The organism is Allobosea minatitlanensis (assembly GCF_964020775.1).
This window is the reverse complement of the sequence record NZ_OZ224509.1, coordinates 4,172,241-4,619,514: the sequence shown is the minus strand read 5'-3', so window position 1 is coordinate 4,619,514 and position 447,274 is coordinate 4,172,241. Positions and strand designations below refer to the sequence as shown.

At 69.9% G+C, this 447,274-nt stretch carries 414 protein-coding genes, 1 tRNA gene, 1 other RNA gene, 2 pseudogenes and 2 riboswitches (2 of these 420 only partly in view); of the genes and pseudogenes, 192 read left to right on the top strand and 226 right to left on the bottom strand.

The window, feature by feature from the left end; all coding sequences use genetic code 11:
- The 5 genes from ACWH43_RS22625 to trmB form a co-directional block, all read left to right on the top strand.
- A protein-coding gene (locus ACWH43_RS22625) for a hemolysin family protein (protein WP_448153642.1) crosses the window boundary here: on the top strand, window positions 1–916 show its 3' portion. It extends 80 nt beyond the left edge of the window; only the last 916 of its 996 coding nucleotides appear in the window; its start codon lies beyond the left edge, outside the window; the stop codon is at window positions 914–916.
- A complete protein-coding gene (lnt, locus tag ACWH43_RS22620; protein ID WP_158445236.1) occupies window positions 916–2,508 on the top strand; it encodes an apolipoprotein N-acyltransferase in 1,593 nt (530 codons plus the stop codon). Before ACWH43_RS22625 ends, lnt begins: the two co-directional genes overlap by 1 nt.
- A gap of 123 nt (window positions 2,509–2,631) precedes the next feature.
- A complete protein-coding gene (locus ACWH43_RS22615; protein ID WP_158445235.1) occupies window positions 2,632–3,045 on the top strand; it encodes a helix-turn-helix domain-containing protein in 414 nt (137 codons plus the stop codon).
- 161 nt (window positions 3,046–3,206) lie between these two features.
- Window positions 3,207–4,415, top strand: a complete 1,209-nt coding sequence (metK, locus tag ACWH43_RS22610) for a methionine adenosyltransferase (RefSeq protein ID WP_158445234.1) — start codon at window positions 3,207–3,209, stop codon at window positions 4,413–4,415.
- 235 nt (window positions 4,416–4,650) lie between these two features.
- Window positions 4,651–5,346, top strand: a complete 696-nt coding sequence (gene trmB / locus ACWH43_RS22605) for a tRNA (guanine(46)-N(7))-methyltransferase TrmB (RefSeq protein ID WP_158445233.1) — start codon at window positions 4,651–4,653, stop codon at window positions 5,344–5,346.
- Here the strand turns inward: trmB and ACWH43_RS22600 are convergent.
- Window positions 5,321–6,409, bottom strand: a complete 1,089-nt coding sequence (locus tag ACWH43_RS22600; protein WP_158445232.1) for a DUF2336 domain-containing protein — start codon at window positions 6,407–6,409, stop codon at window positions 5,321–5,323. The two genes, trmB and ACWH43_RS22600, sit on opposite strands and share 26 nt — an antisense overlap.
- Before the next feature lie 277 nt (window positions 6,410–6,686).
- Here ACWH43_RS22600 and rimP point away from each other — a divergent pair, with 277 nt between their 5' ends.
- From rimP to ACWH43_RS22565, 7 genes are all read left to right on the top strand, one after another.
- On the top strand, window positions 6,687–7,385 hold the full coding sequence (rimP, locus tag ACWH43_RS22595) for a ribosome maturation factor RimP (protein WP_260349222.1): 699 nt from the start codon (window positions 6,687–6,689) through the stop codon (window positions 7,383–7,385).
- Between the two features lie 5 nt (window positions 7,386–7,390).
- Entirely contained in the window at window positions 7,391–8,989 is a 1,599-nt protein-coding gene (gene nusA / locus ACWH43_RS22590; RefSeq protein ID WP_158445249.1) for a transcription termination factor NusA, read from the top strand.
- 14 nt (window positions 8,990–9,003) lie between these two features.
- Entirely contained in the window at window positions 9,004–9,696 is a 693-nt protein-coding gene (locus ACWH43_RS22585; protein WP_158445230.1) for an RNA-binding protein, read from the top strand.
- A complete protein-coding gene (gene infB, locus ACWH43_RS22580) occupies window positions 9,693–12,521 on the top strand; it encodes a translation initiation factor IF-2 (protein ID WP_158448032.1) in 2,829 nt (942 codons plus the stop codon). Before ACWH43_RS22585 ends, infB begins: the two co-directional genes overlap by 4 nt.
- A gap of 197 nt (window positions 12,522–12,718) precedes the next feature.
- On the top strand, window positions 12,719–13,165 hold the full coding sequence (rbfA, locus tag ACWH43_RS22575; protein WP_158446671.1) for a 30S ribosome-binding factor RbfA: 447 nt from the start codon (window positions 12,719–12,721) through the stop codon (window positions 13,163–13,165).
- The gene (gene truB / locus ACWH43_RS22570; protein ID WP_158446673.1) at window positions 13,155–14,096 is read left to right on the top strand and encodes a tRNA pseudouridine(55) synthase TruB; all 942 of its coding nucleotides are present in this window, start codon (window positions 13,155–13,157) and stop codon (window positions 14,094–14,096) included. Before rbfA ends, truB begins: the two co-directional genes overlap by 11 nt.
- Before the next feature lie 18 nt (window positions 14,097–14,114).
- Window positions 14,115–14,585 (top strand): DUF3592 domain-containing protein, encoded by a 471-nt coding sequence (locus ACWH43_RS22565; RefSeq protein ID WP_158446670.1) that lies wholly within the window; start codon window positions 14,115–14,117, stop codon window positions 14,583–14,585.
- 19 nt (window positions 14,586–14,604) lie between these two features.
- On the opposite strand, the gene hemA is transcribed toward ACWH43_RS22565, so the two are convergent.
- From hemA to ACWH43_RS22550, 3 genes are all read right to left on the bottom strand, one after another.
- A complete protein-coding gene (gene hemA, locus ACWH43_RS22560; protein WP_158446669.1) occupies window positions 14,605–15,816 on the bottom strand; it encodes a 5-aminolevulinate synthase in 1,212 nt (403 codons plus the stop codon).
- An 81-nt stretch (window positions 15,817–15,897) separates the two neighbouring features.
- Window positions 15,898–17,157 (bottom strand): allantoate amidohydrolase, encoded by a 1,260-nt coding sequence (locus ACWH43_RS22555; RefSeq protein WP_158446668.1) that lies wholly within the window; start codon window positions 17,155–17,157, stop codon window positions 15,898–15,900.
- A 127-nt stretch (window positions 17,158–17,284) separates the two neighbouring features.
- A complete protein-coding gene (locus tag ACWH43_RS22550; protein WP_158446667.1) occupies window positions 17,285–18,031 on the bottom strand; it encodes an SDR family NAD(P)-dependent oxidoreductase in 747 nt (248 codons plus the stop codon).
- A 423-nt stretch (window positions 18,032–18,454) separates the two neighbouring features.
- Between ACWH43_RS22550 and ACWH43_RS22545 the strand changes: the two genes are divergently transcribed.
- Both ACWH43_RS22545 and ACWH43_RS22540 read left to right on the top strand, forming a co-directional pair.
- Entirely contained in the window at window positions 18,455–19,252 is a 798-nt protein-coding gene (locus ACWH43_RS22545; protein WP_260349223.1) for a WecB/TagA/CpsF family glycosyltransferase, read from the top strand.
- Between the two features lie 14 nt (window positions 19,253–19,266).
- A complete protein-coding gene (locus tag ACWH43_RS22540; RefSeq protein WP_158446665.1) occupies window positions 19,267–20,169 on the top strand; it encodes a DUF6492 family protein in 903 nt (300 codons plus the stop codon).
- Between the two features lie 3 nt (window positions 20,170–20,172).
- Here the strand turns inward: ACWH43_RS22540 and ACWH43_RS22535 are convergent, their stop codons facing one another.
- A complete protein-coding gene (locus ACWH43_RS22535; RefSeq protein WP_260349224.1) occupies window positions 20,173–21,414 on the bottom strand; it encodes a lipopolysaccharide biosynthesis protein in 1,242 nt (413 codons plus the stop codon).
- Window positions 21,415–21,526: 112 nt separating this feature from the next.
- Here ACWH43_RS22535 and ACWH43_RS22530 point away from each other — a divergent pair, with 112 nt between their 5' ends.
- Both ACWH43_RS22530 and ACWH43_RS22525 read left to right on the top strand, forming a co-directional pair.
- On the top strand, window positions 21,527–22,612 hold the full coding sequence (locus ACWH43_RS22530) for an endo-1,4-beta-xylanase (RefSeq protein ID WP_158448031.1): 1,086 nt from the start codon (window positions 21,527–21,529) through the stop codon (window positions 22,610–22,612).
- Between the two features lie 9 nt (window positions 22,613–22,621).
- On the top strand, window positions 22,622–25,081 hold the full coding sequence (locus tag ACWH43_RS22525; protein ID WP_260349225.1) for an exopolysaccharide transport family protein: 2,460 nt from the start codon (window positions 22,622–22,624) through the stop codon (window positions 25,079–25,081).
- A 25-nt stretch (window positions 25,082–25,106) separates the two neighbouring features.
- Here ACWH43_RS22525 and ACWH43_RS22520 read toward each other — a convergent pair whose 3' ends face one another.
- A complete protein-coding gene (locus tag ACWH43_RS22520; protein ID WP_158445949.1) occupies window positions 25,107–26,123 on the bottom strand; it encodes a glycosyltransferase family 2 protein in 1,017 nt (338 codons plus the stop codon).
- A 172-nt stretch (window positions 26,124–26,295) separates the two neighbouring features.
- Between ACWH43_RS22520 and ACWH43_RS22515 the strand changes: the two genes are divergently transcribed.
- From ACWH43_RS22515 to ACWH43_RS22495, 5 genes are all read left to right on the top strand, one after another.
- Window positions 26,296–27,462 carry a glycosyltransferase gene (locus ACWH43_RS22515; RefSeq protein WP_158445950.1) on the top strand — a complete coding sequence of 389 codons (1,167 nt, stop codon included), beginning with the start codon at window positions 26,296–26,298 and terminating at the stop codon, window positions 27,460–27,462.
- A 102-nt stretch (window positions 27,463–27,564) separates the two neighbouring features.
- Entirely contained in the window at window positions 27,565–28,608 is a 1,044-nt protein-coding gene (locus tag ACWH43_RS22510; protein WP_158445951.1) for a GMP reductase, read from the top strand.
- A gap of 111 nt (window positions 28,609–28,719) precedes the next feature.
- Window positions 28,720–29,751 (top strand): amino acid ABC transporter substrate-binding protein, encoded by a 1,032-nt coding sequence (locus ACWH43_RS22505; RefSeq protein ID WP_158445952.1) that lies wholly within the window; start codon window positions 28,720–28,722, stop codon window positions 29,749–29,751.
- A 168-nt stretch (window positions 29,752–29,919) separates the two neighbouring features.
- Window positions 29,920–31,080: an amino acid ABC transporter permease gene (locus ACWH43_RS22500; protein WP_448153641.1), complete on the top strand. Its 1,161-nt coding sequence runs from the start codon at window positions 29,920–29,922 to the stop codon at window positions 31,078–31,080.
- A complete protein-coding gene (locus ACWH43_RS22495) occupies window positions 31,077–32,129 on the top strand; it encodes an amino acid ABC transporter permease (RefSeq protein WP_158445954.1) in 1,053 nt (350 codons plus the stop codon). Before ACWH43_RS22500 ends, ACWH43_RS22495 begins: the two co-directional genes overlap by 4 nt.
- 239 nt (window positions 32,130–32,368) lie before the next feature.
- Here the strand turns inward: ACWH43_RS22495 and ACWH43_RS22490 are convergent, their stop codons facing one another.
- Window positions 32,369–32,920: a GcrA family cell cycle regulator gene (locus ACWH43_RS22490; protein ID WP_158445955.1), complete on the bottom strand. Its 552-nt coding sequence runs from the start codon at window positions 32,918–32,920 to the stop codon at window positions 32,369–32,371.
- Between the two features lie 558 nt (window positions 32,921–33,478).
- On the opposite strand from ACWH43_RS22490, the gene ACWH43_RS22485 reads away from it, so the two are divergent.
- The 3 genes from ACWH43_RS22485 to ACWH43_RS22475 are packed head-to-tail and all read left to right on the top strand — an operon-like array spanning window position 33,479 to window position 36,661.
- Window positions 33,479–34,699, top strand: a complete 1,221-nt coding sequence (locus tag ACWH43_RS22485; RefSeq protein ID WP_158445956.1) for an aspartate aminotransferase family protein — start codon at window positions 33,479–33,481, stop codon at window positions 34,697–34,699.
- Window positions 34,700–34,739: 40 nt separating this feature from the next.
- The gene (gene argF, locus ACWH43_RS22480; RefSeq protein ID WP_158445957.1) at window positions 34,740–35,660 is read left to right on the top strand and encodes an ornithine carbamoyltransferase; all 921 of its coding nucleotides are present in this window, start codon (window positions 34,740–34,742) and stop codon (window positions 35,658–35,660) included.
- Window positions 35,660–36,661, top strand: a complete 1,002-nt coding sequence (locus ACWH43_RS22475; RefSeq protein ID WP_158445958.1) for an Hsp33 family molecular chaperone — start codon at window positions 35,660–35,662, stop codon at window positions 36,659–36,661. Before argF ends, ACWH43_RS22475 begins: the two co-directional genes overlap by 1 nt.
- A gap of 104 nt (window positions 36,662–36,765) precedes the next feature.
- On the opposite strand, the gene argE is transcribed toward ACWH43_RS22475, so the two are convergent.
- Window positions 36,766–37,941, bottom strand: coding sequence for an acetylornithine deacetylase (gene argE / locus ACWH43_RS22470; protein WP_448153640.1), 1,176 nt, complete (start codon window positions 37,939–37,941; stop codon window positions 36,766–36,768).
- Window positions 37,938–38,330 (bottom strand): Co2+/Mg2+ efflux protein ApaG, encoded by a 393-nt coding sequence (gene apaG, locus ACWH43_RS22465; RefSeq protein ID WP_158445959.1) that lies wholly within the window; start codon window positions 38,328–38,330, stop codon window positions 37,938–37,940. Before apaG ends, argE begins: the two co-directional genes overlap by 4 nt.
- Before the next feature lie 164 nt (window positions 38,331–38,494).
- Here apaG and ACWH43_RS22460 point away from each other — a divergent pair, with 164 nt between their 5' ends.
- Window positions 38,495–39,583 (top strand): 2'-deoxycytidine 5'-triphosphate deaminase, encoded by a 1,089-nt coding sequence (locus ACWH43_RS22460; protein ID WP_158445960.1) that lies wholly within the window; start codon window positions 38,495–38,497, stop codon window positions 39,581–39,583.
- A gap of 164 nt (window positions 39,584–39,747) precedes the next feature.
- Window positions 39,748–40,467 (top strand): ribonuclease activity regulator RraA, encoded by a 720-nt coding sequence (locus tag ACWH43_RS22455; RefSeq protein ID WP_158445961.1) that lies wholly within the window; start codon window positions 39,748–39,750, stop codon window positions 40,465–40,467.
- 19 nt (window positions 40,468–40,486) lie between these two features.
- Here ACWH43_RS22455 and ACWH43_RS22450 read toward each other — a convergent pair whose 3' ends face one another.
- The 4 genes from ACWH43_RS22450 to ACWH43_RS22435 all read right to left on the bottom strand — a co-directional run bounded on the left by ACWH43_RS22450 (window position 40,487) and on the right by ACWH43_RS22435 (window position 44,502).
- A complete protein-coding gene (locus tag ACWH43_RS22450; protein WP_158445962.1) occupies window positions 40,487–41,437 on the bottom strand; it encodes a glutaminase in 951 nt (316 codons plus the stop codon).
- A 69-nt stretch (window positions 41,438–41,506) separates the two neighbouring features.
- On the bottom strand, window positions 41,507–42,697 hold the full coding sequence (locus tag ACWH43_RS22445; RefSeq protein ID WP_158445963.1) for a GGDEF domain-containing protein: 1,191 nt from the start codon (window positions 42,695–42,697) through the stop codon (window positions 41,507–41,509).
- A gap of 134 nt (window positions 42,698–42,831) precedes the next feature.
- The gene (locus ACWH43_RS22440; RefSeq protein WP_158445964.1) at window positions 42,832–43,626 is read right to left on the bottom strand and encodes a class I SAM-dependent methyltransferase; all 795 of its coding nucleotides are present in this window, start codon (window positions 43,624–43,626) and stop codon (window positions 42,832–42,834) included.
- Between the two features lie 117 nt (window positions 43,627–43,743).
- Window positions 43,744–44,502, bottom strand: a complete 759-nt coding sequence (locus ACWH43_RS22435; protein WP_260349229.1) for a Crp/Fnr family transcriptional regulator — start codon at window positions 44,500–44,502, stop codon at window positions 43,744–43,746.
- A gap of 174 nt (window positions 44,503–44,676) precedes the next feature.
- Here ACWH43_RS22435 and ACWH43_RS22430 point away from each other — a divergent pair, with 174 nt between their 5' ends.
- On the top strand, window positions 44,677–44,955 hold the full coding sequence (locus ACWH43_RS22430) for a hypothetical protein (RefSeq protein ID WP_158445966.1): 279 nt from the start codon (window positions 44,677–44,679) through the stop codon (window positions 44,953–44,955).
- Between the two features lie 116 nt (window positions 44,956–45,071).
- Window positions 45,072–45,962: a transglutaminase family protein gene (locus ACWH43_RS22425; protein ID WP_448153638.1), complete on the top strand. Its 891-nt coding sequence runs from the start codon at window positions 45,072–45,074 to the stop codon at window positions 45,960–45,962.
- A 27-nt stretch (window positions 45,963–45,989) separates the two neighbouring features.
- Here ACWH43_RS22425 and ACWH43_RS22420 read toward each other — a convergent pair whose 3' ends face one another.
- From ACWH43_RS22420 to ACWH43_RS22410, 3 genes are read right to left on the bottom strand one after another with little or no spacing between them, the layout of a single operon-like run.
- Complete coding sequence (locus tag ACWH43_RS22420) at window positions 45,990–47,618, bottom strand: sensor histidine kinase (RefSeq protein WP_260349232.1); 1,629 nt, start codon at window positions 47,616–47,618, stop codon at window positions 45,990–45,992.
- A 24-nt stretch (window positions 47,619–47,642) separates the two neighbouring features.
- Window positions 47,643–48,203 (bottom strand): sigma-70 family RNA polymerase sigma factor, encoded by a 561-nt coding sequence (locus tag ACWH43_RS22415; protein ID WP_158445968.1) that lies wholly within the window; start codon window positions 48,201–48,203, stop codon window positions 47,643–47,645.
- Complete coding sequence (locus ACWH43_RS22410; protein ID WP_158445969.1) at window positions 48,190–48,411, bottom strand: NepR family anti-sigma factor; 222 nt, start codon at window positions 48,409–48,411, stop codon at window positions 48,190–48,192. The genes ACWH43_RS22415 and ACWH43_RS22410 overlap by 14 nt, the downstream gene beginning before the upstream one ends.
- 214 nt (window positions 48,412–48,625) lie before the next feature.
- On the opposite strand from ACWH43_RS22410, the pseudogene ACWH43_RS22405 reads away from it, so the two are divergent.
- The 3 genes and pseudogenes from ACWH43_RS22405 to ACWH43_RS22395 all read left to right on the top strand — a co-directional run bounded on the left by ACWH43_RS22405 (window position 48,626) and on the right by ACWH43_RS22395 (window position 50,545).
- A pseudogene (locus ACWH43_RS22405) lies at window positions 48,626–49,418 on the top strand (response regulator).
- A gap of 132 nt (window positions 49,419–49,550) precedes the next feature.
- Window positions 49,551–49,715 (top strand): hypothetical protein, encoded by a 165-nt coding sequence (locus tag ACWH43_RS22400; protein ID WP_260349234.1) that lies wholly within the window; start codon window positions 49,551–49,553, stop codon window positions 49,713–49,715.
- 56 nt (window positions 49,716–49,771) lie between these two features.
- Entirely contained in the window at window positions 49,772–50,545 is a 774-nt protein-coding gene (locus ACWH43_RS22395) for an extensin-like domain-containing protein (protein ID WP_260349235.1), read from the top strand.
- Between the two features lie 18 nt (window positions 50,546–50,563).
- Here ACWH43_RS22395 and ACWH43_RS22390 read toward each other — a convergent pair whose 3' ends face one another.
- Window positions 50,564–50,713, bottom strand: a complete 150-nt coding sequence (locus ACWH43_RS22390) for a hypothetical protein (RefSeq protein ID WP_260349236.1) — start codon at window positions 50,711–50,713, stop codon at window positions 50,564–50,566.
- A gap of 189 nt (window positions 50,714–50,902) precedes the next feature.
- On the opposite strand from ACWH43_RS22390, the gene ACWH43_RS22385 reads away from it, so the two are divergent.
- Both ACWH43_RS22385 and ACWH43_RS22380 read left to right on the top strand, forming a co-directional pair.
- Window positions 50,903–51,391, top strand: coding sequence for a DUF992 domain-containing protein (locus tag ACWH43_RS22385; RefSeq protein ID WP_158446520.1), 489 nt, complete (start codon window positions 50,903–50,905; stop codon window positions 51,389–51,391).
- A 148-nt stretch (window positions 51,392–51,539) separates the two neighbouring features.
- Window positions 51,540–51,917 carry a response regulator gene (locus ACWH43_RS22380; protein ID WP_158446521.1) on the top strand — a complete coding sequence of 126 codons (378 nt, stop codon included), beginning with the start codon at window positions 51,540–51,542 and terminating at the stop codon, window positions 51,915–51,917.
- Window positions 51,918–51,956: 39 nt separating this feature from the next.
- Here ACWH43_RS22380 and ACWH43_RS22375 read toward each other — a convergent pair whose 3' ends face one another.
- The 4 genes from ACWH43_RS22375 to polA form a co-directional block, all read right to left on the bottom strand.
- Complete coding sequence (locus ACWH43_RS22375; protein WP_260349237.1) at window positions 51,957–53,303, bottom strand: sensor histidine kinase; 1,347 nt, start codon at window positions 53,301–53,303, stop codon at window positions 51,957–51,959.
- Between the two features lie 110 nt (window positions 53,304–53,413).
- Window positions 53,414–53,836 (bottom strand): hypothetical protein, encoded by a 423-nt coding sequence (locus tag ACWH43_RS22370; RefSeq protein ID WP_158446523.1) that lies wholly within the window; start codon window positions 53,834–53,836, stop codon window positions 53,414–53,416.
- A 3-nt stretch (window positions 53,837–53,839) separates the two neighbouring features.
- The gene (locus tag ACWH43_RS22365) at window positions 53,840–54,199 is read right to left on the bottom strand and encodes a DUF883 C-terminal domain-containing protein (protein ID WP_158446524.1); all 360 of its coding nucleotides are present in this window, start codon (window positions 54,197–54,199) and stop codon (window positions 53,840–53,842) included.
- A gap of 143 nt (window positions 54,200–54,342) precedes the next feature.
- Window positions 54,343–57,384, bottom strand: a complete 3,042-nt coding sequence (polA, locus tag ACWH43_RS22360; RefSeq protein ID WP_158446525.1) for a DNA polymerase I — start codon at window positions 57,382–57,384, stop codon at window positions 54,343–54,345.
- 112 nt (window positions 57,385–57,496) lie between these two features.
- Here polA and ACWH43_RS22355 point away from each other — a divergent pair, with 112 nt between their 5' ends.
- Window positions 57,497–58,144: a nitroreductase family protein gene (locus ACWH43_RS22355; RefSeq protein ID WP_158446533.1), complete on the top strand. Its 648-nt coding sequence runs from the start codon at window positions 57,497–57,499 to the stop codon at window positions 58,142–58,144.
- A gap of 9 nt (window positions 58,145–58,153) precedes the next feature.
- Here ACWH43_RS22355 and ACWH43_RS22350 read toward each other — a convergent pair whose 3' ends face one another.
- The 5 genes from ACWH43_RS22350 to ACWH43_RS22330 form a co-directional block, all read right to left on the bottom strand.
- Window positions 58,154–59,086, bottom strand: coding sequence for an aldo/keto reductase (locus ACWH43_RS22350; RefSeq protein WP_158446526.1), 933 nt, complete (start codon window positions 59,084–59,086; stop codon window positions 58,154–58,156).
- Between the two features lie 30 nt (window positions 59,087–59,116).
- The gene (locus ACWH43_RS22345) at window positions 59,117–59,515 is read right to left on the bottom strand and encodes a type II toxin-antitoxin system VapC family toxin (RefSeq protein ID WP_158446527.1); all 399 of its coding nucleotides are present in this window, start codon (window positions 59,513–59,515) and stop codon (window positions 59,117–59,119) included.
- A complete protein-coding gene (locus tag ACWH43_RS22340; RefSeq protein ID WP_158446528.1) occupies window positions 59,515–59,760 on the bottom strand; it encodes a type II toxin-antitoxin system VapB family antitoxin in 246 nt (81 codons plus the stop codon). Before ACWH43_RS22340 ends, ACWH43_RS22345 begins: the two co-directional genes overlap by 1 nt.
- Before the next feature lie 232 nt (window positions 59,761–59,992).
- On the bottom strand, window positions 59,993–61,816 hold the full coding sequence (gene typA / locus ACWH43_RS22335) for a translational GTPase TypA (protein ID WP_158446529.1): 1,824 nt from the start codon (window positions 61,814–61,816) through the stop codon (window positions 59,993–59,995).
- 154 nt (window positions 61,817–61,970) lie between these two features.
- The gene (locus ACWH43_RS22330; RefSeq protein WP_158446530.1) at window positions 61,971–63,257 is read right to left on the bottom strand and encodes a TAXI family TRAP transporter solute-binding subunit; all 1,287 of its coding nucleotides are present in this window, start codon (window positions 63,255–63,257) and stop codon (window positions 61,971–61,973) included.
- A 124-nt stretch (window positions 63,258–63,381) separates the two neighbouring features.
- On the opposite strand from ACWH43_RS22330, the gene ACWH43_RS22325 reads away from it, so the two are divergent.
- From ACWH43_RS22325 to ACWH43_RS22315, 3 genes are all read left to right on the top strand, one after another.
- Window positions 63,382–64,065 carry a phosphoribosylanthranilate isomerase gene (locus tag ACWH43_RS22325; RefSeq protein WP_158446531.1) on the top strand — a complete coding sequence of 228 codons (684 nt, stop codon included), beginning with the start codon at window positions 63,382–63,384 and terminating at the stop codon, window positions 64,063–64,065.
- Window positions 64,062–65,279, top strand: a complete 1,218-nt coding sequence (trpB, locus tag ACWH43_RS22320) for a tryptophan synthase subunit beta (RefSeq protein ID WP_158448028.1) — start codon at window positions 64,062–64,064, stop codon at window positions 65,277–65,279. The genes ACWH43_RS22325 and trpB overlap by 4 nt, the downstream gene beginning before the upstream one ends.
- A gap of 151 nt (window positions 65,280–65,430) precedes the next feature.
- A complete protein-coding gene (locus ACWH43_RS22315) occupies window positions 65,431–67,365 on the top strand; it encodes a glycosyltransferase (protein WP_158448027.1) in 1,935 nt (644 codons plus the stop codon).
- Here the strand turns inward: ACWH43_RS22315 and ACWH43_RS22310 are convergent.
- A complete protein-coding gene (locus ACWH43_RS22310) occupies window positions 67,310–67,906 on the bottom strand; it encodes an SCO family protein (protein WP_375797026.1) in 597 nt (198 codons plus the stop codon). The genes ACWH43_RS22315 and ACWH43_RS22310 overlap by 56 nt on opposite strands.
- A gap of 33 nt (window positions 67,907–67,939) precedes the next feature.
- Complete coding sequence (locus tag ACWH43_RS22305; protein WP_260349238.1) at window positions 67,940–68,116, bottom strand: hypothetical protein; 177 nt, start codon at window positions 68,114–68,116, stop codon at window positions 67,940–67,942.
- A gap of 167 nt (window positions 68,117–68,283) precedes the next feature.
- Between ACWH43_RS22305 and ACWH43_RS22300 the strand changes: the two genes are divergently transcribed.
- The 4 genes from ACWH43_RS22300 to ACWH43_RS22285 are packed head-to-tail and all read left to right on the top strand — an operon-like array spanning window position 68,284 to window position 72,492.
- A complete protein-coding gene (locus ACWH43_RS22300; RefSeq protein ID WP_158446721.1) occupies window positions 68,284–68,622 on the top strand; it encodes a hypothetical protein in 339 nt (112 codons plus the stop codon).
- 25 nt (window positions 68,623–68,647) lie between these two features.
- Window positions 68,648–70,033: a cytochrome c gene (locus ACWH43_RS22295; protein WP_158448026.1), complete on the top strand. Its 1,386-nt coding sequence runs from the start codon at window positions 68,648–68,650 to the stop codon at window positions 70,031–70,033.
- Window positions 70,023–70,712, top strand: a complete 690-nt coding sequence (locus ACWH43_RS22290; RefSeq protein WP_158448025.1) for a gluconate 2-dehydrogenase subunit 3 family protein — start codon at window positions 70,023–70,025, stop codon at window positions 70,710–70,712. Before ACWH43_RS22295 ends, ACWH43_RS22290 begins: the two co-directional genes overlap by 11 nt.
- 13 nt (window positions 70,713–70,725) lie before the next feature.
- Window positions 70,726–72,492: a GMC family oxidoreductase gene (locus ACWH43_RS22285; protein WP_260349239.1), complete on the top strand. Its 1,767-nt coding sequence runs from the start codon at window positions 70,726–70,728 to the stop codon at window positions 72,490–72,492.
- Between the two features lie 116 nt (window positions 72,493–72,608).
- Here the strand turns inward: ACWH43_RS22285 and ACWH43_RS22280 are convergent, their stop codons facing one another.
- Window positions 72,609–73,310, bottom strand: coding sequence for a FadR/GntR family transcriptional regulator (locus tag ACWH43_RS22280; RefSeq protein ID WP_158444277.1), 702 nt, complete (start codon window positions 73,308–73,310; stop codon window positions 72,609–72,611).
- Between the two features lie 132 nt (window positions 73,311–73,442).
- Here ACWH43_RS22280 and ACWH43_RS22275 point away from each other — a divergent pair, with 132 nt between their 5' ends.
- Window positions 73,443–74,576, top strand: a complete 1,134-nt coding sequence (locus ACWH43_RS22275; protein WP_260349240.1) for an iron-containing alcohol dehydrogenase — start codon at window positions 73,443–73,445, stop codon at window positions 74,574–74,576.
- Window positions 74,577–74,660: 84 nt separating this feature from the next.
- Here ACWH43_RS22275 and gyrB read toward each other — a convergent pair whose 3' ends face one another.
- Both gyrB and recQ read right to left on the bottom strand, forming a co-directional pair.
- Window positions 74,661–77,099 (bottom strand): DNA topoisomerase (ATP-hydrolyzing) subunit B, encoded by a 2,439-nt coding sequence (gyrB, locus tag ACWH43_RS22270; RefSeq protein ID WP_448153636.1) that lies wholly within the window; start codon window positions 77,097–77,099, stop codon window positions 74,661–74,663.
- A 288-nt stretch (window positions 77,100–77,387) separates the two neighbouring features.
- Complete coding sequence (gene recQ / locus ACWH43_RS22265) at window positions 77,388–79,226, bottom strand: DNA helicase RecQ (RefSeq protein ID WP_158444274.1); 1,839 nt, start codon at window positions 79,224–79,226, stop codon at window positions 77,388–77,390.
- A 167-nt stretch (window positions 79,227–79,393) separates the two neighbouring features.
- Between recQ and ACWH43_RS22260 the strand changes: the two genes are divergently transcribed.
- Window positions 79,394–79,852, top strand: a complete 459-nt coding sequence (locus ACWH43_RS22260) for a MarR family winged helix-turn-helix transcriptional regulator (RefSeq protein WP_158444273.1) — start codon at window positions 79,394–79,396, stop codon at window positions 79,850–79,852.
- Window positions 79,853–79,859: 7 nt separating this feature from the next.
- On the opposite strand, the gene ACWH43_RS22255 is transcribed toward ACWH43_RS22260, so the two are convergent.
- Entirely contained in the window at window positions 79,860–80,330 is a 471-nt protein-coding gene (locus ACWH43_RS22255; RefSeq protein ID WP_158444272.1) for an Lrp/AsnC family transcriptional regulator, read from the bottom strand.
- A 119-nt stretch (window positions 80,331–80,449) separates the two neighbouring features.
- On the opposite strand from ACWH43_RS22255, the gene hppD reads away from it, so the two are divergent.
- Together hppD and ACWH43_RS22245 are read left to right on the top strand one after the other, a co-directional pair.
- Window positions 80,450–81,559 (top strand): 4-hydroxyphenylpyruvate dioxygenase, encoded by a 1,110-nt coding sequence (gene hppD / locus ACWH43_RS22250; RefSeq protein WP_158444271.1) that lies wholly within the window; start codon window positions 80,450–80,452, stop codon window positions 81,557–81,559.
- Window positions 81,560–81,575: 16 nt separating this feature from the next.
- Entirely contained in the window at window positions 81,576–81,944 is a 369-nt protein-coding gene (locus ACWH43_RS22245; protein WP_158444270.1) for a Rieske (2Fe-2S) protein, read from the top strand.
- Between the two features lie 9 nt (window positions 81,945–81,953).
- On the opposite strand, the gene ACWH43_RS22240 is transcribed toward ACWH43_RS22245, so the two are convergent.
- The 8 genes from ACWH43_RS22240 to mutM all read right to left on the bottom strand — a co-directional run bounded on the left by ACWH43_RS22240 (window position 81,954) and on the right by mutM (window position 91,164).
- Entirely contained in the window at window positions 81,954–82,568 is a 615-nt protein-coding gene (locus ACWH43_RS22240; protein ID WP_158444269.1) for a LysE family translocator, read from the bottom strand.
- Between the two features lie 178 nt (window positions 82,569–82,746).
- Complete coding sequence (gene recF / locus ACWH43_RS22235) at window positions 82,747–83,868, bottom strand: DNA replication/repair protein RecF (RefSeq protein ID WP_158448034.1); 1,122 nt, start codon at window positions 83,866–83,868, stop codon at window positions 82,747–82,749.
- A 152-nt stretch (window positions 83,869–84,020) separates the two neighbouring features.
- Window positions 84,021–85,136, bottom strand: coding sequence for a DNA polymerase III subunit beta (gene dnaN, locus ACWH43_RS22230; protein WP_158444268.1), 1,116 nt, complete (start codon window positions 85,134–85,136; stop codon window positions 84,021–84,023).
- A 281-nt stretch (window positions 85,137–85,417) separates the two neighbouring features.
- On the bottom strand, window positions 85,418–86,938 hold the full coding sequence (gene dnaA, locus ACWH43_RS22225) for a chromosomal replication initiator protein DnaA (RefSeq protein ID WP_158444267.1): 1,521 nt from the start codon (window positions 86,936–86,938) through the stop codon (window positions 85,418–85,420).
- Between the two features lie 785 nt (window positions 86,939–87,723).
- Window positions 87,724–87,990, bottom strand: a complete 267-nt coding sequence (rpsT, locus tag ACWH43_RS22220; RefSeq protein ID WP_158444266.1) for a 30S ribosomal protein S20 — start codon at window positions 87,988–87,990, stop codon at window positions 87,724–87,726.
- Between the two features lie 179 nt (window positions 87,991–88,169).
- A complete protein-coding gene (locus tag ACWH43_RS22215) occupies window positions 88,170–89,153 on the bottom strand; it encodes a threo-3-hydroxy-L-aspartate ammonia-lyase (RefSeq protein ID WP_158444265.1) in 984 nt (327 codons plus the stop codon).
- Between the two features lie 126 nt (window positions 89,154–89,279).
- Window positions 89,280–90,053, bottom strand: a complete 774-nt coding sequence (locus ACWH43_RS22210) for an enoyl-CoA hydratase (RefSeq protein ID WP_158444264.1) — start codon at window positions 90,051–90,053, stop codon at window positions 89,280–89,282.
- Window positions 90,054–90,276: 223 nt separating this feature from the next.
- Entirely contained in the window at window positions 90,277–91,164 is an 888-nt protein-coding gene (mutM, locus tag ACWH43_RS22205) for a bifunctional DNA-formamidopyrimidine glycosylase/DNA-(apurinic or apyrimidinic site) lyase (protein WP_158444263.1), read from the bottom strand.
- A 154-nt stretch (window positions 91,165–91,318) separates the two neighbouring features.
- On the opposite strand from mutM, the gene ubiE reads away from it, so the two are divergent.
- Together ubiE and ubiB are read left to right on the top strand one after the other, a co-directional pair.
- Window positions 91,319–92,080: a bifunctional demethylmenaquinone methyltransferase/2-methoxy-6-polyprenyl-1,4-benzoquinol methylase UbiE gene (ubiE, locus tag ACWH43_RS22200; protein ID WP_260349242.1), complete on the top strand. Its 762-nt coding sequence runs from the start codon at window positions 91,319–91,321 to the stop codon at window positions 92,078–92,080.
- 19 nt (window positions 92,081–92,099) lie between these two features.
- A complete protein-coding gene (gene ubiB, locus ACWH43_RS22195) occupies window positions 92,100–93,659 on the top strand; it encodes a 2-polyprenylphenol 6-hydroxylase (protein WP_158444261.1) in 1,560 nt (519 codons plus the stop codon).
- Between the two features lie 173 nt (window positions 93,660–93,832).
- Here ubiB and ACWH43_RS22190 read toward each other — a convergent pair whose 3' ends face one another.
- The 3 genes from ACWH43_RS22190 to ACWH43_RS22180 all read right to left on the bottom strand — a co-directional run bounded on the left by ACWH43_RS22190 (window position 93,833) and on the right by ACWH43_RS22180 (window position 96,636).
- Window positions 93,833–94,690: a C40 family peptidase gene (locus ACWH43_RS22190; protein ID WP_158444260.1), complete on the bottom strand. Its 858-nt coding sequence runs from the start codon at window positions 94,688–94,690 to the stop codon at window positions 93,833–93,835.
- Between the two features lie 132 nt (window positions 94,691–94,822).
- Window positions 94,823–95,176: a MarR family transcriptional regulator gene (locus ACWH43_RS22185; RefSeq protein ID WP_158444259.1), complete on the bottom strand. Its 354-nt coding sequence runs from the start codon at window positions 95,174–95,176 to the stop codon at window positions 94,823–94,825.
- An 80-nt stretch (window positions 95,177–95,256) separates the two neighbouring features.
- Window positions 95,257–96,636: a leucyl aminopeptidase family protein gene (locus ACWH43_RS22180; RefSeq protein ID WP_260349243.1), complete on the bottom strand. Its 1,380-nt coding sequence runs from the start codon at window positions 96,634–96,636 to the stop codon at window positions 95,257–95,259.
- Window positions 96,637–96,757: 121 nt separating this feature from the next.
- Here ACWH43_RS22180 and ACWH43_RS22175 point away from each other — a divergent pair, with 121 nt between their 5' ends.
- Window positions 96,758–97,639, top strand: a complete 882-nt coding sequence (locus ACWH43_RS22175) for a hypothetical protein (protein ID WP_158444258.1) — start codon at window positions 96,758–96,760, stop codon at window positions 97,637–97,639.
- A gap of 239 nt (window positions 97,640–97,878) precedes the next feature.
- Here ACWH43_RS22175 and ACWH43_RS22170 read toward each other — a convergent pair whose 3' ends face one another.
- The 9 genes from ACWH43_RS22170 to ACWH43_RS22130 form a co-directional block, all read right to left on the bottom strand.
- Entirely contained in the window at window positions 97,879–98,856 is a 978-nt protein-coding gene (locus ACWH43_RS22170) for a type II secretion system F family protein (protein ID WP_158444256.1), read from the bottom strand.
- 7 nt (window positions 98,857–98,863) lie between these two features.
- A complete protein-coding gene (locus ACWH43_RS22165) occupies window positions 98,864–99,841 on the bottom strand; it encodes a type II secretion system F family protein (protein WP_158444255.1) in 978 nt (325 codons plus the stop codon).
- A 27-nt stretch (window positions 99,842–99,868) separates the two neighbouring features.
- Complete coding sequence (locus ACWH43_RS22160; RefSeq protein ID WP_158471931.1) at window positions 99,869–101,305, bottom strand: CpaF family protein; 1,437 nt, start codon at window positions 101,303–101,305, stop codon at window positions 99,869–99,871.
- Window positions 101,306–101,413: 108 nt separating this feature from the next.
- Window positions 101,414–102,682 carry an AAA family ATPase gene (locus ACWH43_RS22155; protein WP_158448440.1) on the bottom strand — a complete coding sequence of 423 codons (1,269 nt, stop codon included), beginning with the start codon at window positions 102,680–102,682 and terminating at the stop codon, window positions 101,414–101,416.
- Entirely contained in the window at window positions 102,679–103,380 is a 702-nt protein-coding gene (locus ACWH43_RS22150; protein ID WP_260349246.1) for a CpaD family pilus assembly protein, read from the bottom strand. The genes ACWH43_RS22155 and ACWH43_RS22150 overlap by 4 nt, the downstream gene beginning before the upstream one ends.
- A 72-nt stretch (window positions 103,381–103,452) precedes the next feature.
- Entirely contained in the window at window positions 103,453–104,916 is a 1,464-nt protein-coding gene (locus ACWH43_RS22145; RefSeq protein ID WP_158471818.1) for a type II and III secretion system protein family protein, read from the bottom strand.
- On the bottom strand, window positions 104,913–105,698 hold the full coding sequence (cpaB, locus tag ACWH43_RS22140; protein WP_158446786.1) for a Flp pilus assembly protein CpaB: 786 nt from the start codon (window positions 105,696–105,698) through the stop codon (window positions 104,913–104,915). Before cpaB ends, ACWH43_RS22145 begins: the two co-directional genes overlap by 4 nt.
- A gap of 123 nt (window positions 105,699–105,821) precedes the next feature.
- Entirely contained in the window at window positions 105,822–106,334 is a 513-nt protein-coding gene (locus ACWH43_RS22135) for an A24 family peptidase (RefSeq protein WP_158446787.1), read from the bottom strand.
- A gap of 84 nt (window positions 106,335–106,418) precedes the next feature.
- Window positions 106,419–106,595 (bottom strand): Flp family type IVb pilin, encoded by a 177-nt coding sequence (locus ACWH43_RS22130; protein ID WP_158446788.1) that lies wholly within the window; start codon window positions 106,593–106,595, stop codon window positions 106,419–106,421.
- 413 nt (window positions 106,596–107,008) lie between these two features.
- Between ACWH43_RS22130 and ACWH43_RS22125 the strand changes: the two genes are divergently transcribed.
- The 3 genes from ACWH43_RS22125 (at window position 107,009) to ACWH43_RS22115 (ending at window position 108,909) form a co-directional block, all read left to right on the top strand.
- Window positions 107,009–107,509 carry a pilus assembly protein N-terminal domain-containing protein gene (locus tag ACWH43_RS22125; protein WP_158446789.1) on the top strand — a complete coding sequence of 167 codons (501 nt, stop codon included), beginning with the start codon at window positions 107,009–107,011 and terminating at the stop codon, window positions 107,507–107,509.
- Between the two features lie 162 nt (window positions 107,510–107,671).
- The gene (locus ACWH43_RS22120; protein WP_158446790.1) at window positions 107,672–108,289 is read left to right on the top strand and encodes a TadE/TadG family type IV pilus assembly protein; all 618 of its coding nucleotides are present in this window, start codon (window positions 107,672–107,674) and stop codon (window positions 108,287–108,289) included.
- On the top strand, window positions 108,286–108,909 hold the full coding sequence (locus ACWH43_RS22115; RefSeq protein ID WP_260349247.1) for a TadE/TadG family type IV pilus assembly protein: 624 nt from the start codon (window positions 108,286–108,288) through the stop codon (window positions 108,907–108,909). The genes ACWH43_RS22120 and ACWH43_RS22115 overlap by 4 nt, the downstream gene beginning before the upstream one ends.
- Window positions 108,910–108,956: 47 nt before the next feature.
- On the opposite strand, the gene ACWH43_RS22110 is transcribed toward ACWH43_RS22115, so the two are convergent.
- From ACWH43_RS22110 to ACWH43_RS22100, 3 genes are all read right to left on the bottom strand, one after another.
- Window positions 108,957–109,466, bottom strand: a complete 510-nt coding sequence (locus ACWH43_RS22110) for a retropepsin-like aspartic protease family protein (protein WP_158446792.1) — start codon at window positions 109,464–109,466, stop codon at window positions 108,957–108,959.
- 137 nt (window positions 109,467–109,603) lie between these two features.
- Window positions 109,604–110,521 carry a ribokinase gene (locus ACWH43_RS22105; protein WP_260349248.1) on the bottom strand — a complete coding sequence of 306 codons (918 nt, stop codon included), beginning with the start codon at window positions 110,519–110,521 and terminating at the stop codon, window positions 109,604–109,606.
- Entirely contained in the window at window positions 110,518–111,414 is an 897-nt protein-coding gene (locus tag ACWH43_RS22100; RefSeq protein ID WP_158446793.1) for a 2-dehydro-3-deoxygalactonokinase, read from the bottom strand. The genes ACWH43_RS22105 and ACWH43_RS22100 overlap by 4 nt, the downstream gene beginning before the upstream one ends.
- Before the next feature lie 126 nt (window positions 111,415–111,540).
- On the opposite strand from ACWH43_RS22100, the gene ACWH43_RS22095 reads away from it, so the two are divergent.
- Window positions 111,541–112,449 carry an aldose epimerase family protein gene (locus ACWH43_RS22095; RefSeq protein WP_260349250.1) on the top strand — a complete coding sequence of 303 codons (909 nt, stop codon included), beginning with the start codon at window positions 111,541–111,543 and terminating at the stop codon, window positions 112,447–112,449.
- On the opposite strand, the gene ACWH43_RS22090 is transcribed toward ACWH43_RS22095, so the two are convergent.
- The 6 genes from ACWH43_RS22090 to trpA all read right to left on the bottom strand — a co-directional run bounded on the left by ACWH43_RS22090 (window position 112,428) and on the right by trpA (window position 117,779).
- Entirely contained in the window at window positions 112,428–113,189 is a 762-nt protein-coding gene (locus tag ACWH43_RS22090; protein WP_158446795.1) for a L,D-transpeptidase, read from the bottom strand. The two genes, ACWH43_RS22095 and ACWH43_RS22090, sit on opposite strands and share 22 nt — an antisense overlap.
- 142 nt (window positions 113,190–113,331) lie before the next feature.
- Complete coding sequence (locus tag ACWH43_RS22085; RefSeq protein ID WP_158446796.1) at window positions 113,332–114,174, bottom strand: aldo/keto reductase; 843 nt, start codon at window positions 114,172–114,174, stop codon at window positions 113,332–113,334.
- Window positions 114,175–114,190: 16 nt separating this feature from the next.
- Window positions 114,191–114,580: a hypothetical protein gene (locus tag ACWH43_RS22080; RefSeq protein ID WP_158446797.1), complete on the bottom strand. Its 390-nt coding sequence runs from the start codon at window positions 114,578–114,580 to the stop codon at window positions 114,191–114,193.
- Window positions 114,581–114,594: 14 nt separating this feature from the next.
- A complete protein-coding gene (locus ACWH43_RS22075; protein WP_448153635.1) occupies window positions 114,595–115,917 on the bottom strand; it encodes a bifunctional folylpolyglutamate synthase/dihydrofolate synthase in 1,323 nt (440 codons plus the stop codon).
- Window positions 115,918–115,931: 14 nt separating this feature from the next.
- Window positions 115,932–116,840 (bottom strand): acetyl-CoA carboxylase, carboxyltransferase subunit beta, encoded by a 909-nt coding sequence (gene accD, locus ACWH43_RS22070; protein ID WP_158446799.1) that lies wholly within the window; start codon window positions 116,838–116,840, stop codon window positions 115,932–115,934.
- Between the two features lie 93 nt (window positions 116,841–116,933).
- Window positions 116,934–117,779, bottom strand: coding sequence for a tryptophan synthase subunit alpha (gene trpA, locus ACWH43_RS22065; protein ID WP_158446800.1), 846 nt, complete (start codon window positions 117,777–117,779; stop codon window positions 116,934–116,936).
- A gap of 79 nt (window positions 117,780–117,858) precedes the next feature.
- On the opposite strand from trpA, the gene hrpB reads away from it, so the two are divergent.
- Complete coding sequence (hrpB, locus tag ACWH43_RS22060; RefSeq protein WP_158448301.1) at window positions 117,859–120,363, top strand: ATP-dependent helicase HrpB; 2,505 nt, start codon at window positions 117,859–117,861, stop codon at window positions 120,361–120,363.
- A gap of 78 nt (window positions 120,364–120,441) precedes the next feature.
- Here the strand turns inward: hrpB and ACWH43_RS22055 are convergent, their stop codons facing one another.
- The 3 genes from ACWH43_RS22055 to aroA form a co-directional block, all read right to left on the bottom strand.
- A complete protein-coding gene (locus tag ACWH43_RS22055; RefSeq protein ID WP_158446901.1) occupies window positions 120,442–121,245 on the bottom strand; it encodes a DUF1194 domain-containing protein in 804 nt (267 codons plus the stop codon).
- Between the two features lie 125 nt (window positions 121,246–121,370).
- Complete coding sequence (cmk, locus tag ACWH43_RS22050) at window positions 121,371–122,018, bottom strand: (d)CMP kinase (protein ID WP_158446900.1); 648 nt, start codon at window positions 122,016–122,018, stop codon at window positions 121,371–121,373.
- A complete protein-coding gene (gene aroA, locus ACWH43_RS22045; protein WP_158446899.1) occupies window positions 122,015–123,358 on the bottom strand; it encodes a 3-phosphoshikimate 1-carboxyvinyltransferase in 1,344 nt (447 codons plus the stop codon). Before aroA ends, cmk begins: the two co-directional genes overlap by 4 nt.
- Window positions 123,359–123,583: 225 nt before the next feature.
- Between aroA and ACWH43_RS22040 the strand changes: the two genes are divergently transcribed.
- Entirely contained in the window at window positions 123,584–123,979 is a 396-nt protein-coding gene (locus ACWH43_RS22040) for a TIGR02300 family protein (RefSeq protein ID WP_158446898.1), read from the top strand.
- A 169-nt stretch (window positions 123,980–124,148) separates the two neighbouring features.
- A tRNA-Ala gene (locus ACWH43_RS22035) sits at window positions 124,149–124,224 on the top strand.
- A gap of 54 nt (window positions 124,225–124,278) precedes the next feature.
- Here the strand turns inward: ACWH43_RS22035 and ACWH43_RS22030 are convergent.
- The 3 genes from ACWH43_RS22030 to ACWH43_RS22020 form a co-directional block, all read right to left on the bottom strand.
- Window positions 124,279–125,487, bottom strand: a complete 1,209-nt coding sequence (locus tag ACWH43_RS22030) for an MFS transporter (RefSeq protein ID WP_158446897.1) — start codon at window positions 125,485–125,487, stop codon at window positions 124,279–124,281.
- Window positions 125,488–125,544: 57 nt separating this feature from the next.
- Entirely contained in the window at window positions 125,545–125,991 is a 447-nt protein-coding gene (locus ACWH43_RS22025) for a VOC family protein (RefSeq protein WP_158446896.1), read from the bottom strand.
- Window positions 125,992–126,315: 324 nt separating this feature from the next.
- Window positions 126,316–126,543: a helix-turn-helix domain-containing protein gene (locus tag ACWH43_RS22020; protein ID WP_158446895.1), complete on the bottom strand. Its 228-nt coding sequence runs from the start codon at window positions 126,541–126,543 to the stop codon at window positions 126,316–126,318.
- A gap of 192 nt (window positions 126,544–126,735) precedes the next feature.
- Here ACWH43_RS22020 and ACWH43_RS22015 point away from each other — a divergent pair, with 192 nt between their 5' ends.
- The 3 genes from ACWH43_RS22015 to ACWH43_RS22005 all read left to right on the top strand — a co-directional run bounded on the left by ACWH43_RS22015 (window position 126,736) and on the right by ACWH43_RS22005 (window position 129,213).
- Window positions 126,736–127,194, top strand: a complete 459-nt coding sequence (locus ACWH43_RS22015) for a hypothetical protein (protein ID WP_158446894.1) — start codon at window positions 126,736–126,738, stop codon at window positions 127,192–127,194.
- A gap of 77 nt (window positions 127,195–127,271) precedes the next feature.
- Window positions 127,272–128,291 (top strand): MraY family glycosyltransferase, encoded by a 1,020-nt coding sequence (locus ACWH43_RS22010; protein WP_158446904.1) that lies wholly within the window; start codon window positions 127,272–127,274, stop codon window positions 128,289–128,291.
- Window positions 128,284–129,213, top strand: a complete 930-nt coding sequence (locus ACWH43_RS22005) for an NAD-dependent epimerase/dehydratase family protein (protein WP_158446893.1) — start codon at window positions 128,284–128,286, stop codon at window positions 129,211–129,213. Before ACWH43_RS22010 ends, ACWH43_RS22005 begins: the two co-directional genes overlap by 8 nt.
- Here ACWH43_RS22005 and ACWH43_RS22000 read toward each other — a convergent pair.
- The 3 genes from ACWH43_RS22000 to ACWH43_RS21990 form a co-directional block, all read right to left on the bottom strand.
- A complete protein-coding gene (locus ACWH43_RS22000) occupies window positions 129,137–131,092 on the bottom strand; it encodes an SDR family NAD(P)-dependent oxidoreductase (protein ID WP_448153671.1) in 1,956 nt (651 codons plus the stop codon). The genes ACWH43_RS22005 and ACWH43_RS22000 overlap by 77 nt on opposite strands.
- Window positions 131,093–131,250: 158 nt before the next feature.
- Entirely contained in the window at window positions 131,251–131,847 is a 597-nt protein-coding gene (locus ACWH43_RS21995) for a TetR/AcrR family transcriptional regulator (protein ID WP_260349251.1), read from the bottom strand.
- Between the two features lie 367 nt (window positions 131,848–132,214).
- Entirely contained in the window at window positions 132,215–133,699 is a 1,485-nt protein-coding gene (locus ACWH43_RS21990; protein ID WP_158446892.1) for a cobyric acid synthase, read from the bottom strand.
- A gap of 457 nt (window positions 133,700–134,156) precedes the next feature.
- Here ACWH43_RS21990 and ACWH43_RS21985 point away from each other — a divergent pair, with 457 nt between their 5' ends.
- A complete protein-coding gene (locus ACWH43_RS21985; protein ID WP_158446891.1) occupies window positions 134,157–135,308 on the top strand; it encodes an aminotransferase in 1,152 nt (383 codons plus the stop codon).
- A gap of 6 nt (window positions 135,309–135,314) precedes the next feature.
- Here ACWH43_RS21985 and ACWH43_RS21980 read toward each other — a convergent pair whose 3' ends face one another.
- The 6 genes from ACWH43_RS21980 to hisF form a co-directional block, all read right to left on the bottom strand.
- Window positions 135,315–136,661, bottom strand: a complete 1,347-nt coding sequence (locus ACWH43_RS21980; protein ID WP_158448300.1) for a hypothetical protein — start codon at window positions 136,659–136,661, stop codon at window positions 135,315–135,317.
- A gap of 163 nt (window positions 136,662–136,824) precedes the next feature.
- Entirely contained in the window at window positions 136,825–137,175 is a 351-nt protein-coding gene (locus tag ACWH43_RS21975) for a RidA family protein (RefSeq protein ID WP_158448299.1), read from the bottom strand.
- A 70-nt stretch (window positions 137,176–137,245) separates the two neighbouring features.
- Window positions 137,246–137,692, bottom strand: a complete 447-nt coding sequence (locus ACWH43_RS21970) for a YqaA family protein (protein WP_158443498.1) — start codon at window positions 137,690–137,692, stop codon at window positions 137,246–137,248.
- A gap of 72 nt (window positions 137,693–137,764) precedes the next feature.
- Window positions 137,765–138,739 (bottom strand): type I pantothenate kinase, encoded by a 975-nt coding sequence (gene coaA / locus ACWH43_RS21965; protein ID WP_448153670.1) that lies wholly within the window; start codon window positions 138,737–138,739, stop codon window positions 137,765–137,767.
- A 93-nt stretch (window positions 138,740–138,832) separates the two neighbouring features.
- Window positions 138,833–139,150 (bottom strand): phosphoribosyl-ATP diphosphatase, encoded by a 318-nt coding sequence (locus ACWH43_RS21960; RefSeq protein ID WP_158443500.1) that lies wholly within the window; start codon window positions 139,148–139,150, stop codon window positions 138,833–138,835.
- Between the two features lie 175 nt (window positions 139,151–139,325).
- Entirely contained in the window at window positions 139,326–140,087 is a 762-nt protein-coding gene (gene hisF, locus ACWH43_RS21955) for an imidazole glycerol phosphate synthase subunit HisF (protein WP_158443497.1), read from the bottom strand.
- Between the two features lie 29 nt (window positions 140,088–140,116).
- Between hisF and ACWH43_RS21950 the strand changes: the two genes are divergently transcribed.
- Complete coding sequence (locus ACWH43_RS21950) at window positions 140,117–140,860, top strand: DUF3800 domain-containing protein (RefSeq protein WP_158443496.1); 744 nt, start codon at window positions 140,117–140,119, stop codon at window positions 140,858–140,860.
- 109 nt (window positions 140,861–140,969) lie between these two features.
- Here ACWH43_RS21950 and hisA read toward each other — a convergent pair whose 3' ends face one another.
- The 5 genes from hisA to mutS form a co-directional block, all read right to left on the bottom strand.
- Window positions 140,970–141,722 (bottom strand): 1-(5-phosphoribosyl)-5-[(5-phosphoribosylamino)methylideneamino]imidazole-4-carboxamide isomerase, encoded by a 753-nt coding sequence (hisA, locus tag ACWH43_RS21945; protein ID WP_158443495.1) that lies wholly within the window; start codon window positions 141,720–141,722, stop codon window positions 140,970–140,972.
- Complete coding sequence (gene hisH, locus ACWH43_RS21940; protein WP_158443494.1) at window positions 141,710–142,366, bottom strand: imidazole glycerol phosphate synthase subunit HisH; 657 nt, start codon at window positions 142,364–142,366, stop codon at window positions 141,710–141,712. Before hisH ends, hisA begins: the two co-directional genes overlap by 13 nt.
- Complete coding sequence (locus tag ACWH43_RS21935; RefSeq protein ID WP_158443493.1) at window positions 142,363–142,848, bottom strand: DUF2628 domain-containing protein; 486 nt, start codon at window positions 142,846–142,848, stop codon at window positions 142,363–142,365. Before ACWH43_RS21935 ends, hisH begins: the two co-directional genes overlap by 4 nt.
- A gap of 9 nt (window positions 142,849–142,857) precedes the next feature.
- The gene (gene hisB / locus ACWH43_RS21930; RefSeq protein ID WP_158443492.1) at window positions 142,858–143,445 is read right to left on the bottom strand and encodes an imidazoleglycerol-phosphate dehydratase HisB; all 588 of its coding nucleotides are present in this window, start codon (window positions 143,443–143,445) and stop codon (window positions 142,858–142,860) included.
- A gap of 83 nt (window positions 143,446–143,528) precedes the next feature.
- Entirely contained in the window at window positions 143,529–146,261 is a 2,733-nt protein-coding gene (mutS, locus tag ACWH43_RS21925; RefSeq protein WP_158443491.1) for a DNA mismatch repair protein MutS, read from the bottom strand.
- 105 nt (window positions 146,262–146,366) lie between these two features.
- Here mutS and ACWH43_RS21920 point away from each other — a divergent pair, with 105 nt between their 5' ends.
- Together ACWH43_RS21920 and ACWH43_RS21915 are read left to right on the top strand one after the other, a co-directional pair.
- Window positions 146,367–148,190: a methyl-accepting chemotaxis protein gene (locus tag ACWH43_RS21920; RefSeq protein WP_158448298.1), complete on the top strand. Its 1,824-nt coding sequence runs from the start codon at window positions 146,367–146,369 to the stop codon at window positions 148,188–148,190.
- Between the two features lie 123 nt (window positions 148,191–148,313).
- Window positions 148,314–150,596, top strand: a complete 2,283-nt coding sequence (locus ACWH43_RS21915) for an NADP-dependent malic enzyme (protein WP_158443488.1) — start codon at window positions 148,314–148,316, stop codon at window positions 150,594–150,596.
- Window positions 150,597–150,630: 34 nt separating this feature from the next.
- Here ACWH43_RS21915 and ACWH43_RS21910 read toward each other — a convergent pair whose 3' ends face one another.
- Window positions 150,631–150,933: a plasmid stabilization protein gene (locus tag ACWH43_RS21910; protein WP_158443487.1), complete on the bottom strand. Its 303-nt coding sequence runs from the start codon at window positions 150,931–150,933 to the stop codon at window positions 150,631–150,633.
- Window positions 150,934–151,201: 268 nt separating this feature from the next.
- On the opposite strand from ACWH43_RS21910, the gene ACWH43_RS21905 reads away from it, so the two are divergent.
- Window positions 151,202–152,191, top strand: coding sequence for a lysylphosphatidylglycerol synthase domain-containing protein (locus tag ACWH43_RS21905; RefSeq protein WP_158448297.1), 990 nt, complete (start codon window positions 151,202–151,204; stop codon window positions 152,189–152,191).
- A gap of 60 nt (window positions 152,192–152,251) precedes the next feature.
- Here ACWH43_RS21905 and ACWH43_RS21900 read toward each other — a convergent pair whose 3' ends face one another.
- Entirely contained in the window at window positions 152,252–153,184 is a 933-nt protein-coding gene (locus ACWH43_RS21900) for a dihydrodipicolinate synthase family protein (RefSeq protein WP_260349253.1), read from the bottom strand.
- A gap of 26 nt (window positions 153,185–153,210) precedes the next feature.
- Complete coding sequence (locus ACWH43_RS21895; protein ID WP_158446714.1) at window positions 153,211–153,897, bottom strand: fumarylacetoacetate hydrolase family protein; 687 nt, start codon at window positions 153,895–153,897, stop codon at window positions 153,211–153,213.
- Window positions 153,898–154,122: 225 nt separating this feature from the next.
- Here ACWH43_RS21895 and ACWH43_RS21890 point away from each other — a divergent pair, with 225 nt between their 5' ends.
- Window positions 154,123–154,332, top strand: a complete 210-nt coding sequence (locus ACWH43_RS21890) for a cold-shock protein (protein WP_158446713.1) — start codon at window positions 154,123–154,125, stop codon at window positions 154,330–154,332.
- A gap of 230 nt (window positions 154,333–154,562) precedes the next feature.
- Here the strand turns inward: ACWH43_RS21890 and ACWH43_RS21885 are convergent, their stop codons facing one another.
- Together ACWH43_RS21885 and ACWH43_RS21880 are read right to left on the bottom strand one after the other, a co-directional pair.
- Window positions 154,563–155,801 (bottom strand): multidrug effflux MFS transporter, encoded by a 1,239-nt coding sequence (locus tag ACWH43_RS21885; protein WP_260349254.1) that lies wholly within the window; start codon window positions 155,799–155,801, stop codon window positions 154,563–154,565.
- Window positions 155,802–155,939: 138 nt separating this feature from the next.
- Entirely contained in the window at window positions 155,940–156,575 is a 636-nt protein-coding gene (locus ACWH43_RS21880) for a glutathione S-transferase family protein (RefSeq protein WP_158446712.1), read from the bottom strand.
- A gap of 127 nt (window positions 156,576–156,702) precedes the next feature.
- Here ACWH43_RS21880 and ACWH43_RS21875 point away from each other — a divergent pair, with 127 nt between their 5' ends.
- Window positions 156,703–157,464, top strand: a complete 762-nt coding sequence (locus tag ACWH43_RS21875) for a hypothetical protein (protein WP_158446711.1) — start codon at window positions 156,703–156,705, stop codon at window positions 157,462–157,464.
- 50 nt (window positions 157,465–157,514) lie between these two features.
- On the opposite strand, the gene ACWH43_RS21870 is transcribed toward ACWH43_RS21875, so the two are convergent.
- Together ACWH43_RS21870 and ACWH43_RS21865 are read right to left on the bottom strand one after the other, a co-directional pair.
- A complete protein-coding gene (locus tag ACWH43_RS21870) occupies window positions 157,515–157,991 on the bottom strand; it encodes a copper chaperone PCu(A)C (RefSeq protein ID WP_377785429.1) in 477 nt (158 codons plus the stop codon).
- Window positions 157,992–158,077: 86 nt separating this feature from the next.
- Complete coding sequence (locus ACWH43_RS21865) at window positions 158,078–158,464, bottom strand: hypothetical protein (RefSeq protein ID WP_158446709.1); 387 nt, start codon at window positions 158,462–158,464, stop codon at window positions 158,078–158,080.
- A 9-nt stretch (window positions 158,465–158,473) separates the two neighbouring features.
- On the opposite strand from ACWH43_RS21865, the gene ACWH43_RS21860 reads away from it, so the two are divergent.
- The 6 genes from ACWH43_RS21860 to ACWH43_RS21835 all read left to right on the top strand — a co-directional run bounded on the left by ACWH43_RS21860 (window position 158,474) and on the right by ACWH43_RS21835 (window position 161,907).
- Window positions 158,474–158,800 carry a hypothetical protein gene (locus tag ACWH43_RS21860; protein ID WP_158446708.1) on the top strand — a complete coding sequence of 109 codons (327 nt, stop codon included), beginning with the start codon at window positions 158,474–158,476 and terminating at the stop codon, window positions 158,798–158,800.
- Window positions 158,801–158,873: 73 nt separating this feature from the next.
- A complete protein-coding gene (locus tag ACWH43_RS21855) occupies window positions 158,874–159,125 on the top strand; it encodes a hypothetical protein (protein WP_158446707.1) in 252 nt (83 codons plus the stop codon).
- 6 nt (window positions 159,126–159,131) lie between these two features.
- Window positions 159,132–159,293, top strand: coding sequence for a hypothetical protein (locus tag ACWH43_RS21850; protein WP_260349256.1), 162 nt, complete (start codon window positions 159,132–159,134; stop codon window positions 159,291–159,293).
- A 7-nt stretch (window positions 159,294–159,300) separates the two neighbouring features.
- A complete protein-coding gene (locus ACWH43_RS21845) occupies window positions 159,301–160,407 on the top strand; it encodes a methionine ABC transporter ATP-binding protein (RefSeq protein WP_158446706.1) in 1,107 nt (368 codons plus the stop codon).
- Window positions 160,397–161,062, top strand: a complete 666-nt coding sequence (locus ACWH43_RS21840; RefSeq protein ID WP_158446705.1) for a methionine ABC transporter permease — start codon at window positions 160,397–160,399, stop codon at window positions 161,060–161,062. The genes ACWH43_RS21845 and ACWH43_RS21840 overlap by 11 nt, the downstream gene beginning before the upstream one ends.
- Before the next feature lie 41 nt (window positions 161,063–161,103).
- Window positions 161,104–161,907, top strand: a complete 804-nt coding sequence (locus ACWH43_RS21835) for a MetQ/NlpA family ABC transporter substrate-binding protein (RefSeq protein WP_158446704.1) — start codon at window positions 161,104–161,106, stop codon at window positions 161,905–161,907.
- Window positions 161,908–162,001: 94 nt separating this feature from the next.
- Here ACWH43_RS21835 and ACWH43_RS21830 read toward each other — a convergent pair whose 3' ends face one another.
- Entirely contained in the window at window positions 162,002–162,448 is a 447-nt protein-coding gene (locus ACWH43_RS21830) for a hypothetical protein (RefSeq protein WP_158446703.1), read from the bottom strand.
- A gap of 69 nt (window positions 162,449–162,517) precedes the next feature.
- On the bottom strand, window positions 162,518–162,931 hold the full coding sequence (locus ACWH43_RS21825) for a hypothetical protein (RefSeq protein ID WP_158446702.1): 414 nt from the start codon (window positions 162,929–162,931) through the stop codon (window positions 162,518–162,520).
- A 125-nt stretch (window positions 162,932–163,056) separates the two neighbouring features.
- Between ACWH43_RS21825 and ACWH43_RS21820 the strand changes: the two genes are divergently transcribed.
- Window positions 163,057–163,878 carry a helix-turn-helix domain-containing protein gene (locus ACWH43_RS21820; RefSeq protein WP_158446701.1) on the top strand — a complete coding sequence of 274 codons (822 nt, stop codon included), beginning with the start codon at window positions 163,057–163,059 and terminating at the stop codon, window positions 163,876–163,878.
- An 81-nt stretch (window positions 163,879–163,959) separates the two neighbouring features.
- Window positions 163,960–164,151 (top strand): CsbD family protein, encoded by a 192-nt coding sequence (locus ACWH43_RS21815; protein WP_158446700.1) that lies wholly within the window; start codon window positions 163,960–163,962, stop codon window positions 164,149–164,151.
- 73 nt (window positions 164,152–164,224) lie between these two features.
- On the opposite strand, the gene dnaJ is transcribed toward ACWH43_RS21815, so the two are convergent.
- Window positions 164,225–165,355, bottom strand: a complete 1,131-nt coding sequence (gene dnaJ, locus ACWH43_RS21810) for a molecular chaperone DnaJ (RefSeq protein ID WP_158446699.1) — start codon at window positions 165,353–165,355, stop codon at window positions 164,225–164,227.
- A 156-nt stretch (window positions 165,356–165,511) separates the two neighbouring features.
- A complete protein-coding gene (gene dnaK, locus ACWH43_RS21805) occupies window positions 165,512–167,428 on the bottom strand; it encodes a molecular chaperone DnaK (RefSeq protein ID WP_158446698.1) in 1,917 nt (638 codons plus the stop codon).
- Window positions 167,429–167,772: 344 nt separating this feature from the next.
- Between dnaK and ACWH43_RS21800 the strand changes: the two genes are divergently transcribed.
- Window positions 167,773–168,657: a DUF1311 domain-containing protein gene (locus tag ACWH43_RS21800; RefSeq protein ID WP_158446697.1), complete on the top strand. Its 885-nt coding sequence runs from the start codon at window positions 167,773–167,775 to the stop codon at window positions 168,655–168,657.
- 21 nt (window positions 168,658–168,678) lie between these two features.
- Here ACWH43_RS21800 and ACWH43_RS21795 read toward each other — a convergent pair whose 3' ends face one another.
- From ACWH43_RS21795 to ACWH43_RS21775, 5 genes are all read right to left on the bottom strand, one after another.
- Complete coding sequence (locus ACWH43_RS21795) at window positions 168,679–169,419, bottom strand: hydroxyethylthiazole kinase (protein WP_260349257.1); 741 nt, start codon at window positions 169,417–169,419, stop codon at window positions 168,679–168,681.
- Window positions 169,416–171,308 carry a phosphomethylpyrimidine synthase ThiC gene (gene thiC, locus ACWH43_RS21790; protein ID WP_260349258.1) on the bottom strand — a complete coding sequence of 631 codons (1,893 nt, stop codon included), beginning with the start codon at window positions 171,306–171,308 and terminating at the stop codon, window positions 169,416–169,418. Before thiC ends, ACWH43_RS21795 begins: the two co-directional genes overlap by 4 nt.
- Before the next feature lie 78 nt (window positions 171,309–171,386).
- Window positions 171,387–171,489: riboswitch (TPP riboswitch) on the bottom strand.
- Window positions 171,490–171,564: 75 nt separating this feature from the next.
- Window positions 171,565–171,762 carry a hypothetical protein gene (locus ACWH43_RS21785; protein WP_260349259.1) on the bottom strand — a complete coding sequence of 66 codons (198 nt, stop codon included), beginning with the start codon at window positions 171,760–171,762 and terminating at the stop codon, window positions 171,565–171,567.
- 46 nt (window positions 171,763–171,808) lie between these two features.
- The gene (locus ACWH43_RS21780) at window positions 171,809–172,114 is read right to left on the bottom strand and encodes a hypothetical protein (RefSeq protein WP_260349260.1); all 306 of its coding nucleotides are present in this window, start codon (window positions 172,112–172,114) and stop codon (window positions 171,809–171,811) included.
- 136 nt (window positions 172,115–172,250) lie between these two features.
- On the bottom strand, window positions 172,251–173,339 hold the full coding sequence (locus ACWH43_RS21775) for an OmpA family protein (protein ID WP_158448296.1): 1,089 nt from the start codon (window positions 173,337–173,339) through the stop codon (window positions 172,251–172,253).
- Window positions 173,340–174,089: 750 nt separating this feature from the next.
- Between ACWH43_RS21775 and ACWH43_RS21770 the strand changes: the two genes are divergently transcribed.
- Entirely contained in the window at window positions 174,090–174,329 is a 240-nt protein-coding gene (locus tag ACWH43_RS21770) for a hypothetical protein (protein WP_158471860.1), read from the top strand.
- Between the two features lie 75 nt (window positions 174,330–174,404).
- Here ACWH43_RS21770 and ACWH43_RS21765 read toward each other — a convergent pair whose 3' ends face one another.
- Genes ACWH43_RS21765 through ACWH43_RS21750 form a run of 4 tightly spaced genes read right to left on the bottom strand, consistent with a single transcriptional unit; the run spans window position 174,405 to window position 178,714 of the window.
- Window positions 174,405–176,144, bottom strand: a complete 1,740-nt coding sequence (locus ACWH43_RS21765) for a dipeptide ABC transporter ATP-binding protein (protein ID WP_158471774.1) — start codon at window positions 176,142–176,144, stop codon at window positions 174,405–174,407.
- The gene (locus ACWH43_RS21760; protein WP_158444398.1) at window positions 176,141–177,019 is read right to left on the bottom strand and encodes an ABC transporter permease; all 879 of its coding nucleotides are present in this window, start codon (window positions 177,017–177,019) and stop codon (window positions 176,141–176,143) included. Before ACWH43_RS21760 ends, ACWH43_RS21765 begins: the two co-directional genes overlap by 4 nt.
- Complete coding sequence (locus ACWH43_RS21755; protein ID WP_158444399.1) at window positions 177,016–177,990, bottom strand: ABC transporter permease; 975 nt, start codon at window positions 177,988–177,990, stop codon at window positions 177,016–177,018. Before ACWH43_RS21755 ends, ACWH43_RS21760 begins: the two co-directional genes overlap by 4 nt.
- A 22-nt stretch (window positions 177,991–178,012) precedes the next feature.
- Entirely contained in the window at window positions 178,013–178,714 is a 702-nt protein-coding gene (locus ACWH43_RS21750) for a creatininase family protein (protein ID WP_158444400.1), read from the bottom strand.
- A gap of 162 nt (window positions 178,715–178,876) precedes the next feature.
- Between ACWH43_RS21750 and ACWH43_RS21745 the strand changes: the two genes are divergently transcribed.
- The 4 genes from ACWH43_RS21745 (at window position 178,877) to ACWH43_RS21730 (ending at window position 183,907) form a co-directional block, all read left to right on the top strand.
- On the top strand, window positions 178,877–179,407 hold the full coding sequence (locus tag ACWH43_RS21745; protein WP_158444401.1) for a MarR family winged helix-turn-helix transcriptional regulator: 531 nt from the start codon (window positions 178,877–178,879) through the stop codon (window positions 179,405–179,407).
- 30 nt (window positions 179,408–179,437) lie between these two features.
- Window positions 179,438–181,030: an ABC transporter substrate-binding protein gene (locus ACWH43_RS21740; RefSeq protein WP_158444402.1), complete on the top strand. Its 1,593-nt coding sequence runs from the start codon at window positions 179,438–179,440 to the stop codon at window positions 181,028–181,030.
- A gap of 152 nt (window positions 181,031–181,182) precedes the next feature.
- On the top strand, window positions 181,183–182,130 hold the full coding sequence (locus tag ACWH43_RS21735; protein WP_158444403.1) for an isoaspartyl peptidase/L-asparaginase family protein: 948 nt from the start codon (window positions 181,183–181,185) through the stop codon (window positions 182,128–182,130).
- Window positions 182,131–182,452: 322 nt separating this feature from the next.
- Window positions 182,453–183,907 (top strand): AMP nucleosidase, encoded by a 1,455-nt coding sequence (locus ACWH43_RS21730; protein ID WP_158444404.1) that lies wholly within the window; start codon window positions 182,453–182,455, stop codon window positions 183,905–183,907.
- A gap of 136 nt (window positions 183,908–184,043) precedes the next feature.
- Here ACWH43_RS21730 and metZ read toward each other — a convergent pair whose 3' ends face one another.
- The 9 genes from metZ to rpmH all read right to left on the bottom strand — a co-directional run bounded on the left by metZ (window position 184,044) and on the right by rpmH (window position 191,528).
- Window positions 184,044–185,240: an O-succinylhomoserine sulfhydrylase gene (gene metZ, locus ACWH43_RS21725; RefSeq protein ID WP_158444405.1), complete on the bottom strand. Its 1,197-nt coding sequence runs from the start codon at window positions 185,238–185,240 to the stop codon at window positions 184,044–184,046.
- An 84-nt stretch (window positions 185,241–185,324) separates the two neighbouring features.
- Window positions 185,325–186,101, bottom strand: coding sequence for a pyrimidine 5'-nucleotidase (locus tag ACWH43_RS21720; RefSeq protein WP_158444406.1), 777 nt, complete (start codon window positions 186,099–186,101; stop codon window positions 185,325–185,327).
- Window positions 186,102–186,255: 154 nt separating this feature from the next.
- Window positions 186,256–187,152: an acetylglutamate kinase gene (gene argB / locus ACWH43_RS21715; protein WP_158444407.1), complete on the bottom strand. Its 897-nt coding sequence runs from the start codon at window positions 187,150–187,152 to the stop codon at window positions 186,256–186,258.
- Between the two features lie 88 nt (window positions 187,153–187,240).
- A complete protein-coding gene (locus ACWH43_RS21710; RefSeq protein ID WP_158444408.1) occupies window positions 187,241–187,612 on the bottom strand; it encodes a DUF423 domain-containing protein in 372 nt (123 codons plus the stop codon).
- A 7-nt stretch (window positions 187,613–187,619) separates the two neighbouring features.
- Window positions 187,620–188,285, bottom strand: a complete 666-nt coding sequence (gene yihA, locus ACWH43_RS21705; protein WP_158444409.1) for a ribosome biogenesis GTP-binding protein YihA/YsxC — start codon at window positions 188,283–188,285, stop codon at window positions 187,620–187,622.
- Between the two features lie 10 nt (window positions 188,286–188,295).
- The gene (locus tag ACWH43_RS21700; protein WP_158444410.1) at window positions 188,296–188,928 is read right to left on the bottom strand and encodes a CatB-related O-acetyltransferase; all 633 of its coding nucleotides are present in this window, start codon (window positions 188,926–188,928) and stop codon (window positions 188,296–188,298) included.
- Window positions 188,929–188,981: 53 nt separating this feature from the next.
- Window positions 188,982–190,871, bottom strand: coding sequence for a membrane protein insertase YidC (gene yidC, locus ACWH43_RS21695; protein WP_158444416.1), 1,890 nt, complete (start codon window positions 190,869–190,871; stop codon window positions 188,982–188,984).
- Between the two features lie 37 nt (window positions 190,872–190,908).
- Entirely contained in the window at window positions 190,909–191,340 is a 432-nt protein-coding gene (gene rnpA, locus ACWH43_RS21690; protein ID WP_158444411.1) for a ribonuclease P protein component, read from the bottom strand.
- A gap of 53 nt (window positions 191,341–191,393) precedes the next feature.
- Window positions 191,394–191,528 (bottom strand): 50S ribosomal protein L34, encoded by a 135-nt coding sequence (gene rpmH, locus ACWH43_RS21685; RefSeq protein ID WP_038364779.1) that lies wholly within the window; start codon window positions 191,526–191,528, stop codon window positions 191,394–191,396.
- Window positions 191,529–191,759: 231 nt separating this feature from the next.
- On the opposite strand from rpmH, the gene ffs reads away from it, so the two are divergent.
- The 4 genes from ffs to recR all read left to right on the top strand — a co-directional run bounded on the left by ffs (window position 191,760) and on the right by recR (window position 194,838).
- Window positions 191,760–191,856: signal recognition particle sRNA small type (gene ffs, locus ACWH43_RS21680), an RNA gene on the top strand.
- A gap of 77 nt (window positions 191,857–191,933) precedes the next feature.
- Window positions 191,934–193,805, top strand: a complete 1,872-nt coding sequence (locus tag ACWH43_RS21675; protein WP_158444412.1) for a DNA polymerase III subunit gamma/tau — start codon at window positions 191,934–191,936, stop codon at window positions 193,803–193,805.
- A 30-nt stretch (window positions 193,806–193,835) separates the two neighbouring features.
- Complete coding sequence (locus ACWH43_RS21670) at window positions 193,836–194,156, top strand: YbaB/EbfC family nucleoid-associated protein (protein WP_158444413.1); 321 nt, start codon at window positions 193,836–193,838, stop codon at window positions 194,154–194,156.
- Between the two features lie 76 nt (window positions 194,157–194,232).
- Complete coding sequence (gene recR / locus ACWH43_RS21665) at window positions 194,233–194,838, top strand: recombination mediator RecR (protein WP_158444414.1); 606 nt, start codon at window positions 194,233–194,235, stop codon at window positions 194,836–194,838.
- A 66-nt stretch (window positions 194,839–194,904) separates the two neighbouring features.
- Here recR and ACWH43_RS21660 read toward each other — a convergent pair whose 3' ends face one another.
- The gene (locus ACWH43_RS21660) at window positions 194,905–195,609 is read right to left on the bottom strand and encodes an outer membrane protein (RefSeq protein WP_260349020.1); all 705 of its coding nucleotides are present in this window, start codon (window positions 195,607–195,609) and stop codon (window positions 194,905–194,907) included.
- Between the two features lie 196 nt (window positions 195,610–195,805).
- On the opposite strand from ACWH43_RS21660, the gene ACWH43_RS21655 reads away from it, so the two are divergent.
- From ACWH43_RS21655 to ACWH43_RS21645, 3 genes are all read left to right on the top strand, one after another.
- Window positions 195,806–196,855 carry a YihY/virulence factor BrkB family protein gene (locus ACWH43_RS21655; RefSeq protein WP_158446813.1) on the top strand — a complete coding sequence of 350 codons (1,050 nt, stop codon included), beginning with the start codon at window positions 195,806–195,808 and terminating at the stop codon, window positions 196,853–196,855.
- Between the two features lie 3 nt (window positions 196,856–196,858).
- Window positions 196,859–198,094 (top strand): NAD(P)/FAD-dependent oxidoreductase, encoded by a 1,236-nt coding sequence (locus ACWH43_RS21650; protein WP_158446814.1) that lies wholly within the window; start codon window positions 196,859–196,861, stop codon window positions 198,092–198,094.
- A gap of 129 nt (window positions 198,095–198,223) precedes the next feature.
- Complete coding sequence (locus tag ACWH43_RS21645) at window positions 198,224–199,090, top strand: VOC family protein (protein ID WP_158446815.1); 867 nt, start codon at window positions 198,224–198,226, stop codon at window positions 199,088–199,090.
- Between the two features lie 5 nt (window positions 199,091–199,095).
- Here the strand turns inward: ACWH43_RS21645 and ACWH43_RS21640 are convergent, their stop codons facing one another.
- The 6 genes from ACWH43_RS21640 to ACWH43_RS21615 form a co-directional block, all read right to left on the bottom strand.
- Window positions 199,096–199,548: a GNAT family N-acetyltransferase gene (locus tag ACWH43_RS21640; protein ID WP_158446816.1), complete on the bottom strand. Its 453-nt coding sequence runs from the start codon at window positions 199,546–199,548 to the stop codon at window positions 199,096–199,098.
- Window positions 199,545–200,531 (bottom strand): cysteine synthase A, encoded by a 987-nt coding sequence (gene cysK, locus ACWH43_RS21635; RefSeq protein WP_158446817.1) that lies wholly within the window; start codon window positions 200,529–200,531, stop codon window positions 199,545–199,547. Before cysK ends, ACWH43_RS21640 begins: the two co-directional genes overlap by 4 nt.
- An 83-nt stretch (window positions 200,532–200,614) precedes the next feature.
- Window positions 200,615–201,067, bottom strand: a complete 453-nt coding sequence (locus ACWH43_RS21630; protein WP_158446818.1) for an RrF2 family transcriptional regulator — start codon at window positions 201,065–201,067, stop codon at window positions 200,615–200,617.
- Window positions 201,064–201,528, bottom strand: coding sequence for a dUTP diphosphatase (dut, locus tag ACWH43_RS21625; RefSeq protein ID WP_158446819.1), 465 nt, complete (start codon window positions 201,526–201,528; stop codon window positions 201,064–201,066). Before dut ends, ACWH43_RS21630 begins: the two co-directional genes overlap by 4 nt.
- A 3-nt stretch (window positions 201,529–201,531) precedes the next feature.
- On the bottom strand, window positions 201,532–202,809 hold the full coding sequence (locus tag ACWH43_RS21620; protein WP_158448229.1) for a phosphopantothenoylcysteine decarboxylase domain-containing protein: 1,278 nt from the start codon (window positions 202,807–202,809) through the stop codon (window positions 201,532–201,534).
- 191 nt (window positions 202,810–203,000) lie between these two features.
- The gene (locus ACWH43_RS21615) at window positions 203,001–203,468 is read right to left on the bottom strand and encodes an Lrp/AsnC family transcriptional regulator (RefSeq protein ID WP_158444118.1); all 468 of its coding nucleotides are present in this window, start codon (window positions 203,466–203,468) and stop codon (window positions 203,001–203,003) included.
- Between the two features lie 160 nt (window positions 203,469–203,628).
- Here ACWH43_RS21615 and ACWH43_RS21610 point away from each other — a divergent pair, with 160 nt between their 5' ends.
- From ACWH43_RS21610 to ACWH43_RS21590, 5 genes are all read left to right on the top strand, one after another.
- The gene (locus ACWH43_RS21610; RefSeq protein ID WP_158444119.1) at window positions 203,629–204,657 is read left to right on the top strand and encodes an ABC transporter substrate-binding protein; all 1,029 of its coding nucleotides are present in this window, start codon (window positions 203,629–203,631) and stop codon (window positions 204,655–204,657) included.
- Window positions 204,658–204,834: 177 nt separating this feature from the next.
- Complete coding sequence (locus tag ACWH43_RS21605; protein ID WP_158444193.1) at window positions 204,835–205,587, top strand: ABC transporter permease; 753 nt, start codon at window positions 204,835–204,837, stop codon at window positions 205,585–205,587.
- Window positions 205,563–206,339, top strand: coding sequence for an ABC transporter ATP-binding protein (locus ACWH43_RS21600; protein WP_158444120.1), 777 nt, complete (start codon window positions 205,563–205,565; stop codon window positions 206,337–206,339). The genes ACWH43_RS21605 and ACWH43_RS21600 overlap by 25 nt, the downstream gene beginning before the upstream one ends.
- Before the next feature lie 91 nt (window positions 206,340–206,430).
- A complete protein-coding gene (locus ACWH43_RS21595) occupies window positions 206,431–208,632 on the top strand; it encodes a protein-disulfide reductase DsbD family protein (protein ID WP_260349025.1) in 2,202 nt (733 codons plus the stop codon).
- 20 nt (window positions 208,633–208,652) lie between these two features.
- Window positions 208,653–209,291 (top strand): thioredoxin family protein, encoded by a 639-nt coding sequence (locus tag ACWH43_RS21590; RefSeq protein ID WP_158444121.1) that lies wholly within the window; start codon window positions 208,653–208,655, stop codon window positions 209,289–209,291.
- Window positions 209,292–209,360: 69 nt separating this feature from the next.
- Here the strand turns inward: ACWH43_RS21590 and ACWH43_RS21585 are convergent, their stop codons facing one another.
- Window positions 209,361–210,566: a penicillin-binding protein activator gene (locus ACWH43_RS21585; RefSeq protein ID WP_260349026.1), complete on the bottom strand. Its 1,206-nt coding sequence runs from the start codon at window positions 210,564–210,566 to the stop codon at window positions 209,361–209,363.
- A gap of 172 nt (window positions 210,567–210,738) precedes the next feature.
- On the opposite strand from ACWH43_RS21585, the gene rsmI reads away from it, so the two are divergent.
- The 3 genes from rsmI (at window position 210,739) to gshB (ending at window position 213,048) form a co-directional block, all read left to right on the top strand.
- Window positions 210,739–211,647 (top strand): 16S rRNA (cytidine(1402)-2'-O)-methyltransferase, encoded by a 909-nt coding sequence (gene rsmI, locus ACWH43_RS21580; protein ID WP_158444195.1) that lies wholly within the window; start codon window positions 210,739–210,741, stop codon window positions 211,645–211,647.
- On the top strand, window positions 211,644–212,039 hold the full coding sequence (locus tag ACWH43_RS21575) for a YraN family protein (protein WP_158444123.1): 396 nt from the start codon (window positions 211,644–211,646) through the stop codon (window positions 212,037–212,039). Before rsmI ends, ACWH43_RS21575 begins: the two co-directional genes overlap by 4 nt.
- Window positions 212,040–212,109: 70 nt before the next feature.
- Window positions 212,110–213,048 (top strand): glutathione synthase, encoded by a 939-nt coding sequence (gshB, locus tag ACWH43_RS21570; RefSeq protein ID WP_158444124.1) that lies wholly within the window; start codon window positions 212,110–212,112, stop codon window positions 213,046–213,048.
- A gap of 137 nt (window positions 213,049–213,185) precedes the next feature.
- Here gshB and ACWH43_RS21565 read toward each other — a convergent pair whose 3' ends face one another.
- Complete coding sequence (locus tag ACWH43_RS21565) at window positions 213,186–213,965, bottom strand: HesA/MoeB/ThiF family protein (protein WP_158444125.1); 780 nt, start codon at window positions 213,963–213,965, stop codon at window positions 213,186–213,188.
- 152 nt (window positions 213,966–214,117) lie between these two features.
- Between ACWH43_RS21565 and ACWH43_RS21560 the strand changes: the two genes are divergently transcribed.
- From ACWH43_RS21560 to ACWH43_RS21515, 10 genes are all read left to right on the top strand, one after another.
- Window positions 214,118–215,119 (top strand): BMP family lipoprotein, encoded by a 1,002-nt coding sequence (locus tag ACWH43_RS21560; protein WP_158444126.1) that lies wholly within the window; start codon window positions 214,118–214,120, stop codon window positions 215,117–215,119.
- Window positions 215,120–215,135: 16 nt separating this feature from the next.
- On the top strand, window positions 215,136–216,674 hold the full coding sequence (locus tag ACWH43_RS21555) for an ABC transporter ATP-binding protein (RefSeq protein WP_158444127.1): 1,539 nt from the start codon (window positions 215,136–215,138) through the stop codon (window positions 216,672–216,674).
- The gene (locus ACWH43_RS21550) at window positions 216,671–217,789 is read left to right on the top strand and encodes an ABC transporter permease (protein WP_158444128.1); all 1,119 of its coding nucleotides are present in this window, start codon (window positions 216,671–216,673) and stop codon (window positions 217,787–217,789) included. The genes ACWH43_RS21555 and ACWH43_RS21550 overlap by 4 nt, the downstream gene beginning before the upstream one ends.
- A 208-nt stretch (window positions 217,790–217,997) precedes the next feature.
- Window positions 217,998–218,972: an ABC transporter permease gene (locus ACWH43_RS21545; protein ID WP_158444129.1), complete on the top strand. Its 975-nt coding sequence runs from the start codon at window positions 217,998–218,000 to the stop codon at window positions 218,970–218,972.
- A gap of 1 nt (window position 218,973) precedes the next feature.
- On the top strand, window positions 218,974–219,396 hold the full coding sequence (locus ACWH43_RS21540) for a cytidine deaminase (RefSeq protein WP_260349032.1): 423 nt from the start codon (window positions 218,974–218,976) through the stop codon (window positions 219,394–219,396).
- Window positions 219,397–219,433: 37 nt separating this feature from the next.
- Window positions 219,434–220,246, top strand: coding sequence for a purine-nucleoside phosphorylase (locus ACWH43_RS21535; protein WP_158444131.1), 813 nt, complete (start codon window positions 219,434–219,436; stop codon window positions 220,244–220,246).
- A 1-nt stretch (window position 220,247) separates the two neighbouring features.
- Entirely contained in the window at window positions 220,248–221,030 is a 783-nt protein-coding gene (gene deoC, locus ACWH43_RS21530; protein ID WP_260349033.1) for a deoxyribose-phosphate aldolase, read from the top strand.
- Window positions 221,030–222,355 carry a thymidine phosphorylase gene (gene deoA / locus ACWH43_RS21525; protein WP_260349034.1) on the top strand — a complete coding sequence of 442 codons (1,326 nt, stop codon included), beginning with the start codon at window positions 221,030–221,032 and terminating at the stop codon, window positions 222,353–222,355. Before deoC ends, deoA begins: the two co-directional genes overlap by 1 nt.
- Window positions 222,352–223,296, top strand: a complete 945-nt coding sequence (locus ACWH43_RS21520) for a 2-hydroxyacid dehydrogenase (RefSeq protein ID WP_158444133.1) — start codon at window positions 222,352–222,354, stop codon at window positions 223,294–223,296. Before deoA ends, ACWH43_RS21520 begins: the two co-directional genes overlap by 4 nt.
- A 140-nt stretch (window positions 223,297–223,436) precedes the next feature.
- Window positions 223,437–223,799: an SPW repeat protein gene (locus tag ACWH43_RS21515; protein WP_158444134.1), complete on the top strand. Its 363-nt coding sequence runs from the start codon at window positions 223,437–223,439 to the stop codon at window positions 223,797–223,799.
- A 71-nt stretch (window positions 223,800–223,870) separates the two neighbouring features.
- On the opposite strand, the gene nth is transcribed toward ACWH43_RS21515, so the two are convergent.
- The gene (gene nth / locus ACWH43_RS21510; RefSeq protein ID WP_158444135.1) at window positions 223,871–224,572 is read right to left on the bottom strand and encodes an endonuclease III; all 702 of its coding nucleotides are present in this window, start codon (window positions 224,570–224,572) and stop codon (window positions 223,871–223,873) included.
- Between the two features lie 20 nt (window positions 224,573–224,592).
- Here nth and ACWH43_RS21505 point away from each other — a divergent pair, with 20 nt between their 5' ends.
- Window positions 224,593–225,120 carry a DUF2244 domain-containing protein gene (locus ACWH43_RS21505; protein WP_158444136.1) on the top strand — a complete coding sequence of 176 codons (528 nt, stop codon included), beginning with the start codon at window positions 224,593–224,595 and terminating at the stop codon, window positions 225,118–225,120.
- 284 nt (window positions 225,121–225,404) lie between these two features.
- The gene (locus tag ACWH43_RS21500) at window positions 225,405–226,301 is read left to right on the top strand and encodes a methylated-DNA--[protein]-cysteine S-methyltransferase (protein WP_158444197.1); all 897 of its coding nucleotides are present in this window, start codon (window positions 225,405–225,407) and stop codon (window positions 226,299–226,301) included.
- Window positions 226,302–226,407: 106 nt separating this feature from the next.
- On the opposite strand, the gene ACWH43_RS21495 is transcribed toward ACWH43_RS21500, so the two are convergent.
- Together ACWH43_RS21495 and ACWH43_RS21490 are read right to left on the bottom strand one after the other, a co-directional pair.
- Complete coding sequence (locus tag ACWH43_RS21495; protein ID WP_158444137.1) at window positions 226,408–228,111, bottom strand: hypothetical protein; 1,704 nt, start codon at window positions 228,109–228,111, stop codon at window positions 226,408–226,410.
- Between the two features lie 84 nt (window positions 228,112–228,195).
- Window positions 228,196–229,374, bottom strand: a complete 1,179-nt coding sequence (locus ACWH43_RS21490) for a fumarylacetoacetate hydrolase family protein (protein ID WP_158444138.1) — start codon at window positions 229,372–229,374, stop codon at window positions 228,196–228,198.
- A gap of 204 nt (window positions 229,375–229,578) precedes the next feature.
- Here ACWH43_RS21490 and ugpB point away from each other — a divergent pair, with 204 nt between their 5' ends.
- The 5 genes from ugpB to ACWH43_RS21465 all read left to right on the top strand — a co-directional run bounded on the left by ugpB (window position 229,579) and on the right by ACWH43_RS21465 (window position 234,733).
- Window positions 229,579–230,898 (top strand): sn-glycerol-3-phosphate ABC transporter substrate-binding protein UgpB, encoded by a 1,320-nt coding sequence (gene ugpB, locus ACWH43_RS21485; RefSeq protein WP_375797019.1) that lies wholly within the window; start codon window positions 229,579–229,581, stop codon window positions 230,896–230,898.
- A gap of 170 nt (window positions 230,899–231,068) precedes the next feature.
- Entirely contained in the window at window positions 231,069–231,950 is an 882-nt protein-coding gene (gene ugpA, locus ACWH43_RS21480) for a sn-glycerol-3-phosphate ABC transporter permease UgpA (RefSeq protein WP_158444140.1), read from the top strand.
- Window positions 231,950–232,696: a creatininase family protein gene (locus ACWH43_RS21475; RefSeq protein WP_158444141.1), complete on the top strand. Its 747-nt coding sequence runs from the start codon at window positions 231,950–231,952 to the stop codon at window positions 232,694–232,696. Before ugpA ends, ACWH43_RS21475 begins: the two co-directional genes overlap by 1 nt.
- Window positions 232,696–233,544, top strand: a complete 849-nt coding sequence (gene ugpE, locus ACWH43_RS21470; protein WP_158444142.1) for a sn-glycerol-3-phosphate ABC transporter permease UgpE — start codon at window positions 232,696–232,698, stop codon at window positions 233,542–233,544. The genes ACWH43_RS21475 and ugpE overlap by 1 nt, the downstream gene beginning before the upstream one ends.
- A 109-nt stretch (window positions 233,545–233,653) precedes the next feature.
- The gene (locus ACWH43_RS21465; protein ID WP_158444143.1) at window positions 233,654–234,733 is read left to right on the top strand and encodes a sn-glycerol-3-phosphate import ATP-binding protein UgpC; all 1,080 of its coding nucleotides are present in this window, start codon (window positions 233,654–233,656) and stop codon (window positions 234,731–234,733) included.
- Window positions 234,734–234,811: 78 nt separating this feature from the next.
- On the opposite strand, the gene hemW is transcribed toward ACWH43_RS21465, so the two are convergent.
- The 3 genes from hemW to rph all read right to left on the bottom strand — a co-directional run bounded on the left by hemW (window position 234,812) and on the right by rph (window position 237,530).
- Window positions 234,812–236,011: a radical SAM family heme chaperone HemW gene (gene hemW / locus ACWH43_RS21460; RefSeq protein ID WP_260349038.1), complete on the bottom strand. Its 1,200-nt coding sequence runs from the start codon at window positions 236,009–236,011 to the stop codon at window positions 234,812–234,814.
- Complete coding sequence (gene rdgB, locus ACWH43_RS21455) at window positions 236,008–236,655, bottom strand: RdgB/HAM1 family non-canonical purine NTP pyrophosphatase (RefSeq protein ID WP_158444144.1); 648 nt, start codon at window positions 236,653–236,655, stop codon at window positions 236,008–236,010. The genes hemW and rdgB overlap by 4 nt, the downstream gene beginning before the upstream one ends.
- A gap of 158 nt (window positions 236,656–236,813) precedes the next feature.
- On the bottom strand, window positions 236,814–237,530 hold the full coding sequence (rph, locus tag ACWH43_RS21450) for a ribonuclease PH (RefSeq protein ID WP_158444145.1): 717 nt from the start codon (window positions 237,528–237,530) through the stop codon (window positions 236,814–236,816).
- Window positions 237,531–237,674: 144 nt separating this feature from the next.
- Between rph and hrcA the strand changes: the two genes are divergently transcribed.
- Entirely contained in the window at window positions 237,675–238,760 is a 1,086-nt protein-coding gene (gene hrcA, locus ACWH43_RS21445) for a heat-inducible transcriptional repressor HrcA (RefSeq protein WP_158444146.1), read from the top strand.
- 194 nt (window positions 238,761–238,954) lie between these two features.
- Complete coding sequence (locus tag ACWH43_RS21440; RefSeq protein ID WP_158444147.1) at window positions 238,955–239,206, top strand: DUF3297 family protein; 252 nt, start codon at window positions 238,955–238,957, stop codon at window positions 239,204–239,206.
- 88 nt (window positions 239,207–239,294) lie between these two features.
- On the opposite strand, the gene ACWH43_RS21435 is transcribed toward ACWH43_RS21440, so the two are convergent.
- Both ACWH43_RS21435 and ACWH43_RS21430 read right to left on the bottom strand, forming a co-directional pair.
- On the bottom strand, window positions 239,295–239,837 hold the full coding sequence (locus ACWH43_RS21435; RefSeq protein WP_158444148.1) for a GNAT family N-acetyltransferase: 543 nt from the start codon (window positions 239,835–239,837) through the stop codon (window positions 239,295–239,297).
- Window positions 239,834–240,433: a helix-turn-helix domain-containing protein gene (locus ACWH43_RS21430; protein WP_158444149.1), complete on the bottom strand. Its 600-nt coding sequence runs from the start codon at window positions 240,431–240,433 to the stop codon at window positions 239,834–239,836. Before ACWH43_RS21430 ends, ACWH43_RS21435 begins: the two co-directional genes overlap by 4 nt.
- 244 nt (window positions 240,434–240,677) lie before the next feature.
- On the opposite strand from ACWH43_RS21430, the gene lepA reads away from it, so the two are divergent.
- The gene (lepA, locus tag ACWH43_RS21425) at window positions 240,678–242,483 is read left to right on the top strand and encodes a translation elongation factor 4 (RefSeq protein WP_158444150.1); all 1,806 of its coding nucleotides are present in this window, start codon (window positions 240,678–240,680) and stop codon (window positions 242,481–242,483) included.
- A 123-nt stretch (window positions 242,484–242,606) separates the two neighbouring features.
- Here lepA and ACWH43_RS21420 read toward each other — a convergent pair whose 3' ends face one another.
- Window positions 242,607–242,942, bottom strand: coding sequence for a GIY-YIG nuclease family protein (locus tag ACWH43_RS21420; RefSeq protein ID WP_158444151.1), 336 nt, complete (start codon window positions 242,940–242,942; stop codon window positions 242,607–242,609).
- Window positions 242,943–243,110: 168 nt separating this feature from the next.
- Here ACWH43_RS21420 and ACWH43_RS21415 point away from each other — a divergent pair, with 168 nt between their 5' ends.
- Complete coding sequence (locus ACWH43_RS21415) at window positions 243,111–243,881, top strand: SDR family NAD(P)-dependent oxidoreductase (protein WP_158444152.1); 771 nt, start codon at window positions 243,111–243,113, stop codon at window positions 243,879–243,881.
- Between the two features lie 6 nt (window positions 243,882–243,887).
- Here ACWH43_RS21415 and ACWH43_RS21410 read toward each other — a convergent pair whose 3' ends face one another.
- The 4 genes from ACWH43_RS21410 to ACWH43_RS21395 form a co-directional block, all read right to left on the bottom strand.
- A complete protein-coding gene (locus tag ACWH43_RS21410; RefSeq protein WP_158444153.1) occupies window positions 243,888–244,670 on the bottom strand; it encodes an ABC transporter ATP-binding protein in 783 nt (260 codons plus the stop codon).
- Between the two features lie 74 nt (window positions 244,671–244,744).
- A complete protein-coding gene (locus ACWH43_RS21405) occupies window positions 244,745–245,737 on the bottom strand; it encodes an ABC transporter substrate-binding protein (RefSeq protein ID WP_158444154.1) in 993 nt (330 codons plus the stop codon).
- A gap of 48 nt (window positions 245,738–245,785) precedes the next feature.
- A complete protein-coding gene (locus tag ACWH43_RS21400; protein ID WP_158444155.1) occupies window positions 245,786–246,598 on the bottom strand; it encodes an ABC transporter permease in 813 nt (270 codons plus the stop codon).
- A complete protein-coding gene (locus tag ACWH43_RS21395) occupies window positions 246,595–247,434 on the bottom strand; it encodes an IclR family transcriptional regulator (RefSeq protein ID WP_158444156.1) in 840 nt (279 codons plus the stop codon). The genes ACWH43_RS21400 and ACWH43_RS21395 overlap by 4 nt, the downstream gene beginning before the upstream one ends.
- A gap of 115 nt (window positions 247,435–247,549) precedes the next feature.
- Here ACWH43_RS21395 and ACWH43_RS21390 point away from each other — a divergent pair, with 115 nt between their 5' ends.
- Complete coding sequence (locus tag ACWH43_RS21390) at window positions 247,550–248,248, top strand: hypothetical protein (protein ID WP_158444157.1); 699 nt, start codon at window positions 247,550–247,552, stop codon at window positions 248,246–248,248.
- A complete protein-coding gene (locus tag ACWH43_RS21385; protein WP_158444158.1) occupies window positions 248,248–249,021 on the top strand; it encodes an SDR family NAD(P)-dependent oxidoreductase in 774 nt (257 codons plus the stop codon). Before ACWH43_RS21390 ends, ACWH43_RS21385 begins: the two co-directional genes overlap by 1 nt.
- A 15-nt stretch (window positions 249,022–249,036) precedes the next feature.
- On the opposite strand, the gene ACWH43_RS21380 is transcribed toward ACWH43_RS21385, so the two are convergent.
- The 5 genes from ACWH43_RS21380 to ACWH43_RS21360 all read right to left on the bottom strand — a co-directional run bounded on the left by ACWH43_RS21380 (window position 249,037) and on the right by ACWH43_RS21360 (window position 256,128).
- The gene (locus tag ACWH43_RS21380; protein WP_158444159.1) at window positions 249,037–249,984 is read right to left on the bottom strand and encodes a bifunctional enoyl-CoA hydratase/phosphate acetyltransferase; all 948 of its coding nucleotides are present in this window, start codon (window positions 249,982–249,984) and stop codon (window positions 249,037–249,039) included.
- Window positions 249,981–251,114: an alpha/beta fold hydrolase gene (locus ACWH43_RS21375; RefSeq protein WP_260349043.1), complete on the bottom strand. Its 1,134-nt coding sequence runs from the start codon at window positions 251,112–251,114 to the stop codon at window positions 249,981–249,983. Before ACWH43_RS21375 ends, ACWH43_RS21380 begins: the two co-directional genes overlap by 4 nt.
- Window positions 251,115–251,259: 145 nt before the next feature.
- The gene (locus ACWH43_RS21370) at window positions 251,260–252,393 is read right to left on the bottom strand and encodes an ABC transporter permease (protein WP_158444161.1); all 1,134 of its coding nucleotides are present in this window, start codon (window positions 252,391–252,393) and stop codon (window positions 251,260–251,262) included.
- 1 nt (window position 252,394) lies between these two features.
- Window positions 252,395–255,127 carry a ribosome-associated ATPase/putative transporter RbbA gene (rbbA, locus tag ACWH43_RS21365; protein ID WP_158444162.1) on the bottom strand — a complete coding sequence of 911 codons (2,733 nt, stop codon included), beginning with the start codon at window positions 255,125–255,127 and terminating at the stop codon, window positions 252,395–252,397.
- The gene (locus ACWH43_RS21360; protein WP_158444163.1) at window positions 255,124–256,128 is read right to left on the bottom strand and encodes an HlyD family secretion protein; all 1,005 of its coding nucleotides are present in this window, start codon (window positions 256,126–256,128) and stop codon (window positions 255,124–255,126) included. Before ACWH43_RS21360 ends, rbbA begins: the two co-directional genes overlap by 4 nt.
- Window positions 256,129–256,541: 413 nt before the next feature.
- On the opposite strand from ACWH43_RS21360, the gene ACWH43_RS21355 reads away from it, so the two are divergent.
- Window positions 256,542–257,507, top strand: a complete 966-nt coding sequence (locus tag ACWH43_RS21355) for a 2-hydroxyacid dehydrogenase (protein ID WP_158444164.1) — start codon at window positions 256,542–256,544, stop codon at window positions 257,505–257,507.
- A 2-nt stretch (window positions 257,508–257,509) separates the two neighbouring features.
- Here ACWH43_RS21355 and ACWH43_RS21350 read toward each other — a convergent pair whose 3' ends face one another.
- Both ACWH43_RS21350 and ACWH43_RS21345 read right to left on the bottom strand, forming a co-directional pair.
- The gene (locus tag ACWH43_RS21350; protein ID WP_158444165.1) at window positions 257,510–259,117 is read right to left on the bottom strand and encodes an FMN-binding glutamate synthase family protein; all 1,608 of its coding nucleotides are present in this window, start codon (window positions 259,115–259,117) and stop codon (window positions 257,510–257,512) included.
- A gap of 151 nt (window positions 259,118–259,268) precedes the next feature.
- A complete protein-coding gene (locus tag ACWH43_RS21345; RefSeq protein ID WP_158444166.1) occupies window positions 259,269–261,155 on the bottom strand; it encodes a TRAP transporter large permease in 1,887 nt (628 codons plus the stop codon).
- A gap of 186 nt (window positions 261,156–261,341) precedes the next feature.
- Between ACWH43_RS21345 and mmcB the strand changes: the two genes are divergently transcribed.
- Window positions 261,342–261,806, top strand: a complete 465-nt coding sequence (gene mmcB / locus ACWH43_RS21340; RefSeq protein ID WP_158444167.1) for a DNA repair putative endonuclease MmcB — start codon at window positions 261,342–261,344, stop codon at window positions 261,804–261,806.
- Window positions 261,807–261,891: 85 nt separating this feature from the next.
- Here the strand turns inward: mmcB and ACWH43_RS21335 are convergent, their stop codons facing one another.
- Together ACWH43_RS21335 and ACWH43_RS21330 are read right to left on the bottom strand one after the other, a co-directional pair.
- Window positions 261,892–262,464, bottom strand: coding sequence for an ActR/PrrA/RegA family redox response regulator transcription factor (locus ACWH43_RS21335; protein WP_158444168.1), 573 nt, complete (start codon window positions 262,462–262,464; stop codon window positions 261,892–261,894).
- 81 nt (window positions 262,465–262,545) lie between these two features.
- On the bottom strand, window positions 262,546–263,895 hold the full coding sequence (locus tag ACWH43_RS21330) for an ActS/PrrB/RegB family redox-sensitive histidine kinase (RefSeq protein WP_158444169.1): 1,350 nt from the start codon (window positions 263,893–263,895) through the stop codon (window positions 262,546–262,548).
- A gap of 215 nt (window positions 263,896–264,110) precedes the next feature.
- Here ACWH43_RS21330 and ACWH43_RS21325 point away from each other — a divergent pair, with 215 nt between their 5' ends.
- From ACWH43_RS21325 to ACWH43_RS21305, 5 genes are all read left to right on the top strand, one after another.
- Complete coding sequence (locus ACWH43_RS21325) at window positions 264,111–265,412, top strand: polyhydroxyalkanoate depolymerase (RefSeq protein WP_158444170.1); 1,302 nt, start codon at window positions 264,111–264,113, stop codon at window positions 265,410–265,412.
- Window positions 265,413–265,477: 65 nt separating this feature from the next.
- The gene (locus tag ACWH43_RS21320; protein WP_158444171.1) at window positions 265,478–266,218 is read left to right on the top strand and encodes a M48 family metallopeptidase; all 741 of its coding nucleotides are present in this window, start codon (window positions 265,478–265,480) and stop codon (window positions 266,216–266,218) included.
- Window positions 266,219–266,325: 107 nt separating this feature from the next.
- Window positions 266,326–266,541: a hypothetical protein gene (locus ACWH43_RS21315; RefSeq protein WP_158444172.1), complete on the top strand. Its 216-nt coding sequence runs from the start codon at window positions 266,326–266,328 to the stop codon at window positions 266,539–266,541.
- Between the two features lie 116 nt (window positions 266,542–266,657).
- Entirely contained in the window at window positions 266,658–267,815 is a 1,158-nt protein-coding gene (locus ACWH43_RS21310) for an amidohydrolase (RefSeq protein ID WP_158444173.1), read from the top strand.
- A 10-nt stretch (window positions 267,816–267,825) separates the two neighbouring features.
- Window positions 267,826–269,334, top strand: coding sequence for a serine hydrolase domain-containing protein (locus ACWH43_RS21305; RefSeq protein ID WP_158444174.1), 1,509 nt, complete (start codon window positions 267,826–267,828; stop codon window positions 269,332–269,334).
- Between the two features lie 45 nt (window positions 269,335–269,379).
- Here the strand turns inward: ACWH43_RS21305 and ACWH43_RS21300 are convergent, their stop codons facing one another.
- On the bottom strand, window positions 269,380–270,282 hold the full coding sequence (locus ACWH43_RS21300; protein WP_158444175.1) for an aldose 1-epimerase family protein: 903 nt from the start codon (window positions 270,280–270,282) through the stop codon (window positions 269,380–269,382).
- A gap of 254 nt (window positions 270,283–270,536) precedes the next feature.
- Here ACWH43_RS21300 and ACWH43_RS21295 point away from each other — a divergent pair, with 254 nt between their 5' ends.
- The 7 genes from ACWH43_RS21295 (at window position 270,537) to dapD (ending at window position 275,511) form a co-directional block, all read left to right on the top strand.
- Window positions 270,537–271,136, top strand: a complete 600-nt coding sequence (locus ACWH43_RS21295) for a nitroreductase family protein (RefSeq protein WP_158444176.1) — start codon at window positions 270,537–270,539, stop codon at window positions 271,134–271,136.
- A 66-nt stretch (window positions 271,137–271,202) separates the two neighbouring features.
- Complete coding sequence (locus ACWH43_RS21290) at window positions 271,203–272,186, top strand: TRAP transporter substrate-binding protein (RefSeq protein ID WP_158444177.1); 984 nt, start codon at window positions 271,203–271,205, stop codon at window positions 272,184–272,186.
- Window positions 272,187–272,198: 12 nt separating this feature from the next.
- A complete protein-coding gene (locus tag ACWH43_RS21285) occupies window positions 272,199–272,993 on the top strand; it encodes a VOC family protein (protein ID WP_158444178.1) in 795 nt (264 codons plus the stop codon).
- A 154-nt stretch (window positions 272,994–273,147) separates the two neighbouring features.
- Window positions 273,148–273,432, top strand: a complete 285-nt coding sequence (locus ACWH43_RS21280; RefSeq protein WP_158444179.1) for a hypothetical protein — start codon at window positions 273,148–273,150, stop codon at window positions 273,430–273,432.
- 91 nt (window positions 273,433–273,523) lie between these two features.
- A complete protein-coding gene (locus ACWH43_RS21275; RefSeq protein WP_158444180.1) occupies window positions 273,524–273,739 on the top strand; it encodes a hypothetical protein in 216 nt (71 codons plus the stop codon).
- A 108-nt stretch (window positions 273,740–273,847) separates the two neighbouring features.
- Window positions 273,848–274,609, top strand: coding sequence for a precorrin-6A synthase (deacetylating) (gene cobF, locus ACWH43_RS21270; protein ID WP_158444181.1), 762 nt, complete (start codon window positions 273,848–273,850; stop codon window positions 274,607–274,609).
- Between the two features lie 59 nt (window positions 274,610–274,668).
- Window positions 274,669–275,511 (top strand): 2,3,4,5-tetrahydropyridine-2,6-dicarboxylate N-succinyltransferase, encoded by an 843-nt coding sequence (gene dapD / locus ACWH43_RS21265; RefSeq protein ID WP_158444182.1) that lies wholly within the window; start codon window positions 274,669–274,671, stop codon window positions 275,509–275,511.
- Between the two features lie 157 nt (window positions 275,512–275,668).
- Here dapD and ACWH43_RS21260 read toward each other — a convergent pair whose 3' ends face one another.
- The 3 genes from ACWH43_RS21260 to ACWH43_RS21250 all read right to left on the bottom strand — a co-directional run bounded on the left by ACWH43_RS21260 (window position 275,669) and on the right by ACWH43_RS21250 (window position 278,369).
- The gene (locus ACWH43_RS21260) at window positions 275,669–276,223 is read right to left on the bottom strand and encodes a DUF1269 domain-containing protein (protein ID WP_158444183.1); all 555 of its coding nucleotides are present in this window, start codon (window positions 276,221–276,223) and stop codon (window positions 275,669–275,671) included.
- Window positions 276,224–276,359: 136 nt separating this feature from the next.
- Window positions 276,360–277,853: an MDR family MFS transporter gene (locus tag ACWH43_RS21255; RefSeq protein ID WP_158444184.1), complete on the bottom strand. Its 1,494-nt coding sequence runs from the start codon at window positions 277,851–277,853 to the stop codon at window positions 276,360–276,362.
- Window positions 277,854–277,958: 105 nt separating this feature from the next.
- Entirely contained in the window at window positions 277,959–278,369 is a 411-nt protein-coding gene (locus ACWH43_RS21250) for a VOC family protein (protein ID WP_158444185.1), read from the bottom strand.
- A gap of 330 nt (window positions 278,370–278,699) precedes the next feature.
- Between ACWH43_RS21250 and ACWH43_RS21245 the strand changes: the two genes are divergently transcribed.
- The gene (locus tag ACWH43_RS21245) at window positions 278,700–279,230 is read left to right on the top strand and encodes an isochorismatase family protein (RefSeq protein ID WP_158444186.1); all 531 of its coding nucleotides are present in this window, start codon (window positions 278,700–278,702) and stop codon (window positions 279,228–279,230) included.
- A gap of 15 nt (window positions 279,231–279,245) precedes the next feature.
- Here ACWH43_RS21245 and ACWH43_RS21240 read toward each other — a convergent pair whose 3' ends face one another.
- The 5 genes from ACWH43_RS21240 to ACWH43_RS21220 form a co-directional block, all read right to left on the bottom strand.
- Window positions 279,246–280,235: a branched-chain amino acid ABC transporter permease gene (locus ACWH43_RS21240; protein WP_448153629.1), complete on the bottom strand. Its 990-nt coding sequence runs from the start codon at window positions 280,233–280,235 to the stop codon at window positions 279,246–279,248.
- A gap of 11 nt (window positions 280,236–280,246) precedes the next feature.
- Window positions 280,247–281,134 carry a branched-chain amino acid ABC transporter permease gene (locus ACWH43_RS21235; protein ID WP_158444188.1) on the bottom strand — a complete coding sequence of 296 codons (888 nt, stop codon included), beginning with the start codon at window positions 281,132–281,134 and terminating at the stop codon, window positions 280,247–280,249.
- Between the two features lie 186 nt (window positions 281,135–281,320).
- Window positions 281,321–282,523 (bottom strand): ABC transporter substrate-binding protein, encoded by a 1,203-nt coding sequence (locus tag ACWH43_RS21230; RefSeq protein ID WP_158444189.1) that lies wholly within the window; start codon window positions 282,521–282,523, stop codon window positions 281,321–281,323.
- Between the two features lie 63 nt (window positions 282,524–282,586).
- Window positions 282,587–283,333, bottom strand: a complete 747-nt coding sequence (locus ACWH43_RS21225; RefSeq protein WP_158444190.1) for an ABC transporter ATP-binding protein — start codon at window positions 283,331–283,333, stop codon at window positions 282,587–282,589.
- Window positions 283,320–284,087 (bottom strand): ABC transporter ATP-binding protein, encoded by a 768-nt coding sequence (locus tag ACWH43_RS21220; protein WP_158444191.1) that lies wholly within the window; start codon window positions 284,085–284,087, stop codon window positions 283,320–283,322. Before ACWH43_RS21220 ends, ACWH43_RS21225 begins: the two co-directional genes overlap by 14 nt.
- 393 nt (window positions 284,088–284,480) lie before the next feature.
- On the opposite strand from ACWH43_RS21220, the gene ACWH43_RS21215 reads away from it, so the two are divergent.
- Window positions 284,481–286,136, top strand: a complete 1,656-nt coding sequence (locus ACWH43_RS21215; RefSeq protein ID WP_158448230.1) for a caspase family protein — start codon at window positions 284,481–284,483, stop codon at window positions 286,134–286,136.
- Between the two features lie 34 nt (window positions 286,137–286,170).
- Here ACWH43_RS21215 and ACWH43_RS21210 read toward each other — a convergent pair whose 3' ends face one another.
- The 5 genes from ACWH43_RS21210 to cbiE form a co-directional block, all read right to left on the bottom strand.
- Complete coding sequence (locus ACWH43_RS21210) at window positions 286,171–286,344, bottom strand: hypothetical protein (RefSeq protein WP_260349046.1); 174 nt, start codon at window positions 286,342–286,344, stop codon at window positions 286,171–286,173.
- Between the two features lie 107 nt (window positions 286,345–286,451).
- Window positions 286,452–287,774, bottom strand: coding sequence for a cobyrinate a,c-diamide synthase (locus tag ACWH43_RS21205; RefSeq protein WP_158448231.1), 1,323 nt, complete (start codon window positions 287,772–287,774; stop codon window positions 286,452–286,454).
- 64 nt (window positions 287,775–287,838) lie between these two features.
- A complete protein-coding gene (gene cobM, locus ACWH43_RS21200) occupies window positions 287,839–288,603 on the bottom strand; it encodes a precorrin-4 C(11)-methyltransferase (protein ID WP_158446987.1) in 765 nt (254 codons plus the stop codon).
- Window positions 288,604–288,616: 13 nt separating this feature from the next.
- Window positions 288,617–289,006: a cobalamin biosynthesis protein gene (locus ACWH43_RS21195; protein ID WP_158448232.1), complete on the bottom strand. Its 390-nt coding sequence runs from the start codon at window positions 289,004–289,006 to the stop codon at window positions 288,617–288,619.
- A 145-nt stretch (window positions 289,007–289,151) separates the two neighbouring features.
- Window positions 289,152–290,399: a precorrin-6y C5,15-methyltransferase (decarboxylating) subunit CbiE gene (gene cbiE / locus ACWH43_RS21190; RefSeq protein WP_260349047.1), complete on the bottom strand. Its 1,248-nt coding sequence runs from the start codon at window positions 290,397–290,399 to the stop codon at window positions 289,152–289,154.
- Here cbiE and ACWH43_RS21185 point away from each other — a divergent pair.
- Window positions 290,398–291,162, top strand: a complete 765-nt coding sequence (locus ACWH43_RS21185; protein WP_158448262.1) for a cobalt-precorrin-6A reductase — start codon at window positions 290,398–290,400, stop codon at window positions 291,160–291,162. The two genes, cbiE and ACWH43_RS21185, sit on opposite strands and share 2 nt — an antisense overlap.
- Here ACWH43_RS21185 and cobJ read toward each other — a convergent pair.
- From cobJ to ACWH43_RS21140, 9 genes are read right to left on the bottom strand one after another with little or no spacing between them, the layout of a single operon-like run.
- Entirely contained in the window at window positions 291,105–291,896 is a 792-nt protein-coding gene (gene cobJ / locus ACWH43_RS21180; protein ID WP_158448261.1) for a precorrin-3B C(17)-methyltransferase, read from the bottom strand. The genes ACWH43_RS21185 and cobJ overlap by 58 nt on opposite strands.
- Window positions 291,893–292,633 carry a precorrin-2 C(20)-methyltransferase gene (locus ACWH43_RS21175; protein ID WP_260349048.1) on the bottom strand — a complete coding sequence of 247 codons (741 nt, stop codon included), beginning with the start codon at window positions 292,631–292,633 and terminating at the stop codon, window positions 291,893–291,895. Before ACWH43_RS21175 ends, cobJ begins: the two co-directional genes overlap by 4 nt.
- 4 nt (window positions 292,634–292,637) lie before the next feature.
- A complete protein-coding gene (locus ACWH43_RS21170) occupies window positions 292,638–293,270 on the bottom strand; it encodes a precorrin-8X methylmutase (RefSeq protein WP_158445683.1) in 633 nt (210 codons plus the stop codon).
- Window positions 293,267–294,580, bottom strand: a complete 1,314-nt coding sequence (cobG, locus tag ACWH43_RS21165) for a precorrin-3B synthase (RefSeq protein ID WP_158445684.1) — start codon at window positions 294,578–294,580, stop codon at window positions 293,267–293,269. Before cobG ends, ACWH43_RS21170 begins: the two co-directional genes overlap by 4 nt.
- Window positions 294,577–298,005, bottom strand: coding sequence for a cobaltochelatase subunit CobN (locus tag ACWH43_RS21160; protein WP_448153628.1), 3,429 nt, complete (start codon window positions 298,003–298,005; stop codon window positions 294,577–294,579). The genes cobG and ACWH43_RS21160 overlap by 4 nt, the downstream gene beginning before the upstream one ends.
- A 9-nt stretch (window positions 298,006–298,014) precedes the next feature.
- Window positions 298,015–299,085 carry a cobalamin biosynthesis protein CobW gene (gene cobW / locus ACWH43_RS21155; protein WP_158445686.1) on the bottom strand — a complete coding sequence of 357 codons (1,071 nt, stop codon included), beginning with the start codon at window positions 299,083–299,085 and terminating at the stop codon, window positions 298,015–298,017.
- A gap of 4 nt (window positions 299,086–299,089) precedes the next feature.
- Window positions 299,090–299,479 carry a DUF1636 family protein gene (locus tag ACWH43_RS21150; protein ID WP_158445687.1) on the bottom strand — a complete coding sequence of 130 codons (390 nt, stop codon included), beginning with the start codon at window positions 299,477–299,479 and terminating at the stop codon, window positions 299,090–299,092.
- A 38-nt stretch (window positions 299,480–299,517) separates the two neighbouring features.
- Window positions 299,518–300,258 (bottom strand): CbtA family protein, encoded by a 741-nt coding sequence (locus ACWH43_RS21145; protein ID WP_158445688.1) that lies wholly within the window; start codon window positions 300,256–300,258, stop codon window positions 299,518–299,520.
- A gap of 12 nt (window positions 300,259–300,270) precedes the next feature.
- On the bottom strand, window positions 300,271–300,447 hold the full coding sequence (locus ACWH43_RS21140; RefSeq protein WP_158445689.1) for a CbtB domain-containing protein: 177 nt from the start codon (window positions 300,445–300,447) through the stop codon (window positions 300,271–300,273).
- Window positions 300,448–300,483: 36 nt separating this feature from the next.
- Window positions 300,484–300,666: riboswitch (cobalamin riboswitch) on the bottom strand.
- Between the two features lie 106 nt (window positions 300,667–300,772).
- On the opposite strand from ACWH43_RS21140, the gene cobU reads away from it, so the two are divergent.
- The 4 genes from cobU (at window position 300,773) to ACWH43_RS21120 (ending at window position 304,565) form a co-directional block, all read left to right on the top strand.
- Entirely contained in the window at window positions 300,773–301,294 is a 522-nt protein-coding gene (gene cobU, locus ACWH43_RS21135; protein WP_158445690.1) for a bifunctional adenosylcobinamide kinase/adenosylcobinamide-phosphate guanylyltransferase, read from the top strand.
- A gap of 14 nt (window positions 301,295–301,308) precedes the next feature.
- Window positions 301,309–301,920 (top strand): cob(I)yrinic acid a,c-diamide adenosyltransferase, encoded by a 612-nt coding sequence (cobO, locus tag ACWH43_RS21130; RefSeq protein WP_158445691.1) that lies wholly within the window; start codon window positions 301,309–301,311, stop codon window positions 301,918–301,920.
- 372 nt (window positions 301,921–302,292) lie between these two features.
- Window positions 302,293–302,913, top strand: coding sequence for a TetR/AcrR family transcriptional regulator (locus ACWH43_RS21125; protein ID WP_158448260.1), 621 nt, complete (start codon window positions 302,293–302,295; stop codon window positions 302,911–302,913).
- Window positions 302,910–304,565, top strand: coding sequence for an acyl-CoA dehydrogenase family protein (locus ACWH43_RS21120; RefSeq protein WP_158446905.1), 1,656 nt, complete (start codon window positions 302,910–302,912; stop codon window positions 304,563–304,565). The genes ACWH43_RS21125 and ACWH43_RS21120 overlap by 4 nt, the downstream gene beginning before the upstream one ends.
- Window positions 304,566–304,567: 2 nt before the next feature.
- On the opposite strand, the gene cbiB is transcribed toward ACWH43_RS21120, so the two are convergent.
- Window positions 304,568–305,545 (bottom strand): adenosylcobinamide-phosphate synthase CbiB, encoded by a 978-nt coding sequence (gene cbiB, locus ACWH43_RS21115; RefSeq protein ID WP_158446906.1) that lies wholly within the window; start codon window positions 305,543–305,545, stop codon window positions 304,568–304,570.
- Here cbiB and cobD point away from each other — a divergent pair.
- The 3 genes from cobD (at window position 305,544) to ACWH43_RS21100 (ending at window position 308,882) form a co-directional block, all read left to right on the top strand.
- On the top strand, window positions 305,544–306,593 hold the full coding sequence (gene cobD, locus ACWH43_RS21110) for a threonine-phosphate decarboxylase CobD (protein WP_260349051.1): 1,050 nt from the start codon (window positions 305,544–305,546) through the stop codon (window positions 306,591–306,593). The two genes, cbiB and cobD, sit on opposite strands and share 2 nt — an antisense overlap.
- A gap of 84 nt (window positions 306,594–306,677) precedes the next feature.
- Complete coding sequence (locus ACWH43_RS21105; RefSeq protein WP_158471777.1) at window positions 306,678–307,649, top strand: D-2-hydroxyacid dehydrogenase; 972 nt, start codon at window positions 306,678–306,680, stop codon at window positions 307,647–307,649.
- Between the two features lie 15 nt (window positions 307,650–307,664).
- The gene (locus tag ACWH43_RS21100; RefSeq protein WP_158446410.1) at window positions 307,665–308,882 is read left to right on the top strand and encodes an MFS transporter; all 1,218 of its coding nucleotides are present in this window, start codon (window positions 307,665–307,667) and stop codon (window positions 308,880–308,882) included.
- A 9-nt stretch (window positions 308,883–308,891) separates the two neighbouring features.
- On the opposite strand, the gene ACWH43_RS21095 is transcribed toward ACWH43_RS21100, so the two are convergent.
- Together ACWH43_RS21095 and ACWH43_RS21090 are read right to left on the bottom strand one after the other, a co-directional pair.
- The gene (locus ACWH43_RS21095; protein WP_158446409.1) at window positions 308,892–309,419 is read right to left on the bottom strand and encodes a hypothetical protein; all 528 of its coding nucleotides are present in this window, start codon (window positions 309,417–309,419) and stop codon (window positions 308,892–308,894) included.
- Between the two features lie 97 nt (window positions 309,420–309,516).
- Window positions 309,517–311,154, bottom strand: a complete 1,638-nt coding sequence (locus ACWH43_RS21090; RefSeq protein ID WP_158446408.1) for a GMC family oxidoreductase — start codon at window positions 311,152–311,154, stop codon at window positions 309,517–309,519.
- Window positions 311,155–311,422: 268 nt separating this feature from the next.
- On the opposite strand from ACWH43_RS21090, the gene ACWH43_RS21085 reads away from it, so the two are divergent.
- The 4 genes from ACWH43_RS21085 (at window position 311,423) to ACWH43_RS21070 (ending at window position 314,873) form a co-directional block, all read left to right on the top strand.
- Complete coding sequence (locus ACWH43_RS21085) at window positions 311,423–313,462, top strand: NAD(+) synthase (RefSeq protein WP_158446407.1); 2,040 nt, start codon at window positions 311,423–311,425, stop codon at window positions 313,460–313,462.
- 508 nt (window positions 313,463–313,970) lie between these two features.
- The gene (locus ACWH43_RS21080; protein WP_158446406.1) at window positions 313,971–314,180 is read left to right on the top strand and encodes a cold-shock protein; all 210 of its coding nucleotides are present in this window, start codon (window positions 313,971–313,973) and stop codon (window positions 314,178–314,180) included.
- Window positions 314,181–314,316: 136 nt separating this feature from the next.
- Window positions 314,317–314,583, top strand: a complete 267-nt coding sequence (gene rpsU, locus ACWH43_RS21075; protein WP_158446411.1) for a 30S ribosomal protein S21 — start codon at window positions 314,317–314,319, stop codon at window positions 314,581–314,583.
- 38 nt (window positions 314,584–314,621) lie between these two features.
- A complete protein-coding gene (locus tag ACWH43_RS21070) occupies window positions 314,622–314,873 on the top strand; it encodes a transcriptional regulator (RefSeq protein ID WP_260349054.1) in 252 nt (83 codons plus the stop codon).
- Window positions 314,874–315,630: 757 nt separating this feature from the next.
- Here the strand turns inward: ACWH43_RS21070 and ACWH43_RS21065 are convergent.
- The 5 genes from ACWH43_RS21065 to purU all read right to left on the bottom strand — a co-directional run bounded on the left by ACWH43_RS21065 (window position 315,631) and on the right by purU (window position 322,491).
- Window positions 315,631–317,481 carry an ABC transporter ATP-binding protein gene (locus ACWH43_RS21065; RefSeq protein ID WP_158446404.1) on the bottom strand — a complete coding sequence of 617 codons (1,851 nt, stop codon included), beginning with the start codon at window positions 317,479–317,481 and terminating at the stop codon, window positions 315,631–315,633.
- Between the two features lie 133 nt (window positions 317,482–317,614).
- Window positions 317,615–318,556: an ABC transporter permease gene (locus ACWH43_RS21060; protein WP_158446403.1), complete on the bottom strand. Its 942-nt coding sequence runs from the start codon at window positions 318,554–318,556 to the stop codon at window positions 317,615–317,617.
- Window positions 318,522–319,481: an ABC transporter permease gene (locus ACWH43_RS21055; protein ID WP_158446402.1), complete on the bottom strand. Its 960-nt coding sequence runs from the start codon at window positions 319,479–319,481 to the stop codon at window positions 318,522–318,524. Before ACWH43_RS21055 ends, ACWH43_RS21060 begins: the two co-directional genes overlap by 35 nt.
- A gap of 145 nt (window positions 319,482–319,626) precedes the next feature.
- Window positions 319,627–321,414, bottom strand: coding sequence for a peptide ABC transporter substrate-binding protein (locus ACWH43_RS21050; protein ID WP_448153626.1), 1,788 nt, complete (start codon window positions 321,412–321,414; stop codon window positions 319,627–319,629).
- Between the two features lie 213 nt (window positions 321,415–321,627).
- Entirely contained in the window at window positions 321,628–322,491 is an 864-nt protein-coding gene (gene purU, locus ACWH43_RS21045; protein WP_158443789.1) for a formyltetrahydrofolate deformylase, read from the bottom strand.
- A 344-nt stretch (window positions 322,492–322,835) separates the two neighbouring features.
- On the opposite strand from purU, the gene ACWH43_RS21040 reads away from it, so the two are divergent.
- The 7 genes from ACWH43_RS21040 to ACWH43_RS21010 all read left to right on the top strand — a co-directional run bounded on the left by ACWH43_RS21040 (window position 322,836) and on the right by ACWH43_RS21010 (window position 332,069).
- The gene (locus ACWH43_RS21040; protein WP_260349060.1) at window positions 322,836–323,636 is read left to right on the top strand and encodes an SDR family oxidoreductase; all 801 of its coding nucleotides are present in this window, start codon (window positions 322,836–322,838) and stop codon (window positions 323,634–323,636) included.
- A gap of 60 nt (window positions 323,637–323,696) precedes the next feature.
- Window positions 323,697–324,695, top strand: coding sequence for an inositol 2-dehydrogenase (gene iolG, locus ACWH43_RS21035; RefSeq protein WP_158443787.1), 999 nt, complete (start codon window positions 323,697–323,699; stop codon window positions 324,693–324,695).
- Window positions 324,695–325,477, top strand: a complete 783-nt coding sequence (locus ACWH43_RS21030) for an inositol monophosphatase family protein (protein ID WP_158443786.1) — start codon at window positions 324,695–324,697, stop codon at window positions 325,475–325,477. The genes iolG and ACWH43_RS21030 overlap by 1 nt, the downstream gene beginning before the upstream one ends.
- Window positions 325,478–325,580: 103 nt before the next feature.
- Window positions 325,581–326,618 carry an ABC transporter substrate-binding protein gene (locus ACWH43_RS21025; RefSeq protein ID WP_158443785.1) on the top strand — a complete coding sequence of 346 codons (1,038 nt, stop codon included), beginning with the start codon at window positions 325,581–325,583 and terminating at the stop codon, window positions 326,616–326,618.
- A 271-nt stretch (window positions 326,619–326,889) separates the two neighbouring features.
- Entirely contained in the window at window positions 326,890–329,118 is a 2,229-nt protein-coding gene (locus ACWH43_RS21020) for an ABC transporter permease (protein WP_158443784.1), read from the top strand.
- Window positions 329,115–330,182 (top strand): ABC transporter ATP-binding protein, encoded by a 1,068-nt coding sequence (locus tag ACWH43_RS21015; protein ID WP_260349062.1) that lies wholly within the window; start codon window positions 329,115–329,117, stop codon window positions 330,180–330,182. Before ACWH43_RS21020 ends, ACWH43_RS21015 begins: the two co-directional genes overlap by 4 nt.
- 159 nt (window positions 330,183–330,341) lie before the next feature.
- Window positions 330,342–332,069, top strand: coding sequence for a Na/Pi cotransporter family protein (locus tag ACWH43_RS21010; RefSeq protein WP_158443783.1), 1,728 nt, complete (start codon window positions 330,342–330,344; stop codon window positions 332,067–332,069).
- A gap of 9 nt (window positions 332,070–332,078) precedes the next feature.
- Here ACWH43_RS21010 and ACWH43_RS21005 read toward each other — a convergent pair whose 3' ends face one another.
- Entirely contained in the window at window positions 332,079–332,399 is a 321-nt protein-coding gene (locus ACWH43_RS21005; RefSeq protein WP_158443782.1) for a YnfA family protein, read from the bottom strand.
- Between the two features lie 211 nt (window positions 332,400–332,610).
- On the opposite strand from ACWH43_RS21005, the gene ACWH43_RS21000 reads away from it, so the two are divergent.
- The gene (locus ACWH43_RS21000; protein WP_260349064.1) at window positions 332,611–333,834 is read left to right on the top strand and encodes a TIGR03862 family flavoprotein; all 1,224 of its coding nucleotides are present in this window, start codon (window positions 332,611–332,613) and stop codon (window positions 333,832–333,834) included.
- A 24-nt stretch (window positions 333,835–333,858) separates the two neighbouring features.
- On the opposite strand, the gene ACWH43_RS20995 is transcribed toward ACWH43_RS21000, so the two are convergent.
- Window positions 333,859–337,305: a class I SAM-dependent DNA methyltransferase gene (locus ACWH43_RS20995; protein ID WP_260349065.1), complete on the bottom strand. Its 3,447-nt coding sequence runs from the start codon at window positions 337,303–337,305 to the stop codon at window positions 333,859–333,861.
- Window positions 337,306–337,459: 154 nt separating this feature from the next.
- On the opposite strand from ACWH43_RS20995, the gene uvrB reads away from it, so the two are divergent.
- Together uvrB and ACWH43_RS20985 are read left to right on the top strand one after the other, a co-directional pair.
- The gene (gene uvrB, locus ACWH43_RS20990) at window positions 337,460–340,144 is read left to right on the top strand and encodes an excinuclease ABC subunit UvrB (protein WP_158443781.1); all 2,685 of its coding nucleotides are present in this window, start codon (window positions 337,460–337,462) and stop codon (window positions 340,142–340,144) included.
- Window positions 340,145–340,243: 99 nt separating this feature from the next.
- Window positions 340,244–342,013: an AIPR family protein gene (locus ACWH43_RS20985; protein ID WP_260349067.1), complete on the top strand. Its 1,770-nt coding sequence runs from the start codon at window positions 340,244–340,246 to the stop codon at window positions 342,011–342,013.
- On the opposite strand, the gene ACWH43_RS20980 is transcribed toward ACWH43_RS20985, so the two are convergent.
- Window positions 342,010–342,528 (bottom strand): GNAT family N-acetyltransferase, encoded by a 519-nt coding sequence (locus ACWH43_RS20980; protein ID WP_158443779.1) that lies wholly within the window; start codon window positions 342,526–342,528, stop codon window positions 342,010–342,012. The genes ACWH43_RS20985 and ACWH43_RS20980 overlap by 4 nt on opposite strands.
- Window positions 342,529–343,071: 543 nt before the next feature.
- Here ACWH43_RS20980 and ACWH43_RS20975 point away from each other — a divergent pair.
- Window positions 343,072–343,404, top strand: coding sequence for a hypothetical protein (locus tag ACWH43_RS20975; protein WP_158443778.1), 333 nt, complete (start codon window positions 343,072–343,074; stop codon window positions 343,402–343,404).
- 114 nt (window positions 343,405–343,518) lie between these two features.
- Here ACWH43_RS20975 and ACWH43_RS20970 read toward each other — a convergent pair whose 3' ends face one another.
- The 10 genes from ACWH43_RS20970 to ACWH43_RS20925 form a co-directional block, all read right to left on the bottom strand.
- Entirely contained in the window at window positions 343,519–343,968 is a 450-nt protein-coding gene (locus tag ACWH43_RS20970) for an NUDIX hydrolase (protein ID WP_158443777.1), read from the bottom strand.
- A 183-nt stretch (window positions 343,969–344,151) separates the two neighbouring features.
- Complete coding sequence (locus ACWH43_RS20965) at window positions 344,152–344,550, bottom strand: c-type cytochrome (RefSeq protein ID WP_158443776.1); 399 nt, start codon at window positions 344,548–344,550, stop codon at window positions 344,152–344,154.
- Between the two features lie 138 nt (window positions 344,551–344,688).
- Window positions 344,689–345,501 (bottom strand): alpha/beta fold hydrolase, encoded by an 813-nt coding sequence (locus ACWH43_RS20960; RefSeq protein ID WP_158443775.1) that lies wholly within the window; start codon window positions 345,499–345,501, stop codon window positions 344,689–344,691.
- Between the two features lie 456 nt (window positions 345,502–345,957).
- The gene (locus ACWH43_RS20955) at window positions 345,958–347,613 is read right to left on the bottom strand and encodes an OFA family MFS transporter (protein WP_158443774.1); all 1,656 of its coding nucleotides are present in this window, start codon (window positions 347,611–347,613) and stop codon (window positions 345,958–345,960) included.
- A gap of 96 nt (window positions 347,614–347,709) precedes the next feature.
- The gene (locus ACWH43_RS20950; RefSeq protein ID WP_158443773.1) at window positions 347,710–347,991 is read right to left on the bottom strand and encodes a formate dehydrogenase subunit delta; all 282 of its coding nucleotides are present in this window, start codon (window positions 347,989–347,991) and stop codon (window positions 347,710–347,712) included.
- Entirely contained in the window at window positions 347,988–348,830 is an 843-nt protein-coding gene (gene fdhD, locus ACWH43_RS20945) for a formate dehydrogenase accessory sulfurtransferase FdhD (RefSeq protein WP_158443772.1), read from the bottom strand. Before fdhD ends, ACWH43_RS20950 begins: the two co-directional genes overlap by 4 nt.
- Entirely contained in the window at window positions 348,817–351,699 is a 2,883-nt protein-coding gene (gene fdhF / locus ACWH43_RS20940; RefSeq protein ID WP_158443771.1) for a formate dehydrogenase subunit alpha, read from the bottom strand. The genes fdhD and fdhF overlap by 14 nt, the downstream gene beginning before the upstream one ends.
- Before the next feature lie 10 nt (window positions 351,700–351,709).
- Complete coding sequence (locus ACWH43_RS20935; protein WP_158443770.1) at window positions 351,710–353,290, bottom strand: formate dehydrogenase beta subunit; 1,581 nt, start codon at window positions 353,288–353,290, stop codon at window positions 351,710–351,712.
- Window positions 353,287–353,763: an NAD(P)H-dependent oxidoreductase subunit E gene (locus tag ACWH43_RS20930; protein ID WP_158443769.1), complete on the bottom strand. Its 477-nt coding sequence runs from the start codon at window positions 353,761–353,763 to the stop codon at window positions 353,287–353,289. The genes ACWH43_RS20935 and ACWH43_RS20930 overlap by 4 nt, the downstream gene beginning before the upstream one ends.
- Before the next feature lie 227 nt (window positions 353,764–353,990).
- Window positions 353,991–354,941, bottom strand: a complete 951-nt coding sequence (locus tag ACWH43_RS20925) for a LysR family transcriptional regulator (RefSeq protein ID WP_260349071.1) — start codon at window positions 354,939–354,941, stop codon at window positions 353,991–353,993.
- A gap of 168 nt (window positions 354,942–355,109) precedes the next feature.
- Between ACWH43_RS20925 and ACWH43_RS20920 the strand changes: the two genes are divergently transcribed.
- On the top strand, window positions 355,110–356,141 hold the full coding sequence (locus tag ACWH43_RS20920; RefSeq protein ID WP_260349072.1) for an LLM class flavin-dependent oxidoreductase: 1,032 nt from the start codon (window positions 355,110–355,112) through the stop codon (window positions 356,139–356,141).
- Window positions 356,142–356,289: 148 nt separating this feature from the next.
- On the opposite strand, the gene ACWH43_RS20915 is transcribed toward ACWH43_RS20920, so the two are convergent.
- Entirely contained in the window at window positions 356,290–356,784 is a 495-nt protein-coding gene (locus ACWH43_RS20915; protein ID WP_260349073.1) for an Lrp/AsnC family transcriptional regulator, read from the bottom strand.
- A gap of 230 nt (window positions 356,785–357,014) precedes the next feature.
- Here ACWH43_RS20915 and ACWH43_RS20910 point away from each other — a divergent pair, with 230 nt between their 5' ends.
- The 5 genes from ACWH43_RS20910 (at window position 357,015) to ACWH43_RS20890 (ending at window position 362,851) form a co-directional block, all read left to right on the top strand.
- Window positions 357,015–358,274 (top strand): 3-methyl-2-oxobutanoate dehydrogenase (2-methylpropanoyl-transferring) subunit alpha, encoded by a 1,260-nt coding sequence (locus tag ACWH43_RS20910; protein WP_260349074.1) that lies wholly within the window; start codon window positions 357,015–357,017, stop codon window positions 358,272–358,274.
- A 4-nt stretch (window positions 358,275–358,278) separates the two neighbouring features.
- Window positions 358,279–359,295: an alpha-ketoacid dehydrogenase subunit beta gene (locus ACWH43_RS20905; RefSeq protein ID WP_158443765.1), complete on the top strand. Its 1,017-nt coding sequence runs from the start codon at window positions 358,279–358,281 to the stop codon at window positions 359,293–359,295.
- Complete coding sequence (locus tag ACWH43_RS20900; protein ID WP_158443764.1) at window positions 359,295–360,692, top strand: dihydrolipoamide acetyltransferase family protein; 1,398 nt, start codon at window positions 359,295–359,297, stop codon at window positions 360,690–360,692. The genes ACWH43_RS20905 and ACWH43_RS20900 overlap by 1 nt, the downstream gene beginning before the upstream one ends.
- Window positions 360,693–360,866: 174 nt before the next feature.
- Complete coding sequence (gene lpdA, locus ACWH43_RS20895) at window positions 360,867–362,264, top strand: dihydrolipoyl dehydrogenase (protein WP_158443763.1); 1,398 nt, start codon at window positions 360,867–360,869, stop codon at window positions 362,262–362,264.
- 185 nt (window positions 362,265–362,449) lie between these two features.
- Window positions 362,450–362,851, top strand: a complete 402-nt coding sequence (locus ACWH43_RS20890; RefSeq protein ID WP_158443762.1) for a DUF983 domain-containing protein — start codon at window positions 362,450–362,452, stop codon at window positions 362,849–362,851.
- Window positions 362,852–362,872: 21 nt separating this feature from the next.
- Here ACWH43_RS20890 and ACWH43_RS20885 read toward each other — a convergent pair whose 3' ends face one another.
- The 7 genes from ACWH43_RS20885 to ACWH43_RS20855 form a co-directional block, all read right to left on the bottom strand.
- Window positions 362,873–364,240, bottom strand: coding sequence for an aminotransferase-like domain-containing protein (locus ACWH43_RS20885; protein WP_158448143.1), 1,368 nt, complete (start codon window positions 364,238–364,240; stop codon window positions 362,873–362,875).
- Between the two features lie 94 nt (window positions 364,241–364,334).
- Window positions 364,335–365,069, bottom strand: coding sequence for an amino acid ABC transporter ATP-binding protein (locus ACWH43_RS20880; RefSeq protein ID WP_158448142.1), 735 nt, complete (start codon window positions 365,067–365,069; stop codon window positions 364,335–364,337).
- Window positions 365,050–365,703, bottom strand: coding sequence for an amino acid ABC transporter permease (locus ACWH43_RS20875; RefSeq protein WP_158446003.1), 654 nt, complete (start codon window positions 365,701–365,703; stop codon window positions 365,050–365,052). Before ACWH43_RS20875 ends, ACWH43_RS20880 begins: the two co-directional genes overlap by 20 nt.
- Complete coding sequence (locus ACWH43_RS20870) at window positions 365,703–366,404, bottom strand: amino acid ABC transporter permease (protein ID WP_158446004.1); 702 nt, start codon at window positions 366,402–366,404, stop codon at window positions 365,703–365,705. The genes ACWH43_RS20875 and ACWH43_RS20870 overlap by 1 nt, the downstream gene beginning before the upstream one ends.
- A 78-nt stretch (window positions 366,405–366,482) precedes the next feature.
- Entirely contained in the window at window positions 366,483–367,286 is an 804-nt protein-coding gene (locus ACWH43_RS20865; protein WP_260349075.1) for a transporter substrate-binding domain-containing protein, read from the bottom strand.
- A 66-nt stretch (window positions 367,287–367,352) separates the two neighbouring features.
- A complete protein-coding gene (locus ACWH43_RS20860; protein WP_158446005.1) occupies window positions 367,353–368,330 on the bottom strand; it encodes a 2-hydroxyacid dehydrogenase in 978 nt (325 codons plus the stop codon).
- A 34-nt stretch (window positions 368,331–368,364) separates the two neighbouring features.
- Entirely contained in the window at window positions 368,365–369,126 is a 762-nt protein-coding gene (locus ACWH43_RS20855) for a GntR family transcriptional regulator (protein ID WP_158446006.1), read from the bottom strand.
- 187 nt (window positions 369,127–369,313) lie between these two features.
- On the opposite strand from ACWH43_RS20855, the gene ACWH43_RS20850 reads away from it, so the two are divergent.
- From ACWH43_RS20850 to ACWH43_RS20840, 3 genes are all read left to right on the top strand, one after another.
- On the top strand, window positions 369,314–370,513 hold the full coding sequence (locus ACWH43_RS20850) for a mandelate racemase/muconate lactonizing enzyme family protein (RefSeq protein ID WP_158446007.1): 1,200 nt from the start codon (window positions 369,314–369,316) through the stop codon (window positions 370,511–370,513).
- Between the two features lie 171 nt (window positions 370,514–370,684).
- Entirely contained in the window at window positions 370,685–371,452 is a 768-nt protein-coding gene (locus ACWH43_RS20845; protein ID WP_158446008.1) for an SDR family oxidoreductase, read from the top strand.
- Between the two features lie 75 nt (window positions 371,453–371,527).
- Window positions 371,528–372,016, top strand: a complete 489-nt coding sequence (locus ACWH43_RS20840; protein ID WP_158446009.1) for an Lrp/AsnC family transcriptional regulator — start codon at window positions 371,528–371,530, stop codon at window positions 372,014–372,016.
- 142 nt (window positions 372,017–372,158) lie between these two features.
- On the opposite strand, the gene mgrA is transcribed toward ACWH43_RS20840, so the two are convergent.
- The 3 genes from mgrA to ACWH43_RS20825 all read right to left on the bottom strand — a co-directional run bounded on the left by mgrA (window position 372,159) and on the right by ACWH43_RS20825 (window position 375,649).
- Window positions 372,159–373,181 (bottom strand): L-glyceraldehyde 3-phosphate reductase, encoded by a 1,023-nt coding sequence (mgrA, locus tag ACWH43_RS20835; RefSeq protein WP_158446010.1) that lies wholly within the window; start codon window positions 373,179–373,181, stop codon window positions 372,159–372,161.
- A gap of 264 nt (window positions 373,182–373,445) precedes the next feature.
- The gene (locus ACWH43_RS20830; protein ID WP_448153622.1) at window positions 373,446–374,876 is read right to left on the bottom strand and encodes an aldehyde dehydrogenase family protein; all 1,431 of its coding nucleotides are present in this window, start codon (window positions 374,874–374,876) and stop codon (window positions 373,446–373,448) included.
- A gap of 335 nt (window positions 374,877–375,211) precedes the next feature.
- A complete protein-coding gene (locus ACWH43_RS20825; protein ID WP_158446012.1) occupies window positions 375,212–375,649 on the bottom strand; it encodes an Lrp/AsnC family transcriptional regulator in 438 nt (145 codons plus the stop codon).
- Window positions 375,650–375,776: 127 nt separating this feature from the next.
- Between ACWH43_RS20825 and ACWH43_RS20820 the strand changes: the two genes are divergently transcribed.
- Complete coding sequence (locus ACWH43_RS20820) at window positions 375,777–376,835, top strand: ornithine cyclodeaminase (protein ID WP_158446013.1); 1,059 nt, start codon at window positions 375,777–375,779, stop codon at window positions 376,833–376,835.
- 4 nt (window positions 376,836–376,839) lie between these two features.
- On the opposite strand, the gene ACWH43_RS20815 is transcribed toward ACWH43_RS20820, so the two are convergent.
- The 3 genes from ACWH43_RS20815 to ilvA all read right to left on the bottom strand — a co-directional run bounded on the left by ACWH43_RS20815 (window position 376,840) and on the right by ilvA (window position 380,698).
- Window positions 376,840–378,069, bottom strand: coding sequence for a GTP-binding protein (locus ACWH43_RS20815; protein ID WP_448153621.1), 1,230 nt, complete (start codon window positions 378,067–378,069; stop codon window positions 376,840–376,842).
- 130 nt (window positions 378,070–378,199) lie between these two features.
- Entirely contained in the window at window positions 378,200–379,090 is an 891-nt protein-coding gene (locus ACWH43_RS20810) for a LysR substrate-binding domain-containing protein (protein ID WP_158446015.1), read from the bottom strand.
- 81 nt (window positions 379,091–379,171) lie between these two features.
- The gene (gene ilvA / locus ACWH43_RS20805) at window positions 379,172–380,698 is read right to left on the bottom strand and encodes a threonine ammonia-lyase, biosynthetic (protein WP_448153620.1); all 1,527 of its coding nucleotides are present in this window, start codon (window positions 380,696–380,698) and stop codon (window positions 379,172–379,174) included.
- Between the two features lie 296 nt (window positions 380,699–380,994).
- Here ilvA and ggt point away from each other — a divergent pair, with 296 nt between their 5' ends.
- Complete coding sequence (gene ggt, locus ACWH43_RS20800; protein WP_158446017.1) at window positions 380,995–382,590, top strand: gamma-glutamyltransferase; 1,596 nt, start codon at window positions 380,995–380,997, stop codon at window positions 382,588–382,590.
- Between the two features lie 88 nt (window positions 382,591–382,678).
- Window positions 382,679–383,692 (top strand): Gfo/Idh/MocA family protein, encoded by a 1,014-nt coding sequence (locus ACWH43_RS20795; RefSeq protein ID WP_158446020.1) that lies wholly within the window; start codon window positions 382,679–382,681, stop codon window positions 383,690–383,692.
- Here the strand turns inward: ACWH43_RS20795 and ACWH43_RS20790 are convergent, their stop codons facing one another.
- The 8 genes and pseudogenes from ACWH43_RS20790 to ACWH43_RS20755 all read right to left on the bottom strand — a co-directional run bounded on the left by ACWH43_RS20790 (window position 383,693) and on the right by ACWH43_RS20755 (window position 393,267).
- Window positions 383,693–384,838, bottom strand: a complete 1,146-nt coding sequence (locus ACWH43_RS20790) for a Gfo/Idh/MocA family protein (RefSeq protein ID WP_158446018.1) — start codon at window positions 384,836–384,838, stop codon at window positions 383,693–383,695.
- 85 nt (window positions 384,839–384,923) lie between these two features.
- Window positions 384,924–385,904, bottom strand: coding sequence for an arginase (gene rocF / locus ACWH43_RS20785; protein WP_158448141.1), 981 nt, complete (start codon window positions 385,902–385,904; stop codon window positions 384,924–384,926).
- 108 nt (window positions 385,905–386,012) lie between these two features.
- Window positions 386,013–386,837 (bottom strand): iron uptake system protein EfeO, encoded by an 825-nt coding sequence (efeO, locus tag ACWH43_RS20780; RefSeq protein ID WP_448153619.1) that lies wholly within the window; start codon window positions 386,835–386,837, stop codon window positions 386,013–386,015.
- Between the two features lies 1 nt (window position 386,838).
- The gene (gene efeB / locus ACWH43_RS20775) at window positions 386,839–388,158 is read right to left on the bottom strand and encodes an iron uptake transporter deferrochelatase/peroxidase subunit (protein ID WP_158448139.1); all 1,320 of its coding nucleotides are present in this window, start codon (window positions 388,156–388,158) and stop codon (window positions 386,839–386,841) included.
- On the bottom strand, window positions 388,155–389,102 hold the full coding sequence (locus ACWH43_RS20770) for a cupredoxin domain-containing protein (RefSeq protein WP_448153668.1): 948 nt from the start codon (window positions 389,100–389,102) through the stop codon (window positions 388,155–388,157). Before ACWH43_RS20770 ends, efeB begins: the two co-directional genes overlap by 4 nt.
- Window positions 389,103–389,180: 78 nt before the next feature.
- Window positions 389,181–390,002: pseudogene (efeU, locus tag ACWH43_RS20765) on the bottom strand (iron uptake transporter permease EfeU); the annotation flags it as partial.
- Window positions 390,003–390,194: 192 nt separating this feature from the next.
- Window positions 390,195–391,577, bottom strand: a complete 1,383-nt coding sequence (locus tag ACWH43_RS20760; RefSeq protein WP_158443890.1) for an aldehyde dehydrogenase family protein — start codon at window positions 391,575–391,577, stop codon at window positions 390,195–390,197.
- Window positions 391,578–391,611: 34 nt separating this feature from the next.
- Complete coding sequence (locus ACWH43_RS20755; RefSeq protein ID WP_158448138.1) at window positions 391,612–393,267, bottom strand: acetolactate synthase large subunit; 1,656 nt, start codon at window positions 393,265–393,267, stop codon at window positions 391,612–391,614.
- A 320-nt stretch (window positions 393,268–393,587) separates the two neighbouring features.
- Here ACWH43_RS20755 and ACWH43_RS20750 point away from each other — a divergent pair, with 320 nt between their 5' ends.
- Window positions 393,588–393,824 carry a hypothetical protein gene (locus ACWH43_RS20750; RefSeq protein WP_158448137.1) on the top strand — a complete coding sequence of 79 codons (237 nt, stop codon included), beginning with the start codon at window positions 393,588–393,590 and terminating at the stop codon, window positions 393,822–393,824.
- A 132-nt stretch (window positions 393,825–393,956) separates the two neighbouring features.
- Here ACWH43_RS20750 and ACWH43_RS20745 read toward each other — a convergent pair whose 3' ends face one another.
- The gene (locus tag ACWH43_RS20745; protein WP_158448136.1) at window positions 393,957–394,745 is read right to left on the bottom strand and encodes a class II glutamine amidotransferase; all 789 of its coding nucleotides are present in this window, start codon (window positions 394,743–394,745) and stop codon (window positions 393,957–393,959) included.
- 274 nt (window positions 394,746–395,019) lie between these two features.
- On the opposite strand from ACWH43_RS20745, the gene ACWH43_RS20740 reads away from it, so the two are divergent.
- From ACWH43_RS20740 to ACWH43_RS20730, 3 genes are all read left to right on the top strand, one after another.
- Entirely contained in the window at window positions 395,020–395,619 is a 600-nt protein-coding gene (locus ACWH43_RS20740; protein ID WP_448153618.1) for a TRAP transporter small permease subunit, read from the top strand.
- 152 nt (window positions 395,620–395,771) lie between these two features.
- Window positions 395,772–397,433, top strand: a complete 1,662-nt coding sequence (locus ACWH43_RS20735) for a TRAP transporter large permease (RefSeq protein WP_158444628.1) — start codon at window positions 395,772–395,774, stop codon at window positions 397,431–397,433.
- Window positions 397,434–397,447: 14 nt separating this feature from the next.
- Window positions 397,448–398,866 (top strand): sodium:proton antiporter, encoded by a 1,419-nt coding sequence (locus tag ACWH43_RS20730; protein ID WP_158444621.1) that lies wholly within the window; start codon window positions 397,448–397,450, stop codon window positions 398,864–398,866.
- Between the two features lie 27 nt (window positions 398,867–398,893).
- Here the strand turns inward: ACWH43_RS20730 and ACWH43_RS20725 are convergent, their stop codons facing one another.
- From ACWH43_RS20725 to ACWH43_RS20715, 3 genes are all read right to left on the bottom strand, one after another.
- Window positions 398,894–399,904, bottom strand: coding sequence for an Lnb N-terminal periplasmic domain-containing protein (locus ACWH43_RS20725; protein WP_158444622.1), 1,011 nt, complete (start codon window positions 399,902–399,904; stop codon window positions 398,894–398,896).
- A 104-nt stretch (window positions 399,905–400,008) separates the two neighbouring features.
- Window positions 400,009–401,619, bottom strand: coding sequence for a phosphoenolpyruvate carboxykinase (locus ACWH43_RS20720; protein ID WP_158444623.1), 1,611 nt, complete (start codon window positions 401,617–401,619; stop codon window positions 400,009–400,011).
- A gap of 404 nt (window positions 401,620–402,023) precedes the next feature.
- A complete protein-coding gene (locus tag ACWH43_RS20715) occupies window positions 402,024–402,806 on the bottom strand; it encodes a HugZ family pyridoxamine 5'-phosphate oxidase (RefSeq protein WP_158444624.1) in 783 nt (260 codons plus the stop codon).
- A 174-nt stretch (window positions 402,807–402,980) separates the two neighbouring features.
- Between ACWH43_RS20715 and ACWH43_RS20710 the strand changes: the two genes are divergently transcribed.
- The 5 genes from ACWH43_RS20710 to ACWH43_RS20690 all read left to right on the top strand — a co-directional run bounded on the left by ACWH43_RS20710 (window position 402,981) and on the right by ACWH43_RS20690 (window position 406,889).
- Window positions 402,981–403,682, top strand: coding sequence for a response regulator transcription factor (locus tag ACWH43_RS20710; protein ID WP_448153616.1), 702 nt, complete (start codon window positions 402,981–402,983; stop codon window positions 403,680–403,682).
- Window positions 403,683–403,770: 88 nt separating this feature from the next.
- Window positions 403,771–405,564, top strand: coding sequence for a stimulus-sensing domain-containing protein (locus ACWH43_RS20705; protein ID WP_158448203.1), 1,794 nt, complete (start codon window positions 403,771–403,773; stop codon window positions 405,562–405,564).
- Entirely contained in the window at window positions 405,554–406,039 is a 486-nt protein-coding gene (locus ACWH43_RS20700) for an HPr kinase/phosphorylase (protein WP_260349088.1), read from the top strand. The genes ACWH43_RS20705 and ACWH43_RS20700 overlap by 11 nt, the downstream gene beginning before the upstream one ends.
- 113 nt (window positions 406,040–406,152) lie before the next feature.
- On the top strand, window positions 406,153–406,554 hold the full coding sequence (locus ACWH43_RS20695) for a PTS sugar transporter subunit IIA (protein ID WP_158445927.1): 402 nt from the start codon (window positions 406,153–406,155) through the stop codon (window positions 406,552–406,554).
- Window positions 406,555–406,574: 20 nt separating this feature from the next.
- Window positions 406,575–406,889 (top strand): HPr family phosphocarrier protein, encoded by a 315-nt coding sequence (locus tag ACWH43_RS20690; protein ID WP_158445928.1) that lies wholly within the window; start codon window positions 406,575–406,577, stop codon window positions 406,887–406,889.
- A gap of 190 nt (window positions 406,890–407,079) precedes the next feature.
- Here ACWH43_RS20690 and tsaE read toward each other — a convergent pair whose 3' ends face one another.
- The 3 genes from tsaE to ahcY form a co-directional block, all read right to left on the bottom strand.
- Window positions 407,080–408,639: a tRNA (adenosine(37)-N6)-threonylcarbamoyltransferase complex ATPase subunit type 1 TsaE gene (gene tsaE / locus ACWH43_RS20685; RefSeq protein WP_158445929.1), complete on the bottom strand. Its 1,560-nt coding sequence runs from the start codon at window positions 408,637–408,639 to the stop codon at window positions 407,080–407,082.
- On the bottom strand, window positions 408,636–411,020 hold the full coding sequence (locus ACWH43_RS20680; protein ID WP_448153615.1) for an ATP-binding protein: 2,385 nt from the start codon (window positions 411,018–411,020) through the stop codon (window positions 408,636–408,638). The genes tsaE and ACWH43_RS20680 overlap by 4 nt, the downstream gene beginning before the upstream one ends.
- Window positions 411,021–411,519: 499 nt before the next feature.
- Window positions 411,520–412,926 carry an adenosylhomocysteinase gene (gene ahcY, locus ACWH43_RS20675; protein ID WP_375797021.1) on the bottom strand — a complete coding sequence of 469 codons (1,407 nt, stop codon included), beginning with the start codon at window positions 412,924–412,926 and terminating at the stop codon, window positions 411,520–411,522.
- Window positions 412,927–413,294: 368 nt separating this feature from the next.
- Here ahcY and ACWH43_RS20670 point away from each other — a divergent pair, with 368 nt between their 5' ends.
- The 5 genes from ACWH43_RS20670 to trxA all read left to right on the top strand — a co-directional run bounded on the left by ACWH43_RS20670 (window position 413,295) and on the right by trxA (window position 421,782).
- Window positions 413,295–414,002 carry a nucleotidyltransferase family protein gene (locus ACWH43_RS20670; RefSeq protein ID WP_158445933.1) on the top strand — a complete coding sequence of 236 codons (708 nt, stop codon included), beginning with the start codon at window positions 413,295–413,297 and terminating at the stop codon, window positions 414,000–414,002.
- A complete protein-coding gene (addB, locus tag ACWH43_RS20665; protein WP_260349091.1) occupies window positions 413,995–417,105 on the top strand; it encodes a double-strand break repair protein AddB in 3,111 nt (1,036 codons plus the stop codon). The genes ACWH43_RS20670 and addB overlap by 8 nt, the downstream gene beginning before the upstream one ends.
- Entirely contained in the window at window positions 417,102–420,575 is a 3,474-nt protein-coding gene (addA, locus tag ACWH43_RS20660) for a double-strand break repair helicase AddA (RefSeq protein WP_158448201.1), read from the top strand. The genes addB and addA overlap by 4 nt, the downstream gene beginning before the upstream one ends.
- 14 nt (window positions 420,576–420,589) lie before the next feature.
- The gene (locus tag ACWH43_RS20655; protein ID WP_448153614.1) at window positions 420,590–421,246 is read left to right on the top strand and encodes a DUF1345 domain-containing protein; all 657 of its coding nucleotides are present in this window, start codon (window positions 420,590–420,592) and stop codon (window positions 421,244–421,246) included.
- Window positions 421,247–421,461: 215 nt separating this feature from the next.
- On the top strand, window positions 421,462–421,782 hold the full coding sequence (gene trxA / locus ACWH43_RS20650) for a thioredoxin (protein ID WP_158446771.1): 321 nt from the start codon (window positions 421,462–421,464) through the stop codon (window positions 421,780–421,782).
- 82 nt (window positions 421,783–421,864) lie between these two features.
- Here the strand turns inward: trxA and ACWH43_RS20645 are convergent, their stop codons facing one another.
- On the bottom strand, window positions 421,865–422,257 hold the full coding sequence (locus ACWH43_RS20645; RefSeq protein WP_158446772.1) for a DoxX family protein: 393 nt from the start codon (window positions 422,255–422,257) through the stop codon (window positions 421,865–421,867).
- A 261-nt stretch (window positions 422,258–422,518) separates the two neighbouring features.
- Between ACWH43_RS20645 and ACWH43_RS20640 the strand changes: the two genes are divergently transcribed.
- Entirely contained in the window at window positions 422,519–424,684 is a 2,166-nt protein-coding gene (locus tag ACWH43_RS20640; protein WP_375797022.1) for a transglycosylase domain-containing protein, read from the top strand.
- A 46-nt stretch (window positions 424,685–424,730) separates the two neighbouring features.
- On the opposite strand, the gene ACWH43_RS20635 is transcribed toward ACWH43_RS20640, so the two are convergent.
- Both ACWH43_RS20635 and ACWH43_RS20630 read right to left on the bottom strand, forming a co-directional pair.
- The gene (locus ACWH43_RS20635) at window positions 424,731–425,927 is read right to left on the bottom strand and encodes a multidrug effflux MFS transporter (protein WP_158446774.1); all 1,197 of its coding nucleotides are present in this window, start codon (window positions 425,925–425,927) and stop codon (window positions 424,731–424,733) included.
- A 100-nt stretch (window positions 425,928–426,027) separates the two neighbouring features.
- Window positions 426,028–427,218, bottom strand: coding sequence for a diaminopropionate ammonia-lyase (locus ACWH43_RS20630; RefSeq protein ID WP_158446775.1), 1,191 nt, complete (start codon window positions 427,216–427,218; stop codon window positions 426,028–426,030).
- Between the two features lie 105 nt (window positions 427,219–427,323).
- On the opposite strand from ACWH43_RS20630, the gene ACWH43_RS20625 reads away from it, so the two are divergent.
- Both ACWH43_RS20625 and ACWH43_RS20620 read left to right on the top strand, forming a co-directional pair.
- Window positions 427,324–427,800, top strand: coding sequence for an Lrp/AsnC family transcriptional regulator (locus ACWH43_RS20625; protein WP_158446776.1), 477 nt, complete (start codon window positions 427,324–427,326; stop codon window positions 427,798–427,800).
- A gap of 135 nt (window positions 427,801–427,935) precedes the next feature.
- The gene (locus tag ACWH43_RS20620; RefSeq protein WP_260349096.1) at window positions 427,936–429,729 is read left to right on the top strand and encodes a chloride channel protein; all 1,794 of its coding nucleotides are present in this window, start codon (window positions 427,936–427,938) and stop codon (window positions 429,727–429,729) included.
- A gap of 55 nt (window positions 429,730–429,784) precedes the next feature.
- Here ACWH43_RS20620 and ACWH43_RS20615 read toward each other — a convergent pair whose 3' ends face one another.
- Window positions 429,785–430,300, bottom strand: a complete 516-nt coding sequence (locus ACWH43_RS20615; RefSeq protein ID WP_260349097.1) for a 2'-5' RNA ligase family protein — start codon at window positions 430,298–430,300, stop codon at window positions 429,785–429,787.
- Between the two features lie 170 nt (window positions 430,301–430,470).
- Here ACWH43_RS20615 and ACWH43_RS20610 point away from each other — a divergent pair, with 170 nt between their 5' ends.
- The 4 genes from ACWH43_RS20610 to ACWH43_RS20595 all read left to right on the top strand — a co-directional run bounded on the left by ACWH43_RS20610 (window position 430,471) and on the right by ACWH43_RS20595 (window position 434,536).
- Window positions 430,471–431,538 carry an ABC transporter ATP-binding protein gene (locus ACWH43_RS20610; protein WP_260349098.1) on the top strand — a complete coding sequence of 356 codons (1,068 nt, stop codon included), beginning with the start codon at window positions 430,471–430,473 and terminating at the stop codon, window positions 431,536–431,538.
- Window positions 431,539–431,553: 15 nt separating this feature from the next.
- Window positions 431,554–432,684 (top strand): ABC transporter substrate-binding protein, encoded by a 1,131-nt coding sequence (locus ACWH43_RS20605; RefSeq protein ID WP_158446778.1) that lies wholly within the window; start codon window positions 431,554–431,556, stop codon window positions 432,682–432,684.
- 188 nt (window positions 432,685–432,872) lie between these two features.
- Entirely contained in the window at window positions 432,873–433,709 is an 837-nt protein-coding gene (locus ACWH43_RS20600) for an ABC transporter permease (protein ID WP_158446753.1), read from the top strand.
- Window positions 433,706–434,536: an ABC transporter permease gene (locus ACWH43_RS20595; protein WP_375797023.1), complete on the top strand. Its 831-nt coding sequence runs from the start codon at window positions 433,706–433,708 to the stop codon at window positions 434,534–434,536. Before ACWH43_RS20600 ends, ACWH43_RS20595 begins: the two co-directional genes overlap by 4 nt.
- 48 nt (window positions 434,537–434,584) lie before the next feature.
- Here ACWH43_RS20595 and ACWH43_RS20590 read toward each other — a convergent pair whose 3' ends face one another.
- The 3 genes from ACWH43_RS20590 to ACWH43_RS20580 form a co-directional block, all read right to left on the bottom strand.
- On the bottom strand, window positions 434,585–435,769 hold the full coding sequence (locus ACWH43_RS20590; protein WP_260349100.1) for an extracellular solute-binding protein: 1,185 nt from the start codon (window positions 435,767–435,769) through the stop codon (window positions 434,585–434,587).
- Window positions 435,770–435,912: 143 nt separating this feature from the next.
- A complete protein-coding gene (locus tag ACWH43_RS20585; RefSeq protein WP_158446755.1) occupies window positions 435,913–436,845 on the bottom strand; it encodes an acetamidase/formamidase family protein in 933 nt (310 codons plus the stop codon).
- Window positions 436,846–436,974: 129 nt separating this feature from the next.
- Window positions 436,975–438,171, bottom strand: a complete 1,197-nt coding sequence (locus tag ACWH43_RS20580; protein ID WP_158446756.1) for an MFS transporter — start codon at window positions 438,169–438,171, stop codon at window positions 436,975–436,977.
- Between the two features lie 93 nt (window positions 438,172–438,264).
- On the opposite strand from ACWH43_RS20580, the gene ACWH43_RS20575 reads away from it, so the two are divergent.
- A complete protein-coding gene (locus ACWH43_RS20575; protein ID WP_158448199.1) occupies window positions 438,265–439,020 on the top strand; it encodes an AraC family transcriptional regulator in 756 nt (251 codons plus the stop codon).
- A gap of 19 nt (window positions 439,021–439,039) precedes the next feature.
- Here ACWH43_RS20575 and ACWH43_RS20570 read toward each other — a convergent pair whose 3' ends face one another.
- From ACWH43_RS20570 to ACWH43_RS20550, 5 genes are read right to left on the bottom strand one after another with little or no spacing between them, the layout of a single operon-like run.
- The gene (locus ACWH43_RS20570; RefSeq protein ID WP_158448198.1) at window positions 439,040–439,966 is read right to left on the bottom strand and encodes a 2-hydroxyacid dehydrogenase; all 927 of its coding nucleotides are present in this window, start codon (window positions 439,964–439,966) and stop codon (window positions 439,040–439,042) included.
- A 10-nt stretch (window positions 439,967–439,976) separates the two neighbouring features.
- Entirely contained in the window at window positions 439,977–441,305 is a 1,329-nt protein-coding gene (locus ACWH43_RS20565; protein WP_158445284.1) for an NAD(P)/FAD-dependent oxidoreductase, read from the bottom strand.
- Window positions 441,306–441,354: 49 nt separating this feature from the next.
- On the bottom strand, window positions 441,355–442,242 hold the full coding sequence (locus ACWH43_RS20560) for an ABC transporter permease (RefSeq protein ID WP_158445285.1): 888 nt from the start codon (window positions 442,240–442,242) through the stop codon (window positions 441,355–441,357).
- A 4-nt stretch (window positions 442,243–442,246) separates the two neighbouring features.
- A complete protein-coding gene (locus tag ACWH43_RS20555; protein WP_158445286.1) occupies window positions 442,247–443,197 on the bottom strand; it encodes an ABC transporter permease in 951 nt (316 codons plus the stop codon).
- An 18-nt stretch (window positions 443,198–443,215) separates the two neighbouring features.
- Window positions 443,216–444,868, bottom strand: coding sequence for a peptide ABC transporter substrate-binding protein (locus tag ACWH43_RS20550; protein WP_158445287.1), 1,653 nt, complete (start codon window positions 444,866–444,868; stop codon window positions 443,216–443,218).
- Window positions 444,869–445,174: 306 nt separating this feature from the next.
- Here ACWH43_RS20550 and ACWH43_RS20545 point away from each other — a divergent pair, with 306 nt between their 5' ends.
- Both ACWH43_RS20545 and ACWH43_RS20540 read left to right on the top strand, forming a co-directional pair.
- The gene (locus tag ACWH43_RS20545; RefSeq protein ID WP_158445288.1) at window positions 445,175–445,819 is read left to right on the top strand and encodes a cupin domain-containing protein; all 645 of its coding nucleotides are present in this window, start codon (window positions 445,175–445,177) and stop codon (window positions 445,817–445,819) included.
- Window positions 445,820–446,477: 658 nt separating this feature from the next.
- On the top strand, window positions 446,478–447,274 hold the 5' portion of the coding sequence (locus ACWH43_RS20540) for a carboxynorspermidine decarboxylase (RefSeq protein ID WP_158445289.1). Its footprint extends 301 nt past the window's final position; 797 of the gene's 1,098 nt are visible here — the first part of the coding sequence; it begins with the start codon at window positions 446,478–446,480; its stop codon lies beyond the right edge, outside the window.

Sequence of the window (447,274 nt, the reverse complement as noted above, 5' to 3'; positions counted from 1 at the left end):
GCTTGGCCTGCGCGGCGGCGGCACGGCCCGCGAGGAGATCGTCGAGGCGCTGGCCGAGGAGAATGGCGAGCTCGCGGACCTGACGGCGCAGGAGCGCGCCATGCTGACCAATGTGCTGAGCCTGCGCGAGCGCCGGGTCGGCGACGTCATGATTCCGCGGGCCGACATCATCGCCGTGCCGGCCGATGCCAGCATCGACCAGCTTCTCGCCCTGTTCCGCACCGCCGGCCATTCGCGCCTGCCGGTCTTCGACGATTTGCTCGACGACCCGCGCGGCATGGTCCATATCCGCGATTTCCTCGAATATATCGCCGAGCAGGCCGCTCCCGAGCCGGCGGCCGGCGCGCCGGAGGAGGCGGCTCCAAAGGGGGCCGCCGTCCATGATCTGTCGGCGGTCGATCTCTCGACGCGGCTTTCGGAGACGAAGCTGCTGCGCCCCGTCCTCTATGTCCCGCCCTCGATGCCGGCGGTCGACCTGCTGGTCCGCATGCAGGCGACCCGGACCCATATCGCCCTCGTCATCGACGAATATGGCGGGACCGACGGGCTGGTCTCGATCGAGGACCTGATCGAGATCGTGGTCGGCGACATCGAGGACGAGCACGACAAGGAGGAGGTCCCGATCACCGCGACCGGGGAAGGCTGCTTCGCGGCGGATGCGCGCGCCACCCTCGAGGAGCTCCGGCAGGCGACGGGGGTCGATCTCTCCGGCAACGAGGTCGCCGACGACATCGACACGCTCGGCGGGCTGATCGTCACGCTGGCCGGCCGCGTCCCGGCCCAGGGCGAGACCGTCGAGGGGCCGGAGGGCCTGTCCTTCGAGGTGCTCGATTCCGACCAGCGCCGCGTCAAGCGGCTCACCATCCGCCGTCGCGACCCGTCGGCGCCCGAGGAAGCGGCGATGGAGGCGGGCTGATGCGGCTCGCCCGCGTTGCCGAAGCCGTCATCCTGGCTTGGGGATGGCGCCGGCGCCTGATCGCCTTCGCCGCCGGCGCCAGCGGCGCGCTCGCCTTGCCGCCGCTCGATCTGTGGCCGCTGGTCGTGCTGCCGATGACGGCCGCCGTCTGGCTGATGGACGGCGCGGTCGGAGCCGGCCGCGCCGGGCGCTTCCGCTCCGCTTTCGCCGCGGGGTGGTGGTGGGGCTTCGGCTTCTTCGTCGCCGGCCTGTGGTGGCTCGGCGCGGCCTTCCTGGTCGAGGCCGACAAATTCGCCTGGGCGCTGCCGCTCGGCGTCGTGGCGCTGCCGGCCTGCCTCGCCGTCTTTCCGGCCTTGGCCTTCGGCGCCGCGCGGCTGTTCTGGCCGAAGGGCGCGGGGCGCATTCTCGTCCTGGCCGCGGCGCTCGGGATCAGCGAATGGCTGCGCGGCCATGTCCTGACCGGTTTTCCCTGGAACGCCTATGGCATGATGCTGTCGGGCGAGATCCACCTCGCCCAGGCCTCTGCGCTCTTCGGCCTCTACGGGCTCACGCTGTTCGCCGTCGCGCTCGGCGCCGCGCCAGCGACGCTCGGCACCGCGACCGGGGCCTCCGGCCGCTGGCTTCCGTCGCTGCTGGCGCTCGCGGTGCTCGTCGGCTTCTTGGCCTATGGTTTCTGGCGCGTCCCGGCCCCGCCCGCGCCGCTCGTCGCCGGCGTGAAATTGCGGCTGATGCAGCCGAACCTGCCGCAGGACGCCAAGTTCAACGGCCATAACGGCGCCGAAATCCTCGAGCGCTATCTCGAGCTGAGCGACCGGGCGACGAGCCCCGAGACGCCGGGGCTGCAGGCCGTCACCCATCTGATCTGGCCGGAATCGGCCTTTCCCTTCCTGCTCGGGCGCACGCCGCAGGCGCTGGCGCGCATCGCCGCCGCCCTGCCCCCGGACGTGACGCTGATCACCGGCGCGGCGCGGGCCGGGGAGCCGCTGCCCGGCGAGGGGCGGCCGCCGATCTACAATGCGATCCAGGTGGTCAGCGACGCGGGCGAGATCGTCGCGAGCTACGACAAGGTCCATCTCGTGCCCTTCGGGGAATATCTGCCGCCGATTCTGGGCACGCTGATCCGCGCCGCCGGCCTGTCGCAATTCGTCTCGATCCCGGGCGGCTTCTCGGCGGGAAGCGCGCATCGGCCGCTCGAGGTCAAGGGCTTGCCGAGCGCGGCGCCGCTGATCTGCTACGAGGCGGTGTTTCCGGGCGCGGTGATGCCGCGCGGGCCGCGCCCCGCCTTCTTCCTGAACGTCACCAATGACGGCTGGTTCGGGCAGACCAGCGGCCCCTACCAGCATTTCGCCCAGGCCCGGCTGCGCAGCATCGAGGAGGGGCTGCCGCTGGTGCGCGTCGCCAATACCGGCATCTCCGGCGTGGTCGATGCCTATGGCCGGGTGGTCGCGAGCCTGCCGCTGGGGGTCGAGGGCGTGCTCGACGCCGGCTTGCCCCGCCCCGGGCCGGTGACGCCCTATGCGCGGTTCGGCGATCTGGTTTTCGCCGGAATCCTGGCGCTATTCCTGGTGCTGGCCCGGCTCCGGCGGGCCTGAAGCGGATCGGAGAGCCTTCCGAAGGAGAGTGGACCGGCTCGCCGGCTTGTAATACATCACGACTTCCGCACCGACCAGGATTGCGGCTCCTGGCCATGACAGCGACTCTAGGGCAGGCGAATGATGATCAAGAAGATACCCAATCCGATCGACCGCCATGTCGGCAGTCGCGTCCGCATGCGCCGCATGCTCGCCGGGGTCAGCCAGGAAAAGCTGGGCGAGGCGCTGGGCCTGACCTTCCAGCAGGTCCAGAAATACGAGAAGGGCTCGAACCGCATCAGCGCGAGCCGCCTGCAGCAGATCGCCAAGATGCTCGATGTGCCGGTGGCCTTCTTCTTCGACGGCGCGCCGACCGGCGACGGGCCGGCGGGCAGCTTTTCCGATGCGAGCGCCACGACCTACATCTCCGACTTCCTGTCGACGAGCGAGGGCGTGCAGCTCACCAAGGCCTTCACGCGCATCAAGGACGGCCGCGTCAGGCGCCGGATCATCGACCTCGTCGAGGCCCTTGCGGCCGAAGGCGACGAAAAGGCCTGATTATCGACGCGCGTCGTTCGGCTTGGCGAACGATCCTCCCGATAAACGGATTATTGCGCTTGACGGCGAACGCGTTCGGCTGCAATGACGGAGCGTTTTTCACGCTGGCGCAGCCGCGCCAGCCTGTTTCCCCCCGTCCGGATTCGAGGGAAGTCGCGCCCGTGTCACGCCAGAATTACCTGTTCACCAGCGAGTCCGTCTCGGAGGGCCATCCCGACAAGGTCTGCGACCGCATCTCCGACGAGATCGTCGATCTGTTCTTCAAGGAAGCGGTGAAGGCGGGCTACGAGCCGGCCAAGGTCCGCGTCGCGGCCGAGACGCTGGCGACCACCAACCGCGTCGTCATCGCTGGCGAGGTCCGCACCCATCTCGACGAGAAGCAGATCAAGTCGAAGGTGAAGTCGGTCGCCCGCAAGGCGATTCGCAACATCGGCTACGAGCAGGACGGCTTCCACTGGAAGAAGGCCAAGATCGACGTGCTGCTGCATCCGCAGTCGGCCGACATCGCCCAGGGCGTCGACGAATCCGGCAACAAGGATGTCGGCGCCGGCGACCAGGGCATCATGTTCGGCTATGCCAGCCGCGAGACGCCGGAATTGCTGCCGGCCCCGATCTACTACGCCCACAAGATCCTCGAGACGCTGGCGCTCGCCCGCAAGAAGGGCGAGGGCGACGCCGCCAAGCTCGGCCCCGACGCCAAGAGCCAGGTCACGGTCCGATACGAGAACGGCAAGCCGGTCGGCGTCACCCAGATCGTGCTCTCGACCCAGCATCTCGACGAGAAGCTGACCTCCGAGGATGTGCGCAGGATCGTCGAGCCCTATATCCGCGCGGCCCTGCCGGAAGGCTGGATCACCAAGGACACGGTCTGGCACATCAACCCGACCGGCAAGTTCGTCATCGGCGGCCCGGACGGCGACGCCGGCCTGACCGGCCGCAAGATCATCGTCGACACCTATGGCGGCGCGGCCCCGCATGGCGGCGGCGCCTTCTCGGGCAAGGACCCGACCAAGGTCGACCGCTCGGCCGCCTATGCGGCGCGCTACCTCGCCAAGAACGTCGTCGCGGCCAAGCTCGCCGACCGCGCCACGATCCAGCTCTCCTACGCCATCGGCGTCGCCAAGCCGCTGTCGATCTATGTCGACCTGCACGGCACCGGCAAGGTCGACGAGGCGAAGCTGGAGGAGGTGCTCGGCAAGATCGTCGACCTCTCGCCGAACGGCATCCGCACCCATCTCGGCCTCAACAAGCCGATCTACGCCAAGACCGCGGCCTATGGCCATTTCGGCCGCAAGGCCGGCCGCGACGGCTCCTTCTCCTGGGAGAAGACCGATCTCGTCGACGCGCTGAAGAAGGCCGTCGCCGCCTGAGGCTGACCGACCGGACGAAGCGAAGAGGCCGGAACGGATCGTTCCGGCCTCTTCTTTTTGCTACAGAGCACCATCCGCGCCGTCATCCCGGGCGCAGCGAAGCGCAGACCCGGGATCCATGCCCGAACGGTCCTCGGCGATGCTCTGGCATGGATCCCGGATCGGCGCCGCTTGCGCGGCTTGTCCGGGATGACGCGGTTCGGATGGAAACGATCAGGTTGCAAGAACGATTCGCATGACACACGACGTCGACCACGACGAACGCGCCTTCTTCGGCCGCCGCAAGGGCAAGGCCCTGCGCGACGGCCAGAGCGCGCTGATCGCCCATACCCTGCCGCGCCTGCGGCTGCCGGAAGGCGAGATCGCCGATCTGAAGGCCCTGTTCCCGCAGCCCGTCGAGGCGGTCCGGCTGGAGATCGGCTTCGGCGGCGGCGAGCATCTGCTGATGCGGATGCGCGAGAGCCCGCGGATCGGCTTCATCGGCGTCGAGCCCTTCATCAACGGCATGGCCAAGTTCCTCGCCGTGGTCGAGCGCGAAGGCTTGAGCAATATCCGGGTCTGGGACGGCGACGCCGCGCTGATGCTGCCGCGCCTGCCGGCGGGCGGGCTCGACGCCATCGACCTGCTCTATCCCGACCCCTGGCCCAAGCGCCGGCAGCGCAAGCGCCGCTTCGTCTCGGAACGGACGCTTTCCCTCTTCGCCCGGGCGCTGCGGCCCGGCGGGCGCTTCCGCTTCGCCAGCGATATCGACGACTATGTCGGCTGGACGCTGTCGCGCCTGCTGGCCTCGCCGGATTTCGACTGGGCCGACGAGCGGCCGGGCGACTGGCGCACGCCCTATCCGGGCTGGATCCGCACCCGCTACGAGGCCAAGGCGGTCCGGGAAGGCCGCGTCTCGAGCTATCTCACGGCCTTGCGTCGCGCATCCTGAGGAAGCCGAGCACGCGCTGGGCGGTGCTCTGGGCGAGGTTGCGGAAGCTGTCGCGGGCGCGCTCGACCGCGGCTTCCGACTTGCCGTAATCCTTGCGTAGCGCGATCAGCGCCGCCGTCGTCTCCCAGGACCAGTCGAGGCCGCGCGCCACGAGCAGGACGGCCTCGCGGTCGCTGCCCAGGATCACCTGCTCCGCCGCGGGCGGGCTGAGCTGCGCGAGCAAGGCGAGCGCGCAGATCGCATGCTCGGTCCGGCCCGCTTCGGCGAAGGCCCGCACCTGCGCCTCGTCGAGCCCGCCGGCCTGGTCGAGCGCGTGGATCTCGGCCAGGGCCGTGCTGATCGGGCCGAGCTCGCCCGGCATCCGCCCTCCCGCCGCGACCGCTTCGGCGCCGCGCTCCACGGCGTCGTCGATCTCTCCGGTCAGATTCGGCGCGAGCTGTTCGGCGAGGCGCCTGCGGGCGGAGCTCTTGGCGGCCCGCATCAACTGCGCGGCGAGCTCGGCGGGGATGTCGCGGCGCAGGCCGAGCGTCTCCTGCAGGGCGTCGTCCTGCACCGCCCGCATCGCCAGCACGCCCATGCCGTGCCGCGAGAAGCGGGCCGTCTGGTTGGCGGCGACGGCCTGCGTCACCACGCGCCCGCCGCGCAGGATCAGGAAATCCGTCACCGGCTCGCCGAGATGTGGCCGCTCGGTGATGGCGAGCATATGGTCGCGGCCCTTGGCGGCCGCGACCGCGACGAGGTCCTGGTCGCTCAGCCGGGGCGAAAGCAGCAGCACCGGCCGCGCGACGGCGATCTCGTCGAGGGCGAGCTGATGGACCACGCCGTTCGGCGCGTTCGGGACCGGCGCCAGCCGCTCCGCCAGCTCGATGCGGGCGCGCAGTTCGATGGCGCGCGACAGGCGCCCGATCACGACGTCGAAGACCCCGACCTGCTCCTCGTCCAGATCGATCGCGGTGGCGAGGAACAGATCGGTGAGCCGGGAGAGGATGTCGGCGCGGTCGCTGCCCGCGCCGCGCCGCATCGTCGATTCCAGGTCCCGCAGCAGCGTGGCGACCGTACTCATGACCTGTCCTCGCACAGCGCCCCGCCGCGGGCGGCTTCACCGCATCCTGCTCAGGCTGTCAGGCAAGGATGACCAACGGGTTAGCGAACCGGCAAAAAACGCGGCGGCCGGCGCCGGCCGCCGTCGCGCTTGCATCTTGGCGCGGAGCGGACTACATAGCCCCCAACAGCTCTGGTATCGGTTACGGCCGATGATCAAGAGCGGGCCTGCCGGCCCGCTCTTTTTTATTGGCCGCGACCCCGGAGGCACAGGGACGGTCCGGGCCGTGAATCAAGCGATGGACGAACCGACAGGCGAGGCGGCCGCTGCGGCCGGAACGGAAGCGCGCATCGTCGTCGAAAGCGGCGTTGCGGCGCGCGTGGCCGCGATCGTCGAGCCGGCGATCGCCGATCTCGGCTACCGGCTGGTGCGGGTGCGCGTCACCGGCCAGAACGGCTGCACCGTGCAGATCATGGCGGAGCGGCCCGACGGCTCGATGACCGTCGAGGGCTGCGAGGCGATCAGCCAGGCGGTCTCGCCGGTGCTCGATGTCGAGGATCCGATCCAGGCGGCCTATTATCTGGAGGTGTCCTCGCCGGGGATCGATCGTCCGCTGGTGCGCGCCGGCGACTTCGAGCGCTGGGCCGGCCACCTCGCCAAGATCGAGATGAGCGAGCCCTTCGAGCGCCGCAAGCGCTTCCGCGGCATTCTGCGCGGGGTTTCCGGGCCCGACGCCCTGCTGACGCGCGACGACGCCAAGAGCGACGAGGAGCGCGACGTCGCGATCCCGATGGCGCTGATCGCCGAGGCGCGCCTGGTGCTGACCGACGCGCTGGTCACCGAATCGCTGCGGCGCGGCAAGTCGGGCCTGCCGCCCGAGATGCCGGCGGCCGACGAGATTGCGAGCCCGAAGAAGGGCCGCGGCAAATCGCTGGGGCCGCGCCCGGGCAGGAAGAGCGGACCGGCTCCGCACGAAACAGAGACGGAAGAGGAGTGAGCGCCATGGTGGTCGCCGCCAACAGGCTCGAATGGCTGCAGATCGCGGATGCGGTCGCCCGCGAGAAATCGATCGACCGGCAGATCGTGCTCGACGCGATGGAGGACGCGATCGCGCGTGCCGCCCGCTCGCGCTACGGCGCCGAGACCGACGTCCATGCCGAGATCAACACCAAGACCGGCGAGCTGCGCCTCGCCCGCCATCTCCAGGTCGTCGACACGGTCGAGAATCCGGCGATCGAGATCACGGTCGACGAGGCCAAGCGCCATAATCCGGCCGCCCAGGTCGGGGACGTCATCGCCGATCCGCTGCCGCCCTTCGATTTCGGCCGCATCGCCGCCCAGTCGGCCAAGCAGGTCATCGTCCAGAAGGTGCGCGAGGCCGAGCGCGACCGCCAGTACGACGAGTACAAGGACCGCATCGGCGAGATCGTCAACGGCGCGGTCAAGCGCGTCGAATACGGCAATGTCTTCGTCGATCTCGGCCGCGGCGAGGCGATCATCCGCCGCGACGAGATGATCCCGCGCGAGACCTTCAAGGTCGGCGACCGGGCCCGCGCCTATGTCTACGACGTGCGCCGCGAGCCGCGTGGGCCCCAGATCTTCCTGTCGCGCACCCATCCGCAGTTCATGGCCAAGCTCTTCGGCCAGGAAGTGCCGGAGATCTATGACGGCATCGTCGAGGTCAAGGCGGTCGCCCGCGACCCCGGCTCGCGCGCCAAGATCGCCGTGATCAGCCGCGATTCCTCGATCGACCCGGTCGGCGCCTGCGTCGGCATGAGGGGGTCGCGCGTCCAGGCCGTGGTCGGCGAGCTCCAGGGCGAGAAGATCGACATCATCCCGTGGTCGCCCGACGTCGCGACCTTCGTCGTCAACGCGCTCCAGCCGGCGGAAGTCGCCAAGGTCGTGCTCGACGAGGAGGCCGACAAGATCGAGGTGGTGGTGCCGGACGAGCAGCTTTCGCTCGCCATCGGCCGCCGCGGCCAGAACGTGCGGCTGGCCTCGCAGCTCACCGGCTGGGACATCGACATCCTCACCGAGCAGGAGGAATCGGAGCGCCGCCAGAAGGAGTTCGTGCAGCGCACCGACCTGTTCATGAACGCGCTGAACGTCGACGAGACGGTCGGCCAGCTCCTCGCCTCGGAAGGCTTCCGCAACGTCGAGGAGGTCGCCTATGTCGACCTCGCCGAGCTCGCCTCGATCGAGGGCTTCGACGAGGACACCGCGACCGAGATCCAGAACCGCGCCCAGGAGCATCTCGCCGCCGTCGAGGCGGAGCTCGACGAGAAGCGCCGCGCGCTCGGCGTCGAGGACGCCTTGCGCGAGGTCGAGGGCGTCACCACCTCCATGATGGTCGCGCTCGGCGAGAACGACGTGAAGACCGTCGAGGATCTCGCCGGCTGCGCGACCGACGACCTGATCGGCTGGACCGAGCGCAAGGATGGCGAGGCCATCCGCCAGGCCGGCTATCTGGACGGCTTTGACCTGTCGCGTCAGGAGGCCGAGGCGCTGATCATGGCGGCCCGCATCCATGCCGGCTGGATCGAGGCGCCGGCCGAGGAGCCCGAAGACGAGGCCGCGGCCGGCGAGGCGGAGCAGGCCTGAGCGGAGCGCCCGCGATGAAGGCGGCGGCGGGCAAGAACGGATCGGAGCGCAGTTGCGTCGTCACCCGCGCGGTGAAGGCGCCCGACGATCTGATCCGCTTCGTGGCCGGGCCCGACGGCGTGCTGGTGCCGGATCTGCGGCGCAAGCTGCCCGGGCGCGGCGTCTGGGCGAGCCTGAGCCGCAAGGCGGTCGCCGAGGCGATCCGGCGCAAGGCGTTCGAGCGCTCGCTCAAGACGAAGGTCGCGGTTCCGCCGGACCTTCCCGAGCTGATCGACGCGCTGATGCTGCGGGACGCGCAGCAGGCGCTGGCGATGGCGAACAAGGCGGGGCTGGTCACCGCCGGCTTCGCCAAGGTCGAGGCGCTGATCGGCAGCGGGCGCTGCCTCGCCGTGATCGCGGCGAGCGACGGCGCCGAGGACGGCAAGCGCAAGATCGGCCAGGCCGTCAGGCGGGCCGGGGCGGCGCGCGAGAGCGAGGGCCTCAAGGCCCGCGCATTGCCCGTCGTCGCGATTTTCACGGCGGCGGATTTGGAATTGGCGTTGGGGCGGGCACATGTGATACATGCCGCGCTTGCTCCGGGACCGGCGGCCGAGGGCGTACTCTCCCGCTGGCGTCGGCTCGTCCGTTACCGGACGGACGATACCGCCGCATCCGACCAGAACGAACCCGAAGTTACGACCGAACCGGCAGGACCGAACGCGGAATGACCGATACCAAGACCCCGGGCGACAAGACACTCACCGTCAACCCGCCCAAGACCCTGTCGCTGAAGCGGCCTGTCGAGCAGAGCACTGTTCGCCAGAGCTTCTCGCATGGGCGCTCGAAGCAGGTGGTCGTGGAGGTCAAGCGCCGCGTCCCGGGTCACGAGGCCAAGGAGCCGGTGGCGCCGCGCGCGCCGCAGGCGCCGGCCCCGTCCGCGCCGCGTCCCGCCCCGGCTCCCGCGCCGCAGCGTCCCGCCGGCGGCATGTTGCTGCGCACCCTCTCCGACGAGGAGAAGGAGGCCCGCCAGCGCGCCCTCGCCGAGGCCCGCAGCTCCGAGGCCGAGGCGCGCCGCGCCGCCGAGGAGGAGGCCCGCCAGCGCGCACAGGCCGCCGAGCGCGAGCGCCAGGAGCGCGAGGCCGCCGCGGCCCGCCAGCGCCAGGAAGAGGAGCGCCGCCGCCAGGAGGACGAGCAGAAGCGCCGCGCCGAGAGCGCGCTGCGCCAGCGCGAGGAGCAGGTCGCCCGCCCGGCCGCGCCGTCGCCGGCCCAGCCGCGCGAGGCCGCCCCGCCCGCTCCGGCCCCCGCGCCGCAGCCGACCCAGTATTACGGCCGCCCGGCCCCGTCCGGCCCGCGCGAATTCGCGCCGCGCACCCCGGGAGGCCGCGATGCCGGCTCCCGCCCGCCGCGCCTGGATTCGCGTCCGCCGCGGCTCGACACGCCGCGTACGCCCCGCATGGACGCTTCGGCTCCGGCCGAGCCGGCCGTCGCGCGTCCGACGCGCCAGGCGCCGCCCTCCGCTGGGGCGCCGCGCAACCGTTCCGACGGTGACGTTGATGTCCGGGCCGCCTTCCGCCGCGCCGGTGTCGGCACCGGGGCCGGCCGCGGGCCCGCCCCGGCCGCGCCGAAGACGCCGAAGACCAGCAATGAGCGGCCGCGCGGCCGCCTGACGCTGGCCACCGCCACCGGCGGGGACGACGAGCGCACGCGCTCGGTCGCCTCCTTCCGCCGCCGCGTCCAGCGCATGACCGGCCATCGTCCCTCCGACGCGCAGAAGGAGCGCGTGATGCGGGAGGTGACGATCCCGGAGACGATCACCATCCAGGAGCTCGCCAACCGCATGGCGGAGCGCGGCGTCGACGTCATCCGCCTGCTGATGAAGCAGGGCGCGATGCACAAGATCACCGATGTGATCGACGCCGACACCGCCCAGCTCATCGCCGAGGAGATGGGCCACACCGTCAAGCGCGTCTCCGAGGCCGATGTCGAGGAAGGCCTGTTCGACATGCCCGACGCCGACGAGACCCTGATGCCGCGGCCGCCGGTCGTGACCATCATGGGCCATGTCGACCACGGCAAGACCTCGCTGCTCGACGCGCTGCGCAAGACCAAGGTCGTCTCCGGCGAGGCCGGCGGCATCACCCAGCATATCGGCGCCTATCAGGTGACCTCGCCGCTCGGCGACAAGATCACCTTCATCGACACGCCCGGCCACGCCGCCTTCACGGCGATGCGCGCCCGCGGCGCCAAGGTGACCGACATCGTCGTGCTGGTCGTGGCGGCCGATGACGGCGTCATGCCGCAGACGGTCGAGGCGATCCAGCACGCCAAGGCGGCCAGGGTGCCGCTGATCGTGGCGATCAACAAGATCGACAAGCCGGAGGCCAATCCGGACCGCGTCCGCGCCGAATTGCTGCAATACGAGATCCAGGTCGAGTCGCTCGGCGGCGACACGCTCGAGATCGAGGTCTCGGCACGCATGGGCCAGAACCTCGACAAGCTGCTCGAGGCGATCTCGCTGCAGGCCGAGGTTCTCGAGCTCAAGGCCAATCCGGAGCGTCCGGCCGAAGGCACGGTGATCGAGGCCAAGCTCGATCGCGGCCGCGGCCCGGTCGCGACCGTTCTCGTCCAGCGCGGCACGCTGCGCACCGGCGACATCGTCGTGGCGGGCGCCGAATGGGGCCGCGTCCGCGCCCTGATCGCCGATACCGGCGCGCAGGTGAAGGAGGCTCCGCCCTCCATGCCGGTCGAGGTGCTCGGCTTCAACGGCACGCCCGAGGCCGGCGACCGCGTCGCGGTGGTCGAGTCCGAGGCGCGGGCCCGCGAGATCACCGAATACCGCGAGCGTCAGCGCCGCGACCGCCTCGCCGCCCGCGGCGCGGCCTCGGGCGCCGGCCGCTCGCTCGCCGAGATGATGCGCGAGCTCAAGGAAGGCGCCGGCCGCAAGGAGTTCCCGCTCGTCGTCAAGGGCGACGTGCAGGGCTCGGTGGAAGCCATTGTCGGCGCGCTCGAGAAGGTCGGCAACGACGAGGTGCGCGCCCGCGTGCTCGCCTCCGGCGTCGGCGCCATCACCGAATCGGACATCACCCTCGCCCAGGCTTCGGGCGCGGTGGTGGTCGGCTTCAACGTCCGCGCGCACAAGGAGGCGCGCGAGGCGGCGGAGCGTTCCGGCGTCGAGATCCGCTACTACAACATCATCTACAACCTCATGGATGATGTGAAGGACGCGATGTCGGGCCTGCTGGCGCCGACCCTGCGCGAGACCATGCTCGGCAACGCCGACATCCTCGAGATCTTCAACGTCTCGAAGGTCGGCAAGGTCGCCGGCTGCCGCGTCAGCGACGGCACCATCGAGCGCGGCGCCCATGTTCGGCTCATCCGCGACAACGTCGTCGTCCACGAGGGCAAGCTCTCGCAGCTCAAGCGCTACAAGGACGACGCCAAGGAGGTCGTGGCCGGCCAGGATTGCGGCATGGCCTTCGAGAACTACCAGGACATGCGCGTCGGCGACGTGATCGAGTGCTATCGCGTCGAGGAGATCAAGCGCAGCCTCTGAGGCGGCCGCCAACGGGTCATTCCGGGGCTTCGCGCAGCGAAGAGCCCGGAACCCATATCCTCTATCGATGCAGAAGGGGGCTGCCCTTCCGCCCTTTTCTGCCCTACCCGTGTTCATGGGTTCCGGGCTCGCGCCTGACGGCGCGCCCCGGAATGACCCGTTGAACCATCCGGTCCGATCCCGGAGAGCGAGACATCATGGCAAAACCTTCCAAGCTCTCAGGCCCGTCCCAGCGCCAGCTCCGCGTCGGCGAACTGATCCGACATGCGCTGGCCGAGATGCTGGCGCGCGGCGACATCCATGACGACGTGCTGGCGAACCATGTCGTCACCGTCCCCGAGGTGCGCCTCTCGCCCGATCTCAAGCTCGCCACCGCCTACATCATGCCGCTCGGCGGGCAGGACGTCGCGCCGGTGCTCAAGGCGCTCGAGAGCCACAAGCGCTATATCCGCGGCGAGATCGCCCATCGGGTGAACCTGAAATACGCGCCGGACGTCCGCTTCCGCGCCGATGAGAGCTTCGCCGAGGCCGAGCGCATCGACGCGCTGCTCGATTCCGACGCAGTGCGCCGCGACACGCAGGTCCAGCGCCTGAAGATCGACCAGGACCACGAAGAAGACGACGGCCGTGACGATGACCGCTGAGAACCCATCCGGGACCGTCCGGGACGCCGCGCCGGCGCCGCGCCCGAAGAAGCGCGACGTCCATGGCTGGGTCGTGCTCGACAAGCCGATCGGCATGACCTCGACCCATGCGGTCAGCGTGGTCAAGCGCGCCTTCTCCGCCAAGAAGGCCGGCCATGCCGGCACGCTCGACCCGCTCGCCTCGGGCCTCCTGCCGATCGCGCTGGGCGAGGCGACCAAGACCGTCCCCTTCGTCATGGACGGCCGCAAGGCCTATCAGTTCACCGTCGCCTGGGGCACGCAGACCGACACCGACGACACCGAGGGCCGGGTGATCGCGACCTCGGAGAAGCGACCGGACGAGGCCGCGATCGCGGCCCTGCTGCCGCGCTTCACCGGCACGATCCTGCAGACGCCGCCGAAATTCTCGGCGATCAAGATCGCCGGCGAGCGCGCCTATGATCTGGCGCGCGACGGCGAGGAGGTCGCGCTGGAGGCTCGGCCCGTCGAGATCGATTCGCTGGTGATCGTCAGCCATGACGGCGCCACCACCACCTTCGAGGCCGAATGCGGCAAGGGCACCTATGTCCGCGCCATCGCGCGCGACCTCGGCCTGGCGCTCGGCTGCCTCGGCCATGTCGCGCATCTGCGCCGCACCCGCGTCGGCCCGTTCACGGTCGCCGAGGCGGCGGGGGTCGAGACCCTGCGGGAGAGCCCGGAGAGTGCCCTGGCGGCGCTGCAGCCGGTCAAGGCCGCGCTCACCCTGATCCCCGAGGTGGTGCTCCACCGCGACGCGGCCAACCGCCTCAAGCGCGGCCAGAGCGCCCTGCTGCGCGGCGCCGGGGCGCCGGTCGAACTGGAGGCCGCCTACGCCACCTGCGCCGGCACGCTGATCGCCACCGGCTCGGTCGAAAACGGCGAGTTCGTCCCGCACCGCGTCTTCAATCTCTGAGGGCGGCGCCGCGGCGGAATGGGAGAAAGCCGCAGAAAAGCCGAGCCGGCGAGGCTGGAGGCCGGGCGGGCCTGGACCGGCAGGCTCCTGTTCTGGCGCGTCGGCTGCCTCTTCGGCATCGCCGCGGTCGTCCTGGCGACCGCCTGCTTCCTCAGCTACCGGGAGAACCGGCGCCTGCAGGCTCTCGCGGATCATGCGGCGGGCCGCGTCGTCGAAATGCGGCGCGATGGCGATTCGACCTATCGCCCGGTGGTGAGCTTCCGCACCGCGCAAGGCCAGACCGTCACCTTCGCCACCTCCTGGGCGACGAATCCGCCGGCCTATCGGGTCGGCGATCCGGTAAGCGTGATCTATGACGCGGCGGCGCCCGAACAGGCGCGGATCGACGGCTTCTTCCCGTTCTGGGCGAGCACTCTGATCCTGGCCTTCGTCGCCGCGGTCTTCGGCCTGCTGAGCGCGATCCTGATGATCGTCGCGAAAAGGGGCTGAGGGAGCCCGGCGTGCCGCCTCAGGCCGCCCGCGTCAGCCCGTCCCGCGCCCAAATCTGGCCGAGCGCCGAGACCAGCCGGTCGATATCGGCGTCGGAATGGAAGGGCGAGGGCGTGATCCGCAGCCGCTCCGTGCCGCGCGGCACGGTCGGGTAGTTGATCGGCTGGACGTAGATGTCGAAGCGCGCCAGCAGCTCGTCGCTGATCGCCTTGCAGGCCTTGGCCTCGCCGACCATCACCGGCACGATATGGCTGGGATTGGGCAGATGCGGGATGCCGGCCGCGTCGAGCCTGGCCCGCAGCGCCAGGACGCGGTCCTGCTGGCGCTCGCGCTCGGCCGAGCTCTCCTTGAGATGCCGGATCGCGGCGATGGCGCCGGCCGCCACCGCCGGCGGCAGCGAGCTGGAGAAGATGAAGCCGGAGGCGAAGCTGCGGATGAAGTCGCAGAGCGCCGCCGAGCCGGCGATATAGCCGCCGATCACGCCGAAGGATTTCGCCAGCGTGCCCTGGATCAGGGTCAGCCGGTCCGCCAGCCCGTCGCGCTCGGAGACGCCGCCGCCCCGCGCCCCGTAGAGGCCGACGGCGTGGACCTCGTCGCAATAGGTCATGGCGCCGAAGGCCTCGGCGATGTCGCAGAATTCCGCGAGCGGGGCGATGTCGCCATCCATGGAATAGACCGATTCGAAGGCGATCAGCTTGGGCCGGGCCGGGTCGAGCGCGGCGAGCTTGCGGCGCAGATCGGCCGGATCGTTATGGGCGAAGATGTGCTTCTCGACGCGCGAATGGCGGATGCCCTCGATCATCGAGGCATGGTTCAGCCCGTCGGTCAGGATCACGCAGCCGGGGATGCGGGTGGCCAGGGTCGAGAGCGAGGCCCAGTTCGCCATGTAGCCGGAATTGAAGATCAGCGCCGCTTCCTTGCCGTGCAGATCGGCGAGCTCGCGCTCCAGCAGGACATGGTAGTGATTGGTGCCGCCGATATTGCGGGTGCCGCCGGCGCCGGCGCCGCTGCCGTCGAGGGCCTGGTGCATCGCGGCGAGCACCTTCGGGTGCTGCCCCATGCCGAGATAGTCGTTCGAGCACCAGACGGTGACGTCGCGCGGCCCGCTCTCGCTGTGGAAGGTGGCGATCGGAAAGCGGCCGACCTGTCGCTCCAGATCGGCGAAGACGCGGTAGCGGCCCTCGCTGCGCAGCCCGTCCAGTTCCTTGCGGAAGAAAGTCTCGAAATCCATCGCCAGCCTCCTGCGGCGCGCATGTCCTAGGCAATTGCGTCGCGCTCGGAAATGGCACGCGGTGTCGCGGGTCGAATCCTTCTATTTCGAACGTTCGGCGAGTTCCAGCAGCGTTTCGAGCAGGACCTTGATGGCGAGGCCGGCATCCGCCTCGGTCATCGTCTCGAGCGGCGAATGGCTGATGCCCTTCTCGTTGCGCACGAACAGCATGGCGACGGGCGCGATGGCGGCGATCGCCATCGCGTCGTGCCCGGCGCCGGAGGGTAGCCGCCGGGCGGCGAGGTTGCTGCCGCTGCGGGCCATGCCGGCGGCGAGGACGTCCTGCAGGCGCGCATCCATCGGCACCGCCTCGGCCTTCGCATAGGGCGCGATCTCGAGCCCGACGCCGCGCCGCGCCGCGATTGCGCCGAAGCGCTCGCGGATCGCCGCCTCCATCGCCGCGAGCGTCGCGTTTTCGGGAGCGCGGTAGTCGATGGTGAATTCTGCGGCGCCGGGCACGACATTGGTCGCGCCGGGGTCGGGCCGCAGCACGCCGACCGTGGCGACGGCGAGTTCGTGCCCGGTCGCGATCTCCTCCAGCGCCAGCGCCATCTCGGCCGCCGCGGCGAGCGCGTCCCGGCGCAGCCGCATCGGCACCGTGCCGGCATGGCCGGCCTCTCCGGTGACGCGCACGCGCGCCCGGCTCTGGGCGTTGATCGTGGTGACGATGCCGACCGGCTCGTTCTCGGCCTCCAGCACCGGGCCCTGCTCGATATGGACTTCGAGATAGGCCCTGATCGAGCCGGGCTTGCGCGCGAGCGCGGCGATGCCGGCCGGATTGCCGCCGAAGGCGACGAGCGCGTCGGAGAGCGTCACGCCCTCGCTGTCGCGCGCCTCGAGCCAGGCCGGGTCGTAATGGCCGGCGAGCGCCTCGGAGGTCGACAGATGCGTCGGGAAGCGGACGTTCTCCTCGTCGCCGAAGGCGACGACCTCGAGCGGGAAGGGCAGGGCGATCCCGGCGTCGCGCAGCGCCTGCGCCGCCAGGATGCCTGCGACGACGCCGAGATTGCCGTCGAAGCGCCCGCCATCCTTCACCGTGTCGATATGGGAGCCGATCAGCACCGCCGGCGCGCCCGGGACGGTGCCCTCGCGCCGGCCCTGCACGGAGCCGGCCGCGTCGATGAAGGCGGTAAGGCCCGCCACCTCCATCGCGCCCTTGACCCATTCCGCCGCCTGCCTGTGGGCCGGCGAGAGATAGAGCCGGGTCAGCTTGCCCGGTTCGTCGGAGAAGCGGTTGAGGCCGGCGAGCGCGGCGAAGGCACGGGCGCCGAGAACGGTGGCGGAGGGGAGCGTCTGCGTCATGGCCACCAAGCTAGAGCAGGGCTTCGAAAACTGCGACGGGCAATTTCGCGAAGCGGCTTCTCCCCGGCGGCATCGACGGGGAGACGGAGTTTGCGGTGCCGATTGGCAAGGCTCCGAGCCCGGCGCCTCAGTAGGTCGCCCGGCCGCCCGAGAGGTCGAACACGCCGGCCGTGGTGAAGCTGTTCTCGGCCGAGGCGAGGAAGGCGACCATCGACGCGACCTCTTCCGGCAGCAGGAAGCGCCCGCGCGGGATCTTGGCCAGCATGTAGCCGATATGCTCCTCGCTCATCTGGTCGAAGATGCGGGTGCGCGCCGCCGCCGGCGTGATGCAGTTGACCGCGATGTCCTTGTCGGCGAGCTCCTTGCCCAGCGATTTGGTCAGCGCGATCACGGCGGCCTTGGAGGCCGAATAGGCCGAGGCGTTGGGGTTGCCTTCCTTGCCGGCGATCGAGGCGACGAGAACGATGCGCCCGTAGTTGCGCTTCAGCATGCCGGGGATCACCGAACGGCAGCAATGCAACGTGCCGTCGACGTTGAGCTTCATGACGCGGGCCCAGTCCTCCAGCGGATAGTCCCAGGTCTTGTGGTTGGGGCCGGCGATGCCGGCGCTGGTGACGAGGATGTCGACGCTGCCATGCCGGGCCTCGAGCGCATCGGTCGCGGCCTGCACGGCCGCCGCATCGGTGACGTCGACCGCGACGCCGATCGCGCCATGGCCGATCTCGGCCGCGGCCTTCGCCGCGAGGGCGGCGTCGACGTCCCAGATCGCGACGGTCGCGCCGCTGGCGGCGAAGCGCTCGGCCACGGCGCGGCCGATCCCCTGCGCCCCGCCGGTCACGATGGCGACGCGCTTGGCTAAATCGATTTGGTTCATTCGGGCAGCCTCCCAGTCTTGGTTGCGGCGACCGTAACGGGCGAGAGCGCCGGCCGCCAGAGCCGAAGGCGCATGGTTGCGGCTGCCGCGGGCCGGCCATGCACGCCGCTAATGTCCCGCTCGCGCGCTCGCGGGAAGACGATGTTATCCGCCGTCCCGAAACGAGACGGAAACAAGCTCTTCGTCCCAGGCTACGACAGGCGCGAGGCGCGTCGCCGCAGCGGCGGCGGAAACGGTGGGAAGCGCCGTTCCGGATCGAAACAAAACATTGATTTGTCTTGGGGCGGGAGGTCGATCCACTCTCCGGGATCGGGTGAAGAAGGCATTCACCTTTCGCTTGACTTTGCCTTGACCGGAGGGCTGTGTCCGCGCTGACGTTTCTCCGTCATGAACCTGCCCCTGTTCCCCCAGCCGAAGGCGCCCGTGTCCGCAGCGATCTCCATCCCCCTTGCGAGCGATGCCGAGGGCCGCGGCTGCCAGGGTTACGCCAAGCGCGATATCGGCGGCGTCGGCATCGCCGTGGTCGATCGCGCTGCGGCGATGGCGGAGCTGCATGCCGCGATCGTCTCGGGCGGGCATGTCAAGCTGGCCTTCTGCAACGCCAATCTCGTCAATGTCGCGAGCGGCGACGCCGCCCTGCGGCGCAGCCTCTCGACCTTCCTCGTCCTGGCCGACGGGATCGGGGTCGATCTGGGCAGCCGGCTGCTCTACGGCGCGCCGTTTCCCGACAACCTGAACGGCACGGACTTCTTTCCGGCCTTCTTCGCCGCCGAGGCGCGGCCGCTGAAGGTCGCCCTGCTCGGCGGCCGGCCCGGCGTGGTCGAGCGTGCCGCGGAGCAGATGCGCCGGCGCTATCCCCGGCACCGCTTCGCGGTGGTGTCGCACGGCTATTATGCGCCGGAAGAGGAAGCCCGGCTGCTCGACGGCCTCGAGGCCGATCGGCCCGACCTGCTGCTCGTGGCCATGGGCAATCCGTTGCAGGAACGCTTCATCGCCCGCGCGCTGCGCGCCCGTCATTGCGCGGTCGCGGCGGGCGTCGGGGCGCTGTTCGACTTCTTTGCCGGCGAGGTGCCGCGGGCGCCGGAGGCGGTCCGCAAGGTCCGCCTCGAATGGATCTACCGGCTCTGGCGCGAGCCGCGCCGGCTCTGGCGCCGCTACGTGCTCGGCAACCCTGCCTTCCTGATGCGGGTCACCCGGCAATATCTGGCCGGGGCCCGCTAGGCCGGGCGGGCATCGTGGAACGCAGCCATGCCCTGGCGACGCCGAGCTACAGGGGCGACGTCGATCGTTGCCGCCTGCTCTGCGCCAGCATCGACCGCTTCGTCAGCGGCCACGCCATGCACTACCTGCTGGTCGAGGATCGCGACCTGCCGCTGTTCCGCGATCTCGAGGGGCCGCGCCGGCGCATCCTGCCCGAATCGCAGCTCCTGCCGGCTTGGCTGAAGCCCCGGCCGGACCCGTTCAGCCTGGGCCGGCGGCGGGTCTGGACCGGGATGCGCGCCCTGGGGCGCGGCCTGCCGCCGCTGCGCGGCTGGCACGCCCAGCAGCTCCGCAAATTCGCGGTCGCCGCCGTCGCTCCCGAGGAGGTCATCCTCTTCGCCGATTCGGACATGCTGTTCGTCAGGCCGTTCGACCTCGCCGGCCTCGAGCGGGGCGGCGCCGTGCGGCTCTACCGCAAGCCGGACGCGATCACGGCCGGGATGGCGCGCCACCGGCCCTGGTGCGAGAACGCCGCGGCGCTGCTCGGCATCGGCGCGCCCTCCTATCCGGGCCCGGACTACATCAACAACATGGTGAGCTGGCGCAGCGACCATGTGCGCGGGCTCCTCGCCCATGTCGAGAGGCTGAGCGGGCGCGACTGGGTCTCAGCCATCGCGCGCGACCGGCAGTTCTCCGAATACATGCTCTACGGCTACTATGTCGAACAGGTGCTGGGGCTGGAGGCGGCCGGCCACTGGCCGGATGCGCGCGAGCTCTGCAAGGTCTACTGGTTCCCCGAGGACGTGACCGGCCTCGACCTGCTGAAGAGCTTCGAGGAGGTGCTGGAACCCTGGCAGGTCGCCGTCGGCGTGCAGTCCTTCATCGGCCAGCCGCTCGACCGGGTCAGGGCGCTGTTCGAGCGGCAGGCCTCGGCCTGAGGCTCAGGGCCGGGCGCCGGAAGTGGCCTGCCCCAGCAGCCGGTAGGTGAAGGCGGCCGAGACCAGATAGACCAGCCCGAAGACGCCGTTCATCCAGGCCGCCCAGTCCTCATGCGCGGCGAAGCGCGACATCACCAGCGAGATCAGGCCCGCCTTGAGCGCCGTCAGCAGGCACAGCAGCAGGATGCGCGAGCCGGTGCGCTCGCGCGCATAAAGCAGCTCGGCATGGTATTCGACGAGGTTGCGGAAGGCCGGCACCAGCAGCATCGGCGCGAACAGATAGGCAGCCTCCGAGACGTTGCGGCCGAGCAGCCCCGGAAAGGGCTTCAGCGCGACGATGACCGCGACCAGCCCGGCGACGGAAACCAGCGCGATCCCGGCCTCGTAGACGGCAAGGCGCCGGCCGCCGCCGACGCCGCGGTCCTGCATGATCTTCTGCACCAGCATCTGGTTGAAGCTGCGCACCGGCATGGCGGTGAGGTCGATCACCCGGAGCGCGATGGCGTAGAGGCCCGCCGTCCGCTCGCCGGCGAGGCCGAGCACCAGCAGCTTGTCGAGCTCGGACTGGACGTAGAAGACGATGTCGGCCGCTCCCGCGAAGACCGCATCCGCCATGCGCCGCGGATAGAGCGCCCGCACGAAGCGCCAGCGCGCCGGCGGCAGGAAGCCGACGAGCGCGACGACGAGGCTGGCGAAGGTCGCGGCGAGATAGGCCGCCGCCCAGCTTTCGAGGGCGGGCCGGGCGAAGCCGATGAAGAGCAGGGCGGCCGCCGTCCGCAGCGACGAGCCGATGATGACCAGCAACGCCGCCTGCCGGAAGCGCCGCAGGCCGTTATTGACGATCGCGACGACCTCGACCGGCCGCCAGCACAGCACTTCCGCCACGATGATCAGCGTAAAAGGCAGCACGGCGAGGCGGTCGGCGAAGAGCAGGCCATAGGCGGCCGCCGCCGCGGCGGCGATCAGCGGCAGCGAGGCGAGGCTCAGCGCAGCGAAGCCGGCGAGATAGGCGCCGAGCAGGCGCGGCTTGACGGTGGCGACACGGTAGAGCGGCGAGACGAAGCCGAAGGCGAGCAGGCGCGAGAGGATGAGGCCGGTGGCGGAGGCGGTGGCGAACAGGCCGAATTCGGCCAGGGTCAACGTATTCGCAACGATGAGGAAGTAGACAAGCGAGATGACGAGCCGGCCCGCGGAGCCGCTCAGGATGGTGAGATAGGAAAGAATGGCTGCGGGGCTGGGCAACATCGATCGGTGCTCGCGGAGGCTGGCCCGGCTTATGCCTGACAGCGTGCGGATCTGGGAATCCTTTAGCGCCAGAGGCGTTGAGCGACCCTAAACGAAACGGAATCATGCCGACGTGGCGCAGGACATCGAAGCGGATCGGGACAGGCTGATGCCGACGCGGCGCGCAGCGCTCCGCGCCGGCGCGGCCGCGCTCGCCGCCGGCGCCGCCCCCGCGCGCGCCGCGTCGCGCCCGGTCGCCCTCGGCTCGGCGGCCGAGATCGGCGCTTTCCGGGGCGATCCGCGCTATCGCGAGGCGCTGAAGCGCTATTGCGACATCGTCGTGCCGATGAACGATCTGAAATGGGACGCGCTGCGCCATGAGCGCGCGGGCTTCGATTTCGCCGGCGCCGATGAGATCGTCGCCTTCGCCGAGGCCAACGGCAAGGCCTTGCGCGGCCACACCCTGCTCTGGGGCGAGGCCCTGCCGCCCTGGGTCGGCGAGATGACGACCCGCGCCGAGGCCGAGCGCGAGCTCGTCCGCCACATCGAGGTCGTGGTCGACCGCTACAAGGGCCGCATCGCCACCTGGGACGTCGTCAACGAGGTGATCAAATACGATCCCACCTCCGGCGGCCCCTGGCGCGACACGGTCTGGCAGCACCTGCTCGGGCCGGAGCATGTCGAGATCGCCTTCCGCACCGCCGCCCGCACCGACCCCAAGGCGCGGCTCGTGCTCAACGACTTCCATTTCGAGGAGCGGGACGCGGGCGCCGCCGCCCGCCGCGCCGTGGCGCTCGACATCTGCCGGCGCCTCCGCGACAAGGGCATTCCGATCCACGGCCTCGGCATGCAGGCCCATCTCTACGCCGAGAGGACGATCGACATCGACGGCCTCCAGCGCTTCATGCGCGATCTCGACGCGCTCGGCCTCGATGTCGAGATCACCGAGCTCGACGTGATCGACTGGAAGATGCCGGCGGATGCCGCGCTGCGGGACAAGCGCGCCGCGGCCCTGGTCGCGAGCTTCCTCGGCGCGGTCGCCTCCGCCAAGCGGCCGAAGGCGATCGTCACCTGGGGGCTGACGGACCGCTATTCCTGGGTCGGGGAGACCTTCCCGCGCAAGGATGGCGCCAGGGCGAGGCCCCTGCCGCTCGATGCCGACTATCGGCCCAAGCCGATGCTGGCGGTGCTCGAACGTTACCGGCGTGGTACGGGGTGAGACCGGAAAGTGAAGCGTAGCGTCATGTTCACCACCGAAACGGCCGACAGGGATTCGCAGGAGAGCGCCGCGCGCGGCGAGCGCCGGGCCGCGGCGGCGCCCCCGCTCGAGCTCGGCCGCCTCGCCGATCCGGGCTGGATCGTCGCAACCCTGTGGCGCCGCAAGGGGCTGATCCTGCTCTGCGCGCTCGCCGGCTTCGCCCTCGCCGTCCTGGCCAGCCTGCTGATCGCGCCGAAATACACCTCGACGGCGCAGCTCTTCATCGACCCGCGCGATCTGCGCGTGCTGCAGAACGACGTCTCGCCGAACACGGTGGGCAGCGATCCGACCTCGATCGCCAGCTATCTCGAAAGCCAGGCACGCGTCATCGCCTCCGACAGCATCAAGACGCGGGTGATCGAGAAGCTCGGCCTCGACAAGGACCCCGACTATGGCGGCCCGGCCCGGGGTGGCTTCCTCTCGGGTCTGTTCGGCGCGGACAAGGCGGCGACCGAGCGCAACGCCCTGCTCTACGCGCTGGCGGCGCTCGACAAGAGCATCGCCGTCCATCGTGGCGAGCGCACCTTCGTCATCGACATCTCGGCCACGGCCAGGGATCCCGAAAGGGCGGCGCAGATCGCCAATTCGCTCGCCGAGGCCTATCTCGAGGATCAGGCCGCCGTGCGCGCCGACGCCGCCCAGCGCGCCACCGCGGCCCTGACCGGCCGGCTGGAAGAGCTGCGGAGCCGGCTCCGCATCGCCGAGGACAAGGCCGAGAAATACAAGGAGGCCCATAATATCGTCGGCCTCGGCGGCAACAGGTCCCTGAGCGAGGAGCAGCTTTCGCTCAACGCCGCCCAGCTCGCCGCGGCCCGCCAGCGCACCATCGAGGCGAAGGCGAAATACGACCAGATCGCGGCGACGCGGCCTTCCAGCGTCGAGGCGGGCGCCCTCCCCGAGGCCGTCGCCTCCAACACCATGACCGCGCTGCGCGCCCAGCTCGGCGCGGCGCTCAGCAAGGAAGCCGACCTTGTCTCTTCCCTCGGCGCCCGCCACCCGGCCCTGACCGCCGCCCGCTCCCAGGTCGGCGACGCCCGCCGCCAGATCGCGGACGAGCTCGTCCGCATCGCCCGTTCCGCCAAGGCGGAATACGACCGGGCCGTCGAGGCCGAGCGCCAGTTGTCCCGTCGGGTCGACCAGCTCACCACCGCGCAATATGCCGCCGGGCGCGCCGCGGTGGATCTGCGCGAATTGGAGCGCGAGGTCGAATCCTCCCGCGCCGTCTACGACGCCTTCCTCAAGCGGGCCCGCGAGACCGGCGAGCTCGGCGGCATCGACACCACCAATGCCCGCGTCATCAGCCCGGCCATGCCGCCGCTGGAGAAGAGCGGCGTCAGCCGCCGCACCCTCGCTTTGCTCGGCGCCTTCGGCGGCGGCGGCGCCGGGGCGCTGCTGGCGCTGGCGTTCGCGCTCCTCGCGGCGGCCCGCCCCGTCGAGGCGCGGCCGGCGCCGTCGCGCGGCCCGCTCTGGCGGCGCAAGCCGCGTCCGGTCGAGGCCGAGGCCAAGGTCGAGGCTGAGGAGCCGGTGCCGCCTGCGCCGCCTGAGCCCGCGCCGATGCCCGAAAGCCCGCCGCCGGCGCCCCCCGCCCCGCAGCCGGCGGAGCGGCCCGAAGCCGCGGAGCAGCCGGTGAAGGCGGCTGCAGCCGAGACCGCTGCCGTCGCCGCCGCGAGCCGGTCGGGCTGGCGCCGCTTCGTCGCGATCCCCGGCGGCCAGGCGGCCCGGCCGGCGGAGAAGCCGGCGCTGCCGCAGCTCGGCAAGATTCCGGCCGTGCGCAACCGGCGCTGGCGCCGCGAGATCGAGGCGCCGCACTCCGTCTTCCAGGCCAAGGCGCATCTCGTCGATGTCGTCGACAAGCCGCAGGCTGGCTTCGCTTCCGGCATCGCCGCCCTGCGGGCGGCGCTGAGCCATGGCGGGGGCGACGATCCGCGCCGCAACATCCTTGTGCTGGGGCTGCAGGGGCAGGCCGGGGCGACGACGATCGCGCTCAACCTCGCGCTCGACGCGGCCCTGGCCGGGCAGCCGGCGCTGCTCGTCGATGCCGGCGACGGCCCGCTCGCCCTGACCCGCATCTTCGCGCCCGACACGCAGGCCGGTCTCGAGGAGGTGATCGGCGGCAGCCGGACGCTGGCGCGCGCCGTCCTCAAGGACGAAGGCAGCGACCTCGCCTTCCTGCCGCGCTCGCATCGGCCGGATCCCGCCGCGCCGGGCTCGCTCGCCGGCGCCCTGTTCGGCGCGGACCGGCGCTACGGGCCGGTGATCGTCGACGCGACCGCCGGCAGCGTCCTGGCGCGGCGCTTCGCCGAGGCGGTCGACGACATCCTCGTGGTCGCGCGCCATGGCAGGCTGACGGGCGCCGAGCTGGAACGGCTCAGGGCGCAGCTCGGGCCCGCTGCCGCCAAGCTGCGCGGCGTCGTCGCGAACGAGATCTGAGCCCGGCGCGGCGGCGCCGCTTGCCTCAGTTCTTGTCCGGCTTGCGATATTGCTCGTTGGCGATGCCGAATTCGGACATCAGCCGGCCGAGCGCGACCTGCGCGTGATAGAGGCCGATCATGCCCGAGCGGGTCTTCAGGCCGAGCGCGAGGCCGCGCGGAACGGCGGCGGCCAGCAGCGCCAGCGATTTCGCCAGCACCTTCAGCCGGCCGGCGGCGCCGGGATTCTGCCGCCGCTCGATCACGGCCGAGATCGCGCCGTTGCGCAGGCCGCGCGCCGCGATCCATGCGAATTCGCTGCGGCGGCGCGGCATGGTCTCGCGCTGCGCCGCCTCCTGGACCCACCAGAACCGGCAGCCGGCGGCCCTGGCGCGGGTGAAGAAGTCGGTGTCGCCGCCGCCGGTGAAGTCGAAGCTTTCGTCGAGGAAGGGAAAGCCCAGCCGCTCGAGCACGATGCGCCGGATCAGGTAATTGGCGCTGGAATAGAGCATCGGCACCGGGCCGGACGTGTCGTAATGCGAGCGGAAGACGGGGTGGGCCGCGAGCCAGGCGCGCGCCGGATCCGCGAAGACGGGCGTCACCGAGCCGCCGAAGAGCTCTGCCGGAGCGACGGCGGCGGCCTTGAGGAAGGCGTCGAGCCAGCCCGGCCGGGCCTCCTCGTCGTCGTCGATCCCGAGCACCTGCTGCAGCGCCGGGAAGCGCGTCAGCGCGCAGCGCCAGGCGGCGTTGTAGGCCTTGCAGTTGCCCTGGCGCGGCTCGACGATGACGAGGCCCTTGAACAGCCCTGCCTCGAGCAGGGCCTTCGCCCGCGCCGCGCCGGCCCGTTCGCCGCCCTCGTTCTCGACCACGATCACCGCGAAGTCGTGCCCGCCCTCCTGCGCCGCCAGCGAGCGCAGCGTCGCCTCGAGCATGTCGGGCCGCCGGAAGGTCGGCACGCAGACGACGCTGGCGATTCCGGCGAGCGCCGCCGGCGGCGACTGCGCCGCGATCTCGAAGCTTTCCGGCGTCGCGAAGCGGAGCGGGGGCGGTTCGGCCGGTGTCATCGGTTCCTGCGCGATCATACCCGGTTTCTAGAGCGGGCGGCTTAAGGTTCGGTGTCCGCCGCCGCCGCTGCGCCGGCCATCGCGGCAAAGCCTCGTTGAGCATGTCGGGACGGCGTGCTTGACCGGCCGGCGCAATGGGGAGAGTTAGGCCATCCTCTCGCGGACCGAAGCCTTGCGCCTAGCCTTCCTGACCTCGCTCATCCCGGTTGCCCGGCCCGATACCGGCTTCGAGATCGCCAATGCGGCGATCCTCTCGGCGCTGCGCGAGGCCGGCCACGAGGTCACGGCGATCGGCTTCGTGCGCCCCGGCGAGGCGCCGGCCGCGCCGGACAAGGCCGTCGTCCTCTCCGAGATCGACATCGAGAATGCCGCCGTGCCGGTGGGGAAGCGCCTGCAATGGCTCGCCGTCGCGTTCCGTTTCGGCCTGCCCGTCGCCTGCGCCAAGCTCAGGCTCGCCGGAGCCGGCCGGCTCGTCGAGGCCGTGCGCGCGCAGGGGCCTTTCGATGCGCTCGTGCTGAATTCGGTGATGCTGCCGGGGGCCTTTCCCGAATTGCTCGGGCTCGCGCCCTGCGTGCTGGTGGCGCATAATATCGAGCATGCCTCCGCCCGCCAGAACGCCCGCAATGCCGGAAATGTCCTCCTGCGCCGGCTGTTCGCGCGCGAGGCGCGGCTGCTGGAGGCGATCGAGCGGCGGCTCTGCCGGCAGGTGCGCTTCGTCTGGACCCTGGCGGAGGAGGACCGCGCGGCGCTGGGCGCCGAGGTTGCCGGCAAATCCGCCGTGCTGCCGCTGGTCTCCGGCGCGGCGGAGCCGGCTTCTGCGGGGCGGGACGAGCCGATCCGCTTCGATGTCGGGCTGATCGGCACCTGGACCTGGCTTCCCAACCGGGTCGGCCTCGCCTGGTTCCTGGACGAGGTCTGCCCGCTTCTGCCGCAGGATATCCATGTCGCGGTCGCGGGGCGCGTGCCGCCGGACCTGCAGGCGCCGAGCAATGTCACGCTGGTCGGCCGGGTGCCGGCGGCCGATCTCTTCCTGCGCTCCTGCCGCGTGGTGGCCTTGTCGAGCCGGGCCGGCACCGGAGTGCAGCTCAAGACCATCGAGACGATGCAGCTCGGCCTGCCCGCCGTCGCGACGGCGCTGTCCTGCCGCGGCTTCACCGCCTTGCCGGCGAATTTCACCCTCGCCGACAGCCCGGCGGATTTCGCCCGCGCGCTGACCGAGCGCGTCGCGCAGATCAGGGCGGGCGCCGCGCAGCGCCTCGACGGCGCCGCCTTCATGGCGCGTCAGCGGGCGGCGCTGGCGGCCGGCATCGCGCAGGGCCTGGCGGCGGCGCGCGGCTGAGAGGCCGGCGCGGATTTGCCTCCTGCGTCCGTCCGGGGCTATGAGTCGGCGCACGCCGACCCGCGCGTGCGCCGATCACCGCCCAGCCTCGAGGCCGGCCTCATGCGCATCGAAAACGACCCCAAGCTCGACTTCCGCGACGTCCTGATCCGGCCCAAGCGCTCGACGCTGGGCAGCCGCGCCCAGGTCGATGTCGAGCGCAGCTTCCGCCTCGCCCATACCGGCGCGGAATGGAAGGGCTTCCCGCTGATCGCGGCCAATATGGACGTCGTCGGCACCATGGCGATGGCGCGCGCCCTGCTGAAGCACGGCGCCATGGTCGCCCTGCACAAGCATTACGATGCCGAGGCGCTGATCGCCTTCTTCCGCGAGCCGGAATCGGCCAACGCCTTCTATTCCCTCGGCACCACGGAGGCCGACCACGACAAGCTCAAGGCCGTCCACGCCCGCTCGCCGGTCGGCAAGATCTGCCTCGACGTCGCCAACGGCTATACCGAGAAGTTCGTCGACACCGTCAAGGCGACGCGCGCGGCCTTCCCCGACGCGGCGATCATGGCCGGCAACGTCGTCACCGGCGACATGACCGAGGCGCTGATCCTCGCCGGAGCCGACATCGTCAAGGTCGGCATCGGTCCTGGCTCGGTCTGCACCACCCGCAAGATGACCGGCGTCGGCTACCCGCAGCTCTCCGCCATCATCGAATGCGCCGATGCGGCCCACGGGCTCAAAGGCCTGGTCTGCGGCGACGGCGGGCTGACCGTGCCGGGCGACGTCGCCAAGGCCTATGGCGGCGGCGCCGATTTCGTGATGATGGGCGGCATGCTCGCCGGCCATGACGAATGCGAGGGCGAGATCCGCTACGAGGAGCGCGGCGGCGAGAAGGTGCCGGTCGCCATGACCTTCTACGGCATGTCGTCCGACACGGCGATGCACAAATATGCCGGCGGCGTCGCCACATACCGCGCGTCCGAAGGCAAGACCGTCGAGGTGCCCTATCGCGGCCCGGTCGCCGATACGATGCTGGAGATCATGGGCGGGGTGCGCTCGGCGATGACCTATATCGGTGCGGTCCATCTCAAGGAGATGTCGAAGCGCACCACCTTCGTCAGGGTCGGGGCGCAGCTCAACACGGTGTTCGGCAACTGACCGGAGCCCGCCGCGAACATGCTCACTTCGTCGGGTACCGCTCGCGGCCCATCTGTTGCATAGTCCGGTCTTCAACACAGAAAGCCGCTCACGGCTTCGGGGAGACGGACGATGACGATCAGAACTTCCGTGGCGGCGGCCCTGCTGGTCGCCGGCGCGTCGCTGGCGCAGGCGCAGCAGCTCGCGCCGAGCCCGACGCTCGACGCCGTCAAGGCGCGCGGCAATCTCGAATGCGGCGTGCATCTCGGCCTGCCGGGCTTCTCCTTCGCCAATGACAAGGGCGAGTGGAGCGGCCTCGACGTGGATTACTGCAAGGCCCTCGCGGCCGCGGTCCTTGGCGATGCCAACAAGGTGAAATACACGCCGACCTCGGTGCAGCAGCGCTGGCCGATCCTGCAATCGGGCCAGGTCGACGTGCTCTCGCGCAACTCGACCATCACCTTCTCGCGCAACGCCACGCTCGGCCTCAACTTCCAGGGCATCAATTTCTACGAGGGCCAGACCTTCATCGTCCGCAAATCCGCGAATGTGAAGGACGCCGAGGGGCTCGACGGCGCCTCGGTCTGCGTCGCCGCCGGTTCGACCGAGGAGAAGAACGCCGCCGACTGGTTCCGCGAGCGCAACCTCAAGGTCACGATCACCAATTTCCAGAAGAACGACGACGCCATCGCCGCCTATGACGCCGGGCGCTGCGACGCCTATACGGCCGGCGTCGGCGCGCTCGCCGGCCAGCGCATCAAGCTCAAGAACCCCGACGAGCACATGATCCTGACCAAGCCGATCTCGAACGATCCGCAGGGCCCGGTGACGCGCTGGGGCGACGAGCGCTGGCAGCTCATCGTGCGCTGGGTGCTGAACGGCACCATCGCCGCCGAGATGCTCGGCGTCACCTCCAAGAACGTCGACGAGATGAAGGCGAACTCGAAGAACTCCGAGGTCCGCCGCCTGCTCGGCGCCGAGGGCGGCTTCGGCGAGATGATGGGGCTGTCCAACGACTGGATGTACAACGCCATCAAGCAGGTCGGGAATTATGGCGAGAGCTATGAGCGCAATGTCGGCATGGGCTCGCCGCTGAAGCTCGAGCGCGGCCAGAACCAGCTCTGGACCAAGGGCGGCGTGCTCTTCACCCCGCCCTTCCAGTGAAAGCGCGTGTTTGATCGACCCCGCCCGCGGGTCATCCCGGACAAGCCGCGTGAGCGGCCCCGATCCGGGATCCATGCCTGAATCGTTCCGGCATGGGTCCCGGGTCTGCGCTTCGCTTCGCCCGGGATGACGGCGCGTTTCCAACGCAAGTTGCGAAGGCCTCGCGGAATGAACCTTCTCGCCTTCATCAACGACAAGCGCGTCCGCGACTGGTTCTACCAGATCGCGGTCGTCGTCCTGCTCGTCGGCCTCACCGTTTTCTTCGTGCGCAACGCCTCGGAGAACATGCTCAAGGCCGGCATCGCCTCGGGCTTCGGCTTCCTCTGGCGCACCTCGGGCATCGAGGTGCCCTTCGTCCTCACCGGCTATACCCAGGCCGACAATATCCTCGCTTTGTTCTGGGTCGGCGTCGCCAACACCATGCTGGTCACGGTGATCGCGATCGTGCTGGCCACGCTCCTCGGCTTCGTCGTCGGCATCGCGCGGCTTTCCTCGATCTGGCTCGTCTCGGCCATTGCCGGCGCCTATATCGAGTTCGTCCGCAACATCCCGCTGCTGTTCTTCGTGCTGTTCTGGTATTTCGGCGTCATCGCCGCCTTGCCGGCGCCGCGCCAGAGCCTCAGCGTCTTCGGCGTCGCCTTCCTCAACAATCGCGGCCTGACCATCCCGCTGCCCGACGGCATGGAGAATCTGCGGATCGCCGGCTGGATCATCCTCGCCTGCGTCCTGGCCTATGCGGCTTTCCATCTCTGGGCGCGCAAGCGCCAGGAGCGCACCGGCCTGCACGCGCCGACCTTGCGCGTCGGGCTCGTCCTGCTGCTCGCGATCCCGCTGCTGACGCTGGCCTGGGCCGTGCTGGCGACGCGCTGGGACGTGCCGGCGCTGCGCGGCTTCAACTATCGCGGCGGCTTCGTCGTCATTCCTGAATTCGTGGCGCTCTTGGCGGCGCTCGTCACCTATACGGCGGGCTTCATCGCCGAGATCGTGCGCGGCGGCATCCAGTCGGTCTCGCACGGCCAGATCGAGGCGGGGTCGGCGCTCGGCCTGCGCTCCGGCCAGGTGCTGCGCCTCGTCACCATCCCGCAGGCGCTGCGCGTGATGATCCCGCCCTTGACCAACCAGTATCTCAACGTGCTGAAGAACTCCTCCTTCGGCGCGGCGATCGCCTATCCCAACGTGGTCAGCCTGTTCATGGGCTCGGCGCTGAACAATACTGGCCAGGCGATCGAGATCATCGCCATGACGCTCGCCGTCTATCTCGTCATCGGGCTCGCCGTCTCGGCGCTGATGAACTGGTACAATGCCCGCATCGCCCTGGTGACGCGATGAGCGGCCGCGCCTCCTTCTCCTCGCTGTCGCTCTGGCGCGAGCGCCTGTTCGGCACGCCCTTCACCGGCTTCGTCACGGTGGTGCTGCTGCTCGCCATCGGCTGGGTGGCGGTGCCCCTGATCCGCTGGGCGCTGATCGACGCCACCTGGCGCGGCACGACGCGGGCCGACTGCGCCGCGGGCGGCGCCTGCTGGGTCTTCATCCGGGCCCGCTTCGGCCAGTTCATGTACGGGCTCTATCCCGTCGACCAGCGCTGGCGCGTCGATATCGCCGGCATCGCCTTCGTCCTCGGCATCGCGGCGGTCGTCCTGGCGCCGCAGCGCCTGCGGCTGAAGCTCGGCCTCGCCATGCTCGTCGTTCTGCCGCCGCTCGGCATCTGGCTGCTCTCCGGCGGTTTCGGGCTGCGCTATGTCGAGACGCGCGAATGGGGCGGGCTGATGCTCACCCTGTTCATCTCGATCTATGCGAGCCTGATCGCGATTCCGCTCGGCATCCTCTTCGCGCTCGGCCGGCAATCGGAATTGCGCGTCATCCGGCTGATCAGCGTCATCTTCATCGAGTTCTGGCGCGGCGTGCCGATCATCGCCGTAATCTTCCTCGCCTCGCTGCTGCTGCCGCTGATCATGCCGGGCGGCATCGATATCGACCGGCTGGCGCGCGCCGTGATCGGGCTCGGCTTCGTCATCGCCGCCTACATGGCCGAAGCCGTGCGCGGCGGCCTGCAGGCCCTGCCCAAGGGCCAGCGCGAGGCGGCAACGGCGCTCGGCCTGACCTATTGGAAGGCGACGGGGCTGATCGTCCTGCCGCAGGCGCTGCGCATCTCGCTGCCGGCGATGACCAACGAGTTCATCGCCCTGATCAAGAACACGACATTGGTGCTGGTCGTCTCGATCCTCGACCTGCTCGGCATCGCCCAGGCCTCGCTGGCCGACCCCAACTGGGTCGGCATGAACATGGAGGCCTATGCCTTCTCGGGCGCGATCTACTGGCTGATCTGCTTCGCGCTCTCGCGCTGGAGCCGCTCGCTGGAGAGCCGGCGGCGGCTGTAGAGGATTCAAAGCCTCCGCCGTCATTCCGGGGCAAGCGCGTAGCGCTTGAGCCCGGAACCCATGAACACGGCGTCACAGGTGAAGCCGTGAGAGAGCCGATGCTATCTCCATCTGGAAAAGGGCGGTGTCCAGAGGTTCCGGGCTCGCCGCTGCGCGGCGCCCCGGAATGACGGAGAGGTTCGGGCAACAAAAAACCGGCCGCGAGGGCCGGTTCTTCATGTCTTCGGGTGAAATCGGGCTCAGGCCCGCACCTTGCTCCGGTCGCGGCGGCGGTCGGCCGCCGGCTGGTAGGCGATGCGGGAATGGTAGCTGCAATAGGGCAGGCCGGTCTGCGAGCGCGCGCCGCAGAAGCGGAAATCCGGGCTGGTCGGGTCGCCCATCGGCCAGCGGCACATATATTCGCGCAGCTCCATGATGGTGACGCGGTCCGAGAACGGGATCACCACGTCCTCGGAGGGCAGCGGCGCCTGCTCGGCCTCGATCTCCACCGCGGCTGCGGGGGCGAAATGCGGGGCGAGGGCCTGGGCGCTGCGGGGCGCCGCCGCGCCGCCGCCGGCCGGCAGGCTCGGTGCCCGCGCCGGCGCCTTGCGCGGGGCGGCGCTGCGCGCCGCCGCCGGGGCGGCCGCGCTCTTGGCCCGACCGGAAAGCCCGAGCCGGTGCACCTTGCCGATCACCGCGTTGCGCGTGACGTTACCGAGTTCGGCCGCGATCTGGCTGGCGCTGAGGCCATCGCTCCAGAGCTTCTTGAGCAGTTCGACGCGCTCCTCCGTCCATGCTCCGGCTTCGTTCATCCGCATCACCTGTCTGGTCCGGCCGGTTCCTCGCGGCGCCGGCCTTAAGGGTGCTTCGTGGCGGAATCCGGAACCGCCGGCTTTCGTCGCTGAGACAAAAGCCGCTACTGCCGCAACAGACGGTACAGGGATCGCCGCACGAAATGTCGTATCTGACGAAAACGACCATACAAGGGGCGGTGACTCGCGGACAAGAGTCGCCGAATCTGAATTGGGCTTTTCCCCAGCCGATTCGCGATTGGCTGGTCAAGCGAATCCTTTCGGCAACACTGTCGCTGGGGCAAGAAAAGCCCGCACGGAATTGACAGCGCCGGCCGGCTTAAGCATATTTATCCACAAGGTGACGCCGCCCCTTCGGGCGGCGCTTATGTTTTCGCGGATCAAGGCCCGAACGATGCGGATGACGGCGCGACGAGAGGTCAGGAACCGGGTGCGACGATAACGCCGTCGCCGGGTCGCGGCATGCCCGCATGCTGCAGCATTTCAACCCGGATCGCGTTCTCCAACCCAGCGCCAATCCGGTCTCATCCGTCCCCCTTTCGCGAGGATCTTCGTTCCATGGCTCCCGCTCCCGCTTCCCCCGGCCAGTCCGTGCTCGTGCCGACCTATGCCCGCGCCCCCGTCGCCTTCGAGCGCGGCGAGGGGCCCTGGGCGATCACCGCCGACGGCACGCGCTATCTCGACTTCGGCGCCGGCATCGCCGTCAACGCGCTGGGGCATGCCCATCCGCACCTGGTCAAGACGCTGACCGAGCAGGCCGGCCGGATCTGGCACACCTCGAACCTGTACAGCATGCCGGATGGCGAGAAGCTGGCGCGGAGGCTCTGCGAGGCGACCTTCGCCGAGCGGGTGTTCTTCACCAATTCGGGCGCCGAGGCGAATGAATGCGCCATCAAGATGGCGCGGAAATACCATGCCGCGAAGGGTCATCCCGAGCGCTTCCACATCGTCACCTTCGAGGGCGCCTTCCACGGCCGCACGCTCGCGACCATCGCCGCCGGCGGCCAGCAGAAATACATCGACGGCTTCGGCCCCAAGGTCGAGGGCTTCGACCAGGTGCCCTTCGACGACGAGAAGGCGCTGCGCGCCGCGATCGGCCCGCAGACCGCGGCTCTGATGATCGAGCCGATCCAGGGCGAGGGCGGGCTGCGCGCGGTGCCGGCGCGCTTCCTCAAGCTGCTGCGCCAGATCTGCGACGAGAACGGCCTGCTGCTGATCTTCGACGAGATCCAGACCGGCGTCGGCCGCACCGGCAAGTTCTTCGCCCATGAGCATTACGGCGTGACGCCCGACATCATGTCGATCGCCAAGGGCATCGGCGGCGGCTTCCCGATGGGCGCCTGCCTCGCCACCGAGGAGGCGGCCTCGGGCATGACGCTCGGCACCCACGGCACCACCTTCGGCGGCAACCCGCTCGCCATGGCGGTCGGCAACGCCGTGCTCGACGTGGTGCTGGCGCCGGGCTTCCTCGACCATGTCGGCCAGGTCGCGCTCCGGCTGAAGCAGTCGCTGGCCGAGCTCAAGGACAGGCATCCCGAGGTGATCCAGGAGATCCGCGGCGAGGGCCTGATGCTGGGCCTGAAGCTGCACACGCCGAACACCGACTTCGTCAACGAGGCCCGCGCCCAGGGCCTGCTCGTGGTCGGCGCCGGCGACAATGTCGTGCGCCTGCTGCCGCCCCTGATCATCGGCGAGGCGGATGTCGCCGAGGCGATCTCGCGCCTCGACAAGGCCGCGGGCGCCGTCGAGGCCTCGCTGAAGCGCCCGGCCGCCGAGTAAGTTCGACCCACACCCACCCCGCGAAGCGAAGGAAGCGCCCGTGACGCGCCATTTCCTCGACCTTTCCGATTTCTCCGGCAGCGAGCTGCGCGCCATCCTGCGCGCCGGCGAGGAGATGAAGGCGCGACGTCGCACCCCGGCCGCCGCGGCGGACCGCCTGCTCGAGGGCAAGGTCATCGCCATGATCTTCGAGCAGCCCTCGCTGCGCACGCGCGTCTCCTTCGATGTCGGCATCCGCGAGCTCGGCGGCTCGCCGATGATGGTCGCCGGCCATGAGATCGAGCTCGGCGAGCGCGAGACCATCGCCGACACCGCCCGCGTGCTGTCGCGTTATGTCGACGCCATCATGATCCGCATCCTCGACCATGACGCGCTGGTCGAGATGGCGAAATACGCCACGGTTCCGGTGATCAACGGCCTGACCAAGCGCCAGCATCCCTGCCAGGTCATGGCCGACGTGATGACCTTCGAGGAGCGCAAGGGCTCGATCGAGGGCAAGCGCATCGCCTGGACCGGCGACACCAACAACGTGCTGACCTCCTGGGTCCACGCCGCCGGCCGGCTCGATTTCGAGCTCTCCGTCGCGACGCCCGAGGAGCTGGCGCCGCCGCCGGCCCTGATCGCCTGGGCGAAGAAGCAGGGCGCCAGGATCAAGCTGACCAACCGGCCCGAGGAGGCGGTCGAGGGCGCCGATTGCGTCATCACCGATTGCTGGGTCTCGATGGGCGACGAGGAAGGCACGCGCCACAACCTGCTGCGGCCCTATCAGGTCGACGACCGGCTGATGGCGCGCGCCGAGAAGGAGGCGATCTTCATGCATTGCCTGCCGGCCTCGCGCGGCGAGGAGGTCACCGACAAGATCATGGACGGCCCGCAATCGGCCGTCTTCGACGAGGCCGAGAACCGGCTCCACGCGCAGAAGGGCATCCTGGCCTGGTGCTTCGGCGGGGTCGCGGCCTGATGGCCGCCGATGCCGGCGCCGCGGCCGGGCACGACGATGCGGTTCTGCCCTTCGCCGTTCCCGATCTCGACCTGCGCGGCCGGGTCGTCCGGCTCGGCCCCTCGATCGACGCGATCCTCGACCGGCACGGCTATCCCGTGCCGGTTTCGCGCGTGCTCGGCGAGGCCTGCGCGCTCACCGTCCTGCTCGGCACCGCCCTGAAGTTCGAGGGGCGCTTCCAGCTCCAGACCAAGAGCGACGGCGCCATCCCGATGATGGTGGTCGATTTCTCCGCGCCGGACGCTTACCGGGCCGTCGTGCAGATCGACCAGGCCAAGCTCGTCGAGGCGATGGCGCTCGACCGGCTGTCGACCGGCGACCTGCTCGGCGAGGGCCATCTCGCCATGACCATCGACCAAGGCTCGGTGGCGACGCGCTACCAGGGCATCGTGCCGCTGACGCGGCAGGGGCTGGAGGAGGCGGCGCACCAGTATTTCCGCCAGTCCGAGCAGATCCCCACGCGGGTCCGGCTTGCCGTCGGCACGGTCACGACCGGCGGGCGGGGGCATTGGCGCGCCGGCGGCATCCTCGTCCAGTTCATGCCGCATTCCGTCGACCGGCTCCGTGCCGCCGACATCCATCCCGGCGACGCGCCCGAAGGCCACCGGATCCTGGCCGGCGGCGATGCCGACGGCGTCGAGGACGATGCCTGGACGGAGGCGCGCTCGCTGGTCGAGACGGTCGAGGACCATGAGCTGCTCGACCCGACGCTGGAGAGCGAGCGCCTGCTCTACCGGCTCTTCCACGAGCGCGGCGCCCGCGTCTTCGAGCCCGTGCCGGTGCGCGAAGCCTGCCGCTGCTCGCGCGAGCGCGTGCTGGGCATGCTGCGCGGCTTCTCCGCCGAGGACCGCCGCGCCATGATCGCCGATGACGGCAGGCTCGGCGTCACCTGCGAATTCTGCTCGCGGCGCTACTCATTCGAGCCGGCCGAGGTCGAGGACGGGCAGGCGGCGGGGTCGTAGAGCGCCGGTCCGAAAAGTGGAACGCGGTTTTTGGGAAAAGCCGATGCAAAATCAGAGGCGGACCGGCGGCTTCCCTTCTTCCGCGAGGGGAGAAGGGAAGAGCCTCAGCTCCGGCACTCCGCCATCAGCTTGCGCATAAAGGCCTCGCCCGCCGCCAGTTGCTCCAGCGTGATGTACTCGTCCGGCTGATGCGCCTGGTCGATCGAGCCGGGGCCGCAGACCACGGTGGGCAGCCCGGCCTGCTGGAAATGCCCGGCCTCGGTGGCATAGGCGACCGCGATGGTGTGGTTGCGCCCCGAGAGGCGCATGGCGAGCCGCTCCGCCTCCGAGCCCGGCGCGGGCGCGAGCCCCGGAACGTCCGAGGTCATCTCCGTCTCGATCGCGGCATTCGGCGCGGTCGCGCGCATCCGCGCCAGCACCTTCTCCGCGCATGCGGCGAAGCGGGCCGGCCCGGCCTCCGGGTCGGAGCTCGGCAGCGTCCTGATCTCCCACAGGATCTCGGCGCGGTCGGCCAGGATGTTGCGGGCGATGCCGCCATGGAACGAGCCGATATGGATGGTGTCGTAGGGCGGGTCGAAACGCCCGCCGGTGTCCGGCCGCAGCCTGGCGTCCTCGGCCATCCGGTCGAGCTCGGCGGCGAGCAGCGCGCCGGCATGGACGGCGCTGGCGCCGAGCTGCGGCTTGGAGGAATGGGCGGCGAAGCCCTTGATCACGGTCTGGAAGGTGCGCACGCCCTTATGCGCGTCGCAGATGTCGAGCATGGTCGGCTCGCCGACGATGACGGCGCGCGGCCGCGGCAATGTCCTGCCCATCGCGGCGATGCCGTCGACCACGCCGAGGCAGGTCACCTCCTCGTCATAGGAGAGGAACAGGTGGATCGGCGTCCTGAGGTCGGCCGCCAGGAAATCCGGCACCAGCGCCAGCCCCAGCGCGAGGAACGCCTTCATGTCGACGGCGCCGCGGCCATGGGCACGCCCGTCCGCGACATGCAGCGTGAAGGGGTCGCGGCTCCAGGCCTGGCCCTCGACCGGGACGACGTTGGTATGGCCGGAGAGCACGATGCCGCCACGATCCTGCGGCCCGATGGTGGCGAAGAGCGCCGCCTTGTCGCCCGCGGCATTGGGGAAGCGCGTCGCGGCGACGCCCCAGCCGGCGAGATAGTCCTCGACGAAATCGATCAGCGGCAGATTGGATCTGTGGCTCACCGTGTCGAAGGCGACGAGGCGGGCGAGCATCTCGAGCGGCGTGTAGCGCTGCCCGGCGGACGGGGTGGCGGTCAATGCAGAACCTTCTTCACATAGGGGGAGTCGAGCGGGAAGAGCGGCACCGCGACGTCGAACATCGCGCCGTCCTCGCCGCGCATGGCGTAGGAGCCGCGCATCGCGCCGTCCGGCGTCGTCAGGGGGCAGCCGGAGCTGTAGCTGAAGCGCTCGCCCGGCCGCAGCACCGGCTGCTGGCCGACGACGCCGTCGCCGCGAACCTCGTGGACCGCGCCGCGCCCGTCGGTGATGAGCCAGTGGCGCGTCATCAGTTGCACGGTGCGGTCCGAGAGATTGGCGATCTCGATGGAATAGGCCCAGACATAGCGGCCCTGCGCCGGCGCGGATTCCGTTTCCAGGAATCGCGGCGCCACGGTTACGCGCACGCCATGCGTCTGCGCCTGGTACATCCTCGAGCCTCCGCCGCCCCGCCCCTTGATAGGGACCGGCCATGGCCAGCGTCAATGCCGTGCGCCATCATGCAGGCGTGGACAACATGGCGAAAACCGCGCATTCGGCTTGGCCGTCGCGCGCGGCTTCGCTAGCGGTGACCGATTAACCTCGCGGAACGAGCATGCTGCCCTTCAAGCCCGGCATCCAGCCCGACAGCACCATCCGCGCCTTCATCGAGCAGGGCGCGATCCGGCTCGGCCTTCCGCCTGCGGAAGGGCAGGTCCAGCCCGCCAGCCTCGATCTGCGCCTGGGCGCGCGCGCCTATCGCGTCCGCGCCAGCTTCCTGCCCGGCCCCGAGCGCACGGTGAGGAGCCGCATCGACGATCTCTCCCTGCACCAGATCGACCTGACGCAAGGCGCCGTGCTGGAGACCGGCTGCGTCTACATCGCCGAGCTGATGGAGGGGCTGAAGCTGCCGAAGGGCCTGCGCGCCGCGGCCAACCCCAAGAGCTCGACCGGCCGTCTCGACGTCTTCACCCGCGTCATCACCGACCGCGCCCGCGAGTTCGACCTGGTCGAGGAGGGCTATGAGGGGCCGCTCTTCATCGAGATCTCGCCGCGCACCTTCCCCGTGCTGGTCCGCTCGGGCTCGCGGCTCTCGCAGATCCGCTTCCGCGCGGGCGAGACGCGGCTCGACGATCGCGCGCTCGGCGAGGTCCATCTGCGCGAGACGCTGGTCAGCGCGGCCGAGCCCTCCTTCCAGGGTGGCGTCGCCGTCAGCGTCGATCTCTCGGGCTTCGACGGCCTGCTCGGCTATCGCGGCAAGCATCATACCGCGCTGATCGACGTCGACCGCGTCGGCGCCTACCGGGCCGCCGATTTCTGGGAGCCGATCCGGGACGACGGCTCGCGCAGCATGATCCTCGACCCCGGCCAGTTCTACATCCTCGCCTCCAAGGAGGCGGTGCATGTCCCGCCCGACTACGCCGCCGAGATGACGCCCTTCGACGCGCTCGTCGGCGAGTTCCGCGTCCATTATGCCGGTTTCTTCGACCCCGGCTTCGGCCACCGCGCCGCCGGCGGGCAGGGCGCCCGGGCGGTGCTGGAGGTGCGCTCCCGCGACGTGCCCTTCATCATCGAGGACGGCCAGATCGTCGGGCGCCTGGTCTACGAGGCCATGGCGGCGCGCCCGGACTCGCTCTACGGCGCCGGGCTGCGCTCCAACTACCAGGGCCAGGCGCTCAAGCTCTCGAAGCATTTCGCCGGCTGAGGTTCTTCGCTTCGCCCTGAGCGCAGCGCCGTTCCTGCGGTGGCCGCATGGGCCGCGTTCGCCCCGGCCGCTGGCGCAAGACGATAAAATGCGGAGAATGGCCCCGGGCTGCGCCTGGCGAGCCTCCCGCCGCCCTTTCCGTCGCCTTGCCCGGGACCGAATCCATGCCGAAGCTGAAGCCAGAAACCCGCGACAGGCTGCGCGGCGTCTCCGTCGCGACGGTCTGCACCGCCCTGTTCAAGCGCGGCTTCCGCAACCAGTTCATTCAGGATGTGCGCCCGCTGAACCCGCAGGCCGGCACCATGGTCGGCGAAGCCTTCACCCTGCGCTACATCCCGGCGCGCGAGGATCTCAACCCGCTCTCGGTGTTCCAGGACCGGGCCCATCCCCAGCGCAAGGCGGTCGAGGATTGCCCGCCCGGCGCGGTGATGGTGATCGACAGCCGCAAGGACCCGCGCGCCGCCTCGGCCGGCGGCATCCTGGTCTCGCGCCTGATGAAGCGGGGCGTCGCCGGCGTCGTCACCGATGGCGGCTTCCGCGACTCGCCCGAGATCGCGAAACTGCCCTTCCCGGCCTATCACAACCGGCCTTCCGCCCCGACCAACCTGACCCTGCACCAGGCGGTCGACATCAATGTCCCGATCGGCTGCGGCGACGTGCCGGTCTGGCCGGGCGACGTCGTGCTCGGCGATGGCGAGGGCGTCGTCGTCATCCCGGCCGGTCTCGCCGACGAGATCGCGGCGGAGGCGGTGGAGATGACGGCCTTCGAGGATTTCGTCACCGAGGAGGTGATGAAGGGCCGCTCGATCCTCGGGCTCTATCCCGCGACCGAGGAGCGGACCAAGGCCGATTTCGCCGCCTGGCGACAGGCCAACGGGCGCTGAGGCGGGATTTCGGCCTGCTTCAGTCCGGGCTGAACACCGACCAGCCCGTCGCCTCGGCGAGCCGCTCCAGCGCCAGCGTGCCGAGCAGCGAGTTGCCGTTGGCGTCGAGCCCGGGCGACCAGACCGCGATCGCGGCCTGGCCCGGCGCGATGGCGAGGATGCCGCCGCCGACGCCGGATTTCCCCGGCAGGCCGACGCGGAAGGCGAAGTCGCCCGAGGCGTCGTAATGGCCGCAGGTCAGCATCAGCGCGTTGATCCGCCGGGCGCGCTGGGCTGGGATCACCCGCGGCCCGCCGGGCTCGTAGAGCCCGCCATGCATCAGATAGCGCCCCGCCCTGGCGAGCTGGCGGCAGCTCATGGCGATGGCGCATTGATGGAAATAGACGCCGAGCGTCAGCTCCGGGGCGTGGCGGATGTTGCCGAAGGCCTTCATGTAGTTGGCGAGCGCGATGTTGCGGAAGCCGGTCGCCTGCTCGGCCCGCGCCACCGCCTCGTCGATGATGATGCCGTCGTCGTCGGCGAGATAGCGCATGAAGCGTAGCAATTCGCCGATGGCGACGCGCGGCTCGTGGCCGGCGAGGTTGATGTCGCAGACGACCAGCGCCCCGGCATTGATGAAGGGATTGCGCGGGATGCCCTGCTCGCGCTCGAGCTGGACGATCGAGTTGAATGGCGTGCCCGATGGCTCCCGCCCGACCCGGCGCCAGAGCGTGTCGCCGACCTTGCCGAGCGCCTGGGTCAGCGCGAAGACCTTCGAGATGCTCTGGATCGAGAAGGGCTCCTCGCTGGCGCCGGCGGCGTGGAGGCTGCCGTCGGCAGCGGCGACGCAGAGCCCGAACTGGCGCGGATCGATGCGGGAGAGCGGCGGGATATAGCTCGCCACCTCGCCGCGCTCGCCCGCCTCGGCCATCTCGGCGGCGATATCCTGCACGAGGCGCGCCAGATCCGCCACGCTATCCCTCCCACGCATCAGCAGGTCTCAGGCAAGCCCGATGCGCCCGCCGAGGTCAAGCGGGCAGGCCGTTGAGGCGATTGCGCCTCAGTGCAGCAGGCGCGCCCCGCTGGCGCCCTGCCCGTCGATGACGGCGCGCTGGCCTGCGATGACGCAGAGCGCCTTCCCGCGCGATTTCGCCTCGTAGAGCGCCGCATCGGCGGCGGCCATCACGGCGCTCAGGTCGCTGCCATGCTCCGGCGCCAGCGCGATGCCGACCGAGGCGCCGATATGCAGCCGGTGGCCGCTGTCGAGCTCGTAGGGCGCGGAGATTTCCTTGACCAGGCGCTCGCCGATCCTCTGGAGCTGCACCCGCTCGGTCTGCTCGGACAATACGACGAATTCGTCGCCGCCGATCCGGGCCGCGATGTCGGAGCTGCGCACCAGCGAGCGCAGCCGCTCCGCGACGAGCTGGAGCAGCGCGTCGCCGGCCGGATGGCCATAGGTGTCGTTCACGGCCTTGAAGCCGTCGAGGTCGAGATAGATCAGCGCGAGCCCCTGCGGCGCCTCGGCGCTGCCGAAGCGGGTCGAGAAGGCGCGCGTCAGCCCGGCCCGGTTCGACAGGCCGGTCAGCATGTCGTGCCGGGCATGGAAGGCGTTCTCGCGCTCGGCCCGCATGGTCGAGATCAGCATGGCGTTGAGCTTGTAGGCGGCGATCGTCATGCTGAGCAGGTAGAACGGGATCTGCATGAAGGTGATGAACATGATCGGCTCGTTGCCGAACGGGGCCGCGAAGCAGCACGGCCCCAGCGTCAGCGCGATCATCACGCCCGCCATGCGCGGCGCCCCAAAATTCCGGAAGCAGATGCCGCCGACCATGGCGGCCGCGGAGAGGCATGCCAGCGTCGCCGCGACCCAGTCGCCGCTGGTCAGGCTCAGGAAGGTGCCGGCGCCGATGCCCGCCGCCCAGGCGACGCCGAGCAGGAGATAGGCGTCGGTCCAGGTCGGCTCGCCGCGCGCCGCCTTCTTCTGGGCGCGCAGGAGCACGAGGAGCCGGATCAGGCAGCACAGCACCTCGAAGGCGCACCAGAGCTGGAACGGCAGGGTCGGGATGCGCCAGGCGATGAGGAAGGAGACGGCGAGCGAGTTGACGACGCCGCCGGCGAAGATCGGCAGGGTCCCGAACAGGCTGGCGACCAGCGCCGCCCGGATCTCGGCGGGAACGTCCGGACCTGCGTCGGCGAGCCAGCGCGTGATGCGCCAGCGCGGCAGAGTGTAACGCAGGGCTGCACCACTCATAGGCCGGTCGAGCTCCTCGTTGCGGGCAGGGCGTCGCATAGCCCGGGCGAAGCGCGGCTTAGGTCGAAGAGGTTACGATTCGGTGTGGCGGACCCCTTGGGCCTCGCGGATCCGGCCGGTCGCCGGCCGCGGCGTCAATTCGCCTCGCGATAGACCCAGACGCGCGCCGGCGGGATGTTGCGCAGCACCCAGTCGGAGACGAAGGCCTTCAGGCCCGAGCCCTTGCGCGGGATCGGCGAGATCACCGAATAGGTGAACTGGATGAAGGGCGCGCCCTCCACCAGCAGCGGGAAGGCCTCCTTCGCCAGTGCCGAGCGGGCCGGCGGCGGGCGGTTGAACAGGGGCAGGCTGGAGACCAGGGCGATGGCCTTCTCCGTGAGGTGGCCGGCCAGCGTCGTCGAGAGCGCGTAGGCATCGCCCTGGACCACCGTGGCGCGCGGGAAGCGCTCGCGCAGCAGCGCGCAGAATTCCGGGCTGTATTCCACCAGGATCAGCCGTTCCTCGGCGATGCCGCGCTCGATCAGGGCCTCGGTGACGGGGCCGGTTCCCGGGCCGATCTCGATGACCGGGCCGGGCTGCCCCGGGTCGACATAGGAGGCCATGCGCCGGGCCAGCGCCGGGCTCGACGGCGTCACCGAGCCGGTGCGCAGCGGATCGTCGATCCAGGATTTGATGAAGCGCGCCTCGTCGCCCAGCTTCGACTTGGCCTCGCTGACGCGGCTCCTGAGCTTCTCCGCCTTGTTGCGGACCTCGTCCTCGACCTTGTAGCGGACCGCCGCCACCTTGAGCTTCGCTTCGGCCACGCAGTCGACCAGATCCGCCGCGGTGACCCGGACCTCGCCCTCCAGCCGGCTGGCCACGCGCGATTGGCCGAGCCGGGCCGCGATCGAGCCCGCGCGCGGCGGGCGGTGTCGAGTCGTCGAAGACATGAAACCCCTTGTACGCTGCAAGACGGCTCGCTTTCCAGCGTCGCGGAAACCTGACTACCGGGCATATGGGGTCAAATCCGGCCGCGCGGCAAGCGTTTTTGCGGGGCGGAAAGCCGCTCAAATCAGCGGCCGCGGCGCCTTCGCGCTGTCGTAGATCGCGGCCATGCGGGCGGTGAGCCGCGGATTGAGCAGCGTCAGCCGGCCGCCGGCCATGGCGAAGAAACCCGCCTTGCGCAGCTTCGACCAGGTCTTGCTGGTATGGACCAGCGAGAGGCCGAGCGCGTCCGCGATCTGCTGCTGCGACAGCGGAAAGGCGAAGCTGCCCTCGCTCACCAGCCCGAGCGCGTCGGCGCGGCGATAGAGCGAGATGACCAGGGCGGCGATGCGCTCGCCGGCGTTGCGCTGGCCGACCGAGGTCAGGTTGTCGTCGACCATCGCCTCCTCGCGCGAGCCCAGCCAGGCGAGTTCGTAGGCGAGCTTCGGCATCCGCGCGAACAGGTCCCAGACCCGCTTGCGCGGAAACACGCACAGCTCGACATCGGTCAGCGCCTCGATGCCGTGCTCGGCGGCGGCGAGCAGGGAGGCCTGGAGGCCGACGAGGTCGCCGGGCAGCAGCACGTTGAGGATCTGGCGGCGCCCGTCGGGCAGGGATTTGTAGCGGAAGGCCCAGCCCGCATAGAGCGTGTAGAGCTCGGCATTCTCCTGGCCCGGATGGATGATGTCGCTGCCGGCAGCCAGGCTGCGATGGTCGGTCTTGAGCGCCTGGATGAAGCTCAGCTCGTCGTCGCTCTTGTCCTCGAAGGCCGGCTTCAGGCGCAACGGGCAGGCAAGGCAGGGAGGGCCCGGGCGTCCGGCCCTGGCGTTGAGATATGTCACGGAATTCGATTCCCCCGAGGCGGCGCATGGCTGCGCCGATGGCGGATCAACGCGCGGATGCGGCCCGGCGTTCCGTCCCGGCATCGCGGCGGCGCGATGGGAACCCCGGCCGGTCCGGCGGCGTTTCACTTGTCATCGCCGGCCCGACGGGCCGGCAGGCGTTGGGAGACGGAGATGCTGAACGACAGCCTTGCCCCCGCCAAGCGGGCCCTGATTTTCTTCGGCTGCATGGCCGCCCTGGTCGGCGGCCTCACCTTCGGGGCCGGTTGGCAGGTGCCGACCGACCGGAGCTCCGCTACGGTCGCCCAGTTGCGCGGCCGCGCGCCGGCGGGCGAGCCGGGCTATGCCGCCGCCGAGCGGAGCGAGCGCGGCGAGGCGGCCCCGCGTCGCGGCCTGCCGGCCGTGTCGAAGCAGGCCATGGCGGAAACCGGCCGGCCGGCCATCCTGCGCTGAGCGCCGGGAACCGCCCGGCCCCGCGCGCGTTGCTCGCATGGCGCTCCTCGCGCTGGACTTCGAGCCGCCTTCGGGCGGCTTGTTTTTTGGCGCGGCGCCGGAATCAGGGGAACATCATGTATCTGCGCGTCCGGCACGCGACCACCTATCGTTACCGCATGCCGGTCAGCTTCGGTCCCCATCGGCTGATGCTGCGCCCGCGCGACAGCTTCGACCTGCGGCTGGTGGCGACGGCGCTGGCGATCTCGCCGCCGGCGCTGCTGCGCTGGATGCACGACGCCTATGGCAACCCCGTCGCGGTCGCCGATTTCGTGAAGCCGGCCGATACGCTCGAGATCGTCAGCGAGCTGACGGTCGAGCGCTTCGGCTCGGCGCTGCCGCGCAGCCGGCTGGAGCCGGAAGCCGCCTTGACGGAGGCGGTCTACAGCGATGGCGAGCGCATCGTGCTGCAGCCTTATCTCGCCCTCGCGGCGGCCGACCCCGACGGCGTCCTCGAGGCCTGGCTCGCCGAATTCAGGAGCCGGCCCGGCGGCGGCTCCGGCCATCTCCTGCGCGACCTCGCCCATGCGATCCATGCCGGGCTGACCTATGCCCTGCGCTATGACGAAGGCACGCAGCACCCGGTCGACACCCTCCGCCTCGGCCGCGGCTCGTGCCGCGACTATGCCTGGCTGTTCATCGAGGCGGCGCGTCGCCTGGGCTTCGCGGCGCGCTTCGTCACCGGCTACCTCCAGGCCGGGGAAGCAGATGCGGCCGGGCTCGTCTCGCCCGTCGGGCTGACCCATGCCTGGGCCAACGTCTTCATTCCCGGCGACGGCTGGGTCGAGTTCGATCCGACCAATGATCTGGTGGCGGACCGGCAGCTCCTGCGCATCGCGGTCGCCCGGGTGCCGCAGGATGCCTCGCCCGTCGCCGGCAGCTTCACCGGGCCGCCCGGCTCCTTCCTGGACCTCTCCGTCGGCGTGCGGATCGAGCCCGTGGCTCGGCCGGACGGAGCGCCCGGCTGAGCCCACCGGTCGACAGGCGGCGGCCGTTCAGCCGTGATGCCTGACACGCCAGCGCCCGAGGCTGCGGCCTTCGGCCGGGCCGCTCTGCACCGCCTCGATCTGCGCGAGCAGGCCGGCGAAGAGGCGCGGCGGCTCCTGATGCGCGACCTCGCGATCGGCCTCGAGCGCGACCTCGATCGTGGCCTCGTCCAGATCGACCACGCTGAGCGTGATCCGGGCTCCCGGCGTGCTGCGCAGCACGCGCGAGGCGACATCCGCGACGAGGAAGCCGAGCGGGATGATGCGGTCGACCGACAGGGTGGCGGCCGTCTCGATGCGGCTCGAGATCCACTGATCGCGGCGCCGGATCAGGTTCGCGATCATCGACACCACGTCTTCCAGGAACAGGTCGACCCGCACCGGCTGCATCTCGCCATCCGCGAGGGTGAAGCGATAGGCCGCCGACAGCACATGAACACGGCATTCCGCATCCGCCAGCGCGGTCCGGGCCTCGTCCTGGTAGTCGCGCTTGCTGAGGCCGATATAGCTCTGCACCACCTGGAGGCTGTTCTTCACCCGGTGGTGGAGTTCCCGCACCAGGAAGCGGTTGTCGTCGAGCGCGGTCTGGAGGCGGCGTTGGCGCACCTCCTGCTCGTCGACCATGGCGTTGAAGGCCTCGGCGACGCTGCGGATGTCGCTGGGCATGTCGTCGGCCATGGCGGCCCGCGCTCGCTTGCTGGAGGAGCGCGAGCGGGCCGCGGTCTCGATGCTCCGCAGCCAGCGCACGCAATGCCGGTCGATGGCGCGCAGATAGACGAGGCAGAGCAGGCTCAGCGTGGCGAGCGGCGCGAGGAGGAACACTGCGAGCTGGATGAGGGCGTCGCGCTCATGCGGGTCGTTGAAGGTGGCGATCACGTAGAAGCCGGGCTCGGCGATCGTCCGGGCCGCATAGGTGCGCTCGGTCCCCTCGCGGTCGGCGGCATGCCAGCGGTCGAGCTCTGCGGGAGGGCGGGATTCGCGCGGCAGCCACGCCTCCGGCGGGGTGTCGCCGCGATTGGCGACGATCCCGCCATCCGGCGCGACGAGGGCGATGTCCATGCCCTTGCTGCCCCTGCCGAGGTCGAGCACGCTCTCCAGCACCGCCGGCGCGACCAGCAGCAGCGCTTCCTGCATGTCCTGGCCCGTCGCGGCGGGGTTCTGGGCATGGACTGCGAGGTAGCGGCGATCGCCGATCGAGGCCTGGCCGTACCGCGCCGCGCCGAGATCGACGCCCTTCCAGGGGGCGACGGGCGGGGAGGCGCGCATGCTCGCCGCCGTCCGCTCGAGCACCTGCGCGTCGATGCCGGGGTCGAGAGCGGCGCTGCACAGCCTGCCATCGGCGCTGCGGACCAGGACGGCCGAGAAGCCGCGCGCCCGGTCGAGCATCTTGAGGCCCGCCTGGCCGCAGAGCTCGGGAGGCAGGGCCGCTTCGGAAACCGTGGCGCCGAAGGAGAGCAGCGAACGCAGGGCGCCACGATACCAGACGCGCATGCGCACGGCGAAATCGTCGGTGGTCTGGACTTGCGAGGCCTCGATATCGCCCATGATGGTGCGATAGGCGGTGGCTGCGGTCAGCACGGTCACGCAGCCGATCGGAAGCTCAATCGCGATCAGGAGCGCCAGGAGGCGCCCCCGCACCGTACGGAACCGCGCGAGACGCATTCAGAACCCGACAGTTTCGGAACGCGCCCTTTGAATCGCGGCTGTACTGGTCCGGTCCGGACCGAGATCGTCGACGCCGCCGATCGAGAGAAGTTCGGCCAGCTTCGTCCGCGCCCGGTTGACGCGGCTCTTGATGGTGCCGATCGCGACCCCGCAGATGTCCGCGGCCTCCTCATAGGAGAGCCCCGTGGCGCCGACCATGATCAGCACCTCGCGCTGTTCCTCCGGCAGCTTCGCCAGCGCCTTGCGGAAATCCGCGAGGTCGAGATGGCTCTCCTGGTTGCCCTGGGTCGCCATGCGCTCGGCATAGGTGCCTTCGCTGTCCTGCACCTCGCGGCCGCGCTTGCGGTAGAGCGAGTAATAGGTGTTGCGCAGGATGGTGAAGAGCCAGGCGCGCAGGCTCGTCCCGGGTTCGAACTTGTCGGAATTGCCCCAGGCCTTGAGCAGCGTGTCCTGCACCAGATCGTCGGCGAGCTGGATCGAGCCCGACAGCGACGCCGCGAAAGCGCGCAGATTGGGAATCTCCCGGATCAGCCCGTCCTTGAAATCATTTGAGATCATCGGGCGACGCTCCGGCTGCCCTCTGTTCCGTCGCTTCGAGCTGCGCCAGCAGCACGAGAAACTTGTCGGGAACGGGGGCGTTGACGATGTCGTCGTAATGCGCCTTCAGCGAACGACCGATGGATTCCTGTACTTTCGGGTCGAGGACCATGTCGAAATCGTCGTTGTCGCCTCCGGGATCAGCCATCGCAGCTTCCAAATTGGTCATCTCAGCCCTCGCGCCAGGATCTCGCCCGCTTTTTCATCAGGTCCCCCGATCCAGAATTCCATTATGGCCGAGCCGATCCCGAATGGCGATGGCGGCACCGATACGCCCTTCGAACCGGCAACAGGCGAAAAGGTTCCGCCCGGCCGCAAAAATAAATCGCTTGTCAGTGGAAATGCCTAAGCCATTATTCACGCGCAATAAAAAGGACAAGTTGATGTCGATTGCCAAGGAAATTGCGCCCCATCTTCCCTATCTGCGCCGCTTCGCGCGCGCTCAGCGGCACGCAGGCGAGCGGCGACGCGCATGTCGTCGCGATGCTCGAGGCGCTGGTCGCGGATCCTTCCGGCTTCCCGCGCGACCTCGATCCCCGCATCGGCCTCTACCGCACCTTCCTCCAGCTCTGGTCTTCGGCCGGGGTCGATGCGAGGGAGCCGGTGGTGGAGCTCGGGCGTTCGCCCGCCGAGCGCAATCTCGAGGCGCTGACGCCGCGCCCGCGCCAGGCCTTCCTGCTGCGCACGGTCGAGGGCTTCGCGATCGACGAGGTCGCCGCGATCATGCAGGTCTCGTCCGCCGAGGCCTCGGACCTGGTCCAGACCGCCGGGCAGGAGATCGCCGAGCAGGTCGCGACCGACGTCCTGATCATCGAGGACGAGCCGATCATCGCGCTCGACATCGAGACGATGGTCGAGGAGCTCGGCCACAGCGTCACCGGCGTCGCCAGGACGCAGCGCGAGGCGATCGCCCTCGTCGCCAAGAAGCGCCCGGGCCTCGTTCTGGCCGACATCCAGCTCGCCGACGGCAGCTCCGGCCTCGACGCGGTCAACGAGATCCTGACCTCGATCGACGTGCCCGTGATCTTCATCACCGCCTATCCCGAGCGGCTGCTGACGGGGGACAGGCCCGAGCCTGCCTTCCTCATCACCAAGCCGTTCCAGCCCGAGGCGGTGAAGGCCGCGATCAGCCAGGCGTTGTTCTTCGACCGTCGGGCTGGCCGGAAGGCGGCATAAGCCGCCGGACATCACGACCGGGCTCGCGCGCCGTGCGGGTCCCCCTTTTTGCGAAGGCCGCGGAACAAGCCTCGCGCTCGGGCGTTCGCGGCTTCATGTCGGGTTGGCGTGCAGTTGGGGAGGGTGTGGACCATGGCGACGACGTTCATGGCTACGGCAGCAGGTGCCGTTTCGGTGGCGGCGGCGTTGTATTCGGGGCTCGTACAACCCGGAGCGTTCACCGGCGAGTTTCTGTCGCTGGTGCTTGCGGTTCTGACGAGCGTAGCGGTGGGAAGCGCTTCGGCCCTGGATGGCTGAGTCGGCGCAAAGGTCTCCATGCCCCGGTAGCCCTGCTCGGCTGCATGGCGTTCCTCGTGCTCGGCGCGCCCGCTTCCGGGCAGGCCCCGGCCCGGACCGAGCCTGCCCTGTCCCGGCAGCTTCCGCCGAGACGGCCGGCCGAACTCGGCCCCCCGGCCGCCGCGAAGCCCGCCCAGCCGCCCGCCGAATCCGGAGACAGGCCAGCGCAGCCGGCTCCGGCCGGCTCGCCGCCCCCCGCTGCCGAGGCGGGTGAGGCCTCGTGCCTCGCCTCGCTGGCGGCGATCCCGGGCAACAACGTCGAGGCTGCCGATCCGAAGCTCGCGCAAGGCGACCCCGCCTGCCGTGTCAGCGAGCCCGTCGTGGTGAAGGCCCTGGCTCTCCGCGCGTCCGAGAAGCAGCAGAGCGTCGCCTTCGAACCGCCCGTGACGGTCAGTTGCGCGCTGGCGAAAGTGGTGGCGGACTGGGTCCGCGACAGCGTCCAGCCGCTGGTGCGCGGCCATTTCGAGAACGACCTCACGGCGCTGCGCGTCGGCGGCGGGCATGAGTGCCGGCGCCGCAACCATGCATCGGAGGGTCCCGTCAGCGAACACGCCACCGGAAGGGCGCTCGATATCTTCGCGTTTCGCGTGGGCGATGGAAAAGCGGCGGTGCAGGTCGTGGTGGAGAAGCCGCAGGGGCTGGTGCAGAACAGCTTCCTGACGGCGATCCGGCAATCGGCCTGCGGGGCCTTCACGACGGCGCTGGGGCCGGGTTCCGACGCGGCCCACGCCAATCATCTGCATGTCGACATTCAGGAGCGGCGCTCGCGCGCCACGCATTTCTGCCAGTGAGGAAGGGTCGCCGCCGTGTCAGGAGGCCAGGCCGAACCGGCGCGGTTCCGCCGGCTCGGGCGCGCCGACCAGCGTCAGCGCCGCACGCCGCGCCGCCATCACCTGCAGGGCGGCCTCATGCGTGAGCCCGGCCGCGATCAGCGCTTCGAGTTCCCAGAAGGGCGGCACGGGAACCGCTTCCTCCTCATCGGTCGAGGCTGCGATTGTTGGGGTTTTCCCCCGAAGGCGACTCACGGACATCGATATTCCCGTGCCAAGATGATCCTGCAACGCAAGAAGGTCTCGCAGGGTTCCACTACCCCGGAACTGTGGGCATCCTGAGGCGTTTCGTCCGGTCACCTCGCGGGAGCGATCAAGATGAGCATTCGGCATTCCCGGTCGTGCCTGGGCGCAGCGGCCCTGGCGGCCTGCCTTTCGGCCGCGCCGGCACGGGCTCAGTCCGAGCCTCCGACCGGGCGGCTGTCCTGCGCGGTCGGGGCGGGGCTGGGCGCCGTCATCAAGTCGCAGAAGCCGCTCGACTGCCGCTTCAGGCCGCGGCGCGGTCCGACGCAGCATTATACCGGCGTCATCCGCCAATATGGGCTCGACCTCGGTTCGATCCGCGGCACGACGATGACCTGGCATGTCTACGGCCCTTACGCGCGTGCGCCGCTCGGCGCGCTGGATGGCCATTATACGGCGTCCGCTCCGCCCGCGGCCGGCACCGGCGGCACGCGGCTGGTCGGCGGCAAGGGCGGCAAGGTCGTCCTGCAGCCGCGGGTGGTGCAGACCCCGCGCGGCTTCAATGTCGCCGTCGGCGTCTCGCAGTTCGAGCTGACGCTCAGGCCGCCGGGGCGCCGCCGCTGAAGCGGGGCCGCTTACGCTTTGCTAACCTTGTCCCCGCAGAATTGAATCAAATGGGACGCAATCTGGCCTGAATGCCCTTAAGGCCAGGAACATCGGCACCCCTGCTACGTTGGGGGTGACAGGTTGCAGTGAGTGAGAAAGCCGTTCGATGGCTGACATCCGCGTTCTGATTGTCGAAGACGACCCGTTCATCGCCATGGACCTCGAAACGGCGGTGGCGGATCAGCTTGGCGACGAGGCCGAGCTGATCGTCGTCGAATCCGTCGCCAAGGCCCGGCAGGCGGCGTCCGGGCGGCTCTCCTGCGCCCTGCTCGACATCGACGTCGTCGACGGCAAGACCTTCGAGGTCGCGGATACGCTGCAGAGGATCGGCATCCCCTTCGTCTTCGTCTCCGGATCCGCGCCCCAGGAGGTGCCGAAGCCGCTGCGGCAGGTCCGGTTCCTGCGCAAGCCGTTCTCGACGCGCGAGATCGCGGCCTTCGTCATGGCTGCGATCGGCGGCCTGCCGTCCGAGAGCATCGCCTGAGATTTTGGACTTCGCCCGTCCCGAGGCGGCGCCCCTCCCTCAGGCCTGGCTGCGCTTCGGTACGACGATCGTGACGCAGGTCCCGGGGCGCTCGCTGCCCGGCGCGAGCGGCCGCGCGGTCATCGTCGCCCCCATGCTGCGGAGCAGGCTCGTGATCACGGTCTGGCCCAGACCCTTGTTCTGGACGTCCGCCGGCATGCCGATGCCGTCATCCTCGATCGCGAGCGACAGGGCCGGTTCGCCGTCCTGCTCGACGCGCGCCAGGCGGACCGTGATCCGCCCGGCCATCCCGTCCGGGAAGGCATGCTTGATGGCGTTGGTGACGAGCTCGTTGACGATGACGACATAGGAGACCGCGTCGCGGCCGGGCAGCCGGATCGAGTCCAGGTCGAGGGCGATCGAGATGGGGCGCCCTTCCGCCGATTTGCCGATCTCGGCGAGCAGGTCCTCCATATAGGGACGCGCCTCGATCGCGTCGGTCTCGATGTCGAGGCGCAGCCGCCGCTGCCCGGCGGCGATCGCCTGGATGCGCGATTGCGCCTGCGCCAGCGCCGCCTTGACCGCGGGCTCGCGCGCCTGCCGGCTCTGCACGTTGAGCAGGGCGGAGACCATGGCGAGGTTGTTGCCGACGCGGTGGTTGACGTCGCGCAGCAGCGCCTCGATGCGCAGGCGCTCGCCTTCGAGCTCGCGGGTGCGCTCGCCGACGATCTGCTCCAGCTCGGCATTGCTGAGCGCCAGCTCGGTGCTGCGGCGCTGGCGCCGGCGCAGCACCTGCCAGGCCGTGAAGGCGAGGCCGGCGAGGGCGACGACGATGCCACTACTGGCCCAGACGCGCCGCCGCTCCTCATGGCGCTGGAGCGCGTGGAGCTGAACGTTCTCCGCCTGCTGGATGTCGCCGACGATCCCGCGCAGCCTGTCCGTGGTGGCGATATCGGGGCCTTCGCGCAGGGCGGCGAGGGCCTCGTCGCGCCGGCCCTTGCGCACGAGATCGACCGAGCGGTCGAGCTCGGACAGCCTGCGGAGCGTGGTCTCGCGCAAGGCGAGGGCGCGGCCCTTCTGCACCGGATCGGCATCGACCAGCCCGGCGAGCGCGTCGAGCTCGGGCCCGGCCTCGGCGCGGCCTTCGGCGAAGGTGGCGAGATAGGCGTCCCGGCCGGTGAGCAGATAGCCGAGCTGGCCGGTTTCGGCGTCGCTGACGCGCCCCAGGAAGCGCTCCGCCCGTTCGCGGATCTCGATGGCGTGCGAAACCCGGTCGGCGGTCCGCCGGGCCTGCAGGTTGATCCAGGTCGCCAGCACCACGGCGACGGCGACGACGGCGATGGCGGATATGGTCGCGGTCGCCGAGCGCAGGCGCGCGGCCAGGCGGGGAAATGCGGGGGGTGACAAGCGGTCGCGGAGCCTCGCCGGAGGGGACATGCCTATCCTGCTAAAGGACACATGTCCGATTCCCTATGTAAAAAGACGGGTCGCGTAAACCCCGGGGCCGGGAGGCGGATTCAAGCCTCGCCCTCGTCCGTCCCGGTGAAGAGCTGCCGGCCGAGGATGGTTCCGAGCACGCCGATCCCCGCCAGCGCGGCGACGCGCCAGCCGGTTCGCGAACTCAGCATCCGGGCGGCCAGCGGGGCCGCGGCCAGCGCGGCCGTCGCCGCGACGGGGCGGGGCTGGCGCGGCCGGTTCCTGACGAAGAGCCCGACGCAGAAGGCGACCAGCGCGGCCAGGACGAGGCCCCCGGCCACCCACAGGCTCGCCGCCACCGCGCCGTAGCGCTCGGTCAGGAGCGTGTGCGCCGCATCAAGCGCATAGCCGCCGGCGCAGAGCAGGAGCAGCGCGGCGAAGGCGAACAGGCCGATCACCGTCGCATTGCGCCTGACCGTTCCGGAGATCTCCGAGGCGATGAAGGATCCAAGCCCCCCGAACATTGGCTAGCGCGCCGAAAGATAGCCGACGAACAGGCCGACCGCCGCCGCCAGGCCCAGGGCGCGCAGCGGCCGCTCGCGGATCTCGTCCTCGATCAGCTTCTGCAGCTCGCCGGCCTGCTCCTTGGCGACGTCGACCACCCGGTCGGTGTCGACGCCGACCGCGCGCAGGCGGTCGCCGACCGTCGCGGCGATGTCCTCGGCGCTGCGGGACAGGGTTTCCTCCAGGGCGCTCGCCTGCCGCTTGGCGCGGGCTCCGGCGCGGCGCGCCTGCGTCGCGACCTCCTCGGCGCCGGCCTCGATCTCGCTCCCGGCGCGCTTGGCGGCCGCGGCCGCCTGACGTTTCGAAGGTGCCGTGCTTGCCATGTCGATCGTTTCCCTGTCGCTCGATTCCGCGCCGCCGATGGTGGCCGGACGGTCCACTCGCTGCAAGAGGCTCGCTGGCGCGAGCCTCTCTTACCGCGCCAACGCGGGGACCCCCGCTTCTGTTCCGCTGCGGCCCCGGCGCCTCAATGCGCCTCGTCCCAGTTCCCCGCCGCGCGCGCCTCGACGACGAGCGGCACGCGGAGCTGGACCGAGGGGTGCGGCGCCTCGACCATCACCTTCTCGATCACCGGCAAGGTGTTCTCGACCTCGGCCTCGGGAACCTCGAAGACCAGCTCGTCATGGACCTGCAGCAGCATCCGCGCATTGAGCCGCTCGGCCGCCAGCGCGGCGTCCATCCGGATCATGGCGCGGCGGATGATGTCGGCGGCCGAGCCCTGGATCGGCGCGTTGATCGCCTGGCGCTCGACGAAGGCGCGCTCCGACGGGTTCTTCGAGGAAACCGCCGGGAAATGGCAGACGCGCCCGAAGATCGTGGTGACCTGGCCATGGGCGCGGACATGGGTCTTGGTCTGGTCCATATAGTCGCGGATGCCGGGGAAGCGCTCGAAATATTTGCGGATATAGGCGCTCGCCTCCTCGCGGCCGATGCCGAGCTGGTTGGCGAGGCCGAAGGCCGAGATGCCGTAGATGATGCCGAAATTGATCGCCTTGGCCCGGCGGCGCACCTCGCTCGGCATGCCCGCGACGGGGACGCCGAACATCTCGGAGGCCGTCATCGCATGGATGTCGATGCCGTCGGCGAAGGCCTGCCGGAGCTGCGGGATCTCGGCCATATGGGCGAGGATACGCAGCTCGATCTGGCTGTAGTCGGCCGAGACCAGCTTGAAGCCCTTTTCCGGCACGAAGGCCGTCCTGATCTTGCGGCCGGCCTCGGTGCGGATCGGGATGTTCTGCAGGTTCGGCTCGGAGGAGGAGAGCCGGCCCGTCGTCGTCGCCGCCAGCGCGAAGGAGGTGTGGACCCGGTTGGTCTGCGGGTTCACATGGTTGGGCAGCGTGTCGGTATAGGTCGATTTGAGCTTGGCGAGCTGGCGCCAGTCGAGGATCTTCGCCGGCAGCGCGTGGCCCTGTTCGGCCAGATCCTCCAGCACGCCCGCCCCCGTCGCCCACTGGCCGGTCGCCGTCTTCTTGGCGCCCTCCAGCCCCATCTTGCCGAACAGGATGTCGCCGAGCTGCTTGGGGCTGCCGATCGTGAACCTCTCGCCGGCGAGTTCATAGATCTCGTCCTCCAGCCGCGCCAGGCCCTGGGCGAAATCGCCGGAGAGGCGCGACAGGATCTGCCGGTCGATGGCGATGCCGCGCGTCTCCATCGCGGCGAGCACGGCGATCATCGGCCGTTCCAGCACCTCGTAGACGGCGGTCTTCCGCTCGGCGGCGAGGCGCGGCTTCAGCGCCAGCCAGAGCCGGAGCGTGATGTCGGCGTCCTCGGCGGCGTAGTCGGTCGCCTTGTCGAGCGGCACCTTGTCGAAGGTGACCTGCGCCTTGCCGGTGCCGGCGACCTGCGCATAGGGGATGGTCTCGTGGCCGAGATGCAGTTGCGCGAGCCTGTCCATGCCATGGCTGTTGCTGCCGGCATCGAGCGCGTAGGAGATCAGCATCGTGTCCTCGACCCCGGCGAGGGCGAGGCCGTGGCGCTGCAGCACCAGCAGGTCGTATTTCAGGTTCTGGCCGATCTTGAGCACGCCGGGATCGGCGAGCAGCGGCTTCAGCGCGGCGACGGCCTGCGCCAGCGGGATCTGGTCCGGCAGCAGCCCCTCGTCGAAGAGCCCGCCGTCTCCGGCGCGATGCTGGAGCGGGATGTAGCAGGCCCGGCCCGGCGCGACGGCGAGCGAGATGCCGACGAGATCGGCCTGCAGCGCGTCGAGCGAGTTCGTCTCGGTGTCGAGCGCGACGCGGCCGGCCTCATAGGCCCAGCCGATCCAGCGTTCGAGGTCCGCGAGGCTGCGCACGCATTCGTAGCCGGAGCGGTCGATCTTGCCGGCGACGGCCTCGTTCTTGCGGGCGGCGGCGAGATCGGCCGGCCTCATCCAGTCCGCTTCCCCGCCCATCGCCTCGGACAGCGTGGTGGTGGGCGCGAGCGCGGCCGGCGTCGTGTCGGAGACCGCGTCCTCGATGATGTCGGCGCCGGCATAGAGCGCCTTCAGTTCGGCTGCGCGCGGCCCGCCCGGCGCCAGCGCGGGGTCGGCCTCCACCGCTCCGACATCGGCCTCATAGGCCTCGGCGACGCGCCTCGTGATGGTGGTGAACTCCATCGCCTTGAGGAAGGCGATGAGCTTGCCCGGATCGGGCTGGTCCAGCGTCAGGTTCTCCAGCGGCGTCTCGACCTTCACGTCGTCGACCAGGGTGACGAGCTTGTGCGAGATGCGGACCTTCTCGACCACCTCGGGATTGGTCAGGGTCTCGCGGCGCTTGGGCTGCTTGATCTCGCCCGCCCGCGCCAGCAGGGTTTCGAGATCGCCATATTCGCCGATGAGCTGGGCGGCGGTCTTGATGCCGATGCCGGGCGCGCCCGGCACGTTGTCGGTGGCGTCGCCGGCGAGCGCCTGGACATGGGTGACCTTGTCGGGCGTCACGCCGAAATACTCGACCACTTCCGGCTCGCCGATGCGGCGTTCGGCGCGGAAGCCGGCCCCCTTCTTCTGGTCGCCGGAGGCGGGGTCGTACATCGCGACGCCCGGGCGCACGAGCTGCATCAGGTCCTTGTCGGCCGAGACGATCAGCACGTCGGCGCCGGCCTCCCGCGCCTGCCTGGCATAGGTCGCGATCAGGTCGTCGGCCTCGTAGACGTCCTGCTCGACGGGGATCAGCCCGAAGGCCCGCACCGCCTCGCGCATCAGCGGAAATTGCGGGATGAGATCGGCCGGCGGGTCGGAACGGTTGCCCTTATAGGCCGGGTAGATCGCCTTGCGGAACGAGTTCTCCGACTTGTCGAAGACGATGGCGAGATGCGTCGGCCTGACGCCGAGCACGCCCTCGCGCACGAACTGGAAGAGCTTGGTCGCGAACAGCCTGACCGCGCCGGAGGGCAAGCCGTCCGAGCGGGCATTGTACTTTCGGTCCTGGTTGATCGACTGGAAATAGGCCCGGAAGATGAAGTTCGAGCCGTCGACCAGGAAGAGGTGGTCGCCGGGCTTCAGGGCGGGGGCGGGGGTGGCTTTGTCGCTCATGGCGCGGACCATAAGCGGGCGCGCGCGGCCGGTCCATTGCGCCGGGCCGGCGATTCGCAGCAAGCTCACCAAAACACGTCAGGAGCGAAGCGCCGTGAATAGCTATGTCACCATGCCCCTGGTCTTCGAGGGCGTTGCCGAGGCGCAGATGCAGCCGCGCGCCGAGGCCTTTCTCGCCCGCATGCGCAAGCGCCGCACGGTGCGCGACTTCTCCGACCGGCCGGTGCCCCGCGCGCTGATCGAGACCGCGGTGCGCGTCGCCGGCACGGCGCCCTCGGGCGCCAACCAGCAGCCCTGGACCTTCGTCTGCATCTCCGACCCGGAGCGCAAGAAGCTGATCCGCGCGGGCGCCGAGGAGGAGGAGCGCGCCTTCTATGCCGGCCGCGCCGGCGAGGAGTGGCTGGGCGCGCTCGCCCATCTCGGCACGGACGAGAACAAGCCCTTCCTGGAGACGGCGCCCTGGCTGATCGCGATCTTCGCCCAGCGCTGGGGCCACGATGCGCAGGGCAACAAGGTGAAGCACTATTACGTGCCGGAATCGGTCGGCATCGCCACGGGCTTCCTGATCGCGGCGCTGCACGATGCCGGGCTCGCGACGCTGACGCATACGCCGGCACCGATGAATTTCCTCAACGCGATCTGCGGGCGGCCGGACAACGAGAAGGCGCTGATCCTGCTTGTCGTCGGCTATCCGAAGGAGGGCTGCCTCGTCCCCGCCATCGGCAAGAAGCCGCTGGAGGAGATCGCAAGCTTCCTGTGAAGACCAGTCTTACGCGGAGATCCTGTCGATCTCGGCGAGGTCTTCCGCGCTCAGCGCCCAGTCGGCCGCCTTGACGTTGGCGGCGATCTGCTCCGGCTTGGTCGCGCCCGCGATGACGCTCGACACCACGGGCTGCGCCGCCAGCCAGGAGAAGGCGAGCTCGACCAGGCTGTGGCCGCGCTGCTCGGCGAAGGCGGTCAGCCCCTCGATCCGGCGCCAGTTGTCCTCGCTGAAGATCTGGCCGGCGCGCTCCGGCAGCTTGGTCAGGCGCGCGCCTTCCGGCATCGCGGCGCCGCGCTTGTACTTGCCGGTCAGCGCGCCGTTGGCGAGCGGGAAATAGGGCAGCAGCCCCATGCCGTAATGGGCGATGGCCGGGATCAGGTCCTTTTCGGCGCCGCGCTTCAGCAGGCTGTACTCGTCCTGCGCCGAGGCGAAGCCGGAAAGCCCGAGGTCGCGCGCCGTCCATTGCGCGTCGGCGACCTGCCAGGCGACCATGTTCGAGCAGCCGGTATAGCGGACCTTGCCCTGGGTCACGAGGTCTTCCATGGCGCGCAGCGTCTCGTCGATCGGGGTCAGCGGATCGGGCCGGTGGAACTGGTAGAGGTCGATCCAGTCGGTCTGCAGCCGGCGCAGCGATTCCTCGACGGCGCTCATGATGTAGCGGCGCGAGCCGCCCTCGCCGCCATGGAACATCGTCATGCCGAATTTGGAGGCGAGCACGATGTCCTTGCGGCGCGTGCCGAGCACCTGGCCGAGCGCGGTCTCCGAGCCGCCCTTCTCGCCATAGATGTCGGCAGTGTCGAACAGGGTGATGCCGTGCTCGATGGCGGCGTCGACGACCTTGCGCGTCGCCTCGAGGTCGATGCGGCCGCCGAAATTGTTGCAGCCGAGGCCGACGAGCGAGACGCGCAGGCCCGAGCGGCCGAGATTGCGGAACTGCATTGGTACTGTCCTTTCCAGAAAACCCGACGGTCAGGCGAGGGCAAGGTCGGTGCGCGAGAAGTCGCGGCCCTTGAACAGGATCGGCGCACCGCTCACCTTGGCACAGGCATAAGACATGCAGTCCGCGAGGTTGAGCTGGGCCGACGCGCCCCTGCCCTTCCCGTAACGCTGGAACGCGGCGACCGCCTCGCGCGCCGTCGCATCGTCGATCGGCACGACCTCGATCGCAGCGATGCGCAGGAATTCGTCGAAATCCGCTTCGACATCGCAAGGCTGGCGGGCCAGCCGCGTCGCCAGCACCATGCAGGCTTCGAGCCGCACGAGCGGAGAGGTGAGGCGCCGGCCCGCCCCCTCCAGCTTCGCCGCGAAACCGGCGGCCTCCGGCTCCTTGCACAGGATCGCGACGAAGACGGAGGTGTCGACGAACATCAGCGCGTCCACATCGCGTCGCGCTCGTCCTCGCTCACGGCATGCCCGCCCGGCCCCGCCTTGCCGAGCGCCCGGTCGGCCAGGGCCTCCAGCCGCTTCGCGAGGGGCATCCTGGCCTCCTCGCGCCGGATTTCGGCTTCGAGCGCACCGACCACCGCCTCGGTGATCGAGACATGGCGCAAAGATGCGAGCCGCCGCGCCAGCGCGCGCGCCTGCGGATTGCGGATGTTGAGGGGGGCGTTCATGACGGCTCCTGCCTTTGCATCAAAGATAGAAATGCAAAGGCAAGACGTCAACAAGGCGGCCGGACCGCCGAAAACTTTCGGGGCCTGACCGGAAATTCGCCGAGCCCTCATCCTGACGAGCCATTTCGCCCGAAACGGTGCCTCGGAGGAGGCTCCGGAGACGTCGGGACCATCCTTCGAGACGGCCCCGATGGGCCTCCTCGGGTGAGGGCTTTAATGTCGAGTCTGACTCTCAGGCCACTTCGGCCTTCTGCTTCTGGGCGCGCTTGCGCTCGTTCGGGTCGAGGATGCCCTTGCGCAGGCGGATCGACTTCGGCGTCACCTCGACGAGCTCGTCGTCGTCGATCCAGGCCAGCGAGCGCTCCAGCGTCATCCGGATCGGCGGGGTCAGCCGGACCGCCTCGTCCTTCGAGGTGGTGCGGATATTGGTCAGCTTCTTGCCCTTGAGCACATTGACCTCGAGATCGTTCTCGCGGGTGTGCTCGCCGACGATCATGCCCTGATAGACCTTCCAGCCGGGCTCGATCATCATCGGGCCGCGATCCTCGAGGTTCCACAGCGCATAGGCCACGGCCTCGCCGGTCTCCATCGCGATCAGCACGCCGTTGCGGCGCCCGGCGATCTCGCCCTTATAGGGCAGGTAGTCGTGGAAGACGCGGTTCATGATCGCGGTGCCGCGGGTGTCCGTCAGCAATTCGCCCTGATAGCCGATCAGGCCGCGGGTCGGCGCGTGGAAGACGAGGCGCAGGCGATTGCCGCCCGAGGGGCGCATCTCCAGCATGTCGGCCTTGCGCTCGCTCATCTTCTGCACGACGACGCCGGAATGCTCCTCGTCGACGTCGATCAGCACCTCCTCGATCGGCTCCAGCAACTGGCCGCTCCCGTCGCGCTTGAGCACGACGCGCGGCCGCGAGACGCCGAGCTCGAAGCCCTCGCGGCGCATCGTCTCGATCAGGATGGCGAGCTGGAGCTCGCCGCGGCCGGAGACGATGAAGGAATCCTTGTCCGTCGATTCCTCGACCTTGAGCGCGACATTGCCCTCGGCCTCCTTGAACAGGCGGTCGCGGATCATCCGGCTGGTGACCTTGTCGCCCTCGGTGCCGGCGAGCGGCGAGTCGTTGACCGAGAAGGTCATCGAGACGGTCGGCGGGTCGATCGGCTGGGCCTTGATCGGCGTGGTGACGGCGGGGTCGCAGAAGGTGTCGGCGACGGTGCCCTTCACCAGCCCGGCGATCGAGACGATGTCGCCGGCGACGGCCTCCTCGATCGGCTGGCGTTCGATGCCGCGGAAGGCGAGGATCTTCGAGATGCGCCCGGTCTCGACGGTCGAGCCGTCGCCGGAGAGCACCTTGATCGCCTGGTTCGGCTTGGCGGAGCCGGAGGTGACGCGGCCGGTGATGATGCGGCCGAGATAGGGGTTGGCCTCCAGCAGCGTGCCGATCATGCGGAACGGGCCTTCCTCGACCTTCGGCGCCGGGACGTGCTTGAGGATCAGGTCGTACATCGGCGCCAGGCCCTGGTCCTGCGGGCCTTCCGGGGACGGCGCCATCCAGCCCTGCTTGCCCGAGCCGTAGAGGATCGGGAAGTCGAGCTGCTCGTCGGTGGCGTCGAGCGCGGCGAAGAGGTCGAAGACCTCGTTGATGACCTCCTGGGTGCGGGCGTCGGCCTTGTCGACCTTGTTGATCGCGACGATGGGCTTGAGGCCGAGCTTCAGCGCCTTGGAGACCACGAACTTGGTCTGCGGCATCGGGCCTTCGGCGGCGTCGACCAGGACGATGGCCGAGTCGACCATGTTCAGGATGCGCTCGACCTCGCCGCCGAAATCGGCGTGGCCGGGCGTGTCGACGATGTTGATGCGCGTATCCTTCCAGACGACCGAGGTCGCCTTGGCCAGGATGGTGATGCCGCGCTCCTTCTCGATGTCGTTGGAATCCATCACGCGCTCGGCGACGCGCTGGTTCTCGCGGAAGGCGCCGGACTGCTGCAGCAGCTTGTCGACGAGGGTGGTCTTGCCGTGGTCGACGTGCGCGATAATGGCGATGTTGCGCATGGACATGCGTTATGGGCCTTGCTTTCAAGGCCACGAGCCGGTCAGGTTCGATGCCCTGCCGGCGCAGCCCGTTTCACTGTGAATCTGGAATTCGTTGCGCTGCACATAAACGCTGGCGGCCATTTCGGCAACCGCGCAGGCCTGCAAAAGACGAAGAGGCTCAATCCTCTGCCAGCGCCCGCTGGCGCTCGGCGACGGCTCGCCCGACCTGGTCGATGGCGAGGCGATAGGCGGCGAGAGCGGAAGCGTCGAGATCGCCCTTGGCGTAATCGGCCAGGACCTGGCTCAGGATCAGGTCGGCCTCGCGGCCGAGCCGCATCAACTCGGCCTCGTCCGCGCAGGAGCGGATGACCGCCAAAAGCGCGAGCAGTTCGTCGAGGCCGGACATGGCGCGGCGGCGGCGGTTCGCGCTCTCGCGGCCGAGGATCGCGGCGCCGCCCGTGCCGAGCGCCGAGAGCACCATGGCGCCGATATAGAACCAGTCGCCATAGCGGTCGAAGAAGCTCTCCTGCTCGCCATCGATATAGGCGGCGGCGCCGGAATGGACCGGCAGCGGCGCGTCCTTGTCGGTGGAGGGGGTCTCCAGCGCCTGGATCGCCGGCAGCTCCGTGGCCAGCGTCAGCCGCAGGCCGAGAATGTCCTTGGTCAGGTTGCCGACGAGCGTGTCGTCGAGGCTCTGGGCCGCGACCAGGCGGGAGGTGATCGAGATGGTCTGCAGGCTTTCCGCCGGGCGCGGCGGGTCGCCGCCGAGCGCGCCGCGGACGATCTCGCCGGATTCGATGGCGCGGTAATGCGCCGCCAGCGCATCCGCCTCCCGGATCGGGATCAGCACCGGATCCTCGCCCCAGGCCGAGCGCAGCCGGCGCAGCCCGTCATTATTGGCGTGCGAACCCACCGCATTGACCGAGAAGAAGGCGTCGATGCGCTTCTCCTTCGCGGCGGGGACGATCTCCTCCTGCGCCAGGCCGACGATCTCGACCTCTTCCGGCCGGACCTCGTACTGCGCCAGCACCCGCTTCAGCAGGGTGACGTTGCCGGCCGGGCTGCGCCCGACCCCGACCTTGCGCCCGCGGAGATCGGCGATCCGGCCGATCGCGGTCTCCTTGGTCGTGATGAAGAAGGGATAGGTCCGGCGCGTGATCAGCACCGTGTCCGCGGTCGAGGGCATGGCGATGTCGGGCCGGAGCAAGGCGAGGTCGGCCTGGCCGGAATCGATCCTCCTGGCGCTGTCCTCCGACCCCTCCGTCAGGATGAGCCGGATGCGGATATCGGCCTTGTCGCGGTTGAGCCCCTGCACGAAGGCGGCCGCCATCCGGGCATCCTCCGAGCCGAGCGGCCCGACGGCGAGGCGCAGCACATGTGGCTGGCTGTAGACATAGAAGCCCGTGGCGATGGCGCCGAGGATGGCGAGCAAGGCCGCCACGATGGTCAGAACGCCCCGCCGCATCGCGAATTATGTCGAGCCTTTCATCGTCGCCTTCCGCAGCATGGCTTCCTTCGCGAGCATGTCGCAAGTGTGGCATGCCGAGCGCAACTGCGCAGGTCGCGGCGACTGTGCTAAAGGCGGGTCGATGAACGCTCCCGTCCCTTTCGCGATCAAGATCTGCGGCCTGTCGACGCCCGAGACGCTCGAGGCGGCGCTCGGCGCCGGCGCCGACATGATCGGATTGAATTTCCATCCGAAAAGCCCGCGCTTCGTCACGCTGGAGCGCGCCCGGGAGCTTGCCGCCATGGCGCGGGGCCGAACCGCGATCGTCGCGCTGATCGTCGACTGGGACGGGCGGCGGGCGGCGGAGCTGGTCGAGGCGCTCAAGCCCGACTGGCTCCAGCTCCATGGCAGCGAGACGCCGGACGAGACCGCGGCGCTGCGCCGCGTGGCGGGCCGGCCGGTGATGAAGGCGCTCGGCATCGCCGGCGCCGAGGATCTGGGGGCCGTCGCGGCCTATCGCGGCGCCGCCGACCGGATCCTGCTCGACGCCAAGCCGCCGAAGGATGCGGCCTTCCCGGGCGGGCATGGCCGGCCCTTCGACTGGAGCCTGCTCGCCGGCCTCGACCCTGCGCAGCCCTTCATGCTATCGGGCGGGCTCGATCCGGCCAATGTCGCGCAGGCGATCGGTCTCACCCGCCCCGCGGGCGTCGACGTCTCCTCGGGCGTCGAAAGCGCGCCGGGGGTCAAGGACCCGGCCCGGATCGCGGAATTCATCGCGGCGGCGCGCAAGGCCGCGGCGGCAGTGCAGGAAGGCTCGCAGGCATGAACGCCCCCTCCAACCCGAACAGCTACCGCAACGGACCGGACGAGAACGGCCGCTTCGGCCTGTTCGGCGGCCGCTTCGTCGCCGAGACGCTGATGCCGCTGATCCTCGAGCTGGAAGAGGCCTACAACGCCGCCAAGGCCGACCCGGCCTATCACGCCGAGATGGGCGAGGGGCTGAAGCATTATGTCGGCCGGCCCTCGCCGCTCTATTTCGCCGAGCGTCTCACGGAGCATTTCGGCGGTGCGAAGGTCTATCTGAAGCGCGAGGAGCTGAATCATACCGGCTCCCACAAGGTGAACAATGTGCTCGGCCAGATCCTGCTGGCGCGGCGCATGGGCAAGAAGCGCATCATCGCCGAGACCGGCGCCGGCCAGCACGGCGTCGCCACCGCGACGCTCTGCGCCCGCTACGGGCTGGAATGCATCGTCTATATGGGCGCGGTCGACGTCGCCCGGCAGGCGCCCAACGTCTTCCGCATGCAGATGCTCGGCGCCCGGGTGGTTCCGGTCGAATCCGGCACCAAGACGCTGAAGGACGCGATGAACGAGGCGCTGCGCGACTGGGTGACCAATGTCGCGACGACCTTCTACTGCATCGGCACGGTCGCCGGCCCGCATCCCTATCCGGCCATGGTGCGCGACTTCCAGTCGATCATCGGCCGGGAGACCCGCGAGCAGATGCAGGAGGCGGAAGGCCGTCTGCCGGACTCGCTCATCGCCTGCATCGGCGGCGGCTCCAACGCGATGGGGCTGTTCCACCCCTTCCTCGACGACCCCTCGGTCGAGATCTACGGCGTCGAGGCAGCGGGCCACGGCATCGCGAGCGGGCTGCATGCCGCCTCGCTGACCGGCGGCCGGCCCGGCGTGCTGCACGGCAACCGCACCTTCCTGCTGATGGACGATGACGGGCAGATCAAGGACGCGCATTCGATCTCGGCCGGGCTCGACTACCCCGGCATCGGCCCGGAGCATTCCTGGCTGCACGATGTCGGCCGGGTGAAATACCTCTCGGCCACGGACGAGGAGGCGCTGGAGGCGTTCCAGCTCATCTCCCGGCTGGAGGGCATCATCCCCGCGCTCGAAAGCGCCCACGCGCTCGCCCGCGTCGCCGAACTCGCCCCGCAGAAGCCCAAGGATCACCTGATGGTGGTCAATCTCTCCGGGCGCGGCGACAAGGACATCCCGCAGGTCGCGGAGATCCTGGCGAGCCGCTAGCGCGCTGCCGCTCCGGGCGACCCGCCCGGGGCGCGTTTCCAGTCGAAAGTCGCAAGCTCCCGCGACTCGACTCCTCCCCCCGAACGCGCCAGCATGAACCGGCCGGGCGTAGCGAGGGCCCGGGTGGCGTCGCGTCGAATGGGATCGTGCCGTGGGGGGCGATGGTCGGGACGGCGTAGTCGATGCGCAGGGGCGCGGCTTTGCCGGCTTGCCCGCCGAGATCGCTTTCCTTGCCCGCCACGGCGTCGGGCCGTCCGGGCTCGCGGCGGCGGCGCGGCGGGCCCGGCGCAACGGGACCGATCCGGTCCGCGAGGTCTTCGCCCTCGACCTGATCGACCAGGACGGCTACTACCGGGCGCTCGCCGCCGAGTTCGGCCTGCCTTTCCACGCCGGCGCCTTCGATCTCGTGGCCGGCGGCCGGCACGAGGCGATCCTGCGCGGGGGCGTCGCTCCCGCCGCGGGGCGGATCGCCCGGCGCTTCCGCTTCCTGATCGCGCCCGAGGGGGCCGCCCTGCGCCGCATGGTCGAGGCGGGGCCGCGCCAGCGCGGCGATGTCGCCGTCACCACGCCCCGGCGCTTCGCCGAGCGGCTGCGCGAGGCCAACGACATCGGGCTGGCGCGCCAGGCCGCCGGGCTCGACGAACCCGGCCTGGCGCGCCACAGCGCCCGTACCGGCGCCAGCCGGGGCCAGGTCGTCGCGACCGGGATCGGCCTGTCCGCGGCGGCGCTCGGCGGCATCCTGGCGCCGCTGCAGAGCTTCTGCCTGCTGGCCCTGCTGCTCGGCCCGCTCTTCCTCGGACTCATCCTGCTGCGGCTGGCCGCCGCCATGGAGCGCGTCCTGCCCGATCTCTGGCAGGCGCAGCGCTGGCGGCTCGATGACAGCCGCCTGCCGGTCTACACCGTCGCGGTGCCGATGTATCGCGAGGAGGCGGTGCTGCGGCAGATGCTCCGGGCCCTGTCGGAGCTGGACTACCCGCCGGCGAAGCTCGACATCCGCCTGCTGATCGAGGCCGACGACGCCGGCATGCGGGCCGAGCTCGCCCGGATGGTCCTGCCGGCCCATGTCACGGTGACGATCGTCCCGCCCGGCCAGCCGCGGACCAAGCCGCGGGCGCTGAACCTCGCCCTGCTCGAGGCGCGCGGGGCGCTCTTCACCATCTTCGACGCCGAGGACATCCCCGACCCGCAGCAATTGCGGCTGGCGGCGACGCGCTTCCATCGCGCCCCGGACGACCTCGCCTGCCTGCAGGCGCGGCTGGTGATCGACCATGCCGCGGAGGGGCTGCTGCCCGCCCTGTTCGCGCTGGAATATGCCGGCCTGTTCGAGGTGCTCAATCCCGGCCTGCTGCGGGCGGGGCTGCCGATCCTGCTCGGTGGCACCTCCAACCATTTCCGCACCGCGGCCCTGCGCGCGCTCGGCGGCTGGGACGCCTGGAACGTCACGGAGGATGCCGATCTCGCGCTGCGGCTGGTCCGCGCCGGCTATCGGATCGGCGATCTGCCCTCGCAGACGCGGGAGGAGGCGCCGGTCACGGTCAGGGCCTGGCTCAAGCAGCGCTCGCGCTGGATCAAGGGCTATATGCAGACGGCCGTGACGCATTCGCGCGCGCCCCTGCAGCTGCTGCGCGAGGCCGGCTTCGCCGCGAGCTTCGCCTTCGCCTCGCTGGCGCTGGGGACGATCGTGACCGCGCTCGGCTATCCGATCTTCGCCGCCGCGACGGTGCTGGCCTATTGGGAGGGCTCGCTTTTCGCGCCGCCCAACGCGTTCCTCACCCTGGCATCGGCCTTCGCCCTGGCGATCTGGCTGTTCGGGACGCTGGCCCTGTTCCTGCCGCCCGCCATCGGCGCCCTGCGCCAGCGCGACCCCGGCCTTCTCCTGCTCCTGCCGCTGCTGCCGCTCTATTACGGCCTGGTTTCGCTCGCGGCCTGGATGGCCTTCTACGAGTATTTCAACCGCCGCTTCGCCTGGAACAAGACCGAGCACGGCCTGGCCCGCCGGCGGCTGCGGCCGGCGGCGGAGGAGCGGCCGTTCAGGAGTGGCGAAGCCACTCCGCCGCCGCCTGCTCCGGCGCCTGCTCGATATTGAAGGCGCCGATGAAGCTGCCATCCTTGCCCATCAGATAGACCAGCGCGGTGTGGTCCATCGTGTAGTCGCCGTCCTTGAGCGGCGTCTTCTTGGCATAGGCGCGATAGGCCTTGATCGCCGCGTCGATCGCCGGTCGGTCGCCGGTCAGGCCGATGATGCGCGGGTCGAAGGAACCGAGATAGCTCTTCATCGTCTCCGGCGTGTCGCGCTCGGGATCGACGGTGATGAACAGCGCCCGGAGCTTCTTCGCCTTGTCGCCGTCGCCGGCGGCACGCAGCACTTCGGAGATCTCGAACAGCTTGGTCGGGCAGATGTCGGGGCAATGGGTGAAGCCGAAGAAGACGAGGAAGGGCGCGCCCCGCAGATCGGTGTCGGAGAGCGGCTTGCCCTCCTGCGTGGTCAGCGTGAACGGGCCGCCGACGCTCGCCGTGCCGCTGCCGCTCGTGCGGTTTTGGGGGGCGAAGGTGACGACGGCCGCGGTGGCGAGCGCCAGAGCGCCGACGAGGAAGACGACGAGGGGCAGGACGAGGCGGCGGTTCACGAAGGGTATCCCGGCAAGAGGGGCGACGGACCGCTAGAAGCAGGCGACGAGGGCGGCGATCAGGCCGTCGGTGAACAGCCGGCTGCCTTCGCGCCACCAGAGCAGCAGCCCGGCGAGCAGCAGGCCGAAGGCACCGCCGCCGAGCAGCAGGAGTCCGGCCCGGCTGGGCCGGGCATCCTCGACGCGGGAGGGGTGCTCCGTCTGGATCATGATGCCAGGATAGCGCCGATCCCGCGGCCTCGGAAGCGCTCCGGTGACGCAGGCCGCATGCCGGGCCGGAGGGGCGGCGAGGAGCGCTCGCAGCGATCGGCGGCGCCGGCCGACTGACCGCCTCGCCGGCATCCGGAACAAAAGCGCCCGAAACGACTTACCGAGCGATGCGGCAAAGCGATGCGGAAAGCGGTGAACGGAATGGTTCGATGCTTGCGGTGCGGCGCATGACGAGGACCTCATCATTGCCGAATCCGCTCTTCCCGGAATTCAGCTCGCCCTGCGCGCCGCGTTTCCTCCAGTTCGGCGCGCTGTCCCGCGGCTTTTCCCGCGACTGCAACCGCTATTCGGCCGGAAGCGGCCATTTCCATGTCGATCAGCAGATCATCGGCCTGTCGAGCGGCGCGCCTCGCAAGAGCGAATTCGCGATCGCATCCGACAAGGTCGAGCGCCCGCGGGTCCGGCCCGGCGAGCGGGCCGCGCTGCATGCCTTGCTGCCGAGATGATGCCGCTGGTCCGGGAGATGCTGGCATGAAGCGCCGTTGGCCCCTGCAACGCCTGAAGAGACTGCTGATCGGGCTTGTCGTCCTGGGAGCGCTGGGCTTCCTCGCGGTGCTGGGCTACGCCTTCTGGCCGACGCACACCCGCGCCATCGCGGCGCCCGCCTCCGCGGCGGATGCGGCGCTGATCGAGCGGGGGCGCTATCTCGCCCTCGCCGGGGACTGCACCGCCTGCCACACGGCTCCGGGCGGCAAGCCCTTCGCCGGCGGCCTCGCCCTCGCCTCGCCCATCGGCGCCATCTACAGCACCAACATCACCCCGGACCGGCGGACCGGCATCGGCGGCTACAGCCTCGACCAGTTCGACCGGGCCTTGCGCCACGGCATCCGCGCCGACGGGGCGAGCCTGTACCCGGCGATGCCCTTCCCGTCCTATGCGCGGCTGACCGACGAGGATGTGCGCGCGCTCTACGCCTATTTCCTGCACGGCGTCGTCCCCGTCGCGCAAGCCGACCGCAGCCCCGACATCCCCTGGCCGCTGTCGATGCGCTGGCCGCTGGCGCTCTGGCGCAAGACCTTCGCCCCGAGCCCCGATGCCGTGGCCTTCGACCCGAAGCGCTATCCCGACGAGCGGGTCGCGCGCGGCGCCTATCTGGTGCAGGGCGCCGGCCATTGCGGAAGCTGCCATACGCCGCGCGCGCTCACCTTGCAGGAGCGGGCGCTCGACGAGAGCGGTGCGCAATATCTCGCCGGCAACCAGATCATCGACGGCTGGAACGCGATCAACCTGCGCGGCAATCCGGCGGACGGGCTCGGCCGCTGGAGCGAGCAGGACATCGTCGAGACGCTGCGGACCGGCCGCAATCCGCATGCCGCGGTCGTCGGCAGCCCGATGGCGGACGTCACGGTCCACAGCATGCAGCATCTCGCCGATGCCGATCTGCACGCCATCGCCGCCTATCTGAAGACGCTGCCGCCCGTGCCGGGCGCCGGGCCCGGCTTCGCGGCAAACGACGCGACCGCCAAAGCCCTGCAGGCCGGCATCAACGACAGCCGCGGCGCCGAGCTCTATGTCGACAACTGCGCCGGCTGCCACCGCACCGACGCCAAAGGCTACAGCCGCGTCTTCCCGGCGATCGCCGGCAACCCGACCGTGCTGGCGCGCGAGCCCGATTCGCTGGTGCGGCTGATCCTCGGCGGAAGCAGCATGCCGGCCACCGTCGCCGCGCCTTCCGCGCTCGGCATGCCGGGCTTCGGCTGGCGGCTGGGCGATGCGGAGGTCGCCGCGCTCGCCAGCTATCTGCGCAGCCAATGGGGCAACCAGGCGCCGCCGGTGGCGAGCGGCCTGGTGGCGCGCATCCGGGCCGAAATGCCCGGTGAAAATCACGCGAGCGAGGAGGCAGCGCATGCCCGATGACCCGTCCTTCACCTCCCGCCGCCGCTTCCTGCAATGGTCGGCGGTCGCCGTCCCGGCGCTGGCGGCCGCGGGCGCACCGGCGAGCGGGCAGGCGCCGTCCGCCGATGACCGCCCGACCTTCTTCAGCGCGTCCGAATGGGCTTTCCTGCGCGCCGCGGCGGCGCGGCTGATCCCGGCCGACGCGCTCGGGCCCGGCGCGCTGGAAGCCGGCGTGCCGGAGTTCATCGACCGCCAGATGGCGACCCCCTGGGCGGAGGGGCGGCTCTGGTACATGCAGGGGCCCTTCGTGCCGGATGCGCCGCCGACGCTGGGATGGCAGATGCGCCTGACGCCGCGCGACGTCTACCGGCTCGGCATCGCCGCCGCCGATGGCTGGACGCAGGACCGGCACGGCAGGGTCTTCGCCGAGCTCGACCCGGCGGCGCAGGACGGCGTGCTGCAGGCCTTCGAAAGCGGCAAGGCCCGCTTCGAGCAGGTTCCGGCCGCGATCTTCTTCGCCATGCTGCTGGGCAATGTGCGGGAGGGCTTCTTCAGCGACCCGGTCCATGGCGGCAATCGCGGGCTGGCCGGCTGGAAGCTGATCGGCTTTCCCGGCGCGCGCGCCGATTTCATGGACTGGGTCGAGCGCGACGTTGCCTATCCCCTGCCGCCCGTATCCCTGAGCGGGCAGCGAGGCTGAGATGGCGACCCGGATGAACAAGACCGATGTCGTGATCGTCGGCTTCGGCTGGGCCGGCGCGATCATGGCCAAGGAGCTGACCGAGGCCGGCCTGCGCGTCGTCGCGCTCGAGCGCGGCCCGGCCCGGGACACCCAGCCCGACGGCGCCTATCCCAAGGTGCTCGACGAGCTGACCTACAACATCCGCAAGAAGCTGTTCCAGGATCTCTCGCGCGAGACCGTCACCATCCGCCACGGCCTCGACGACACCGCGCTGCCCTATCGCCAGCTCGGCGCCTTCCTGCCCGGCGACGGCGTCGGCGGAGCGGGGCTGCACTGGTCCGGGGTGCATTTCCGGGTCGATCCCGTCGAGTTGCGCCTGCGCAGCCATTACGAGGAGCGCTACGGCAAGGGCTTCCTGCCGGACGGCATGACGATCCAGGATTTCGGCGTCAGCTACGAGGAGCTGGAGCCGCATTTCGATTTCGCGGAGAAGGTCTTCGGCACCTCCGGCACGGCCTGGAGCGTGAAGGGCCAGGTCGTCGGCGCCGACAAGGGCGGCAACCCCTTCGCTCCGGACCGCTCGAACGATTTTCCTTTGCCGGCTCAGATGCGGCCCATATCGGCGCAGCGCTTCGGCAAGGCCGCGGCCGAGCTCGGCTACCACCCCTATGACCTGCCTTCCGCGAACGCCTCCGGCCCTTACAGCAACCCCTATGGCTGCCAGATGGGGCCGTGCAATTTCTGCGGCTATTGCAGCGGCTATGTCTGCTACAACTACTCCAAGGCCTCGCCGAACGTGAACATCCTGCCGGCGCTGCGGCAGTCGCCCCTGTTCGCGCTGAGGACGCAGGCGCATGTGCTGCAGGTTGATCTGAGCGCCGACCGCCGCACCGCCACCGGCGTCACCTATGTCGACGCGCAGGGGCGCGAGGTCGCGCAGCCGGCCGACATTGTCATCCTCTCGGCCTTCCAGTTCCACAATGTCCGGCTGATGCTGCTTTCCGGCATCGGCGAGCCCTATGATCCGGCGAGCGGGCAGGGCACGGTCGGGCGCAATTTCGCCTATCAGAACATGGCGACGATCAAGGCCTTCTTCTCCGGCGAGGTGCACGCCAATCCCTTCATCGGCGCCGGCGGCAACGGCATCGCCATCGACGACTTCAACGCCGATAATTTCGACCACGGGCCGGCCGGCTTCGTCGGCGGCTCGCCGATGTGGGTCAACCAGGCCGGCGTCAAGCCGATCAGCGGCATCGCCCTGCCGGAAGGCGTGCCCGGCTGGGGCAGCGCCTGGAAGCAGGCCGTGGCCGAATACTACACCCACACCGTCTCGATGGACGCGCATGGCGCCCATATGAGCTATCGCGACAACTATCTCAGCCTCGACCCGACCTATCGCGACGCCTATGGCCGGCCTCTGCTGCGCATGACGCTCGACTGGAAGGACAACGACATCCGCATGACGCGGTTCATGGCCGAGAAGATGCGGGCGGTCGCGCAGGCGATGGGCCCGAAGGCGCTGCGCGTCTACGTCAAGAACTTCGGCGACCACTTCGATACGACGAGCTACCAGACCACCCATCTGAACGGCGGCGCCATCATGGGCGCGGACCGGAGGACGAGCGCGATCAACCGCTATCTCCAGAGCTGGGACGTCCACAACGTCTTCGTGCCCGGCGCTTCCGCCTTCCCGCAGGGGCTGGGCTACAACCCGACCGGGCTGGTGGCGGCGCTGACCTACTGGTCCGCCAAGGCGATCCGGGAACGCTATCTCGCCAAGCCGGGGCCCCTGGCTTAGGGCCTGCTGCGTTCTGGAGAAGCGGGGCATCCCCGAGGGAATCCTCCTGTCCGATCTTCGATCGGTCCAGGGCAGGCCGCCGAGCGATCAGGACGGCGGACCGCAGGGTGGATTGATTAGCCGGCGATGAAGGCCACATCCATCCGGTCGGTGGACTGGAGGATATGGTGGCGCATCGCGACCGCGGCGGTCTCGCCGTCGCGATGGCTCAGCGCGCGCAGGATCGAGCCGTGCTCGCGATAGGCCTCGCCCAGCCGCTGCGGTTCGGCGATGGGCGGCCGCTGCGTCTGCGTGATGATGGGCCGGTACAGCGCCAGGATGTCGCGGATCGCCCGGTTGCCGGCGATCTCGGCGATGGCGAGGTGGAAATTGAAATCGCTCGCCATCGCATCGCGATAGCGGCCGTCCTCGATGGCCGCATGCATGGCTTCGTTGAGCGCCGTCAGGCGCTGCAGGTCGTCGTTCGCGATGTTCCGCGCCGCCAGCCGGATGGTGAAGCTCTCCAGCGCGAAGCGCAGTTGATAGATCTCGACCTGGGAAAAGCGCTCGGCGAAGCTCCATTCGCTGACATTGACGGCCGGGCGGCCGAAGGCCTCGGTGACATAGGCTCCGCGCGCCGGCTCGACGCGGATCAGTCCCATGGCTTCGAGCTGCAGCACGGCTTCCCGGACGGTCGGGCGGCTGGCGCCGAAGGTCGCCGCCAGCTCCCGCTGCGGCGGAACCCTGTCGCCGGGCTTCAGCCCTTGCTCGGCCATGAGCCGCTGGATCTGGCGGACCAGCTCCATCGCGACAGGCCTGCGCTCCTTCTCAATCAGCATCGATGGCTCCCGCCGGCGGCTCCCGATTGACCGTAGCACAACCGCTCGTCTATCGTCTGGTCATACCGGTCTGGCCACGATGGCCGGTCGACAGAACCGGGTCTCGCCGGGCGCGGGACGAGGAGGGGCGCCATGGCGTTGATCAGCTATCTGACGAATGTGAAGTTCGGTCACGGCGAGGTCGCCGGCCTCGAAGCGGATCTGGCCGGTCTCGGCATCCGCAAGCCGCTGATCATCGCCGACAAGGGCGTAATCGCCGCCGGCCTCGTCGCTGCGGTGACGAAGGCTGCCGCGGCGCTCGCCGGTGCCCCGGTCTTCGACGGGACGCCGACGAATCCCACCGAGGCGGCCGTGAACGCGGCCCTGGCAGTCTATCGCGCGCAGGGATGCGACGGGCTGATCGCGATCGGCGGCGGCTCCCCGATCGATCTCGCCAAGGGCGTCGCTCTGCTGGCGACCCATTCCGGCCCGCTGGCGGATTATGCGGCCATTCTGGGCGGCCTGCCGAAGATCACGGCGGCGGTCGCGCCGGTGATCGCGATTCCGACCACGGCCGGCACCGGCTCCGAGGTCGGCCGCGCCGCGCTGATCACCCTCGATGACGGCCGCAAGCTCGGCTTCATCTCGCCGCATCTGATCCCGCGCCTCGCGATCTGCGACCCCGACCTGACGCTCGGCATGCCCTCCTGGCTGACGGCGGCGACCGGTATGGACGCGATCACCCATTGCATCGAGACCTATCTGAGCCCGCGCGAGAATCCCCCTGCCGAGGCGATCGCGCTCGACGGGCTGGTGCGGGCGGTCGCCCATATCGAGCGCGCGGTCGCCGATGGCGGCGACCGCGCAGCGCGCAAGGAGATGCTGATGGCGGCGCTCCAGGGCGGCCTGACCTTCCAGAAGGGGCTCGGCGCGGTGCATGCTCTGTCCCACCCGCTGGGCGGGCTGAAGCAGGTCTCGCTGCATCACGGCACGCTGAATGCGGTTCTGCTGCCCGCCGTGCTGCGTTTCAACGCGCCCTCGGCCGAGGCGAAATACGCCCGCATCCGCCGGGCGTTGGGGCTGGACGAAACCGCCGATCTCGCCGCATGGGTCGCCGCGCTCGTCGCCCGGCTGGGCATGCCGGGCTCGCTGTCCGCGATGGGGGTTCCGCGCGACGTCCTCCCGTCGATCGCCGAGGCGGCGGTTCTGGATCACTCCAGCGCCACGAATCCGCGCCCGGCGACCGCTGACGACTACGCCCGGATGCTGGAGGAATCGTTCGCGTGACCGGATCGGCGCGGGCTGCCCTGCGCAGCCTTGGCCGGCCCGCGCTCCGGAGTCCCGATTTCTTGAGGGTCTGAGAAGCGCCGCTCAGATGTCGACGGTCGCGTTCAGCGCGTTGGTCTGGATGAATTCGCGCCGCGGCTCGACGACATCGCCCATCAGCTTGACGAAGAGGTCGTCCGCCTCGCCATTCTGGTCGACCTTGACGCGCAGCAGCGAGCGCACGTCGCGGTCGAGCGTCGTCTCCCAGAGCTGCTCGGGGTTCATCTCGCCCAGCCCCTTGTAGCGCTGCAGGGCGACGCCCTTCTTGCCGATGGCCGAGACGGCCTCGAACAGGTCGCTCGGGCCGTTGATGACGAAGGAATCGCCCTTGCGGGCGAGCGTGCCCGGGCTGGCATAGGCCTCCCGCAGCGAGGCCGCCGCCGCATGGAGCTTGCGCGCCTCGGCGCTGGCGAGCAGGCCGGCGTCGATCGTCGCCGCCTGCTTCACGCCGCGGATCATGCGCGAGAAGACGAAGCCGCCCTCGCTGACCTTGCCCTCCCAGCCGCGTTCCAGCTCGTCGGAGATCGCGTCGAGCCGCTGCGCGATCCGGGCCGCGGCGACGTTGGCCGCCTCCGTGTCGTCCTCGCTGAGCGGGTGCAGCGCCCCGGCGATCGCCATCTGCTCGACGATGCGGCGGTCGTAGCGCGAATGAAGCTGCGCCAGCGCGTTGCGGACATTGCGCGCCTCCTCGATCAATGCCCTGAGGTCGGCGCCGGCGCGCTCGACGCCCTCGGCCGTCTTGAAGGTCGCGCCCTCGATGGTGGAGTCGATCAGATACTCCTCCAGCGCCCGCTCGTCCTTGAGGTAGACATGGCTCTTGCCGCGGCTCGCCTTGTAGAGCGGCGGCTGCGCGATGAAGAGATGGCCGGCATCGATCAGCTCCGGCATCTGCCGGAAGAAGAAGGTCAGCAGCAGCGTGCGGATATGGGCGCCGTCGACGTTGGCGTCGGTCATGATGATGATCTTGTGGTAGCGCAGCTTCTCGAGGTTGAAGCCGCCCTGGTCGGCGTCGGCGCGGCCGATGCCGGCGCCCAGCGCCGTGATCAGCGTGCCGACCTGCTCGGAGGAGAGCATCTTGTCGAAGCGCGCCCGCTCCACGTTGAGGATCTTGCCCCTGAGCGGCAGCACCGCCTGGTATTCGCGGGCGCGGCCCTGCTTGGCCGAGCCGCCGGCCGAGTCGCCCTCGACGATGAACAGTTCCGACTTGGCCGGGTCGCGCTCCTGGCAGTCCGCGAGCTTGCCCGGCAGCGAGGCGATGTCGAGCGCGCCCTTGCGGCGGGTGAGGTCGCGCGCCTTGCGGGCGGCCTCGCGGGCGGCGGCGGCCTCCACCACCTTGCCGACGATGGTCCGGGCCTCGCCGGGGTGCTCCTCGAGCCATTCCGCCAGCGCCTGGTTGACGATGTTCTCGACCACCGGGCGGACCTCGGAGGAGACCAGCTTGTCCTTGGTCTGGGAGGAGAATTTCGGATCGGGCACCTTGACCGAGACGATCGCGGTCAGGCCCTCGCGGCAATCGTCGCCGGTGAGCGAGACCTTCTCCTTCTTGGAGATGCCGGCGCTCTCGGCATAGCCGGTGACCTGGCGCGTCAGCGCGGCGCGGAAGCCGGCGAGATGGGTGCCGCCGTCGCGCTGCGGGATGTTGTTGGTGAAGCAGAGCACGTTCTCGTGGTAGCTGTCGTTCCACCACAGCGCCACGTCGACGGTGATGCCGTCCTTCTCCGCCATCAGCGTGATCGGCTTCTCGACCACCGGCGTCTTGGCCCGGTCGAGATAGCGCACGAAGGCCTCGACGCCGCCCTCGTACATCAGCTCCTCGCGCACCACCTCGGCATGGCGGGCGTCGGTCAGGACGATGCGCACGCCCGAGTTCAGGAAGGCGAGCTCGCGCAGGCGGTGCTCCAGCGTCTTGAAGTCGAACTCGACCATGGTGAAGGTCTCGGGCGACGGCAGGAAGGTCACCTCGGTGCCGCGCCTGTCGCCCTGCGGGCCGACGACGGCGAGCGGCGCCACCGCCTCGCCATGGCGGAATTCCATGAAGTGCTCGTGCCCGCCGCGCCAGATCCGCAGCTTCAGCGAGGTCGAGAGCGCGTTGACGACCGAGACGCCGACGCCGTGCAGGCCGCCGGAGACCTTGTAGGAGTTCTGGTCGAATTTGCCGCCGGCATGGAGCTGGGTCATGATGACCTCGGCCGCCGAGATGCCTTCCTCGCTGTGGATATCGGTCGGAATGCCGCGGCCATTGTCGGTCACGGTGACCGAGCCGTCCGCGTTCAGCGTGACGGTGACGATGTCGGCATGGCCGGCGAGCGCCTCGTCGATGGCGTTGTCGACCACCTCATAGACCATGTGGTGCAGGCCGGAGCCGTCGTCGGTGTCGCCGATATACATGCCCGGCCGCTTGCGAACGGCATCCAACCCTTTGAGAACCTTGATGGAATCGGCGCCGTAATCGTCGGGCTGGGCGCTGAGCGCGGCATCGGTCATGTAACGGTCCTTGAACGGGCGAGCAGGCGCCCGCGATGATCCTGATTCGAAACGACAATATAGGGTGAGACGATGGCTTTTTCACGCGCCCGCGTACGTGCGTGCGTGAGGTGCCGGAACCGCTGGTCATTCCGGGGCGCCGCGAAGCGGCGAGCCCGGAACCCATGAACACGAGGTTGGACGAGGAAGCTGCTCAGGCGGATCGCTTTCCGCTGGGCCGCGGTGTTCATGGGTTCCGGGCTCATGGCTTCGCCATGCCCCGGAACGACGGAGAGGTTTTCGCGGGTTTTACCCCCGGAACTCCGCGATCGCCGCCAGGAAGGTCTCGCCATATTGCGCGAGCTTGCGCTCGCCGACGCCTTCGATCGCCCGCATGTCGTCGAGGCCGAGCGGCCGCTCCCGCGCCATCGCGATCAGGGTGCGGTCGGTGAAGATGATGTAGGCCGCCACGCCTTCTTCGCGGGCGAGCCGGAGCCTGAGCTTGCGCAGATGCTCGAACAGCGCCGCGGTGTCCTCGTCGAGCCCGTCGGCCCTGGACGCCTCGCGCTCGGAACGGCGGGAGCGGCGCTCGGCGAAGGGGTCGGCCCGCAGCGCGATGCTCTCGCGACCGAACAGGATCTCCTCGCCCCTGGGCGTCAGCCTGAAGCCGCCGAATTCGCTGCTCGCCTCGGCCAATGCGCCGGCGGCGAAGAGCTTGCGCGCAAGCCCCATCCAGGCGGTCTTGGGCTTGTCCGCGCCGACGCCGAAGGTCTTCAGCCCGTCATGGTTCTGGCGGCGGATCGCCTCCGTCGCCGTCCCGGTCAGGATGTCGGCGAGATGGCCGGCGCCGAAGCGCTGGCCGGTGCGGATCACGGCGGAGAGCAGCTTGCGCGCATCGAGCGTCGCGTCCTGCAGCGCCGGCGCCTCGGCGCCGCAGAGATCGCAGCGGAACGGCGCCTGCCCGTGCCGGCAGGGCGGCGTCTCCTCGCCGAAATAGGCGAGCAGCGCGCTGCGCCGGCAGAGCGCGTTCTCGCACAGGTCGATCATCGCGTTGAGGCGCTTGTGCTCGATGCGCTTGCGCTCGTCGTCGACCGGCTTCTCGTCGATCTGGCGGCGGCGCAGCGCCATGTCGTCGACGCCGTAGAGGGTGAGCGTGTCGGCCGGCAGGCCGTCGCGGCCGGCGCGGCCGATCTCCTGATAGTAGCCCTCGACCGAGCCCGGCATGTCGGCATGGACGACGAAGCGCACATCCGGCTTGTTGATGCCCATGCCGAAGGCGATGGTGGCGCAGACGACGACCTCGTCCTCCTGCAGGAAGACGTCCTGGTTGCGGTTGCGCTCCGCCTGCTCCAGCCCGGCATGGTAGGGCAGCGCGTTCCAGCCCTTTTCGCGGAGTCCGGCTGCGAGGCGTTCCGTCTTGCTGCGCGAGGAGCAGTAGACGATGCCGGAGCCGCCGCGGTGCCGGCGCAGGAAATCGTCGATCTGGCGGCGCGGCTGCTCCTTCGGCGCGAAGGCGAGCCTGAGATTCGGCCGGTCGAAGGAATGCACCACCATCTGCGGCGGCTGCGGAAAGAGCTGCTGGGCGATGTCGGCCTGGGTCTGCCGGTCGGCGGTGGCGGTCAGCGCGGTGACGGGGACGTCGCCCAGCGCCTCCCGCGTCTTGGCGAGCAGGCGGTATTCGGGGCGGAAGTCGTGGCCCCATTGCGAGACGCAATGCGCCTCGTCGATGGCGAGGCGGGTCACGCCGATCCGCCGCAGCCGGGAAACCAGCCCGTCGCCGGCCAGCCGTTCCGGCGAGACGAAGAGCAGCCGCAGCTCGCCGGAATTGAGCCTGTCCCAGGCCTGGCCCGCCTCCTCCTCGCTGTTCATCGAGTTGAGCGAGGCGGCCGGCACGCCGGCGCGGAGGAGCTGGCCGACCTGGTCGCGCATCAGCGCGATCAGCGGCGAGACGACGAGCGTCAGCCCGCCCGCCACCAGCGCCGGCAACTGGTAGCACATCGACTTGCCGGAGCCGGTCGGCATCACCGCGAAGACGTCGCGACCGTCGAGGGCGGCCGCGATCACCTCCCACTGGCCGGGGCGGAAATCGTCATAGCCCCACACGGATTTCAGGATCGCGCGGGCTTCTGATTCGCGGGAGGGCGACATGGGATTCGGGTGTGCCGCAGCCGGGGCCGCTTGGCCAGCCTTCAACGCGGGAAAACGGGCCGGCCGGCGCCCGCATCGTCGCTTTTCGCCCGGGCGCGGCGTTTCCTGGACAGGAGGAGCGGCGGTATGGTTGCGGCGGTAACCGTCGATCCTGTAACCATCGGGCGATGACCAAGCTCGCCCTCGAAGAATTCCTGCCCTACCGGCTCAACCGGCTCGCGGCCGCGGTCTCGCAGGCCTTTCGCGCGGTCTACGGCCCGCATCACGACCTGACCGTGCCGGAATGGCGGGTGCTGGCGACGCTCGGCCAGTTCGAGGCGATGAGCGCCAAGGCCATCGGCGCGCATTCGGCGATGCACAAGACCAAGGTCAGCCGCGCCGTGCGCGCCCTCGAGGAGCGCCGCTGGCTGGCCCGGCGCGAAAGCCCCGACGATCGCCGCGAGGAGATCCTGCGCCTGACTCCCCTCGGGCGGAAGAGCTATGCCGAGATCGTCCCGCGGGCGCTGGCCTTCGAGGCCAGGATCCTGCAGGCGCTGGGGCCGGATGCGGAGCATGCGGGCCGGCTGCTGGGCGCGCTGGAGCGCGGCATCGGCGTCGAGGCCGGGCGCGGAGCCGGGGAGCCCTGAGCCGCCCTCAGGCGATCGGCAGCCCGGCCTCGTCCTTCAGCTTCATCAGCACGATCTCGGACTGCACCCGCCCGACCTGCGGATGCGGCAGCAGGTGCCCATGGATGAACTGGGCGAAGGCGGCGAGATCGCGCGTGACGATCACCAGCACGTAGTCGGCATCGCCGGAGACCGAGAAGGCCTGGCGGATCTCCTCGTGCCGGGCCAGGAAATCGGCGAAGGATTCGGCGTTCTTCTCGCTATGGGAGGACAGGTTGACGCGCGTGATCGCCTTCAGGCCGAAGCCCAGCGCCGTGGCGTCGAGCCTGGCGGCATAGCCCGCGATCGCGCCGCTCTCCTCCAGCCTCGCCCGCCGCCGCGAGCATTGCGAGGGCGAGAGGTTCACGATGGCGCCGAGCTCGGCATTGGTGAGCGCGGCGTTGTCCTGCAGCGCCTTGAGGATGGCGCGGTCGAAGCGGTCGAACTCGATCTGGAGCATGAAAGGCGTCTCCGGCGCACGGAACATGCAAATCCTTGAGCTTGAGCGCCCATTTTGCAAGCCCTGCGCGCCGGATCTGCATCAATCTTGCCCGAACGAGATGAACAGGAGGATGCAGGATGGGCCCTTTTCCGCATGATGCCCCCAAGGCCACGATCAGCGAGGCCAACCCGGCCGGCACCGACGGCTTCGAGTTTGTCGAGTTTGCCCATCCCGAGCCCGAGAAGCTCGACATCCTGTTCCGGCGGATGGGCTTCGCCCCCGTCGCCCGGCACCGGAGCCGCGACATCACGCTCTACCGGCAGGGCGACATCAACTACCTCCTGAACCGCGAGCCCGACAGCCACGCCTCCCGCTTCGTCGCCGCACACGGCCCCTGCGCCCCGGCGATGGCCTGGCGGGTGGTCGATGCGCAGCAGGCGCTGAAGCGCGCGCTCGCGCTCGGCGCCGAGGCCTATGCCGGGCCGGGCAAGTCGCTCGACGTGCCGGCGGTGATCGGCATCGGCGGCTCGCTGCTCTATTTCGTCGACCGCTATGGCGAGGCGGGCTCGGCCTATGACGCCGAATTCGAATGGCTGGGCGAGCCCGACCCCAAGCCCGAAGGGTTCGGCTTCTTCTACCTCGACCATCTCACGCACAACGTCGTGCGCGGGAACATGGATACCTGGTACAAATTCTACCACGACACCTTCAATTTCCGCGAGATCCGCTATTTCGACATCGCCGGGAAGATGACCGGGCTGACCAGCCGGGCGCTGACCTCGCCGGACGGCAAGATCCGCATTCCGATCAACGAGAGCGCCGACGACCGCAGCCAGATCGAGGAATATCTGCGCGAGTACAAGGGCGAGGGCATCCAGCACATCGCCATCGCCACCAACGACATCTATGCCGGCACCGACGCCATCGCCGCGGCCGGCCTCGAATTCATGCCCGGCCCGCCCGACATCTACTACGAGAAGTCGAAGACCCGGGTGAAGGGCCATCGGGAACCGCTCGACCGGCTGCGGAAGCGCGGCATCCTGATCGACGGCGAGGGCGTGGTCGGCGGCGGCGAGACCCGCATCCTGCTGCAGATCTTCTCCAAGACGGTGATCGGGCCGATCTTCTTCGAGTTCATCCAGCGCAAGGGCGACGACGGCTTCGGCGAGGGCAATTTCAAGGCCTTGTTCGAGTCGATCGAGGAAGACCAGATCCGGCGCGGCGTGCTGAAGAGCTCGGCGGCGTGACCGGGTCCGCCTGCCGATGAGCGATGCCTGGCGCAGCTATTCCAGCGCACCGCCGATCGGTGCGCCGGTCTGCGAATCCGCCGCGATCGGCGAGGGCGCGGCGCGCTGCCTCACCGTGGAGACGGCGGCCGGCGCCTTCCCGCTCCTGCTGCTGCGGCGGAGCGGGGTATTAAGCGCCTATGTCAACGCCTGCCCGCACCAGTATCTGCCGCTCGACTATCGGTCCGCCAATGTCCTCTCGGCCGACGGGTCCCGCCTGCTCTGCTCGGCCCATGGCGCCGTCTTCGACGCCGCGACCGGCGGCTGCCTGTCCGGCGACGGGGCGGACGGGCTCGACCCCGTCCCGGTCGTCGAGCGCGACGGCCTGATCCGCATCGGCGGCTGAGCCCTCCGTTCAGCTCCGCGTCGCGATGGCGGCGGCCGCGCCGGCCATCACCCCGCCGGTCACCCGGTTGATCCAGCGCATCGCGCGCGGGCTGGCGACGAGCCGCCGCGCCCGGTCGGCCGCATAGGCATAGGCCAGCATGGTCAGGCTGATGATCGGGGTGATCAGCGCCGCGACCTCGAGGAAGGCGAGCGGGCTCAGCGCGTTCAGGTCGATGACCAGCGGCAGGATCGACAGGAAGAAGACCATGACCTTGGGATTGCCGAGCGTCAGCGCGATGCCGCCGAGAAACAGGCGCAGCCCCTCGCCCCGTGCGGCGGCGGCCGGCTTCGGCGCCTCGGCCGGGGCGGTCCAGGCCTTGTAGGCGAGATAGACCAGATAGGCGCAGCCGGCATATTTGATCGCGACGAAGACGCCGTGGAAGCTCTGCATCAGGACGCTGAGGCCGAGCGCCGTCAGGGTGAACCAGACGATATCCCCCGCGACGATGCCGAAGAGGAAGGGCAGGGAGCGGCGAAAGCCCGTCGACAGCGCGCGCGCGACCAGCGCCGCGATGCCGGGGCCGGGCGAGGCGACGGCAAGAAAATAGACGCCGGCGAACAGGGCGAGACTGGTGAGGTCCATGGCGGGGCTCCGGGCTGGCCGGAGCCTAGAGCATCGGACCGAAAAGTGGAATCCGCTTTTCTGAAAAATCCGATGCACCCGCAATGAGATAGATCTTCGTTGCCGCGTTCGGAAGGGCGCGCGATGATCCAGCCGGAAAAAGCCGTCATCGTCCCATCGCAAGAGCTGCTCCGAACGATCACCCGATCGGATCGGCATGGCCCGGCGTGATCGCGAAGCGTTGCGCCCCGGCCGGCAGGTCGCCGAACAGGGCCGCGTCGGCGCCGGTGATCCAGACCTGGCAGCCCAGCCCCGCCAGCCCCTCATAGAGCGCGGCGCGGCGGCGCGGGTCGAGATGGGCCGCGACCTCGTCGAGCAGGACGAGCGGCGGCAGGCCGCTCATCGCCGCGACGAGCCTGGCATGGGCGAGCACGATGCCGATCAGCAGCGCCTTCTGCTCCCCGGTCGAGCCCTGGCCGGCCGGAATGTCCTTCGGGCCGTGTCGGACCTCGAGATCGGAAGCCTGCGGCCCGGCGAGGGTGCGCCCGGCGGCGCGGTCGCGGTTGCGCCCCTGGCGCAGCAGGTCGCGATAGGCGTCCTCGGCGTCGACGGCCGGCAGGCGGGCGACGAGCGTGTCGATCTCGCCGGCGAGCGCGATCGCGGCGTCGGGAAAAGGCGAGGCCTCGTCGCGGGTCTCGGCGATGATGGCGCAGAGCCGCGCCACGGTCTCGGCGCGCGCCGCGGCGACCGCCACGCCGAGCTCGGCGATCTCGCGCTCGACCGCGTCGAGCCACGCGCCCTGGCCGGGGCTTTCCTCCAGGATGCGGTTGCGCGAGCGCAGGGCCCGCTCCAGCGCGTTCGAGCGGGTGGCGTGGCCCGGATCGACCGCCAGCACCAGCCGGTCGAGGAAGCGGCGCCGGTCGCCGGCGGCGCCGCGGAACAGCCCGTCGAGATCGGGCGTCAGCCAGACCACGCGCAGATAGTCGCTGAAGGCCAGCGCCGAACCCACGGCGGCGCCGTCGATGCGGGCAAGCCGCGGCCGCCGGCCTTCGGCGTCCGGTGCGCCCAGCCCGATGCCGAGCCGGCCGCCATCCTCCGCCAGCGTGATCGATGCGGCGAAGGAGCCGTCGCCGCCCAGCCGCGCCATGGTGGCGAGCTCGGCCCGGCGCAGGCCCCGCCCCGGTGTGAACAGCGAGAGTGCTTCGAGGATATTGGTCTTGCCGGCCCCGTTCTCGCCGATCAGCGCAACGATTTGGCCCTCGACCGGGAGATCGAGGGCCTCGTAGGAACGGAAATCCTGCAGGATCAGGCGCGCGACCATCGACACGAGATCAACCTACCGTTTCCTCGCGAGCCCTCGTCCTGAGGAGCCGCGAAGCGGCGTCTCGAAGGACGCTTCAGAGCGCGCTGGAACAGCCTTCGAGACGCAAGGCAGCGCCTTGCTCCTCAGGATGAGGGCTGAGTCAAGAAGCTCTAGACGCGCATCGGCATCAGCACATAGAGCGCCGAGGCGCCTTCGCGATCCTGGATCACGGTCGGCGAGCCGGGATCGGCGAGCTTGAGCAGCGCCGTGTCGCCGTCGAGCTGGGCGGCGATGTCCATCAGATAGCGGGCGTTGAAGCCGATATCGAGCGGGCTCGCCTCGTAGTCGACCTCGATCTCCTCGGTCGCCGAGCCCGAATCCGGGTTGGTGACGGAGAGCGTCATCCGCCCCTCGGCCATGGAGAGCTTCACGGCGCGGCCGCGCTCGGACGAAATCGTCGAGACGCGGTCGACGGAAGCGGCGAAGTCGCCCCTGTCGACGGTCAGCCGCTTGTCGTTGCCGCCGGGGATGACGCGCTGATAGTCCGGGAAGGTGCCGTCGATCAGCTTGGAGGTCAGCACCACATTGCCGGTGGCGACGCGGATCTTCGAGCCCGAGAGCTCGACCGCGACCTCGCTCTCGCCATCCTCCAGCAGCTTCTGGATCTCGGCGACCGCCTTGCGCGGCACGATCACGCCGGGCATGCCGGCCGAGCCCTGCGGGGCGGCGGTGTCGACGCGGGCGAGCCGGTGCCCGTCCGTCGCGACCGCGCGCAGCACCGGGCGGCCGTCGACATCGACGGTGTGGAGATAGATGCCGTTGAGATAGTAGCGCGTCTCCTCGGTCGAGATCGCGAACTGGGTCTTGTCGATCAGGCGCTTGAGCTCGCCGGCCGGCAGCACGAAGCGATGCGCCATCTCGCCGGCGGTGATGTCGGGGAAGTCGCTCTCCGGCAGGGTCTGGAGCTGGAAGCGCGAGCGGCCCGAGCGCAGCACGAGCCCGGTGTCGCCGGTGGTCTCCAGCGAGACCTGCGCCCCGTCCGGCAGCTTGCGGACGATGTCGTAGAGGGTGTGGGCCGGCACGGTCGTCGCGCCGGGCTCGGCCACCTCGGCGGGAATCGTCTCCACCACCTCGATGTCGAGATCGGTCGCCTTGAGGCGCAGGCCGTTTTCCGCGGCGCTGAGCAGCAGGTTCGACAGGATCGGGATCGTGTTGCGGCGCTCCACCACGCGATGGACGTGCCCGAGCGACTTGAGCAGCGTGGAACGTTCGACCGTGACCTTCATGATTGTCTAGTCTTCTGGCGCTGGCCGCCCGCACCAAGCATGCGGGCCGGATGAATGGCCAGCGACATTGCCGGAGGCGGGGCGCAGGCGCAAGGCCTGCCCGCTCCGGCAACCACAGCCATTTGAGCGCTCTCCGGTTTGTCGCGAGCGCGAAACGCGCCGGGATCCATGCCGGAGCGCTGCCGAGGCAGGTCCGGGCGCGGATCCGGGATCTCCGCTTCGCTGCGTCCGGGACGACCTCGCGCTTCAAGTCGGGCAGTCGGCCGCCGCAGCCGGGCCCGTCATTCCTGCAGCATGCGCTTCAGCAGATCGACCTCGTCATGCAGCGAGCGGTCCTCGCTGATCGCCTTCTCGATCTTGCGCACCGCGTGCAGCACCGTGGTGTGGTCGCGGCCGCCGAAGCGCCGGCCGATCTCGGGCAGCGAGCGCGGCGTCAGCGCCTTCGACAGATACATCGCGATCTGGCGCGGCTTCACCACCGCGGCGGTGCGGCGCTCCGAGAGGATGTCGGCGCGGCTGACATTGTAGCGGGTCGCGACCAGCTTCTGGATGTCCTCGATCTTGACCCGGCGCGGCTCGCGGGTGCGCACGAGGTCGCGGATCGCGGCTTCCGCCGTCTCCAGCGTCACGAGCTGGCCCGAGAGGGTGGCATGGGCGAGCAGCCGGTTGGCGGCGCCGTCGAGATCGCGGCCATTGGTCGCGACGGCGCGGGCGACATAGGCGACGACGTCCGGGCTGACCTGGAAGTTGGGATGGGCGCTCTGCAGGGCCTCCATCCGGCTCGCCAGGATCTTGCCCCGCAGCGCCTCGTCGAGCTCGCCGACCTCGACGACGAGGCCGCCGCCGAGCCGCGAGCGGATGCGCTCGTCGAGCGCTTCCAGCTCTCCCGCGAGGCGGTCGCCGGCGACGACGATCTGCTTGCCGGCGTCGAGCAGCGCGTTGATCGTGTGGCCGAACTCCTGCTGGATCGACTTGCCCTGGATGAACTGCACGTCGTCGACGACGAGCAGGTCGATGCCGCGCAGCTTCTCCTTGAAGGCCAGCGCCGTCTGCGACTTCAGCGCCGCGACGAAGCCGTACATGAAGCGGTCCGCCGTGAAATAGGCGACGCGCTTGCCGAGGCGGCGCGCCTCCTGGGCGATCGCCTGCAGCAGATGGGTCTTGCCGAGGCCGACCCCGGCATGGAGGTAGAGCGGGTTATAGGGGCTCTGGCCCGCAGGCGCCGCGGCGATGCGCTCGGCCGCGGCGAAGGCGAGCTGGTTCGACTTGCCGACGACGAAGCTCTGGAAGCTCATGCGCTTGTCGAGCGTCGTGCCGCAGACATCGACCAGCTCCGGCTCGGCCGCCTGGCCGCCCGCGGCGGCGGGCTTGGCCGCCTCGGCCGGCGTGGGGGCGGCGGAAGCCGCGGCGCGGCTGCGGATCACCGCCTCCGCCAGCGGCGCCGGGGTCGCGTCGCGCGAGGCCTGGCGGACGGAGAGCAGCACGCCGTTCGGCGCCGGCAGCTCGGCGATGCAGTTCACCCGCAGCCTTTCGGCGTAATGCGCCTCCAGCCAGCTCTTCAGGAAGCGGGTCGGAACGGTGAGATAGGCCACGCCGCCGACGATGCCCGCCAGCTCGAGCCGGGCGAACCAGCTCGAGAAGACGTCCTCGCCGAGCTCGGCGCGCAGGCGCCGCCGCACGCGCTCCCAGGCCTCCTGGATCGCCCCGCTGTCCACGCTGACGGCCGCAGTCTCCTCGGGCGCAATCGTCACCACCACCGGCGCCGTCTCGACCGCATCTGTGATTTCCTGCCGCTCGAACATCAATGGCCCCATTCGCTTCAATATGAACACGCCTTCGGCGGGGCGGCCGCAGCGGCGGCCGTCCTTCCTGACGTTGTTGTCCGGTCAAAAAGGGATCCCGTCCCGGCAGGCGCCTCCGCCCGACGGGTTCGATGGATCCCGGTTCTCTCGATTACGCTTGGATGGCGCGCCTCTGGCTGGTGCCGCCCTTCATCTCGATACAGAAGACAAAGAGCCGCATTCTCCAACCTCCCTGGTCGCGAGCCGAAACACCGATAATCTTTGGAAACCGCCGCGGCGTTCATTGCTGTCCGCCGGGCGACGAAGGGACCTTACAAGGCCCCGTCGAAGGGCTGCAACACCCCAGTCAGCCGGCTTCGGAGCGGGGCGGCCTCCTCTCCCTCGCTCGAATCGGAAGGGGGCGCCGCAATTGGTTGGGGAACTTAATCTTTTCTACACGGTGTGCCCGCCGGGCGCGGCCGAATCTTTTTTTCGGAGGGGCCGGATGCCCGCCGTGGAGTCGCCATGATTCCGTCGCCGTAAAATCCTTTGCCTGCTAAGGTGATGAAAAATAATGACTTTCCATGCGCGATGGACTCCCCCGGAAAGGTCGGCGCTGCGCCCCGAAAGCCGCCCGGGAGTCAAGTCCGTAAAACCGTGGAAAGATTGCCGAATCGGCTTGCCGGGGCGGTTTTCGCCATGAATCCGAGCGCGTGGCAGGCCTGCAACAGCGGCCGTGAAGCCAACGAAAAAGCCCGGCGCGAGGCCGGGCTTTCAAGCATTGCGAGAGCGGTCGCGAGGACGGCTCAGGAGGCCAGCGCGCCGATGCGATGGGCGAGGCGCGAAACCTTGCGCGAGGCGGTGTTCTTGTGAACCACGCCCTTCTGCGCGGCGCGCATGATCTCGGGCTGGGCCACCTTCAGGGCTTCGGCCGCGGCGGCCTTGTTGCCCGAGGCGATCGCCTCCTCGACCTTGCGCAGGAAGGTGCGCATGCGCGAACGGCGGTTCCGGTTGACTTCGGTGCGCCGCGCGATCTTCCGCATGGCCTTCTTGGCCGACGTCGTATTGGCCATCGAAACGTCCTCGTCCTCATGACGGCCGTCGCCTGGCATCGAGCCGGCGGTCCTGGCCGCAACCTTGCTGGAAACACGTGAGCGGCGGCCGAGCTTGCGCGGGCCGCCGCGAGTGGTGGGGCTATAGTCGCTCGCGCGCCCGCCGTCAACGCGGAATCGGCAAGCGGCGCGCCGGGACTTCAGGCACCGGGCGCGATGAAGCGCGCGAAGCTCGCCAGATCGACATTGCCGCCCGAGAGGATGACGCCGACGCGCCGGCCCTCGACCGGCACGGCGCCGGAGAAGGCCGCGGCCGCGGCGAGGCAGCCGGTCGGCTCGACCACGAGCTTCATCCGCTCGGCGAAGAAGCGCATGGCGTCGATCAGCGCCGCGTCGCTGACCGTGACGATGTCCTCGACGTCGCGCCGGATGATCGGGAAGGTCAGGTTGCCGAGAAAGGCGGTCTGCGCCCCGTCCGCGATCGTCTTGGGCACGCCGATCGTCACGATCTCGCCCTTGCGCAGCGATTGCTGCCCGTCATTGCCGGCCTCCGGCTCGACGCCGAAGACGCGGCAGGCCGGGTTCAGCGCCTTCGCCGCCAGGCAGGCGCCGGCGAGCAGCCCGCCGCCGCCGAGCGGCACGATCAGGATGTCGAAGGGGCCGGCATCCTCGATCAGCTCCTTCGTCGCCGTGCCCTGGCCGGCGATGACGTGAGGGTGGTCGTAAGGCGGGATGACCGTCAGGCCGCGCTCGGCCGCGAGCCGGTCGCCGATGGCGAGGCGGTCCTCGGTGTAGCGGTCGTAGCGCACCACCTGCCCGCCATAGCCCTCCGTCGCCGCGACCTTCGCGGCCGGCGCGTCGTTCGGCATGATGATCGTGGTCGGCACGCCCAGAAGCTGGCCGGCATAGGCGATCGCCTGGGCGTGGTTGCCGGAGGAGAAGGTGACGACGCCGGCCTTCTTCCGCTCGGGCGAGAGCGCGGCGATGGCGTTGTAGCCGCCGCGGAACTTGAAGGCGCCCATGCGCTGCAAGTTCTCCGGCTTGAAGACGAGGCTCGCGCCCGTGCGCCGGTTGGCGGTGGCCGAGCTCATCGCCGGGGTGTGATGGGCGATGCCCTTCAGCCGTTCGGCGGCCGCCTCGACATCGGCATAGGTCGGGAGGCTCGGGCCTGTCTGGGCGTTCATGATGGCGGATCCTGCTCGGGCGTCATGGCCGGGCTCGACCCGGCCATCTCGGAACACAGAGCTTTCCCGTCGCGCGATTCCCGGGTCAAGCCCGGGAGCGGCGGAAAATCGGGACGGCCGCGAGACTCAGGCGTTCCTGAAATCCGGCTTCCGCTTCTCGGCGAAGGCGGCCATGCCTTCCTTCTGGTCGGCGGTGGCGAAGAGCGAGGCGAAGACGCGGCGCTCGAAACGCAACCCCTCCTGAAGGGTTACCTCGAAGGCGCGCTCGACCGATTCCTTCGCCATCAGCACCGAGGGCAGCGACTTCGCGGCGATCGCCTCGGCCGCCTTCAGCGTCTCGGCCAGGAGATCGGCGAGCGGCACGACGCGGGCGACGAGGCCGGAGCGCTCGGCTTCCTCGGCGCCCATCATCCGGCCGGTGAGGATCAGGTCCATCGCCTTGGACTTGCCGATCGCCTTGGTCAGGCGCTGCGTGCCGCCGGCGCCGGGGATGACGCCGAGATTGATCTCGGGCTGGCCGAACTTGGCATTGTCGGCGGCGATGATGAAGTCGCACATCATGGCGAGCTCGCAGCCGCCGCCGAGCGCGAAGCCCGCGACCGCCGCGACGATCGGCTTGCGGCGCCGGCCGATGCGGTCCCAATCCGCGAACTTGTCGTCGAGATAGGTGCCGGGGAAGCTGCGGCTCTGCATTTCCTTGATGTCGGCGCCGGCGGCGAAGGCCTTTTCCGAGCCGGTCAGGACGACGCAGCCGATGCCCGCATCGGCCTCGAAGCCGTCGAGCGCCTGGTTGATCTCGCCGATGAGCTGGCCGTTCAGGGCGTTGAGCGCCTGCGGACGGTTGAGCGTGATCAGCCCGACCTTGCCCCTGGTCTCGACGAGAATGGTCTCATAAGCCATGGCGGCCTCCCGGATGATGCTGTGCCGCCAACTTTTAGCGGGCGCCGCTGCGACGAGTCCATGCGCGGTTGCGCGCATTTGCGCTGCTTCATATTCGCGCCGTCATCCCGGGCGACCGAAGGGAGACCCGGGATCCATGCCGGAACGCTTCTGGGGCAGGTTCAGGCATGGATCCCGGATCGGCGCCGCTTTGCGGCTTGTCCGGGATGACGGTGCGGAAAAGCTATCGCCTCTGGCAGCTCTCGCAATAAAACGTCGAGCGTCCCGACTGCACCAGCCGCTTCACCAGCTTCCCGCAACCCGGCGTGACGCAAGCCTCGCCCTCGCGATCATAGACCTTGAAGCGGTGCTGGAAATAGCCGAGCGAGCCGTCGGCATGGGCGAAGTCGCGCAGCGTCGAGCCGCCGGCTGCGACAGCCTCCTCCAGCACCTCACGGATGATGCGGGCGAGCTCATGCGCCTTGTCGCGCGGCCGGCCGGTCGGGGTCGCGATGCTGCCGGCCTCGGCTTCCGGATGCAGCCCGGCCCGGAACAGCGCCTCGCAGACATAGATGTTGCCCAGGCCCGCCACGAGCCGCTGGTCGAGCAGCGCGGCCTTCAAGGGCGCGACCTTGCCCGAAAACAGCTTCGCCAGCGTCTCGCCGGACAATTCGTTGCCGAGCGGCTCGATGCCCATGCCCGCGAAGTGTCTGCAGGTCTCGAGCTCGTTGCGCGGCAGAATGTCCATAAAGCCGAAGCGGCGCACGTCGTTATAGGTGACGCGCGCGCCCGTCCCCATCTCGAACACGACGTGATCGTGGATCAGGTGCCGGCCGATCGCGTTGTAATAGGCGCCGGGCTCGCTCGGGGGCGTGCCGGGCGCCTCGACGATGAAGCGCCCGCTCATGCCCAGATGCATGACGAGGGCGTTGCCGTCGTCGAGATCGGCGATCAGGTATTTCGCCCGCCGCGACAGCGCCTCGACCCGCCGTCCGGTCAGGCGCTCGGAAAACCGCTCCGGCAGGGGGAAGCGCAGGTCGGGCCGGCGCAGTGCGACGCGGGCGAAGCGCTCGCCCGCCATGGCGGGCTCCAGCCCGCGCCGGACGGTTTCGACCTCGGGGAGTTCGGGCATCCTGCTGTCTCTCGTCAAGCCTGCGTCGAGACGGGCCGCGACAAGCCCGCCGCCTTTGGCTATTGATCGCCTTACGCCGTCGGCCCGGAAAGTGGAATCCGGTTTTCGGAGAAGCCGGCGCGCAGCGAGAGCCAAACACAAGGTCCGCCTGATCGTGACAGCAGCCTCCGACACCACCCATTTCGGCTTCGAGACCGTGAGGCTCGCCGAGAAGCAGGCCAAGGTCGACGATGTCTTCCACAAGGTCGCCAACCGCTACGACCTGATGAACGACCTGATGTCGGGCGGCCTGCACCGGGCCTGGAAGAGCGCGCTGCTGACGGCGATCAACCCGCCGAAGGACCGGACCTTCCATCATCTCGACGTGGCCGGCGGCACCGGCGACGTCGCCTTCGCCGTGCTGGAAGCCGGCGGCCCGCTGACCGACGTCACCGTGCTCGACATCAACGCGGACATGCTGCGCGTCGGGCGCGAACGCGCCGAGAAGCGCTTTCCCGACGACGACCGCATCCGCTTCGTCCAGGGCAATGCCGAGGAACTCGGCCTGCCCGACAACCATTTCGACTGCTACACCATCGCCTTCGGCATCCGGAACGTGCCGCGCATCGACAAGGCGCTGGCCGAGGCTTTTCGCGTGCTGAAGCGCGGCGGGCGCTTCCTCTGCCTCGAATTCAGCCATGTCGACGTGCCGCTGCTCGACAAGATCTACGAGACCTATTCCTTCAGGGTCATCCCGCCGATGGGGCGGATGGTGACGGGCGAGGCCGAGCCCTACCGGTATCTGGTCGAATCGATCCGCAAATTCCCGAAGCCGCAGGCCTTCGCCGGGATGATCGAGGATGCCGGCTTCCGCCGGGCGAAGTTCACAGCCATGACCGGCGGCGTCGTGGCGCTGCATTCCGGCTGGAAGCTGTGATGCGCCGAACGGCCGGACGATGATCTCCTCGCTCTTCCACCTCGCCCGCGGCGCGCGCGTCGGCTTCGTGCTGGCGCGCGAGGGCGCGCTCGCGCTCGTCGACCCCTCGGTGCTGCCGCCGCTGGCGCGCGGGCTGATCCGGCTCGGCCGCTTGATCGAGCGGCGCGGGGCAGGCTCCTCGGCGACGCGGCTTGCGGCGGCGCTGACGCGGCTCGGCCCGTCCTATGTCAAGTTCGGCCAGTTCCTGGCGACGCGGCCCGACGTCGTCGGCATGAAGATCGCGCAGGACCTCTCGGCGCTTCAGGACCGGATGCCGGCCTTCCCGATGGCGGAAGCGCGCGCCATCGTCGAGGCGGCGCATGGCGGGAAGCTGGACGAGATCTTCGTCGAATTCAGCGAGCCGGTCGCCGCCGCCTCGATCGCCCAGGTGCACCGCGCCCGCCTCAAGGACGGCCGCGAGGTCGCGGTCAAGATCCTGCGCCCCGGCATCCGCGACCGCTTCAACCGCGACCTCGCCGCGATGCGCTTCGGCGCCGAGATGGCGGAGATGCGCTCGGCCGAGGCGCGGCGCCTGCGCTTCACCGGCGTGGTCGAGACGCTGGCGCGCTCGGTCGCGATGGAGATGGATCTGCGGCTGGAGGCGGCCGCCCTTTCCGAATTCGCCGAGAACACCAAGGACGATCCCGATTTCCGGGTGCCGGAGCCGGACTGGCAGCTCACCGCCCGCGAGATGCTGGTCGACGAGTGGATCGACGGCGTGCGCCTCTCCGATGTCGAGGGCCTGCGCGCCGCCGGCCACGACCTGCCGGCGCTGGCCCGCACGATCATCCAGTCCTTCCTGAAGCACGCCATCCGCGACGGCTTCTTCCATGCCGACATGCATCCGGGGAACCTCTTCGTCGATGCGCAGGGCCGGCTCGTCGCGGTCGATGGCGGCATCATGGGCCGGCTCGGCCTGAAGGAGCGGCGCTTCCTCGCCGAGATCCTGCTCGGCTTCATCACCCGCGATTACCGCCGCGTGGCGCAGGTGCATTTCGAGGCCGGCTATGTCCCGGCCCATCACGACGTCGAGGACTTCGCCCAGGCGATCCGCGCCGTCGGCGAGCCGATCCACGACAAGCGCGCCGACCAGATCTCGATGGCCAAGGTGCTGACCCTGCTCTTCGAGATCACCGGCATGTTCGACATGGCGACGCGCACCGAGCTCGTCATGCTGCAGAAGACCATGGTGGTGGTCGAGGGCGTGGCGCGCACCCTCGACCCGCATCTCGACATGTGGGGCACGGCCGATCCGGTGGTGCGCGGCTGGATCACCCATCATCTCGGGCCGATCGGCCGGCTGGAGGAGGCCGGGCGCGGCGCCCGCTCGCTCATCGGCTCGCTCGCGACCCTGCCGGAGACGGTCGGCCGGGCCGAGCGGGTGCTCGGCCAGCTCGAGGAGGCTTCCCGCCACGGCTTCGCCCTCGACGAGCGCAGCGTCGCCGCGATCGGCCGGGCCGAGGCGCGGCGCAACCGCTGGGGCACGGTCGCGCTCTGGCTCATCGCCGGGCTGATCGCCTACGGCGTCCTCGGTGGATGATGGTCCTGTTCCTTGCTGTGGCGGGAACGGATCTTTTTGAAGGCGGGTCGTCCCGGACGCAGCGAAGCGGAGATCCGGGATCCATGCCTGAACCTTTATCGGAAGGGCTCAGGCATGGATCCCGGGTCAAGCCCGGGATGACGGCGTTTTTTCCGTAGAAAATCAGTGAGCTGCTACGCCAGCCGCTTGATATTGGTGATGGCGCCGAAGCTCTTGGCCAGGATGCGGTCGCGCGCCTCGCGCAAGGGCTCGCTGAACACGGTCATGGTGTAGCCGTTGGCATGGAGCAGCGTGTCCGGGTCGGTCAGGATCCCGACATGGCCCTTCCAGAAGACGAGGTCGCCGCGCTTCAGGCCGGAGAGGCTGTCGTCGAAGGGCACGGCCGTGCCGAGCGCGGCCTCCTGCATGTCGGAATCGCGCGGCGCGGCGATGCCGGCCGCCGCCAGCGCGAGCTGCGTCAGCCCCGAGCAGTCGAGGCCGAGGCTGGTCTTGCCGCCCCAGAGATAGGGCACGCCGCGAAAGCCCTCGGCCACCGCGACGAAATCGGGCGCGAAGCGGTCGGGCGGGGCGAGGTGCTTCAGGAAGACGTGGCCGCCATCGGCGAGGAGGGCGAATTCGCGGGTCTCCTCCGCGACGGTGACGCCGGCCGCGAGCGAGAGGGCCGCGAGCGGCGGCAATTTGATCGAGGCGCCGGGATAGATGAAGGTGCGCAGCGCGCTGACGCGATGCGTCGGCGCCGGCGCGTCGGGCCGCAGGGCCTCGTCCGGCAGATAGCCGACATAGCCGTCGCCGGCGAGCTGGCCCCAGGCCCAGCCCTCATGCCGCTCATAGACCTGCACCAGCTCGCCCGCGAGCGCTTCCGTGTCGAGCGGCGCGTCGGGACGCGGCTCGCGCCGCAGCGGCGCCGAAGGCGCGACGACGCGCATCGGCCGCGGCTCGGCGAAGGCCGGCGCCTCGACCTGCCCGCGCAGATGGCCGGCGGCGAGATCGGCACGGAAAGGCGTGATGCGGCGGTCGGGAATCGCGGTCATGGCGGCAATCTAGAGAGGTTCGATGAAATCGTCATTGCGAGGAGCGTGGCGACGAGCAATCCCGGCGGACTGGGCTGACCGGCCCACCCAGGCTCCGGGATTGCTTCGCTGCGCGGGCAATGACGGAGGGCGTCAGCCGGCCCCGATCTCCTTCGCATGCTCGGTGACGAGGTCGCCGAGCCGTTCCACGGCAAGCGCCCCGGCCACGGTGCGCTGGATCACGACGTTGCGCCGGTCCGCCTCGTCGCGCTTGCGGGTGAGCAGGCCGAGCTTGCCGAGCGTGTCGAGCGCGCGGGTGATCACCGGCTTGGTCACGCCGAGCTGTTGCGCCAGCCCGCGCACCGTATGCGGCGGCAATTCGAGATAGACGGTGAGCAGGATCGCGGTCTGGCGGGCCGAAAGGTCCGGCTCGCCGTCCCGCACCAGATCGAGATGCACCTGCCGCCACAGCCTGAGGGCCTGCGAGGGCCGGATCTCCAAGGGCATACGGATGAGCTTCCCGATCGTTACGGGTCCGTATCATTATCGCGCCGGCGCGCCGGCGCAATCGCCTTCGCCGATCAGCCTTAACCGCGCGGATAGAGCTGCTTCGCCAGCGCGTAGCTCAGCCGGGCGGCCTGGCATTCGCCGCCCTCGGGGCGTCCCGGCCTGGCCGCGGGATTCCAGGCATAGATGTCGAAATGGGCGTAGGACTGGGTGCGCTCGACGAAGCGGTCGAGGAACAGCGCCCCCGTGACCGAGCCGGCCATGCCGCCGCTGGAGACGTGGTTCACATCGGCGATCCTGGAATCGAGCATGCGCTGATAGGGCGCCCAGAGCGGCAGGCGCCAGACCGGATCGTTCACCGCGAGGCCGATCCGCGCGATCTCGGCGGCGAGCCCCTCGTCATGGGTGTAGAAGGGCGGCAGCTCCGGGCCGAGCGCCGTGCGGGCGGCGCCGGTCAGGGTGGCGTAGTCGATCAGCAGCTCCGGCGCCTCCTCGTCGGCCAGCGCCAGCGCATCGGCGAGGATCAGGCGCCCTTCGGCATCGGTGTTGCCGATCTCGACGCTGAGGCCCTTGCGGCTCGGCAGGACGTCGCCCGGCCGGAAGGCCGCGCCCGAGATCGCGTTCTCCCCCGCCGGCACCAGCAGGCGCAGCCGCACCGGCAGCCGCGCCAGCATGATCATCCGCGCGGCGGCGATGGCCGCGGCCGCGCCGCCCATGTCCTTCTTCATCAGCAGCATCGAGGCCGCCGGCTTGATGTCGAGCCCGCCCGTGTCAAAGGCGACGCCCTTGCCGACCAGCGTCACCTTCGGATGCGCGGGATCGCCCCAGGCGAGGTCGATCAGCCGCGGCGCCCGCGGCGAGGCCCGCCCGACGGCATGGATCATCGGGAAGTTGCGGTCGAGCAGCTCGTCGCCGGCGATGCTCTCGACCTGCGCGCCGCATTCGGCGGCGAGCACGCGGATCGCCGCCTCGATCTCGTCGGGCCCCATGTCGTTGGCCGGCGTGTTGACGAGGTCGCGCGCCAGCATCGCCGAATCGGCGATCAGGCTGATCTCCTCCCCGTCCACGCCTGCGGGCAGGACGAGCCGCGCGGTGGCCGCTGCCGGCTTGCGATAGCGGTCGAAGCGGTAGCTCTGCAGCAGCCAGCCGAGCGCGGCCAGGGCCGGGTCGTCGATCTCGCCGCGGAAGGCGTAATCGCCCTCGGGCAATTGCGCCGCCAGCCGCGCCGGCCCGAACGGATCGCGGTCGCGGCCGGTGGCGAGGCCGAGCAGGACGCCGGCGAGCCGGCCCTCGCGATCGGGCAGGAAGCAGTGCTGGCTCCCGCCGGCGCTGAAGCCCTGCGCCAGCGCGAAGCTCCTTTGCTCCGCCGGCAGGCCGTCCCGCAGCGCTGCCCAGCCCGATGCCGAAACGAGGTGGAGGGGAATGGCCGCGGCGGCGGCGCTGGTCAGGAGGCTGTGCACGGAACGGGACCGGGTTGGCGGTGGCAGGAAGGCGCCGGTTAAGAATGCATTAGGGTTAACGCTTTATCACCGGGGCGACCAGACGAACCATCAGACGATAGCCCGCGAGGCGATCCGGCCCATGTCTATAGCGCCCTCTCCCGCTGCGCAGCCCGTTCTTCGCCGCCGCCGTGCCGGCCTCGGCTTCGCCGTCTGCCTCGCGGCGCTCGCCCTCGCCGGCTGCCAGAGCCGCGGCGGGCCGGGCGACATCACCGGCTCGATCGGCCGCAGCCAGCCGGCCCAGCCGCGCACGGCGGCCGACTGGCAGGCGGAGCGCGACGGCTGGGGCAAGCGCTACGACGCCGATCCGAAGGATCGCAACGCCGCCTTCTTCTATGCGCGGGCCCTGCGCGCGACCGAGCAGCACGCCCAGGCGCTGGCCATCCTGCAGAACGCGGTGCTCGTCCATCAGGACGACCGCGAATTGCTCGGCGCCTATGGCCGCTCGCTCGCCGATAACGGCCGCCTGCGCGAGGCCGACGAGGTTCTCTCCCGCGCCCATTCGCCGGAGCGTCCCGACTGGCGCATCCTCTCGGCGCAGGGCACCGTCGCCGATCAGCTCGGCGAGCACGAGCGGGCGCAGCAGCTCTACCAGGCCGCCCTCAAGCTCGCCCCGAACGAGCCGACGGTGATGTCCAATTTCGGCCTGTCGCTGGCGCTCTCCCGCAACCTGCCCGAGGCCGAGCGCATCCTGCGCCAGGCGGCCTCGGCTCCCGGCGCCGATGCGCGCGTCCGGCAGAATCTGGTGCTGGTCCTCGGCCTGCAGGGCCGCTTCGGCGAGGCGGAAGGCATCGCCCGCCAGGACCAGAGCCCGGCGGAGGCGGCCGCGACCATCGCCTATCTCAAGCGCAGCGTCAGCCAGCGGAACAGTTGGGATCTGCTCAAGGGCAAGCCGAAGGCGCAGCAGGCGGCGAAGCCCGTGGCGCAGGGGCCCGAAGCCGTGCCGGGCCCGGACCAGGGCTGACGCCCGCTGCCGGTCCGCGCCAGATCGCCCATTCAAAAGGCCGGAACGCGGTTCCGGCCTTTTGCCGCGGTGGACCTGAAGCGCTCTGATTTTATGCGGGAACGCCCCGTCGTTTCCGGATCAGCCGCGCGAGCGGCGCCGATCGGGAATCGAGCGATGGGCGTCGCGTTCGACGATGGATTCCGGGTCAGCCCCGGAACAGTGTCCTGTCTCCATGAAAGGAAGCAGACACCGGGGTGTTATTTCCACTTGAAGACCTGGATCAGCGCCGGCGTCAGGATGATGACGAACAGCACCGGCAGGAAGAAGATGATCATCGGCACGGTGAGCTTCGGCGGCAGCGCCGCGGCCTTCTTCTCGGCGGCGTTCATGCGCTGGTCGCGGCTTTCCTGCGCCAGCGTCCTGAGGGCGGTGCCGATGGGCGTGCCGTAGCGCTCCGCCTGCACCAGCGCCGTGGAAAGCGATTTGACGCCCTCCAGCCCGGTCCGCAGCACGAGGTTCTCATAGGCGACCTTGCGCTCGGCCAGATAGGAGAGCTCCGCCGTGCACAGCCCGAACTCCTCCGCCAGCGCCACGGACTGGCCGCCGATCTCGGTCGAGACCTTGCGGAAGGCATGCTCGATCGACATGCCGGATTCGACGCAGATCAGCAGCAGGTCGAGCGCGTCGGGAAAGGCCTGGCGCATCGAGGACTGGCGCTTGCTGATCTGGTTCGACAGGAAGATCTCCGGGGCCTTGATGCCGAGATAGGCGGCGGCGATGGCGATGCCGACCTTGATCATGAAGGACTGGCCGAAGCCGTTGACGACGAAGACGTAGAACAGCGCGAAGAGGAAGAGGCCGACGGGAACCGCGAGCCGGAAGAACAGGAAGCCGATCTCCGCCTGCGGGCCCCTATAGCCGGCCATGGCGAGCTGCCGCTTGGCGTTCTCGGTCCCGAGCCAGTCGCCCAGCTTGAAGCGCTCGACGATGCGCCGCATGAACGCCTTCGGCTCGTGGCGCAGGCTCACCCGCTCGCCCTGCCGGTTCAGCCTCTCGCGTTCGCGCGCGCGGATCTTGTCCCGCTCGGTGGCGACGCTCTTCATCCGCCGCTGCAGGCTGCTGCCCTCGGTCAGCGGGATCGCGATGGTCAGCACCGTGGCCGCCGCCGCGACGGCGGCCAGCAGCGCCAGGAGGAATTGCGGGTCGGTGATCCTGCTGACGATGAGGGTGATCATCGCGGCCTCAGATCTCGAAGTTGATCATCTTGCGCATCACCAGCACGCCGATCAGCATCCAGACGCCGCTGGCGGCCAGGGCGAGCTTGCCGCTCTGGGTCTGCCAGAGCAGCTCGATATATTTCGGCGTCGTCAGATAGACGAGCAGCATCACGGTGGGCGGCAGCGCCCCGATGATCGCGGCCGAGGCCTTGGCCTCCATCGACACGGCCTGGATCTTGTCGCGCATCTTGCGCCGCTCGCGCAGCACGCGCGAGAGGTTGCCGAGCGTTTCGGAGAGGTTGCCGCCGGTCTTCTGCTGGATCGCGATGACGATGCCGAAGAAATTCGCCTCGGCGCAGGGCATGCGCTCGTAGAGCTTCACCGAGGCCTCCGCCAGCGGCAGGCCCAGCGTCTGCGACTCGATGATCTGGCGGAACTCGCCGCGCACCGGCTCGGCCGCCTCGCTGGCGATGATCCGCAGGCAGTCGCTGACCGGCAGGCCGGCCCGGATGCCGCGCACGATCACGTCGAGCGCATTGGGGAATTCGACGCCGAACTTCTTGAGGCGCTTGGCCCGGCTGCGCTTGAGGAACCAGGCCGGCAGGCCGAAGCCGCCGACGAACAGCCCGGTGACGCCGAGAATGGCGTTGCCGCTCGCGACGAACAGGATCAGGCCCAGCACCACGGCCGTGATCGCGCTGACGACATGGTATTTCCGGCGCGTCCAGCTCAGCCCGGCCTGGGCGATGCGGGTTTCGAGCGGGACCTTGCTGCGCGCGTTCTCGCGGCTCTCGATCTCCTTCAGGCTCTGCGCGATCTGGCCGCGCTTCATCCGGGCCTGCGCCTCCCGGTCGATGCCGCGGACGGCGGCCGGGGCGGCGAATTCCTTGCGCCGCTTCTCGGCCCGCTTCTCGCCGCTGAGCGCCGGGTAGAACAGGGCGTAGAAGACGCCGCCGACGGCGAGCATGGCCAGGGCGGCGACGGCGAGCGTGCTCGCGGTCATGGCAGGGCGCTCCGCATCTGTGCGCGCTCAGGCCGCATGGCTCTCGCTCGCCTGTTCGAGCTGGTCGAGGGCGGCGGCCAGGCGCTGCTCCTCGCCGAAATAGCGGGCCCGCTCCCAGAAGCGCGGCCGGCCGACCCCGGTGGAGCGGTGCCGGCCGATCAGCTTGCCGGCGGCGTCCTCGCCGAGCACCTCGTAGGTCATCAGGTCCTGGGTGATGATGACCTCGCCTTCCATGCCCATCACCTCGGTGATGTGGGTGATGCGGCGCGAGCCGTCGCGCATGCGCTGGGCCTGGATGATGACGTCGACCGAGGAGCAGATCATCTCGCGCAGCGTCTTCGAGGGCAGCGAGAAGCCGCCCATGGTGATCATCGATTCGATGCGGCTCAGGCATTCGCGCGGGGTGTTGGCGTGCAGCGTGCCCATCGAGCCGTCATGGCCGGTGTTCATCGCCTGGAGCAGGTCGAAGGCCTCCGGGCCGCGCACCTCGCCGACGATGATGCGCTCGGGGCGCATGCGCAGGCAGTTCCTGACGAGGTCGCGCATCGTCACCGCGCCGGTGCCCTCGAGGTTGGGCGGGCGGGTTTCCAGGCGCACCACATGCGGCTGCTGGAGCTGGAGCTCGGCCGCGTCCTCGCAGGTGATGATGCGCTCGTCATGCTCGATATAGTTGGTCAGGCAGTTGAGCAGCGTCGTCTTGCCGGAGCCGGTGCCGCCGGAGATGACGACGTTGCAGCGGACCTTGCCGATGATCTTCAGGATCTCCGCGCCCGGCGGCGAGACCGCGCCGAACTTGGTGATCTGGTCGAGGGTCAGCTTGTCCTTCTTGAACTTGCGGATGGTCAGCGCCGGGCCGTCGATCGCCAGCGGCGGGGCGATGACGTTGACGCGGGAGCCGTCGGCGAGGCGGGCGTCGCAGATCGGCGAAGCCTCGTCGACGCGCCGGCCGACCTGGCTGACGATGCGCTGGCAGATGTTCATGAGCTGCGCATTGTCGCGGAAGCGGACATTGGTGAGCTGGATCTTGCCGCCGGTCTCGATGAAGGTGCGGCCGGCGCCGTTGACCATGATGTCGGCGATGTCGTCGCGCGCCAGCAGCGGCTCCAGCGGGCCGTAGCCGAGCACGTCGTTGCAGATGTCGTCGAGCAGCTCCTCCTGCTCGGCGATCGAGAGCACGACGTTCTTCAGCGAGATGATCTCGTTGATGATGTCGCGGATCTCCTCCCGCGCCGATTCCGCATCGAGCTTCGCGAGCTGCGACAGATCGATGGCCTCGATCAGCGCCCCGAAGATCATGCTCTTCATCTGGTAGTATTCTTCGGAGCGCGCCGTCTCCGGCGGCGCGCTCTTGCGGTCCTCCGGCGGGGCGGCCGCCGGCTCGGGCCGGCGCGGGGCCGGAGCGGCGGGCGCGCGCGCCGCGAGGGGGGCGGCGCCCGCGGCGCCGGGGGATCGCTTGCCGAACATCTCAATCGCCTCCGGCGGACGCGCCGGCGCCGCGCCCGGCCACGGCCGAAGCCGCATGGCCCGGAGCCGGCGCCGCGAGAGCGGGAAGGTCTGTCAGGTCGCGCCGCGTCATGAGGCTTTGCGGCGCTTCAGCTTGGAGACCAGCGGCTCGAGCAGGCGGCGCTTGCCGCGCCGGGCTTCGCCCCGGCCGGTGAGCGCGCTGGCGATCTGGGTGAAGGCCTCGCTCGCCTTGCTGCCGGCCTGGACCTCGGCGATCATCTGGCCGTTGTTGGCGGCGGTGCCGAAGAGCTGGGCATCGAAGGGAATGGCCGAGAGCACCTCGGTGCCGAGGGTCTTGGCGAATTCGGCCGTGGGGATCTCCGGCCGCTTCGGCATGCCGACCTGGTTGAGCACCAGCCGGGCGCCGGCGTCGTTGGGGCGCGCCGCGCGCGCCAGGTCGATGAAGTTCTTGGCGTTGCGCAGCGAGGCGAGCTCCGGCTCGGCCACGATCACGAGCTCGTCCGCTCCGAGCAGGGTGCGCTTCACCCAGGCGCTCCACTGATGCGGCACGTCGAGCACGATGCAGGGCACGCTCGCCCGCAGCAGATCGAGCAGTTGCTCGAGCGCGGTCTCGCTCAGGTCGATGGTCCGGTCGAGCATGGCGGGCGCCGCGAGCAGCGCGAGATTGTCGCTGCAGCGCGAGAGCAGCCGGTCGAGCAGGGCGGAATCGAGGCGCTCGGGCGCGAAGATCGCCTCGGCGATGCCCTGCGGCGGGTCCTGGTTGAAGTTGAGACCGGCCGTCCCGAAGGCGATGTCGAGGTCGACGATCACCGTCGAGGCGTCGAGATTGCGGGCGATCGCCCAGGCGGTGTTGTGGGCGATGGTCGAGGCGCCGACGCCGCCCTTCGCGCCGGTCACGGCGATGATGCGGCCGAGATGGCGCGCCTCCGGCGAGACATAGAGCTCCGAGAGGGTCCGCAGCACGTCGAGCGTCTCGAGCGGGGCGATCAGATATTCGCTGACGCCGCGCCGGATCAGGTCGCGATAGAGCTGCACGTCGTTGACATGGCCGATGACGACGACCTTGGTGCCGGAATCGCAGCTCTCCGACAGGGCCTCGAGATTGGCGATCAGCGTCGCGGGGGCGGAGACGGTCTCCAGCACGATGATGTTGGGGGTGGGGGAGGCGCGGAAGGCCTCGACCGCGGCGACGGGCCCGCCCATCTGGATGCGGGCATGGGCCTTGTCCATGCGCCGGTCGGCCACCACCGCCTGCATCGCGGCGGCGACGGCCGGCGTCTCGCAGAAGGCCTGGAGGGTGACGCGCGGCAGCGGCGCGATGATCTCCTCGCCGCCGGCGGCGGCCGCCTGGAGCTCTCCCGCTTCGGGCAGCGTCATGACCCGCCTCCGACCGTCGAGTTGATCTGGGGCGTCGTCGTCCGGTACTGCGTCGACGGGTCCTTGCCCTCGCGGATCTTGGCGATGGCGCCCATCCGCTTGGCGATGTCCGGCCGGCCCTCGTCGCGGGCGCGCACCAGGTCGATCGGATCGGCGACCTGGGCCGCCAGGGTCGCCTGGGAGGCGCAGCCCAGGTTCCAGTAGGGCTCGTTCGAGGCCGAGAACTTGTAGTTCGAGCTGCCGAGATCGGTCGGCCACTGCCCGCATTCATGCGGCAGCGCGGCCTGCAGCGAGGCGAAGCTCAGCCGGATCGGCGAAGCCAGCCCGGGGTCCTGGACGGGGTAGCCGCGCACCGTCAGCGCGCCGGGCGAGACGCCGCCGCGCGCCAGCGCCGCGCGGATGCCGCCCAGCGTGTCCCGCGTCGCGCGGTCGCGCCTGTCCCCGGTCGGCACCTCGGCGACCAGCCCGCCCCGGCCGGAGCGGCGATAGTCGCGGGCGAAGGCGACGACGTCCTCGCTCTGGCGCAAATCGAGCCCCGCCCCCGCGCGGCCGACGAAGACGTCGAGATGGCGGGGCGCGTCGCGCAGGACGATCGGGTGCCGCTCGCGCACGTCGTCGGGGGCGAGCGAGGCCGTGGTCTCGCCCTTGCCGGCGCAGCCGCCGGCCAGCGCGCCGACGAGGAGGAGAGCCGCTGCCATCTGCGCCGCGGGCGGGCCACTCGACCGGGAAGATGCGATCATCGTCAAGCCATCCGTTCTTGCGTCACCCGGTCAGTCGGCGATGAAGCCGACCCGGCCCCGATAGGCCTGGGGGACCGGGCCGCCGCCGCTGCCGTAGATCTTGTTGAGCCGCCCGAGCAGGATCGCCTGGGAGTCGTGGGATTCGACGAAGCCGTCATCGGGGCGCTGCACCTGCGTCGGCTGCATCGGCTTGGCGATGTAGGGCGTTGCGGTGATCATCAGCTCGGTCTCCTCGCGCTGGTAGTCGCGGGAGCGGAACAGCGTGCCGATGATCGGCAGGTTCATCAGGCCGGGCATGCCGTTCAGCGACTGCTTGGTGACGCGCTGGATCAGGCCGGCTGTGGCGAGGGTGCCGCCCGAGGGCAGCTCGACGGTGGTGTCGGATTTGCGGACGCGGAAGGCCGGCATGTTGAGGCTTTCCTCATTGGCCCCGCTCAGGCGCAACTGGTTCTCGAAATCGAGCTCGGTCACCTCGGTGGCGATCCGCATGCTGATCTTGTTGTCGGACAGCACGATCGGCGTGAAGTTCAGCGCGACGCCGACCGGCTTGTATTCGATCTGGATCTGGCAGGTCCGGCGGTTGAAGGAATCATAGGAGCAGTTCTGGCCCTTGGGGGTGGGGACCTCGCCGCCCGCGGTGAACTTGGCGGTTTCGCCGGAGATCGCGGTCACGGTCGGCTCGGCGAGGACGCGCGCCAGGCCGGCGCGCTCCAGCGCGCGCAGGGTGAAGTTCTGGGAATTGCCGATGCCGGCGCCGATCGCCGTCGCCGAGAGCTGCTGCGGCTGCAGCGGGAAGGGGTTGTCGATCGAGGGCGTGAGCGAGAACTTGCCGAGCTTCCACTCGCCGGTGGAGTTGATGCCGAGCTGCTTGATCGCCTTGCGCGAGACCTCGGAGACGACGACCTTGACCATCACCTGGTCGCGCCCGCGGATCGTCAGCGAATTGATGACGGAGCCCTTGTTGGAGGTGAACAGGCCGCCGGTGACGCCGACGAAGGCGTTGGCGATGTCGACCGCCTGCGTCGCCTCGGAGGCGTTGGGCACCATGCCGACCAGCAGGATCGAGTTGCCGGCGGGCTTGACCTCGATCTGCGAATTCGGCAGCGCGGTGCGCAGCGTCTGGCGCAGGACGTTGAGGTCGCGCCCGACATTGATCTCGAGCGCGGTGATCTGGCGCCCTTCGGCGTCCATCACGAACATCGAGGTCGCGCCGTCGGCGATGCCGATGACGAAGAGCTTGCGCGCCGTGCGGACGACGGCGTTGGCGACCTTCGGATTGGCGACGAAGACCTCCTTGGCGTCGCGCGGCAGCTCGACCACGAGCGAGCGGCCGATCGACAGGTCGAGCTTGCGCGAGAGCGCGTGGTCGCTGCTGCTGACATTGAGGACCGGCGCGGGGCCGGTCGCCTGGGCGAGGGCGCCTTCGCCCGCGAGAGCGAGCAGGAGCGCGGCGGCGGCGCCGGCAAGGGCGGGGCGGGCGGGGCGGCGGGTCATGGCTTCACGCTCTTGGTGGTGACGCCGTAGCGCACCAGTGTCATCGCATTCTCGTTGCGGGCGGAGGCCTCGGCCGCTTCGCCGGCATCCTTCAGGCTGCGCAGCGCCAGGGAGAGCGAGCCGCTCTTCTGCGCCTGCACCAGCGTCTCGACCTGGCCGGGGTCGACCTCGAGCGTGGCGGTCTCTCCGACGACGACCTTCTCGCCGTTGCGCTCCTGGACGTTCTGGCCGATGGCGAGGACGCGGATGTTGCGCAGCAGGGTTTCGCTGACATGGGTCTCGCCGCCCGAGCCGCTGTCCGTTTCGCCGCGCGATGTCGCGATCACGTCGACCCGGTCATTGGGCAGGATGAAGCCGCCGGCCGTGCTGGCGCCGCGGCTGTCGGTCGCGATCGCGACGGCGCGCATGCCGGAGGGCAGCACGGCGGAGAGAAAGCCGGTGCCGTCGGTCTTGATCAGCTTCTCGCGGCGGATCGGCTCGGCGGCGAGCAGGGCGTAGCGCGCCACCTGGCCGGTGATCTCCTTCTCGGCCTCCGGCGCCTCGTCCTTGCGGATCACGCCGGCGGGCACGCTGGCGAGCGGCCAGTCGAGCCAGCGCAGGTCGTTGGCGGAGACGGTGTTGCCGACCGGGATCTCGCCATTCGCGACCAGGACCGGCACCGTCGGCGCCGGCTCGACCCTGGCGGCGGGGGCGGGCGCCTGCGAAGGTTTCTGGACGAGGAACGCCGCCCCCAGCCCTGCGGCCAGCGCGACGAGGAGAATGATGATGCGAGCGGGGCTCATTGACGTTCGATCCTCGGCCAGGCGGGGCTGGCCCTCGGCCGGGATCGTGTGGCGGAAACGTCAATTTATGGTTAATGAGAGGTATACTTGCGGCATTTCCTGCCGTAGCGGCAACCGAGCGCCTCAGACGCCGATCGCGGCCCGCCAGATCGCCGTCTCGGGCAGCACCAGAAGCGCGGCGAAAGCCAGCGCGATTCCGTAGGGGACGCCCTGATTGGCCGCATGCAGGCGCCGGGCCCAGCTCCAGCCTTCGGCGACGGCCGGCAGGGGCCGGGAGCGAAGGCGCAGGATGAACAGGGTCAGGATGCCGCCGAGGACGCCGGCGGTGGCCAGATAGGGCATGAGCTGGTCGAAGCCGAACCAGAGCGCGGTGGCCGCCGCGAGCTTGGCGTCGCCGCCGCCGATCCATCCGGCCGCGAACAGGCCGAAGGCGACGGTGAGCACGAGCAGCCCGGCAGCGAGATGCCAGCCGATGTCGATGGCGCCCAATCCCAGCAGGGCGGCGAGGCCGGCGAAGCCTGCGGCCAGGGAAAGGCACAGCCGGTTGGAGATCGTCATCGAGACGAGATCGCTCGCTGCCGCATAAGCCATGGCGAAGGGAAACAGGCCAAGGACAGCGACGAGGGGGAGCGACATCGGGAAGACCTTTCCGGCGGAGGCCCTGAAGAACAAAAACGCGTCCCCGTCGGAACAGGGACGCGTTCATGTGATTTCAGGAAATCACTTGACGGCGCCGTCGAGCTTGCCGCCGATCTTGCCGAACAGGCCGCTCAGGCTGGTGCCGAGGCTGGTCATCGCGCCGATGGCGGCGACGGCGATCAGGGCCGCGATCAGGCCGTACTCGATGGCGGTGGCGCCGGACTCGTCCTTGGCGAAGCGAGCGAAAAGCTTGGTCATGTTGGGAACTCCTCTTACCACGGTTTGACTGCTGCCTTCGCTCTAGGTGGCTTCGGTCAGCGACAGGACCGACATTAGCGAGCGCCTCTTGCCGAACTCTTAAGCGGATCCAAGAAGTGGCGAAGTTCGATCGGGATTTACTCTGTGGTTAACGGCGGATTTACAAATTAAAATGCGATAAATATTCAAGGGTTTGGGCGTGAAATAAGGTATTTAACGGTAAACAGTGGATTTAAACGGTCGGCGACACCTGGTTGAATCGGCGATTCCCGCTCGGGGAAAGAGCCTCGCCCCATGTGATTCCCCTTGGTCATGCCGCCGTGCGGCAGGTCGGAACGCTAGGTTGCCCCGGTTTAGGGTTTAATTCATCATTTTGCGCTTTGCTGGCGGCGTCGCAAACTTCGAGGCGCCCCATGTTCATTCTCCCGAGCCTGGCAGGACATCGTTCCCGCGCCTGCCGGACCCTTGCGGGCCTGGTGCTCGGATCGCTCCTCGCGGCCGGTTTGGCGCAGGCGGCGCCGCAGGACGGGGCGCTGGAGAGCGTCGTGGTGCTCGTCGACCACGCCAAGGTCGTCCGCCTTCCGGCGAAGGCGCAGACCGTCATCGTCGGCAACCCCGCGATCGCGGACGTCGCCGTCCAGCGCAATGGCGTGATGGTGGTGACCGGCAAGAGCTTCGGGGTCACCAACCTGATCGCGCTCGATGCGGGCGGCACGCTGCTGGCGGAATCGCTCGTGCGCGTGGGCGCGGCTTCCGATTCCGTCCTGACGGTCCAGCGCGGCATGGAGCGCCAGAGCTATTCCTGCACGCCCGACTGCCAGCCCTCGGTCCAGCTCGGCGACGCGCAGAAGTTTTTCGGCGAGGCCGGCGCCCAGATCACCAGCCGGAATGCGCTCGCCACCGGCTCCAAGTGATATCCTCCGCGAAGTGGCACCCGCGCGCCCCGCGCTTGGTAAACGAACCCTTCGCCTTGCCGCAGAGTAAGGCGGACCGCTTCTAACCGATCCGAAATTCTTTCGCGCTAGAAGGACTGCCATCGGGCGCGGGCCCGGCAGCAACAGCGGAACGCGGATCGGATGACGGCCAATCCCCATGCCGGCGGCGCCAGGCCTCCGGATCTCGGCAAGAGGCGGTTGATCGCCCGCTTCCGTCGCTCCCAGGACGGGGCGGCGGCCATCGAGTTCGGCATCGTCGCGCTGCCGTTCCTCGGGCTTCTCCTGGCGATCTTCGAGCTCGCGATGATGTTCTGGACCAACGAGGTCCTGGAGGAATCGCTGTCCAAGGCGTCGCGCCGCCTGCTGACGGGCGAGGCGGCCGGGCGCTACGTCTCCAGCGACCCGGCGGTCAACGCCGCGGCTTTCCGCAACGACATCTGCGCCGAGACGTCGATGCCCATGATCGACTGCTCGAGGCTCCATGTCGACGTGAAGGTGTTTTCCGATTTCGGCAGCGCCCGGAACCTGGGCAGCCCGATGAATGGCGGCGTCCTCGACACGAGCGGCTTCGGCTATGTGACGCCGCAGCCGAAGCAGATCGCGGTCGTCCGCGCCGTGCTCGAATACAAGCTGCTCTTCATGGGCTGGGCGGCGCCGGAGCTCGTGAATATCGGCGCGGATCGCCGCGGCCTGGTCGCGAGCGTGGCGTTCCGGGCCGAGCCCTATGTGGCGCAGCCCGCGGGAGGGAGCGGAACGTGATCGCGAGATTGCGCCTTGCCGGCCGGCGGCCCTGGAAACGGCTGCGCAGCGACGAGCGCGGCGTCGCCGCCATCGAGTTCGCCTTCGTGCTGCCGGTGATGCTGCTGGTGCTGTGCGGCATGGCCAACACCGTCTACGGGGTCATGGCCGCCCGCAAGGTCAGGCTGCTGACCTCGACCCTGGCGGATCTGACCGCGCGGGCCCAGTCGGTTTCGCCCAGCGACGTCACCGACATCTTCGGCGCCGCGGAGGCGGTCCTGATGCCCTATGACGCCACCAAGGCCGCCATGGTGATCACGAGCGTCGTCATCGAGGCGAACGGCGTCGCGCGCGTGTGCTGGAGCGCGGCTTCGTCCAGCGGCGCGGCGCTCAAGCGCGGGGATTCGGTGGTGCTGCCCGACAGCATCAAGGTCCCGGGCACCTCCGTGATCATGGCGCGCGCCAGCTATGATTACCGGCCCTTCGTAGCGTCGCTGCCGATGGTCGACTATGTCGTGCCGGCCGTGATCAAGCTCGGCGACGAGCCGGTCTATACGCGCCCGCGCGGCGGCATCGCCGCCGGCACCGGCAATATCGAGCAGGTGCTCAAGACGGATGTGAATCCCTGCCCCAACTACTGACCGGACGACGTCCGCGGCCGGTGGCGAGTCCGGCCCCGCGCGGGCCGTCAGCCGCGCAGCACCATCCGCCCGGTCTGCACCTCGTAGCCGCGCAGGCGGCCGAGGAAGGAGTTGCCGAGCAGGCTCATGGAGAGGGCGCCCGGCGGCATCACCACGGCGTCGACATTGCGCAGGACGATCTCGCCGAGCCGGATCTCGCGCAGCACGGTGCGGGTGGCGGCGACGCTGCCATTGGCCGTGTTCAGCAGCGTCCGGCGCGCGCCCTCGCCGGCCCGGATCCCGAGGGCGCGGGCGTCTTCGGCGGTGAGCGCGACGAGGCTCGCGCCCGTGTCGACCATCATCCTGACGCGATAGCCGTCGATCGTCGGATGCACGAGGTAATGGCCGCGATAATCGGCCGCCACGGCGAGAACGGCCGGGCCGCGCGATGCCGGGGCCGCGGGCGCCGCGGCCGGACCCTCGGCGTCGGGCGCCGGGGCGATCCAATGGGTGTAGGACAGGGCCGCGCCGATCACGGCCGCGGCGACGCCCAAGGCCCAGCGCGAGGGATTCGCCATGATGTCCGCTCCGGTTGTCGCCGCGGGGGCGGCTGCCGGGAGCTTGCCCGGTTTGAACTGACGAAGGGTGAACGCGCTGCCGGATCGGGCCGGAAACGCGGCGGGGAGGATTGCGCCGCGATCGGTCTCGATCCCGCTTACCGGCCTTGCGGAAAGCTGCGCCCGGCGAGAGCCGCGATCTCGGCCGCGCGCGGGATGCTCGGCTGCGCGCCGCTGCGGGTGCAGGCGAGGGACCCTGCCGCCAGCCCCTGCCGCAGCGCGTCGGCAAGCTCGCCGCCCTTCGCCAGCGCGGCGGCGAAGGCGCCGGTGAAGCTGTCTCCCGCGGCGACGGTGTCGACGACGGCGACCGCCGGCGCCGCGAGGCGCTCGCGCCGGCCGCCCTGCCAGGCGACGACGCCGGCCGCGCCCAGCGTCGCGATGCCGGCGATGCCCCGCTCGGCGTCGAGCCGCCGGACAATGGCGTCCGGCTCGCACTCCGGCCAGCCGAGCGACTGGGCGAGCACGCGCGCCTCGTGTTCGTTGACGACCAGGATGTCGAGCAGGTCGAGCAGGGCGGGTGCCGGCGCTCCGGCCGGGGCGAGGTTGAGGACGACGCGCCCGCCGGCGCTTTTCATCAGGCGCGCGGCCTCCAGGCAGGCCTCTTCCGGCACCTCGCGCTGCAGCAGCAGGATGTCGCCCGGTCCGGGCGCCATTTCCCGCAGGGCGTCGGGTCGCGCCCCGGCATTGGCCCCGGCGGCGACGATGATCTGGTTCGCGCCCTCCGGGTCGATGGCGATGAAGGCGGCCCCGGTGGGGGCCGGCAGGCGGGCGACATGGCGCAGCGCGACTCCGTCAGCCGCGAGCAGGGACAGCGCCGTCGTGGCGAAATCGTCGCGGCCGACCGCCCCGATCAATGTCACGGCGGCGCCGGCGCGGCGCGCGGCGAGCGCCTGGTTCGCGCCCTTGCCGCCGGGATGGACCGCATAGTCCGGCCCCAGCACGGTCTCGCCGGCGCCGGGCAGGCGCTCGACCCGCGTGACGAGGTCGATATTGATCGAGCCGAAGACGACGATCATCGGGCCAGGCCGGCGGCGAGGCGCCGCACGCCGGCGATGAAGGCGGCCTCCGGCGCAGTGACGGCGACTTCGATCCCCGCCGCGGCGAGGGCCGCGCCGTAGCTTTCCGCCAGAATGCCGTCGGCGACGAGATGGATGCGGCCGGTGCGGCCGAACAGGGCCTGGGCGCCGGCGATCTCCTGCGCCGCCAGCAGCGCGGAGAGGAAGGGGCCGACCGCGCCGCCGCTCATCCGGCCGGCGAGGACCTCGGTCCGCGCCGCGAAGGCGGCGTTGAGCAGGCCGGCCGGGCGGGCGGCCGCGGCGAGGCCGCGCGCGGCGCCGTCGCGGGCATCCTCGCCGCTGGGCTCCTCGGCGAGGCGCGCCAGGATCGAGTGGTTGCGCAGCAGCCCGTACACCTCGCCGGTCATGAAGCTGGCGAAGCGCGTGATGCGGCCGCCGCGGATCTCCGCCCATTTCGAATGGGTGCCGGGCAGGCAGGCGAGGCCGTCCGCCAGGCCGAGGCCGACGACCAGCGTCTCCTCGCCGCGCATCACGTCGAAGGCGCCGTCGTCGCAGCTCAGCCCCGGCAGGATCGTCGCCCGGGTCCCGGCGGCGAGGTCGACCGCGATGCCGGCGGCGGCGATCTCCTCCGGCGAGGCCGGGCAGGCGACATAGGGCGCCTCGACCCAGCCATTGCGGCTGCCGACCATGCCGGCCAGCACGATCGCGGCTTCGGGGGCGGCCCGGCGCAGATCGCCCGCCAGCGCCTCGAAGGCGGCCGGATAGCCGCCGGCCGGAACAGACTGGATGCCCTGGTCGGCGAGGCGTTTCTGCACGGCCTCGCCGCTCTCCGAGATCAGATAGGCGCGCGCGCGGGTCGTGCCCCAGTCGAGCGCGATCAGTGGTTCGGGCATGGCAGGCTCCAGAAGGGAGCGCGAATGTCCCTGCCCCGACGGGCGCGGTCAAGGCCCGCTTGCACCGGCTTGTCCGCCGGCCGCGGGAGCGCGAATCTCGGTGCGAATCCTGATTCGGGACACCCCATGCTCGCGCTCTCCGCCGCCGGCCTTACGGCCACGATCCTTCCCGAGGCCGGCGGCATCGTTTCGCGCCTCGACTGGCGGGCGCCCGACGGTCGCGACCATGCGCTGCTGCGCCCGCCCGGCGCGGTGCAGCCCTCGACGGCGGCGCCGAACCATTGCGGGACATGGGCGATGCTGCCTTTCGCCAACCGCGCCTTCGGCGGGGTCATCGATGATGGCGAGCGGCGCTTCCTCGTGCCCTGCAACGATCCCGGCGGCAACATCCACGGCTTCGGCTGGCAGGCGGAATGGGAAGTGCTGCGGTACGACCGCGCCCATGCCGTGCTCGAGCATCGCCGCAGCGCCGGCCCCGATCCCTATCGCTACCGCGCCCGGCAGGAGATCGGGCTCGGGGAGGACGGTATGACCGTCCGGCTCTCGATCGTGAACGAGGCCGACACGGCACTACCCTACGGCATCGGCCATCATCCCTGGTTTCCCTGCGCCGGCGATACGCGCCTCGTCATGCGGGCGCAGGGCGCGCTCGTCTTCGGCGCGGCCTTTCGCGCCACCGGCCGGCGGGATTTCGCGGATGGCGGGCCCTACGCCGTGCCGGAACCCTTCCGCCGCGAGGAGGTCACCGCCTGGAGCTTCCTCGGCTGGGACGGTCGCGCCCGGATCGAGACGCCGTCCTCCGGGCTCGCGATCGCGCTGGCGGCGAGCGGGAACCTGGACTGCCCGGTGGTCTGGGCGCCGGCCGGAGCGGATTTCCTCTGCGTCGAGCCGCAGAGCCACGCCATCGGCGCGCCGAGCGAGCCCGCCGCCCGCGCCGCCGCGCCGCTGAAGCGGCTGCGGCCCGGCGAGACGCTGGAAGGCTGGCTGCGGATCGCCCCGGAAGCGCTCGCGCCTCAGCGCCAGCCGGAACCGTAGCCGTATCCGCTCGGATAATAGGGCTGGTAGCCATAGGCGCTGGCCGGAATCGTCGGCCGCAGCATGATCGTGCCGCGCGCGGCTTCCCAGCCATGGCTGCGGTCCTGCTTCGCCGTGGCGGCGGCGCTGCGATGCGGCCTGCCCTGCGAGACGGAAGCCTTGGCGAGCTTCGCCTTGCCGCCATGCAGCTTGCCGGCAAGCGCCTTGCCGCCGATTGACTTGCCGCCGCCCGGCTTGCCGGCATGGGCCTTGGCGAGATGGGCCTTCTCGGCCTTGTGCGGCCTGGCCTTGGCGAAGCGGGAGAGGTTGTCGGGCGCGGCGCCGGTGAGCGCGATGCGCGTCTGGCCCGCGCCGTATTTCTTCACCAGCGCGAAGAGCTTGGCGGCGTTGGCCGGATGCAGCCTGATGCAGCCATGCGAGGCCGGGCGGCCGAGCGCGCCGACCGAGGTGGTGCCGTGGATGGCGTAGCCGCCGCGGAAGAACACGGAATGGGGCATCGCCCCGCCATATTTGCGGGAATACCAGTTCTTTTCGAGGCGCGTCGGCCGGTAGACGCCGTTCGGCGAGCGGAAGCCCTTGCGGCCGGAGGAGATCTTCCAGTCATGGACCTCGCCGTCGGGGGCGGTGACGGTCATGCGCTGGGCGGCGATGTCGACCCTCACCTCGACGCCGGCCTGGGCTCCGGCGGATGCGAGGACGGACAGCAACAGGGCGGCCAGGAGGCCGAGAACGCGACGCATCGCCGATACTCCGAAAACGCGACTGTTGAACGGGCGTTCGCGGGCTCTGGCGGCCGTCGCCCTTGACTCAAGGAAAGCGCGGGCGGCGCGGGCTGTAAAGCGGGAAGGCCGAACGTGGTTTCCGCCCGGGCGCTTCCGGGGCTCAGATCATCGGCAGCGAGGAGGGCTTGCGCCCGCGCGGGAAGGCGGCGTCGATCCGGGCGATGTCGTCTTCCGACAAGGCGAGGTCCAGCGCGCCGGCATTGTCCTCGACATGGGCGACGCTGCCGGCCTTGGGAATGGCGAAGACCGCCGGCCGGCGCGTCAGGAAGGCGAGCGCGACCTGCCGGGGCGTCGCGCCATGGGCGGCGGCGATCTCCGCCAGCACCCGCCCCTGCGCGCTGCCCGGCGCCGGGAAGTCGCGATGGCCGAACGGGCTGTAGGCGGTGACGGCGACGCCGTGCCGCTCGCACCAGGGCAGCACCGCATGCTCGATCGCGCGCTCGCGCAGATGGTAGAGCACCTGGTTGCAGGCGATCCGGCCCTTGCCGGCCGCCGCCAGCGCCTCGTCGAGATCGTCCTCGTCGAAATTGCTGACGCCCCAGGAGAGGATCTTGCCGTCCTGCTTCAGCGCCTCGAAGGCGGCGAAGGTCTCGGCCAGCGGATGCGGCCCGCGCCAGTGCAGCAGGTAGCAGTCGAGCCGGTCGGTCCCGAGCTGCTTCAGCGAGCGCTCGCAGGCGGCCCGCACGCCCTGGCGCGAGGCATTGTGCGGCAGCACCTTCGAGACCAGGAAGGCGGCGTCGCGCCTGCCGGCGATGGCCTCGCCGATGATCGCCTCGGAGCGGCCGTCGCCATACATCTCGGCGGTGTCGATATGGGTCAGGCCGAGATCGAGCCCGCGCCGGAGCGCCGCGACGGCCTCGCGCCGGTCGCCCTGCTCGATATACCAGCTCCCCTGGCCGATGCTGGAGACCGCCGGCCCGCCGGCTCCGAAGCTGCGCTGCATGGCTTCCTCCCGGCGTTCAGTAGACCTCGACCTTGAACCGCGCCTGGCGGATCTCGCCGTCATGGTAGCGCACCCGCGCGTCGAAGCCGTCCGGGCCGCGATAATCGCCGCGGGAGGTGTATTCGAAAGCGAGCGAGGGGCCGATCCGGCCGTCGCAGTGCCGGTGGTCGCCCGGTCCGTAGGCGGCCCTGGCGCTCCGCGTCGCCATCCTGACCGTGCCGTGGCGCGGCGCCGCGGTCAGGACCGCGGTCGGGCGCTTCACCGGCCGGCAGCGCGTATCCATCGTCATATAGGTCTGTTGCAGGAAGGTCGGCCTGCCGGCCGCGACGCGCTCGCCGCCGTCTTCGCCGGATGCCGCGACGCCCCGGGCGACGCAGCCGCCGAGCAGCCCGCACAGCAGCAGCATGGCCGGCGCCATCCTCATGACGGGGGCGTGCCGTTGGCCGAGAGCACCTCGCCGGCCAGGTAGAGCGAGCCGCAGATCAGGACGCGCGGCGGCGCCGGCCAGGCGCGCGCGGCGATGGTCCGCAGCGCCTGCTCGACCGAGCCTGCGGCCTCCGCCGGCAGCCCGGCGCCGCGGGCCGCTTCCGCGACCTCCTCGGCCGGGCGGGCGGCCAGCGAATTCTGGATCGGGACGGCGTAGAGCATCTGCGCCAGCCCCTTGAAATGGCCGAGCGTGGCGGCCGCGTCCTTGGTCGAGAGCAGGCCGGCGATCATCACCAGCGGCGCCGGGTTGCGGTCGGCGAGATCGGCCAGGGCCTGCGCCAGCACGCGCCCGCCATCCGGGTTGTGGCCGCCGTCGAGCCAGAGCTCGGCGCCCTCCGGCAGCAATTCCGCCAGATGCCCGCGCGAGAGCCTTTGCAGCCGCGCCGGCCAGTCGGCGTCGCGCATGCCGTCCTCGAAGGCCCGGGCCGGCAGCCCGCCATAGCCGGCCGCGCGCAGGGCCGCGATCGCCGTGCCGGCATTGACGTGCTGGTGGCGACCGGCGAGCCGCGGCAGCGGCAGGTCGAGCAGCCCGTCCTGGTCCTCGTAGACCAGCCGGCCGCCGGCCTCGTGGACGTTGAAATCCTGCGCGCCGATCAGGATCTTCGAGGCGCCGGCGCGCTCGGCCGCGGCTTCCAGCACGGCGGTCGGCTCCGGCTCCTGCGGCGCGATCACGGCGGGCGCGCCGCGCTTGAAGATGCCGGCCTTCTCGCCGGCGATCTTGGTGACGGTGTCGCCGAGATATTCGGAATGGTCGAGCGAGACCGGCGTCACCACGGTGCAGGCCGGATGCGCGACGACGTTGGTGGCGTCGTAGCGGCCGCCGAGCCCGACCTCCAGCAGGAGCACGTTGGCCGGGTTCTCGGCGAAGAGCAGCAGCCCCGCCGCCGTCGTCATCTCGAAGAAGGTGATGGGATCGCCGGCATTGGCGGCCTCGCAGCGCTCCAGCGCCGCGACCAGCCTGTCCTCCTCGACGAAGCGGCCGCCGCCGGGCGCGCCGAGGCGGATGCGCTCGTGGAAGCGCACCAGATGCGGCGAGATGTAGACATGCACGGACAGGCCCGCCGCCTCGAGGATCGCCCGCATGAAGGCGATGGTCGAGCCCTTGCCGTTGGTGCCGGCGACATGGATCACCGGCGGCAGGCGCTTATGCGGATCGCCGAGCCGTTCCAGCAGCGTCAGGATGCGGCCGAGCGAGAGGTCGATCAGCTTGGGGTGCAGCGCCATGAAGCGCGCGAGCAGCGTGTCGGACGACCCCATGATGCGGAAACCGCTCAGACCGCTTCGGCCACCGGTTGCGGCGGCAGCGTCGGCGCGGCTTTCCCGGTTTCGCCCGCGGGCTGCTTCGTCAGCAGGCGGCCAAGGCGCGCGAGCGTCTCGGGCAGGTCGCGGCGGTGCACGACCATGTCGACCATGCCGTGATCCTTGAGATATTCCGAGCGCTGGAAGCCGTCCGGCAATTTCTCGCGGATGGTCTGCTCGATGACGCGCGGCCCGGCGAAGCCGATCAGCGCGCCGGGCTCGGCGATATGGACGTCGCCCAGCATGGCGTAGGAGGCGGTGACGCCGCCGGTGGTCGGGTTGGTCAGCACCACGAAATAGGGCAGGCCGGCCGCGCGCAGCCGGCGGACCGCGACGGTGGTGCGCGGGAGCTGCATCAGCGAGAGCGTGCCCTCCTGCATGCGCGCCCCGCCCGAGGCGGCGAAGACGACATAGGGCGTCTTCTTCTCGATCGCGGTCTCGGCGCCCTTGATGAAGGCCTCGCCCGCCGCCATGCCGAGCGAGCCGCCCATGAAATGGAAGTCCTGCACGGCGATGGTCATCGGCAGGCCCTTGACCCGGCCATAGCCGACCTTGAAGGCGTCCTGCGCGCCGGTCTTGGCGCGGGCGTCCTTCAGCCGGTCGACATAGCGCTTCTCGTCGCGGAATTTCAGCGGGTCCACCGCGGCGTCGGGCAGCGCGATGTCGAGCCACTTGCCTTCGTCGAAGGTCAGCCGCAGCCGCTCCGGCGCGGTGACGCGCATATGGTGCTCGGAGCCGGGGATGACGTAGCCATTGGCCTCGACATCCTTGTGGAAGACCATCTGCCCGGAATCGGGGCATTTGATCCAGAGATTCTCCGGCGTCTCGCGCTTGAACAGCGTCTTGATGCGCGGCCGGACGACTTCGGAAATCCAGTTCATTGGATCATCCCTGATGGGCCTGCGGCGCGAGCGCCGTCAGGCGAGAGATGGGGATCGGCTTTTCGCCGGCAAGACGCGCGATGGCAAGCCCGTTCAGGCCGCCTTCGCCACCGAGCGCACGCCCTGCGCGAGTTCGGACACCAGCGAGGTGACAGCCGAAACCGTCTTTTCCGTGGCCCTGCCCTCGCCGTCGAGCGAAAGGCGGACGCGCTCGACCAGGGCCGAGCCGACGACGACGCCATCCGCGCCCTTGGCGATCGCCGCCGCATCGGCCGCCGTCTTGACGCCGAAGCCGACCGCGACGGGCAGGCTGGTATGGCGCTTGATCCGCGCCACCGCCTCGCCCACCGCACCGTAATCGGCGATGGCGCCGCCGGTCACGCCGGTCATCGAGACATAGTAGACGAAGCCCGAGGTGTTCTGCAGCACCTTGGGCAGGCGCTTGTCGTCGGTCGTCGGCGTGGCGAGCCGGATGAAGTTGATGCCGGCCTCCAGCGCCGGCAGGCAGAGCTCGGCATCCTCCTCCGGCGGCAGGTCGACGACGATCAGGCCGTCGACGCCGGCCTTCAGCGCATCCTTCAGGAAGGCCTCGACGCCATAGGCGTAGATCGGGTTGTAGTAGCCCATCAGGATGACCGGCGTGTCGTGGCCGGCCTTGCGGAAGCTCTCGACCATGGCGAGGGTCTTGCGCAGCGTCTGGCCCGCCTTCAGCGCGCGCTGGCCGGCGAGCTGCACCGGCACGCCGTCCGCCATCGGATCGGTGAAGGGGACGCCGAGCTCGATCACGTCGGCGCCGGCGGCGGGCAGCGCGGCGAGGATCGCGCTCGCGGTCGCGAAATCGGGGTCGCCCGCCGTGACGAAGGTCACGAGCGCCGCCCGGCCCTCGCGGGCGCAGGCCTCGAAGCGGAGCGGGATGCGGTTTGGCACGGTGTCGGTCATGATGCCTGCGGTTAGCATGCTGCGCGCAGGCTGGCGAGTGGCTTGCGCGCGGCCCGCGCCTGCGCCACATTGGCCGGACATGCGCGCCTTCGACACCGCCCTGCCCATCGACGCCGTGCTCGGCGATCTCGCCGCCGCCCTGCGCGCGCGGCCGAACGCCGTGCTGGTCGCCCCGCCCGGCGCCGGCAAGACCACGCGCGTGCCGCTCGCCCTGCTCGACGAGCCCTGGACGCAGGGCGGCAAGCTCATCCTGCTCGAGCCGCGCCGGTTGGCGGCGCGCGGCGCGGCCCATCGCATGGCGCAGACCCTCGGCGAGCCGGTCGGCGAGACGGTCGGCCTGCGCGTGCGCCTCGGCTCGAAGATCGGGCCGCGGACGCGCATCGAGGTCGTCACCGAGGGCGTCTTCGCCCGGATGATCCTCGACGATCCGGCGCTGGACGGCGTCGCGGCCGTGCTCTTCGACGAATTCCACGAACGCTCGCTCGATGCCGATTTCGGGCTGGCGCTGGCGCTCGACGCGCAGGGCGGCCTGCGGGAAGAGCTGCGCATCCTCGTCATGTCCGCGACCCTCGACGGCGCGCGTGTCGCGAGGCTGCTCGGCGATGCGCCTGTGATCGAGAGCGCGGGCCGCGCTTATCCCGTCGAGACGCGCTATCGCGGCCGCGATCCGCTGAAGCGCATCGAGGATCAGGTCGCCGAGACGGCGCTGCTGGCGCTGAACGAGCAGCTCGGCTCGCAGCTCGTCTTCCTGCCCGGCCAGGGCGAGATCCGCCGCGTCGAGGAGCGCCTGCGCGAAAAACTGCGCGACCCGGCCGTCGAGATCGCCCCGCTCTACGGCGCGCTCGACCAGCGCGAGCAGGACCGCGCCGTGCTGCCGGCGCCTCCCGGCAAGCGCAAGGTGGTGCTCGCCACGGCCATCGCCGAGACCTCGCTGACCATCGAGGGCGTGCGGGTGGTGATCGATTCCGGCCTCGCCCGCGTGCCGGTCTACGAGCCCGATATCGGCGTGACCCGGCTGGAGACGCGCCGCGTCAGCCGCGCCGCCGCCGATCAGCGCCAGGGCCGCGCCGGCCGCACCGAGCCGGGCGTCTGCTACCGGCTCTGGGAGGAGGCCGCGACCGGCGCGCTCGAACCCTTCGCCCGGCCCGAGATCCTCTCCGCCGATCTGAGCCCGCTTCTGCTCGATTGCGCCGCCTGGGGCGTCGCCGATCCGACCACGCTCTCCTTCCTCGATCCGCCGCCGGCCCCCGCCCTCAAGGAGGCGCGCAGCCTGCTGGCCGCGATCGGCGCGCTCGATGCCGATGGCCGCATCACGCCGGATGGCCGCGCCTTGCAGGCCCTGCCCCTGCCGCCGCGCCTCGCCCGCATGATCGTGGCCGCCGCCCGCCTCGGGCAGGCCGGCGCGGCGGCCGATCTCGCCGCCCTGCTGGTCGAGCGCGGCCTCGGCGGCGATGCCGTCGACCTTGCCGAGCGGCTGGAGCGGCTCAGTCGCGAGCGCGGCGGCCGGGCCGGCGACATGCGTCGCCTCGCCGAGAGCTGGGCCCGCGCCGCCGAGCGCCATGCCCGCAGGGGCGATATCGCCGCCGCCGAGCCGCTGTCGCCCGGGCTTCTGCTCGCCTTCGCCTATCCGGAGCGCGTCGCGAAGGCGCGCGCTGCCGGTTCGGGCCAGTATCTCCTCGCCAATGGCCGGGGCGGTGCGCTCGAAGCCTCGCAGCGCCTCGCCCGCGAGCCCTATCTCGTCGTCGCCGAGATGACCGGCGCGGCCCAGCAGGCGCGCATCATGGCCGCGGCGGCGATCGCGGAAGCCGAGATCGCCAGGCTCGTCGCCCATGGCCTCGCACCCTTTGCCATCGTCGAGCGCGAGGAGGTCGGCTTCGACCGGGCCGCGCGTGCCTTGCGGGCCCGCGCGGTGCGCCGCTACGGCGCGCTCACCCTGGCGGAACGCCCCTTGCCGGTGGCCGGGAGCGCCGAGACTGCCGAGGCGCTGGCGAAAGGCGTCGCCGGGCTCGGCATCGGCCTCCTGCCCTGGACCAGGGCGCAGAATCAGCTCCGCGAGCGCGTCGCCTTCCTGCGCAAGGCCGAGCCCGAGCAGGGCTGGCCCGATCTCTCCGACGAAGGGCTGGCGCAGGAGCCGGAACGCTGGCTCGCGCCGCACCTCCCCGGCCGCGCCTCGCTGGCGGCGATTCAGGCTTCCGATCTCGATTCGGCGCTGGCCGCGCTGCTGCCCTGGGAGCTGAAGCGCCGGCTCGATGCCGAGGCGCCGACGCATTTCACCGCTCCGACCGGCTCCTCGCTCGCGGTCGACTATGCCGCCGAGGCGGGGCCGACGATTTCGGTGCGCGTGCAGGAGCTCTACGGGCTGGCGAGCCACCCGGCGCTGGCCGGCGGGCGGGTGCCGCTGGTGCTGGAGCTGCTCTCGCCGGCGCATCGGCCGATCCAGGTGACGCGCGACCTGCCCGGCTTCTGGCGCGGCTCCTGGGCGGCGGTGAAATCGGAGATGAAGGGCCGCTATCCCCGCCATCCCTGGCCGGACGATCCCGCAGCCGCCGCGCCGACGACGCGGGCGAAGCCGCGGGGGACATAAGCCCTTCGCAGGAAGCAGGTCGTCATCCCGGGTCTGCGCTGCGCTCCGCCCGCGATGACGGCGGCGAGCTGCTTCCGCTCAATTCCCCATCCGCTCGCGCCATTGCCGCTCGCCGGCGAGGCAGGTCGAGGGGGTCGTCGCCTGCGCCTTCCGGATCGTCGCATCCGGCGGCGCGGCCGCGATCTCGCGCAGCAGCTTGGTCCGCGTCGCCTCGACGAACTGGTGCTTTTCCCGGATCGGGATGACGAAGGCGCCGATGCCGGTGACGACGCAGTCGCGGTAATAGGCGTCGAGATTGTCGATGTCGAAATAGCCGGCCTGCTTCAGCATCACCGGCAGGCCGTTGATGGCGACGCCCTTGGCGCCGGCCTCGTCGCGGGCGGCGGTGACGGGGCGTCCGTCATTGTTGGCGCCGTCGCCGGAGATGTCGATGACGCGGCGCATCGCGGTGACGTTCGCCTGTTCGAGCAGTTGCACGCCGAGATCGATCGCGCCCGAGATCGAGGTGCGCCGTCCCCGCCGCGTCGGCGCCTCGCCCAGCTCCTCGGCGAAGGCGTTGGCGGCGGCCGGGCCGTCGATGATCTTCCAGGGCCGCACGACATATTGGAAGTTGCCGCCGGCCCATTCGAAATAGGTCACGGCGATCTTGCCGAGCGCGCCGTTGCCGATGGCGTCCTGCAACTGCTTCGAGCGGAAGGCCTCGATATAGCCGTTGCGCTGCAGGGCGAGCTCGTCGAGATCCATCGAATAGGAGACGTCGACCGCCAGCACGAGCGCGACGTCGACCTCCTCCGGCGGCGGCGTCGCCGTTTGCGCGTTCGGCGCGGCCTGGCTCCACAGCGCCGCCGCCAGAGTCGAGAGACCGTACAGCCAGCGCCGCATCGCCACCTCCGTCATCCTGTCGCGGCGGCAGTGTGCGCCCGCTCGGGCAGGAGACCAAGGCCGAAAGCCCGGAAATCGGCGGGTTTCCGGTCGCGATCCCGCGAGAACCGGGGGATGGGCGGGGCTCAGGCCCCGCGGCGACGCTCGACGATCTCGATGGCGGCCGCGACCACCTCCTCGATGGTCAGCGCCGAGGTGTCGAGGATGACGGCGTCTTCGGCCGCCTTCAGGGGGGCGTCGCTGCGGCCGGAATCGCGGGCGTCGCGGCGGCGGATATCGGCGAGGATGCTGTCGAAGCCGGCCGTCTCGCCCCGGCCGGCGAGTTCCTTGTGGCGGCGCGCCGCGCGCACCTCCGGCGTCGCCGTGACGAAGAGCTTGGCCGGCGCCTCGGGGCAGATCACCGTGCCGATGTCGCGCCCGTCGAGCACGGCGCCGCCCGGCTGGGCCGCGAAGCGCCGCTGGCGCGCGAGCAGCCCCGCCCGCACCGCCGGCATCGCGGCGACGACGGAGGCCGCCTCGCCGATCTCGCGGCCGCGCAGCCGCTCCTCGGGAAATCCGGCCTCGTCGAAGCTGCCGACGATGCGCTCGGCCGCCGCCGCATCGTGGATGTCGTGGCCGGCATCGAGCATGGCGCGGGCGACCATGCGGTAGAGCAGGCCGGTATCGAGGCAGGGCAGGCCGTAATGGGCAGCGAGCCGCTTCGCCAGCGTGCCCTTGCCGGAGGCGGCCGGGCCGTCGACGGCGATGACGAGATCGCCCGTGCCGGGCCTCATTCGATCCGGCCTCCGAGACCGTTCATCAGCGCGGCGAAGCTCGGGAAGCTGGTGGCGATCATCAGCCCGTCATCGACCGTGACCGGCTCGCGCGTCGCCAGCCCCATGACGAGGAAGCTCATCGCGATGCGGTGGTCGAGATGGGTCGCGACCGGCCCGCCGCCGCGCACCGGCGCCCCGCCCGAGCCCTCGACGATCAGGTCGTCGCCCTCGATCGCGCAGCTCACGCCGGCGGCGCGCAGGCCGGCCTCGACGGCGGCCAGGCGGTCCGATTCCTTGACGCGCAGCTCCTGCAGGCCGCGCATCCGCGTCGTGCCGGTGGCGAAGGCGGCCGCGACCGCCAGCACCGGATATTCGTCGATCATCGCCGGCGCCCGCTCCGGCGGCACCGTCACGCCCCTGAGCTGCGAGCCGCGCACGCGCAGATCGGCGACGGTCTCGCCGCCCTCGTTGGCCTCGCGCTCGACGGTGATGTCGGCGCCCATCTCGATCAGGGTGGTCAGCAGCCCCGAGCGCAGCGGGTTGGTCATCACGCTTTCCAGCAGGATGTCGGAGCCCGGCACGATCAGCCCCGCCACCAGCGGGAAGGCGGCGGAGGAGGGGTCGGCCGGCACCACGATCGGCGCCGCCTGCAATTCGGGCTGGCCCTTCAGCACGATGCGCCGCCCGTGCGTGCCCTCCGGCGTCACCGTGACCTCGGCGCCGAAATGGCTCAGCATCTTCTCGGTGTGGTCGCGCGTCGCCTCCGTCTCGATCACGCTGGTCTCGCCCGGCGCCGCCAGACCGGCGAGCAGCACCGCCGACTTGATCTGGGCCGAGGCGACCGGCGTGCGATAGACGATCGGAATCGCCTCCTTCGGCCCGCGCAGGGTCAGCGGCACGCGCCCGCCATCCTCCTGCGAGACGACGACGGTGCCCATCAGCTCGAGCGGGTCGAGGATGCGCCGCATCGGCCGCTTGCGCAGCGAGGCGTCGCCGTCGAAGGTGGTGGTGATCGGATGCGCCCCGCAGACGCCCATCATCAGGCGCGAGCCGGTGCCGGCATTGCCGAAGTCGAGGACGGCCTCCGGCTGGCGCAGGCCGCTGACGCCCACGCCCTGCACGCGCCAGGCGCCCGGCCCGTCATGATGGACGATGGCGCCGAGCGCGCGCGCCGCGGCGGCCGTGCGCAGCACGTCCTCGCCTTCGAGCAGGCCGCTGACCCGGGTCTCGCCGACCGCGAGCAGACCGAAGATCATCGCCCGGTGCGAGATCGACTTGTCGCCGGGCACGCGGACGCGGCCCTTGAGCGGGCCGCCGGCGCGGGCGGTGACGGGGACGGGATCATGATCGTGCGACACGGCGCCTGCCTCTCGGGCTCATGCGAAACGGAACGCGCCGGCCGTAGCATGCCCGCGCCCGCCAAGCCAATGCGGTGCTGCGGAGCCCGCCCCGGCCGCGCGAATCGGGCCCGTGCGCGTCGGCGCCCGGCGGCTCGCGCAAAAGAGCATTTGACAGCGCCGCGCGCCCCGACTAACGGACGCCCCTGCTTTTTCAGAACATGAACGGTTGAAGGGTCCGACGCAGTGGCGAAACCGGAACTCGGAACGAAGCGCGTTTGCCCGGTCACGGGCCGCAAATTCTACGATTTGAACAAGGACCCCATCGTCTCTCCCTATACGGGGCAGGCCTATCCGCGCTCGATGTTCGAGCCGCAGGCGAAGGCGCCGAGCAAGCCGGAGGCCGACGAGGAGGACGAGACCGAGGCCGCCGACGGCGCGGTCGAGCTCGTCTCGCTCGAGGATGCGGATGCGGAGACGTCCGAGAAGGACGCCGTCGTCACCAGCGAGGACGACATCGAGGTCGAGGGCGACATCGGCGGCGACGACGATGACGACACCTTCCTCGAGGAGGATGAGGAAGGTGACGACGACGTCTCCGACCTGATCGACGGCGACATCGAGGGCGACGAGGACAACTGATCCTCGCCCTCGAAAAAAAAGATGACGGCAAAGCGACATTAGGCGCTTGTGTCTTCAGCCCGGGCCGCCTATAGAGCGCTGCGTCGCCGGCAGGCGGCCCGGACCGGAACCGCCGAGGCGGCTTGAAAAGTCCGGTTTGACGGCCGAACCCAACTCGGTCGTGACGCGTGGGGCCATAGCTCAGTTGGGAGAGCGCTTGAATGGCATTCAAGAGGTCGGCGGTTCGATTCCGCCTGGCTCCACCATCTTCCCCTTCCGACATCGCGATCCGGCAGCGGGCCTGACCTGGTCCCGGCGCGCTACGCCGGCACCATCCCGCCCTGCGGCTTCGGGAACGGCCGGAACGTCATCAGGATCAGCATGGCCGCCAGCCCCATGCCCCAGGAGCCGACATAGAGCGGCGCATAGCTGCCGAATCGGTCGTAGATCAGCCCGCCGACCAGCGGACCTGTCGACATGCCGAGGCTGCCGGCCATCGCGGTGCCGCCGATGATCGTCCCCATCATCCGCAGCGGGAAGTTCTCGCGGATGATCACCGCATAGAGCGGCATCGTGCCGGCATAGATGAAGCCGACCACCACGGCGACCGCATAGAAGCCCGCCAGCCGGTCGACGAAGGCATAGGCGAGCACGCCGAAGGCCTGCGCCAGGAGGCCGAGGACGAGCACGCGCTGCGCGCCGAACCGGTCTCCCGCCAGGCCGAAGCCGAGCCGGCCGAACATGCCGGCCATCCCCTCGACGCTGTAGATCGAGACGGCCGCGATCATCGGGATGCCGCAGCTCGCCGCATAGCTCACCGTGTGGAAGATCGGGCCGGAATGGGTGGCGCAGCAGAAGAAGTTCGCCAGCATCAGGATGAGGAATTGCGGCGAGCGCAGCGCCTGCGCGGCCGTCATCTCCGATGACGGGGCGTCCGGCGCCGCCCCGGCGGGTCCGCTTTCGAGCGCCGGCGGGCGGCGCACCAGCAGCGCGGCCGGGATCATCAGCGCGGCGGCGATGCCGGCGACGATCAGCATGGCGCCGCGCCAGTCATGGCGGGTGACGAGCCAGGCCGCGAGCGGCGCCATCGTCATCGGCGCCATCCCCATGCCGGCCGAGACCAGCGAGACGGCGAGCCCGCGCTGCGTGTCGAACCAGCCGGTGACGCAGGCCATCATCGGCGCGAAGACCGCGGCCGTCGCCCCGCCGACGAGAAGGCCGAACAGGAGCTGGAAGGCGATCAGCGAATCGGCCCGGCTGGCGAGCGCCAGGCTCGCGGCCAGCACGACCGAGCCGGCGAGCACAACCGGGCGCGGTCCGAAGCGGTCGGAGAGGCTGCCCCAGACCATGCTGGCCGCCGCCATGGCGAGGAAGCCGATCGTCATCGCGGTGGAGATGCCGGTGACCGACCAGCCGGTGTCCTGCGCCATCGGGCGCAGGAAGACGGGCAGCGAGAACATGGCGCCGATCGCGACGCAGCCGAGAAGGCCGCCCGCCGCGACGATCACCCAGCGATAGGAACGGTTCATCGTCGTCTCCGGAGGATTCGCATGCCGCCGCTGCGGCGCGCCGGGTTCGGGGGCGGATCAGCCGCGTGGCGGCTGCCAGCCCGGCGCCGGCGTGGTGTTGACCATCCAGGGGATGCCGAAGCGGTCGACCAGCGCGCCGAAGCCGGGCGACCAGAAGGTCTCGCCGAACGGCATGACCGCCGTGCCGCCTTCGGAGAGGGCATCGTACCAGCGCCGGGCCTCGGCGACGTCCGGGCTGTGCAGCGTCACGTCGAAGCCGTTCTTGGGCTTCTCGATGTTGCGCGCCCAGCCGACATCCATATCCGCGCCCATCAGGGCCTGGTCGCCGACCTCGAGCCAGCAATGCATCAGCCAGGTTTTGTGTTTCGGGTCGGAGATCGGCATGTCCGGCGGGCCGTCGCCATAGGGGAGGGCCGCGGTGATCCTGCCGCCCAGCACCTTGGCGTAGAATTCAAACGCCTCCCGGCACTGGCCCTGGAAGCTGAGGCTGGTCACGATCTTCATGGTCTTCTCCTGTCGGTCGGGACTCGGCCCGCGGTCCGGCCGGGGGTGGCAGGCCAGCGTTCGACGAGTTCAGTTGATATCAACGTAATAGGGTCGCCGATGTCAACCGGCTGGCTGCAGGCTCCTGACACGCCATGCCGCGGGCCTGCCGGCCGCTCGGGAGCCTGCGGGGAGGCGCCTGGCCGGTCGGGAGCGGCGATGCCGGACGAATGGCGCGGCCGCCGCCGCGTCGCCCGTCCGCCATGCGCCATCCCCGCCCGCTGGCCCGAGGCCGCGAAGCGCGTGGCGGCAGGACGGGAGAAGCGGCGGCGCAGCGCTTGCCGATCAGGCGACCGAGCCTTGCGGCGGCTCGGGGATCTCGTAGCCTTCGGTGGCATAGAGGTTGATCTTGTTGCGCAAGGTGCGGATCGCGATGCCGAGCAATTGGGCGGCATGGGTCCTGTTCCCACCCGTTTCCCGCAAGGTCGCCAGAATCAGGTCCCTTTCGACATCCGCAACCGGCAGGCCGACGAGCTGGTCCATGACGGCCGGCGCGGGTTCGACGTCGTGCATATGATCGTCCTTTTTCGAGCCCCCATAGCCCGCCGGACGGGTCAAGGGGACGGCGTCATGGTTAAGAAAGCGTGAATCCGGTCGGCGGCCCTGCCGCGGCGCCGATATTCTCGGCGTCCGTGGGATCGAAATGCCGGCTTGCGCGTTGTCCGGAACGGCGCCGCTGCCGGCGCGCAAAGCAGGACGAAGACGATGATCAGACAGACAGCAGCAGTTTCCCTGGCCGCTTCCCTGGCCGCCGTGATGATGCTGGCGACGCCGGCGCTGGCCCAGCAGCGCAATCTCGGCCCCGCGACCGGCACGGTCCGGCTCGAGCAGGTGCAGGCTGGCTTCATCGCCGGGGGCGAGGCCGGCGGGGGGACGCTGCGCTATCGCGGCCGCGCCTATCCGATCACGGTCGGCGGCCTCGGCGTCGGCACCATCGGCGCCTCCAAGACGACGGCCTCGGGCACCGTCTACGGCCTGCACCGGGTCTCGGATTTCGCCGGCGCCTATGTGCAGCTCAAGGAGGGCTGGGCCGTCGGCGACGCCGGCCGCGGCACGGTCTGGCTGCGCAACGACAAGGGCGTGACCCTGCGCCTCGCGGCCCGCCGGCAAGGGCTGCAGCTCTCGCTCGGCGCCGATGGCGTCCTGATCGGCTTCAGGAAATGAAGTAAGGATCGCCGGACCGATGCGCGATAGCCTCTAGGTTTTTGGCGCGCCTGGATTATGGTGCGCCGGCCTTGGCTATCGCGCTCGTCCCCTTCGCCGTCCCGATCGTCGCCGCCCTCGCGGCGGCGTTGCTGTGCGTCGCCCTGCGCCCGCTGCTGCAGCGCTATGCGCTGGCGCGGCCGAACGCCCGCTCCAGCCACAAGGTCCCGACCCCGCAGGGCGGCGGCATCGCCGTCCTGGCCGGGGCCTTCCTCGCGGTCGCGCTGGCGCTCCGCCTGAGCCCGCTCGAAGGCGAGGCGGGCCGCAGCCTGCTCGTGGTGGCGGGGGGCGCCTGCGCGCTCGCCCTGGTCGGGGCCTGGGACGACATCCGCCCCCTGCCGGCGGGCCTGCGGCTGGTGCTGCAGGCCGCCTGCGTCGGCTTCGTGCTGATTCGCGCCGCGCCGGAACTGCGGCTGTTTCCCGAGGCGCTGCCGCTCGCGGTCGAGCGGGCGCTGGCGCTGCTCGCCGGCGTCTGGTTCGTTAATCTCGTCAACTTCATGGACGGTCTCGACTGGATCACCGTCGCCGGCATCGTGCCGCTCGCGGCGGCGCTGGCTCTGGCCGGGATGGCGGGCGTCGTCGACCCGGCGACGGGCTGGCTCGCGGCCGGGCTCTGCGGCGGGCTTCTTGGCTTCGCGCCGTTCAACCGGCCCGTGGCGAAGCTCTTCCTCGGCGATGTCGGCTCGCTGCCGATCGGCCTGCTCAGCGCCTATCTGCTCTACCGGCTGGCCGGGACGGGCGCCTTCGCGGCGGCGCTGATCCTGCCGCTCTACCATGTCGCCGATGCGACCATCACCCTGTTCCGGCGCCTGGCGCGCGGCGAGAAGGTCTGGCAGGCGCATCGCTCGCATTTCTACCAGCAGGCGACCGGCAACGGCTTCAGCGTCCGCGCGGTCGTGGGCCGGGTCGCGGCGCTGAATGTCGTCCTGGCGGCGCTGGCCGGGCTCGCGATCGCCTGGACCAGCCTCTGGGCTCAAGCCGGATGCCTCGCGCTCGCGGTCCTGCTGACGGGGCTCTTGCTGCGCGCCTTCGCGACTCCGCGAGCCTCCCATGGCTGAGGCGACGATTCTCGTCACGGGGGCGAGCGGCTTCGTCGGGCCGCATGTCGTGGCGGCGCTCGCCGGTGCGGGCTGGCGGCCGCGGCTGGCGCTGCGCCGGCCGGTTCCGGTGCCGGCCGGCGTCGAGACGGTCCTGACCGGCGACCTCGCTGGGCCGATCGACTGGAGCGCGGCGCTGCAGGGCGTCGACCATGTCGTTCACATGGCCGGCCTCGCCCATGCCGGGCCGGGGCTCGACGAGGCGCTCTACCGGCGCATCAACACCGAGGCGACGCTGGAGCTGGCGCGGGCCGCCGCCGCCGCGGGCATCCGCCGCTTCGTCCACCTCTCCTCGATCAAGGCGCTTTCCGGCGCCTTCGACGGCCCGCCGCTGTCGGAGGAGGCGCCGCCCGCTCCGGCGGACCCCTATGGCCGCTCCAAGCTTGCGGCGGAGCAGGGGCTCGCGGGGCTCGATCTCGACTGGGTGAATCTGCGCCCCGTCCTGGTCTACGGGCCGGGCGTCAAGGCCAATATGGCGGCGCTGCTCAGGCTGGCGCGGCTGCCGCTCCCCCTGCCGTTCGGCGGCCTCCAGGCGCCGCGCTCGCTGCTCGCTGTCGAGAACCTGGCCGACGCCATCCGCTTCGCCCTGTCCCCGGCCTGCCCCGCCCGGCAGAGCTATGTGGTGTCCGACCCCGAGCCGATCAGCGTCGCCGGCCTGCTGACGGCGCTGCGGGCCGGTCTCGGGCGCGGGCCCGGGCTGCTGCCGGTTCCGGAAGGCTGGCTCGGCTTGGCGGCCCGGCTGGCCGGGCGGGAGGAGACCTTCCGCAAGCTCGCCGGCAGCCTCGTCGCGCGGCCGGAACGGCTGCTCAGGGCCGGCTGGCGGCCGCCGGCTGAGACGCGGGCCGCGCTGGCCCGGCTGGCGGCGTCTGCTCGCGCCGGCTGAAATCGGGGATCGCCTCGTCGAGCACGGCGTTCGCGGCGGCGCGGTCATCCGCCTTGACCGCCGCGTCGAGCCGCGCGAGCCAGCTCTGGATCTTGGCCCGGCCGGCGAAGCTGGGCTTGGCGGCCATCACGCCGTCGAGGCCGGTCTCGGCCATGGGCTCGTCATGGGCGAAGAGGATCTCGTTCAGGCGCTCGCCCGGCCTGACCCCGCTGACGACGATCTCGATATCCTCGCCCGGCTCGTAGCCGGCGAGCCGGATCATCCGCTCGGCCAGGTCCATGATCCGCACCGGCTGGCCCATCTTGAGCACATAGACGGCCGCCCGCTCGGAATCCGCATCGTCGGTCCCGGTATGGGACGCCGCGGTCAGCACGAGGTCGCAGGCCTCGCGGATCGTCATGAAATAGCGGATCATGTCCGGGCTGGTGACCGTGACCGGCCCGCCGCGCGCGATCTGCGCCTTGAATTTCGGCACGACCGAGCCGGCCGAGCCGAGCACGTTGCCGAAGCGCACCGCGACGAGGCGCACGCCCGAGGCGGCCGCGACGAATTCGGCGTCGCGCGACTGCGCATAGATCTCGGCGAAGCGCTTGGTCGCGCCGAGCATCGAGACCGGCTCGATCGCCTTGTCGGTCGAGATCAGCACGAAGGTGCCGGCGCCCGCCGCGACCGCCGCGTCGGTGACGTTCACCGAGCCGAAGATGTTGGTCTTGATGCCCTCGCTCCAGTCGGCCTCGAGATAGGGCACATGCTTCAGCGCCGCGGCGTGCACGACGATGTCGGGCCGGAAGCCGGCGAAGAGCGGCATGATGCGCTCGCGGTCGCGCACATTGGCGAGCACGCCGGAGACGACGGTGTCGCGCCCCTGCACGGCGAGGAGTTCGGTGATCTGGAAGAGCGCGGGCTCCGAGCTCTCGACGACCAGGATCTCGGCGGCGCCGAAGGCGGCGCAGCGCAGGCAGATCTCGGAGCCGATCGAGCCGCCGCCGCCGGTCACGATGACGCGCTTGCCTTTCAGGAAGGCGCCGAGGCGCTCGCGGTCGATCGCGACGGTCGAGCGGACCAGCAGGTCCTCGATCTCCAGCGGCGCGATGTCGGTGTCGCGCGCGCCCTCGCCGGAGGTGTCGATCCGCGAGATCGGCAGAGCGAGCCGGCGCGTCTGGGCGAGCCATTGTTCGGGATGCGCCTCGGGCAGCAGGGCCGAGGGCGTCGCGACGATGCGGCGATAGCCCTCGCCGCGTTCGGCCGCGTCCCTGGCGATGCTCCCGATCTCCCCGAGCAGCCCCAGCACCGGCACGCCGCGGATCGACTGGCCGAGATCGTCGGCGCGCGGCGACAGGATGCCCGCGGGCCGGAGGCGGCGCATCGTGCCGCTCTCCATGGCGCGGATCACCATCTCGATCTCGACGCCGCGGCCGAGCAGCAGGGCCGGCAGGGTCGCCTCGCGCTCGGCGCTGATCCGCGTCCGGGAGTATTTGAAGTAGCGATAGGCCAGGCGCGGCCCGCCGAGCAGCGCGATCTGGACCAGCCAGTAGAGCGCGATCGAGATCTTGCCGAAATAGAAGGCGCCGTAGAAATCCGGCGAGACGAGGAGGTAGTCCACCGCCAGCAGCGTCAGCGTCAGGACCGAGACCGCCTTGACGATGTTGGACAGGTCCGGCAGCGAGGCGAAGCGCCATTTCGAGCGGTAGAGCGAGAAGAACCAGTAGACCAGCCCGGCATAGGCGACGAAGAAGGGCAGGAAGCGCGGCAGGTAGCGCAGATGCTCGGTCAGGAGCCGGCCTTCGAAGCGCACGACGAAGACGAGCCAGATCGCCAGCGCCGTCATCACCAGATCGTGCAGGACGATGGCGGATTTCTTCAGATTCTGTTTGGGCAGGGCGGCCATGTCGGGCGGATATCCCGCTCCCCCGCGCGCTTGTCAACGGAGGCGGGCGGAAGCGGGGAAGGGATCGTGCGGGTTCCGGCGGCCGCCGCGTCCCGGTCCTGGCCGCTCCGGGCGGCCGGCGCCTGGGAGCGTTCAGGCGGCGAGGCGGTTCACGCGCCCTGCGGCTGCGCCTCCAGCCCGCGCAGGATGAAGGCGATCATCTCCTCGGCGGAGGGGCCGGGAATGCACTCGCACTGGCTGATCAGGAGCGGGTGCATGAAACGGATCATGGCGGTGCGGATGCAGCCCGTCGCATGGGCCGGCTCGATGGCGCGGAACTCGCCGCTCGCGACCCCGTCCGCCAGGACGCGGCGCAGCACGGCGTCGAAGCGCTCGATATGGGCGATGATGGCGTCCCAGCTCTCCTCCATCGCCGCGCAGACCATTTCCTGCATGCGGGCATGGCCGGCGAAGCGGGCGGCGTTCAGCCGGAAGGAGGCGATCAGAATCTCCCGCAGCCGGTCGGCGGCGGGCCTGTCCTGCTCGGCGATGGCGATGATCGCCTCTTCCTGCTCGCGCTTGTAGCGCTCGAGCACCGCCTCGTTGATCGACTTCTTGGAGTCGAAGAAACGGTAGACATTGGCAGGGCTCATCCGTAGGGACTTGGCGATGTCCGCCACGGTCGTCTTCTGGTATCCGATATCGCGGAAAAAGCGCTCGGCGGTGTCGACGATGATCTGCCTGGTATCGCGTTCGGGGTGACTCACGGCCTGGCCGTTAGGTTCGATTTCGATGAAGGCGGTTGAGAATAGATCGCTATGACGAAATTCGTCAGCCGTCAACATATGGGGATTAAAAGATTTTTTCCAAGCCGGCAATAAACGGCTTGACCCGCGGCGCATAGACGGGCGGCCCGAGGCAGGCCCGGCCCCGCACAGCCGCCGGGCAGAGGCGGCCCCTCGCAGCCGCGGCATTCCGCCGGCCCATGGCGCGGCCGGAGCGCGCCGATCCCACGCGGAACCGCGCAGGGCATCCGGGCTCGCCGGGATCCATGCGGGAGCCCTTCCGGCAGAGCTTCGGGCATCGGCCCCCGGATCTCCGCGAAATTCTGGCGGATTTCAGGGAAGGCGGATTTCAGGGAAGGCCGGCGCCCGCCCGGCCGCGGGCGATCGCGAGCAGCGTTTCGACGTCGAGATGGCGCGCGAGATGGATGGCGAGCGCATCCAGCGTCTGTTCCACGACCGCATCGAAGCGCAGCGCGGTCAGCGGCGCGCCGCCGGCGATTCCGGCGAGCCAGGCCCCGCGCACTGCATCCGAGGCGAAGATGCCGTGCAGATAGGTGCCCACCACCCGCCCGTCCGGGCTGCTCGCGCCTTCGGGCGCGCCGTTCGCGAGGAAGGAGGCCTGCAGGGTATCCGGGCCGTCGGTGCGGCCGAGATGGATCTCATAGGCCTGCCCTTGGGTTGCGCTGGCGACATGGGCGAAGGCGACCTCGCGCACCGTCTTGCGGCCTTCAAGCGTGGTTTCGACGTCGAGCAGGCCGAGGCCGGGCGCCTCGCCGCCGGAGCCTTCGAGCCCGGCCGGGTCGCGCACGATCCGGCCGAGCATCTGGTAGCCGCCGCAGAGCCCGAGCACATGCCCGCCGCGGCGGCGATGGGCGAGGATGTCGATGTCCCAGCCCTCCGCCCGCAAGGCGGCGAGGTCGCGCAGCGTCGTCTTGGAGCCGGGCAGGATGACCACGTCGCAGACCGGCAGCGCCTGTCCGGGCGGCACCAGGAGGAGATCGACGGCCGGTTCCAGCTTGAGCGGGTCGAGATCGTCGAAATTGGCGATGCCGGGCAGGATCGGCACGGCGATGCGGATGCGGGCATCGGGCTTGCGCTCGGATCGCAGGTCGAGCCCGTCCTCCGCCGGCAGGCGATGCGCCGCCGCAAACCACGGCACCACGCCGAGGCAGGGCCAGCCGGTGGCGGCGGCGATGGTCTCGACGCCGGGCCGGAACAATTCGACGGCGCCGCGGAAGCGGTTGACGGCGAAGCCCTGGATCATCGCGCGGTCGGCGGGGTCGAGCACGGCATGGCTGCCGACCAGGCTCGCGATCACCCCGCCCCGATCGATGTCGCCGACCAGGATGGCGGGAACCGCGGCGGCGCGGGCGAAGCCGAGATTGGCGATGTCGCGGGCGCGCAGATTGGTCTCGGCGGGCGAGCCGGCGCCCTCGACGATGACGAGGTCGGCATCGGCGCCGAGCCGCGCGAAGCTCGCCAGGACCTGCGGCAGGAAGTCGCCGCGCCGGGCGAAGTCGCGCGAGGCGAGGCGGCCGGCGACCCGGCCTTGCAGGATGATCTGACTGCCCTGCTCGCCTTCCGGCTTGAGCAGCACCGGGTTCATGTCGGGATGGGGGGCGACGCGGGCGGCGCGGGCCTGCAGCGCCTGCGCCCGGCCGATCTCGCCGCCGGCGGTGGCCGCGGCGTTGTTGGACATGTTCTGGGGCTTGAACGGACGCACCTTGAGGCCGCGATCGGCGAAGAGCCGGCACAGCCCCGCGACGATCAGCGACTTGCCGACATTGGAGCCGGTGCCGAGAATCATGACGGCGGGGGTGCGGGCGCGATCCATGCGCCTGCTTATAGCCTGTCGCGGGAAACGGCGCCCCCCTTGCCGAGAGGCGCGGCCGGCGCGTTCCGAGGCCGGAAACGGGGCGGGGCGATCCCGCCACGCCGATCCTGCCACGTCATGGCCGGACCCCGGACATAGTTCGCCGGCCTACTGCGGCATCCTGCTGCGCCAAAGGGGCGAAGTCGCAACGGGCGTCCGCCGTAGACCGGCTGAAACGCAATAGACACTGACCTGTGACGAATGTCAACATTCATCACTCGGTATTTTTCAAGCGAGCCGAAAGCGCGGCCGACCGGCCTGCTCGGGGCCGATCCGCACCGGCGGCGGAGCGTGATCGAGGATGGGCGTGCCCCTGCGCCCCGGGCAGGGCACGCGGTGCCCGGGCGAGGATGCAAGCGCTCCGGCGTCATGGTAGAGCGGATCGCCGCGTCACTGCCTGCCGGATGCCGAAGCCACGATGAATCCGATCTTTTCCGCTCTTGAGACCAGCGTCTTCGAGGTCATGTCCCAGCTCGCGCGCGAGACCGGGGCGGTCAATCTGGGCCAGGGCTTCCCCGACGATCCCGGCCCGCTCGACGTCCGCCGGAAGGCGGCCGAGGCGGTCGTCGACGGCTGGAACCAGTATCCGCCGATGATGGGCCTGCCCGAGCTGCGCCAGGCGGTCGCGACCCATTACAGGCGCTGGCAGGGGCTCGATCTCGACCCGGAGCGCGAGATCATGGTGACCTCCGGCGCCACCGAGGCGATCGCGGGCGCCCTGATGGCGCTGGTGACGCCGGGCGACGAGGTCGTGCTGTTCGAGCCGATGTACGACGCCTATGTGCCGCTGGTGCGCCGCGCCGGCGGCATCCCGAAATTCGTGACGCTGACGCCGCCGCATTTCGGCCTGACCGAGGAGGCGCTGGCGAAGGCCTTCTCGCCGAAGACCCGCGTGGTGCTGTTCAACAACCCGCTCAACCCGACGGCGACAATCTTCAGCGCCGCCGATCTCGATCTGCTCGCCGCCTTCTGCAACCGCTACGACGCGATCGCGGTCTGCGACGAGGTCTGGGAGCATGTCGTCTTCGACGGCCATCGCCACGTCCCGGTGCTCGGGCGGCCGGACATGCGCGAGCGCTGCGTCAAGATCTCGTCGGCCGGCAAGATCTTCTCGCTCACCGGCTGGAAGGTCGGGCTGGTCATGGCGGCGCCGGCGATCATGCGCGTCCTCGCCAAGGCGCATCAATACATCACCTTCACCACCCCGCCGAACCTCCAGGCGGCCGTCGCCTACGGGCTGGGCAAGGAGGACGGCTATTTCGAGGGGATGCGGGCGGATTTCCAGCGCTCGCGCGACCGCTTCGCCACGGGCCTGGGCGATCTCGGCTTCCAGGTCCTGCCGAGCGCCGGCACCTATTTCCTCAATCTCGACATCGCGCCGCTCGGCGAGGCCGACGATGTCGATTTCTGCCGCCGGCTCGTCACGGAGAGCGGCGTCGCCGCGATCCCCGTCAGCGCCTTCTATGCGCAGGGAGCGGTGAAGACGGTCGTGCGCTTCTGCTTCGCCAAGCGCGACGCCACCCTCGACGCGGCGCTGGAGCGGCTCGCGGCCCGGCGTCCGCGCGGCTGACGCCGCTCAGCCGGAGATGATCCGGGTCGCCAGCGCGCCGGCGGCGGCCAGCCGCTTCTGCAGGGCTGCGGCGGCCGCGCCGCGGTCGGCCTGGCGGGCCGTCTCCACCGCCTCGACCATCTGGGCGAGCGCCCGCTGGGCGAGCTCCCTGTCCTTGCCGCGGCGCGCGAGCTGGAGCATGGCCTCGGCCTGCGCGGCGCGCGTCTCGGCCCAGAGCATCGGCACGCTCTCGCGCCGGCGCTCCTCCAGTGCCGTGTCGAAGGTGGCGATCGCCTCTTCCATCACCACCGGCTCGCTGTAGCGCTCGCCCATGGCGGCGAGGACGCGGCCCATCTCGTCCTGGAGCCCGGCCCAGCGCAGCGGCTCGGCGTCCCGCGCGACGGACTGGGCGACCCGGTTGAGGCCGTTGAAGGCGCGCTCGAGCAAAGCGAGGTCGTTGCGCCGGCTGCCGAGCAGCGTCCGGGCGCGGGAGATCATGTGCTCGGCCTCGAGCCAGCGCGCCTCGTCGCGGCTGCGGTCCCAGACGGCGAGCAGGGTGGCGAAGGCGGAGATCGCCTCCTCGAGCAGGGCCTCGTCCTGCCGCTCCTCGCCGAGCGCCAGGGCGAGCCGGCCGTGGCGCAGCTTCAGCGCGTGCCAGAGCGGCGGCGCCTCGTGGCGGTCGAGCGTGTCGAGCCCGCGCCGGCAGCGGGCCAGGGCCTCGTCGCGCGGCGCCGCCTCGCCGGTCAGCCGGGCGAGGCCTTCGAGCGCCTCGGCCCAGGCCTCCTCGGCCGCGGCGGCGGCGACCGAATCCGCGAGCGCGTCGAGCCCTTCGCGCAGGCGCCGCAGCGCGGCGATGGCGGCGTCGTAGCCGTCCCTCTCGTCGAAATCGGCGCCGATCCGCGTCAGCGCCCTGGCCTGGTCGAGCGCGGTTTCGCGGCTGCGCTCGATCGCGGCGAGGCCGATCAGCGTCGAAGCCTCGCCATAGCGGGCCGCGGCCTCGCGATAGGCCTCCGGCACGGCCCGCAGGAAGCTCAGCGCGGCCCGGTCGGCCCGGTTCTCGCCGATCAGCAGGCGGCGCTCGACCGGCAGGGCCGAGAGGTCGGAGGCGCCCGCGATGGCGTTGAGCTCGGCTTTCGCCAGGATCCTGTCGGCCTCGCCGAGGCGCCCGGCGGTGAGCGCGGCCGCGGCTTCGGCCCGCAGGCGGCGGATCTCGCTGTCTTCGATCGGCGCCGCGAGGCGCCGGATCAGGGCGAGCAGGTCCAGGGCCTTGCGCTCCAGCAGCGCCTCGTCCGGAGCGCTGACGCCGGAGCCGGAGAGCCAATCGCCGATCATCGCCGCCAGCGCGACCGGCGGCAGCGCATGGCGACCGGCCACCCGGGCCAGAAGCGGTGCGATCTCGTTCGACCGGCCGATGGCCGCCTCCTGCCCAGGGCTTCACCGGGTCGCCGTGTTTCGCGCGGGGCGGGGCGACCCGGCCCTTCATCGGGTGCACCGGCTGCCGGAAGGCGCAGGGCGCTTCCGCTCCGGTGCCCCGGCTCTATTTCGCCGCGATGACGGCGATCTCGACCGTGAACTGCGGCGCGGCGAGCTTGGCCTCGACCGTGGCGCGGCCCGGCGTCGCGCCGGCGACGACCCACTTGTCCCAGACGGCGTTCATCTCGGCGAAGGTCGAGATGTCGGACAGCCAGATATTGACCATCAGCAGCTTCGACTTGTCGGTGCCGGCCTCGGCCAGGAGCCCGTCGATGATGCTCAGGATCTCCTCGGTCTGCTCGCCGACGCTCTTGCCCGCGGCCTTGTCGCAGACCTGGCCGGCCAGATAGACGGTGTTGCCGTGAACCACGGCCTTGGACATGCGCGGGCCGACGCCGATACGCTGAATGCTCATCATCAATTCTCCTTGAACGGACCTCTCGCTGGTAGCCCGGCGCGGCCGGTTTCGCAATCGCCAACCGCCTTCAGGCGAGGCTCGCCCAGCCGGCCCAGAGCGCGGCGTAGCGCCCGGCCTTGCCGAGCAGCACCAGCAGGGCGAAACGCGGGAGCGGATAATGCAGCGTGCCGGCGACGAAGGTCAGCGGATCGCCGACGACCGGCAGCCAGGCCAGCAGCAGCGAAGGCCAGCCGAAGCGGGCGAACCAGCCCTGCGCCCGGCCGAGCCGGGCCGGGTCCGGCCGCAGCCGCGCCGGCAGGGCTTCGACGCCGCGCCGAGCCACCAGCCGGCCGAGCCACCAGTTGAGGACGGAGCCGGCCGCGTTGGCGAGGCTCGCCGTCAGGAACAGGGCGAGCGGGTCGACGCTCTTCGCCGCGAGCAGCCCGACGAAGACCGCCTCCGACTGCGCCGGCAGCAGCGTCGCGGCGACGAAGGCCGCGCCCGCCATGCCGGCGAGCGATGCGAGCGCTTCCATCGGCTCAGCCCCTGGCGGGGGAAGCCAGCTCGAAAGGGCCGGCCGGCCTTGCGAGCCCGATCGCTGCGGGCATCAAAGCCGCCTGAGCGCGACCTGCTGGATGCGGTGGCTCGCGCCCTTGGTCAGGATCAGGCTGGCGCGCTGGCGGGTCGGCAGGATGTTCTCCTGCAGGTTCGGCAGGTTGATGCCGTTCCACAGCTTCTCGGCGATGGAGAGCGCCTCCTCCTCGGCGATCTCGGCATATTTGCGGAAGAAGGAGCGCGGGTCGCGGAAGGCGGTCTGGCGCAGCGTCATGAAGCGGTTGACGTACCAGCGGTGCAGGTCGTTCTCGTCGGCGTCGAGATAGACCGAGAAGTCGAAATAGTCGGAGACGAAGGGGATCACCGTGCCGTCCTTCGGCATCCGGCTCGGCTGCAGCACGTTGAGCCCTTCGAGGATCAGGATGTCCGGCCGCTCGACCGTCACCGTCTCGCCCGGCACCACGTCGTAGACGAGGTGGGAATAGACCGGGGCCGTCACCTGCGGCTTGCCGGCCTTCACGTTGGAGAGGAAGCGCAGGATCGCCGCGCCGTCATAGCTCTCCGGGAAGCCCTTGCGCTGCATCAGCCCGCGCCGCTCCAGCTCGGCGTTGGGCAGGAGGAAGCCGTCGGTGGTGACGAGCTCGACCTTCGGCGTGTTCGGCCAGCGCGAGAGCAGCGCTTTCAGCACGCGCGCCGTGGTCGACTTGCCGACCGCGACCGAGCCGGCGACCCCGATGATATAGGGCACCTTGACCTTGGCCTCGGCCATCAGGAAGCGCTGCGTCGCCTTGAACAGCCCCTGCGTCGCCGCGACGTAGAGCGAGAGCAGCCGCGACAGCGGCAGGTAGATCGCCACGATCTCGTCGAGCGAGATCGGGTCGTTGAGCGATTGCAGCTTGGCGAGGTCGTCGACCGACAGCGTCAGCGGGGCATCGGCGCGCAGATGCGCCCATTCGTCGCGCGAGAAGACGCGGTAGGGCGAGATCAGGTCCCGTTCCGGCGGGGTGGCGATGAGACGCTGATCCATGACGCGGCCCGCGATCCAGGCTTCGAGATTCAACGCGAGATCATCCTTGGCGGAGTCCTTGGCAGGGTCATCCTCGGCGGGTCCTCGCGCTGCTCAACGCGGCCGGGCGGCCTTTTCCGCCAGGCCGGAACGGGCCGTCCGGGCCTCAAGCTGGCTCAAGACGTCTTGCAATGCAACATCGCGGGCCTTGAGCACGACCAAAAGATGATAGAGCACATCGGCGCTTTCGGCGATCAGCTCTGCGCGATCGCCCTTCACGGCGGCGATCACGGCCTCGACCGCCTCCTCGCCGAACTTCTTGGCGGCGCGCTCGGGCCCGGCGGCCAGGAGCTTCGCCGTCCAGGAGTCCTCGGGCGAGGCGGAGGCGCGCGCGGCGATGCGGGCTTCGAGATCGGCGAGGCTGAAGGTCATGCCGGCTGCTCCATCGTCATTCCGGGGCATTGCGCAGCAATGAGCCCGGAACCCATGAACACAGGTCGCGACCATTTCGCGCCGATGTGCGGAGCTGCGCCGGCCGCCTCGGTGTTCATGGGTTCCGGGCTCGGACCTGCGGTCCGCCCCGGAATGATGGAGCATTCCCGCATCATCAGTCGAGCCTCATCCGTAAGCCCGCCTGCGCCATATGCGCCTTGGCCTGCCCGATCGTGTAGGTGCCGAAATGGAAGATCGAGGCGGCGAGCACGGCCGAGGCGTGGCCCTCGCTGACGCCGGCGACGAGATCGTCGAGATCGCCGACGCCCCCCGAGGCGATGACCGGGACCGGGACCGCATCGGCGATGGCGCGCGTCAGGCCGAGATCGTAGCCGGATTTCGTGCCGTCGCGGTCCATCGAGGTGACGAGCAGCTCGCCCGCGCCCAGCGCGACGACCTCGCGGGCGAAGGCGACGGCCTCGATGCCGGTGGCGTTGCGCCCGCCATGGGTGAAGATCTCCCAGCGCCCGGGCGAGACCTGCTTGGCGTCGATGGCGACGACGACGCACTGGCCGCCGAATTTCTCCGCCGCTTCCTTGACGAAGAGCCGGTTGGTGACGGCGGCGGTGTTGATCGAGACCTTGTCGGCTCCGGCGAGCAGCAGGGCGCGGATGTCCTCGACCTTGCGCACGCCGCCGCCGACGGTGAGCGGCGTGAAGCAGGCCTCGGCCGTGCGCGTCACCACGTCGAGCAGGATGCCGCGGTCCTCGTGGCTCGCGGTGATGTCGAGGAAGCAGAGCTCGTCGGCCCCGGCGGCGTCATAGGCCTTGGCGGCCTCGACCGGATCGCCGGCATCGACGAGGTCGACGAACCGCACGCCCTTGACGACGCGGCCGTCCTTGACGTCGAGGCAGGGGATGATGCGTATCTTCAGCATGCTAGCTCACGAATGGCTGTTCCGCGCCCATGCCAGCTTTCTCTGACTATGTCATCTATGTTGACGAGAGCGGCGACCATGATCTGACATCGGTAGCCCAGAGCTATCCGATTTTCGTTCTGGCATTCTGTATCTTCAGGAAAGCGGACTACATTCGCAACGTGGTGCCGCAGATTCAGGAGTTCAAATTCCGCTGGTTCGGACATGACAACGTGATCTTGCACGAACACGAGATCCGCAAGCAGAAACCTCCGTTTAAATTCTTGCAGAACGAAGAGCGCCGAAAGCTGTTCATGCAGGAACTGACGCAGATACTCGAGAGGTGCCAGACGACCGTGATCGCATCGGTCATCGACAAGTCTCGCCTCGCGCGGCGTTATGCAGAGCCGGACAATCCATATCATATCGCCATGCAGTTTTGCATGGAGCGGACTCATCGGTTTCTGACCGAACAGGGGCAGGCTGGTCGCGCGACGACGATCATGTTCGAAAAGCGGGGCGAAAAGGAGGATGCCAAGCTGGAGCTGGAATTCCGCCGCATCAAGGATGGTGCGAACTTTGGCGGGACCGCTATGGCCGATCTGGATATCCGCTTGGTTGACAAGAGGGCGAATTCGTCCGGGCTTCAGATCGCGGATCTTTTCGCGCGGCCGATTGGAATCAAGACGCTTCGACCCGAGCAACCGAACCGTGCTTACGATATTATCGCAATGAAATTTCGACGGAGCGCTACTGGGGAAATACGAGGCTACGGCCTCAAGCTGTTCCCATAAGCGAAAGGCCCCGGTCGAAACCGAGGCCCAGCGCCGACCGGGAACAACCCCCAGTCCATTTAAGCAAACAGATAGTGAACGGATTCAACGTTGTCAAGAACCTCTTGACTCAAGAGTCGATTCGAGTCCGCGCGTTGAGTCGCTTCAGCGCCGCGGCGGGGTCGATGCGCCCGTCATAGAGCGCCCGGCCGGTGATGGCGCCTTCGAGGATCGCCGCGTCGGCTGCGCAGAGGCGCTCGATATCGGCCATCGAGGCGAGCCCGCCCGAGGCGATCACCGGGATCGAGACGGCCTTCGCCAAGGCGATCGTGCCGTCCCAGTTGATGCCCTGGAGCATGCCGTCGCGGGCGATGTCGGTGTAGATGATGGCGGCGACGCCGGCATCCTCGAAGCGCTTGCCGAGATCGGCGGCCGACAGCGTCGAAGTCTCGGCCCAGCCTTCGACCGCGACATAGCCGTCGCGCGCGTCGATGCCGACCGCGACCCGGCCCGGAAAGGCCTTCGCCGCCTCGCGCACGAAGCCGGGATCGCGCACCGCCGCCGTGCCGATGATGACGCGGCGGACGCCCTTCTCGAGCCAGCCGGCCACGGTCTTCATGTCGCGGATGCCGCCGCCGAGCTGCACCGGGAAGGCGACGCGGGCGAGGATGCCCTCGACCGCCGCCGCGTTCATCGGCTTGCCGGCGAAGGCGCCGTCGAGGTCGACGACATGCAGCCACCGGAAGCCTTGCGCCTCGAAGGCGACGGCCTGCGCGGCCGGGTCGTCGTTGAAGACCGTGGCCTGCGCCATGTCGCCCTGCTTCAGGCGGACGCAGCGGCCTTCCTTGAGATCGATCGCGGGAAAGAGGATCACGGCTTCCAGCCCAGGAAATTGGCGATGAGCCTGAGGCCGAGCGCCTGGCTCTTCTCCGGATGGAACTGCGTGCCGGCGATGTTGTCGCGCCCGACCATCGCCGTCACCGGCCCGCCATGGTCGGTCAGCGCGACGATCTCCTCGGCATGCGCCGGGGTCAGGGCATAGGAGTGCACGAAATAGGCGTGCAGCCCCTGCGGGCCGGTCTCGATGCCGGCGAGCAGCGGGTGCTCCTTCTGCTTGTGCAGCGTGTTCCAGCCCATATGCGGGATCTTCAGGCTCTCGTCCTGCGGTTCGATCAGCGCGACATCGCCCGCGATCCAGCCGAGGCCCTCCGTCACGCTGTGCTCGAGCCCGCGCGAGGCGAGGAGCTGCATGCCGACGCAGATGCCGAGGAAGGGCCGGCCTCCGCTCCGCACGACCTCCTCCAGCGCCTCGACCATGCCGGGCACGGCGTCGAGCCCGCGCCGGCAGTCGGCGAAGGCGCCGACGCCGGGCAGCACGATGCGGTCGGCCGCACGCACGACGCGCGTGTCGCTGGTGACATGGATGGCCGAGGCGATGCCGGTCTCGGCCGCCGCACGCTCGAAGGCCTTCGCGGCCGAGTGCAGGTTGCCCGAGCCGTAGTCGATGATCGCGACGGACTGGCTCATCGCCCCTGCGCCTCCGGGAAGAGGCCGATGATCGGCAGCGGTCCGCTCGGCCGGGCGGCTCCTGCCGGCTGCGCCGCCGGGGACGGCAGCGCCGGCCCGTCGGCGAGCGCGCGCTCGAAATAGCGGCGCTCGGCCTCGGCCAATGTCCGCGCCTCGACCACGTCGGCGAGCTGCCAGCCCTTCCGGGCGAGCTTGCGGACGACGAGATTGCGGCCCTCGATGCCGAGGAACAGCGCGATCGCCCAGTAGATCAGCGAGAGCGCGCTCAGATGGAAGCCGAAGCGGCTGTGGACGACGATCACCGCCCCCCAGATCAATGCGAGGAGCAGCGTCGCCAGCCAGAGGCGCTGGCCGAGCAGCCAGAGCCCGTGGAACAGGAACGCGCCCCAACTGAAGCCGTCCGGGATCACCCGCGCCCGCTCGATCGCCTCGCGCCCGCCCCCCTCGGCGGAGGGCGGCGTCATCACCGTGTAGAACGCCATGGCCTTCTCCTAGAGCGCGCCCTTGGTCGAGGGAACGCGGCCGCCTTCGCGCGGATCCACCTCCAGCGCCTGCCTGAGTGCCCGCGCCAGCCCCTTGAAGCAGCTCTCGGCGATATGGTGGGCGTTGTCGCCATAGAGCGTCTCGACATGGAGCGTGAGCCCCGCATTGATGGCGAAGGCCTGGAAGAACTCGCGCACCAGCTCGGTGTCGAAGGTGCCGATCTTCTGCGCCTCGAATGCGGTGCGGAAGACGAGGAAGGGCCGGCCCGAGACGTCGACCGCGACGCGGGTCAGGGCCTCGTCCATCGGCAGATGCACATCGGCATAGCGGCGGATGCCCTTCTTGTCGCCGAGCGCCTGCTTCAGGGCTTCGCCGAGCGCGATGCCGGCATCCTCGACCGAGTGGTGGTCGTCGATATGGGTATCGCCCTTCACCACGACCTTGAGGTCGATCAGCGCATGGCGGGCGAACAGGTCGAGCATATGGTCGAAGAAGCCGACGCCGGTGGCGATCTCGGCCTTGCCGGTGCCGTCGATCGTGAGCGAGACCGCGATGTCGGTCTCGTTGGTGCGGCGCTTCACTTCGCCCGAACGCATGCTGGCCTCTCAAGCCCTGGCTGAAGACGGCCCCGCTTTAGCAGGGGCGGGCGATGATGACTACAGGCGCGCGTTTCGTGCCGTCAGGCCAGCCCCTTCAGCCGGTAGAGCGCTTCCAGCGCCTCGCGCGGCGTCATCTCGTCGGGCTCGACCCCGGCCAGCGCCTCGCGCAGCGCGTCGGGCTGGCCTTCCGGGTCGGCCGGCGCCGGCCGGCGCTGCGGCGCGGCGAAGAGCGGCAGGTCGTCGACCAGCGAGGCGACCGGCTTCTCGCGCTCGGTCTTCTCCAGCTCGCCGAGGATGGCGCGGGCCCGCTCGACCACGGCCGGCGGCAGCCCGGCGAGCTTGGCGACCTGGATGCCGTAGGAGCGGTCGGCCGCGCCCGGCACGACCTCGTGCAGGAAAACGACCTCGCCCTTCCATTCGGTGACGCGCACCGTGGCGTTGGCGACGCGGTCGAGCCTGTCCCCGAGCGCCGTGAGTTCGTGATAATGCGTCGCGAACAGGCTGCGGCAGCGATTGACCGCGTGCAGATGCTCGATCGCCGCCCAGGCGATGGACAGCCCGTCGAAGGTCGCGGTGCCGCGGCCGATCTCGTCGAGGATGACCAGCGCGCGCGGCCCGGCCTGGTTCAGGATCGCCGCGGTCTCGACCATCTCGACCATGAAGGTCGAGCGGCCGCGCGCGAGATCGTCGGCGGCGCCGACGCGCGAGAACAGCCGGTCGACGATGCCGATATGGGCCTTCGCCGCCGGGACGAAGGAGCCCATCTGCGCCAGCACCGCGATCAGCGCGTTCTGGCGCAGGAAGGTCGACTTGCCGGCCATGTTCGGGCCGGTGATCAGGCAGATGCGCCCGCCCTGCGCCTCGGCGCCGGGCGGCGACAATTCGGTGTCGTTGGCGACGAAAGGCTTGCCGTCGCGCTTCAGCGCCGCCTCGACGACCGGGTGGCGGCCGCGCTCGATGGCGAAGGCCGCGCCCGAATCGATGACGGGCCGGCTCCAGCCCTCGCGGGCGGCGAGGTCGGCCAGCGCCGCGACGACGTCGAGCCCGGCCAGCGCCAGCGCCGCCGCCTTGATCGGCTCGGCCTGCGCCAGCACCATCTCGGTCAATTGCGCGAAGATGGCGAGTTCGAGCTTCAGCGCCCGGTCGGCGGCGGAGGCGATCTTGGCTTCGAGCTCGGACAATTCGACCGAGGAGAAGCGCATCGCGTCGGACATGGTCTGGCGGTGCACGAAGGTGGCGCGCCAGGGCTCCTTCAGGAACTCCTCGCCCATCGCCTGCGGCACCTCGACGAAATAGCCGAGCATGGCGTTGTGCTTGATGCGCAGCGTCCGGCAGCCGGTCTCGGCCGCATAACGGGCCTGGAGCTGGGCGATGACCTTGCGCGAATCGACCTGGAGCAGGCGCAATTCGTCGAGCGTGGCGTCGTGGCCCTCGCGCACGAAGCGGCCGTCGCGGCGGTTGAGCGGCAGCTCTTCCGCCAGCGCCGCCTCGAGACGGATCGGCAGGTCGGGATCGGTCTCGCCGAGCGCGCGGGTGGCGCGCGCCAGCTCCGTCGGCAGGTCGCCCCGGCGCACGAGCAGGCCCGCGACCTTGCGGGCGGCGGTGAGCCCGGCCCCGAGCGCGGCGAGGTCGCGCGGGCCGCCGCGGTCGAGCGACAGCCGGGCCAGTGCGCGCGCCACGTCCGGCACCTTCTCCAGCGCGCGGCGCAGATCCTCGCGCAGGCCCCCGTCCGCGACCAGAAGCGCGACGGCGTCGTGGCGCGCGGCGATCGCGGCCGGCTCGGTCAGCGGACCGGCGAGCCATTCGGCCAGCAGGCGGGCACCGCCCGGGGTGACCGTGCGGTCGATGGTGGCGAGCAGGCTGCCCTGGCGCTCGCCGCCGAGGGTGCGGGTCAGTTCCAGATTGGCGCGGGTCGCGGCGTCGATCAGCATCGTGGCCGAGCCGGAATCGCGCACCGGCGCCGAGAGCGGCGGCCGGGCGCCGAGCTGGGTGCGCTCGACATAGGCGAGCGCGGCGCCGGCCGCGGCGATCTCGGCGCGGCTGAAGCTGCCGAAGGCGTCGAGCGTGGCGACGCCGAAGAACTCCTTCAGGCGCCGTTCGGCCGAGGCCGCATCGAGCCCGTCGCGGGCGAGCGGCGTCACCGGCACCGCGATCTCGCGCCAGAACTCCTTCAGCTCGGGATCGTCATGGATCGCGTCGGGGCAGACGATCTCGCGCGGCTCCAGCCGCGAGAACTCGATGGCGAGCCGCTCCTGCGGCGTCTCCATCACGGTGAAGCGGCCGGTCGAGATGTCGATCGCGGCGAGGCCGTAGAGCGAGGCCGCCTCGCCGGTCTTCCGCCGGGCGACGGCGACCAGCAGGCTGGCGCGGCCGGGCTCGAGCAGCCGCTCCTCGGTGATGGTGCCGGGGGTCACGAGGCGCACGACGTCGCGCTTCACCACCGATTTGTTGCCGCGCTTCCTGGCCTCGGCCGGGTCCTCGGTCTGCTCGCAGACGGCGACGCGGTGGCCGGCGGCGATCAGGCGCTGGAGGTAGTCGTCGGCGCGCTCGACCGGCACCCCGCACATCGGGATGTCGTCGCCCTGATGCTTGCCGCGCTTGGTCAGCACGATGCCGAGCGTGCGCGAGGCGATCTCGGCGTCCGTGAAGAACAATTCGTAGAAATCGCCCATCCGGTAGAACAGCAGGCAGTCCGGATTGGCGGCCTTGATCTCGATATATTGCGCCATCATCGGCGTGACGCGCTCGGGCGCGGCCGGGGCGGCGGCCGAGGCGGCGGCAAGGGGCGTTTCGGAGGGAGGGCTGTGGCGCATCGCGCGGCACGCTAGCAAAATGCGCGACCGAGGCCATCCGTTAGGAGGGCTTTCAACAATTGAAAGCAGAATGGCGCCACCGAATTCCGGCGGAAGGCCGCCCGTTTGCTGATCAACCTCGTCCAGAGCCTGTTCTTTCTGCTGTTCGCCGGGCTGGTGCTGACGGTGATCGCGCCCTGGCTCGACGGCCGCGGCTGGCTGCGCTCCGGCGTGGTCGGCCTGCTCTTCGCCGGCGGCGCGCTGGTCAGCATGGCGAACCCCGTCGCGATCCATCCGGGCCTGTTCATCGATTCGCGCAACACCTTCGTCATCCTGGCGGGACCGATCGGCGGGCCGTGGGCGGCCGTGCTGACCGCGCTGCCGCTGGCCGTGGCGCGCTACGCCATGGGCGGGGTCGGCATGGCGACCGGCCTCGGCGGCATCGGGCTGCGCATGCTGATCGGCATGGCTTTCGCGGTCTGGCTGGCGCGGCGCCGGCGCCCGCTGGCGCTGCGCGACCTGCTCCTGCTCTGCGGGCTCGACGCGGTCTGCCTGCTGGCCTCCGCCCCTTTCATCCCGGGCGATGCCGGCGAGCGCTTCCTGCGCGAGGCGGTGCCGGCGATGACCCTGGTCAGCGCGGTCGGCATCCTCCTCACCGGCATCGTCGTGATCCATGACGACGACCGCCGCGAGACCGCCTACCGGCTGCGGACGCTGATCCAGCGCGCGCCCGGCACGCTCTACCAGTGCCTGCTCCGGCCGGACGGCACCTTGTCCTACCGCTTCGCCTCCTTCGCCATCGACAAGGCTCTCGGACTGGCGCGCGCGGATGTCGAGCGCGATCCGGAGGTCTGGCTCGGCAAGATGTTCGCGGAGGATCGCGCCCGCTTCGAGCGCCAGCGCGGGGAGGATATGGCCGCCAGCCAGGTCTGGCGCTTCGAGGGCCGCTACCATGCGCCCGATGGCGGGACGGTCTGGCTGCGCAGCGAATCGACGCGGCGCCGGCTCGCCGATGGCTGCTTCGTCTGGGACGGGATCCTGCTCGACGTCACGGCCGAGAAATCGCTGGAGGCGCGCCGCGACGAGATCGAGGCGCTGCGCCGGACGGCGCTCGACGAGCTCGCCGGCGATCTCGAGCGCACCGTCGGCATGGCGCTGGGCGATGTCGGCGAGGCGATCCGCGACATGCACGAGGCAGCCGGGCAGATGGTCGACAGCGCCACCCAGACGACGCAGCGCGCCGACGGCGTCACCCAGGAGGCGGGCAGCGCCTCGCGGCGCGTCGGCAGCGTGGCCGTGGCGGCGGAGGAGATCGAGGCCTCGATCCGCGAGCTGACCCGCCAGGTCGGCCATGCCGACGAGACGGTCCGCGCCGCGGCGCTCTATGTGCGCAGCACGCGGCAGGACATGGCGGGCCTCGCCGAGGCCGCCGACAAGGTCCGCGCCGTGCTCGACTTCATCGAGGAGATCGCCGCCCGCACCAATCTGCTCGCGCTCAACGCGACCATCGAGGCCGCCCGCGCCGGCGCGGCCGGCCGCGGCTTCGCGGTCGTCGCGGGCGAGGTGAAGACGCTGGCCGAGCAGACGCAGACCGCGACCCGGGACATCGCCGCGACCCTGAGCGACATCCGGCAGGCGGCCGCGGCCACCTTCGACGCGGTGAGCCGGATCCAGGATACGATGACCACGATCGAGGAGACCTCCGGCGCCATCGCCGCGGTGGTCAACCGCCAGGCCGACATCGCGACCGGCATCGCGGCGGACGCCCAGGCCGTCGCCGCCAGCGCCGACGGCGTCAGCACCAATATCGGCGCGGTGGGGGCCGAGGCGCGCGTCACCGGCGACGCCGCCCTGCGGGTCGCCGACGCCGCCCGCAAGGTCGACGAGCAGGCCGAGGCCCTCGACCGCTATGTCGGGGACTTCGTGAAGCGGGTCCGCGGGCGGCTCTGAGCCGGCTGGCGATTTTATCGATTCCGGCAGGGGTCCTGGCGAACGGCGCTGCTTGTGGAGCGGCGCCGCGGTGCCCTATGGTCGGTTCCCCCGAGGAAACGCTCAAGAAAAAAGACGCCTTCCATGACCGATCGCCCGACGACGCGAAAACGCCCGACCTTCACCGACCAGGAGGCGTTGCTCTTCCACGCGCAAGGACGGCCCGGCAAGCTCGAGATCGTGCCGACCAAGCCGATGGCGACCCAGCGCGACCTGTCGCTCGCCTATTCGCCGGGCGTGGCCGTGCCGGTGCTGGCGATCGCCGAGGACCCGTCGCGCGCCTATGACTACACCACCCGCTCCAACCTCGTCGCCGTGATCACCAACGGCACCGCCATCCTGGGCCTCGGCAATCTCGGCGCGCTCGCCGCCAAGCCGGTGATGGAAGGCAAGTCGGTGCTGTTCAAGCGCTTCGCCGACGTCGATTCGATCGATCTCGAGATCGACACCGAGGACCCGGACAAGTTCATCGAGGCCGTGCGCTATCTCGGCCCCTCCTTCGGCGGCATCAATCTCGAGGACATCAAGGCCCCGGAATGCTTCATCATCGAGCAGCGCCTGCGCGAGCTGATGGACATCCCCGTCTTCCATGACGACCAGCACGGCACCGCCATCATCGCCGCCGCCGGCCTGATCAACGCGCTCGACCTCACCGGCCGCGACATCACCTCGACCAGGCTCGTCATCAACGGCGCCGGCTCCGCCGCCATCGCCTGTATCGAGCTGCTCAAGGCGATGGGCTTCAAGCCCGACAACGTCATCCTCTGCGACACCAAGGGCGTGATCTACCAGGGCCGCACCGAGGGCATGAACCAGTGGAAATCGGCCCATGCCGCCGTCACCGACCGGCGCACGCTGGCGCAGGCGATGGAGGGGGCCGACGCCTTCTTCGGCCTGTCGCAGAAGGGCTCGGTGACCAAGGAGATGGTCGCCGCGATGGCGCCGAACCCGATCATCTTCGCCATGGCCAATCCCGACCCGGAGATCACGCCGGAGGAGGTCGCGGAGGTGCGCGACGACGTCATCATGGCGACCGGCCGCTCCGACTACCCGAACCAGGTCAACAACGTCCTCGGCTTCCCCTTCATCTTCCGCGGGGCGCTCGACGTGCGGGCGACGACGATCAACATGGAGATGAAGATCGCCGCGGCCGAGGCGCTGGCGAGGCTCGCCCGCGAGGACGTGCCCGACGAGGTCGCGGCCGCCTATCAGGGCGCCCGCCCGCGCTACGGCAAGGACTACATCATCCCCGTGCCGTTCGATCCGCGCCTGATCCAGGTCGTGCCGATGGCGGTGGCCAAGGCGGCGATGGAGACCGGCGTCGCCGGCAAGCCGATCGTCGACACCAAGGCCTACAAGGCGCATCTCTCCGCCCGGCGCGACCCGATCGCCGGCACGCTGAACGGCATCTTCGAGCGGGTGCGGCGCTATCCCAAGCGCGTCGTCTTCGCCGAGGGCGAGGAGGAGCAGGTCATCCGCGCCGCCGCCTCCTTCGTCAGCCAGGGGCTCGGCCAGGCCATCCTCGTCGGCCGCGACGAGCGCATCTACGAGACGGCGGCCTTCCTCGGCGTCGATCTCGAGGCCAAGGGCATCGAGGTGCAGAACGCCCGGCTCTCGCGCCGCAACGCGGCCTATGCCCAGTATCTCTACGAGCGGCTGCAGCGCGAGGGCTATCTGATCCGCGACTGCCAGCGCCTGATCAACCAGGACCGCAACCATTTCGCCGCCGCCATGGTGGCGCTCGGCGACGCCGATGCGATGGTGACGGGCGTCACCCGCAACTACTCGATCGCGTTGGAGGAGGTCCGGCGCGTCATCGACGAGAAGCCGGGGCACAGGCTGATCGGCGTCTCGATCGTGATCTCGCGCGAGCGCACCGTCCTGGTCGCCGACACCGCGATCACCGAGATGCCGACGGCGCGGGAACTGGCCGACATCGCGATCGAGGCGGCCGGGGTCGGCCGGCGCCTCGGCTACGAGCCGCGGGTCGGCATGCTCGCCTTCTCGACCTTCGGCCATCCGGCGGGCGAGCGCTCCGAGAAGGTGCGCGAGGCGGTGAAGCTGCTCGACGGCCAGCGCGTCGACTTCGAATATGACGGCGAGATGGCGGCCGATGTCGCGCTCAACCGCGAGCTCATGAGCCAGTATCCGTTCTGCCGCCTGTCGGGGCCGGCCAATGTGCTGGTGATGCCGGCCTTCCACTCCGCCTCGATCTCGACCAAGCTCCTGCAGGAGCTCGGCGGCTCGACGGTGATCGGGCCGCTGATCGTCGGCCTCGACAAGCCGGTGCAGATCGTGCCGCTCGGCGCCAAGGATTCCGACATCGTCAACATGGCGGCGCTGGCGGCCTTCAACATCGGCGGCTGAGGACGGAACGCGCCGGGCCGGACGTCCGTCCGGCTCAGGAAGCGTGCTTGCGGCGGGTCTCGGCCGCCTTCTTCGCGGAGGCCGACCGCGCGGCGGCGGGGCGCGCGGCGGAGGCCTTCCCGCCCAGCTCGCCGCCGCGTTTCGCCGCGGCGTTGCCGTCGGGCTTGCCGCGGCCGGAACCGGATTTGTTGCCGCCGCCGCTGTCCTTGTTCACCGTCGCCCAGGCGCGCCGCTCGGCCTCCTCATGCGAGACGCCGCGGTTCTCATAGCCTTCCTCGATATGCTCGGCCTTGCGCTTCTGCTTGTCGGTATAGGCGGATTTGTCGCCGCGTGGCATGGCATCGCTCCCTGCTGAAACCCCAGCCGCAGCTCCTGGAGGCTCAACGTGTCGGGGCGGGCACGGTTCCACGCCGCGCGGCCATGCCTTCGGGGGCGCCGCTTGACAGGAGAAAGACGGCGCCCGGTCTTTCGCTCATGGGGCTCATTCGCCGCTTCGGCTTGTGCATCGCCTCCGACGCGTTATCTCTCGGGCCGGGGCGCGGCCGCGCCCTCCCGCCCGTCCCCGCGCCGTCCCGATCCGTCACGGCGCGCAACCCAGAGAGCGCATGCCCTTCGGCCCGCACGAGCCAGGAACGCACCTGCCGGGAACGCCGCTGCGCCGGCGCAGCCGCTGGTGGTGGCTCGGCCCGCTGGCGAGCATCCTGATCTTCGCCGCCTCGCTGGCGGTGCTCTGGCACATCATCAGCCAGATGAATCCCGGCGATCTCGCCGCGGCCTTCTCCAATGCCAGCCTGCGCCAGCTCGGGCTGGCGGCCGGCTTCACCGCGCTGAGCTATCTGCTGCTCACCGGCTATGACGCGCTGGCGCTGCGCCGGCTCGGGCTCTCGATCCCCTACCGCACCACGGCGCTCGCCTCCTTCACCAGCTATTCGGTTTCCTTCACGCTCGGCTTTCCGATCGTCACCGGCGGCACGGTGCGCTACTGGATCTATTCGCCCAAGGGGGTGCGCGCCTCGGAGGTCGCCAGCCTGACCGTGATCGCGGGGCTGACCTTCTGGCTCGGGCTCGGCGCCATCCTCTGCGCCAGCCTGTTCTACTCGGCCGAATCGGTGGCGATGCTGGCGCGGACCTCGCCCGTCGTCGTCCAGCTCGTCGGCGGGGCGGTCTCGCTCGCCATCCTCGGCTATCTCGTCTGGGTCGCGACCGACGAGCGAACGCTGCGCGTCAAGGGCTGGAACCTGCACCTGCCCGGCCTCGGCACGACGCTCGGCCAGATGACGCTCGGCGCCTGCGAGGTCTGCGCCGCCGCCGCCGTGCTCTTCGTGCTGCTGCCGGGCGGCTACGGCCTCGACTACCCGACCTTCCTCGCCGCCTATATCTTCGGCTGCCTGATCGGCATCGCCAGCCACTCGCCGGGGGGGCTCGGGGTCTTCGAGGCGACGATGCTGGTCGCGCTCAACCGGCTGCCCTTCGAATATGTGCTGGGCGCGCTGCTGCTCTTCCGGGTGATCTACTACCTGCTGCCCTTCATCCTCGCGCTCGTGCTGCTGGCGCTGAACGAGTTCATCCGCCGCATCCGGCGGCGCGAGCGCTGAACGGAACCCGCCTCCCCGTCATCGTGCTCGCAATGACGGGGATGGACAGGGAGGTCGCCGCTATCGGATCTTCGCGCGTTGATCGTGCCGGGCGATGCGGGCGAGCAGGTAGTCCACCTCTCCCCTCGCCGCGGCGGAGAGCGCCGGACCGGGCTTGCGCTGGGCGTCATGGGCGAGGATGCCGCGCTTCATCAGCGTGTATTTGCGCACCGCCAGGCCGACGCCCTGCTGCTGCTCGTAGCGCATCAGCGGCAGATGGAGGTCGAAAATGTCGTGCGCCGCGTCGCGCTGCCCGGCCTTCTGCAGCCGGACCACGTCGATCAGCAGCTCCGGGAAGGCGTAGCCGGTATTGGCGCCGTCGGCGCCGCGCTCCATCTCGAAATCGAGGAAGAGCCCGCCATTGCCGGTCAGGATCGAGAGCGGCCTGAGCGAGCCTTCCTTCTGGAACTTGCGCAGGGTGGAGATCTTCTCCAGCCCCGGCCAGTCCTCGTGCTTCAGCATCACGCAGGAGGGGTTGTCCATGACGATCCTGCGGATCACCGCCGGCGTCATCACCACCGAGAGCGTCAGCGGATAGTCCTGGATGACGAAGGGGATGTCGGCGCCGATCGCCTCGACGGCCTGGGCGTAGTAGCCGGTGATCTGGTCGTCGGTGCGCAGGGAGGGGGGCGGGGCGATCATCACGCCGCCGGCGCCGAGATCCATCACCTGCCGCGCCAGCGAGCGCATCGCGGCGAAGCCCGGGGCCGAGACGCCGACGATGATCGGCTTTCCGCCCATCTTCGCCACGGCGCGCCTGACCAGCGCGATCGATTCCTCCGGCTCCAGCTTGGGCGCCTCGCCCATGATGCCGAGCACGGTGACGCCGTCGGCGCCGATGCCGTGGTAGAATTCGAACAGCCGGTCGGCCGAGGCCCAGTCGATGCCGCCATCCGGGTCGAACGGCGTCGGCGCGATCGGGAAGACGCCGGAGGCGTCGGAGGTCAGGGGCATGATGCGGTCCTTGTCCTGTCCGGCGCTCAGACGATGCGGGTGCGGACGGTGCCGACGCCGGCGATCTCGCCTTCGAGCACGTCGCCCCTGTTCACCGCGGCGACGCCTTCCGGCGTGCCGGTGAAGATCAGGTCGCCGGGCTTCAGCTCGACGAGGCCGGAGAGATAGGAGATCGTCTCCTCGACGTTCCAGATCTGCTTGGCGAGGTCGGAGCTCTGGCGCACCGTGCCGTTGACGGTGAGTTCGATCTTGCCGGCGCTGGGATGGCCGGCCTGGCTCGCCGGCACGATCTCGCCGACCGGCCCGGAGAGGTCGAAGCCCTTGGACATGTCCCAGGGGCGCCCGGCCTTCTTGGCCGCGTTCTGCAGGTCGCGCCGCGTCATGTCGAGGCCGGCCGCATAGCCGTAGACATGGGCGAGCGCCTCGGATTCGGGGATGTCCTTGCCGCCGGTGCCGATCGCCACGACCAGCTCCATCTCGTGGTGCAGTTCCTGGGTCTTGGGCGGATAGGGCATGTCGGCGCCGTTGATCAGCAGCGCGTCCGCCGGCTTGGTGAAGAAGAACGGCTCCTCGCGGTCGGGATCGCCGCCCATCTCGCGGGTGTGCTCGGCATAGTTGCGCCCGACGCAGAAGACCCGGCGGACCGGGAAGGAGCCGCCGCCGGCAACCGGTACGGCGGCGATGGCCGGCGGGTCGATCACATAGTTGCTCATGGCTGTTCTCCCGGTCGATGGTCCGGTGACGTTCATGCGGGAGCGGGGGCGCCGCCGCAAGGGTCCCCGCTCCGGGAGCGGGGCTGCGCCCGCGGCATTGCGCCCGCGGCGCCTTCGCATTCGCGGAAAGGTTTTGTGCGCTGCGTCGTTGCAACCGCGGCGAAATGCCACCTACAGTACCGCGCCGGATGGGTTCCGGCGCCTGAGACTGGAAGGGGAGCGCAAGTGAGTACGGGAACCGTCAAGTGGTTCAACGAGACGAAGGGCTACGGCTTCATCACGCCCGATCAGGGCGGTAACGACGTATTCGTCCACATCAGCGCCGTCGAGCGCTCCGGGCTGCGCAGCCTGAGCGAAGGGCAGAAGATCAGCTACGATCTCGAGCCGGACCGGAAGACCGGCAAGAACGCGGCGGTCAATCTCAAGGTCGCCTGAGGTATCGGGCCGGAAGGCGGCATTCGCCTTTCGGATGATCCCGATGCCCTGACGCGCAGACCGATCGCCCCGCCCTCCTCCCGGAGGGGGCGGACGATCCGGCGGCCCGCGACCGCGGGAAGGCGGGCGGCGCCCTTCCCGAGCCAAGACGAATCGCGATCGCCTGGTTCCGATCGCATGCGGATTCGAAGGCCTGTCCGTCGCCGGAGGCGGCGGAACCAAGGGTGCGGTCAGGAGCGCCCCGGCGCCGGATGGAAGAGCCGGCCCTTCTCGACGATCAGCACGACGACCAGCGCCATCAGCCCGCAGAGCGCGAAGCCGAGCGTGATCGGCACGACCGTGCCGTCGAAATGCTGGCCGATATAGAAGCCGAGCAGCGCGCCGACCACGGTGGTGACGAAGCCCTGGACCGAGGAGGCGGTGCCGGCGACATGGCCGAGCGGGTCCATGGCGAGCGCGCCGAAATTCGGGCCGATCAGCCCGAAGCAGAACATCGCGCCGCCCTGGAAGAGGGCGAAGAGCAGCAGGGTCTCGTGGCCGGACAGCGCGATCAGCGCATGGATGCCGGTGAAGAGGATGTAGCCGACCAGCGCGCCATGCGAGACGCGGCGCATGCCCAGCCGGCCGACGATGTGCGAATTCAGTAGCGAGGCCGCCGCCATGAACATCGCGATCCCGGCGAAGACGATCGTGAAGAGATGCGGCACGGCGAAGACGTCGACGAAGACCTGCTGCGCCGAGTTGATGAAGCCGAACAGCCCGCCGAGCACGAAGGCCATGGCCAGCATGTAGCCGACGCCGATGCGGCTCGTCAGCGTCGCCCGGAAGGCGGCGGAGACATTGGCGACGTCGATCGGCTTGCGGTCCTCCGGGTGCTGCGTCTCGGGCAGCTTCGCCACGACCCACAGCATCACCAGCGCGCCGAAGGCGGTCAGCACGCCGAAGATCCAGCGCCACGGCGCCACCAGCAGGATCGCCTGCCCGATCGAGGGGGCGAGGATCGGCACCGCGAGGAAGACGATCATCGCCAGCGACATCACCCGCGCCATGTCGCGGCCGGAATAGCAGTCGCGCACGATCGAGATGACGAGGACGCGGGTCGCCGCGGCGCCGATGCCCTGGATCACGCGCGCGGCCATCATCGTCTCGAAGGAACCCGAGAGCGCGGCCGCGATGCTCGCCAGCACATAGACGGCGAGGCCGAACAGCAGCACCGGCCGGCGCCCGTAGCGGTCGGAGATCGTGCCGTAGAAGATCTGCGAGACGCCGAAGCCCAGCAGATAGGCGGTGATGATCCATTGCCGCTGGTTGGCGGCGGCGATGCCGAGCGCCTGCGCCATCTCGGGCAGGGCCGGCAGCATCGAATCGATCGCGAGCGCGTTCGTCGCCATCAGCGCGGCGGTGAGTCCCACGAAGGGATAGAAGCCCATGCCGTGGCGCGGCCGGGCGACGGCGGTCATCTCGTTCATCGCGAATCTGTCAAATGGGGCACGCGGACGGGCGCGGCGGGCAGGAGGGCCAGCGTGCGACGCACCGTTTAGAACGGCTGGCGCGAAGGGGCAACCCGCGATGCCGGCCGCGCGCCATGCATGGGGCGCGTGCCGCCCTCAGCCCGCCTTCTGCATCTGCGCCATCAGCGCATCGTCGATTTCCCGGGCGCGCCGCGCCGCCGGCCGGGCCGCGAGCCGCCCGCCATAGGCCTCGAAGGCGGGGCGCTTCTCGATGGTGCCGAACTGCAGGCCCCAGAGGATCTGCGAGCCGACATAGACATCGGCCGCGCTGAAGCGGTCGCCGGCGAGGTACTCGCCCTGCGAGACCGCCTGCTCCAGCGTGTCGATCGTGTCGGCATAGCTGCCATAGCCGAGGGAGCGGGCTGCCTCGGGCGGCGCCGCGAGGCCGAACGCCTTGCTGGATACGGCCGCCTCGACCGGCCCGGCGGCGAAGAACAGCCAGCGATAATAGGGGCCGCGCCGCCTGTCGCCCGGCGCCGGCGCGAGCCCGGCCTGCGGGAAGGCGTCGGCGAGATAGGCGCAGATCGCGGCGCATTCGGTGACGACCGTCCCGCCATGCACCAGCGCCGGCACCTTGCCCATCGGGTTGATCGCCCTGTAGGCGGCCCCCTTCATCGGCTCTCCGTAGCCGACGATCTCGGCGCGGTAGGGCTGGCCGAGCTCCTCCATCATCCAGCGGGCGATGCGGCCGCGCGACATCGGGTGGGTATAGAGCACGAGTTCGTCGGACATCGGCTTTCCTTCGCGGTTCCGTCGCGGCTTTCCTATCCTGCGGCATCGGCACGCTTTTGTCAGGAGCGTCGCGCCTGACGCATCCGGGGCGAGCTGCTATCCTGCGGGCCCGAGCAGGATGAGGTGCATGGACGAATCACAGCCGCCAGCCAGCATGTCCGTCAGCGGCGGGCGCATGACGATCGACGGGTCGCCGCAGCGCTACCTGCAGGACACGGCCCGCCGCTTCCGGCTCGAAGCCTCGGCGCCGCGCTTCGTCGGCGGCTATGCCGGCCGCGACGGGCGGATCGAGGACAGCCGGCGCATCGAGGCGCAGGCGCGGATCGTCGCGGGCAGCTTGCGCCGGGCCGGGCTGGAGGGCTCCGTCCGGCAGCTTTCCCTGACGCTGCGGCCGCTTCCGGCCGCCGGCGAATCGGTGCGGCTGCTGCTGCTGCTCGGCTATCGCGAAGAGGATGGCCACGAGGAGAGCGGCATGGCCGAGCCCTTCGCCGAGGCCTATCTCGCGCCCGCCGTCTTCGAGGCCCTGAAGGCCGACATGCTAGCGGGGCTGGCCGAGGCGCTGTCGCTGGAGGCGACGACCAGCCTCTGGATCCGCGAGGAGGATCGCGGCCGCCCGGGCGCGGAGCCGGTCGACTGGTATCTCGGGCCGGCCGAGGACGGCCGGGGCAGCGCGCCCGCCCGCGGCTTCGTCGAAAGCATCGAATGGCGTCCGCCAGCCGTCCGGGCGGCGGAACCCGCGCGGGCGCAGCCGGAGCATGCGGCCGCTCCGGCAGAGGCGGAGGAGCATGGCGAGGACGGCGCCGCCGACCAGCTCCGCCGGATCAACTGGAGCCTGAAGCAGCTCCTGCTGCTCATCGCTTTCCTGCTGATCATCGTCGCCGTGAAATAGCGGCCGCTTAGCCGATGCCCGGAGCGCTCCGGGCATCGGCGGCGATGCGGTCAGTGACCCTGATGCGCGTCGGCGCCGCCCTTGGCGGCGATCGAGTCGACCTTGAACTCGACATCGACGCTGCCGGCCTTCTCGAAGGTCAGCGTGCCCTTCACGGTCTCGCCCTGCTTCAGCGGCTGCTTCAGCTCCATGAACATGATGTGGTAGCCGCCGGGCTTGAACTCGACCTTGCCGCCGGCCGGCACCTCGACGCCGTTCTCGAGCGGGCGCATCGTCATGATGCCGTCCTTGGTCGCCATTTCGTGGATCTCCGAGCGGGCGGCGAAGGGCGCGGCCACCGAGACGAGCCGGTCCGGGGCCGTTCCGGTGTTCTCGATGGTGAGATAGCCGCCGCCGACCTTGGCCCCGGCCGGGGTGGCGCGCGACCAGGGATGGCCGATCTTGAGCGGCCCCGCCTTGAAGTCCTGGGCGGCGGCGAGCGAGGCCGACAGCGCGAGCGCGGCGGCGAGCGAGAGCGAAAGCTTCATGGCGATGATCCTGTGGAACGCCTGACGGCGCGGCGACGCTCGCGGCGGCATTCAGGCATGGAATGTCAAAGCGGGATGGGCGCGGCTCAGGCGGCCGGCGGCGCGCGCGAGGGCGGCAGGCCGGTGGCGAAGAGGCGGGGCCTGTCCTCGCGCAGCCGCGGCGAGGGCGCGACAGGGCGCTCCGTCCGCGCGAGAGCGAGCGAGGCGAGGGCGGGCGGGCCGGCGAGAACGGGGTTGTGCGGGCAGCCCTTGCAATGGGCGAGGTCGCCGAAGGGCTGGGCCGGAGCGCCCGGGCCGCCCTCGTCGGGAAGAGGGACGCCGGAGCAGAGCAGGAGCCCGCCCGGCGCGGCCAAGGCCGCCGCCGGCGCCGGGGCGAGAGCGAGCGCCAGCACGCCCAGCGCATAGGCCATGGCGAACCACGCCCCGAGGACGGAGCGGCGCAGCCATGGGAGAAGGCGGGCGCGAACCGGCATGGCTCCTCCATGGCGTTCGTGCCGGCCCGCGGTCAAGTCAGCGCGATGCCGCAGCCGGAGCGGGCGGGGCTGTGCGGAGAAAATTATTCTCCGCAGGGTCGTTTCTTTAAAAGAACGATCCGGTTGACAGACAGGACGATCCGGGTAGATTGGGCCTGCTTCCGCTTCGCCGGGAGCCGCGGAGATTTGAGCGAGCAGCTTGCGCCGCGTCACCAAACGCTAAAGCGCCACGACTGGGTCGTGGGCTCCATTATCGAGGAGACTGACATGGCCGCCGCGATCATCTTTCGGAACCAGCCGCGCTTCCGTTCCCCGCTCTGCCGCTGTCGACGCTGAGACCGCCGGGTTTCCCGGACCTTTCGTTTCACCGTCATTCCAGGCGCCGCGACGCGGCACGGAGAGCAGAACCATGTCCCTTTCAGTTCTTTCGGACGGCCGGCACGGCCCGGCCCGGCAGGCCTATGTCATCGAGGTCGGCGAGACGCAGGCCGGACTCGTCAACCGCCGCCCCGACGAGCGCTTCTTCACCTTCATCGCGGCGAGCGCCGCCTTCCGCGCCCTGGACGGCCAGCGCTTCGCCACGCCCGGCGCGGCCGAGCAGGCCGCCCGCCTGCTGGCGCGGCCCCGGCGGGACGCGCAGCCCCTCCGTCTGGCCTCCTAGGTCGCGATGCGGATCCTCTTCACCCTGTGGCGGGCGCTCAAGGTCCGGCTGCTGCCTCCCGCCCCGGGAGCGGAGCCGGGGCGCGACGAGGACCGGCGCCGGTCGGTCCGCGACGTGACCTGCGAGCAGATCGGCATCACCCACTGGTCCTGCCATTCGCTTTTCTGAGGACATGATGAACGCCCCCGTCAGACCCGGCGCGCTGAATCTCGGCGCGCAGCCGGTTCCCGCTCCCGATCCGATCATCCGCTTCGAGCAGGTCGGCAAGACCTATCCCGGCCGCGCCGGGCAGCAGGCGGTACCGGCCCTCTCCGGCATCGACCTCGCCGTGCCCGCCGGCGCCATCGTCGGCGTCATCGGCCGCTCGGGCGCCGGCAAGTCGACGCTGATCCGCCTCGTCAACGGGCTGGAGCGGGCCACCGCCGGCCGCATCCTGATCGAGGGCGAGGACGTGACGGCGCTGAACGAGGCCGGCTGGCGCCGCCGGCGGCGCGAGATCGGCATGATCTTCCAGCATTTCAACCTGCTCTCCTCGCGCACGGTGTTCGACAATGTCGCCCTGCCGCTGGAGATCGCCGGAACGCCGAAGGCGGCGATCGCCGCCAAGGTCGAGAAGCTCCTGGCGCTGGTCGGGCTCGCCGACAAGCGCGAGCGCTATCCGGCCGAGCTCTCCGGCGGCCAGAAGCAGCGCGTCGGCATCGCCCGCGCGCTTGCGACCGACCCGAAGCTGCTGCTCTGCGACGAGGCGACCTCGGCGCTCGATCCCGAGACGACGCAGTCGATCCTGGCGCTGCTGCGCCAGGTCAATCGCGATCTCGGCATCACCATCCTGCTGATCACCCACGAGATCCCGGTGATCAAGGAGATCTGCGACCGTGTCGCGGTGATCGAGGGCGGGCGGATCGTCGAGGAGGGCGAGACCTTCGCCGTCTTCACCGACCCGCGGCATCCGACCACGGCGCGCTTCGTCGAGGCGGTGACTGGCGTCGAGCTGCCCGCCCATCTCAAGGACCGCATCCGGGCGGAAGCGCGCCCCGGCGACGAGCTCGTGCTGCGCGTCACCTTCACCGGCGCGAACGCCACCGCTCCGGTGATCAGCCGGCTGAGCGCGGTGGTCGGCGTCGACGTCAACATCCTGGCCGGGCGCATCGACGCCATCGCCGGCCAGCCCTTCGGCAGCCTGCTGGTCTCGGTTCCGGCGCGCGCGCCGGAAAGCGAGGCCGTGCTCGGCGCGCTGAGGAATCTCGGTCTCAAGGCGGAGGTGGTCGGCCATGTCTCCTGAAATCCTCAAGCTGATCTGGCAGGCGACGCTCGACACGCTGAGCATGGTCGCCGCCGCGGCGGGGATCGGCACGCTGCTCGGCCTGCCGCTCGGCGTCTTCCTCGCCACCAGCAAGCGCGGCGAATTGTTCGCGGCGCCGGCGCTCAACGCCGTGCTGGGCGTGCTGGTCAACGCCACGCGCTCGACGCCCTTCATCATCCTCGTCGTTGCGATCATCCCCTTCACGCGGCTGATCGCCGGCACCTCGATCGGCACCGCGGCCGCGATCGTGCCGCTGACGGTCGCCTGCATCCCCTTCATCGCCCGGCTGATCGAGGGCGCCGTCCGCGAGGTCGACCAGGGGCTGGTCGAGGCCGCCCGCGCCATGGGGGCGACGCCCGTCCAGATCGTGCGCAAGGTGCTGGTGCCGGAGGCGCTGCCGGCGATCGTGCTGGGCCTCACCCTGGCCGTGGTCAGCCTGATCGGCTTCTCGGCCATGGTCGGGGCGGTCGGCGGCGGCGGGCTCGGCGATCTCGGCATCCGCTACGGCTACCAGCGCTTCATGCCCGACGTGATGGCGACCGTCGTCGCCGTCCTGATCGTCCTCGTCCAGCTCGTGCAGAGCTTCGGCGACCGTCTCGCCCGGCGCCTCAACAAGCGCCTACGCCACGCCTGATCGCAGCCATTCCCGTTTCCCTACCCAGAGGATCATCGACCATGACGACCCCCTTCACCCGCCGCGCCGCGCTCGCCGCCGGCTTCGCCCTCGCGCTCGGCGCGGCAGCTCCCGCTGTCGCCCAGCAGGGCCAGCTCATCCGCATCGGCGTCTCGCCCGGCCCGCATGCCGAGATCCTCGAGAAGGTGAAGCCGCTGCTCGCCAAGCAGGGCGTCGACCTCAAGATCATCGAGTTCTCCGACTATGTCGTGCCGAATCAGGCGCTCGACGCCGGCGAGCTGGAGGCCAATTCCTTCCAGAACCAGCCCTATCTCGACAACCAGGTGAAGGATCGCGGCTTCAAGATCGAGAGCGTCGGCCTGACCGTGAACTTCCCGCTCGGCATCTATTCGTCGAAATACAAGAGCTGGGCCGAGGTGCCGGACGGCGCCACCGTCGCCATCCAGAACGACCCGACCAATGGCGGCCGCTCGCTCCTGCTGCTGCAGGACAAGGGCGTGATCAAGCTGAAGGACGGCGTCGGATTCAAGCCGACCGTGGCCGACATCACCGCCAATCCGAAGAAGCTCAAGATCATCGAGATCGAGGCCGCCCAGACGCCGCGCTCGCTCGCCGACGTCGCCGCCGCCGCGATCAACACCAACTATGCCGTCGACGCCAAGATCGACCCCTCCTCCGCCATCCTGCGCGAGGACGCGAAGGGCCCCTATGTCAACCTGATCGCGGTCCGCAGCGCCGACAAGGACAAGCCCTGGGTCAAGACCCTGCTCGAGGCCTATCATTCTCCGGAGATCAAGGCCTTCGTCGCCGAGCGCTTCAAGGGCGCGGTCCTCGCGAGCTGGTGACCCTCTCCTCCCACCTGGCTTCCGATCATCGGCCAGGCACCTGCCCGGATGCGCGAGCATCCGGGCTTTTTGCTTTCGGGCCGGTCGAGCCCGCTCAGTCCGCGACCGGGCCGAAGGCGAAGAACTGGGTCTCGCCGGAGGAATCGTCGACGCCGTCATTGTCGGTGACGACGAAGAGATGGCCGGCCGGCTGCTTGACGTTGTCGCCGGAGGTGACGACCGCGACGAAGGCCTTGTCGCCGAGGATGGCGACCGAGGTGGACTCGCCTTCGAGCTGCACGAAGCCGGCGGGCCTGGGCGTCTCGGGGGTCGTGATGTCGATGAGGCCCAGCGCCTTCTGCCCGGCGTCGGTATAGGCCAGCAGCTTGCCGTCCTCGCTGGCGGCGATGATCTCGGAGACGGTCTTCCTGCTGCGGTCGCGCCCCTGGGGAAGAATGTCCGGCACCGAGAAGGTCGCGACGCGGTTGCACAGCGGCTCCGCGCCGGCCGTGCCCGCGAGGAGCAACGAAGCGAGAGCCGCGAGGGCGAGAGGCTGGCGCATGGGTCGGATCCGCTGGCTGACGAGGGAACCCGTCGGCTAGTGAGCCCATGCGTCAGCCGCGTGACGGTCTCAGGCCGGCTGGGCGGCGGCGCCTTCGGCGGAACGCTTCAGTCCGACGATCTCGAGCTCCGTCACCGCCGCGACGGCGAGGGCCTGCCCGAGCACGAAGGCGATGCCGAGAGAGGACGGCGCGAACCAGCCGGCGAGCAGGATCGCGACGCTGTCGGCGATCCAGAGCAGGTTGACGGCGACGACGAGATGCACCGCCCGGCGCGGCAGCGTCTCGCGGCTGGCGAACCAGGCCAGCAGGGCGGCGCAGGGCAGCAGGACGAGGCCCGCGCCGCGCAGGAAGCCGGCCGGGAAGCCGAGCGGCTCCGCCAGCGCGCCGGCGGCGCCGGCGAGCAGCAGGCCCGTCCCGGCGCAGGCGGCGGCATCGAGGGAAAGCGCGTTGCGCAGGAAGCGCGAGGAACAGATCGTCGACATGGCAGTCTCCTTTTCATCGGGCCGGAAAGGCCGTTGCGATGACGGGATGCTGGCGCCTTCCCGGCGGCGGGTCGATTAAGCGGGAGGTAATTGGAACCGGCCGCTTTCGCGGCTAGCGTGCGGGCATGACGACACATCCGGTTCCGCCCGTCGGCGCGCTGATCCGCGACTGGCGGCAGCTCCGCCGCTTCAGCCAGCTCGACCTCGCCCTGGAGGCCGAGATCTCGCAGAAGCATCTCAGCTTCATCGAAAGCGGCCGCTCGCGGCCGAGCCGCGAGATGGTGCTGCTCCTCGCCGAGCACCTGTCCGTGCCGCTGCGCGAGCGCAACGCCCTCCTGCTCGCCGCGGGCTATGCCCCGGTCTATCGCGAGCATTCGCTGGAGGACCCGTCCTTGCAGCCGGCGCGGCAGGCGATCGACCTGATCCTGAAGGGCCACGAGCCCTATCCGGCGCTCGCGGTCGACCGGCACTGGAACCTGCTGGCCGCGAACGGCGCCGTGACGAATTTGCTCGGCCTCGTCGCGGAGGCCGAATTGCTGAGGCCGCCGGTCAATGTCCTGCGGCTCTCGCTGCATCCGGGCGGGCTCGCCCCCGCCATCGCCAATCTTCCGGAATGGAAGGAGCACCTGCTCGCCAGGCTGCGCCAGCAGGTCCGGGCGACGGCGGACATGAAGCTCGGCGCCCTCCTGAGCGAGCTTGCAGCCTATCCCGACCCGAAGGGGGAGGCGGGCGCGCGCCATGAGGCGGCGGCGGAACCCGCCATCGTCGTGCCGCTCCGGCTCCGGCTCGGCGATGCGACGCTGTCTCTGATCTCCACCACCACGGTGTTCGGCACGCCGGTCGACGTGACTCTGTCGGAGCTGGCGCTGGAAACCTTCTTCCCGGCCGACCCGGCGACGGCGGAGAGGCTGCGCATGCTGGCCGCGGCCGGTGCTGGACGCGCCTGAGCGCGGCGGAACCTTTCGCGTTCGCGCCGGTTGCCTCCCCGAAGCCGCGACGGCGGCGTCGGAACCGAAAGGAGCAGCGCGATGGGCAGCACGACCGACAAGATCAAGGGCATGGCCAACGAGGCCGCCGGCAACGTCAAGCAGGCCGCCGGCAAGGCGTTCAACAAGCCGGAATGGGAAGCCGAGGGCAAGGCCCAGGAGCTCAAGGGCGAGGCCCAGCAGGCGCTCGGCAAGGGCAAGGACGCCGTCAAGAAGGTCGTCGACAAGGCCTGAGGGACGCTCCCCTCGACAGACGGGAAGGGCCGCCTCGCCGGCGGCCCTTCGACACGTCGATCCCTTGCAGGGGTCAGGCGGTGCCGCCGAGCCCGCCGAGGAAGTCCTTGACCCGGCCGAAGAAGCCCGCCGTCTCGGGATGGGTGTTCTGCGAGCTCTCGCGCTCGAACTCCTCCAGCAATTCGCGCTGGCGGGCGGTCAGCTTCTGCGGCGTCTCGACCACCACCTGGATGTAGAGGTCGCCGACCTCGCGCGAGCGCAGCACGCTCATGCCCTTGCCCTTGAGGCGGAACTGCTTGCCGGTCTGGGTGCCTTCCGGGATCTTCACCCGCGCCTGCTCGCCCGACAGCGTCGGCACCTCGATCTCGCCGCCGAGCGCGGCCGAGACCAGGCCGATCGGCACGCGGCAGAACAGGTCGGCGCCGTCGCGCTGGAAGATCGGGTGGGGTTTCAGCGACAGGAAGATGTAGAGGTCGCCCGCCGGCCCGCCGCGCAGGCCCGCTTCCCCCTCTCCGGCGAGGCGGATGCGGGTGCCGTCCTCGACGCCGGCCGGGATGTTGACCGAGAGCGTGCGCTCGCGCGTGACGCGGCCGGTGCCCTGGCAGTTCTTGCACGGGTCGTCGATGACCTCGCCGCGGCCGTTGCAGGTCGGGCAGGTCCGCTCGACCGAGAAGAAGCCCTGATTGGCCCGCACCCGGCCATGGCCCCCGCAGGTCGGGCATTGCCGCGACTTCGAGCCGGGCTTGGCGCCGGTGCCCGAGCAGGCCTCGCAGGAGACCGAGGTCGGCACGCGGATCGAGGCGTTCTTGCCGGTGAAGGCCTCTTCCAGCCCGATTTCGAGATTGTAGCGCAGATCGGCGCCGCGCTCGCGGCCATTGGCGTTGCGCGGCCCGCCGCGGCGGGCGTCGCCGAAGAAGGAATCGAAGATGTCCGACATGAAGTCGGAGAAATCGGCCTGGCCCCCGCCGCCGCCGCCATTCTCGAAGGCCTGATGGCCGAAGCGGTCATAAGCCGCGCGCTTCTGCCCGTCGGAGAGGACCTGGTAGGCCTCGTTGATTTCCTTGAACTTGATCTCGGCCTGCTTGTCGCCGGGATTTCTGTCCGGGTGATGCTGCATCGCGAGCTTGCGGAAGGAGCTCTTGAGCTCGACATCCGTCACGGTCCGGCTGACGCCGAGAATCTCGTAGTAATCGCGCTTCGACATCGAAACGATCTGTCCCTCTGCCTTTGACGCAAGACGGCCGGACCTTGGGGCCCGGCCATGGCGCGTCCGGCGTCTGCATCCTGCCTCACGCCATCCCCGAACGAGATGGCCGGGTCAAGCCCGGCCAAAATCATCCCGCCGGGATGGAGAGCGCGGTTACGCGCTCTTCTTCTTGTCGTCCGAGACGTCCTTGAAGTCGGCGTCGATGACGTCGTCCTTCGCGGCTGCCTCGGTCGCAGCCTCGCCTTCGGCAGTGGCGCCTTCGGCCTGGCTGGCGGCATACATCGCCTCGCCGAGCTTCATCGAGGCCTGCATCAGCTCGTTGGTACGGGCCTTGATCGCCTCGGCATCCTCGCCGGTGAGCGCGGTCTTCAGCGCCTCGACCGCCGTCTCGATCGCCGACTTGTCGGCCTCGGAGACCTTGTCGCCGAAATCCTTCAGCGACTTCTCGGTCGAGTGCACCAGGCTCTCGCCCTGGTTCTTGGCCTCGACCAGCTCGCGGCGCTTCTTGTCCTCGGCGGCGTTGGCCTCGGCGTCCTTCACCATCTTCTGGATGTCGGCCTCGCTGAGGCCGCCCGAAGCCTGGATCTTGATCTGCTGCTCCTTGTTGGTGGCCTTGTCCTTCGCCGTCACCGAGACGATGCCGTTGGCGTCGATGTCGAAGGTCACCTCGATCTGCGGCATGCCGCGCGGGGCCGGCGGAATGCCCATCAGGTCGAACTGGCCGAGCAGCTTGTTGTCGGCCGCCATCTCGCGCTCGCCCTGGAAGACCCGGATCGTCACCGCGTTCTGATTGTCCTCGGCGGTGGAGAAGACCTGGCTCTTCTTGGTCGGGATCGTGGTGTTGCGGTCGATGAGACGGGTAAAGACACCACCCAGCGTCTCGATGCCGAGCGAGAGCGGGGTCACGTCGAGCAGCAGCACGTCCTTGACGTCGCCCTGGAGGACGCCGGCCTGGATCGCGGCGCCGATGGCGACGACCTCGTCCGGGTTGACGCCCTTATGCGGCTCCTTGCCGAAGAACTGCTTCACGACTTCCTGGACCTTCGGCATGCGGGTCATGCCGCCGACGAGGACGACCTCGTCGATCTGGCCCGCCGAGATGCCGGCGTCCTTGAGCGCCTTCTTGCAGGGCTCGATGGTGCGCTGGATCAGATCGTCGACCAGGCTCTCGAACTTGGCGCGCGAGAGCTTGATGGCGAGGTGCTTCGGACCGGAGGCATCCGCCGTGATATAGGGCAGGTTGATCTCGGTCTGGGCGGCGCTCGACAGCTCGATCTTGGCCTTCTCGGCCGCTTCCTTCAGGCGCTGCAGGGCGAGCTTGTCCTTCTTCAGGTCGATGCCCTGCTCCTTCTTGAACTCCTCCGCCAGGTACTCGACCAGGCGCATGTCGAAGTCCTCGCCGCCGAGGAAGGTGTCGCCATTGGTCGACTTCACCTCGAAGACGCCGTCGCCGATCTCCAGGATCGAGACGTCGAAGGTGCCGCCGCCGAGGTCGTAGACCGCGATGGTGCCGGTCGACTTCTTGTCGAGGCCGTAGGCGAGCGCGGCCGCGGTCGGCTCGTTGATGATGCGCAGCACCTCGAGGCCGGCGATCTTGCCGGCGTCCTTGGTCGCCTGGCGCTGGGCGTCGTTGAAATAGGCCGGAACGGTGATGACGGCCTGGGTGACGGGCTGGCCGAGATAGGATTCCGCCGTCTCCTTCATCTTGGTCAGGATGAAGGCCGAGATCTGCGAGGGCGAATAATCCTTGCCGTCGGCCGAGACCCAGGCGTCGCCGTTGGACGCCTTGGTGATCTTGTAGGGGACGAGCTTGAGGTCCTTCTGCGTCATCGGATCGTCGTAGGTGCGGCCGATGAGGCGCTTGATCGCGAAGAAGGTGCGCTCGGGGTTGGTGACGGCCTGGCGCTTGGCCGGCTGGCCGACGAGGCGCTCGCCATCGTCCGTGATCGCGACGATCGACGGCGTGGTGCGGGCACCTTCGGCGTTCTCGATGACCTTCGGCGTGGTGCCTTCCATCACTGCGACGCAGCTATTGGTCGTGCCGAGGTCGATACCGATGACTTTACCCATGGATGGGATCCCTTTCGACTGAGCAGATCGCCGACCTGCGACGCTTGCGCGCCGCCTGCCGGCCCATGGACCGGATCGCCCCCGCTTCGGCGGCGAACGAAACCGGCATTCCACGTTTGACGGTGGTGAAACCGCCCCTTGGCGGCGTATATAGTGAGGGTGTTCCCGCCCTTGCAAGACAGGCGAGCCGATTAAGAATCAGGGGCGGCATGTTCGCGCCGCCGGGCCGGTCCCGGGCGGCTGCGCGGCGGCCGGCGCTTTCGCGGCGACTGTGGCGTTTGCGCCCTTGCGCCGGCCGGCCGGGCGGGTCATGCAGGAAGGCCGTTCGGCTTGGTATGGACCCGATGAGAGCAGGCAAGCGCATCGCCCCCGGCCTCGCCGCGCTTCTGGCGGTCGCTGCCGGCGTGCCCGCGAAGGCGCAGCCGCTGCAACTGCCGGGCGCCCAGCCCTTCAACGCGCCGGGGACCCATCAGGCCGCCCCGCCGGCCGCCGGCGGAACGGCGCCCCACCGCCAGCCGAGCCTGCCCGCGCTGAAGATCGCGGGCGAGGAGACGATCCTCGGCAAGGCCCTGCATCGCAACGGCAATCAGGGTGCCGCGACCTTCGAGAAGCTCGGCGAGGGCTATGGGCTCAGGCTCAGCCTCGACGGCTATCAAACCGCCAATCTGGTCGAGCCCTGTGCGGTCTCGCTCGGCGATGCGCCTGTGCCGGTCACCGCGCTCGGCAAGCCGGCCGGCGTGCCGCGCTACCGGCTGGAGGCGCCGGTCTGCCCGCTGCTGTTCGACGTGCTCGACGGGGCCTTCCTGGTCATCGAGCCGGCCGAGCCCTGCGTCGTCGCGGCGGCGCAGTGCCGGGTCGATCCGCGCGGCCTCTGGGGGCCGGACCAGGGCGTCGTCGCGGCCCAGGCCAAGGCGATCGAGCGCGCCCGCGGCGCGGCCGAGCGCGCCTTGCGCGACGGCTACCGGACGCTGACGGCGAAGGCCAACGCCGTCGACCAGCGCACGCTGGCGCGCGAGCAGGCCGGCTTCTCCGGCGAGCGCGAGATGATCTGCCGGGATTTCCAGCGCGAGGGCCAGTACGGATTCTGCGCCGCCCGGATCACCGAGGCGCGCGCGGCGGAATTGCGGGCGCGGCTCGGGCTGCACACCGAGCCGCGGCAGGCGGCCAAGCCCCGGCCGCGCCCGGCGCCTCCGAAGCCCGCGCCGCTCTCGCTGACGCCGACGCAATAGAGCGCGGCGCCGAGGCGCGTCTCAGCCCATCCGCGCCGCCAGCGCCGCCTCGTCCAGCCCGGCGAGGGCGTCGATCAGGTGCATGGCGAAGCTGCCGGGGCCGGCGGCGCGTCCGGCCGCGATCTCGCCGGCGATGCCGTAGGCCGTCAGAGCCGCAGCCGCGGCCAGCGCCGGGTCGGGCTCGACCGTCCGGCAGGCCGCGACCAGCGCGCTGGACGCGCAGCCGAGGCCCGTCACCCTGGTCATCAGCGCATGGCCGTGCGCGACCAGGTAGGCGCTGCCCGCCCCCTCGATCCGGTCGATCCTGCCGGTGGTGACGCGCAGCACCCCCTGCGCTCGGGCCAGGGCGGGATCGAGCGCCGCCATCTCGGCGGCATTGCCGCGCACGCTCACGCCGGGGAGCCGCAAAACCGCCTGCGCCAGCCGCATCCTGAGCGGCGAAAGCTCGACGAAGACCGGATCGAGCACCAGCGGAAGGCCGCGCTCGCGGGCGACGTCGAGCAGCTTCGGGATGGCGCGCTCGCCTTCCGAACTGATCGTGCCGAGATTGATCAGGATCGCGCCGGCGCCGGCCGCGACCGCCGCGACCTCCTCGGGATGGCTCGCCATCGAGGGGATGGCCCCGACGGCGAGCAGCATGTTGGCGGTGACGTTCTGCGCCACCGTGTTGGTCAGGCAGTGCACGCGCGGGCGGCGCTCGGCCACCCGCGCCAGGATCGACGCGACCTGCGCCGCGTCGAGGCTGGCGCTCGCCGCGCTCATGGGGCCGCGGGCAGGTAGAGGCTGCCGCCCTTGTCGAGGAATTCCTGCGATTTCGCCGCCATCCCCTCCGTCGCCATGGCTTCGAGCGCCTTACGCTCGTTCTCGCCCATCGCCTGCACTTCGGCGCGCAAATCCTGCGTGATCTTCATCGAGCAGAATTTCGGCCCGCACATCGAGCAGAAATGCGCGACCTTGTGGGCGTCCTTCGGCAGGGTCTCGTCGTGGAATTCCCGTGCCGTATCCGGATCGAGCGCGAGGTTGAACTGGTCCTCCCAGCGGAAGTCGAAGCGGGCGCGCGACAGCGCGTCGTCCCTGACCTTCGCGGCAGGGTGGCCCTTGGCGAGATCGGCGGCATGGGCGGCGATGCGGTAGGTGATGACGCCGGTCTTGACGTCGTCGCGGTTGGGCAGGCCGAGATGTTCCTTCGGCGTGACGTAGCAGAGCATGGCGCAGCCATACCAGCCGATCATCGCCGCTCCGATGCCCGAGGTGATGTGGTCGTAGCCCGGCGCGATGTCGGTGGTCAGCGGCCCGAGCGTGTAGAACGGCGCCTCGCCGCATTCGCGGAGCTGCTTCTCCATGTTCTCCTTGATCTTGTGCATCGGCACATGGCCGGGGCCCTCGATCATCACCTGGCAGCCCTTCTGCCAGGCGATCTGCGTCAGCTCGCCCAAGGTCTCCAGCTCGGCGAACTGGGCGCGGTCGTTGGCGTCGGCGATCGAGCCCGGCCGCAGGCCGTCGCCGAGCGAGAAGGAGACGTCGTAGCGGCGCATGATCTCGCAGATCTCGTCGAAGCGCTCGTAGAGGAAGCTCTCACGGTGATGCGCGAGGCACCAGCGCGCCATGATCGAGCCGCCGCGCGAGACGATGCCGGTGACGCGGTTCGCCGTCAGCGGGACGTAAGGCAGCCTGACGCCGGCATGGATGGTGAAATAGTCGACGCCTTGCTCGGCCTGCTCGATCAGCGTGTCCTTGAACACCTCCCAGTCGAGCTTGACCGGATCGCCGCCGACCTTCTCCAGCGCCTGGTAGATCGGCACCGTGCCGATCGGCACCGGCGAATTGCGCAGGATCCAGGAGCGGATGTTGTGGATGTTGCGGCCGGTGGAGAGGTCCATCACCGTGTCGGCGCCCCAGCGGATCGCCCAGACCAGCTTCTCGACCTCCTCGGCCGCGCCGGAGGTCACGGCGGAATTGCCGATATTGGCGTTGATCTTGACCAGGAAGTTGCGGCCGATCGCCATCGGCTCCAGCTCGGGGTGGTTGATGTTGGCCGGGATGATGGCGCGGCCGCGCGCGATCTCCTCGCGGACGAATTCCGGCGTGACGAATTCCGGCACGCTGGCGCCGAAGCTCTCGCCGTCGGTATGGCGCTCCCTCGCGCCTTCCAGCATGGCGGCGCGGCCGAGATTCTCGCGATGCGCGACATAGATCATCTCGGGCGTGACGATGCCGGCCCTGGCGAATTCGTATTGCGTCGCCATCTGGCCGGGCTTCGCCTCGAGGATCGGGCGATCGGCCGGGCAGGCGGGCACGAGCTGCTCGGCCGGGATGTTGCCGTTGTCGGCGGCGGTGACGGCGCGGCCGGGAACCCGCTGGAAGCCGCGGGCGTCGAGCCAGGCGCGGCGCGGCTGAACGAGGCCGGCATTGAGGTCGATCCTGGCGTCGGCCTCGGTATAGGGGCCCGAGGGATCGTAGATGCGCACTGGCGGCTCGGCGTCGGTGCTCAGCGCGACCTCGCGGAAAGGCACGCGCATCTCGGGATGCTCGGGCACCGCGACATAGATCTTGCGCGAGCCGATGATCGGCCCGGTCGTCACGCCGGTCGGGGCCGAGACTTTGGGCGCGGTCTTGACGCTGTTTTTCTGGGGTCTGGCGTGGGCATTCATGGGGGATCTCCTCCTTGGGGCAGGTCAGGAGATCCGGCGTCGAAGCGGTTCAAGCGCTGTGATGCGGGTGCAGGCCGAGGCCGCACCGCGTTCCAGTCCCTCCGCCGGTATGACCCGGATCAGGTTCGACGGGTTCGGCTCATCGCCGTCTCAGCCCTCGCGGGCACCCCTCGGAACGATTCCAAGGTTAGGACGTCGCCCGGACAGACGCAACCGGGAAAGCAGCCGGCGCTGCGGGGCCGGCATGCGCGGTCCGTCAGGCGATCCGGTCGACCTGCTGGCCCTGTCCGGCGGGAAGGACGGCCTTGGCCTGCTCGGCTCCTTGCTCGAGCAGCGCGACCACGCCGCGGTCGGCCGCCGCGCTCTGCCGCAGCATCGCGAGGCTCAGCGCCTGCTGCGTCGAGGCGGCCTGCATCGCGGCGAGGCTTTGGGCGAGGGCGGCGGCGTCACTCATGGCGGCGAGCCTAGGCCGCAAATCTTGCGCAAAGCTGAATGCCGGCTCAGGGCGCGATGATCGAGGGCACGCCGCGCGGCATCGGCGGGTCGCGGTCGGGCTGCGGGGCGGCCCGCTCGTCGCGCGCCACCCGTCCGTCCCGGTTCCATAGCCCCCTCTCCTCGGGCCGCAGGCGCGAGACCGCGTTGGGTTGAGGGGCGATCGGCACACCGGGCGCGCGCTGCTTCACTCCGGGGCCGGGCAGGGGCGTGGTCTGGGGCGCGACCTGGGCGAGGGCGGGCGGCGCCGGAAGCGATCCGGCGACGAACGGCGCGGTCAGCGCCAGGGCGAGCCTCAGGGTGAGCTTTTTCATGGCCTCATCTCCCATCGGACGATTCCTCCGGAAGATGGAACCGGGCGGGCGCGGCGCTGTTCCGTGCTCCAGGCGAAGAACGGGGCTGCACGCCGTGCAGCCCCGTTCCGGATCGGGCGGCCGCGCGGCCGTCCGGTCAGCGGTTCTCGCCGGTCAGCAGCGGCGTGATGCGGCGCAGCGTCACCCGCCGGTTCTCGCGGGACGGACCTTGCGTCTGGACCTTCGGATATTGCTCGCCATAGCCCTGCGTCGTCAGATTCTCGGGCGGGATCTGGAAGTCGCGGGTCAGGATCTCCGCCACCGACTGCGCCCGCCGGTCGGAGAGCGACAGGTTGTCGACGTCGGAGCCGACTGCGTCGGTATGCCCCTCGACCAGGAAGACCTCGTTCGGCGAGCCCTGGAGCACGCGCCGGAGCGAGTCCGCGATCACCGCGAGCCGCTGCGCCTGGTCCGGCGTGACCTGCCAGGAGCCTGTCTCGAAATTGATCGTGTCGATATCGACGCTGCGCATGCGGGCGCGCAGGTCGGGGGAGTAGCGCACCTCGTCCAGCGTGTAGCGGCGCGGGATCGCGGCGATCGGCGGGGCCATGATCGTCTCGTAGATCAGGTTCTCGTCGGCCCGATCGGCGTCGACGATATAGCGCTCGCGCGGGATCGGCAGCGGCGGCGGCGGCAGCACCACGACATCGTCGGCGAAGCGCCCGGGGCGGTCCCGCAGCGTGTTGTCGATGATGACGATCTCGCGGTCGTCGCGGCCGATGCGGCTGCGGCGGATCAGCCGGCCCTGGTCGTCGGTGACGGTCACGATGCGCGTGCCGTCGGGGCGCTCGAAGACGGTGCGGGTCTCGCCGTCGCGGCGCTCGGCGCGGCCCTGCCAGCCGAGATCGCGGAAGCGCTGGTCCTCGTCGCGGCGGATGATGGCGCGGCCGTCATCGTCGCGGATGATGGTGCGGCCGGGCTCGCGGATGATCGTGACGTCGCCTTCGCGGCGCTCCTCGCGGCGCTGGCGGATGTCGTCGAAGCGCTCGGCGCCCTGCGTCGCCATGATGCCGCCGATCACGCCGGCGCCGAGGCCGATCGCGCCGGCGACGCCCGGCGAGATGCCGCCGCGGCGGCCCTCGCGCTGGGGCGGCTGGCCGGGCGCCGTGCCGGGGGCCGGCGGCGCGATGCCGGGCCGGCCGGGCATGGCCGAGCCGGGCGCGGGCGGCTGGGTGCCGGGGGGCACGGGGCGGTTCGGCTGTCCGGGAATCGGGGCCGCGGCGCCCGGAGGAGCGGCGCCCGGCTCAGCCGGAGCCGCGCCGGGGCCTCCCGGCCGCTGGCCGGGCGCCGGGGGCGGAACGGGCCGCTGGTCGGGCCTGTTTCCGGGTTGCGGCGCGCCGGGCTGGCCGGGCTGCGCGGCGCCGGGCTGGGCCGGGGCTCCGGGCGGCGGCAGCGGCCGCTGTGCCGGCTGCGCGCCGGGCTGGGGGGCCGCCGGGACGGCGCTCGGAGCAGCCGGGCGCTGGCCCGGAACGGTCGGCGCGGCGGGGCGCTGGTCGGGTCGGGCGCCGGGCTGGCCGGGCTGCGCCGCATTGGGCTGGGCCGGCGCCGTGGGCGGCGGCAGCGGCCGCTGCGTGGGCTGCGCGCCGGGTTGCGGAGCGGACGGAGCGTTTCCGGGAGCGGCGGGGCGGAGAGCCGGAGGCGTTCCCGGCTGGGCCGGCGCCGGTATGGGCGCGGGGCGCGCCGGCGCTGGCGCGGAAGCCGGCGGGACAGGGCGCGTGCCGCCCGGCTGGCCGGGGGCGGGCGCGGCGCTCGGCGGCGCGGGGCGTGGCTGCGCGGCCGGCGGCGCGGCTTGCGGCCGGGTCTGGGGCGGGGCGACCCGTTCGGCGGGCGCTGCGGGCATGGACGGGCGCGGCGCGCTCGGGGCCTGCTGCATCTGCGGTGGGCGGGGAGCCTGCGGCGCGCCCGGCGCTGCCGGGGCCGCCGGGCGCTGCGGCGCATGCTGGCCGGGCTGGCCGCCGCCCGGGGCGTGGGGGCGCTCGCGCGGCCCGCGGCCGCGCTCGTCGTCGCTGCCGCCGGGCGCCTGGGCGAGCTGAACCCCCAATGGCGCGAGGGCCTGGCTTGCCTGGGAGAGGACGAGGGCCGGCAGGACGGTTCCGACCAGCAACCAGCGTTTCGAGCGCATCGCAATTCCCGTGTTTGGTTTCGACATGCCGCGATCAGGCGGTTTCCGGCCTGAACCCGCGATGAAGCGAAAACGGCGGGAATCGGGCAGTGTTCCGCCGGCGCGGCCGATCGGCCGCCGCTTCGGCGCTCACGGCTGCGGCGGCAGCGGCCCCTGCGGGGCGCCTGTGGCTTCGGGCAGGACCGGCACGGCGGCGAGCAGGCGCCTGGTATAGTCGTGCCGCGGATGGTCGTAGACCTCGCGGGCGGGACCGCTCTCGACGATCCGGCCGCGATACATGATCGCGACCCGATCGCAGAGATGGCGCACCACCGAGAGGTCGTGCGAGATGAAGATCAGTGTCAGGTCGAGCTCCTGGCGCAGGCGGATCAGCAGGTTGATGATCTGCGCCTGGATCGAGACGTCGAGCGAGGCGACCGGCTCGTCGCAGACGACGACGTCCGGCTGCATCGCCAGCGCCCGCGCAATGGCGACGCGCTGGCGCTGGCCGCCCGAGAACTGGTGCGGATAGCGGCCGGCGAAATCGGGATCGAGTCCGACCGCCGCCAGCCATTGCCGGACGTAAGCCTTCGCCTCGCCCCGCGTGACCAGCCCATGCGCCAGCGGCCCCTCGGCGATGCTGTCGCCCACCGTCATGCGCGGGTTGAGCGAGGCGAAGGGGTCCTGGAAGATCGTCTGGACGCGCGTCGTGAGCTTGTGCGGATGCTCGCCCGCGCTCATTACCGGCGCATCGTCGATGCGCACGAGGCCGCTATCCGGCGCATAGATGCCGGCGGCCACGCGCCCGAGCGTCGATTTGCCGGAGCCGGATTCGCCGACGAGGCCGAGCGCCTCGCCGCGCCTCAATTCCAGCGTGACGTCGTCGACGGCCTGAACCGCGGCCGGCGCCTTGGAGAGGCCCGCCTTCTGCGCCAGCTTGCGGAACAGGCCGGGGGTCTGCGCGAAGCGCTTGGCGACATGCTCGATGCGGACATAGTGCACGGCATCCGAGACGGCGGGCGGGGCCTGTTTGGCCGCGCGCGGCGGCGGCGCCACATCGGCGCCGGCACCGCCGGCCAGCAGCGTGCCCGGCTCGGAGCGGGAGGGCAGCGCATCGAGCAGAGCCTGGGTGTAGGGGTGCTGCGGATGGGTCAGCACCGCGAGCGTCGGCCCGGCCTCGACGATCCTGCCATGGCGCATGACGCAGACATGGTCGGCGAGCTCCGCGACGACGGCGAGGTCGTGGCTGATCCAGATCAGCGCCGTGCCGAGTTCGGCCACCGGCTCCTTCATCTCGGCGAGGATCTCGGCCTGGACCGAGACGTCGAGCGCGGTCGTGGGTTCGTCGCAGATGATCAGCTTCGGCCGGTGCAGCAGGGCGATCGCGATGGCGACGCGCTGGCGCATCCCGCCCGAGAGCTGGTGCGGGTAGAAATCGACCTTGGCCTCGGGATCGGGAATGCGGACCTGCGCCAGCGCCGCGACGGCGCGCCGCCGTGCCTCGGCGCCCGAGACCGTCTCATGTGCTTCCAGTGCGAGGCGGATCTGCGTGCCGATGGTCAGCATCGGGTTCAGCGTCATCATCGGGTCCTGGAAGACCATCGAGATCTGCTTGCCGCGGATCTTGCGCAATTCGGACGAAGACAGGCCGACGAGCTCGCGCCCCTCCAGCTTGACCGAGGAGCCGGGCTCGACGCGGCCGGGCGGGTCGATCAGCCCGATGATCGAGAAGCCGGTGATGCTCTTGCCGGAGCCGGATTCGCCGACAAGCCCCATCACCTCGCCGCGCTTCAGCGCGAAGGAGACGCCGTCGACCGCCTTCACCACGCCGTTGCGGGTATGGAAATGGGTGGCGAGGCCGGTGACCGCGAGGAGAGGCGCGTCGCTCATCGCTTCAGCCTCGGATTGACCTGATCGCGGATGCGGTCGCCGACGAGGTTGATCGCGACGATCAGGATGATCAGCGCGATGCCCGGATAGATCGAGATCCAGTAGCGGCCCGAGAGCATGTACTGGAAGCCGTTCGCGATCAGCATGCCGAGCGAGGGCTCCGTCACCGGCAGGCCGACGCCGAGAAAGGACAGCGTCGCCTCCAGCGCGATGGCATTCGCCACCTGCACGGTCGCGACCACGATCAGCGGCGGCAGGCAGTTCGGAAAGATATGGCGCCAGACCACGCGCCAGCCCGGCAGCGGCGTCGAGAGCACCGCCTCGACATAGTCCTTGCCGCGCTCGGCCGAGGCGGCGCCATGGGCGGTGCGGGCGAAATAGGCGTATTGCGCGCAGGCGAGGGCGGCGATGAGCTGCATCTTGCCCTGTCCCAGCAGCGCCGAGAGCACGAGCGCCAGCAGGATCGCCGGGAAGGCGAGCTGCAGGTCGATGACCCGCATGATGAAGGCCTCGCGGCGCCCGCCGGCATAGGCCGCGCCGATGCCGAGCGCCACGCCGAGCGCGAAGGCGAGCGCGCCGGCCACCAGCCCCATCTCCAGCGAGATGCGCAGGCCGTAGAGGATCGCCGAGAACAGGTCGCGCCCCTGCGCGTCGGTGCCGAGCCAGTGGGTGTAGCCGCCTTCGCCGACGAAGCCCGGCGGGCGGCGCGCATCGGAGAGCGAGAGATTGGCGAGGTCGTAGGGATCCTGCGGCGCGACCAGCGGCGCCAGCAGGGCGATGCCGATCATCAGCACGACCACGGCGAGCGCCGCGACGGCCGTCTTGCTCTCGCGGAACTCGGCCCAGAAGCGGGCGGCGGGCGAAGCGTCCTTCATCGTGCCCCACCTTTGCGCAGCCGCGGATCGAGCCCGACATAGGCGAGGTCGACGAGGAAATTGATGGTGATGAAGACGAAGGCGACCAGCATCAGATAGGCGACCATCACCGGCCGGTCGAGCGACTGGATCGAGTCGATGATCAGCTTGCCGATGCCGGGCCAGGAGAAGATCGTCTCGGTGACCACGGCGAAGGCGAGCGTCGAGCCGAATTCCAATCCGAAGACGGTGACGAGCGGGATGGCGATCAGGCGCAGCACATGCCGGCGCAGCACCGTCCATTCCGAAAGGCCGGCGGCCCGGGCGAATTTTACCGTGTCGGTGAGCATCGTCTCGCGCGTGCCGGCCCGGGCGAGACGGGTCATCAGGGCAAGCTTGAAGAAGGCGAGGTTGAGCGCAGGCAGCAAGAGATGCTGCAAGCCGTCGAGCGTCGGGAAGCTCCATTCGACCCCGAGGATCGAGACCGTCTCGCCGCGCCCGCCGGCCGGCAGCCATTGCAATTCGACGGCGAAGGCCATGATCAGCACCAGGCCGATCCAGAAGGTCGGCACCGAGAAGCCGAGGATCGAGACCGTCATGATCAGCTTCGAGGCGATGCCGTCCGGCCGGTAGCCTGCATAGATGCCGGCCGGGATGCCGATCAGCGCCGCGCCGCAGACGGCGGCGAGCGTCAGTTCGAGCGTTGCCGGCAGCCGCGACAGGATGAGCTCCATCACCGGCATGCCGAAGACGAAGGAGCGGCCGAAATCGCCGTGCAGCACGCGCCCGAGGAAGGTCAGGTACTGCTCCCAGAGCGGCCGGTCGAGCCCGTAATGGGCGATGGTCTGGAGGCGCAATTCCTGGCTGACATCCGGGCCGATCAGCACGTCGATCGGGTTGCCGATCGCGTAGACGCCGACGAACACCAGCGCCGACATGACGAGCATGACGACGAGCGCCTGCAGCAGCCGGACCGCGACATGGCCTAGCATCGCTGGAGCTTCCGGCGCGGCTTCACGGCCAGTTCTCCGCCATCGCCGCGCGCGTCTCCGCGACGCCGACCTGCCAGAGCCTGAGCATCTCCGCGTCGGGCCGCTGGTAGAGGCCGTGAAAATTGCCGTCGCCCAGGATCTCGCGGCGCTTCGCCGGGCTCGCGGCCTGGTATGCGGCCGCGTTGAAAGGCGGCTTCGGCGTCTCGGGCATGGCGACGCCGGCGAGCCGGGTCCAGGGGAAGTTCTCCATCCAGGAGGCGTGCGAGGCGGCCGGATCGACGGCCTTCACCGCCGCCTGGAATTGCGGCGCGGCCCACCAGTTATGCAGTCGGATGCTCGCATCGGGGTGGCGGTCCAGCCATTCGGTGGCGAAGTTCAGCGCCGGCGAATTGCCGCCATGGCCGTTGACCAGGACGATGCGGCGGAAGCCGGAGCGGTAGAAGCCGTCGAAGAGGTCGCCGAGCAGCGCGGCATAGGTGCTCAGGCGCAGCGAGATGCTGCCGGGAAAATCGAGGAAGCCCGGCGTCATGCCATAGGCGAGCACGGGAAAGACCGGAATGCCGAGCGGCTCGGCCGCCTCCCGCGCCACCCGCTCCGACAGGATCACGTCGGTCGCGAGGCTGAGATAGGCGTGCTGCTCGACGCTGCCGAGCGGCAGCACGCAGCGGTCGTCACGCTTCGCCTGCGCCTCGATCTGCATCCAGTTCATCTCGGCGACCAGCACGGCGTGTTCCTTGCTTCGCGGCTTCAGGCGGTAGAGACTTCGCGAAACGGGTTCGCGACCAGGCCGGTCAGGCGAGAAAACCGCCGGACGAAGCCATCCTTGACTCCGGCCTCACAGAGCGTCAAGTTCCATTTGGAACTAAATCGGCCGGGAAACCCTCCCATGCGGCGCTCGCCGACTTCACTCTCCCGCCTCGATCCGGAGCGCGAGACGGCGCTGGCCGGGCTCGATCCGCTGACCGTGACCAAGCTCTGGGACAATCCCTGCTGGCTGTCCTTCCGGCTGAATTTCGTCGCGTTCCGCTTCAACGATCCGGTCTATCGCTGGATCGAGACGCGCTACGGCCTGGTCCGGCCCGAATTCGTCGCGCTCTATGCGGTGGGCTTGAGGGAAGGCGTCGCCGCCAAGAACATCGTGGCCTCCTCGGGCCTGCCGAAGAACACGCTCTCGCGCGCCGTGCAGAAGCTGTTGCAGCGGCGGCTCCTGCGGCGCGAGACCGATCCGGCCGATCTGCGCAGCTATGTGCTGCATCTGACGGAGACCGGCCGCGCGATCTTCGACGAAACCATGCCGCTGATGGTGAAGCACCAGAGGGCGATGCTCGCCTGCCTCGACGAGGGCGAGCAGCAGCAGCTCTGCGCGCTGATGGACAAGCTCGTCATCGCCTCGCCCGACTGGCCTCAGGAACTCTAGCCGAAAACAGCCGACAACAGGGGAACCGTCATGACACTCGCGAAAAGCTTCCGCCTCGCCGCCTTCGCCGCCTTGCTCGGCGCCGCCGTCTCGACCGGCGCGCTCGCCCAGACGCTGACGATCGGGGTGCGCGCCGGCCCGGAATCGATCGACCCGCATTTCACCGCGACCGGCACCCATGCCGAGGCGCTGAAGCAGGTCTTCGATACGCTGACCTGGTCCGGCGACAAGCTGCAGATCGAGCCGCGGCTGGCGCTGAGCTGGAAGGCGATCGAGCCGACCGTCTGGGAGTTCAAATTGCGCCCCGGCGTCAAGTTCCATGACGGCTCGGACTTCACCGCCGAGGACGTCAAGTTCTCGATCGAGCGCATTCCGGTCGTCTCCGGCCCGAACCCGACGACGATCTATGTCCGGCGCGTCAAGGAGGTGAAGATCGTCGATCCGCTGACGGTCCATGTCGTCACCGACGGGCCGGCGCCGAACCTGCCGAACGATTTCATCCGGCTGTTCATCGTTTCGCACAAGGCGGCCGCGGGCCTGACCAAGGACAACGCCAACGAGGCCTTCAATTCAGGCAAGGCCGCGATCGGCACCGGCCCCTACAAATTCGTCTCCTGGACGCCGAAGGACCAGCTCGTGCTCGAGCGCTTCGACGGCTATTGGGGGCCGAAGGAGCCCTGGGCCAAGGTGGTGCGCAAGGAACTGCCGAACGACGCCGCCCGCGTCGCGCAGCTCAAGGCCGGCCAGGTCGACATCATCGTGCGCGCCCCGGCCTCCGACGTGCCGACGCTGAAGCGCGATCCCAAGCTCGCGGTGGCCACGGTCGAGAGCGTCTATCTCTTCAACATCGAGCTCGACCTGCGGGACAAGCCCCCGCAGATCACCGCCAGGGACGGCTCGGCCCTGCCGAAGAACCCGCTGCAGGATGTGAAGGTGCGCGAGGCGATCGACCTCGCCATCGACCGGCCGGCCCTGGCCGAGATCGCCATGGAAGGGCTCGGCTCGCCGGCCAACCAGTTGGTGACGCCGACCATCGCCGGCTTCAACAAGGAGCTGCCGGCCATCAAGCCCGACATCGCCAGGGCGAAGAAGCTGATGGAGGAGGCGGGCTATCCCAACGGCTTCAAGGTCGGCTTCGCCTTCACCAATGACCGCCTGCCCGGCGACCGCCAGGTCGGCACCTCGATCGCGCAGATGCTGGCGCGCATCGGCATCGAGGTGAACGCCAACGCCCAGCCCGGCGCCGTCTTCTTCCCGGCGAGGCTGCGCGGCGATTTCTCGATGGCGATGTCGGGCTGGGGCACGCTGACGGGCGAGGCCAACTACACGCTCTCCTCGCTGGTGCATTCCAACGATCCGGCCAAGAAGCTCGGCGCCTTCAACGTCCAGAACTATGCCAATCCGCAGGTCGACAAGCTGATCGAGGATGCGGCGGTCGAGATGGACGAGGCCAGGCGCAACGCGATGCTCTCCGACGTCGCCGCCATCGTCGCCAAGGACCGGCCGCGCCTGCCGATCACGGCCGTCGGCTCGGCCTGGGCGATGCAGAAGGACAAGGTCACCATCGCGCCGCGCGTCGACGAGGACACGCTGGCCATGGACATCAGGCCCGTTAAGAAGTAACGCGACCGCCTTCGCCTCATGGCCGGGCCCGCCCCGGCCATCCGCGCCTTCGCTTGATGGCCAAGCCCGGGGGGCGGGGCGCGGGTGCCTGCCGTGAGGGCGGGCATGGCCCGCGGCCTGTCCCGCAAACGACGATTGATCGGAAGACGAACATGACCCTCGCCCTCGCCATCCACGGCGGCTGCGGCACCTTGCCGAAGGCCGAGATGACCGAATCCGAATGGGCGCAGGCCCGCTCCGACCTCGCCGGCGCGCTGCGCGCCGGCTGGACGATCCTGAGCAAGGGCGGTCCGGCGGTCGATGCGGTCGAGGCGGCCGTGCGGGTGATGGAGGATTCGCCGCATTTCAACGCCGGCCACGGCGCCGCCTTCAACACCGATGGCGAGCACGAGCTCGACGCCTCGATCATGGACGGTTCGACGCTCGCCGCCGGCGCGATCTGCGCCGCCAAGCGGATCAAGAACCCGATCGTCGCCGCCAAGGCGCTGATGCTGCGCGGCGACCCGCTGCTGCTCGCCGGCCCGGCCGCCGACATCTTCGCCGAGCACGAAGGCATCGACACGGTGGAGAACGACTATTTCTCGACCGAGAGGCGGCGCAAGAACCTCTCCTCGATGAAGATCCGCGAGCTGGTCGGCACCGCCGCCGAGGCGAGCGAGGCCGAGAAGCACGGCACGGTCGGCGCCGTCGCCTGCGACGCGCAGGGCCATCTCGCCGCCGCGACCTCGACCGGCGGCTACACCAACAAGCCGACCGGCCGCGTCGGCGATTCGCCGATCATCGGCGCCGGCACCTATGCCCGCGACGGGCGCTGCGCCGTCTCCGGCACCGGCAAGGGCGAGTATTTCATCCGCTACTGCGTCGGCCACGAGATCGCATCGCTGATCGCCTATAAAGGGCTCTCGCTCGAGCAGGCGACGCAGCAGGTGCTGGGCGAGCTCTCCGGCAGCAAGGTCGGCGCCGGGCTGGTCGCGGTCGATGCCGAGGGCAACATCGTGGCGCCCTACAACACCGAGGGCATGTATCGCGGCTGGGTGACGGAGGACGGGCTCCTGCACGTCGCCACCCATGGCGATGTCGAGATGGCCGGGCAGGCCTGAACCCGCGCCGGTCGGTACGGGATTCACGCCCGTTCCGGGGGCGCGGTTCTCCATCCGGCGCGCGACGGCTCGCCATCCTTCCCCGTCGGGTTGCGCGGGAACCGGGGCGGGCGTTCGCCGGCCGCTGTCAGGCACGGGGCCTTGCATCACGGCCGAATCGGGCGGCGCCGATCGGGAACGCATCTCGGTCGGCTCGAGGTCGCGCGGCTTCCCACAGTGCCGGGGCCGCGCCGGCCGCCGCGGTCCGCGCCTGCGCGCGGCCGGTTGTTGTCAGCCTCCTCCGGGCGCGGCTAGAACCGGACGAGGAAAGGATGCCGCCGCCATGCGTTTCGAAACCGCAGCGACACCCGAGGCCGCGATCGACCGGCTCGAACGTCTCTATGAGGATGCCCGGGCCGCGTTGCGCGCCGATCTGCACCGCTTCTTCGAGAGCGGGGAGGCGCCCACGGCCGAGGCGCGCGAGCGCTATCGCTACCCCATGCTGCGTGTGACCTATGAGCCGTCGCGGCTGCCGCAGGCGACGCGCCGCGGCTACGCCAAATTCGCGGCGCCGGGCGTCTATTCGACCACGGTGACCCAGCCGGCCGAGTTCAGGGGCTATCTGCTCGACCAGCTCCGGCCGCTGGTCGCGGATTACGGCGCCACGATCGAGACCGGCGTCAGCCAGCAGGAGATCCCCTATCCCTATGCGCTCGAGGGCGGCGACGAGCTGGGCCGGGGCAAGATCACCGCGGCCGAGCTCGCCCGCCATTTCCCCACGCCGCTGCTGGCCCTGGTCGGCGACGAGGTCGCGGACGGCACCTATGACATCGTCGAGGGCGAGCCGCGCCCGCTCTCGCTCTTCGACGCCGTGCGCGTCGACTATTCGCTGCGCCGGCTGGTGCATTACACCGGCACCGACTGGCGCGCCGTGCAGCCCTGGGTGCTGCTGACCAATTATCATCGCTATGTCGACCAGTTCGTGCGGCTGGGCATCGCCGAGATCGAGGCCGGCACGGCCGAGGCGCTGGTCGCGCCGGGCGGCATCCGCATCGACCGCGACGGCGTCGACGTCTCGGCGGCGGAGCGGGTGATGTCGGCGCCCTGGCACCGCTTCCAGATGCCGGCCTATCACCTGATTCGGAAAAGCGGCGACGGTGTCACCCTGGTCAATATCGGCGTCGGCCCCTCCAACGCCAAGAACATCACCGACCATCTCGCGGTGCTCAGGCCGAATTGCTGGCTGATGGTCGGCCATTGCGGCGGCCTGCGCCAGACGCAGATCATCGGCGATTACGTCCTCGCCCATGCCTATCTCAGGCAGGACCACATCCTCGACGAGCTGGTGCCGCCGGAAATCCCGATCCCGGCGCTGGCCGAGGTCCAGGTCGCGCTGCAGCAGGCCGCTGCCGAGATCACCGGGGAGAAGGGCGACCGGCTGAAGCAGCGCCTGCGCACCGGCACCGTCGTCACCCAGGACGATCGCAACTGGGAACTGCAATGGACCAAGGAGCGGCGGCGCATCAACCTGTCGCGCGCCATCGCGGTCGACATGGAATCCGGCACCATCGCGGCGCAGGGGTACCGGCTGCGCGTGCCCTACGGCACGCTGCTCTGCGTCTCCGACAAGCCGCTGCATGGCGAGATCAAGCTGCCGGGCGCCGCCAACGCCTTCTACGAGCGCGCGGTCGGCGAGCATCTGCGGATCGGGCTGGCGGCGCTGGAGAAGCTCAAGGAAGCCGGCTCCGCCATCCATTCGCGCAAGCTCAGGAGCTTCGACGAGCCGCCTTTCCGGTAGGGCCTGTTGATCTTCTGCGGAGCCGAGCAGTCATCCCGGGCTTGACCCGGGATCCATGCCGGAGCGTGTCCGGATAAGGTTCAGGCATGGATCCCGGATCTTCGCTGCGCTTCGTCCGGGATGACCGGGTTCTTTCCTAAACCTTCGCCAGCGCCTGCTCGAGATCGGCGATCAGGTCGTCCGCGTGCTCCAGCCCGATCGAGAGGCGGATCAGCCCGTCGCTGACGCCCATTGCCGCGCGCACCGCGGGGGTGAAGCGCTGATGCGTCGTCGTCGCGGGATGGACGACCAGGCTCTTGGCGTCGCCGAGATTGTTGGAGATGCGGATCAGCCTGCAGGCGTCGAGCAGGCGATAGGCGCCGTCCTTGCCGCCGGGCACCTCGAAGGCGATCATGGTCGAGGGGCCGCTCATCTGGCGCGCGACGATCGCGGCCTGCGGATGATCGGCGCGGCCGGGGAAGATCACCCGCGTCGGCTTCGCCTGCCCGGCCAGCCAGTCGGCGACCTTGCTGGCGTTCTCCGCCTGCCTGGCGACGCGCAGCGGCAGCGTCTCGAGCGCCTTCAGCATCACCCAGGCGTTGAAGGGCGAGAGGCTCGGCCCGGTCTGGCGCAGGAAGTTCTGGATATCGGCCTCGATCACCGCCTTCGAGCCGAGGATCAGCCCACCGAGGCAGCGCCCCTGGCCGTCGATATGCTTCGTCGCGGAATAGACGACGATGTCGGCGCCGAGCGCGAGCGGCCGCTGGAAGAGCGGCGTGGCGAAGACGTTGTCGACCACGAGCAGGGCGCCGGCCGCCTTCGCCACCGCCGCGACGGCGGCGATGTCGATCACCTCCAGCGTCGGATTGGCCGGGGATTCGAGGAAGAACAGCCTGGTGTTGGGCCGCACGGCCCGGCACCAGGATTCGACATCGGTGCCCTCGACCAGGGTCGAAGCGATGCCGTAGCGCGGCAAATGGTCCTCGATGATGTAGCGACAGGAGCCGAACAGCGCGCTCGCGGCCACGACATGGTCGCCGGCGCGCAGCGGGGCCATCACCGCCGCCGTCACCGCCGCCATGCCGGTCGCGGTGGCGCGGCAGGTCTCGGCGCCCTCGAAGGCCGCCATGCGGCTTTCCAGCATCGCCGTCGTCGGATTGCCGAGCCGGCCGTACTGGAAGCCGGGATCGGTGTTCAGGAAGCGCCCTTCGGCCTGGGCGGCATCGTCATAGACGTGGCCCTGGGTCAGGAACAGGGCTTCCGAGGTCTCGCCGAACTGCGAGCGCATCGTGCCGGCGTGGATCAGGCGCGTTTCGGGATGCAGCTCCGCTGCGGCGTTGTCCGATATCGGCATGGCACGGCCTCGATCCGTTCGTTATAACGGACAAGGCAACTAGCAGCTTCTCTTTCGTTCGTAAAGAAGAACGGAATTTCCTTTTCAGGGAACGCCCGGCGCAGCGATCGTTCCGCCGGCTCCGCCCTGCCGTTCGTCGGGGCGGCCGAGCGGCCTGAGGAAGCCGGTCAGGTCGGCGGTGACATGGTGGACATGGCCGGCCTCGACGGCCGCCTGCTCCCAGCTCTCGCGGAACGGGTCGGGCGTCTTGGGCACGATCAGCACGGTCTGCATGCCGAGCGCGCTCGGCACCAGCAGGTTCTTCTCGATGTCCTCGAACATCGCGGCGCGGGCCGGGTCGACGGCGTGCCTGGCCAGGAAATGCTCGTAGGTCGCGCGTTCGGGCTTGGGCAGGAAGCCGGCCTCCACGATGTCGAAGATGTCCTCGAAATGGTGCAGGATGCCGAGCTTGCCGGCGACGTTCTCGGCATGGCCGCGCGAGCCGTTGGTCAGGATCAGCTTGCGCCCCGGCAGCGCCGCGATGGCCTCGCCCAGCTCCGGGTTGGGGTCGAGCAGCGACAGGTCGATCTGGTGGGCGAAGTCGAGGAAGTCGGCGGGGTCGATGCCGTGCTCCTCCATCAGCCCCTTCAGCGTCGTGCCGTAGCGCTGGTAGTAGTATTTCTGCAGCGCCCGCGAGGAGAGCCCGTCGAGGCCGAACAGCTCGGCGAGGAACAGGGTGATGCGCTCGTCGACCTGCGGCCAGACCCTCGCCTCGTGGGAATAGAGCGTGTTGTCGAGGTCGAAGATCCAGTGTTCGACATGCGCGAAACTCCCGGCGGCCAGGGGCGGGATCGCGGCGGATGTGTCGGCGATGTTTCTCATGGGACTCCGTGATGTGGCGAGCCGGAGTCTGCGCTGCAAGTCCTTCGCCGGGCTTAATCGCCCTGGCTGTCGGCTTTGCCATGCCGGACGCCGTCATCCCGGATCGGCCCCGCTTCGCGGCTAGCCCGGGATGACCATGCGGTCGCGGGAGCGCTCAGCGCCGGATGATGGTGCCGGCGCCGGTGTCGGTGAAGAGCTCGATCAGCGCCGCATGCGGCACCTTGCCGTCGAGGATGACGACGGCCTCGACGCCCTTCTCCAGCGCGTAGATGCAGGTCTCGATCTTCGGGATCATGCCGCCCGAGATCGTGCCGTCGGCGATCAGCCGGCGGCATTCCTCGACCGTCAGCTCCGGGATGAGCTGCCTGTCCTTGTCGAGCACGCCCGGCACGTCGGTCAGCAGCAGCAGGCGCTTGGCGTTGAGCGCGCCGGCGATGGCGCCGGCGAAGGTGTCGGCGTTGACGTTGTAGGTCTGGCCGTCGGCGGCGGCGCAGACCGGCGCCAGCACCGGGATCAGCTCGGCCTTCAGCACGGCGTCGAGCACGGCGGTGTTGACCTGCGCGGGCTCGCCGACGAAGCCGAGGTCGAGCACCTCCTCGATCTTGGAATCGGGGTCGACGACGGTGCGGGTCACCTTGCGCGCGGTGACCATGTTGCCGTCCTTGCCGCAGAGCCCGATGGCGCGCCCGCCCTCGCGGGTGATGTAGCCGACGATCTCCTTGTTGACCGAGCCGGCCAGCACCATCTCGACGACCTCGACGGTCGCCTCGTCGGTGACGCGCAGGCCCTGCTTGAACTCGGACTGGATGCCGAGCTTCTTCAGCATCGCCGCGATCTGCGGCCCGCCGCCATGGCAGACCACCGGCTTCAGCCCGGACTGCTCGAGCAGCACGATATCCTCGGCGAAATCCTCGGCGGTGGCGGCGTCGCCCATGGCGTTGCCGCCATATTTGATCACGATCACCTCCTGGTCGTAGCGCTGCATATGCGGCAGCGCCTGGACGAGCAGGTCGGCGGATTGCGACGGCGTCAGTTGGGGCAGGTCGGTCATGCGGGGCAGGCTCCACGCGGTCGCAGGAACAATGTGCGGCCGCGCTTCTAGCCGAAGATCGGGCGGGACGGAAGGACGCTGGCGCCGCTCAGCCGCGCTTGCCCGGCACGGCGGCGGCGAGCGCGAGCCCGAGCCAGCCGGCCAGCATCAGCCAGCCGCCCGTCGGCGCGGCGCGCGGGAACAGCGCCTCGCCGGCGAAGCCGCGCCGCGACAGGTCCGCCGCGAACAGGGCGGCGCCGAGGATGATCGCCGAGAGCGCGATCCGGGTCAGGAGGTCGTGCAGATGGCCGCCCTTGCGCGCCGCGGTGGCCGCGATGACGAGCGGGGCGTGGAACAGCAGGATCTGCCCGGCCGTCTGGACATTGGCGGTGCCGGTGACATGGGCCGCCGCCGCCAGCAGGGCGACGCCGGCGCAGCCCATCAGCGCGGCGAGGACGAGATGGACGCGGGCGGCGGTCATCGGCGCTTCAGCTCCTCTCGGCCAGGACGCGGGCGATGGCCGCCCGGAGCTCGGGGATGCCGAGGCCCTTCTCGCTCGAGGTCAGCAGCACCTCGGGAAAGGCCGCCGGCCGGCGGCGGATCGCGGCGAGCGTCTTCTCGATCATCGCCGGGCGCTCGGCCTGCTTCAGCGCGTCGCCCTTGGTCAGCACGACCTGATAGGAGACGGCGGCCTTGTCGAGCGTCGCCAGCACGGTCTCGTCGACCTCCTTGATGCCGTGGCGGGCGTCGATCAGCACATAGACGCGCATCAGGTTGGAGCGGCCGCGCAGATAGTCGTGGATCAGCCGGGTCCAGGCCGCGACCTTCTCCTTGCCGACGGCGGCGTAGCCGTAGCCGGGCATGTCGACGACGGTCAGCCGCTCGTCATGGCCGGCCTGCCGGAAGAAGTTGAGCTGCTGGGTGCGCCCCGGCGTATGCGAGGTGCGCGCCAGCGCGTTGCGCCGGGTCAGCGCGTTGATCAGGCTCGACTTGCCGACATTGGAGCGGCCGGCGAAGGCGATCTCCTGCCCGATCATCGGCGGCAGGTCGTCGATCCGGGTCGAGGCCCAGACGAAGTCCCACGGCCCCTCGAAGAGCTTGCGGGCGGTTTCGATCTCGTCGTCGGTGAAGGGGGTGGCGGTCGCGGCGGTCATGGTTTCCTGCCTACACTGCCCGGCGCAGCGCGTCGATGTCGGCGCCCTGGATCGCGGCGACGTGACGCGCGATTCTGCCGGCCTCCCAGTCCCACCAGCGGATCGCCAGCAATTCCGCGACGATCTCGGGGGAAAAGCGCATCTTCACCACCCGCCCCGGATTGCCCGCGACCACGGCATAGGGCGGCACGTCCTTCGTCACCTGCGCCCGCGTGGCGATGATCGCGCCGTCGCCGATCGTCACGCCGGGCATGATCACCGCCTCGCGCCCGATCCAGACATCGTTGCCGATCACCATGTCGCCGCGGCTGTTCGGGCCGGGCCGCTTCAGGCTCTCCGGATCGCCGAGGCCGAACATCTGGAAGGGGAAGGTCGAGAAGCCGCCGAGCGGATGGTTGGCGCCGTTCATGACGAACTGCGCCGCCTGCGCGATCGCGACGAATTTGCCGATGATCAGGCGGTCGCCGATGAAGTCGAAATGATAGCGCACGCAGCGCGCGACGAAATGCTCCGGCCCGCGCGAATCGTCATAGTAGCTGTAGTCGCCGACCGCGATCAGCGGGTGGTCGACGATCGCCTTCAGGAAGGCGGTGCCCTTCCAGCCGGGGATGGGGTGGCGGGTCGTCGGGTCGGGCAGGGGCATCGCAGGCGGTCCGGCTCGGAAAAGCGAAGGGGCGGGAAACCCGCCCCTTGCCGTCACTTCTTGTTGCTGTTGGCGGGCTTCGCCGGGGCGGCGGCCGCCGGGGCCGGCGGCGGGCCCTTGCCGAACATCCGCTTGATGTTGTCGAACAGCTCGATCTTCACCCCGTTCTTCTTCATGATGAAGCCCTGCTGGGTGACCGAGAGCAGGTTGTTCCAGCTCCAGTAGATCACCAGGCCGGCCGGGAACGAGCCGAGCAGGAAGGTGAAGAACACCGGCATCCAAGTGAACATCATCTTCTGCACCGGGTCCGGCGGCTCCGGGTTCATCTTCATCTGGATGAACATCGTGATGCCCATGATGATCGGCCACAGGCCGAGATGCAGCATGGCGGGCGGGGTGAAGGGCAAAAGCCCGAACAGGTTGAACAGATTGGTCGGGTCCGGCGCCGCGAGGTCGTGGATCCAGCCGAAGAACGGCGCGTGCCGCATCTCGATGGTGATGAACAGGATCTTGTAGAGCGCGAAGAACACCGGGATCTGCAGCAGCACCGGCCAGCAGCCGGCGACCGGGTTGATCTTCTGGGTCTTGTACAGCTCCATCAGCGCCTGCTGCTGCTTCATCTTGTCGTCCGCGTAGCGCTCGCGGATCGCCGTCATCTCCGGCTGCAGCGCCTTCATCTTCGCCATCGAGGCGTAGGACTTGTTGGCGAGCGGGAAGAACAGGCCCTTGAGCAGCACCGTGACGATCAGGATCGCGACGCCGAAATTGCCGACATGCTTGTAGATCCAGTCGAGCAGGACGAAGAGCGGCTTGGTGAAGAAATAGAACCAGCCCCAGTCGATCAGCAGGTCGAAGCGGGTGATCTTCTGGCTTTCCTCATAGCCGTTGATCGCCGTGACCTCCTTGGCGCCGGCGAAGAGCCGGGCCTGCGAGGCGGTGCTGGCGCCGGGCGCGACCGTGATGCCCTCGCCGAGGAAATCGGCCTGATAGGTCCGCTCGGAGCCGGTCTGGACCGAGGAGAGGCGGCCTTCATATTTGCGCTGCTGGTCCGGGATGACGGTCGCGGCCCAGTATTTATCGGTGATGCCGACCCAGCCGCCGACCGCATCCTTCCACGACCGGCCGACGGTGCCGGGCGCCAGCGCCGGCTCCTTGTCGAGCTTGTCGTAGGTCCATTCCTGCAGGCCCTGCTCGCCGAGATAGCCGACGAGGCCCTCATGCAGCACGTAGTAGCCGAGCGTGTGCGGCTTGCCCTGGCGGACGACCTGTCCGTAGGGGAACAGGGTCACGGCGGCGGCGCCCTTGTTCTCGACCTCGTCGCGGATCGTGAACAGCGCGTTGTCGTCGACGCCGATGACGCGCTTGAAGGTCAGGCCCTGGCCGTTGTCCCAGGAAAGCGTCACGGGCTTGGCCGGCGTCAGCGTCTGGCTGTCGGCGGTCCAGACCGTGGCGGCGTTGGGGAGCGCGACGGCGCTGCCGGGCGCCGCGACCCAGCCGAAATCCGAATAATAGGCGTTGGGGCCGCCGGCGGGCGAGAGCAGCACGATGATCGGGCTCTTCGGGTCCACCGTCTCGTGATAGGCCTTGAGCGAGACGTCGTCGATGCGGCCGCCGGCGAGCGAGATCGAGCCGGCGATCTTGGGCGTGTCGATCTTGATGCGGGGGCTCGCCGCCAGCGCCTGCTCGCGGGTCGCGGCGGCCGGCGCGGCGGCGGCGCCGGGCACCGTGCCGGGAGCGGCCGAGCCGGCCGGCTGCCCGGGCGGGGAGGCGGCGGGGGCGCCGCCCGTGCCGGCCGGAGCGGGCTGGCCCTGCGTCTGCTGGCTCTGCCGGGCGACCTCCTGCTGCTTGTCCATCTGCGGCTTGGCATAGAAGAACTGCCAGCCGAGCAGGATGACCACGGACAGGACGATCGCCAGAAGCAGATTGCGGTTGTCTTCTTTCATCATGGTCGGAAACGGATCTCGCTCGGGTCCGGCTGGTTCAGGCGGATGAAACAGAAGGAGAAGGCGGCGCGCCGCGCTTCGGGGCCGTCCGGCGTCGGTCGGCCTGCGGCTTGTGAGGCTTTGCCCGCGCGATGGCAACCGAAAGATCGGCGACGAGCCGGTCGAAGGCGGCGACGAGCACCTCGGTCCGCGCGATCACCACGACGTCGCAGGGGCGATCGGCCTGGTCCGCGAGCGCTTTTGCCGCAGCGGCGCGCAGGCGGCGGCGGATGCGGTTGCGCTTCACGGCGTTGCCGGTCTTGCGCGAGGCGGTGAGGCCGAGGCGCAGGCCCCTTGTCTCCTCGCCCTCGCGTTCCTCTTCCGGCGCGGCGTCGCGGACCTGGACGGTGAAGCTGGACGAACGAAAGCGGCGGCCGTGCTCGGCCGCCGCCAGGAATTGCTTGCGTTGCGTCAGACGGGCAAGGCGCATGGCGATTGGCCAGTCTTCCGGAACGGGCGCGCGAGGATCACGCGCCGCTGTCGTCAGGCCGACAGGCGCTTGCGGCCATGCGCGCGACGGGCGGCGATGACCTTGCGGCCACCCTTGGTCGCCATGCGGGCGCGATAGCCGTGGCGGCGCTTGCGAACCAGCTTGCTGGGTTGATAGGTTCTCTTCACGGTCCGTCTCCGGGGCCTTGGCCGGCGCGGCGGCCCCGGCTTTCCTCGGGAAAGCGTGGCCGGTCGAGCCTGTCATGCAATAAGGGTCGGCGCCGCCTCACGGCTGCGCAGGTCGCGGGCTTATGACGGATGGGCGATGCCAAGTCAATGCCGAAGCGGGAGCTGCGGCGGCGCCCCGCGGATTTTTCGAGCCGGCTTGCGCTTCGCCGCGACATCCCCGATATAGCGGGCGGGAGGTTGGCGAGGGACGTCTCACTCGCCAACCGGGTCAGGTCCGGAAGGAAGCAGCCCTAACGAGACCGAACGGGTCTTCGTCCAGCCTCCCACCTGATGCCAGCCGCGTAAATGGCCTGATCGGCCGGCGGCGGCATTGACCCTCGCCTCCCGATTGGCGAAACCAGCTTCATGACCGACACGATCGACGCCGCCACCGCAGACGAGCCGGGCTTCGCCGGCTTCGCGCCCGCGCCGGCTCCCGCCGCCGCGGCGCCGACGCCCTATCGCGTGCTGGCGCGCAAATACCGCCCGGCCCATTTCGGCGACCTGATCGGCCAGGACGCGATGGTCCGCACGCTGACCAACGCCTTCGCGGCCGGCCGCATCCCGCAGGCCTGGATGCTGACCGGCGTCCGCGGCGTCGGCAAGACCACGACCGCCCGCATCCTCGCCCGCGCCCTCAACTACCAGACGGCGGATGGCGGCGGCGCCCCGACCACCGACCTGCGCGAATTCGGCCTTCATTGCCGCGACATCATCGAGGGCCGCCACATCGACGTGATGGAGCTCGACGCCGCCTCGAACAACGGCGTCGAGAACGTCCGCCAGCTCATCGAGGGCATCCAGTACGCGCCGGTCTCCGGCCGCTATAAGGTCTACATCGTCGACGAGGTCCACATGATGTCGACGGCCGCCTTCAACGCGCTGCTGAAGACGCTGGAGGAGCCGCCGGCCCACGCCAAGTTCATCTTCGCGACCACCGAGATCCGCAAGGTGCCGATCACGGTGCTGTCGCGCTGCCAGCGCTTCGACCTGCGCCGCGTCGAATCCGACGTGCTGGTGAACCATCTTTCCGGCATCTGCCGCACCGAGAGCGTCGAGGCCGAGGCCGAGGCGCTCGCGGCGATCGCCCGCGCCGCCGAGGGCTCCGTGCGCGATTCGCTGTCGATCCTCGACCAGGCCATCGCCCATGCTGCGGGCCGGATCACGCTCGACGACATCCGCTCCATGCTCGGCCTCGCCGACCGGGCCCGGGTCATCGACCTGTTCGAGGCGGTGATGAAGGGCGACATCGCTTCGGCGCTGGGCGAGTTGCGCGCGCAATACGATGCCGGCGCCGACCCGGTCGTGGTGCTGAACGACCTCGCCGAGTTCACCCATCTCGTCACCCGCCTCAAGCTCGTGCCCGAGGCTGTGAAGGACGCGACGCTGGCCCAGGCCGAGCGCGTGCGCGGCGGCGATTTCGCCCAGCGCCTGTCGATCCGCGTGCTCGCCCGCACCTGGCAGATGCTGCTCAAGGGCATCAGTGAGGTGAAGCAGGCCGACCGGCCGGTGATGGCGGCCGAGATGGTGCTGGTGCGCCTCGCCCATGCCGCCGACCTGCCGACGCCGGACGAGGCCCTGAAGATGCTCCGCGACGGCGCGGGCGCCGTTCCCGGCGCGAACGGCCAAGGAAACGGTCATGCCGGCGGTGCGCCGCGCCCGCCTTCCGGCGGCGGCAACACCGCGCTCGCCGCCCGCCCGGTCCTCGCCAGCGCCAATCCGGCGCCCCTCGCCGCGCCGCGCGCCGCGGCAGCGCCGCAGGCGATCGTCGCCTCGATCGAGGATGTGGTGGCGCTCGCCTCGCAGCATCGCGAGATCACCCTGAAGATCGCGTTGGAGCGCGATGTCCGTCCGGTGCGCTTCGAGCCCGGCCGCATCGAGTTCTCGCTGGTCGAGGGCGCCTCGCGCACCCTGGCGCAGGACCTGTCGCGCAAGCTCAAGGAATGGACCGGCCAGACCTGGATGGTCGCGGTCGTCAATGCCGAGGGCGGCGCGACGATGCGCGAGCAGGCCGCCGCCGCCAAGGACCGGCGCGAGAGCGATGCCGCCGCCCATCCGGCCGTCAAGGCGGTGCTGGAACGCTTCCCGGGGGCGCGCATCGTCGATGTCCGCGATCCGCGTGCCGTGGAGGCGGCCGAGAATGCTGCCATGTCGGGGGCCGAAGGCGACTATCTGCCGGATGGCGAGGAACCGCTTTTCGACGATGCCGAGCCGGATTTCGACGGCATCGACTTCTGATACTACACGCTTCTCCGAGGAGGATTTCCCATGCGCGACATGATGGGTCTGATGAAGCAGGCTCAGCAGATGCAGCAGAAGATGGCCGACATGCAGGCCGAGCTCGAGACCGTCGAGGTCGAGGGCAATGCCGGCGGCGGCATGGTCACGGTGACGATGACCGCCAAGGGCGCGCTGAAGGGCGTGAGGATCGACCCCAGCCTGATGGTGCCGGACGAGCGCGAGATCCTCGAGGACCTGATCGTCGCGGCCGCCGCCGATGCCCGCGGCCGCGCCGAGCGCGTCATGCAGGAGCGCATGGCCGAGGTCACCAAGGGCCTGCCGATCCCGCCCGGCATGAAGCTGTTCTGAAAGCATATCCGCACAGGTCATCCCGGGTCTCCCTGCGGTCGCCCGGGATGACACCTTACTTCTTCCGAGAAGCATCATGTCCCGCGCCGTCGCCGGCCCCGAGATCGAACGCCTCATCCAGCTCCTGGCCAAATTGCCCGGGCTCGGGCCGCGCTCGGCCCGGCGCGCCGCGCTGCATCTGGTCAAGAAGCGCGAGCAGCTCCTCGGCCCGCTCGCGGAGGCGATGGCCGTGGCGCGCGAGCGCATCGTCGTCTGCTCGGTCTGTGGCAATGTCGATACCAGCGACCCTTGCGGGCTCTGCACCGATCCGCGCCGCGACGACGGGCTGATCGTCGTCGTCGCCGATATCTCCGATCTCTGGGCGCTGGAACGCTCGGGGGCGGTCTCCGGCCGCTATCACGTGCTCGGCGGCGTGCTCTCGGCGCTGGACGGCATCCGGCCGGAGCATCTTTCGCTCGACGCCCTGGTGGCGCGCGCCTCCGACCCGCAGGTGAAGGAGGTCATCCTGGCGCTCAACGCCACGGTCGACGGCCAGACCACGGCGCATTTCATCACCGATCTCCTGGCGCATCTGCCGGTCAAGGTGACCAGGCTCGCCCATGGCGTGCCGGTCGGCGGCGAGCTCGACTATCTCGACGACGGCACGCTGGCCGCCGCCATCCGCCAGCGCACCGGCTTCTGAGGAAGCGGGCGACGCTTCCCGTCATTGCTTCGCTGCGCTCCTCGCCATGACGGCGCGCGTCGGCTTTCAGAACTTGTAGGCGATGCTGGCGCGGGCGCTGTGCGTGGTCAGTTCCTGCTCGCCGGCCAGGCCCGGGACGATGCCGGAGCCGGTGAAGCGGGCCTTGCCGAAATCGGTGTAGCGGTATTCGACGCCGAGGATCAGATGATCGGTGAAGGCGAAGTCGAGGCCCGCGCCGACATTCCAACCGGTCCGCGCGCTCGTCAGCCTTTCGCCGAGGCCGCTGCCGGGCACGAAGACACGGCGCTCGAACTCGGTGAAGGAGGCGCCGCCGGTCGCGTAGATCATCAGCCGGTCGAAGGCGAGGCCGATGCGCGCGCGCGCCGAACCCTGCCAGTCCTGATCGAGGCGGGCAGCGAGGCCGACGCCGTCGAGGCGGCGGCGGCCGTCGATCGCCTCGATATCGCCCTCGAGCCCGAGCACGACGCCGCCGAACTGGTAGTTGAAGCCGGCATGGGCGCCGCCGAAAGCGGCATCGGCGTCGCCGCGCAGGTCCTGCGGCGCGAGCGGACCGCCGGGCGCGCCGAGGCTGAGGCGGCCGCTGCCCCAGCCATAGCCGCCCTGCACGCCGGCATAGATTCCGGTCCAGGAATAGAGCGCCGGCAGCTCCGGCGCCGGCGGCAGCGCGACGCCGTGCGGATCGGCCGCCGCGGCCAGGCCCGGCAGCAGGATCGCGAGGCTCGTCAGGCCGGCTTTGAGCAGATTCGTCATCGGATGTCCGTCGGATCGCCGCGCCGGCCGTCGCGGCGGCGCGGCCCGATAACGAAGCATTAAGGTTAACAATCGGCTAAGCCGGGGATGCGGCGGGGCGGTTCGGGAACCATTGCGGTCCGGGCCTGTTGCCCGCAAGCTGGGCCCGGAGCGGGGTCACGCCGGCCGGCCCGCGGAATGGAGATCGAATCCCGAGATGGCGTTCTTGAAGCGGATGACCGGCGCGGCAGGCCTAGGCGTTGCGCTCGGCTATCTCTCGGGGGTGGTGTCGGGCCGGCTCGGCCGGCGCGAGCGGGAGGCCGCGCGCGGCCGGATGGCGCGGACGCCGCTGCAGATGACCTGGCTCGGCTGGAAGGACGTGCTGCTGCGCTTCGCCGGCAATGTCGTCGACAACCGCCTGACCTCGCTGGCCGGCGCCGTCGCCTTCTTCACCTTGCTCTCGCTGGTGCCGGCGCTTTCCCTGCTGGTCACGATCTACCGCTATTTCACCGACCCGGCGACGATCGCGGGCCAGCTCGACGCGGTGACCACGGTGTTCCCCGAGGCGGCGCGCGAGCTCATCCACGAGCAGGCGCTGCGCCTGTCGGGCAATTCCGGCGTCACGCTCTCGCTGACCTTCGTGATCAGCTTCCTCGTCGCCACCTGGTCGGCCAACGCCGCGGTGAAGGCGATCTTCGACGCGCTCAACATCATCTACCGCGAGCAGGAGAAGCGCAGCTTCCTCAGGCTCAACGCGATCTCGCTCTTCACCACGGTGAGCGGCATCGTCCTGCTCGCGCTGGTGCTGGTCATCATCGCGAGCCTGCCGGTGGTGACCGCGCTCTTCCCGTTCCATTCCGAGCTGGAGCGGTTGATCCGGCTGGTGCGCTGGCCGATCTTCCTCGTCGTCGCGACGCTGTCCATCGCCTGCCTCTACTGGATCGGCCCGAGCCGCGAGCGCATGCGCTTCGTCTGGGTGATGCCCGGCGCCGTCGCCGCCGCGCTGCTCTGGGCGGCGGCATCCTATGCCTTCTCCTGGTATGTCAGCACGCTCGGCAATTACACGGCCGCCTATGGCTCGCTCGCGACCGTCGTGGTCTTCATGACCTGGCTCTGGCTCTCGGCGACGATCGTGCTGGCGGGCGCCGAGCTCAACGCCGAGCTGGAGCACCAGACGGCGCACGACACCACCACCGGCCGGCCGAAGCCGCTCGGCGCGCGCGGCGCTGCGCTGGCGGATCGGGTCGGGCCGCCGCGGGCCGGCTGAACGATGCTCGATCCCGAGACCACACGCCATGACGATTTGCGCAGCGGCGCCGGCCCGTGGCGCCCGGGCCTGCAGCGTCCGCGGGGCCGCGCGCTCGAACGCGACACGCGTTGCGACGTCGCCATCGTCGGTGCCGGCATCACCGGCGCTTTCCTCGCCGAGCATCTGACGGCGCTCGGCCTCGAGGTGGTGGTGATCGACCGCGAGCGCGAAGGCTTCGGCAGCACGGCGGCCTCGACGGCGATGCTGCAATGGGAGATCGACCTGTCCCTGCGCGAGCTCGCGGCGCTCTATGGCTTCGAGCGGGCGGCCGAGATCTACCGGCTGAGCTTCCGGGCCGTCGAGGGGCTGAGCGCCCTGGTCGGGGACCTGGCCGTGCCCTGCAGCTTCGTCAGGCGGGACACGGTCTATCTGGCGGCAGGCGAGGTCGGCCCTCGCGAACTGCTCGACGAAGCCGGTCTGCGCGCGAAGGCGGGGCTGCCAGGACAGTGGGTCGAGCATGCCGCGCTCATGGCCGCCTTCGGCTTCGATCGGGCCGCCGCGATCGTCTCGCCCGGCTCGGCCGAGGCCGACCCGCTCTGCCTCTGCCATGGTTTGCTCGCGGCGGCGGCCCGGCGCGGCGCCCGGCTGATCCGGGACGAGGCCGTCGCTTTCGACGATGCCGGGAGGTCGGCGGCCGTCTCGCTGTCCGGCGGTGCCACCGTCGAGGCCGCCCATATCGTGCTCGCGACCGGGTACGTCATGCCGGACTGCATCGACGACGATCTGCACAGCACCTCGTCGAGCTGGGCGATCGCGACGGTGCCGCAGCCGCCGCAGGCGCTCTGGCCGGGCGCAGCGCTGGTTTGGGAGGCTTCCCGGGATTATTGCTACTGCCGCACGACGCCGGAGGGGCGGATCGTCTTCGGCGGGGAGGACGAGAATTTCGCCGATCCCGATCGGCGCGAGAGGCTCGATCCGGCCAAGACCGAGGCGCTGCGCGCCCGGCTTCGCGCGCTGCGCCCCGGAGCCCGGCTCGAACTCGACCGTGCCTGGTCCGGCGCTTTCGGACAGACCGCGGACGGCTTGCCCCTGATCGGCCGCGTGCCCGGCCGGCCGCGCCTGCTCGCCGCCTATGGCTATGGCGGCAACGGCATCACCTTCAGCTTCCTGGCCTCCCGGCTGCTCGGCGGATTGCTGCGTGGCGGCGAGGAGCGCTGGTTTCGCCATTTCGCCATCGACCGTCCGCGTCCGGCCTGACGGTGCTGGCGAGAGGTCGTTGGAATTGCAGCGCTGCAATCTCGCCCTTGCCGCGCGCGGAGGCGACAAGCCGCCGCCGAAACGCCATCTTCCTGTCCGGACGCCGCGGCGTCCTGAAAGGACATCATGATGACCCTGGTTCGGGACGAGGCGAAGAGCGTGCGGCTGGAAGCCCATGACGCGCCCTATCACATCGGCGCGGTGACCTTGCGGGCGCGCGACCTGCCGAGGCTCACGGCCTATTATCGCGACGCCATCGGGCTGAAGCTCCTGCGGGAAGCGCCGGGCCTGGCGGAGCTGGGTGCCGGCGGGGCCGTGCTGGTGCGCCTCGTCGCCGGCGCGGCGGCTCCGCCATCGGCGGCGGGCCTGTTCCATCTCGCCCTGCTGCTGCCGTCGCGGCGCGATCTCGCCGATTGGCTGCGCCATGCGGCCGAAGCCGGCCTCCGGCTCGAGGGCGCTTCCGACCACCTCGTCAGCGAGGCGCTCTATCTCTCGGACCCCGAGGGCAACGGCATCGAGATCTATCGCGACCGCCCGCGCGCCGAATGGCCGCACCGCCCGGACGGCGGCATCGCCATGGCGACGGAACGTCTCGATCTCGATCGGCTGCTCGCCGATTCCGCGCCCGGCGCCTATGCCGGCATGCCGGAGGGCACCGGCATGGGCCATATCCATCTGCGCGTCGGCGACACGGCCGCGGCCGAGGCCTTCTATCGCGACCTCCTCGGCTTCGACCTGATGGTGCGCTATCCGGGCGCGAGCTTCCTCGCCAGCGGCGGCTACCATCACCATATCGCCGGCAATGTCTGGGGCAGCCGCGGCGCCGGCCCGCGCGCCGCGGGCGAGGCCGGGCTCGACAGCTTCGAGGTCGTCGCGCGCGACGCCTCCGATTTCGCGGCGATGCGTGCACGCATCCTGGCGGCCGGCGGCGAAGAGATCGACGGCGCGCCGACCATCATCGATCCCTGGAGAAACCGGCTGGTTCTGGTCGGCTGAGCCGCTCAGCGCGTCAACAGATGCGAGCGGCGCGTGCCGCCCTCGTCGGGCGCAAAGCCGTTCGCCTCCCAGAACGCGGCGGCGCGGGGGTCGGCGGCCCGCAGGGACAGCCTCGGCGCCAGCGCCAGCCCCTGCTGGATCAGGGCGGCGGCGAGACCCCGCCCGACGCCGGTGCGGCGATGCGGCGGCCGGACATAGACATGCCGGATACGCAGCAGATCGGGTTCGGGGTCGTAAGGGTCGGGCGTCAGTGCGCCGATGCCGGCGAGCGCGCCCTGATGAAAGGCGGCGAAGGTGGTGAAGCGCTCGTCCGCGCCGTCATAGCGGCCCGCCAGCCATTCCTCGCGCAGCCCCTCGATGAAGCGGTAGCTTTCCGCGCCGGCCTCCCGGCGCAGGGCCTCGAAGTCGTCCGGCAGGCTCTCGGCCAGCCGGACGATCTGGATCGCGGCTTCGCTCACAGACCCTCGAACAGAGCGCTGGAGATGTAGCGCTCGGCGAAGGAGGGGATGATGACCACGATGGTCTTGCCGGTATTCTCCGGCCGGGCCCCGACTTCCAGCGCCGCGGCGACCGCCGCGCCCGAGGAGATGCCGGCCGGGATGCCTTCGCTTTTGGCCAGCGCGCGCGCCGTCTCGAAGGCGGTCTGGTTGCCGACGGTGACGACCTCGTCGATCACCGAGCGGTCGAGCACGCCGGGCACGAAGCCGGCGCCGATGCCCTGGATCTTGTGCGGGCCGGGCTGGCCGCCGGAGAGGACCGGGGAATCCTCCGGCTCGACCGCGACCATCTTCACGCCCGGCTTGCGCGCCTTCAGCACCTGGCCGATGCCGGTGATGGTGCCGCCGGTGCCGACGCCGGAGATGACGATGTCGACCTGGCCGGCCGTGTCGTTCCAGATCTCCTCGGCCGTCGTCTTGCGATGGATCTCGGGATTGTGCGGGTTCTCGAACTGCTGCGGGATGATCGCGCCCGGGATCTCGTTCTTGAGCTCCTCGGCCCGGGTGACGGCGCCGCGCATGCCGCCGGGGCCGGGGGTCAGCACCAGCTCGGCGCCGAGCAAGGCGAGCATCTTGCGCCGCTCCAGCGACATCGTCTCGGGCATGACCAGGATCAGGCGATAGCCGCGCGCGGCCGCGACGAAGGCGAGCGCGATGCCGGTGTTGCCCGAGGTCGGTTCGATCAGCGTGCCGCCCGGCTTGAGCGCGCCGGACGCCTCCAGCGCGTCGATCATGTTGACGCCGATGCGGTCCTTCACGCTCGAGATCGGGTTGAAGAATTCGAGCTTGGCCAGGATCGTCGCATTGACGCCGCGATCGGCCGGCAGCCGGTTGAGCTTGACCAGCGGGGTGTCGCCGATGGTGTCGGTGATGGAATTATAGATCCGGCCGCGCCCCGGGGCCTTGGCGGGGGTCGTTGCGGATTTCTGCGCTGCTTCAGCCATGGGGAACTCCTTGGAACGGGCCTGTTTCCGGTGAAGCTAGCGTAATTCACGCCAGTTGTCGAAGAAAGAGATAAATTACATCTTTATATTGTGAAATCTGGATTGGAACCCGCGCCGCCCGCCGCGGCCCGGGCGATGGCGCGCCGGCAGAGCTCCTCCACGGTGATCCCGTCGAGCGAGGCCAGGAAGGCGGTCGAGGCGGTTTCGACCTCGGGCGCGATCACATGGTCGATCAGCGGCGAATGCGGCATCGGCCCGAGCGCGTCCTCGCCGCCGTCCTGCATCGCGGCGCGGACGATGTCGGCGGCGGTGATGCGGCGGCGCTCGCGCGCCAGCTCGTAGCCGCCGCGCGGGCCGCGCACCCCCTTGAGGATGCCGGCGCGCACCAGCGCCTGCAGCAGCGTCTCGAGATGGCGCGGCGGCAGGGCGTGGCGCGCGGCGAGGAGCTTGGCCGCCACCGGCTGCGGCCGGGCGTGCAGCGCGATGTCGACCACGGCCGCGATGGCGAGCAGGCTGCGCCTTGAGAGCAGCATCATGGCTTGCCTCCGCCGCCGGCAATGCCGGTCGAGCCGAAGCCGCCCGTTCCGCGCGCGGTTTCGTCGAGGGCGGCCGTCTCGACGAGCACCGCATGCGTCACCGGCGCGATCACGAGCTGGGCGATGCGGTCGCCATGGCGGATCGGGAAGGGCTCGCGGCCATGGTTGATCAGCGGCACCTTGACCTCGCCGCGATAGTCGCTGTCGACCGTACCCGGCGCGTTGAGCACGGTGACGCCGTGCTTCACCGCCAGTCCCGAGCGGGGCCGGACCTGCCCCTCGAAGCCTTCCGGCAACTGCATGGCAAGTCCGGTGGGGACGAGCACGCGCTCGCCCGGTCCAAGCGTGAGCGGCGTTTCGATCGCCGCGCGCAGGTCGAGCCCCGCCGCCCCGGCGGTCTCATAGGCGGGCAGCGGCAGATCGGCGCCATGGGGCAGGCGCTTGAGCGCGACGGTCACCATCGCTCACTCCGCCTTGCCGGCGATCTGCCGCGCCAGATGCGCGACGAGGCGGCTCGCGACCTCCTCCTTCGGCAGGGTCGGCCAGGTCTCGACCCCATCCGGCGTGACGAGATGCACGGTATTGGCGTCGCCGCCCATCACGCCGGTGCCGCCGACATCGTTGGCGACGATCAGGTCGCAGCCCTTCCGGGCGAGCTTGGCCCTGGCGTAGTCGATCACGTTCTGCGTCTCGGCCGCGAAGCCGACGACGAAGCCCGGCCGCCCGCCGGTGCGCTGCGCCACCGTGGCGAGGATGTCGGGGTTCTCCACCAGGGAGAGCGGCCGCAACGCGCCGCCATCCTTCTTCATCTTCTCCGGCGCCGCATCGGCGACGCGCCAGTCGGCGACGGCCGCCGCGAAGATGGCGAGGTCGGCGGGCAGGGCGGCCTCCACCGCCGCCAGCATCTCGCGGGCCGATTCGACATGGACCGTCTCGACGCCGGCCGGGTCGGGCAGGCTCACCGGCCCGCTGACCAGCGTCACCCGGGCGCCGGCCGCTGCGGCCGCCGCGGCGATGGCGTGGCCCTGCTTGCCCGAGGAGCGGTTGGCGATGTAGCGCACCGGGTCGATCGGCTCATGCGTCGGCCCCGAGGTGATCAGGACATGCCTGCCGGCCAGCGCCCCCCCGGCTGCGGCATGGTTGCCGCCCGGCAGCCGGCCGAGGAAGCCGATGGCGCGCTGCCCCCCGGGCTTGTCTCCGGCGAGCGCGAGTTCGATCGCGGCGAGGATTTCCGGGGGCTCGGCCATGCGGCCCGGCCCGTTCTCGCCGCGTTCGGCCATGGCGCCGCTGTTGGGGCCGACGACGAGGATGCCGTCCCTTTCGAGCTGCGCCATGTTCCGGCGCGTCGCGGGATGCTGCCACATGCGCGGATTCATCGCCGGCGCGATCAGCACGCGCTTGTCGGTGGCGAGCAGCGCCGTCGAGGCGAGGTCGTCGGCATGGCCGTTCGCCATCTTGGCGATGAGATCGGCGGTCGCCGGCGCCACCACGACGAGGTCGGTCGAGCGCGAGAGCTGGATATGGCCAATATCGGCCTCGTCCGTCAGCGAGAACAGATCGGTGAAGCAGCGCTCCCCGGCCAGCGAGGAGACGGCGAGCGGCGTCACGAACTGCTCGCCGGCCCTGGTCAGGATGCAGCGCGCGGCGATGCCGCGATCCTTCAGCCGGCGGATGACTTCGAGCACCTTGTAGGCGGCGATGCCGCCGCCGATGATCAGGAGGACGGAGCGGGAAGCGGACAAGGCGGCTCCTTGGGCGAGGCGTCGTGTTGCCGTTTCCTAGCATCCGCGGCGGCGGCCTGTCATGCGCCGTTGGCAGCCTCGCAGCCGTCGGGCCGAAGGTCGGGCCCGGTGGGTCGCCCGGGATGACACGCGCCCCTTTTCTCATTCGAGAATCGCGTGGAATTCCGGGCCGCGTCCTGTCCCTCTTCCATTCAGTTCCGCGGCAGCTCCGGCACCTTGTAGGCCGTCGTCGCCTTGATCCGCTCCATGGCGAAGCGGGAGGTCACGTTCTTGAGCGGGATCGTCTCGATCAGCTTCTTGTAGAAGCCGTCATAGGCGGCCATGTCGGCGACCACGACGCGCAGCATGTAGTCGACGTCGCCGGCCATCCGGTAGAACTCCATCACCTCCGGCATGGCCGCCACCGTCTGCGCGAACTTGTCGAGCCAGGGGCCGGAATGGTCGGCCGTCTCGATCTGCACGAAGACGGTGAGGCCGAGCCCGATCTTCTCCGGCGAGACCAGCGCGACGCGCTTCAGGATCACGCCCGCCTGCTCGAGCTTCTGGATACGCTTCCAGCACGGGGTCTGCGACAGCCCGACGCGATCGGCCAGATCCGCGATCGAGATGTTGGAGTCGGCCTGCAGCACCGTGAGAATCTTGCGGTCGATGGCGTCCATTCTCTGAAATCCGTCGGAGAGAGAAATTTGCTTCAAGAAATCGCGCAAAAAGAGAAAATATATCTTTTTAGCAGCGATCTATTGCATCCATGTAGAAAATCCTTTTCTCCATCTGTCAATGGCTGCCTGTTCGGCGCCGTTTCGAGAGAGGATTTGAGCGATGGACCGCCGCCAGTTTCTGATTGCGGGTGCGACCCTTGCGGCGGCGACCCCGTTCGCCGGCGCGGCCCGCGCCCAGTCCGCCGTCACGGCGCGGGTGGGCTACATCCCGATCGTCGGCACCGCGCCGTTCTTCGTCGCCAATGGCGAGGGCTGGCTGAAGCAGGGCGGCATCGAGACGGCGATCACCGTCTTCGAGTCGGGTCCGAACATGATCCAGGCGCTGGCCTCGGGCACGATCGACATCTATGTCGCCGGCGTCGCTCCGCTCGCCGTCGCCCGCTCGCGCGGCGTCGACATCCGCGTCGTCGCCTCGACGGCGGTGGGCGAGAACGTGGTCGTCACCGCGCCGGCCCTGACCAGGTTCTTCACCGAGGGCGTCGCCCCCGCCGCGGCCTTCAAGGCCTTCCGCGCCGCGACCGGCAAGCCGGCTCGGCTCGCCACCCAGCCGCCGGGCTCCGTGCCCGACACCGTGCTGGAATACTGGCTCTGGGAGGTCGCCAAGGTCGACAAGGCCGATGTCGCGATCGTGCCGATGGGCATCGACGCGACGCAGCAGGCGATCCTGGCCGGCGCGGTCGATGGCGGCACCGTGCGCGAGCCGGCTTTGACCATCCTCCAGAGCCGCAATCCACAGATCAAGCTGGTCGCCGGCGGCGAGGAGGTGTTTCCGGGCCAGCCCGGCACGGTGGTCGCGGTCTCCGGCACCTTCGCCAGCAAGAATCCCGAGGCCGTGCAGACGGTCGTCAGCGGCCTGGTTAAGGCTGCGGCGCTGATCAAGGCCGACCCCGACAAGGCCGCGCCCCATGTCGCCGCCGCGCTCGGCAAGGGCATCGTCGACCCCGAACTGATCCGCAAGGCGCTGGTCTCCCCGGCCAGCCGCTTCGAGATCGACCCGCGCAAGATCATCGAGCCGGCCCGCGCCATGCAGGCCTATCAGGTCAAGCTCGGCTCGCTCGACAAGGAGGCGCCTTTCGACGGGCTGTTCGAGACGCAGTATTACGAGCGGGCGATCAAGGCGGGCGGCTGATCTAACCCTCTTGGAACTACCGGGAGAGAAACGCGCGTCATCCCGAACGGAGCGAAGCGGAGACCCGGGATCCATGCCGGAGCGTGTCCGGTAAGGGCTCCGGCATGGATTCCGGGTCTCCCTTCGGTCGCCCGGGATGACCGTGTTCTTGCGAGCCGAGGACTGAGCGATTTGACGTTGTCTTCATTGCGGGCGCCGGCCCTTGCCTTGCTCGGCCTCGCCGCCTTCCTGCTGATCTGGGAGGCGGTGCCCTCTTTCGGCTGGGTCAACCCCGCCTTCCTGCCGCCGCCGAGCGCCCTGCCGAAGGCCTTCATGCGCGAGCTTTCCTCGGGCGCATGGTTCGCCGCGATCCTGGGATCGCTCTGGCATTATTTCGTCGGCCTCTTCGTCGGCGCGGGCCTCGGCGTCGCGCTCGGCGTCCTGATCGGCATGTCGCGGATCGCCGAGGAGGCGACGGCCTGGGTCGTGCGCGTGCTCAGGCCGGTGCCGGGCCTCGCCTGGGTGCCCTTCGCCATCATCTGGTTCGGCGTCACGCCCGGCGCGGCGGTCTTCATCATCGCGGTCGGCGTGTTCTGGATCAGCTTCTTCGCGGCGCAGGGCGCGATCCGCGGCGTCGACCGCGACCTCGTCGAGGTGGCGGACGCCTTCGGCTTCCGCTCGCCCTGGCAGCGGCTGTTCAAGATCCTGCTGCCGGCGGCGATGCCGGGCATCCTCGTCGGCTTCCGCACGGCGCTGGGACAGGCCTGGATGGCGGTGGTCGCGGCCGAGATCTTCGGCGTCGCCGGCGTGGGCCAGCGCATGATGCAGGCGTCGAGCCTGCTCGCGACCGACATCGTCGTGGTCTACATGCTGACCATGGCGGCGCTCTACGGCCTGCTCGACACCGGTTTCGTCGCCTTCCAGAGATGGGTGCTGCGTTGGAAAGCGTGATCGACATCAAGGGCCTGTCGCTGACCTTCACCCGCGATGGCGAGGAGACGCAGGTGCTGCGCAAGCTCGACCTCGAGGTCGGGCGCGGCGAATTCCTCGCCATCGTCGGCCCCTCCGGCGTCGGCAAATCGACCTTGCTGCGCGTCATCGCGGGACTGGCCAGGCCGAGCGGCGGCGAGGTCGTCATCCATGCAAAGGACACCACGCGCCGCCCCGTCGCGCTGGTCTTCCAGGATTCGCGGCTCCTGCCCTGGCGCAAGGTGATCGCCAATGTCGGCTTCGGCCTCGAAGGCCGTGCCTCGCGTAGCGAGCGGTTGAAGAAGGCGCAGGCGATGCTCGACCTCGTCGGCCTGGGCGGGCTGGCGCAGCGCTGGCCGCATCAGCTTTCCGGCGGCCAGCGCCAGCGCGTCTCGCTGGCGCGGGCGCTCGCGGTCGATCCCGAGATCCTGCTGATGGACGAGCCCTTCTCGGCGCTCGACGCGCTCACCCGCGAAAACCTGCAGGATGAATTGATCCGCGTCTGGCAGCGCACCGGCAAGACCGTGATCTTCGTCACCCACGACATCGACGAGGCCGCCTATCTCGCCGACCGGGTCGTGATCCTCTCGGGCGCGCCGGGCCAGATCATCGCCGAGCACCGCATCGACGCGGCCCGTCCGCGCCAGCGCGGCGCGGCTGCCGAGGCCGCGATCGTCCGCGCCGTCCGGCAGGGTCTTGGCGCCGACATCGTCTCGGACGGCGCGGCGATCTGAGGCCGCGCGGTTCCGCCTCACCGGCTTGTCATTGGCATCCGGCCGCCGTTTGAGGCATCTGGCAGCCATGATCAGGCATGCGAGCGAAACGATGATGCGTCAACGCGACCGGCGCGAGGGCCGAAAGACCGGCGCTGCAAGGCGGCTTCTGGGCGGTGCGCTGCTGGCCCTGGGGCTGGCGCTGCCCGGCGTCGCCCTCGCCGCCGAATCGGCGCCCGTCACCTCGCCGCGGGTCACCGCGACCCTGCTCTCCGGCCGCGACACGGTCGCTCCCGGCGAGCGCTTCCATGTCGCCCTCGTCCAGAAGCTCGCGCCGCACTGGCACACCTACTGGCTGAACCCCGGCGATTCGGGCGAGCCGACCCAGATCCACTGGACGCTGCCGGAAGGCGCGAAGGCCGGCGAGATCGCCTGGCCCGCGCCGCGCGCGATCCGCGTCGATCCGCTGGTGAATTTCGGCTTCGAGGGGCAGGTCCTGCTGCCGGTCGAGATCGCCGTGCCGGCCGATGCGAAGCCGGGCGAGACCTTCTCGCTCAAGGCCGAGGCGACCTGGCTGGTCTGCGAGAAGATCTGCATCCCCGAGGACGGCACCTTCACGCTCGACCTGCCCGTCGGTCCGGCCGGCGTGACCGACGAAGCGGCGCAGCAGCGCATCGACGCGGCGCTCGCCGCCCTGCCGAAGCCGGCGGGTTTCCGCGGCAGGCTCGCGGCCGATGGCGACAGGCTCGCGCTCGCGCTGCCCGGGCTGCCGGCGGGTTCGACAGATTTGCGCTTCTTCCCCGTCTCCGACACCTTGATCGAGCACGCCGCCGATCAGCCCGCAAAGCCTGGCGATGGGCCAGGTGTGATTCTGACCCGCTCCAGCGCCTTCAAGCTCGATCAGCCCGAAATCTCCGGCGTCCTGACCTTCCGGGAGGGCGGCGAGATGCGCGCGCTGACATTGGTCGCGGATGCCGATCCGGCGCTGGTCGGCAAGGCCGCGGAGGCGGGCGCGCCTGCCGCCTCTCCGCCGGCTGCGCGGATCCCGGTTCCGGCGGAAGGCGCCGATCTCACCTTGCTCGCCGCGCTGGCCTTCGCCTTCGCCGGCGGGCTGATCCTCAACCTGATGCCCTGCGTGCTGCCGGTGCTGTTCATCAAGGCGCTCGGCTTCGCGCAGACGGCGCATCGCAGCCGGGCCGAGACGCGCGAGCAGGGCTTGCTCTTCCTCTGCGGCGTGCTGCTGACCTTCCTCGTGCTGGCCGGCGCGGTGATCGCGCTCGGAGCCCTCGGCAGCAGCGTCGGCTGGGGCTTCCAGTTGCAGTCGCCGCCGCTCGTCATCGCGCTCGCCGTGGTGATGGTGCTGATCGGGCTCAACCTGATCGGCGCCTTCGAGATTGGCGGCGCGGTGGTCGGCGTCGGCGACGGGCTCGCCAGCCGGGGCGGGCGCCTCGGCGCCTTCATGACCGGCGTGCTCGCCGTCATCGTCGCCACCCCCTGCACCGCGCCCTTCATGGGCGCGGCGATGGGCTATGCGGTGACGCAACCGCCGGCGGTCGCGCTCTCCGTCTTCATGGCGCTGGCGCTCGGCTTCGCCTTGCCGGTGGTGGCGCTCTCCTTCGCGCCGGGCCTGCTGCGGCTGCTGCCGAAGCCGGGGCGCTGGATGCTGGTGCTCAAGCAGGCCTTCGCCTTCCCGATGTTCGCGACCGCGATCTGGCTGATCTGGGTCGCCTCGGTGCAGACCGGGCCGCAGGGCGTGCTGGCGGCGCTGGTCGCGGTGCTCGCGGCGGGCTTCGTGGTCTGGCTCGTCGGCGTCACGCGGGGCGGCCTCGCACGCCGGGCCTTCGGCACGGTGCTGGCGGCGCTGGTCGCGCTCGGCGCCGGCTGGTTCACGGTCGAGAACGCCGTGCCGGGCGCCGATACGCAGGCGCGCGCCGGCGACGTCCAGCCCTGGAGCCCTGAGCGCGTCGCGGCCCTGCAGGCCGAGGGCAAGCCGGTCTTCGTCAACTTCACCGCCGCCTGGTGCATCACCTGCCTCGCCAATGAGCGCGTCGCGCTCTCGCGGCAGGAGGTGAAGGAGGCCTTCGCGGAGCTCGGCGTCGGCTACCTCAAGGCCGACTGGACCAATCGCGATCAGCGCATCGCACAGGCATTGGCCGAGCAGGGCCGCGCCGGCGTGCCGCTCTATCTGTTCTATCCGGGCCGCAGGGACGGGCAGGCCGAGATCCTGCCGCAGCTCCTGACCCCGGACATGGTGATCGCGGCCGCCCGGCGCGCGGCGGGCCGGGATGCGAAGACAGCGGCCAACGCGCCGTAACGCTCACCAGGGAGACAGACATGGAAAGCCTGACCAGACAGACTTTCATCGCCGGCCTCGCATGGGCCGGCCTCTCGCTCACCACCGTCGCGGCATTCGCCGAAAGCGCGGCCCATGTCGGCCAGCCGGCGCCGGCCTTCCAGGCGGTCGATGCCGACGGCAGGACCCGCAGCCTCTCGGAGTTCGCGGGCAAGACGGTTATCCTCGAATGGACCAATCACGAATGCCCCTATGTGCGGAAGCACTACAACAGCGCCACCATGCAGACCTTGCAGAAGGACATGGCGAAGGACGGCATCGTCTGGCTCTCGGTGATCTCCTCGCCGCCGGGCGAGCAGGGCTATGTCGAAGGCCTGAAGGCCAAGGAACTGACGGTGCAGCGCGACGCCGCGCCGGCCGGCATCCTGCTCGATCCCAACAGCAAGGTGGCGCGCGCCTATGGCGCCCAGACCACGCCGCACATGTACATCATCGATCCCAAGGGCACGCTCGCCTATATGGGCGCGATCGACGACAAGCCCTCCGCCAGCCCCTCCAGCCTCAATGGCGCCAAGAGCTATATCCGCCAGGCCGTCGCCGAGATGAAGGCAGGCAAGCCGGTCTCGGAGGCCAGCACGAAATCCTATGGCTGCGCCGTGAAATACGCCCCGCAGAGCTGAGTGTCGCTGCCTCTCGAACGCAAAAGGCCGGGCAAATGCCCGGCCTCTTTCATGTGAGGCGGACCCAGCTTACTGCGAACGCGGCCCGAGATCGCGCGGCGCTGCATTGACCGTGACGATCTGCCCGTTGCGCAGCTCGAGCACCGCGAGCCCGCGCTCGACCTGCCCGTCGGGCCGGAAGCGGAAGACGCCGTCGGCCCCGGCGAAGCCCGAGGCATTGGTCAGCACCGCTTCCGAGAAGCGCTGCGAGCCCTGCGTGCGCGCCAGCGCGGCGGCGAGCGAGACGGCGTCGTAGGCGAGCGTGGCGGTGCGGGTCGGGGCGCTGTTGAAGCGTTGCTGATAGCGGCCGGCGAAGGCGTTGAAGCCGGCGGTGTCGGGGGAGGCGAACCAGCCGCCCTGGATCGCCTGCACCTGCGCGATGCCGCTGTCGTTCCAGACGCCGGTGCCGAGCGGCTTGACCTTGCGCGGGTCGAAGCCGGCCTGCTGCAAGGCCTGGCCGAGCGCCGGCATGGCGTCCGCCGCGGCGGGAACGAACAGCGCATCCGCCTGCTGCAGCGAGGGCATCAGGCGCTGGACGGCGCTGCGCATCCCGGCCGGATCGGAGCCGAAGCGCTCGATCGCCGCGACGCGGGCGCCGCGCGCCGCCACCGCCTGCTGGAAGGCGGCCTCGACGACCTTGCCATAGGCGGTGTCCGGCACCAGCGCGGCGAAGGATCTGCGGCCCTGCTGCGAGGCATAGGCGATGACGCGGTTGACGTCGTTCTCCGGCGGGAAGGAGAGCAGGTAGACGCCGCGCGAGGCGACGTTGGAATCGCTGGAGAAGGCGATCACGGGCCGGTTGGCGGCGCGCGCCACCTGCCCGGCCGCCTGCACCGAGGGCGCGAAGAGCGGCCCGATGATCAGCTCGGCGCCTTCCGACAGAGCCTGCTGCGTCGCGGCCCGCGCGCCTTCCGCCGTGCCGCGGTCGTCCTTGACCAGCAGCGTCAGGTCCGCATTGGGGAATTCGGCCAGCGCCATGGCGGCGGCGTTCTTCAGCGAGTTGCCGACCACGCCGCCCTGGCCCTCGGCGCTGAGGGGCAGGACGAGGCCGACCTTGACCTTGCCGGTGCCGATGGTTTCCCCGCTGGGCGCGGCCGGCTCCGCCGGGGTCGCGCCCTCGAAGCCGGGCAGGCCCGAGGTGCCGCCGCCGCAGCTCGCGAGCAGCAGGCCGAGCGAGACGGCGAGTGCGCCCGCCTTGAACCGCAGAACCGGTGCGAAGTGCCGATGGTGCAACACGGGCGATCTCCAGTCGTGACCGGGCCGGCGACGCCTTGCCCGGCGATACAGTCCCCCCGCGGGACTCTCGTGCCAGTGCGCCATGCTATTTTCAAGTTGTTAACTCTAGGTTGCACAACGCGGCGCGAGAGCCGGCATGGCGCCGGCCCCGCGGCTGTGGCAGCTTGCGGCGATGTCGAGCGCTTCCGATCCCCGTCCCGCCAGCTATACCGCCTTCGGGCTCAGGGCCGAGGCCGAGCCGCTCGCGCCGGGGCTGCACATCGTCGCGACGCCGATCGGAAACCTGCGCGACATCTCCTTCCGCGCGCTGGCGACGCTCGCCGCCGCCGATGCGATCCTGGCCGAGGACACCCGCACCTCGAAGACGCTGCTGGCGCATTACGGCATCGCGACGCCGCTCCTGCCCTATCACGAGCACAACGCCGCGCAGATGCGGCCGAAGGTGCTGGCGCGGCTGCGCGAGGGCGGCAAGCTCGCCCTGATCTCGGACGCCGGCACGCCGCTGGTCTCCGATCCCGGCTACAAGCTCGTCGCGGAGCTGGTGGCGGAAGGTTTGCCCGTCACGGGCATCCCCGGCCCTTCGGCGGTGCTGGCCGCGCTGGTGCTGGCCGGGCTGCCGACGGACCGCTTCTTCTTCGAAGGCTTCCTGCCGCCGAAATCGGCGGCGCGGCGCACGCGATTGACGGAGCTCGCCGCCATCCCCGGCACGCTGGTCTTCTTCGAATCGCCGCGCCGCCTCGCCGAGATGCTGGCCGACGCCGCGGCCGTCTTCGGCACCCGTGCCGGCGCGGTCGCGCGCGAGCTGACCAAGTTCCACGAAACCGTGCGCCGCGGCCCGCTGCCCGATCTCGCCGCCCATTACGAGACAGACGAGGAGCCGCGCGGCGAGATCGTCGTCATCATCGGCCCGCCTGGCGCGGAGGAATTGCGGCCGGCCGGCGACGTCGTCGACGCGCGCCTGCGCGCCGCTCTGGCCAGGCTCTCGCTCAAGGAGGCGGTGGCGCAGGTCGCGGCCGAGACCGGCCAGCCCCGCCGCAAGGTCTATGCGCGGGCCCTCGAACTGACCCGCGGCGATCCGTGACGGAGCGGGCGGCGCGCGCGGAACGGCGCAGCCGCCGGGCGCGGCGATCCGGCCTCTCCGGCCGGCGGGCGGAATGGCTCGCCATCCTCTGGCTCAGCGCGAAGGGCTACCGGCTGCTGGAGCGGCGCTTCGGCGGCAAGGGCGGCGAGATCGACATCGTGATGAAGCGCGGGCGCACCGTCGCCTTCGTCGAGGTCAAGGCGCGCGGCCGGCTGGAGGATGCGATGGCGGCCGTGACGCAGGAAAAGCGGCGCCTCGTCGCGCGCCGCGTCCGGCAATGGCTCGCCCGCAATCCCTGGGCCATGGCCTATGATCTCAGGGCCGATGCGGTTTTCCTGGCGCCCTGGCGCCGGCCGCGCCATGTCCCGGCCGCCTTCGCGCTTGTCCTGTGATGCAGGGCGCCCCACTTGCGGGAACCCGCTCCGCGGCCCGATAAGAATCGCCTGCAACAGGAAGCCTGCCATGACTCTCAGCGTCGCCATCCAGATGGACCCGATCGAGCGCATCCGGATCGCCGGCGATACCGGCTTCGCGCTGATGCTGGAGGCGCAGGCGCGCGGCCACACCCTCTACACCTACACCCCCGACCGGCTCTCGCTGCGCGACGGCAAGGTCACGGCGCCGATGCGCCCGGTCACGGTGCGCGACGTCGAGGGCGACCATTTCACCGCCGGAGCCGAGGAGAAGATCGACCTCTCGACGCTCGACGTCGTGCTGCTGCGGCAGGACCCGCCCTTCGACATGGCCTATGTCACCACCACCCATATGCTGGAGCGCATCCATCCGAAGACGCTGGTGGTCAACAACCCGGCCGAGGTCCGCAATGCGCCCGAGAAGATCTTCGTCACCCATTTCCCGGAGCTGATGCCGCCGACGCTGATCACCCGCGATCGGGCCGAGATCGAGGCTTTCCGCGACGAATACGGCGAGATCGTCATGAAGCCGCTCTACGGCCATGGCGGCGCGACCGTGTTCAAGACCAGCCGGACCGACCCGAATTTCGGCTCGCTCTTCGACCTGTTCAGCAACCTCTTCCGCGAGCCCTGGGTGGTTCAGGGCTTCATCAAGGAGGTCAGCGAGGGCGACAAGCGCATCATCCTGATCGACGGCAAGGCGGCGGGCGCGGTCAATCGCGTGCCGGCGGTGGGCGACCTGCGCGCCAACATGGTGCGCGGCGGCGCGGCCCGGCCGACCGACCTGTCGAAGAAGGAGCTGGAGATCTGCGAGGCGATCGGCCCCGAGCTCAGCCGGCGCGGCCTGCTGCTGGTCGGCATCGACGTGATCCATGGCAAGCTCACCGAGATCAACGTCACCGCGCCGACCGGCGTGCGCGCCATCAAGAAGCTCGGCGGCCCGGACCTCGCGGCGCAGCTCTTCGACGTGATCGAGGCGAAGCGCTGAGATTTCCACCTCCGCGTGTCATCCCGGACAAGCCGCTTCAGCGGCGCCGATCCGGGATCCATGCCTGAACCGTTCCGGCATGGATCCCGGGTCTCCCTTCGGTCGCCCGGGATGACACCGTTTGAACTATCTCGAAATCAGGCCGCGGCGCCGGTGCCGTTCAGCGGGTTCGCCTCGTCCCAGCCATAGCGCAGCGTCTCGAAGCGCATCGTCAGCGCATCGACCAGCAGCAGCTTGCCGACCAGCGGCTCGCCGAAGCCGGTGACGGCGCGCACCACCTCCAGCGCCATCAGCGAGCCGACGACGCCGGGCAGCGCGCCCAGCACGCCGGCCTCCGCGCAGGTCGGGATCGCGCCGGGCGGCGGCGCTTCCGGGAACAGGCAGCGCCAGGTCGGGTTCGGCCGCCCGTCCGGCCCGGTCTCATGGGCGCGGATCGTGGTCAGCGAGCCGTCGAAACGCCCGAGCGCGCCCATCACCGCCGGCCGATGCTCGTGGAAGCAGGCGTCGGAGACGGCGTAGCGCGTGGCGAAATTGTCGGAGCCCTCGGCGACCACGTCGTAGAAGGCGATCAGCGCCCGGGCGTTGTGCGGGTCGATCCGCGTGACGTGCTCCTCCACCACGACGTTGGGGTTGAGCCGGCGGATGAAGTCCGCCGCCGCCACGGCCTTGCGCCTGCCGATATCCGCGGTGGCGAAGATGGTCTGCCGCTGCAGATTCGAGAGCGAGACGATGTCGTCGTCGACGATGCCGATCTTGCCGACGCCCGCCGCCGCCAGATACTGGATCAGCGGCGCGCCGAGCCCGCCCGCACCGACAATCAGCACCCGGGCGTTCTTCAGCTTCTGCTGCCCCGGCCCGCCGATCTCCGGCAGGACGATATGGCGCGCATAGCGCTCGATCTCGTCGTCGTTCAGCATGGTGCCCCAGGATAAGGCCGCAGGCCCCGCCTCGGCAATCGCGTCGCGGCGGCGACCCGGTTTTTCGCCGGCTTGGCCGGGCCGCCGCATCATGCCATCGTGGCGCGCTCGAGGGCCGGTCAACGGCCCCGGCTTCAACAGGGGACGATGCGATGCGTCTGGGTTCTCTCGCGGCGGCGCTGGCGGGCGTCGCGCTGTCCGCCATGGCGGCTTTCGCGCAGCAGCCGATCAAGCCGGCGGTCGTCTACGACAAGGGCGGCAAGTTCGACAAATCCTTCAACGAGGGCGTCTTCGCCGGCGCCGAGCGGTTCAGGACGGAGACCGGCGTCGCCTTCCGCGATTTCGAGCCGAACAACGACGCCCAGATCGAGCAGGCGCTGCGCCGCTTCGCCCGCGACGGCAACTCGCCGATCATCGCCGTCGGCTTCAGCCAGGCGACGGCGCTGCAGAAGGTGGCCGCCGAGTTCCCGGACCTGAAATTCACCATCATCGACATGGTCGTCGACCTGCCGAACGTGCAGTCGATCGTGTTCAAGGAGCATGAGGGCTCGTATCTCGTCGGCCTGCTCGGGGCGATGGCCTCGAAGACCGGCAAGCTCGGCTTCGTCGGCGGCATGGACATCCCGCTCATCCGCAAATTCGCCTGCGGCTACGTCCAGGGCATCAAGGCGGCGAGGCCCGATGCCGAGATCTTCCAGAACATGACCGGCTCGACCCCGGCCGCCTGGGCCGATCCGGTCAAGGGCGGCGAGCTCGCCAAGTCGCAGATCGACCGCGGCGCCGACGTGATCTACCACGCCGCCGGGGGCACCGGCATCGGCGTGCTCAGGGCCGCGGCCGATGCCGGCAGGCTCGGCATCGGCGTCGATTCCAACCAGAACGCGCTGCATCCCGGCAAGATCCTGACCTCGATGCTGAAGCGCGTCGACATCGCCGCCTACAACTCCTTCAAGGCGGCGCAGGACGGGAGCTGGAAGCCGGGCCTCTCGGTGCTCGGCCTCAAGGAAGGCGGCGTCGACTGGGCGCTGGACGACGACAACAAGGCGCTGATCACGCCGGAGATGAAGGCCGCCGCCGACAAGGCCAAGGCCGACATCATCGCGGGCAGGATCCAGGTTCACGACTACATGTCCGACCAGAAATGCACGATGTGAGGCGCAGGCCGCGCTCTTGAGCACCGCTCCTTCCCCTCCCGCGATCGCGCTCGCCGGCATCTCGAAGCGCTTCGGCGCGGTCGCGGCCAACCGGGACGTCACGCTTGCGGTCGCCGCCGGCTCGATCCACGGCATCGTCGGCGAGAACGGCGCCGGCAAATCGACGCTGATGTCGATCCTCTACGGCTTCTACGAGGCCGATGCCGGCGAGATCCGGATCAAGGGGCAGCCGCGCCGCATCCGCTCCCCCGCCGACGCGATCGCGAACGGCATCGGCATGGTCCATCAGCATTTCATGCTGGTCGAGACGCTGAGCGTCGCCGAGACCGTCATGCTCGGCGCCGAGGGCGGGGCCTTGCTGAAGGGCGGGCTGGCGAAGGCGCGGGCGGAACTGACCCGCCTCTCGCGCGAATACGGCCTCGCCATCGACCCCGACGCCCTTGTCGGCGACCTCTCGGTCGGCCTGCAGCAGCGCGTCGAGATCCTGAAGGCGCTCTATCGCGGGGCGGAGATCCTGATCCTCGACGAGCCGACCGCGGTGCTGACGCCCGCCGAGGCGGACCAGCTCTTCGCCCTGCTCCGGGCGCTCAAGGCGCAGGGCCGGACCGTGATCCTGATCACCCACAAGCTGCGCGAGATCATGGCCGTGACCGACACCGTCTCGGTGATGCGCCGGGGGGAGATGGTCGGCCATTTCGTCACGGCGACGACATCGCCGCCGGCCCTGGCCGAGGCGATGGTCGGCCGGCACGTGCTGCTGCGGGTCGAGAAGCCGCCGCGCGAGCGCGGCGCGCCCGTGCTCGAGGCGGTCGGCCTGTCCTGCCGCGACGCGCGCGGCAGCGAGACCCTGCGGGAGGTCAGCCTGACGCTCCATGCCGGCGAGATCGTCGGCATCGCCGGGGTCGCGGGCAACGGGCAGAGCGAATTGCTGGAGGTGCTCGCCGGGCTGCTCCAGCCGACGCGCGGCGTCATCCGCCTTGATGGCAAGATACTCGCGACGGCGGACCGCCATCCGGCGAGGCTGCGCGCGCGCGGCCTGATGCACATCCCGGAGGACCGCCAGCGCAGCGGGCTCGTCACCGCCTTCAGCGCCGCCGAGAACGCGATCCTCGGCTATCAGCGCGATCCGGCCTTCGGCACCGGCCCGCTCATGTCGCCACAGCGGATCGCGGCGCATGCGCGGGCGGCCTTCGCCGCCTATGACGTGCGCCCGCCCGACCCGGCGCTCAGCACCGCGGCGTTTTCCGGCGGCAACCAGCAGAAGATCGTGCTCGCCCGCGAGATCGAGCGGCATCCCAGGGTGCTGCTGGTCGGCCAGCCGACGCGCGGCGTCGATATCGGCGCGATCGAGTTCATCCATCGCCGGCTGCTGGCCTTGCGCGATGCCGGCGTCGCCATCCTGCTCGTTTCGGTCGAGCTGGAGGAGGTGATGGCGCTGTCCGACCGCATCCTGGCGATGTGCGGCGGCCGCATCACCGGCGAGCGCCGGGCGGATGCGGCGGACGAGCGCGATCTCGGCCTGCTGATGGCCGGCGTCGCGGAGGAGGCGGCATGAGCGCCGCGCCCGTCGCGCTGCCGCGCTGGGCCGACAACGCGCTGGTTCCGCTCGTCTCGGCCGCGGCGGCCCTGCTCGTCGCCGGCCTCGTCGTCGTCGGCATCGGCGAGAACCCCCTGGAGGCGACGGCGCTGCTGCTGCGCGGCGCGCTCGGCAGCGCCGAGGGCATCGGATTCACCCTCTACTACGCCACGAACTTCATCTTCACCGGGCTCGCCGTCGCGGTCGCCTTCCATGCCGGGCTGTTCAATATCGGCGGGGAAGGGCAGGCGACCATTGCCGGCATTGGCGCGGCGCTCGCCTGCGCGGCGCTCTCGGCCATGCCGGGCTTCCTGTCGGCCGCGGGCTTCCTCGCCGCGCCCGTCGCCATCCTCGCGGCCGCGGCCGGCGGCGCGGCCTATGCCTTCATCCCCGGCTGGCTCCAGGCGAAGCGCGGCAGCCATGTCGTCATCACCACCATCATGCTGAACTTCGTCGCGGCGGCGCTCGCCGTCTATCTGCTGCGCGAGATCATCGGCCGGACCGGCTCGATGCAGCCCGAGACGCCGGATTTCCCCGCGCAGGTGCTTCTGACCCCGATGCACCGGCTCCTCGCCCCGCTCGGCGTCAGGTTGCCGGCGACGCCGCTCAACACCGCCTTCCTGCTGGCGCTGCTGGCGCTCGTCGCGGTCTGGCTGCTGATCTGGCGCACGCGGCTGGGCTATGCCATCCGCACCGTCGGCGCCAATCCGCGCGCCGCCGCCTATGCCGGCATCTCGCCGGCGGCGGTGACCATGATCGCCATGGCGATCTCGGGCGCGCTCGCCGGCGGGCTCGCTGTCAACGAGGCGCTCGGCGTGCAGCACCGGCTGGTGCTCGATTTCACCGCCGGCTACGGCTTCGTCGGCATCGCGGTGGCGCTGATGGGGCGCGGCCATCCGGTCGGCGTCGGCTTGGCAGCGCTGCTCTTCGGGGTGCTCTATCAGGGCGGCGCCGAGCTCTCCTTCGACAAGCCGACCATCACCCGCGACATGGTGGTGGTGATCGGCGGCGTGCTGATCCTCTTCGCCGGGGCGCTCGACGGATTGTTCCGCAAGCTGGTGGCGGGTGTGCTGGGTCGCGGAGGAATGGGGTGAGGACGAAGCTCGGACACACCCTGTCATTCCGGGGCTTCGCGCAGCGAAGAGCCCGGAACCCCTATCCGCCGGGGCTTGCCGGAAGAGGCGCTGCGGGGGCCACCCTGCTTCGACGATCAGTTCCCGTGTTCATGGGTTCCGGGCTCAGGCCTTCGGCCTGCCCCGGAATGACGGCTGGGGTGTCCCGCACCGGACCTGGAGCCGGCTGATGAACCTCCTCCAGACGATCGCCGTCGTGCTCGATTCCACGGTCCGGCTGTCGATCCCGCTGATCTGCGCCGCGATGGCGGGGCTCTGGTCGGAGAAGGCCGGCGTCGTCGATATCGGCCTCGAGGGCAAGATGCTGATCGCCGCCTTCGCCGCCGCGGTCGCCGCCCATGTCTCCGGCTCGGCCTGGGCGGGGCTGGGCGCCGGCATCCTCGCCTCGGTCGCGCTGGCGCTGCTGCACGGTTTCGCCGCCATCACCTGGCGCGGCAACCAGATCGTCTCGGGCGTCGCGGTCAACATGCTGGCGGCGGGGCTCGCCGTCGTGCTCGGCAATGCCTGGTACGGGCAGGGCGGGCGCACGCCGCCGCTCGACGGCGCCGCCCGCTTCGGCGAGCTGGCGCTGCCCTTCGCGCAGGGGGCCCGCACGCATGTCCCGGGGCTGGGCCTCATCTATGACGAGGTGATCTCCGGCCACGCCGCGCCGGCCTATCTCGCCTTCGCCTGCGTGCTGGCGACGGCGTTCCTGTTGAAGCGCACCCGCTTCGGCCTGCGCATCCGGGCCGTGGGCGAGAACCCTGCCGCGGTCGACGCGGCCGGTATTTCGGTGGCGGGGCTGCGCTATGCGGCGGTCGCGATCTGCGGCCTGCTCTGCGGCCTCGGCGGCACCTATCTCGCCGTGGCGCAATCGGCCGGCTTCCTGCCGCAGATGACGGCGGGGCGCGGCTTCATCGCGCTCGCCGCCGTGATCTTCGCCAATTGGCGGCCCTGGCGGGCGCTGGGCGCCTGCCTGCTCTTCGGCCTGCTCGATGCCGTCGCCATCCGGCTCCAGGGCGTCAGCCTGCCGGGAATCGGCCTCGTGCCGGTGGAAGCGATCCAGGCCCTGCCCTATCTGATGACGATCGTGCTGCTCGCCGGCTTCATCGGCAAGGCGACGCCGCCGAAGGCCTCCGGAACCCCCTATGTCAAGGAACGCTGACGTGAAGAACGCCGACCCGGCCGAACCCGATTTCGACGCGCTCTTTGCCGCCGCCGCCCGCATCCAGCGCCAGGCCTATGCGCCCTATTCGCGCTTCAAGGTCGGCGCTGCGCTGCTGGCCGATGACGGCGCGATCTATGTCGGCTGCAATGTCGAGAACGCCGCCTATCCGGTCGGCTCCTGCGCCGAGGCCGGCGCCGTCTCCGCGATGGTCGCGGGCGGAGCCAGGGTGATTCGCGCGATTCTCGTCTTCGGCGAGGGCGCGGAACGCGTCACGCCCTGCGGCGCCTGCCGCCAGCGCATCCGCGAATTCGCCGCGCCCGAGACGCCGGTCGCGATCGCCGGCCCGGAAGGCATCCGCGCCCGTTTCACGCTGGAAGAGCTGTTGCCAGCGTCCTTCGGACCGGCCAACCTGCCGCGGTGATTTGCGGCGGCCGCGAGGATGGCCGGAAGGAGTGGGCATGGCGGCCGATCCGGCCTTCGACGCGGCGGCGTCAGCGCTGATCGACCAGGGCGTCGACGGTCCGATCGAATGCGCGCTGGTGCTCGGCACCGGGCTCGGCGCGGTGGTCGACGACATGCAGGATCCGGTGCGGATCGCCTACGCCGACATTCCCGGCTTTCCGCAGGGCGAGGTCTCCGGCCATGCCCGGCAGCTCTGCTACGGCACGCTCTTCGGCCGCAAGGTGCTGATCTATCAGGGCCGCGCCCATTACTACGAAGGCGGCGATCCGGCGGTGATGCGCGTCCCGCTCGGCCTGCTCACCGCCTTCGGCTCGCCGCCGCTGATCCTGACCAATGCGGCGGGCTCCCTCCGGCCGGAAATGGGGCCGGGCAGCCTCGCGCTGATCTGCGACCACATCAACCTCAACGGCCCCAACCCGCTGGTCGGCGACCGCGGCGACGGCCGCTTCGTGCCGATGGTCGACGCCTATGATCCGCTGCTGCGCGGGCGCCTGAAGCGGGCGGCCGCGAATGCCGGGGTGCCGCTCGGCGAGGGCGTCTATATGTGGTTCTCCGGCCCGAGCTTCGAGACGCCGGCCGAGATCCGCATGGCGAAGACGCTCGGCGCCGATCTCGTCGGCATGTCGACCGTGCCGGAGGTCATCCTGGCGCGTCGCCGCGACATCCGCGTCGCCGCCCTCTCCATCGTCACCAATATGGGCGCCGGCCTCCATGGCGGCGCCCCGCATCACAGCGAGACGCGCGACGTCGCCGCCATGGCCGCGCGTTCGCTGCGGCGCCTGCTGCGCGCCTTCCTTTCGGAGCTCTGAGATGGCGATGTCGGACGAAGCCCGTGCCAATGGCATCCTGGCCCGGCGGGCGCTGGCGCTGCTCGACCTGACCGACCTCGCCGAGGACGCCACGGCGGAGGGCGCCCGCGCGCTCTGCCGCCGCGCCGTTTGCGGCCCCGTGCCGGTGGCGGCGGTCTGCCTCTGGCCGCGCTTCGTCGCGGTGGCACGGGAGGCTTTGGGCGACGGCCCGGTCAGGATCGCGACGGTCGTCAATTTCCCGGATGGCGACAGCCCGGTCGCCGCGGTCATCGGCGAGACCGGGGCGGCGCTGGCGGCCGGCGCCGACGAGATCGACCTCGTCCTGCCCTGGCGGGCGGTGCTCGCCGGCGACACGGCGGCGGGGAGCGCGATGGTGCGGGACGTCAAGGCGCGTTGCGGCGACAGGTTGCTCAAGGTCATTCTCGAGACCGGCGAATATCCCGATCCCGACAGCGTGACGGTCGCCGCCGGTCTCGCCATCGCCGCGGGCGCCGATTTCATCAAGACCTCGACCGGCAAGACCGCTCATTCGGCCAGCCTGCCGGCGGCGCGGGCGATGCTCGGCGTCATCGCCGGGGCCGGCCGGCCGGTCGGGCTGAAGCCCTCGGGCGGCATCCGCACGCTGGCCGATGCGAAGGCCTATCTCGACCTCGCCGACGCGATCATGGGGCCGGACTGGGCGACGCCGCGAAGCTTCCGCTTCGGCGCGAGCGGACTCTACGGCGCCCTGATCGGCGCGATGGACGGCGGGCCGGCCGGCCAGGCGACGACGGGATCCTATTGATGCGGCTGACGCAGGAGATCATCGCGTCGAAGCGCGACGGGCGGGAGCTGCCGGAGGCCGATATCCGCCAGCTCATCGCCGGTTTGACCGACGGTTCTGTCAGCGAGGGACAGGCGGCGGCCTTCGCCATGGCGGTCTATTTCAACGACATGACCGCGAAGGAGCGCGTGGCGCTGACGCTGGCCATGCGCGATTCCGGCACGGTGCTGAACTGGGACGATCTGCCCGGCCCCGCCCTCGACAAGCACTCGACCGGCGGCGTCGGCGATACGGTGAGCCTGCCGCTCGCCGCGGCGGTCGCGGCCTGCGGCGGCTATGTCCCGATGATCTCGGGCCGCGGCCTCGGCCATACCGGCGGCACGCTCGACAAGCTCGACGCGGTGCCGGGCTATGTCAGCCAGCCGGATACGGCGCTGTTCCGCAAGGCGGTGCGCGAGGCCGGCTGCGCCATCATCGGCCAGACCGCCGATCTGGCGCCCGCCGACAAGCGCCTCTACGCCATCCGCGACGTCACGGCGACGGTGGAATCGCTGCCGCTGATCACCGCCTCGATCCTGTCGAAGAAGCTCGCCGCCGGGCTGCACGGCCTCGCCATGGATGTGAAGTTCGGCTCCGGCGCCTTCCTGCCCGCGCCGGCCGAGGCGCGCGCCCTGGCGCAGGCGCTTGTCGGCGTCGCCAACGGCGCCGGCCTGCCGACCACGGCACTGCTTACCGACATGGACGAGCCCTTGGCGAGCGCGGCCGGCAATGCGCTCGAAGTCGCCTATGCGCTCGACCATCTGACCGGCCGCCGGCGCGAGCCGCGCTTCCATGAGGTCACCGTCGCGCTCGGGGTCGAGATGCTGCTGCTCGGCGGTCTGGCCGCCGGCCCCGACGAGGCGCGCGGCCGGATCGAGCGGGCCTTCGCCTCCGGCGCCGCGGCGGAGCGTTTCGCCAGGATGGTGGTTGCGCTCGGCGGCCCCGCCGACCTGCTCGAGGCGCCGGCGCGGCACCTCGCCGCGGCGCCCGTCGCGCGGCCGGTCTTCGCCGCGGCGGCGGGCCGGGTCGCGGGCATCGACACGCGCGCCGTCGGGCTCGCGGTGGTCGCGCTCGGCGGCGGAAGGGTGCGGCCGCAGGACGGCATCGATCCGGCCGTCGGCCTGACGGAGCTCGCCGGCATCGGCGAGGAGGTCGGGCCGGAGCGGCCGCTCGCCATCGTCCATGCCCGCAGCGAGGAGGCCGCCGGCGCGGCGGCCGAGCGCTTGCGCAAGGCCTATCGGATCGGAGAGGGTGCGGCACGAGGCGAACTGATCGCCGCAAGGATCACGGAGAGAGCACGGGCATGAGTTTGCTTCTGGCCATGACGGGCTGGCATGCCGAGGATTGGCGGGCGCGCTTCCAGGCACTGCTGCCGGAGATGCCGGTCGTGGTGCTGGGCGAGCCCTTCGACCGCCGTGCCGTGCATTATGTCGCGAGCTGGAAGCATCCGGCCGGGAGCCTCACCGGCCTGCCCAATCTGGCGGCGATCTTCTCGCTCGGCGCCGGGGTCGATTTCCTCTTCGCCGACGACAAGCTGCCGGAGGTGCCGATCGCGCGCGTCGTCGACCCGGACCTGACGGCGCGGATGAGCGAATATGTCGTGCTCCACTGCCTGATGTATCTGCGCCAGCAGCACCGCTACATGCGCCAGCAGCAGGCGAGGCTGTGGCAGGACGACCGCAGCCAGCCGGCGGCGCGCGCCGTGCGCGTCGGCATCATGGGGCTGGGCGAGCTCGGCCTCGACGCCGCCGCCAAGCTTAGGGTGATCGGCTTCGACGTCGCCGGCTGGAGCCGCTCGCCGAAGACCGTCGAGGGGCTGCAGACCTTCGCCGGCGAGGCGGGGCTGAAGGCGTTCCTGGCGCGCACCGACATCCTGGTCAGCCTGGTCCCGCTGACGCCGGAGACGCGCGGCATCCTCGATGCCGAATTGCTGGCCGGGCTCGCGCAGGACGGCCGGCTCGGCGGGCCCTTCCTGATCAATCCCGGCCGCGGCGGGCTTCAGGTCGCGGACGACATCGTCGCCGCGCTCGATGCGGGCACGCTCAAGGGCGCGACGCTCGACGTCTTCGAGACCGAGCCGCTGCCGGCGGAATCGCCGCTCTGGAGCCATCCGGGCATCACCATCACCCCGCACAACGCGGCGATGTCCGAGCCGGAGGCGATCGCCGCCGTGGTCGCGGCCCAGATCAGGCGGCTGGAGGCCGGCGAGCCGCTGCTGCACGCCGTCGACCCGGCGCGCGGATACTGAGCGATCGGCCTGCCTTCGCCTGCTGAGGGCGTTCCTCGTCTGTTCTTGCGTTCATGCCGGCCTAACTCTATAATCGCGACGACCAAGCGCCTCGTGCGCGAGGCGCGGTGGTTGGATGATCGTCACCGATGGAGGTGATCATGTTGACCGCGCATGCGAATGCCAGACGCTCCCAGGACTGGGTGAACCTGATCCTTGCCGCGCTGCTGTTCTTCTCGCCCTGGTACATGGGCTATGCCGCCGACATCATGCCGACGCGCAATGCCTGGGTCGTCGGCGTGGTTCTCGCCCTGATCGCGATCGCCGCGCTTTCGGCCTTCGCCGAATGGGAGGAATGGCTGAACCTCGCGCTCGGGCTCTGGCTGGTGGCCTCGCCCTGGGTGCTCGGCTTCACCGGCAATCCCTCCGCTTTCTGGGCCCATCTCGTCCTCGGCCTGCTGACCGCGGCGACCTCGGCCTGGGCGGTTTGGGATTATCGCCACGAGCCGCACGCGACCGCCTGAGGCATCGCGGCGTCTCCCCGGTCCGGCGCGGCCTGGCTCCAAGGCGCGCGCCGGGCGCGGCTTGCCCGCCCTCAGGCGACGCGCTTGTCGGGCGAGTCGCAGAGATCGTTCTGGATGCAGCGGGCGCATTCCGGCCTCAGCGCCTTGCAGGTGTAGCGCCCGTGCAGGATCAGCCAATGATGGGCGTGGCGGCCGAATTCCGGCGGCACCGCCTTCTCCAGCCCGAGCTCGACCTGCATCACGTTCCTGCCCGGCGCGATCCGTAGCCGGTTGGCGACCCGGAAGACATGGGTGTCGACGGCGTGGGTGATCCCGCCGAAGGCGATGTTGAGCACGACATTCGCGGTCTTGCGGCCGACGCCGGGCAGGCTCTCCAGCGCCTCGCGCGTGGCCGGAACCTCGCCGCCGAATTCCGTAATCAGCTTTTGGCTCAGCGCGACGACGTTCTTCGCCTTGTTGCGGTAGAGGCCGATCGTCTTGATGTAGTCGCGCACGGCGTCCTCGCCCAGCGCCACCATCTTCTCCGGCGTGTCGGCGATGGCGAAGAGCGGGCGCGTCGCCTTGTTGACCCCGGCATCGGTCGCCTGGGCCGAGAGCACGACCGCGACCAGGAGGGTGAAGGCGTTGACCGACTCGAGCTCGCCCTTGGGCTCGGGATTGGCGGCCCGGAAGCGCTCGAAGATCTCGCGGATCTCGGCCGGCTTGCGGGCGCGCGCCAATGTGATGCGCTTTGCGGGCGCGGCCTTGCGCGGGGGCCTGTTCTGCTGGTCCATGACGGCGTTATAATCCACGTATGGACCTCGACAAGAGCCCCGCAGACGACAGGAGCGACGCCGCCCGGCGCCCGGTCTTCGACGCGACCATCACGCCGCATCGTTCGCTCGGCCAGCACGGCTTCCGCATCGTGATGACGCTGGTCTGCCTGTCGAGCGTGGTCTCCTCGGTTCCCTTCGTCGTGCTCGGCGCCTGGCCGGTCGCCGGCTTCTTCGGCCTCGACGTGCTGGCGCTATTCATTGCCTTCCACGTCAATTTCCGCCACGCCCGCGCCTTCGAGCGCATCGTGGTGACGCCGCTGGAGGTCCTGCTGCGCAAGGTCTCGCATCACGGCCGCGAGGCGGTCTGGCGCTTCAATCCGGTCTGGACCCGTCTCGAACGGCAGACCGACGAGGATTACGGCCTGCTCGGCCTCGCCCTGGTCTCGCGCGGGCAGAGCGTCGCGGTCGCGGCGGCGCTCTCGCCGCAGGAGCGGGCGGGCTTCGCCGACGCGCTCGGCGCGGCGCTGGCGAGCGCGCGCCGCGGACCGGATTACGGCGCGCCCTGACCGGCTTCAGCGCTTCTGCGCCAGCCCGATCGTATGCCCGCCGCCTGCAGGCCGCCTGCAGGATTCGTCATGGCAGGTCCGGCGCGCTTGCTCTTCAAGTCGCGCAATGGGGCATGGGAAACCCTGTCCTTGCCAGCTTTCGGGTGGGAACGGCAAGCTGCGGGCCCTAGATTCGCATCATGACGGCAGATGCGAGATTGGCCATGAACGCTCAGGCTCCGATGAAAACGGCGATGACCCCGACGCGCTTCTCGAATGCGGTGCTGGCGCGCGCCGCCGAAGCCATGCCGCCGGCGGCGGATTTCCCCGCGCCGGCGCCGGGCTCGGATTACGATACGGTGCGGCGCATCCTCGCCTTCATCACCCATAACTGGCGCGAGCAGCCGACGATCGAGGCGATCGCCGAGGCGGCCGGCGCGACGCCGACCGATGTCCACCACCTCTTCCGGCGCTGGTGCGGCCTGACTCCGAAAGCCTTCCTGCAGGCGATCACGCTCGACCATGCCAAGGGGCTCCTGGCCTCGTCGGCCAGCGTTCTCGATACCGCGCTCGAGGTCGGGCTCTCGGGCCCCGGCCGGCTGCACGATCTCTTCGTCACTCATGAGGCGATGTCGCCGGGCGAATGGAAGCTCGGCGGCGAGGGGCTGAAGCTGTCCTACGGCTTCCACCCCTCGCCCTTCGGGGAGGCGCTGATCGTGATGACCGACCGCGGCCTCGCCGGGCTCGGCTGGGTCTCGAACAGCGTCGACGGCGGCAAGGTCGTCGGCGGCCGGGCCGAGGCGCTCGCCGACATGATGCGGCGCTGGCCCCATGCCGACTACCATTACGACCCGGCGCTGACGGCGCCCTATGCCGCTCGCATCTTCGAGCCGAAGGCGTGGACGCCGGAGACGCCCTTGCGCGTCGTGCTGATCGGCACCGATTTCGAGGTCCGGGTCTGGGAGACGCTGCTGCGGATCCCCGTCGGCTGCGCCACCACCTATGGCGACGTCGCCAGCCATATCGGCAAGCCCAGCGCGGCGCGGGCCGTCGGCGCGGCGGTCGGCAAGAATCCGATCTCCTTCGTGGTGCCCTGCCACCGCGTCATCGGCAAGTCCGGCGCGCTCACCGGCTATCATTGGGGGCTGACGCGCAAGCGCGCCATCCTCGGATGGGAGGCGGGGCAGGCCGCCGCCGGCTGAGCCCGCGGGCTGCTCCAAAACGCCGGACTGACTATCGTATGCGCTTCGCCCGGGCTGTCGGTATCGGCGCATGATCCGCTACCGGAAGAGGGGCCGGGCCGCTGCTCTATGGCCGCAGATACATGTCCCAGCAGGGCGCCAGCGCGATGCGGTCGCGCCCTGCGAGCGCGCCGGCGAAATGCTGGCGGATGGCCTCGCGCGGGCCGGTCGCCGGGCATTTCGGCGCCAGGATCGCGTCGACCTCGCGCAGGCGCGACAAGGTGTCGGGCTCGAGATCGGGCGTGCTGCGGCCGGGATCGACGCCGACCGGTACGGCGGTCGGCGGGCTGCGCTCGAGCAGCAGGTTCATCGGGTCGACGAAATCGAGCGTGAAGACCTCGTTGAGCTGGCGCTTGTTCGCCGTTTCCCAGGCGCGGAGCGCCGCAATGCCCTGCTGGATCTCGAGCAGCCAGCTCGCCTGGTAGTCGATCTCCGAATAGAAGATGTAGGACGGCAGCAGGTCGCGCCGGGCGAGGTCGCGATAGCCTTCGGGGAAGGCGGCATAGTGCTCCAGCATCGCGGCGGCGCGCGCGGCGATCTCCGGCTTCACGCTGACGCGGCCGAGCGGCCCGAGATCGGGCAGGTCGAGCGCCGCATAGCCCGGCGCGCTCATCACGGCGCGCATGCCGCGCTCCAGGCAGATCACGGCCGAGGGCAGGGCCGTCGCCAGCACCAGCACGAGGATCGCCGGGCGCAGCCGGCCGTCCTGCTGCTGCCAGGCGCCGAGCAGGAGCGGCAGCAGGATCGGCCACAGGCCGATGAATTCGAGCGAGCCCGTGTTCTGCGTCTCGAAGAAGGCGAGCGCGGCGAAGCCCGCCGCCATCCAGCCGAGCGGGGCATCGGCGAGCGCGCGCCAGCCCGCGGGCGTGCGCGGCGGGCCGTCGCGCCAGGCGGCATAGGCGAGCAGCCCCATCAGGGCGAGCGCCGGGCCGACGACGTTGAACTTGACCGAGGCGACGGTCAGGAAGCGCGGCAGCAGCGTGCCGGTGTTGAGCTCGAGCAGCGTCAGGATATCGGCGAGATAGGCCGAGGTCAGCCCGGTCGCGGCTTCGAGCAGGCCGAGCGTCGCGAGCACGGCCGCGGCCGCCGCGACGCCGTCGCGCAGGCGCATCCGCCCGCTGAGCATGGCGTAGCCGACCAGCAGCGTGCCGGAGACGGCGCCGGTGACCTTGGTCAGGAACAGCGCCAGCATCAGCACGGCGACGAGGCCGGTCTGCAGGCCGCGATGCCGCGCGAAGAGCAGCGCCGCGATCAGCAGATAGAGCAGCAGCGCGCCGTGGCGGTTGTAGAAGCCGTAGCCGTCGAAGCCCGGCGCGGGGAAGAGCGCGTACAGGTTGATCGGCAGCGCCGCGAACAGCAGGAAGGGCAGGACGAGCGCCAGCGCCTGCCCGCGCGACCGCCGCGCGACATGGCCGGCCAGCAGCGCCAGCACCGGCAGCATGATCGGCAGCAGCGCCCAGTTGACCAGCAGCATCGGCTGGGCGTGCGGAAAGAGATCGCGCAAGCCCGCGGTCAGGTAGAAGCCGAGCGGCCCGACGGGGGCGAAGAAATCGATGCTCGGCACCTGGCCGAGCACGATGCGCCAGGCGGCGTCGAGATAGACGACGGTGTCCCAGGCGTTGGGGCCGAGCGGCAGGCGCAGCGGCAGGAGCAAGGCGAGGACCGCCAGGGCGGCGAAGGCGGCGATCCATGCGCCGGGCGACAGCAGCAGCCCCGCGATTCTCCGGCCGCTCCGTGTCGGAGAATGTCTCCCGATGTCGCTCATCGCCACGCCGAACCCTCCTGGTCCGGCCTGGCTTATGACAGGAAAACCTTACCAGCAGCCTGACGCGGTCGCAGAAACCGGCCGGTCCCCTCAGAGCAGCCCGCGCTTCGCCAGATGGCGCATCAGATGCGAGGCGCCATAGGTCCAGGGCTCGCATTCGTCGGTGCGCTTCATCCGGTTGACCAGGCTGCCGAGCTCGGGCGCGGCGATGGTGACGATGTCCCCGTATTTGTGGGTGAAGCCGCCGCCGGCCGAGTCGCGGTCCTCGATCGGCGCGAACATGGTGCCGAGATAGAGCGCCGCCCCGTCCGGGTACTGGTGGTGCGGGCCGATCATCTGCGCGGCGAGGTCGGCCGGGTCGCGGCTGATCCTGGCGATCGAGGAGGAACCTTCGAGCCGGAAGCCGTCCTCGCCCTCCACCGTCAGCGTCACCGTCGTCCGGCGGATATGGTCGAGCGTGAAGCCGTCGTCGAAGAAGCGGATGAAGGGGCCGACCGCGGCCGCGGCGTTGTTGTCCTTGGCCTTGCCGAGCAAGAGGGCCGAGCGGCCCTCGACGTCGCGCAGGTTGACGTCGTTGCCGAGCGTCGCGCCGACGATGCGCCCGTCCGAGGCGACGATCAGCACGATCTCGGGCTCCGGGTTGTTCCAGCTCGAGGCCGGGTGCAGCCCGGCATCGGCGCCGCTGCCCACCGTCGACATCGGCGGGGCCTTGGTGAAGATCTCGGCGTCGGGGCCGATGCCGACCTCGAGATACTGGCTCCAGGCGCCCTGCTTGATCAGCACCTCCTTGAGATGCATCGCCTCGGGCGATCCGGGCTTGAGCTTCGAGAGGTCGTCGCCGATCAGCTTGCCGATCTCCGCGCGGATCGTCGCGGCGGCGGCGGGGTTGCCGCGCGCCTTCTCCTCGATCACGCGCTCCAGCATCGAGACGGCGAAGGTGACGCCGGCCGCCTTCACCGCCTGCAGGTCGAGCGGCGAGAGCAGCCAGGGCCTGCTGCGGTCGCGCCTGTCGACCGGCGTGTTGGCCAGCACCTCGGCGAGGGGCGCGACGGCTTCGCCCTCGACGGCGCGCAGCGCCTTGGCCGGGTCGGTCGATTCGCACAGGTCGCGGCTCGTCGGGAAATGCGCCGTGACGTCGATCGCCTGCCCGTCGCGGATGGTGACCACCGCCGGCCCGCCCCGGTCGGGGCGCCAGACGCGGCCGGCCAGCACGGCGGCGCCGGCATCCTGCGGGAGGGCGTTGGCGACGGAGAGGGAGAAATCGGGCATGTCGTTCGTCCGCGAGAGAATTCGTCGAAGCCGGAGAACAGCCGCTTATGCGCAAATGCGCAAGCCGGTTCGCGACCATAGGCGGATTGCTTCGGGCGTCATCGATTTGTCATTGAACTGTCGCCCGCGCTTCATGCTAGCTTGCGCACCAACGACAAGAACCGCGGCGGGGAGCCGCCCGCGGAAGGGAGACACTCCATGACCATCAAATCGCGTATCCTGATGTCGGTCGCGGCCTTCGCGCTCGCCGGTGCTTCGCCGGCTTTCGCCCAGACCGAGATCCAGTGGTGGCATGCGATGACCGGCGCCAACAACGACGTCATCGTCAAGCTCGCCAACGACTTCAACGCCGCCCAGAAGGACTACAAGGTCGTCCCGGTCTACAAGGGTTCCTATCCCGACACGCTGAATGCCGGCATCGCCGCCTTCCGGGCCGGCCAGGCTCCGCACATCCTCCAGGTCTTCGAGGTCGGCACCGGCACGATGATGTCGGCCAAGGGCGCGATCAAGCCGGTCTATGAGCTGATGAAGGACGCCGGCGAGGCGTTCGATCCGAAGGCCTATCTGCCGGCGATCACCGGCTACTACTCGACGGCGAAGGGCGAGATGCTCTCCTTCCCCTTCAACTCGTCGTCGATGGTGATGTGGTACAACAAGGACGCCTTCAAGAAGGCCGGCCTCGACCCCGCCAAGCCGCCCAAGACCTGGCCTGAGGTGTTCGAGGACGCCAAGAAGCTGAAGGCCGCCGGCTACGACAAATGCGGCTTCTCGAACGCCTGGGCGACCTGGGCCAATATCGAGCAGTTCGGCGCCTGGCACAACGTTCCGCTCTCGACCAAGGTCAACGGCATGGCCGGCACCGACGCGGTGATGACCTTCAACCAGAGCCCGCTCTTCCTGAAGCACTGGACCAATCTGGTCGAGCTGCAGAAGGACAAGACCTACGACTATTCCGGCCGCACCAACAATGGCGAAGGCCGCTTCACCTCGGGCGAATGCCCGATCTTCCTGACCTCCTCCGGCTTCTTCGGCAATGTCCAGGCGAACGCCAAGTTCGACTGGGGCAACGCCCCGATGCCCTATTACCCGGAGGTGCAGGGCGCGCCGCAGAACTCGATCATCGGCGGCGCCTCGCTCTGGGTGATGGGCGGAAAGCCGGCTAACGAGTACAAGGGCGTGGCCAAGTTCTTCACCTTCCTCTCCGACGTCGACCGGCAGGTGAAGCTGCACACCGACTCCGGCTATCTGCCGATCACCAAGGCGGCCTACGAGAAGGTCAAGGCCTCCGGCTTCTACAAGGACAAGCCCTTCCTCGAGACCCCGCTGCTCGAATTGACCAACAAGGAGCCGACCGACAACTCCAAGGGCCTGCGCTACGGCAGCCTCGTCCAGATCCGCGACGTCTGGTCGGAGGAGCTGGAGGCGGCGCTGAACGGCCAGAAGAGCCCGAAGGCGGCCCTCGACGCGGCCGTCGAGCGCGGCAACCAGATGCTGCGCCAGTTCGAGCGGACCGCGTCGAAGTGAGCGTGGTTTCCGCCAGTGCTGCGTCATCCCGGGCGTAGCGAAGCGTAGATCCGGGATCCATGCCGGAACGGTTGCGGCATGGATCCCGGGTCTCCCGGAGCCTGCCCTTGGGCCGATCGAGGATCGGACCGAGCGGGCGCCCGGAATGACCTCGTCGGACAAGGCCGCGCATGCAGAAGAACGCCTATTTCAAGGGGCTGACGATTCCCTTCCTGCTGCTCCTGCCGCAGCTTGCGATCACCGTCGTGTTCTTCTACTGGCCGGCGACCCAGGCCGTCTGGCAGAGCTTCCTGCTCGAGGACGCCTTCGGCACCTCGACGCAGTTCGTCTGGTTCGAGAACTACCAGGCGCTCTTCGCCGATCCCGGCTACCTCAAGGCCTTCATCAACACCGCGGTGTTCTCGACCTTCGTCTGCGTGCTGTCGCTCTCGATCGCGCTGCTCTTCGCGGTGATGGCCGACCGCCAGATCCGCGGCGCCGAGATCTACAAGACCCTGCTGATCTGGCCCTATGCGGTGGCGCCCGCCATCGCCGGCGTGCTCTGGCTGTTCATGTTCGACCCCTCGCTGGGCATGCTCGGGCGCGGATTGCAGTCGCTCGGCGTGCCGTGGAACCCGCGCCTCGACGGCAACCACGCCATGCTGCTGGTCATCCTGGCCGCGACCTGGAAGCAGATCAGCTACAATTTCCTGTTCTTCCTCGCCGGCCTGCAGGCGATCCCGAAGAGCGTGATCGAGGCGGCGGTGATCGACGGCGCCCGGCCGATGCGACGCTTCTGGACCATCGTCTTCCCGCTGCTCTCGCCGACGACCTTCTTTCTGCTCGTCGTCAACATCGTCTATGTCTTCTTCGACACCTTCGGCATCATCGACGCGGTGACCGGCGGCGGCCCCTCGGGCGCGACCGAGACGCTGGTCTACAAGGTCTTCTCGGACGGCAAGGGCGGCTCGGACCTCGGCGGCTCGGCGGCGCAGTCGGTGGTGCTGCTGGTCATGGTGATCGCGCTGACCGCGATCCAGTTCCGCTTCATCGAGCGCAAGGTGAGCTATTGATGACCTCCGTGCTCTGGCAGGATCTCACCGCCGAGGAACTGCGCGCCCGGGCGGCCCGGGACGCCGTCGTGGTGCTGCCGGTCGCCTCGATCGAGCAGCACGGGCCGCATCTGCCGGTCGGGGTCGACACGGTGCTGTGCGGCGGCGTCTGCAAGGCGGCGGCCGAGCGCGCCGCCGATGTCGACGTCGTCGTCGCGCCGACCTTGTGGTGCGGCATGGCCGAGCATCACATGGCCTTCGGCGGCACCTTCACCTTCGACATCCCGACCTATCGCGCCGTGCTGCTCGCGCTGCTGAAGAGCATCGAGCGCCATGGCTTCCACCGGGTGCTGATCGTCAACGGCCATGGCGGCAACATCGCCGCGCTCACCGCCTTCCTGCCCGATTTCGCCCGCGAGACCCGGCTGCATGTCGAGGCCACCACCTATTTCCTGCTGGCCGAGGCGGCGCTCGGGCCGCTGCTGGAGGACCAGGCCGGCGTCCAGCATGCCTGCGAGGTCGAGACCTCGATGATGATGGCGCTGGCGCCGGGCGCGCTGCGCGAACCCCGTCTCGGCGAGGCCTTCGGCGCGCGCGGGGGCCTGCCCGGCCGGGCGAACGTCTCCCGCCACCGCTCCTTCCGCGAGATGACGGAGACCGGCGTGGTCGGCGATGCGCGCCGCGCCAGCGTCGAAAAGGGGCGCGCCTGCCTCGATGCCTGCGCCGCGGCGCTGGCCGGGCTGCTGCGCGAGATGGGGAGGGCCTGATGGTCGAGGACCGGCGCCTGGGCGATGCGATCGCCTATGTCATCCTGACGATCGGCGTGCTGATCGTCGCCTTCCCGGTCTGGCTGACCTTCGTCGCCTCGACCTGGGACGCCGCCACCGTGATCAACGGCCAGATGCCGCTCTGGCCCGGCCCGTATTTCCTCGAGAACTACAACCGCATCCTGTTCGTCGGCACCTCGAGCACCACGCGCGAGCCGGTGATCAACATGATGCTGAACTCCTTCATCATGGCGATGGCGATCGCGCTGGGGAAGATCTTCATCTCGGTGCTTTCGGCCTATGCCGTGGTCTATTACCGCTTCCCCTTCCGGATGACGGCGTTCTGGATCATCTTCGTGACGCTGATGCTGCCGGTCGAGGTCCGCATCTTCCCGACCTTCAAGATCGTCTCGGATCTGCGGATGCTCGACACCTATCAGGGCCTCGCCGTCCCGCTGATCGCCTCGGCGACGGGCACGCTGCTGTTCCGGCAGTTCTTCATGACGATCCCCGACGAACTGCTCGAAGCGTCCAAGATCGACGGCGCCGGCCCGTTCAAGTTCTTCAAGGACACGCTGATCCCGCTCTCGATCACCACGATCGCGGCGCTGTTCGTCATCCAGTTCATCTATGGCTGGAACCAGTATCTCTGGCCGCTCCTGGTGACGACGAAGGACTCGATGCAGACCATCGTCATCGCCATCAAGAAGATGATCGTCACCGCCGACGCCCTGACCGAATGGCAGCTCGCCATGGCCACCGCCATGCTGGCGATGCTGCCGCCGGTCCTCGTCGTCATCGCCATGCAGAGGCTCTTCGTGAAGGGCCTGGTGGAGACGGAAAAATAGGGCGGTCGGCAATGCGCAGTCGGCAGGCGTAGCATGCGCCTCGACTGCCGACCGCCGACCGCCCGCTGCCGACCAAGCATCACCGATTGCCGACTGCCCAAGGACAACCATGGCCCAGGTCACTCTCAGCAACGTCAAGAAGGTCTATGCCGGCGGCGTCGAGGCCGTGAAGGGCGTCTCCTTCGACATTCCCGATGGCGGCTTCTGCGTGCTCGTCGGCCCTTCCGGCTGCGGCAAGTCCACGCTGCTGCGCATGGTCGCCGGGCTGGAGACGATCACCTCCGGCGAGGTCGCGATCGGGAGCCGCGTCGTCAACCAGGTCGAGCCGGCCGACCGCGACATCGCCATGGTGTTCCAGAACTATGCGCTCTACCCGCATATGAACATCTACGACAACATGGCCTATGGCCTGCGCAACCGCGGCACGCCGAAGGACGAGATCGACCGGCGCGTGAAGGAGGCGGCCCGCATCCTGGCCATCGAGCCCTATCTGGAGCGCCGGCCGCGCCAGCTCTCCGGCGGCCAGCGCCAGCGCGTCGCCATGGGCCGCGCCATCGTGCGCAACCCGCAGGTCTTCCTCTTCGACGAGCCGCTGTCCAACCTCGACGCCAAGCTGCGCGTCCAGATGCGCGTCGAGATCAAGAAATTGCAGCGTTCGCTCGGCGTCACCGCGATCTACGTCACCCACGACCAGGTCGAGGCGATGACGCTCTCCGACAAGCTCGTGGTGATGAATGCCGGGCAGGTCGAGCAGATCGGCCTGCCGGCCGAGGTCTACCGCAAGCCGGCGAGCAAATTCGTCGCGACCTTCATCGGCTCGCCGCCGATGAACATCCTGCCCGGCGTGGTCGACGGCCATGGCATCGTCGCGCTCGGCGACACGGTGCTGCAGGCGCATGACCTGCGCGACGACCTGCCGGCGCAGACGCCGGTGGAGGTCGGCCTGCGGCCGGAGGATGTCGAGATCGTCTCCGACGACGACGCCGGCTCGCTGCCCTTCGATGTCGAGTTCGTCGAGGAATTGGGCGCGACGCAGCTCTTCCACGGCAAGCTCGCCGGCCAGCCTTTCGTCATGCAGGCTGCGACCGGCGACGTCGCCGCGCAGGAGGGCCGGCTCTGGATCACGGTCGATCCCGACAAGGTCCATGTCTTCGACCCGAAGACGGGGGCGAGGCTGGGCAAGGACTGAGGCCCGGACCCTTTTCCACCGTCGGTCCGGGCTCATCGCTGCGCGATGCCCTGGAATGAGGGTGGAGCAGACGGCGCCTCAGGCCGCGAGATCCGCCACCAGCGCGTCGAGCAGCAGCGCGCCCTCCGGCGTCGCCGCGAGCCGGCCGCCCTGCCGGCGCATCAGCAGCTTCTCCTCGATCAGGCCGGCGACGCGCCTGGCGTCGAGCGCGCGGCCGGACAGCGCCTTGAACACGACCGGGTCGATGCCCTCGACCAGGCGAAGCCCCATCAGCAGGTATTCGTCGCCCTGCGCCTCCTCGCTCAGCCGGTCGTCCTCGACGAGGGCATGGCCTTCAGCCTCGACCCGGTCCAGCCAGATCTCCGGCCGCTTCTCGGTCGAATGCGCCATGCGGCCTTGCGCCGTCACCAGCCGGCCATGGGCGCCGGGGCCGATCCCGGCATATTCGCCATAATGCCAGTAGACGAGGTTGTGCCGGCACTCCGCGCCAGGCCGGGCATGGTTCGAGATCTCGTAGACCGGCAGGCCATGCTTCGCCGTGATCTCCTGCGTCGTCTCGTAGAGCGCCGCGCCGGTGTCGTGGTCGGGAATGGCGAGCTTGCCGGCGCGGAACAGCCGGTCGAAGGCGGTGCCGGGCTCGATGGTGAGCTGGTAGAGCGAGAGATGCTCGGCGGCATGACTGATCGCCAGCTCCAGCTCGGCGCGCCACAGCGCCGGCGTCTGCGCCGGCGAGCGGGCATAGATCAGGTCGAAGGAATAGCGCTCGAAATAGCGGCGCGCGATCGCGACCGCGGCCAGCGCCTCCTGCGCCGAATGCATCCGGCCGAGCGCCTTGAGATCGGCGTCGTTGAGCGCCTGCACGCCGAGCGAGACGCGGTTGACCCCGGCCGCCCGGAAATCGCTGAAGCGCCCGGCCTCGACGCTGGTCGGATTGGCCTCCAGGGAGATTTCGCAGTTCGGATCGACCGCCCAATGCGCGCCGATGGCGTCGAGGATCGCGCCGACGGTGCGGCCTTCCATCAGCGAGGGCGTGCCGCCGCCGAAGAAGATCGAGGAGACGGTGCGTCCCGGCACCAGCGCGGCGCGATGCGCGATCTCGCGGCGGAAGGCGGCGATGTAGCGCTGCTGGTCGGGCGGCTGCAGCCGCACATGCGAGTTGAAGTCGCAATAGGGGCATTTGGCCAGGCAGAACGGCCAGTGTACATAGACGGCGAAGCCCGCATCCGCGGTCGGATGCGGGGTAAAAGGCCGCTCCGACAGGGCGGCCGCGAGGCTCACGCGGGTTTCCTCAGGCAAGCGGCCGCCAGCGCATGAAAGGCGCGTGCCCGATGCGACAGGCCCGGCGAGCCGTCCGCCGGAATGCCGTGCTTCTCTTCCGAACTCATCTCGCCGAAGGTCTTGTCGTGGCCGTCGGGCAGGAAGATCGGATCGTAGCCGAAGCCGCTGGTGCCGCGCGCCTGCTCGGTCACCGTGCCGAAGACGCGGCCCTCGAACAGTTCCTGATGGCCGTCCGGCCAGGCGATCACCAGCGCCGAGACGAAATGCGCCTTGCGCTGCGCCGGCGACAGCGCGCCGCGCTTGGCGAGCTCGATCTGGACGCGCGCGATCGCCGCGGCGTAATCCTTAGCCTGCCCGGCCCAGTTGGCCGAGAACAGGCCGGGCGCGCCGTCGAGCGCGTCGATGCAGATGCCGGAATCGTCGGAAAGCGCCGGCAGTCCGCTTGCCCGCGTCGCGGCGACCGCCTTGATCGCCGCGTTCTCGGAGAACATGAAGCCGTCCTCGACCGGCTCGGGCAGGCCGAGCTCCCCGGCCGAGACCAGCTCGATGCCGTAAGGCGCCAGCAGGTCGCGCATCTCGCGCAATTTGCCTGGGTTGTGGGTCGCGATCACGACCTTGCCGGCGAGGAGGCGGTGATTGGTCATTTCAATTCCAGCCCTCTCGAATGTCCACGGTCATCCCGGGCGACCGAAGGGAGACCCGGGATCCATGCCGGAACGGTTCGGGCATGGATCCCGGCTCTGCGCGGCTGACGCCGCTCCGGCCGGGATGACCCGTCGAGATGAACCGCTCCAGCATCGAATCAGGCCACCGCCGCCTTCTGCAAGGCGACGAGCTTGCCGACCCCGCCCTTGGCGAGCTTGAGCAGGCTGAGCAGCTCCTCCTCCGAGAAGGGCGCGCCCTCGGCCGTGCCCTGCACCTCGACGAGGCCGCCCGCGCCGGTGATGACGAAATTCGCGTCGGTCTGCGCGCCGGAATCCTCGACATAGTCGAGATCGATCACCGGCTGGCCGGCGACGATGCCGCAGGAGACGGCCGCGACATGGTCCTTCAACGGGTTGGTGCCCTTGAGCAGGTTGCGGCCTTCCATCCATTTCAGCGCGTCGTGCAGCGCCACCCAGGCGCCGGTGATCGAGGCCGTGCGGGTGCCGCCATCGGCCTGGAGCACGTCGCAGTCGACGACGATCTGACGCTCGCCGAGCGCGGTCAGGTCGACCACGGCGCGCAAGGAGCGGCCGACCAGGCGCTGGATCTCCTGGGTGCGGCCGGAGGGCTTGCCCGAGGTGACCTCGCGGCGCGTGCGCTCATGGGTCGCGCGCGGCAGCATGGAATATTCGGCCGTGACCCAGCCCTTGCCGGTGCCGCGCAGCCAGGGCGGCCCCTTCTCCTCGACGGTCGCCGCGCAGAGCACCTTGGTCTCGCCGAAGGTCACCAGGCAGGAGCCTTCGGCATAACGCACGACGCCGCGTTCGAGCGTGACCTTGCGCATCTCGTCGGCGGCGCGTTTGGAGGGTCGCATGAAACTGTCCTGTCTGGCGGGGAGAGGCGGCTTTTAGGCCCTCGCAGGCCGCACGGCAAGGCGCCGCGCGCGCGGGCCTCTTGATCCATGCCCGCGGCATGACGACAATAAGGGATCAGTGCGCGGTTTTCGCAGCCGAGGTTCATGAGCGCCCACACCTCCCGCCCCGAGACGACGAGCGGCCTGGTCGAGACCGACCAGCGCTCGCGCGAGATCTTCCGCCAGATCGTCGACGGCTACCTCGCGACCGGCGAGCCGGTCGGCTCGCGCAACATCGCCCGCCTGCTGCCGATGGCGCTCTCGCCGGCGACGGTGCGCAACGTCATGACCGATCTGGAGCTGGCGGGGCTGATCTACGCGCCGCACACCTCCGCGGGGCGCCTGCCCACGGAGCGGGGCCTGCGCTTCTTCGTCGATGCGATGATGGAGGTCGGCAACCTCACCTCCGAGGAGCGCGCCCGCATCGAGGCGCAGATCCGCGCCGGCGCCGGCCACCGCAACCTCGACCAGACGCTGACCGAGGCCTCGGCGCTGCTCTCCGGCCTGTCGCGCGGCGCCGGCGTCGTCGTCACCACCAAGGCCGACCCGCGGCTGAAGCACATCGAATTCGTCCGGCTCGACCCCGTCCGCGCCCTCGTCGTGCTGGTGGCGGAGGACGGCACGGTGGAGAACCGCCTGCTGGCGCTGCCGCCGGGCCTGCCGGCCTCGGCCCTGACCGAAGCCGCCAACTTCCTCAACGCCCGCATCCTCGGCAAGACGCTCGGCGAATTGCGCGGCGAGATCGCGGCGCAGCGGGCGCGGATGGAGAGCGAGCTCGACGCCCTGACCGCCCGGCTGGTCGAAAGCGGCATCGCCACCGCCTCCGGCCCGAGCGGCGACCGCCACCTGATCGTGCGCGGCCAGGCCAATCTGCTCGACGATCTTCGGGCGCAGGAGGATCTGGAGCGCATCCGCATGCTCTTCGGCGATCTCGAGACGCAGACCGACGTGATCGACCTCCTGTCCCGAGCCGAGGAGGGCGACGGCGTGCGCATCTTCATCGGCTCGGAGAACAAGCTGTTCTCGATGTCGGGGTCCTCGATGGTGGCGGCGCCGTTCCGCGACGCCGAGCAGCGCATCGTCGGCGTCGTCGGCATCATCGGCCCGACCCGGCTGAACTATGCCCGCATCGTCCCGATGGTCGACTACACCGCCAAGGTCGTCGGCCGCCTGCTGGATGGCGCTCGGTGAGGCGCTGCCTGCGGCTCTTGCCCTTGGAGCCGACCGCGACGGCGTGACGCCGCTTGCCCATGCCCGCGCGAGGGGGCAGGCCGCCGTGGCGAGGCTGATCGAGCAGGCGGGCGGGCGCGTGAAGCCCTGAGTTGGCTTTGAGCCCGGAAGCGGCTATCGAGCGCATAAAGCAACCGTTTCCGCAGGTTCCCGCCATGTCCGCGCAGCTTCCCGACCGCCTGTCCGTCAATCCGGACAGCCCGTTTTACGACGCCGACGTGCTCGCCCGCGACATCGGCATCCGCTTCAAGGGCGTCGAGAAGACCAATGTCGAGGAATACTGCGTCTCGGAAGGCTGGGTGAAGGTCGCGGCCGGCAACGCCAAGGACCGCTTCGGCCGCCCCATGACGATCACGCTCAAGGGCCCGGTCGAGCCCTATGTGCGCGGCGAAGCCGGGGAAGGTTGAGGCGCGGCTGTCATTCCGGGTTCTTCGCTGCGCGAAGCCCCGGAACGACAATGCGCGCTAAGCTACCGCAATCAAACGTCGACACGCCTCAGGCGAGGCTCTTGTAGAAGAAGGTCGAGCCGCAATCGGTGCCGTCCGGCATCAGCGCGAAGCGCGGGATGGTGCCGAGCTCCGTCCAGCCCAGCCGGTTGTAGAGCCGCCGGGCCGCGCCGTTCTCGTCGGTGTCGAGCACCAGGAGGTCGCGCCCCTTTTCGCGCGCGACCGTCTCGGCCCGGCGCATCAGCGCCTCGCCGACGCCCTGCCGGCGCGCGCGCGAATGCACCAGCACCTTGGCGATCTCGGCCCGGTGCGGCTGGTTCGGCTTGGCCGCCAGGTGAAGCTGCGCCGTGCCGACGATCCCCTCCGCGTTCCGCGCGGCGAACAGGACGATCTGCCCGCTCGCGACGCCGGCCGCGACATCGCGCCAGAAGCGCTCGTAATCCGCCGCCCCGTTCCAGCTCATGAAGCCCACGGAGGCGCCGTTGGCGACGCAGTCGCGCAGGATCTCCGCCAGGGCCGGTATCGCGGCTGCGGCGGCGGGGGCATCGAGAGTGCCGATGGCGATGGCGGTGCTCGCGGCGGGGGCGTTCATGCGGCATGTCCCGGAAAGGCGCCGCTGCCCGCGGCGAGGATGACGGCGTAGCGGACGGGCGCGCTGCCCGGATTGCGGTAGATGATCGGCCCGCGCAGGTGCATCTGCAGGCAGTCGCCCGCAGCGAGGTCGTGCCGGGCGCCTTCCACGGTGAGGTCGAGCCGGCCGTCGAGCACCCATATCTGCTGGTCGAGTGCCGGCGCGCCGGACGCGCTGGTGAGATGCACCTCGGCGCCGGCCGGCAGCGCGACCTCGACGATCTCGAAGCCCGAGCCGGTGCCGCGCGGCGAGACGTTGCGACGCAGATAGCCGCTCGCCGGATCGCGCCAGACCGGCTGGGCATCGCGCCGCGCCAGCGGCCCGGCTCCCGGGCCGTCTTCCAGCAGCGCCGAGAGCGAGAGGCCGAGCCCGGAGCCGAGCCGGACCAGCAGGGGCGCGGTCGGACTCGATTCGCCGCGCTCGATCCGCGAGATCATGGCGCGACTGACGCCGCTGCGTTCGGCGAGGGCTTCGAGCGTCAGGCCGTGGCGCCGGCGGGCCGCCTTCAGCCGCTGGCCGAGCAGCCGGTCGATCTCGGTGTCGTGGTCGATCTCCATGGATGGAGAATAATTCCTGTATATTGGAATTTTCAAGATGCTTTCGGAAATCGGGAGAACCTCGCCTCATCCCGGACAAGCGGCGAAGCCGCGCCCAGCCGGAGCCCGCCGCCGGCCCGCCGAAGGCCGGACCCGCTGGGCTGCCGCGAGGACCGTGCGGTTCTTGGGCCCGCAAAGGGCTTTGATGCGGCTCGAACCGCGCCAGCCGCTTGGCGCCACGCGGCTTCGCTGCTATGGCGCGCGCATGAGCACCCGCACCATCGACAATATCCGCAACTTCTCGATCGTGGCCCATATCGACCACGGCAAGTCGACGCTGGCCGACCGTCTGATCCAGCAGACCGGCACCGTCGCGGCCCGCGACATGAGCGACCAGATCCTCGACTCGATGGATATCGAGAAGGAGCGCGGCATCACCATCAAGGCCCAGACGGTGCGGCTGGATTACAAGGCCAAGGACGGCAAGGACTACGTCCTCAACCTGATGGACACGCCCGGCCATGTCGACTTCGCCTATGAGGTCTCGCGCTCGCTGGCGGCCTGCGAGGGCTCGCTCCTCGTCGTCGACGCCTCGCAGGGCGTCGAGGCGCAGACGCTGGCGAACGTCTACCAGGCGCTCGACGCCAATCACGAGATCGTCACCGTCCTCAACAAGATCGACCTGCCGGCGGCCGAGCCGGAGCGGATCAAGGAGCAGATCGAGGATGTGATCGGCCTCGACGCCTCCGACGCGGTGCCGATCTCGGCCAAGACCGGCCTCAATATCGAGGGCGTGCTGGAGGCGATCGTCGAGAAGCTTCCGCCGCCGAAGGGCGATCCCGAGGCGCCGCTGAAGGCGATGCTGGTCGATAGCTGGTACGACACCTATCTCGGCGTCGTCGTCCTGGTGCGCGTCATCGACGGCTATCTGCGCAAGGGCATGACCATCCGCATGATGCGGGCCAAGGCCTCCTACGGCGTCGACCGCGTCGGCGTGTTCAAGCCGAAGATGCTGGAGGTCAAGGAGCTCGGCCCCGGCGAGGTCGGCTTCTTCACCGCCTCGATCAAGGAGGTGGCGGACACCGCCGTCGGCGACACCATCACCGACGAGAAGAAGCCGGTCGCCGAGCCGCTGCCGGGCTTCAAGCCGGTGGTGCCGGTGGTGTTCTGCGGCATCTTCCCGGTCGACGCCGCCGATTTCGAGGATCTGCGCGGCGCCATGGCCAAGCTGCGGCTCAACGACGCCAGCTTCTCCTACGAGATGGAGACATCCGCCGCGCTCGGCTTCGGCTTCCGCTGCGGCTTCCTCGGCCTGCTGCATCTGGAGATCATCCAGGAGCGGCTGGAGCGCGAGTTCAACCTCAACCTGATCTCGACGGCGCCCTCGGTCGTCTACCGCATGCGCCTGCGCGACGGCACGGTGCAGGAGCTGCACAACCCGGCCGACATGCCGGATGTGATGAAGATCGAGGCGATCGAGGAGCCCTGGATCCGCGCCACCATCTTCACGCCCGACGACTATCTCGGCTCGGTGCTGAAGCTCTGCCAGGACCGCCGCGGCCTGCAGATCGACCTCGGCTATGTCGGCTCGCGCGCCAAGGTGGTCTACGACCTGCCGCTCAACGAGGTGGTCTTCGACTTCTACGACCGGCTGAAGTCGATCTCGAAGGGCTACGCCTCCTTCGACTACCAGATCACCGATTATCGCGAGGGCGACTTGGTGCGGATGTCGATCCTGGTCAATGCCGAGCCGGTCGACGCGCTCTCCATGCTGGTCCACCGGACGCGGGCCGAGACGCGCGGCCGCGCCATGTGCGAGAAGCTCAAGGAGCTGATCCCGCCGCACATGTTCCAGATCCCGGTGCAGGCCGCGATCGGCGGCAAGATCGTCGCCCGCGAGACCATCCGGGCACTGCGCAAGGACGTCACCGCCAAATGCTATGGCGGTGACGCCACCCGCAAGCGCAAGCTTCTGGAGAAGCAGAAGGAAGGCAAGAAGAAGATGCGGCAGTTCGGCAAGGTCGAAATCCCGCAGGAAGCCTTCATCGCCGCCCTCAAGATGGACGATTGACGGCAGCGGCCGGCCGCTTCCGGTCCCGGACCTCCCCGAGCCTGTCCCGGGGCCGATCGAAGATCGGAATCGGCGGGCCGCCGGGGAGGGCCCGTCGGCTTCGCATGGCGCGAGGCGTGGGCTTCAGATCGCCTCGACGCCGAGCTTTGCGCGCCAGTGATCGAGCCGCTGCTTGAGGATGCGGTCGCGCAGATAGGCGAGGCTTTCCTCCTCCAGCCGTTCCATCTCCTCCAGCCTGAACGCTTCCGGCCCATGCGCGTCCCAGGCGGCCTGCAATCCGCGATGACTGTGGCTGCGGTGGCGCAGGGTGAAGCGCAGGCGGTTCTCGATGCTGGCGAGATCCGTCGCCCGGCCGACCCAGCGCTGGCCGCTCGGCACGCAATGCAGCAGGTAGATGCCGGCTGCGGTCTTGCGCTCCCTGTAGGCGGCGAGCGCCGCCTTCCTGTCTTCCTGTCGCATCGCTTCCAACGGCTATGGCTGTGTCGGTCAGGCTTATTATAACCCGGGTAAAAAGAGCGCAAGGGATTTTACCCGGGTCATTTTCTGCGGACAGCGCCGCTGCCGCCCCGCGCTTCGGCCTGAGGCGCGGCTCTTGATCCCTTCGTCCGGCTGGCCGAATGTTCCGGGATGAGCGAGCGCGATCCGATCCTTCTCTTCGGCGACCTGTCCGGCAAGACCGCGCTGGTCACCGGCGCTTCCGGCGGCCTCGGCCTGCATTTCGCGCGGCTGCTCGCCCGCTACGGCGTCGCGGTGACGCTGGCGGCGCGGCGCAAGGCCGCCCTCGACGGCGCCTGCGCCGAGATCGCCGATGCCGGTGGCGAGGCGCAGGGCGTGGCGCTCGACGTGACCGATGCGCGCTCGGTCCGCGAGGCGCTGGAGGGGCGCTCCTTCGACATCCTCGTCAACAATGCCGGGGTCAGCGGCGCGGCCCGCGCGGCCGACCTCTCCGGGAACGAATGGGACCAGGTGCTCGACACCAATCTCAAGGGCGTCTTCCTGGTGGCGCAGGCGGCGGCGCGGCGCATGCGCGCTTCCGGCCGGGGCGGCGCGATCGTCAACATCGCCTCGATCCTGGGGCATCGCGTCGCCGGCGGCGTCAGCGCCTATGCCGCCTCGAAGGCGGGCGTGATCCAGTTGACCAAGGCGCTGGCGCTGGAATGGGCGCGCGACGGCATCCGGGTCAACGCGCTCTGTCCCGGTTATATCGAGACCGATATCAACCGCGATTTCTTCGCGTCGGAGCCCGGCCAGCAACTGATCCGCCGCATTCCGCAGCGCCGGCTCGGCCGGCCCGAGGAGCTCGACGGGGCCTTGCTCCTGCTCGCCTCGCAGGCCGGCAGCTACATCACCGGCTCGACCATCGAGGTCGATGGCGGCCACCTCGTCTCGTCGCTCTGAGGCGTCTCAGTACCTGATCACGCCGAAGCGCCGGAAGGCGTCGTGGATGCGGTCGGCATAATGGTTGAAGCTCGGATAGTCGCCGAGATGGGCCGGGCGCGGGCGCGGCAGTTCGATCGCGATCTCGTCGACGATCCGGCCCGGCGTCGGCGACATCACCAGCACGCGGTCGGAGAGGCCGATCGCCTCCTCGATCGAATGGGTGATGAACACCACCGTCTTGGCCTGCTCCATCCAGAGCAGCTCGAGATCGTGGCGGATCTGGGTGCGGGTGATGGCGTCGAGCGCGCCGAAGGGCTCGTCCATCATCAGCACGGCCGGATTGTGGATCAGCGCCCGCGCGATCGAGACGCGCTGGCGCATGCCGCCGGAGAGCTGCTTGGGATAGCGGTCGGCCGCATGCGCGATGCCGAGCTTGTCGAAGAGCTCCAGCGCCCGCTCGCGCGCCGGCTCCAGCGGCAGGCCGCGGATCTCCGCCTGCAGCAGCACGTTCTCCATCGCCGTGCGGAATTCCAGCAGCAGGTGGTCCTGGAAGACGATGCCGATATCGGTGAGCGGCGCGGTCAGGGCCTTGCCGTCGACCAGCAGCTCCCCCCGGCTGACCGGGATCAGCCCCGCCGCCATCAGCATGAAGGTGCTCTTGCCGCAGCCGGAGGGGCCGATCAGGCTGACGAACTCGCCGCTGCGGATGTTCAGATTCAGCCCGTCGACGGCGGTGAAGCCGCCGAAGGTCTTGATGATGCCGCGCCCCTCGATCGAGGCGGCGGCGCGGGCGGCTGTGGCTGTCATGTTGGCGTCTCGATCAATCCAAGTTGATCCCGGATCTGCGCTTCGCTCCGTCCGGGATGACAGCGGCCGGGTTGTCAGGGGCAGGCCGGGGCCGAGGCCGGCAGCAGCTCGGTCGTGTAGTAGTCGCCGATCGGCTTGTCCTTGGGCAGGCCGAGATACTGGGTCAGCAGCTCGAAGCTCTTGCTCCAGTTCGCCTCCGGCACGCTGCCGAGCGCGGTCGCGCCGGGCGCGCAGAGCAGCTTGTCGACCACGTCGAACTGGGCGAGCACCTGCGCCTTCTTCACCGAGGGGAACTGCGTGACGACGGCGTCGGCGGCGGCGTCCGGGTTCTTGCGGGCGGCGTCCCAGCCGAGCAGGCTCGCCTCGACGAACTTCTTGTAGAGCGCGGCATCGGCCTTGATCCTGTCGTCGCGGGCGATGATCGAGAGGCCGACGGTGGGCACGCCGACATCGCGGTAGAAGATGTCGCGCACCTTGAAGCCGCGCTCGCGGATCTGCACCGAGTGGAAATCGGCGCCGCCCAGGATGGCGTCGACCTTCTTCTCCAGCAGCGCCCCGACGAAGGCGCCGGGGTCGATATTGATGATGTCGAGCTTGCTCTTGTCGATCTGGTTGCTGGCGAGGATGGCGTCGAGCAGCGTGGTCTGCGCCGTGCCGGGCTGGACCGCGACCTTCTTGCCGACGAGGTCCTTCGGCGCGGCGATGCCGCTGTCCTCCAGCGCGATGATGGCGAAGCCGTTGGTCTGCAGCATCGGCGCGATGATCTTCACCGGCGCGCCCTTGGTGCGCAGTTGCATCGCGGCGGGCGCGTCGGCGAAGCCGAGATCGCTCTGGCCGGTCGCGACCATCTGCGCCGTGGTGCCGGAGCCCTTGCCCTCCTCGATGGTCAGGTCGATGCCGGCCTTCTGGTAGAGCCCCATCTGCTTGGCCATCATGAAGCCGGCATTGGGCGCGGCGGCGAGGAAGTTGAGCGTGATCTTCATCGGCTTGCCGGCGCCTTGCGCCAGCGCGCCCGAGGCGCTGAGCGCCAGGGCCGCGACGGCGCCGATCAGCATGCGTCTGTTCATGATTATCCTCCCTTGAGCCGGTTCGTCCGGCTTATTGCGGTGTGGTGGTCAGCCCTTGCGCTGCCAGGGCATCAGCAGGACCTCGAGGCCGTCGACGATGTAGCTGAACAGGATGCCGACGACGCTGAGCGCCACGAGGCAGGCGAAGATCAGCGGCATGTCGAGGAAGCTCGTGCCGCGCAGCAGCAGATAGCCCAGCCCGGCATTGGCGCCGACGAACTCGCCGACAATCGCGCCGGTCGCGGCGAAGACGGCCGAGACCTTGAGGCCGGAGAAGATATAGGTCAGCGCCGCCGGCACACGCACATAGCGGAAGGTCTGCCAGGCCGAGGCGCCCATCGAGCGGGTCAGGTAGAGCACGCGCTCGTCCAGCGCGCGGAAGCCGGTCATGCTCGCCACCAGCGTCGGGAAGAAGCAGAGCAGGAAGGTCAGCAGCACCTTCGGGAACAGGCCGAAGCCGAACCAGACGACGAAGAGCGGCGCGATCGCGATCTTCGGCACGAGCTGGAAGAAGACGATGACCGGGTAGATCGCCTTTTCCAGCAGGCGCACCGAGACGATGACGTAGCCGAGCGGGATCGAGACCGCTGCCGCCATCAGGAAGCCGAGCACGACCTCGTTCGCCGTCACCAGCGTATGCTGGAAGATCTCGGCCCGGTCGGTCCAGAGCCGCTCGAAGAAGGCGCTCGGAACGGGCAGGATGTATTCCGGGATGCGCGCGAGCGGCACCAGCCACTCCCAGGCGGCGAGCAGCACGGCGAAGCTCGCCAGCGGCCAGGCGAGGGCCGAACCCCAGTCGCGCAGCCGGCTCCGTCCGGTCGCGGCCGCCGGGAGAGCCGGGGTGGCGGCTGCGTCGCTCATGCCGATGCTCCTGTCTGCTGGGTCTCGCCGGCGGGCGCGGCCTTGGCCGGCTGGATCTGGCGCCGCCGCAGCGGCCAGATCCCGGTCATGTCCTCGGCCGCGCGCAGGAGCGCTTCGGCTATGGCCGGGCGCCGCTCCTCGGGCATGCGCGGCAGCGGGCCGGCGACGCTGAGCGTGCCGGCGGCCGGCGCGGCCGGGTCCCGGCCGGCGCGGAAAACCCTCGCCATCGCGACGATGCCGATCTCGCCCTCCTCGACCGCCACGGCGAAGCCGCGCCGGCGCGTCTCGTCGAGATGGGCGCGCAGCGCATCGACGTCCCTGAGCGCGTTCGGCCCGGTGCGCCCGGCCCCGTCGAAGCCATGGGCGAAGACGATGCGCAGCGCCTCCGCCTCCGGCAGCGAGGCGAGCCAGGCCTTTCCGGTCGCGGTCGCGTGCAGCACCGGCCCCGCGCCCATCGGCGGCTCGTAGCGCAGCCCCGCCGTCGCGCCCTGCGCCCGGGCGATCCAGATCAGCTCGCCGCCCTCGACCACGGCGAGCCGGCAATATTCCCGCGTCGCCGAAGCCAGCCGGTCGAGCACGATCTGCCCGGCATCGGGCAGGCCGCGGCTGTCGAGGTCGCGGAAGGCGAGCTGCGCCAGCTTCAGCGTCAGCCCATAGGCGCCGGAATGCGGGTCCTGCCGGACGAAGCCGCGCTCGGCGAGCGTGCCCAGCAGCCGGTGCGTGGCGCTGAAGGGCAGGCCGAGCCGGTCGGCGAGCAGGCTGAGATCGACGCCGTCCGGCTCGCCGGCCAGCGCCTCCATCAGCTTCAGAGCCCGGTCAACCGCCGCGATCGTCACCCGCTGTCCGCCCTCGGATTATTTTGGAAATGATTTCCAATTCAGAATTCGTTTCCGTATAAGAGCCGGACGAAGCCGAGTCAACGCGGCTGCGGATCGGCAAGCGGGAGGGCGCATGAGTCTGGCGGGCGAGGGGGCGGTCGCGATCTGGCACGACATCGCGCCGGAGGGGCGCGACGAGTTTTACGCCTGGCACGGCCGGGAGCACATGCCGGAGCGGGTCGGCATTCCCGGCTTCCTGCGCGGGCGCCGCTATGTCGCGCTCGATGCCGAGCTGGAGTTCTTCAACCTTTACGAGGCGCTGAGCGTCGAGACCCTGAAGAGCCAGGACTACACCGCCCGCGTCAACGCGCCGACGCCCTGGACGCTGAGCGCCGTCAGGCATTTCCGCTCGGTCGCCCGCTCGATCTGCCGCGTCGCGCTCAGCAGCGGCCCGGCCCAGGGCGGGCTGATCGCGACCTTGCGCTACGACGTGCCCGAGGGGCGGGACAGGGAGCATCGCGAGGCGCTGACGCGCCGCTTCGTCCCGGATCTGCTCGACAGGCCCGGCGTCGCCGGCGTGCATTGGCTCGTCGCCGATGCCGAGGCGAGCGGCGTCGCCACCGCCGAGCAGGAGGCCCGCGGCGTTGCCAACGCCGTGCCGCGCCGGGTGCTGCTGCTCGAGGGCTGGGGCGACGAGGCCGATTTCGCCGCGCTGGCCAAAGAAGCGCTGTCCCCCGCCGCGCTCGACGCGATCGGCGGGGAAGGCCCCTCTTCGCTCGGCCTCTACCGTCACCAGATCACCCGCACCAAGACCGCCTGGAGCGCCGGCTGATGGATGCCCGCTACGATCTCGCCGGCCGCAGGGCCATCGTCACCGGCGGCGCGGGCGGTCTCGGCCGCGGCATCGCCGCGGCGCTGCGCGACGCCGGCGCCACGGTGGAACTCTGGGATGCCAACCCCCGCGCGCTCGACGCGGCCGCATCCGGGCTGGGCGTCGGCCGGCGGCCGGTCGACATCACCGATCCCGCGGCGGTCGACGAGGCTGCCGCCGCAGCCTTCGCCGCGCATGGCCGCATCGACATCCTGGTCAACAATGCCGGCATCCTCGGCGAGGTGAAGCCGGTCTGGGAGACCGACCCCCGGAATTTCGAGGCGGTGCTGCGGGTCAATCTCTTCGGCACCTATCTCGTCAGCCGGGCCCTGCTCGGCCGCATGCGTTTGCAGGAGCCGCGCCCGGGCATCGGTGGCCATGCGCTGCGTGGGCATGTCGTCAACATCGCCTCGATCCAGGGCAAGGAGGGCATGGCGCTCGCCGCCGCCTATTCCGCCTCCAAGGCCGGGGTGATCGCGCTGACCAAGAGCACGGCCAAGGAGACGGCGCGCGACGGCATCGTCGTCACGGCGGTCACGCCCGCCGCCGCCGAGACCGCGATGGCGAAGGAGATCTCCGCCGCGCGCCGCGCCGACATCCTCTCGCGCATTCCGATGGGCCGCTTCGTCGAGGTCGAGGAAGTGGCGCGGATGGTGCTCTGGCTGTCTTCGGACGAGTGCTCCTTCTCGACCGGCGGCATCTTCGACCTGTCGGGCGCTCGCGCTACCTACTGAGCGGGAGCGGGCCGGTCACTTGATCCGGCCCGCGCGGCGCGCATCGGCGAGCAGCAGCGCCAGGGCGCAGGAGAGCAGGCGCGCCCGCAGATTGTCGGCGCGGCTCGTCAGGATAATCGGCACGCGCGCGCCGAGCACGATGCCGGCCGCGTCGGCGCCGCTCAGGAAGGTGAGCTGCTTCGCCAGCATGTTGCCCGCCTCGATCCCGGGCACGAGCAGGATGTCGGCATGGCCGGCCACCGGCGAGACGATGCCCTTCTCCTGTGCCGCCGCGGCGCTGATCGCATTGTCGAAGGCGAGCGGCCCATCGACGATCGCCCCGGTGATCTGGCCGCGCTCGGCCATCTTCGACAGGGCGGCGGCGTCGAGCGTCGCCATCATATGCGGGTTGACCGTCTCGACGGCCGCCAGCACGGCGACCTTCGGCAGCTCCTCGGCGCCGTTCAGGGCGACATGCCAGAGATTGATCGCGTTCTGGACGATGTCGGCCTTGGCGGCGAGGTCGGGGGCGATGTTGACCGCCGCGTCGGTGATGATGAAGGGCTTGGGGTAGCTTTCGATATGCATGACGAAGGCGTGCGAGATTCGCCTTTCGGTCCGCAGGCCGGAATCGGCCCGCACGACGGCGCCGAGCAGTTCGTCGCTGTGCAGCGAGCCCTTCATCAAAGCGCCGAGCTCGCCGGCTGCAGCCAGCGCGACGGCCTTCGCCGCCGCCGCATGGCTGTGCTCGGTGTCGACGAGCTTCCAGGCTGCGATATCGACGCCGGCCTCTTGCGCGGCGGCGCGGATGCGTGCGGCCGGGCCGATCAGGACCGGCTCGATCAGATGCTCTCTCGCGGCGTCGGCCACCGCCTCGACGACATTCGCCTTGACGGGGTGGACCACGCCGGTCCGCACGGCCGGGCGGTCGCGGCAGCGGCCGAGAACGAGCTGGAAATATTCGGCGGAGGTCAGCGCGGTCATGGCGCGGCCCCGTCCTGTGCGGCGATCCAGCGGACGATGCCGGGCCAGGTCTCGCTCAGCGTCTTGCGGCCCATGAACAAGCCGATATGCCCGCCGGGCACCAGCGCCTTCTCGATCCGCTTCCGCGGCGTCCCGACCAGCCCTTCGGCCGCGAAGACCTGCTCGCTGGTGGTGATGTCGTCCTCGGCCCCGGCCAGCAGATAGAGCGGGCAGGTCACGTCCTTGAGCGCCAGCCGCCGGCCGAGCCCGACGAACTCGCCCTTCGCGAAGCGGTTCTCCTTGAAGATCTGCTCGATCGCCTGGAGGTAATAGACGCCGGGCAGGTTGAGCGGATTCTCGTACCAGGCGGCGAAGGCCTCGGTGCGGTCGAGATAGTTGCGGTCGGCGAGGTTCTGGTAGAGCCGCACGTATTTCTCGACGTAGTGCTCGGCCGGATGCATGTTCTTCCAGCCGGCGAGCATGAAGCGGCCGGGCATCAGGCCGCGGCCGAGCCGGACCATGTCGCGATAGCTCTTCAGCGGCATGTCGTGCGCCATCTGCTTGATCGGCCCGTCCCCGGCATCGGTGTCGATCGGGGCGCCCGCCAGCACCAGGGACCTGACCTTGCGCGGGAAGCGCGAGGCCAGCATCGCGCTCAGCCAGCCGCCCTGGCACAGGCCGACCAGATGCACGACGCCGCCGAGATCGTCGATCGCGGCATTCAGCTCGGCGAGATAGGTGTCGATGCTGAAATAGCGCATCTCCTGCTCCGCCGTCTTCCAGTCGGTGACGAGGACATGCGGGATGCCGTTGGCGAGCATCGTCTCGACCAGGCTCTGGCCCTTGCCGTAATCGGCGATGGTCGCGCTGTGCCCGGCATAGGGCGCGTCGATCAGCACCGGCACGCGCCCGGCCGCGGCGGTGCCGAATTCGCGCAGGAACATGGTCGGCAGGTCGAGCCGGACCGTGTTGGGCGTCGCCCAGCCCGGCGGCGGCGGCCGGGTGATCTTCGCCGCCTGGGAGAGGAAGTCGAGATTGCGCTGGGTCAGGCGCAGCGCCGCGTCGACCGGCCAGAACCAGGGCAGGCTGAGTTCGGCGGGGCGGCTGGCGCCGGGCGATGCGGCTGCGGCCGTCGTCTTGCGGGCGGTCATGGTCGGGTCGCAACCTCCTGCCAAAGCACCGGCACGCCCCTGCGTGCCGTGTCTGCGTCGAATTGTGGGCGGGCTCCGGCCGCGCCCGGCATCGGGCCACCGGACGCCGCGATCCCGACAGGAGCATGACGGTCGGGCGCGGCGCTCATGTGAAGATCACCTTGCGGAAGCGGGCGAGCGCGAAGGCGAAATAGGCCGCGCAGATCGCGGCGATCTTGGCGATCTCCGGCCAGACCACGTCGAGCCCGGCGCCGCGATAGAGCACGCCTTGCGAGAAGGCGACGAAATGCGGCGTCGGGCTGAGGGTGCGCATCGTCCATTGCAGCCAGACCGGCATGCTCTCCATCGGCGTCGTCGCGCCGGAGAGAAGCTGCGTGACCACGAAGACCGGGATCGCGAGCAGGCCGAACTGGCCCATCGTCGTGGCCAGCGTGCCGAGCAGGATGCCGAGCGCCGCGACCGTGAAGGCGTAGATCGCGGTGCCCAGCACGAAGAGCGGCAGCGAGCCGGCGATCGGCACGCCGAGCGCGCCCTCGACGACGAGGACGAGCGAGGCGACCGCCGCGACCAGGATGACCAGCGTGTTGGCCAGCATCTTGGCGAGCATGATCTCGACCGGCGTCACCGGCATCACCAGCAGGTGCTCGACCGTGCCCTGCTCGCGCTCGCGGATCAGCGCCGCGCCGGTCAGGATGATGGTCAGCAGGGTGACGTTGTTGAGCACCTGCATGACCGAGCTGAACCAGCCGGAATCGAGATTGGGGTTGAAGCGCGCCCGCACCACCAGGTTGATCGGCAGGGCCGTGGTGGTCTCGCGCCCGGCCTGCAGATTCGCGATCTCCTGCGCGACGATCTGCTGGATGTAGACCGCGCCGTTGCCGGCCTGGGTCATCGCGGTCGCGTCGATATTGAGCTGCAGCGAGGTCTGCCGCCCGGCCTGCAGGTCCGCCTGGAAGTTCGGCGGCACCTCCAGCACGAAGACGAGGCGGCCGGAATCCATTTCGGAATCGATCTCGCCGGGGGCGATGCGCTTCGAGATCTTGAACAGCGGCGGGCCGAAGGCGCCGAGCAGGGTGCGCGAGAATTCCGACCGGTCCTCGTCGACGATGCCGATGGTGAGGTCGCGCGCCTCCAGCTTCACGCCGGTGGCGACCGTGTAGACCGCGAAGCTGAAGGCATAGACCACCAGCAGCAGCATGACCGGGTCGGCCCGGATGCTGCGCAGCTCCTTGACCACCAGCCGCAGGATGTTCTGGAGATGGATGACGAGCCCGGCCATCTCAGGCCTCCTGCTTGCGCAGGGCGAATTGCGCGACGACGAGGAAGAGCAGGAAGAAGAAGGTGAGCATGGCGAGGTTCGGCCAGAGCTCGGCCGCGCCGAGCCCCTTGGTGAAGACGCCGACGCTGACCGGCTGGTACCAGGCCGGCGGCAGGCTCATGCCGATGATCCGGCCGCCGCCCGAGAGCGAGGCGACCGGCACCATCAGCCCGGAGAAGTTGATCGCCGGGATGATCGACAGGATCGCCGTGGCGAAGACGGCCGAGACCTGCGTGCGGGTGAAGCTGGAGACGAGCTGGCCGAAGCCGGTGGTCGCGGAGACGTAGAGCAGGGTCGCCAGCGCCAGCACCCAGGCCGAGCCCTTGATCGGCACGCCGAAGACGAACAGCGCGATCAGCACCAGCATCACGAAGCTGCCCATCGCCACGGCGATATAGGGCAGTTGCTTGCCGAACAGGAATTCGAAGCGGCTGATCGGCGTCGAGCGGAAATTGGCGATCGAGCCGGTCTCCTTCTCGCGGACGACGCCGATCGCCGACATGATCGCCGGGATGACGATCAGCATCAGCATGATCACGCTCGGCACCATCGCATTGGCGCTCTTGAAGTCCTGGTTGTAGCGGAAGCGGGTTTCCACCGTGACGGCGGCGGGCGCGTGGCTCGAGGCGGCATGGTCGGCGGCGAAGCCCTGCGCGTATTGGGTCGCCAGCCCGGTGACGTAGCCGCGCGTCGTCTCGGCCCGGAACGGCATGGCGCCGTCGAGCCAGACCGACATCTCGGGCAGGCGCCCGCTCATCAGGTCGCGGCCGAAGGAGGGCGGGATCTCGAGCGCGAGCTGGAGCTCGCCGCTGCGCATCCGGCGGTCCAGCTCCCCGGCCGAGCGGATCGGCGCCTGCTCGTCGAAATAGCGCGAGCTGGAGAAGGCCTCGATCAACTGGCGGCTCTCCATCGAGTTGTCCTGGTCGAAGGCGGCGAATTTCAGCTTCTCGACGTCGAAGGAGATGCCGAAGCCGAAGGCCAGCATCAGCAGCAGCGGGCCGAGGAAGGCGAAGCTCAGCCGGATCGGGTCGCGCAGCAGCTCCATGGTCTCGCGGCGGGCGCAGGCCCAGAGCCGGCGCGGGTCGAAGCGGCGGGCCGGCGCGGCCGGCTGGGTCGTCTCGGCGGCCGCCGGGACCGGCTCCTCCGGCGCGTCCTCGATCCCGGAGGCCTCCTTGAGATAGGCGACGAAGGCGTCCTCCAGCGTGCCGCCGCCACGCTGCGCCGCCAGCTCCTGCGGCGTGCCGACGGCCAGCACCTTGCCGGCATGCATGAAGGAGATGCGGTCGCAGCGCTCCGCCTCGTTCATGAAATGGGTCGAGAGGAAGATGGTGACGCCGTCGTCGCGCGAGAGGTCGATCAGCGTGCGCCAGAAGGCGTCGCGGGCGATCGGGTCGACGCCGGAGGTCGGCTCGTCGAGGATCAGCATCGCCGGCCGGTGCAGCACGGCGACGGCGAGCTGCAGGCGCTGGCGGATGCCGAGCGGCAGGCTCTCCGGCCGCTCGTCGGCGACGTCCGCGAGGTCGAAGCGGCTCAGGAGCTCGGCGATCCGCCCGGGGATCTCGGCCGGCTTCAGATGGTAGAGTTCGGCATGCAGCAGGAGATTCTGCCGCACCGTCAGCTCGCTGTAGAGCGAGAAGGCCTGCGACATGTAGCCGACGTTCCGCCGCGTCTCCATGTCGTCGGCGGCGAGCGGCTGGCCGAAGAGCTTGGCCGTGCCCTCGCTCGCCGGCAGCAGGCCGGTCAGCATCTTCATCGTGGTCGACTTGCCGCAGCCATTCGAGCCGAGGAAGCCGAAGATCTCGCCGCGCCCGATGCGGAAGCTGACATGGTCGACCGCGACGAAATCGCCGAAGCGCCGGGTCAGCCCCTCGGCCTCGATCGCCGGCGTGGCGTCGTCGCTGGCCGTCCGCGGCCGCAGCACGACCTCGCGGTGCTGGGCCCGCTTGGCTTCGGGCAGCAGCGCCACGAAGGCGGCCTCGAGCGTCGCCTGCCCGGCCTTCTCGCGCAATTCCGCCGGCGTGCCGGTGGCGATCGCCTTGCCTTCGTCCATCGCCACCAGCCAGTCGAAGCGCTCGGCCTCCTCCATATAGGCGGTGGCGACGATGACGCTCATGCCCGGCCGGCGGGCGCGGATCGTGTCGATCAGGTCCCAGAACTGGCCGCGCGACAGCGGGTCGACGCCGGTGGTCGGCTCGTCGAGGACGAGCAGGTCGGGGTCGTGGATCAGCGCGCAGCAGAGCGAGAGCTTCTGCTTCATGCCGCCGGAGAGCTTGGCGGCCGGGCGGCCCTCGAACGGGTCGAGTCCGGTCGCCCTCAGCAACTCGTCGATCCGGCCGCGCCGCTCGGCCGCGTCCTGGCCGAAGAGGCGGGCATGGAAGTCGATGTTCTCGAACACCGAGAGGGTGGGGTAGAGATTGCGCCCCAGCCCCTGCGGCATATAGGCGATGCGGCCGCGCCGCGCCTCGCGCTGCGCCTTGACGCCGAGATCGCCGCCGAGCGCATGGACGCTGCCCTGCTGGATCCTCCGCACGCCGGCGATCAGCGCCAGCAAGGTCGATTTGCCGACGCCGTCCGGTCCGATCACGCCGATCATCCGGCCGGCCGGGATGGCGAGCGTCAGCGCGTCGAGGGCGGTCACCCTGCCGTAGCGATGCGTGACGGCGTCGAGGCGCGCGGCAGGCTCGGCCTGCATCATGGCAGCTTCACGGCCAGCGAATCGGGCCATTTCGCATTGGGCGCGGTGCGCACGAAGCCGAGGCCGCGCACGCCGGTCTTCACCTGCCGGTGATATTTGGCGAGCAGCTCCCGGTCGAGCTGGAGCTTGATGCGGAAGACCAGCTTCTCGCGCTCCTCGGCGGTCTCGACCGCCTTGGGCGTGAACTGGGCATCGGCGGCGACGAAGCTGACCGTCGCGGGGATCACATATTGCGGCACGGGGTCGAGGATGATCCGCGCCTCGTCGCCGAGCGCGAGCTGCCCGGCCTGCGCCGCCGGCAGGTAGATCGTCATGTAGACGTCCGACAGGTCGAGGATGGTGATGACGCGCGTGCCGGCGGCGACGACCTCGCCCGAGCGGGCGAGCTGATACTGGACGCGGCCGCTGCGCGGCGCCACCAGCACGAGGTCGACCAGGATCGCCTTGATCTGCTCGGCATCGGCTTCCGAGGCCCGGATGGCGAAGCGCGCCTGGTCGCGCTGCGCCTCGGCGGCGCGCAGGGCGGCGTCGGCGGCGTCGGCCTTGGCCGAGCGCTGGTCGTCGACCTGCTTGCTGAGATAGCCCTTGGCGACCAGTTCCTTGCCGCGCTGGGCGTCGGTGCGGGCGAGGATCTGGTCGCTCTTGCGCTGGGCGATCAGGGCCTCGGCCTCGGCCAGCGCCTGCCTGGCGCGCAGCACCTGCGCCTCGGCGGCGCGCAGTTGCGCCTCGTATTCGGGCGAGACGATGCGCCCGATCACCTGGCCGGCGGTGACCTCGTCGCCTTCCTTGACCTTCACCTCGGCCAGCCGGCCGGCATATTTCGAGGAGACGTCGATCTGGGTCGCCTCGATCCGGCCATTGGTCTTGACGATGCCCTCCGGCATCGTGTCGCCGCGCAGCCTCTCGATCAGCGCCTTGATGCGCGATTGCGCCTGCGCGCCGGGCGCCTGCAGGACGAGCGCAGCGAGAAATGCTGCCGTAACGGCTCGAGAGCGGCGCATCTTAGATCTCCGAAGGAAGCGTGACGGAAACGGGGTGGGCGGGCATCGTTCTTAGCATGCGGGAAGCGCGAGGCCAGGCCAAGCCGCTTGCGGCGCGGGCGCGCATGCGTCCATGTCCGGCGCAATCCCGCCTGTCGCGCCTGCCCCCGGCCGTGTCCTTGCCGCCATCCATCGCCGCCCTCGCCGCATCGCCCGCCCGCGGGCAGGGTGCCCCGCTTAGCCGGTCGGGCGGGGCGCGGCTTTGCGCTCGCTCAATCCGCGCCGGAGGCGATGGCCTATGGTGGCCGGCTGCTTCGGCTACGGCGCCCGCCCAGGCCGGCGCCGCGCGCGGGACCTGTCCGGAAGCGCTTGACTCGCGGGCCCGGAACGGTTGAGCCACATCGCATCGAACCGCCCGAGACCGGAATCCCCTGATGCCCGAGACCATCGTCCTGCTCGACATGACGACGCCGCAGCGCGCCGAGCGCCTGCGAGCGCTGCTGCCGCCCGGCTTCGTGCTGACCCATGGGACGGAGCGCGGCGAGGAGCATCTGAAGGCGATCATCGCCGAGGCCGACTATGCCATTTCCGGCCAGGTCGCCGTCCCGGGCGAGGTGCTGCGCGCCGCGAAGAAGCTGAAGCTGCTGCACAAATGGGGCGTCGGCTACGACAATATCGACATCGCCACGGCGAAGGCGCTCGGCATCCAGGTCGCGCGCACCACCGGCTCCAACGCGCTTCCCGTCGCCGAATTCGCGCTCGGGCTGATGCTGTCGGCGCTGCGCTTCATCGCCTATGGCCATGCGGAGCTGAAGACGGGGCGCTGGGCCACCGGCAGGCTGCCGGGAGACACCTTCACCCTCTCCGGCAAGACGGTGGGCATCGTCGGCTTCGGCGCCATCGGCCAGAATCTCGCCAGGCTGCTCGCGGGCTTCGGCTGCCGCATCCTCTACAGCAAGCGCACGCCGCTTGCCGCGGCGCAGGAGCAGGCGCTCGGCGCCCGGCACGCGCCGCTGGCGCGGATCCTGGCGGAGGCCGATATCGTCTCGCTCCACTGCCCGCTGACCCCGGAGACGGAGAACCTGATCGACGCCGATGCTCTCGCGGCGATGAAGAGGACGGCGGTGCTGGTCAATGTCGCGCGCGGCGGCGTCGTCAACGAGGCCGATCTGGTCGCGGCGCTCAGGGCGCGCACCATCGCCGGCGCGGCGATGGACGTCTATGCGGTCGAGCCGTTGCCGCCCGACAGCGAATTGCTGACCCTCGACAATCTCGTGGTGACGCCGCATCTCGCCGCGATGGCCGCCGACACCTTCGAGCCGACCGTGAAGCGCATGTTCGCCAACATCGCGCATGTCTCGCGCGGCGAGCCGGTGCCGGAGCGCGACCGCGTCGTATAAGGTTACGCCGCCCGGTCGAAGCTGTCGGCGCGGGCGAGGTCCCAGTTGCGGCGGTAGAAGCTGTGCTCGCAGCGGCCTTCGGCGAGCTCGCCCGCCTCGAGGAAGACGTGGAGGTCCGAGAACAGCCGGATCTCGGTGGTGCTGACGCGGCGCACCAGATGGTGCGGGCCGAGATCGGAGGGATGGCTCAGCCCCGCCGCGGCCAGCATGTCGGCCAGCGCCTGCACCGTATTGGCGTGGAAGCGATGCACGCGCTGCGCCTTGTCGGGCACGACCAGCGCGCGCTGGCGCACGGCGTCCTGCGTGGCGACGCCGGTCGGGCAGCGATTGGTGTTGCAGGACAGCGACTGCACGCAGCCCAGCGCGAACATGAAGCCGCGCGCCGCATTGGCCCAGTCGGCGCCGATGGCGAGCACGCTGGCGATGTCGAAGGCGCTGACGATGCGCCCGGCGGCGCCGATCCTGACCTTGTCGCGCAGGCCGGCGCCGGTCAGCACGTTGTGGACGAAGAGCAGGCCTTCGCGCATCGGCAGGCCGATATGGTCGCTGAATTCGACCGGGGCGGCGCCGGTGCCGCCTTCGGCGCCGTCGACGACGATGAAGTCGGGCACCACGCCGCTCTCCAGCATCGCCTTGACGATGCCCATGAACTCCCAGGGATGGCCGAGGCAGAGCTTGAAGCCGACCGGCTTGCCGCCGGAGAGCTCGCGCAGCCGGGCGATGAAGCCCATCATCTCCAGCGGCGTCGAGAAGGCGCTGTGGCTCGGCGGCGAGATGCAGTCCTGCCCGACCGGAACGCCGCGCGTCTGCGCGATCTCCGGCGTCACCTTCGGCGCCGGCAGGATGCCGCCATGGCCGGGCTTGGCGCCCTGGCTCAGCTTGATCTCGATCATCTTGACCTGGGGCTCCCGCGCCTGCCGGGCGAAGCGCTCCGGGTCGAAGCGGCCCTCATCGTCGCGGCAGCCGAAATAGCCGCTCGCCACCTCCCAGACGATGTCGCCGCCGCCCTCGCGGTGATAGGGGCTGATGCTGCCCTCGCCGGTGTCGTGGCTGAATCCGCCCATGCGCGCGCCGGTGTTGAGCGCCCGGATGGCGTTGGCCGAGAGCGAGCCGAAGCTCATCGCCGAGATGTTGAAGATCGAGGCGGAATAGGGCTGGGCGCACTGCTCGTTGCCGATGGTGATGCGGAAGCTCGCGGGGTCGGAGGCCGGCACCGGCCGGCTCGAATGGCCGATGAACTCGTAGCCGTCGCGATAGACGTCGAGCAGCGTGCCGAAGGGATGGTCGCCGGCGAGGCCCTTGGCCCGGCGATAGACCAGCGAGCGCTGCGAGCGCGAGAACGGTGCCGCCTCCTCGTCCGCCTCGAACAGGTACTGGCGCAATTCCGGCCGGACGAGCTCGGCGAACCAGCGGATATGCCCGATGACGGGATAGTTGCGGCGGATCGCATGCTCGGGCTGGGCGAGGTCCCACAGGCCGAGCAGCGAGAGCAGCACGGCGAGGACGGCCGGAAACCAGACCCAGCCATGGCGGAAGGCGAGGGGGACGAGGATGAGAGCCGCGAGAACGCACAGGGCGAGGGTGGTGAAGCGGCTCAGACGCAAAGTCATCGGGAAGGCCTCGAGGCAAATCGAATTCTTCCAGTTTTAGAGCATGGGAGGCGACGCCGTGCCAAATCGCCGGCTCCCCGGCCGGGCCGGCCGCAGGCCGGGCCCGGGGATGCATCCGGAATGCTCCGTTGCCCTCAAGCGGCAGCAGGCCTCAGGTCTTGAGGAACCCGATCGAGAACCACGGCACGGCGGCGACGACGAGGAGGCCGAGGAGCAGGGCGAGCATGTAGCCCCAGATATATTTCAGCCCCTCGTCGGGGTTGATCTTGGAGATGGCGCAGGCGCCGTAATAGCCGACGCCGAAGGGCGGGGCGAAGAGGCCGATGCCCATGGCGAAGATCACGACCATGGCATAGTGCACCTCGTGGATGCCGACGGCCTTGGCGATCGGGAAGACCAGCGGGCCGAACAGCACCATGGCCGGGATGCCTTCCAGCACCGAGCCGAGCACCACGAAGGCGACGATCGAGATGCCGAGGAAGCCCCAGTGCCCGCCGGGCACCGAGGCCATCGCCTGGGCGAGGTCGCGCGAGAAGCCGGACTGGGTCAGGCCCCAGGCCATGGCCGTGGCGGCGCCGATGATGAAGATGATCGCCCCGGTGAGCGAGGCGGTCTCGACCAGCATTTTCGGCAGCCGGCGCCAGTCGAACTGGCGGTAGATCAGGAGCCCGGCCAGCACCGCATAGGCGATGCCGATGGTCGAGACCTCGGTGGCGGTGGCCACGCCCTCGACCACGGCGGCGCGGATGACGAAGGGCAGCGCGATGGCCGGCGCCGCAATCAGCGCGAGCTTGGTCATCACGCGCTTCGGCTGGCGCGCGACGTGGCTGAGATCCTCTCCGCGATAGCGCCACCAGACGACGAAGCACAGCGCGACGCCCAGCACCACCGCCGGCAGCATGCCGCCGGTGAACAGCGCCGCGATCGAGACGCCGGTGACCGAGCCGATGGTGATCAGCACGATCGAGGGCGGGATCGTCTCGGTCTGCGCGCCGGTGGCGGAAAGCAGCGCGACCAGATCCCCGGGCTTGGCGCCGCGCTGGCGCATCTCGGGGAAGAGCACCGGCGCGATCGCCGCCATGTCGGCGACCTTCGAGCCGGAGATGCCGGAGACCAGGTACATCGCCCCGATCAGCACATAGGAGAGCCCGCCGCGGACATGGCCGAGCAGCGAGGCGAGGAACTGGATCATCGCCCTGGCCATGCCGGTCATCTCGATCAGCGCCCCGAGGAAGATGAACAGCGGCACCGCGAGCAGGATGAGATGGCTCATGCCCTCGTCGAGCCGGCCGACCATGACGAGCAGCGGCGTCGAGGTGGTGAGCGCGAGATAGCCGAAGGTGGCGAGCGCGAAGGAGAAGGCGATCGGCACCCCGGAAAAGACGTTGAGCGCGACGACGCCGACGAAGAAGACCAGGAGGTTGAGCTTGCCGAGCGGCTTCAGCGCCGGCCCCGCCAGCCAGAACAGGGCGATCACCAGCGCGGTCAGCGCCGCGGCGGCGAAGACCGGCTTCCAGGAGCCGAAGCGCACCAGCCGTAGGAGCGCGACGGCGAGCATCAGGCCGATGCCGACCGGCAGCGCCGCGGCGCGCCAGGCGTTGGAGATCTCCAGCGCCGGGGTGACGATGAAGTTCTCCTCCTGCGCATATTCCAGCGCATGCGGCAGGATCATCAGCAGGAAGGCGATGGAGGCGGTGATCGCGACAGCCTCGAGCAGCGCCTGCGCCCGCGGCGGCACCCGCGTCACCAGCCCGGTCATGCGCATGTGCTCGCCGCGCTGCAGCGCGATCACCGCCCCCAGCATCGACAGCCACAGGAACAGGATCGAGGCCAGCTCGTCCGACCAGATCAGGGGCGTATGCAGGACGTAGCGCGCCGTCACGCCCGCTCCCAGGATGACGACCTCCGAGACGACGAGGACGGCGGCGAAGAACGAGACGACGGTGCCGAGCGCGCGTTCGAGCGGGCGCGCCAGCCGGCCGAGCGCGGTCGGGGAGAGATCGGCCGAGCCCGGCAGGCTGGCTCCGTGAGCATCCATGGAGACGTTTCCGATTATCGTATTTTGAGTCCTTATAGGCTGGGCTGCGTCCCCGAGACTAGCCGTAACGTCGGGTTCTCCAGTTGTGCATGGACGCACCTTGCCGCACCCGGCTGCCTTGCTGGCTGACCGGCCCGGCGGTCCTCGCGGCTTGCATTGTCGGAAACAAAGAGAGAACATGAGGCCATGCCGCTCGCCGACAGCATCCTCAATCCGCCGCCCGCCCGGCCGGACATCACCCGCGCCGTCTGCCGCGGCGCCAGCCGGCACCTGCGCGAGCGCGGCTATGCCATCGTCAGGGAGATGACCTTCGCCAACGGCCGGCGCGGCGACATCGTCGCGCTGTCGCCCGCGGGCGAGCTCTGGGTGGTCGAGGTCAAGTCCGGCCTCGCCGATTACCGCGTCGACGGCAAATGGCCGGATTATCGCGATTATTGCGACGGCTTCCTCTTCGCGGTCGCGCCGGAGTTCCCGCGCGAGATCCTGCCGGAGGATGTCGGGCTGATCGTCGCCGACGCCTATGGCGGCGAAGTGCTGCGCGAGCCGCCGCGCCATCCGCTCGCGCCGGCCCGGCGCAAGATGCTGACCATCGCCTTCGCCAGGCTGGCGGCGGGGCGGCTGGCGCAGAGCGAGGATCCGCCGGGCCCGTGACCGCGCCGCGGCTGCGCGGCGTCGATCTCCGCCGCGGGAGCCGGAGCGCGGGCGAAAAGGCGGCTTGCCGGCGCCCTTCGGGGCCTCAGCGCGGAGCGCGCTTGGCCAGGATGCGCTGCAGGGTGCGCCGGTGCATGCCGAGGCGGCGCGCCGTCTCGGAGACGTTGCGGTTGCACAGCTCGTAGACCCGCTGGATATGCTCCCAGCGCACCCGGTCGGCCGACATCGGGTTTTCCGGCGGCGAGGGGCGGGCGTCGCGGGCGGCGGCGAGCGCGGCATGGATCTCGTCGGCATCGGCCGGCTTGGCCAGGAAGTCGAAGGCGCCGAGCTTCACGGCGCTGACGGCGGTGGCGATGTTGCCGTAGCCGGTCAGCACGACGCCGCGCGCATCCGGCCGGCGCTCTTTCAGCCTTGCGATGACGTCGAGCCCGTTGCCGTCTCCGAGGCGCAGGTCGATGACGGCGAAGGCGGGGGCGGCCTCCTCCAGCGCCGCGAGCCCGGCCGCGACGCTGTCGGCGGTGCGCACGCTGTAGCCGCGGCCTTCCATGGCGCGGGCGAGGCGGGTCAGGAACGGCTTGTCGTCGTCGACCAGCAGCAGGGACATGTCGTCTCCCGGTCCGGGTCCTTCGCTTGCGTTCTCGACGCCCTGCATCGTCATCTCCTTGCCGCTTGTCCATGCGCGCTGCGGTTGCGCGGTTTCCGGGGTGGTTCGGGTCGAGGCCGGCCTGGCGGCAGGCGCTCAACTCCTCTCATGTAGCGCGGATGGCGCGCCGTCGGTACCCCCGAGGGCGGGAGGCTGGGCTTCGAAGACCGCGCGGGGCCAGACGATCCGGATCGAGGCGCCGCTCTCCGGCGCCGGCCGGTTCGAGAATTCGAGCGTGGCGCCGCCGCGCTCGAGCAGCGTCTTGGCGATGAACAGCCCGAGGCCGAGCCCCCCGCCGGCGCGGTTCTCGCCGGCGCCGCGCGAGAGATAGGGCTCGCCGGCGCGCATCAGCACGTCGGGCGGGAAGCCCGGCCCGTCATCGGCGATGGTCAGGGTGACATGGCTGGTGCTCCATCCGGCCTGGATCGACACCGTCGAGCGGGCGAAGTCGACGGCATTGTCGACGATGTTGCCGAGGCCGTAGATCATGCCGGGATTGCGCCGGCAGACAGGCTCCGGCTTCTCGCCCTGCAGGGTGATCTCGAAGGGCACGCCGAAGGGGCGCTGCGGGCCGGCCGCCTCCTCGATCAGCAGGCGCAAGGTGAGCTGGTCGAGCGGGCCGGCATCCTCGTCCTGCAGGCTGGAGAGCTTGGCCAGGATGCCGCGGCAGCGCTCGACCTGCTCGCGCAGCAGGGCGATGTCCTCCGCCATCTCGCCGTCCGGCGGGGCGAGACGGGTCAGCTCCCGCGCCACCAGCGCGATCGTGCCGAGCGGCGTGCCGAGCTCGTGCGCCGCCGCCGCGGCGAGCCCGTCGAGCTGCGAGAGATGCTGCTCGCGCGCCAGCACGAGCTCGGTGGCCGCCAGCGCGTCGGAGAGGTCGCGCGCCTCCTTGGCGACGCGCCAGGCATAGATGCCGGTGAAGGCGAGCCCCAGCACCAGCGCCACCCAGGTTCCGCCCTGGTAGTAGGCGGGCAGGATCGGCCGGTCCGGCCCCGACCAGGGCAAGGGCATGTGGAAGCGGCTGAGCAGCGTCGCCAGCCCGACGGCGAGCACGCCGAGGACGAGCGTGCGCTGCGTCGGCAGCGCCGTCGCCGAGATCAGCACCGGCGCCAGGAACAGGATGGCGAAGGGATTCTGCAGCCCGCCGGTCATGTAGAGCAGGGCCGCGAGCTGGACGATGTCGAAGGCGAGCAGTGCCGTCGCCGGCCCGTCCGCGAGGCGATGGCTCAGCGGAAAGCGCACCCTGAGCCCGATATTGAGCCAGGCCGAGATCGCGATGACGCCGAAGCACCAGCCGAAGGGCAGCGGAAAGCCGAGGCCGAAATGCACCCCCGCCACCGCGACGCTCTGCCCGACGATGGCGAGCCAGCGCAGGCGCACGAGGGTGTCGAGCCGCAAATGCCGGTTGGAGCGCATCAGCGCCGGCGCCGAGAAATCTGCTGCCATCACCGCTTCCAGGCCCCCGTGACCGCCGCTCGTCGCGTGCCGGTGCCGGCGTCTGATGCGAGGTTTTTGCCGTCGGGCATCCACATGTCAGAGATTCTTTAGCCTTTAGCCGGGTTGAATGAGAACAAAATCAACGTAAGGTGCGTTGCTCGCTGCGACGCATCATCGCATGTTGCGCCGCCAGAGGACCTCGAAATCGCATGTATGGGGCCGCCATGTCGTTTGCCTACCATGCCTATGAAGCGGTTCACATGATGGTGAGCCCGATGCGCGGCGTCTCGGACGCCGTCCAGTTGGCATTCAAGAATCCCGGCAATCCGCTGACCTATACGCCGCTCGGCCGCACCGTCGCGGCCTCCTGCGAATTGTTCGAGCGGGTCACGCGCCGCTACGGCAAGCCGGCCTTCGGCCTGAACGAGACGATGATCAACGGCGTCACGGTCCCGGTCGAGGAGCGCGTCGTCTGGGAGCGCCCCTTCTGCCGGCTGGTCTATTTCGACCGCCGGATTCCCGGCCGGCGCAAGCCGCAGCCCAAGGTGCTGCTGGTGGCGCCGATGTCCGGCCATTACGCGACGCTGCTGCGCGGCACCGTCGAGGCCTTCCTGCCCGGGCACGAGGTCTACATCACCGACTGGGCCGATGCGCGGCTGGTGCCGCTCTCGGAGGGGCGCTTCGACCTCGACGACTATATCGACTACGTCATCGACATGCTGCACACGCTCGGCCCGGACACCCATGTCATGGCGGTGTGCCAGCCGGCCGTGCCGGTCATCGCCGCGATCGCGCGGATGGAGGCGGAGGGCGACGACGACGCGCCGCGCTCGATGACCCTGATGGGCGGTCCGATCGACACCCGCCGCTCGCCGACCGCCGTCAACGAGCTCGCCATGGAGCGCGGCACCGACTGGTTCCGGCGCAACTGCATCACCGTCGTGCCCTTCCCGCATCTGGGCGCCTTCCGGAAGGTCTATCCCGGCTTCATGCAGCTCTCGGGCTTCATGGCGATGAACATCGACCGCCATGTCAGCGCCCATTACGAGATGTTCAAGCACCTCGTCTCGGGCGACGGCGATTCGGCCGAGAGGCACCGCGATTTCTACGACGAATACCTCGCGGTCATGGACATGACGGCCGAGTTCTACCTCCAGACGATCGACACCGTCTTCGTGCGGCACGCCTTGCCGAAGGGCGAGATGATGCATCGCGACAAGCCGGTCGACCTCGGCGCCATCCGCCGCGTCGCGCTGATGACGGTCGAGGGCGAACTCGACGACATCTCCGGCGTCGGCCAGACCAAGGCGGCGCATGATCTCTGCGTCAACATCCCGGCCGACAAGCGCGTGCATTACCTCCAGCCCAAGGTCGGGCATTACGGCGTCTTCAACGGCTCGCGCTTCCGCGCCGAGATCCAGCCGCGCATCTCCGACTTCATGGTCAGCCTCGACATGGAGGCCGCCAAGGGCCGCCGCGGCGACAGCGCGGGCGAGCGGCGCAAGGCGCTGAAGGTCGTGGGCTGACGGGGCCCGTCGCGGCGGCGGGGCCTCTTCCGCCGCGCCCGCGAATCCCGCACAATCGCGCCAGCATGCGCATCTCCCTGTTCAAGCGCCAGCCTGACCCGGACCGGCTCGACGTGGTCCATGCCGGCCAGCGCTATCCCGTCCTGGTGAAGCGGCGCGCCAATGCGCGGCGGATGACCCTGCGCGTCTCGCAGGCCACCGGCGAGATCACGCTGACCCTGCCGGAGCGCGTCGATTTCGCCGCCGGCCGCAGCTTCGCCGAGAGCCATGGCGGCTGGATCGCGGCGCGCGTCGCGAAGCGCCCGCTCGCCGTGCCCTTCGAGCCGGGGCAGATGGTTCCGTTGCGCGGCGTGCCGCATCGCATCGTCCACTGGTCGAAGGCGCGCGGGCTGACGCAGGCGACGACGGACCAGGCGGGCGCGCCGATCATCGCGGTGGCTGGCGAGGCCGCCCATGTCCCGCGCCGGGTCAAGGACTTCCTCCGGCGGCTGGCGCTCGCGGATCTGGAGCAGGCGGTGCGCCGCCATACCGCCCGGCTCGGCATTCCCGCCCGCAGGATCACGATCCGCGACACCACGAGCCGCTGGGGCTCCTGCTCCTCGCAGGGGCATCTCAGCTTCTCCTGGCGGCTGATCCTGGCGCCCGCCTTCGTGCTCGACTATCTCGCCGCCCATGAGGTCGCCCATCTGAGGGAGATGAACCATTCGCACCGCTTCTGGGCGCTGACGCACAGGCTCTGCCCGCGCACCGAGGAGGCGGAGGCCTGGCTCAAGCGCCATGGGGCGGGGCTGCACGGCTTCGGCTGAGGACTTCCTCACGGGCGACTGCGCCGGCCATAGTTCCGCCGTTAACCACTTCCTGAAATTTCCCCCCGCACACTGAAGGCCGATTCGCCTTCAGTGTGAGTATGCCTATGGGTCAGGTCATCGCGTTCCGTCGCCCGCCGCAGCCCGCCCCGCCGGGGCCGCCCGTCCTGGGCCTGATGTCGGCGGTCGATTTCGCCCTGCGCGACCTGGCCGAGATCCTGCCCCATATCGCGCTCGATTCCGCCCGCGAGCAGGCCGAGGCCTGCCGCGCCTTGCTGGCCGAGGCCTTCAACGCCGAGATCGACGCCGAGCTCGATCACTGAGCCGTCGCTGCATGGCGCCCCGGCCTCCGCGAGGCTTGCGGGCGCCTGAGAATTGTCGAACCTCTCTGGCCCAGGGAGCCGCCTGAAGCGGCGGCCGGCCGAGGGAGGTTTTGCGGATGTTCCTGACCAACAGCGATATGGTCGATCTCGTCGATCTGCGGCATCGGCTGCATCGCCGTCCCGAGATCTCGGGCGAGGAACGCGAGACCGCCGCCACCATCGTCGACTTTCTCAAGCCCACGCAGCCGAGCCGCATCGTCACCGGCCTCGGCGGCCATGGCGTCGCGGCGATCTATGAAGGCGCCGAGCCCGGCCCGACGGTGATGGTCCGCGCCGAGCTCGACGCGCTGCCGATCGAGGAAATCTCCAATAGCGACCATCGCTCGGAAATCTCCGGAAAGGGCCATCTCTGCGGCCATGACGGCCATATGACCATCCTCGCGGGCTTGGCGCGCGGGCTCAACCGCAACCCGCCGCAGCGCGGCCGCGCCATCCTGCTCTTCCAGCCGGCCGAGGAGACCGGCGCCGGCGCCGCCGCCGTCATTGCCGATCCGAAATTCGCCGAGATCGCGCCCGACTACGCCATTTCGCTGCATAACCGCCCCGGCGTGCCGCTCGGCCAGGCCCGGATTTCGGAAGGCGCGGCCAATTGCGCCTCGCGCGGCATCAAGATCGTGCTCACCGGCGAGACCTCCCATGCCTCGACGCCGGAGCATGGCCGCTCGCCCGCGCCGGCCATCGCGACGCTGATTCCCGCGCTCACCGCGCTGGGGCCCGGCGGACCGCTCGACGCGCAATTCCGGCTGGTTACGGTCACCCATGTCTTGATCGGCGAAGAGGCGTTCGGCATCGCGCCGGGTCATGGCGAGCTCTGGGCGACGCTACGCACTGTCAATGACGCGCAGATGGGGGCGCTCTGCGAGGCGGCGGAAATGCTGGCACGCGAGGCCGCCATTGCGGACCAGCTTTCGCTTGAGATCAGCTATCACGACATCTTCCACCATTGCGAGAACGACGCGGAGGTCGTCGCCATGCTGCGCCGGGCGATGGACGAGGAGAACGTCCCGCATGGCGAGACGCCGCCCTCGCGCGGCTCGGAGGATTTCGGCCTGTTCGGCCGCAAGGCGAAGTCGGCGATGTTCCTGCTCGGCTCCGGCGACACCGCCCATCTGCACAACCCCGATTACGACTTCCCGGACGATGCCATCGCTACCGGCGCCCGCGTCTTCATGCGCACCCTGCGCAATCTCCTCGGCGAAGCCCGCCCGGCCTGAAGGAGGCGCGATGACCGCGAACTGGACGCCAGCCGCGGCGCGCGCGGCCGCCATCGCCGCCGGGTGGCAGCGCGAGGCCGGGCCGGGCGGGGCGGTCGTGCTGTTCGACCGGGACGGCGTCCGCGAGGCCTTCGCCGGCGGCCTTGCCAGCGTCGAGCATGGCCTGCCCTTCACGCCGCAGACGGCGAACCGCTTCGCCTCGATCAGCAAGCATGTGCTCGCCGTCGCGCTGTTGCGCGAGGGCATGCCGCTCGATGCGCCGCTCGGCCGCTGGCTGCCGGAACTGCCGGCGCCGCTGGCCGGGGTCGAGCTCGGCCGGGCGCTCGACATGACCGGCGGCCTGCCGGACATGATGGAGGCGTTCTGGCAGCAGGGCGTGCCCTTCACCGCGACCCTGAGCGCCGACGAGATCCATGCGCTGGCCTGCCGCTTCCCCTCGCTCAGCGCGCCGCCCGGCACCGAGATGGCCTATTCCAACACCGGCTGGAGGCTCGCCCAGCGGGTGCTCGAGACGGTCACCGGCAGGCCCTATGGCGAGACCGTCGCGGCGCTTTCGGGCGAGCTCGGCCTTGCCTTCCGCCTGCCCTATGACAGCGCCGAGATCGTGCCGGGCCTCGCCACCGGCTACTGGCGCGACGGCGCGCGCTGGCGGCGCGGCCATTACGGCTTCCATTTCTCCGCCTCGGGCGGTATCGCGGGCTCGGCTGCCGATCTCGCCGGCTGGTTTTCCGCCCTGCTGGCGGGCCGCGGCGCGCTTTCCGGCATGCTGGAGCGGCTGACCGCGCCGCGCCGCTTCGCCGATGGCGGCGAGAGCGTCTACCGGCTCGGGCTGGTCTGCAGCCGGCTCGGCGGTTTCGATGTGGTCGGCCATGGCGGCTCGCTCACCGGCTACCGCAACCATGTCCTCACCGCGCCCGGGCCCGGTGTCGGCGTTGTCGTCCTGAGCAACCGCGAGGAGGAGGCGCTCTGGCCGGCGCTGACCGTGCTCGCCGCGCTGCTGGGCGAGCCCCTGCCGGCGGCGGCGGAGGCCCCGGCCGGGCTGTTCGCCAGCGAGGAAGGGCCGTTCTGGGCCGAGCTGACGCCGGATTCGATCAGCTTCATGGGCGGCTATGAGCGCCTCGTCGCCGATGGCGCGGGCGGCCTGCGCAGCCTGCCGGCCTATCTCGACATCCGCCTGCGGCGCGACGGGGAAGACCGGCTCGCCGGGCTGATCGGCGGCGTCCGGCGCGCGCTGCGGCGCGTCCCGGCCGATACCCGGCTCGATGCCCGCCTCCTCGGCCATTGGCGCGACCCGCATTTCGGCACCGAGATCGCGATCCGGCCGGACGGCACGGCGCTCTGGCCCTGGCCCGCGGGCGGCAAGGCGACGCGGCTGACGCCGCTGCCGGGCGCCCGCGCCCTGGCCGATCTGACGCACGGCCCCTGGCGGGCGCGGCCTTGCCTCTGGCTCGACGGCGAAGACCGCCTGCGGGTCGCGGGCCATCGGGCGCGGGTCCTGCGGCTGGAGCGCGCCGGCTAGCGCCCGGTGCGGTGAAATCGGCACGCTCGAGGCGGCCCCGCGGGCTCAGCCGGGCGATGCCGTCGGCACGAAATGCGGCGTGGCGCGCCAGACGAAGTCGCGGCTCGCGCCCGGCGCCAGCTTGAGCACGCCCGGCTTGTCGGCGAATTCGCCGTGCCAGCCGACCGGGCTCGCCATGCCGAACCAGGGCTCGATGCAGAGGAAGGGCGCCCCCGTCGGCTTCGACCAGATGCCGAGATCCTTGTAGCCCTCCCAGCTCACGCTGAGCGCCCGGATCTCGCGCCCGGCCGGGTCGAGCGCGGCAAAGCGCACCGCCGCGTTGGCGACGTTCGGGATGACGATCGCATCATCGGCGAAAAGCGCCTCGTCCAGGTCGAGTTCGCGCCCGGCGAAGGGCAGCGGGATGGCCGGGCCGAGCAGGCCGCCCGCGACGGCGAGGCCCGGGCCGGGCTCGGGCTGCGGGAAGGTCAGCCTGTGGCGCTGCTTCGGCACGCCCGGCGCCAGCGGCCAGAGGAAGGCGGGATGGGCGCCGACCCCGCAGACCAGCGTGTCCTGCCCCGGGTTCGTGACCCGCGTCGTCACCGACAGGGCGCCGTCCGCGATCTCGTAGATCATGCGCAGCACGAAGCGGAACGGGTAGAGCGCCAGCGTCGCCGGGCTCTCGCGCAGTTCCAGCACGGCGCGGCTCCCGCTGCGCTCGGCCCAGGCGAACAGGCTGTCGCGGGCGAAGCCGTGCTGGGTCAGATGGTAGGAATGTCCCTCATGGACGAGCCTGTCCTCGGCGAGGCGCCCGACGACGGGGAAGAGCACCGGCGCATGGCGCGGCCATTCCGGGCCGCCATGCCAGAGCAGGGGACCGTCGGCATCGGAGAAGGCGACGAGCTCGCCGCCCTGGGCGCGGATCGTCGCGCGCAGCCGGCCGCCGGCGATCTCGTGGCTGTCCGTCATCCTGTCCTCCTGCATGCGCGGCCTTCCGATTAGCGCATCGGCGCCGCCGCGGAAACGCCGCGCATGCCGTGGCCGCGGCGCTGTACTGTCATTTCCCCCGGATGCGGGCCCGTAGCGGATTCCGGCGTTCCATGCGCGGAATAGAGAGCGGCCTTTCCTTGACCGGCGAAGGGAAGCCCCCGATCTTGCCAGTCATCCGGGGTTCTCCGCGCGAGGGCGCCCCGTCTTACCCTTTCCTGCTTCCGGGACCCGTCATGACCACCAGCGCCAACAGCCGCACGGCCGACCATGCCATCGATTCGCTCTTCCTGGAGCGCTGGTCGCCGCGCGCCTTCACCGACGAGATCATTTCCGAGGAGGAGCTGAAGACGCTGCTCGAGGCGGCGCGCTGGGCGCCGTCCTCCTATAATTCGCAGCCCTGGCGCTTCGTCTATGCGCGGCGCGGCAGCGCCCATTGGCCGAAGCTGCTCGGCCTGCTCAACGAGTTCAACCGCTCCTGGGCGCAGAACGCCGCCGCCCTGCTCTTCGTGATCTCCAAGGAGACGATGGCCGTGCCGGGCAAGGAGGAAGAGGTGCCCTCCTACAGCCATTCCTTCGATGCCGGGGCGGCCTGGTCCAACCTCGCTTTGCAGGCCGTGCGCCTCGGCTGGCAGACGCATGGCATGGCCGGCTTCGATCGCGAGCGCGCCCCGGCGGAGCTGAACCTGCCGGGGGGCTATCGGGTCGAGGCGGCGGTCGCCATCGGCAAGCCGGGCGACAAGGCGCAACTGCCGGAAGCCCTGCGCGCGCGCGAGACGCCGAGCCCGCGCAATCCGCTGTCGGCGACGGCCTTCGAGGGCGCCTTTCCCGCCTGAACGAACCGCCTTCCGTCGCGGGCCGTCTCCTCGGCGGTCCGCGACGGCGATGAAGGAGCCGCGCCCGTGCCGATCTCCCGCCGCCGCTTTTCCGCCGGCCTCGTCGCCCTGCCGGCCCTCCTGACAGGTGGGGCGGCTGCCGCCGGCCGCCCGGTGACGGTCGCCTCCCTGCTCGGCGAGGACAAGCCGGAGACCAGGATCTGGCGCCACATCGCCGAAACCCTGGCGCGGACGGCGCCCGGCCGCTTCGATCTGCGCATCGTGCCCAACGCCGCGCTGGGCGGCGAGAAGGAGGTTGCGGAAGGGCTGCGAATCGGCTCGATCCAGGCCGCGCTCTCGACGATCTCGACCCTCTCGGCCTGGGTGCCGCAAGGCCAGATCCTCGACCTGCCCTTCCTGTTCCGCGACCGCGACCATCTGCGGCGGGTGCTCGCCGGCCCGCTCGGCGCAGCGCTCAAGGCGCAATACGAGGCGCAGGGCTTCGTCGTGCTCGGCTTCATCAATTACGGTGCCCGCCATCTGCTCGGCAGGGAGCCGCTGACCACCCCGGCCGCGGTCAGGGGCAAGCGCATCCGCGTCATCCAGAGCCCGCTTCACACCGCGCTCTGGTCGGGCTTCGGCGCCTATCCGACGCCGATCCCGATCCCCGAGACCTACAACGCCCTGAAGACCGGCGTGGTCGACTGCATGGACCTGACCAAATCCGCCTATGCCGGCTTCCGGCTGTACGAGGTGGTGCCCTGCCTGGTCGAGACCGGGCATATCTGGGCCAGCGGCGTGGTGATGGTCGCGGCGCCGTTCTGGAAAGGGCTGGCGCCCCAGGACCGCGAGGCCCTCGCGGCCGCCGCCGCCGAGGGGGTGAGCTATTTCGACGGGCTGATGCTGGCCGACGAGGAGGCCTCGATGGCGCAGGCGGCGGCGCAGGGGGGCCGCGTCTTCCAGCCCGAGGACCGCGCCGGCTGGCAGGAGGGCGCGCGCAAGGTCTGGGCGGGCTTCGCCCCGCAGCTCGGCGGCCTCGACCGGATCGAGGCCATCGCGAACGGCGCCTGAACGGGAGCGGCCATGTCCTTCAGCAGCGATTCCTCCGATCGCGATTCCTTCGGCATCGACCACATCGTCATCGCCGTCGCCGATCTCGACCAGGCGAGGCGGGACTACGAGGCGCTCGGCTTCACCGTCCTTCCCGGCGGCGAGCATCCGCGCGGCTCCCGCAACGCGCTGGTCGCCTTCGCGGACGGCGCCTATCTCGAGATCATCGCCTTTCCGGTCGCGGTTCCCGGCTTCCGCTGGTGGGAGCTGTTCCGCGCCGCCGGCCCCGGTTTCGTCGACTATGCCCTGCTGCCCGGCGATTTCGAGGCCGGCATCGCCCGCCAGCGCGCCGCCGGCATTGCGCTGGACGGTCCCGTCGAGGGCAGCCGCCTCCAGCCCGACGGCAGCCGCATCGCCTGGCGCTCCGCCCGTCCGGTCGAGCCCGACATCCCCTTCCTGGTGACGGACCTCACGCCGCGCGATCTGCGGGTTCCGGCGGGTGCGGCACGTCGTCACCCGAACGGCGTCACCGGCATCGCCGGAGTCACGGTCGCGGTGCGGGACCTCGCACGGACCACGGCCCGCTATCGCGCTCTGCTCGGCCGCGAGCCGCTCGCGAAGGGCGCCGTTCCGGGGCTCGGCTTCGGCCTCGTCCAGTTCGGGCTCGGACGGCAGATCCTCTCGCTGGTCGAGCCGCGGACAACGGCGGCGCATCTGGCGGCCCGCGGCCAGGGGCTCTGCGCGGTCGCCTTCCACGGCCCCGGCGACGCGGCGCTCGCCGCCGGCCTGAGCCACGGCGCGGCGCTGGAGATCGTCGGCGCGCCCTGAGCCGGCGGCGTCATGATCCGGTCACGCTTGCCGGCGAGAGTGGCCCGTTACCTTCGAATCGTTCTATTTATCTAGTGAAAACAAGGGCTTGCATCGAATCTCGGAGCTGCCTATCTCTCCCGGCGATCAGTGAATCAACCGACGGAGAAACCGAATGGCTGGGGTCACCGAGGTCGATGTCGCGGCCGCGATCGGCCGGATCGACGAGATCATCATTCGCGAGATCGTCCGCACCGGCGCGAGCCGGCCGGAGCTGCGCCGGGCGCTCGCGCTGGCCAAGGGACCGGGCGATCTCGCCGCCGATGCGGCGCTGCCGCCGCGGATGCAGCGCCTGGTCGATCTGCTGGCCGTGACCTTGCCCGAGCAGGGGCCCAGGCCTTTGCAGGGACCGCAATACCGCCACCCTGCCGCCATGAAGGGCGTCGAACGTGCCGCCTGATCAGGGGAGCGCCGAATCATTGGAGGCCGCCCGTGCCGGGATCCGGCAGGCGGTCCTGACGGCTTTTTGCGCGGCGCTGCAGGATACTCGGTTGCCGCCGCTCACCCTGATCGAGCTGGCGGCGCAGGCGGTCGGCTCGGTCTACAGAGAGGTGGCGGATGCTCATTGCGGTGATCAGCCATGCCCTTGCGGCTGGCGGCCGCGCCTCGCGGCGGATCTGGCGGCGCTTCAGGCGGCGCTGGCGCTGAGCGCGGGACCGGCCGCGCCGCCGGACCTCGCCCGCATGGCGGTGCTCGGCCGGGCCTGACCGCGCCTTGCGGCCGCTTGCTCGGTGATTTTGCAGCGTCTTTTCCCGAAAACCGCGTTCCACTTTTCGGGCCGATGCTCTAAGCCGCTGCGAAACGCGCGGAGCGGCATGCGAACCATCCTCGTCATCGGCATCGGCGCCGGCAATCCCGACCACATGACCGTCGAGGCCATCGCGGCGCTCAACCGCGCCGATGTGCTGTTCATTCCCGACAAGGGCGCGGAGAAGGCCGGGCTGCGCCATCTGCGCGAGGCCATCTGCCGGCGCTTCATCCGCGCGCCCGGCTACCGCACGGTCGCCGTGCCGATCCCGCGCCGGGCCGAGGCCGGCGGCGACTATCGCGGCGTCGTCGACGACTGGCATGCGCGCATCGCCGCCGCCTATCGCGGGCTGTTCGAGGCGGAGCTGGCGGAGGGAGAGACCGGCGCCCTGCTGGTCTGGGGCGACCCGGCCCTCTACGACAGCACGCTGCGGGTCGTCGAGCGCGTCGCCGCCGCGGGGCTCGCCCTCGACTGGCAGGTCCATCCCGGCATCAGCAGCGTCCAGGTTCTGGCGGCGCGCCACCGCATCCCGCTCAACGGCATCGGCGCCCCCGTCCTGCTCACGACGGGGCGGCGCCTGGCGCAGGGCTTCCCGGCCGACCAGGACAGCGTCGTCGTGATGCTCGACGGCGAGCAGGCCTTCGCCAAGCTCGATCCGGCCGGGCTGGAGATCTTCTGGGGCGCCTATCTCGGCATGCCCGACGAGATCCTGCTCTCGGGCCCGCTCGCCGAGACGGCGCCGTTGATCGCGCAGGTCAGGGCCGAGGCCCGCGCCCGCCATGGCTGGATCATGGACACCTATCTGCTGCGCCGGCGCGCCGTGGCTTGACGGACGCGTCCTCATCCGCCATCGCTCCCGCCGTCTGTCCAGCGCCGGAGCCGTGCCCCATGTCCCTCGCCGATCTCGCCGCCACCATCGACGCCGCCTGGGAGAACCGGGCCGAGATCGGCGTCCAGACCAAGGGCGCCGTCCGCGAGGCGGTGGAGCAGGCGATCGAGCTGCTCGATTCGGGGAAGGCCCGCGTCGCCGAGAAGCAGGGCGCCGACTGGGTCGTGCATCAATGGCTGAAGAAGGCGGTGCTGCTCTCCTTCCGCCTGACCGACAACGCGATCATCGCCAACGGTCCGGGCGAGGGCGTGTTCTGGGACAAGGTGCCGTCGAAATTCGAGGGCTGGGGCGAGAACCGCTTCCGCGCCGCCGGCTTCCGCGTCGTGCCGCCCGCCGCCGCGCGCAAGGGCTCCTTCCTCGCCCCCGGCGTGGTGCTGATGCCCTCCTTCGTCAATATCGGCGCCTATGTCGATTCCGGCACCATGGTCGACACCTGGGCGACGGTCGGCTCCTGCGCCCAGATCGGCAAGAACGTCCATCTTTCGGGCGGCGTCGGCATCGGCGGCGTGCTGGAGCCGCTGCAGGCCAACCCGACCATCATCGAGGACAACTGCTTCATCGGCGCCCGCTCGGAGGTCGTCGAGGGCGTGATCGTCGGCGAGGGCTCGGTGCTGTCGATGGGCGTCTTCATCTCGGCCTCGACCAAGATCGTCGACCGCGCCACCGGCCAGGTCCATATCGGCAAGGTGCCGCCCTATTCGGTGGTGGTGCCGGGCTCGCTGCCGGGCAAGCCCTTCCCGGACGGCACGCCGGGGCCGTCGCTCGCCTGCGCCGTCATCGTCAAGACGGTCGACGCGCAGACCCGCTCCAAGACCGGCATCAACGAGCTGCTCAGGGACTGAGGGCAGAACGCGGGAGCGCCGAAACGCGAGTCATCCCGGCCGGAGCGAAGCGAAGAGCCGGGATCCATGCCTGAACCTCCGTCGGAAGCGCTCCGGCATGGATCCCGGGTCAAGCCCGGGATGACCGCGTGTGTCGGTGCAAAAATCGGCGGACGGATCAGCCCACCGGCGAGGGCGCGCCCGTGCCCTGCGGCGCCGGCGCGGCGTCCGGGGCGGGCGCGGCGGCGTGGGCATCGGCCAGCGCGTCGCGCAGCTTCTGCTCCTGGGACCGGTCGAGCGAGGTCTTGAGCACGGTGCCGCCGGTGCCGCGCAGCGCCTCCAGCACCTTGTCGCCGGTCACCTTCTTGACCAGCACGAACAGCGCGGCGTTGCCGGGCTGCAGGCTGCCGGCGAGGTCCTTCATGAACTTGTCGTCGATGCCGTAATCGGTGAGCGCGCCGCCGAGCGCGCCCGAGGCCGCGCCGAGCGCCGCCCCGAAGATCGGCATCAGGAAGATGGCGCCGATCAGCAGGCCCCAGAACGAGCCCGAGACCGCGCCGAGCGCCGTGGTGTTGAGGAGCTGGTTGAGCTTCACCTTGCCGCCTTCGTGCATCACCGCGATGGCGGCGTCGCCGATCTCGATCAGATATTCCTTCTGCAGGCCGATGAGCTTCTGGCGCATCTCCTCGGCGCGGGCCTCGGTCGGATAGACGATGACGACGAGATCGGACATGGCGGAACTCCTGCTGCGGGTGCACTGACGGATCGACGGATCGCCGCGGTCGCGTCCTGCCGGATGCGCGGCAACCCAGCCTGCCCCGGACAGATGACAGGCCAATGGAAACGCGGGCGCCGCGGCGCCGGTTCCGTCACTCCAGCGCGGCGGCCTTGGCGGATTCGGCGGCGCCGCCGCGCAGCGGCAGCTCCTCCATCAGCCAGAGCGCGAGCAGGGCGAGCGCGAAGCCGAGGAAGGCGGCGCCGAAGACGTAGCTGAACAGCGTCACCATGGTCGCGCGGTCGACCGTCCCCAGTTGCAGCGCCTCGGGCGAGAGATGGGTCGCCTGCCCGCCGACGCCGCCGAGCACGATCGCGCCGAAGATCGCGACGATCAGCGCGCCGCCGATCTGGCGGAAGAAATTGGCCACCGCCGTCGCCGTGCCGAGCTGGTGCGGCCTGACCGCGTTCTGGATCGAGACCGTGGCGACCGGCAGCAGCGTGCCGAGCCCGATGCTGACGACGGCGAGGATGGCGCAGAAGGGCGCGAGCGGAATCCGGCCGGAGAACAGGGCGAGCAGGCTGGTGCCGGCGCAGGAGACCGCGAGCCCGACCATCGGCACGCGCTTGTAGTGCCTGATATGCGTCATGGCCCGTCCGGAGCTGGTGGCCCCGACGACGGTGCCGCAGGTCAGCGGCAGCAGGCCGAGGCCGGAATAGGTCGCGCTCAGCCCCATCACCGTCTCGAAATAGAGCGGCAGATAGATCGTCAGCCCGATGAAGGCGCCCATGGCGAGGCCGGCCGAGACCGTTCCGAAGCGCACCACCCGGTTGTTCATCACGTCGAGCGGGATCAGCGGCTCGGCGGCGAGGCGCTGGCGCCAGCCGAAGAACGACCACAGCACCAGCGTCGCGGCGGCGAGCCCGGCGATCGGCAGCGAACCCCAGGGATAGGCGGTGCCGCCCCAGGAGAGGGCGAGCAGCAGCGAGAGCGTCCCGGCGGTCATCAGCACGGCGCCGAGCACGTCGAGCTTGTGCGGCCGTTCATGGCGCGGCAGGCGCTTCAGCGCCTCGCTCGACATCCAGTAGGCGCCGAGCCCGAGCGGCAGGTTGATCCAGAAGATCACCGACCAGTGCAGCTTCTCCGCCAGCATGCCGCCGAGCACCGGGCCGATCAGCGAGGAGGACAGGAAGACGCTGGCGAAATAGACCTGATAGCGCCCGCGCTCCTTCGGCGGCACCATGTCGCCGACGATGGTCTGGGCCAGCGCGATCAGCCCGCCGCCGCCGAGCCCCTGGACGAAGCGGGCGACGATCAGCGTGCCGAGATTGGGCGCCAGCGCGCAGGCGATCGAGCCGAGGATGAAGACGACGATGCCGGAGAGCAAAACGACGCGTCGGCCATGGATGTCGGCGAGCTTGCCGTAGAGCGGCGTGACGGCGGTCGAGGCCAGCAGATAGGCCGTCACGATCCAGGGCAGATGGGCGACGTCGCCGAGCTCGCGGCCGATGGTCGGCAGGGCGGTCGCCACGATGGTCTGGTCGAGCGCGGCCAGGAACATCGCGACCATCACGCCGATCAGGATGGAGCGGATATCCGCATGCGTCAGCGGCGCGGCATGCGCCTGGGTGTCGACCCGCTTGTCCATGGAGCCTGCAGTCAAACTTGCATCAGGGGAATGGCTGCAGGTTAGTGGCGCGATAAGCCATGCGCTAGAGGCGGGGCGTCGGGTCCGCCCTGCGGCGGGGACGGATCAGGCCCCGCCCGCGACCGCCGCCGGATCCATCCACACCGCCTCCCAGACATGCCCGTCGAGGTCGCGGAAGCCGTGGCCGTACATGAAGCCGTGGTCCTGCGGCTCCCGGTAGGTGCTGCCGCCGGCGGCGACGGCCGCCTTCACGATCGCGTCAACCGCCTCCCGGCTCTCGCGCGACAGGCAGGTCAGCACCTCGACGCTCTGGTCGGTATCGGTGATCGGCTTGGGCGAGAAGCCGGCGAATTTCTCATGCGTCAGCAGCATCGCGAAGATCGTGTCGCTGATCACCATGCAGGCGGCGGTGTCGTCAGTGAACTGCGGGTTGAACGAAAAGCCGAGCGCCCGGAAGAAGGCCATCGAAGCGGGCAGGTCCTTCACGGGCAGGTTGAGGAAGATCATCTGGGGCATGGCGTGTCCTTCGGCGGTGGTGAGGCGGATGTCGTCGGTTCAGGCGCAGCCGCCGGAGCGCGCCGTCGCCGGCGTCTTCGGAGGCGGCCCCGGAGGGCGGGAAGCGGGCGTCGCCCCCGGCGGATGCGGTCCCCGCGGGGTGGATGACGGTCGGCGGGTCGGAGGAAGGCGACGGAATCGGGGGCGGGCATCGGGCGGCGGGATCATCGCCGAATTCATGTTGATATCAACTCTTTTGTCAAGGCGCCGCGCCGCAACGGGCGCCAGGGCTTGACGGGTCCGCCGGCGGCGGCTGCCATGGGCCGGCCTGTCGCGCGAGGATGCCGGACGATGCCGCTCTTGAACCTGCCGAATTCCCTTCTGCTGGTGGTCGACCTGCAGGCGCGATTGATGCCGGCCATCCATGACGGCGCCCGCGTCGTCGCCAACGCCGCGCGCCTGCTCGAGGCGGGGCGGCTGCTCGCGGTGCCGGTGGTGGTGACGGAGCAGAACCCCGGCAAGCTCGGGCCGACGGTGCCGGAGCTCGCCGGCCTCCCGCCGGCGATCGCCAAGATGAGCTTCGACGCCTGCGCCGAGCCGGCGGTGCTGGCGGCGCTGGGCGGCGACCGGGATATCGTCCTGTGCGGCTGCGAGGCGCATGTCTGCGTCGGCCAGACGGCGCTGACCCTGCTGGAGTGCGGCCGCCGCGTCGTGGTGGTGCAGGACGCGGTCGGCTCGCGGGCGCCGGAATCGCGCGCGGTCGCGATCCGCCGCCTCGCCGCGCATGGCGCCGAGATCGTCACCACCGAGATGGTGCTGTTCGAGTGGTTGCGGACGGCCGCGCATCCGCAGTTCAGGGCGGTTTCGAAGCTGATCCGCTGATGGCCGCGCCGCGGTTTACAGCGGCTTTTTGATCGCTTTAGCGATGACGCCGACGATTCCTTCTCGGAAGAGGAGGACGCATGCGACGAAGATGACGCCCTGGATGACGGTGACCCAGGCTCCGAGGGTTGCGAGGTAGTTCTGCATGGTGACCATGACGATGGCGCCGACGATCGGTCCGAAGACGGTTCCGAGCCCGCCGACCAGGGTCATCAGCACGACCTCGCCTGACATGGTCCAGTAGACGTTGGTGAGCGAGGCGAGCTGGAAGACGATGGCCTTGGTCGCGCCGGCGAGGCCGGCGAGCGCGGCCGAGAGCACGAAGACCATGAGCTTGTACTGGTTGGCGCGGTAGCCGAGCGAGATGGCGCGGGGTTCGTTGTCGCGGATCGCCTTGCAGATCTGGCCGAAGGGGGAGTGGATGATGCGGTAGATCGCCAGCAGCCCGGCCATGAAGATGGCGGCGACGAGCCAGTAGAGGGCGCGGTCGTCGGTGAGGTCGAGGAGGCCGAGGAGCTTGCCGCGCGGCACCGCCTGGATGCCGTCCTCGCCGCCGGTGAAGCGCGGCGTCTGCAGCGAGAAGAAGAACACCATCTGCGCCAGCGCCAGCGTGATCATGGCGAAGTAGATGCCCTGGCGGCGGATGGCGAGCGCGCCGAAGACGGTGCCGAGCCCGGCGGCGACGGCGGTGCCGAGCAGGATCGCGAGTTCCGGGGTCAGGCCCCAGTTCTTGGCGGTATAGGCGCAGACATAGCTCGCCATCCCGAAATAGGCGGCATGGCCGAAGGAGAGCAGGCCGCCATAGCCGAGCAGCAGGTTGAAGGCGAGCGCGAACAGCGCGAAGCACAAAACCTTCATCACGAAGACCGGATAGGCGACGAAGGGGGCGACGACGAGCGCCGCGGCGATGCCGATCAGGATGGCGCGGTGCAGCCGGGCGGTGCCGTCGTCGGTCTCGGCGAGGGCGGCGCCGGCGGGAGCTTCGGAGGTCGCGAGATCGGTCATGTCGAAAACTCTCAGGCCGGGCGGCCGAACAGGCCGGCGGGCTTCACCAGCAGTACCAGCACCATGATGACGAAGATCACGGTCGAGGAGGCTTCCGGATAGAACACCTTGGTCAGGCCCTCGACCAGGCCGAGCGCGAAGCCGGTGACGATGGCGCCCATGATCGAGCCCATGCCGCCGATCACCACCACCGCGAAGACGACGATGATGAGGTCGCCGCCCATGTTCGGGTTGACCGAATAGACCGGCGCGGCGAGCACCCCGGCGAAGGCGGCCAGCGCCACGCCGAAGCCGTAGGTCAGCGTCACCAGCAGCGGCACGTTGATGCCGAAGGCCTGGGTCAGGGTCGGGTTCTCGGTGGCGGCGCGCAGATAGGCGCCGAGCCTGGTTTTCTCGATCAGGAACCAGGTCGCCAGGCAAACCGCGAGCGAGGCGACGATCACCCAGGCCCGGTAGTTCGGCAGGAACATGAAGCCGAGATTCTGCCCGCCCGCAAGCTGTGGCGGGATGCCGTAGGGCAGGCCCGACGAGCCGTACTGGTTGCGGAACAGCCCCTGGATGATCAGCGCCAGCCCGAAGGTCAGCAGCAGCCCGTAGAGATGGTCGAGATGACTGATGCGCTTCAGCAGCAGCCGCTCGATCACGACGCCGACGGCGCCGACCACGATCGGCGCCAGCACCAGCGCGAACCAGTAGTTCAGCCCGAGATAGTTCAGCGCCATCCAGGCGACGAACGCCCCCATCATGTACTGCGCGCCATGGGCGAAGTTGATGATGTTCAAAAGCCCGAAGATCACCGCCAGGCCGAGGCTCAGAATGGCGTAGAACGAGCCGTTGATCAGGCCCAGCAGAACCTGGCCGAACAGCGCCTGCGGCGGAATCCCTAATAGCTCGAACATGCGTGGCTCAATGTATGGCTCGATCGAAAGGTGGGGGACGTCCGGAACGGTTCCCGCCCCGCTGCCCTCGGGCCGCCGCGCCCGCCGGAGCCGGGCGCGCTCCGGCCGCGGCGGCGAGCCGGCGGTCGCTTGCGGCGCCGTTCCCGGAGCCTGTCCGGGAACGGCCTTGGCCGCTATCCGCCGGGGCTACTTGACCAGCGGGCAGCCGGTCTCGGCCAGCGGCTGGAAGGCCTGCTCGGCCGGCAGCACAGCGATCTGCTTGTAGAGATCCCATTCGCCCTTCGACTCGGAGGGCTTCTTGACCTCGTAGAGATACATGTCGTGCATCTTGCGGCCGTTGGGGCGGATGCTGCCCTTGCCGAAGAGCGGGTCGTCCGTCGGCATCTCCTTCATCTTGGCCATGACGGTCGCCGTATCCTTGCTCTTGGTGGCCTCGACCGCCTTGAGATAGTGCAGGAAGCCGGCATAGACGCCCGCCTGCACCATGGTCGGCATCTTGCCGTTGTTGAGCTTGGCGAAGCGCTGCGACCAGGCGCGGGTCTGGTCGTCGCGGTCCCAGTAGAAGGATTCGGTCAGCACCAGCCCCTGCGCCGCCTGCAGGCCGAGCGCATGGACGTCGCTGACGAAGACCAGCAGGCCCGCGAGCTTCTGGCCGCCGGCGACGATGCCGAACTCGCCCGCCTGCTTGATCGCGTTGGTGGTGTCGCTGCCGGCATTCGCCAGCCCGATGACCTTGGCCTTCGAAGCTTGCGCCTGCAGCAGGAAGGACGAGAAGTCGGTGCCCGGGAACGGCGTCTTCACCGAGCCCAGCACCTTGCCGCCGGCCTTCTTGATGATCTCGGTCGCGTCGCGTTCCAGCGCATGGCCGAAGGCGTAGTCGGCGGTCAGGAAGAACCAGGTGTCGCCGCCCGCCTTCACCATGGCGCCGCCGGTCCCCTGCGCCAGCGCATAGGTGTCGTAGGTCCAGTGGATGGTGTTGGCGTTGCAGGCCTTGCCGGTGAGGTCGGAGGCGCCGGCGCCCGAGTTGATGTTGATCTTGTTCTTTTCCTTGGTGATCTGGCTCACCGCCAGCGCCACCGAGGAGGTCGGCACGTCGAGGATCAGGTCGACGCCGTCTTGGTCGTACCATTGCCGGGCGATGGTCGAGCCGACATCCGGCTTGTTCTGGTGGTCGGCCGAGACGATCTCGACCTTGATGCCCTTCTCGGCGGCCTTGAAGTCCTCGACCGCCATGCGCGCGGCGATGACCGAGCCTTCGCCGGCGAGGTCGGCATAGATGCCGGAGCGGTCGTTGAGCACGCCGGCCTTGACCGAGATCTGCTGCGCGAAAGCGGGGCTCGCCAGCAATGCGGCGAGCGCGCCCGTCGCGAGGAACGTCCTGAGCTTCATCGTCGTTCTCCCTCTGAGAATGTCGGCGTTGGCCGGTTTTTTCCGTTGCGGGGCCTGCGCGGGTCAGACCCCGAGATAGCGGTGGAGCTTGTCGATATTGGCGTCGAGCTCGGCGTTCGGGATCATGTCGACGACCTTGCCCTGCTCGACGACGTAGTGGCGGTCGGCGACGGTCTGGGCGAAGCGGAAGTTCTGCTCGACCAGGATGATGGTGAAGCCCTCGCGCTTGAGCTCGGCGATGGTGCGGCCGATCTGCTCGATGATGACGGGGGCGAGGCCCTCGGTCGGCTCGTCGAGCAGGAGCAGATGCGCGCCGGTGCGCAGGATGCGGCCGATGGCGAGCATCTGCTGCTCGCCGCCGGAGAGCTTGGTGCCCTGGCTGCGCAGCCGCTCCTTCAGGTTGGGGAACAGCGTGAAGATGCGCTCCAGCGAGAGCCCGCCCTCGCGGATTTTCGGCGGCAGCATCAGGTTCTCCTCGACCGAGAGCGAGGAATAGATGCCGCGCTCCTCCGGCACGAAGCCGATGCCGAGCCGGGCGATGGCGCGCGAGGGCAGGTCGATCGTCTCCTTGCCCTCCAGCGCGACCGAGCCCTTGCGCTTGCCGATCACGCCCATGATCGACTTCAGCGTCGTCGTCTTGCCGGCGCCGTTGCGGCCGAGCAGCGTCACCACCTCGCCCGGCGCGACATCGAAATCGATGCCGTGCAGCACATGGCTCTCGCCATACCAGGCCTCGAGCCCGCGCACCGTCAGCAGCGGGGCGGCGCCTGCGGCACCGGCCGGCGCCCTTGCCGCCTCAGTGATGGCCATGACCGCCTCCCGAGCCGATATAGGCCTCGACCACCCGCGGGTCCTTCGAGACGCCGGCATAGTCGCCCTCCGCCAGCACCTGCCCGCGCGCCAGCACGGTGATGCGGTCGCACAGCGAGGCGACGACCGAGAGATTGTGCTCGACCATCAGGATGGTGCGCTGCGCCGAGACCTTGCGGATCAGCGTCTCGATGCGGTCGATGTCCTCGCGCCCCATCCCGGCCATCGGCTCGTCGAGCAGCAGCATCTCGGGATCGAGCGCCAGCGTCGTGGCGATCTCCAGCGCCCGCTTGCGCCCGTAGCTGAGCTCGCCCGCGCTCAGCTCCCGGAACGGCGTCAGCCCGACCGCCTCGACCAGCGCCTCCGCCTCGGCGTCGAGGCTCTTCAGCCGGCGCTCCGAGCGCCAGAAGTCGAAGGAGTCGCCGCGCTTGCGCTGCAGGGCGATGCGGACATTGGTCTTGACCGAGAGCTGCGGGAACACCGCCGAGATCTGGAACGAGCGCACCAGCCCGAGCCGCGCGATCTCGGCCGGCTTCTCGCGCGTGATGTCGCGCCCGTTATAGACGATCGTCCCCCGCGTCGGCGCAAGGAACTTGGTCAGCAGATTGAAGCACGTCGTCTTCCCCGCCCCGTTCGGACCGATCAGCGCATGGATCGACCCGCGCCTCACCTTCAGGTCGACCCCGCTCACAGCCCGGAAGCCGGCAAACTCCTTGGTTAACCCTGCTGTCGACAGAATAATGTCTTCAGCCATGCGAAATAGCGGCCTTCATTGGGCTGATCTTTCTTGATTTAACGTTTCCCCTTGCATGGCATGCTGCACCGCGTTCAAGGCATAAGTCAACGCTTCGCGCCGCCGCAAACCCCCTCCTGCGGCCATTTCATCCTTTTGTCTGATAGGCTTCCCCCTCCGAACGGGGGGTGTCGGGCGCCGCGCCTGCGCGCAGACTGGCATCGTAGCGGAAGGGGTGGATTTCCGGTTGAACCCGCCCGCCACGGCCTGCGACGAACGGGAGCCGGTTTACCGGCCGGAGCGGTTGCGGTATATGCCGCCCTCTTCGACCCCGCTGTTTCGATATTTCAACCGTATCGTGGCGGAAGGCCGCCATCGGTGGTGTCGGCGCCACGCTAGAGCTGGGAGGTTGTCGTGAGCTTCGCGACTCGGATTGCGGCATTCCGTGTTCGGCTGGCCGCGGCCTTTGCGCTGGTGGTCTGCGGCTCGGCCCTGGCTTCGGGGGCCGAGGCGGCCCTGCCCGAGCGCCGCGTCGCGCTCGTCATCGGCAACAGCGCCTATACGGCGGTGCCGCCGCTGGCCAACCCGATGCGGGACGCCAAGGGCGTCTCCGCGGCGCTCAAGCGCCTCGGCTTCGAGGTCGTCGAGGGCTACGACCTCAAGATGGACGACATGACCAATGTCGTGCGCCAGTTCGCCCAGAAGCTCGACGGCGCCAAGGCCGGGCTGGTCTATTATGCCGGCCACGGCATCGCGGTCGGCGACGAGAACTACCTGATCCCGGTCGACGCCTCGCTGCGCTCCGAGGCCGATCTCGATTTCCGCGCGGTCAACGTCCAGCTCGTGCTGCGCCAGATGCAGCGCGACGAGCGGGTCAACATCGTCATCCTCGACGCCTGCCGCGACAATCCCTTCGCCGCCCAGCTCGCGGCTAAGTCGCGCGCCGTCACCCGCGGCCTGACGCCGATCGAGACGCAGTCGGCCTCCGGCATCCTGATCGCCTTCGCCACCGATCCGCGCGCCACGGCGCTGGACGGCGAGCGCGACGGGCACAGCCCCTTCACCGATGCGCTGCTCAAGCATATCGAGACCCCCGAGGTCTCGATCACGACGGTGATGGACCGGGTCCGCGCCGATGTCTGGGAAGCGACCGGCAAGAAGCAGAAGCCCTGGACGAACTCCTCGATCATCGGCGAGTTCAAGCTCAATCCGACGGTGAAGCTGGCCTCCGCCGACCCGACCGATGCGAGCGCGGCCAAGGCGATCAACGCGGCCGTTCCCGCGCCGGCGATGCCGTCGGCGCCGGTCTTCGACCGCAGCCAGATCGACATCAAGACCTGGGAGGCGGCCGAGCGCGGCAATTCCGCCGCCGACTACCGCGCCTATCTCGACGCCTTCCCCTCCGGCCAGTTCGCGACCTTCGCGCGCAACCGGCTGGCGAGCCTGGAGGCGGCGACCCCGCCGGCCAACGCCGCCGGCGCCGTCGCGGCCGCGACCCCGGGCGTGACCGACGAGGCGCTCAAGGCCGAGACCGGCACCGCCCAGACCGAGACCGCGATGAAGCTCGACGCCAAGGCCCGCCGCGAATTGCAGACCCGCCTGCGCGCCAGCGGCTTCCAGCCGGGCAAGCTCGCCGCGAGCTTTGGGCCGAGCCAGCGCAAGGCGATCCTGGAGTGGCAGAAGTCGCGCGGCATCCCGGAGACCGGCTTCCTGACCGCGCTGCAGGCGACGGCGCTGCGCGAGCAGAGCGAGCCGGCCTATCAGCGCCTGCTCGCGGACGAGGCCAAGGCCGCCGCCGAGAAGAAGAGCCGGGCGGCCGATCGCGGCAGGGCCGGCAAGACCCGCGGCGGCGTCGCCGATGCGGGCGAGGAGATGTATCAGCGCGACCTCGCCCGCGAGCGCGGCGTCGCCTATCAGGGCCCCGCCGGCCAGCGTGCCGTCGGCACCACCAGCTCGGGCTATCAGGGGCGCGTGCGCCAGCGCGGCGGTGCCTCTTCCGATTCGGCCGGGGCGGCCGCCATCGGCTCGATCATCGGCGGCGCCATCATGGGCGGCATCCTCGGCCGCTGAGCGATCCCAGCCGGGCGTTTCGCGAAAGCCGGCCTCAAGGGCCGGCTTTCGTCGTTTCGGGGGCGGCCTGCGCCCCGGCGCAGAGCCGGGCGAGCGCGGCGGCGAAGCTGCGGGCGGCCGGCCCGAGCGGCTCGTCGAGGCGGTGGCCGAGATAGGTTTCCATCGGCAGCCGGGCCTGCCGGCCGAGCACGCCGGTCCCGACCCGCACCAGCCGCCCCCGCGCCAGATCCTCCGCCGCCAGCCAGCCCGGCAGCCGGCCCCAGCCCGGCGGGCGGGCGGCTGAAGCCTCCCGGCCCGCGAGCCCGTGCCGGCGCCTCAGCCGGCGGCCGCGATGGCGTGGAAGAACGAGCCCGTGACATGGCCGCGCCGGCTGCCGGCCGCTGCCGGCGGCGAGCCATGCGGATCGCTCACCGTCGCGAAAGGCGGGTCCTCGCCCTGCGCGGCGATGCTGGCATAGTGGAATTCATGCCCGGTCAGCACCGTGCCGGCCGGGCCGAGCGGGCCTTCGGCCGCGAGCACGGCGCGGCGGTAGCCGAGATTCATCTTCCGTCTGGCGAAGGAGGTCTCGACCGAGAGCAGCCCGGCCATGGCGTGGATCGCGCCCGCGGCATCGGTCAGCCTGCGGCCGAGCACCATGTAGCCGCCGCATTCGCCATGCACCGGCCGGGTCCCGGCGAAGCGTCTGAGCCCGTCGAGGAAGCGGCCGGCGGCCGCGATCCTGCCGGCATGCAGCTCGGGATAGCCGCCGGGCAGCCAGCAGGCGTCGCACTCCTCCGGCGGCGGATCGTCGGCGAGCGGCGAGAACGGCACCAGCGTGGCGCCCGCCGCGCGCCAGCCGGCCTCGACATGCGGATAGACGAAGGAGAAGGCGGCGTCGCGCGCGAGGGCGATCCGCCGGCCGGGCGCGGGCAGGGGCGGGAGGCCGCCGCCGGCCAGGGCGGGCAGCCGCGTCTCGCCGGCCAGGGCCAGCACCGCATCGAGGTCGACGGCGGCGGCGACGGCCTCGGCCAGGGCGTCGAGCCGGGCATGGAGATCGGCCGTCTCGCCCGCCTGCACCAGCCCGAGATGGCGCTCGGGCAGGATCAGGCTCGCCTCGCGCGGCAGCGCGCCGAGCACGGGCAGGTCGATCCGCTCCAGGCCCTGCCGCACCAGCCGCTCGTGACGGGGGCTCGCGACCTTGTTGAGGATGACGCCGGCGATGCGGATGCGCGGGTCGTAGAGCTTGCAGCCGAGCGCCACCGCCGCCGCCGACTGCGCCGCGCCGGAGACGTCGACGACGAGCAGGACCGGCCATCCGGTCAGCGCGGCGATGTCGGCGCTGGCGCCGGTATGCCCCTCGGGGCCCGGCACGGCGTCGAACAGCCCCATCGAGCCCTCGGCGACGACGATGTCGGCTGCCAGCGCCGCCTCGCCGGCGATCCGCCCGAGCAGCCCGTCGCTCATGGCGTAGCTGTCGAGATTGGCGCTCGGCGCCCCGGTCGCGGCGGCGTGGAAGGCGGGGTCGATATAGTCCGGCCCGCATTTCAGCCCGCGCACGGTCAGACCGCGCCGGACCAGCGCCCGCTGCAGGCCGAGCGTGAGCGTGGTCTTGCCCGAGCCCGAGCGCGGGGCGGCGACGAGGAGTCCGCGCGCGCTCACGGGAAGCCCCTTGCGTCGTTGCGCGGTGCCTGGGCGACGAGGCCGTCCCGGGTTCGGCGAGCCGTCATGCGCCCCCTCGCGGCCGGAAGCGGCGGTCGTAGTCGATGGAGTAGAGGGCGCTCTCGCCGAAATCCGCGGAGCCCAGCGCCGGCCCGACCAGGATCAGGGCGGTGCGCTCCAGCGCGCTCGCCCGGACCTGCGCCGCGATGCCGGCGAGATCGCCGCGCAGGACGGTCTCGTCCGGCCAGGTCGCGCGGAAGACCACGGCGACGGGGCAGTCCGCGCCGTAGAAGGGCGTCAGCTCGGCTGCGACCTGTTCGATCGCGTGGATCGAGAGATGGATGGCGAGCGTCGCCCCGGAGGCGGCGAAGGTCGCGAGCGTCTCCTTCTCCGGCATGGCCGAGGCGCGGCCCGAGGTGCGCGTCAGCACCAGCGACTGCGCCACGCCGGGCAGGGTCAGCTCGCGCTTCAGCGCGGCGGCGGCGGCGGCGAAGGCGGGCACGCCCGGCGTCACCGTATAGGGGATGGCGCGCGCATCGAGCCGGCGCATCTGCTCGGCCGTCGCGCTCCAGATCGAGAGGTCGCCGGAATGCAGCCGCGCCACGTCCTGCCCGGCCCGATGCGCGGCCTCCATCTCGGCGATGATCGCGTCGAGCGCGAGCGGGGCGGTGTCGACGATGCGGGCGCCGGGAGGGCACCAGCCCAGCATCGCCTGCGGGATCAGCGAGCCGGCATAGAGGCAGACCGGGCAGGTCGCGATCAGGTCGCGCCCGCGCAGCGTGATCAGGTCCGGCGCGCCGGGGCCGGCGCCGATGAAATGGACGGTCATGCGCGGCGCGGGCTCATGAGGCGGTGCGGGCGAGCGCGCAGGTGACGCGCCCGGTCGCGATCCGCGGCTGCACGAGCGCGCCGCCCGGGCCGGCGACGGCGAGCGCGGCGGCTTCCGCCACCGAGCCGACGCCGTAGCGCGCGACGATCCGCGGCGCATGGGTCGCGCAGGCGGCCGCGAAATCCGTCAGCGCCGTGTCGGGGACGGCGACCAGCTCCGCCGCGCGGTCCGCCGCCGCCGCGACCATGCCGGCTTCGCCGGCGCGGCTCGCCAGCGTGGCGAAGCGCGGCGTCGGCGCGCCGGCGAGCCCGGCGATCGCCAGCGCCTCGTCGAGGCAGGCGAGGATGTCGGCGGCCGCGGTGCCGGGCCGGATGCCGATGCCGGCGACGAGGCCGCCGGTCACGACGAAACCCGCACTCTATCCGCAGTCATCCCGGGCGAGCGAAGCGAGACCCGGGATCCATGCCGGAACGGTTCAGGCATGGATCCCGGATCGGCGCCGCTGACGCGGCTTGTCCGGGATGACGGCGAGCATGGAATGAAGCGCCTCAAGGCTTCTCGACCCGCCACTGCGTCACCGGCATGGCCGGGCGCCAGCCATGCTTGCCCCCGACGGGGGCGAGCCGGTCGATCGCGATCCGCCGCAGCGAGCCGCCATGCTCGGCATGGAGCGCCGCGAGCTTCGCCTCGCCCTCGATGGTGACGACATTGGCGACGAGCCGCCCGCCCGGCTTCAGCGCCGCCCAGGCGGCCTCGAACAGCCCCGCCTCCGTCAGTCCGCCGCCGATGAACACCGCGTCCGGCGCCTCGCGTCCGACGAAGCCGGCCGGCGCCGCGCCCACGACCTCGACCGAGAGCCCGCCGAGCTCGAGCCGGTTGCGGGCGATGCGCTCGGCCCGATCGGCCCTGGCCTCGAAGGCGACGGCCCGGTTGCGGAGATGGCGCTGGCACCATTCGACCGCGACGGAGCCCGAGCCGGCCCCGACATCCCAGAGCAATTCGCCGGCGCGCGGCGCCAGGGCCGAAAGCGTGATGGCGCGGATCTCGGATTTGGTGATCTGCCCGTCATGGGCGAACCACTCCTCGTCGAGCCCCGGCGCCAGCGGCAGGATGCGCGAATCCTGGGTGGCGGCGACCTCGACCGCGATCAGGTTGAGCGGCACGACGTCGTCGAGCGCGAAGGCGTCGGCGCGGCTCTCGCGGATGCGCTCCTGCGGCCCGCCGAGCGCTTCCATCACCACGATGCGGCTGGCGCCCATGCCGCGCGTGGTCATCAGCGCGGCGACGGCGCGCGGGGTGGTCTCGTCCCAGGAGAGGGCGAGGATGCGGGCCTGCGGCTGGAGATGCGGCACGATGCGGTAGAGCGTGCGGCCGTGCAGCGAGACCAGCGCGCATTCCTCCTGCGGCCAGCGCATCCGCGTGCAGGCCATCGAGAAGGAGGAGAGCTGCGGGATGATCCGCATCTCCCCGGCGGGGATCGCGCGGCTCAGGCTGTTGCCGATGCCGTAATGGAACGGGTCGCTGGTCGCCAGCACGCAGACCTTGCGGCCGCGCTCCCTCAGGATCTGCGGCAGGGCGTTGCGGAAGGGCTGCGGCCAGGGGCGCAGCTCGCCCGGCACCGAGCCCACCAGCGCGATATGCCGCTCGCCGCCGAAGACGATCTCGGCCGCGTTCAGCGCCGCGAGCGCCTCGCGGCAGAGCCCGGCCGCGCCGTCCTCGCCGAGGCCGATCAGGGAGAGCCAGGGTTCCTCCTGCCGGCTCGACAGGGCATCCGATTCACGTAACATGGTCGTCATGACCGTCCTCATCCTTGGCGGAACGAGCGAAGCTGCTGCGCTTGACCGGCTGCTCGCCGAGCAGGCTCCGGACATTCGCGCCATTATCTCGCTGGCGGGGCGCACCGTCGATCCCCGGCCGATGAATTTGCCGGTGCGGATCGGCGGCTTCGGCGGCATCGAGGGCCTGCGGCGCTATCTGGTCGAGGAAGGCATCGTCGCGGTCATCGACGCGACCCATCCCTTCGCGGCGGTGATGCCGTTCAACGCCGAGCATGCCTGCAAGGCGGAAGGCGTGCCGCTGCTCGCCATCCGCCGCGAGCCCTGGAAGCCGCGCGACGGCGACCGCTGGACCTGCGTGCCCGATATCGAGGCGGCCGTGCGCGCCCTCGGCGAGACGCCGCGGCGGGTCTTCCTGACCGTCGGCCGGCTCGAGCTGCCGGCCTTCGCCGATGCCCCGCAGCACCGCTATCTGGTGCGGGCCGTGGAGCCGATCGGCGATCGTCTGCCGGTGCCGCATGTCGCCTTCATCCAGCAGCGCGGCCCCTTCGACGCCGATGACGAGGAGGATCTGATGCGCCGCGAGGGCGTCGAGGTCCTGGTCAGCAAGAATTCCGGCGGCCCGGCGACGGTGGGCAAGCTGGTGGCGGCGCGCCGGCTCTCCCTGCCGGTGGTGATGGTGGAGCGGCCGCCCAAGCCCGCCGTCGAGACCGTCGACCATATCGATCAGGTCCTGCCCTGGCTGGTGGCGCAGGGGCTCTTCGCCACCGAGCGCGGCGTATAGACGTAAGGCGCGCCGCCTTCGCGCGCGATCAGCCGCGTGCCCGACGCCCCGATCATCACCAGCGTCGCCATGTCGGCCGTGCCGGCCGCCGCGCGGGCTTCCGCCAGCGTCAGGATGCGCAGGCTCTCGTCCGGCCGCCCGACGGCGCGGGCGAACAGCACCGGCGTATCGGCGGCGCGGCGGCCGGCCGCCAGCGCCAGCGCCTTGCCGAGCTGCCAGGGCCGCGCCTTCGAGATCGGATTGTAGAGGCAGATCACGAAATCGGCGGCGAGCGCGGCGGCGAGCCGCGCCGTCACCACCTCCCAGGGCTTGAGGTTGTCGGAGAGCGAGATCGCGCAGAAATCCCCGCCGAGCGGCGCGCCGGCCCGCGCCGCCGCTGCCAGCATCGCGGTGACGCCGGGCTCGACCGCGATCGGCAGCGCCCGCCAGGCCGCAGGCCCGGCCTCCAGCGCCTCGAACACCGCCGCCGCCATGGCGAAGACGCCGGGATCGCCGCCGGAGACGACCGCGACCCGGCGCCCTTCCGCCGCCAGCCGCAGCGCCTGCGCCGCCCGCTCGACCTCGACGCGGTTGTCGGAGGCGTGCTTCGTCCGCCCCTCCCGCTCCGGCAGGCGGTCGAGATAGGGGCCGTAGCCGACGAGGTCGCTCGCGTCGTCGAGCGCGGCCTGCGCGGCCGGGGTGATCCATTCCGGCGCGCCGGGGCCGAGCCCGACGATGGTGAGGGAGCCGGTCACAGCCGCCGCCCCTCGCCGGGCACCAGCACCATGGCGAAATAGGGCGCCTCGTCGTCGCGCTTGTCGCTAAGCCGCGCCACCACCTGCCGCGCCATCGTCGCCCGCTCGACATAGATCGCGCGCTGCGCGAGCCCGGCGGCCGCCAGGGCGCGGCGCACCTTCGGCAGGTTGCGGCCGAGCTTCATGATCACGGCGGCGTCGGTGTCGGCGAGGCGCCGCGCCAGCTCCGCTTCCGGCAGCGTGCCGGGCAGCACGGTCATCACGTCGTCGCCCCAGGTGATCGGCGCGCCGGCCTCGCCCCAGGCGCCGGTCATGCCGGTGACGCCGGGCACGACCTCGGTCGGGAAGCGATGCGACAGCCGCCGCCACAGATGCATGAACGAGCCGTAGAAGAACGGATCGCCGTCGCAGAGCACGGCGAGCGTCCGCCCCGCCTGCATCTCCGCGGCCAGGCGCCCGGCCGCCGCCTCGTAGAAGGCCGCGATCGGCCCGTCGTAATCGGGCGAGCCGACCTCGGCCTCGGTGGTGACCGGGAAGGCCAGCGCGATCTCGCGGGCCGGGTCGGGCGCGACGATCGCGTCGGCCGTGCTGCGGGCGTTGCCGCGCCGGCCGCGCTTGCAGAAATGCACCAGCCGGTCGGCCGAGAGGACGATCGCGCGGGCCCTGACCGTCATCAGGTCCGGCGCGCCGGGCCCGAGGCCGACGCCGTAGAGCAGGGTCTTGGCTGTCCCACCCACGCCGCTATTCCCTGTCCTGCGCCAGCGCATTGACGGCCGCCGCCGCCATGGCCGAGCCGCCGCGCCGGCCGTGGACGACGAGGAAGGGCACGCGCCCGTCCTGCGCCAGCGCCGCCTTCGATTCCGCCGCGCCGACGAAGCCTACGGGCACGCCGATCACGGCGGCGGGCCTCGGCGCGCCGGCGTCGAGCAGCTCGAGCAGCCGGAACAGCGCGGTCGGCGCATTGCCGATGACGACGACCGAGCCGGCGAGAAGCGGCTTCCAGAGCTCCATCGCGGCGGCCGAGCGTGTCGTGCCCATCGCGCTCGCGAGCGCCGGAACCCGCGGATCGTCGAGGGTGCAGACGACCGCGTTGCCGGCCGGCAGGCGGGCGCGGGTCACGCCGTTGGCGACCATCCTGGCATCGCAGAGGATCGGTGCGCCACCCCTGAGCGCGGCCTGGGCAGTTTCCGCGAAGCCGGCCGACATCTCGACGTCCTGAGGCAGGTCGGTCAGGCCGCAGGCATGGATCATGCGCACGACGACGCGCTCGGCCGCACCGGAAAAGCGCGCCAGATCGGCCTCGGCGCGGATGATCGCGAAGGAGCGCTGATAGATCGCCGCCCCGTCCCGGATATAGTCGTAGCTCTGGCTCAACCGCGCGGTCCCGCTCTCCGCGCGGCCTCGGCGAGCCGCGCGCGAATCTCCTGTCCCGGCTGCAATCGCGCCTCGAGCGCCGAAAGGTCAAGCGTCGCGCAAGGCGCGTCCCGCGTCGTGCCGCCGAGGACCACATCATAGCGACCCGCCCGGCCGGTCAGGGTGAGGTCGGCGGAACCGGGATGGGCGCAGGCCTTCACGCAGCCCGAGACATGCAGGGTCGCGCCCTGCGCCAGCAGATCGGCGGCGATCTCGGCCAGCCGGTCGGCCGCCGCCATGGCGGGAACCTCGGCCCGCGAGCAGGCCGGGCTGCCGGCGCAGGCCTGCACCGAGAGGCGCGGGTCGCCGTCCTTGACGATCAGGCCGAGGTTTTCGGCCTGGGCCAGCAGCCGCTGCGCGCCGGCGCGGTCGAGACCCCGGAAGGCCAGCCCGCGCCAGGGCGAAAGCCGGATGCCGGCGTCGGCGGGGGCCGCTGTCGCGAGCTTCGCCAGCGTGCCGGCCTCGCCGCGGCCGAAGGGCAGGCCGATCAGCACGGCGAAGCGCTCATGCGCCAGGGCGAACAGGCCGGCGCGCCGGGGCGGCGGGCGCCGCGCGGGCGGCGCGGTTCCGGGCAGGTCGATCAGGGCCGCGAGCGCCATGTCGGACAGGTCGCGCAGGCGGCGGATGCGGGCCGGCGCGGCGCGATGCACGCCCGCGAAGCCGTTTAGGACAGCGGCGACGGCGGCCGCGACCGCGCTTTCCGGCAGGGGCCCGAGCCAGCGCCGATCCGCCAGCCCGAGCGCAACCAGACCGCCCCCGATCCCGACGAGGCGCAGATCGCAGGCGAAGCCATCGAGCGGGAACGCGCCGCCATCGTCGACGACGACGGAGAGCTTCGGCGGCAGGCCGGGGATGGTCCGGCCCTGCCTCTCGATCTCACCGGCGAGGGAGACGGCATCGATCCGGCCACCTTCGTATCCGTCGGCGCCTGCCAGCGGCGAAACCAGCGTCAGCCGCTGCGGTCCGTCGCCGTCATGCTCGTCGACGAGCCCTTCCGCCAGCAGGCGCTCGACCAGGGCGGGATGGCTCGCCGGCGTCACCCCGCGAATCTGGAGGTTGGCGCGGGCGGAGATGTCGACGAGCCCGCTGCCATGCGCCGCCGCCAGCGCTGCGATGCGCTCCAATTGCTGCGGGACCAGCCTGGCGCCCGGCGGATGCAGCCGCACCAGCCAGCCATCGCCGGTCTCCATCGGCTTCAGCGTGCTCGGGCACCAGCCGCGCCGCAGCGCGTCCCGTTCCGCCTGCGGCGCCGTGCGCGGAAGCGCGCTCATTCGGCGGCCTCCCGCGCCAGGAAGGCGGCGACCGAGTTGCGCCGGCTGGTCCAGAGCCCGCGTCGCGCCGCTTCCGCCAGCCGCGAGCGGATCGAGGCGGCGGCCGGCGCATTGGCGGCCTCCAGCGCCGACCAGACTGCCGGATCGGCGCACCAGGCCTGGAAGACGGCATCGAACAGCCCGTCGGCGACGGCGTCCGTGCTGGCGGTGAAGACGAAGAGCGTGTCGACGGCCTCGGCCAGCTCCGCCGCGCCGCGCCAGCCATGGGCGAGCTGCGCCGCGATCCAGCGCGGATGGGTCAACCTGCCATGGACGATGCGGGCGATGTCTTCCGCCAGCGTCCGAGCCTTCGGGGCTTCGGGATTCGCGCTGTCGAGGCTGTAGAGCGCCGGCTTCGCGCCGAGCGCCCTGGCCGCCGCAGCGAGCCCGCCGATCACGTTGGCGGCGCTGGTCGCCTCGAGGATGTCGCGCCCGGCGGTGTCGCTGACATGGATGAAGGCGTCGGAGGCACGGATGCGCTCCGCGAAGCCGGCATCGGCCGTGGCCGCACCCTCCGGCCCGCCATAGGCATGGTCGGAGGCCGCGAGATAGGCCGTGCCGAGCTCGTCCCGCTCCGTCCAGTCGCCGTCCAGCGCCCGGTCGGCCACCGCCGCGCCATAGCGGCCGGGCGCGGCGCCGAAGATGCGCGCGCCATCCTCGCCGCGGCGCCGGGCGGCGGCGGGCTCGTTCCAGTCGTCGGGCTCGTCCAGCGCCGCGACCGCCCGCGCCGCCTGGTCGAGCAGCGCGATCTGGCCGGGGAAGGTGTCGCGGAAGGTGCCGGAGACGCGCAGGGTGACGTCGAGGCGGGGGTGGGCGAGCTTCGGCTGCGGCAGGATGGCGAAGCCGGTGACGCGGGTCGAGGCATCGTCCCAGAGCGGCGCGGCGCCCATCAGGGCCAGCGCATGGGCGATGTCCTCGCCGCCCGAGCGCAGCGTCGGCGAGGCCCACAGGTCCATGACGATCCGGCGCGGATAGTCGCCATGGTCCTGGAGATGGCGCGCGACCACCGCCTGCGCCGCCAGCCGGCCCAGCCGCGCGGCGGCCCGCGTCGGGATCGCGCGCGGATCGAGCGTCGAGAGGTTGCGCCCGGTCGGCAGCACGTCGGGCCGGCCGCGATGCGGCGCTCCGGCCGGACCCGGAACGACGAAGCGGCCGTCGAGCGCGGCCAGCAGGTTCTCGCGCTCGTTGCGGGCGGAAGCCGGGTCGATGGCGGATTGCCCGAAGATGTGCAGGCCGTCGCGGAAGGGCAGTTCGGCGATGTCGCAGAGATGGGCGTCGAGCCGCGTCAAGGCCTCGTTCATCCCGGTGCCGGGCTCGACGCCGCAGGCGGCGGCGAGCCCGCTCGCCTCGGCCCGCGCGCGGATTTCGGCGGCGACGATGTCGGCGCGGCGCGGATCGAGCACCTGCGCCTGCGAGAACTCCTCGACGAGGTCGCGCAACAGCGCGGTCTCGCCAGCCGCCTCCGCCTCGGCCAAGGGCGGCGGCAGGTGGCCGAGCGTCACGGCACAGAGTCTGCGCTTGGCTGGCGCCGCCTCGCCCGGATCGTCGACGACATAGGGATAGACCACCGGCAGCGCGCCGATGGCGAGGCGCGGCCAGCAGCCGGCCGAGAGGGCGACCGCCTTGCCCGGCAGCCATTCGGTGGTGCCGTGCGTGCCGAGATGGATCAAGGCGTCGACGGCCTCGCTCCGGCGCAGGGCGAGGTAGAAGGCGAGATAGCCGTGGCCCGGCGGCGCGTCGGGGTCGTGATAGCGCGCCTTGCGGTCGGGCGTGGCGTCGCGCGGCGGCTGGAGGGCCACGGTGAGCCGGCCGTAGCGCACGGCGCGGAAGCGGAAGGCGCCGTTGCGGCAGGCCGCATCCGCTTCGGGTTGGCCATGAGCCGCGAGAAGCGCTTCGCGCGCGGCGGTGGGGATTCCCGCAAGCCAGTCGCGATAAGCGGAAAGCGAGACGGTCAGGTCGAACGGGCCGCTCGTGAGGGCTGCCATCAAGCCCCGGCCTTCATCCATCTGTCCGCCGTCCTCCCGGACAAGCCGCGTCAGCGGCGCCGATCCGGGATCCAGGCCGGAACTTTCGTCGGAATCGTTCCGGCCTGGATCCCGGGCCTCCCTTCGGTCGCCCGGGATGACAGTCGAGGATGAAGGAACGGAGTATCCTGCCTCAGCGAGCACCGCCCGGATCGCCGTCACGCTCGCCGGCGTGTCGAGCCCGACGGCGAAGCCGGCCCGGCCGCCGCGCGCGGGGTAATCCGACATCACCAGCGCCAGCCGCCGCTCGGCCCTCGGCTGGCGTGCCAGCGAGATCCAGCGCGCTGCGAGATCGGCCAGTGCGGCGATGCCCTCGGCATCCGGCACGAGGCGGCGGACGGCCAGGCCGGTCGCCGGATCGGTCTCCTCCGCCTTGAAGGCGACGGGGATCGTGCCGATGCGCCCGTCGAATTCCGGCAGCGCCACCTGCATGGCGAGGTCGGCGGCGGACAGGCCGCGCGGCGAGGCGTCCCAGGCTTCGCGCGGACTGCCGACCGGCACGGCCTGCAGGATCGGGCAATCGGCGCCGTCGAGCACGAAATCGGCGCCCTCGCGAGCCGAGAAGGCGGTGGTGGTGACGATCAGCGCCGGCTTGCGCGCCGCGATCAGCGCGCCGAGCGCGGCCGTGACGACGGGGTCCTTCAGGCTGGTCAGCGCCAGCGGCAGCGGGGCGAGACCGCGGGCGGCCAGGGCGGCGGCGATGGCTTCGGCCATGGCGGTATCGCCGGCCGCGGCGCCGGAACGGTAGAGCAGGATCGGGACCAGCGGCTTGTCGCAGGCGAGGGCGGCGAGCGCATCGGGCCAGGGCAGGGGCCTGCCGCCTTCGCCGATCGCGAAGAAAGGCAGGAGCGGCAGGGGTGCGAGGCAGGGGGCCGACTGCGATTCGAGATATCCTTCGATCCGCCCGAGCAGCCGGCGCATGTTCTCCGCCCCGCCGCCGGCGCGGAAATAGGCCAAAAGCGCGTCCGCGAAATCCGCCGGCACCGTGGCATGCTCGCCGAGCCTGGGATCGTCGCGCTCGTCGCCGGGCAGGATCGCCAGCGGGATGCCCTGCGCGCGGCAGGCGGCGCCGAGCTGCTCGATGCCGTAGCGCCAGTAGTCGAGCCCGCCGAGGCAGCGCAGCAGCACGAAGCGGCATTGCGCCGCCGTCTTCTCGATCAGGAAATCGACCGAGAGCGGATGCTTCAGCCGCCTGAGCGGCGCCAGCCGCACCGACAGATCGCCGTCGCCCGCGGCCGCCGCCAGCGCCGAGAGGTCGCTGTCGGTGAAGGAGAGGACGAGCAGATCTCCCGGCGGCAGGGCGAGATCGACGGCGTCCTCGCCGTCGTCGAGCCTGATCTCGCTGGTCGGGAGCAGGTGCATCGCGCGATGCTACGCCCCCGCCAGCGCCGCTTCCACCGCCTTGAGGTCGAAGCCCTTGAGGCCGATCACGGTGAGCCGCCCGTCGCGCGCTTCGCCCGCGCCCCAGGGGCGGTCGAAATGGTGGCCGACGCGCCGGCCGACGCCCTGCACCACGAGCCGCATCGGCTTGCCCGGCACGGCGGCGAAGCCCTTCAGCCGCAGCACGCCTTCGGCCTCGGCCGCCTTCGCGACGCGCGCCGAGAGCTCTTCCGGCGCGAGACCCGCCGGCAGCGGCACCGCGACGGAGTCGAAATCGTCATGATCGTGGTCGTGCTCGCCCTCGCCGTGATGCGAGGGGCGGGCGGCGAGATCGTTCTCGGCCGCGGCGCTCAAGCCCAGGATCAGCGCCGGCTCGACCTTGCCATGGGTGGTCTCGACGATCTTGATCGCCTTGGGCAGATGCGCGGCGATCTCGGCCTTGACGCGCGCGCGGCCCGCCGCGTCGACGAGGTCGCTCTTGTTGAGCAGGATCAGGTCGGCGCAGAGGATCTGGTCCTCGAACACCTCCTCCAGCGGGTTGTCGTGATCGACCGCGGCGTCGGCCGCCTTCTGGGCCGCGAGCGCCTCGGGGTCGTCGGCGAACTGGCCCTCGGCCACCGCCGGGCCGTCGACCACGGCGATCACCCCGTCGACCGTGACCCGCGAGCGGATCGCCGGCCAGTTGAAGGCGGTGACGAGCGGCTTCGGCAGGGCGAGGCCGGAGGTCTCGATCAGGATGTGCTCGGGCGGATTGGGGCGGTTCAGGAGCTTTTCCAGCGCCGGCACGAAATCGTCGGCGACGGTGCAGCAGATGCAGCCATTCGGCAGCTCGACCACGTCCTCGGCCGTGCAGCCCGCGATGCCGCAGCCGGCGAGGAAGGAGCCGTCGAAGCCGAGATCGCCGAATTCGTTGACGAGCACGGCGAGCTTCTTGCCCTGCGCGTTTTCGAGCAGGTGGCGCACCAGCGTCGTCTTCCCGGCGCCGAGGAAGCCGGTGATGATGGTGCAGGGCGTCTTGCCGAGCGAGGTCTTGCCCAGAGGGGCGGTCTGCGGAGCGTTCATGGGGTCATCCTTGCTGGCGCGCCGGCAAGGGCGGCACGCGCGCGACCACGCCCTTGCGGAAGGACTGCGGCCGCTCTTTCCAGGGAACGATGCCGTTGGCGCTGGCGGCATAGGCCTCCGCCGCGCCGACGATCTCGTCGAGATGGGTTTCGGTTTCGAGGTCGCCGATCAGATAGGTCCATTTGCCGTCGGCACTGAGCGCGATGGTGCAGGGCCGCTTGCAGACGGCGAGGCATTCGACGGGCAGCACGGCGATCCTGCTGCCCCTCGCTTCGAGCTGCGCGGCAAGCCGCTCCGCGAGCCCGATCCCCGGTTGGTCGTAGCCTTCCGGCAGGTCGGGGCGGGGGCGGCGGCAGGCCGTGCAGACATGGATGGTGAGGTCGCCCTCTGACATGGCTGGCCTTCCGGGCGCGGCTTTCGCCGCGTCCTTCCCTAGCGCGCCTCGGCGCGGCGGCCGAGCCACGGCCAGAGCGTGCCGACCGCGAAGGCGGTGACCAGCCAGAGCGCGGCCTGGATACCGAGCGAGAGCGAGGTGAAATGCGCGGCGAGCTCGGCCGGCACCTTGCTTTCCGGCGTCGGCGCATGCGGCGCCCCGACCAGATGCGGCAGCAGGATCACCACCACCGCCAGCAGCTTGAGCCATGGCGCCTGGTAGCGCAGGAACAGGAAGAGCCCGAGCGCGGTGGCGACGGCGGTCCCGAGCCACCAGAGCTGGCGCTCCTGCAGCGCGGCCGCGGCGGCGCCGGGCAGCTCCGGCGCGAGCCCCATTCCGGGCGCCAGGCCGCAGGCGAGGAAGCCGCAGGCGCCCCAGATCAGCGCGCGGCGCTGGTCGATCGTGTCGCCGGCCGCGAGCATGCCGGCCAGCAGCAGCGCGGCGAAGCCGATCGCGGTGCCGATGGTGGCGGCGCTGGTGAAGAGCAGGCGCTGGGGGCCGTCCTCCGGCTTCCACTCGGCCTCGTCATGGCCGGCCCCGGCCTCGTGGTTATGGGCGAGGATGATGCGGGCCTGCCCCTGTGCGAAGGCGAGAGGCGCTCCCGGCCCTTCGCTCATGGCGTTTTCATAGGTTTCCGCCTGGAGGATCAGCGGGGTGGTGGTGACATGCTGGAGGGCGGCGACGACGAGACCGGCCAGAAGCCCGGCCAGGATGCTGACCGCGAGAACGCGCGTGACCATGGCTGGCTTCCCTCAATGGCAGGGGAAGGCGAGGCCGTGGCGGGTGTCGTGCGCGGCGTTGTGGACATTGGTCGAGGCCGCGAAGCCGGTGGTGTAGACCAGGGCGACGCCGACGACGAGGGCGGCGGCGACGGCCTTGACCCTCTCCGATACGCTGGGCCGGGCGGTGGAAACCGAGGCGGTGTTCATGGCGGTTCTCCGTGGCCGCCCCGCCGGCAGCCGGTTGGATCGTTGCGGGTGACGGCAGGTCTCCTGGCTCGCGGGTCCGGTGCCCTCCGCCGCCTTCCCGGAGCGAACTCCAGTGGCGATGGCGCAGGACGCCCGCTTACAGTTGCGGGGGCAGCCGCGGCGTCGCACCGCGTTCCCTTTTCACCTCCTCGCGGAGGCACCGTCGGCGACGATCATTAGCCTTCGGCGTGCGGCTGTGCAATGCAGGGCCGGTCCTTCCTCTACGCGGTCATTCCGGATCTCGCTTCGGTCGTCGGGATGACGGCGAGCGAACCCGAAGCCGCCGATGCAAGCAACGCCCATCCCCCATCTCACCCTCGTCCTCGGCGGCGCCCGCTCCGGCAAGAGCCGCCATGCCGAGGCCCTGGTCGAGGCCCTGCCGGCACCTTGGACCTATATCGCCACCGCGCAGGCCTATGACGACGAGATGCGGGCGCGCATCGCCGAGCACCGGGCGCGCCGCCCGACGGGCTGGGAAACTGTGGATGCGCCGCTGGCCCTCGCCGAAGCCATCGCCGCTCAGCCGGCCGGTCGGCCGATCCTGGTCGACTGCCTGACGCTGTGGCTGACCAACCTGATCCTCGCGGAACAGGATACCGGCGCGGCATGCGAGGCCCTGATCGCCGCCTGCGAAACCGTTTCCGCCCCGCTCGTGCTGGTCGGCAGCGAGGTCGGCCTCGGCATCGTGCCGGAGAACGCGCTCGCCCGCCGCTTCCGCGACGAGGCCGGGCGATTGCATCAGGCGCTTGCGGCGCGCGCGGCCGGCGTGGTCTTCATGGTCGCCGGATTGCCGATGCGGGTGAAGTAGAAGCGAGCGCGACGATGACGACGGACAGCGACGAAGCCGCCCGCCACAAGGCCAAGATGGAGAAGCGCAAGGCGGTGCAGGATGCCGAGGTCGCCTCCAAGACGCTGGAGAAGGGGCTGCTGATCGTCAATACCGGCCCCGGCAAGGGCAAGTCGACGGCGGCCTTCGGGCTGATCCTGCGCGCGCTCGGCCATGGCTGGCGCATCGGCGTGGTGCAGTTCATCAAGGGCGCCTGGTCGACCGGCGAGCGCAGGGCGCTCGAAGCCTTCGGCGATCAGGTCTCGTGGCACAGCATGGGCGAGGGCTTCACCTGGGAGACGCAGGACAAGGCCCGCGACATCGCCGCCGCCGGGCGCGCCTTCGCCAAGGCCAGGGAGCTGATGGCCGATCCGGGCATCCGGCTCCTGGTGCTGGACGAGCTCAACATCGCGCTGCGCTACGATTATCTGCCGCTCGCCGAGGTGGTGGCGACGCTGGCCGCGCGCCGGCCGGATCTGCACATCGTCGTCACCGGCCGCAACGCCAAGCCGGAGCTGATCGAGGCGGCCGACCTCGTCACCGAGATGACCTTGGTGAAGCACCATTTCGCCGCCGGGGTGAAGGCGCAGGAAGGCATCGAGTTCTGAGGGCTTCCGCATGTTCACCGGAGCCTGCGCTCCCGGTCGCGGCCCTTTGCCCCGGCCTTGGTCCGGCCCGGGGATGAACGCCGCGGAAATCCATGCGGTTCAGGAGGGCGAGCGCCGCCGGGATCAGCGCTGCGCCGCCGATGACCCCCGCATCGAGCGGGGCGCCGCGCCGAGCCTTGAACAGCGGCGTGCCGGCATGGCTTCCGGGCCAGTCCCGGCATGACAGCCTGATTTCCCTCGCCGGCCGACGCCCGGTGGTTGCCACCAGCCGTTCCGGCGAGGAGCGATCTCGCCCCTCGATCCATCCGCTTGACGGAAAGCCGCTTTGCTTTCAGATTGAATCTGAATTCAGGTTCAATTTCGGGATCGCGCATGGCCGAGGGAACGGCGAGGCAACCGCGCAAGGCCGGCAAGCGCGAGGCGATCCTGTCCGCCGCGCGCGGCATCGTCGCGGAGGTCGGCTTCCACGAGACCTCGATCGCGGCGGTGGCTTCCGCCAGCGGCGTCTCGACCGGCAGCGTCTATTCCTATTTCGCCTCCAAGGCGGAGCTGATGGCCGAGATCGTCGCGGCGGTCTCGTCGCGCGAGCTTGCCGTGTTGCGCGAGATCGCGGCGAGCGACGCCCCCGTCGCCGAGCGCCTGACGGCGGCGGTCGAGGCCTTCGCCCGGCGCGCCTTCGCCAATCGCCGCCTCGCCTGGTCGATGATCGCCGAGCCCGCCGACCCGGCCGTCGACGCGACGCGGCTCGACTACCGCCGCGCGATCGCCGGGATTTTTCGCGCGCTGGTCGTCGCGGGCGGGAGGCAGGGCGCTTTCCGCCCCGTCGATCCCGATGCCGCTGCCGCGATGATCGTCGGCGGCTTCATGGAGGCGTTGATCGGCCCGCTCTCGCCGGATCGTTCGATCAGCCCTGAACGCGGCCGCGAGATCGCCGCCGCCCTCGCCGATCTCTCCCTCGCCGCCCTGATCTCCCATGAAGGACAGCCCGCATGACCGTGCTCGACGCCTATGGCTACGATACCCATGAGGTGCTGAACCAGGCTCCGGCGCTGGCGGATTACGATGCCTTCGCGGCGGACCCGGCGCTCGGCCGCATCCTAGACGCCTTCGACGCCGGCTGGTTCCGCGAGCAGGCGGGCGCGGTCGGCGGCCATGTCGGCTCGCAAGCGGTTCAGGATCTGGCGCGGCAGGCCAACCGCAACCTGCCGGAACTGCGCACCCATGACCGCTGGGGCCGGCGCATCGACGAGATCGCGTTCCATCCCGCCTGGCATGAACTGATGGGCCTCGCCATGCGCGACGAGTTCCATTCGCTCTGCTGGACCAGGCCGCGGGAGGGCGCGCAGGTGGCGCGCGCGGCGGTGTCCTATCTCTGGAATCAGGGCGAGAACGGCATTTGCTGCCCGCTCGGCATGACCTATTCGGCGATTCCCGTGCTGCAGCGCGATCCGGCGCGCTGGGCCGAGTTCGGCCGGCTGATCACCTCCAGCGACTATGACGGGCGTCCGCTGCCGGCGGCGCAGAAGCGCGGCGGCACCGTCGGCATGGCGATGACCGAGAAGCAGGGCGGCTCGGATCTGCGCCAGACCCAGACGGTGGCGACCCGCAATGCCGACGGAACCTACAGCCTCACCGGCCATAAATGGTTCTTCTCCGTCCCGCATTCCGATGTCTTCCTGACGCTGGCGCGGACAGACGAGGGCGTCTCCTGCTTCGTCGTGCCGGGCTGGCTGCCGGACGGCTCGCGCAACCGTCTCCAGATCCAGCGGCTCAAGGACAAGTGCGGCAACAGGTCGAACGCCTCCTCCGAGGTCGAATTCCGCGGCGTGATCGCCCATCTCATCGGCGAGCCCGGCCACGGCATCCGCGCCGGGCTGGAGATGAACCACTACACCAGGCTCGATTTCGCCGTCGGCTCGGCCGGGCTGATGCGCCATGCCGTGGCGCAGGCGGCGCATCACACCGCGCATCGCCGCGCCTTCCAGAAGGCGCTGATCGACCAGCCGATCATGACGAATGTGATCGCCGACCTCGCGCTCGAGGTCGAGGCCTCCGCCTGGCTCGCCTTCCGCTTCGTCCATGCGCTCGACCGCGAAGGCGAAAGCGAGGCGGAGAAGCTGATCGGCCGCATCGGCGCGCCGATCGCGAAATACTGGAACTGCAAGCGCGCCACGCCGGTCGTGGTCGAGGCGCTCGAATGCCATGGCGGCAACGGCTTCATCGAGGACCATCTGATGGCGCGGCTCTACCGCGAGGCGCCGCTCAACGGCATCTGGGAGGGCACCGGCAATGTCGTCTGCCTCGACGTGCTCCGCTCGATCCGCCGCTATCCGGATTGCGTCCCGGCCTTGCTCGACGAATTGCGCGCCGCCCGCGGCAGCGATCCGCGCTTCGACGCCTTCCTCGGCGAGCTTGAGACCGATCTGGTCGACGTGCTCCGCCACGAGCATCTGGCGCGGCGCTTCGTCGAGCGGATGGCGCTCGGGCTCTCGGCCTCGCTGCTGATCCGCCATGCGCCGCATGCGGTCGCAGACGCCTATGTCGCCTCGCGGCTGGCCGGCGGCTGGTCCGGCCATTTCGGCGCGCTGCCGCAGGGGGCCGACCTCCAGGCCATTGCGCGGCGTGCGGTGCCGGTGCCGGAATAAGCTCAGATCAGCGTCACCATCGCCAAGAGCGCGGCCAGCGCCCAGAGCAGGCCGCAGGCGCGCCGATAGAGCGCGAGCGCCCGGCGGATGTCGCCCGCCTTCGCCTCGGCCCGGCCGTCGCCCATCCAGTGATCCTCGACGCGGGTTTCGCCATAGATGCGGGGCCCGGCGAGGCGCAGGCCCAGCGCCCCGGCCATCGCAGCCTCCGGCCAGCCGGCATTGGGCGAGCGGTGCTTGCCGGCATCGCGCCGGATCGCCCGCCAGGCACCGCCGGCATCGACGTTACGGTCGAGCGCCGCCGCGGCGACCAGCAGCAGCGCCGTCAGGCGCGAGGCCGGCAGGTTGACGAGGTCGTCGAGACGGGCCGAAGCCCAGCCGAAGGCGAGATGGCGGGGCGTGCGGTGGCCGATCATCGAATCGGCGGTGTTGATCGCCTTGTAGGCGGCGATGCCGGGCAAGCCGCCCAGCCCCAGCCAGAAGGCCGGCGCGACGATCCCGTCCGAGAAATTCTCGGCGAGGCTTTCGATCGCGGCGCGCGACACGCCGGCTTCGTCCAGCGTCCGCGGATTGCGCCCGACGATCATCGCGACGGCCTTTCGCCCCCCTTCCAGCCCCGCCTGTTCGAGCCCTTCGGCGACCCGGGCGACATGTTCGTGGAGGCTGCGCTGGGCGATCAGCGTCGAGGCGAGGAGCGCGAGCGGGACGAGGCCGAGTGGTCCGAAGGACAGGCAGAGGCGCTGGAGCAGCGCCGACACGGCGATGGCGACGGCGAGCAGCAGCGCGAGCGCCAGCACGCCCATCGTCTTGCGCAGGGCGAAGGAAGCGGCTTCCCGATTGAGCGCCCGGTCGAGCGCACCGATCAACCGCCCGATCCAGGTGACGGGATGGCCGATCGCGGCATAGAAGCGCTGCGGATAGCCGAACGCCGCCTCGATCAGAAGCGCGAGCACGAGCAGCGGCAGGCTGGCGGAGAGGGTCATGCGGGGCGCGAACGCGATGGGGGCGAGGAACGTGGCTGAGGACGGCATCTGGCATGGCGGCGATCTCGCCACGGCCCGCGCGCTCTTTCCGGAAGCGCCGCAGCCCTGGATCGATCTCTCCACCGGGATCAACCCGATCCCCTATCCGCTTCCGGCGCTGCCGTTAAGCCTCTGGACGCGCCTGCCCGGGGCGGATGAGGAGGCCGCGCTGATCGCCGCCGCGCGTGCGGCCTATCGCGTCCCGGTCCAGGCCGGCATCGTCGCCGCGCCCGGCACGCAGATCCTGATCGAATTGCTGCCGCGCCTCGCGCCCGCCGGCCCCGTCGCCATCCTCGGCCCGACCTATGCCGAGCACGGCCATGCCTGGCGCAAGGCGGGCTTTGCCGTGACGGAGGTTTCCGCCGCGGCGGAGATCGGAGCGGCCGCCACGGTCGTCGTGGTCAATCCCAACAACCCGGACGGGCGCGTGCTCCGGCGGGAAGAGCTCGCGAGGCTCGCCGCAGGATGCGCGGCCCGCGGCGGCCTGCTCGTCGTCGACGAGGCCTTCGCCGATTTCACGCCCGAGGCCAGCCTCGTGCCCGGCCTGCCAGCCGGGGTCGTCGTCTTGCGCTCCTTCGGCAAGACCTATGGGCTCGCGGGCCTGCGCCTGGGCTTCGCCATCGGCGCGCCGGGTGCGATGGCGCGCCTCGCGGCAGGGCTCGGCCCCTGGCCGGTCGCCGGCCCGGCCCTGCATGTCGGGGCGCGGGCGCTGGCGGATCCCGCCTGGCTCGCCGAGGCCGGCGCGGCGCGCGCCCGCGACGCCGCGCGGCTCGACGCGCTGCTCGCGCCGCATGGCCGCGTCGTCGGCGGCGCCGGCCTGTTCCGCCTGCTGGAGAGCCCGGCGGCTGCGGCGCTCTTCGCCCGGCTCGGGCGCCGCGGCATCTATGTCCGCCGCTTCCGGGACGCGCCGGAGCGGCTGCGCTTCGGCCTGCCCGGCGATGAGGCCGCCTGGTCTCGCCTGCATGCGGCGCTCCTCGCGGATGCGCCGGAGGCGCCGCCGCCAGCGTGAGGCTTGCATGCGGTCAGCGCCGGGACGGGAGCCGGCGCACCGGCTAACCTCGGGAAAACCGCGGATTCGGGAGGGATGGACGCGATGGGTTTCTTGCCAGCGGAGCGCGAGCTGACGATCGGCTTCGCCCATGCCGCCTACCGGATGCAGGAGGAGTTCGCGGCGCGCGGACGGGCGGCGAGAAGCTTCGAGATGCGCAGCTTCGAGGAGCTGTGCGAGCACGGGCCGGAAGCCGACGTTCTGGTCGTCTCCGGCCTCTGGCGCAACGATCTGCTGTCGCGCCTGCCGAAGCTGCGCTTCATCCAGTCGATCAGCGCCGGCACCGACCAGTTCGACAAGGCGGCGCTGGCGCAGGCTGGCGTCCGGCTCGCCAGCGCCCAGGGCGGCAATGAGCGCGCCGTGGCCGAGCATGCGATGTCGCTGATCCTGGCGCTGGCTCGCCAGCTCCATCTCGCCCGCGACAATCAGGCGGCGCGGCATTGGCGCCCGATGATCGGCGACCGCGCCCGCCGCGAGGACGAGCTCGGCGGCAAGACGCTGGTGATCGTCGGCCTCGGCCGCATCGGCCTGCGGCTGGCCAGGCTGGCCTCGGCCTTCGACATGCGCGTCATCGGCGTGCGCCGCAATCCGGAGGCCCATCCCCATGTCCAGGAGATCGTCCGGCCCGACCGTCTCGCCGCGGTGGCGGCGCAGGCCGATTTCGTCGCCCTGACCTGCCCGCTGACGCCCGAAACCGAAGGGCTGGTCGATGCCCGCATCCTCGGCGCGATGCGGCCCTCGGCCTATCTGGTCAATGTCGCGCGCGGCAGGGTCGTCGACGAGGCGGCCCTGCTCGGGGCGTTGCAGGGCGGCGCGATCGCCGGCGCCGGGCTCGACTGCTTCCACGAGGAGCCCTTGCCCGCCGCCTCGCCCTTCTGGCGGCTGCCGCAGGTCATCGTCACGCCGCACAGCGCCGGCGAGACGCGGCTCTACGAGCGCAACGTCGTCGACATCCTGCTCGACAATCTCGACCGGCTGGCGCGGGGCGACGCCGAGCTGCGCAACGGGCTCGTCTAGCAAAGGCCGGCGCGCGTGCCCTCTCCCCATCTGTTCCGGCCGGGCGGGCCGCTGCTGATCCCGGCGCTCGGCGTGACGCAGATCTTCGGCTATGGCGCGCTCTATTACGCCTTCACCGTGCTGGCGCCGCGGATCACGGCCGAATTCGGCTGGGCGCCGGAATGGACCTTCGGCGGTTTCGCGGTCGGCGTGCTGCTCGGCGGGGCGGTCGCCCCCGTCACGGGCGGCCTGATCGACCGCTACGGCACGCGGCTGGTGATGACTCTGGGCTCGGCGCTGGCGGGACTGTCGCTGCTGGCGCTGGCCGAGGCGCGCGGCCTCGCCGGCTATGTCGCGGCGATGGTGGCGCTCCAGGCGGTGACGACGGCGGTGTTCTACGACGCCGCCTTCGCGGCGCTGACGCAGGCGCGCGGCAGCCAGGCGCGGCGCGCCATCAGCCTGCTCACCTTGATCGGCGGCTTCGCCTCGACCCTGTTCTGGCCGCTGACCAGCGCGCTTCTCGGCCTGCTCGACTGGCGCGGGGTCTACCGGCTCTACGGCCTGTCGCAGTTCCTCGTCTGCGTGCCGCTGCATCTCGTCTTCCTGCCGGGCCGCGTGCGCCGTCCGGTGGCCGCCGCCGCGGTCCAGGCGGTGGCGGAAACGCCGCCGGAGGCCGCCTATCTGCACGGCGCGGCGCGGCGCCGCGCCTTCCTGCTGCTGGCCTTCGCCTTCTCGCTGCAGGGCTTCGTCATCTCAGCCATGGCCGTGCATATGCTGACGCTGCTGCGCGGTTTCGGGCTCGCCGCTTCCGTCGCCGTCGGCATCGGCGCGATGCTGGGGCCGTCGCAGGTGGCGGGGCGGCTGGCCGAGATGCTGTTCGGCCGGGCCGTGCCGCCGGTCGCCACGGCCTGGGTCGCCGCCTGCCTGATGCCGCTCGGCCTGCTGCTTCTGCTCGCCGGCGGGGCGCAGCCGCTCGTCGCCGGCGCCTTCGCCCTGGCCTTCGGCATCAGCATGGGGCTGAGCTCGATCGTGCGCGGCACGGTGCCGCTCCAGCTCTTCGGCCCGGTCGGCTTCGGCGCGACGATGGGGCGGCTCTCCGCGCCGGGCCTCGTGATCAAGGCGGCGGCGCCGCTCGTCCTGTCGGTGTCGCTGGAGCGCGGCGGCGTGGTGGTCTCGACGCTGCTGCTGGTCGCCGTCTCGGCGCTGGCGGCAGGAGCGCTGTTCGCGCTGGCGCGGGGCCGCCCGCCGGGCTGAGGCCGGCCGTCACGCCAGCATCATGCGCCACCAGCGCCGCGCGGCGTCGCGCGTCCGCAGCGCGAAGCCGTAGGCCGGGGTCTCCCTGACCCAGCCGAGCACCCGGTCGCGGACCCGCACCACCTGTCCCATGATCCAGGCGAACCAGCGATAGCTCAGGAGCTTCTCGCGCCCGGCATGGTAGATGCGCTCGACGAAGACGAAGCTCATCAGATGGGCGAAGGCCGTCACCGCGAGCCCGGCCCAGAACCGCCCATCCGCGAACAGCAGCAGGCCGACGAGCTTCAGCGGCTCGGCGATGGCGAAGGGGATGGCCAGCGCCAGCAGGACGAGCGGGCGCGGCAGGCCGGCGACGGCGGCCTCCAGCCGGCGCATGGCGCGCAGGCCCGCGAGCTTGCGGATCAGCGGCCGGTAGAGCGGCCGCAGCAATTCGTCGAGGAGGATGAAGACGGCGAGCGCCCCGCGCAGCACCGCGAGCAGGCCGCGCAGGAGCGGGCCGCGTTCCGGGGCGGGCGGGGGCGGGAGCTGATCGGACATCGCAGGGCGAGTCATAAGCCCGGATTCATGGCGTTTCCATGTTGCGCGGCATCCGTCGCCGCTTCGCTCCTCACAAGGATATGCGGCGGGGGGAGGCCTAGCCGCGCGCATCCTCCAGCATCATCGCCACGCCCTTCTCGGCGATCATCATCGTCGGGTTGGCGGTGTTGCCCGAGGTGATGGCCGGCATCACCGAGGCGTCGATGACGCGCAGCCCCGCCACGCCGCGGACCTTCAGCCGGCCGTCGAGCACGGCCTGCGGATCGTCCTCGCGGCCCATCTTCGCGGTGCCGACCGGGTGGAAGATCGTGGTGCCGAGCCTGCCCGCCGCCTCCAGCATCTCCTCGTCGGATTGCGTCGCCGCCCCGGGCAGATATTCCTCCGGCCGGTAGCGGGCGAGCGGCGCCTGCGCCACGATCCTGCGCGTCAGCTTCAGCGCGTCGACCGCGACCCGCTTGTCCTCCGCGGTGTCGAGATAGTTCGGCGCGATCACCGGCGTGTCGAAAGGGTCGGCCGAGCGCAGATGGATGCTGCCGCGGCTGGTCGGCCTGAGGTTGCAGACGCTCGCGGTGAAGGCGTCGAAGGGGTGCAGGCCCGAGCCCCAGCTATCCAGCGAGAGCGGCTGGAAATGATATTGCAGGTTCGCCGTCGCATAGTCCGGCGAGGATTTGGCGAAGGCGCCGACCTGCGAGGGCGCCATGGTCAGGGGCCCGCTGCGCAGGGCCGCCCATTGCAGCGCCATCAGCGGCCGGCGCCAGAGCTTCGCGTAGTCGCTGTTCAATGTCCTGATGCCGTGGACCTTGTAGACCGGGCGGATCTGGAGATGGTCCTGCAGGTTCTCGCCGACGCCGGGCGCGTCGACCAGCGTCTCGATGCCGAGCCCTTGCAGCCGCGCCCCGGCGCCGATGCCGGAGCGTTCGAGCAGCAAGGGCGAAGCGACGGCCCCGGCCGACAGCACGACCTCGCCGCGGACCTCGACCCTCAGCTTCTCGGTGCCATGGGTGAATTCCACCGCTTTCGCCCGCCCGTCCGCGAAGACGATGCGCTCGACATGGACGCGGGTCTCGAGCCTGAGATTGTCGCGCTTGTCGATCACCGGCTTGATGAAGGCGTTGAAGGCCGAGAGGCGCCGGCCGCGCCGCTGGTTCACCTGGAAATAGGAGGAGCCGGTGTTGTCGCCGGTGTTGAAGTCCGGGATCTTGGCGATGCCGGCCGCCTCGGCCGCGTCGCGGATGGCGTCGAGGATGGCCCAGCGCACGCGCGGATGCTCGACGCGCCACTCCCCGCCGGCCCTGTGCAGCCCGCCCGGCGGCGGGGCGATATGGTCCTCGTGCTTGAGGAAATAGGGCAGGACGTCGTCCCAGCCCCAGCCGGTCAGCCCGAGCTGGCGCCAGCCGTCGTAATCGGCCGCCTGGCCGCGCATATAGACCATGGCGTTGATCGCCGAGGAGCCGCCGACGACCTTGCCGCGCGGATAGGCCAGGCTGCGGCCGCCGAGCCCGGCCTGCGGCTCGGTCTGGAACATCCAGTCGGCGCGCGGATTGCCGATGGCGAAGAGATAGCCGACCGGGATGTGGAACCAGATCCAGTCGTCCTTGCCGCCGGCCTCCAGCATCAGGACCTTGGTGCCGGGATCGGCGGAGAGCCGGTTGGCGACCACGGAGCCGGCCGAGCCCGCGCCGATAACGACATAATCGAAGGTGCCGATGAGGCGGCGGTCGGAGGCGTCGGACATGGCGTTTCCCGGATGCGGCGGCGGCTCTGTCCGCTCTGTCGTCCGCCGAGGGATACCGCCTGCCCGCCAGCCCGGCAATCGCGGGACCCTGCGAGCTTCGCCCATCCGGGATGCGCCGGTCCGCCCGGGTCCCCCCGCGCCGCCGCCGCATGGGGCCCCATGCCGCCGCATCGGCGCGGACCTGCCGCGGCTCTCCTTGCCTCGCCCCGCGCCTCTGCGCGATAAGCGGGCGAGGGCGGCCGGCCGCGCGCCGCCCGACGGAGTGTCCATGAGCTTCCGCAACATCTACGCCCAGGGCCTCGTCCGCATCGCCTGCGCCGCGCCGCGGCTGAAGGTGGCGGACCCTGCTTTCAACCTCGCGGAAACGCTGGGCCTGCTGCGCCGCGCCGACGAGGGTGGCGCCGCGCTCTGCCTCTTCCCCGAGCTCGGCCTCAGCGCCTATGCCATCGACGACCTGCTCCAGCAGAACGCGCTGCTCGACGCGGTGCGCGAGGCGCTCGGCCGCCTCGCCGAGGAAACGCGGACGTTGGGCTGCGTCGCCGTGGTCGGCGCCCCGCTCAGGGTCGAGGGCCGGCTGTTCAACTGCGCCGTCGCGCTCCATCGCGGCCGCATCCTCGCCGCGGTGCCGAAGACCTATCTGCCGAACTACCGCGAGTTCTATGAGCGCCGCCAGTTCGCCTCGGGCGAGCGCGCCGGCGCGCTCTATATCGAGCTCTGCGGCCAGGAGGTGCCCTTCGGCACCGACATCCTGCTGACGGCGACCGATATCCCGGATCTCACCGTCCATATGGAGATCTGCGAGGACGTCTGGACGCCGATCCCGCCCTCCTCCTATGCGGCGCTGGCGGGCGCGACGCTGCTGCTGAACCTCTCCGCCAGCAACGTCACCATCGGCAAGTCGGAATGGCGCCACGCGCTCTGCAAGGCTCACTCCGGGCGCTGCATTGCCGCCTATGCCTATTCCGCCGCCGGCACCGGGGAATCGACCACCGATCTCGCCTGGGACGGGCAGGCGATGATCTACGAGAACGGCGCGCTGCTGGCCGAGGCGGCGCGCTTCGCCAGCGAGCCGCAGCTCATCCTCGCCGATATCGACCTCGAGCGGCTGGTGATGGACCGCATCCGCCAGAACACTTTTGGCGACAGCGCCGACATGCACCGCGACAGGCTGAGCTTCCGCCGCGTCGAGTTCGCGCTCGATCCCGACCGCCAGAGCGATCTCGGCCTCGCCCGCGCCGTCGAGCGCTTCCCCTTCGTGCCGAGCGACGACGCCAGGCTGAACGAGCTCTGCTTCGAGGCCTACAACATCCAGTCGCACGGCCTGCGCAAGCGGCTGGAAAGCACGCGCATCGACAAGGTGGTGATCGGCGTCTCCGGCGGCCTCGATTCGACGCAGGCCTTGATCGTCGCGGCCCATACCTTCGATGCGCTCGGCCTGCCCCGCGAAAACATCCTCGCCTATACGCTGCCCGCCTTCGCAACGAGCAAGGACACCAAGGACAATGCCTGGCGGCTGATGCGGGCGCTCGGCGTCGGGGCCGAGGAGATCGACATGACGCCGGCCTGCCGGCAGATGCTGGTCGATATCGGCCACCCCTTCGCCAAGGGCGAGCCCGTCTACGATATTACCTTTGAAAATGTGCAGGCGGGCGCGCGCACCTCCGTGCTCTTCCGACTCGCCAACCGGCACAATGCGCTGGTGATGGGCACCGGCGACCTCTCGGAGCTGGCGCTCGGCTGGTGCACCTATGGCGTTGGCGATCACATGTCGCATTACAACGTCAACGGCTCGGTACCGAAGACGCTGATCCAGCACCTGATCCGCTGGGTCGCCCAGTCCGGCCGCTTCGGCGAGGAGGCCTCGGCGGTGATGCTCGACATCCTCGCGACCGAGATCTCGCCCGAGCTGGTGCCGGGCGTGGGCGACAAGCCGGCGCAGAAGACCGAGGATTTCGTCGGTCCCTATGCGCTGCAGGATTTCAACCTGTTCTACACGACGCGCTACGGCTTCAGGCCCAGCAAGGTCGCCTTCCTCTCCGCGCATGCCTGGAGCGACGCCGGCAAGGGCGCCTGGCCGCCGAACATCGAGGCCGACAGGCGCGTCGCCTACGACCTGCCCACCATCAAGCGCTGGCTCGGCGTCTTCATCCGCCGCTTCTTCGAGACCAGCCAGTTCAAGCGCTCGGCCGTGCCGAACGGGCCGAAAGTCTCCTCCGGCGGCTCGCTCTCGCCGCGCGGCGACTGGCGCGCGCCCAGCGACGCCTCGGCCGCGCCCTGGCTCCGGGATTGGGAGCGGATTCCGGATTGAGCGCGAGGAAAGGGCGCGGGTGCGGGAGCTTGCGCCCTTTGGCGCCCTTGTCCCGGGCTCAGCTCGTCTCGGCTCAAAGGCGGCTGCGCCCGCCAGGGCCGTTCCCCGAATTGCCGAATGGCGCCAGGCTGTCGCTGCATCGCATCGTCGTTGCGCGGCCCGGCGGCCATGTCTCGAACACGCATGTCTCGAACACGCCTTCGGAGGCTGTTCAAACGCATCCGTGCCTGTGATTCGGCGGCCCGTAACCGCAGGCCCGCCATCGCTTCGATGCAGGCTTCTCGATGCGGGCTGCAGCTTGCTTGATCGGCCGCGTGACATCTTCAATATTTCCGGAATGGATTCCCGATTTGACAATGGGGCCGATAAGTCCCATGTTAGCAAAATCGATCTAGGCCGAACGAATTGGCCCCGCGCTTCATCGCGTATTGCTGACGAACTTCCTGCTCAAATCGAAACATGCGTTGCATAAGCGGCGTGTGAATGGTCGCTTTTACAGGAGGTCAGCATGGCCGGCGGCACTGTCAAATGGTTCAACACGGACAAGGGTTTTGGTTTCATTCAGCCGGAAGGCGGTGGCCAGGATGCCTTCGTCCATATCAGCGCGGTCGAGCGCGCCGGCCTGCGCATGCTTCAGGAAGGCCAGAAGGTCTCCTACGAGCTGGTGCAGGACAAGCGTTCCGGCAAGGTCTCTGCGGACAATCTCCAGGTCGAGTGAGACGGGATACCGTCCGGCGTGACGATCCTCGGATGCGGCGGTCGGATAGTCTGCCTGCTGCTCGATGGAACGGCGGATGGACGCGAAGGGTCGGGGTTCGCCCGGCCCTTTTTGTTTCCACCGAAGGAAAATCCAAATGCAGGTTCTGGTTCGCGACAACAATGTCGATCAGGCGCTACGCGTCCTCAAGAAGAAGATGCAGCGCGAAGGCGTGTTTCGCGAGATGAAGGCGCGCCGGGCCTATGAGAAGCCCTCCGAGCGGCGGACGCGCGAAAAGGGCGAAGCGATCCGCCGGGCTCGCAAGGCGGCGCGCAAGCAGGCCCAGCGTGAAGGATTGCTGCCGGCGCCGAAGCGTGTGGAGCGGCCCGCTCGTCCCGCCCGGCCGGCGCAGCAAGCCCAGTAAGCGGTCCTTTGCCACAGCTTGTACCGAAGGAGGTCGCAGTGTCGGGCACCAGGCTTTCACTGGAAGAGACTCAGTTGCGAGCGCAGAGCAGGGCGACCCTCGCTGCGCAACGCCGCGCCGAGGCCGAAACGGCTCTCGAGGCGTTGCGCGTCGAACAGGCGGCCATCCGCGAGCGTACGGCCCGATTGCGCGCCCTGCGGCTCGCGAAGGAGGCCGCCGATGCCGCGATCGCCGCGGCGAGCCCGCCGCCTGCGAAGCGGAGTGTCCGGGGCAAGCGAAGCACGGCCTGACCCGACACGACAGGAGGGCGGCCATGGCTACGGCCGTATGGCCGGGCCTGCCCCGTCGATGGGGTGTCACCGACCTGTTGGCGCGTTCGATCCGCTAGATCATGCGCCACCCGGACGCCCGGTTCCGGATCGTGACGACGTCGGACGAGCTGCCTCGGATGCGCGATGTGCGGCGCGGCCCTTCGCTGCGGCGGAGGCCGCGACGGTCGCCGGCGAGATGAATCTTCGCGGGCCCTGACGGCATGGCACGGCTGTCGCGCTCGCCGATTATTTTCCCGAAGGGGGGGCGTAACTTCAAATAGCCACAATGAGCTTCTAGCAAGGCCGGACCGATCGCAATGCTCGGATGGCCGCGCCGCAACCGGCGCTTTGCCTTCTTCTTTCATTCCTTCGCTCATCCGGCGCCGATTTGAGGCGCCCTGTTGCCGGCATCGCGTCAGGCAACCTTACAGGCCGCGCGGACAACGCGCCGCCACTGGACAGTTATGAAAAACAAGATCCCATACGAACACAAGAAAATCCCCCAGCAGAACGTTTCCGCTCCCGGGTCGTCGTCCCCGAAAGCCTCCCCGAACTGGAAACCCGAACCCTGCGGCCTTTCCCGCGAGGAGTTGCGCCGGATCGTCGCAAGGATCATGGGCTGAGGAGAGCGCAGCAAGGCGGGGCCTGCCTCGCCGCTCGCGCAACGCCCTTGCAGCGCGAAAAACAAAAGCCCGCGGCGCGAGCCGCGGGCTGATCGTTTCTGGCTTCGGAAGCCTCAGGCCGCGACCGCGGTCGGCTCCTTCTTCTCCCATTCCTCGCCCCAGATCATCACGGCGTGTCCCGGCGAGACCTCGCGGTACTGGCGCACCGGCGGCTCGTAGTCGGGCGCGCGCACCGGGCTCTTGATCTCGTCGTTGGAGACCGTGCGCTTCTGCAGGCGCCGCGCCGGATCGGCGATCGGCACCGCCGCGAGCAGGCGCTTGGTGTAGGGATGCTGCGGGTTCTCGAAGATCGCCTCGCGCGGGCCGATCTCGACGATCTCGCCGAGATACATCACCGCGACGCGATGGCTGACGCGCTCCACCACCGCCATGTCGTGCGAGATGAAGAGATAGCCCAGCCCCATGCGCGCCTGCAGGTCGAGCATCAGGTTGACCACCTGCGCCTTGACCGAGACGTCGAGCGCCGAGACCGCCTCGTCCGCCACGATCAGCCTGGGCTCGACCGCGAGCGCGCGCGCGATGCAGATGCGCTGGCGCTGGCCGCCCGAGAATTCGTGCGGGAAGCGGTTGGCCATGTCGGGCGACAGGCCGACGCGCTTGAGCAGGTCGGCGACCTTGTCGCGCGCCTCGGAGCGGCTGGCGAGGTTGTTGATCAGCAGCGGCTCGGCGATGGCGGTGCCGACATTCATGCGCGGGTTGAGCGAGGCGAAGGGGTCCTGGAAGATCATCTGCATGCGCTTGCGCTGCTCGCGCAGGTCATGCTGGTTGAGCTTGAGGACATCGACGCCGTCGAGCAGCACCGAGCCGGAAAGCGGCTCGATCAGGCGCATCACCGAGCGGCCGGTGGTCGACTTGCCGCAGCCGGATTCGCCGACCAGCGCCAGCGTCTCGCCGGCCTTCAGGCTGAAGGAGACGTTCTCGACCGCGTGGACGCGGCCGCGGACCGAGGAGAGCAGGCCGCCGCGGATCTCGAAGCGGGTGGTCAGCCCCGCGACCTCCAGCACCGGGCGCTCGGCCTCCTTGACGGTGTCCGGCACCTCGGTCGGCACGTCGGATTCGCCGGTGTTGCGGTCGACGACGGGGAAGCGCATCGGCCGGGCCTTGCCGATCATCGAGCCGAGCTTCGGCACGGCCGAGAGCAGCGACTTGGTGTAGGGCTTCTGCGGGTTGCGGAAGATGTCGTCGGTCGAGCCGGTCTCGACCTGCTCGCCATTATACATTACCACCGTGCGGTCAGCGATCTCGGCGACCACGCCCATGTCGTGGGTGATGAACAGGACGGACATGCCCTCCTCGTCCTGCAGCGTCTTGATCAGCTCCAGGATCTGCGCCTGGATCGTCACGTCGAGCGCGGTCGTCGGCTCGTCGGCGATCAGCAGCTTGGGCTTGCAGGCCAGCGCCATCGCGATCATCACGCGCTGGCGCATGCCGCCCGAGAAGCGGTGCGGATATTCGTGGAAGCGCGACTTCGCCGCCGGGATGCGGACCTTCTCGAGCAGGCGGATCGTCTCGGCCTCGGCCTGCGAGCGCGACAGGCCGCGATGCAGGATCAGCGCCTCGGCGATCTGGAAGCCGATGGTCAGCACCGGGTTCAGCGAGGTCATCGGCTCCTGGAAGATCATCGCGATCTCGTTGCCGCGGATATGGCGCATCTCGGCGTCGGGCAGGGTCAGCAGCTCCTTGCCGTTGAGCTTGATCGAGCCCTCGATCTTGCTCGAGGCCGGCGGGTTGAGCCGCATGATCGAGAGCGCCGTGACGCTCTTGCCGGAGCCGGATTCGCCGACCACCGCCAGCGTCTCCTTCGGCATGATGTCGAAGGAGACGTTGCGGACGACCGACTTCCACTGGCCTTCGACGCGGAAGGAGGTGGAGAGGTTCGAGACGGAGAGGATCGGCGAGGTCATTTCAGGTCCTTCTCTGGAGCATTTTCAAGCGAGGCGGGCACCGGTTCGCCTGAAGAACCGAAGGTCCGCGTCAGCGAATATGCGTCAAACCAAAAACATGGCGCGGTTCCGGGAACGCGGAACCGCGCCCTCATCAGATCACGCGGCGCGGGTCGAGCGCGTCGCGCAAGCCGTCGCCGATGAAGTTGATCGACAGGACGGTCAGGAAGATGGCCGCACCCGGGAACAGGGCCCAGTGCGGGGCGGTGTCGAGCTGGTCCTTGGCGTCGAACAGCAGCCGTCCCCAGGTCGGGATGTCTGGCGGGAAGCCGAGGCCGAGGAAGGAGAGCGTCGATTCGGCGATGATCGCCGAGGAGACCTCGATGGTCGCGGCGACGATGACCGGGCCGAGCGCGTTGGGCAGGATATGGTTGACCATCTGCCGGAGCTTGGTCGCGCCCTGGGCGCGGGCGGCCTCGACGAACTCCTTCTCGCGCAGCGAGAGGAACTGGGCGCGCACCAGCCGCGCCACCGGCATCCAGCGCAGCCCGCCGATGACGACGACGATCAGCACGAAGACGCCGCCCTCGACGCCGAACACGGCCTTGAGCTGCTCGCGGAACAGATAGATCACCAGCAGCAGCAGCGGGAGCTGCGGCAGCGACAGGAACAGGTCCGTCACCCACATCAGGAACGGATCGACGATCTTGCGCGACATGCCGGCCAGAGCGCCGATGATGACGCCGACCGTGGTCGCCACGATCATCGCGGCGAGGCCGACGGCGAGCGAGATGCGGCCCCCGTACATCATCCGCGCCAGGATGTCCTGGCCGAGATCGTCGGTGCCGAAGGGATGCGCCCAGGACGGGCCCTGGAGCTGGGCCGAGAAGTCGATCTCGTTGATCGCGACCGGCCAGAGCCAGGGGCCGACGACGACGCCGAGGACCAGGAAGCCGAGGATGAAGCAGCTCGCCACGGCCAGCCGGTGGCGCTTGAAGCGCCGCCAGGTCTCGCGCCCCGGCGAGACCGCGGCCTTGGAGGCGGTCGCCGCCACGGTCGGCTCAGCTGAAGGAGATGCGAGGGTCGAGCCAGCCATAAAGGATATCCGCGATGAGATTGAACAGGACCACCAGGCAGGAGAAGACGAAGGTCACGGCCATGATCACAGGTGTGTCGTTGGCGAGGATCGCGTCGATCAGCAGCGAGCCGATGCCGGGGACGCGAAAGATCTGCTCGGTGACGAGCGCGCCCCCGAAGACGGCGGGCATCTGCAGGGCGACCAGCGTCACCACCGGGATCAGCGCGTTGCGGGTGATGTGGCGCAGCGTGACCTTGCGCTCGCTCAGGCCCTTGGCGCGGGCCGTGGTGACGTAGTCGAGCCGGATCACGTCGAGCACCGAGGAGCGCACATAGCGCGTATAGGAAGCCGCCTGGAACACGCCGAGCACGGTGATCGGCATGATCGCCTGGCGGAACATCTCCCAGTACCAGCGCCAGCCGGTGGCGGCGATGTCGGAGCGGTAGACGAAGGGGAACCAGTCGAGCGTCACCGAGAAGAGCAGGATGAAGAGCAGGCCGGTGAAGAAGGTCGGCAGCGAGAAGCCGACGAAGGCCAGCGTGTTGGCGATCTGGTCGAAGACCGAATAGGGCCGCGTCGCCGCGTAGATGCCGACCGGCAGGGCGATGCACAGCGCCAGGATCTGCGAGGAGCCGACGACGAAGAGCGTGGTCGGCAGGCGCTGCAGGATGAGCTGGTCGACATTGATGCGGCTGGCGAAGGAGAAGCCCCAGTCGCCCTGCGCCATCGCCGTCAGCCAGCGCATGTAGCGCACCCAGATCGGGTCGTTCAGGCCGAAGCTGGCGCGGATGGCCTCGCGCACCTCGGGCGGCACGTTCGGATTGGTCGCCATCTCCGAGAAGGGGTCGCCCGGCGCGAGCGCCAGGATCGTGAACAGGATCACGCTGATGCCGAGCAGGCTTGGAATGGCGATGAGAAGCCGCCGTATCAGATATGTCGCCATGAATTCGTCTCTATACAGGCGCGGCGAGGCCGCGGGGCGAACGCCGGTTGCAGCCGGCCAGCCCACCTGCCCTGTCGGGGGCCGGGGGGCAAGCCGGGGCAACCGCCCTTCGCACAGGGAATTGGGTGCGAAGGGCGTCCGAAGGTCAGCTCCGATACCAGGCCGCGAGGTTCCAGGTATCGACGTCCCAGCCGGAATGGTCGTGCGACAGGTTCGATGTCGCGGCCGCCACGCGGGTGCGCGACAGGATCGGCAGGATGACGTTGGCCTCGCAGAAGATCTCGTTGACCCTGATCAGCAGCGCGGCCCGCTTGGCCGGGTCGAGCTCCTTCTGCGCCGCCTTGTAGGCCTTGTCGGCCTCCGGGTCGGAATAGCGCGAGACGTTGCGCCCCAGCCACTTGTTCTCCTTGCTGGCTATCTCCCAGGAGACGAACTGGTTGAGGAAGCGCTCCGGATCGGGCTGGGGCTGCGTGGTCGTGTACATCTCGATGTCGGTGTACAGCTTGGTATAGGTGTCCGGGTTCGCCACGTCCGACGAGAAGAACACCGAGGCCGTGACCGATTTCAGCTCGAGATCGATGCCGGCGCGCTGGCAGGCCTGCTTGATGATCGCCTGCGTCTTCTGGCGCGGGGCGTTGATCGAGGTCTGGTAGACGTATTTGAGCTTCTTGCCGTCCTTCTCGCGGATGCCGTCGGAACCCTTCTTCCAGCCGGCCTCGTCGAGGATCTTGTTGGCCTTGTCGATGTTGAACTCGTATTTGAGCTTGGTCGACTTGAACTGCTTCGGCTCGTTGACGAAGCTCGCCGTCGCGGTGCCGCCGCGGCCATAGATGAACTTCTGGATCGAGTCGCGGTCGATCAGCAGGTTGATCGCCTGGCGCACGGCCGGGTCCGACAGCGTCGGATGCTTGGTCTTGATGCTGGAGCGCTCGCCGTCGACCTCGGTCCAGGGATCGGTCGTGTTGAGGATGATGAACTCGATGTCGCCGGAAGGAACGGCGCTGATCTTGCCGCGCCCGCCGGTCTCCATCCGCTTGAGGACCTCGTCCTCGACCTGCAGGTTCCAGGCGTAGTCGTATTCGCCGGTCTGCAGCACGGCGCGCGCCGCCGAGACGGCGTCGCCGCCGCCCTTGACCTCGAGCGTGTCGAAATACGGCTGGTTCTTGACGTGGTAGTCGGGATTGCGCTCGGCCGACACGATGTCGCCGGGCTTGAAGTCGACGAATTTGTAGGCGCCCGTGCCGACCGGCTTCAGGTTCGCCGGGGCCTCGCGCGACTTGGCGCCCTTGTAATCGCCGAAATGGTGTTTCGGGATGATCATGCCGGCGACGCCGACGAAGGGATCGGCCCAGAACGGCGTCGGCTCCTTGAAGATCACCTTGACGGTGTGGTCGTCGACCTTCTCGACGGTGATGTTGGTGTAGGCGCCGGTGGTGTAGGCGGCCGTTTCCGGATCCTTGGCGTATTCCCAGGTGAAGACGACGTCGTCCGCGGTCAGCGGCTTGCCGTCATGCCATTTCACGCCCTGCTTGATCTTCCAGGTCACGACCTTGCCGTCGGCGGAGAGGCCGCCATTGGCCTTGGTCGGCACTTCGGCGGCGAGCTGCGGGATGAGGTTGCCTTCCTTGTCCCAGCCGGCGAGCGGCTCGTAGAAGATGCGCGAGGCGATCTGGTCCTTGGTGCCCGAGGCGAAATGCGGGTTGAGCAGCGTCGGCGCCTGCCAGAGCAGCATCTTCAGCGGCCCGCCGCCGCCGGCCTTGGTCGGCTTGTAGGCGAGCGTGGCATTGGCCATCGCGACGTCGTTCCAGGCCAGGATCTGGCTCGCGATCGGTGCCGCGATGCCGAGGGCCGCCATTCTCTGAATGAAGGATCGTCGCGACAGCGTGCCGTCCTTCACATCCGCGACCAGACCGCGGATTTGCTGCTCGTTCATCGGATTGCCTCCACCTTCAAAAAAACAAAAAGCATCCCCAGCGCTGGACGCGCCATTTTTCTTGGTTGCCGCTCCAGCAAGGCATGGGCCAACGAAGGCGTCAACTGTGCGGCGCATCCTCTGGACCGCCAATGGGCCGCCACGCCCGGCCGGAGCGTCTTGTTTTTCCGGTGATGTGCAAAAAAATGCGTCGAGCGCGCAATTTTATTCGGTTCAATCGATGAAGACGACGGTTTTCTGCCCGTTGAGAACCACCCGGTCCTCGAGATGGTGGCGGACCGCCCGGGCCAGCACGCGCCGCTCGATGTCGCGGCCCTTGCGCACCAGGTCGTCGGGCGTGTCGCGATGCGAGATGCGCTCGACGTCCTGCTCGATGATCGGGCCCTCGTCGAGGTCGGGCGTGACGTAATGGGCGGTGGCGCCGATCAGCTTCACGCCGCGCTCATGGGCCTGATGATAGGGCTTGGCGCCCTTGAAGCCGGGCAGGAACGAGTGATGAATATTGATGCAGCGGCCGGCGAGCTTGGCGGAAAATCCGTCGGACAGGATCTGCATGTAGCGGGCGAGGACGACGAGGTCGGTCCGCGTCTCCTGGATCAGCCGCCAGATTTCCGCCTCCTGCTCCATCTTGGTCTGGCGGGTGACCGGCAGGTGATGGAAGGGCAGGTCGCCGAGATCGGTCGAGGCGATGTGCGCGCGCGCGTGATTCGAGACGATGCCGGTGATCTCCATCGGCAGTTCGCCGATCCGCCAGCGATAGATCAGGTCGGCCAGGCAATGGTCGAATTTCGAGACCAGCAGCATCACCCGCTTCTTCCGCGCCGTCTCGCGCAGGCTGAACGCCATGGCGAAGCGCTCCGCCAGCTCGGCCACCGCGGCGGCGATGGCGTCGTGCGGCCGGCCGCCTTCCAGCCGGTTGAAGACGACGCGCATGAAGAAGCGCCCGGTCTCGATGTCGTCGAATTGCTGCGCGTCGAGGATATTGCATCCGGCCTCGAACAGCAGGGTCGAGACCGCGGCGACGATGCCGGGCCGGTTCGGGCAGGAGAGGGTCAGGATGGCGGTGTGTTCGAGCATGGCTGATGCCGCCGCTGCGGCGGCCCTTCGGCAGGAATGACGGGAATGACGGCGAACGGACGGGCGGCGCGCGACGCGCTGCCGTCAACCTCGCCCGCTGCCGGGCCTTGCGCCGGCGCGGGCCGGGCTCGTCGGGACTGGTGCCGTCGGGGGCATCGCCAAGGGTTCCGTCGCGGCCATGCCGGGGCCGCGCCGCTGCAACACCGCGGATGGGCCGGCTTGTCAAGCGCCGGCGCCGGTGCGGAACCCTGCGTCGGCGCTTGACTTGGGCGAGTCGAGAATGGAATATTTATTCCAACAAGCGGGAAACTAAAAAATTCCTGCCATTCAGGGAGGCCCGGCAGGTGCCGCAGAGCGCAGATTTCGACCGTGGCCTCGCGGGCCGCGTGGCGATCGTCACCGGCGGCAGCCAGGGGCTGGGCGAGGCGGTCGCGCGTGAATTCGCCGCCCGCGGCCTGCGCGGCGTCCTGCTGACCGGGCGCAACCGCGAGCGCGGCGAGGCGGTCGCGGCGAGCCTGCGCGATGCCGGCTGCGCGGCCCGGTTCCACCAGGTCGATCTCGCCGATCTCGACGCGGTGCGGCAGATCGTCCCGGCCGCTGCCGCGGCTTTCGACCATGTCGACATCCTGGTCAACGCCGCCGGCGACACCGACCGCGGCACCATCTTCGACACCGCGCCGGCGCTCTATGAGCGGATCATGGCGGTCAATCTGCGCGCGCCCTTCTTCCTGATCCAGGATGTCGCCGATCTGATGCGGCGGCAGGGCGTGCCGGGCGCCATCGTCAACATCCAGTCGATGTCGGCCCATGGCGGCCAGCCCTTCCTCTGCGCCTACAGCGTCTCGAAGGGCGCGCTCGCCGTGCTGACCAGGAACGCCGCCTACGGGCTGCTGAAGCACCGCATCCGCGTCAACGGCCTCAATATCGGCTGGATGGCGACGCCGGGCGAGGACGCGATCATGAAGCTGCGCCACGACGCCGAGGACGACTGGCTGGAGGGGGCGGCGGCGTCGCAGCCCTTCGGCCGGCTGATCGATCCGCGCGAGGTCGCCAAGGCGGTCGCCTATCTCGCTTCCGACGAATCCGGCCTGATGACCGGCTCCAACATCGATTTCGACCAGACCATCCTCGGCGCGCATGACTAGCGCTCCAGCCCTATTCGCGGCAGGACGGCCGGCAGACGGACCACAGGATTGAAGACGACCATGAAGATCGGATTGCTGGGCGCCGGCCGCATCGGGCGCATCCACGGGCTGAACGTCGCCGCGCGCGGCGATGCCGAACTCGTCGCCGTCACCGACGCGATGCCGGAGGCGGCCGCCTCGCTCGCCGCCGCGACCGGCGCCAGGGCCGCGAGCGCGGAGGCGATCCTCGCCGATGCCGCCATCGACGCCGTGCTGATCTGCACCCCGACCGACACCCATGCCGAGCTGATCGAGCAGGCGGTCCGCGCCGGCAAGGCGGTGTTCTGCGAGAAGCCGGTCGATCTCGACGCCGCCCGCATCCGCCGCTGCCTCGCCACGGTCGAGACCTCCGGCAAGCCGCTGATGATCGGCTTCAACCGCCGCTTCGACCCGAATTTCGCCGCGCTGGAGAAGCGTTTGCGCGCGGGCGAGGCCGGCGAAATCGAGATCGTCACCGTGATCTCGCGCGACCCGGCCCCGCCGCCGGTCGACTATGTCAGGCGCTCGGGCGGGCTCTTCCGCGACATGATGATCCATGATTTCGACATGGCGCGCTTCCTGCTGGCCGAGGAGCCGGTCGAGGTCTTCGCGCTCGGCTCCGCCCTGGTCGACAAGGCGATCGGCGAGGCCGGCGACGTCGACACCGCCGCCGTGGTGATGAAGACCGCCTCCGGCCGGATCGCCCAGATCTCGAACTCGCGCCGCGCCACCTATGGCTACGACCAGCGCATCGAGGTGCATGGCGCCAAGGGCATGCTGCGCGCCGGCAACATCCACGAGACCACCGTCGAAAGCGCCACCGCCCTCGGCTTCCGCGCCGATCCGGTGCAGAACTTCTTCCTGGAGCGCTATGCCGCGGCCTACCGCGCCGAGCTCGACGCCTTCATCGCCGCCTGCACCGGCAAGGCCGCCGCATCCCCGACCGGCCGCGACGGCCTGAAGGCGCAGCTCCTCGCCGATGCGGCGACCGAATCCGCCCGCACCGGCCAGCCGGTCCGCGTCGATCTGGAGACCCTGTGATGACGCCGGCCGAACGCGATCTGCGCTATTATGCGGCGCTCGGGCTCGCCGCCGAGGCGAGCCATCTGGCGCTGGGCTATTTCAACCGGCGCGACTCCCTCGGCATCACCATGAAGGGCGCGCAGGACTGGCTCACCGTCGCCGACGGCAAGGTCGAGGAGTTCCTGCGCCGGCGCCTCTCCGCGCTGTTCCCGCAGGATTCGGTCATCGGCGAGGAGGGCGGCGGCACCGCCTCCGATGCGCTCTGGATCCTCGATCCGATCGACGGCACCGCGAATTTCGCCCATGGCGACCGCAACTGGTGCATTTCCATCGGCTTCCTGGCGGATCGCAGGCCGGAGATCGGCATTGTCGCCGCGCCGGCGCTGGGCGAGGTCTATGCCGCCCGCCGCGGCGCGGGGGCGACGCTGAACGGCGAGCCGATCCGGGTCTCCGGCGCCAGCGACGTCGCGCGCGCCGCCTTCGAGCTGGGCTGGTCCACCCGCGTCCCGGCCGAGCGCTATCTCGAGGTGATCGCGCGCGGCTATGCGGCGGGCGCCGCGGTGAAGCGCGCCGGCTCCGGCACGCTCGGGCTCTGTCACACCGCCTGCGGCTGGAGCGAGGGCTATGCGGAATTGCATATCAACGCCTGGGACGTCGCCGCCGGCATCGTCATCGCCAGCGAGGCCGGCGCCTATGTCAACGACTTCTTCGCCGGCGAAGGGATCGCCAGGGGCAACCCGATCCTGTGCTGCACGCCCGAGCTGGCGCCGGCGCTGAGAAAGATCACAGGAATCGCTTAGCCGGCACGTTATTTCATTGATCTTTAGCGCCGTCTCGTCTCACCTTCACGCCCAGCATCTCACCCGGTCGCAGAAACCGGCCAACCGCAACAGGGAGGTTACCATGAAGTCGAAATCCTGGCTCAAGGCGGGGCTCTTCGCCGCGCTCGCCACCGCGGCCTTCGCCGCCACGCCGGCCCGCGCCCAGGGCTCGCTCGTGATGTATTGCGGCGTCCAGGAGGAATGGTGCCGCGCCATGTCGAACGCCTTCGAGAAGGAGACCGGCATCAAGGTCGCGATGACCCGGAAATCGGCGGGCGAGATCTACGCCCAGCTCAAGGCCGAAGCCTCCAATCCGCGCGGCGACATCTGGTGGGGCGGCACCGGCGATCCGCATCTCCAGGCGGCGGAGGAGGGGCTGACCCTCGAATACGAATCGCCGAAGAACAAGGAGCTGCATAGCTGGGCGCTCGACCAGTGGAAGGCCGCCAAGCATCGTTCCGTCGGCATCTATGCGGGCGCGCTCGGCTTCGGCTTCAACACCGAGCAGATCAAGGCGAAGGGCATCCCCGAGCCGAAATGCTGGGCCGACCTGCTCAACCCGAAGCTGAAGGACGACGTCCAGGTCGCCGACCCGAACTCCTCGGGCACGGCCTACAACCTGCTCGCCACGGTGGTGCAGCTCATGGGCGAGGAGAAGGGCTTCGACTACCTCAAGGCCCTGCACAAGAACATCAGCCAGTACACCAAGTCGGGCGCCGCCCCGGCCAAGGCCGCGAGCCTCGGCGAGACCGCCGTCGGCATCGTCTTCATCCATGATGCGGTGGTCTTCGCGGTGCAGGGCGACCCGATCAAGCCGGTCGCGCCCTGCGAGGGCACGGGCTACGAGATCGGCTCGATGTCGATCGTCAAGGGCGCGCGCAATCTCGAGAATGCCAAGAAGTTCTACGACTGGGCCCTGACCCCGGCCGCCCAGGCGCTGGCCGCCCCGGCCAAGTCCTATCAGGTGCCGTCGAACAAGGCCGCGCCGGTGCCGCCGCAGTCGCCCAAGATGGATCAGATGAAGCTGATCAACTACGACTTCGTGAAATACGGCTCCTCGGCCGAGCGCAACCGCCTGCTCGCCAAGTGGGACAAGGAAGTCAAGGCGCTGCCGAAGTAAGCGGCGGGCCCTTTTGCCGCGGCGGCGGGAGGTTCCGCGTGAACCTCTCCCGTCATCCCGGGCTGGACCCGGGATCCATGCCGGAGCGCATCCAAGCAGGGTTCAGGCATGGATCCCGGATCTTCGCGGAGTTCATCCTTGGGCCGATCGAAGATCGGACCCGAGGGCTCCGTCCGGGATGACCCGGCGGGGTCGTCGTAAATCGCTTCCGAAATCGAGAGGGCCGGGACGAACCGGCCGGGCTAAGGTCTACGAGAGGAACAGGGCAACCATGGCGCCGGCGACGCGACTCGTGCTGCTGATCGGCTGGCTCGGCTATGCGCTGATGCCCTGGTACCTCGTCGAGGGCATGGGGCTGGCGGATTGGGGCTGGCTTGCCGAATATCCCTTCGGCAAGGCCGGCAGCGCGCTGGCGCTGGTGCTCTCGGGCCAGACGCCCTGGCTCGCCCCGCCCGGCGTCGCGCTCGCCGCCGCGACCCTGTTCTGGGGCAGCGCCGACCGGCAGCGCACGGCGCGCATGCTGCTCTGGGCGGGCGGGCTCGGCCTGCTGCTGTTCTTCGCCCAGGCCTTCGCCATCGTGCTGAAGGACCAGGGCATTTCCTGGCTGGCCGCCCTGCTCGGCGGCGCCGGGGCGGCGCAGCGCGGCATCGGCGGCGGCGCCTTCCTGACGCTGCTCTCGCTGCTCTTCCTGCTCTGCCACGGCCTCGCCTATCGCGGCGTCTGCCGCGGCGACCTCTTCACCGTCTCGACCATCGGCCTGATCGTCCTGCTGATCGGCGTCTTCATCTTCTTCCCGGTCGCGATCATCCTGAAGAGCGCGCTGGTCGACCAGGAGGGCGCCTTCGCGCCGGCCGCCTTCGTCGCGGCCTTCCTCGATTCCTCGATCTGGGGGCTGGGCTGCGTCACCGGCAACACCAATTGCGGCGTCGCCTGGAACACGCTGATCCTCGCCGTGCTCTGCGGCGTCGTCACCACCCTGCTCGGCCTCGCCTGCGCGCTCTTGATCCTGCGCACCGGCATGCCCGGCAAGCGCATCATGCGGGCGCTGACGGTGCTGCCGATCATCACCCCGCCCTTCGTCATCGGCCTGGCGCTGATCCTGCTCTTCGGGCGGGCCGGAGCGGTCTCGACGCTGCTCTACGAATGGTTCGACATCCCGCGCTCGCGCTGGCTCTACGGCCTGCCCGGCGTGCTGCTGGCGCAGGTGCTGGCCTTCGCGCCGATCGCCTTCCTCGTGCTGATCGGCGTGGTGCAGGGCATCTCGCCGAGCCTGGAGGAGGCCTCGCAGACCCTCGGCGCCAAGCGCTGGCAGACCTTCCGCACCGTGACCTGGCCGCTGCTCAGGCCCGGCATCGCCAACGCCTTCCTGCTCGGCTTCGTCGAGAGCATGGCCGATTTCGGCAATCCGCTGGTGCTCGCCGGCAATTTCGAGGTGCTCTCGACCAAGATCTTCTTCGCGGTGGTCGGCGCCTCCTACAATCAGGGGCAGGCGGCGGTGCTGGCCATCGTCCTGCTCGCCTTCACGCTCGGCGCCTTCTGGATCCAGCAGCGCTGGCTCGGCGGCAAATCCTACACGACCGTCACCGGCAAGGGCGACGCCGGGCTGCCGACGCCGCTGCCGCGCCGCGTCTCCTGGCTCGCCATCGCGGTGATCGTGCCCTGGGTGGCGCTGACGCTGGTGATCTATGTGGTGATCTTCGTCGGCGGCTTCGTCCGCAACATGGGTCGCGACTACACGCCGACGCTGCAGCACTACCTGACCGGCTTCTCCATCGATTTCAGCCATGGCTTCTATTTCGAGGGCTCGGCCTGGCCGTCCTTCTTCACCACGGTCAAGGTCGCCGCGATCTCGGCGCCGCTGACGGCGCTGATCGGCCTGCTCACCGCCTATCTGCTGACGCGCCAGCGCTTTCGCGGGCGCGGCGCGCTGGAATTCGCGACGATGCTCTCCTTCGCCATTCCCGGCACGGTGCTCGGCGTCGCCTATATCCTCGCCTTCAACGTGCCGCCGGTCGAGATCACCGGCACCGGGCTGATCCTGGTGATCGCCTTCGTCTTCCGCAACATGCCGGTCGGCGTCCGCTCCGGCATCGCCGGCCTGTCGCAGATCGACAGGAGCCTGGACGAGGCCTCGACGACGCTGCGGGCCCGCAGCTTCACCACGCTCCGGCGCGTCGTGCTGCCGCTGCTGAAGCCCGCCCTGGTCTCGGCGCTGGTCTATTCCTTCGTGCGCTCGATGACGGCGGTCAGCGCCGTGATCTTCCTGGTCTCGGCCGAATACAACCTCTCCACCGCCTATATCGTCGGGCGCGTCGAGGCGGGCGAGTTCGGCCTCGCCATCGCCTATTCCTCGGTGCTGATCGTCTTCATGGCGCTCGGCATCGCTCTCATCCAGCTCGGCGTCGGCGAGCGCAAGCTCGGCCGGCGCAAGACCGGCGCCCCGAACACGGCGTTGTCGGGCGCGGTCGCCGACCCCATCAGCCAGGGAGCAGCAAGTTGACGAAGGCCGGACCCGCTTCCGTCGAGTTCCGCAACGTCTCGATGCGCTACGGCGCGGTGACGGCGGTCGACAATGTCAGCTTCACCATCGAACCCGGCCGGCTCGTCACGCTGCTCGGCCCCTCCGGCTGCGGCAAGACCACGACGCTGCGCATGATCGCCGGGCTGGAGATCGCCTCCGAGGGGCAGATCCTGATCGGCGGCAAGGACGTCACCAAGCTCTCCGCCGCCGATCGCGACGTCTCGATGGTGTTCCAGTCCTATGCGCTGTTCCCGCATATGAGCGTGCTGGAGAACGCCGCCTACGGCCCGACCGTGAAGGGGCTGGGCAAGGAGCAGGCGAAGCAGATGGCGCTGGAGAAGCTGGCGCTGGTCGGCCTCAAGGGCTTCGAGAGCCGCTACCCGTCCGAACTGTCCGGCGGCCAGCAGCAGCGCGTCGCCGTGGCCCGTGCCCTGGTGCTGGAGCCGCAGGTCCTGCTCTTCGACGAGCCGCTCTCCAATCTCGACGCCAAGCTGCGCCGCCGGGTGCGCGAGGAGATCCGCGAATTGCAGCAGGACCTCAACCTGACCGTGGCCTATGTCACCCACGACCAGGAGGAGGCGCTCGCCGTCTCCGACCGCATCATCGTGATGTCGAACGCCCGGATCGCGCAGGAGGGCGCGCCGCGCGAGCTCTACGAGCAGCCCGCCAACGCCTTCGTCGCCGACTTCATCGGCGATGCCAACCTCGTCGACGTCACGGTGAAGGCCGTCGCGGACGGCCGCGCCGAGGTCGGTATCGGCTCGGCCACCGTCTCGCTGCCGGCGCGCGGCCTGGGTGCCGGCCCGGCCAAGGTCGCGGTCCGGCCGGAGGCGCTGCTGCTCGGGCCGGCCGGGGCCGCCGGCGCGCTGCCGGGCACGATCCGCAAATGCGCCTATCTCGGCAACCATCTCGACATCATGGTCGAGACCGAGGTCGGCGAGCTCTTCGTGGTGCAATACGGGGCCCGCGAGCTGCTGGCGCAGGGCGCCCCGGTGGCGGTCTCCTTCGCGCAGGCGGGCGTGACGCTGATCCCGCCGGCCTGATCCCGCCGGCCCGGCGAAGGCGCGTTTCGGAATCCGGCAAAATCGCAAATTCTGCCGCATTTTCAGCACTTTCACCGTTTATTGCTATTGAGTTGGCTAATCAAAAACGTGTAGATTCAGCCGACCATCATCACCGAAACGGGGAAAGACCGCACGAAAATGGCCACGGGCGAGAGCGCAACCAATATCCTGATCCATCTGGCGGGCGGCGTCGCGCTGCTGATCTGGGCGGTCAGGCTGGTGCGGACCGGCGCGATGCGCGCCTTCGGCTCGCAGCTCCGGCATGCCCTGCAGAGCTTCACGCGCAACCGTTTCGCCGCCTTCGCCAGCGGCATCGTCGTCACCATGGTCCTGCAAAGCTCGACGGCGACGACGCTGCTGGTCTCCTCCTTCGCCGGGCAGGCGCTGATCGGCTCGGCCATGGCGCTCGCCGTGCTGCTCGGCGCCAATCTCGGGACGGCGCTCGCCGCCTTCGTCATCTCGATGGATCTCGGCTGGCTCTGGGGGCTGTGCATCGCCATCGGCGTCGCGATGTATCTGTCGAGCGAGGCGATGGAGCGGCCGCGCAATATCGGCCGCGTCCTGGTCGGCATCGGCCTGATCCTGCTCGCGCTGATCGAGTTGAACGCGGCGGCGGCGCCGCTCGCCCAGTCGCCGACCTTCCGCGTCATCCTCGGCGCCATCGGCTCCGAGCCGCTGCTGGCCGTGCTCGTCGCCATCGCCGCGACCTGGATGGTGCATTCCAGCATCGCCGTGATCCTGCTGGTCGCGACCTTCGCGGCCTCGGGCCTGTTCCCGCCCGCGACGGCGCTGACGCTGGTCATCGGCGCCAATCTCGGCAATGCGCTGATCCCGGTGCTGGACCAGCTCGGCGCGCCCGTGGCCCAGCGCCGGGCCGCCATGGGCAACCTGCTGACCCGCCTCCTGCTGGCGCTCGTGATCATTCCCTTCGTCGGCCCGCTGGCCGCCTGGCTGACCAGCCTGCCGACCGCCGGCCCGCGCTTCGCCATCGAGTTCCATGTCGCGCTGAACTTCATCGGCGCCGTTGTCTTCCTGCCCTTCGTTAAGCCGATCGCGGCGCTGGTCGAGCGCTTCATGCCGGGCAAGGAGGAGGCCTCCGCCGCGGTCACGCCGCGCTATCTCGACCCCAACGCGCTCGACAGCCCGAGCGAGGCGCTGGCCGGCGCGATGCGCGAGGCGCTGCGCCTCGGCGACCGCGTCGAGATCATGCTGCGCGATACCATGACGCTGCTGGAGAAGGACGAGCTCAAGCTATCCCGCGTCATCGCCCAGGCCGATGACGGCGTCGATACGATCCACGAGTCGATCAAGCTCTATCTGGTCAAGGTCTCGCGCAACGAGCTGACCGAGGAGGAGAGCCGGCGCCTGTTCGAGATCATCACCCTGATCACGAATCTGGAGCATATCGGCGACATCATCGACAAGAACCTGCGCGAGCTCGCCGAGAAGAAGATCCGCAAGCGCTACACCTTCTCGCCCGAGGGGCTGGCCGAGATCCGCGATTTCCACCATCGCGTCGCGGCGGCGCTGGCGCTGGCGCTCAACGTCTTCGCGACGCGCGACATCGTGCTCGCCCGCCAGCTCTTCGCCGACAAGGCGGCGATGCGCGAGGCCGAGCGCCATGCCGCCGACAGCCATTTCCAGCGCCTGCGCTCGGGCCGGCCGGAATCGATCGAGACCAGCGCCATCCATCTCGACATCATCCGCGACCTGAAGCGCATCCACGGCCATATCGTCTCGATCGCCTATCCGATCCTCGAGAGCGCCAACGAACTGCGCGAGAGCCGCCTGCGCGAGACCAAGGCGGCGGCGGAGCAGCGCGAGACGCCCGCGGTGCTGATCCCGGCGCCGCATTCGGGCGGTTGAGGCAGGCTTTCAGCGCGGCGCCGCCAGGATCACCGCTGCGCCCGCCAGGCAGATGACGCCGCCGGTAAGGTCCCAGCGATCCGGCCTGACCCCCTCCACGGCCCAGAGCCAGCCGAGCGAGGCGGCGATATAGACCCCGCCATAGGCGGCGAAGGCGCGGCCCGCCGCCGCGCTCCCGACCAGCGTCAGCAGCCAGGCGAACAGCCCGAGCGAGACGAAGCCGGGTAGCAGCCACCAGAGCGGCTTGCCGAGCCGCATCCAGCCCCAGAAGGCGAAGCAGCCGGCGATCTCGCAGAGCGCGGCGCCGAGATAGGCGGCGATGGTGGGCATGAGGGTTTCCGGCCGGGCTTTTCCAAAGGGGGAAGGACAGTCTAAAGCGGTAAGTCTTCGAACGGAAACACGCCGTCATCCCGGACAAGCCGCGTCAGCGGCGCCGATCCGGGATCCATGCCGGAGCATCCCGGGGAAGGGTTCAGGCATGGATCCCGGGTCTTCGCTTCGCTGCGCCCGGGATGACGCGTCCAGATGAGAACAGGCTGCGGTGGAAAAGCCGATACGCAACATCGCCATCATCGGCGCCGGCCCGGCGGGCCTGATCGCGGCCGAGCGCCTCGCCGGCGCCGAGCATCGCGTCACGATCCATGAGCGCATGGCCTCGCCGGCGCGTAAATTCCTGCTGGCGGGCCGCGGCGGGCTGAACCTCACCCATTCCGAGCCGTTCGATGCCTTCCTGAGGCGCTATCGTGAGGCCGCCGGCTGGCTGGAGCCAGCGCTGCGCGCCTTCCCGCCGCAGGCCTTGCGCGACTGGGCCGACGGGCTCGGCGCCGAAACCTTCGTCGGATCGAGCGGCCGCGTCTTTCCGCGCGTGCTGAAGGCCTCGCCGCTGCTGCGGACCTGGCTGCGGCGGCTCGAAGGGCTCGGCGTGAGGCTCGCGACCGGCCGGCTCTGGACCGGTTGGGACGAGGCGGGTGCCCTGACCTTCACGCTCGCCTCCGGCGAAACCGAAGCGGTTCGCCCCGATGCGACACTGCTCGCGCTGGGCGGTGCGAGCTGGCCGCGGCTCGGCTCCGATGGCGGCTGGGTGCCGCTGCTGGCCGGGCGCGGTGTCGCGATCGCCCCGCTGAGGCCGGCGAATGCCGGCTTCGCCGTCGCCTGGTCTCAGCCGATGCGGGAGCGTTTCGCCGGCCAGCCGCTCAAGCGCATCGTCGCGCGCTTTGCCGGCGAGGAAGCGGCCGGCGAGGCGATGATCGATGCGGGCGGCATCGAGGGCGGCGCGATCTATGCGCTGTCCGCGCCGCTGCGCCAGGCCGTCCTGCGCGACGGCGCCGCGACGCTCCGGCTCGACCTGCGGCCGGACCTCTCCGCCGATGCGCTCGCCGCGCGCCTGGCCAAGCGGCGCAAGGGCGAGACGCTGAGCAACCATCTGCGCAAGGCCGGCGGGCTCTCTCCCGTCGCGGCGGCGCTGCTGCGCGAGGCCGGGGGCATGGCGCCGCCGGCCGAGCCCCATGCGCTCGCCGCGCTCGTCAAGGATGTTCCGCTGCGTCTCGGCGCGCCGATGCCGCTCGACCGGGCCATCGCGACGGCCGGCGGCATCGCCCGCGCGGAGGTCGATGCCGGCTTCATGCTGGAGCGTCTGCCCGGCGTCTTCGTCGCCGGCGAGATGCTCGACTGGGAGGCGCCGACCGGCGGCTATCTGCTGCAGGCGAGCTTCGCCACCGGCATGGCCGCCGCCGCCGGCATGGAGGCATGGCTGGCGCGCCGCTGAGCCCCCGGGCCGCGCGGCGGGCGGTCACCCCGCGGCGGTCAGCCGGCGGGCGAAGCGGGCGCCGCCATCGACGGCGGAAATCTCCCCGACCCGCGCCAGCGAGACCAGGATGTCGCGCACCGCGCGCTCGACCCGGCGCCCCTGCCGGAACCGCTTCGCCATCGCGGCCGCGTCGAGCGGGGCCGGCGCCTCGGCCAGCATGCCGAGCACCGCGGCGACGCGCGCGACGGCGTCGCTGGGGAAGGCCGGCTTGGCCAGGGCGGGATGCGCGGCGACCCGCACATCCGCCTCGACCTGCTCGCCGCCCCTGCTCCCGCCGCCGAGGCGCGGGCGCTGGTAGTCGGGCCGGAGCCAGCGGACCTGGCCGCGCTCCTCCTCCTGCGCCCGCTGCCGGTTGAGCGCGACGAGCCGGGCCAGCGCCTCTTCCCCGGCGAGATCGGCGGGCCAGCCATAGGCGGCGGCGACGGCGGCGTCGATCGCCTGATGGTGCTCGTCGAGGATCAGCGCCAGCCCGCGGTCGCGGACGCTGGTCTCGGCCGCGCTCAGCGCGCCGCCGGAGCGGATCGCGTCGCGGACATTGTAGAGCTTGGTCAGGGTGAGATCGGGATAATCGGCGAGAACCTGCTTGCGCAGGGCGTCGAGCGCTTCCGCCGGCCGCCGGATCGCCTCCTTCTGCGCCTCGTCGGCCTCGGGGAAGGGGAACGGATCGAAGCAGCGGGATTTGGAGTAGCGCGGCCGGTCCTCGAGCGTCGCGCCCTGATGAAGGGCCCATGCCACATGAAAGCGCGATGACAGCACGCCGAGATGGAACGCGTCGGACAGCGCGACCGCCACCAGCATGTTGTCGGGCAGGATCGCGGCGTCGAGGAACTGGAAGACGCGGTGCTTCGCCGTCTCGACCGTGACGATATAGCGCTGGAGACGGGCGAGGGCCGGGCGCAGCTCGCCGCGCGGCTCGCCGAAGATCCACCATTGCTGGCGGTAGCCGGCGCGCCGGTTGGCGTCGCGGCCGACGGGCCTGCCGGCCTCGTCCCGGGCTTCCTTCACCGTCAGCCGGACATGCTGGTAGACCTCGGGAAAGCGCTCGCGGACATCCTCGGCCGACAATCCGAACAGGTCGATCGCCAGGACCCCGCGCGGCCGCTCGGTCAGGTCGCGCCCATTGCGGTAGCGCCGGATATGCGCCGCGAGCCCCGGGCGCCGACCGAGCCCGAGCCCTTCGGCCTCGGCCGGCGTCACGAGGAAACCCGCGCCATGCAGCTTCACGCCCGGCGAGCACAGCCCGGCATTGGACCGGAGCGCCCCGGCCTTGGTGACGTCGACGCCGATGGTCAGGTCGGCGTTGATCCGCCCCTCCCGCACTCGCAATGCGATCTGCGGCTGGTCGGTATCGAGGCCGGTTTCGGAGAGCGGCTCGCACAGCTTGCCCTCATGTTGCCCGGCTTGCGCGACGGTCATCGCGATGCGTACCGCCGCCGCGTCCTTGCCGGCCTTGGTCCAGGGGTGGTCGGGAATGGCCATGACCAGCGAGAGCGGCCGCTTGCCGGCGAGATGCCGCTCCACCGTGCGGCGCTGGAAGGTCTGGGTGATCGAATTGGTGGTGACGAAGCCGAAGCGCCGCAGCCTGCTGCCCGGCCGGGTCAGGATGTCGGCGGCGCGGTCCCACCAGTACATCACCAGATCGGCGCTCTCGTTCATCTGCGGATAGATCCGGCGCAGCGCTGCGACATAGCCGTCGCCGAGCCGCCGGCGCAGGTCCTTGCCGCCGATGAAGGGCGGGTTGCCGACGATGAACTCGACCTCCGGCCAGGGGGCGGGATGCAGGTCGGCCGGGGCGACCTCGCGGCCTGCGCTCGTGGCGGGCACGGGCCATTCCGGCCAGCGGAGGAGCGCGTCGCCGGGCAGGATCTGCTCGAGCCGGTCGAGGATCGGCTCGCGCGGCGCATAGGCGCGGGTGCGCAGATGCCATTGGAGATAGCCGATCCAGAGCATCAGATCGGCGATGCGGACGGCGCGCGGATTGGCGTCCAGCCCATGGAACTGCCACGGGCCGACGCCGCGCGCGCCGAAGCCGCCGAGGCGTTCGGCGGCGCCGAGCTCGGCGGCGGTCTCCAGCACCTCGCCTTCCAGCCGCTTCATCAGGTCCTGGGCGACATGCAGGAAATTGCCGGTCCCGCAGGAGGGGTCGAGCACGCGCGTCGCGCAGAGGCGGTCATGGAAGGCTTCGACCAGGGCCAGCGCCTGCCGCGGCTGGCCGGCGTCGCGCGCCTGCTGGGCGGCGCCCACCACCGCCCGCCAGTCCTCGCGCAGCGGCACGATGACCGTCTCGATCACCAGCCGCTCGACATAGGCGCGCGGCGTGTAATGGGCGCCGAGCCGGGCGCGCTCGTCCGGGTCGAGCGCCTGCTCCAGCAGGCCGCCGAAGATGGCGGGCTCGACCAGGCCCCAATCGTGCTCGGCCGCCGCGAGCAGCTCGGCGATGCCGTCGCGGCCGAGGCGGAAGACCTGCGGCTCGGCGAACATGCTGCCGTTGAAATGCCTGATCTCGGCGCGGATCGCGGCCGAGTAGCCGCCGCGGTCCATCCGGCGCCAGAGGTCCTCCAGCAGCGGCTGGAAGCTCTGCGGCGCTTCCCGGCATTCGCGCAGCAGGCGCTTGAAGCTGTCCGCGGGGATCAGCGCGACATCCTCGGCGAACATGGTGAAGATGCAGCGCATCAGGAACAGCGCCACGTCCTCGGGGTCGTGGCGCCGTTCCAGCGCCTTCGAGACCAGGGCGAGGCGCTCCGCGATCTGGCGGGTGGCCGCCGCCGCCCGCCGCGCCGGGTCGAGCGAGAACGGATCCCCCCAGACCCGCCTCAGCAGCTCGCGGATCTGCGGGTCGCGCAGATCCTCCAGATAGATGCGAAAGCGGTGCCGGTCCGGGAACTGGACGTAGTTCTTCCCGAGCCCCGAGAAATCCGCGTAGAGCTCGAAGCAATGGCCGACATCGCAGACGATCAGGAAGGGCGGCCAGCCATGGCTCGCCGGGAGGGCCTTGGCGTAGCGCTCGCCCTGGTTGCGGGCGTTGAGCATCAGCAGGTCGCGGCCGAGCTCGGCGCCGCGCCGGCCGCGCGTGCCGGCGGGCGCCCCTTCGCCGCCGTCGTCGCCGTCTCCGGCCGGCAGCAGCGCCTTCGACCTGCCGCTGAGCCGGGTCTGCTTCGCCTCCAGCACGAAGGCGCCTTTCCGGTAGAGGTCGATGCGGCCGACCGTGTACCCGCCCTGCCCGTCGGGAAAGCGCACGGGATATTCGAAGCGATAGGTCACCGCGTCGGAATCGCTGGTCGGGGGCTGCGGCGCCTCGACGCCGATCAGCCCGCACAATTCGCTCAGGAACAGCGCATAGGCCGCCCGTTCCGCTCCCTCCGACACGCGCCAGCGGGCGATGAAGGCCTCGACCTCATCCTCCGTCGGTTCCCATTTGCCCCCCGGCATGTCACGGCTCCCTGAATGGATGGCGGCCGCATCTTTGCAATTTAAGGTTGTATTTCTCGATCCTGTCAACTGCTGTCATCGTCTGTCATCAGCGGTGCGTCCGGGAGGCGGCTTCCCCCTCGCATCCGGCGCGGTTCGGGCCCATATTGCGGCCATGCCGAAGAGCCCCGACACCACCGCGACCAAGCCAAAGGCGAAGAAGCCCGCTTCGGCCCGCACGCCGAATTCCAAGGCGACCAAGCCCGAGCTCAAGCCGCTCGAAGGCTATCTCGCCGATCTGCTGAACCCCGCGATCAACCGCGGCACGGCGGTGCCGGGCGGCGCCTCAGGCTTCAGCGACAAGCCGCAGGCCGGCTACGAGGCCGGGCCCGCCGAAGGCAAGCAGGCCGGGAAGAAGCGCAAGCTCTCGAAGAAGGCGGATTCCGCCTTCGGCGCGGACGACGAAGGCGCGGCCGCGCTCACCGCCAAGTCGTTGCAGCACCTGCTGGAGACCGGCAGCCCCTTCATCCAGCCCGGAAAACCCTGGACGCCGCACCGACCCGAGCGGCCGGAGAAATCCGAAGGCGGCATCCGCTTCAAGATGGTCTCGGATTTCCAGCCCTCGGGCGACCAGCCGACCGCGATCGCCGATCTCGTCGACGGCATCCGCCGGCAGGAGCGCGACCAGGTCCTGCTCGGCGTCACCGGCTCCGGAAAAACCTTCACCATGGCCAAGGTGATCGAGGAGACGCAGCGCCCGGCCCTGATCCTCGCCCCGAACAAGACGCTGGCCGCGCAGCTCTATGGCGAGTTCAAGAGCTTCTTCCCCGACAACGCGGTCGAGTACTTCGTCTCCTATTACGACTACTACCAGCCCGAGGCCTATGTCCCGCGCTCGGATACCTATATCGAGAAGGAATCCTCGATCAACGAGCAGATCGACCGCATGCGCCACGCCGCGACGCGCTCTTTGCTCGAACGCGACGACGTGATCATCGTCGCCTCGGTCTCCTGCATCTACGGTATCGGCTCGGTCGAGACCTATACGGCGATGACCTTCTCGGTGAAGCTGGGCGAGCGCATCGAGCAGCGCCAGCTCATCGCCGATCTCGTCGCGCTGCAATACAAGCGCACCCTCGGCGATTTCGCCCGCGGCACTTTTCGCGTCCGCGGCGACGTGATCGAGCTGTTCCCGGCGCACTATGAGGATCGCGCCTGGCGCATCGGCCTGTTCGGCGACGAGGTCGAGTCGATCTCCGAGTTCGATCCGCTGACCGGCCAGAAGACGGCCGAGCTGGAGTTCGTCAAGGTCTACGGCAATTCGCACTACACCACGCCGCGCCCGACCCTGACCCAGGCCGTGAAGTCGATCAAGGAGGAGCTGAAAGCCCGTCTCGACGAGCTCAACCGCATGGGCCGCTTCCTCGAGGCGCAAAGGCTCGACCAGCGCTGCACCTTCGACATCGAGATGATCGAGGCCACCGGCTCCTGCAACGGCATCGAGAACTATTCGCGCTATCTCACCGGCCGCAAGCCGGGCGAGCCGCCGCCGACGCTCTTCGAGTATCTTCCGGATAACGCCCTCGTTTTCACCGACGAGAGCCATGTCACCGTGCCGCAGATCGGCGGCATGTATCGCGGCGACTTCCGCCGCAAGGCGACGCTGGCCGAATACGGCTTCCGCCTGCCCTCCTGCATGGACAACCGGCCGCTGCGCTTCGAGGAATGGGACGCGATGCGGCCCCAGTCGGTGCATGTCTCGGCCACGCCCGGCGGCTGGGAGATGGAGCAGACCGGCGGCGTCTTCACCGAGCAGGTCATCCGCCCGACCGGTTTGATCGACCCGCCGGTCGAGGTCCGCCCCGCAAAACATCAGGTCGCGGACCTGCTCGACGAGGTCAAGGAGGTCACGGAGAAGGGCTACCGCACCCTCGTCACCGTGCTGACCAAGCGCATGGCCGAGGACCTGACCGAATATCTGCACGAGAACGGCGTGCGCGTGCGCTACATGCACTCGGACATCGACACGATCGAGCGCATCGAGATCCTGCGCGATCTCCGTCTGGGAGCCTTCGACGTGCTGGTCGGCATCAACCTGCTGCGCGAGGGCCTCGACATCCCCGAATGCGGCTTCGTCGCCATTCTCGACGCCGACAAGGAAGGCTTCCTGCGCTCGGAGACCTCGCTGATCCAGACCATCGGCCGCGCCGCCCGCAACGTCGACGGCAAGGTCATCCTCTATGCCGACCACGTCACCGGCTCGATGGAGCGGGCGATGGCCGAGACCAATCGCCGCCGCGAGAAGCAGGTCGCCTATAACGAGGCGAACGGCATCACGCCACAGACGGTGAAGAAGAACATCGGCGACATCCTCGGCTCGGTCTATGAGCGCGACCATGTCACGGTCGACAAGGGGCTGGTGGCGCCGGCCTCGGGCCACAACCTCAAGGCCGCGATCGCCGATCTCGAGAAGCGCATGCGCGAGGCCGCGGCCGATCTCGAATTCGAGACGGCGGCCCGGCTGCGCGACGAGATCAAGCGCTTGCAGGCGACGGAGCTGGCGATCAGCGACGACCCGCTCGCCCGGCAGGGCGATGTCGAGGCCAGCGCCGGCAAATACAAGGGCGAGCGCGGCTATGGCGACGCCGCCAACCTGCCGCCGACCCGCGCCCGCAAGCCGACGGACGCCGATATGGGGCCGCATAACTGGGGCGGCGGCGAGGGCAAGCCGAAAGCCGGCGACAAGCCGAACCCGCTGCTGACCGGCACCTCACGGGTGCGGAAGCCGACGCTCGACGAGATGGGCCCGGTGCCGGAGCAGCGGCCGAAAGGGGCGGGGGAGAGGCGGAGGAGGAGGTAAGACGTTTGTTGCAAGCGGAAGATAAAAAAGGGATGCCGGGCTATGAAATCAATCTGACCGTGCATAGCATTGTTGGTCACGAATCAGGATTGATGTCGCATGAACCCTGTGATCCGCGCCCAACTGAAAGAGTTTGCTAAAGCGAATTCGATCACTGCTGATGCTCAAGAACGTCAGTTCGAAATTTACTCGATTTTCTCGATTCTGGCCGGGCTCCTAGGGGAGAGCATCGATGCATATGATGTGCACTTGTCCGGTGATGAATTTGGCGTTGATGGAATTGCGGTCATCATTCAAGGCGAAGCTGTAAAGAATAAGCACGAAGCTGAAGAAAAACTTTCGGCTATAAATAATCCATCCATTGAATTTATCTTCTTTCAGTCGAAGACAAGCACTAGTTATGATTATGGCGATATTTCCAAGTTTTTCGATGCCGTTTCGGCGTTCTTTGATGGAGAGCTAAAGGGGGAGAGCCCTGCTATCGACGACCTGATGGGGGCAATGGAGGCGATATATGAAAGAGGAGTTGGAAAACGAAACCCAAAATTGAGTTGCTACTATATTACAACAGGAAATTATGAAAAGCCTGCTCGGATAGAAAAGCTAAGGAATAGCTTCAAGTCTGACCTCGACGAGAAGAATATTTTTGATAACGGAAATATTTCTGTTGAGTTTGTCGGAGCGCGGGAGCTTCAACAATGGTACCGGGCGGCCACTAGTGCGGTTGAGGTTGAGATTGACTTTCCGCGAAACGTCGTAATGCCTACAAACAGCCATGTCGATGAGGCGTATGTAGGTTACATCGATGCTAGAAATTTATTGAAATTGTGTTCTTTGAAGGATCAGAATGGCTCCGTCATAGGAGTAAATAAGGCTGTATTTTTCGATAACATTCGCGATTACGATGCAAAATCAAAAATCAATGCCGGCATAAAATCCGGCGTGCGTTCGGGTGGCGGTGCTGAATTTGTTTTCCGGAATAATGGTATAACGGTAGTATCAAAAAATATTGATAGGACGGGTGATAAATTCCGCCTGGAAGATTTTCAGATCGTCAACGGATGTCAAACTAGTAATGTGATTTTTGACCTAGTTTACGGGGATGATTCTGGTTGTCAAAACGGTGATATTTCACTTGCTGAATCAATACAGGTTCCCTTCCGCCTGATTGGTTCAAAGAATGATGATTTTGTTTCGTCAATTATCGTTGGTACGAACAGGCAGAATCCGGTCAGGGATGATCAATTTTGGGCTCTCCGGCCATTTATGAAGAGTTTTGAAGAGTATTGCCGAGGCCTTGATAAGGAGGAGGCGATATATTTTGAGAGGCGAGACAATCAATATAGAAATCAGGATGTCGAGAGAACTAGAGTGATGCAGCCTTCTGTCCTTATGAAGGCTGTTGCGGCTTGTTTGCTTTTTCAGCCGCAGAGAGCGGCAAGAGATTATCGCGGTATATTGTCCGAGTATGAGAATTCAATATTTTTGGACGATCATGACGTTAGGATATATCATGCTGTAGCATATTTATATTACCGTTTGGAATTTCTCTGGAGGAATCAAAGAATTTCTAATGAATATAAGACCTTTAGATACTATATTTTGTCTGGAATAGGGCTTAGAATTTCAGGTAATAATAATATTCTTTCTATGAAAAAGGCAAAGATTGCAAGTATAGCTGAGTCGATAATCGCTTTGTGTAACGATGAGGATGCGCTAAAATCTGCAGTTGAGCATATCGTGTCAGTGGTTGAGGCAAGACTCTCTGAGATGAATGTGGTCACTCAAGAACGGATTCGTGACACTATTCGTTCGGAGTCGTTTTCTGGGATGTTCCGGGATCGCCTGATGGCCTCGGAGATTGCTTAGAGGATCTCAGCCCCGTCGAAAGCCGCGTGATAGCGCACGGTGCCGGCCGGCATCTCCGCGCCGAAACCGAGGCGCATGAAGTAGTCCGGCGGCACGCCCTCCAGCACCAGCGCCGGATCGTTCGCGAAGCCGAAGCGGCCGTAATAGGCGGGGTCGCCGAGCAGGACGCAGCCACCGGCGCCCATTTCGCGCAGGCGCCGCAGGCCCTCGCGGATCAGGGCAGCGCCGATGCCGCCGCGCTGCCGGCCCGGCCGCACCGAGACCGGCCCGAGCCCGAACCAGCCGCGCTCCGCCCCGTCGATCGTCACCGGCGAGAAGGCGACATGGCCCAGAATCTCGTTTGACGTCGCCCCGCCTTCGACGGCGACGAGCGAGAGCGTCAGCGCCCCGGCCGCGCGCAGGCCGTCGACGATCGCCGCTTCGGTGCCGCTGCCATGCGGCGCCGTCGCGAAGGCCTCCGTGGTCAGGGCGCGGATGGCGTCGGAATCGGCGGGCTGTTCGGAGCGGATGTGCATGCCGGGCTTATGCCATGCCGGTGCTGCCCGCGAAAACTAATCCCCGCCCGCGCGGCCCATGCCTATTCTCGGCCCACCTCACCCCGAGGGGCCGCCGTCCGGAGGCATGCTGCATGGCGGGGCGGGGGCGGCGCCCTGCGGCCGGGTTTGCACCCCGGACTCGGGAGGCCGCGGGAACCGCCCTGGGGGTACTACGGCCCCTGCGCGAGGAGCCTCGCTAGGAGAGGCGGCGCGGCGGTGGCGAGGCGGCAGGCGCAGGGCGACCCGTTGAGGGAAGCCGGCGCGCCCTGTGCGTCCGCGACCGTCGCTCCGCCCAACGGAAGCGCGGCCCGCAGCTTTCAAGAACGCCGGCAAGCGGAGCGCCACGGGGCGTGCGGATGGTGGCTCAATCCATCCGCGCCGCTTCCTGGCTCAACGGAAGCGGCCGATATTCCGCGCCTCGCGGCGCTCCGCTGCCCCTCGTTTCCCGAACGTCCGCGCGCGAGCCGGGCGGCCGAAGACCCATGACTTGCGCGCCGGCGCGCGCGACCGCAGGAGCGGACCATGGCGAAGCTGGATGGGCAGACGCCCGAGCAGGCGCGTTGGCAGGCGGAGAACGAGGCCCGGCGGGCGCGGCAGCATCGCAGCCTGGTGGATGGGCTCGAGATCTGGTCGTTCTGTCCGCGCAAGGGCTGCCGGCGGCGAAAGAGCTGCCGCCACGACAGGCCGGCGCTGTGCCTGAACGCCTTCTTCGCGACGATGCCCGAAGAGCTGAAGCAATATCTCCAGCTCGTGATCACGGCCCGGACGGGTGGCGCGAGCCCGGCCGAGGCCGGCCGGGTCGCCCGCGAGCGCATGATCGCGGTCGACGGCCGCGCGCCCTTCGACGACGTTTAGGGCGCCGGTCGGAAAAGCGGAGCGCGGCCTGCGCAAAAAGCCGGCGCAAAATCAAAGGCCTGGCGTATCGGCCCAATGATGATGGGCGGTCCGTCGCGCCAGGCGCGGCCGGGCTCACGCCGCGAGCGAGACCTGCGCCTGCAGCTTGCGGATGGCGGTGCTGAGCTCGGGCTCGTCGACGATGTCGGCGGCGTCGGCGAGCTTGAACCAGTGCAGGTCGCGCTGGTGCTGCTCGCGGAAATCGGCGTGCTGCTGCTCGACCTCGAGCAGATAGAGCTTGACCTCGCAGAGCGCGAAATGGTCGCTCATCCGCTTCCAGTAGCTGTAGCGTCCGGCCGGCTTCTCGCTGACGCGGCCGAGCACGCCGGCCTCCTCATAGGCCTCCTGCGCCGCGGCGTCGCGGTCCTTCACGCCCTTCATCGGCCAGCCCTTGGGCACGATCCAGCGGCGCGTCGTGCGCGAGGTCACGAGCAGCAGTTCCGTCGAGCCGTCGGCGGCGCGGCGGATCGGCATGGCGGCGATCTGCGACCGCTTCTCCCCCGTTTTCCGCTTGGCCTTCTTCATCGGCGCGTGGAACTCCTTCCCAGCCTGCACATTCGTCCGGGTCCGAATCATCTTTGTTCACCGGAGCGAATGAATATTGCATCGGATCGCGAAAATGGAAGGGCCGTTCTGTCAAAAAACCGGGTGCCGGCCCTGTCCGGCGCGCAACTCCGCCTCGGCGGCGGACCGCTCCGGCCGACGCCTTCAGAGCTTCTTGCCGTCCGGGCCGAACTGCTTGAGGAAGGCGGTCAGGTCCGCGATTTCCTTCTCGCTCCTGATGCCGGCGAAGATCATCTTGGTGCCGGGGATCTTGGCCTTCGGGTCCTTGATGTATTCCGCGAAGGTCGCCTCGTCCCAGACCAGGCCGGAATTCTTGTTGGCGCTGGAATAGCTGTAGCCGGCGACGCTGCCGGAATGGCGGCCGATCAGCCCGTTGAGCTCGGGGCCGACGAGGTTGCGCGCGCCCTCGCCGATCTGGTGGCAGGCGCGGCATTTGTTGAAGGCGCGCTGGCCGGCCTCGGCATCCTGCGCGGCGGCGGGGCGCGGCAGCGGCGACAGGGCGAGCAGCGACAGGGCGAAGAGGCTGGTCAGGGCTGCGCGCATGGTCTCGTCCTCGGGCTCGTTCCGGTGGGCTTCCGGGCTCGGCCGGGCCCTACCTTGGAAGCCTTCTGGTTTAAGCCGCGTCCGCGCCGGCTGGGTATGGGTCCTTTCGACGCGGAGGGCGCGCGCGGCGCCGGGGGCTCAGAGCTCGCCGATCCACTCCGCCACGGCGGCGGTGAAGATGTCCGGTCGCGAGACCGGGAAGAGATGCCCGCCGGTCTCCATGATCGAGCGGCGCGTGCCGGGCAGGGCGGCGATCAGCGCCTCCTGATGGTAGACCGGCACGACCATGTCGTCGCGCGCGCCCATGATCAGGGTCGGCATCGGCAGGGCCTCGATATCGGCGCTGCCGTCGAAGCCGAGCAGGGCGTCGATGCGCTCGCGCATCACCGTGCGGGCGTGCTCGCTGGTCGGCGCGGCGTCGATCGCGTCGTCGTAGATGTGCCAGTTGGCCTGGATCCAGCGCGGCTGGTAGGCGCTGAGCACGGAGAGCGCCGCGAAGGCCTGCGGGTCGCAGTCCAGGATGGCGCGGCGGGCGCCGAACAGCGCGGTCATGTAGCGGCAGGCCTTGAGCCAGGTGCCGCTGAGGATCAGCCCGTCGATGCGCTCGGGCGCCAGCTTCGCCATCGCCTGGGCGATGCAGCCGCCGGTCGAATGGCCGAGCACCACGGCGCGGTCGAGGCCGGCCGCGTCGAGCACGGCGAGCCCGTCGCGGGCGAGCCGCTCGATGTCGCAGGGCGCCTCGCCGCGGCTGCTCGCGCCGATGCCGCGCTGGTCGAAGCGGACGATCTGGAAGGAGCGCCCCAGCGTCGAGGCGATGTCGGTCCAGAAGCCGGCGGTGCCGCTGAGGCCGCTGACCAGCAGCAAAGGCTGGCCGTGCCCCTCGCGGAAGCCGTGGAGCGTGGCTCCGTCATCCGTCTCGGCGCGGAAGTCGATGGTCCTGGTCGTCGTCATCTGTCACCCAACGGTCCCGGCCTCCCGCCGCGCGTTGCTCGCGCGTTCGAGCGTCCTGGTTCCGCCCTTACCCCTCTTGCAGCGATCGCTCGCTCCCGCTCTTCACCCGGCGGCGTCCCTGGAACGCTGCCGATGCGTCAGGATGGCGTATGCGGGCCGCCCATACCATGGCGTGAGCGCGAGGGGAGGAATGCTTTTTGTGCAGATCGACATGGGAGAGGACTGATCGTTACGCATCTGCTGCATGGCGTTTCGCCGGATGCTGCGCGGATCGCGGCGACTTCGTCACGCCGGAGCGAGCCGGAGGCGAGGCGGAATGCCCTGGCGGGCCGCCGCGCGCCATGCGCATGGCGGGGTCTCCGCCGGCGAAAAGCGCCGTCGGGGCGGCTTCCCGCGGACAGGCAAAAGGCCCGCGCCGATGGCGGCGCGGGCCTCGTTCGGTTCAGTTGCCTCCGCTCAGTGGAACAGCGTCAGCGATTTCGACAGCGTGATCCAGATGCCCCAGGCGAGCGGGATGCCGACCACGGCCCAGGCGAGGGCGGCGGTGCCGTCGAAGCCGCCCTTGCCGATGCCGAAGGAGCCGGTGGCCTCGCGCGCCGCGGCGGCCCTGCTCGCGGCCTGGAGCTTGGCGACCTCCTCCTCCTTCATGAACCATTGCGGGCCGAGCGGCCTGACCAGCGCGTTGGCGACGAGGCCGAGCGCCAGCATGCCGGCGAGGATGTACATCGTGCCGCTGTAGAGGCTGGCTCCGGTGACGCCGGCCGAGACCTGCGCCTCGCGGATATAGTTCACCACCACCGGGCCGATGATGCCTGCCGTCGACCAGGCGGTCAGCAGCCGGCCATGGATGGCGCCGACGAACTGCGTGCCGAAGACGTCGGCGAGATAGGCCGGCACCGTGGCGAAGCCGCCGCCATACATCGACAGGATGATGCAGAAGGCGGAGACGAACAGCACCTTGGACTGGATGCCGGCGGCCCAGGGCGCCGTCGCATAGAGCGCGATGCCGAGGATGAAGAAGGTGTAATAGGTGTTCTTGCGGCCGATCTTGTCCGACAGCGAGGCCCAGAAGAAGCGGCCGGCGATGTTGAACAGCGAGAGCAGGCCGACGAAGCCGGCGGCGATCGCCGCGACCGAGGTCTTCTGCCCGGCGTCGAGGGCCGAGAAGGCGACGCCCGCCTGGCCGATCAGCGCGCCGCCGAAGATCTCCTGCAGCATCGGCGAGGCGATGCCGAGCACGCCGATGCCGGCCGAGACGTTGAGGCAGAGCACCGCCCAGATCAGCCAGAACTGCGGCGTCTTGTGCGCGTCGCGCAGATGGACATGGCCGGAGGTGATCATCGCATTGGCGCTGCTCGGCGGCGCCCAGCCATCCGGCCGCCAGCCGGCCGGCGGCACGCGGTAGCCGAAGGCGCCGGCCATCATGAAGGCGAAGTAGATCGCCGCCATCACCAGGAAGGTCTGCAGCACGCCGACCGAGGTCGGGGTCTTGAAAGAGTTCATCAGCATGTCGGCCAGCGGCGAGCCGATCATCGCGCCGCCGCCGAAGCCCATGATCGCCATGCCGGTCGCCATGCCGCGCCGGTCCGGGAACCACTTGATCAGCGTCGAGACGGGCGAGATGTAGCCCAGCCCGAGGCCGATGCCGCCGATGACGCCCGAGCCCAGCCACATCATCCAGAGCTGGTGCCAGTAGATGCCGAGCGCCGAGATCACCATGCCGCCGCACCAGCACAGCGCCGATGCGACGCCGGCCTTGCGCGGCCCGGCCTTCTCCAGCCAGCCGCCCCAGATCGCCGCCGAGGCGCCGAGCAGCACGAAGAACAGCGTGTACATCCAGCCGAGATCGGAGACGCGCCAGTCGCAGGTGGTGGTGAAGAGCGCGCTCGCCAGGGTCAGCTCCGGGCAGGTCTTCGGCGCGGTGACGCCGATGGCCCGCGAGAGCGGCAGCCAGAACACCGAGAAGCCATAGGCCATGCCGATGCACAGATGGATGCACAGCGCGGCCGGCGGGACGAGCCAGCGGTTGAAGCCGGCCTTGGCGATGATCCTTTCGCGGTCGAGCAGGCCGACGCCTCCTCCGGCCTGCGCGATGTCCTGTGCGACGCTCATTCCCGGTTTCCTTTCCCCAAAGCTGCGCCGTTCGGGCCGGGTTCGCTCCCGGCTCGTTGAAACCCGTGCTGCGTTCCGCGGGGAACGCCTGTTGCGTTAGCTTCCGCGCGCCGGTCTGATCAGCGGCAAGGCGCGTCGCAGCAGCGGCGGAAGGTCTTCCGGACGGGCGGAATAGGCGTCGATGAACGCGTCGCGCATCCCTCCGGTCCAGAACTGGTTGATATGGTCGGCGACGGCGGGCACGGCCTCGGCGTCGGGATAGGCCTTGAAGAAATCGGCGATCTGCCCGGCCATGCGGGCGAGCTTGGCGAGGTGCTCGGCCTTGCGGTCGTCTCCGGCGCTGCCGGCATCAGCGGTCGTCAGTGCGGCCTCCGTCATCGGCTGGTCGTTTCCAGGCTGGGCGCGAGCCGGCCGGCGAAGACGGTGCAGCCGTCGCGGCGCGCCACCGAGACCAGCGTCAGCCCGAGATGCTTCGCCCGCTCGATCGCCAGCGAGGTCGGGGCCGAGATCGAGACCAGCGTGCCGGCCCCGAAGATCGCGGTCTTCTCGACCATCTCGAAGGAGGCGCGGCTGGTCACCAGCATGAAGCCGGCGCTCGCATCGGCGCCGGCGCGCAGGCGGGCGCCGATCAGCTTGTCGAGCGCGTTGTGGCGGCCGACATCCTCGCGCGCGGCGAGGATCGCGCCGCCGGCGTCGCACCAGGCGGCGGCGTGGACCGCGCGGGTGAGCCGGTTGAGCGGCTGGTGGCGGTCGAGCGCGGCGAGCGCCGTCTCGATCGCCTTCGCGGAAACCTGGCGCGCGGCCCGCGTCGCCGCGTCGGCCATCGGGATCTCCGCGATGGTCTCGACGCCGCAGAGCCCGCAGGAGGTGCGGCCGGAGAGGTTGCGCCGCCGGGCGAGATGCTCGCGGAAGCGTCCCGGCGCCAGCTCGACCGTGACGACGACGCCTTCCTCCCGGGGCTCGACGGCGACGCCGCGGATCTCGTCGGCGGCGCGGATGATGCCCTCGGTCAGGCTGAAGCCGGTGACGAAATCGGCGAGGTCGGACGGGCTCGCCATCATCACCGCATAGGGCATGGTGCCGTAGACGATGTTGACCGGCGTCTCGACGGCGACCTCGACATTGCGCGCGCCGTCGCCCTCGGCGCCGAAGCGCACCGGCTCGGCCGAGACCATCGCCGTCGCCGGCGGCTGGGCGGGAGGGTCACTCCGCGGCATCGGGCAGGCGCTCCGCGATCCGCCGCAAGGTGACGTCCTCCTCGAAATTCTTCTCCTGCCACTGCGAATAGTGGTTGGTGCGCCGGACCTCGACCGCGGTCACCTTGTATTCCGGGCAGTTCGTCGCCCAGTCGGAATAATCGGTGGTGATGACGTTGGCGCCGGTCTTGGCGTGGTGGAAGGTGGTGTAGACCACGCCCGGCTGCATGCGCTCCGAGATCTCGGCGCGCAAGGCGATGTCGCCGGAGCGGCTGGCGAGCGAGACGAGGTCGCCGTCGCGGATGCCGCGGCTCTCCGCGTCGAAGGGGTGAATCTCCAGCACGTCCTCGTCGTGCCAGGCGCCGTTCTCGGTGCGCCTTGTCTGCGCGCCGACATTGTATTGCGAGAGGATGCGCCCGGTGGTGAGCAGCAGCGGGAAGCGCGGCCCGGTGCGCTCGTCGGTGGCGATGAACTCGGTGATCATGAACTGGCCCTTGCCGCGCACGAAGCGGTCGACATGCATCAGCGGCGTGCCGGTCGGGGCCTTCTCGTTGCAGGGCCACTGCACCGAGCCGAGCTTCTCCAGCTTGTCGTAGGAGACGCCGGCGAAGGACGGCGTCAGCCGCGCGATCTCGTCCATGATCTCGCCGGGATGGGCGTAGGACATCTCGTAGCCCAGCGCCCGCGCCAGCTCGATCGTCACCTGCCACTCGTCCTTGCCGGAGAGCGGCGCCATCACCTGCCGCACGCGGTTGATGCGCCGCTCGGCATTGGTGAAGGTGCCGTCCTTCTCGAGGAAGGAGGCGCCGGGCAGGAAGACATGGGCGTATTTCGCCGTCTCGTTCAGGAAAATGTCCTGGATCACGACGCATTCCATCGCGGCGAGCCCGGCCGTGACATGCTTGGTGTTGGGGTCGGACTGGGCGATATCCTCGCCCTGGACATAGAGCCCCTTGAAGGTGCCGTCGACCGCCTCGTCGAGCATGTTGGTGATGCGCAGGCCCTGCTCGGGGTCGAGCGGCACGCCCCACATCATCTCGAAGACCTGCCGGGTCGAATCGTCGGCGACATGGCGGTAGCCCGAGAATTCGTGCGGGAAGGAGCCCATGTCGCAGGAGCCCTGCACGTTGTTCTGGCCGCGCAGCGGATTGATGCCGACGCCGTCGCGCCCGATATTGCCGGTCGCCATGGCGAGGTTCGCCATCGCCATCACCGTGGTCGAGCCCTGGCTGTGCTCGGTGACGCCGAGCCCGTAATAGATCGCGCCGTTGCCGCCGGTGGCGTAGAGCCGCGCCGCGGCGCGAACATCCGCCGCCGGCACGCCGGTATATTGCTCGCTCGCCTCGGGCGAATTCTCCTCGCGGGCGACGAAGCGGGCCCATTGCTCGAAAGCGTCGAGATCGCAGCGCTCGCGCACATAGCTCTCGTCGATCAGCCCTTCGGTGACGACGACATGGCCGAGCGCGTTGAGCAGCGCGACATTGGTGCCGGGCCTGAGCGGCAGGTGGTAGTCCGCCTTGATATGCGGCGATTTCACCATGTCGATCCGGCGCGGGTCGGCGACGATGAGTCTCGCGCCTTCCCGGATGCGCTTCTTCATCCGCGAGGCGAAGACCGGATGGCCGTCGGTCGGGTTGGCGCCGATGATCAGGATGACGTCGGCCTTGGCGACCGACTTGAAGTCCTGCGTGCCGGCCGAGGTGCCGAGCGTGGTCTTGAGGCCGTAGCCGGTCGGCGAGTGGCAGACGCGGGCGCAGGTATCGACATTGTTGTTGCGGAAGGCGGCGCGCACCAGCTTCTGGACGAGGAAGACCTCCTCGTTGGTGCAGCGCGAGGAGGTGATGGCGCCGACCGATTCGCGGCCGTATCGGGCCTGGATGCGCTTGAACTCGGAGGCCGCGTGGCTGATCGCCTCTTCCCACGAGACCTCGCGCCACGGGTCCGTGATCCTGGCCCGGATCATCGGCTTGGTCATGCGGTCCCTGTGGTTGGCATAGCCCCAGGCGAAGCGGCCCTTGACGCAGCTATGGCCTTCGTTCGCCTTGCCGTCCTTGTAGGGTACCATGCGGATCACGCGGTCGCCCTGCATCTCGGCCTTGAACGAGCAGCCGACGCCGCAATAGGCGCAGGTCGTGACCTTGGAGTGCTCCGGCTGGCCGTGCTCGATGACCTTGTTCTCCATCAGCGTCGCCGTCGGGCAGGCCTGCACGCAGGCGCCGCAGGAGACGCATTCCGAGCCCAGGAAATCGGTCGGCCCGGCGGCGACGCGCGAGTCGAAGCCGCGGCCGGCAATCGTCAGCGCGAAGGTGCCCTGCACCTCCTCGCAGGCGCGCACGCAGCGATTGCAGACGATGCATTTCGACGGGTCGTAGGTGAAATAGGGGTTGGAGGTATCCTTCGCGAGCCAGTTCTCGTTGGCGAGCCCGTCCGCGGTCTTGGCGAAGACGTGGTTCTCGCCCTCATAGCCGTAGCGCACCTCGCGCAGGCCGACGGCGCCGGCCATGTCCTGCAATTCGCAGTCGCCATTGGCCGAGCAGGTCAGGCAGTCGAGCGGGTGGTCGGAGATGTAGAGCTCCATCACGCCCTTGCGCAGGCCGGAGAGGTTCTCCGACTGGGTGCGGACGACCATCCCGTCCTCGGCCGGGGTCGTGCAGGATGCGGGCGTGCCGCGCCGGCCCTCGATCTCGACCAGGCAGAGTCGGCAGGAGCCGAAGGGCTCCAGCGAGTCGGTGGCGCAGAGCTTGGGGATCTTGGTGCCCAGGCTCATCGCCGCCGCCATCACCGAGGTTCCGGCCGGCACCGTGACGCTCTGGCCGTCGATGCTCAGCGTCACGGTCTTCTCGGAAAGCCGGATCGGCGTGCCGTAGTCGATTTCCTTGATCAGGGCCATCTCAGCCTCCTCACTCGGCCGCCAGAGCGATTTCTTGCCGTGGGCTGGGAGGACGGTCGAAATCCTCGGGGAAATGGTTGAGCGCGCTCATCACCGGCATCGGCGTCAGCCCGCCCATGGCGCAGAGCGAGGCGTCGGTCATCAGCTTGGCGAGGTCGCGCAGCACGGCGATGTTCTTCGGGCGCTCGGTGCCCGCGATGATGCGGTCCATCACCTCGACGCCGCGCGTCGCGCCGATGCGGCAGGGCGTGCACTTGCCGCAGCTTTCCTTGGCGCAGAACTGGAAGGCGAAGCGGGCCTGCCTGGCCATGTCGACGGTGTCGTCGAACACGACGATGCCGCCATGGCCGAGCATGGCGCGCATGCTGGCGAGCGCCTCGTAATCCATCTGCACGTCGAGCTGTTCGGCGGTGAGATAGGCCCCGAGCGGCCCGCCGACCTGCACGGCCCGGATCGGCCGGCCCGACAGCGTGCCGCCGCCCATGTCCTCGATGATCTCGCGTAAGCTGATGCCGAAGGCGAGCTCGATCAGGCCTCCCCGTTTGACATTGCCGCCGAGCTGCACCGGCAGCGTGCCGCGCGAGCGGCCCATGCCGTAATCGGCATAGGCCTGCGCCCCATGCGCCAGGATCCAGGGCACGGCGGCGAAGGAGAGCACGTTGTTGACGACGGTCGGCTTGCCGAACAGCCCCTGGAGGGCCGGCAGCGGCGGCTTGGCGCGCACCACCGCGCGCTTGCCTTCCAGGCTCTCCAGCAGCGAGGTCTCCTCGCCGCAGATATAGGCGCCGGCGCCGAGCCTGACCTCGAGATGGAAGGCGTGTTTCGAGCCCATCACCGAGGCGCCGATCAGCCCGGCGGCCTCCGCTTTCAGGATGGCGCGCTCGAGGGTGCGGTAGGCATGCGGATATTCCGAGCGCAGATAGAGATAGCCGCGCGTCGCTCCGACGGCGACGGCGGCGATCGCCATGCCCTCGATGGTGAGATAGGGGTCGCCCTCGAACAGCATGCGGTCGGCGAAGGTGCCGCTGTCGCCCTCATCGGCGTTGCAGACGACGTATTTCTGGTCGGCCTTGGCGTCGTGGACGGTCTTCCACTTGATCCCGGTGGGGAAGCCGGCGCCGCCGCGCCCGCGCAGGCCCGAGGCCCTGATCGCCTCGACGATCTCGGCGCCGCCGAGGCCGATCGCCCTCTCCAGCCCGGCGAAGCCGCCATGGGCGCGGTATTCGGCGATGGAGAGCGGGTCGATCACCCCGACGCGCTCGAAGGTGAGGCGCTGCTGGCGCTTCATCCAGTCGAGCTCCTCGGTCCGGCCGAGGCGCAGCGCATGGGCGCCGCCGGAGAGGAAGCCGGCCTCGAACAGGGACGGCACGTCCCGCTCCGCGACCGGGCCGTAGGCGATGCGGCCTTCCGGCGTCTCGACCTCGACCAGCGGCTCGAGCCAGAGCATGCCGCGCGAGCCGTTGCGGACGATCTCGACCGCCGCGCCGCGGGCCGCGGCCTCGCGCGCCACGGCGCGGGCGACGGCCTCGGCGCCGACCGAGAGCGCGGCGGCGTCGACGGGGACGAAGATGCGGATCGGGGCGGCGCTCATGAATGCGCCCTTCCATGCCGGCAGAGCGCGGCGATGCGGGCCGCGTCGACGCGCCCAAGCAGCTCGCCATCGACCAGCGCCGAGGGGCCGAGCGCGCAATTGCCGAGACAATACACCGTTTCGACGGCGGCGTCGCCGGCCTGCGCAGCGTCGACGACGATGCCGTGCTCGCGGGCGAGGTCGTCGACCACCGCCTCGCAGCCGAGCGCCTGGCAGGCCTCGGCCCGGCAGAGCCTGACGATCCGGGCCGGCTGCGGCGCCGTCCTGAAGTCGTGGTAGAACGAGATCGCGCCATGCACCTCGGCGCGGGACAGGTTCAGCGCCTCGGCGATCAGCGGCACCGCCTGCGGGTCGACATAGCCGAAGGCGTCCTGCAAGGCGTGCAGCATCGGCAGCGTGGCGCCTTCCAGATGCGCCAGCCCGGCGATGATCGTCCTCGCGCTGTCCTGATCCCAGGCCGGATAACCCGCCATCTTTCCTCCAAAGCCCCGCTTTGCGCGGCGTATCTTGCAGGAAAGGTGGGCCATCCTGGAATGATTTCAAATCGTTTGTTCCAACCGAATGATAGGCCGGGGCTATCAAGTTGCGGCGATATCGGTTTCGCCGCGTCGCCTGCGACCAAAGTCGATACCGAAAATGGCGCGCAAGGTTCGTTTTGCGGCGCACAATGGCGCGAGCCGAAATGCGAGATAGGTGACGGCTATCGTACGATAGGCCGCCGCGGCAGGCCGGCATCCGTCACCGGCTTGGTCATCATCAGCAGGTTGCGCGCCAGCGGCGCGAAGGGCTGCCGGTCCGCGACGATCAGGCCGATGGTGCGCTGCGCGGCCGGCTCGACGAGCGGCAGCGCCCGGGTGCCGAGCGGCACGCCGAAGAACTCCAGCAATTGCAGCGAGACGATGCTGGCGATGCCCTGGATGCCGGCATGGGAGCACAGGTTGAAGATCGAGTTGGTCTCGATGACCGGGCGCGGCGCGGTGCCGACCGAGCGGAAGATGCCGTCGATGATGCGCCGGTTCTGCATGTCGCCGGTGAGCAGGCACAGCTTCAGCTCCGCCGCCTCGACCCAGGAGATGCTGTCGCGCGCGCCGAGCTGCCCGTCCTCGCGGGTCAGCAGCACGTAGGATTCCTGGTAGATCGGCTTGGAGATCACGCGGTCGAGCGGCTCGTTGTCGAGATAGGTCAGCCCGACATCGAGCTCGAAATTGTCGATGCCCTCCTGGATCTCCTGCGAGGTCAGCGAGAGCACGGTGAGCGACACCGCCGGGTAGCGCTCCGAGAAGGGCGCGGTGATATGGGCGATCATCGGCAGCGCGGTCGGGATCGCGCCGAGCCGGATGCGGCCCGAAATGCCTTCGCGCAGCTCCGCGATCTCCTCCTTCATCAGGTCGGCCTCGGCCAGGATGCGCCGGGCCCGGGCGAGCACCGCCTCGCCCTCCTTGGTGAAGCCCTGGAAGCGCCGGCCGCGCTCGACGATCAGCACGCCGAGCTCCTCCTCGAGCTGCACGATCGCGGCCGAGAGCGTCGGCTGCGAGACATGGCAGGCCTCGGCGGCGCGGCGGAAGTGCTTCTCGCGCGCCAAGGCGTCGAGATAAAGCAACTGGCGGATGATCATGGCGTCGTTTCGGTAGCGGCGGCTGGCGCCGAGCATCGGCATAGCCGCGCCCGGTTGCAAGCACCGCGATTGCATCGGCGCCAACAGGCTGTTGCTGCAGCAGCAACGCCGCGGCGATTGCACCCGGGCAAGCGCGTTCCTAGCTCCGGGAGGCCGGGATGGCCGGCAGGCAAACGGGCCGGGTCGCGGCCCCGGGGGCTACTTATGGCACGGGAGCTGGAATTCGGGCTCGACACCTTCGGCGACGTCACCCATGGCGCGGATGGCGAGCCGCTGCCGCATGCGCAGGTGATCCGCAACCTCGTCGCGGAAGCCGAGCTGGCCGACCGCGTCGGCATCGACTTCATCGGCGTGGGCGAGCATCATCGGGCCGATTTCGCCGTGTCCGCGCCGGAGGCGGTGCTCGCCGCCATGGCCGCGCGCACCAGCCGGATCAGGCTCGGCTCCGCCGTGACCGTGCTCTCCTCGGACGATCCGATCCGCGTCTTCCAGCGCTTTTCGACGGTCGACGCGGTCTCGAACGGGCGCGCCGAGGTCATCCTCGGCCGCGGCTCCTTCACCGAATCCTTCCCGCTCTTCGGCTTCGACCTGCGCGACTACGAGAAGCTGTTCGAGGAGAAGCTCGATCTCTTCACGGCGCTGCTGCCGCAGGAGCCGGTGAGCTGGCAGGGCTCGCTGCGCCCGCCGCTCAAGGACCAGCGCATCTATCCCCCGGTCGAGCACGGCCCGCTCAAGACCTGGATCGGTGTCGGCGGCAGCCCGGAATCGGTGATCCGCGCGGTGCGCTACGACCTGCCGCTGATGCTCGCCATCATCGGCGGCGATCCGCTGCGCTTCAAGCCCTATGTCGATCTCTACCACCGCGCCTATGCGCAGATCGACAAGCCGGTGAAGCCGATCGGCGTGCATTCGCCGGGCTATGTCGCGGCCACCGACGCGCAGGCCAGGGAGGAGTTCTTCCCGGCCTTCAAGCAGGGGCGCGACCGCATCGGCGCCGAGCGCGGCTGGCCGCCGATGAGCCGCGCCGATTTCGAGCAGGAGGTCGCGCATGGCTCGCTCTATCTCGGCTCGCCGGAGACGGTGGCGCGCAAGATCGCCGCGACCGCCAAGGGGCTCGGCCTCTCGCGCTTCCAGCTCAAATACAGCGCCGGCCCGCTGGCGCATGAGAAGTTGATGGAGTGCATCCGGCTCTATGGCGAGCAGGTGATCCCGATGGTGCGGGAGATGCTGGGGTAGACCGTAACAAACTCTCCGCGGTCATCCCGGGCGGAGCGAAGCGCAGACCCGGGATCCATGCCGGAACGGTTCAGGCATGGATCCCGGATCGGCGCGGCTGACGCCGCTTGTCCGGGATGACCACGCGAGGGGGTAAGGCCGGTGCCGCTCACGGCTCCTTCAGCGGATCGACCGAGAGCGTCCGCTTCAGCGCTCTCAGCCCGAAAGTCGTGCGGGTCTGGCGCACGCCGGGGATGCGGTAGATCGTGCCGCGCAGGAAGCGTTCGTAATGGTCGGTGCCGCTGACCACCACCTTGGCGAGGTAGTCGTATTCCCCCGTCACCAGATGCGCCTCGACCACCTCCGGCGCCTTCACCAGCGCCTCGGCGAACTGGTCGAGCGCCTTGTCGTCGTGCTTGTCGAGGGTGATCTCGACGAAGACGACATTGTTGTAGCCGAGCGCCTGATGGTCGAGCAGCGCGACGTATTTCTCGATCACCCCGGCCTCTTCCAGCCGCTTCACCCGCGTCCAGCAGGGCGAGGGCGAGAGGCCGACCTTCTCGGCCAGCGCCTGGGTGGTCAGGCGGCCGTCCTCCCGCAATGCAGCAAGAATCTTGCGATCGATCGGATCGAGAGCAGGACTCTTCTGGCTCTTTCTGTTCATCGGTCGATCCGCCCGCAAAGTCCGGTTCCTGCAGAATGATCTTCTGCCGGATTTCCGCCGCGCCGGCAAATTCGGAAGGAACCTCCGGGGCAGCGGCGCTAGCGTTGGTTGCAGGGGAAACGGTCGCATGCCCGCCGGCGCGTCGCCGCGCGGAGCCGTGCCGCTGACGAGACGCCTTGCCGCAAGCCGGCAAAGGCGGAATGCTGGCGGGGCCAGGGATGGAGGCGCTCATGAGCAGCGACGAGGCAGGCAACGCGCCGGCGACGATCCAGCCGCTGAAATTCCATGTGCCGAGGCCGGCGAGCCGCCCCGGCGAGAAGCCGGACTTCTCCGATGTCGTGATCCCCAAGGCCGGCTCCGTCGCCCGCCCGCCGGTCGATGTCGACCCCAAGGACATCCGCGACCTCGCCTATTCGATCATCCGCGTGCTGAATCGCGAGGGCGAGGCGGTCGGCCCCTGGGTGCCGGATCTCTCGCCCGAGGACCTGGTCCGCGGCCTGCGCCACATGATGACCTTGCGCAGCTTCGACGCGCGCATGCAGATGGCGCAGCGCCAGGGCAAGACCTCGTTCTACATGCAGCACACCGGCGAGGAGGCGGTGTCCTGCGCCTTCCGCATCGCGCTCGGGCCGCACGACATGAACTTCCCGACCTATCGCCAGGCCGGGCTGCTGATCGCGCATGACTACCCGCTGGTCGACATGATGTGCCAGATCTACTCGAACGAGCGCGACCCGATGAAGGGTCGGCAATTGCCGGTGATGTACTCCTCCAAGGAGCACGGCTTCTTCTCGATCTCGGGCAATCTCGCGACCCAGTTCGTCCAGGCGGTCGGCTGGGCGATGGCCTCGGCGATCAAGAACGACACCCGCATCGCCGCCGCCTGGATCGGCGACGGCTCGACGGCGGAATCGGATTTCCATGCGGCGCTGGTCTTCGCCTCGACCTACAAGGCCCCGGTCGTGCTCAACGTCGTCAACAACCAGTGGGCGATCTCGACCTTCCAGGGCATCGCGCGCGGCGGCTCCGGCACCTTCGCCGCAAGGGGGCTGGGCTTCGGCATCCCGGCGCTCAGGGTCGACGGCAACGACTACCTCGCGGTCTATGCGGTCGCGCAATGGGCGATCGAGCGGGCGCGCCGCAATCTGGGGCCCACGCTGGTCGAATACGTCACCTACCGCGCCGGCGCCCATTCCACCTCGGACGACCCCTCAGCCTACCGGCCCAAGCACGAATCCGACGAATGGCCGCTGGGCGATCCGCTGGTCCGGCTGAAGCAGCACCTGATCGCCATCGGCGCCTGGTCCGAGGAGCGCCACAAGCAGGCCGAGGCCGAGATCCTCGCGACCGTCATCGCCGCGCAGAAGGAAGCCGAGAGCTTCGGCACGCTGCATTCCGGCGGAAAACCCTCGGCGCGCGACATCTTCGAGGATGTCTATGCCGAGCTGCCGCCGCATCTGCGCCGCCAGCGCCAGCAGATCGGAGTCTGACGCGATGCCCCGCATGACGATGATCGAGGCGATCCGCTCGGCGATGGACGTCGCCATGGGCCGCGACGACGATGTCGTGGTCTTCGGCGAGGATGTCGGCTTCTTCGGCGGCGTCTTCCGCTGCACCCACGGGCTCCAGCAGAAATACGGCGTCTCGCGCTGCTTCGACGCGCCGATCAGCGAATCCGGCATCGTCGGCACCGCCATCGGCATGGCGGCCTATGGGCTGAAGCCCTGCGTCGAGATCCAGTTCGCCGACTACATGTATCCGGCCTATGACCAGATCGTCTCGGAAGCCGCCCGCCTGCGCTACCGCTCGGCCGGCGACTTCACCTGCCCGATGGTGATCCGCATGCCGACCGGCGGCGGCATCTTCGGCGGCCAGACCCACAGCCAGAGCCCGGAAGCGCTGTTCACCCATGTCGCCGGGCTGAAGACCATCGTCCCTTCCAACCCCTATGACGCCAAGGGCCTGCTGATCGCGGCGATCGAGGACCCGGACCCGGTGATCTTCCTCGAGCCGAAGCGGCTCTATAACGGCCCCTTCGACGGCCATCACGACAAACCCGTAACGGCCTGGTCGAAGCATGCGCTCTCCGAGGTGCCGGAGGGCCATTACACCGTGCCGCTGGGCCAGGCGGTGACGCGGCGCGAGGGCGCGGCCGTCAGCATCATCGCCTATGGCACCATGGTCCATGTCGCGCTGGCCGCGGCCGAGGACACCGGCATCGACGCCGAGGTCATCGACCTGCGCACCCTCGTCCCGCTCGATCTCGAGGCCATCGTCGCCTCGGTCGAGAAGACCGGGCGCTGCATCGTGCTGCACGAGGCGACGCTGACGTCGGGCTTCGGCGGGGAGCTGGCCGCACTCGTGCAGGAACACTGCTTCTACCATCTGGAGGCGCCGGTGATGCGCGTCACCGGCTGGGACACGCCCTATCCGCATGCGCAGGAATGGGACTACTTCCCCGGCCCCGCTCGCCTGGGACAGGCGCTGCGCGACATCATGGAGGCACGCTGATGGCCGAGCGCATCATCAAGCTGCCCGATGTCGGCGAGGGCATCGCCGAAGCCGAGCTCGTCGAGTGGCACGTCAAGGTCGGCGACATCGTCCGCGAGGACGACCTCATCGCCGCCGTGATGACCGACAAGGCGACGGTCGAGATCCCCTCGCCGGTCGAGGGCGAGGTCACCTGGGTCGGCGCCGATGTCGGCGACACGGTGCCGATCGGCTCTGCCCTGGTGAAGCTCAAGGTCGCGGGGGAGGGCGGCGCGGCCGAGGAGGATGCGGCGGAGAACCACGCCGTCATTCCGGGGCAGGCCGAAGCCCTGAGCCCGGAACCCGGAACCGATGCCCCTGATCGCAAAGACGCCGGCGGCAGGGAGCCCCTTTCGGATAAGTCATCGGTTCCGGGTTCCGGGCCCTTCGCTGACGCGAAGTCCCGGAATGACGGCGGTGCTTCCCTCGCCAAGCCGGCCGCACCGCCTCCTCCGCCGCCCAAGCCCGCACGCGCTTCCGCCGCACCCGCCCAGCGCCGCGCGCCGGGCGAAAAACCGCTGGCCTCGCCGGCCGTGCGCCTGAAGGCGCGCGAGGCCGGGGTCGATCTGCGCCAGGTCCAGGGCACGGGCCCCGCCGGCCGCATCACCCATCAGGACATCGACGCCTTCCTGCTGCGCGGCCCTGAGCCGGCGCGTGGCGGCGGGCTCGTCGAGCGGAGCGCCGTCACCGAGGTCAAGATCGTCGGTCTGCGCCGCCGCATCGCCGAGAAGATGGCGCTGTCGAAGTCGCGCATCCCGCACATCACCATCGTCGAGGAGGTCAATGTCTCGCCGCTGGAGGATTTGCGCGCCACCCTCAACAGGAAGCCGACGCCGGAGCGGCCGAAGCTGACGCTCTTGCCCTTCCTGATGCGCGCCATGGTCAAGGCGCTCGCCGAGCAGCCGGCGCTGAACGCGCTCTATGACGACGAGGCCGGCATCGTGCGCCAGCATGCCGCGATCAATATCGGCATCGCCACGCAGACGCCGTCGGGCCTGATCGTGCCGGTGGTGAAACATGCCGAGGCGCGCGATCTCTGGGGCTGCGGCATCGAGCTCGCCCGCCTCGCCGAGCGCGCCCGCGACGGCACCGCGACGCGCGACGAATTGACCGGCTCGACCATCACCATCACTTCGCTCGGTGCCCTCGGCGGCATCGCGACGACGCCGGTGATCAACTACCCCGAGGTCGCCATCGTCGGCGTCAACAAGATGGTGGTGCGCCCGGTCTGGGACGGCACCGGCTTCGTGCCGCGCAAGATGATGAACCTCTCCTCCAGCTTCGACCACCGCGTCATCGACGGCTGGGACGCCGCCATCTTCGTGCAGCGGCTGAAGGAGCTGCTGGAGAACCCGGCCACGCTCTTCGTGGATATGTGACGTGATGGGTGCGGTGCCTGAACAGAACGGGTCATCCCGGACGCAGCGAAGCGGAGATCCGGGATCCATGCCTGAACCTTCGTCGGGTGCGCTCCGGCATGGATCCCGGGTCAAGCCCGGGATGACGATATGGTTCGGGCGAGACATTCTCCCCTGCGCTGGCGGAGTGAACAGATGACCGACATCACCTGCAAGCTCCTCGTCATCGGCGCCGGCCCGGGCGGCTATGTCTGCGCCATCCGCGCCGGCCAGCTCGGCCTCGACACCGTCATCGTCGAGAGCACGAAGCTCGGCGGAAGCTGCCTCAATGTCGGCTGCATCCCGTCCAAGGCGATGATCCATGTCGCCGAGGAGTTCGAGAAGGCGGCCGAGGCCGCCGCCGGCAAGACCCCCTTCGGCCTGACGGTTTCCCAGCCCGCGCTCGACCTGAAGCAGGCCGTCGCCTGGAAGGACGGCATCGTCCAGCGGCTCAACAACGGCGTCGCCGGGCTGCTGCGCAAGGCCAAGGTCAAGATCGTCCATGGCAAGGCCCGCTTCCGCGACGGCCGGACCGTTCTGGTCGAGACCGAGACCGGCCCGAAGACGGTGCATGCCGAGACCATCGTCATCGCCACCGGCTCGGCCCCGGTCGAGCTGCCCTTCCTGCCCTTCGGCGGCAACGTCATCTCCTCGACCGGCGCGCTCGCGCTCACCGAATTGCCGAAGCGCCTCGTCGTGGTCGGCGGCGGCTATATCGGGCTCGAGCTCGGCACCGCCTTCGCCCGGATGGGCTCCAAGGTCACGGTGGTGGAGGCGCAGGAAAAAATCCTGCCGCTCTACGATGCCGAATTGACCGGCCCGGTCGCGAAGCGCCTGACCGCGCTCGGCGTCGAGGTTCTGACCGGCGCCAGGGCGCTGGGGCCGACCGCGAAGGGCGACGGCCTGCGCGTCGAGACGGCCGACGGCAAGGAACGCAGCCTGCCGGCCGACAGGATCCTGGTCACGGTCGGCCGCAAGCCGGTCACCGACGATCTCGGCCTCGACAATCTCGTGCTGGACATGGACGGCCGCTTCATCCGCATCGGCGAGCGCTGCGAGACGGCGATGCGCGGCATCTATGCCATCGGCGACGTCACCGGCGAGCCGATGCTGGCCCACCGCGCCATGGCGCAGGGCGAGATGGTGGCGGAGATCGTCGCCGGCCTGCCGCGCGCCTGGGACAAGCGCAGCATCCCGGCGATCTGCTTCACCGATCCCGAGATCGTCTCGGTCGGCCTCTCGCCCGAGGAGGCGAAGCGCGCCGGCCATGAGCTCAAGATCGGCCAGTTCCCCTTCGCCGCCAATGGCCGCGCCATGACCCGCCATGGCGAGACCGGCTTCGTGCGCGTCGTCGCGCAGGCCGGCAGCGACCTCGTGCTCGGCATCCAGGCGGTGGGGCAGGGCGTCTCGGAATTGTCGGCCGCCTTCGGCCTCGCCATCGAGATGGGCGCGACGCTTGCCGACATCGCCGGGACGATCCACGCCCATCCGACGCTGGGCGAGGCCTTCCCCGAGGCGGCGATGAAGGCGCTCGGCCACGCGCTGCACATCTGAGGCGGGTTGCCGCGATCCGATCGAAAGAGCGCGGGGCATCCCGGCCGGAACGCTGCCGGCAGCGGCCCGCGACCGATCCGCGCAGCCTGGCGGCGCGGATGCCTACAATGTTGACATTGTCTGTATCAGCGCCGATCTGAGGGGCGACGCCGACCGCAACGGCGCCGTCCTGTGGAGAGTGTCCCATGTCTGGCGAGCAATGGCCGCCGCTTCCTCCGACGACGACCGGCCTGCGCGGCCGCTGCCCGCGCTGCGGGCAGGGCAAGATGTTCGAGAGCTTTCTCAAGCTGAAGCCGAAATGCGAGGTCTGCGGGCTGGACTATTCCTTCGCCGATCCGGCCGACGGCCCGGCCTTCTTCGTGATGATGTTCGTCTGCATCCCGGCCGCGGCCTTCCCGCTCTGGATGGAACTGACCTATGACCCGCCGACCTGGGTGCATCTCGTCACGACGCTGCCTTTGGTCCTGCTCACCTGCATCCCGCCCCTGCAGCCGCTGAAGGGCTGGCTGGTCGCCTCGCAATTCTTCCACAAGGCCGAGGAAGGCCGCCTCGTGCGCCCGGCGCCGCAGGACAAGCCGACGAGCTGACGCTCCCGGCGGCGCGCCCGCTCAGCCCGAAGCCTCCCCCCGGATCAGCGCCGCCAGCAGGCCGAGCGCCTCGGCGAGGCGCGCCCGCTCCGGTATCGCGCCGAGCGCGATGCGGATCGCGTCCGGCGCCGCGCCGTCCGGGCTGAAGGCGTCGGCTGCCATCACTCCAAGCCCCGCCAGCCGGGCCCGCGCGATCAGGCTGTTGCGGTCCCAATGCGGCGGCAAGGGCTGCCAGACATGCAGCGCGTGCGGGTGGCTCTGCATCGTCGCCGGCAGCGCCGCCCGCGCCAGCGCCTGCCGCCCGGCCGCCTCGCGCCTGACCCCGTCCAGCAGGTCGCGCGCCGCGCCGATCCTGATCCAGTGGGCGGCGAGCGCCGTCATCAGCGGCGCGGGCATCAGCGCCACGGCGCGCAGGGCGGCGAGGAACGGCGCCTCGTCGCCGCCTTCGGGCATGACCACGAAGGCCGTGCGCAGGCCCGGCGTCAGCACCTTGGACAGCGTCGCGACATGCCATGTCCGCTCCGCCGCCAGCGCCGCCAGCGGCGCCGGCGCATCGCCGGCGAGCAGGCTGTAGGGATCGTCCTCGATCAGGATAAGATCGTGCCGGCGGGCGATGGCGGCGAGCGCCCGGCGCCTTGGCGCCGGCACGGTGAGGCAGGTCGGGTTCTGCAGCGTCGGCGTCAGCGCGAAGAGCCGGGCGCCGTGGCGCGCCGCGGCTTCGCCCAGCGCGGCGGGCAGGGGGCCGTCGGCGTCGCTCGCGACCGGCGCCAGGGCGAGCCCGTGCCGCCGCGCGGCGTCGATCAGGCCGGGATAGGCGAGCGGCTCGGTCAGCAGCACCTCGCCCGGCCGGGCCAGCAGCGAAAGCAGGGCGTGGAGCGCCGTCTGGGCGCCCGGCGCCACGGCGACCCGCCGCGGCGGCAGCGGGCCGAGCAGCGGCGCGAGCCAGGCGGCGCCGGCGGCGCGCTCGGCCAGCGAGCCGGCCCCGCCGTGATAGTTCATCAACTGGTCGGCGTCGCTGCGCGCCAGGATCTCGGCGATGCCGCGCTGCATCAGCTCGCCCAGCCTGATCCCCTTCGGCGCGGGCGGGATCGTCATGCTGAGATCGAGCGGCGGGCCGGCCTGCTCCTGCCGGGCGGAGATGAAGGAGCCGCGGCCGGTCACCGCGTCGAGCAATCCCCGCGCCCGCGCCTCGCCGAAGGCGCGGGTCACGGTGGTCAGGTCGACGGCGAGGAGCTCGGCCAGCTTGCGTTGCGGCGGCAGCCGGTCGCCGGGGCGCAGGCGTCCGTCGGCCACTGCCTGCTCGATCAGCCGGACGATCTGCTGGTAGCGCGGTCCCGCCGCCGGATCGAGCGCGCCGATCCAGCCTGCCGATCGGTCGGTGTCGGCCATCTCCGGCTCCGCGATGCCTACATTGCAGGAATTGTAGGTATCGCTTAGCGCAAAGCCGCGGGCCGCGCCAGCGGCGGCCCGGGGGCGTTTCGTCTCAGCCCTGCGCGCCGGCCTTGACGAAGCCCTGCAGCTCCGGCGTCTGCGGCGCGGCGAAGAGTTCCCTGGAAGGCCCCTGCTCCCAGATCTTGCCCTGGTGCATGAAGACCGTGGTGTTGGCGACGTTGCGGGCGAAGTTCATCTCATGCGTCACCAGGATCATGGTCATGCCGCCCTTGGCGAGCTTCTCCATGACCAGCAGCACCTCGCCGGTCAGCTCCGGGTCGAGCGCCGAGGTGACCTCGTCGAACAGCATCACCTTGGGCTGCATCGCCAGCGAGCGGGCGATGGCGACGCGTTGCTGCTGGCCGCCGGAGAGATTGTCGGGATAGCTGTCGAACTTGTCGGAGAGGCCGACCTGCGCCAGCACGTCCTTGGCGAGCGCCAGCGCCTCGGCCTGCGGCACGTTCTTGGTGATGCGCGGCGAGAGCATGATGTTCTGGCCCACCGTCAGATGCGGGAACAGGTTGTAGCTCTGGAAGACGATGCCGACATCCTTGCGCAGGGCGCGCAGGCGCTTCGGGTCCTGGTCGACGACATGGCCGGCGACCTCGATGCGGCCGGACTGGAACGCCTCGAGCCCGTTGATGCAGCGCAGCATGGTCGATTTGCCCGAGCCGGAGCGGCCGATCAGCGCCACGACCTGTCCCGTCTCGACCGAGAGCGAGACGCCCTTCAGCACCTCGAGCTTGCCGTAGCTCTTATGGACGTCTTCAATGAGGACGGCTGGCATTCATCACCTTTTCGAGATGGCGGCTGAGCCGGGAGAGGGGGAAGCAGATCGCGAAATAGATCAGCGCGACCAGCCCGAAGACCCGGAAGGAATCGAAGGTCGCGTTGTTGACGAGCTGGCCGGCGCGGGCGAGCTCGACGAAGCCGACGACCGAGACGATCGAGGTGTTCTTCACGAGCTGGACGAGGAAGCCGACCGTCGGCGGCAGCGAGATCCGCACCGCCTGCGGCAGGATGACGTGTCGATAGGTCTGCGCCGGCGAATGCGCCAGCGAGGCCGAGGCCTCCCATTGCTGGAACGGCACGGACTCGATCGAGCCGCGCCAGATCTCGGCGAGATAGGCGCTGACATAGATCGCGAGCGAGGCGGACGCCGCCAGGAAGGGCGGCAGCTCGACGCCGAACAGCGACAGCCCGTAATAGCTCATGAACAGCACCATGAGCACCGGGATCGACTGGATGACCAGGATGTAGGTCGCCGCGATGCGGCGCACGATCCTGATCCGCGACAGCCGCATGATCGCCAGCACGCCGCCGAGCAGCCCGCCGATCAGGAAGGCGATCGCGGTGAGCAGCAGCGTCCAGCCGGCGGCGCGGAAGAGGAAGAGGGCCTCGGGCCAACCGAAGGTCGTCATCAGGCGGCCTCCGCTTTGGCGTCGAGCCGGTCGACGCTGGAGATGCGCGGGAAGATGGCGCGGCCGAGCCGGTCGAGCGCGACCTTCAGCGTCAGCGCCAGCACCAGATAGATGAGGGTGACGACGATATAGGTCTCGAAGCTGCGGAAGGTGTTCTGCTCGATGATCGCCGCCGTGCCCGAGAGCTCCGGCACCGCGATGAAGGAGCAGATCGAGGAGGCCAGCAGCATCAGCACGAATTGCGAGGAGAGCGCCGGCCAGACGCGGGCGAGCGCCGGCATCAGCACGACATGCTGGAAGACCTGGCGCCGGGTCATCGCCAGGGACAGGCCCGCCTCGAGCTGCGAGCGGTGGATGGAGTCGACGCCGGCGCGGATGATCTCGGTGGCGTAGGCGCTGAGGTTGAGTGTCATGGCGAGCAGCGCGGCTTCCGTGCCGGGCAGGCGGATGCCGAGCAGCGGCAGCCCGAAGAACAGCATGAAGAGCTGCACCAGGAAGGGCGTGTTGCGCATCAGCTCGACATAGGCGTCGACCAGCAGGCCGACCCAGCGCCCGAGCAGGCTCTTGGCCGCGACCAGCAGGATGGCGAGGACGAGCCCCAGGACGATGGCGCCGAAGGAGAGCCCGAGCGTCAGCAGGACGCCGTCGACGATCCGGTCGGATTCCGCGAAGATCGGCTCGAATTGGAATTGGATCGGCATGAATCTCCTCTCCGCCGCAGCGCCGGGGCCGGCGGGGCTGGCCCGCCGGCGGTCGGTGTCAGATCGGAAGGCGGGCGATCAGAAGGTCGGGAGCTGCGGCAGCGGGCCGCCGACCCACTTCTCGGAGATCGCGTTCAGCTCGCCATTCTGCTTGATGTAGTAGATCAGGTTGTTGAGCCACTGCTTCAGCTCGTAGGCGTCCTTGCGGACGGTCATCGAGTTCGGCTGCATGCCGAACATGAATTTCAGCTCCGTCTCGGTCTCGCCGCGCGCCTTGATGGCGGCGTTGGCCTGGGCGTCCGGCCCGGCGATGGCCTCGACCTGGCCGGAGAACAGCGCCTGCATGGTGGTGGCGTCGTCCTCGAAGCGCAGGATCTTGAGGTTGAGCTCCTTCTCGCGGTTGGTGAATTCGCGCTCCACGCTGGAGCCGCGGTTCACGCCGACGGTGCGGTTCTTGAGGTCTTCCCAGGTTTTGATCGGGGTGTTCTTCTTGGCGTAGATGCCGGTCTGGAAGGCGCTGTAGGGGATGGTGAACATCACCGCCTTGGCGCGCTCCGGCGTCGGCGCCAGCGTCGCCACCAGGAAGTCGACCTTGCCCGCTTCCAGCGCCGGGATGCGCGCCGGCGGGGTGAGCTGCACGACCTCGACCGGCACGCCGAGATATTTGCCGACCAGCGCGGTCACGTCCGCGTCGTAGCCGATGGCGTTGCCCTGCGCGTCGACCGAGCCGTAGGGCGGGGCGCCGATCAGCACGCCGACCTTGACCTTACCGCGCTTGACGATGTCGCTGATGGACTGGGCCGGGGCCTGGCTCGCCGCGAGCATGCCGGCGCCGAGCGCGAGCAGGGTGCCGGCGATCTTGAGATGCTTGAGGATGTTCACTGGACGTCTCCCGTTACGAGGTCTTTTCGGTTGGCCCGGCTTCTGGCGGCCGGTTGCAGGCAGGGCTCAGCTTCCCCTTTTGACGACGTTCTCCAGCGGCTCGCCGGAAAAACGCCGCCTGATGTTAGCAGCAATCACCGCCTGGCGCCGTCGGATCGTTCCGTCGGTCCAGCCGGACATATGCGGGGTCATTAAAACGTTTGAAAGCTCGTGGAAAGGCAGTTTCGACGGCAAGGGCGACGCATCGTCAGCCTGTGGATAACGATACCAGGTGTCGATCACCGCGCCGCCGATGCGCCGGTTCTTCAGCGCCTCGTAGAGCGCCGCCTCGTCGACGGTCGGCCCGCGCCCGACATTGACCAGGACGGCGTCCGGCCGCATCGCCGCCAGGGCTTCGGCGCCGATGAGGCTCTTGGTGTCCCCGGTCAGCGGCACGGAGACCACGACGACGTCGACCGAGCCGAGGAAATCGGCGAGCCGGTCGAGGCCGAAGGCGCGGTCGACCAGCGGCGAGGGCGGGACCGGGCTGCGATTGGCGACATGCACCTGCATCTCGAAGGCCTTGGCGCGGGCGGCGATCGCCTTGCCGATATGGCCGAAGCCGATGAGGCCGATGGTGCGGCCGGCGATCTCGTCATGCACCCGCTCCGGCGCGCCGGCCCAATAGGCCCAGTCGCCGCGGCGCAGCCGGCTGTCGGCATCGGCGAGGGGGATGGCGCGGGCGAGCAGCGCGCCCATCACATATTCCGCGATGGCCTGCTCGTGGCCGAAGCAGTTGCACAGCGCGGCCGAGGCCGGCAGCCGGTCGAGATCGACGGCGTCGTAGCCGGCGCCCGGCACATGGAAGAGCCGGAGGTCGGCGGGCAGCGGCAGGCTGGCGTCGAACTTCACCCCGACGATGGCTTCGGCCCGCGCATAGGCTTCCCTCTCCGCCTCGGTCTGGAGCACGTCCGGCAGCAGCCGGATCTCGGCCGGCTGGCCGAGCCGGTCGGCGAAGCCGTGGCTGAAGGTGGCGGCGTTCTCGCCATGGAAGATGATGCGCATGTCGGGCGGTCCGGCGGTCGGGCGGGGCGAGGGCTCAGCGGGGCAGCAGCGGCTCGACGCTGCAGTCGAGCAGGGACGGGTCGATATTCTCCTCCATCTCGTCGAACATGCTGTCGACGAAGGCGACGAGCGCGTCCGAGGCGGCGATGGCGCGCTCGGGCTGCGAGGAGGCGATGCCGTTCAACAGGGCGAGATGGTGGTCGACGGTGCCGTCCAGGCTCTGCTGGCCGGGCATGTAGCTGTGATGGATGAAGCCGATGCGCCGGAAGATGGTGTGCAGCGGCCGCAGCGTGTGCTCGAGGAAGGGCTCGCCGGCGGCCGAGAGGATCATCTGGTCGATGCGCCGGTCGAGCGTGTTGAACTCGGCCAGCGTCAGCTCCTCGCGGCGGTCGCGCAGCAGCCGGGCCATGTGCAGCATCTGGTTGCGGTGCATCGGGCCGGCGCGCTCGGCGGCGAGCCGGGCGACGAAGCGTTCCAGATCGCGCCGCAGCTTGAGCAGGACCCGCTCGCGCGCCAGGTCGATCGGCGCGATCTGGAGCCCGTGCCGGGGCCGGATGACGATCAGCGTATCGGCCGCGAGCCGGCTGACGGCGTGGTGGATCGGGGTCCGGCCCAGCCCGGTCAGGTCCTGCAGGTCCTGCATCGTCAGCAGGCGGCCGGGCCTCAGCACGCAGTCGATCAGCATCGCCTCGATGCGCTCATAGGCGATCTCGAAGAAGTTCAGGCGGTTGCGGCGCGGCGGCGGCTCCAGGCCGTCCGGGGCGACGAGCTTCGGCTTTTCCTTGCGACCTGCCATGGCCTCCTCCGCGGCGGGCTCTGCCGGCCCGCACGTTTGCGACGACGATAAACATGTTGTGATATTTTACAAGCTCTCTTATGGTCCGGGCGGCCCGGCGCCATTCTAGGGCGGCCCGGGCGCAGGCAAAAGAACGGGCAGGGCGCGACGATAGTCTGATGCTCTGCCCTCGCCGGGGAGGCGGGCTTTGAAGATCACGGCGATCGAGACGTTGCGGACCGAGGAATTCGCCAATGTCCTGTGGGTGCGCGTGCACACCGATGCCGGGCCGGTCGGCCTCGGCGAGACCTTCTACGGCGCGGCTTCGGTGGAGGCGCATCTCCACGACACGCTCGCCATGCGGCTCCTCGGCAGGAACCCGCTGCAGATCGAGGCGCTGCACAAGGAGATGACCAACCTGCCGATGGCCCAGGCCTCGACCGGCGCGGAATCGCGGGCGGCCTCGGCGGTCGACATCGCGCTCTGGGACATCTTCGGCAAGGTCTGCGGCCAGCCGGTGCACCAGATGCTCGGGGGCCTGTGCCGCGACAGGCAGCGCATCTACAACACCTGCGCCGGCTACAGATATGTCCGCTCCCACAACATCAAGCCGGTCTCGACCTGGAATCTCGGCGAGGCCGCCGGCCCCTATGAGGATCTCGACGGCTTCATGAACCGGGCCGATGCGGTGGCCGAGAGCCTGCTGGAGCAGGGCATCACCGCGATGAAGATCTGGCCCTTCGATCCGCCCGCGATCGAGAACCAGGGCCTGTTCATCACCCCCGAGCAGATGCGCAAGGCCTGCGAGCCCTTCGAGAAGATCCGCAAGGCGGTCGGCGACAGGATCGAGATCATGGTCGAGATGCACTCGCTCTGGAACCTGCCGACCGCGATCAAGATCGCGCGGGTGCTCGAACAGTACGAGCCGAGCTGGTACGAGGACCCGATCCGGATGAACTCGCCCCAGGCGCTGGCCGAGTTCGCCCGCTCGACCAAGGTCTCGGTGACGGCGAGCGAGACGCTGGGCTCGCGCTTCCCCTACAAGGACATGCTCGACCGCGACGCGATGCATGTGGTGATGGCCGATCTGTGCTGGACCGGCGGCCTGACCGAGGGGCGCAAGATCGCGGCGATGGCCGAGACCTATCACCGCCCCTTCGCGCCGCATGACTGCATCGGCCCGATCGGCTTCGTCGCGGCGATCCACGCCTCCTTCAGCCAGCCCAACACGCTGATCCAGGAATCGGTGCGCGCCTTCTATACCGGCTGGTACAAGGAGCTCGTCACCGAAATGCCGCGGATCGAGGGCGGCTATGTCTATCCGCTGGAGGCGCCCGGTCTCGGCGTCGAGCTGCTGCCGGCCGTGTTCGAGCGCCCGGACCTGACGGTGCGCCGCACCAGCCTGTAGACTTCTCCCATAGACGCGGTCGTCCCGGGCCCGCAGGGCGACCCGGGATCCATGCCTGAGCCTCTTTCGGAAAAGCTCCGGCATGGATCCCGGATCGGCGCCGCTTCGCGGCTTGTCCGGGATGACAACATTGTTGCACGAGACCATGACCATCGCTGGAGACCGGTGCCCATGACCAATCCCCTCTTCGACCTCAGCGGTCGCACGGCCCTCGTCACCGGCTCCTCGCGCGGGCTCGGCCGCGCCATGGCCGAGGGGCTGGCGGCGGCCGGCGCCCGCATCCTCGTCAACGGCACCGACCCCGGTCGCGTCGACACGGCGGTGAAGGAGATGCGCCAGGCCGGCTACGAGGCCGAGGCCGCGCCCTTCGACGTGACCGCCGAGGACGCCGTCGCCAGGGCCTTCGCGGGCTTCGACGCGGCTGGCATCGCCGTCGACATCCTGGTCAACAATGCCGGCATCCAGTTCCGCAAGCCGATGGTCGAGCTCGCCACCGCCGACTGGCAGCGGGTGATCGACACCAACCTGACTTCGGCCTTCGTCATCGGCCGCGAGGCGGCGAAGCGCATGATCGCGCGCGGCCACGGCAAGATCGTCAATATCGGCTCGCTGACCAGCGCGCTGGCACGAGCCACCGTCGCGCCCTACACGGTCGCCAAGGGCGGCATCAAGATGCTGACCCAGGCGATGGCGGCCGAATGGGCCGAGCACGGCATCCAGGCCAACGCCATCGGCCCCGGCTACATGCTGACCGACATGAACCAGGCGCTGATCGAGAACCCGGCCTTCGACGCCTGGGTCAAGGGGCGCACGCCCGCGAAGCGCTGGGGCAAGCCGCAGGAGCTGATCGGCGCCGCCGTCTTCCTCGCCGCGCCGGCCTCCGACTATGTCAACGGCCAGATCATCTATGTCGATGGCGGGATGCTCGCCGTCCTGTAAAAGAACGCCGGCGCATCGACCCGCGCAGCCGGCCGACGGCTTCGACGAGAGAGCGATGCGCAGCGGAGGAAACGGATGGCCCGCCTGCGCCTCGACACGCTCGACCGCAAGATCATCGCGGAACTGCAGATCAACTCGCGCCTCTCGGTGCAGGAGCTGGCCGAGCGCGTCGGCCTCTCCGCCTCGCCCTGCGCGCGGCGCATCCGCATCCTCGAGGAGGCGGGCGTCATCCAGGGCTATGCCGCGATCATCGACCAGACCAGGGTCGGCCTGCCGATCAGCGTCTTCGTCTCGATCAAGCTGGAGCGCCAGCGCGAGGACGAGCTCGACCGCTTCTCGCAGGCCGTGGCGCGCTGGCCCGAGGTGGTGGATTGCTATCTGATGACCGGCCAGCGCGACTATCTGATGCGCATCGTGGTGCGCGACCTGCCGGCCTATGAGCGCTTCCTCAAGGACAAGCTGACCCGGCTCGACGGCGTCGCCTCGATCGAATCGAGCTTCGCGCTGGGGCAGGTCAAGCGCTCCAGCGCCCTGCCGATCGCGGCGGCGCCGGAGGAGGATTAGGCGCGCCTCTCTCACCGCCCGTCATCCCGGACAAGCCGCGAAGCGGCGCCGATCCGGGATCCATGCCGGAACGGTTCAGGCATGGATCCCGGGTCTCCCTTCGGTCGCCCGGGATGACCCGCGGAGGGGGTGACGAAGCGTCCTACCGCTCCGCCGAAGCGGCCCAGATGTTGATGCCGCCATCGACCGCGTGCCTGTCGATCGCCGCCAGCTCCGCGGCCGAGAACTCCGGGTTCTGCAGCGCCGCGACGCAATCCGTCACCTGCTCCGGCCGGCTCGCGCCGATCAGGGCGGAGGTGATGCGCCCGCCGCGCAACACCCAGGCGATCGCCATCTGGGCGAGGCTCTGGCCACGCGCGGCCGCGATCTCGTTCAGCGCCGCGATGTGCCTGATGTTGTCCTCGCTGAGGAAGCCGTCGCGGAAGGAGGGCGCCTTCTTGTCGGCGCGGCTGCCGGCCGGCACGCCCTTCAGGTACTTGTCGGTCAGCATGCCCTGCGCCAGCGGCGAGAACACGATCGAGCCGATGCCCTCGCTGTCGAGCGTGTCGATGAGCTTGTCCTCCTCGATCCAGCGGTTGAGCATCGAATAGCTCGGCTGGTGGATCAGGCAGGGCGTGCCAAGCCGGCGCAGGATCGCGGCCGCCTCCTGCGTGCGCTTGGCGTTGTAGGAGGAGAGCCCGACATAGAGCGCCTTGCCCTGGCGCACGACGGCGTCGAGCGCGCCCATCGTCTCCTCCAGCGGCGTGTTCGGGTCGAAGCGGTGCGAATAGAAGATGTCGACATAGTCAAGCTTCATCCGCTTCAGGCTCTGGTCGAGGCTGGAGATCAGGTATTTGCGGCTGCCCCATTCGCCATAGGGGCCGGGCCACATCCGGTAGCCCGCCTTGGTCGAGATGACGAGCTCGTCGCGAAGCCCGTCGAAATCCTGGCGCAGGATCTCGCCGAAGGCGGTCTCGGCCGAGCCGGGCGGGGGGCCGTAATTGTTGGCGAGGTCGAAATGGGTGATGCCGAGATCGAAGGCGGTGCGGCAGATCTCGCGCATGGTGGCGCGGCTGCCGGTCTCGCCGAAATTCTGCCAGAGGCCGAGCGACAGCGCCGGCAGCATCAGCCCGCTGCGCCCGCAGCGGTTGTAGCGCATCGTGTCATAGCGGTTCGGATGGGCCATGGCGTTTCCTCTCTAATCGATTGAATTCCCGGATCGGATAAAGGCCCGGCGGATTTTGCTCCACCGGGCGCGTGACGGCTTCCAGCTCGCGGGAGAACCACGCCGTCATTCCGGGGCCTTGCGCAGCCATGAGCCCGGATCCCATGAACACGAGGTTGGCGGAAAGGTGCTGCCGGAGTGGCGCTCTACCGATTGTCGTCGCGTTCATGGGTTCCGGGCTCGGGCCTGATGGCCCGCCCCGGAATGACGGCGTTGCGTGTCGTGTCAGGCCGCGGCGTAGCCGACCGTGCCCTTGATCTCGAGGAATTCCTCGAGGCCGAAATCGGCGTATTCGCGGCCGTTGCCGGACTGCTTGTAGCCGCCGAAGGGCGCGCCGGCGTCCCAGGCCGGATAGTTGATGTAGACATTGCCCGCGCGCATCTGCGCCGCGACCTTGCGAGCCCGCTCCTGCGAACCGGACTGGACGTAAGCCGCGAGGCCGTAGGGCGTGTCGTTGGCGCGCTCGACCACCTCGTCCTCGCTCTTATAGGGCAGGATCGACAGCACGGGGCCGAAGATCTCCTCGCGGGCGATGGTCATCTTGTCGGTGACGCCGCCGAACACCGTCGGGCGGACGTAATAGCCGCGGTTCAGCCCTTCCGGCCGGCCGGGGCCGCCGGTGACCAGCGTCGCGCCTTCCTTGATGCCGGCCTCGATCAGGCGCTGCACCTTGTCGTACTGGGCCTCGCTGACGACCGGGCCGAGGAACACGCCCTCCGCCGAGGGAGCGCCGACCTTGAGCGGCTCGGCCACCTGCTTCGCGATGGCGAGCGCTTCCTCGTGCAGCGTCTCCGGCACGAACATCCGGGTCGGCGCGTTGCAGGACTGGCCGGAATTGCGCATCACGCTCTCGACGCCGAGCTTCACCGACTTCTTCAGGTCGGCATCGTCGAGGATGATGTTGGCCGACTTGCCGCCGAGCTCCTGGTGCACGCGCTTGACCGTATCCGCCGCCGCCTTGGCGACGAGGATGCCGGCCCGCGTCGAGCCGGTGAAGGAGACCATGTCGACGTCCGGATGGCGGGCGATCGCCTCGCCCACCGTCGGGCCGTCGCCCTGGACGAGGTTGAACACGCCCTTCGGCACGCCGGCCTCGTCCATCGCCTCGGCGAAGAGGATGGCGTTGAGCGGCGCGATCTCGGAGGGCTTCAGCACCATGGTGCAGCCGGCGGCGAGCGCGGGCGCGACCTTGCACATGATCTGGTTGAGCGGCCAGTTCCACGGCGTGATCATGCCGACGACGCCGATCGGTTCCTTGGCGATCAGGGTGGTGCCGCGCAACTCCTCGAACTCGAAGGTCTCCAGCGTCTCGATCATCTTGGCGAGATGGGCGGTGCCCATCGCGGCCTGGGCCCGGTGCGCCAGCTCCTTCGGCGCGCCCATCTCGCGCGACAGGATGTCGGCGATGGCGTCGTAGCGCTTCTTGTAGGCCTCGGCGAGGCGGCGCATCAGGGCGAGGCGCTCGGCCTTCGAGGTCCTGGCGAAGGCCGGGAAGGCGGCCCGCGCCGCGGCCACCGCCTTGTCGACATTGGCCTGCTCGCCGAGCGCGATGGTGGCGAACACCTCCTCGTTGGACGGATCGACCACGCCGAGCGTGCGATTGCCGGACGGCTTCACCCACTGGCCGTCGATATAGAATTCGAGCTCATGCGCCATGGTCTGGTCTCCTGCCTCGTCTTGGCCCGGGGCGTGGACAGCCTGCCGGAAAGCGGCCGGCGGTCCATGCCTCGGGCGGGAACTGTCGGTGTCGGACGCGAACGGGCGGCCTGGCGCGATCATGCATCGCCGGCCGCCATCGACGCTCGTCTGACGAGGTATAACGTTAGGGGGGCGATGCGCGGCTGTCACCTCATGGCGAAGTGCGTTTGCGGATGGCCGCCATGCAGCGGCGCTTCTTGTCCGAGGACGCACCGGACCGTTTTTGCTCCGCTCGTCATTCCGGGGCGCCGCGGAGCGGCGAGCCCGGAATGACGGCAGCGAGCAGGACAACCTCACAGCCGCGCCTTGACGCTGCGCGGGGTGGCCAGCAGCAGGCTGGTCTCGCTGTTGGTGACGCCGGGGATCAGGCGGATGCGCCGGAGCACCTGGTCGAAGGCGATCAGGTCCGAGGTGCCGAGCTCGACCACGAGGTCCCAGTTGCCGTTGGTGGTGTGGATGCTGGAGACCTCGCTGAAGCCGGAGAGCGCCGCGATCACCGAATCCGCCGCCTGGCCGGCGATCTCGATCATGGTGATGCCGCGCACCGGCAGGTCGATCGCGTCCGAGCGCAGGATCACGGTGAAGCCGATGATCTCGCCGGACTGCTCCAGCTTCTCCAGCCGCGCCCGCACCGTCGCCCGCGTCAGGCCGAGATCGGCGGCGAGGTCGGAGATGCTGCGGCGCCCGTCATGGCGCAGCAGGGTGATGAGCTTGCGATCGGTGTCGTCCATTGTTCGAAATGGATAAATCGTTTTGCCGTTTTGCTCAATATCGGCGCCGATTGTCTCGTTCTGGCTTCTTCCGCCTGCCGCGCAAAACGCGGAGAATGGCTTTTTAAAAAGAACAGCGCGGGGACCCATGATTCAGCAGCTCAATGTCGTGCCTTTCGTCAGCGTCGACCATATGATGAAGCTGGTCCATGCGATCGGCATCGAGCGGATGCTGTCCGAGATCGCGGGCTATATCGAGGAGGATTTCCGGCGCTGGGAGATCTTCGACAAGACGCCGCGCATCGCCTCGCACAGCCTCGAAGGCGTGATCGAACTGATGCCGACCAGCGACGGCAAGCTCTACGGCTTCAAATACGTCAACGGCCATCCCAAGAACATGAAGGCGGGCCTCCAGACCGTCACCGCCTTCGGCCTGCTCTCCGATGTCGCGACCGGCTACCCGGTCCTGCTTTCGGAGATGACCTTCCTCACCGCCTTGCGCACTGCGGCGATGTCGGCGGTGGCCGCCAGGCATCTCGCGCCGAAGCAGGCGGCGACCATGGCGCTCATCGGCAACGGGGCCCAGTCCGAGTTCCAGGCCTTCGCCTTCCGCGCGATCCTCGGCATCGACACTCTGCGGCTTTACGACGTCGATCCGGCGGCGACCGAGAAATGCGCCCGCAACCTCGCCCGCCACGGTTTCCGGATCACGCGCTGCGCCACGGCGATGGAGGCGGTGGAGGGGGCGGAAATCGTCACCACCGTCACCGCCGACAAGCAATATGCGACGATCCTGACCGACAACATGGTCGGCGCCGGCGTGCATATCAACGCGGTCGGCGGCGACTGCCCGGGCAAGACCGAGATCCATCGCGACGTGCTGCTGCGTTCCTCGATCTTCGTCGAATATCCGCCGCAGACCCGCATCGAGGGCGACATCCAGCAGCTCGACCCCGACCATCCGGTCGAGGAGCTCTGGAAGGTCATCGCCGGGGCGGCGCCGGGCCGCACCGACGCCCGCCAGATCACGCTGTTCGACTCGGTCGGCTTCGCCATCGAGGACTTTTCGGCGCTGCGCTACGTCCACGAGCGCATCCGCGAGGCCGGCACCTATGCCGAGCTCGACCTGATCGCGGACCCGGACGATCCGCGCGATCTCTTCGGCATGCTGATGCGCGCGGCGCCGGGCGCGGCCGCCGCGGCCTGAGCTTTCAGGCCGCGTCGCGGTCCCAGCGCGGGAACGGGTCGTCCAGGGCCAGTAGCGCCTGCGTCAGCCCGGTCGCCGGGCTGCCGGTCAGGCAGGCATCGAGCCCGGCGCGGATCGCCGCCTCGTCCATCTCCGGCCCGCCGATGAACACCATCTCCTGGCGCCGGTCGCCCCATGTCGGCGACCAGTGCTTGCGCATCAGCGACTGGAACTCTTCCGAGCGCGGCCAGCGCTCCTTCGGCACCGCCGCCCACCAGCGTCCCATGCCTTCGGTGCGGGTGATGCGCCCGGCCAGCGAATATTCGCCGACCCAGTGCGGCCGGGTCGCCAGCCAGAAATGGCCCTTGGCCCGGATCACGCCGGGCAGGCGCTCGCCCATGAATTCATGCAGCTTCGCCGGGTGGAACGGCCGCCGCGCCCGGTAGACGAAGGAGCGGATGCCGTATTCCTCCGTCTCCGGCACATGGTCGCGGAAGCCGTAGAGCTCCTTGTGCCAGAGCGGATGTTCCTGCGCCTTCTCCTCGCTGTAGAGCTTCGTATCGAGCAGCCGGTCGAGCGGCACGCGGCCGAAATCGGCCTCGACGATGCGGGCGTCGGCATTGAGCCCGCGCACCACCTGCCGGACCTTCTCCAGCTCTTCGGGCGGGACCTCGCCCGCCTTGTTGATCACCACGACATTGGCGAACTCGATCTGCTCGACGAGCAGGTCGACCAGCGTGCGCGCGTCGCCCTCGCCGGCCGTCTCGCCGCGGTCGCCGAGGAAGTCGCGGCTGTCATAGTCCTTGAGCAGGTTGAGCGCGTCGACCACCGTCGCCATGGTGTCGAGCCGGGCGACATCGTCGAGCGAGCGGTCCTCCTCGTCGCGGAAGGAGAAGGTCGCGGCGATCGGCAGCGGCTCGGCGATGCCGGTGCCCTCGATCAGCAGGTAGTCGAACTTCTTCTCCGCGGCGAGGCGGCGCACCTCGCTCAGCAGGTCGTCGCGCAGCGTGCAGCAGATGCAGCCATTGCTCATCTCGACCAGGCTCTCCTCGGTCTTGGAGAGGTTGGCGCCGCCCTCGCGCACGAGATCGGCGTCGATGTTCACCTCGCTCATGTCGTTGACGATGACGGCGACCCGCCGGCCCTCGCGGTTGTTGAGGATGTGGTTCAGGAGCGTGGTCTTGCCGGCGCCGAGGAAGCCGGAGAGCACCGTGACCGGCAGGCGCCGGTCGACGAGAAGGGGAGACGAAGCCATCGGAAAGGGTCCGGTTCGGTGAAAGATGATTTGTTACATTATAACGTTTCATCCATGTCAACCGGAATGGCGGTTGGGCCGCACGCCGCTCCGTTGCGATCCGCGTGAATGACGCCGGCGCGCCGGCCGTTCAGGCCGGCGCCGTTCCGGATTGCGCCAGCGCCAGGAAGGCGGCGGCGGCGCTGGCGAGGTAGCGTTCCTTGTGCCGCAGCGCCAGGAAGCGGCGCTTCGGCAGCGGCAGCGCCACCGTGGCGAGCCGGCCGGCGGCGATGGCATTGGCCGCGACCAGCCGCGAGATCGCCGTCGCGCCTCCGCCGGCCGCGACGGCTGCGCAGATCGCCTCGTTGGAGGGCAGCTCCAGCGCGACCGCCAGATCGCCGGGCGCGAGGCCGAGCCCGGGCAGGGCGGCCTCGAACATGGAGCGCGTGCCGGAGCCCGGCTCGCGCAGCACCCAGGCGCCCTGCCGCAATTGCGCCGCCGCCGGAGGCGCCTTCGCCCAGGGATGGCCGGCCGGCACGACGATGACGAGCTCGTCCTCCGCCACGGCGGTCACGGCGAGGGCGGGATCGTCGATCTCGGCCTCGATGAAGCCGAGATCGGCCGCGCCGTCGCGGATGGCGGCGCTGACGGTCTCGGTGTTGTCGATGGCGAGCGAGACGGCGATGCCCGGATGCGCGCCGCGAAAGCGCTGGATCAGCGGCGGCAGCCAGTAATTCGCCACGGTCTGGCTCGCCATCAGCGCGAGCGAGCCGCGGGCCAGCCCGGAGAGGTCGGTGAGGACGGCCTCGGCCGCGGCGGCGCGGGCGAGCACCGCGCGGGCCTCGGCCAGGAAGAGCCGGCCGGCCTCTGTCAGGGCGATGCGCCGGCCGATCCGGTCGAACAGGCGGGTGGCGTAGCGCGCTTCCAGCGTCGCGATCGCGGAGCTGACGGCCGATTGCGTCAGGTTGAGGGCGCGGGCTCCCTGGGTCAGGTGCTCGCGTTCGGCGACGGCGACGAAGATGCGAAGCTGTTCGAGCGTCATGGCACGCAGCTTACAGCCGGATCGGAAAAACTCAGTCCCGATCCGGCGAGGAAGGCGCCTTTCGCGGCCCGGCCCGGCGCGTCAGGCCGGCGGCGGCGCCGAGAGGAAGGAGAGATAGGCCGGGTTGTCGCTCTCGCTCCAATGCGGGTAGCCCAGGGCCTCGAGCCGCTTCGCGAGCTGCCCGCGCTGGTTCTCCGGGATCTGGATGCCGGCGAGCACCCGGCCGTAATCGGCGCCGTGGTTGCGGTAGTGGAAGAGCGAGATGTTCCAGTCGGCCGAGAGGCTGTTGAGGAATTTCAGCAGCGCGCCCGGCCGCTCGGGGAACTGGAAGCGGAAGATCAGCTCGTCGTCCAGGCCCGGCGCCTTGCCGCCGACCATGTAGCGGATATGCAGCTTGGCGAGCTCGTTGTCGCTCATGTCGAGAACGGGATAGCCGTGCTCGGTCAGCATCGCGACGATCTGGCGCTTCTCGGCCTCGCCTTCCGAGAGCTGGACGCCGACGAAGATGCGCGCGGCCTGCGGGTCGGAATAGCGGTAGTTGAACTCGGTGATGGCGCGCCGGCCGAGGAGCTGGATGAAGGCGCGGTAGCTGCCCGGCTTCTCGGGGATCGTCACCGCCAGCAGCGCCTCGCGCTGCTCGCCGATCTCGGCCCGCTCGGCGATATGGCGCAGGCGGTCGAAATTCATATTGGCGCCGCTGTTGATCGCGACGAGCGCGCCGTTCCGCGCGCCGCCGCGCGCGGCATAGGCCTTCAGCCCGGCCAGGCTGACCGCGCCGGAAGGCTCGGCCACGGCGCGGGTGTCCTCGAAGATGTCCTTCACCGCCGCACAGATCTCGTCGGTCGAGACGGTGACGACCTCGTCCAGCAGGTCGCGGCAGAGCCTGAAGGTCTCCTCGCCCGCCTGGCGCACGGCGACGCCGTCGGCGAAGAGGCCGACCTGGTCGAGCAGGATGCGTTCGCCCGCGGCGATGGCGCCGGCCATCGAGGCGGCGTCCTGCGGCTCGACGCCGATCACCTTGATCTGCGGCCGCAGGAACTTCGCATAGACCGCGACGCCGGCCGCCAGCCCGCCGCCGCCGATCGGCACGAAGATCGCGTCGATCGGACCGGAGTGCTGGCGCAGGATCTCCATGCCGACCGTGCCCTGGCCGGCGATGACGTTGGGATCGTCATAGGGGTGGACGAAGGTCAGCCCCCTCTCGGCCTCCAGCTTGCGGGCATGGCTGTGCGCCTCGTCGAAATTCTCGCCATGCAGCACGACGCGCCCGCCGAGGCTGCGCACCGCCTGGACCTTGATGTCCGGCGTGGTGCGCGGCATCACGATGGTTGCCCTGATGTCGAGCCTGCGCGCCGCCAGCGCCACGCCCTGGGCATGGTTGCCGGCCGAGGCGCAGATCACGCCGCGCCCGGCCTCCTCGGCCGAGAGCCCGGCGATCTTGTTGTAGGCGCCGCGCAGCTTGAACGAGAAGACGGGCTGCAGATCCTCGCGCTTCAGCAGCGCCTGGCCGCCCAAGCGGCCCGACAGGCGCGGCAGCGGGTCGAGCGGGCTTTCGATGGCGACGTCGTAGACGCGGGCGCCGATGATCTTGCGGATATAGTCGTGCATGGAAGGCCCGTCCTTCCAGCCGGGCGCTCCGGCGATAGTCGGCTCAGCCGCAATGTCAATCTTTCGCTGGCCTGCGCAGCCCGGCTTATGCCGGCCATGCGCCCCGCGGGATTGCCAGCGCCGGCTCGAGCGGTCAAAGCCTGGATCATCGCGCGTCCTTCCGGACGCGGTAACGACGATCTGTCTCGTTGCTGGCGCGTCGGATTCTTCCAGAAAGCGGCTTCCGCTTTCCGGTCCGATGCTCCAGCCCGAAAGAAGGCGCCGGAACCGGCGCAAAAAAGGGAACGGAGCGGAAGATGAGCTGGGGCGATCGCGATTTCATGGTACCGGGCCGTTCGGTGGCGGTCGGCGGGCGCGGCATGGCCGCGACCTCGCATCCGGCGGCGACGCTGGCCGCCGTCGACATCCTGCGCGCCGGCGGCAACGCCGTCGACGCCGCCATCGCGGCGGTGGCGGTGCAGGCGGTGGTCGATCCGCACATGACCGGCATCGGCGGCGACTGCTTCGCGATCTATGCCCCCGCCGGCGGCGAGATGGTCGCGATCAACGGCTCGGGCCGCGCGCCCGCCAGGGCCGAGCTCGGCTGGTTCCTCGGCCAGGGGCTGACGGCGATCGCGCCGGATTCGCCCCATGCCGTCACCGTGCCCGGCGCCATCGACGCCTGGTGCCGGCTCGTCGCCGACCACGGCAGCAAAAGCCTGGACGAGATCTTCGCCCCGGCGATCCGCGCCGCCGAGGAGGGTTTCGTGGTGACGCCGCGCGTCGCGCTCGACTGGAACCGCTATCGCGGCCGCATCGAGAAGCACGGCCTCGGCAACGCCGTCTACCTGCCCGGCGGCAAGGCGCCGGCGGCCGGCGACAGGATGGTCCATCCCGCGCTCGGCCGGATGCTGCGCCGCATCGCCCGCGAAGGCCGCTCCGCCTTCTACGAGGGCGAGGCCGCCGAGGAGATGGTCGCCGTCCTGAACAAGGCCGGCAGCCTGATGGCGGTCGAGGATTTCGCCACGGCGAAACCGGATTATGTCGAGCCCATCGGCGCGGATTACCGCGGCCATCGCCTCTGGGAATGCCCGCCGAACGGCCAGGGCATCGCCGCGCTGCTGATCGCGCGCATCCTCGACGGCTTCGACCTCAGGGACGGCAAGCTCGGCGAGGCCGACCGCATCCATCTCCTGGCCGAGGCCAGCAAGGCGGCCTATCGCCAGCGCGACGCGCTGGTGGCCGATCCGGCGGCGAGCCCCTTCGATACCGCGGCGTTCCTGTCCGACGCCTTCGTCGGCCGGCTGCGCGCCGAGATCAGTCTGGAGAAGGCGGCGAAGCCGGAGGCTTTCGACATGCCGCTGCACAAGGACACGATCTATCTCTGCGTCGTCGACGGCGACGGCAACATGATCTCCTTCATCAACTCGCTGTTCTCGGCCTTCGGCAGCGGCATCTATGCGGAGAAATCCGGCGTCATGCTGCAGAACCGCGGCTCGGGCTTCCGCCTGATCGAGGGCCATCCCAACGCCATCGCGCCGCGCAAGCGCCCCTTCCACACCATCATCCCCGGCATGCTCGCCAAGGACGGCCGCACGGTGATGCCCTTCGGCGTGATGGGCGGGCAGTACCAGTCGACCGGCCATGTCCAGTTCGTCTCGAACATCCTCGACCGCGGTCTCGACCCGCAGCAGGCGAGCGACGCAGCCCGCAGCTTCGCCTATGACGGCAAGCTCTCGCTCGAGCCGACGATTCCCGAGAGCGTCGCGGCCGAGCTCAAGGCACGCGGCCATGACGTGGTCCGGGCCGACGAGCCGCTCGGCGGCTGCCAGGCGATCTGGGTCGACCATGCGCGCGGCGTGATGTTCGGCGCCTCCGACCACCGCAAGGACGGCATGGCGCTGGCGGTCTGAGGAACGCGCCCTTAACGCGCGTCCGCTATCGCTGGCGGCGGCAAGGGAGAGGCGCGTGGCGCAGGAAGGGTCGTTCGGCTGGGGAATCATGGGCAGCGGCGCCATCGCCGGGCTCTTCGCCGCCGATCTCGGCCTGCTGCCGCAGGCGCGGATCGCGGCGGTTCACTCGCGCACCCTCGCCGGAGCGCAGGGCTTCGCCGGGCGCTTCGGCGCGGCCGCCTATGCGGACGCGGCCGCCTTCCTCGCCGATCCGGCGGTCGAGGCGGTCTATGTCGCGACCCCCAATCACCTCCATGCCGCGCAGGCGTTGCAGGCGCTCGCCGCCGGCAAGCCGGTGCTGATCGAGAAGCCGGTCGCGCTGAACAGCGCCGATGTCGAGGCCATCGCGCAGGCGGCGCGCGAGCGCGGCCTCTTCGCCATGGAGGCGCTGTGGAGCCGCTTCCTGCCGGCGGTCCGCGCGATGCGCGAGCAGATCGAAGCAGGACGCATCGGAGAGGTCAGGCGCATCCGCGCCGATCTCTCCTATGCCCATCCGCAGGAGCCCGGCAGCCGCTTCTTCGACCCGACGCTGGGCGGCGGCGCGGCCTATGATCTCGGCGTCTATCCGCTGTCGCTGACGCTCCATCTGCTCGGCGCGCCGCTGGCGGCGGGCGGGCGCTGGTTCGCGGCGGCGGGCGGCGTCGATCTGCGCAGCGAATTCCGGCTGGATTACCCGCAGGCCACGGCCGAGCTTTCCTGCGGCTTCGACCGCGACGGCGAGAACCGTTTCCTGGTCGAGGGCACGCGCGGGGCGCTCACCCTCGCGGCGCCCTTCCTCAAGGCGCAGCGCCTGACCTTCGACGCCGATCCCGGCCGCGCCCTGGCGGCCTATGAGCGCGGGCGCGGTCTCGCGGCGCGCCTGCTCGACCGCATCCCGAAGCCCGGGCGCAGCGGCGAGGCCTTTGCCTTTCCAGGCAATGGCCTGCAATTCCAGGCGCAGGCGCTGATGACGGCCGTCCGGGCCGGCGAGACCGATTGCGCGACGATGCCGCTTTCCGACAGCGCCGCCGTGCTGCGGATCGTCGAGAGCGTGCTGGCCCGGCCGCCGGCCGGGCAGGGCTGATCAGAAGCGCGAGCGCGGGCGATAGGGCTGCGGCAGGTCGCGGGCGTTGTTCAAGGCCAGCGCCAGCTCGGTGATGTGCAGCGCCAGCGCGCCTGAGAAGCGGGGGGCCGCCCCGCGCCCGATCGCCTCCGCCTGGTCGGCGACGCCGCGCATGAAGTCGATCTGCGAAGGATAGCCCGGCAGGGCCCTGCTCGCCGGCGCGGCCGGATAGGGCAGGCGCCGGCCGGGCGCCGGCTTCCAGGGCAGGGCGCGCCCGAGCCTGGCTTCGGCGCGGGTGAGCAGGCGCCCGAGCAGCGGGCGCGGCGCCCCGGCCTCCTCGACATGGATGACGGAGCGGTTGTCCCAGAGGTCGCGCAGGGTGAGCGAGCCCTTTTCCGCGAAGATCTGCAGCGAGCGGTCGCGCGGCGCCGCGAGGCCGTTGGTCAGCCGCGCCACGACGCCGGAGCGGAATTGCAGGCAGCCGACCGAGAAATCCGGCGCCATGACGATGTGATCGGTGCCCGGCCCCTTGTCCGGAAAGGTCACGGCCGAGAAGGCGGTCAGGCTCTCGACCGGGCCGAACAGCGTGACGAGCCAGGAAAGGGCGTAGCCGGCATGCTCCAGCGTGCAGCCGATCTCGAACTCGTGCAGCCCCGGCCAGGGCGCGCCGGAGCGCGAGCGCCAGCTCGCCCATTTGTCGCGGAAGACGGGACCGTCCTCCATCGCGGCATAGACCAGCCGCGGCGTTCCGATCCGTCCCCCGCGCAAGGTGTCCTCGACCAGGCGGTGCGCGTCGCTGAGCCCGTTGGCGGGCGCCGTCGCCAGCGTCAGCCCGGCGCCTTGCGCCTGCGCGACCAGCGCCTCGGCCTGCGCCAGCGCCATGGCGAGCGGCTTCTCGCAATAGACGTGCTTGCCGGCGGCGAGCGCCCGGCTGGTGATCTCGTAATGGCTTTCCGGCGTCGTCAGGTTGACGACGATGCCGACCGCCGGATCGGCCAGCAGCGCGTCGAGGCCGGCATAGGCCGGGACGTTGTGGAAGGCGCGGAAGGCTTCGAGGCGCGCGGCGTCGCGGTCCCAGACGCCGGCGAGCGACAGCGCCGGGTGGTTGGCGAGCGTCGTCATGTAGTAGTCGGCGACGAACCCCGTGCCGACGAGCGCGATCTTCATGATCCGGTCCCGTTCCGCCGACATGCGGCCGGCGCTCCAGCCTATCCCAGGCAAGAATGAAGATCGGCTTTCGCGAATCCGGGACTCAGGCCGCGCCGATGGCGTTGGACGGCGTCTGGCGGTCGGTGATCTGCTGGCCGAACAGGCTGCCCGCCAGCTCCACCGCGAGGCGGGCCGTCTGGCCGCGGTCGTCGAGGAAGGGGTTGAGCTCGACGATGTCCATCGAGCGCACCAGCCCGGAATCGTGCAGCAGCTCCATCACCAGATGCGCCTCGCGATAGGTCGTGCCGCCCGGGACCGTGGTGCCGACGCCGGGCGCCAGCGGCGGATCGATGAAATCGACGTCGAAGGAGACGTGCAGCACGCCGTTCGCGGCGCGCACCTTCTCGATGACCTGGCGGATCAGGACGCCGACGCCATGCTCGTCGATGGCGCGCATATCGGCGACGTCGATGCCGCGCGCCTTCACCGCCGCCTTTTCCAGCGGGTCGACCGAGCGGATGCCGAACAGGCTGAGCTGCGCCGGCGGGATCGAGGCGCGCGGCTCGGAGCCGAGCAGGTCGTCGAGGCCGGCCTCGCCGCAGAGGAAGGCCGAGGACATGCCGTGCATGTTCCCCGAGGGCGAGATCGCCGGCATGTTGAAATCGGCATGGGCGTCGAGCCAGAGCACGAAAAGCTTGCGGCCCTGCTCCTGCCAGTGGCGGGCGACGCCGTTGACCGAGCCCATCGACAGGCTGTGGTCGCCGCCGAGGAAGATCGGCGTGGCGCCGGTGCGGGCGAGCGCGTAGGCGCGGGCGCTGAGCGCGCGCATCCAGGCGGCGATCTCGTGGTAGAAGCGAGCGTTCTCGGGCGCGGGGCCCGCGACCGGCTCGAGGTCGCGCGGCAGGATGTCGCCATGGTCCTCGACCGCGTAGCCGAGGCTTTCCAGCACGCCGATCAGGCCGGCGGTGCGCAGCCCGGCCGGGCCCATCAGCGCGCCGCGGCGCGAGGCGCCGACCTCGATCGGCGCGCCGAGCAGGGCGATGCGGCCCTGGGGAGCGGTGGCGGGCGCGGAGATGGCGGTCATGCTGGCAGTCCGTTGGATAGGGAGTCGACAGGCGCTCGGCGCCGATCAGCCGTCATTGGCGCATCGGCTTGCGCCTGTCGAGTGCCGTGCCCGCGTGACCGTTCCGTGTCAGCCCAGGCCGAGCACGCCGCGCAGCTTGGCGAGGTCCTCGGCCAGCGTCGTGATCATCGCGGCGAGCGCCTTGCGGTCGGCCTCGCTGAGCTTGTCATAGGTCTCGAAGCCGCCATCCTTGAGCTTGTACTTGGCCAGGGTCTGGTCGACGGTCGCGAAATTGGCGTCGATCTTCTCCGCAAGCGCCTTGTCCTCCTTGACGACGAGCGGGCGCAGCAGGTCGACGATCTTCTTGGCGCCGTCGACATTGGCCTGGAAGTCCCAGAGATCGGTATGGCTGTAGCGGTCCTCCTCGCCGGAGATCTTGGTGGCCGCGACCTCCTCGATCAGCGCCGCCGCGCCGCCGACCATCTTGTCCGGCGGCACCGTCAGCCCCTTGATGCGGCCCTGCAATTCGGTGACGTTGGCAAGGAGCGCGTCGGCGAAGGGGCCGAGGCCCTCGGTGCTGTTCTTGGCGAAGAGCCCGTATTCGATGCGGTGGAAGCCGGTGAACTCCGGGTCCTCCTCCTTCTTCTCGTGGTCGTCGGCGCGCGAGTCGATCTTGCCGTCGAGATCGCTGAACAGCTCCGCCACCGGCTCGATCATCTCGTAGGAGACGCGGGTCGGCGCATAGAGCGCCTTCGCCCTGGCGAGGTCGCCGGCCTTGACCGCGTCGGTGAAGACCTTGGTGTCCTTCGCCAGCTTGTCGACGCCCTGCGCGACATAGAGCTTGTATTCGGCGACCGGGGCGACGAGGTCGAGCGGCGAGGCGGCCTGCGCCGGTCCGGCGGCGACAGCGGCGATCAGGCTGGCGCCGGCCAGCCACGCGAAACGCAAGCTCATCTCAGTCTCCTGTCTTGCGGGGGGAAGTCGAGGCCGAAGCCGGCGCGATGCCGCGCGCGGCCCGGATCAGCCCGGCGCCGAGATGGCTGCCGGCATCGGCTACGCCCGGCAGGGCGAAGAAATAGCCGCCGCCGACGGGCTTGATGTATTCCTCCAGCGGCTCGCCATCGAGCCGCCTCTGCACGGCGATGAAGCTGCGCTCGAGGTCCTGCTGGAAGCAGATGAAGAGCAGCCCCATGTCGAGCTGGCCGGCGCGGGTGACGCCGTTGGAATAGTTGAAGGGCCGGCGCAGCATGCGGCTGGATTCGGTCTCCGGCCGGCGCGGATTCGCGAGCCGGATATGGGCGTCGAGCTTCGTGCGCCTGCCCTCGGGGTCGTCGGCATAGACCGGCTCGTCATATTCGTGCCGGCCGCCGATCGGCGCGCCGCTCGCCTTCTCGCGGCCCATGATGTCCTGCTGCTCGCCGAGCGGCGTGCGGTCCCAGCGCTCGACGAAGTTGCGGATGATCCTGACCACCTGATAGCTGCCGTTCACGGCCCATTCCGGCTCGTCGGAACCGGGCTGCACCCAGACGAGGCGGTCCATCAGCGTCGCGTCGGCCGCGTCGGGATTGGCCGTGCCGTCGCGGAAGCCGAGCAGGTTGCGGGCGCTCTCGGCCGGCTCGCCATGCCTCGGCTTCAGCACCGGGACGGTGCCTTCCTGCTTCCAGCGCAGCACCATGAGGTCGGGCGTGTTCTTCAGGATGTCGCGCAGGGCGTGGATGTTGGTGTCGGCGGTGTTGGCGCAGAACTGCAGCAAGAGGTCGCCATGGCAGAGCCGGCCGTCGAGCGCGTCGTTGCGGAAGCGCTTCATCCGCTGCAGGCGCCTGGGCTTGAGGGGCGCCAGCCCGAAGCGCTCGTCGAAGAGCGAGGCGCCGAGCGCCACGGTGACGGTGAGGTTGTCGGGCGCGATGACGGGGCCGAGGATGCCGCTGTCCGGCGGCGGGAAGGCCGGATCGGCGGTGGCGGCGGGGCCGCCCTCGGTCAGGAAGGCGATGCGCTCGGTCAGCAGGCGCAGCAGCCGTTCGAGCTCCCCGAGCGAGGTCGCGGTGACGTCGAAGGCCGCGACGAGGCCGGTGGCCGGGCGCGGCGTGACGATGCCGGATTGGTGCACGCCGTAGAAGGGCTGGCGCTGGGCGGCCGCGTCGCTTTCGGGGGCCGCCGCCGGATTCCGCGCCGGCTCGCTCGCCGCCTGCGCCAGCGAGGCGCCGCCGAGGGCCGCCGTGCCGCCGGTCAGGAGCGCGCGCCGCGAGGGGGAGAAGGGCTTGCCCGGCCTTGTCATGACTTGCGCTCCGCCTCGGGCAGGGCGAGCGCCTTGCGCATGGCCGAGAGATCCTCGGCCAGGGGAAGCAGCGTCGCGCCCGGCCTGGCCCCGCCCGGCTCGGCCTCGCGCGGCAGCTCCGCGAGATCGGCCTTCGTCCGCGCCGCCAGCCCGGGGTCGATCCGGTTGGTCAGGGGCAGCAGGAGCTGCGCGATGCCGCGCGCGGCGGCAAGCGCCTCGTCCGGCACCGTCTCGCCGCCTTCGGCGGAGAGGAGCGCGACCGCCCCGGCCAGCATCGTGTCCGGCAGCACGGTGCGCTGGCCGAGCGCCGCGCGGAAGGCTTCCCCCGCCTGCCGGGTTTCGGCCGGCGAGGCCGCGACGTCGCCGCCGAGAGCGGCCTGCGCCTTGCCGAACAGCGCCTCCAGGGCGGAATCGCCCGCCGTCGCCGGGCGAAGCGCCGGCAGCAGGGTGGAGGCCTCGCGCCGGGCCGCGGCCGCGGCCTGCGTGTCGCCGGCCTCCCGGGCCTGCGCGAAGGCGTCGAGCGCGGCTCCGAAGGCGGCCGAGCGCTCGGTCAGCAGGGCGCGGTATTCGGCGGCCGGGCCGACCATGTCCATCAGGGTCAGGGCCGGGCGCGGCTGCGTCGCCGAGGCCTGCACGATCAGCCGGCCGCGCGGGGCGCCGAGCAGGCCGCAGGTGATGGCGTATTCGCCGGGATGGAGCTGCGTCGTCAGCCGGCGCGACTGGCCGGGCGCGATGTTCTCGCGCTCCTCAAGCACCATCACGCCGTCGAGGATCTCCCATTCGAGCACGCGCTCGCCGCGATTGCTGACGACGAAGCTGGCCTTCCCCGCCGGGACCGTCAGCGTGGCGGGCTCGCAGGTCCTGTCGGTGATCGCGATGGCGATGTCCCCCGCGCCCGGCGTGGCGGCGCGCCGGTTGCCGGCGGCGTAGACGAAGACGCCGATGCCGCCGCAGACCAGCAGAAGCGTGGCGCCGGCGGCGAGCTTCAGCCGCGGCGAGCGGCGCGCCGCCGGGCGCGCGGGCGCGGCCGCGCCGGCCGTCTCCGGCCGCCCGGCGCCGAGGAACAGCGCCAGCATCGGCACCAGGAAGGCGAGATAGGCGATGACCTCGCCGAGCGCCGCCCGCTCCTGATAGCCGAAGAAGCCGGAGAGGATCGCGCCGAGCGCCCCGTCGGCCGGCAGCACCGCGCCGAGATCGTAGACGTTCTGCTGGAGATGGTTCCACAGCCCGGCCTCGTGCAGCGAGCGCACGGCGTTGGCGACCAGCCCGGCCGCCACGAACAGGATCAGGATGCCGGTCCAGCGGAAGAAGGCGCGCAGGTTGAGCTTCACGCCCAGCGCATAGATGGCGTAGCCGATCACGACGGCGAGCAGGATGCCGAGCCCGGCGCCGAGCGCGGGCGCCCAGCCGCCGTTCTGCTGGAAGATGGCGAGCAGGAAGAACACCGATTCCAGTCCCTCGCGCACCACGGCGAGGAAGGCGAGCCCGACCAGGGCGAGGCCCTGATGCTCGCCCGCCAGCGCCGCATCGACGCCGGCCTGCAATTCGCCCTTGATCGAGCGCGCCGCCTTGCGCATCCAGAACACCATCGAGGTCAGCATCGCGGCGGCGACGAGTCCGATCACCGCCTCGAACAGTTCCTGCCCGCGCTGCGGCAGTTCGCCGGCGACGATGTCCAGGATGGCGCCGGCGGCGAGGCTCGCCGCGCAGGCGAGGCCGACGCCGACCCACAGCGCCGGCAGCCATTCGCGCCGCCCGCTCCTCACCAGATAGCTCGCGACGATGCCGACGATCAGCGCCGCCTCGACGCCTTCGCGGAGCATGATGAGGAAAGGTACGATCACGGCGAACTGAGCCCGATGCGCGTCGCGGGCGCTGCCGCCCGCGGCGCAGATGCCCCCCGTGCCTAGGCACCTCGGGGGCGCAGGTCAACCGAAACCGTTCAGTTTAGAATGATGATAAACTTCTGATATCGTTGCTCTTCTCGTGACCGCGCCTGCGGGGCGGGGGCCGCCTGCGGGCATGGCGGAGGGCGTTCAGGGCCGCTTCAGCAGGATCATCTTGTCCTGCGTCATGTCGTGCATGGTGTAGGGGATGCCGCCGGTGCCGTAGCCCGAGACGCGCCGCCCGGCGAAGGGCATCCAGTCGACGCGGAAGCTGGTCGGGTCGTTGACCATCACCGCCGAGGCCTCCAGCCGGTTGGCCGCGCGCAGCGCCACGTCGATGTCCTGCGCGAAGATGCTCGACTGGAACGAGACCGGCAGGGAATTGGCCCGCGCGATGGCGTCGTCGAGATCGCGATAGCGGTAGATCGCGACCGCCGGCCCGAAGATCTCCTCGCGCGAGATGCGCGCATCCGGCGCGGGGTCGACCAGCACGGCCGGCGCCAGCGTCGTCTCGGACAGGCGCCTGCCGCCGGTGAGCAGCTTGGCGCCGCCCTTGACCGCCTCGTCGATCCAGGCGGCGACGCGGTCGGCCTCCTTCGGGGTGATCAGCGGGCCGACCTCCGTGTCCTTCAGGGTCGGGTCGCCGGTGCGCAGCGTCTTGACCCGCGCGACCAGGCGCTCGGTGAAGTCGTTGACGATGGAGTCATGGACATAGATGCGCTGCGTCGACACGCAGACCTGGCCTGCATGGTAGTAGCCGCCCTTCACGATCGGCTCGATGATCGCCTCGAGATGGGCGCTCCGGTCGACGATCGCCGGGGCGACGCCGCCATGCTCCAGCGCCGAGCGGGCGCCGGGCGCGAGCCTGGAATGCAGGTGCCAGCCGACCTTGGCCGAGCCGATGAAGCTGAGGAAGGCGATGCGCGGATCGGTCGCGAGCTTCTCGGCCAAGGCCGTCTCTGCCGGCACGAAGCTCTGGCACCAGGCCTCCGGCAGGCCGGCCTCATGCGCCAGCCTGACGAAGTCGAGGCAGCAGAGCGGCGTCGTGCCGGCCGGCTTGACGATGACCGGGCAGCCGGTGGCGATGGCCGGCGCGACTTGATGGACGATCAGGTTGAGCGGGTGGTTGAAGGCGGAGATCGCGGCGACGATGCCGATCGGCTCCTTGGTGGTGAAGGCCCAGCGCCCCTCCGCCGCCGCCGAGAGCCCCATCGGGATCTCGCGGCCGGAAAGGTCGCGCAACGCGTCGGCGGCGTTGTGGACGCCGTCGATGGCGCGGTTCGTCTCGACGATGGCGTCCGGCAGCGGCTTGCCGCCCTCGCGCGCGATCTGCATGGCGAAATGGTCGCGCCTGGCCTCCACCAGCCCGGCGAGCTTGCGCAGGATGGCGATGCGCCGATGCGGCTTCAGCCAGGCGTCGCGGTTCTTGAAGGCGGCCTGCGCGGCCTGGAGCTTGCGCTCCAGCGCGGCCTCGTCGTCGGTCTCGATCTCGGCGATCGGGGCGCGGTCATAGGCCTGAACAACCTGGAGCATGGTCGTCTCCTTGAAAATGCGATGAGCGCGAGGGTCAGGCCAGATCGACGTCCGGCACCTTGTTGCGCAGTTCCTCGACCAGGACGCGCGTATTCTCGGAATAGTCGATCGGGCAGTCGACGAGATGGACGCCGCCGCCCTTGAAGGCCGCCTCCAGCGTCGGCACCAGCGCCTCGGCCGAGGTCACGCGCGAGCCCCTGGCGCCATAGGCCTCGGCATAGCGCACGAAATCCGGGTTGCCGAAGGTCATGCCGAAATCGGGGAAGCTGTCGACGGCCTGCTTCCAGCGGATCATGCCGTAGGCGCCGTCGTTGAGCACGAGCACGACGAGGTCGAGCCCGAGCCTGACCGCCGTCTCCAGCTCCTGCGAATTCATCATGAAGCCGCCGTCGCCGCAGACCGCCATGACGCGCCGCTCCGGATGCAGGATCGCCGCCATCATCGCCGAGGGCAGGCCTGCCCCCATCGTCGCCAGCGCGTTGTCGAGCAGCAGCGTGTTGGCGACATGGGTGCGGTAGTTGCGCGCGAACCAGATCTTGTACATGCCGTTGTCGAGGCAGACCATGCCGTCCTCCGGCATCACCGTGCGCACGTCGTGGACGAGGCGCTGCGGCGTCACCGGGAAGCGGTCCTCCCCGGAGCGGTCGTTGATCCTGGCCAGGATGCGCTGGCGCAGCTCCAGCAGCCTGGTCTGTTCGGGCAGCTTGCCGCCCAGCCGTTCGGCCAGCGCCGTCACGCTCGCGCCGATATCGCCGACCACCTCGGCGTCGGGGTGGTAGACCTGCTCGACCGTGGCCGACTGGTAGCCGATATGGATCACCTTGGGCCCGCCGGCCGAGCGCATCAGGAAGGGCGGCTTCTCCACCGTGTCGTGGCCGACGGCGACGATCAGGTCGGCCGCCGCCACGGCCTCGTGGACATAGTCTCCTTCCGAGAGCGCGGCTGTGCCGAGATAGAGGTTGGAGCCGCCGGTGACGGCGCCCTTGCCCATCTGGGTGTTGAAGAAGGGCACGCCGATCCGGCGCACGAAGGCCGAGAGCGGCTCGACCAGCCGCGGCCGGTTGCCGGCGGCGCCGATCATCACCAGCGGGCGCTTCGCGGCGAGGATCAGCGCGGCGGCGCGGTCGAGCGCGGCCGCCGGCGCGACCGGCTGGTCGAGCGGATGCACCGGGATCAGGGGAGCGTCCGCGATCTCCTCGGCGGCGACATCCTCGGGCAGTTCGAGATGGACCGGGCCGGGCCGCTCCTCCATCGCGACGCGGAAGGCGTCGCGCACCGTCGCGGGGATGCTGGCGGGGCTGACGATCTGGCGCGTCATCTTGGTCAGCGGGCGCATCGAGGCGACCACGTCGACGATCTGGAAGCGGGCCTGCTTCGCCGTCTTGATCGCCTTCTGGCCGGTGATCAGGATCATCGGCATCGCGCCGAGATGGGCATAGGCCGCGCCGGTCGAGAAATTCAGCGCGCCGGGGCCGAGGGTCGCCAGGCAGACGCCGGGCCTGCCGGTGAGCCTTCCATGCGTCGCGGCCATGAAGGCGGCGGCCTGCTCGTGCCGGGTCAGCACCAGCTCGATCGTCGAGCGGCGCAGGGATTCGAGGACGTCGAGATTTTCCTCGCCGGGAACGCCGAAGACGCGCTCGACGCCCTCGTTCTCCAGCGCCTCGACCAGAAGATCGGAACCCTTCTTCATCGCCGGCAGCCTTTCATGGAAGCATCGCCCGTGGCGGGCCGAGGCTAGGCCTTGCAGTTAGGAAGGCAATCGCGCCGTTGCGAGGCGCGCGTGGCGCATGACGGCTGCCGGCCGGGCGCGCAGGGCGCCGTTTCCGGTTTTCCGCGGCGCGGGTGAAGCAACGATGCAGATGACAGGTGGTATTCGTTGCGCGATCTCCTGTCACGGCGATGTGATTATTCGGGTCGCGGAGCCGTGAACGCGGCAGGCTGGTCCCGGGATTGGAAAGCGGCGGGCGATGACTAGCTCGAATCCTGTCAGTCCAAGCACAGGAGGCTATCATGCTTTCACGCAAGACCTTTTCACGCAGAACCCTTGCCGTCGTCGCGGCCCTGCTCCTCTCCGGAGCCGGATCGGCTGCCTATGCCGCCGAGCTCGGGGCCGCGAGCATCGTGCACGAACAGCAACAGAATGCCCGCGCTTTGGCGGAGCAGAAGCAGTATCTCGCCTATCACGAGCATTTCAAGGGATTGCCGACCCCGCCGGCTCCCACCGGGCAGCTTCCTCACCACAACTGAGCGGCCGCCACGGCAGGAGGCGCCGCCACGGCAGGAGGGGTCGCCCGGCGCGGCCCCTCTTCGCGCGTTCTCCCGCTCGTCTTCCCCGCTGTGCTGCGGCCTGCGGCGATGCGCGGGCCGGCGTGGCCGGGCTCAGGCGGCCTGCCGCAGGGCCGGCGCGAAGGGGGAGAGGCTGACCCTGCCGCCCCTCACCGTCGCCAGCGTGTTGCAGGGCAGGGCCTGCCAGCATTCGCGCGCCGCATCGACCGGCTCGGAGGCGATGACGACGCTGTCCTCCCTGGCGCAGAGATAGAGGCTCGGCGGCCGCGCGTCGGACGACCAGCGCACGGCGTGGATGGTTTCGCCGTCGGCCAGCGCCGCCGCGCAGCGCAGGGGCTCGCGCGTGCCGGCTTCCGCCATCAGCGAGAGCGCCTCCGCCAGCGCCGCGGCCAGCGCCTCGCCCGCGGCGAGCCCGCGCGCCATCCCTGCGATCGCCAGCAGGAAGATCGCCTCGGAATCGGTGGTGCCGGCGCGGGCGCCGTAGAGCGCGTCCGGGATCAGGTTCTCGAGCTTGCGCCGGATCGCGCCATAGCCGCCGATCTGGCCGTTATGCATGAACAGATGCCGGCCATGGACGAAGGGGTGGCAGTTCGCCCGCGTCGTCGCCGTGCCGGTGGCGGCCCGGACATGGGCGAAGAACAGATGCGAGCGCACCTGCCTGGCGATCGAGAGCAGGTTCTCGTCCGACCAGGCCGGCCTGACCTCGCGATACTGCCCCGGCTCCGGGCGCTCGCCATACCAGCCGACACCGAAGCCGTCGCCATTGGTGCCGGTCTTGGCCTCGGCGGCATGGAGCGACTGGTGGATCAGCGAATGGCAGGGCGAGGCGACGAAATCCTCGAGGAAGACCGGGGCGCCGGAATAGGCGAGGAAGCGGCACATGGAGGGCTCGAATCAGTCGCAGGCGGAGCGAAGGCGGAGAATGATCTCCTCCAGACATGAATGGCGACATAATGATTCTTCTGCGCCGCCGGCGGCGGCGGGTTCTGCCCGGCGCTCCGGCCTGGGCGGACCTGCCGCTTTCGTCCAATGGATGAGGCCGCTGCCGTCTTGCGCAGGGGCAAGCGCTCCTATACCGATCCACCCCACAAGAGCGCATAACCGGCAGACGGGCGAAGCATGACCGGGCTTGGCGCAGGGCAGGGGGAGCGGGACCGTGAAGGGCCTCCTAGGATTGAGCCGTTTGATTGACCTGATTAACGGGTTTGTTGGGCGGAAGGTTGCGTGGCTGATCCTGGTCGCGGTCGTCGTTGCGGCGGTGAACGCGCTGGTCCGGAAGATCTTCAACGTGTCGTCGAATGCGTGGCTCGAGCTGCAGTGGATGCTGTTCGGCGCGGTGTTCCTGATGTGCGCGTCGTGGACGATGCAGGTGAAGGAGCATATCCGGATCGACATCGTGAACAGCCTCTTGCCGCGCCGGGTGCGGCAATGGATCGAGCTGCTCGGCCATCTCTTGTTCCTGATGCCGTTCTGCGTGCTGATCGTCTACCATTCCTGGCCGTTCTTCCTGCGCTCCTGGGAGATCGACGAGCAGTCGCTGTCGGCGGGCGGTCTGCCGCAATGGCCGGCCAAGGGGCTGGTGGTGATCGGCTTCGCGATGCTGACGCTGCAGGGCGTCTCGGAGATCATCAAGCAGGTGGCGATCATGCGCGGCGACCTCGACGACGAGGAGGGGCCGGGCGGGCATGGCGCGGCGGCGGAGGCGGAAGCCCAGCGGCTGCTCGATCAGGCCAAGGAACAGGGGCTCGCCTCGTGAGCCGCCCGCAAGACCGTCGGACCCTTCCCATGCACGCTTCCCGCCTTCCGCGCCTGGCCGGCCTGGTTCTGGCCCTGACCGTCCTGGCCTATTTCGGGCTGCATACCGGCGACGCCCATGCCGCCGGCATCGGCGATTTCCTGCGGGTCAACATGGCGCCGGTGATGTTCGCGACGCTGGTGGTGTTCCTGCTGCTGGGCTACCCGGTCGCCTTCGCGCTGGCGGCGAACGGGCTGCTCTTCGCGGTGATCGGCATCGATCTGGGGCTGTTCCAGGAGAACTTCCTGCAGGCGCTGCCGGAGCGGATCTACGGCACGATGAACAACGACGTGCTGCTGGCGGTGCCGTTCTTCACCTTCATGGGGCTGATCCTGGAGCGCTCCGGCATGGCGGAGGACCTGCTCGACACCATCGGGCAGCTCTTCGGGCCGGTGCGCGGGGGGCTGGCCTATGCGGTGATCTTCGTGGGCGCGCTGCTGGCGGCGACGACCGGGGTGGTGGCGGCCTCGGTGATCTCGATGGGGCTGATCTCGCTGCCGATCATGCTGCGCTACGGCTATGACCGGCGGCTGGCCTCGGGGGTGATCGCGGCCTCGGGCACGCTGGCGCAGATCATCCCGCCCTCGCTGGTGCTGATCGTGCTGGCCGACCAGCTCGGCCGCTCGGTCGGCGACATGTATGAGGGCGCCTTCATTCCCGGGCTGGTGCTGTCGGGTCTCTATGCGCTCTACGTCTTCCTGATCACCATCGTGGCGCCGTCGCGGGCGCCCGGCCTGCCGCCGGAGGCGCAGACGCTGCGCGACGCCGACGGCAGGACGCGCCGGGTCTCGCTGCTGGTGGTGACGCTGATCGCCTTCGCGTTGGCCTATGGCTACATGAAGGAGTTCACGCAGGTGAAGGCCGGCTCCGACTTCGTCGTGCTGACGATGTCGCTGATGGTGGCGATCGCCTTCGCGATCGCGCTGCTGAACCGGCTGCTGCGGCTGAAGCTGCTGTCGCGGATGACGGAGCAGGTGATCTTCGTGATGGTGCCGCCGCTGGCGCTGATCTTCCTGGTGCTGGGGACGATCTTCATCGGGGTGGCGACGCCGACCGAGGGCGGCGCCATGGGGGCGGCCGGCGCGATCCTGCTCGCCATGGGCAAGAAGCGGATGACCTTCGAGCTGCTGAAGCAGGCGACGGAATCGACGGCGAAGCTGTCGGCCTTCGTGCTGTTCATCCTGGTCGGCGCGCGGGTGTTCTCGCTGACCTTCTACGGGGTCAACGGCCATGTCTGGGTCGAGCATCTGCTGGTCGGGCTGCCGGGCGGGTCGACCGGCTTCCTGATCGTGGTCAACGCGCTGGTCTTCATCCTCGCCTTCTTCCTCGACTTCTTCGAGCTGGCCTTCATCATCGTGCCGCTGCTGGGGCCGGCGGCGGAGAAGCTCGGCATCGACCTGATCTGGTTCGGGGTCATCCTGGGAGTGAACATGCAGACCTCGTTCATGCACCCGCCCTTCGGCTTCGCGCTGTTCTTCCTGCGCTCGGTGGCGCCGAAGGCGGCCTACAAGGACCGCGTCACCGGCAGGACGATGGAGCCGGTCACCACCGGCCAGATCTACTGGGGCGCGGTGCCCTTCGTGGTGATCCAGCTCATCATGGTGGCGCTGGTCGTGATCTTCCCCAGCATGGTCATGCACTACAAGGCCTCCGCCGTGCAGCTCGACCAGAAGGCCATCGACAAGCAGTTCGACTCCATCCAGGTTCCCTCCATCGGAGGACCCGGCGGATTCGACTTCTCGGCGCCCCCAACATTCGACCCGCCAAAGCCGTAAACGAAGGGAGCGTCATGACGCGATGGTGGAAGGCGCTCGCCGGCGCCGGTATCCTGAATCTGGTGTCCGGCGCGGCGCATGCCGCGGGCGACATTGGCGGTGCGGCGATGGGGCCGCTCTGGGCGCTTCCCTTCGCCGGCATGCTGCTCTCGATCGCGCTGGGGCCGATCCTGTTCCACCGTCTCTGGGAGCACCATTACGGCAAGTTCGCCGCCTTCTGGGCGCTGCTGCTGCTGGTGCCGCTGGTGCTGCTGCGCGGCTTCGACGCCTCCTTCGGCGCGGTGCTGCATACCGCGCTGCTCGAATACCTGCCCTTCATCATCCTGCTCTTCGCGCTCTTCACCATCGCGGGCGGCATCCTGATCACCGGCAACCTGCATGGCTCGCCGGCGACCAACACGGCGATCCTCGCGATCGGCACGGCGATGGCCAGCATCGTCGGCACCACCGGCGCCTCGATGATCCTGATCCGGCCGCTGCTGCGCGCCAATGACGACCGGCGCCACAACGTCCATGTCGTGGTCTTCTTCATCTTCCTGGTCTCGAATATCGGCGGCTCGCTGACGCCGCTCGGCGACCCGCCGCTCTTCCTCGGCTTCCTGCGCGGGGTCGACTTCTTCTGGACGACGGAGCATCTGCTGCCCGAGACCGGCTTCGCCGTCGTCCTGCTGCTGGCGCTGTTCTATGCGATCGACCGCTTCCTCTACCGCAAGGAAGAGGGCCTGCCCGCGCTCAAGGACCCGACGCCGGACCGCGGCCTCAAGCTCTGGGGCAAGGTCAACCTTCCGCTGCTCGCCGGCGTCATCGGCGCGATCCTGCTCTCCGCCAACTGGAAGCCGGGCGTCGTCTTCGACCTCCACGGCGTGCATGTCGAACTGCAGAACCTCGTGCGCGACCTCATCCTGCTCGGGCTCGCCGGCCTCTCGCTCTGGCTGACGCCCCGCCAGGTGCGTGCCGGCAACGAGTTCTCCTGGGGGCCGATCCTCGAGGTCGCCAAGCTCTTCGCCGGCATCTTCGTCTGCATCATCCCGGTGCTGGCGATGCTGCAGGCCGGGCGCGACGGCGCCTTCTCCGGGCTGGTCGCGCTGGTCAACCATCCCGACGGCAGCCACGATACCGCGGCCTATTTCTGGCTGACCGGGCTGCTCTCCTCCTTCCTCGACAATGCCCCGACCTATCTCGTCTTCTTCGAGCTGGCCGGCGGCAATGCGAAGGAGCTGATGACGACCGGCGCGCTGACGCTGGCGGCGATCTCGGGCGGCGCCGTCTTCATGGGCGCCAACACCTATATCGGCAACGCGCCGAACTTCATGGTCTACGCCATCGCCAAGGACCGCAAGGTCGCGATGCCGAGCTTCTTCGGCTACATGCTCTGGTCCGGCGCGATCCTGATCCCGGTCTTCATCCTGCAGACGCTGCTGTTCTTCCGGTAGCGCGCGGGGCAGGGTGCGGGCGGCCCGTCAGGGCCGCGCCGCCGGCACGCCCTCCCGGATCTTCGCCGAGAAGTCCGGATCGTCGAGCGAGAGCGTGCGCGCCTTGTCGCTGATGCGGGCGCGCCGCGTCAGCTCGTCGAGCGGGATATCCTGCCGGAGCGCTCCGATCTGCTGGAGATAGCCGGCGAGATAGCCGGAGAGCAGCACGCGCGGGTCGAGCGGCAGCGAGAACTTCCATTCCGGCGCCACGGTGCCGACGAGGTGATAGACCACGGTGGTGCAGTTGGTCATCAGCGTGTTGTACCAGCGCGGCCGCGCGGCCAGCTCGTTGACGTCCTCCACATAAGCCAGCAGCAGGTCGCGCGACTGCGCCGGCGAGGCCGTCAGCCGGTAGAGGCGGGTATCCTCGTGGCGGGCATTAGTGCGCAGCCCGACGATGTCGCGCTCGTCGGCGGCGACATAGGCCATTTCGTAGCTGCGGAAGAAGCCGGCCAGCGCCGAATACTCCTCGCCCTTCTCGCGCCGAATCTCGACCGAGAAAGTCAGCGGCGCCTGGTCGGAGAAGGTGAAGGAGACCAGCAGATGCGCGATCGACTCGCCCGCCCAGTAGCTCAGGAAGATGTCGGTGCCGGTGATCTTCGACAGGTCGTAGCGGCGCGTCTCCCAGCGCTGGTCGTAATCCTCCTCGCTGCGCCAGCGGAAGTCGCGCAGGTTCGAGACCGTCAGCACGTCGCCCTCGCGCGCGATGGTCGGCAGCCGCGCGAGCTCGGGAATCCAGTCGCGGTCATGCGAGGGCTTGAAGCCGTTCCACCAGGACAGCAGGCCGATGAAGAGCACGGCGAAGCCGAGCGGCAGCCGCACATCGCTGGTCCAGATTCCGACGAGCCCGGCCAGCCCCGCGAGGCCGAAGCCGATCGCGGCGACGCCCGCCATCGCGCCGGGCAGGCGGAAATACAGGAAGCCGCCGCCCCAGAGCGCCGTGCCGAGGATCAGGAGGGTGAGGAGAAGCTTCAGCACGAGGAAAAAGAGGCGGCCCATGGCCGCCTCTCCTATCCGATTTGGCGAGCCATCCCAAATCGCGTCATCCCGGGTCTCCGGGTCTCCGCTTGTCCGGGATGACGCGCAACGCGGTTGAGGAACCCTCAGGCCGCGAGCGAATTGCTCGGCGCCGCCGCCTTCACCGCGTCGTCGACATGGGCCTCGAACTTGGCGAAGTTCTTGGCGAACATGCCGACGAGGTTGTCGGCCGTCTCGGCGAAGGCGGCCTTGTCGGCCCAGGTCTTCACCGGATAGAGGATATGCGGCTCGACGCCGGGCACCGAAGTGGGAACGGCGAAGCCGAAATAGGGGTCCCGGCGGAAATCGGCGCGGTTGAGCGAGCCGTCGAGCGCGGCCGAAAGCAGCCGGCGCGTCACCCGGATCGGCATGCGCCGGCCGGTGCCGTACTGGCCGCCGGTCCACCCGGTATTGACCAGCCAGCAATCGACATGGTGCTTGGCGATGAAGTCGCGCAGCAGATTGGCGTATTCCGACGGGTGGCGCGGCAGGAAGGGCGAGCCGAAGCAGGTCGAGAACTCGGGCTGCACGCCGGTCAGCCCGCGCTCCGTGCCGGCGACCTTGGCGGTGTAGCCGGAGAGGAAATGGTACATCGCCTCCGCCGGGGTCAGCTTGGCGATCGGCGGCATCACGCCGAAGGCGTCGGCGGTCAGCATCACGATGTTCTTCGGGATGCCGGCGCGGCCGGTGCGCGAGGCGTTGGGGATGAAGTCGAGCGGATAGGCCGAGCGCGTGTTCTCGGTCTTGCTCTCGTCGTCGAAATCGACCTCGCGGGTGATCGGGTCCATCACGGTGTTCTCGAGCACCGTGCCGAAGCGCAGCGAGGCGGCGTGGATCTGCGGCTCGGCCTCGGCCGAGAGGCGGATCGTCTTGGCGTAGCAGCCGCCCTCGAAGTTGAAGATGCCGTCCTTCGACCAGCCATGCTCGTCGTCGCCGATCAGCGTGCGCTCGGGATCGGCCGAGAGCGTGGTCTTGCCGGTGCCGGAGAGGCCGAAGAAGATGGCAGAATCGTCGTCGGCGCCGACATTGGCCGAGCAGTGCATCGGCACCACGCCCTTGGTCGGCAGCACGTAGTTCAGATAGGTGAAGACCGATTTCTTCATCTCGCCGGCATAGGCCGAGCCGCCGATCAGCACGATCTTGCGGGTGAAGTCGATGGCGACGACGGTCTCGCTGCGGCAGCCATGGCGGGCCGGATCGGCCTTGAAGCTCGGCAGGTCGACGATCGTCATCTCCGGCACATAGGCGTCGATCTCGGCGCGCGCCGGGCGGATCAGCAGGTTGCGGATGAAGAGCGAATGCCAGGCGAGCTCGGTATAGACGCGGGCCCTGACGCGATGCGCCGGGTCGGCGCCGCCATAGAGGTCCTGCGCGAACAGCTCCCTGCCTTCGGCATGGGCGATGAAGTCGGCCAGCAGCGTCTCGAAATGCTCAGGGCTCATCGCCTGGTTGTTGTCCCACCAGACGCTGTTCTCGGTCAGCGCGTCGCGCACCGTGAACTTGTCCTTGGGCGAGCGGCCGGTGTGGCTGCCGGTATCGGCGCAGAGCGCGCCGCCGCGCGCCAGCTCGGATTCGCCCCGGCGCAGCGATTCCTCGTAGAGCTGCGGCGCCTCCAGGTTCCAGTACACGGCCTTGAGCTTGCGGAAGCCGAAACCCTCGGCGCCCTGGGCGGCGTTGAACTGACCGATGCTGTCCACTGAAATCCTCCGGCGGCGGCCTGCCTGGGCCAGCCTGTTGTCGAACGGATGCGCGCGGGCCTCTGGACAGGCCCGGGCAGCGGCCTCGCGGCCGTGTCCGGTCTTTAAGCCCCCGCGTCACGCCGCTCAAGCCCGCCGGAATCGCAAAAATCGGACGGTTTTGACCTAAATCGATTGAATTCCACGGCGCGGGACAGGGGCCGGCGGATGTCGCTCCCGCTCCGTCGGCCCGGCCGCGTCGGCGGACTCGGGCATGCCGATTTTATCGGGAAGCGCGCGGCTCGTCCCGGGCTTGCTCAGGACCCATGCCGGAGCCTTTCCGGCATGGGTTGAGGCATGGATCCCGGATCTCCGCTTCGCTACGTCCGGGATGACCCGCGGTTCCGCAAAAGCGCAGCCGGCTGCTAGAGACGGTTGCGCGCCTCCTGCGCCAGTTGCGCCAGCACCCGGCGCAGCGCGGCCGGGTCGCCGACCCGCTCGGGGAAGACCAGACGCCCGCTCTCGTCGCCGCAGACGAGGTCGAGCCCTTCCGGGTCGAGCCCCGTCGCCTTCCAGCGTCCGCCGGGCAGGCCGAGCAGCCTGGTCGCATAGAGCGCCAGAGCCTCGGCGTGGTCCTCGTTCATATGGGTGACGGCGCCGTCCTCGGCGGCGACCAGCGCCTCGCAGCCGGCAAGGTCGAGCAGCACCTCGCCCGTGGCGATCTCGCCGGCGCGCGCGAAGCCGCCATTGGGATGGAAGCCGAGGACGGTGACGCGAAACAGCGAGAAGTCCGGGAAATCGGCGTAGAGCTTCGCCTTGGGATGGCGGGCGAGGAAGCGGCGCCGGGCATTGGCGTCGGTGCAACGCTCGGCCCGGCCGACGACGCTGAGCCGGGCGGAGTTGGCGAGCGGGTCGCCCTTGCCGAGTGAGGAGACGAGCACGGAGATGCGCGGGTCGGCCTCGATGTTGCGGGTGTGGAGCGCGAGCTTCGAGGCCAGGAACAGCGGCGAGCCGTCGACGTCCGTGGCGATGTTGGTCAGCGTCGCGAGCGGGAAGCCGCTTGCCGGGTCGAGCGTCGCCAGCGCGGCGATGCGGGCCTTGCGCAGCGTCAGCCTGGCCATGGCGACGGGCTCGAAATCCTCCGGCGCCGCGCCGCCGAGTTCCAGGCCGCGCGGCGTGATGGCGGCGGGGGCGATCGTCTCGGTCATCGGTGCGGCTTCCCTGCTGGCGGCCGGTTTGCCGCCTCGCGCGCGAACAGTTGCGGCGTTCAGGCGTTCAGCCATAGCGAATCCGCCTCCGAGCCGCTAGATTGCTGCCATCCTTTGGCCGCTCTCGCAGGGGAGTGGACCCGTTTATTGCAACAGAGCAGAGACGAAAGCCTTATGCCAACGATTGCGCTGGTCGATGACGACCGTAACATCCTGACGTTGGTCTCCATCGCGCTCGAAGCCGAGGGCTACCGGATCATGACCTACACGGATGGCGCCTCGGCCCTCGACGGGCTGAAGCAGAACCCGCCGGATCTCGCGATCTTCGACATCAAGATGCCGCGCATGGACGGCATGGAATTGCTGCGGCGCCTGCGCCAGAAATCCGACCTGCCGGTGATCTTCCTGACCTCGAAGGACGAGGAGATCGACGAGCTCTTCGGCCTCAAGATGGGGGCGGACGACTTCATCCGGAAGCCCTTCTCGCAGCGCCTCCTGGTCGAGCGCGTCAAGGCGATCCTGCGCCGCGCCGGCGCCAAGGACGCCACCGTCGCCGCCCGCGCCGAGGACGCCAAGGCGCTGGAGCGCGGCCTGCTGCGCATGGATCCCGAGCGCCATACCTGCACCTGGAAGGGCGAGCCGGTGACGCTGACCGTCACCGAGTTCCTGATCCTGCAGTCGCTGGCGCAGCGCCCCGGTGTGGTCAAAAGCCGCAACGCCCTGATGGATGCGGCCTATGACGACGAGGTGTATGTCGACGACCGTACCATCGACAGCCACATCAAGCGGCTGCGCAAGAAGTTCAATCAGGTCGACCCCGAGTTCGACATGATCGAGACGCTCTACGGCGTGGGCTATCGCTTCAAGGAAACCTGAGGCGGCTCCGCCCGGGGCGAAGCAGACCAGCCGCCGGCCGGGCCGGCCGTCCGGGAGCGGACGAGAAGCCTGAGGACAGATCCAGAGCATGGCAACGCTCGACAACGAAGCGCCTGCGTCGTCACATCGCTGGAGCGGGGCCGCGAGGCGCCGCCTGGGCCTGGTCTGGCGCCGCATGGGGCGCGCGGTCTCGCTGCGCGCCGCCTCCAGCCTGACGCGGCGCATCGTCGTGCTCAATCTCGGCGGCCTCTTCGCGCTGCTGCTCGGCTTCCTCTATCTCAACCAGTTCCGCGAGGGCCTGATCGAGGCGCGCGTCCAGAGCCTGCTGACCCAGGGCGAGATCATCGCCGGCGCGATCGCGGCCTCGGCCACGGTCGAGACCGACACGATCACCATCGACCCGGACAAGCTGCTGCAGTTGCAGGCCGGCGAGAGCGCCGGCATCGCCGACGACCCGCTCGACTTCTCGATCAATCCCGAGAAGGTCGCGCCGCTGCTGCGCCGGCTCGTCACGCCGACCAAGACCCGCGCCCGCGTCTACGACAAGGACGGGCTGCTCACCATCGACTCGCGCAGCCTGTATTCGCGCGGCGACGTGCTGCGCCTCGACCTGCCGCGCGTCGGCGAGCCGGACGAGCCGCCGCTGCTCGAGCGCACCTGGAACATGCTGCGCAACAAGCTCGGCCGCGCCGACGTGCCGGCCTATGACGATTTCGAGAACGCCAACGGCAAGTCCTATCCGGAGGTGGCGCGCGCGCTCAACGGCGCGCCGGCCAGCGTTGTGCGCGTCAACACCCGCGGCCAGACCATCGTCTCGGTGGCGGTGCCGGTGCAGCGCTTCCGGGCGGTGAAGGGCGCGTTGCTGCTCTCGACGCAGGGCGGCGACATCGACGCGGTCATCGCCTCCGAGCGCTTCGCCATCTTCCAGGTCTTCGCCGTGGCGGCAGGGGTGATGATCGTGCTCTCGGTGCTGCTCGCCGGCACCATCGCCGAGCCGATCCGCAAGCTCGCCGACGCGGCCCAGCGCGTGCGCCGGGGCGTCAAGTCGCGCGAGCAGATCCCGGATTTCGGCAGCCGCCACGACGAGATCGGCCATCTCTCGGGCTCGCTGCGCGACATGACCAAGGCGCTCTACAGCCGCATCGAGGCGATCGAGAGCTTCGCGGCGGACGTCGCCCACGAGCTGAAGAACCCGCTGACCTCGCTGCGCAGCGCCGTCGAGACGCTGCCGCGGGCCAAGACCGAGGAATCGCGCGGGCGGCTGCTCTCCGTCATCCAGCACGATGTGCGCCGGCTCGACCGGCTGATCTCCGACATCTCCGACGCCTCGCGCCTCGACGCCGAGCTGGCCCGCAACGACTCCGCTCCCGTCGACGTCGCGCAGGTGCTGGAAGCGGTGGTGACGATCCAGAACGAGACGCGCCGCGACGGCCAGGCGAGGATCGAGCTCTCGGCCGACCGCCGCAGCCAGAAGCTCGGCGACGACGCCTTCCTGGTGATCGGCCATGATTCGCGGATCGGCCAGGTCATGGTCAACCTGATCGACAATGCCCGCTCCTTCTCGCCGGCCGAGGGGACGGTGCGCGTCGTGCTCTCGCGCGTCGCCAACGACGTGCTGGTCACGGTCGAGGACGAGGGGCCGGGCATCGAGCCGCACGCGCTGGAACGCATCTTCGAGCGCTTCTACACCGACCGCCCGAACGAGGGCTTCGGCCAGAATTCCGGCCTCGGCCTCTCGATCTCGCGCCAGATCGTCGAGGCGCATCGCGGCTCGATCCGGGCCGAGAACCGGCTCGGCCCGGCCGGGGCCGATGGCGAGGCGCCGCGGCTCGGCGCCCGCTTCATCGTCCGCCTGCCGGCCGCCTATCAGCATGCCGCCTGACCCGGTGCGCAAGCCGGCGCCGCGGCAGGCCGGCGAGGAGCGCGTCCATGCGAGCGCGATCGCCGTCGGCGAGGCCGGGCTGCTGCTGCGCGGCCCTTCGGGCAGCGGCAAGTCGTCGCTCGCGCTGGCGCTGATCGGGCTCGCCGGGCTGGGCGGGCGCTTCGGCCGGCTCGTCGCCGACGACCGGACGGCGCTGGCGGCGCGGGGCGGTCGGCTGATCGCCCGCCCGGTGGCGCCGCTGGAAGGCATCGTCGAGCGCCGCGGCCTCGGCCTCACGCCGGAGCCGGCGACGCCGGCCGCCGTGATCCGGCTGGTCGTCGACCTGACCGGCGAGGAGCCGGCGCGGATGCCGGAGCCGGAGGAGCTGGTGGACAACCTGTGCGGGATCGACCTGCCGCGCCTGCGCGTGGCGGGACGTGCCGGCGACGAGCGGCTGGTGCTGGCGGCCCTCGACTTGTTCACAGGCCGCGACTGATCGGCCATGATTTCGGCGCCTTTGGTCGCAAGTGGCTTGCGATTATTTCGCACCTGCCGCATAAACCGCCACCTTGTCCGGGTGCCGATGGGCACTCTCCGGTGCTGGATGGAATGATCGGACTGGTCCTCGTGACTCATGGGCATTTGGCGACGGAGTTCCGCGCGGCCCTCGAACATGTTGTCGGCCCCCAGGCGAACCTGGCCACCATCGCCATCGCGCCCGATGACGACATGGAAAGCCGCCGCCGCGACATCATCGCCGCCGTCGAGCAGGTCGAGAGCGGCCGCGGCGTCGTCATTCTGACCGACATGTTCGGCGGCACGCCCTCCAACCTCGCCATCTCGGTGATGGAGCCGGGCCGCGTCGACGTCGTCGCCGGGGTCAACCTGCCGATGCTGATCAAGCTCGCCAGCGTGCGCGAGGAAAAGACACTCGACGAGGCGGTGACGAGCGCGCAGGATGCGGGGCGCAAATACATCACCGTCGCCAGCCGCGTGCTGGCCGGAAAATAAAGGACGGGCGGAAGGCCGGGATGGACGACGACTGCGACTGCCCCGAAACCGAAATCCCGTCCGGCGCCCTCCATGGCGAGTTCCAGATCGTCAACAAGAAGGGCCTGCATGCCCGCGCCACGGCGAAATTCGTGCAATGCGCCGCCCGCTTCGACGCCGACGTCACGGTGAGCCGCTGCGGCGAGACGGTGGGCGCCACCTCGATCATGGGCGTTCTGACGCTCGGCGCCGGCATCGGCTCGACCATCACCATCGTCGCCAAGGGGCCGGAGGCCGGCGAGGCGCTGCAGGCGCTGAGCGCGCTGATCGCGGATCGCTTCGGCGAGGGCGAGTAGGTGCGGCTCCGATCGCTCGAATCATCGGGCCTCGCTGGAGCGGGCCGATCTTGCACGGAACCACGCGGTCATCCCGGGCTTGACCCGGGATCCATGCCGGAGCGTAGCCGAAGGAGGTTCAGGCATGGATCCCGATCTTCGCTTCGCTCCGTCCGGGATGACCCGCGTTTTCACGGAAACGCGGCAAACTCTAGCCGGCCTCGCCGGACGCCTCGAACAGCTTCGGCATATGCGCCTGGTACCAGCCCTTCAGCTCGGCCAGGGCCGGATGCTCCAGATTGCGGCGCAGATAGGCCTCGATCCGCGGCAGGTGCCTGAGATAGCCCGGCTTGCCGTCGCGCTTGTCGAGGCGGGCGAAGATGCCGGCGATCTTGGTGTTGCGCTGGGCGCCGAGGATGGCGTAGGCGCGGGCGAAGCCGGCGAGGTCGAAATCCGGGGCCTCCGCCCGGCGGGCCGAGCCATAGGCGGCGAGCAGCCTGAGTTCCAGCGCGGCCGGAACGTCGACGCGGGCATCCTGCCCGAGGGCGACGAGGTCGTAGGCGGGGTGCCCCAGCACGGCGTCCTGGAAGTCGATCATGCCGACCTTGGCGAGGCCCTCCCGACCGGGGAGCCAGATCAGGTTGGGCGAATGGACGTCGCGCAGCGTCCAGGTCGCCGGCGCCGCCAGGATCTCGTCGAAGAGCGAGCCCCAGATCCGGCCGAACTCGGCCTGCGTCACCGCCGGCAGCCTCACGCCCGCGATATGCGGGCCGTACCAGTCGAGGATCAGCTCGGTCTCGATCGCGAGCGCCTGCTTGTCGTAGTCGGGAATAATGTGGTCGCGTCCCTCCGCCACCGGCAGGATCGTCGGCAAAGTGTGGCGGTGCAGGTCGGCGAGCAGCAGCGCCGTCGCCTCGTAGCGCTCGCCGATCGGCCGGCCTTCCGCGTCGAGCACGCCCTCGCTGCCGAGGTCCTCGATCAGCAGCAGGCCGGTGTCGAGGTCCTCGGCCAGGATCTCCGGCGCCGAATAGCCGAGCGAGCGCAGGCCGCGATCCATCGCGACGAAGGCCTCGACCGTCTCGGCGAGATGGGCGATGGCGCTGTAGGGCTTGCCCATGCGGATCGGCGGCCCGTCCGGGCGCGGCGGCGAGATCATCAGCACGGCGGTCTCGCCATCGGGGCGGGTCAGGCGCTCATAGGCGCGCGTCGAGGCGTCGCCCAGCATGAAGTCGCGCCGCGCCTCGCCCCAGCCGGCCTTGTCGATCAGCCGGCGCGCCGCGACCGCGATGGCGAGGCGCTGCTTCCAGAGCACGCCGCCGGCGAGGTCGGCGATGCGGCCGGTCTCGGGATTGTCCGGGTCGACGTCGAGCACGATGTCGAGGCGCCGCCCGGCCGGCAGGCGCTCGCCGGCCCGGTCCGGCCATTCGACGAGGATCACCGCCTGGTCGACATCCTCGACGAGGCCGAGATCGTCGAGCTCGTCCGGCGAGCGCACCCGGTAGAGATCGGCGTGCAGCACCGGCCCGCGCGGCGTGTCGTAGCTCTGCACCAGGGTGAAGGTCGGGCTCGGCGCCTCCAGCGCCGGATCGCCGGCCAGTTCGCGCAGGATGGCGCGGGCGAGCAGCGACTTGCCGGAGCCGAGATGGCCCGAGAGCGCGACGATGTCGCCGGGCTTGAGGATCGCGGCGATATCGGCGGCGAGGCGCGCGGTCGCCGCCTCGTCCGCCAGCAGGAGCCGGTGCGTGCCGGCCGCGCGGGCTTCTTCCGTCATTCGGCGGCGTCCGAGAGCGGCAGGCCCTGGGCCGGGAAAATCGCGGTGACGCGCGTGCCCTGCCCCGGCGTCGAGTCGAGCTCGACATGGCCGCCATGCAGAGCGACGATCGAGCGCACGATCGAGAGGCCGAGGCCCACGCCGCGATGGCTGGAGCCGAGCGAATGGCTCTCGAAGCGCTCGAACACCTTCTCCTTGACCTCGGCCGGGATGCCGCGGCCCTGATCGGCGACGGTGAGGCGGATGTCGCTGCCCTGCCGCGTCGCGGTGACCTGCACGGTCTGGCCGGGCGAGGAGAAGCCGATCGCGTTGGAGAGCAGGTTGAACAGCACCTGCCGCAGGCGCTTGCCGTCGGCCCGGAGCGAGCCGGTGCGCGGGTCGATCTCGACCTTCAGCGCCAGTTTGCTGTCGGTCAGCCGGTCGTGCAGCCCCGCCGCCGCCTGGGCGATGGTGTCGGCCACGTCGACCTCCTGGATGTCGAGCGCCAGCGCGCCGTTGTCGATGGTGGCGAGGTCGAGGATGTCGTTGATGATGGCGAGCAGCGCGCCCGAGGAGCGCATGATATGGGAGGTGTAGTCGCGCTGCTTCTCGTTGAGGGCGCCGACCGTCTCGGTGCCGAGGAGCTGGGCGAAGCCGATGATGTTGGTCAGCGGCGAGCGCAGTTCGTAGGAGACGTGGTGGACGAAGTCCTCGCGCAGCCGCGAGACCTTCTCCAGCGCCTCGTTCTTCTCGGTCAGCGCCCGCTCGACATTCACGCTCGCCGTGACGTCGGCGAAGGAGATCAGCGTCGCGCCGTCCGGGAGCGGCGCGGCGGCGATGTCGAGCACGGTGCCGTCGCGGCGCTCGATGCGGCAGCGATAGTCCTCGCGCGCGTCGCGCACGCCGGTGACCGTGCTCAGCAGTTCGCGCCAGACCTCGTCCTGGGGGAAGAGCGGCCGGCAGAGCTTGACCACCTCGTCGATATGCGGCGCGCTGGCGAGCATGTCGGCATCGATGCGCCAGGACTGGGCGAAGGCCGGGTTCGAGAGCTTGAGCCGCCCGTCCGAGCCGAACACGGCGACGCCCTCGCGCAGCGAATCCAGCGTCTCGCGCTGGGTCCGGGTCAGGGCGTTGAAGCGCGATTCCAGCGTGAAGCGCTCGGTGACGTCGTCATAGAGATAGGTCACCCCGCCCTGCGGGTTCGGGCTGGAGACGACATGGATGGTGCGCCCGTCGGGCAGGTACCACCAGTCCTCGTTGGCGCGGGTCGCGGTGTAGGCCGCGTGCACGCCCGCCTTCCAGCTCCGGTAGTCGCCGAGCTCGGGCAGGCGCCGCTCGGCCCGCAGCCGGTCGAGGATCTCGCCGTCGCTCGGCTGGCCGTCGAGGAAGCCGGGGTCGAGCGACCAGAGCGCGTCGAAGCCGGAATTGCGGTAGAGCAGCCGCTGCGCGCCGTCGAACACGGCGACGGCCGTCTTGAGCCGGTCGAGGGTGCGGACATGGGCGTCCATCTGGCGCTGCAGATCGGCCCGGACCGCCTCCAGCTCGCTCATGTCGGTGGCGAAGCCGGCGAAGCCCGTCGGGGTCGGCAGTTCGACCACGTCGAGCGTCCGGCGCTGGCCGGCGACGACGGCGGGGGTGCGGATCGTGAAGGGCTTGCCCTCGCGGCGGGCGCGGGCGGCGGCCTCGCGCTCGTTGCGGTCGAGCAGCTCGAGCCCGCCCTTGACCGCGGTGCCGGCGTCGGTCGCCTCGACCGCGCCGACATAGGCGCCGTTGACCCAGGCGAGCCGCCCGTCGGCGTCGCGCATCCAGGCCGGATGCGGCAGCCCGGCGAGCAGGCTCGCCAGCGCCGCATGGTCGGCGGTGACGCGTTCCAGCTCGCTGCGCAGCGTCATCACCTGGGCCCGCTCGCCGGTGACCTCGCGGAAGCGGATCACGGCGCGCCCGGCGACGGGGCGGCCCTCGATGTCGACGAAGGGGCCGGATTTGCTGCGGATCGTGAAGGCGAAGGCCTCGCCGCTGTCCTTCAGCGCGTCGGTGGCGAGTTCGAGCCGCTTGGCGTCGGCCGGCGCCGCCCAGCTTCCATAGGCGAGCGCCAGCGCCGCGCCCGGCGCGCCGAGGAAGCCGCTGTCGCCCTCGAAGACCGGCTGCGCGTCGCGCCCGTTCCAGCTCGCGATCACCTGCGGGTCGGCGGCGAGCAGGATCGAGAGCCGCTCCTGATGCCCGCGCGCGGCTTCGAGCTCGCTGGCGAGCTTCGCCTCGCGCCGCTGCCAGCGCGCGCGCTCGCGGACATAGACCAGCGAGGTCGTCGTGGCGAAGACGGTGAGGCCGGCGAGGATGATCGAGAGCGCGCCCGTGCTCATCAGGTCGAGCCTGGCCGGGGCGAGCCAGCCGCTCTGGGCCAAGGCCGGGGCGGGCAGGAGAGCGAGGGCGGGCAGGCATCTCGCGGGCAGGAGCCTGCGCGGCCGCCGGCCGTCCTCTCGTCCCTGTCGCCTCGCGCTTGTCATTCCGCGTCCGTCGCCTCTCGGGCGGCCGGAGCCGCCAATATCGCAGGTGTCGCCGGAATCGGTGTCGCGGAGCCGGGCTTTTCACCCTCTCCGGCGACCGATACACGCGCGCCACCACGCCAATCACATCAGAGCTTGAGCCGGGGTCGCGCCGTCTCGGGCCCCCGAATCAGGTCCACTGTAATCATCGCCCGACTCCGTCAGGAAGTGCTTAATCGCCGGTAAACGGAGAGAATTTGGCTGACCTTGGGAGAGTGTCTCCAGGTCGATCAAGGATTGGTGGCTGGCCGGGAACCGCATACCATAAATTGTGTTCTTGGCTTGTTCCCGGAACGCTCCCGAAATGCGAAAGGCCCGGCTTGCGCCGGGCCTCGCCTCTCCGGCGGCTGCCGGAATGTCAGTAGCGGTAGTGCTCCGGCTTGAACGGGCCGGCCTGCGGCACGCCGATATATTTCGCCTGGGCCTCGTTGAGCTTGGTCAGCTTGGCGCCGACCTTGGCGAGGTGGAGCGCCGCGACCTTCTCGTCGAGATGCTTCGGCAGGGTGTAGACCTTGTTCTCGTAATTGGCGTGGTGGTTCCACAGCTCGATCTGGGCAAGCGTCTGGTTCGAGAACGAGCAGGACATCACGAAGGACGGGTGGCCCGTGGCGTTGCCGAGATTCACCAGCCGGCCTTCCGAGAGCAGGATGATGCGCTTGCCGTCGGGGAACTCGATCTCGTCGACCTGCGGCTTGACGTTGTCCCACTTGAAGTTCTTCAGGCCCGCGACCTGGATCTCGGAATCGAAGTGGCCGATGTTGCAGACGATGGCGCGGTGCTTCATCGCGCGCATATGGTCGACGGTGATGACGTCGAGATTGCCGGTCGCCGTGCAGAAGATGTCGCCGCGCGGCGCGGCGTCTTCCATGGTCACGACCTCGTAGCCCTCCATTGCCGCCTGCAGGGCGCAGATCGGATCGACCTCGGTGACGAGCACGCGGCAGCCGGCCTGGCGCAGCGAGGCGGCCGAGCCCTTGCCGACATCGCCATAGCCGGCGACGACCGCGACCTTGCCCGACATCATCACGTCGGTGCCGCGGCGGATGGCGTCGACCAGCGACTCGCGGCAGCCATAGAGATTGTCGAATTTCGACTTGGTGACGCTGTCGTTGACGTTGATCGCCGGGAAGGGCAGGCGGTTCGCCTTGGCGAGCTCGTAGAGGCGGTGGACGCCGGTGGTGGTCTCCTCCGAGACGCCCTTGATCGCGGCCCGCGTCTTGGTGAACCAGCCCGGATTGTCCTTGAGCTGGCGCTTGATCAGCTTGAAGAAGATCGTCTCTTCCTCATTGCCCGGCTTGTCGAGGAAATCGGCCTTGCCGGCCTCGGCCTCGGCGCCGAGGATGATCAGCATGGTCAGGTCGCCGCCATCGTCGAGGATCATGTTCGGCGTGCCGCCATCGCCCCAGGTCGCGGTCTTGAGCACGTATTCCCAGTACTCCTCCAGCGTCTCGCCCTTGACGGCGAAGACCGGGGTGCCGGTCGCGGCGATCGCGGCGGCGGCGTGGTCCTGGGTCGAGAAGATGTTGCAGGACGACCAGCGCACATCGGCGCCGAGCTCCTTCAGCGTCTCGATCAGCACGGCGGTCTGGATGGTCATGTGCAGGCAGCCGGCGATGCGCGCGCCCTTGAGCGGGGCCTTGCCCTTGTATTCCTCGCGGATCGCCATCAGCCCGGGCATCTCGTCCTGGGCCATGTTGATTTCCTTGCGGCCGTAATCCGCAAGCGCGATGTCCTTGACGATGTAATCCGACACGGGGGGCTCCAATCGCTCGGTCTGAAACTGGCGGGCTCTCTAGCAGCCCCGTCGCCGGAAGGCAATCAAAGATATAAAGATGTCTTTATATGATCTCGAAGCCGATCAGCTCCGACCCTCCGCGCCCCGCCACGGGGTCATCCCGGACGAAGCGAAGCGAAGATCCGGGATCCATGCCTGAACCGGAAATGCTCAGGCATGGATCCCGGGTCTCCCTCCGGTCGCCCGGGATGACGCACAGTGGGCGGAATCCATAGGCAATCGCCCTGCGTTGCGCCCGTGACGCGAACCAGTGTCAATTTCGCCCGAAAATGCTCTAGCCTGTGCCGAAGCACAGGGAGATTCGCGTGACCATATCCTCGCCGCCGATCCGCCGGGCCATGGTGCTTGCGGCCGGGCTCGGCCAGCGCATGCGCCCGATCACCGACACGCTGCCGAAGCCGCTGGTCAGGATCGGCGGACGGGCCATGCTCGACCATATGCTCGACCGGCTGGCCGAGGCGGGCGTCGAGCAGGCGGTAGTCAACGTCCATCACCTCGCGGGCCAGGTCGAGGCGCATCTCGCCGGCCGGCAACATCCACGCATCGCCATCTCCGACGAGCGCGGCGAATTGCTCGATACCGGCGGCGGCGTGAAGAAGGCGCTGCCGCTGCTCGGCACGGCGCCCTTCTTTCACACCAATTCCGATGCGCTCTGGCGCGAGACCGGCCGGCCCGCCCTGCCGGCGATGCTGCGGGCCTGGGACCCGGAGCGCATGGATATCCTGCTCCTGCTCGCCGACATGGAGACCAGCCTCGGCTTCGACGGCGCCGGCGACTTCTTTCGCGCTGCGGATGGCCGCCTGACGCGCCGCGGCGCGGCGGCGCGCGCGCCCTGGGCCTATGCCGGCGTCGCCATCCTGAAGCCGGAGCTGTTCGCGGATACGCCCGACGGGCCGTTCTCGCTGAACCTGCTCTTCGACCGCGCCATCGCGAAGGGCCGGCTGTTCGGCGAGGTGCTGGAAGGGCGCTGGCTGCATGTCGGCACGCCCGAGGCGATCGCGCCGGCCGAGGCCGCGCTCGCCGCCGCCCAGCCGGTCGATGCCTGAGCTCAACCTGTTCAGCATCCCGGCCGGCGCGCCCTTCCTGGAGGTGCTGGCGCAGGCGATGCTGGATGGCCGCTTCGGGGCGATTCACGACCCGGCCGACCCCGCCGCCATGGCGCGCGCCACGCTCTACCTGCCGACGCGCCGCGCCGCGCGCGCCTTCACCGCGATCCTGGTGGGAAAGCTCGAAGGCCGGGCCCTGCTGCTGCCGCGCATCGTCCCGCTCGGCGATGTCGACGAGGCCGAGACGGCGCTGATCGGCTCCGGCGCCTGGGTGGGCGAGCGCGTCGCGCCGATCGAGCCGCTGGCGCGGCGCATGCTGCTGACCCGGCTGGTCGATGCCTGGGGCCGCAGCGCCAATCGCAGCCATCTCCGGCTCGATCCGTCGGAGCCCGCCCTGGTGCCGGCGACGCTGGCCGAGGCCTATGGCCTCGCCGGCGACCTCGCCGCCCTGCTCGACCAGATGCAGACCGAGCGCGTGCCGGTCGACCGGCTGGGTAACCTCGATGCGGCGCGCTTCGACACCGTCTGGCAGCTCAATGCCGGCTTCCTCGGCATTCTGGGCGAGACCTGGCCGCAGATCCTCGCCGAGCAGGGCGCCTGCGACCCCGCCGCCTTCCGCAACCGCATGCTGGCGGCCGAGCGCGAGCGCCTGCTCGCCGGCGGCGCCAAGGGGCCGATCATCGCGGCCGGCTCGACCGGCACGGTGCCGGCCACGGCGGAGCTTCTGGCGGCCATCGCTCGGCTGCCGAACGGAGCGGTGGTGCTGCCCGGCATCGACCTCGCTCTTCCGGAACGGGCCTGGACCGCGATCAAGGACGAACCCGCCCCCTCGCACCCGCAGGCGGCCTTGCATCACCTGCTGGAGGTGCTTCAAGCGACGCGCGACGATGTGCGCGAGCTTGCCGAGCCGGATGCGCCGCGCGCAGCCCGCGCCGCCATCGCCCGCGAGGCGATGCTGCCGGCCTCCGTCACCGAGCTCTGGTCGGATCTCGGCCAGCGCGTTCCGCCTGCGACCGCCGAAACCGCCTTCGCCGGCTTGCGCATCGTCGAGGCGGCCGATGAGCGCGAGGAGGCCCTGCTCGTCGCCCTGGCGCTGCGCGAGGCGCTGGAGCAGCCCGGCCATCATGCCGCGCTGGTGACGCCGGATCGCGGACTCGCCGAGCGCGTCGCGGTCGAGCTGAAGCGTTGGGACGTCGAGGTCGACGATTCCGCTGGCCTCCCGCTCGGCCGCTGGCCGGCCGGCTCGCTGCTGCGGCTGATTTTGGAGGCGGCGCTGGCGCAGATGACACCGTTGGCGCTGGTGCCGCTGCTCGCCCATCCGCTCTGCCGGCTGGGCCTGGGCCGCGAGGCGGTGGCGCGCGGAGCGGCCGCGCTCGAAATCGGCGTCTGGCGCGGCAATGCGGTCGGCCGGGGGCTCGCCGGCCTGCATGTCGCGCTCGACCAATGGGACGCATTGCGCGAAGGGCGGCATGTGCCCCGGCCGCGCGAGCGGCTGACGATCGAAGATCGCGCCACGGCAACAGCGCTGCTGCGTGCCGTCGAGCGGGCGAGCGCCCCGTTGCTCGAAGCGCTCTTCCTCGAAGAGCCGTCATTGGCGGCGGTCGTCGCGGCGGCGCGCGCTGCGGTCATCGCTTTCAGCGCAAGCGAGGCCGGCCAGCCTCTCGCTTTCGTCGGTCCTGACGGCGAGGCACTCTCAGGGTTGTTCGACGAATTGGCCGCCGCCGAGGCCGTGATGCCGCCGGGCGGCCGGGCGCAGGATTTCGTCGCGATCCTCGACGGTTTGCTGGGCGAGCGCACTGTCACGCGCAAGGTGCCCGGCCATCCGCGCGTCGCGATCTGGGGACTGCTCGAAGCGCGCCTGCTCGACGCCGACCACATCGTGCTCGGCGGGCTCAACGAAACCGTCTGGCCGCCGCAGACCACGACCGATTCCTTCATCAACCGGCCGATGCGCGCCGAGCTCGGCCTGACGCCGCCGGAGCGGCGCATCGGCCAGACGGCGCATGATTTCGTCCAGGCGCTGATGGCCCGTTCGGTGACGCTGACCCGCCCGCGCAAAGCCGGCGAGGCGGAGACCATCGCCTCGCGCTTCTGGCAGCGCCTGCAGGCTGTGACGCCGGCGCCGGTCTGGCAGAAGGCGCTGGCGGAGGGCGAGACGCTGCGCGGCCTCGCCGCCCTGCTCAGCGCCCCGGCCGGTGCCAAGCCGGTGGCGCGCCCGGCGCCGCGCCCGCCGCGCGATCTGCAGCCGCTCTCGCTCAGCGTCACCGAGGTCGAGACGCTCTATCGCGATCCCTACCAGATCCATGCCCGCAAGATCCTCGGCCTCGATGCGCTCGACGCGCTGATCGAGGACCCGACCGCGCAGGATCGCGGCAAGCTGCTGCACGGCATCGTCGAGGACTTCACGAAGACCTATCCCGAGCAATTGCCGGCCGATGCGCTGGCGCAGGTCGTGGCCATCGGCAACCGCCTCTTCCGCGCCTATGACGACGTGCCCGAGGTGCGCGCCTTCTGGTGGCCGCGCTTCCTGCTGACGGCCGGCCATTTCATCCGCTGGGAGGAGCGCCGCCGCGGCGGGATCGCCCGTATCGGCGTCGAACTCGGCACCGGCGCGAGCTTCAGGCTGGCCGATGGCAGCGAATTCCGCCTGCATGGCCGCGCCGACCGGGTCGAGCTCACCCGCGAGCCCAGCCTGCGCATTGTCGACTTCAAGACCGGGGTGCCGCCGAGCAAGGCGCAGGTCGAGAAAGGCTTTGCGCCCCAGCTCACATTGGAAGCGGAGCTCGCCGCCCGCGCCGGCTTCAAGGGGCTCGCCGGGCCGACGCCTGTTTCCGCCTTGCTCTACATGAAGCTGCACCACGACCCGAAGGGCTGGGCCAAGGACAAGCCGCTCGATTTCGGCGAGGAATCGCTGGCCGACGTCGCCGCGCGGCATCTCGAAAACCTCATCAGGCATCTCGACGCGCTGCGCTCCGGCCGTGAGGCTTACGTCTCGCGCCGCGCGCCCGATTACATCCGCTATGCCAGCCCCTATGACCAGCTCGCCCGGGTCAAGGAATGGTCGGCCGCGCCCGGCGGCGGTGACGAGGGAGGCGAGCCGTGAAGCCGGGCTGGATCGTCCCGCCGCTAACCAACCAGCGCCAGGCGCTGGCCGCCGATCCGGGGCTGTCCGCCTGGGTCTCGGCCAATGCCGGCTCGGGCAAGACCCATGTGCTGGTCAATCGCGTGCTGCGGCTCCTGCTCGACGGCGTCCCGCCCGGGCGCATGCTCTGCATCACCTATACCAAGGCCGCGGCCGCCAATATGGCGAACCGCATCTTCAAGGCGCTGAGCAATTGGGCGACGCTCGACGCGGAGAGCCTGCGCCGCGCGCTGACGCAACTGACCGGCCAAGCACCGACCCTTGCCGAGCAGGCAAAGGCCCGCCGCCTTTTCGCGGAGTCGCTGGAGACGCCGGGAGGCCTCAGGATCGAGACGATCCACGCCTTCTGCACCCGCGTGCTCCAGGCCGCGCCCTTCGAGGCCAATGTGCCGCCGCGCTTCGAGGTCGCGGATGATCTGGCCCAGGCCGAGATGTTGCGCGAGGCGCGCCGCGACCTGCTCGCTCTCGTCGCCGCCGATCCGCAGGGGGCGGAGGCCAGGGCGCTCGACCTGCTGGCGCGGCTGGCGGCGCAGGATTCCTTCGAGACCATGGTGCAGGAAGCCTTGCGCCAGCGCGCCCTGTTCAGCGACGAGACCGGCCGCGCCCGCGACCCGCAAGAGATGCGCGCCGGCATCGCCGCCTTCCTCGGCATTCCGCCCGATCTCGATGCCGGGACGGTCAAGGCCGTTTTCCGCGCCGAGCTGGCCGCGCTCCCCGGTCTGCCGGCGCTGATCGAGGCGCTCGGCGCCGGCAGCACGACGCGCCAGAATTGCGCCACCAATCTGCGTGCGTTGCTGGCGGGACAGGACGATGGCGATCCGGTCACCTTCTGCCGCCGCGGCCTGATCACCGATGCCGGCACGATCAACACCCATATTCGCGGCCGCGGCAAATCGGAGCTGGACGGTGCTCTGCTCGCCGCTCTGGAGGCTCTGGCGGCGCTCGTGCTGGCGGCGGGCGAGCGGCTGAACGCCATCGCCATCCGCGACCGCAGCGCGGCGCTCGCTCTGCTGGTGACGCGGATGCTCGCCTCCTACCAGCGCCAGAAGAGCCTGCGCTCGCTGCTCGACTATGACGACCTGATCGCGCGCACGCGCTCGCTGCTGGAGCGGGTCGAGGCGGCCTGGGTGCTCTACAAGCTCGACGCCGGCATCGACCACATCCTGCTCGACGAGGCGCAGGACACCGGCGAGGCGCAATGGGCGATCCTGCGCAAGCTCGCCGAGGAGTTCGTCAGCGGCGGCGATCTGAGGCCGAAGCCACGCACCATTTTCGTTGTCGGCGACGAGAAGCAGTCGATCTACGGCTTCCAGGGTGCCGCGCCCGCCGCCTTCGGCGAGGAGCGGCGCGCGCTGGAGCGGCGGATCGCGGCCGCCGAGCTCGCTTTCGAGGCGATCAGCCTCAACACCTCCTTCCGCTCGGCGCCGGACATCATGCAGGCCGTCGATGCCGTCTTCGCCCTGCCCGAGCATGCGCGCGGCCTCGTCTTCGACGGCGCGCCGCGGCCCGAGACCCATGACACCGTCCGCCGCAGCGCACCCGGCACGGTCGATATCTGGCCGCTCGCCGCCAATGACACGGGCGAACCGCCCGATGCCTGGACCACTCCGGTCGACGCGCCCGAGCGCCGCAGCGGCACGGTCAAGCTCGCCGAGCGTATCGCCCGCACCTTGCAGCGCTGGCATCGCGCCCGCCGCGACGATCGCGGCCACCCCTTCAGGCCCGGCGACGTCATGATCTTGCTGCGCCAGCGCGGCGCGCTGTTCGAGGCGATCGTCAAGGCATTGAAGGATGCCCAGGTGCCTGTTGCCGGTCGCGACCGCCTGACGCTGGCCGAGCACCCGGCGGTGGAGGACCTGGTCGTGCTCGGCCGGGCGCTCCTGCTGCCGGAGGACGACCTGACGCTGGCGACCGCGCTCAAGACGCCGCTGATCGACCTCGACGACGACGACCTGCTGCGCCTCGCGCCCGGCCGCAAGGGCTCGCTGCGCGCCGCCTTGCAGGAGGCGGCCGCAAGCGAGCCGCGCTATGCCGCCGCTGAGGCGAAGCTCGTCCACTGGACGCGCGAGGCCGGCCGTTGCGGCCCGTTCCGCTTCTTCGCCGATCTGCTCGGCCCTGGCGGCGGGCGCAATCTCGCGCTGGCGCGGCTGGGCGCCGAAGCCGGCGACGCGCTCGATGCCTTTCTTGGCGCCGCCCTTGATCATGAGCGGCGCTATGGCCCCTCCCTTGCCGCCTTCCTCCAGCACGTCACCGGCAGCGCCGCCGATGTGAAGCGCGATCTCTCGGCCAGCGCCGGCGAGGTCCGCGTCATGACCGTGCACGGCTCCAAGGGTCTGGAGGCGAAGATCGTCATTCTCGCCGATCTCGGCCCCGAGCCCGGCGCCCGGCGCCTGCCCAAGATCCTCGCCGTTCCGACCGGGAGCGGCGCGCTCGTGCCGATCTGGCCGCCGGGCTCGGCCGAGGATACGCCCGCGACGATGGCCGCCAAGGCGGTCGTGGTCGAGCAGATGGTCGAGGAGCATCACCGCCTGCTCTATGTCGCCATGACCCGCGCCGAGGACCGGTTGATCGTCTGCGCGGCCCAGCCCAGGGGCGAGGCGCCCGAGGGGAGCTGGTATGCGATGATCGCCGAGGGGCTCGCCGCCTCCGAGGCGGGCTTGCAGGAGATCGGCGACGAGGCGATCCTGCGCTTCAGCGTGACGCCGCCCGCGCCGCCCGAGGATACCGAAACCAAGACCGACGATGCGGTGAAGGCCGCGACGCCCGCCTGGCTCGCCCGCCCGGTCGCGCGCGAGGCCGAGCCCTTGCCGCCGCTGAAGCCCTCCGGCGCGCTCGCCGCCGCCAATGGCGAGGAGCGGCCGGGCGACGGGCCGTTCCTGGCCGAGGCGGCGGCCGCCGGCCGGCTGGCGCATCTCCTGCTCCAGGTCCTGCCGGAGGTGCCGGCGGAGCGTCGCGCGGAGACGGCGCTGACCCTGGCCGAGGCGCGCGGCCGCGCCCTGTCGCCGGAGCGGCGTCGGGAGATCGCGGCGATGGCGCTCGAATTGCTCGCCGCGTCGGCGCTCGCGGAGCTTTTCGCCAGCGATGCTCTGGCGGAAGCGCCTGTTTGCGGCGCGATCCGGCTGCCGGATGGGTCGGTGCGCGCGATCTCGGGGCGGATCGACCGGCTCGCCATCACGCCAGACAGCATCATCATCGCCGATTTCAAGACGGCGGCCCGGCCGCCGGCCGATATCGACGCGGTTCCCGCTTCGACGGTTGCCCAGCTTGCCGCCTATGCCGCGCTGCTGCGCGAGATCTATCCCGGCCGCGCGGCGCGGGCGCTGCTCGTCTACACCGCGAATCTCGCCTGCTTCGAGATCGGGCCCGACCGGCTCGCCGCAGCGCTCGCGGCCCTCGCGGACGGCACATTCGGCGGCGGTGCAGGATCATGACGGGAGGCCGAGCCATGAAGATCCTGCCCTCCCTGCTGTTGCGTCCCCGGCTTCTGGTGGCTTTGGCGGCCGGCGTGGTGGCGGCGGCGCTGTTGCCCAGCGACTGGCGCTGGGCGACGCGGCTGCTGATCGCCTGGGATGCCGGTGCGATCCTCTATCTCGGCCTGCTCGCCTCGACCATGTTCACGGAGACGGTCGCCCAGATCCGCGCCCGGGCCGAGCGGCAGGACGAAGGGGCTTTCGCGATTCTCATCATCGCCTGCCTGGCGGCGAGCGCCAGCCTCGTCGCCATTGTCGTGCAGATCGTCGGGCTCGGGGCGGTGCCCTCGGGCGAGCGGGGCGCGCATCTGGCACTCGGCGGCTTCACGATCCTGTGCTCCTGGACGCTGCTGCACGCCTTCTTCACGCTGCATTACGCCGGCATCTATTATCAGAACGGCAAGGTCGAGCCCTGCTTCGACTTTCCCGGCAAGGCGGAGCCGGACTATGTCGATTTCCTGTATTTCGCCTATACGGTCGGCTGCACCTCGCAGACCTTGGATGTCGGCGTGACGACCCGCCATGCGCGCGGCATCGTGCTGCTGCATTCGGTTCTGGCCTTCGTCTTCAACACCTCGATCCTGGCGATGGCGATCAATGTCGGCGCGAGCCTGGTCTCGGGCGGCTCCTAGATCGTCGCGTATCTTTTTGGACGCGCGACGGTCTGTCTCGTTTCCGGTGCGTCGGGTTTTTCCGCAAAGTGGATTCCACTTTGCGGTCCGATGCTCGGGGCGGCGGATGCGCCGCGCCCCTGCGGCGCGGGCGCCTTGACCGGAAGGGCGGGCGTTCATAGCTTCGCTGGCGAAGGGTGGCCCTGCCGCCCGTTGAAACCGAAAGGCGGCCAGTCATGGCGACGAACAAGGTAACCGACCAGAGCTTCGAGGCCGATGTCCTGAAGTCCGCGGAGCCGGTCGTGGTGGATTTCTGGGCCGAGTGGTGCGGCCCCTGCCGCATGATCGGCCCGGCGCTGGAGGAGATCGCGACCGAGCTGCAGGGCAAGGTCAAGATCGTGAAGATGAATGTCGACGAGAATCAGCAGGTCCCGGCCCAGTTCGGCATCCGCTCGATCCCGACGCTGATGCTGTTCAAGGACGGCAAGCTCGCCTCGCAGAAGGTCGGCGCCGCTCCCAAGAGCGATCTCTCGCGCTGGATCTCGGCCGCCGTCTGATTCGCGCCCGAGCCGGCGGAACGAAAAAGGCCCGCTTCCTGCCGGAGGCGGGCCTTTCCGATTCGGGCTGGCGCGTTCGGCCTCAGCCGCGGCTGTCCTTGTCGATCGCGAAGGCGCCGGCGCCGGCGAAGACGAGATAGAGGAAGACGAAGCAGTAGAGGATCGCCGCGTCGCCGCCGTTCAGCGCCGGGTAGAAGCTCTTGGGCGCATGCGCCATCCAGTAGGCGAAGGCCATCTCGCCCGAGAGGATGAAGGCGACGATTCGGGTCTGGAAGCCGACGAGCACGAGCAGGCCGCCGACGAATTCGAGGACGCCCGCGGTCCAGGACAGGGTGAAGGCGGCCGGCAGGCTGCCGCCCGGCGGCAGTTCCGGGAAGCCGAACAGCTTCTGCGTGCCGTGGATGATGAAGATCAGCGCGGTGACGATGCGGAGCAGGCCGAGGGCATGCGGCGCATAGCGATTGAGCGAATTCATCTGGGTCCTCTGTCGATGCAGTTGGAAGGGTTTCGATGGGTTCCTGCGCGTTTCCTACGGCTTTTAGGCAGGGCTTTCGATTTTGCGCAATATCCCGCACGCGGCGACGGTCGCTTGCGCTTTTGCAAATTTCATCACGTTCCCGCGACGACTGTGTTATTCTTGCCGCGTCACACGCTTTACGAACCCTTAAAAGCGCCATGTTTGAATCCTGTTACACCTGACCCCTCGCAGGGGCGGGTATCGGCCGAACGGGACAGGATGAACGACCGGTTTTCACGAGGCGAGCGGCGCGAGCCCTCCTTTGGCTATGAGCGCGGCGAGAGCCGCGATGACGGTGACATGCGTCTTTCTCCCGACGATCGCCCGGTCCGCTTCCAGCAGGGCCCGACCCGCACCGAGCCCGAGCGGCAGTTGCGCAAGCCGCCGCGCCGCGACAAGCGCGCGGGCGGCGGGGGCAGCGGCGGCGGCAAGAAGCGCGGCCGGCGCCGGCGGCGCTCGCTCTTCGGCGGCCTGTTCTACTGGACGATGGTGCTCGGTCTCTGGTGCGTCATCGGCGTCGGCGGCGTCGTCGCCTATTACGCCTCGCAACTGCCGCCGATCGACCAGCTCACCGTGCCGCGCCGGCCGCCCAACATCGCGATCCTCGCGGCCGACGGTTCCTTGCTCGCCAATCGCGGCGAGACCGGCGGGCGCACCATCACTTTGGGCGAGGTGCCGCCCTATCTGCCCAAGGCCTTCGTCGCGATCGAGGACCGGCGCTTCTACGACCATTTCGGCGTCGATCCTGTCGGCATCACCCGCGCCGTGGTCAACAATCTGCGCGGGCGCGGCGGGGTGCAGGGCGGCTCGACCCTGACCCAGCAGCTCGCCAAGAACCTGTTCCTGACGCAGGAGCGGACCGCCGCCCGCAAGATCCAGGAGGCGATCCTGGCGCTGTGGCTGGAGCGCACCTACAGCAAGGACCAGATCCTCGAGCTCTATCTCAACCGCGTCTATTTCGGCTCGGGCGCCTATGGCGTCGAGGCGGCGGCGCAGCGTTATTTCAACAAATCGGCGCGCTCGGTGACGATCGCGGAGGCGGCGATGCTGGCCGGCCTCGTCCAGGCGCCCTCGCGCCTGGCGCCGAACCGCAACCCGGACCTCGCCGAGAAGCGGGCCAAGCTCGTCATTACGGCGATGGCCGACCAGGGCTTCATCTCGCAGGACGCCGCCAGGACGGCGATGACGGCGCCGGCCGAGGTGCCCGAGCGCACCGGCGCCGGCTCGGTCAACTACGCCGCCGACTACGTCATGGACGTGCTCGACGACTTCATCGGCGCGGTCGATGGCGACGTCACCGTGCTGACGACGATCGACACCAAGCTGCAGAGTTCGGCCGAGACCATCCTGGTCGACGCGCTGGCGGCGCAGGGGGCGAAGCTCCACGCCTCGCAGGGCGCGCTCGTCTCGCTGGCCCCGGACGGCGCCATCCGCGCGCTGATCGGCGGGCGTGACTACACCAAGAGCCAGTTCAACCGCGCCACCGCGGCGCGGCGTCAGCCGGGCTCCTCCTTCAAGCCCTTCGTCTACCTGACCGCGATGGAGAAGGGGCTGACGCCGGACACGATCCGCGACGACGCGCCCTTCTCGATCAAGGGCTGGGAGCCGGAGAACTATTCGCGCAGCTATCGCGGCCCGGTGACGCTGCGGACCGCGATGCAGCATTCGCTCAACACGGTCGCGGCCCGGCTGATCCAGGAGGTCACGCCGAAGGAGGTCGTCCGCACCGCGCAGCGCCTCGGCATCACCTCGGCGATCCAGCCCAATCTCTCGCTGGCGCTCGGCACCTCCGAGGTGACGCCGCTCGAGATGACGGCGGCCTACGCCACCTTCGCCAATGGCGGGCAGTCGGTGCTGCCCTATGTCATCCGCGAGGTGAAGGCCACCAGCGGCAAGGTCGTCTATGCCCGCAAGGCCACCAACTTCGGCCCGGTCATCCAGAAGCAGCCGCTGGCGATGATGGACACGATGTTCACCGGCGTCATGAACGGCGGCACCGGCAGCAAGTTCAACATCCCGGGCTGGGAGGTGGGCGGCAAGTCGGGCACCACGCAGGATTATCGCGACGCCTGGTTCGTCGGCTTCACCGCCCGGCTCGTCACCGCGGTCTGGGTCGGCAACGACGACAATTCGGCGATGCGGCGCGTCACCGGCAGCGGCCTGCCCGGCGAGATCTGGGGCAAGTACATGAAGCTCGCCCATGTCGGGGCGCAGCCGATCCCGCTGCCCGGCGGCTTCTGGCAGGGCGTGCCGGCCCCGGTCGAGGCGCCGGTGGCGCAGATGGCGCCGCAGCAGGGCGGCCCGATGCCGCTCGAGGGCGACCGCGCCTGGACGCCCCCGGCGCCGCAGGAGAAGAACTTCTTCGAGCGCCTGTTCGGCGGCTGAGGCGCGGTTCCCGGCGCCTCGCTTCCGCCCGTTCGGCTCCTGCCGGTCAACTCCTGCCGGCGCGGATGCGGCGGGTCAGGTTGAACAGCAGGAAGGCGGTGATGCCGAGCCCCGACATCACCAGCGGCAGGGGCAGCGCGGCGTTCTTGAGCAGGTGGCCGACGAGCAGGCCGATGCAGGCGGAAAGCAGCATCTGGCACAGCCCGTTGAAGGAGGAGGCGGCGCCGGCGCGATCCGGGAAGGGCATCATCGCCGAGGCCTGGGCCTGCGGCATGGCGAGGCCGACGCCGCAGGCATAGACCGCCCAGGACAGCACCACGCCGAACGCCCCGCCCGCGCCGGTCGCGACGCTGCCGAGCATCAGCAGCCCGCCGAGCGCCAGGCAGAGCACGCCGAGCGCGATGACGCCGTCCATGCCGCGCGAGCCGACGAGGCGCTGCGCCAGCACGGTGCCGCCGATATAGCCGATGACGCCGGTGGCGAAGGAGAAGCCGTACTGCACCGGCGTCAGCCCGTAGACCGCCGTCAGCACGAAGGACGAGCCAGAGATGAAGGCGAAGAGCCCGGCATAGGCCAGCGCCGTCAGCGCCACATAGACGCGGAAGGCGCGGTTCTGCAGCAGCGTCCCGTAGCCCCGGAAGATCGCCGGCAGCGACAGGGGCTGCGGCGAGCGCTGCCGCAATGTCTCCGGCATCACCGTGATAATGGCGACCGCCAGTCCGAGCGCGAAGAGCAGGGAGGCGAAGAAGGTCGAGCGCCAGCCGAAGGCGACCTGCAGCACGCCGCCCATCACCGGCGCCACCGCCGGCACCAGCCCCATGATCGTGCCCATCCGCGCCAGCTCCCGCCCGGCCCGCGCGCCTTCGTAGAGGTCGCGCACCATGGCGCGGCCGAGCACGATCGGCCCCGAGGCGCCGAGCGCCTGCAGGGCCCGCGCCGCGGTCAGCGCCTCGATCGAGGGCGCGAAGGCGCAGGCCAGCGTCGCCAGCGCGAACAGCCCCAGCCCCGCGAGCAGGATCGGCCGGCGGCCGAGCCGGTCGGAGAGCGGCCCCCAGACGATCTGGCCGGCGGCGAAGCCGAACAGGAAGGAGGACAGCGTCGCCTGCGCGCCGGCGACGTCCGTGCCCATGACCTGGACGATCTCCGGCAGGGACGGCAGGTAGAAATCGGTGGAGAGCGGGCCCAGCGCCGTCAGCATGGCGAGGACGGCCGTCATCGCCAGCGTATCGGGACGAAGCTTCATCGAGGGCCTCCGGCACGCGGCCGGGCAGGGGCCGCGCGCCCCTGCTACGACGCCGGCCGCCTTCTCCGCAATGGCGGCAGGAGCAGGCCGGCCATCCGGGTCAGCCAGCGGCGACCGCCTCGGGCGAGAGCCCGACGAGCTCGGCATAGCGCGCCGGGTCGGTCGCGCCCTCGGTGTTGACCAGGAAGACGCGGGAGCTGCGGTCGAGCTTCAGCGCCGCGCGCGTTTCCGGCTGGCGCAGCGCTGCCAGGAGCCCGGCGAGCCCGGCCGCGCCGCTTTCGCCGGCGACGATCGCCGGATCGCCCGCGACCGGCCGCGCCAGCCGGTTCATCGCCTCGACGGCGTCGGAATCCGCCACGGTGAGGAAGGCGTCGGCGGCGCGGTAGAGCACGCGCAGCGCCAGCGGCGAAGGATCGTAGCATTCGAGCATCGCCATCACGGTCGGCGCGCCATGGGCGATCTTCACCGGACGGCCCTGCCGCGCGGCCTCGAACAGGCAGGCGGCGAGCTCCGGCTCGACCACGGTGAAGAAGGGGCGCTCCGCGCCGAACCGCGTCAGCATCTGCGCCGCCAGCGCCGCGGCGATGCCGCCGACGCCGGCCTGGACGAAGACATGGCTCGGCCGTTCGGGCAAGGCGGCGAAGGCCTCCTGCGCGATCGCGGTATAGCCCTGCATCACCAGCGCCGGGATGCGCTCATAGCCCTCCCAGGAGGTGTCGGACACCACGGTCCAGCCCTTTTCCGCCGCGACGCGGGCCGCCTCGACGATCGAATCGTCATAGGTGCCGGCGACGCGGACCATCTCCGCGCCGAAGCGGGCAATGGCGGCGACGCGCTCGTCGCTGACCCCGCCATGCACGAAGACCACCGACCGGGCGCCGACGAGCTGCGCGCCCTGCGCGACCGAGCGGCCATGGTTGCCGTCGGTGGCGCAGGCGAAGGTCATCCCGGCCGCAACGGCCCGCACGGCAGGATCGCCGAGATCGGCATCGTCCACGGCCCGGCCGAGCCGTTCCGCCGCGGCCTCCTGCACCAGCCGGATCACGGCATAGGCGCCGCCGAGGGCCTTGAAGCTGCCGAGGCCGAGGCGCTGGCCCTCGTCCTTGACATGGAGCCCGCCGATGCCGAGCGCCGCCGCCAGCCCCGGCAGCGCATGCAGCGGGGTCGGCGCATGGCCGGCGCGCCGGGCGAGATGGCGCGCGATCGCCGCGGCGCCTTCCGGGCCGAGCGTGGCGCGATCGGCCGGGTCGAGATCGTGCCCATATTCGGGATGGGTATTGATGAGAAGCATGGTCCCCTCGTCCTCGCATCGTCCGGCGAATGGATATTGCAAAGCGGGCGAAAAATGCGCTGAAACTTGCCGGGTGCTGTGCAAGTTTGTTTCGCGGAGGGCGGCGTGGCCGGGCCGGATATCCAACTCGACGCTTTCGACCGGGCGATTCTCGCCATCCTGCAGCACGACAACACCACGCCGCAGCGCGTGATCGGCGAGCGGGTCAACCTGTCGGCGCCGGCGGTGCAGCGCCGCATCCGCCGGATGGAGGCGCAAGGCGTCATCCGCGCCCATGTCGCGGTGGTCGATCCGGCCGCGCTCGGCCATCCGATCACGCTCTTCGTCGAGGTCGAGCTGGTGAGCGAGACGGCGGGCGACATCGACGCCGCCAAGAGCGCCTTCCTCGCCGCGCCGGAGGTGCAGCAATGCTATTACGTCACCGGCGAGGTCGACTTCATGCTGGTCGTGCTGGTGCCGAGCATGGCGGCCTATGAGGCGCTGACCCGCCGGCTCTTCTTCGCCAACCCCAATATCCGCAAGTTCCGCAGCTTCGTCGCCATGGACCGGGTCAAGACCGGGCTCGCCGTGCCGGTCGGTTAGAAATCGCGTGAAATCAGCGCGCTCCGGCACGGTTTCCGCGGTGCGGCCGTTTCGGGCGCGGGCTTGCCCTTGTCATCGGCATCGCGCTATGCGAGCGCCGGCCGACGCAAACCCCTCTGCCCGACGGGGCCTCCCGTGATCACCGCTAAAGCTCCCGACGCCCCGCCCGCCGATCCGCAGCAGGGCCTGCGCGCGCTGATCCGCTCCAGCGAGATCGGCATCGTCGTGCTCGCCTCCGTGATCGGCATCCTCGCCGGCATGGTCGTGGTCGCCATGTCGGCGGCGACGCAGCTCCTGCACGAATGGGTCTTCGGCCTCGCCGACGGCCAGCGCCTCTCGGTCACCACCGGCATTCCGGCCTGGCGCGCCGTGGCGGGGCCGGTGGCCGGCGGCCTCGTCGTCGGCTTCGCCTCCTGGTTCTTCTTCCGCCGGCGCAGCCAGCCGGTCGACCCGATCGAGGCCAATGCCCTGCATGGCGGGCGCATGTCGATGCGCGACAGCCTCATCGTCGCGCTTCAGACCATCGGCTCGAGCGGCAGCGGCGCCTCGGTCGGCCTCGAAGCCGGCTACACCCAGGCCGCCAGCGGCTTCGCCTCGCATATCGGCCGGCGGCTGCGCCTGCGCCGGGCGGATATGCGGCTGATCGTCGGCTGCGCCGCCGGCGGCGCGATCGGGGCGGCCTTCGACGCGCCGCTGACCGGCGCCTTCTACGCCTTCGAGCTCATTCTCGGCAGTTATTCGATCGCGGTCTTCGTGCCGGTGATGGCCGCCACCTTCATGGCGACCGTCACGCATGACATCCTCTCGCCGGCGCTGCTCTCGGTCGAGGTGCCGGCGATCGGGTCGATCACGATCTCCGACCTGCCGCTGGTCGTGCTGCTCGGCTCCGCCTGCGGCCTCGTCGGCATCGTCGTCATGCGCGCCGCCGCCTTCATCGAGATGGGCTTCCGGCGCTCGCGCATCCCGACCTATCTGCGCCCGGCCTTCGGCGGCCTCGTCGTCGGCGGGCTCGCCATCTGGATTCCGGCGGTCTTCTCGGCCGGGCACGGCGCGATCAATCTCTATCTCGGCATGGAGACCAGCCTCGGCCTGTTGACGCTGGTCATGGTCGCCAAGGCGCTGGCCTCCTCAGTCTCGATCGGCTCCGGCTTCCGCGGCGGCCTGTTCTTCGCCTCGCTGCTGCTCGGGGTCGTGACCGGGCGGCTCTTCATCGGCGTGCTGGTGCCGTTCTTCCCCAATCTCGTCGGCCACGAGACGCTGTTCGCGCTGGTCGGGATGAGCTCGCTCGCCGTTTCCATCGTCGGCGGGCCGATGACCATGGCGCTGCTGGCGCTGGAGATGACCGGCGACCTCAAGCTGACGCTGGCGGTGATGGGCGCGGCGGGGGCGGCCTCGCTGGTGACACGCCGGCTCTTCGGCTTCTCCTTCGCGACCTGGCGCTTCCACCTGCGCGGCGAGAGCATCCGCGGCGCCTATGACGTCGGCTGGATCCGCGACCTCACCGCGGGCAGCATGATGCGCCTCGAGGTGCCCAAGATCGAGGCCGACGCGCCGATCGCCGAGGCGCGGCTGAAATACCCGCCGGGCTCGACCAACTACCTCGTCGCCGTCGGCCCGAACGACGCCTATGCCGGCATGGTGCCGCCGGGCGCGCTCTACGAGCCCGACCCCGCCCTCGACGACGAGGCCGCGACGGAACCGGCGCCACGCACGGTCCGCCATCTGCTGCGCAATGCGGACCGGATGCTGCTCGCCAACATGTCGGTGCGCGACACGCTCAAGCTCTTCGACGAGGCGGAGAGCGAGGCGCTGCCGGTGGTCGCCGACCGCGACAGCCGCCGCCTCGTCGGCATCCTCAGCGAGGCGCATGCGATCAAGCGCTACAGCGAGGAGGTCAGCCGCCGCAACCGCGAGCTGACCGGGGAGTAGGGGCGGCCCTTCTGGCTTGCCGCGCCGCCATGCTCCCCGCAATGGCGCCGGGGCGCTATGCGGAGCGCAGCCCGACGCTCGCAACGACCCGCCAATCGGCGATCGGCACGTCCTGCCCCGAGGTGACGATGCCGATCCGGTCGAAGCGGATGCTGCGCCCGGCGAGCCGCGCATCGGTCTCGGCGATGGCCGCGGCCTTGGCCGCCGGCGCGACCGGGCCGTAGAGCAGCGAGACATGCGGCATGAAGCCGTCGAGCTCCGCCGGATCGAGCGCCCGCTTCAGCGCCGCCAGCGCCGGCGAGACGGCGAAGCGCGCATAGAAGGAGCGGAAGAAGGCCTCGCCGCCCTCGACCCGCGCGACCGGCGCGGCGAAGGCGGCGGCCGTCGCGGCCGCGGCCTCAACCGCCTGCTGCAGCATGGCGAGCGGCATCTGCGTGTCACCTTTCAGTGTCAGATGCGGGGCGAAGAGCGGCGTGCCGAAACGCGCCGACAAGCCGCCGGCGAGATCGGCCAGCATGGCGGCGTCGGCAGGCGAGGGCAGCAGCCAGAGAGAATGAATCCGCGGTGTCATCTGAGTTTCATAAAGCTCTTGCATAGACTGCGCCCCGTACGTAATGTTTATTTCAATAAAGGCGGAAAATGGAAGAAAAATTCCATTGCCCGGCAACAAAAGCGACGATCGGGGAGTAGGCCTTGCAGCCGGAAACGCAAGCCAGAGCGGGAAGCGGCGCCGCCATCGCCGTGCGCGGCCTCCAAGTGGCCTATGGCGGCACGCGCGTGCTGCACGGCATCGACCTGGATTTCGCGCCCGGCAGCTTCACGGCGCTGCTCGGCTCCTCCGGCTGCGGCAAGACCACGCTGCTGCGCTCGCTCTCCGGCTTCGTCCCGGTCGAGGCCGGCTCGATCGTCGTCGGCGGCCGGGATATCGCGGGATTGCCGCCCGAGAAGCGCGGCATGGCGATGGTGTTCCAGTCCTATGCGCTCTGGCCGCATATGACGGTGCTGCAGAACATCGGCTACGGCCTTAAGCTGCGCGGCAGGTCCAAGGCGGAGATCGCCGCCAAGGTCGGCGAGATGCTGAGCTTCCTCGGCCTCGCCGGCTACGAGAACCGCAAGGTGACCGCCCTGTCCGGCGGCCAGCGCCAGCGCGTCGCGCTCGGCCGCGCGCTCGCCATCGACCCCGGCATCCTGCTGCTCGACGAGCCGCTCTCCAATCTTGACGCCAAGATCCGCATGACGATGCGCCACGAGATCCGCGCCATCCAGCAGCGACTCGGTCTCACCGCCGTCCATGTCACCCATGACCGCGAGGAGGCGATGACCATGGCCGACCGGCTGGTCATCATGCAGGCGGGGCGCATCGCCCAGGTCGGCACGCCGGAGGAGGTCTATGACCGCCCGGCCTCGGCCTTCGTCGCCAATTTCATGGGGGCGGAGAACGTCCTGCCGCTCAGCATCGCGCGCAGCGGCGCGCAGGCCGCGGTCGCCGCCGGCGAGGCCCGCGCCACGCTCGCCGACGCGGCCGCCGCCGCGCTGCCGAGCGGCGAGGCGCTCGGCTATTTCCGCGACGACGTCGCCAGCCTCGGCGCGCTCGACGCGCCGGCCGCGAGCGGCGACCTGCTCGTCCCCGGCGTCATCGCCGCGCGCGCCTATCCCGGCGGCATCTACCGCTACAAGGTCGAGGCCGCCGGCCGCCAGATCACGGTCGACGATGCCGGCCGTCACGAACTCGGAACGAAGGTCGGGCTGCGCATTCCGCTGCAGCGCCTTCACATCTTCCCGGCGACCGAGGCCGGGATCGCCGCCTGACAGGGAGTCAGACACATGCGCATCCTCACGCTTGCCTGCTCGCTCGCCGCGCTGATCGCGGCATCGCCGCTATCGGCGCAGACCCTCAACGTCGCCTCCGCCGGCGACCAGAACATGGTCGACTACGTCAAGGACTATCTCGCGCCGATGTTCGAGAAGGCCCATCCCGGCGTGAAGGTCGTCTCGGTCGGCACCGGGCCGGGCGATTCCGGCTCGCAGAAGATCTATGAGAAGCTCGACGCCCAGAAGGGCGCCAACGCGACCGATTTCGACGTCGTCGTCATCCACCAGAAGGCCGCCGGCCAGATGGTCAAGGAAGGCCTGCTCAACAAGTACACGGGCAATGTCGACACCGCCAAGCTGGTCTCCAGCGAGACGGCGAAGAACTCGCTCGGCGCCGATGTCGCGGGCTACGTCATCCCGATGTTCCAGTCGCAGACGGCGCTCGCCTACAACGCCGACATGCTGAAGAACCCGCCGAACAATTTCGCCGAGCTGGCGGAATGGGTGAAGAAGAACCCCAAGCAGTTCGGCTATAACGGCATCAAGGGCGGCATGTCCGGCGTCGCCTTCGTCGCCGGCTGGGTCTACGCCTTCGGCGGCGACGCCGACAAGCTGATCCAGGGCCCCTATGACGCGGCCGAGAAGGCCAAATGGGACAAGGCCTTCGCCGCGCTCAAGGACTTCAACCGGAACGTCGTCATCACCCCGGGCAATGCCGGCACGCTCGACATGCTCAACCGCGGCGAGATCGCGATGGGCCCGGTCTGGGTCGACATGTTCTATTCCTGGCAGGCCGACGGCAAGCTGCCGCCCAACATGAAGCTGAAGCTCGCCGCGCCCGGCATGCCGGGCCAGCCGATGTATTACGCCGTGCCGGAGAAATCGGCCCAGAAGAAGCTGGCCGAGGAGTTCATCGCGCTCGCCACCTCGCCGCAGGTCCAGGCCGACGGCATCGTCAAGAAGTTCAACTGGTATCCGGGCATCGACGCCAAGAACCTCGAAGGCAAGCTCGACAAGGCCGCCTGGGACAAGCTCTTCACCGACATCACCCCGGCCGACCTGTCCAAGAACGCCAAGCCCTTCCCGATCGCGCCCTACTTCAACGACATCCTCGAGGGCTACGAGAAGAAGGTCGCGAACTGAGGCCTTTCCGCCCGGGATGGCGCGTGAACGGACACGTGGTCATCCCGGGCGGAGCGAAGCGCAGACCCGGGATCCATGCCGGAACGGTTCAGGCATGGATCCCGGATCGGCGCGGCTGACGCCGCTTGTCCGGGATGACGTCGCGCTTTGGACTCCGACCCTTTTCATTGCCGAAAGCCTCGCTCGCCATGAGCCTTTCCCAACGCCAGCTCGCCTTGCTGCTGATCGCGCCCGGCCTCGCGCTCGTGGCGGCGCTGTTCCTTTACCCGCTCTTTTTCTCGCTGGTCTCGGCCTTCACCGGGCCGGATGGCGGCTTCTCGCTGCAATCCTTCGGCAAGGCCTGGGAGCTCTATTCCGGCGACGTCGTCTTCACCGTCGTGATCGTGCTCGCCTCCTGCTTCTTCACCGGGCTCGCCGCGATCGTCATCGCCGGCACGCTCACGCTCGGCGAGAACCGCTGGATCGTCGGGACGCTGAAGGCGCTCTATCGCTGGCCGCTCTTCATCCCCTTCATCGTCGCGGCGCAGTGCATGCGCACCTTCCTCGCCAAGAACGGGCTGATGAACAACAGCTTCGTCTCGCTCGGGCTGATCGAGCCGCTTCAGGCGGTGAGCTTCCTCGACTGGCGCGGCATCATCGCCACCTTCGTCTGGAAGCAGACGCCCTTCGTCGCGCTGCTGCTCGCCGGGGCGCTGGCCGCCATCGACCGCGCCACGCTCGAGGCCGGCCGCAATCTCGGCGCTTCGCGCATCCGCGTGCTGATCGAGCTCGCCTTGCCGCAGGTGATGCCGACGCTGCTCGTCGCGCTCGTGCTCTCCTTCGTGACGATGCTCTCGGTGCTCTCGGTGCCGATGATGGTGGCGGGCTCGCAGCCGACCATGCTGACGGTCGACATGGCTTTCCGCATCAACGCCTATGGCGACTATGCGACGGCCAACGCGCTCGGCGTCATCACCTATCTGATCTCGGCCGGCGCGGCGATCATCTATCTCAGGCGCGGCATGGCGCAGGAGGGCGCCCGATGAACGGGCGCGCCGTGATGCGCCTGGCTGCCGCCGCGCGGGCGACGCTCGCCGCCTTCCTGCTCGCCGCCTTCGCCTTCGTGCTGATCGGCCCGCTCGCCAATCTGGCGCTGTGGTCGGTGGCGGAACGCTGGTACACGCCCTACAAGCTGCCGGTCAGCTACGGCACGCGCTACTGGGAGCAGGTCTTCCGGCCGACCGGCGATGCCATGGCCTCGCTCGGCACCTCGGTCTGGATCGCGGTGCTGACGGTGATCGTCGCGCTCGCGCTCTCGATCCCGGCCGGCTATGCGCTGGCGCGGCTGAAGCTGCCGGTGCGCGCCTTCTTCATGATCCTCTTCCTGCTGCCGCAGGCCTTTCCCTCGGTTGCGATCTACATCAACGTCGCGCGCATCTTCTATCAGCTCGGCATCAACGGCACGGTCTTCGCCGTCGTGCTGGTCCATGCCGCGCATGGGCTGGTCTATTCGGTCTGGATCGCGGCGGCGGCTTTCGGCGCCGTCGACCGGGACCTGGAGCTCGCCGCCCGCAATATCGGCGCCTCGCCGCTGAAGACCTTCTTCTCGGTGACGCTGCCGCTCGCCGCGCCGGGCATCATCGCCAGCGGCATCTTCGTCTTCCTCGAATCGCTCGACGAGTTCACTGGCACCTTCTTCGTCGGCGTGCCGCAGGTCACGACCCTGCCGCTGCTGCTCTACAACGCGGCGATGGGCGGAAACTACCAGGTCGCCTCGATCACGGCGCTGATCCTGCTCGTGCCCTCGGTGCTGTTCATGCTGTTCATCGAGCGCTTCCTGCGCGCCGACGTGCTCGCCAAGGTCGGCGCCTGAGCGCGGGCGAAGACCGGCGATGCGGCTTGTGCGCACCGCCGGCAGCCTTCATTGCCTTGCCTTGTTGCCGGCAATCTCGCGGTCCCATTTCTCGAACATCGTCACCAGCGGCTTGGCGTCGAGCGGCGGCTCTGTCGGGTTGTCGGCGATCATTGCGGCATATTCCGGCCGGCCGAACCTGGCGATCGTCTCCTGGCTGTCCTTCGGCGCCATGTCGATGGTCACGCCGTGGATCGAGGGGCCGGGATACATGTAGCCGTGGTCGTACATATAGGCCTGCTGCGCCGGCTCCAGCAGATAGGCCATCAGCGCCAGCGCGACGTCGAGCTTCTCGCCGGTGACGCCCTTCGGGATCGCCATGTAGTTGGCATCGCCGACCCAGTGGAAGCCCTTCAGCGTCGCCACCTTGAAGCTCTCCGGCACGATGCCGAGATAGCGCGGATTGATGTCCCAGCCGGTGGTGGTGGCGATGATGTCGCGCGAGCCGTCGCCGAGTTCCTTCATCGTCGCGGTGGTGCCGGACGGGTAGTACTCGATGCAGTCGTTCATCTCCTTCAGATAGGCCCAGGTCTTGTCCCAGCCCTTGACCGGATCCTGCGGGTCCTTGTCGCCGAGCAGATAGGGCAGGCCCATCACGAAGGTACGGCCCGGTCCCGAATTCGCCGGGCGGGCATACATGAAGCGGTTGGGATGGGCCTTGCACCAGGCGAGCAGCTCCTCGGCCGTCTTCGGCATGTCCTTGACCTTGGCCGGGTCGTATTCGAGCAGCGGCCCGGACGGGTACCAGTCGAGCACCATCGCCTGGCCGCGCGCCATCTTCTGCATGGCATAGGCGCCGGGGATGTAGAGCTTGTCGAGCGCGGGAAAGCGGTCGGCATATGTCGGGAAGATCTCGAGCCAGAGATTCTGCTCCATCCCGGCCGCGAGCGCGTCGTTGCCGGTCAGGACGAAGTCGATGTCGACGCGCCCGGCCTGCTGCTGCGCCTTGAGCTTGCCGGCGAGCTCCGGCGCCGTCGCCTTGGTGAAGACGAAGCGCGCGACGAGGTCCGGATGCTCCTTCTGGAATTTCTCGATCGCGGGCTGGCTGATCTGCAGGTCGCCGGCGACGTCGATGACGCTGATCGTCAGCGGCGCCTTGGGCTTGGGCAGGGCAGGCTTCGGCTGCGCCTGGGCGGCGAGCGGGCCGAACCCGATCAGCGCCGCGGCGGCGGCGAGGATTGACCATCGTGACATCGCGTTCTCCTCCATGGTCCGGCGCCCGTCCCGCCTGCCTGCGGCGGCGGCGCGTCCGGTTTCGCTTCCTCGATCGTGAGCGGGGTGCGCTTCTTCCCGGCTGGCGTTGCCGCTTTCCGGGGCTTGCCGCTCAACGCTTTCGGTCAGCCCTTGCCGCGCAGCGACATGCCCTGCGTAATCGCGCTCTTCTCCAGCCGGCAGGCGACGCAATAGGCCGGGTTGAAGACGTTGGCGACGTCGTAGCGGACCGCCTGACCGAGCAGATGGCTGGCCTCGACGGCATCGACGCCGAGATCCTCGCCGATCCAGCGCAGCATCTCGGTGGTGGCGAATTGCAGCGGCTGGTCGAGCGGGCGTCCGGCGGCGATGACGAGCAGCTCCGTCTGCGTCTCGCCGCGCGGCCAGAGCAGCCTCTGCCGCTTGCGCAGTTCGACGCGGAATTCGACCTCGAACGAGGTCTCGACGCCGGTGCCGGCGATCTCGCCGTCGCCCTGGCAGGCATGGCCGTCGCCGAGGAAGAACAGGCCGCCCTCGGCCTGGACCGGGAAGGCGACGGTCGCGCCCGGGCCGAACAGCCGGTAGTCCATATTGCCGCCATGGGCGCCGCTGGTCGCCGTCGAGATCGCCTGGCCGCGCTCGGGCGCGACGCCGAAGCAGCCGAGCATGGGCGCGAGCGGGAAGCTCCAGTCGCGGATGCGCGGCGAGGGGTCGAGCAGCTTCACCGTGCCGGCCTTGGCGTCGATCGCCCATTCATGGCGCTCGCGCTTCGGCAGCTCGGCCAGGATCGCCGGGTCGAGCACGCCGGGCGCCAGCGGCGAATAGGTCCAGCCGGTTGCGCGGTTCGGCGTCATCCGCTCGATCGTCACCAGCAGCGCGTCGCCGGGCTCGGCGCCGGTGACGAAGAAGGGGCCGGTCATCGGGTTGCCGCGCGGCGCCTTCTGGGCGCCGTCATGGTCGGTGCCGGCGGCGTCGAGCGTCGTCGTGACGACGCTGTCGCCGCTGGCGATCTCGAGCACGGCGGGCAGGGTGCCGATCACGTTCGCATATTGCGTCGGCTGGAAATGGTGGCGCGTCATGGCGGACCTTCTGCGGCTGGAGGCGGGCGCGGCGGCGGGCCGCCGCGCATCGCGATCCTAGAAGAAGGTGCGCGTGGGGGAAGGGCGGGCGGCGGAGGGCCGCCCTGCCTGTTTCGCCGGGCTGCGCCGCTATTCGGCCGGCGTCGCCATCTCGGTGCGCGAGCCCTGCGCCAGCCAGTAGAAGGCGACCGAGGCGCACCAGACGACCAGCCCGAACAGGGCGGCCGCACCCAGCACCAGCCCGAAGCCGCCCCGCGCATAGAGCACCGCCAGCATCGGCACCACGAAGCCGCTGACCGTGAAGCCGAGGAAATAGCGCACGCTGAACGCCTTGGCGCGGTGTTGGGCCGGGACGTAGCGGGCGACCATCGCGTCGTTGATGACCACCTGCCCGTAGATCGCGGTCATCGTCAGCACCAGGCCGAGCAGCAGCGGGACGCCCTGCGTCATCGCCGCGATGACGAGCCCGATCGGCTGCAGCAGGGCGAGGCCGACGAACAGCGCCGGCAAGGTATAGCGGTCGACGAGCCGGCCCATCAGCCATTGCGCCCCGGCGCCGAAGATGAAGACCAGCGTCGCCAGCGAGCCGGTCAGCGCCAGCGGCAGGTCGAGGCCGAGCCGCTCGTCGAGGATCTTCGGCAGGGCGATGGTCGTCAGGTTGAAGGTCATGCCGCCGGCGATGATGGCGATGGCGAAGACGATCAGGAGCGCCACCGGGCGGCCCAGCGGAATCAGCTCCGCCTTGCCGGCGCGGTTGGCATGCGGCTCGCCGTCGCCGGGCACCAGCATCAGGAAGGCGACCCCGAGGCCGAGGCAGATCAGCCCGGGCAGCACGAAGGCGGCGCGCCAGCCGAGGCTCGCGGCGACGAGCGCGGTGACGCCGGCCGCCGAGGCCGCGCCGAGATTGCCCCAGACGGCGTTGACGCCGAGATCGCGCCCGAGCTGGCCGGCGTGGTTGACCAGCATCGTCGAGCCGACGGGGTGGTAGATCGCGGAGGCGACGCCGAGCACCAGGAGCCAGGCGGCGAAGGCGGCGGGCTGGCTCGCGCTGGCCACGCCGAGGCAGGACAGGCCGTAGCCGAGGAAGAACACGGCGAGCATGTTGCGCCGGCCGAAGCGGTCGGAGAGCCAGCCCATCGGCAGGGAGCACAGGCCGAAGGCGACGAAGGCGCCGGTCGCGAGCCCGATCAGCTCGGCATAGTTCAGCCCGGTCTGCGCCGCGATGGCGAGCACCGCGGTCGGGTAGATCAGCAGCACGAAATGATCGAGCGCATGGGCGGCGTTGACGAAGCGCAGGGTTCGCTTGGACAGGGTTTCGGGCGACATGACGGTGCTCGCTATCGGGACCCTGTTTTCTAGCTTGACCCGCTGCGCGCTGTCGGGCCGTTCTATGGCTCGTCCGGGCCAAAGGAGGTCGCGATGCGCATGGAGAGCGATGCCTATCAGACGGTCCCGCGGGCCGTCGCGGTGATGCCGAAATCCTATGAGGGCGGAGCGAGCACCGGCTGGCACAGCCATCCGCGGGCCCAACTGCTCTACGCCACCTCCGGGCTGACGCTGGTGACGGCGGAGGACGGCACCTGGGTCCTGCCCGCGCGGCATGCGCTCTGGATCCCGCCGGGCCTGTCGCACGAGGTCAGGATGCATGGGAGCGTGGCGATGTGCTCGGCCTATGTCGCGCCGGAGGCGGTCGGCGTCCTCCCGGCGGGCTGCCGCGTGCTCGAGGTCACGCCGCTGCTCGCCGCGGCGCTCGCGGCGCTGGCGGCGGAGCCGATGCTCTACGACGAAAGCGGGCGCGGCGGCCTTCTCGCGGCGCTCGTCCTCGACGAGATCGCGCGCGCGCCGGAGACCTCGCTGACCCTGCCGCTGCCGCGCGATCCGCGCCTGCGGCGCGTCTGCGAGGCGCTGCTGAGCGAGCCGGGCTCGCCGGTCGACCTCGACGGCTGGGCCGAGCGCGCCGGAGCGAGCCGGCGCACCCTGACCCGCGGCTTCCGCGCCGAGACCGGCATGAGCTTCGGCGACTGGCGGGCGCGGCTGCGGGTCGTGCGGGCGCTGGCTCTGGCCTCGGACGGCCACCCTCCGCATCAGATCGCCCGCGCCGTCGGCTATGCCGATGCGCGCGCCCTGCGGATCGTGACCAGGCGCGTCCTCGGCGGCGTGGACCTGCCCGGCTGAGACGCTGCCGTCGCGGCGCTCAGTAGCGCCGGTCGCGCGCCACCAGCCCCGCGATGGGGTGCCCCCGGCGATGGCGCTCGATCGTGTCGAGCACGAAGGCGGCGCCGCTTTCGGGGCGCGTCATGCTGGCGATATGGGGCGTCATCACGATGCGCGGATGATGCCAGAACGGATGCTCCGGCGCCGGCGGCTCGGGGTCGAGCACGTCGATCAGCGCGCCCGAGAGCTGGCCGCTCTCCAGCGCCGCCAGCAGGTCGGCCTCGACGAGATGGCCGCCGCGCCCGACATTGATCAATGCCGCCCCCCGCGGGAGCTGCGCGAACAGCCGCGCATCGAGCAGGCCGCGCGTCGCCTCGGTCAGCGGCAGCAGGCAGACCAGGATGTCCGTCTGCGCCAGGAAGGCGGGCAATTCGTCCGGGCCGGCAAAGGTCGAGACACCCTCGATCCGCCGCGGCGAGCGGTTCCAGCCGGAGAGGCGAAAGCCGAAGGGCCGCAGCCTTTCCAGGCTCGCCTGGCCGAGCTGGCCGAGACCGAGGATGCCGACGCGGCGGTCGCTGCCGGCCCGGACCTGGATCTCCCGCCACTGCTTGCGGCGCTGCTGGTCGATGTAGCCAACCATGTCCCGATGCAGCATCAGCGCCGCCATGCAGACGAATTCGGCCATGCTCTCGGCGATGCCGGGCTCGAGCATGCGCACCACCGGCAGCTCCGGCGGCAACCGGTCGAAATCGAGCTGGTCGACGCCGGCCCCGACCGAGAAGACCATCTTCAGATTCGGGAAGGTCTCGGCGATCCGCTCCGGCGGCTGCCAGAGCAGCAGATATTCGACGGCGGCGGGGTCGCCGGTTTCCGGCCAGATGTGGAACGGCATGTCGGGCGCCTGGCGGGCGAAGGCGGCGGCCCATTGCCCCGCCCGCTCCGGGCTCGCCTTGTAGACGATGCTCACGCCGACGCTCCTAGAACAGCCCGACCGGGGCCAGCGGGCGGCCGTCGACCAGCCGCTCATAGCCATAGGCGGCCGGGTCGACCAGGGGTGCGTCGCCGTTGACGATGTCGGCGGCGAGCTTGCCGGCGGCCGGCCCGATGCCGAAGCCGTGCCCCGAGAAGCCGGTGGCGAGGAAGAAGCCCCTCAGGCTGGGCACCGGCGAGATCACCGGTACCGTGTCGGGGGTCGAGTCGATGGTGCCGCCCCAGGCCTCGGCGATGCGGATGTCCTTGAGCACGGGATTGCCGGCGATCAGCGCCGCCAGCGCGGCATTGACGAGGTCCATGTCCGGCGCGGGGTCCTGCACGCGCACCGCCTCGAAGGGCGAGGGCTGGTCGAGGCGCCAATTGGCGCTGCCGAAGAGCTGCCTGAAGAAGTCGGAGCCGAGCCGCAGCTTCAGCCCGGCGCGGCGCTGCTTGAAGGTCGGCCAGAAGATCCTGGCGTAGCGCAGGATATCGGGCGTCAGGTTGACCGTGCCGCGCCCGCGCAGCGCCAGCGTGAAGCCGCCGTCGAGCCGGCGGCGGATGCAGTATTCGGTGGTCCCCAGCGCGCCGTCGGTGAAGTCGGGCGCCGGGGTAGTGCGGCAGGCGGTGGCGTCGACGAGCCCGATCGGCAGGTCGATGCCGTGGCGCCGGCAGAACAGCGAGGACCAGGCGCCGCCGGCCAGCAGCACGGACTGGGCGCGGATCGTGCCCTTCTCGGTGACCACGGCGCTGACGGCGCCGCCCGCCGTCTCCAGCCCGCGCGCGGCGCAGCCCTGATGGATGGTGACGCCGCGCTTGCGGGCGGCCAGCGCCAGCGCCGGCACCGCCAGCGAGGGCTCGGCCCGGCCGTCGCTCGGCGTGTGCAGCCCGGCGACCCAGGTCTCGGCGTTGCCGGGCAGCCTCTCGGCGATCTGGGCCGGGGTCAGCAGGGTCGAGTGGACCTGCTGCTCGCGCGCGATTCCCGCCCAGCGTTCCCAGTCGGCCGCCTCCTTCGGGTCCTTGGTCAGGAACAGCACGCCGGTGCGGCGGAAGCCGGTATCGGCGCCCGCCTCCTCCTGCAGTTCCTCCCAGAGGCGCAGCGCCTCGCGGGCGAGCGGGATCTCGGCGCGCGCCCGGCCCTGCTGGCGGCACCAGCCCCAGTTGCGGCTCGACTGCTCGGCGCCGACATGGCCCTTCTCGACCAGCGCCACGGAAAGCCCCTTGCGCGCCAGATGATAGGCGCTGGAGACGCCGATCACGCCGCCGCCGATGACCACCACGTCGACGGCCTCCGGCAGGCGCTCGTCGCTGGGAATGCGGTTGACCGGCGGGGACATGGACAGGGCTCCTGTGGGCGCGTTGGCGGCGGCTGCGTTGGAGGGAAGGTCAGTTGATGTCGAGGCGCGGGTCGAGCGCGTCGCGCAGGCCGTCGCCGATGAAGTTGAAGCTGGTCACCGCGAGCGTGATCGCGATGCCGGGCAGCAGCGCGAGCCAGGGCGCGCTGGTCAGGTAGATCTGGGCGTTGTTGAGCATGTTGCCCCAGCTCGAGGCCGGCGGCTGGATGCCGTAGCCGAGGAAGCTGATATAGGATTCGAGCAGGATCGCCTTGGCGACGTTGAGCGTCGCCGCCACCACGATCGGCGCCATCGCGTTGGGCAGCAGGCTGCGGAACATGATGTAGAGATCGCTGGCGCCGACGGCGCGGGCGGCGGCGGCGAAGTCGCGCTCGCGCAGGGTGCGGATCTGGGCCTCGACGATGCGGGCGACGTTCATCCAGGAGGTCGCGGCGATCAGCAGGGTCGTCGCCAGGATGCCGGGCTCGGTCAGCGCCGCCAGCGCCAGCAGCAGGAAGATCGTCGGGAAGCACAGCACCGCGTCGACGAAGCGCATCAGCGCCGCGCCGAGGAAGCCGCCATAGAAGCCGGCGACGACCCCGACCGCGATGCCGATCGCCATCGCCATCGCCATGGCGAGGAAGCCGATCGCCAGCGAGATCCGCCCGCCCATCATCAGCCGGGCCAGGATGTCGCGGCCGAGCTCGTCGGTGCCCAGCACATGCACGCCCGAGAGCGGCGGCGCGAAGCGCTGCAGAATGTCGATATAGGTGTCGTCGAAGGGCAGCAGCCAGGGCCCGAAGACCGAGCCCAGCGCCAGGATCGCGATGGTGACGGTGCCGGCCATGGCGAGCCGGTGCCGGCGGAAGCGCCGCCAGGCGGTGTTCGCGGAGGCGGCGGGGGCGGGCCCGGCCGGGACGGATGCGGCTGACGCGCTCATCGCCTCACTCCATCCGGATCCGCGGATCGACCACCGCATAGAGCAGGTCGGCGATCAGCGAGCCGAGCATGACCATCGCGGCCGAAAGCATCAGGATGCCCATCACCACGGGGTAGTCGCGATAGGCGATCGAATCGAGGAAGAGCCGGCCCATGCCGGGCCAGGTGAAGACGGTCTCCGCCACCAGCGCGCCGCCGAGCAGGGTCGGGAACTGCAGCCCGGCGACGGTGATCATCGGCAGCAGCGCGTTGCGCAGCGCGTGCCGCGACAGGATGCTCCATTCCGGCAGGCCCTTGGCGCGGGCGGTGCGGATATAGTCCTGGCCGATCACGTCGAGCATGGAGGAGCGCATGAAGCGGGCCCAGATCGCCATCTCGACCAGCGCCAGCACCAGCGCCGGCGCGATCAGGTGATGTAGCAGGTCGAGCACGGAATCGTCGCCGACCGTGTGCCGGTTGCCGGCCGGCAGCCAGCCGAGCGTGACCGAGAAGACGTAGATCGCGACCAGCCCGAACCAGAAGGTCGGGATCGAGAGCGCGACCATCGCGCCGACGGTGGCGAGGGTGTCGAACAGCGAATAGCGCCGGATCGCGCCGAGGATGCCGATCCAGCAGCCGAGCAGGCAGGCGACCAGCGTCGCCGTCGCCATCAGCTCGAAGGTGGCCCGCAGATGCGAGCCGATGACGGCGAGCACGGCGCTGCCGTCGCGGTAGGAGGTGCCCCAGTCGCCCTGCAGCATCCGCCAGAGCCAGTCGGCGTACTGGACCGGCAGGGGCCGGTCCAGGCCGAGCTGGTGCGAGATCCGCGCGATGTCCTCCGGCGACATCTGCGAGGACAGCGCGAATTGCGACAATGGCCCGCCCGGCGCCAGATGCAGGATGGCGAAGCCGAGCATCGAGACGATGAGCAGCAGCACCAGCGCCTGCCCGAGCCTGCGGAGGAGATAGGGGAGCATCGCGCGACCCGCCGGCCGTCAGGCCCAGTACCACTCCCGCATGTTCCAGCAATTGGAGGAGGTGTTGATGTTGGGCGCGAAGCCCTGCAGCCCGTCCTTGGTGCCCTCGGCGATGACCGACTGGAACAGCGGCAGGATGGCGAGATCGTCGCGGATCAGCTTCTGCAGCGCGCCATAGGTCTTCTTGCGCTCGGCGAGGTCGAACTGGGCCGCGCCTTCCGCCAGCAGCCGGTCGGCCTCCTTGTTCTGGTACTGGTAGGTGTTGTAGCCGCGCCCGCCCTTGGCCGGGATCGCGCCCGAGCCGAAGCGCGGCGTCACGTCCGGGTCGCTGCCGAGCATGAAGTTGACGCCGACGATCACCGACTGGAACTTCGACTGCTGCCAGAACTCGCCCCAGATCACGGCGGCGGGCATGTTGTTGATCCGCATCGAGGCGCCGATCGCCTTCCAGTCCTGCATCAGGAGCTGCTGCGTCTGCTCGCGCACGGCGTTGCCGCTGGTGGTCGAATTGGCGAATTCCAGCCTGACGCCGTTCTTCTCGCGGATGCCGCCCGCGCCGCGCTTCCAGCCGGCGGCGTCGAGGATGGCGTTGGCTTTGGCCGGGTCGTGGGCATGGGCCGGCAGCTCCTTGTTGAAGGACCAGGCCTGCTGCGGCACGAAGGATTCGGTCGGCACCGGCAGCCCGTAGTTGAGGGCGTCGATCAGCCCCTTCTTGTTGATCGCGAGATAGAGCGCCTCGCGCACCGAGCGGTCGGCGAGCGGCCCGAATTCGAGATTGGGCGCGATGTGCTCGATCGACGCCATCGGCGAGACCGTCACCTTGCGGCCGGGCAGCGTCTTCGCTTCCTTGACGAAGTTCGGCAGAACGCCCTGGATGCCGGTATAGTCGATCTGGCCGGTGCGGAACTGGGTGTAGAGCACGGTCAGGTCGGGGATGTATTTGAACACCACCCGCTCCAGGAACGGACCGCGCCCGTGATAGCTCGTGTTGGCGAGGAGCTGGATATGGTCGCCGGGCACCCGCTCGCCCCAGCGGAACGGCCCGGTGCCGATCGGGGCGTTGTTGAAGGGCGAGGCGTTGGGGTCGGAAGCCTTCTCCAGCGCGTGCCTGGGCACGATGAAGAACAGCGACAGGATCGACATATAGGGCGAATAGGCGCTTTCCATGCGCCAGTGGATCTCGTCCGGCGCGACCACCTTGATGTCGTGGACCAGGCTGTGGCCGACGCGGTTGCGGGCACGGAAGGCGGTGTTGTTGACGAGGTCGATGCTGAACTTGACGTCCTCGGCGGTGAACGGCGTGCCGTCATGCCATTTGGCGTCGTTGCGCAGCTTGACCTTCCAGCTCAGGCCGTCGGCGGAGAGGCCGCCATTCTCGACCGTCGGCACCTCCCTGGCGAGGTCCGGCTGGAAGCGGCCTTCCGGGTCGATGTACCAGAGCGTGCTGAAGATCTGCCACCAGACGCCCTGGTCGACCTCGATGCCGGGCATCAGCGGGTGGAAGACGGTCGGCTCCTGCGAGAGGCCGGCGACGACCTGGCCCTTCGGCACGGAGGGCGGCTGCGCCGCCCGCAGCGAGGACGGCAGGGCGGCCCCGGCGGCGAGCCCCATGCCGAGCGCGAGCGCGCCGCGGCGCGTGGGATTGGTGACTCCGAAAGGCCCCTCGGACATGATGCGCTCCCTCCCCGGAACTCGCTCGCCGCGGCGTGGCGTCACGCCGCTTGACGGGCGGTGTTTCAATCTCTCTAACTTTTGTTGACCTGAATTCAACATGGTTGAAAATGCCTGTCAATCGCGCCGATGCCGGTCGCGCGGCGGCAGGTCCGGCTTCCCGGCGGGTCGCCGGGGTCCGTCCCTTCCGCCGGCGGAGGGGCGAGCCATCTCTATGTCGAGGTGACGGATGTCTCCGAAAGGCGGATTCAAGTTTCGTGCCCAATGCTCTGGGCGCGGTCGGACAACAGGACGGGGAGGCGATCGATGAGCAGGGACGCGGCTGAGGCGGAGACGCCGGAGAGGACGGCCGGCGAAGCCATCGTGCTGCCCGAGGATGCCGAGCATCGCCTCGGCGAGACGGTGCGGCTGCTGCGCCAGCGCGCCGGCTTCTCGATCCAGGAGCTGGCCCGGCGCACCGGGCTTTCCACCGGCATGATCAGCCAGCTCGAGCGGGGGCTGGCCTCGCCCTCGATCCGCAGCCTCAGGCTGCTCAGCGTCGCGCTCGGCGTGCCGATCTCCTATTTCTTCGAGCCGCATGCGCCCGATCCCTCGTCGCAATACATCGTGCGCCGCAACGACCGGCGCCTGCTGCGGCTGACGGCGAGCGGCGTGCTCAAGGAATCGCTGACGCCGGCCCAGGGCGGGGCGCTGGAGATCTACGAGCTGACGCTCAATCCGGGTGCGTCCTCCGGCGCCGATTTCGTCCAGCATGTCGGCGAGAAGGCGGTCTATGTCCTGGCCGGCCGGGTCCGGATCTGGCTCGATCACGAGCCTCACGTGCTCGCGGCGGGGGACAGCGTCTGCTTCCCCAGCACCGTGCCCCATATGTTCGACAATCCCGAGCAGGAGGTGGCGCGCGCGATCTGGGTGACCACCCTGCATTCCGGCCCGCCGGCCCGGGAGGGGTAGGCACGGCCGCCGACCATCGCGAAAAGCCGATAGTCTAGTCGCCCGGTTCGGCAGAGAAGACCGGGCCCGGTCCGGTAGAATCCCTCCGCCGCAGGGATAATCCGCCGCGCCGTCGAAACGGTGCGGCGGCTCGGCCAGCTTCGTCGCCGGGCTTGCAGGTTGAACTGCCGGCTGCCCGATGCTATAGGCTCGGCCATCATCTGATGCAGGCTACATCTGCTGGTTGGGGAGGACGGTATGTCTCACGACGCCCTCTTCCAATTGGGGATGGGCTCAGTTTTACTGATTGCCTCCCAAACGGAAGAAATCCTTGCTGCGCGCGCGGCGCGTGCGCCGGCCAGGGCCATCGACAGGGGTAGCCCGGGCCGACCCGGCGGGCATCCGGCGCGCTTGCACGCCGATCCGTTCCACCGACAGACGAAGCGGAGGGGAAACAGTGCGAAAGCGCTCGCCTTCCGCGGGGACCTCGCTGCCCCTCCTCCCTCAGCGTGAGCGCCCCGGCCCCGGCCGCGTGACCGGCGCCGTCCTTTCCGCCTCCCATCCGAGCTGACGGTCCGCGAGCCCCTCGCGCCGGCAGGCTTTTCCCGATCGTTACCCGGCATGGCGCCTCCGCCGTGCCGGCTGGCGTCACCATCGCAGCGCATGGCGCAAGGTCCCGATGATCGCGACACCCTACTACCTGATCGACAAGAGCAAGCTGCTGCGCAACCTGCGGATCATCGACGAGGTTCGTCGGCGCTCCGGCGCCAAGGTCGTGCTGGCGCTGAAATGCTTCGCGACATGGTCCGTCTTCGACCTGATGCGCGAGCATATCGACGGCACGACCTCCTCGTCGCTGTTCGAGGTGAAGCTCGGCCGCGAGGAATTCGGCGGCGAGACCCATGCCTACAGCGTCGCCTTCGCCGATCACGAGATCGACGAGGTCGTCGCCAATGCCGACAAGATCGTCTTCAACTCGATCCGCCAGCTCGAACGCTTCGCCGATCGCACCGGCGGGCTGAGCCGGGGCCTGCGGCTCAACCCCGGCATCAGCGCGTCGAATTTCGACCTCGCCGACCCGGCGCGCCCCTTCAGCCGCCTCGGCGAATGGGATCCGGAGCGGATCGCGCAGGTCATCGACCGGATCGACGGCTTCATGGTCCACAACAACTGCGAGAACGGCGATTTCGCCTTGTTCGACCGCATGCTCGGCCAGGTCGAGGAGCGGTTCGGCGCGCTGTTCTCGCGGGTCTCCTGGATCAGCCTGGGCGGCGGCATCCACTTCACCGGGGAGGGCTATCCGCTCGCGGCGTTCTGCGAGCGGCTCGCGACGTTTTCGCAGCGCCACGGCGTGCAGGTCTATCTCGAGCCCGGCGAGGCGGCGGTGACGCGCAGCACGACGCTGGAGGTCACGGTGCTCGACACGCTCTTCAACGGCAAGAACCTCGCCGTCGTCGACAGCTCGGTCGAGGCCCA

Excerpts from the sequence above, each read along its gene's own strand:
- lnt (WP_158445236.1), top strand. The coding sequence starts at position 916 with ATGCGGCTCGCCCGCGTTGCCGAAGCCGTCATCCTGGCTTGGGGATGG.
- ACWH43_RS22615 (WP_158445235.1), top strand. The coding sequence starts at position 2,632 with ATGATCAAGAAGATACCCAATCCGATCGACCGCCATGTCGGCAGTCGC.
- trmB (WP_158445233.1), top strand. The coding sequence starts at position 4,651 with ATGACACACGACGTCGACCACGACGAACGCGCCTTCTTCGGCCGCCGC.
- ACWH43_RS22600 (WP_158445232.1), bottom strand. The coding sequence starts at position 6,409 with ATGAGTACGGTCGCCACGCTGCTGCGGGACCTGGAATCGACGATGCGG.
- rimP (WP_260349222.1), top strand. The coding sequence starts at position 6,687 with ATGGACGAACCGACAGGCGAGGCGGCCGCTGCGGCCGGAACGGAAGCG.
- nusA (WP_158445249.1), top strand. The coding sequence starts at position 7,391 with ATGGTGGTCGCCGCCAACAGGCTCGAATGGCTGCAGATCGCGGATGCG.
- ACWH43_RS22585 (WP_158445230.1), top strand. The coding sequence starts at position 9,004 with ATGAAGGCGGCGGCGGGCAAGAACGGATCGGAGCGCAGTTGCGTCGTC.
- infB (WP_158448032.1), top strand. The coding sequence starts at position 9,693 with ATGACCGATACCAAGACCCCGGGCGACAAGACACTCACCGTCAACCCG.
- rbfA (WP_158446671.1), top strand. The coding sequence starts at position 12,719 with ATGGCAAAACCTTCCAAGCTCTCAGGCCCGTCCCAGCGCCAGCTCCGC.
- truB (WP_158446673.1), top strand. The coding sequence starts at position 13,155 with ATGACCGCTGAGAACCCATCCGGGACCGTCCGGGACGCCGCGCCGGCG.
- ACWH43_RS22565 (WP_158446670.1), top strand. The coding sequence starts at position 14,115 with ATGGGAGAAAGCCGCAGAAAAGCCGAGCCGGCGAGGCTGGAGGCCGGG.
- hemA (WP_158446669.1), bottom strand. The coding sequence starts at position 15,816 with ATGGATTTCGAGACTTTCTTCCGCAAGGAACTGGACGGGCTGCGCAGC.
- ACWH43_RS22555 (WP_158446668.1), bottom strand. The coding sequence starts at position 17,157 with ATGACGCAGACGCTCCCCTCCGCCACCGTTCTCGGCGCCCGTGCCTTC.
- ACWH43_RS22550 (WP_158446667.1), bottom strand. The coding sequence starts at position 18,031 with ATGAACCAAATCGATTTAGCCAAGCGCGTCGCCATCGTGACCGGCGGG.
- ACWH43_RS22535 (WP_260349224.1), bottom strand. The coding sequence starts at position 21,414 with ATGTTGCCCAGCCCCGCAGCCATTCTTTCCTATCTCACCATCCTGAGC.
- ACWH43_RS22520 (WP_158445949.1), bottom strand. The coding sequence starts at position 26,123 with ATGACACCGGCCGAACCGCCCCCGCTCCGCTTCGCGACGCCGGAAAGC.
- ACWH43_RS22510 (WP_158445951.1), top strand. The coding sequence starts at position 27,565 with ATGCGCATCGAAAACGACCCCAAGCTCGACTTCCGCGACGTCCTGATC.
- ACWH43_RS22505 (WP_158445952.1), top strand. The coding sequence starts at position 28,720 with ATGACGATCAGAACTTCCGTGGCGGCGGCCCTGCTGGTCGCCGGCGCG.
- ACWH43_RS22500 (WP_448153641.1), top strand. The coding sequence starts at position 29,920 with ATGAACCTTCTCGCCTTCATCAACGACAAGCGCGTCCGCGACTGGTTC.
- ACWH43_RS22495 (WP_158445954.1), top strand. The coding sequence starts at position 31,077 with ATGAGCGGCCGCGCCTCCTTCTCCTCGCTGTCGCTCTGGCGCGAGCGC.
- ACWH43_RS22490 (WP_158445955.1), bottom strand. The coding sequence starts at position 32,920 with ATGAACGAAGCCGGAGCATGGACGGAGGAGCGCGTCGAACTGCTCAAG.
- ACWH43_RS22485 (WP_158445956.1), top strand. The coding sequence starts at position 33,479 with ATGGCTCCCGCTCCCGCTTCCCCCGGCCAGTCCGTGCTCGTGCCGACC.
- ACWH43_RS22475 (WP_158445958.1), top strand. The coding sequence starts at position 35,660 with ATGGCCGCCGATGCCGGCGCCGCGGCCGGGCACGACGATGCGGTTCTG.
- apaG (WP_158445959.1), bottom strand. The coding sequence starts at position 38,330 with ATGTACCAGGCGCAGACGCATGGCGTGCGCGTAACCGTGGCGCCGCGA.
- ACWH43_RS22460 (WP_158445960.1), top strand. The coding sequence starts at position 38,495 with ATGCTGCCCTTCAAGCCCGGCATCCAGCCCGACAGCACCATCCGCGCC.
- ACWH43_RS22455 (WP_158445961.1), top strand. The coding sequence starts at position 39,748 with ATGCCGAAGCTGAAGCCAGAAACCCGCGACAGGCTGCGCGGCGTCTCC.
- ACWH43_RS22450 (WP_158445962.1), bottom strand. The coding sequence starts at position 41,437 with ATGCGTGGGAGGGATAGCGTGGCGGATCTGGCGCGCCTCGTGCAGGAT.
- ACWH43_RS22445 (WP_158445963.1), bottom strand. The coding sequence starts at position 42,697 with ATGAGTGGTGCAGCCCTGCGTTACACTCTGCCGCGCTGGCGCATCACG.
- ACWH43_RS22440 (WP_158445964.1), bottom strand. The coding sequence starts at position 43,626 with ATGTCTTCGACGACTCGACACCGCCCGCCGCGCGCGGGCTCGATCGCG.
- ACWH43_RS22430 (WP_158445966.1), top strand. The coding sequence starts at position 44,677 with ATGCTGAACGACAGCCTTGCCCCCGCCAAGCGGGCCCTGATTTTCTTC.
- ACWH43_RS22425 (WP_448153638.1), top strand. The coding sequence starts at position 45,072 with ATGTATCTGCGCGTCCGGCACGCGACCACCTATCGTTACCGCATGCCG.
- ACWH43_RS22415 (WP_158445968.1), bottom strand. The coding sequence starts at position 48,203 with ATGATCTCAAATGATTTCAAGGACGGGCTGATCCGGGAGATTCCCAAT.
- ACWH43_RS22410 (WP_158445969.1), bottom strand. The coding sequence starts at position 48,411 with ATGACCAATTTGGAAGCTGCGATGGCTGATCCCGGAGGCGACAACGAC.
- ACWH43_RS22400 (WP_260349234.1), top strand. The coding sequence starts at position 49,551 with ATGGCGACGACGTTCATGGCTACGGCAGCAGGTGCCGTTTCGGTGGCG.
- ACWH43_RS22385 (WP_158446520.1), top strand. The coding sequence starts at position 50,903 with ATGAGCATTCGGCATTCCCGGTCGTGCCTGGGCGCAGCGGCCCTGGCG.
- ACWH43_RS22380 (WP_158446521.1), top strand. The coding sequence starts at position 51,540 with ATGGCTGACATCCGCGTTCTGATTGTCGAAGACGACCCGTTCATCGCC.
- ACWH43_RS22370 (WP_158446523.1), bottom strand. The coding sequence starts at position 53,836 with ATGTTCGGGGGGCTTGGATCCTTCATCGCCTCGGAGATCTCCGGAACG.
- ACWH43_RS22365 (WP_158446524.1), bottom strand. The coding sequence starts at position 54,199 with ATGGCAAGCACGGCACCTTCGAAACGTCAGGCGGCCGCGGCCGCCAAG.
- polA (WP_158446525.1), bottom strand. The coding sequence starts at position 57,384 with ATGAGCGACAAAGCCACCCCCGCCCCCGCCCTGAAGCCCGGCGACCAC.
- ACWH43_RS22355 (WP_158446533.1), top strand. The coding sequence starts at position 57,497 with ATGCCCCTGGTCTTCGAGGGCGTTGCCGAGGCGCAGATGCAGCCGCGC.
- ACWH43_RS22350 (WP_158446526.1), bottom strand. The coding sequence starts at position 59,086 with ATGCAGTTCCGCAATCTCGGCCGCTCGGGCCTGCGCGTCTCGCTCGTC.
- ACWH43_RS22345 (WP_158446527.1), bottom strand. The coding sequence starts at position 59,515 with ATGTTCGTCGACACCTCCGTCTTCGTCGCGATCCTGTGCAAGGAGCCG.
- ACWH43_RS22340 (WP_158446528.1), bottom strand. The coding sequence starts at position 59,760 with ATGAACGCCCCCCTCAACATCCGCAATCCGCAGGCGCGCGCGCTGGCG.
- typA (WP_158446529.1), bottom strand. The coding sequence starts at position 61,816 with ATGTCCATGCGCAACATCGCCATTATCGCGCACGTCGACCACGGCAAG.
- ACWH43_RS22330 (WP_158446530.1), bottom strand. The coding sequence starts at position 63,257 with ATGCGGCGGGGCGTTCTGACCATCGTGGCGGCCTTGCTCGCCATCCTC.
- ACWH43_RS22325 (WP_158446531.1), top strand. The coding sequence starts at position 63,382 with ATGAACGCTCCCGTCCCTTTCGCGATCAAGATCTGCGGCCTGTCGACG.
- trpB (WP_158448028.1), top strand. The coding sequence starts at position 64,062 with ATGAACGCCCCCTCCAACCCGAACAGCTACCGCAACGGACCGGACGAG.
- ACWH43_RS22305 (WP_260349238.1), bottom strand. The coding sequence starts at position 68,116 with ATGATCCAGACGGAGCACCCCTCCCGCGTCGAGGATGCCCGGCCCAGC.
- ACWH43_RS22300 (WP_158446721.1), top strand. The coding sequence starts at position 68,284 with ATGCGGCAAAGCGATGCGGAAAGCGGTGAACGGAATGGTTCGATGCTT.
- ACWH43_RS22295 (WP_158448026.1), top strand. The coding sequence starts at position 68,648 with ATGAAGCGCCGTTGGCCCCTGCAACGCCTGAAGAGACTGCTGATCGGG.
- ACWH43_RS22290 (WP_158448025.1), top strand. The coding sequence starts at position 70,023 with ATGCCCGATGACCCGTCCTTCACCTCCCGCCGCCGCTTCCTGCAATGG.
- ACWH43_RS22285 (WP_260349239.1), top strand. The coding sequence starts at position 70,726 with ATGAACAAGACCGATGTCGTGATCGTCGGCTTCGGCTGGGCCGGCGCG.
- ACWH43_RS22280 (WP_158444277.1), bottom strand. The coding sequence starts at position 73,310 with ATGCTGATTGAGAAGGAGCGCAGGCCTGTCGCGATGGAGCTGGTCCGC.
- ACWH43_RS22275 (WP_260349240.1), top strand. The coding sequence starts at position 73,443 with ATGGCGTTGATCAGCTATCTGACGAATGTGAAGTTCGGTCACGGCGAG.
- gyrB (WP_448153636.1), bottom strand. The coding sequence starts at position 77,099 with ATGACCGATGCCGCGCTCAGCGCCCAGCCCGACGATTACGGCGCCGAT.
- recQ (WP_158444274.1), bottom strand. The coding sequence starts at position 79,226 with ATGTCGCCCTCCCGCGAATCAGAAGCCCGCGCGATCCTGAAATCCGTG.
- ACWH43_RS22260 (WP_158444273.1), top strand. The coding sequence starts at position 79,394 with ATGACCAAGCTCGCCCTCGAAGAATTCCTGCCCTACCGGCTCAACCGG.
- ACWH43_RS22255 (WP_158444272.1), bottom strand. The coding sequence starts at position 80,330 with ATGCTCCAGATCGAGTTCGACCGCTTCGACCGCGCCATCCTCAAGGCG.
- hppD (WP_158444271.1), top strand. The coding sequence starts at position 80,450 with ATGGGCCCTTTTCCGCATGATGCCCCCAAGGCCACGATCAGCGAGGCC.
- ACWH43_RS22245 (WP_158444270.1), top strand. The coding sequence starts at position 81,576 with ATGAGCGATGCCTGGCGCAGCTATTCCAGCGCACCGCCGATCGGTGCG.
- ACWH43_RS22240 (WP_158444269.1), bottom strand. The coding sequence starts at position 82,568 with ATGGACCTCACCAGTCTCGCCCTGTTCGCCGGCGTCTATTTTCTTGCC.
- recF (WP_158448034.1), bottom strand. The coding sequence starts at position 83,868 with ATGGTCGCGCGCCTGATCCTGCAGGATTTCCGTTCCTACGAGGCCCTC.
- dnaN (WP_158444268.1), bottom strand. The coding sequence starts at position 85,136 with ATGAAGGTCACGGTCGAACGTTCCACGCTGCTCAAGTCGCTCGGGCAC.
- dnaA (WP_158444267.1), bottom strand. The coding sequence starts at position 86,938 with ATGTTCGAGCGGCAGGAAATCACAGATGCGGTCGAGACGGCGCCGGTG.
- rpsT (WP_158444266.1), bottom strand. The coding sequence starts at position 87,990 with ATGGCCAATACGACGTCGGCCAAGAAGGCCATGCGGAAGATCGCGCGG.
- ACWH43_RS22215 (WP_158444265.1), bottom strand. The coding sequence starts at position 89,153 with ATGAACGCCCAGACAGGCCCGAGCCTCCCGACCTATGCCGATGTCGAG.
- ACWH43_RS22210 (WP_158444264.1), bottom strand. The coding sequence starts at position 90,053 with ATGGCTTATGAGACCATTCTCGTCGAGACCAGGGGCAAGGTCGGGCTG.
- mutM (WP_158444263.1), bottom strand. The coding sequence starts at position 91,164 with ATGCCCGAACTCCCCGAGGTCGAAACCGTCCGGCGCGGGCTGGAGCCC.
- ubiB (WP_158444261.1), top strand. The coding sequence starts at position 92,100 with ATGATCTCCTCGCTCTTCCACCTCGCCCGCGGCGCGCGCGTCGGCTTC.
- ACWH43_RS22190 (WP_158444260.1), bottom strand. The coding sequence starts at position 94,690 with ATGACCGCGATTCCCGACCGCCGCATCACGCCTTTCCGTGCCGATCTC.
- ACWH43_RS22185 (WP_158444259.1), bottom strand. The coding sequence starts at position 95,176 with ATGCCCTTGGAGATCCGGCCCTCGCAGGCCCTCAGGCTGTGGCGGCAG.
- ACWH43_RS22175 (WP_158444258.1), top strand. The coding sequence starts at position 96,758 with ATGTCTATAGCGCCCTCTCCCGCTGCGCAGCCCGTTCTTCGCCGCCGC.
- ACWH43_RS22170 (WP_158444256.1), bottom strand. The coding sequence starts at position 98,856 with ATGATCACCCTCATCGTCAGCAGGATCACCGACCCGCAATTCCTCCTG.
- ACWH43_RS22165 (WP_158444255.1), bottom strand. The coding sequence starts at position 99,841 with ATGACCGCGAGCACGCTCGCCGTCGCCGCCCTGGCCATGCTCGCCGTC.
- ACWH43_RS22160 (WP_158471931.1), bottom strand. The coding sequence starts at position 101,305 with ATGTTCGGCAAGCGATCCCCCGGCGCCGCGGGCGCCGCCCCCCTCGCG.
- ACWH43_RS22155 (WP_158448440.1), bottom strand. The coding sequence starts at position 102,682 with ATGACGCTGCCCGAAGCGGGAGAGCTCCAGGCGGCCGCCGCCGGCGGC.
- ACWH43_RS22150 (WP_260349246.1), bottom strand. The coding sequence starts at position 103,380 with ATGGCAGCGGCTCTCCTCCTCGTCGGCGCGCTGGCCGGCGGCTGCGCC.
- ACWH43_RS22145 (WP_158471818.1), bottom strand. The coding sequence starts at position 104,916 with ATGACCCGCCGCCCCGCCCGCCCCGCCCTTGCCGGCGCCGCCGCCGCG.
- cpaB (WP_158446786.1), bottom strand. The coding sequence starts at position 105,698 with ATGAGCCCCGCTCGCATCATCATTCTCCTCGTCGCGCTGGCCGCAGGG.
- ACWH43_RS22135 (WP_158446787.1), bottom strand. The coding sequence starts at position 106,334 with ATGTCGCTCCCCCTCGTCGCTGTCCTTGGCCTGTTTCCCTTCGCCATG.
- ACWH43_RS22130 (WP_158446788.1), bottom strand. The coding sequence starts at position 106,595 with ATGACCAAGCTTTTCGCTCGCTTCGCCAAGGACGAGTCCGGCGCCACC.
- ACWH43_RS22125 (WP_158446789.1), top strand. The coding sequence starts at position 107,009 with ATGTTCATTCTCCCGAGCCTGGCAGGACATCGTTCCCGCGCCTGCCGG.
- ACWH43_RS22120 (WP_158446790.1), top strand. The coding sequence starts at position 107,672 with ATGACGGCCAATCCCCATGCCGGCGGCGCCAGGCCTCCGGATCTCGGC.
- ACWH43_RS22110 (WP_158446792.1), bottom strand. The coding sequence starts at position 109,466 with ATGGCGAATCCCTCGCGCTGGGCCTTGGGCGTCGCCGCGGCCGTGATC.
- ACWH43_RS22105 (WP_260349248.1), bottom strand. The coding sequence starts at position 110,521 with ATGATCGTCGTCTTCGGCTCGATCAATATCGACCTCGTCACGCGGGTC.
- ACWH43_RS22100 (WP_158446793.1), bottom strand. The coding sequence starts at position 111,414 with ATGCCCGAACCACTGATCGCGCTCGACTGGGGCACGACCCGCGCGCGC.
- ACWH43_RS22095 (WP_260349250.1), top strand. The coding sequence starts at position 111,541 with ATGCTCGCGCTCTCCGCCGCCGGCCTTACGGCCACGATCCTTCCCGAG.
- ACWH43_RS22090 (WP_158446795.1), bottom strand. The coding sequence starts at position 113,189 with ATGCGTCGCGTTCTCGGCCTCCTGGCCGCCCTGTTGCTGTCCGTCCTC.
- ACWH43_RS22085 (WP_158446796.1), bottom strand. The coding sequence starts at position 114,174 with ATGCAGCGCAGCTTCGGAGCCGGCGGGCCGGCGGTCTCCAGCATCGGC.
- ACWH43_RS22080 (WP_158446797.1), bottom strand. The coding sequence starts at position 114,580 with ATGCTGCTGCTGTGCGGGCTGCTCGGCGGCTGCGTCGCCCGGGGCGTC.
- ACWH43_RS22075 (WP_448153635.1), bottom strand. The coding sequence starts at position 115,917 with ATGGGGTCGTCCGACACGCTGCTCGCGCGCTTCATGGCGCTGCACCCC.
- accD (WP_158446799.1), bottom strand. The coding sequence starts at position 116,840 with ATGAACTGGATTTCCGAAGTCGTCCGGCCGCGCATCAAGACGCTGTTC.
- trpA (WP_158446800.1), bottom strand. The coding sequence starts at position 117,779 with ATGACCGACACCGTGCCAAACCGCATCCCGCTCCGCTTCGAGGCCTGC.
- hrpB (WP_158448301.1), top strand. The coding sequence starts at position 117,859 with ATGCGCGCCTTCGACACCGCCCTGCCCATCGACGCCGTGCTCGGCGAT.
- ACWH43_RS22055 (WP_158446901.1), bottom strand. The coding sequence starts at position 121,245 with ATGCGGCGCTGGCTGTACGGTCTCTCGACTCTGGCGGCGGCGCTGTGG.
- cmk (WP_158446900.1), bottom strand. The coding sequence starts at position 122,018 with ATGAGGCCCGGCACGGGCGATCTCGTCATCGCCGTCGACGGCCCGGCC.
- ACWH43_RS22030 (WP_158446897.1), bottom strand. The coding sequence starts at position 125,487 with ATGAACCGTTCCTATCGCTGGGTGATCGTCGCGGCGGGCGGCCTTCTC.
- ACWH43_RS22025 (WP_158446896.1), bottom strand. The coding sequence starts at position 125,991 with ATGAAGATCGTGACCAGCCTCAGCTTCCAGGGCCAGTGCCGGGAGGCG.
- ACWH43_RS22020 (WP_158446895.1), bottom strand. The coding sequence starts at position 126,543 with ATGCACGACGTCGAACCCGCGCCGGCCGTCATGGACCAGCTCGTCGGC.
- ACWH43_RS22015 (WP_158446894.1), top strand. The coding sequence starts at position 126,736 with ATGATCAGACAGACAGCAGCAGTTTCCCTGGCCGCTTCCCTGGCCGCC.
- ACWH43_RS22005 (WP_158446893.1), top strand. The coding sequence starts at position 128,284 with ATGGCTGAGGCGACGATTCTCGTCACGGGGGCGAGCGGCTTCGTCGGG.
- ACWH43_RS21990 (WP_158446892.1), bottom strand. The coding sequence starts at position 133,699 with ATGGATCGCGCCCGCACCCCCGCCGTCATGATTCTCGGCACCGGCTCC.
- ACWH43_RS21985 (WP_158446891.1), top strand. The coding sequence starts at position 134,157 with ATGAATCCGATCTTTTCCGCTCTTGAGACCAGCGTCTTCGAGGTCATG.
- ACWH43_RS21975 (WP_158448299.1), bottom strand. The coding sequence starts at position 137,175 with ATGAGCATTCAGCGTATCGGCGTCGGCCCGCGCATGTCCAAGGCCGTG.
- ACWH43_RS21970 (WP_158443498.1), bottom strand. The coding sequence starts at position 137,692 with ATGGAAGCGCTCGCATCGCTCGCCGGCATGGCGGGCGCGGCCTTCGTC.
- coaA (WP_448153670.1), bottom strand. The coding sequence starts at position 138,739 with ATGGATCAGCGTCTCATCGCCACCCCGCCGGAACGGGACCTGATCTCG.
- ACWH43_RS21960 (WP_158443500.1), bottom strand. The coding sequence starts at position 139,150 with ATGACCTTCAGCCTCGCCGATCTCGAAGCCCGCATCGCCGCGCGCGCC.
- hisF (WP_158443497.1), bottom strand. The coding sequence starts at position 140,087 with ATGCTGAAGATACGCATCATCCCCTGCCTCGACGTCAAGGACGGCCGC.
- ACWH43_RS21950 (WP_158443496.1), top strand. The coding sequence starts at position 140,117 with ATGCCAGCTTTCTCTGACTATGTCATCTATGTTGACGAGAGCGGCGAC.
- hisH (WP_158443494.1), bottom strand. The coding sequence starts at position 142,366 with ATGAGCCAGTCCGTCGCGATCATCGACTACGGCTCGGGCAACCTGCAC.
- ACWH43_RS21935 (WP_158443493.1), bottom strand. The coding sequence starts at position 142,848 with ATGGCGTTCTACACGGTGATGACGCCGCCCTCCGCCGAGGGGGGCGGG.
- hisB (WP_158443492.1), bottom strand. The coding sequence starts at position 143,445 with ATGCGTTCGGGCGAAGTGAAGCGCCGCACCAACGAGACCGACATCGCG.
- mutS (WP_158443491.1), bottom strand. The coding sequence starts at position 146,261 with ATGCGCCACAGCCCTCCCTCCGAAACGCCCCTTGCCGCCGCCTCGGCC.
- ACWH43_RS21915 (WP_158443488.1), top strand. The coding sequence starts at position 148,314 with ATGACCGATCGCCCGACGACGCGAAAACGCCCGACCTTCACCGACCAG.
- ACWH43_RS21910 (WP_158443487.1), bottom strand. The coding sequence starts at position 150,933 with ATGCCACGCGGCGACAAATCCGCCTATACCGACAAGCAGAAGCGCAAG.
- ACWH43_RS21905 (WP_158448297.1), top strand. The coding sequence starts at position 151,202 with ATGCCCTTCGGCCCGCACGAGCCAGGAACGCACCTGCCGGGAACGCCG.
- ACWH43_RS21900 (WP_260349253.1), bottom strand. The coding sequence starts at position 153,184 with ATGCCCCTGACCTCCGACGCCTCCGGCGTCTTCCCGATCGCGCCGACG.
- ACWH43_RS21895 (WP_158446714.1), bottom strand. The coding sequence starts at position 153,897 with ATGAGCAACTATGTGATCGACCCGCCGGCCATCGCCGCCGTACCGGTT.
- ACWH43_RS21885 (WP_260349254.1), bottom strand. The coding sequence starts at position 155,801 with ATGAACGAGATGACCGCCGTCGCCCGGCCGCGCCACGGCATGGGCTTC.
- ACWH43_RS21880 (WP_158446712.1), bottom strand. The coding sequence starts at position 156,575 with ATGTCCGACGAACTCGTGCTCTATACCCACCCGATGTCGCGCGGCCGC.
- ACWH43_RS21875 (WP_158446711.1), top strand. The coding sequence starts at position 156,703 with ATGGACGAATCACAGCCGCCAGCCAGCATGTCCGTCAGCGGCGGGCGC.
- ACWH43_RS21870 (WP_377785429.1), bottom strand. The coding sequence starts at position 157,991 with ATGAAGCTTTCGCTCTCGCTCGCCGCCGCGCTCGCGCTGTCGGCCTCG.
- ACWH43_RS21865 (WP_158446709.1), bottom strand. The coding sequence starts at position 158,464 with ATGCCGGTTCGCGCCCGCCTTCTCCCATGGCTGCGCCGCTCCGTCCTC.
- ACWH43_RS21860 (WP_158446708.1), top strand. The coding sequence starts at position 158,474 with ATGGCGTTCGTGCCGGCCCGCGGTCAAGTCAGCGCGATGCCGCAGCCG.
- ACWH43_RS21855 (WP_158446707.1), top strand. The coding sequence starts at position 158,874 with ATGTCCCTTTCAGTTCTTTCGGACGGCCGGCACGGCCCGGCCCGGCAG.
- ACWH43_RS21850 (WP_260349256.1), top strand. The coding sequence starts at position 159,132 with ATGCGGATCCTCTTCACCCTGTGGCGGGCGCTCAAGGTCCGGCTGCTG.
- ACWH43_RS21845 (WP_158446706.1), top strand. The coding sequence starts at position 159,301 with ATGAACGCCCCCGTCAGACCCGGCGCGCTGAATCTCGGCGCGCAGCCG.
- ACWH43_RS21840 (WP_158446705.1), top strand. The coding sequence starts at position 160,397 with ATGTCTCCTGAAATCCTCAAGCTGATCTGGCAGGCGACGCTCGACACG.
- ACWH43_RS21835 (WP_158446704.1), top strand. The coding sequence starts at position 161,104 with ATGACGACCCCCTTCACCCGCCGCGCCGCGCTCGCCGCCGGCTTCGCC.
- ACWH43_RS21830 (WP_158446703.1), bottom strand. The coding sequence starts at position 162,448 with ATGCGCCAGCCTCTCGCCCTCGCGGCTCTCGCTTCGTTGCTCCTCGCG.
- ACWH43_RS21825 (WP_158446702.1), bottom strand. The coding sequence starts at position 162,931 with ATGTCGACGATCTGTTCCTCGCGCTTCCTGCGCAACGCGCTTTCCCTC.
- ACWH43_RS21820 (WP_158446701.1), top strand. The coding sequence starts at position 163,057 with ATGACGACACATCCGGTTCCGCCCGTCGGCGCGCTGATCCGCGACTGG.
- ACWH43_RS21815 (WP_158446700.1), top strand. The coding sequence starts at position 163,960 with ATGGGCAGCACGACCGACAAGATCAAGGGCATGGCCAACGAGGCCGCC.
- dnaJ (WP_158446699.1), bottom strand. The coding sequence starts at position 165,355 with ATGTCGAAGCGCGATTACTACGAGATTCTCGGCGTCAGCCGGACCGTG.
- dnaK (WP_158446698.1), bottom strand. The coding sequence starts at position 167,428 with ATGGGTAAAGTCATCGGTATCGACCTCGGCACGACCAATAGCTGCGTC.
- ACWH43_RS21800 (WP_158446697.1), top strand. The coding sequence starts at position 167,773 with ATGAGAGCAGGCAAGCGCATCGCCCCCGGCCTCGCCGCGCTTCTGGCG.
- ACWH43_RS21795 (WP_260349257.1), bottom strand. The coding sequence starts at position 169,419 with ATGAGCGCGGCGAGCGCCAGCCTCGACGCGGCGCAGGTCGCGTCGATC.
- thiC (WP_260349258.1), bottom strand. The coding sequence starts at position 171,308 with ATGAATGCCCACGCCAGACCCCAGAAAAACAGCGTCAAGACCGCGCCC.
- ACWH43_RS21785 (WP_260349259.1), bottom strand. The coding sequence starts at position 171,762 with ATGAGTGACGCCGCCGCCCTCGCCCAAAGCCTCGCCGCGATGCAGGCC.
- ACWH43_RS21780 (WP_260349260.1), bottom strand. The coding sequence starts at position 172,114 with ATGAAAAAGCTCACCCTGAGGCTCGCCCTGGCGCTGACCGCGCCGTTC.
- ACWH43_RS21770 (WP_158471860.1), top strand. The coding sequence starts at position 174,090 with ATGCTGGCCGGGCTGGCCGCCGCCCGGGGCGTGGGGGCGCTCGCGCGG.
- ACWH43_RS21765 (WP_158471774.1), bottom strand. The coding sequence starts at position 176,144 with ATGAGCGACGCGCCTCTCCTCGCGGTCACCGGCCTCGCCACCCATTTC.
- ACWH43_RS21760 (WP_158444398.1), bottom strand. The coding sequence starts at position 177,019 with ATGAAGGACGCTTCGCCCGCCGCCCGCTTCTGGGCCGAGTTCCGCGAG.
- ACWH43_RS21755 (WP_158444399.1), bottom strand. The coding sequence starts at position 177,990 with ATGCTAGGCCATGTCGCGGTCCGGCTGCTGCAGGCGCTCGTCGTCATG.
- ACWH43_RS21745 (WP_158444401.1), top strand. The coding sequence starts at position 178,877 with ATGCGGCGCTCGCCGACTTCACTCTCCCGCCTCGATCCGGAGCGCGAG.
- ACWH43_RS21740 (WP_158444402.1), top strand. The coding sequence starts at position 179,438 with ATGACACTCGCGAAAAGCTTCCGCCTCGCCGCCTTCGCCGCCTTGCTC.
- ACWH43_RS21735 (WP_158444403.1), top strand. The coding sequence starts at position 181,183 with ATGACCCTCGCCCTCGCCATCCACGGCGGCTGCGGCACCTTGCCGAAG.
- ACWH43_RS21730 (WP_158444404.1), top strand. The coding sequence starts at position 182,453 with ATGCGTTTCGAAACCGCAGCGACACCCGAGGCCGCGATCGACCGGCTC.
- metZ (WP_158444405.1), bottom strand. The coding sequence starts at position 185,240 with ATGCCGATATCGGACAACGCCGCAGCGGAGCTGCATCCCGAAACGCGC.
- ACWH43_RS21720 (WP_158444406.1), bottom strand. The coding sequence starts at position 186,101 with ATGAGAAACATCGCCGACACATCCGCCGCGATCCCGCCCCTGGCCGCC.
- argB (WP_158444407.1), bottom strand. The coding sequence starts at position 187,152 with ATGACCGACCTGCCCCAACTGACGCCGTCGCAATCCGCCGACCTGCTC.
- ACWH43_RS21710 (WP_158444408.1), bottom strand. The coding sequence starts at position 187,612 with ATGACCGCCGCCCGCGTCCATCTCGTCCTCGCCGCGCTGATGGGCTGC.
- yihA (WP_158444409.1), bottom strand. The coding sequence starts at position 188,285 with ATGACCGCCGCGACCGCCACCCCCTTCACCGACGACGAGATCGAAACC.
- ACWH43_RS21700 (WP_158444410.1), bottom strand. The coding sequence starts at position 188,928 with ATGCCCCTGCCCGACCCGACGACCCGCCACCCCATCCCCGGCTGGAAG.
- yidC (WP_158444416.1), bottom strand. The coding sequence starts at position 190,871 with ATGAAAGAAGACAACCGCAATCTGCTTCTGGCGATCGTCCTGTCCGTG.
- rnpA (WP_158444411.1), bottom strand. The coding sequence starts at position 191,340 with ATGCGCCTTGCCCGTCTGACGCAACGCAAGCAATTCCTGGCGGCGGCC.
- ACWH43_RS21675 (WP_158444412.1), top strand. The coding sequence starts at position 191,934 with ATGACCGACACGATCGACGCCGCCACCGCAGACGAGCCGGGCTTCGCC.
- ACWH43_RS21670 (WP_158444413.1), top strand. The coding sequence starts at position 193,836 with ATGCGCGACATGATGGGTCTGATGAAGCAGGCTCAGCAGATGCAGCAG.
- recR (WP_158444414.1), top strand. The coding sequence starts at position 194,233 with ATGTCCCGCGCCGTCGCCGGCCCCGAGATCGAACGCCTCATCCAGCTC.
- ACWH43_RS21660 (WP_260349020.1), bottom strand. The coding sequence starts at position 195,609 with ATGACGAATCTGCTCAAAGCCGGCCTGACGAGCCTCGCGATCCTGCTG.
- ACWH43_RS21655 (WP_158446813.1), top strand. The coding sequence starts at position 195,806 with ATGGCGTTCTTGAAGCGGATGACCGGCGCGGCAGGCCTAGGCGTTGCG.
- ACWH43_RS21650 (WP_158446814.1), top strand. The coding sequence starts at position 196,859 with ATGCTCGATCCCGAGACCACACGCCATGACGATTTGCGCAGCGGCGCC.
- ACWH43_RS21645 (WP_158446815.1), top strand. The coding sequence starts at position 198,224 with ATGACCCTGGTTCGGGACGAGGCGAAGAGCGTGCGGCTGGAAGCCCAT.
- cysK (WP_158446817.1), bottom strand. The coding sequence starts at position 200,531 with ATGGCTGAAGCAGCGCAGAAATCCGCAACGACCCCCGCCAAGGCCCCG.
- ACWH43_RS21630 (WP_158446818.1), bottom strand. The coding sequence starts at position 201,067 with ATGATGCTGCTCTCAAGGCGCAGCCTGCTCGCCATCGCGGCCGTGGTC.
- dut (WP_158446819.1), bottom strand. The coding sequence starts at position 201,528 with ATGGTGACCGTCGCGCTCAAGCGCCTGCCCCATGGCGCCGATCTGCCG.
- ACWH43_RS21615 (WP_158444118.1), bottom strand. The coding sequence starts at position 203,468 with ATGGACGCCATCGACCGCAAGATTCTCACGGTGCTGCAGGCCGACTCC.
- ACWH43_RS21610 (WP_158444119.1), top strand. The coding sequence starts at position 203,629 with ATGGACCGCCGCCAGTTTCTGATTGCGGGTGCGACCCTTGCGGCGGCG.
- ACWH43_RS21600 (WP_158444120.1), top strand. The coding sequence starts at position 205,563 with ATGGGTGCTGCGTTGGAAAGCGTGATCGACATCAAGGGCCTGTCGCTG.
- ACWH43_RS21595 (WP_260349025.1), top strand. The coding sequence starts at position 206,431 with ATGATGCGTCAACGCGACCGGCGCGAGGGCCGAAAGACCGGCGCTGCA.
- ACWH43_RS21590 (WP_158444121.1), top strand. The coding sequence starts at position 208,653 with ATGGAAAGCCTGACCAGACAGACTTTCATCGCCGGCCTCGCATGGGCC.
- rsmI (WP_158444195.1), top strand. The coding sequence starts at position 210,739 with ATGTCGAGCGCTTCCGATCCCCGTCCCGCCAGCTATACCGCCTTCGGG.
- gshB (WP_158444124.1), top strand. The coding sequence starts at position 212,110 with ATGACTCTCAGCGTCGCCATCCAGATGGACCCGATCGAGCGCATCCGG.
- ACWH43_RS21565 (WP_158444125.1), bottom strand. The coding sequence starts at position 213,965 with ATGCTGAACGACGACGAGATCGAGCGCTATGCGCGCCATATCGTCCTG.
- ACWH43_RS21560 (WP_158444126.1), top strand. The coding sequence starts at position 214,118 with ATGCGTCTGGGTTCTCTCGCGGCGGCGCTGGCGGGCGTCGCGCTGTCC.
- ACWH43_RS21550 (WP_158444128.1), top strand. The coding sequence starts at position 216,671 with ATGAGCGCCGCGCCCGTCGCGCTGCCGCGCTGGGCCGACAACGCGCTG.
- ACWH43_RS21545 (WP_158444129.1), top strand. The coding sequence starts at position 217,998 with ATGAACCTCCTCCAGACGATCGCCGTCGTGCTCGATTCCACGGTCCGG.
- ACWH43_RS21535 (WP_158444131.1), top strand. The coding sequence starts at position 219,434 with ATGGCGGCCGATCCGGCCTTCGACGCGGCGGCGTCAGCGCTGATCGAC.
- deoC (WP_260349033.1), top strand. The coding sequence starts at position 220,248 with ATGGCGATGTCGGACGAAGCCCGTGCCAATGGCATCCTGGCCCGGCGG.
- deoA (WP_260349034.1), top strand. The coding sequence starts at position 221,030 with ATGCGGCTGACGCAGGAGATCATCGCGTCGAAGCGCGACGGGCGGGAG.
- ACWH43_RS21520 (WP_158444133.1), top strand. The coding sequence starts at position 222,352 with ATGAGTTTGCTTCTGGCCATGACGGGCTGGCATGCCGAGGATTGGCGG.
- ACWH43_RS21515 (WP_158444134.1), top strand. The coding sequence starts at position 223,437 with ATGTTGACCGCGCATGCGAATGCCAGACGCTCCCAGGACTGGGTGAAC.
- nth (WP_158444135.1), bottom strand. The coding sequence starts at position 224,572 with ATGGACCAGCAGAACAGGCCCCCGCGCAAGGCCGCGCCCGCAAAGCGC.
- ACWH43_RS21505 (WP_158444136.1), top strand. The coding sequence starts at position 224,593 with ATGGACCTCGACAAGAGCCCCGCAGACGACAGGAGCGACGCCGCCCGG.
- ACWH43_RS21500 (WP_158444197.1), top strand. The coding sequence starts at position 225,405 with ATGCCGCCGGCGGCGGATTTCCCCGCGCCGGCGCCGGGCTCGGATTAC.
- ACWH43_RS21490 (WP_158444138.1), bottom strand. The coding sequence starts at position 229,374 with ATGCCCGATTTCTCCCTCTCCGTCGCCAACGCCCTCCCGCAGGATGCC.
- ugpA (WP_158444140.1), top strand. The coding sequence starts at position 231,069 with ATGCAGAAGAACGCCTATTTCAAGGGGCTGACGATTCCCTTCCTGCTG.
- ACWH43_RS21475 (WP_158444141.1), top strand. The coding sequence starts at position 231,950 with ATGACCTCCGTGCTCTGGCAGGATCTCACCGCCGAGGAACTGCGCGCC.
- ugpE (WP_158444142.1), top strand. The coding sequence starts at position 232,696 with ATGGTCGAGGACCGGCGCCTGGGCGATGCGATCGCCTATGTCATCCTG.
- ACWH43_RS21465 (WP_158444143.1), top strand. The coding sequence starts at position 233,654 with ATGGCCCAGGTCACTCTCAGCAACGTCAAGAAGGTCTATGCCGGCGGC.
- rdgB (WP_158444144.1), bottom strand. The coding sequence starts at position 236,655 with ATGACCAATCACCGCCTCCTCGCCGGCAAGGTCGTGATCGCGACCCAC.
- rph (WP_158444145.1), bottom strand. The coding sequence starts at position 237,530 with ATGCGACCCTCCAAACGCGCCGCCGACGAGATGCGCAAGGTCACGCTC.
- hrcA (WP_158444146.1), top strand. The coding sequence starts at position 237,675 with ATGAGCGCCCACACCTCCCGCCCCGAGACGACGAGCGGCCTGGTCGAG.
- ACWH43_RS21440 (WP_158444147.1), top strand. The coding sequence starts at position 238,955 with ATGTCCGCGCAGCTTCCCGACCGCCTGTCCGTCAATCCGGACAGCCCG.
- ACWH43_RS21435 (WP_158444148.1), bottom strand. The coding sequence starts at position 239,837 with ATGAACGCCCCCGCCGCGAGCACCGCCATCGCCATCGGCACTCTCGAT.
- ACWH43_RS21430 (WP_158444149.1), bottom strand. The coding sequence starts at position 240,433 with ATGGAGATCGACCACGACACCGAGATCGACCGGCTGCTCGGCCAGCGG.
- lepA (WP_158444150.1), top strand. The coding sequence starts at position 240,678 with ATGAGCACCCGCACCATCGACAATATCCGCAACTTCTCGATCGTGGCC.
- ACWH43_RS21420 (WP_158444151.1), bottom strand. The coding sequence starts at position 242,942 with ATGCGACAGGAAGACAGGAAGGCGGCGCTCGCCGCCTACAGGGAGCGC.
- ACWH43_RS21415 (WP_158444152.1), top strand. The coding sequence starts at position 243,111 with ATGAGCGAGCGCGATCCGATCCTTCTCTTCGGCGACCTGTCCGGCAAG.
- ACWH43_RS21410 (WP_158444153.1), bottom strand. The coding sequence starts at position 244,670 with ATGACAGCCACAGCCGCCCGCGCCGCCGCCTCGATCGAGGGGCGCGGC.
- ACWH43_RS21405 (WP_158444154.1), bottom strand. The coding sequence starts at position 245,737 with ATGAACAGACGCATGCTGATCGGCGCCGTCGCGGCCCTGGCGCTCAGC.
- ACWH43_RS21400 (WP_158444155.1), bottom strand. The coding sequence starts at position 246,598 with ATGAGCGACGCAGCCGCCACCCCGGCTCTCCCGGCGGCCGCGACCGGA.
- ACWH43_RS21390 (WP_158444157.1), top strand. The coding sequence starts at position 247,550 with ATGAGTCTGGCGGGCGAGGGGGCGGTCGCGATCTGGCACGACATCGCG.
- ACWH43_RS21385 (WP_158444158.1), top strand. The coding sequence starts at position 248,248 with ATGGATGCCCGCTACGATCTCGCCGGCCGCAGGGCCATCGTCACCGGC.
- ACWH43_RS21380 (WP_158444159.1), bottom strand. The coding sequence starts at position 249,984 with ATGACCGCGCTGACCTCCGCCGAATATTTCCAGCTCGTTCTCGGCCGC.
- ACWH43_RS21375 (WP_260349043.1), bottom strand. The coding sequence starts at position 251,114 with ATGACCGCCCGCAAGACGACGGCCGCAGCCGCATCGCCCGGCGCCAGC.
- ACWH43_RS21370 (WP_158444161.1), bottom strand. The coding sequence starts at position 252,393 with ATGGCCGGGCTCGTCATCCATCTCCAGAACATCCTGCGGCTGGTGGTC.
- rbbA (WP_158444162.1), bottom strand. The coding sequence starts at position 255,127 with ATGATGCAGGCCGAGCCTGCCGCGCGCCTCGACGCCGTCACGCATCGC.
- ACWH43_RS21360 (WP_158444163.1), bottom strand. The coding sequence starts at position 256,128 with ATGCGCCGCTCTCGAGCCGTTACGGCAGCATTTCTCGCTGCGCTCGTC.
- ACWH43_RS21355 (WP_158444164.1), top strand. The coding sequence starts at position 256,542 with ATGCCCGAGACCATCGTCCTGCTCGACATGACGACGCCGCAGCGCGCC.
- ACWH43_RS21350 (WP_158444165.1), bottom strand. The coding sequence starts at position 259,117 with ATGACTTTGCGTCTGAGCCGCTTCACCACCCTCGCCCTGTGCGTTCTC.
- ACWH43_RS21345 (WP_158444166.1), bottom strand. The coding sequence starts at position 261,155 with ATGGATGCTCACGGAGCCAGCCTGCCGGGCTCGGCCGATCTCTCCCCG.
- mmcB (WP_158444167.1), top strand. The coding sequence starts at position 261,342 with ATGCCGCTCGCCGACAGCATCCTCAATCCGCCGCCCGCCCGGCCGGAC.
- ACWH43_RS21335 (WP_158444168.1), bottom strand. The coding sequence starts at position 262,464 with ATGACGATGCAGGGCGTCGAGAACGCAAGCGAAGGACCCGGACCGGGA.
- ACWH43_RS21330 (WP_158444169.1), bottom strand. The coding sequence starts at position 263,895 with ATGGCAGCAGATTTCTCGGCGCCGGCGCTGATGCGCTCCAACCGGCAT.
- ACWH43_RS21325 (WP_158444170.1), top strand. The coding sequence starts at position 264,111 with ATGTCGTTTGCCTACCATGCCTATGAAGCGGTTCACATGATGGTGAGC.
- ACWH43_RS21320 (WP_158444171.1), top strand. The coding sequence starts at position 265,478 with ATGCGCATCTCCCTGTTCAAGCGCCAGCCTGACCCGGACCGGCTCGAC.
- ACWH43_RS21315 (WP_158444172.1), top strand. The coding sequence starts at position 266,326 with ATGGGTCAGGTCATCGCGTTCCGTCGCCCGCCGCAGCCCGCCCCGCCG.
- ACWH43_RS21310 (WP_158444173.1), top strand. The coding sequence starts at position 266,658 with ATGTTCCTGACCAACAGCGATATGGTCGATCTCGTCGATCTGCGGCAT.
- ACWH43_RS21305 (WP_158444174.1), top strand. The coding sequence starts at position 267,826 with ATGACCGCGAACTGGACGCCAGCCGCGGCGCGCGCGGCCGCCATCGCC.
- ACWH43_RS21300 (WP_158444175.1), bottom strand. The coding sequence starts at position 270,282 with ATGACGGACAGCCACGAGATCGCCGGCGGCCGGCTGCGCGCGACGATC.
- ACWH43_RS21295 (WP_158444176.1), top strand. The coding sequence starts at position 270,537 with ATGACCACCAGCGCCAACAGCCGCACGGCCGACCATGCCATCGATTCG.
- ACWH43_RS21285 (WP_158444178.1), top strand. The coding sequence starts at position 272,199 with ATGTCCTTCAGCAGCGATTCCTCCGATCGCGATTCCTTCGGCATCGAC.
- ACWH43_RS21280 (WP_158444179.1), top strand. The coding sequence starts at position 273,148 with ATGGCTGGGGTCACCGAGGTCGATGTCGCGGCCGCGATCGGCCGGATC.
- cobF (WP_158444181.1), top strand. The coding sequence starts at position 273,848 with ATGCGAACCATCCTCGTCATCGGCATCGGCGCCGGCAATCCCGACCAC.
- dapD (WP_158444182.1), top strand. The coding sequence starts at position 274,669 with ATGTCCCTCGCCGATCTCGCCGCCACCATCGACGCCGCCTGGGAGAAC.
- ACWH43_RS21260 (WP_158444183.1), bottom strand. The coding sequence starts at position 276,223 with ATGTCCGATCTCGTCGTCATCGTCTATCCGACCGAGGCCCGCGCCGAG.
- ACWH43_RS21255 (WP_158444184.1), bottom strand. The coding sequence starts at position 277,853 with ATGGACAAGCGGGTCGACACCCAGGCGCATGCCGCGCCGCTGACGCAT.
- ACWH43_RS21250 (WP_158444185.1), bottom strand. The coding sequence starts at position 278,369 with ATGCCCCAGATGATCTTCCTCAACCTGCCCGTGAAGGACCTGCCCGCT.
- ACWH43_RS21245 (WP_158444186.1), top strand. The coding sequence starts at position 278,700 with ATGCCGCTCTTGAACCTGCCGAATTCCCTTCTGCTGGTGGTCGACCTG.
- ACWH43_RS21240 (WP_448153629.1), bottom strand. The coding sequence starts at position 280,235 with ATGACCGATCTCGCGACCTCCGAAGCTCCCGCCGGCGCCGCCCTCGCC.
- ACWH43_RS21235 (WP_158444188.1), bottom strand. The coding sequence starts at position 281,134 with ATGTTCGAGCTATTAGGGATTCCGCCGCAGGCGCTGTTCGGCCAGGTT.
- ACWH43_RS21230 (WP_158444189.1), bottom strand. The coding sequence starts at position 282,523 with ATGAAGCTCAGGACGTTCCTCGCGACGGGCGCGCTCGCCGCATTGCTG.
- ACWH43_RS21225 (WP_158444190.1), bottom strand. The coding sequence starts at position 283,333 with ATGGCCATCACTGAGGCGGCAAGGGCGCCGGCCGGTGCCGCAGGCGCC.
- ACWH43_RS21220 (WP_158444191.1), bottom strand. The coding sequence starts at position 284,087 with ATGGCTGAAGACATTATTCTGTCGACAGCAGGGTTAACCAAGGAGTTT.
- cobM (WP_158446987.1), bottom strand. The coding sequence starts at position 288,603 with ATGACCGTCCATTTCATCGGCGCCGGCCCCGGCGCGCCGGACCTGATC.
- ACWH43_RS21185 (WP_158448262.1), top strand. The coding sequence starts at position 290,398 with ATGACCGTCCTCATCCTTGGCGGAACGAGCGAAGCTGCTGCGCTTGAC.
- cbiE (WP_260349047.1), bottom strand. The coding sequence starts at position 290,399 with ATGACGACCATGTTACGTGAATCGGATGCCCTGTCGAGCCGGCAGGAG.
- cobG (WP_158445684.1), bottom strand. The coding sequence starts at position 294,580 with ATGAGCGCGCTTCCGCGCACGGCGCCGCAGGCGGAACGGGACGCGCTG.
- ACWH43_RS21160 (WP_448153628.1), bottom strand. The coding sequence starts at position 298,005 with ATGCACCTGCTCCCGACCAGCGAGATCAGGCTCGACGACGGCGAGGAC.
- cobW (WP_158445686.1), bottom strand. The coding sequence starts at position 299,085 with ATGAACGCTCCGCAGACCGCCCCTCTGGGCAAGACCTCGCTCGGCAAG.
- ACWH43_RS21150 (WP_158445687.1), bottom strand. The coding sequence starts at position 299,479 with ATGTCAGAGGGCGACCTCACCATCCATGTCTGCACGGCCTGCCGCCGC.
- ACWH43_RS21145 (WP_158445688.1), bottom strand. The coding sequence starts at position 300,258 with ATGGTCACGCGCGTTCTCGCGGTCAGCATCCTGGCCGGGCTTCTGGCC.
- ACWH43_RS21140 (WP_158445689.1), bottom strand. The coding sequence starts at position 300,447 with ATGAACACCGCCTCGGTTTCCACCGCCCGGCCCAGCGTATCGGAGAGG.
- cobU (WP_158445690.1), top strand. The coding sequence starts at position 300,773 with ATGCAAGCAACGCCCATCCCCCATCTCACCCTCGTCCTCGGCGGCGCC.
- cobO (WP_158445691.1), top strand. The coding sequence starts at position 301,309 with ATGACGACGGACAGCGACGAAGCCGCCCGCCACAAGGCCAAGATGGAG.
- ACWH43_RS21125 (WP_158448260.1), top strand. The coding sequence starts at position 302,293 with ATGGCCGAGGGAACGGCGAGGCAACCGCGCAAGGCCGGCAAGCGCGAG.
- ACWH43_RS21120 (WP_158446905.1), top strand. The coding sequence starts at position 302,910 with ATGACCGTGCTCGACGCCTATGGCTACGATACCCATGAGGTGCTGAAC.
- cobD (WP_260349051.1), top strand. The coding sequence starts at position 305,544 with ATGCGGGGCGCGAACGCGATGGGGGCGAGGAACGTGGCTGAGGACGGC.
- cbiB (WP_158446906.1), bottom strand. The coding sequence starts at position 305,545 with ATGACCCTCTCCGCCAGCCTGCCGCTGCTCGTGCTCGCGCTTCTGATC.
- ACWH43_RS21105 (WP_158471777.1), top strand. The coding sequence starts at position 306,678 with ATGGGTTTCTTGCCAGCGGAGCGCGAGCTGACGATCGGCTTCGCCCAT.
- ACWH43_RS21095 (WP_158446409.1), bottom strand. The coding sequence starts at position 309,419 with ATGTCCGATCAGCTCCCGCCCCCGCCCGCCCCGGAACGCGGCCCGCTC.
- ACWH43_RS21090 (WP_158446408.1), bottom strand. The coding sequence starts at position 311,154 with ATGTCCGACGCCTCCGACCGCCGCCTCATCGGCACCTTCGATTATGTC.
- ACWH43_RS21085 (WP_158446407.1), top strand. The coding sequence starts at position 311,423 with ATGAGCTTCCGCAACATCTACGCCCAGGGCCTCGTCCGCATCGCCTGC.
- ACWH43_RS21080 (WP_158446406.1), top strand. The coding sequence starts at position 313,971 with ATGGCCGGCGGCACTGTCAAATGGTTCAACACGGACAAGGGTTTTGGT.
- rpsU (WP_158446411.1), top strand. The coding sequence starts at position 314,317 with ATGCAGGTTCTGGTTCGCGACAACAATGTCGATCAGGCGCTACGCGTC.
- ACWH43_RS21065 (WP_158446404.1), bottom strand. The coding sequence starts at position 317,481 with ATGACCTCGCCGATCCTCTCCGTCTCGAACCTCTCCACCTCCTTCCGC.
- ACWH43_RS21060 (WP_158446403.1), bottom strand. The coding sequence starts at position 318,556 with ATGGCTGGCTCGACCCTCGCATCTCCTTCAGCTGAGCCGACCGTGGCG.
- ACWH43_RS21055 (WP_158446402.1), bottom strand. The coding sequence starts at position 319,481 with ATGGCGACATATCTGATACGGCGGCTTCTCATCGCCATTCCAAGCCTG.
- ACWH43_RS21050 (WP_448153626.1), bottom strand. The coding sequence starts at position 321,414 with ATGAACGAGCAGCAAATCCGCGGTCTGGTCGCGGATGTGAAGGACGGC.
- purU (WP_158443789.1), bottom strand. The coding sequence starts at position 322,491 with ATGCTCGAACACACCGCCATCCTGACCCTCTCCTGCCCGAACCGGCCC.
- iolG (WP_158443787.1), top strand. The coding sequence starts at position 323,697 with ATGAAGATCGGATTGCTGGGCGCCGGCCGCATCGGGCGCATCCACGGG.
- ACWH43_RS21030 (WP_158443786.1), top strand. The coding sequence starts at position 324,695 with ATGACGCCGGCCGAACGCGATCTGCGCTATTATGCGGCGCTCGGGCTC.
- ACWH43_RS21025 (WP_158443785.1), top strand. The coding sequence starts at position 325,581 with ATGAAGTCGAAATCCTGGCTCAAGGCGGGGCTCTTCGCCGCGCTCGCC.
- ACWH43_RS21020 (WP_158443784.1), top strand. The coding sequence starts at position 326,890 with ATGGCGCCGGCGACGCGACTCGTGCTGCTGATCGGCTGGCTCGGCTAT.
- ACWH43_RS21010 (WP_158443783.1), top strand. The coding sequence starts at position 330,342 with ATGGCCACGGGCGAGAGCGCAACCAATATCCTGATCCATCTGGCGGGC.
- ACWH43_RS21005 (WP_158443782.1), bottom strand. The coding sequence starts at position 332,399 with ATGCCCACCATCGCCGCCTATCTCGGCGCCGCGCTCTGCGAGATCGCC.
- ACWH43_RS20995 (WP_260349065.1), bottom strand. The coding sequence starts at position 337,305 with ATGCCGGGGGGCAAATGGGAACCGACGGAGGATGAGGTCGAGGCCTTC.
- uvrB (WP_158443781.1), top strand. The coding sequence starts at position 337,460 with ATGCCGAAGAGCCCCGACACCACCGCGACCAAGCCAAAGGCGAAGAAG.
- ACWH43_RS20985 (WP_260349067.1), top strand. The coding sequence starts at position 340,244 with ATGAACCCTGTGATCCGCGCCCAACTGAAAGAGTTTGCTAAAGCGAAT.
- ACWH43_RS20980 (WP_158443779.1), bottom strand. The coding sequence starts at position 342,528 with ATGCACATCCGCTCCGAACAGCCCGCCGATTCCGACGCCATCCGCGCC.
- ACWH43_RS20975 (WP_158443778.1), top strand. The coding sequence starts at position 343,072 with ATGGCGAAGCTGGATGGGCAGACGCCCGAGCAGGCGCGTTGGCAGGCG.
- ACWH43_RS20970 (WP_158443777.1), bottom strand. The coding sequence starts at position 343,968 with ATGAAGAAGGCCAAGCGGAAAACGGGGGAGAAGCGGTCGCAGATCGCC.
- ACWH43_RS20965 (WP_158443776.1), bottom strand. The coding sequence starts at position 344,550 with ATGCGCGCAGCCCTGACCAGCCTCTTCGCCCTGTCGCTGCTCGCCCTG.
- ACWH43_RS20960 (WP_158443775.1), bottom strand. The coding sequence starts at position 345,501 with ATGACGACGACCAGGACCATCGACTTCCGCGCCGAGACGGATGACGGA.
- ACWH43_RS20955 (WP_158443774.1), bottom strand. The coding sequence starts at position 347,613 with ATGAGCGTCGCACAGGACATCGCGCAGGCCGGAGGAGGCGTCGGCCTG.
- ACWH43_RS20950 (WP_158443773.1), bottom strand. The coding sequence starts at position 347,991 with ATGACGGAGGCCGCACTGACGACCGCTGATGCCGGCAGCGCCGGAGAC.
- fdhD (WP_158443772.1), bottom strand. The coding sequence starts at position 348,830 with ATGCCGCGGAGTGACCCTCCCGCCCAGCCGCCGGCGACGGCGATGGTC.
- fdhF (WP_158443771.1), bottom strand. The coding sequence starts at position 351,699 with ATGGCCCTGATCAAGGAAATCGACTACGGCACGCCGATCCGGCTTTCC.
- ACWH43_RS20935 (WP_158443770.1), bottom strand. The coding sequence starts at position 353,290 with ATGAGCGCCGCCCCGATCCGCATCTTCGTCCCCGTCGACGCCGCCGCG.
- ACWH43_RS20930 (WP_158443769.1), bottom strand. The coding sequence starts at position 353,763 with ATGGCGGGTTATCCGGCCTGGGATCAGGACAGCGCGAGGACGATCATC.
- ACWH43_RS20925 (WP_260349071.1), bottom strand. The coding sequence starts at position 354,941 with ATGCTCGGCGCCAGCCGCCGCTACCGAAACGACGCCATGATCATCCGC.
- ACWH43_RS20920 (WP_260349072.1), top strand. The coding sequence starts at position 355,110 with ATGGCACGGGAGCTGGAATTCGGGCTCGACACCTTCGGCGACGTCACC.
- ACWH43_RS20915 (WP_260349073.1), bottom strand. The coding sequence starts at position 356,784 with ATGAACAGAAAGAGCCAGAAGAGTCCTGCTCTCGATCCGATCGATCGC.
- ACWH43_RS20910 (WP_260349074.1), top strand. The coding sequence starts at position 357,015 with ATGAGCAGCGACGAGGCAGGCAACGCGCCGGCGACGATCCAGCCGCTG.
- ACWH43_RS20905 (WP_158443765.1), top strand. The coding sequence starts at position 358,279 with ATGCCCCGCATGACGATGATCGAGGCGATCCGCTCGGCGATGGACGTC.
- ACWH43_RS20900 (WP_158443764.1), top strand. The coding sequence starts at position 359,295 with ATGGCCGAGCGCATCATCAAGCTGCCCGATGTCGGCGAGGGCATCGCC.
- lpdA (WP_158443763.1), top strand. The coding sequence starts at position 360,867 with ATGACCGACATCACCTGCAAGCTCCTCGTCATCGGCGCCGGCCCGGGC.
- ACWH43_RS20890 (WP_158443762.1), top strand. The coding sequence starts at position 362,450 with ATGTCTGGCGAGCAATGGCCGCCGCTTCCTCCGACGACGACCGGCCTG.
- ACWH43_RS20885 (WP_158448143.1), bottom strand. The coding sequence starts at position 364,240 with ATGGCCGACACCGACCGATCGGCAGGCTGGATCGGCGCGCTCGATCCG.
- ACWH43_RS20880 (WP_158448142.1), bottom strand. The coding sequence starts at position 365,069 with ATGCCAGCCGTCCTCATTGAAGACGTCCATAAGAGCTACGGCAAGCTC.
- ACWH43_RS20875 (WP_158446003.1), bottom strand. The coding sequence starts at position 365,703 with ATGACGACCTTCGGTTGGCCCGAGGCCCTCTTCCTCTTCCGCGCCGCC.
- ACWH43_RS20870 (WP_158446004.1), bottom strand. The coding sequence starts at position 366,404 with ATGCCGATCCAATTCCAATTCGAGCCGATCTTCGCGGAATCCGACCGG.
- ACWH43_RS20860 (WP_158446005.1), bottom strand. The coding sequence starts at position 368,330 with ATGCGCATCATCTTCCATGGCGAGAACGCCGCCACCTTCAGCCACGGC.
- ACWH43_RS20855 (WP_158446006.1), bottom strand. The coding sequence starts at position 369,126 with ATGGCAGGTCGCAAGGAAAAGCCGAAGCTCGTCGCCCCGGACGGCCTG.
- ACWH43_RS20845 (WP_158446008.1), top strand. The coding sequence starts at position 370,685 with ATGACCAATCCCCTCTTCGACCTCAGCGGTCGCACGGCCCTCGTCACC.
- ACWH43_RS20840 (WP_158446009.1), top strand. The coding sequence starts at position 371,528 with ATGGCCCGCCTGCGCCTCGACACGCTCGACCGCAAGATCATCGCGGAA.
- mgrA (WP_158446010.1), bottom strand. The coding sequence starts at position 373,181 with ATGGCCCATCCGAACCGCTATGACACGATGCGCTACAACCGCTGCGGG.
- ACWH43_RS20830 (WP_448153622.1), bottom strand. The coding sequence starts at position 374,876 with ATGGCGCATGAGCTCGAATTCTATATCGACGGCCAGTGGGTGAAGCCG.
- ACWH43_RS20825 (WP_158446012.1), bottom strand. The coding sequence starts at position 375,649 with ATGGACGACACCGATCGCAAGCTCATCACCCTGCTGCGCCATGACGGG.
- ACWH43_RS20820 (WP_158446013.1), top strand. The coding sequence starts at position 375,777 with ATGATTCAGCAGCTCAATGTCGTGCCTTTCGTCAGCGTCGACCATATG.
- ACWH43_RS20815 (WP_448153621.1), bottom strand. The coding sequence starts at position 378,069 with ATGGCTTCGTCTCCCCTTCTCGTCGACCGGCGCCTGCCGGTCACGGTG.
- ACWH43_RS20810 (WP_158446015.1), bottom strand. The coding sequence starts at position 379,090 with ATGACGCTCGAACAGCTTCGCATCTTCGTCGCCGTCGCCGAACGCGAG.
- ilvA (WP_448153620.1), bottom strand. The coding sequence starts at position 380,698 with ATGCACGACTATATCCGCAAGATCATCGGCGCCCGCGTCTACGACGTC.
- ggt (WP_158446017.1), top strand. The coding sequence starts at position 380,995 with ATGAGCTGGGGCGATCGCGATTTCATGGTACCGGGCCGTTCGGTGGCG.
- ACWH43_RS20795 (WP_158446020.1), top strand. The coding sequence starts at position 382,679 with ATGGGCAGCGGCGCCATCGCCGGGCTCTTCGCCGCCGATCTCGGCCTG.
- ACWH43_RS20790 (WP_158446018.1), bottom strand. The coding sequence starts at position 384,838 with ATGAAGATCGCGCTCGTCGGCACGGGGTTCGTCGCCGACTACTACATG.
- rocF (WP_158448141.1), bottom strand. The coding sequence starts at position 385,904 with ATGACCGCCATCTCCGCGCCCGCCACCGCTCCCCAGGGCCGCATCGCC.
- efeO (WP_448153619.1), bottom strand. The coding sequence starts at position 386,837 with ATGAGCTTGCGTTTCGCGTGGCTGGCCGGCGCCAGCCTGATCGCCGCT.
- efeB (WP_158448139.1), bottom strand. The coding sequence starts at position 388,158 with ATGACAAGGCCGGGCAAGCCCTTCTCCCCCTCGCGGCGCGCGCTCCTG.
- ACWH43_RS20760 (WP_158443890.1), bottom strand. The coding sequence starts at position 391,577 with ATGCTCCAGGTTGTTCAGGCCTATGACCGCGCCCCGATCGCCGAGATC.
- ACWH43_RS20755 (WP_158448138.1), bottom strand. The coding sequence starts at position 393,267 with ATGAAGAAGGGTTCCGATCTTCTGGTCGAGGCGCTGGAGAACGAGGGC.
- ACWH43_RS20750 (WP_158448137.1), top strand. The coding sequence starts at position 393,588 with ATGCTTTCACGCAAGACCTTTTCACGCAGAACCCTTGCCGTCGTCGCG.
- ACWH43_RS20745 (WP_158448136.1), bottom strand. The coding sequence starts at position 394,745 with ATGTGCCGCTTCCTCGCCTATTCCGGCGCCCCGGTCTTCCTCGAGGAT.
- ACWH43_RS20735 (WP_158444628.1), top strand. The coding sequence starts at position 395,772 with ATGGCGCCGGTGATGTTCGCGACGCTGGTGGTGTTCCTGCTGCTGGGC.
- ACWH43_RS20730 (WP_158444621.1), top strand. The coding sequence starts at position 397,448 with ATGACGCGATGGTGGAAGGCGCTCGCCGGCGCCGGTATCCTGAATCTG.
- ACWH43_RS20725 (WP_158444622.1), bottom strand. The coding sequence starts at position 399,904 with ATGGGCCGCCTCTTTTTCCTCGTGCTGAAGCTTCTCCTCACCCTCCTG.
- ACWH43_RS20715 (WP_158444624.1), bottom strand. The coding sequence starts at position 402,806 with ATGACCGAGACGATCGCCCCCGCCGCCATCACGCCGCGCGGCCTGGAA.
- ACWH43_RS20710 (WP_448153616.1), top strand. The coding sequence starts at position 402,981 with ATGCCAACGATTGCGCTGGTCGATGACGACCGTAACATCCTGACGTTG.
- ACWH43_RS20705 (WP_158448203.1), top strand. The coding sequence starts at position 403,771 with ATGGCAACGCTCGACAACGAAGCGCCTGCGTCGTCACATCGCTGGAGC.
- ACWH43_RS20700 (WP_260349088.1), top strand. The coding sequence starts at position 405,554 with ATGCCGCCTGACCCGGTGCGCAAGCCGGCGCCGCGGCAGGCCGGCGAG.
- ACWH43_RS20695 (WP_158445927.1), top strand. The coding sequence starts at position 406,153 with ATGATCGGACTGGTCCTCGTGACTCATGGGCATTTGGCGACGGAGTTC.
- ACWH43_RS20690 (WP_158445928.1), top strand. The coding sequence starts at position 406,575 with ATGGACGACGACTGCGACTGCCCCGAAACCGAAATCCCGTCCGGCGCC.
- tsaE (WP_158445929.1), bottom strand. The coding sequence starts at position 408,639 with ATGACGGAAGAAGCCCGCGCGGCCGGCACGCACCGGCTCCTGCTGGCG.
- ACWH43_RS20670 (WP_158445933.1), top strand. The coding sequence starts at position 413,295 with ATGGTGCTTGCGGCCGGGCTCGGCCAGCGCATGCGCCCGATCACCGAC.
- addB (WP_260349091.1), top strand. The coding sequence starts at position 413,995 with ATGCCTGAGCTCAACCTGTTCAGCATCCCGGCCGGCGCGCCCTTCCTG.
- ACWH43_RS20655 (WP_448153614.1), top strand. The coding sequence starts at position 420,590 with ATGAAGATCCTGCCCTCCCTGCTGTTGCGTCCCCGGCTTCTGGTGGCT.
- trxA (WP_158446771.1), top strand. The coding sequence starts at position 421,462 with ATGGCGACGAACAAGGTAACCGACCAGAGCTTCGAGGCCGATGTCCTG.
- ACWH43_RS20645 (WP_158446772.1), bottom strand. The coding sequence starts at position 422,257 with ATGAATTCGCTCAATCGCTATGCGCCGCATGCCCTCGGCCTGCTCCGC.
- ACWH43_RS20640 (WP_375797022.1), top strand. The coding sequence starts at position 422,519 with ATGAACGACCGGTTTTCACGAGGCGAGCGGCGCGAGCCCTCCTTTGGC.
- ACWH43_RS20635 (WP_158446774.1), bottom strand. The coding sequence starts at position 425,927 with ATGAAGCTTCGTCCCGATACGCTGGCGATGACGGCCGTCCTCGCCATG.
- ACWH43_RS20630 (WP_158446775.1), bottom strand. The coding sequence starts at position 427,218 with ATGCTTCTCATCAATACCCATCCCGAATATGGGCACGATCTCGACCCG.
- ACWH43_RS20615 (WP_260349097.1), bottom strand. The coding sequence starts at position 430,300 with ATGACACCGCGGATTCATTCTCTCTGGCTGCTGCCCTCGCCTGCCGAC.
- ACWH43_RS20605 (WP_158446778.1), top strand. The coding sequence starts at position 431,554 with ATGCGCATCCTCACGCTTGCCTGCTCGCTCGCCGCGCTGATCGCGGCA.
- ACWH43_RS20600 (WP_158446753.1), top strand. The coding sequence starts at position 432,873 with ATGAGCCTTTCCCAACGCCAGCTCGCCTTGCTGCTGATCGCGCCCGGC.
- ACWH43_RS20595 (WP_375797023.1), top strand. The coding sequence starts at position 433,706 with ATGAACGGGCGCGCCGTGATGCGCCTGGCTGCCGCCGCGCGGGCGACG.
- ACWH43_RS20590 (WP_260349100.1), bottom strand. The coding sequence starts at position 435,769 with ATGTCACGATGGTCAATCCTCGCCGCCGCCGCGGCGCTGATCGGGTTC.
- ACWH43_RS20585 (WP_158446755.1), bottom strand. The coding sequence starts at position 436,845 with ATGACGCGCCACCATTTCCAGCCGACGCAATATGCGAACGTGATCGGC.
- ACWH43_RS20580 (WP_158446756.1), bottom strand. The coding sequence starts at position 438,171 with ATGTCGCCCGAAACCCTGTCCAAGCGAACCCTGCGCTTCGTCAACGCC.
- ACWH43_RS20575 (WP_158448199.1), top strand. The coding sequence starts at position 438,265 with ATGCGCATGGAGAGCGATGCCTATCAGACGGTCCCGCGGGCCGTCGCG.
- ACWH43_RS20565 (WP_158445284.1), bottom strand. The coding sequence starts at position 441,305 with ATGTCCCCGCCGGTCAACCGCATTCCCAGCGACGAGCGCCTGCCGGAG.
- ACWH43_RS20560 (WP_158445285.1), bottom strand. The coding sequence starts at position 442,242 with ATGAGCGCGTCAGCCGCATCCGTCCCGGCCGGGCCCGCCCCCGCCGCC.
- ACWH43_RS20555 (WP_158445286.1), bottom strand. The coding sequence starts at position 443,197 with ATGCTCCCCTATCTCCTCCGCAGGCTCGGGCAGGCGCTGGTGCTGCTG.
- ACWH43_RS20550 (WP_158445287.1), bottom strand. The coding sequence starts at position 444,868 with ATGTCCGAGGGGCCTTTCGGAGTCACCAATCCCACGCGCCGCGGCGCG.
- ACWH43_RS20545 (WP_158445288.1), top strand. The coding sequence starts at position 445,175 with ATGAGCAGGGACGCGGCTGAGGCGGAGACGCCGGAGAGGACGGCCGGC.